Origin of the sequence: Mycolicibacterium litorale (genome assembly GCF_010731695.1) — a bacterium.
Classification (GTDB): domain Bacteria; phylum Actinomycetota; class Actinomycetes; order Mycobacteriales; family Mycobacteriaceae; genus Mycobacterium; species Mycobacterium litorale.
Map to the genome: position 1 here is coordinate 5,004,110 of NZ_AP022586.1, position 452,700 is coordinate 5,456,809.

456 protein-coding genes, 6 tRNA genes, 7 pseudogenes and 1 riboswitch (2 of these 470 only partly in view) are annotated in these 452,700 nt (G+C 69.0%); of the genes and pseudogenes, 276 read left to right on the forward strand and 193 right to left on the reverse strand.

Annotation, left to right across the window (positions count from 1 at the left end; translation table 11 throughout):
* A protein-coding gene (locus tag G6N30_RS23960; RefSeq protein ID WP_134056813.1) for a carotenoid oxygenase family protein crosses the window boundary here: on the forward strand, positions 1-743 show its 3' portion. Its footprint begins 700 nt before the window's first position; only the last 743 of its 1,443 coding nucleotides appear in the window; the start codon falls outside the window, past its left edge; its stop codon occupies positions 741-743.
* On the opposite strand, the gene G6N30_RS23965 is transcribed toward G6N30_RS23960, so the two are convergent.
* Complete coding sequence (locus G6N30_RS23965; RefSeq protein WP_134056811.1) at positions 740-1,732, reverse strand: 2-hydroxyacid dehydrogenase; 993 nt, start codon at positions 1,730-1,732, stop codon at positions 740-742. The genes G6N30_RS23960 and G6N30_RS23965 overlap by 4 nt on opposite strands.
* A 328-nt stretch (positions 1,733-2,060) precedes the next feature.
* Between G6N30_RS23965 and G6N30_RS23970 the strand changes: the two genes are divergently transcribed.
* The 9 genes and pseudogenes from G6N30_RS23970 to G6N30_RS24010 all read left to right on the forward strand — a co-directional run bounded on the left by G6N30_RS23970 (position 2,061) and on the right by G6N30_RS24010 (position 11,620).
* Positions 2,061-3,644, forward strand: a complete 1,584-nt coding sequence (locus tag G6N30_RS23970) for an ABC transporter substrate-binding protein (RefSeq protein WP_134056809.1) — start codon at positions 2,061-2,063, stop codon at positions 3,642-3,644.
* 18 nt (positions 3,645-3,662) lie between these two features.
* Positions 3,663-4,588 (forward strand): annotated as a pseudogene (locus G6N30_RS23975) (ABC transporter permease).
* 11 nt (positions 4,589-4,599) lie between these two features.
* Entirely contained in the window at positions 4,600-5,589 is a 990-nt protein-coding gene (locus tag G6N30_RS23980) for an ABC transporter permease (protein WP_134056805.1), read from the forward strand.
* Positions 5,590-5,605: 16 nt separating this feature from the next.
* On the forward strand, positions 5,606-6,676 hold the full coding sequence (locus G6N30_RS23985; RefSeq protein ID WP_163687776.1) for an ABC transporter ATP-binding protein: 1,071 nt from the start codon (positions 5,606-5,608) through the stop codon (positions 6,674-6,676).
* The gene (locus tag G6N30_RS23990; protein ID WP_134056803.1) at positions 6,669-7,673 is read left to right on the forward strand and encodes an ABC transporter ATP-binding protein; all 1,005 of its coding nucleotides are present in this window, start codon (positions 6,669-6,671) and stop codon (positions 7,671-7,673) included. Before G6N30_RS23985 ends, G6N30_RS23990 begins: the two co-directional genes overlap by 8 nt.
* Positions 7,670-8,392, forward strand: a complete 723-nt coding sequence (locus tag G6N30_RS23995) for a sulfite exporter TauE/SafE family protein (RefSeq protein ID WP_134056801.1) — start codon at positions 7,670-7,672, stop codon at positions 8,390-8,392. Before G6N30_RS23990 ends, G6N30_RS23995 begins: the two co-directional genes overlap by 4 nt.
* 54 nt (positions 8,393-8,446) lie before the next feature.
* Positions 8,447-9,250: an IclR family transcriptional regulator gene (locus tag G6N30_RS24000; RefSeq protein ID WP_234880227.1), complete on the forward strand. Its 804-nt coding sequence runs from the start codon at positions 8,447-8,449 to the stop codon at positions 9,248-9,250.
* A gap of 40 nt (positions 9,251-9,290) precedes the next feature.
* Positions 9,291-10,637 carry an enolase C-terminal domain-like protein gene (locus G6N30_RS24005; RefSeq protein ID WP_134056799.1) on the forward strand — a complete coding sequence of 449 codons (1,347 nt, stop codon included), beginning with the start codon at positions 9,291-9,293 and terminating at the stop codon, positions 10,635-10,637.
* 5 nt (positions 10,638-10,642) lie between these two features.
* On the forward strand, positions 10,643-11,620 hold the full coding sequence (locus G6N30_RS24010; RefSeq protein ID WP_134056797.1) for a 2-hydroxyacid dehydrogenase: 978 nt from the start codon (positions 10,643-10,645) through the stop codon (positions 11,618-11,620).
* 1 nt (position 11,621) lies between these two features.
* On the opposite strand, the gene G6N30_RS24015 is transcribed toward G6N30_RS24010, so the two are convergent.
* The 6 genes and pseudogenes from G6N30_RS24015 to G6N30_RS24040 all read right to left on the reverse strand — a co-directional run bounded on the left by G6N30_RS24015 (position 11,622) and on the right by G6N30_RS24040 (position 16,890).
* The gene (locus tag G6N30_RS24015) at positions 11,622-13,628 is read right to left on the reverse strand and encodes a YhgE/Pip family protein (protein ID WP_134057538.1); all 2,007 of its coding nucleotides are present in this window, start codon (positions 13,626-13,628) and stop codon (positions 11,622-11,624) included.
* Positions 13,629-13,630: 2 nt separating this feature from the next.
* A complete protein-coding gene (locus G6N30_RS24020; protein WP_134056795.1) occupies positions 13,631-14,326 on the reverse strand; it encodes an ATP-binding cassette domain-containing protein in 696 nt (231 codons plus the stop codon).
* A 19-nt stretch (positions 14,327-14,345) separates the two neighbouring features.
* A complete protein-coding gene (locus G6N30_RS24025; RefSeq protein WP_134056793.1) occupies positions 14,346-15,527 on the reverse strand; it encodes a metallophosphoesterase in 1,182 nt (393 codons plus the stop codon).
* Positions 15,528-15,549: 22 nt separating this feature from the next.
* Positions 15,550-15,792: pseudogene (locus tag G6N30_RS24030) on the reverse strand (allantoicase); the annotation flags it as partial.
* A 22-nt stretch (positions 15,793-15,814) separates the two neighbouring features.
* Complete coding sequence (locus G6N30_RS24035) at positions 15,815-16,336, reverse strand: 2-oxo-4-hydroxy-4-carboxy-5-ureidoimidazoline decarboxylase (protein WP_134056791.1); 522 nt, start codon at positions 16,334-16,336, stop codon at positions 15,815-15,817.
* 65 nt (positions 16,337-16,401) lie between these two features.
* A complete protein-coding gene (locus G6N30_RS24040; protein WP_134056789.1) occupies positions 16,402-16,890 on the reverse strand; it encodes an inorganic diphosphatase in 489 nt (162 codons plus the stop codon).
* Positions 16,891-17,019: 129 nt separating this feature from the next.
* On the opposite strand from G6N30_RS24040, the gene dacB reads away from it, so the two are divergent.
* The 4 genes from dacB to hpt are packed head-to-tail and all read left to right on the forward strand — an operon-like array spanning position 17,020 to position 21,020.
* Positions 17,020-18,408, forward strand: a complete 1,389-nt coding sequence (gene dacB / locus G6N30_RS24045; RefSeq protein ID WP_134056787.1) for a D-alanyl-D-alanine carboxypeptidase/D-alanyl-D-alanine endopeptidase — start codon at positions 17,020-17,022, stop codon at positions 18,406-18,408.
* Positions 18,405-19,448 (forward strand): Rv3626c family coenzyme F420 biosynthesis-associated protein, encoded by a 1,044-nt coding sequence (locus tag G6N30_RS24050; RefSeq protein ID WP_134056786.1) that lies wholly within the window; start codon positions 18,405-18,407, stop codon positions 19,446-19,448. Before dacB ends, G6N30_RS24050 begins: the two co-directional genes overlap by 4 nt.
* The gene (gene tilS, locus G6N30_RS24055; protein WP_134056785.1) at positions 19,427-20,389 is read left to right on the forward strand and encodes a tRNA lysidine(34) synthetase TilS; all 963 of its coding nucleotides are present in this window, start codon (positions 19,427-19,429) and stop codon (positions 20,387-20,389) included. Before G6N30_RS24050 ends, tilS begins: the two co-directional genes overlap by 22 nt.
* 46 nt (positions 20,390-20,435) lie before the next feature.
* Positions 20,436-21,020, forward strand: a complete 585-nt coding sequence (hpt, locus tag G6N30_RS24060; RefSeq protein WP_134056784.1) for a hypoxanthine phosphoribosyltransferase — start codon at positions 20,436-20,438, stop codon at positions 21,018-21,020.
* A gap of 5 nt (positions 21,021-21,025) precedes the next feature.
* Here hpt and G6N30_RS24065 read toward each other — a convergent pair whose 3' ends face one another.
* From G6N30_RS24065 to G6N30_RS24080, 4 genes are read right to left on the reverse strand one after another with little or no spacing between them, the layout of a single operon-like run.
* Positions 21,026-21,751: an SIMPL domain-containing protein gene (locus tag G6N30_RS24065; protein ID WP_134056782.1), complete on the reverse strand. Its 726-nt coding sequence runs from the start codon at positions 21,749-21,751 to the stop codon at positions 21,026-21,028.
* Positions 21,752-21,767: 16 nt separating this feature from the next.
* Positions 21,768-22,784: a zinc-binding dehydrogenase gene (locus G6N30_RS24070; protein WP_134056780.1), complete on the reverse strand. Its 1,017-nt coding sequence runs from the start codon at positions 22,782-22,784 to the stop codon at positions 21,768-21,770.
* Positions 22,784-23,974 (reverse strand): LLM class flavin-dependent oxidoreductase, encoded by a 1,191-nt coding sequence (locus G6N30_RS24075; protein ID WP_134056778.1) that lies wholly within the window; start codon positions 23,972-23,974, stop codon positions 22,784-22,786. Before G6N30_RS24075 ends, G6N30_RS24070 begins: the two co-directional genes overlap by 1 nt.
* Positions 23,971-24,900, reverse strand: a complete 930-nt coding sequence (locus G6N30_RS24080; protein WP_179965519.1) for an alpha/beta fold hydrolase — start codon at positions 24,898-24,900, stop codon at positions 23,971-23,973. The genes G6N30_RS24075 and G6N30_RS24080 overlap by 4 nt, the downstream gene beginning before the upstream one ends.
* Positions 24,901-25,110: 210 nt before the next feature.
* Here G6N30_RS24080 and ftsH point away from each other — a divergent pair, with 210 nt between their 5' ends.
* The 11 genes from ftsH (at position 25,111) to G6N30_RS24135 (ending at position 34,908) form a co-directional block, all read left to right on the forward strand.
* Positions 25,111-27,438 carry an ATP-dependent zinc metalloprotease FtsH gene (gene ftsH / locus G6N30_RS24085; protein ID WP_134056774.1) on the forward strand — a complete coding sequence of 776 codons (2,328 nt, stop codon included), beginning with the start codon at positions 25,111-25,113 and terminating at the stop codon, positions 27,436-27,438.
* A 21-nt stretch (positions 27,439-27,459) separates the two neighbouring features.
* Positions 27,460-28,065 (forward strand): GTP cyclohydrolase I FolE, encoded by a 606-nt coding sequence (folE, locus tag G6N30_RS24090; protein ID WP_134056772.1) that lies wholly within the window; start codon positions 27,460-27,462, stop codon positions 28,063-28,065.
* On the forward strand, positions 28,062-28,892 hold the full coding sequence (gene folP / locus G6N30_RS24095) for a dihydropteroate synthase (RefSeq protein WP_134056770.1): 831 nt from the start codon (positions 28,062-28,064) through the stop codon (positions 28,890-28,892). The genes folE and folP overlap by 4 nt, the downstream gene beginning before the upstream one ends.
* A complete protein-coding gene (gene folB, locus G6N30_RS24100) occupies positions 28,885-29,268 on the forward strand; it encodes a dihydroneopterin aldolase (protein WP_134056768.1) in 384 nt (127 codons plus the stop codon). Before folP ends, folB begins: the two co-directional genes overlap by 8 nt.
* On the forward strand, positions 29,265-29,795 hold the full coding sequence (gene folK / locus G6N30_RS24105; RefSeq protein WP_134056766.1) for a 2-amino-4-hydroxy-6-hydroxymethyldihydropteridine diphosphokinase: 531 nt from the start codon (positions 29,265-29,267) through the stop codon (positions 29,793-29,795). Before folB ends, folK begins: the two co-directional genes overlap by 4 nt.
* Positions 29,795-30,274 (forward strand): DUF3180 domain-containing protein, encoded by a 480-nt coding sequence (locus G6N30_RS24110; RefSeq protein WP_134056764.1) that lies wholly within the window; start codon positions 29,795-29,797, stop codon positions 30,272-30,274. The genes folK and G6N30_RS24110 overlap by 1 nt, the downstream gene beginning before the upstream one ends.
* Positions 30,275-30,350: 76 nt before the next feature.
* A complete protein-coding gene (locus G6N30_RS24115) occupies positions 30,351-31,718 on the forward strand; it encodes a DUF6779 domain-containing protein (protein ID WP_179965520.1) in 1,368 nt (455 codons plus the stop codon).
* 83 nt (positions 31,719-31,801) lie between these two features.
* Positions 31,802-32,743, forward strand: coding sequence for a Rossmann-like and DUF2520 domain-containing protein (locus G6N30_RS24120; RefSeq protein WP_134056760.1), 942 nt, complete (start codon positions 31,802-31,804; stop codon positions 32,741-32,743).
* Positions 32,740-33,681 carry a pantoate--beta-alanine ligase gene (panC, locus tag G6N30_RS24125; RefSeq protein ID WP_134056758.1) on the forward strand — a complete coding sequence of 314 codons (942 nt, stop codon included), beginning with the start codon at positions 32,740-32,742 and terminating at the stop codon, positions 33,679-33,681. Before G6N30_RS24120 ends, panC begins: the two co-directional genes overlap by 4 nt.
* Positions 33,681-34,088: an aspartate 1-decarboxylase gene (panD, locus tag G6N30_RS24130; protein ID WP_134056756.1), complete on the forward strand. Its 408-nt coding sequence runs from the start codon at positions 33,681-33,683 to the stop codon at positions 34,086-34,088. Before panC ends, panD begins: the two co-directional genes overlap by 1 nt.
* 4 nt (positions 34,089-34,092) lie before the next feature.
* Complete coding sequence (locus tag G6N30_RS24135; protein WP_134056753.1) at positions 34,093-34,908, forward strand: type III pantothenate kinase; 816 nt, start codon at positions 34,093-34,095, stop codon at positions 34,906-34,908.
* 53 nt (positions 34,909-34,961) lie between these two features.
* Here G6N30_RS24135 and G6N30_RS24140 read toward each other — a convergent pair whose 3' ends face one another.
* A complete protein-coding gene (locus G6N30_RS24140) occupies positions 34,962-36,206 on the reverse strand; it encodes an alanine racemase (RefSeq protein ID WP_134056751.1) in 1,245 nt (414 codons plus the stop codon).
* 62 nt (positions 36,207-36,268) lie between these two features.
* Between G6N30_RS24140 and lysS the strand changes: the two genes are divergently transcribed.
* From lysS to G6N30_RS24170, 6 genes are all read left to right on the forward strand, one after another.
* Positions 36,269-37,825: a lysine--tRNA ligase gene (gene lysS, locus G6N30_RS24145; RefSeq protein ID WP_163687962.1), complete on the forward strand. Its 1,557-nt coding sequence runs from the start codon at positions 36,269-36,271 to the stop codon at positions 37,823-37,825.
* Between the two features lie 115 nt (positions 37,826-37,940).
* Positions 37,941-38,282: a histone-like nucleoid-structuring protein Lsr2 gene (lsr2, locus tag G6N30_RS24150; protein WP_134056749.1), complete on the forward strand. Its 342-nt coding sequence runs from the start codon at positions 37,941-37,943 to the stop codon at positions 38,280-38,282.
* A gap of 344 nt (positions 38,283-38,626) precedes the next feature.
* Positions 38,627-41,152: an ATP-dependent protease ATP-binding subunit ClpC gene (clpC1, locus tag G6N30_RS24155; protein WP_134056747.1), complete on the forward strand. Its 2,526-nt coding sequence runs from the start codon at positions 38,627-38,629 to the stop codon at positions 41,150-41,152.
* 235 nt (positions 41,153-41,387) lie between these two features.
* Positions 41,388-41,603, forward strand: coding sequence for a CbtB domain-containing protein (locus tag G6N30_RS24160; protein ID WP_134056745.1), 216 nt, complete (start codon positions 41,388-41,390; stop codon positions 41,601-41,603).
* A gap of 26 nt (positions 41,604-41,629) precedes the next feature.
* Entirely contained in the window at positions 41,630-42,424 is a 795-nt protein-coding gene (locus tag G6N30_RS24165) for a CbtA family protein (protein ID WP_134056743.1), read from the forward strand.
* Complete coding sequence (locus G6N30_RS24170; RefSeq protein WP_134056741.1) at positions 42,421-42,972, forward strand: histidine phosphatase family protein; 552 nt, start codon at positions 42,421-42,423, stop codon at positions 42,970-42,972. The genes G6N30_RS24165 and G6N30_RS24170 overlap by 4 nt, the downstream gene beginning before the upstream one ends.
* A gap of 10 nt (positions 42,973-42,982) precedes the next feature.
* Here the strand turns inward: G6N30_RS24170 and G6N30_RS24175 are convergent, their stop codons facing one another.
* Both G6N30_RS24175 and mhuD read right to left on the reverse strand, forming a co-directional pair.
* The gene (locus G6N30_RS24175) at positions 42,983-44,362 is read right to left on the reverse strand and encodes a serine hydrolase (protein ID WP_134056739.1); all 1,380 of its coding nucleotides are present in this window, start codon (positions 44,360-44,362) and stop codon (positions 42,983-42,985) included.
* Positions 44,337-44,666 (reverse strand): mycobilin-forming heme oxygenase MhuD, encoded by a 330-nt coding sequence (gene mhuD / locus G6N30_RS24180; protein WP_134056737.1) that lies wholly within the window; start codon positions 44,664-44,666, stop codon positions 44,337-44,339. The genes G6N30_RS24175 and mhuD overlap by 26 nt, the downstream gene beginning before the upstream one ends.
* A 38-nt stretch (positions 44,667-44,704) precedes the next feature.
* On the opposite strand from mhuD, the gene G6N30_RS24185 reads away from it, so the two are divergent.
* Positions 44,705-45,475: an alpha/beta fold hydrolase gene (locus G6N30_RS24185; RefSeq protein WP_134056735.1), complete on the forward strand. Its 771-nt coding sequence runs from the start codon at positions 44,705-44,707 to the stop codon at positions 45,473-45,475.
* Here G6N30_RS24185 and G6N30_RS24190 read toward each other — a convergent pair.
* Positions 45,449-45,712 (reverse strand): hypothetical protein, encoded by a 264-nt coding sequence (locus G6N30_RS24190; RefSeq protein WP_134056733.1) that lies wholly within the window; start codon positions 45,710-45,712, stop codon positions 45,449-45,451. The genes G6N30_RS24185 and G6N30_RS24190 overlap by 27 nt on opposite strands.
* A 71-nt stretch (positions 45,713-45,783) precedes the next feature.
* Between G6N30_RS24190 and G6N30_RS24195 the strand changes: the two genes are divergently transcribed.
* Complete coding sequence (locus tag G6N30_RS24195; RefSeq protein WP_134056731.1) at positions 45,784-46,764, forward strand: GlxA family transcriptional regulator; 981 nt, start codon at positions 45,784-45,786, stop codon at positions 46,762-46,764.
* Positions 46,765-46,776: 12 nt separating this feature from the next.
* Here G6N30_RS24195 and G6N30_RS24200 read toward each other — a convergent pair whose 3' ends face one another.
* Both G6N30_RS24200 and G6N30_RS24205 read right to left on the reverse strand, forming a co-directional pair.
* The gene (locus tag G6N30_RS24200; RefSeq protein WP_134056729.1) at positions 46,777-48,645 is read right to left on the reverse strand and encodes a putative bifunctional diguanylate cyclase/phosphodiesterase; all 1,869 of its coding nucleotides are present in this window, start codon (positions 48,643-48,645) and stop codon (positions 46,777-46,779) included.
* 60 nt (positions 48,646-48,705) lie between these two features.
* Positions 48,706-49,572, reverse strand: a complete 867-nt coding sequence (locus G6N30_RS24205) for an iron-sulfur binding domain-containing protein (protein ID WP_134056727.1) — start codon at positions 49,570-49,572, stop codon at positions 48,706-48,708.
* A 29-nt stretch (positions 49,573-49,601) separates the two neighbouring features.
* Here G6N30_RS24205 and G6N30_RS24210 point away from each other — a divergent pair, with 29 nt between their 5' ends.
* Positions 49,602-50,222, forward strand: a complete 621-nt coding sequence (locus G6N30_RS24210; RefSeq protein ID WP_134056725.1) for a carbonic anhydrase — start codon at positions 49,602-49,604, stop codon at positions 50,220-50,222.
* Positions 50,223-50,293: 71 nt separating this feature from the next.
* Positions 50,294-51,070 (forward strand): hypothetical protein, encoded by a 777-nt coding sequence (locus G6N30_RS24215; RefSeq protein WP_163687783.1) that lies wholly within the window; start codon positions 50,294-50,296, stop codon positions 51,068-51,070.
* 2 nt (positions 51,071-51,072) lie between these two features.
* Here G6N30_RS24215 and disA read toward each other — a convergent pair whose 3' ends face one another.
* From disA to G6N30_RS24230, 3 genes are all read right to left on the reverse strand, one after another.
* On the reverse strand, positions 51,073-52,188 hold the full coding sequence (gene disA / locus G6N30_RS24220; protein ID WP_134056723.1) for a DNA integrity scanning diadenylate cyclase DisA: 1,116 nt from the start codon (positions 52,186-52,188) through the stop codon (positions 51,073-51,075).
* 40 nt (positions 52,189-52,228) lie between these two features.
* Positions 52,229-53,620 carry a DNA repair protein RadA gene (radA, locus tag G6N30_RS24225; protein WP_134056721.1) on the reverse strand — a complete coding sequence of 464 codons (1,392 nt, stop codon included), beginning with the start codon at positions 53,618-53,620 and terminating at the stop codon, positions 52,229-52,231.
* 74 nt (positions 53,621-53,694) lie between these two features.
* Positions 53,695-54,273 carry a copper chaperone PCu(A)C domain-containing protein gene (locus G6N30_RS24230; RefSeq protein ID WP_134056719.1) on the reverse strand — a complete coding sequence of 193 codons (579 nt, stop codon included), beginning with the start codon at positions 54,271-54,273 and terminating at the stop codon, positions 53,695-53,697.
* Between the two features lie 331 nt (positions 54,274-54,604).
* Here G6N30_RS24230 and G6N30_RS24235 point away from each other — a divergent pair, with 331 nt between their 5' ends.
* The 5 genes from G6N30_RS24235 to rlmB are packed head-to-tail and all read left to right on the forward strand — an operon-like array spanning position 54,605 to position 58,669.
* Entirely contained in the window at positions 54,605-55,093 is a 489-nt protein-coding gene (locus tag G6N30_RS24235; protein ID WP_134056717.1) for a CarD family transcriptional regulator, read from the forward strand.
* A gap of 6 nt (positions 55,094-55,099) precedes the next feature.
* Entirely contained in the window at positions 55,100-55,774 is a 675-nt protein-coding gene (gene ispD, locus G6N30_RS24240) for a 2-C-methyl-D-erythritol 4-phosphate cytidylyltransferase (protein WP_134056715.1), read from the forward strand.
* On the forward strand, positions 55,771-56,265 hold the full coding sequence (ispF, locus tag G6N30_RS24245) for a 2-C-methyl-D-erythritol 2,4-cyclodiphosphate synthase (protein ID WP_134056713.1): 495 nt from the start codon (positions 55,771-55,773) through the stop codon (positions 56,263-56,265). The genes ispD and ispF overlap by 4 nt, the downstream gene beginning before the upstream one ends.
* 11 nt (positions 56,266-56,276) lie before the next feature.
* Positions 56,277-57,722 (forward strand): cysteine--tRNA ligase, encoded by a 1,446-nt coding sequence (gene cysS / locus G6N30_RS24250; protein WP_134056711.1) that lies wholly within the window; start codon positions 56,277-56,279, stop codon positions 57,720-57,722.
* 2 nt (positions 57,723-57,724) lie between these two features.
* Positions 57,725-58,669 carry a 23S rRNA (guanosine(2251)-2'-O)-methyltransferase RlmB gene (gene rlmB, locus G6N30_RS24255; protein ID WP_134056709.1) on the forward strand — a complete coding sequence of 315 codons (945 nt, stop codon included), beginning with the start codon at positions 57,725-57,727 and terminating at the stop codon, positions 58,667-58,669.
* Positions 58,670-58,747: 78 nt separating this feature from the next.
* Here rlmB and G6N30_RS24260 read toward each other — a convergent pair whose 3' ends face one another.
* Genes G6N30_RS24260 through mrf form a run of 4 tightly spaced genes read right to left on the reverse strand, consistent with a single transcriptional unit; the run spans position 58,748 to position 62,388 of the window.
* Positions 58,748-59,986 (reverse strand): SLC13 family permease, encoded by a 1,239-nt coding sequence (locus G6N30_RS24260; RefSeq protein WP_134056708.1) that lies wholly within the window; start codon positions 59,984-59,986, stop codon positions 58,748-58,750.
* 12 nt (positions 59,987-59,998) lie between these two features.
* Entirely contained in the window at positions 59,999-60,919 is a 921-nt protein-coding gene (locus G6N30_RS24265; protein ID WP_134056706.1) for an MBL fold metallo-hydrolase, read from the reverse strand.
* A gap of 9 nt (positions 60,920-60,928) precedes the next feature.
* A complete protein-coding gene (locus G6N30_RS24270) occupies positions 60,929-61,198 on the reverse strand; it encodes a type B 50S ribosomal protein L31 (RefSeq protein ID WP_134056704.1) in 270 nt (89 codons plus the stop codon).
* Positions 61,195-62,388, reverse strand: a complete 1,194-nt coding sequence (gene mrf, locus G6N30_RS24275) for a ribosome hibernation factor-recruiting GTPase MRF (protein WP_134056702.1) — start codon at positions 62,386-62,388, stop codon at positions 61,195-61,197. The genes G6N30_RS24270 and mrf overlap by 4 nt, the downstream gene beginning before the upstream one ends.
* Before the next feature lie 106 nt (positions 62,389-62,494).
* On the opposite strand from mrf, the gene rpmB reads away from it, so the two are divergent.
* Genes rpmB through rpsR form a run of 4 tightly spaced genes read left to right on the forward strand, consistent with a single transcriptional unit; the run spans position 62,495 to position 63,465 of the window.
* Positions 62,495-62,731 (forward strand): 50S ribosomal protein L28, encoded by a 237-nt coding sequence (rpmB, locus tag G6N30_RS24280; protein ID WP_134056700.1) that lies wholly within the window; start codon positions 62,495-62,497, stop codon positions 62,729-62,731.
* Positions 62,731-62,895, forward strand: a complete 165-nt coding sequence (gene rpmG, locus G6N30_RS24285; RefSeq protein ID WP_134056698.1) for a 50S ribosomal protein L33 — start codon at positions 62,731-62,733, stop codon at positions 62,893-62,895. Before rpmB ends, rpmG begins: the two co-directional genes overlap by 1 nt.
* Positions 62,895-63,200, forward strand: coding sequence for a 30S ribosomal protein S14 (gene rpsN / locus G6N30_RS24290; protein WP_134056696.1), 306 nt, complete (start codon positions 62,895-62,897; stop codon positions 63,198-63,200). The genes rpmG and rpsN overlap by 1 nt, the downstream gene beginning before the upstream one ends.
* A 4-nt stretch (positions 63,201-63,204) precedes the next feature.
* Positions 63,205-63,465 carry a 30S ribosomal protein S18 gene (gene rpsR, locus G6N30_RS24295; protein ID WP_134056694.1) on the forward strand — a complete coding sequence of 87 codons (261 nt, stop codon included), beginning with the start codon at positions 63,205-63,207 and terminating at the stop codon, positions 63,463-63,465.
* Here the strand turns inward: rpsR and G6N30_RS24300 are convergent.
* Complete coding sequence (locus G6N30_RS24300) at positions 63,462-64,673, reverse strand: MFS transporter (protein WP_134056692.1); 1,212 nt, start codon at positions 64,671-64,673, stop codon at positions 63,462-63,464. The two genes, rpsR and G6N30_RS24300, sit on opposite strands and share 4 nt — an antisense overlap.
* A gap of 96 nt (positions 64,674-64,769) precedes the next feature.
* On the opposite strand from G6N30_RS24300, the gene G6N30_RS24305 reads away from it, so the two are divergent.
* The gene (locus G6N30_RS24305) at positions 64,770-65,093 is read left to right on the forward strand and encodes an ArsR/SmtB family transcription factor (protein ID WP_134057533.1); all 324 of its coding nucleotides are present in this window, start codon (positions 64,770-64,772) and stop codon (positions 65,091-65,093) included.
* Here the strand turns inward: G6N30_RS24305 and G6N30_RS24310 are convergent.
* Together G6N30_RS24310 and aztA are read right to left on the reverse strand one after the other, a co-directional pair.
* The gene (locus G6N30_RS24310) at positions 65,086-65,850 is read right to left on the reverse strand and encodes a LamB/YcsF family protein (RefSeq protein WP_134056690.1); all 765 of its coding nucleotides are present in this window, start codon (positions 65,848-65,850) and stop codon (positions 65,086-65,088) included. The two genes, G6N30_RS24305 and G6N30_RS24310, sit on opposite strands and share 8 nt — an antisense overlap.
* Before the next feature lie 10 nt (positions 65,851-65,860).
* On the reverse strand, positions 65,861-66,526 hold the full coding sequence (gene aztA / locus G6N30_RS24315) for a zinc ABC transporter ATP-binding protein AztA (protein ID WP_134056688.1): 666 nt from the start codon (positions 66,524-66,526) through the stop codon (positions 65,861-65,863).
* A gap of 20 nt (positions 66,527-66,546) precedes the next feature.
* On the opposite strand from aztA, the gene aztB reads away from it, so the two are divergent.
* Genes aztB through aztD form a run of 3 tightly spaced genes read left to right on the forward strand, consistent with a single transcriptional unit; the run spans position 66,547 to position 70,630 of the window.
* A complete protein-coding gene (gene aztB / locus G6N30_RS26960) occupies positions 66,547-68,523 on the forward strand; it encodes a zinc ABC transporter permease AztB (protein ID WP_166674605.1) in 1,977 nt (658 codons plus the stop codon).
* Positions 68,523-69,425: a zinc ABC transporter substrate-binding protein AztC gene (aztC, locus tag G6N30_RS24330; protein WP_407664764.1), complete on the forward strand. Its 903-nt coding sequence runs from the start codon at positions 68,523-68,525 to the stop codon at positions 69,423-69,425. The genes aztB and aztC overlap by 1 nt, the downstream gene beginning before the upstream one ends.
* 32 nt (positions 69,426-69,457) lie before the next feature.
* Positions 69,458-70,630 (forward strand): zinc metallochaperone AztD, encoded by a 1,173-nt coding sequence (gene aztD / locus G6N30_RS24335; RefSeq protein ID WP_134056684.1) that lies wholly within the window; start codon positions 69,458-69,460, stop codon positions 70,628-70,630.
* Between the two features lie 10 nt (positions 70,631-70,640).
* On the opposite strand, the gene bluB is transcribed toward aztD, so the two are convergent.
* Positions 70,641-71,282, reverse strand: coding sequence for a 5,6-dimethylbenzimidazole synthase (gene bluB, locus G6N30_RS24340; RefSeq protein WP_134056682.1), 642 nt, complete (start codon positions 71,280-71,282; stop codon positions 70,641-70,643).
* A gap of 32 nt (positions 71,283-71,314) precedes the next feature.
* Between bluB and G6N30_RS24345 the strand changes: the two genes are divergently transcribed.
* From G6N30_RS24345 to G6N30_RS24365, 5 genes are all read left to right on the forward strand, one after another.
* On the forward strand, positions 71,315-72,148 hold the full coding sequence (locus tag G6N30_RS24345; protein ID WP_134056680.1) for a sulfurtransferase: 834 nt from the start codon (positions 71,315-71,317) through the stop codon (positions 72,146-72,148).
* Between the two features lie 69 nt (positions 72,149-72,217).
* The gene (locus G6N30_RS24350) at positions 72,218-73,138 is read left to right on the forward strand and encodes a metal ABC transporter solute-binding protein, Zn/Mn family (protein ID WP_276027423.1); all 921 of its coding nucleotides are present in this window, start codon (positions 72,218-72,220) and stop codon (positions 73,136-73,138) included.
* Positions 73,125-73,898, forward strand: coding sequence for a metal ABC transporter ATP-binding protein (locus G6N30_RS24355; RefSeq protein WP_134056678.1), 774 nt, complete (start codon positions 73,125-73,127; stop codon positions 73,896-73,898). Before G6N30_RS24350 ends, G6N30_RS24355 begins: the two co-directional genes overlap by 14 nt.
* Positions 73,895-74,761, forward strand: a complete 867-nt coding sequence (locus tag G6N30_RS24360; protein ID WP_134056676.1) for a metal ABC transporter permease — start codon at positions 73,895-73,897, stop codon at positions 74,759-74,761. Before G6N30_RS24355 ends, G6N30_RS24360 begins: the two co-directional genes overlap by 4 nt.
* 30 nt (positions 74,762-74,791) lie before the next feature.
* A complete protein-coding gene (locus G6N30_RS24365; protein WP_134056674.1) occupies positions 74,792-75,889 on the forward strand; it encodes an Rv3575c family transcriptional regulator in 1,098 nt (365 codons plus the stop codon).
* 63 nt (positions 75,890-75,952) lie between these two features.
* Here G6N30_RS24365 and G6N30_RS24370 read toward each other — a convergent pair whose 3' ends face one another.
* From G6N30_RS24370 to kstR, 3 genes are read right to left on the reverse strand one after another with little or no spacing between them, the layout of a single operon-like run.
* Positions 75,953-76,891, reverse strand: a complete 939-nt coding sequence (locus tag G6N30_RS24370) for an aminoglycoside phosphotransferase family protein (RefSeq protein WP_134056672.1) — start codon at positions 76,889-76,891, stop codon at positions 75,953-75,955.
* On the reverse strand, positions 76,891-77,655 hold the full coding sequence (otsB, locus tag G6N30_RS24375) for a trehalose-phosphatase (RefSeq protein ID WP_134056670.1): 765 nt from the start codon (positions 77,653-77,655) through the stop codon (positions 76,891-76,893). Before otsB ends, G6N30_RS24370 begins: the two co-directional genes overlap by 1 nt.
* A 3-nt stretch (positions 77,656-77,658) precedes the next feature.
* Positions 77,659-78,351 carry a cholesterol catabolism transcriptional regulator KstR gene (kstR, locus tag G6N30_RS24380; protein ID WP_134057528.1) on the reverse strand — a complete coding sequence of 231 codons (693 nt, stop codon included), beginning with the start codon at positions 78,349-78,351 and terminating at the stop codon, positions 77,659-77,661.
* 213 nt (positions 78,352-78,564) lie between these two features.
* Here kstR and G6N30_RS24385 point away from each other — a divergent pair, with 213 nt between their 5' ends.
* Positions 78,565-80,691 (forward strand): acyl-CoA dehydrogenase family protein, encoded by a 2,127-nt coding sequence (locus G6N30_RS24385; protein ID WP_134056668.1) that lies wholly within the window; start codon positions 78,565-78,567, stop codon positions 80,689-80,691.
* A gap of 1 nt (position 80,692) precedes the next feature.
* Here the strand turns inward: G6N30_RS24385 and G6N30_RS24390 are convergent, their stop codons facing one another.
* Positions 80,693-81,265: a hypothetical protein gene (locus G6N30_RS24390; protein WP_134056666.1), complete on the reverse strand. Its 573-nt coding sequence runs from the start codon at positions 81,263-81,265 to the stop codon at positions 80,693-80,695.
* 21 nt (positions 81,266-81,286) lie between these two features.
* Positions 81,287-82,348 (reverse strand): ferredoxin--NADP reductase, encoded by a 1,062-nt coding sequence (locus G6N30_RS24395; protein WP_134056664.1) that lies wholly within the window; start codon positions 82,346-82,348, stop codon positions 81,287-81,289.
* 154 nt (positions 82,349-82,502) lie between these two features.
* On the opposite strand from G6N30_RS24395, the gene hsaA reads away from it, so the two are divergent.
* The 6 genes from hsaA to G6N30_RS24425 all read left to right on the forward strand — a co-directional run bounded on the left by hsaA (position 82,503) and on the right by G6N30_RS24425 (position 87,228).
* Positions 82,503-83,687, forward strand: coding sequence for a 3-hydroxy-9,10-secoandrosta-1,3,5(10)-triene-9,17-dione monooxygenase oxygenase subunit (gene hsaA / locus G6N30_RS24400; RefSeq protein WP_134056662.1), 1,185 nt, complete (start codon positions 82,503-82,505; stop codon positions 83,685-83,687).
* A gap of 9 nt (positions 83,688-83,696) precedes the next feature.
* Complete coding sequence (gene hsaD / locus G6N30_RS24405; protein WP_134056660.1) at positions 83,697-84,587, forward strand: 4,5:9,10-diseco-3-hydroxy-5,9,17-trioxoandrosta-1(10),2-diene-4-oate hydrolase; 891 nt, start codon at positions 83,697-83,699, stop codon at positions 84,585-84,587.
* The gene (hsaC, locus tag G6N30_RS24410) at positions 84,584-85,483 is read left to right on the forward strand and encodes an iron-dependent extradiol dioxygenase HsaC (protein WP_134056658.1); all 900 of its coding nucleotides are present in this window, start codon (positions 84,584-84,586) and stop codon (positions 85,481-85,483) included. Before hsaD ends, hsaC begins: the two co-directional genes overlap by 4 nt.
* A gap of 6 nt (positions 85,484-85,489) precedes the next feature.
* A complete protein-coding gene (hsaB, locus tag G6N30_RS24415; RefSeq protein WP_134056656.1) occupies positions 85,490-86,074 on the forward strand; it encodes a 3-hydroxy-9,10-secoandrosta-1,3,5(10)-triene-9,17-dione monooxygenase reductase subunit in 585 nt (194 codons plus the stop codon).
* 11 nt (positions 86,075-86,085) lie between these two features.
* Positions 86,086-86,961, forward strand: coding sequence for a DUF4344 domain-containing metallopeptidase (locus G6N30_RS24420; RefSeq protein ID WP_407664673.1), 876 nt, complete (start codon positions 86,086-86,088; stop codon positions 86,959-86,961).
* A gap of 93 nt (positions 86,962-87,054) precedes the next feature.
* Positions 87,055-87,228, forward strand: coding sequence for a CsbD family protein (locus G6N30_RS24425; protein ID WP_134056652.1), 174 nt, complete (start codon positions 87,055-87,057; stop codon positions 87,226-87,228).
* Positions 87,229-87,254: 26 nt separating this feature from the next.
* Here the strand turns inward: G6N30_RS24425 and G6N30_RS24430 are convergent, their stop codons facing one another.
* Positions 87,255-87,764, reverse strand: coding sequence for a UCP032817 domain-containing protein (locus tag G6N30_RS24430; protein WP_134057526.1), 510 nt, complete (start codon positions 87,762-87,764; stop codon positions 87,255-87,257).
* Positions 87,765-87,812: 48 nt separating this feature from the next.
* Between G6N30_RS24430 and G6N30_RS24435 the strand changes: the two genes are divergently transcribed.
* Positions 87,813-88,031 carry a hypothetical protein gene (locus G6N30_RS24435; RefSeq protein WP_134056650.1) on the forward strand — a complete coding sequence of 73 codons (219 nt, stop codon included), beginning with the start codon at positions 87,813-87,815 and terminating at the stop codon, positions 88,029-88,031.
* A 344-nt stretch (positions 88,032-88,375) separates the two neighbouring features.
* Here the strand turns inward: G6N30_RS24435 and G6N30_RS24440 are convergent, their stop codons facing one another.
* The gene (locus G6N30_RS24440) at positions 88,376-89,329 is read right to left on the reverse strand and encodes a LysR family transcriptional regulator (RefSeq protein WP_134057524.1); all 954 of its coding nucleotides are present in this window, start codon (positions 89,327-89,329) and stop codon (positions 88,376-88,378) included.
* Between the two features lie 94 nt (positions 89,330-89,423).
* Between G6N30_RS24440 and G6N30_RS24445 the strand changes: the two genes are divergently transcribed.
* The 3 genes from G6N30_RS24445 to G6N30_RS24455 are packed head-to-tail and all read left to right on the forward strand — an operon-like array spanning position 89,424 to position 93,492.
* On the forward strand, positions 89,424-90,815 hold the full coding sequence (locus G6N30_RS24445) for an MFS transporter (protein ID WP_134056646.1): 1,392 nt from the start codon (positions 89,424-89,426) through the stop codon (positions 90,813-90,815).
* Entirely contained in the window at positions 90,812-91,558 is a 747-nt protein-coding gene (locus tag G6N30_RS24450) for an SDR family oxidoreductase (protein ID WP_134056644.1), read from the forward strand. Before G6N30_RS24445 ends, G6N30_RS24450 begins: the two co-directional genes overlap by 4 nt.
* The gene (locus tag G6N30_RS24455; protein WP_134056642.1) at positions 91,555-93,492 is read left to right on the forward strand and encodes an acetoacetate--CoA ligase; all 1,938 of its coding nucleotides are present in this window, start codon (positions 91,555-91,557) and stop codon (positions 93,490-93,492) included. The genes G6N30_RS24450 and G6N30_RS24455 overlap by 4 nt, the downstream gene beginning before the upstream one ends.
* 12 nt (positions 93,493-93,504) lie before the next feature.
* On the opposite strand, the gene G6N30_RS24460 is transcribed toward G6N30_RS24455, so the two are convergent.
* Genes G6N30_RS24460 through fadD3 form a run of 5 tightly spaced genes read right to left on the reverse strand, consistent with a single transcriptional unit; the run spans position 93,505 to position 99,245 of the window.
* Complete coding sequence (locus G6N30_RS24460) at positions 93,505-94,617, reverse strand: pyridoxal phosphate-dependent aminotransferase (RefSeq protein WP_134057522.1); 1,113 nt, start codon at positions 94,615-94,617, stop codon at positions 93,505-93,507.
* Between the two features lie 58 nt (positions 94,618-94,675).
* Positions 94,676-95,617, reverse strand: a complete 942-nt coding sequence (gene ipdE2, locus G6N30_RS24465; protein ID WP_134056641.1) for an acyl-CoA dehydrogenase IpdE2 — start codon at positions 95,615-95,617, stop codon at positions 94,676-94,678.
* Positions 95,617-96,570: an acyl-CoA dehydrogenase family protein gene (locus G6N30_RS24470; RefSeq protein WP_134056639.1), complete on the reverse strand. Its 954-nt coding sequence runs from the start codon at positions 96,568-96,570 to the stop codon at positions 95,617-95,619. The genes ipdE2 and G6N30_RS24470 overlap by 1 nt, the downstream gene beginning before the upstream one ends.
* Complete coding sequence (locus G6N30_RS24475) at positions 96,567-97,709, reverse strand: acyl-CoA dehydrogenase family protein (RefSeq protein WP_134056637.1); 1,143 nt, start codon at positions 97,707-97,709, stop codon at positions 96,567-96,569. The genes G6N30_RS24470 and G6N30_RS24475 overlap by 4 nt, the downstream gene beginning before the upstream one ends.
* Complete coding sequence (gene fadD3, locus G6N30_RS24480; protein WP_134056635.1) at positions 97,710-99,245, reverse strand: 3-((3aS,4S,7aS)-7a-methyl-1,5-dioxo-octahydro-1H-inden-4-yl)propanoate--CoA ligase FadD3; 1,536 nt, start codon at positions 99,243-99,245, stop codon at positions 97,710-97,712.
* A 48-nt stretch (positions 99,246-99,293) separates the two neighbouring features.
* On the opposite strand from fadD3, the gene ipdE1 reads away from it, so the two are divergent.
* The 4 genes from ipdE1 (at position 99,294) to fadA6 (ending at position 103,006) form a co-directional block, all read left to right on the forward strand.
* On the forward strand, positions 99,294-100,454 hold the full coding sequence (gene ipdE1, locus G6N30_RS24485; RefSeq protein ID WP_134056634.1) for an acyl-CoA dehydrogenase IpdE1: 1,161 nt from the start codon (positions 99,294-99,296) through the stop codon (positions 100,452-100,454).
* Positions 100,451-101,242: a (5R,7aS)-5-hydroxy-7a-methyl-1-oxo-2,3,5,6,7,7a-hexahydro-1H-indene-carboxyl-CoA reductase gene (gene ipdF, locus G6N30_RS24490; protein ID WP_134056632.1), complete on the forward strand. Its 792-nt coding sequence runs from the start codon at positions 100,451-100,453 to the stop codon at positions 101,240-101,242. Before ipdE1 ends, ipdF begins: the two co-directional genes overlap by 4 nt.
* Positions 101,243-101,304: 62 nt before the next feature.
* Entirely contained in the window at positions 101,305-101,865 is a 561-nt protein-coding gene (locus G6N30_RS24495; protein ID WP_234880253.1) for a TetR/AcrR family transcriptional regulator, read from the forward strand.
* Positions 101,858-103,006 carry a steroid 3-ketoacyl-CoA thiolase FadA6 gene (gene fadA6, locus G6N30_RS24500; protein WP_134056628.1) on the forward strand — a complete coding sequence of 383 codons (1,149 nt, stop codon included), beginning with the start codon at positions 101,858-101,860 and terminating at the stop codon, positions 103,004-103,006. Before G6N30_RS24495 ends, fadA6 begins: the two co-directional genes overlap by 8 nt.
* A 21-nt stretch (positions 103,007-103,027) precedes the next feature.
* Here the strand turns inward: fadA6 and G6N30_RS24505 are convergent, their stop codons facing one another.
* The 7 genes from G6N30_RS24505 to echA20 are packed head-to-tail and all read right to left on the reverse strand — an operon-like array spanning position 103,028 to position 109,112.
* Complete coding sequence (locus tag G6N30_RS24505) at positions 103,028-104,140, reverse strand: NDMA-dependent alcohol dehydrogenase (protein WP_134056626.1); 1,113 nt, start codon at positions 104,138-104,140, stop codon at positions 103,028-103,030.
* Between the two features lie 44 nt (positions 104,141-104,184).
* Complete coding sequence (locus G6N30_RS24510) at positions 104,185-104,934, reverse strand: hypothetical protein (RefSeq protein WP_134056624.1); 750 nt, start codon at positions 104,932-104,934, stop codon at positions 104,185-104,187.
* Positions 104,931-105,563: a SatD family protein gene (locus G6N30_RS24515; RefSeq protein WP_134056622.1), complete on the reverse strand. Its 633-nt coding sequence runs from the start codon at positions 105,561-105,563 to the stop codon at positions 104,931-104,933. Before G6N30_RS24515 ends, G6N30_RS24510 begins: the two co-directional genes overlap by 4 nt.
* A gap of 57 nt (positions 105,564-105,620) precedes the next feature.
* Positions 105,621-106,691, reverse strand: a complete 1,071-nt coding sequence (gene ipdC / locus G6N30_RS24520; RefSeq protein ID WP_134056620.1) for a (3aS,4S,5R,7aS)-5-hydroxy-7a-methyl-1-oxo-octahydro-1H-indene-4-carboxyl-CoA dehydrogenase — start codon at positions 106,689-106,691, stop codon at positions 105,621-105,623.
* Complete coding sequence (ipdB, locus tag G6N30_RS24525) at positions 106,688-107,449, reverse strand: cholesterol ring-cleaving hydrolase subunit IpdB (protein ID WP_134056619.1); 762 nt, start codon at positions 107,447-107,449, stop codon at positions 106,688-106,690. The genes ipdC and ipdB overlap by 4 nt, the downstream gene beginning before the upstream one ends.
* Positions 107,446-108,360, reverse strand: a complete 915-nt coding sequence (gene ipdA, locus G6N30_RS24530; protein WP_134056617.1) for a cholesterol ring-cleaving hydrolase subunit IpdA — start codon at positions 108,358-108,360, stop codon at positions 107,446-107,448. Before ipdA ends, ipdB begins: the two co-directional genes overlap by 4 nt.
* Positions 108,357-109,112 (reverse strand): (7aS)-7a-methyl-1,5-dioxo-2,3,5,6,7,7a-hexahydro-1H-indene-carboxyl-CoA hydrolase, encoded by a 756-nt coding sequence (gene echA20 / locus G6N30_RS24535; protein ID WP_134056615.1) that lies wholly within the window; start codon positions 109,110-109,112, stop codon positions 108,357-108,359. The genes ipdA and echA20 overlap by 4 nt, the downstream gene beginning before the upstream one ends.
* A gap of 53 nt (positions 109,113-109,165) precedes the next feature.
* Between echA20 and G6N30_RS24540 the strand changes: the two genes are divergently transcribed.
* Together G6N30_RS24540 and G6N30_RS24545 are read left to right on the forward strand one after the other, a co-directional pair.
* Entirely contained in the window at positions 109,166-109,942 is a 777-nt protein-coding gene (locus tag G6N30_RS24540) for an SDR family oxidoreductase (protein WP_134056613.1), read from the forward strand.
* A 15-nt stretch (positions 109,943-109,957) separates the two neighbouring features.
* Positions 109,958-110,863 carry an SDR family oxidoreductase gene (locus G6N30_RS24545; RefSeq protein WP_134056611.1) on the forward strand — a complete coding sequence of 302 codons (906 nt, stop codon included), beginning with the start codon at positions 109,958-109,960 and terminating at the stop codon, positions 110,861-110,863.
* A gap of 3 nt (positions 110,864-110,866) precedes the next feature.
* Here G6N30_RS24545 and G6N30_RS24550 read toward each other — a convergent pair whose 3' ends face one another.
* Positions 110,867-111,319 (reverse strand): nitroreductase family deazaflavin-dependent oxidoreductase, encoded by a 453-nt coding sequence (locus G6N30_RS24550; RefSeq protein WP_134056609.1) that lies wholly within the window; start codon positions 111,317-111,319, stop codon positions 110,867-110,869.
* Between the two features lie 22 nt (positions 111,320-111,341).
* Here G6N30_RS24550 and G6N30_RS24555 point away from each other — a divergent pair, with 22 nt between their 5' ends.
* Positions 111,342-111,728 carry a DUF8021 domain-containing protein gene (locus G6N30_RS24555; protein WP_134056607.1) on the forward strand — a complete coding sequence of 129 codons (387 nt, stop codon included), beginning with the start codon at positions 111,342-111,344 and terminating at the stop codon, positions 111,726-111,728.
* Between the two features lie 19 nt (positions 111,729-111,747).
* Here G6N30_RS24555 and G6N30_RS24560 read toward each other — a convergent pair whose 3' ends face one another.
* Entirely contained in the window at positions 111,748-112,911 is a 1,164-nt protein-coding gene (locus tag G6N30_RS24560; protein ID WP_134056605.1) for a steroid 3-ketoacyl-CoA thiolase, read from the reverse strand.
* Between the two features lie 131 nt (positions 112,912-113,042).
* Here G6N30_RS24560 and G6N30_RS24565 point away from each other — a divergent pair, with 131 nt between their 5' ends.
* The 11 genes from G6N30_RS24565 (at position 113,043) to G6N30_RS24615 (ending at position 123,263) form a co-directional block, all read left to right on the forward strand.
* Complete coding sequence (locus tag G6N30_RS24565) at positions 113,043-114,317, forward strand: cytochrome P450 (RefSeq protein ID WP_134056603.1); 1,275 nt, start codon at positions 113,043-113,045, stop codon at positions 114,315-114,317.
* Positions 114,318-114,348: 31 nt separating this feature from the next.
* Entirely contained in the window at positions 114,349-115,353 is a 1,005-nt protein-coding gene (locus G6N30_RS24570; RefSeq protein WP_134056601.1) for an acyl-CoA dehydrogenase family protein, read from the forward strand.
* Between the two features lie 33 nt (positions 115,354-115,386).
* Positions 115,387-116,550, forward strand: coding sequence for an acyl-CoA dehydrogenase FadE29 (fadE29, locus tag G6N30_RS24575; protein ID WP_134056599.1), 1,164 nt, complete (start codon positions 115,387-115,389; stop codon positions 116,548-116,550).
* A gap of 28 nt (positions 116,551-116,578) precedes the next feature.
* On the forward strand, positions 116,579-117,574 hold the full coding sequence (locus tag G6N30_RS24580) for a bifunctional MaoC family dehydratase N-terminal/OB-fold nucleic acid binding domain-containing protein (protein WP_134056597.1): 996 nt from the start codon (positions 116,579-116,581) through the stop codon (positions 117,572-117,574).
* Entirely contained in the window at positions 117,571-117,972 is a 402-nt protein-coding gene (locus tag G6N30_RS24585) for a MaoC family dehydratase (protein ID WP_134056595.1), read from the forward strand. The genes G6N30_RS24580 and G6N30_RS24585 overlap by 4 nt, the downstream gene beginning before the upstream one ends.
* The gene (locus G6N30_RS24590; protein ID WP_134056593.1) at positions 117,972-119,147 is read left to right on the forward strand and encodes a 17-hydroxy-3-oxo-4-pregnene-20-carboxyl-CoA lyase; all 1,176 of its coding nucleotides are present in this window, start codon (positions 117,972-117,974) and stop codon (positions 119,145-119,147) included. Before G6N30_RS24585 ends, G6N30_RS24590 begins: the two co-directional genes overlap by 1 nt.
* 82 nt (positions 119,148-119,229) lie before the next feature.
* Complete coding sequence (locus G6N30_RS24595; RefSeq protein WP_134057520.1) at positions 119,230-120,372, forward strand: hypothetical protein; 1,143 nt, start codon at positions 119,230-119,232, stop codon at positions 120,370-120,372.
* Between the two features lie 27 nt (positions 120,373-120,399).
* Entirely contained in the window at positions 120,400-121,095 is a 696-nt protein-coding gene (locus tag G6N30_RS24600; protein ID WP_134056591.1) for a PE domain-containing protein, read from the forward strand.
* Between the two features lie 44 nt (positions 121,096-121,139).
* Positions 121,140-121,508, forward strand: a complete 369-nt coding sequence (locus G6N30_RS24605; RefSeq protein WP_134056589.1) for a nuclear transport factor 2-like protein — start codon at positions 121,140-121,142, stop codon at positions 121,506-121,508.
* Between the two features lie 4 nt (positions 121,509-121,512).
* Positions 121,513-122,355, forward strand: coding sequence for an SDR family NAD(P)-dependent oxidoreductase (locus tag G6N30_RS24610; protein ID WP_134056587.1), 843 nt, complete (start codon positions 121,513-121,515; stop codon positions 122,353-122,355).
* Between the two features lie 95 nt (positions 122,356-122,450).
* Positions 122,451-123,263: an alpha/beta fold hydrolase gene (locus tag G6N30_RS24615; protein WP_134056585.1), complete on the forward strand. Its 813-nt coding sequence runs from the start codon at positions 122,451-122,453 to the stop codon at positions 123,261-123,263.
* A 4-nt stretch (positions 123,264-123,267) separates the two neighbouring features.
* Here the strand turns inward: G6N30_RS24615 and G6N30_RS24620 are convergent, their stop codons facing one another.
* Complete coding sequence (locus G6N30_RS24620; RefSeq protein WP_134056583.1) at positions 123,268-124,089, reverse strand: MerR family transcriptional regulator; 822 nt, start codon at positions 124,087-124,089, stop codon at positions 123,268-123,270.
* Between the two features lie 105 nt (positions 124,090-124,194).
* Here G6N30_RS24620 and G6N30_RS24625 point away from each other — a divergent pair, with 105 nt between their 5' ends.
* The 7 genes from G6N30_RS24625 (at position 124,195) to G6N30_RS24655 (ending at position 133,476) form a co-directional block, all read left to right on the forward strand.
* Positions 124,195-125,721, forward strand: coding sequence for a GMC family oxidoreductase (locus G6N30_RS24625; RefSeq protein WP_234880225.1), 1,527 nt, complete (start codon positions 124,195-124,197; stop codon positions 125,719-125,721).
* Positions 125,722-125,746: 25 nt separating this feature from the next.
* Positions 125,747-126,421 (forward strand): GntR family transcriptional regulator, encoded by a 675-nt coding sequence (locus tag G6N30_RS24630; protein WP_134056581.1) that lies wholly within the window; start codon positions 125,747-125,749, stop codon positions 126,419-126,421.
* Between the two features lie 517 nt (positions 126,422-126,938).
* Positions 126,939-127,898: a LuxR C-terminal-related transcriptional regulator gene (locus tag G6N30_RS24635; protein WP_234880224.1), complete on the forward strand. Its 960-nt coding sequence runs from the start codon at positions 126,939-126,941 to the stop codon at positions 127,896-127,898.
* A 256-nt stretch (positions 127,899-128,154) separates the two neighbouring features.
* A complete protein-coding gene (glmS, locus tag G6N30_RS24640; RefSeq protein ID WP_134056579.1) occupies positions 128,155-129,945 on the forward strand; it encodes a glutamine--fructose-6-phosphate transaminase (isomerizing) in 1,791 nt (596 codons plus the stop codon).
* Positions 129,942-130,823, forward strand: a complete 882-nt coding sequence (locus G6N30_RS24645; RefSeq protein ID WP_134056577.1) for a hypothetical protein — start codon at positions 129,942-129,944, stop codon at positions 130,821-130,823. Before glmS ends, G6N30_RS24645 begins: the two co-directional genes overlap by 4 nt.
* A 77-nt stretch (positions 130,824-130,900) precedes the next feature.
* Entirely contained in the window at positions 130,901-131,881 is a 981-nt protein-coding gene (locus tag G6N30_RS24650) for an NAD-dependent epimerase/dehydratase family protein (RefSeq protein ID WP_134056575.1), read from the forward strand.
* Positions 131,878-133,476: a sugar transferase gene (locus G6N30_RS24655; RefSeq protein ID WP_234880223.1), complete on the forward strand. Its 1,599-nt coding sequence runs from the start codon at positions 131,878-131,880 to the stop codon at positions 133,474-133,476. The genes G6N30_RS24650 and G6N30_RS24655 overlap by 4 nt, the downstream gene beginning before the upstream one ends.
* 65 nt (positions 133,477-133,541) lie before the next feature.
* Here the strand turns inward: G6N30_RS24655 and G6N30_RS24660 are convergent, their stop codons facing one another.
* A complete protein-coding gene (locus G6N30_RS24660) occupies positions 133,542-133,784 on the reverse strand; it encodes a hypothetical protein (RefSeq protein ID WP_134056573.1) in 243 nt (80 codons plus the stop codon).
* On the opposite strand from G6N30_RS24660, the gene G6N30_RS24665 reads away from it, so the two are divergent.
* Genes G6N30_RS24665 through G6N30_RS24740 form a run of 16 tightly spaced genes read left to right on the forward strand, consistent with a single transcriptional unit; the run spans position 133,783 to position 150,246 of the window.
* Positions 133,783-134,925, forward strand: coding sequence for a hypothetical protein (locus G6N30_RS24665; RefSeq protein WP_134056571.1), 1,143 nt, complete (start codon positions 133,783-133,785; stop codon positions 134,923-134,925). The genes G6N30_RS24660 and G6N30_RS24665 overlap by 2 nt on opposite strands.
* Before the next feature lie 5 nt (positions 134,926-134,930).
* On the forward strand, positions 134,931-136,052 hold the full coding sequence (locus G6N30_RS24670) for a glycosyltransferase family 4 protein (protein WP_234880252.1): 1,122 nt from the start codon (positions 134,931-134,933) through the stop codon (positions 136,050-136,052).
* Positions 136,024-136,830 carry a YveK family protein gene (locus G6N30_RS24675; RefSeq protein ID WP_163687792.1) on the forward strand — a complete coding sequence of 269 codons (807 nt, stop codon included), beginning with the start codon at positions 136,024-136,026 and terminating at the stop codon, positions 136,828-136,830. Before G6N30_RS24670 ends, G6N30_RS24675 begins: the two co-directional genes overlap by 29 nt.
* A gap of 3 nt (positions 136,831-136,833) precedes the next feature.
* A complete protein-coding gene (locus G6N30_RS24680; RefSeq protein ID WP_134056565.1) occupies positions 136,834-137,625 on the forward strand; it encodes a WecB/TagA/CpsF family glycosyltransferase in 792 nt (263 codons plus the stop codon).
* Entirely contained in the window at positions 137,568-139,085 is a 1,518-nt protein-coding gene (locus G6N30_RS24685; RefSeq protein WP_134056563.1) for an oligosaccharide flippase family protein, read from the forward strand. The genes G6N30_RS24680 and G6N30_RS24685 overlap by 58 nt, the downstream gene beginning before the upstream one ends.
* Positions 139,082-140,521 (forward strand): O-antigen ligase family protein, encoded by a 1,440-nt coding sequence (locus G6N30_RS24690; RefSeq protein ID WP_163687795.1) that lies wholly within the window; start codon positions 139,082-139,084, stop codon positions 140,519-140,521. Before G6N30_RS24685 ends, G6N30_RS24690 begins: the two co-directional genes overlap by 4 nt.
* The gene (locus G6N30_RS24695; protein ID WP_134056559.1) at positions 140,518-141,276 is read left to right on the forward strand and encodes a polysaccharide deacetylase family protein; all 759 of its coding nucleotides are present in this window, start codon (positions 140,518-140,520) and stop codon (positions 141,274-141,276) included. The genes G6N30_RS24690 and G6N30_RS24695 overlap by 4 nt, the downstream gene beginning before the upstream one ends.
* Entirely contained in the window at positions 141,276-142,262 is a 987-nt protein-coding gene (locus G6N30_RS24700; protein ID WP_134056557.1) for a glycosyltransferase family 2 protein, read from the forward strand. The genes G6N30_RS24695 and G6N30_RS24700 overlap by 1 nt, the downstream gene beginning before the upstream one ends.
* Positions 142,259-143,314, forward strand: coding sequence for a glycoside hydrolase family 113 (locus G6N30_RS24705; RefSeq protein ID WP_134056555.1), 1,056 nt, complete (start codon positions 142,259-142,261; stop codon positions 143,312-143,314). Before G6N30_RS24700 ends, G6N30_RS24705 begins: the two co-directional genes overlap by 4 nt.
* Before the next feature lie 42 nt (positions 143,315-143,356).
* Positions 143,357-144,580, forward strand: coding sequence for a non-hydrolyzing UDP-N-acetylglucosamine 2-epimerase (gene wecB, locus G6N30_RS24710; RefSeq protein ID WP_134057512.1), 1,224 nt, complete (start codon positions 143,357-143,359; stop codon positions 144,578-144,580).
* A 13-nt stretch (positions 144,581-144,593) separates the two neighbouring features.
* Positions 144,594-146,135, forward strand: coding sequence for an AMP-binding protein (locus G6N30_RS24715; RefSeq protein WP_134056553.1), 1,542 nt, complete (start codon positions 144,594-144,596; stop codon positions 146,133-146,135).
* On the forward strand, positions 146,132-146,350 hold the full coding sequence (locus G6N30_RS24720) for a phosphopantetheine-binding protein (protein WP_134056551.1): 219 nt from the start codon (positions 146,132-146,134) through the stop codon (positions 146,348-146,350). The genes G6N30_RS24715 and G6N30_RS24720 overlap by 4 nt, the downstream gene beginning before the upstream one ends.
* Positions 146,350-147,735, forward strand: coding sequence for a flavin monoamine oxidase family protein (locus tag G6N30_RS24725; protein WP_234880221.1), 1,386 nt, complete (start codon positions 146,350-146,352; stop codon positions 147,733-147,735). Before G6N30_RS24720 ends, G6N30_RS24725 begins: the two co-directional genes overlap by 1 nt.
* A complete protein-coding gene (locus G6N30_RS24730) occupies positions 147,732-149,201 on the forward strand; it encodes a KamA family radical SAM protein (protein WP_234880220.1) in 1,470 nt (489 codons plus the stop codon). The genes G6N30_RS24725 and G6N30_RS24730 overlap by 4 nt, the downstream gene beginning before the upstream one ends.
* 1 nt (position 149,202) lies before the next feature.
* A complete protein-coding gene (locus tag G6N30_RS24735; protein WP_134056549.1) occupies positions 149,203-150,051 on the forward strand; it encodes a hypothetical protein in 849 nt (282 codons plus the stop codon).
* Positions 150,052-150,078: 27 nt separating this feature from the next.
* Positions 150,079-150,246, forward strand: coding sequence for a hypothetical protein (locus G6N30_RS24740; protein ID WP_163687797.1), 168 nt, complete (start codon positions 150,079-150,081; stop codon positions 150,244-150,246).
* 7 nt (positions 150,247-150,253) lie between these two features.
* On the opposite strand, the gene G6N30_RS24745 is transcribed toward G6N30_RS24740, so the two are convergent.
* Both G6N30_RS24745 and kstD read right to left on the reverse strand, forming a co-directional pair.
* Positions 150,254-151,114, reverse strand: coding sequence for an enoyl-CoA hydratase ChsH3 (locus G6N30_RS24745; protein WP_134056547.1), 861 nt, complete (start codon positions 151,112-151,114; stop codon positions 150,254-150,256).
* A 2-nt stretch (positions 151,115-151,116) separates the two neighbouring features.
* Positions 151,117-152,799 (reverse strand): 3-oxosteroid 1-dehydrogenase, encoded by a 1,683-nt coding sequence (gene kstD, locus G6N30_RS24750; RefSeq protein WP_134056545.1) that lies wholly within the window; start codon positions 152,797-152,799, stop codon positions 151,117-151,119.
* Between the two features lie 73 nt (positions 152,800-152,872).
* Here kstD and G6N30_RS24755 point away from each other — a divergent pair, with 73 nt between their 5' ends.
* From G6N30_RS24755 to dmpG, 3 genes are read left to right on the forward strand one after another with little or no spacing between them, the layout of a single operon-like run.
* Positions 152,873-153,658, forward strand: a complete 786-nt coding sequence (locus tag G6N30_RS24755) for a 2-keto-4-pentenoate hydratase (RefSeq protein WP_134056543.1) — start codon at positions 152,873-152,875, stop codon at positions 153,656-153,658.
* Positions 153,659-153,668: 10 nt separating this feature from the next.
* On the forward strand, positions 153,669-154,601 hold the full coding sequence (locus G6N30_RS24760; RefSeq protein WP_134056541.1) for an acetaldehyde dehydrogenase (acetylating): 933 nt from the start codon (positions 153,669-153,671) through the stop codon (positions 154,599-154,601).
* Positions 154,598-155,653, forward strand: a complete 1,056-nt coding sequence (dmpG, locus tag G6N30_RS24765; RefSeq protein ID WP_134056539.1) for a 4-hydroxy-2-oxovalerate aldolase — start codon at positions 154,598-154,600, stop codon at positions 155,651-155,653. Before G6N30_RS24760 ends, dmpG begins: the two co-directional genes overlap by 4 nt.
* On the opposite strand, the gene G6N30_RS24770 is transcribed toward dmpG, so the two are convergent.
* Entirely contained in the window at positions 155,650-156,291 is a 642-nt protein-coding gene (locus G6N30_RS24770; protein ID WP_134056537.1) for a DedA family protein, read from the reverse strand. The genes dmpG and G6N30_RS24770 overlap by 4 nt on opposite strands.
* Positions 156,292-156,445: 154 nt before the next feature.
* Between G6N30_RS24770 and trhA the strand changes: the two genes are divergently transcribed.
* Both trhA and G6N30_RS24780 read left to right on the forward strand, forming a co-directional pair.
* The gene (trhA, locus tag G6N30_RS24775) at positions 156,446-157,120 is read left to right on the forward strand and encodes a PAQR family membrane homeostasis protein TrhA (protein ID WP_134056535.1); all 675 of its coding nucleotides are present in this window, start codon (positions 156,446-156,448) and stop codon (positions 157,118-157,120) included.
* A gap of 27 nt (positions 157,121-157,147) precedes the next feature.
* Complete coding sequence (locus G6N30_RS24780) at positions 157,148-159,226, forward strand: RecQ family ATP-dependent DNA helicase (protein ID WP_134056533.1); 2,079 nt, start codon at positions 157,148-157,150, stop codon at positions 159,224-159,226.
* A 25-nt stretch (positions 159,227-159,251) separates the two neighbouring features.
* Here G6N30_RS24780 and G6N30_RS24785 read toward each other — a convergent pair whose 3' ends face one another.
* The gene (locus G6N30_RS24785; protein ID WP_134056531.1) at positions 159,252-159,908 is read right to left on the reverse strand and encodes a TetR/AcrR family transcriptional regulator; all 657 of its coding nucleotides are present in this window, start codon (positions 159,906-159,908) and stop codon (positions 159,252-159,254) included.
* Positions 159,909-160,037: 129 nt separating this feature from the next.
* On the opposite strand from G6N30_RS24785, the gene G6N30_RS24790 reads away from it, so the two are divergent.
* The 3 genes from G6N30_RS24790 to G6N30_RS24800 are packed head-to-tail and all read left to right on the forward strand — an operon-like array spanning position 160,038 to position 162,972.
* Positions 160,038-160,739: a hypothetical protein gene (locus G6N30_RS24790; RefSeq protein ID WP_234880219.1), complete on the forward strand. Its 702-nt coding sequence runs from the start codon at positions 160,038-160,040 to the stop codon at positions 160,737-160,739.
* Positions 160,736-161,545: an SDR family NAD(P)-dependent oxidoreductase gene (locus tag G6N30_RS24795; RefSeq protein ID WP_134056529.1), complete on the forward strand. Its 810-nt coding sequence runs from the start codon at positions 160,736-160,738 to the stop codon at positions 161,543-161,545. The genes G6N30_RS24790 and G6N30_RS24795 overlap by 4 nt, the downstream gene beginning before the upstream one ends.
* Entirely contained in the window at positions 161,542-162,972 is a 1,431-nt protein-coding gene (locus tag G6N30_RS24800; protein WP_134056527.1) for a cytochrome P450, read from the forward strand. Before G6N30_RS24795 ends, G6N30_RS24800 begins: the two co-directional genes overlap by 4 nt.
* A 6-nt stretch (positions 162,973-162,978) precedes the next feature.
* Here G6N30_RS24800 and G6N30_RS24805 read toward each other — a convergent pair whose 3' ends face one another.
* Positions 162,979-163,878 (reverse strand): IclR family transcriptional regulator, encoded by a 900-nt coding sequence (locus tag G6N30_RS24805; protein WP_134056525.1) that lies wholly within the window; start codon positions 163,876-163,878, stop codon positions 162,979-162,981.
* Positions 163,879-163,962: 84 nt separating this feature from the next.
* On the opposite strand from G6N30_RS24805, the gene G6N30_RS24810 reads away from it, so the two are divergent.
* The 6 genes from G6N30_RS24810 to G6N30_RS24835 all read left to right on the forward strand — a co-directional run bounded on the left by G6N30_RS24810 (position 163,963) and on the right by G6N30_RS24835 (position 172,176).
* Positions 163,963-165,090, forward strand: coding sequence for a hypothetical protein (locus G6N30_RS24810; protein ID WP_134056523.1), 1,128 nt, complete (start codon positions 163,963-163,965; stop codon positions 165,088-165,090).
* 8 nt (positions 165,091-165,098) lie between these two features.
* Positions 165,099-165,884 (forward strand): SDR family oxidoreductase, encoded by a 786-nt coding sequence (locus G6N30_RS24815; protein ID WP_134057506.1) that lies wholly within the window; start codon positions 165,099-165,101, stop codon positions 165,882-165,884.
* Positions 165,881-167,023, forward strand: coding sequence for a sulfotransferase family protein (locus G6N30_RS24820; protein ID WP_134056521.1), 1,143 nt, complete (start codon positions 165,881-165,883; stop codon positions 167,021-167,023). The genes G6N30_RS24815 and G6N30_RS24820 overlap by 4 nt, the downstream gene beginning before the upstream one ends.
* A 650-nt stretch (positions 167,024-167,673) precedes the next feature.
* Complete coding sequence (locus G6N30_RS24825; protein WP_134056519.1) at positions 167,674-168,981, forward strand: nucleotide sugar dehydrogenase; 1,308 nt, start codon at positions 167,674-167,676, stop codon at positions 168,979-168,981.
* Positions 168,978-170,471: a glycosyltransferase family 2 protein gene (locus G6N30_RS24830; protein WP_234880218.1), complete on the forward strand. Its 1,494-nt coding sequence runs from the start codon at positions 168,978-168,980 to the stop codon at positions 170,469-170,471. The genes G6N30_RS24825 and G6N30_RS24830 overlap by 4 nt, the downstream gene beginning before the upstream one ends.
* A gap of 91 nt (positions 170,472-170,562) precedes the next feature.
* Positions 170,563-172,176: a polysaccharide deacetylase family protein gene (locus G6N30_RS24835; RefSeq protein ID WP_234880217.1), complete on the forward strand. Its 1,614-nt coding sequence runs from the start codon at positions 170,563-170,565 to the stop codon at positions 172,174-172,176.
* 7 nt (positions 172,177-172,183) lie between these two features.
* Here G6N30_RS24835 and G6N30_RS24840 read toward each other — a convergent pair whose 3' ends face one another.
* From G6N30_RS24840 to G6N30_RS24855, 4 genes are all read right to left on the reverse strand, one after another.
* Positions 172,184-172,843 carry a hypothetical protein gene (locus G6N30_RS24840; protein ID WP_234880216.1) on the reverse strand — a complete coding sequence of 220 codons (660 nt, stop codon included), beginning with the start codon at positions 172,841-172,843 and terminating at the stop codon, positions 172,184-172,186.
* A gap of 43 nt (positions 172,844-172,886) precedes the next feature.
* Positions 172,887-173,351: a hypothetical protein gene (locus tag G6N30_RS24845; protein WP_134056517.1), complete on the reverse strand. Its 465-nt coding sequence runs from the start codon at positions 173,349-173,351 to the stop codon at positions 172,887-172,889.
* Positions 173,348-174,505 (reverse strand): 3-ketosteroid-9-alpha-monooxygenase, oxygenase component, encoded by a 1,158-nt coding sequence (locus G6N30_RS24850; protein ID WP_134056515.1) that lies wholly within the window; start codon positions 174,503-174,505, stop codon positions 173,348-173,350. Before G6N30_RS24850 ends, G6N30_RS24845 begins: the two co-directional genes overlap by 4 nt.
* Before the next feature lie 132 nt (positions 174,506-174,637).
* Positions 174,638-175,162, reverse strand: coding sequence for a hypothetical protein (locus tag G6N30_RS24855; protein ID WP_234880215.1), 525 nt, complete (start codon positions 175,160-175,162; stop codon positions 174,638-174,640).
* Positions 175,163-175,367: 205 nt separating this feature from the next.
* On the opposite strand from G6N30_RS24855, the gene G6N30_RS24860 reads away from it, so the two are divergent.
* Positions 175,368-176,348, forward strand: coding sequence for an MOSC domain-containing protein (locus G6N30_RS24860; protein WP_179965523.1), 981 nt, complete (start codon positions 175,368-175,370; stop codon positions 176,346-176,348).
* Positions 176,349-176,373: 25 nt separating this feature from the next.
* Here the strand turns inward: G6N30_RS24860 and G6N30_RS24865 are convergent, their stop codons facing one another.
* From G6N30_RS24865 to G6N30_RS24880, 4 genes are read right to left on the reverse strand one after another with little or no spacing between them, the layout of a single operon-like run.
* A complete protein-coding gene (locus G6N30_RS24865) occupies positions 176,374-177,255 on the reverse strand; it encodes a TIGR03619 family F420-dependent LLM class oxidoreductase (RefSeq protein WP_134056513.1) in 882 nt (293 codons plus the stop codon).
* A gap of 2 nt (positions 177,256-177,257) precedes the next feature.
* A complete protein-coding gene (locus tag G6N30_RS24870; protein WP_134056511.1) occupies positions 177,258-178,439 on the reverse strand; it encodes a thiolase family protein in 1,182 nt (393 codons plus the stop codon).
* 28 nt (positions 178,440-178,467) lie between these two features.
* Complete coding sequence (locus tag G6N30_RS24875; protein WP_134056509.1) at positions 178,468-179,538, reverse strand: thiolase family protein; 1,071 nt, start codon at positions 179,536-179,538, stop codon at positions 178,468-178,470.
* Positions 179,539-179,553: 15 nt separating this feature from the next.
* Positions 179,554-180,552, reverse strand: a complete 999-nt coding sequence (locus G6N30_RS24880) for a Zn-ribbon domain-containing OB-fold protein (RefSeq protein ID WP_134056507.1) — start codon at positions 180,550-180,552, stop codon at positions 179,554-179,556.
* 70 nt (positions 180,553-180,622) lie between these two features.
* Between G6N30_RS24880 and G6N30_RS24885 the strand changes: the two genes are divergently transcribed.
* The 4 genes from G6N30_RS24885 to G6N30_RS24900 all read left to right on the forward strand — a co-directional run bounded on the left by G6N30_RS24885 (position 180,623) and on the right by G6N30_RS24900 (position 184,042).
* Entirely contained in the window at positions 180,623-181,654 is a 1,032-nt protein-coding gene (locus G6N30_RS24885) for an LLM class F420-dependent oxidoreductase (protein WP_134056505.1), read from the forward strand.
* 43 nt (positions 181,655-181,697) lie between these two features.
* Positions 181,698-182,459, forward strand: coding sequence for an acetoacetate decarboxylase family protein (locus G6N30_RS24890; protein ID WP_134056503.1), 762 nt, complete (start codon positions 181,698-181,700; stop codon positions 182,457-182,459).
* Positions 182,456-183,667 carry a cytochrome P450 gene (locus tag G6N30_RS24895; RefSeq protein WP_134056501.1) on the forward strand — a complete coding sequence of 404 codons (1,212 nt, stop codon included), beginning with the start codon at positions 182,456-182,458 and terminating at the stop codon, positions 183,665-183,667. The genes G6N30_RS24890 and G6N30_RS24895 overlap by 4 nt, the downstream gene beginning before the upstream one ends.
* 90 nt (positions 183,668-183,757) lie before the next feature.
* Positions 183,758-184,042, forward strand: coding sequence for a hypothetical protein (locus G6N30_RS24900; protein WP_134056499.1), 285 nt, complete (start codon positions 183,758-183,760; stop codon positions 184,040-184,042).
* A gap of 108 nt (positions 184,043-184,150) precedes the next feature.
* Here the strand turns inward: G6N30_RS24900 and G6N30_RS24905 are convergent, their stop codons facing one another.
* Positions 184,151-184,981 carry a crotonase/enoyl-CoA hydratase family protein gene (locus G6N30_RS24905; RefSeq protein ID WP_134057496.1) on the reverse strand — a complete coding sequence of 277 codons (831 nt, stop codon included), beginning with the start codon at positions 184,979-184,981 and terminating at the stop codon, positions 184,151-184,153.
* Positions 184,982-185,029: 48 nt separating this feature from the next.
* On the opposite strand from G6N30_RS24905, the gene G6N30_RS24910 reads away from it, so the two are divergent.
* Both G6N30_RS24910 and G6N30_RS24915 read left to right on the forward strand, forming a co-directional pair.
* The gene (locus tag G6N30_RS24910) at positions 185,030-186,679 is read left to right on the forward strand and encodes a medium/long-chain-fatty-acid--CoA/3-oxocholest-4-en-26-oate--CoA ligase (protein ID WP_134056497.1); all 1,650 of its coding nucleotides are present in this window, start codon (positions 185,030-185,032) and stop codon (positions 186,677-186,679) included.
* A 2-nt stretch (positions 186,680-186,681) separates the two neighbouring features.
* Complete coding sequence (locus tag G6N30_RS24915; RefSeq protein WP_134056495.1) at positions 186,682-187,803, forward strand: NAD(P)H-dependent flavin oxidoreductase; 1,122 nt, start codon at positions 186,682-186,684, stop codon at positions 187,801-187,803.
* Here the strand turns inward: G6N30_RS24915 and G6N30_RS24920 are convergent, their stop codons facing one another.
* Positions 187,804-189,033, reverse strand: a complete 1,230-nt coding sequence (locus tag G6N30_RS24920; RefSeq protein WP_134056493.1) for a TerC family protein — start codon at positions 189,031-189,033, stop codon at positions 187,804-187,806. It abuts the gene before it with no gap.
* A 118-nt stretch (positions 189,034-189,151) separates the two neighbouring features.
* On the opposite strand from G6N30_RS24920, the gene G6N30_RS24925 reads away from it, so the two are divergent.
* Complete coding sequence (locus tag G6N30_RS24925; RefSeq protein ID WP_163687799.1) at positions 189,152-189,544, forward strand: VOC family protein; 393 nt, start codon at positions 189,152-189,154, stop codon at positions 189,542-189,544.
* Here the strand turns inward: G6N30_RS24925 and G6N30_RS24930 are convergent.
* Positions 189,481-190,194: a helix-turn-helix domain-containing protein gene (locus G6N30_RS24930; protein WP_134056491.1), complete on the reverse strand. Its 714-nt coding sequence runs from the start codon at positions 190,192-190,194 to the stop codon at positions 189,481-189,483. The two genes, G6N30_RS24925 and G6N30_RS24930, sit on opposite strands and share 64 nt — an antisense overlap.
* 23 nt (positions 190,195-190,217) lie before the next feature.
* Here G6N30_RS24930 and G6N30_RS24935 point away from each other — a divergent pair, with 23 nt between their 5' ends.
* Entirely contained in the window at positions 190,218-190,811 is a 594-nt protein-coding gene (locus G6N30_RS24935) for a hypothetical protein (RefSeq protein ID WP_234880214.1), read from the forward strand.
* On the opposite strand, the gene fadD17 is transcribed toward G6N30_RS24935, so the two are convergent.
* The 3 genes from fadD17 to G6N30_RS24950 are packed head-to-tail and all read right to left on the reverse strand — an operon-like array spanning position 190,793 to position 194,600.
* Positions 190,793-192,295 carry a long-chain-fatty-acid--CoA ligase FadD17 gene (gene fadD17, locus G6N30_RS24940; RefSeq protein ID WP_163687802.1) on the reverse strand — a complete coding sequence of 501 codons (1,503 nt, stop codon included), beginning with the start codon at positions 192,293-192,295 and terminating at the stop codon, positions 190,793-190,795. The two genes, G6N30_RS24935 and fadD17, sit on opposite strands and share 19 nt — an antisense overlap.
* 2 nt (positions 192,296-192,297) lie before the next feature.
* Positions 192,298-193,404 (reverse strand): acyl-CoA dehydrogenase family protein, encoded by a 1,107-nt coding sequence (locus G6N30_RS24945; RefSeq protein ID WP_134056487.1) that lies wholly within the window; start codon positions 193,402-193,404, stop codon positions 192,298-192,300.
* Between the two features lie 17 nt (positions 193,405-193,421).
* The gene (locus G6N30_RS24950; RefSeq protein ID WP_134056485.1) at positions 193,422-194,600 is read right to left on the reverse strand and encodes an acyl-CoA dehydrogenase; all 1,179 of its coding nucleotides are present in this window, start codon (positions 194,598-194,600) and stop codon (positions 193,422-193,424) included.
* Positions 194,601-194,781: 181 nt separating this feature from the next.
* Between G6N30_RS24950 and G6N30_RS24955 the strand changes: the two genes are divergently transcribed.
* The 12 genes from G6N30_RS24955 (at position 194,782) to G6N30_RS25010 (ending at position 206,640) form a co-directional block, all read left to right on the forward strand.
* A complete protein-coding gene (locus tag G6N30_RS24955) occupies positions 194,782-194,973 on the forward strand; it encodes a ferredoxin (protein WP_134056483.1) in 192 nt (63 codons plus the stop codon).
* A 13-nt stretch (positions 194,974-194,986) separates the two neighbouring features.
* Positions 194,987-195,910, forward strand: coding sequence for a 3-oxoacyl-ACP reductase (locus G6N30_RS24960; protein WP_134056481.1), 924 nt, complete (start codon positions 194,987-194,989; stop codon positions 195,908-195,910).
* Positions 195,911-196,169: 259 nt separating this feature from the next.
* Complete coding sequence (locus G6N30_RS24965) at positions 196,170-196,934, forward strand: MlaE family ABC transporter permease (RefSeq protein ID WP_134056479.1); 765 nt, start codon at positions 196,170-196,172, stop codon at positions 196,932-196,934.
* Between the two features lie 34 nt (positions 196,935-196,968).
* Positions 196,969-197,811, forward strand: a complete 843-nt coding sequence (locus tag G6N30_RS24970; RefSeq protein WP_134056477.1) for an MlaE family ABC transporter permease — start codon at positions 196,969-196,971, stop codon at positions 197,809-197,811.
* A gap of 3 nt (positions 197,812-197,814) precedes the next feature.
* Positions 197,815-199,017 carry an MCE family protein gene (locus tag G6N30_RS24975; RefSeq protein WP_134056475.1) on the forward strand — a complete coding sequence of 401 codons (1,203 nt, stop codon included), beginning with the start codon at positions 197,815-197,817 and terminating at the stop codon, positions 199,015-199,017.
* Positions 199,017-200,051 (forward strand): MCE family protein, encoded by a 1,035-nt coding sequence (locus tag G6N30_RS24980; protein ID WP_134056473.1) that lies wholly within the window; start codon positions 199,017-199,019, stop codon positions 200,049-200,051. The genes G6N30_RS24975 and G6N30_RS24980 overlap by 1 nt, the downstream gene beginning before the upstream one ends.
* Positions 200,044-201,102, forward strand: a complete 1,059-nt coding sequence (locus tag G6N30_RS24985) for a virulence factor Mce family protein (RefSeq protein ID WP_134056471.1) — start codon at positions 200,044-200,046, stop codon at positions 201,100-201,102. The genes G6N30_RS24980 and G6N30_RS24985 overlap by 8 nt, the downstream gene beginning before the upstream one ends.
* Positions 201,099-202,490, forward strand: coding sequence for an MCE family protein (locus tag G6N30_RS24990; RefSeq protein WP_134056469.1), 1,392 nt, complete (start codon positions 201,099-201,101; stop codon positions 202,488-202,490). Before G6N30_RS24985 ends, G6N30_RS24990 begins: the two co-directional genes overlap by 4 nt.
* Entirely contained in the window at positions 202,487-203,683 is a 1,197-nt protein-coding gene (locus G6N30_RS24995; protein WP_134056467.1) for an MCE family protein, read from the forward strand. The genes G6N30_RS24990 and G6N30_RS24995 overlap by 4 nt, the downstream gene beginning before the upstream one ends.
* Positions 203,683-205,455 carry an MCE family protein gene (locus G6N30_RS25000; RefSeq protein WP_134056465.1) on the forward strand — a complete coding sequence of 591 codons (1,773 nt, stop codon included), beginning with the start codon at positions 203,683-203,685 and terminating at the stop codon, positions 205,453-205,455. The genes G6N30_RS24995 and G6N30_RS25000 overlap by 1 nt, the downstream gene beginning before the upstream one ends.
* A gap of 1 nt (position 205,456) precedes the next feature.
* A complete protein-coding gene (locus tag G6N30_RS25005) occupies positions 205,457-206,146 on the forward strand; it encodes an Rv1363c family protein (protein WP_134056463.1) in 690 nt (229 codons plus the stop codon).
* Positions 206,146-206,640 carry an Rv1363c family protein gene (locus tag G6N30_RS25010; RefSeq protein WP_134056461.1) on the forward strand — a complete coding sequence of 165 codons (495 nt, stop codon included), beginning with the start codon at positions 206,146-206,148 and terminating at the stop codon, positions 206,638-206,640. The genes G6N30_RS25005 and G6N30_RS25010 overlap by 1 nt, the downstream gene beginning before the upstream one ends.
* Here G6N30_RS25010 and G6N30_RS25015 read toward each other — a convergent pair whose 3' ends face one another.
* Positions 206,641-208,104, reverse strand: coding sequence for an alpha,alpha-trehalose-phosphate synthase (UDP-forming) (locus tag G6N30_RS25015; RefSeq protein WP_134056459.1), 1,464 nt, complete (start codon positions 208,102-208,104; stop codon positions 206,641-206,643).
* Positions 208,105-208,269, reverse strand: a complete 165-nt coding sequence (locus G6N30_RS26965; protein WP_011857095.1) for a hypothetical protein — start codon at positions 208,267-208,269, stop codon at positions 208,105-208,107.
* 58 nt (positions 208,270-208,327) lie between these two features.
* Here G6N30_RS26965 and G6N30_RS25020 point away from each other — a divergent pair, with 58 nt between their 5' ends.
* Positions 208,328-209,224: an enoyl-CoA hydratase gene (locus G6N30_RS25020; RefSeq protein ID WP_134056457.1), complete on the forward strand. Its 897-nt coding sequence runs from the start codon at positions 208,328-208,330 to the stop codon at positions 209,222-209,224.
* A gap of 52 nt (positions 209,225-209,276) precedes the next feature.
* Positions 209,277-210,122, forward strand: a complete 846-nt coding sequence (locus G6N30_RS25025; RefSeq protein WP_134056455.1) for an SDR family oxidoreductase — start codon at positions 209,277-209,279, stop codon at positions 210,120-210,122.
* A 6-nt stretch (positions 210,123-210,128) separates the two neighbouring features.
* Here G6N30_RS25025 and G6N30_RS25030 read toward each other — a convergent pair whose 3' ends face one another.
* The 5 genes from G6N30_RS25030 to G6N30_RS25050 are packed head-to-tail and all read right to left on the reverse strand — an operon-like array spanning position 210,129 to position 215,491.
* Positions 210,129-211,019, reverse strand: coding sequence for an NAD(P)-dependent oxidoreductase (locus G6N30_RS25030; RefSeq protein ID WP_134056453.1), 891 nt, complete (start codon positions 211,017-211,019; stop codon positions 210,129-210,131).
* A gap of 39 nt (positions 211,020-211,058) precedes the next feature.
* Positions 211,059-211,553 carry a (2Fe-2S)-binding protein gene (locus tag G6N30_RS25035; protein ID WP_134056451.1) on the reverse strand — a complete coding sequence of 165 codons (495 nt, stop codon included), beginning with the start codon at positions 211,551-211,553 and terminating at the stop codon, positions 211,059-211,061.
* Positions 211,546-212,436 (reverse strand): FAD binding domain-containing protein, encoded by an 891-nt coding sequence (locus tag G6N30_RS25040; protein WP_134056449.1) that lies wholly within the window; start codon positions 212,434-212,436, stop codon positions 211,546-211,548. The genes G6N30_RS25035 and G6N30_RS25040 overlap by 8 nt, the downstream gene beginning before the upstream one ends.
* Positions 212,433-213,155, reverse strand: coding sequence for an SRPBCC family protein (locus tag G6N30_RS25045; protein WP_134056447.1), 723 nt, complete (start codon positions 213,153-213,155; stop codon positions 212,433-212,435). The genes G6N30_RS25040 and G6N30_RS25045 overlap by 4 nt, the downstream gene beginning before the upstream one ends.
* Before the next feature lie 2 nt (positions 213,156-213,157).
* Positions 213,158-215,491 carry a xanthine dehydrogenase family protein molybdopterin-binding subunit gene (locus G6N30_RS25050; protein ID WP_134056445.1) on the reverse strand — a complete coding sequence of 778 codons (2,334 nt, stop codon included), beginning with the start codon at positions 215,489-215,491 and terminating at the stop codon, positions 213,158-213,160.
* A 257-nt stretch (positions 215,492-215,748) separates the two neighbouring features.
* On the opposite strand from G6N30_RS25050, the gene G6N30_RS25055 reads away from it, so the two are divergent.
* A complete protein-coding gene (locus G6N30_RS25055; protein WP_234880213.1) occupies positions 215,749-217,038 on the forward strand; it encodes a spinster family MFS transporter in 1,290 nt (429 codons plus the stop codon).
* Here the strand turns inward: G6N30_RS25055 and G6N30_RS25060 are convergent.
* From G6N30_RS25060 to G6N30_RS25085, 6 genes are all read right to left on the reverse strand, one after another.
* Positions 217,035-217,439, reverse strand: a complete 405-nt coding sequence (locus G6N30_RS25060; RefSeq protein ID WP_134056443.1) for a YkvA family protein — start codon at positions 217,437-217,439, stop codon at positions 217,035-217,037. The genes G6N30_RS25055 and G6N30_RS25060 overlap by 4 nt on opposite strands.
* A 7-nt stretch (positions 217,440-217,446) precedes the next feature.
* Positions 217,447-219,126: an alpha-amylase family protein gene (locus tag G6N30_RS25065; protein ID WP_134056441.1), complete on the reverse strand. Its 1,680-nt coding sequence runs from the start codon at positions 219,124-219,126 to the stop codon at positions 217,447-217,449.
* Positions 219,123-220,112 carry a TIGR03885 family FMN-dependent LLM class oxidoreductase gene (locus G6N30_RS25070; RefSeq protein ID WP_134056439.1) on the reverse strand — a complete coding sequence of 330 codons (990 nt, stop codon included), beginning with the start codon at positions 220,110-220,112 and terminating at the stop codon, positions 219,123-219,125. Before G6N30_RS25070 ends, G6N30_RS25065 begins: the two co-directional genes overlap by 4 nt.
* Positions 220,113-220,156: 44 nt before the next feature.
* Positions 220,157-220,600, reverse strand: a complete 444-nt coding sequence (locus G6N30_RS25075) for a hypothetical protein (protein ID WP_134056437.1) — start codon at positions 220,598-220,600, stop codon at positions 220,157-220,159.
* 198 nt (positions 220,601-220,798) lie between these two features.
* A tRNA-Thr gene (locus G6N30_RS25080) sits at positions 220,799-220,873 on the reverse strand.
* A 21-nt stretch (positions 220,874-220,894) separates the two neighbouring features.
* Entirely contained in the window at positions 220,895-221,629 is a 735-nt protein-coding gene (locus G6N30_RS25085; protein ID WP_134056435.1) for an MlaD family protein, read from the reverse strand.
* 94 nt (positions 221,630-221,723) lie between these two features.
* Between G6N30_RS25085 and G6N30_RS25090 the strand changes: the two genes are divergently transcribed.
* Together G6N30_RS25090 and G6N30_RS25095 are read left to right on the forward strand one after the other, a co-directional pair.
* Positions 221,724-222,443 carry a response regulator transcription factor gene (locus tag G6N30_RS25090; RefSeq protein ID WP_134056433.1) on the forward strand — a complete coding sequence of 240 codons (720 nt, stop codon included), beginning with the start codon at positions 221,724-221,726 and terminating at the stop codon, positions 222,441-222,443.
* Positions 222,444-222,447: 4 nt separating this feature from the next.
* On the forward strand, positions 222,448-223,899 hold the full coding sequence (locus G6N30_RS25095; RefSeq protein WP_276026816.1) for a sensor histidine kinase: 1,452 nt from the start codon (positions 222,448-222,450) through the stop codon (positions 223,897-223,899).
* Positions 223,900-223,902: 3 nt separating this feature from the next.
* On the opposite strand, the gene G6N30_RS25100 is transcribed toward G6N30_RS25095, so the two are convergent.
* The 10 genes from G6N30_RS25100 to G6N30_RS25145 form a co-directional block, all read right to left on the reverse strand.
* Positions 223,903-224,307 (reverse strand): HIT family protein, encoded by a 405-nt coding sequence (locus G6N30_RS25100; protein ID WP_163687805.1) that lies wholly within the window; start codon positions 224,305-224,307, stop codon positions 223,903-223,905.
* Positions 224,308-224,368: 61 nt separating this feature from the next.
* On the reverse strand, positions 224,369-225,193 hold the full coding sequence (locus G6N30_RS25105; RefSeq protein WP_134056428.1) for an SDR family NAD(P)-dependent oxidoreductase: 825 nt from the start codon (positions 225,191-225,193) through the stop codon (positions 224,369-224,371).
* A gap of 31 nt (positions 225,194-225,224) precedes the next feature.
* Positions 225,225-225,665: a nuclear transport factor 2 family protein gene (locus G6N30_RS25110; RefSeq protein WP_134056426.1), complete on the reverse strand. Its 441-nt coding sequence runs from the start codon at positions 225,663-225,665 to the stop codon at positions 225,225-225,227.
* A gap of 3 nt (positions 225,666-225,668) precedes the next feature.
* Positions 225,669-226,796, reverse strand: coding sequence for an NDMA-dependent alcohol dehydrogenase (locus G6N30_RS25115; RefSeq protein ID WP_134056424.1), 1,128 nt, complete (start codon positions 226,794-226,796; stop codon positions 225,669-225,671).
* A gap of 101 nt (positions 226,797-226,897) precedes the next feature.
* Entirely contained in the window at positions 226,898-227,437 is a 540-nt protein-coding gene (locus G6N30_RS25120; protein ID WP_134056422.1) for a nuclear transport factor 2-like protein, read from the reverse strand.
* Positions 227,438-227,447: 10 nt separating this feature from the next.
* A complete protein-coding gene (locus G6N30_RS25125; protein WP_134056420.1) occupies positions 227,448-227,651 on the reverse strand; it encodes a ferredoxin in 204 nt (67 codons plus the stop codon).
* 5 nt (positions 227,652-227,656) lie between these two features.
* A complete protein-coding gene (locus tag G6N30_RS25130) occupies positions 227,657-229,012 on the reverse strand; it encodes a lanosterol 14-alpha demethylase (protein WP_134056418.1) in 1,356 nt (451 codons plus the stop codon).
* Entirely contained in the window at positions 229,009-229,863 is an 855-nt protein-coding gene (locus G6N30_RS25135) for an SDR family oxidoreductase (protein WP_134056416.1), read from the reverse strand. The genes G6N30_RS25130 and G6N30_RS25135 overlap by 4 nt, the downstream gene beginning before the upstream one ends.
* A 10-nt stretch (positions 229,864-229,873) precedes the next feature.
* Complete coding sequence (locus G6N30_RS25140) at positions 229,874-231,082, reverse strand: cytochrome P450 (RefSeq protein WP_134056414.1); 1,209 nt, start codon at positions 231,080-231,082, stop codon at positions 229,874-229,876.
* A 71-nt stretch (positions 231,083-231,153) separates the two neighbouring features.
* Positions 231,154-231,738, reverse strand: coding sequence for a TetR family transcriptional regulator (locus tag G6N30_RS25145; RefSeq protein ID WP_134056412.1), 585 nt, complete (start codon positions 231,736-231,738; stop codon positions 231,154-231,156).
* A gap of 140 nt (positions 231,739-231,878) precedes the next feature.
* On the opposite strand from G6N30_RS25145, the gene G6N30_RS25150 reads away from it, so the two are divergent.
* From G6N30_RS25150 to G6N30_RS25175, 6 genes are all read left to right on the forward strand, one after another.
* The gene (locus tag G6N30_RS25150; RefSeq protein ID WP_134056410.1) at positions 231,879-233,348 is read left to right on the forward strand and encodes an aldehyde dehydrogenase; all 1,470 of its coding nucleotides are present in this window, start codon (positions 231,879-231,881) and stop codon (positions 233,346-233,348) included.
* Positions 233,349-233,357: 9 nt separating this feature from the next.
* Entirely contained in the window at positions 233,358-234,122 is a 765-nt protein-coding gene (locus G6N30_RS25155) for an SDR family oxidoreductase (RefSeq protein WP_134056408.1), read from the forward strand.
* Positions 234,119-235,015 carry an NAD(P)-dependent oxidoreductase gene (locus tag G6N30_RS25160; RefSeq protein WP_134056406.1) on the forward strand — a complete coding sequence of 299 codons (897 nt, stop codon included), beginning with the start codon at positions 234,119-234,121 and terminating at the stop codon, positions 235,013-235,015. The genes G6N30_RS25155 and G6N30_RS25160 overlap by 4 nt, the downstream gene beginning before the upstream one ends.
* 3 nt (positions 235,016-235,018) lie before the next feature.
* Complete coding sequence (locus G6N30_RS25165; RefSeq protein ID WP_134056404.1) at positions 235,019-235,459, forward strand: carboxymuconolactone decarboxylase family protein; 441 nt, start codon at positions 235,019-235,021, stop codon at positions 235,457-235,459.
* Positions 235,449-236,675, forward strand: a complete 1,227-nt coding sequence (locus G6N30_RS25170) for a hypothetical protein (protein WP_134056402.1) — start codon at positions 235,449-235,451, stop codon at positions 236,673-236,675. Before G6N30_RS25165 ends, G6N30_RS25170 begins: the two co-directional genes overlap by 11 nt.
* 224 nt (positions 236,676-236,899) lie before the next feature.
* Positions 236,900-237,148, forward strand: coding sequence for a hypothetical protein (locus tag G6N30_RS25175; RefSeq protein ID WP_134056399.1), 249 nt, complete (start codon positions 236,900-236,902; stop codon positions 237,146-237,148).
* Between the two features lie 64 nt (positions 237,149-237,212).
* On the opposite strand, the gene G6N30_RS25180 is transcribed toward G6N30_RS25175, so the two are convergent.
* Together G6N30_RS25180 and G6N30_RS25185 are read right to left on the reverse strand one after the other, a co-directional pair.
* Positions 237,213-237,806: a TetR/AcrR family transcriptional regulator gene (locus G6N30_RS25180; RefSeq protein WP_134056397.1), complete on the reverse strand. Its 594-nt coding sequence runs from the start codon at positions 237,804-237,806 to the stop codon at positions 237,213-237,215.
* 25 nt (positions 237,807-237,831) lie between these two features.
* Complete coding sequence (locus G6N30_RS25185) at positions 237,832-239,064, reverse strand: cytochrome P450 (RefSeq protein ID WP_134056395.1); 1,233 nt, start codon at positions 239,062-239,064, stop codon at positions 237,832-237,834.
* Positions 239,065-239,159: 95 nt separating this feature from the next.
* Between G6N30_RS25185 and purD the strand changes: the two genes are divergently transcribed.
* On the forward strand, positions 239,160-240,428 hold the full coding sequence (gene purD / locus G6N30_RS25190; RefSeq protein WP_134056393.1) for a phosphoribosylamine--glycine ligase: 1,269 nt from the start codon (positions 239,160-239,162) through the stop codon (positions 240,426-240,428).
* A gap of 29 nt (positions 240,429-240,457) precedes the next feature.
* Here the strand turns inward: purD and G6N30_RS25195 are convergent, their stop codons facing one another.
* Entirely contained in the window at positions 240,458-241,294 is an 837-nt protein-coding gene (locus G6N30_RS25195; protein WP_134056391.1) for an alpha/beta hydrolase, read from the reverse strand.
* 100 nt (positions 241,295-241,394) lie between these two features.
* Here G6N30_RS25195 and G6N30_RS25200 point away from each other — a divergent pair, with 100 nt between their 5' ends.
* Positions 241,395-242,006, forward strand: coding sequence for a TetR/AcrR family transcriptional regulator (locus G6N30_RS25200; protein WP_163687966.1), 612 nt, complete (start codon positions 241,395-241,397; stop codon positions 242,004-242,006).
* Positions 242,007-242,097: 91 nt separating this feature from the next.
* Positions 242,098-243,504, forward strand: coding sequence for an APC family permease (locus G6N30_RS25205; RefSeq protein ID WP_134056387.1), 1,407 nt, complete (start codon positions 242,098-242,100; stop codon positions 243,502-243,504).
* Here G6N30_RS25205 and G6N30_RS25210 read toward each other — a convergent pair.
* Positions 243,476-244,204, reverse strand: a complete 729-nt coding sequence (locus G6N30_RS25210; RefSeq protein ID WP_134056385.1) for a DUF429 domain-containing protein — start codon at positions 244,202-244,204, stop codon at positions 243,476-243,478. The genes G6N30_RS25205 and G6N30_RS25210 overlap by 29 nt on opposite strands.
* A gap of 40 nt (positions 244,205-244,244) precedes the next feature.
* Between G6N30_RS25210 and purB the strand changes: the two genes are divergently transcribed.
* From purB to G6N30_RS25225, 3 genes are read left to right on the forward strand one after another with little or no spacing between them, the layout of a single operon-like run.
* Positions 244,245-245,663: an adenylosuccinate lyase gene (purB, locus tag G6N30_RS25215; RefSeq protein ID WP_134056383.1), complete on the forward strand. Its 1,419-nt coding sequence runs from the start codon at positions 244,245-244,247 to the stop codon at positions 245,661-245,663.
* Positions 245,660-246,880 carry a cytochrome P450 gene (locus G6N30_RS25220; RefSeq protein WP_134056381.1) on the forward strand — a complete coding sequence of 407 codons (1,221 nt, stop codon included), beginning with the start codon at positions 245,660-245,662 and terminating at the stop codon, positions 246,878-246,880. The genes purB and G6N30_RS25220 overlap by 4 nt, the downstream gene beginning before the upstream one ends.
* 20 nt (positions 246,881-246,900) lie before the next feature.
* Positions 246,901-247,482: a DUF1707 SHOCT-like domain-containing protein gene (locus tag G6N30_RS25225; RefSeq protein WP_134056380.1), complete on the forward strand. Its 582-nt coding sequence runs from the start codon at positions 246,901-246,903 to the stop codon at positions 247,480-247,482.
* 3 nt (positions 247,483-247,485) lie between these two features.
* Here the strand turns inward: G6N30_RS25225 and G6N30_RS25230 are convergent, their stop codons facing one another.
* Together G6N30_RS25230 and G6N30_RS25235 are read right to left on the reverse strand one after the other, a co-directional pair.
* Positions 247,486-248,343, reverse strand: a complete 858-nt coding sequence (locus G6N30_RS25230) for a type IV toxin-antitoxin system AbiEi family antitoxin domain-containing protein (protein WP_134056378.1) — start codon at positions 248,341-248,343, stop codon at positions 247,486-247,488.
* A 99-nt stretch (positions 248,344-248,442) separates the two neighbouring features.
* Positions 248,443-249,060, reverse strand: a complete 618-nt coding sequence (locus tag G6N30_RS25235; protein ID WP_134056376.1) for a hypothetical protein — start codon at positions 249,058-249,060, stop codon at positions 248,443-248,445.
* A 31-nt stretch (positions 249,061-249,091) separates the two neighbouring features.
* Between G6N30_RS25235 and G6N30_RS25240 the strand changes: the two genes are divergently transcribed.
* Complete coding sequence (locus tag G6N30_RS25240; protein WP_134056374.1) at positions 249,092-249,985, forward strand: phosphoribosylaminoimidazolesuccinocarboxamide synthase; 894 nt, start codon at positions 249,092-249,094, stop codon at positions 249,983-249,985.
* Positions 249,982-252,126 carry a S9 family peptidase gene (locus G6N30_RS25245; RefSeq protein ID WP_134057489.1) on the forward strand — a complete coding sequence of 715 codons (2,145 nt, stop codon included), beginning with the start codon at positions 249,982-249,984 and terminating at the stop codon, positions 252,124-252,126. The genes G6N30_RS25240 and G6N30_RS25245 overlap by 4 nt, the downstream gene beginning before the upstream one ends.
* Here the strand turns inward: G6N30_RS25245 and G6N30_RS25250 are convergent.
* A complete protein-coding gene (locus G6N30_RS25250) occupies positions 252,055-252,501 on the reverse strand; it encodes a DoxX-related protein (protein ID WP_134056372.1) in 447 nt (148 codons plus the stop codon). The two genes, G6N30_RS25245 and G6N30_RS25250, sit on opposite strands and share 72 nt — an antisense overlap.
* Before the next feature lie 83 nt (positions 252,502-252,584).
* Here G6N30_RS25250 and G6N30_RS25255 point away from each other — a divergent pair, with 83 nt between their 5' ends.
* The 3 genes from G6N30_RS25255 to G6N30_RS25265 are packed head-to-tail and all read left to right on the forward strand — an operon-like array spanning position 252,585 to position 254,422.
* The gene (locus tag G6N30_RS25255) at positions 252,585-253,139 is read left to right on the forward strand and encodes a TetR/AcrR family transcriptional regulator (protein ID WP_134056370.1); all 555 of its coding nucleotides are present in this window, start codon (positions 252,585-252,587) and stop codon (positions 253,137-253,139) included.
* A 21-nt stretch (positions 253,140-253,160) separates the two neighbouring features.
* Positions 253,161-253,658: a glutathione peroxidase gene (locus G6N30_RS25260; protein ID WP_134056368.1), complete on the forward strand. Its 498-nt coding sequence runs from the start codon at positions 253,161-253,163 to the stop codon at positions 253,656-253,658.
* A 59-nt stretch (positions 253,659-253,717) separates the two neighbouring features.
* Positions 253,718-254,422 carry a DUF2334 domain-containing protein gene (locus tag G6N30_RS25265; protein ID WP_134056366.1) on the forward strand — a complete coding sequence of 235 codons (705 nt, stop codon included), beginning with the start codon at positions 253,718-253,720 and terminating at the stop codon, positions 254,420-254,422.
* Here the strand turns inward: G6N30_RS25265 and G6N30_RS25270 are convergent.
* Entirely contained in the window at positions 254,419-255,072 is a 654-nt protein-coding gene (locus G6N30_RS25270; RefSeq protein WP_134056364.1) for an MBL fold metallo-hydrolase, read from the reverse strand. The genes G6N30_RS25265 and G6N30_RS25270 overlap by 4 nt on opposite strands.
* 46 nt (positions 255,073-255,118) lie before the next feature.
* Here G6N30_RS25270 and G6N30_RS25275 point away from each other — a divergent pair, with 46 nt between their 5' ends.
* Genes G6N30_RS25275 through purQ form a run of 3 tightly spaced genes read left to right on the forward strand, consistent with a single transcriptional unit; the run spans position 255,119 to position 256,734 of the window.
* Positions 255,119-255,787 carry an ATPase gene (locus G6N30_RS25275; RefSeq protein ID WP_134056362.1) on the forward strand — a complete coding sequence of 223 codons (669 nt, stop codon included), beginning with the start codon at positions 255,119-255,121 and terminating at the stop codon, positions 255,785-255,787.
* 36 nt (positions 255,788-255,823) lie between these two features.
* Positions 255,824-256,063, forward strand: coding sequence for a phosphoribosylformylglycinamidine synthase subunit PurS (gene purS, locus G6N30_RS25280; RefSeq protein ID WP_134056361.1), 240 nt, complete (start codon positions 255,824-255,826; stop codon positions 256,061-256,063).
* Positions 256,060-256,734 (forward strand): phosphoribosylformylglycinamidine synthase subunit PurQ, encoded by a 675-nt coding sequence (gene purQ / locus G6N30_RS25285; protein ID WP_134056359.1) that lies wholly within the window; start codon positions 256,060-256,062, stop codon positions 256,732-256,734. Before purS ends, purQ begins: the two co-directional genes overlap by 4 nt.
* A gap of 7 nt (positions 256,735-256,741) precedes the next feature.
* Here purQ and G6N30_RS25290 read toward each other — a convergent pair whose 3' ends face one another.
* Positions 256,742-257,794, reverse strand: coding sequence for an LLM class F420-dependent oxidoreductase (locus G6N30_RS25290; protein ID WP_308205142.1), 1,053 nt, complete (start codon positions 257,792-257,794; stop codon positions 256,742-256,744).
* Positions 257,795-257,852: 58 nt separating this feature from the next.
* Between G6N30_RS25290 and G6N30_RS25295 the strand changes: the two genes are divergently transcribed.
* From G6N30_RS25295 to purF, 10 genes are all read left to right on the forward strand, one after another.
* Entirely contained in the window at positions 257,853-258,707 is an 855-nt protein-coding gene (locus G6N30_RS25295; RefSeq protein WP_134056357.1) for a helix-turn-helix transcriptional regulator, read from the forward strand.
* A gap of 116 nt (positions 258,708-258,823) precedes the next feature.
* Entirely contained in the window at positions 258,824-260,083 is a 1,260-nt protein-coding gene (locus G6N30_RS25300) for a M18 family aminopeptidase (protein WP_134056355.1), read from the forward strand.
* Between the two features lie 15 nt (positions 260,084-260,098).
* Positions 260,099-260,446, forward strand: a complete 348-nt coding sequence (locus G6N30_RS25305) for a VOC family protein (protein ID WP_134056353.1) — start codon at positions 260,099-260,101, stop codon at positions 260,444-260,446.
* 501 nt (positions 260,447-260,947) lie between these two features.
* A complete protein-coding gene (locus tag G6N30_RS25310; RefSeq protein ID WP_134056351.1) occupies positions 260,948-262,981 on the forward strand; it encodes an alpha/beta hydrolase family protein in 2,034 nt (677 codons plus the stop codon).
* A 120-nt stretch (positions 262,982-263,101) separates the two neighbouring features.
* Positions 263,102-264,334 (forward strand): cation:proton antiporter, encoded by a 1,233-nt coding sequence (locus G6N30_RS25315; RefSeq protein ID WP_134056349.1) that lies wholly within the window; start codon positions 263,102-263,104, stop codon positions 264,332-264,334.
* Between the two features lie 9 nt (positions 264,335-264,343).
* A complete protein-coding gene (gene purL / locus G6N30_RS25320; protein WP_134056347.1) occupies positions 264,344-266,641 on the forward strand; it encodes a phosphoribosylformylglycinamidine synthase subunit PurL in 2,298 nt (765 codons plus the stop codon).
* Positions 266,638-268,404: an alpha/beta hydrolase gene (locus tag G6N30_RS25325; RefSeq protein WP_134056345.1), complete on the forward strand. Its 1,767-nt coding sequence runs from the start codon at positions 266,638-266,640 to the stop codon at positions 268,402-268,404. Before purL ends, G6N30_RS25325 begins: the two co-directional genes overlap by 4 nt.
* Positions 268,404-269,033: an Rv0804 family intramembrane glutamic endopeptidase gene (locus G6N30_RS25330; protein ID WP_134056343.1), complete on the forward strand. Its 630-nt coding sequence runs from the start codon at positions 268,404-268,406 to the stop codon at positions 269,031-269,033. The genes G6N30_RS25325 and G6N30_RS25330 overlap by 1 nt, the downstream gene beginning before the upstream one ends.
* A 24-nt stretch (positions 269,034-269,057) precedes the next feature.
* Positions 269,058-269,447, forward strand: a complete 390-nt coding sequence (locus tag G6N30_RS25335) for a sterol carrier family protein (protein ID WP_134056341.1) — start codon at positions 269,058-269,060, stop codon at positions 269,445-269,447.
* A gap of 93 nt (positions 269,448-269,540) precedes the next feature.
* A complete protein-coding gene (purF, locus tag G6N30_RS25340) occupies positions 269,541-271,076 on the forward strand; it encodes an amidophosphoribosyltransferase (RefSeq protein WP_134056339.1) in 1,536 nt (511 codons plus the stop codon).
* Between the two features lie 22 nt (positions 271,077-271,098).
* Here the strand turns inward: purF and G6N30_RS25345 are convergent, their stop codons facing one another.
* Together G6N30_RS25345 and G6N30_RS25350 are read right to left on the reverse strand one after the other, a co-directional pair.
* Complete coding sequence (locus G6N30_RS25345; protein WP_134056337.1) at positions 271,099-272,052, reverse strand: NAD(P)H-binding protein; 954 nt, start codon at positions 272,050-272,052, stop codon at positions 271,099-271,101.
* A gap of 75 nt (positions 272,053-272,127) precedes the next feature.
* Entirely contained in the window at positions 272,128-272,562 is a 435-nt protein-coding gene (locus tag G6N30_RS25350; protein ID WP_134056335.1) for a cupin domain-containing protein, read from the reverse strand.
* A 109-nt stretch (positions 272,563-272,671) separates the two neighbouring features.
* On the opposite strand from G6N30_RS25350, the gene purM reads away from it, so the two are divergent.
* Complete coding sequence (gene purM, locus G6N30_RS25355; protein WP_134056333.1) at positions 272,672-273,745, forward strand: phosphoribosylformylglycinamidine cyclo-ligase; 1,074 nt, start codon at positions 272,672-272,674, stop codon at positions 273,743-273,745.
* Between the two features lie 13 nt (positions 273,746-273,758).
* On the opposite strand, the gene G6N30_RS25360 is transcribed toward purM, so the two are convergent.
* Both G6N30_RS25360 and ygfZ read right to left on the reverse strand, forming a co-directional pair.
* The gene (locus G6N30_RS25360) at positions 273,759-273,938 is read right to left on the reverse strand and encodes a DUF3073 domain-containing protein (RefSeq protein WP_134056331.1); all 180 of its coding nucleotides are present in this window, start codon (positions 273,936-273,938) and stop codon (positions 273,759-273,761) included.
* Positions 273,939-274,076: 138 nt separating this feature from the next.
* Positions 274,077-275,150 carry a CAF17-like 4Fe-4S cluster assembly/insertion protein YgfZ gene (gene ygfZ / locus G6N30_RS25365; protein ID WP_134056329.1) on the reverse strand — a complete coding sequence of 358 codons (1,074 nt, stop codon included), beginning with the start codon at positions 275,148-275,150 and terminating at the stop codon, positions 274,077-274,079.
* Between the two features lie 32 nt (positions 275,151-275,182).
* Between ygfZ and G6N30_RS25370 the strand changes: the two genes are divergently transcribed.
* Positions 275,183-276,061: an aminodeoxychorismate lyase gene (locus tag G6N30_RS25370; protein WP_134056328.1), complete on the forward strand. Its 879-nt coding sequence runs from the start codon at positions 275,183-275,185 to the stop codon at positions 276,059-276,061.
* Between the two features lie 272 nt (positions 276,062-276,333).
* Here the strand turns inward: G6N30_RS25370 and G6N30_RS25375 are convergent, their stop codons facing one another.
* The 9 genes from G6N30_RS25375 to lmeA form a co-directional block, all read right to left on the reverse strand.
* Positions 276,334-276,573: a hypothetical protein gene (locus G6N30_RS25375; protein ID WP_276026819.1), complete on the reverse strand. Its 240-nt coding sequence runs from the start codon at positions 276,571-276,573 to the stop codon at positions 276,334-276,336.
* Between the two features lie 11 nt (positions 276,574-276,584).
* A complete protein-coding gene (locus G6N30_RS25380) occupies positions 276,585-277,259 on the reverse strand; it encodes a heme-binding beta-barrel domain-containing protein (RefSeq protein WP_134056324.1) in 675 nt (224 codons plus the stop codon).
* A gap of 140 nt (positions 277,260-277,399) precedes the next feature.
* The gene (locus G6N30_RS25385; protein ID WP_134056320.1) at positions 277,400-277,720 is read right to left on the reverse strand and encodes a DUF732 domain-containing protein; all 321 of its coding nucleotides are present in this window, start codon (positions 277,718-277,720) and stop codon (positions 277,400-277,402) included.
* Between the two features lie 159 nt (positions 277,721-277,879).
* Positions 277,880-278,182, reverse strand: coding sequence for a DUF1416 domain-containing protein (locus tag G6N30_RS25390; protein WP_059090543.1), 303 nt, complete (start codon positions 278,180-278,182; stop codon positions 277,880-277,882).
* A gap of 2 nt (positions 278,183-278,184) precedes the next feature.
* The gene (locus G6N30_RS25395) at positions 278,185-279,018 is read right to left on the reverse strand and encodes a sulfurtransferase (RefSeq protein WP_134056318.1); all 834 of its coding nucleotides are present in this window, start codon (positions 279,016-279,018) and stop codon (positions 278,185-278,187) included.
* A 32-nt stretch (positions 279,019-279,050) separates the two neighbouring features.
* Positions 279,051-279,524 carry a DUF4395 domain-containing protein gene (locus tag G6N30_RS25400; protein ID WP_134056316.1) on the reverse strand — a complete coding sequence of 158 codons (474 nt, stop codon included), beginning with the start codon at positions 279,522-279,524 and terminating at the stop codon, positions 279,051-279,053.
* Between the two features lie 89 nt (positions 279,525-279,613).
* Entirely contained in the window at positions 279,614-279,703 is a 90-nt protein-coding gene (locus G6N30_RS27475) for an Ms5788A family Cys-rich leader peptide (RefSeq protein WP_407664675.1), read from the reverse strand.
* 28 nt (positions 279,704-279,731) lie between these two features.
* Positions 279,732-280,154: a thioredoxin family protein gene (locus G6N30_RS25405; protein ID WP_134056314.1), complete on the reverse strand. Its 423-nt coding sequence runs from the start codon at positions 280,152-280,154 to the stop codon at positions 279,732-279,734.
* The gene (gene lmeA, locus G6N30_RS25410) at positions 280,151-280,948 is read right to left on the reverse strand and encodes a mannan chain length control protein LmeA (protein ID WP_134056312.1); all 798 of its coding nucleotides are present in this window, start codon (positions 280,946-280,948) and stop codon (positions 280,151-280,153) included. Before lmeA ends, G6N30_RS25405 begins: the two co-directional genes overlap by 4 nt.
* 173 nt (positions 280,949-281,121) lie before the next feature.
* Between lmeA and G6N30_RS25415 the strand changes: the two genes are divergently transcribed.
* The 6 genes from G6N30_RS25415 (at position 281,122) to pstB (ending at position 286,837) form a co-directional block, all read left to right on the forward strand.
* A complete protein-coding gene (locus tag G6N30_RS25415; protein ID WP_134056310.1) occupies positions 281,122-281,895 on the forward strand; it encodes a winged helix-turn-helix transcriptional regulator in 774 nt (257 codons plus the stop codon).
* Positions 281,892-282,800 carry a mycothiol synthase gene (gene mshD / locus G6N30_RS25420; protein ID WP_134056308.1) on the forward strand — a complete coding sequence of 303 codons (909 nt, stop codon included), beginning with the start codon at positions 281,892-281,894 and terminating at the stop codon, positions 282,798-282,800. Before G6N30_RS25415 ends, mshD begins: the two co-directional genes overlap by 4 nt.
* Positions 282,801-282,920: 120 nt before the next feature.
* Positions 282,921-284,033: a phosphate ABC transporter substrate-binding protein PstS gene (pstS, locus tag G6N30_RS25425; RefSeq protein WP_179965666.1), complete on the forward strand. Its 1,113-nt coding sequence runs from the start codon at positions 282,921-282,923 to the stop codon at positions 284,031-284,033.
* 49 nt (positions 284,034-284,082) lie between these two features.
* Positions 284,083-285,132, forward strand: a complete 1,050-nt coding sequence (gene pstC / locus G6N30_RS25430) for a phosphate ABC transporter permease subunit PstC (protein ID WP_134056304.1) — start codon at positions 284,083-284,085, stop codon at positions 285,130-285,132.
* Positions 285,129-286,049, forward strand: coding sequence for a phosphate ABC transporter permease PstA (gene pstA, locus G6N30_RS25435; protein ID WP_134056302.1), 921 nt, complete (start codon positions 285,129-285,131; stop codon positions 286,047-286,049). Before pstC ends, pstA begins: the two co-directional genes overlap by 4 nt.
* 11 nt (positions 286,050-286,060) lie before the next feature.
* The gene (gene pstB / locus G6N30_RS25440; RefSeq protein ID WP_134056300.1) at positions 286,061-286,837 is read left to right on the forward strand and encodes a phosphate ABC transporter ATP-binding protein PstB; all 777 of its coding nucleotides are present in this window, start codon (positions 286,061-286,063) and stop codon (positions 286,835-286,837) included.
* A 62-nt stretch (positions 286,838-286,899) separates the two neighbouring features.
* Here pstB and phoU read toward each other — a convergent pair whose 3' ends face one another.
* The 5 genes from phoU to G6N30_RS25465 form a co-directional block, all read right to left on the reverse strand.
* Entirely contained in the window at positions 286,900-287,568 is a 669-nt protein-coding gene (phoU, locus tag G6N30_RS25445) for a phosphate signaling complex protein PhoU (RefSeq protein WP_134056298.1), read from the reverse strand.
* A 91-nt stretch (positions 287,569-287,659) separates the two neighbouring features.
* On the reverse strand, positions 287,660-289,810 hold the full coding sequence (locus G6N30_RS25450) for an LCP family protein (RefSeq protein ID WP_134056296.1): 2,151 nt from the start codon (positions 289,808-289,810) through the stop codon (positions 287,660-287,662).
* A gap of 193 nt (positions 289,811-290,003) precedes the next feature.
* A complete protein-coding gene (gene dusB, locus G6N30_RS25455; protein ID WP_134056294.1) occupies positions 290,004-291,137 on the reverse strand; it encodes a tRNA dihydrouridine synthase DusB in 1,134 nt (377 codons plus the stop codon).
* Positions 291,138-291,166: 29 nt separating this feature from the next.
* A complete protein-coding gene (locus G6N30_RS25460) occupies positions 291,167-292,162 on the reverse strand; it encodes an acyl-ACP desaturase (RefSeq protein WP_163687808.1) in 996 nt (331 codons plus the stop codon).
* Between the two features lie 214 nt (positions 292,163-292,376).
* Positions 292,377-292,961: a TetR/AcrR family transcriptional regulator gene (locus G6N30_RS25465; protein WP_134056292.1), complete on the reverse strand. Its 585-nt coding sequence runs from the start codon at positions 292,959-292,961 to the stop codon at positions 292,377-292,379.
* 72 nt (positions 292,962-293,033) lie between these two features.
* Between G6N30_RS25465 and G6N30_RS25470 the strand changes: the two genes are divergently transcribed.
* A complete protein-coding gene (locus tag G6N30_RS25470) occupies positions 293,034-294,038 on the forward strand; it encodes an oxygenase MpaB family protein (RefSeq protein WP_134056290.1) in 1,005 nt (334 codons plus the stop codon).
* Positions 294,039-294,062: 24 nt separating this feature from the next.
* Here G6N30_RS25470 and G6N30_RS25475 read toward each other — a convergent pair whose 3' ends face one another.
* Positions 294,063-294,794: an SDR family oxidoreductase gene (locus G6N30_RS25475; RefSeq protein WP_134056288.1), complete on the reverse strand. Its 732-nt coding sequence runs from the start codon at positions 294,792-294,794 to the stop codon at positions 294,063-294,065.
* A 94-nt stretch (positions 294,795-294,888) separates the two neighbouring features.
* Between G6N30_RS25475 and G6N30_RS25480 the strand changes: the two genes are divergently transcribed.
* Positions 294,889-295,461, forward strand: coding sequence for a TetR/AcrR family transcriptional regulator (locus G6N30_RS25480; RefSeq protein ID WP_134056286.1), 573 nt, complete (start codon positions 294,889-294,891; stop codon positions 295,459-295,461).
* Between the two features lie 84 nt (positions 295,462-295,545).
* Here the strand turns inward: G6N30_RS25480 and G6N30_RS25485 are convergent.
* Positions 295,546-295,621 (reverse strand) — tRNA-Lys (locus G6N30_RS25485).
* A gap of 121 nt (positions 295,622-295,742) precedes the next feature.
* Here G6N30_RS25485 and G6N30_RS25490 point away from each other — a divergent pair.
* From G6N30_RS25490 to G6N30_RS25505, 4 genes are all read left to right on the forward strand, one after another.
* A tRNA-Glu gene (locus G6N30_RS25490) sits at positions 295,743-295,815 on the forward strand.
* Positions 295,816-295,845: 30 nt separating this feature from the next.
* Positions 295,846-295,922 (forward strand) — tRNA-Asp (locus G6N30_RS25495).
* 41 nt (positions 295,923-295,963) lie between these two features.
* A tRNA-Phe gene (locus tag G6N30_RS25500) sits at positions 295,964-296,040 on the forward strand.
* A 60-nt stretch (positions 296,041-296,100) separates the two neighbouring features.
* Positions 296,101-296,712: a TetR/AcrR family transcriptional regulator gene (locus G6N30_RS25505; protein WP_134056284.1), complete on the forward strand. Its 612-nt coding sequence runs from the start codon at positions 296,101-296,103 to the stop codon at positions 296,710-296,712.
* Between the two features lie 3 nt (positions 296,713-296,715).
* Here G6N30_RS25505 and G6N30_RS25510 read toward each other — a convergent pair whose 3' ends face one another.
* Positions 296,716-298,080, reverse strand: coding sequence for a WS/DGAT/MGAT family O-acyltransferase (locus G6N30_RS25510; protein ID WP_134056282.1), 1,365 nt, complete (start codon positions 298,078-298,080; stop codon positions 296,716-296,718).
* A 92-nt stretch (positions 298,081-298,172) separates the two neighbouring features.
* On the opposite strand from G6N30_RS25510, the gene G6N30_RS25515 reads away from it, so the two are divergent.
* Entirely contained in the window at positions 298,173-299,156 is a 984-nt protein-coding gene (locus tag G6N30_RS25515) for an NAD-dependent epimerase/dehydratase family protein (protein WP_134056280.1), read from the forward strand.
* Between the two features lie 3 nt (positions 299,157-299,159).
* Here G6N30_RS25515 and G6N30_RS26970 read toward each other — a convergent pair whose 3' ends face one another.
* Positions 299,160-299,324, reverse strand: coding sequence for a hypothetical protein (locus G6N30_RS26970; protein ID WP_166674604.1), 165 nt, complete (start codon positions 299,322-299,324; stop codon positions 299,160-299,162).
* A 43-nt stretch (positions 299,325-299,367) separates the two neighbouring features.
* Complete coding sequence (locus tag G6N30_RS25520; RefSeq protein ID WP_134056277.1) at positions 299,368-299,715, reverse strand: UBP-type zinc finger domain-containing protein; 348 nt, start codon at positions 299,713-299,715, stop codon at positions 299,368-299,370.
* Positions 299,716-299,751: 36 nt separating this feature from the next.
* On the opposite strand from G6N30_RS25520, the gene G6N30_RS25525 reads away from it, so the two are divergent.
* From G6N30_RS25525 to G6N30_RS25550, 6 genes and pseudogenes are all read left to right on the forward strand, one after another.
* Positions 299,752-300,198 carry an SRPBCC family protein gene (locus G6N30_RS25525; protein WP_134056275.1) on the forward strand — a complete coding sequence of 149 codons (447 nt, stop codon included), beginning with the start codon at positions 299,752-299,754 and terminating at the stop codon, positions 300,196-300,198.
* A 35-nt stretch (positions 300,199-300,233) separates the two neighbouring features.
* Positions 300,234-300,680, forward strand: a complete 447-nt coding sequence (locus G6N30_RS25530; protein ID WP_134056273.1) for an SRPBCC family protein — start codon at positions 300,234-300,236, stop codon at positions 300,678-300,680.
* 6 nt (positions 300,681-300,686) lie between these two features.
* Complete coding sequence (locus tag G6N30_RS25535) at positions 300,687-301,124, forward strand: SRPBCC family protein (protein ID WP_134056271.1); 438 nt, start codon at positions 300,687-300,689, stop codon at positions 301,122-301,124.
* Positions 301,125-301,178: 54 nt separating this feature from the next.
* Positions 301,179-301,619, forward strand: a complete 441-nt coding sequence (locus tag G6N30_RS25540) for a pyridoxamine 5'-phosphate oxidase family protein (RefSeq protein ID WP_134056269.1) — start codon at positions 301,179-301,181, stop codon at positions 301,617-301,619.
* Positions 301,620-301,658: 39 nt separating this feature from the next.
* The gene (locus G6N30_RS25545; RefSeq protein ID WP_134056268.1) at positions 301,659-302,102 is read left to right on the forward strand and encodes an SRPBCC family protein; all 444 of its coding nucleotides are present in this window, start codon (positions 301,659-301,661) and stop codon (positions 302,100-302,102) included.
* A gap of 39 nt (positions 302,103-302,141) precedes the next feature.
* Positions 302,142-303,058 (forward strand): annotated as a pseudogene (locus tag G6N30_RS25550) (TIGR03564 family F420-dependent LLM class oxidoreductase).
* Here G6N30_RS25550 and G6N30_RS25555 read toward each other — a convergent pair.
* Positions 303,055-304,224: a pyridoxal phosphate-dependent aminotransferase gene (locus G6N30_RS25555; RefSeq protein ID WP_134056266.1), complete on the reverse strand. Its 1,170-nt coding sequence runs from the start codon at positions 304,222-304,224 to the stop codon at positions 303,055-303,057. The pseudogene G6N30_RS25550 and the gene G6N30_RS25555 sit on opposite strands and share 4 nt — an antisense overlap.
* 55 nt (positions 304,225-304,279) lie before the next feature.
* Here G6N30_RS25555 and G6N30_RS25560 point away from each other — a divergent pair, with 55 nt between their 5' ends.
* The 6 genes and pseudogenes from G6N30_RS25560 to G6N30_RS25585 all read left to right on the forward strand — a co-directional run bounded on the left by G6N30_RS25560 (position 304,280) and on the right by G6N30_RS25585 (position 312,892).
* Entirely contained in the window at positions 304,280-305,386 is a 1,107-nt protein-coding gene (locus G6N30_RS25560) for an alkene reductase (RefSeq protein WP_134056264.1), read from the forward strand.
* A gap of 124 nt (positions 305,387-305,510) precedes the next feature.
* Positions 305,511-306,722 carry an acetyl-CoA C-acetyltransferase gene (locus G6N30_RS25565; protein ID WP_134056262.1) on the forward strand — a complete coding sequence of 404 codons (1,212 nt, stop codon included), beginning with the start codon at positions 305,511-305,513 and terminating at the stop codon, positions 306,720-306,722.
* 5 nt (positions 306,723-306,727) lie between these two features.
* A complete protein-coding gene (locus G6N30_RS25570) occupies positions 306,728-308,875 on the forward strand; it encodes a 3-hydroxyacyl-CoA dehydrogenase NAD-binding domain-containing protein (protein WP_134056260.1) in 2,148 nt (715 codons plus the stop codon).
* Positions 308,876-308,998: 123 nt separating this feature from the next.
* Positions 308,999-309,859 (forward strand): helix-turn-helix transcriptional regulator, encoded by an 861-nt coding sequence (locus G6N30_RS25575; protein WP_308205143.1) that lies wholly within the window; start codon positions 308,999-309,001, stop codon positions 309,857-309,859.
* Positions 309,860-309,984: 125 nt separating this feature from the next.
* Positions 309,985-311,325: a hypothetical protein gene (locus G6N30_RS25580; protein ID WP_134056256.1), complete on the forward strand. Its 1,341-nt coding sequence runs from the start codon at positions 309,985-309,987 to the stop codon at positions 311,323-311,325.
* Between the two features lie 104 nt (positions 311,326-311,429).
* Positions 311,430-312,892: pseudogene (locus G6N30_RS25585) on the forward strand (class I adenylate-forming enzyme family protein).
* Positions 312,893-312,926: 34 nt separating this feature from the next.
* On the opposite strand, the gene G6N30_RS25590 reads toward G6N30_RS25585, so the two are convergent.
* Complete coding sequence (locus G6N30_RS25590) at positions 312,927-313,352, reverse strand: pyridoxamine 5'-phosphate oxidase family protein (protein WP_134056254.1); 426 nt, start codon at positions 313,350-313,352, stop codon at positions 312,927-312,929.
* 79 nt (positions 313,353-313,431) lie between these two features.
* On the opposite strand from G6N30_RS25590, the gene G6N30_RS25595 reads away from it, so the two are divergent.
* Positions 313,432-314,421, forward strand: coding sequence for an LLM class F420-dependent oxidoreductase (locus G6N30_RS25595; protein ID WP_134056252.1), 990 nt, complete (start codon positions 313,432-313,434; stop codon positions 314,419-314,421).
* On the opposite strand, the gene G6N30_RS25600 is transcribed toward G6N30_RS25595, so the two are convergent.
* A complete protein-coding gene (locus tag G6N30_RS25600; protein ID WP_134056250.1) occupies positions 314,402-314,764 on the reverse strand; it encodes an SgcJ/EcaC family oxidoreductase in 363 nt (120 codons plus the stop codon). The genes G6N30_RS25595 and G6N30_RS25600 overlap by 20 nt on opposite strands.
* Positions 314,751-315,476 carry an SDR family NAD(P)-dependent oxidoreductase gene (locus G6N30_RS25605; protein ID WP_179965524.1) on the reverse strand — a complete coding sequence of 242 codons (726 nt, stop codon included), beginning with the start codon at positions 315,474-315,476 and terminating at the stop codon, positions 314,751-314,753. The genes G6N30_RS25600 and G6N30_RS25605 overlap by 14 nt, the downstream gene beginning before the upstream one ends.
* 94 nt (positions 315,477-315,570) lie before the next feature.
* Here G6N30_RS25605 and G6N30_RS27020 point away from each other — a divergent pair, with 94 nt between their 5' ends.
* On the forward strand, positions 315,571-316,503 hold the full coding sequence (locus G6N30_RS27020; RefSeq protein WP_134056248.1) for a LysR family transcriptional regulator: 933 nt from the start codon (positions 315,571-315,573) through the stop codon (positions 316,501-316,503).
* Between the two features lie 42 nt (positions 316,504-316,545).
* On the opposite strand, the pseudogene G6N30_RS25615 reads toward G6N30_RS27020, so the two are convergent.
* Positions 316,546-317,565 (reverse strand): annotated as a pseudogene (locus tag G6N30_RS25615) (YbfB/YjiJ family MFS transporter); the annotation flags it as partial.
* Between the two features lie 126 nt (positions 317,566-317,691).
* Between G6N30_RS25615 and G6N30_RS25620 the strand changes: the two are divergent.
* Positions 317,692-318,036: a cupin domain-containing protein gene (locus tag G6N30_RS25620; RefSeq protein ID WP_134056246.1), complete on the forward strand. Its 345-nt coding sequence runs from the start codon at positions 317,692-317,694 to the stop codon at positions 318,034-318,036.
* 7 nt (positions 318,037-318,043) lie between these two features.
* Here the strand turns inward: G6N30_RS25620 and G6N30_RS25625 are convergent, their stop codons facing one another.
* From G6N30_RS25625 to G6N30_RS25635, 3 genes are read right to left on the reverse strand one after another with little or no spacing between them, the layout of a single operon-like run.
* Entirely contained in the window at positions 318,044-318,592 is a 549-nt protein-coding gene (locus tag G6N30_RS25625) for a hypothetical protein (RefSeq protein WP_134056244.1), read from the reverse strand.
* A gap of 23 nt (positions 318,593-318,615) precedes the next feature.
* Entirely contained in the window at positions 318,616-320,265 is a 1,650-nt protein-coding gene (locus G6N30_RS25630) for a DNA repair helicase XPB (protein ID WP_134056243.1), read from the reverse strand.
* A 7-nt stretch (positions 320,266-320,272) separates the two neighbouring features.
* The gene (locus G6N30_RS25635; protein ID WP_134056241.1) at positions 320,273-322,564 is read right to left on the reverse strand and encodes a helicase-associated domain-containing protein; all 2,292 of its coding nucleotides are present in this window, start codon (positions 322,562-322,564) and stop codon (positions 320,273-320,275) included.
* A gap of 35 nt (positions 322,565-322,599) precedes the next feature.
* On the opposite strand from G6N30_RS25635, the gene G6N30_RS25640 reads away from it, so the two are divergent.
* Genes G6N30_RS25640 through G6N30_RS25655 form a run of 4 tightly spaced genes read left to right on the forward strand, consistent with a single transcriptional unit; the run spans position 322,600 to position 324,243 of the window.
* A complete protein-coding gene (locus tag G6N30_RS25640; RefSeq protein ID WP_179965667.1) occupies positions 322,600-322,821 on the forward strand; it encodes a hypothetical protein in 222 nt (73 codons plus the stop codon).
* Positions 322,822-322,878: 57 nt separating this feature from the next.
* Entirely contained in the window at positions 322,879-323,310 is a 432-nt protein-coding gene (moaC, locus tag G6N30_RS25645) for a cyclic pyranopterin monophosphate synthase MoaC (protein WP_234880251.1), read from the forward strand.
* Positions 323,311-323,335: 25 nt separating this feature from the next.
* Positions 323,336-323,818: a MogA/MoaB family molybdenum cofactor biosynthesis protein gene (locus G6N30_RS25650; protein ID WP_134056237.1), complete on the forward strand. Its 483-nt coding sequence runs from the start codon at positions 323,336-323,338 to the stop codon at positions 323,816-323,818.
* Positions 323,815-324,243 (forward strand): molybdenum cofactor biosynthesis protein MoaE, encoded by a 429-nt coding sequence (locus G6N30_RS25655; protein ID WP_134056235.1) that lies wholly within the window; start codon positions 323,815-323,817, stop codon positions 324,241-324,243. The genes G6N30_RS25650 and G6N30_RS25655 overlap by 4 nt, the downstream gene beginning before the upstream one ends.
* Before the next feature lie 6 nt (positions 324,244-324,249).
* On the opposite strand, the gene G6N30_RS25660 is transcribed toward G6N30_RS25655, so the two are convergent.
* The 4 genes from G6N30_RS25660 to G6N30_RS25675 form a co-directional block, all read right to left on the reverse strand.
* Complete coding sequence (locus G6N30_RS25660; RefSeq protein WP_134056233.1) at positions 324,250-325,629, reverse strand: transglycosylase family protein; 1,380 nt, start codon at positions 325,627-325,629, stop codon at positions 324,250-324,252.
* Between the two features lie 9 nt (positions 325,630-325,638).
* Positions 325,639-325,806, reverse strand: a riboswitch (cyclic di-AMP (ydaO/yuaA leader).
* Positions 325,807-326,058: 252 nt separating this feature from the next.
* A complete protein-coding gene (locus G6N30_RS25665; RefSeq protein ID WP_134057480.1) occupies positions 326,059-326,325 on the reverse strand; it encodes a MoaD/ThiS family protein in 267 nt (88 codons plus the stop codon).
* Between the two features lies 1 nt (position 326,326).
* Positions 326,327-327,379 carry a GTP 3',8-cyclase MoaA gene (gene moaA, locus G6N30_RS25670; RefSeq protein WP_134056231.1) on the reverse strand — a complete coding sequence of 351 codons (1,053 nt, stop codon included), beginning with the start codon at positions 327,377-327,379 and terminating at the stop codon, positions 326,327-326,329.
* Positions 327,370-327,780 (reverse strand): YccF domain-containing protein, encoded by a 411-nt coding sequence (locus tag G6N30_RS25675; RefSeq protein ID WP_134056229.1) that lies wholly within the window; start codon positions 327,778-327,780, stop codon positions 327,370-327,372. The genes moaA and G6N30_RS25675 overlap by 10 nt, the downstream gene beginning before the upstream one ends.
* A gap of 153 nt (positions 327,781-327,933) precedes the next feature.
* Between G6N30_RS25675 and G6N30_RS25680 the strand changes: the two genes are divergently transcribed.
* Positions 327,934-328,344, forward strand: coding sequence for a cold-shock protein (locus tag G6N30_RS25680; protein WP_134057478.1), 411 nt, complete (start codon positions 327,934-327,936; stop codon positions 328,342-328,344).
* Between the two features lie 98 nt (positions 328,345-328,442).
* Positions 328,443-329,447, forward strand: a complete 1,005-nt coding sequence (locus G6N30_RS25685) for a glutathione S-transferase family protein (RefSeq protein ID WP_134056227.1) — start codon at positions 328,443-328,445, stop codon at positions 329,445-329,447.
* On the opposite strand, the gene G6N30_RS25690 is transcribed toward G6N30_RS25685, so the two are convergent.
* Positions 329,444-329,932, reverse strand: a complete 489-nt coding sequence (locus tag G6N30_RS25690) for a DUF2771 domain-containing protein (RefSeq protein WP_134056225.1) — start codon at positions 329,930-329,932, stop codon at positions 329,444-329,446. The two genes, G6N30_RS25685 and G6N30_RS25690, sit on opposite strands and share 4 nt — an antisense overlap.
* Positions 329,929-331,629: an MFS transporter gene (locus G6N30_RS25695; RefSeq protein WP_134056223.1), complete on the reverse strand. Its 1,701-nt coding sequence runs from the start codon at positions 331,627-331,629 to the stop codon at positions 329,929-329,931. Before G6N30_RS25695 ends, G6N30_RS25690 begins: the two co-directional genes overlap by 4 nt.
* Before the next feature lie 70 nt (positions 331,630-331,699).
* On the opposite strand from G6N30_RS25695, the gene G6N30_RS25700 reads away from it, so the two are divergent.
* Positions 331,700-332,473, forward strand: coding sequence for a DUF3027 domain-containing protein (locus G6N30_RS25700; protein ID WP_134056221.1), 774 nt, complete (start codon positions 331,700-331,702; stop codon positions 332,471-332,473).
* On the opposite strand, the gene G6N30_RS25705 is transcribed toward G6N30_RS25700, so the two are convergent.
* Positions 332,474-332,926, reverse strand: a complete 453-nt coding sequence (locus G6N30_RS25705; protein WP_134056219.1) for an SRPBCC family protein — start codon at positions 332,924-332,926, stop codon at positions 332,474-332,476.
* A gap of 26 nt (positions 332,927-332,952) precedes the next feature.
* Positions 332,953-333,219 carry a DUF2530 domain-containing protein gene (locus G6N30_RS25710; protein ID WP_134056217.1) on the reverse strand — a complete coding sequence of 89 codons (267 nt, stop codon included), beginning with the start codon at positions 333,217-333,219 and terminating at the stop codon, positions 332,953-332,955.
* A 92-nt stretch (positions 333,220-333,311) separates the two neighbouring features.
* On the opposite strand from G6N30_RS25710, the gene G6N30_RS25715 reads away from it, so the two are divergent.
* From G6N30_RS25715 to G6N30_RS25725, 3 genes are read left to right on the forward strand one after another with little or no spacing between them, the layout of a single operon-like run.
* Complete coding sequence (locus G6N30_RS25715) at positions 333,312-333,743, forward strand: Rv0880 family HTH-type transcriptional regulator (protein ID WP_134056215.1); 432 nt, start codon at positions 333,312-333,314, stop codon at positions 333,741-333,743.
* A 28-nt stretch (positions 333,744-333,771) separates the two neighbouring features.
* Complete coding sequence (locus G6N30_RS25720; protein ID WP_134056213.1) at positions 333,772-334,584, forward strand: TrmH family RNA methyltransferase; 813 nt, start codon at positions 333,772-333,774, stop codon at positions 334,582-334,584.
* A 10-nt stretch (positions 334,585-334,594) separates the two neighbouring features.
* Positions 334,595-334,873, forward strand: coding sequence for a DUF2537 domain-containing protein (locus G6N30_RS25725; RefSeq protein WP_134056211.1), 279 nt, complete (start codon positions 334,595-334,597; stop codon positions 334,871-334,873).
* Here G6N30_RS25725 and sepH read toward each other — a convergent pair.
* Together sepH and serC are read right to left on the reverse strand one after the other, a co-directional pair.
* The gene (sepH, locus tag G6N30_RS25730) at positions 334,870-335,703 is read right to left on the reverse strand and encodes a septation protein SepH (protein WP_134056209.1); all 834 of its coding nucleotides are present in this window, start codon (positions 335,701-335,703) and stop codon (positions 334,870-334,872) included. The two genes, G6N30_RS25725 and sepH, sit on opposite strands and share 4 nt — an antisense overlap.
* A gap of 102 nt (positions 335,704-335,805) precedes the next feature.
* The gene (serC, locus tag G6N30_RS25735) at positions 335,806-336,918 is read right to left on the reverse strand and encodes a phosphoserine transaminase (protein WP_134056207.1); all 1,113 of its coding nucleotides are present in this window, start codon (positions 336,916-336,918) and stop codon (positions 335,806-335,808) included.
* Positions 336,919-337,094: 176 nt separating this feature from the next.
* Between serC and G6N30_RS25740 the strand changes: the two genes are divergently transcribed.
* Positions 337,095-338,111, forward strand: coding sequence for an AurF N-oxygenase family protein (locus tag G6N30_RS25740; protein WP_134056205.1), 1,017 nt, complete (start codon positions 337,095-337,097; stop codon positions 338,109-338,111).
* Between the two features lie 13 nt (positions 338,112-338,124).
* Positions 338,125-339,810: an FAD-dependent oxidoreductase gene (locus G6N30_RS25745; protein WP_134056203.1), complete on the forward strand. Its 1,686-nt coding sequence runs from the start codon at positions 338,125-338,127 to the stop codon at positions 339,808-339,810.
* A gap of 1 nt (position 339,811) precedes the next feature.
* On the opposite strand, the gene G6N30_RS25750 is transcribed toward G6N30_RS25745, so the two are convergent.
* The 3 genes from G6N30_RS25750 to G6N30_RS25760 form a co-directional block, all read right to left on the reverse strand.
* Positions 339,812-340,261 carry a VOC family protein gene (locus G6N30_RS25750; RefSeq protein ID WP_134056201.1) on the reverse strand — a complete coding sequence of 150 codons (450 nt, stop codon included), beginning with the start codon at positions 340,259-340,261 and terminating at the stop codon, positions 339,812-339,814.
* Between the two features lie 64 nt (positions 340,262-340,325).
* Complete coding sequence (locus G6N30_RS25755) at positions 340,326-340,931, reverse strand: maleylpyruvate isomerase family mycothiol-dependent enzyme (protein ID WP_134056199.1); 606 nt, start codon at positions 340,929-340,931, stop codon at positions 340,326-340,328.
* Entirely contained in the window at positions 340,928-342,070 is a 1,143-nt protein-coding gene (locus tag G6N30_RS25760; protein ID WP_134056197.1) for a citrate synthase 2, read from the reverse strand. The genes G6N30_RS25755 and G6N30_RS25760 overlap by 4 nt, the downstream gene beginning before the upstream one ends.
* A gap of 60 nt (positions 342,071-342,130) precedes the next feature.
* Here G6N30_RS25760 and pdxH point away from each other — a divergent pair, with 60 nt between their 5' ends.
* The 6 genes from pdxH (at position 342,131) to G6N30_RS25790 (ending at position 348,204) form a co-directional block, all read left to right on the forward strand.
* On the forward strand, positions 342,131-342,793 hold the full coding sequence (pdxH, locus tag G6N30_RS25765) for a pyridoxamine 5'-phosphate oxidase (protein ID WP_134056195.1): 663 nt from the start codon (positions 342,131-342,133) through the stop codon (positions 342,791-342,793).
* Positions 342,794-342,796: 3 nt separating this feature from the next.
* Positions 342,797-344,089, forward strand: a complete 1,293-nt coding sequence (locus G6N30_RS25770; RefSeq protein ID WP_134056193.1) for an MFS transporter — start codon at positions 342,797-342,799, stop codon at positions 344,087-344,089.
* A 68-nt stretch (positions 344,090-344,157) separates the two neighbouring features.
* Positions 344,158-344,805 carry a TetR/AcrR family transcriptional regulator gene (locus tag G6N30_RS25775; protein ID WP_134056191.1) on the forward strand — a complete coding sequence of 216 codons (648 nt, stop codon included), beginning with the start codon at positions 344,158-344,160 and terminating at the stop codon, positions 344,803-344,805.
* 96 nt (positions 344,806-344,901) lie between these two features.
* Positions 344,902-346,206, forward strand: coding sequence for a citrate synthase (locus G6N30_RS25780; RefSeq protein ID WP_134056180.1), 1,305 nt, complete (start codon positions 344,902-344,904; stop codon positions 346,204-346,206).
* 137 nt (positions 346,207-346,343) lie between these two features.
* Positions 346,344-347,798: an MFS transporter gene (locus G6N30_RS25785; protein WP_134056178.1), complete on the forward strand. Its 1,455-nt coding sequence runs from the start codon at positions 346,344-346,346 to the stop codon at positions 347,796-347,798.
* Positions 347,788-348,204 carry a MarR family winged helix-turn-helix transcriptional regulator gene (locus G6N30_RS25790; protein ID WP_134056176.1) on the forward strand — a complete coding sequence of 139 codons (417 nt, stop codon included), beginning with the start codon at positions 347,788-347,790 and terminating at the stop codon, positions 348,202-348,204. The genes G6N30_RS25785 and G6N30_RS25790 overlap by 11 nt, the downstream gene beginning before the upstream one ends.
* Positions 348,205-348,208: 4 nt before the next feature.
* On the opposite strand, the gene G6N30_RS25795 is transcribed toward G6N30_RS25790, so the two are convergent.
* The 3 genes from G6N30_RS25795 to G6N30_RS25805 are packed head-to-tail and all read right to left on the reverse strand — an operon-like array spanning position 348,209 to position 350,425.
* Positions 348,209-348,577: a hypothetical protein gene (locus tag G6N30_RS25795; protein WP_179965525.1), complete on the reverse strand. Its 369-nt coding sequence runs from the start codon at positions 348,575-348,577 to the stop codon at positions 348,209-348,211.
* A gap of 16 nt (positions 348,578-348,593) precedes the next feature.
* Positions 348,594-350,180, reverse strand: coding sequence for a phytoene desaturase family protein (locus tag G6N30_RS25800; protein WP_179965668.1), 1,587 nt, complete (start codon positions 350,178-350,180; stop codon positions 348,594-348,596).
* Complete coding sequence (locus G6N30_RS25805; protein WP_134056172.1) at positions 350,177-350,425, reverse strand: DUF2630 family protein; 249 nt, start codon at positions 350,423-350,425, stop codon at positions 350,177-350,179. Before G6N30_RS25805 ends, G6N30_RS25800 begins: the two co-directional genes overlap by 4 nt.
* A gap of 36 nt (positions 350,426-350,461) precedes the next feature.
* On the opposite strand from G6N30_RS25805, the gene G6N30_RS25810 reads away from it, so the two are divergent.
* Positions 350,462-350,830, forward strand: coding sequence for an FKBP-type peptidyl-prolyl cis-trans isomerase (locus G6N30_RS25810; protein ID WP_134057474.1), 369 nt, complete (start codon positions 350,462-350,464; stop codon positions 350,828-350,830).
* A gap of 70 nt (positions 350,831-350,900) precedes the next feature.
* Here the strand turns inward: G6N30_RS25810 and G6N30_RS25815 are convergent, their stop codons facing one another.
* The 3 genes from G6N30_RS25815 to G6N30_RS25825 are packed head-to-tail and all read right to left on the reverse strand — an operon-like array spanning position 350,901 to position 353,758.
* Complete coding sequence (locus G6N30_RS25815) at positions 350,901-352,244, reverse strand: sensor histidine kinase (RefSeq protein WP_134056170.1); 1,344 nt, start codon at positions 352,242-352,244, stop codon at positions 350,901-350,903.
* A gap of 2 nt (positions 352,245-352,246) precedes the next feature.
* A complete protein-coding gene (gene prrA / locus G6N30_RS25820) occupies positions 352,247-352,957 on the reverse strand; it encodes a two-component system response regulator PrrA (protein WP_197374447.1) in 711 nt (236 codons plus the stop codon).
* Between the two features lie 36 nt (positions 352,958-352,993).
* On the reverse strand, positions 352,994-353,758 hold the full coding sequence (locus tag G6N30_RS25825; RefSeq protein WP_234880211.1) for a potassium channel family protein: 765 nt from the start codon (positions 353,756-353,758) through the stop codon (positions 352,994-352,996).
* 83 nt (positions 353,759-353,841) lie between these two features.
* Between G6N30_RS25825 and G6N30_RS25830 the strand changes: the two genes are divergently transcribed.
* The 4 genes from G6N30_RS25830 (at position 353,842) to G6N30_RS25845 (ending at position 360,547) form a co-directional block, all read left to right on the forward strand.
* On the forward strand, positions 353,842-355,728 hold the full coding sequence (locus G6N30_RS25830; protein WP_134056168.1) for an ABC transporter ATP-binding protein: 1,887 nt from the start codon (positions 353,842-353,844) through the stop codon (positions 355,726-355,728).
* A 51-nt stretch (positions 355,729-355,779) separates the two neighbouring features.
* A complete protein-coding gene (locus tag G6N30_RS25835) occupies positions 355,780-357,720 on the forward strand; it encodes an ABC transporter ATP-binding protein (protein ID WP_134056166.1) in 1,941 nt (646 codons plus the stop codon).
* Entirely contained in the window at positions 357,717-359,552 is a 1,836-nt protein-coding gene (locus G6N30_RS25840; RefSeq protein ID WP_134056164.1) for an ABC transporter ATP-binding protein, read from the forward strand. Before G6N30_RS25835 ends, G6N30_RS25840 begins: the two co-directional genes overlap by 4 nt.
* 119 nt (positions 359,553-359,671) lie before the next feature.
* Positions 359,672-360,547 carry a putative endonuclease domain-containing protein gene (locus tag G6N30_RS25845; protein WP_134056162.1) on the forward strand — a complete coding sequence of 292 codons (876 nt, stop codon included), beginning with the start codon at positions 359,672-359,674 and terminating at the stop codon, positions 360,545-360,547.
* Between the two features lie 51 nt (positions 360,548-360,598).
* Here G6N30_RS25845 and G6N30_RS25850 read toward each other — a convergent pair whose 3' ends face one another.
* The 4 genes from G6N30_RS25850 to G6N30_RS25865 all read right to left on the reverse strand — a co-directional run bounded on the left by G6N30_RS25850 (position 360,599) and on the right by G6N30_RS25865 (position 365,147).
* Positions 360,599-361,672, reverse strand: coding sequence for a GGDEF domain-containing protein (locus G6N30_RS25850; RefSeq protein ID WP_308205144.1), 1,074 nt, complete (start codon positions 361,670-361,672; stop codon positions 360,599-360,601).
* 93 nt (positions 361,673-361,765) lie between these two features.
* Positions 361,766-363,139 carry an NAD(P)-binding protein gene (locus G6N30_RS25855; protein WP_134056158.1) on the reverse strand — a complete coding sequence of 458 codons (1,374 nt, stop codon included), beginning with the start codon at positions 363,137-363,139 and terminating at the stop codon, positions 361,766-361,768.
* Positions 363,139-364,242, reverse strand: coding sequence for an epoxide hydrolase family protein (locus tag G6N30_RS25860; protein WP_134056157.1), 1,104 nt, complete (start codon positions 364,240-364,242; stop codon positions 363,139-363,141). Before G6N30_RS25860 ends, G6N30_RS25855 begins: the two co-directional genes overlap by 1 nt.
* 47 nt (positions 364,243-364,289) lie before the next feature.
* A complete protein-coding gene (locus G6N30_RS25865; protein ID WP_134056155.1) occupies positions 364,290-365,147 on the reverse strand; it encodes a helix-turn-helix domain-containing protein in 858 nt (285 codons plus the stop codon).
* A gap of 50 nt (positions 365,148-365,197) precedes the next feature.
* On the opposite strand from G6N30_RS25865, the gene G6N30_RS25870 reads away from it, so the two are divergent.
* The 5 genes from G6N30_RS25870 to G6N30_RS25890 are packed head-to-tail and all read left to right on the forward strand — an operon-like array spanning position 365,198 to position 369,486.
* Entirely contained in the window at positions 365,198-366,904 is a 1,707-nt protein-coding gene (locus tag G6N30_RS25870; RefSeq protein WP_134056153.1) for an AMP-binding protein, read from the forward strand.
* Complete coding sequence (locus tag G6N30_RS25875) at positions 366,901-368,526, forward strand: AMP-binding protein (protein ID WP_134056151.1); 1,626 nt, start codon at positions 366,901-366,903, stop codon at positions 368,524-368,526. Before G6N30_RS25870 ends, G6N30_RS25875 begins: the two co-directional genes overlap by 4 nt.
* A 36-nt stretch (positions 368,527-368,562) precedes the next feature.
* A complete protein-coding gene (locus G6N30_RS25880) occupies positions 368,563-368,967 on the forward strand; it encodes a hypothetical protein (protein WP_134056149.1) in 405 nt (134 codons plus the stop codon).
* A 58-nt stretch (positions 368,968-369,025) separates the two neighbouring features.
* Positions 369,026-369,238: a DUF3072 domain-containing protein gene (locus G6N30_RS25885; protein ID WP_134056148.1), complete on the forward strand. Its 213-nt coding sequence runs from the start codon at positions 369,026-369,028 to the stop codon at positions 369,236-369,238.
* A complete protein-coding gene (locus G6N30_RS25890) occupies positions 369,238-369,486 on the forward strand; it encodes a hypothetical protein (protein WP_134056146.1) in 249 nt (82 codons plus the stop codon). Before G6N30_RS25885 ends, G6N30_RS25890 begins: the two co-directional genes overlap by 1 nt.
* Before the next feature lies 1 nt (position 369,487).
* Here G6N30_RS25890 and G6N30_RS25895 read toward each other — a convergent pair whose 3' ends face one another.
* Complete coding sequence (locus G6N30_RS25895; RefSeq protein ID WP_134056144.1) at positions 369,488-370,960, reverse strand: acetyl-coenzyme A carboxylase carboxyl transferase subunits beta/alpha; 1,473 nt, start codon at positions 370,958-370,960, stop codon at positions 369,488-369,490.
* Positions 370,961-371,081: 121 nt separating this feature from the next.
* Here G6N30_RS25895 and G6N30_RS25900 point away from each other — a divergent pair, with 121 nt between their 5' ends.
* The 8 genes from G6N30_RS25900 to G6N30_RS25935 are packed head-to-tail and all read left to right on the forward strand — an operon-like array spanning position 371,082 to position 380,966.
* On the forward strand, positions 371,082-372,263 hold the full coding sequence (locus G6N30_RS25900; RefSeq protein ID WP_134056142.1) for a glycosyltransferase family 4 protein: 1,182 nt from the start codon (positions 371,082-371,084) through the stop codon (positions 372,261-372,263).
* On the forward strand, positions 372,260-374,377 hold the full coding sequence (locus G6N30_RS25905) for an amylo-alpha-1,6-glucosidase (RefSeq protein WP_134056139.1): 2,118 nt from the start codon (positions 372,260-372,262) through the stop codon (positions 374,375-374,377). The genes G6N30_RS25900 and G6N30_RS25905 overlap by 4 nt, the downstream gene beginning before the upstream one ends.
* Positions 374,378-374,400: 23 nt before the next feature.
* Entirely contained in the window at positions 374,401-375,135 is a 735-nt protein-coding gene (locus G6N30_RS25910; protein ID WP_134056136.1) for an enoyl-CoA hydratase, read from the forward strand.
* Between the two features lies 1 nt (position 375,136).
* Positions 375,137-376,255 carry an MBL fold metallo-hydrolase gene (locus tag G6N30_RS25915; protein WP_134056133.1) on the forward strand — a complete coding sequence of 373 codons (1,119 nt, stop codon included), beginning with the start codon at positions 375,137-375,139 and terminating at the stop codon, positions 376,253-376,255.
* Positions 376,256-376,264: 9 nt separating this feature from the next.
* On the forward strand, positions 376,265-377,857 hold the full coding sequence (locus G6N30_RS25920) for a serine hydrolase (RefSeq protein WP_134056130.1): 1,593 nt from the start codon (positions 376,265-376,267) through the stop codon (positions 377,855-377,857).
* Between the two features lie 42 nt (positions 377,858-377,899).
* Positions 377,900-380,290: a cation-translocating P-type ATPase gene (locus G6N30_RS25925; RefSeq protein ID WP_134056127.1), complete on the forward strand. Its 2,391-nt coding sequence runs from the start codon at positions 377,900-377,902 to the stop codon at positions 380,288-380,290.
* Between the two features lie 10 nt (positions 380,291-380,300).
* Complete coding sequence (locus tag G6N30_RS25930; protein WP_134056124.1) at positions 380,301-380,519, forward strand: antitoxin; 219 nt, start codon at positions 380,301-380,303, stop codon at positions 380,517-380,519.
* Between the two features lie 3 nt (positions 380,520-380,522).
* A complete protein-coding gene (locus G6N30_RS25935) occupies positions 380,523-380,966 on the forward strand; it encodes a type II toxin-antitoxin system Rv0910 family toxin (RefSeq protein ID WP_134056121.1) in 444 nt (147 codons plus the stop codon).
* Here the strand turns inward: G6N30_RS25935 and G6N30_RS25940 are convergent.
* The 7 genes from G6N30_RS25940 to G6N30_RS25965 all read right to left on the reverse strand — a co-directional run bounded on the left by G6N30_RS25940 (position 380,963) and on the right by G6N30_RS25965 (position 386,050).
* Positions 380,963-381,358, reverse strand: coding sequence for a hypothetical protein (locus G6N30_RS25940; protein WP_134056119.1), 396 nt, complete (start codon positions 381,356-381,358; stop codon positions 380,963-380,965). The two genes, G6N30_RS25935 and G6N30_RS25940, sit on opposite strands and share 4 nt — an antisense overlap.
* 18 nt (positions 381,359-381,376) lie before the next feature.
* Positions 381,377-381,982 (reverse strand): hypothetical protein, encoded by a 606-nt coding sequence (locus G6N30_RS25945; RefSeq protein ID WP_407664765.1) that lies wholly within the window; start codon positions 381,980-381,982, stop codon positions 381,377-381,379.
* An 80-nt stretch (positions 381,983-382,062) separates the two neighbouring features.
* The gene (locus tag G6N30_RS27385; RefSeq protein WP_264007076.1) at positions 382,063-382,191 is read right to left on the reverse strand and encodes a hypothetical protein; all 129 of its coding nucleotides are present in this window, start codon (positions 382,189-382,191) and stop codon (positions 382,063-382,065) included.
* Between the two features lie 13 nt (positions 382,192-382,204).
* Positions 382,205-383,002, reverse strand: coding sequence for a CbbQ/NirQ/NorQ/GpvN family protein (locus G6N30_RS25950; RefSeq protein WP_134056114.1), 798 nt, complete (start codon positions 383,000-383,002; stop codon positions 382,205-382,207).
* Positions 382,999-384,531 carry a nitric oxide reductase activation protein NorD gene (locus G6N30_RS25955; RefSeq protein ID WP_134056112.1) on the reverse strand — a complete coding sequence of 511 codons (1,533 nt, stop codon included), beginning with the start codon at positions 384,529-384,531 and terminating at the stop codon, positions 382,999-383,001. The genes G6N30_RS25950 and G6N30_RS25955 overlap by 4 nt, the downstream gene beginning before the upstream one ends.
* Before the next feature lie 160 nt (positions 384,532-384,691).
* On the reverse strand, positions 384,692-385,384 hold the full coding sequence (locus tag G6N30_RS25960) for a hypothetical protein (RefSeq protein ID WP_234880210.1): 693 nt from the start codon (positions 385,382-385,384) through the stop codon (positions 384,692-384,694).
* Between the two features lie 63 nt (positions 385,385-385,447).
* On the reverse strand, positions 385,448-386,050 hold the full coding sequence (locus tag G6N30_RS25965) for a TetR/AcrR family transcriptional regulator (protein WP_134056109.1): 603 nt from the start codon (positions 386,048-386,050) through the stop codon (positions 385,448-385,450).
* A gap of 90 nt (positions 386,051-386,140) precedes the next feature.
* Between G6N30_RS25965 and G6N30_RS25970 the strand changes: the two are divergent.
* Positions 386,141-387,012: pseudogene (locus G6N30_RS25970) on the forward strand (dihydrodipicolinate reductase).
* 6 nt (positions 387,013-387,018) lie between these two features.
* Here G6N30_RS25970 and G6N30_RS25975 read toward each other — a convergent pair.
* Positions 387,019-387,666 (reverse strand): SDR family oxidoreductase, encoded by a 648-nt coding sequence (locus tag G6N30_RS25975; protein ID WP_134056106.1) that lies wholly within the window; start codon positions 387,664-387,666, stop codon positions 387,019-387,021.
* A gap of 99 nt (positions 387,667-387,765) precedes the next feature.
* Positions 387,766-389,001, reverse strand: a complete 1,236-nt coding sequence (locus tag G6N30_RS25980; protein ID WP_134056104.1) for an acyl-CoA dehydrogenase family protein — start codon at positions 388,999-389,001, stop codon at positions 387,766-387,768.
* A 130-nt stretch (positions 389,002-389,131) separates the two neighbouring features.
* On the opposite strand from G6N30_RS25980, the gene G6N30_RS25985 reads away from it, so the two are divergent.
* The 5 genes from G6N30_RS25985 (at position 389,132) to G6N30_RS26005 (ending at position 395,679) form a co-directional block, all read left to right on the forward strand.
* The gene (locus G6N30_RS25985; RefSeq protein ID WP_134056101.1) at positions 389,132-390,436 is read left to right on the forward strand and encodes an NtaA/DmoA family FMN-dependent monooxygenase; all 1,305 of its coding nucleotides are present in this window, start codon (positions 389,132-389,134) and stop codon (positions 390,434-390,436) included.
* Complete coding sequence (locus G6N30_RS25990; RefSeq protein ID WP_134056099.1) at positions 390,433-391,824, forward strand: LLM class flavin-dependent oxidoreductase; 1,392 nt, start codon at positions 390,433-390,435, stop codon at positions 391,822-391,824. Before G6N30_RS25985 ends, G6N30_RS25990 begins: the two co-directional genes overlap by 4 nt.
* Positions 391,825-391,949: 125 nt before the next feature.
* Positions 391,950-393,455, forward strand: a complete 1,506-nt coding sequence (locus G6N30_RS25995) for an APC family permease (protein ID WP_234880209.1) — start codon at positions 391,950-391,952, stop codon at positions 393,453-393,455.
* Positions 393,452-394,447, forward strand: coding sequence for a GNAT family N-acetyltransferase (locus G6N30_RS26000; protein ID WP_134056096.1), 996 nt, complete (start codon positions 393,452-393,454; stop codon positions 394,445-394,447). The genes G6N30_RS25995 and G6N30_RS26000 overlap by 4 nt, the downstream gene beginning before the upstream one ends.
* The gene (locus G6N30_RS26005; RefSeq protein WP_134056094.1) at positions 394,444-395,679 is read left to right on the forward strand and encodes an acyl-CoA dehydrogenase family protein; all 1,236 of its coding nucleotides are present in this window, start codon (positions 394,444-394,446) and stop codon (positions 395,677-395,679) included. The genes G6N30_RS26000 and G6N30_RS26005 overlap by 4 nt, the downstream gene beginning before the upstream one ends.
* A 13-nt stretch (positions 395,680-395,692) precedes the next feature.
* On the opposite strand, the gene G6N30_RS26010 is transcribed toward G6N30_RS26005, so the two are convergent.
* Genes G6N30_RS26010 through G6N30_RS26030 form a run of 5 tightly spaced genes read right to left on the reverse strand, consistent with a single transcriptional unit; the run spans position 395,693 to position 401,817 of the window.
* Positions 395,693-397,153 carry an acyl-CoA synthetase gene (locus G6N30_RS26010; protein WP_134056092.1) on the reverse strand — a complete coding sequence of 487 codons (1,461 nt, stop codon included), beginning with the start codon at positions 397,151-397,153 and terminating at the stop codon, positions 395,693-395,695.
* Positions 397,150-397,923: an SDR family NAD(P)-dependent oxidoreductase gene (locus G6N30_RS26015; RefSeq protein ID WP_134056089.1), complete on the reverse strand. Its 774-nt coding sequence runs from the start codon at positions 397,921-397,923 to the stop codon at positions 397,150-397,152. Before G6N30_RS26015 ends, G6N30_RS26010 begins: the two co-directional genes overlap by 4 nt.
* Position 397,924: 1 nt before the next feature.
* Entirely contained in the window at positions 397,925-399,460 is a 1,536-nt protein-coding gene (locus G6N30_RS26020) for an AMP-binding protein (RefSeq protein WP_234880208.1), read from the reverse strand.
* A gap of 3 nt (positions 399,461-399,463) precedes the next feature.
* Entirely contained in the window at positions 399,464-400,201 is a 738-nt protein-coding gene (locus G6N30_RS26025) for a GntR family transcriptional regulator (RefSeq protein WP_134056086.1), read from the reverse strand.
* On the reverse strand, positions 400,198-401,817 hold the full coding sequence (locus tag G6N30_RS26030; protein WP_134056084.1) for an SMP-30/gluconolactonase/LRE family protein: 1,620 nt from the start codon (positions 401,815-401,817) through the stop codon (positions 400,198-400,200). The genes G6N30_RS26025 and G6N30_RS26030 overlap by 4 nt, the downstream gene beginning before the upstream one ends.
* A gap of 145 nt (positions 401,818-401,962) precedes the next feature.
* Here G6N30_RS26030 and G6N30_RS26035 point away from each other — a divergent pair, with 145 nt between their 5' ends.
* The 19 genes and pseudogenes from G6N30_RS26035 (at position 401,963) to G6N30_RS26125 (ending at position 424,967) form a co-directional block, all read left to right on the forward strand.
* Positions 401,963-402,808, forward strand: coding sequence for an SDR family NAD(P)-dependent oxidoreductase (locus G6N30_RS26035; RefSeq protein ID WP_134056081.1), 846 nt, complete (start codon positions 401,963-401,965; stop codon positions 402,806-402,808).
* Positions 402,808-404,172, forward strand: a complete 1,365-nt coding sequence (locus G6N30_RS26040) for an aromatic ring-hydroxylating oxygenase subunit alpha (protein WP_134056078.1) — start codon at positions 402,808-402,810, stop codon at positions 404,170-404,172. Before G6N30_RS26035 ends, G6N30_RS26040 begins: the two co-directional genes overlap by 1 nt.
* 64 nt (positions 404,173-404,236) lie before the next feature.
* Positions 404,237-406,069 (forward strand): flavin-containing monooxygenase, encoded by a 1,833-nt coding sequence (locus tag G6N30_RS26045; RefSeq protein WP_134056075.1) that lies wholly within the window; start codon positions 404,237-404,239, stop codon positions 406,067-406,069.
* A 65-nt stretch (positions 406,070-406,134) separates the two neighbouring features.
* Positions 406,135-407,052 (forward strand): SDR family NAD(P)-dependent oxidoreductase, encoded by a 918-nt coding sequence (locus G6N30_RS26050; protein ID WP_134056073.1) that lies wholly within the window; start codon positions 406,135-406,137, stop codon positions 407,050-407,052.
* Positions 407,053-407,092: 40 nt separating this feature from the next.
* Positions 407,093-408,262: a CaiB/BaiF CoA transferase family protein gene (locus tag G6N30_RS26055; RefSeq protein WP_234880250.1), complete on the forward strand. Its 1,170-nt coding sequence runs from the start codon at positions 407,093-407,095 to the stop codon at positions 408,260-408,262.
* On the forward strand, positions 408,259-409,431 hold the full coding sequence (locus tag G6N30_RS26060; RefSeq protein ID WP_134056067.1) for an acyl-CoA dehydrogenase family protein: 1,173 nt from the start codon (positions 408,259-408,261) through the stop codon (positions 409,429-409,431). The genes G6N30_RS26055 and G6N30_RS26060 overlap by 4 nt, the downstream gene beginning before the upstream one ends.
* Positions 409,428-410,345: an acyl-CoA dehydrogenase family protein gene (locus tag G6N30_RS26065; RefSeq protein WP_134056065.1), complete on the forward strand. Its 918-nt coding sequence runs from the start codon at positions 409,428-409,430 to the stop codon at positions 410,343-410,345. The genes G6N30_RS26060 and G6N30_RS26065 overlap by 4 nt, the downstream gene beginning before the upstream one ends.
* The gene (locus G6N30_RS26070) at positions 410,342-411,277 is read left to right on the forward strand and encodes a Gfo/Idh/MocA family protein (protein ID WP_134056063.1); all 936 of its coding nucleotides are present in this window, start codon (positions 410,342-410,344) and stop codon (positions 411,275-411,277) included. The genes G6N30_RS26065 and G6N30_RS26070 overlap by 4 nt, the downstream gene beginning before the upstream one ends.
* Positions 411,274-412,425 (forward strand): acyl-CoA dehydrogenase family protein, encoded by a 1,152-nt coding sequence (locus G6N30_RS26075; protein ID WP_134056060.1) that lies wholly within the window; start codon positions 411,274-411,276, stop codon positions 412,423-412,425. Before G6N30_RS26070 ends, G6N30_RS26075 begins: the two co-directional genes overlap by 4 nt.
* Positions 412,425-413,408, forward strand: coding sequence for an acyl-CoA dehydrogenase family protein (locus G6N30_RS26080; RefSeq protein ID WP_134056058.1), 984 nt, complete (start codon positions 412,425-412,427; stop codon positions 413,406-413,408). Before G6N30_RS26075 ends, G6N30_RS26080 begins: the two co-directional genes overlap by 1 nt.
* A gap of 13 nt (positions 413,409-413,421) precedes the next feature.
* Positions 413,422-415,137, forward strand: a complete 1,716-nt coding sequence (locus G6N30_RS26085) for a thiamine pyrophosphate-binding protein (RefSeq protein WP_134056055.1) — start codon at positions 413,422-413,424, stop codon at positions 415,135-415,137.
* A 27-nt stretch (positions 415,138-415,164) separates the two neighbouring features.
* On the forward strand, positions 415,165-416,598 hold the full coding sequence (locus tag G6N30_RS26090) for an aldehyde dehydrogenase family protein (protein WP_134056052.1): 1,434 nt from the start codon (positions 415,165-415,167) through the stop codon (positions 416,596-416,598).
* A 71-nt stretch (positions 416,599-416,669) separates the two neighbouring features.
* Entirely contained in the window at positions 416,670-417,566 is an 897-nt protein-coding gene (locus tag G6N30_RS26095; protein WP_134056049.1) for an amidohydrolase family protein, read from the forward strand.
* Between the two features lie 84 nt (positions 417,567-417,650).
* Entirely contained in the window at positions 417,651-417,974 is a 324-nt protein-coding gene (locus G6N30_RS26100; RefSeq protein WP_134056047.1) for an L-rhamnose mutarotase, read from the forward strand.
* Positions 417,975-417,994: 20 nt separating this feature from the next.
* Positions 417,995-419,314 carry an MFS transporter gene (locus tag G6N30_RS26105; RefSeq protein WP_134056044.1) on the forward strand — a complete coding sequence of 440 codons (1,320 nt, stop codon included), beginning with the start codon at positions 417,995-417,997 and terminating at the stop codon, positions 419,312-419,314.
* The gene (gene rhaI / locus G6N30_RS26110) at positions 419,311-420,459 is read left to right on the forward strand and encodes an L-rhamnose isomerase (RefSeq protein WP_134056042.1); all 1,149 of its coding nucleotides are present in this window, start codon (positions 419,311-419,313) and stop codon (positions 420,457-420,459) included. Before G6N30_RS26105 ends, rhaI begins: the two co-directional genes overlap by 4 nt.
* A 3-nt stretch (positions 420,460-420,462) precedes the next feature.
* Positions 420,463-422,508 carry a bifunctional aldolase/short-chain dehydrogenase gene (locus tag G6N30_RS26115; protein WP_134056039.1) on the forward strand — a complete coding sequence of 682 codons (2,046 nt, stop codon included), beginning with the start codon at positions 420,463-420,465 and terminating at the stop codon, positions 422,506-422,508.
* Between the two features lie 28 nt (positions 422,509-422,536).
* Positions 422,537-423,975: pseudogene (locus G6N30_RS26120) on the forward strand (rhamnulokinase).
* Between the two features lie 2 nt (positions 423,976-423,977).
* Entirely contained in the window at positions 423,978-424,967 is a 990-nt protein-coding gene (locus G6N30_RS26125; RefSeq protein WP_163687976.1) for a LacI family DNA-binding transcriptional regulator, read from the forward strand.
* 9 nt (positions 424,968-424,976) lie between these two features.
* Here G6N30_RS26125 and G6N30_RS26130 read toward each other — a convergent pair whose 3' ends face one another.
* The 3 genes from G6N30_RS26130 to G6N30_RS26140 are packed head-to-tail and all read right to left on the reverse strand — an operon-like array spanning position 424,977 to position 427,799.
* Positions 424,977-425,591, reverse strand: coding sequence for a LutC/YkgG family protein (locus G6N30_RS26130; protein ID WP_134056032.1), 615 nt, complete (start codon positions 425,589-425,591; stop codon positions 424,977-424,979).
* Entirely contained in the window at positions 425,584-427,047 is a 1,464-nt protein-coding gene (locus G6N30_RS26135; RefSeq protein WP_134056030.1) for a LutB/LldF family L-lactate oxidation iron-sulfur protein, read from the reverse strand. Before G6N30_RS26135 ends, G6N30_RS26130 begins: the two co-directional genes overlap by 8 nt.
* On the reverse strand, positions 427,044-427,799 hold the full coding sequence (locus G6N30_RS26140; protein WP_134056028.1) for a (Fe-S)-binding protein: 756 nt from the start codon (positions 427,797-427,799) through the stop codon (positions 427,044-427,046). The genes G6N30_RS26135 and G6N30_RS26140 overlap by 4 nt, the downstream gene beginning before the upstream one ends.
* Before the next feature lie 86 nt (positions 427,800-427,885).
* Here G6N30_RS26140 and G6N30_RS26145 point away from each other — a divergent pair, with 86 nt between their 5' ends.
* The 3 genes from G6N30_RS26145 (at position 427,886) to G6N30_RS26155 (ending at position 430,166) form a co-directional block, all read left to right on the forward strand.
* Positions 427,886-428,575, forward strand: a complete 690-nt coding sequence (locus G6N30_RS26145) for a FadR/GntR family transcriptional regulator (protein ID WP_134056026.1) — start codon at positions 427,886-427,888, stop codon at positions 428,573-428,575.
* 71 nt (positions 428,576-428,646) lie between these two features.
* Positions 428,647-429,420, forward strand: a complete 774-nt coding sequence (locus G6N30_RS26150; protein WP_134056024.1) for a VOC family protein — start codon at positions 428,647-428,649, stop codon at positions 429,418-429,420.
* A 20-nt stretch (positions 429,421-429,440) separates the two neighbouring features.
* Entirely contained in the window at positions 429,441-430,166 is a 726-nt protein-coding gene (locus G6N30_RS26155) for a 3-keto-5-aminohexanoate cleavage protein (RefSeq protein ID WP_134056023.1), read from the forward strand.
* Here G6N30_RS26155 and G6N30_RS26160 read toward each other — a convergent pair.
* Positions 430,156-430,602 carry a cupin domain-containing protein gene (locus G6N30_RS26160; RefSeq protein ID WP_134056021.1) on the reverse strand — a complete coding sequence of 149 codons (447 nt, stop codon included), beginning with the start codon at positions 430,600-430,602 and terminating at the stop codon, positions 430,156-430,158. The two genes, G6N30_RS26155 and G6N30_RS26160, sit on opposite strands and share 11 nt — an antisense overlap.
* A 94-nt stretch (positions 430,603-430,696) precedes the next feature.
* On the opposite strand from G6N30_RS26160, the gene G6N30_RS26165 reads away from it, so the two are divergent.
* Positions 430,697-431,116, forward strand: coding sequence for a hypothetical protein (locus G6N30_RS26165; RefSeq protein ID WP_134056019.1), 420 nt, complete (start codon positions 430,697-430,699; stop codon positions 431,114-431,116).
* A gap of 64 nt (positions 431,117-431,180) precedes the next feature.
* Here the strand turns inward: G6N30_RS26165 and G6N30_RS26170 are convergent, their stop codons facing one another.
* The gene (locus tag G6N30_RS26170; protein ID WP_134056017.1) at positions 431,181-431,630 is read right to left on the reverse strand and encodes an Hsp20/alpha crystallin family protein; all 450 of its coding nucleotides are present in this window, start codon (positions 431,628-431,630) and stop codon (positions 431,181-431,183) included.
* A gap of 479 nt (positions 431,631-432,109) precedes the next feature.
* Here G6N30_RS26170 and G6N30_RS26175 point away from each other — a divergent pair, with 479 nt between their 5' ends.
* Entirely contained in the window at positions 432,110-432,793 is a 684-nt protein-coding gene (locus G6N30_RS26175) for a GAF and ANTAR domain-containing protein (RefSeq protein WP_134056015.1), read from the forward strand.
* Here the strand turns inward: G6N30_RS26175 and G6N30_RS26180 are convergent, their stop codons facing one another.
* From G6N30_RS26180 to G6N30_RS26190, 3 genes are all read right to left on the reverse strand, one after another.
* Entirely contained in the window at positions 432,794-433,027 is a 234-nt protein-coding gene (locus G6N30_RS26180; RefSeq protein WP_134056013.1) for a hypothetical protein, read from the reverse strand.
* A gap of 159 nt (positions 433,028-433,186) precedes the next feature.
* Positions 433,187-433,259 (reverse strand) — tRNA-Arg (locus G6N30_RS26185).
* Positions 433,260-433,292: 33 nt separating this feature from the next.
* Complete coding sequence (locus G6N30_RS26190) at positions 433,293-434,117, reverse strand: LLM class F420-dependent oxidoreductase (RefSeq protein ID WP_134056011.1); 825 nt, start codon at positions 434,115-434,117, stop codon at positions 433,293-433,295.
* Positions 434,118-434,286: 169 nt separating this feature from the next.
* Between G6N30_RS26190 and G6N30_RS26195 the strand changes: the two genes are divergently transcribed.
* The gene (locus G6N30_RS26195; protein ID WP_134056009.1) at positions 434,287-435,396 is read left to right on the forward strand and encodes a glutamate--cysteine ligase 2; all 1,110 of its coding nucleotides are present in this window, start codon (positions 434,287-434,289) and stop codon (positions 435,394-435,396) included.
* On the opposite strand, the gene G6N30_RS26200 is transcribed toward G6N30_RS26195, so the two are convergent.
* From G6N30_RS26200 to G6N30_RS26210, 3 genes are all read right to left on the reverse strand, one after another.
* Entirely contained in the window at positions 435,382-436,104 is a 723-nt protein-coding gene (locus tag G6N30_RS26200) for an anti-sigma factor (protein WP_134056007.1), read from the reverse strand. The two genes, G6N30_RS26195 and G6N30_RS26200, sit on opposite strands and share 15 nt — an antisense overlap.
* A complete protein-coding gene (locus G6N30_RS26205) occupies positions 436,101-436,682 on the reverse strand; it encodes a sigma-70 family RNA polymerase sigma factor (protein ID WP_134056005.1) in 582 nt (193 codons plus the stop codon). Before G6N30_RS26205 ends, G6N30_RS26200 begins: the two co-directional genes overlap by 4 nt.
* A 76-nt stretch (positions 436,683-436,758) precedes the next feature.
* The gene (locus tag G6N30_RS26210; protein ID WP_134056003.1) at positions 436,759-437,571 is read right to left on the reverse strand and encodes a DUF1365 domain-containing protein; all 813 of its coding nucleotides are present in this window, start codon (positions 437,569-437,571) and stop codon (positions 436,759-436,761) included.
* 40 nt (positions 437,572-437,611) lie between these two features.
* On the opposite strand from G6N30_RS26210, the gene G6N30_RS26215 reads away from it, so the two are divergent.
* Positions 437,612-439,258, forward strand: a complete 1,647-nt coding sequence (locus G6N30_RS26215) for an amidohydrolase (RefSeq protein WP_134056001.1) — start codon at positions 437,612-437,614, stop codon at positions 439,256-439,258.
* 11 nt (positions 439,259-439,269) lie between these two features.
* Positions 439,270-440,646 carry an APC family permease gene (locus G6N30_RS26220; protein WP_134055999.1) on the forward strand — a complete coding sequence of 459 codons (1,377 nt, stop codon included), beginning with the start codon at positions 439,270-439,272 and terminating at the stop codon, positions 440,644-440,646.
* Here G6N30_RS26220 and G6N30_RS26225 read toward each other — a convergent pair.
* The 11 genes from G6N30_RS26225 to G6N30_RS26275 all read right to left on the reverse strand — a co-directional run bounded on the left by G6N30_RS26225 (position 440,628) and on the right by G6N30_RS26275 (position 450,279).
* Positions 440,628-441,719, reverse strand: coding sequence for a serine hydrolase domain-containing protein (locus tag G6N30_RS26225; RefSeq protein WP_234880207.1), 1,092 nt, complete (start codon positions 441,717-441,719; stop codon positions 440,628-440,630). The genes G6N30_RS26220 and G6N30_RS26225 overlap by 19 nt on opposite strands.
* The gene (locus tag G6N30_RS26230) at positions 441,719-442,795 is read right to left on the reverse strand and encodes a poly-gamma-glutamate hydrolase family protein (RefSeq protein WP_134055995.1); all 1,077 of its coding nucleotides are present in this window, start codon (positions 442,793-442,795) and stop codon (positions 441,719-441,721) included. The genes G6N30_RS26225 and G6N30_RS26230 overlap by 1 nt, the downstream gene beginning before the upstream one ends.
* Positions 442,796-444,025 carry an Nramp family divalent metal transporter gene (locus tag G6N30_RS26235; RefSeq protein ID WP_134055993.1) on the reverse strand — a complete coding sequence of 410 codons (1,230 nt, stop codon included), beginning with the start codon at positions 444,023-444,025 and terminating at the stop codon, positions 442,796-442,798. It lies immediately after the preceding gene.
* Between the two features lie 92 nt (positions 444,026-444,117).
* The gene (locus G6N30_RS26240) at positions 444,118-444,339 is read right to left on the reverse strand and encodes a hypothetical protein (protein WP_134055991.1); all 222 of its coding nucleotides are present in this window, start codon (positions 444,337-444,339) and stop codon (positions 444,118-444,120) included.
* Positions 444,340-444,366: 27 nt separating this feature from the next.
* Positions 444,367-444,612: a hypothetical protein gene (locus tag G6N30_RS26245; RefSeq protein WP_134055989.1), complete on the reverse strand. Its 246-nt coding sequence runs from the start codon at positions 444,610-444,612 to the stop codon at positions 444,367-444,369.
* A gap of 9 nt (positions 444,613-444,621) precedes the next feature.
* Entirely contained in the window at positions 444,622-444,897 is a 276-nt protein-coding gene (locus G6N30_RS26250; RefSeq protein WP_134055987.1) for a hypothetical protein, read from the reverse strand.
* Positions 444,898-444,923: 26 nt separating this feature from the next.
* Positions 444,924-446,000 carry an NAD(P)H-dependent amine dehydrogenase family protein gene (locus G6N30_RS26255; RefSeq protein ID WP_134055985.1) on the reverse strand — a complete coding sequence of 359 codons (1,077 nt, stop codon included), beginning with the start codon at positions 445,998-446,000 and terminating at the stop codon, positions 444,924-444,926.
* 16 nt (positions 446,001-446,016) lie between these two features.
* Positions 446,017-446,808, reverse strand: a complete 792-nt coding sequence (locus tag G6N30_RS26260) for an SDR family oxidoreductase (protein WP_134055983.1) — start codon at positions 446,806-446,808, stop codon at positions 446,017-446,019.
* Between the two features lie 115 nt (positions 446,809-446,923).
* Positions 446,924-447,889 (reverse strand): non-homologous end joining protein Ku, encoded by a 966-nt coding sequence (gene ku, locus G6N30_RS26265; RefSeq protein WP_134055981.1) that lies wholly within the window; start codon positions 447,887-447,889, stop codon positions 446,924-446,926.
* Positions 447,890-447,928: 39 nt separating this feature from the next.
* Entirely contained in the window at positions 447,929-448,864 is a 936-nt protein-coding gene (locus tag G6N30_RS26270) for a carbohydrate kinase family protein (RefSeq protein WP_134055979.1), read from the reverse strand.
* Positions 448,861-450,279, reverse strand: a complete 1,419-nt coding sequence (locus G6N30_RS26275) for a mannitol dehydrogenase family protein (protein WP_134055977.1) — start codon at positions 450,277-450,279, stop codon at positions 448,861-448,863. The genes G6N30_RS26270 and G6N30_RS26275 overlap by 4 nt, the downstream gene beginning before the upstream one ends.
* A gap of 136 nt (positions 450,280-450,415) precedes the next feature.
* On the opposite strand from G6N30_RS26275, the gene G6N30_RS26280 reads away from it, so the two are divergent.
* Both G6N30_RS26280 and G6N30_RS26285 read left to right on the forward strand, forming a co-directional pair.
* On the forward strand, positions 450,416-451,435 hold the full coding sequence (locus G6N30_RS26280) for a sugar-binding transcriptional regulator (protein ID WP_163687817.1): 1,020 nt from the start codon (positions 450,416-450,418) through the stop codon (positions 451,433-451,435).
* Between the two features lie 3 nt (positions 451,436-451,438).
* Positions 451,439-452,700, forward strand: partial view of an ABC transporter substrate-binding protein gene (locus tag G6N30_RS26285; protein WP_456093970.1) — the 5' portion only. The gene runs 91 nt beyond the window's last position; only the first 1,262 of its 1,353 coding nucleotides appear in the window; it begins with the start codon at positions 451,439-451,441; its stop codon lies off the right edge, out of view.

Below are 452,700 nucleotides of genomic sequence, written 5' to 3' on the forward strand. Positions count from 1 at the left end.
TCCCGGCCCGACTCGTGTTGTCCGCACTGATCGGACGGGTGCGGGTGCCGGACCCGGTCTCCGCGCGCCAGCCCCTGCCCAAGGAAGCCGACCGGCGCTTCCCGTATTCGTGGAATCCGCGGTACCCCGCCCGTGTCGGTGTGATGCCGCGCGACGGCGCTGCCGCCGACGTCCGCTGGTTCGACGTCGAACCCTGCTACGTCTTCCACCCGATGAACGCCTACGAGGACGGTGACACGATCGTGCTCGACGTGATCCGGCACCCGAAGATGTTCGCCACCGACCACCTCGGCCCCAACGAGGGCCCGCCGACACTGGACCGCTGGACCGTCGACCTCGCCGACGGCAAGATCCGCGAGTCCCGCATCGACGACCGCGGCCAGGAGTTCCCGCGAGTCGACGAGCGACGGGTGGGTAAGCGCCATCGCTACGGATACGCCCCGGCGGTCGGTGACCGCCCCACCGGTTCGGACATGCTGATCAAACACGACCTCGCGGGCGGCGGCACCCTGACGCGGTCCTTCGGTGACGGGAAAGTGGTGGGCGAGTTCGTGTTCGAGTCCTCATCGCCGGACGCCGCCGAGGACGACGGTGTACTCATGGGCTACGTGTACGACCGCTCCACCGATCGCAGCGCGCTGGCGATCCTCGACGCGCAGACGTTGCAGGACGTCGCCGTCGTCAGACTGCCGCACCGTGTGCCCGCCGGCTTCCACGGCAACTGGGTGCCGAGCGCGCGCTAACGCGCGGCCGCAGGCACCTTGACCTCTGGCACCGGTGTGACCAGTTCGCCGGTGCGCAGGAACGATTCGAGGTTGCGCAACGTCAGTTCCTCCATCGCCGCACGCGTTTCCAGTGTGCCGCTCCCGACGTGCGGCAGCAGCACGACGTTGTCCATCGCCAGCAGCGCATCGGGCACACGCGGCTCGTCGGCGAACACGTCGAGCCCCGCACCGGCGAGGCGGCCCGCGGTCAGCGCGTCGACGAGCGCCTCCTCGTCCACCACGCTTCCGCGTGCGATGTTGACCAGGTAGCCGTCCGGCCCGATCGCATCGATGACGTTGCGGTCAACCAGATTTCGCGTTCGGTCGCCCCCGGCGGCCGCGATGATCAGCACGTCGACCCGACGGGCCAGCTCCAGCGGCGAGTCGACATAGGTGTACGGTGAATCCACCACAGGGCGGCGGTTGTGGTAGCTGATCGGGCAGCCGAATGCGGTCAACCGCGTGGCGATCGCGCTGCCGATGCGGCCCAGTCCGATGACGCCCACCTTCTTGTGGCTGATCTGGCGGGTGAGGGGGAAGTTTCCCTCGACCGGCCAGCGGCCCGCGCGGACGTACCGGTCGGCAGCCGAGAAGCGGCGGAGCACGTCGATGGTGAGCCCGACCGCGGTATCCGCGACGCAGTCGGTCAGCACGTCCGGGGTGTTGCTGACCGCCACGCCACGCGCGACGGCGGCGGGGATGTCGGTGGTGTCGTAGCCGACGCCGAAGTTCACGACCGCGCGCAGATTCGGCAGCCGTTCCATCAGTGCCGCGTCCACGCCGGTGCGGCCGGACGTCACGACGGCGCCGACCTCCCGGCCGTGTTCGGCGAGGAACGTCTCCCGCTCTTCGGCGTCCACGGGCAGGGCGAACGCGTCGTACGTGGAGCGCAGCGTGTCGGCGAGCGACGGCTTGAGCGGCCCGACCTGCAGGACGCGGCGGGCGGCGGTGGCGGCGGTTTCGGGCACGGCTCTCCTCTGGTGGCTTCAGCGCCACCGTAAGCCGGGCTGCGAATACCCGTCCAACACGGAAATAGCATGGGTTGATACGGAACCCGCATGAATGCCCTGTTGGGCGCACATCGGATGTATCAGCAATGGTCACCACGCAAAAAATCCGCAGATCAGCGGTGGTGGAGGCGGCTGTTCAGCGTTTCCGACCGGCCCGCGATCGGCGCCGAAAGCCGCCTTCTCGGCCGGTCGAGGCGGGTTGACGCCCTCTTCCGCGCCTCCCTAGCGTGTGTCTGCGGTCACATACCGCATCCACATACGTGGACACCACATCAACGGAGGTGCCATGAGGCGCTCAGCCCCGACGCCGCGGCGAGCACACCGCGTGCTGGCCGCGACCGCCGCCGCGGCCTCGACCTGCGTGCTGGCTGCCGGCTGCACCGTCGCCAACTCCGGCCACGGCGGCTACGACCCGGACACGCTGCGCATCGTGCTCCAGCAGGAGCCGCCGACGCTCGAGCCGTGCGAGAGCTCGCTGACGTCCACGGGCATCGTGGTGCGCTCCAACATCACCGAACCGCTCATCGAACGCGACCCGAACACCGGCGACCTACAGCCGCTGCTGGCCACCGGCTGGCGGCAGAGCTCGGACACCGAGTGGACGTTCGACATCCGCCCCGGCGTGACGTTCTCCGACGGCACCCCCTTCACCGCGACCGATGCCGCCTTCTCGATCGACCGAGCGGTCAACTCGGACCTGCAGTGCAATGTCGACGGTTACGTGTTCGGCGACGAGAAGCTCGCGCTGGACGCGCCCGACGACACCCGGCTGACGGTCACCACCGAGACCCCCGACCCGATTCTTCCGCTGCGGTTGTCCTTCGTCGAGATCGTGCCGCGCACCACGAGCATGACCGAGAAGGTGCGCGAGCCGATCGGCACCGGACCGTTCGCCATCGAAGACTGGGAGTACGGCCAGAAGCTGGTGCTGCACCGCAACGACACCTACTGGGGTGACGCCCCCGCCTTCGCCCGGGCCGAATACCAATGGCGCAGTGAGGGCAGCGTCCGCGCAGCGATGATCACCAACGACGAGACCGACATCGCCACCGGCCTCGGTCCGGAGGACGGCGCCGGCGATCTCGGAGTGCCGTTCCAGAACAACGAGACGACCGCGCTGCGCATGCAGGCCACCGAACCGCCGCTGGACGACATGCGGGTGCGTCAGGCGATCAACTACGCCGTCAACCGCACCGGCATCGTCAAGGCGCTCTTCCGCGGGCTCGGCGACCCGGCCTCGCAGCTGATCCCGTCGGGTGTGGTCGGCTACAACGCCGAACTCCCGCTGTGGCCGCACGATCCGGACAAGGCCCGGACGCTCGTCGACGAAGCCCGCGCCGACGGTGTACCCGTCGACCGCGAGATCCGGCTGATCGGGCGCACCGCCCAGTTCCCGAAGATCGCCGAGACCATCGAGGTGCTGCAGAGCGAGTTCTCCGACATCGGGCTCAACGTCAAGATCGAGATGATGGACACCGCGGGTCAATTGCAGTACCAGCTGCGGCCGTTCCCCGCGAACACCGGCCCGTACCTGCTCATGATCATGCACGGCAACCAGGCCGGGGACGCGGCGTTCACCATGGATCAGTACATGCTCAGCGACGGCCCGCAGAGTGCCTATGGGACAACTGAATTCGACGAGAAGATCCGGGCGGCCGAAGCGCTGACCGGTCAGGCACGCCAGGACGCCTTCGCGGAACTGTTCGCCGAGGAGCCGCAGGAGATCATGCAGATGGCCTACATCGCCCACATGAAGGGCATCCTCGGCAAGTCCCCGCGCGTGGACTACACCCCCAATTCGGCAACCGGCGACGAGATGCGTCTGGCCGAGATGCGGCCGGCCGGCTCCGACCGCACCGACGCCCAGTAAAAGAGAAGGGCCGCAACCATGTTCCCGTTCGTCCGGCGCCGGATGTACACCAGCGCACTGCCGTTGATCATCGTGCTGCTCGGGGTCTTCCTCCTGGCGCGCCTCACCGGCGACCCCACCAACCTGTATCTGCCGGAATCCGCCACGGCCGAACAACGCGCGCAGTTCGCCGAGCAGAACGGACTCGACCAGCCGCTGCTCACCCAGCTCGGCGACTACTTCCGCGGTGTCCTGCACCTCGACTTCGGCACCTCGCTGCGCACCGGCGAATCCGCCTCGGAGATGGCGTTGCGCGCCTTCCCGCCACTCTGCAGCTCGCGCTGGTCACCATGCTGCTCGCGATGGTCGGCGCCGTGGTCATCGGCTGCTGGGCGGCCTACCGGCCCAACTCGCTGGCCGACCGGTTCTCCAGCCTGCTGTCCATGACCGCGGCCAGCATCCCGGACTTCTGGTTCGCGATCACCGGGGTGTGGCTGTTCGCGGTCCTGCTGGGGTGGCTGCCCACCTCGGGCACCGAGAGCGGCCTGTCGTGGATCCTGCCGATCGCCACGCTGATGATCCGGCCGCTGGGCGTGCTGACCCAGGTCGTGCGCGGTGCGATGGTCTCCGCGCTGTCGGCGCCCTACGTGCGGCTGGCCCGCAGCAAGGGCGCCAGCGACTTTCGCGTCGTGACCCACCACGCGCTGCGCAACGCCGCGGCACCCGCCCTCACCGTCGCCGGCGATCTGGCCGTCGGGCTGATCAACGGCGCGGTGGTGGTCGAGGCCATCTTCGGCTGGCCGGGCATCGGGAAGCTGATGATCGACGCGATCCTGCAGCGCGATTTCGCGGTCCTGCAGGCCGCGGTGCTGCTCACCGCCGTCAGCATCTTCCTGCTCAACATCCTCATCGACGCCTGCTACGCGCTGCTCGACGCACGCGTCCGTGAACCGGCCACGGTCTAAGGAGATCACCCATGAGCACTCAACTCGACCTGGTCCCCGTCAAGCCGACCACCGCGATCGTCGGGGAGCCGGGCACCGGCAAGACGCGAAAACGCGCTGGCGCCAAGTGGTTCCGCCTACTGGTCAACGACCGGGTGGCGGCGCTGGCGGCGACCGTCCTGGGCCTGGTGTTCCTCACCGCCCTGTTCGGACCGATGCTGATGGGGGATCTGGCCACCCGCATCGACCTCGACAACTCCAACCAGGCGCCGTTCACCCTGGCGCACGGCTGGGCCAACATCCTGGGCACCGACCCGCTCGGCCGCAGTATGCTCGCCCGGCTCATCGTCGCCAGCCGCACCACGCTGTCGGTGGCGATCCCCGCCGTGGTGATCAGCGCGGTGGTCGGCTCCATCGTCGGGATGTGGGCGGGCTACCACCGGGGCTGGCGTGAGACCGTCGCCATGCGCGTCGCCGACGTCATCATGAGCTTCCCGTCGCTGCTGCTGGCCGTCGTCGTGCTCTACGTGTTCTCGCCCAGCGCCGCCAACATCGTCCTCGTGCTGGCGATCACCCGCATCCCCGTCTACCTGCGCACCGCCCGCGCCGAGTCCGCCGAATTGCAGAGCCGGTTGTTCGTCGACGCCGCACGGACATTCGGCGCGAGCGCGACCTCGATCATCATGCGCCACGTCGTGCCGATCGTGCTGCCCACGCTGCTCACCGTGGCCACCCTCGACTTCTGCTACGTGATGCTCGCCGAGAGCTCCCTGAGCTTCCTGGGCATCGGGATCCAGCCGCCCGACGTCAGCTGGGGCCTGATGGTGGCGCAGGGCCGCACCTACCTGCACACCGCCTGGTGGCTGTCGTTCTTCCCCGGCCTGGCGATCGTCATCACCACCGTGTCGGCCACGATCCTCGCCGCCTGGGCGCGCATCGCGACCGACCCCGCCCAGCGGTGGCGCCTCACCGTCCCCCAGAAGCGGCTGTCCCGCTTCACCAAGACCGCCCACCGAATCTGAAAGAGGGCATCTCTCTATGACCGCACTGGCAGACCACATGCCCGCCGGGAAGGTCGACTCCGGCCCGGCCCTGGAGGTCGACGGGTTGAGCGTCGACATCCGCACCATCAACGGCACGGTCCGCGCCGTCAGCGACGTGTCCTTCGAGGCCCGCCGCGGCGAGACACTGGCTCTACTGGGCGAATCCGGCTGCGGGAAGTCGATGACGGCCACCGCGCTGGTCGGCCTGCTCGAACCCGTCGCCGAAGTGGTCGAGGGATCCGCCCGGCTCGCGGGCCGCGACCTGTTCGCTGTCGACCGCAGCACCCGGCGCAGCCTGGCGGGCACCGAACTGGCGATCGTCTTCCAGGACGCGCTCACCGCGCTCAACCCGCTCTACACCGTGGGCACCCAGCTCGCCGAACCGTTCCGGATCCACCAGGGGATGAGCGCCAAGGAGGCCCGGCGCAAGGCCGCTGAACTGATGGCGCGCGTGGGGATTCCACAACCCGAGTCCCGCCTGGACTCCTACCCGCACCAGTTCTCCGGCGGGATGCGGCAGCGGCTTCTGATCGCGATGGCCGTCGCGCTCAACCCCAGCGTCCTGATCGCCGACGAACCCACCACCGCACTCGACGTCACCGTGCAGGCCCAGATCATGGCGCTGCTGCGCGACCTGCGCGCCGAATTCCACATGGCCGTCGTGCTGATCACCCACGACCTGGCCCTGGTGGCCGAAGAGGCCGACCGGGTGGCGGTCATGTACGCCGGGACCATCGTCGAGACCGGACCCGTGGCCGAGGTGTTCGGCAACCCGAAGCACCCGTACACCAAGGGCCTGCTCGACTCCGTGCCGGTCAACGCGGTCCGCGGTGAGGAGCTCAAGTCGATCGGCGGCGCCCCGCCGGATCTGCACTCGATCCCTGCCGGATGCGTGTACTCCGAGCGGTGCCCCATCGCGCGCGAGATCTGCACGACGACCCGGCCGCCGTTGGCCGGCTCCGCCGGCTCAGGCCCGATGGCCGGCTCCGCCGGCTCACGCCCGATGGCCGGCTCCGCCGGCCGGCGCGCCGCGTGCCACTTCCCCGAGGAGGTCCAGAATGTCTGAGCAGTTGCTGACCGTGCGAGATCTGCGCAAGTCCTTCCGCGTGCCCGGTGCCGGCAAGAAACGGCTGGGTGCGCTCGACGGGATCAACCTCGACCTGGCCCGGGGTGAGACTCTGGGCCTGGTCGGCGAATCCGGCTGCGGTAAGTCGACATTGGCGCGCACGCTGATGATGCTCGAGCGCCCCGACTCGGGAACCGTCCGATTCGACGGCATCGACCCGTACACACTGCGCGGGAAAGAGCTGCTGACGTTCCGCCGGCGCGTGCAGATGGTCTTCCAGGATCCCTACGCCTCGCTGAACGCCCGCATGTCGGCCGGCGAGATCATCGCCGAACCGTGGCGCACCCACCGCTCGCTGTATGCCAACCGGCGTGACCGCGACATGCGCGTGCGCGGTCTGCTCGACCTCGTCGGCCTCGGCGCGAAGGCCGCCGACAAGTATCCGCAGGAATTCTCCGGCGGTCAGCGGCAGCGCATCGGCATCGCCAGGGCGCTCGCACTCAACCCCGATGTGATCATCTGTGACGAACCGGTGTCGGCGCTCGACCTCTCGGTTCAGGCGCAGGTGCTCAACCTCCTCAACGAGCTCCAGCAGCAGCTGCAGATCTCCTACATCTTCATCAGCCACGACCTGTCGGTGGTGCGCCACGTCGCCGACCGGGTGGCGGTGATGTACCTGGGCCGCATCGTCGAGCACGGCGGCACCGAGCCGGTGTTCGACCGCGCCAACCACCCCTACACCGCGGCGCTGATGTCGGCCGCACCCAAACTCGACGCCGCTCAGCGACGCGAACGCATCCTGCTGCGCGGGGAAGTGCCCTCCCCGCTGAACCCGCCGTCCGGATGCCGCTTCCGCACCCGCTGCTGGCGTGCCACCGACGTGTGTGCGACGGCGCCGCCGCCCGCGGCGGTCGACCCGCTGGCCGCCGGCCACAGTGCCGAGTGCTACCACCCGATGCAGAGCGAGGACGCGAATGCGGTCACGATGTCGGCGTGAGCATGTGGGAGTACTCGGTGATCGCCGCGGCCATCGTGCTGGCCTCGTGCATGCAGGCGTCGATCGGATTCGGCATGGGCATGCTGGCGGCGCCGGTCGTGGCGATCGTCGATCCGGCGCTGATCCCCGCGACGCTGATCATGCTGGCCACCATGGTGACGGTGCTCGTGGTGCTGCGCGAACGGCAGCAGATCGACCTGGCCGGGACGGGTTGGGCGCTGGTCGGCCGGGTGCCGGGCACCGTCGCGGGGGCACTGCTGCTGGCCGCACTGCCCGAACGGGCCTTGGCGATCGCGCTGGCCGGCGTGGTCCTCGGCGGGGTGGTGCTCACCTCCGTCGGCTGGGCTCCGGTGCCGCACCGCCGCAACCTGGTGGTCGCCGGGGCGGCGTCCGGTCTGCTCGGCACCGCCACCTCGATCGGCGGGCCGCCGATGGCGCTGGTGTGGCAGAAGGTCACCGGTGCGCGGTTGCGCGGCACCATGAACGGGTTCTTCCTCGTCGGCTCGGTGCTGTCGGTGGCGGTGTTGGCGGCGACCGGGGCCGTCGGCTCGCACACGTTCCGGGCCTTCGCCCTGCTGATGCCGGCGTGCGTCGTCGGCTACGGGCTGTCCCGCCTGGTGAACCGCGTGCTCGATCAGCGCAGGCAGCGCTGGCTGGCGATCGGGGTGTCCACGATCGGTGCCGTCGTGCTGATCACCCGGCAGGTGGTCGGGTTCTGACGAACGGGGGTGGCGGTGTCCATACGTGATCTCGACCCGGCGGATCCTGCGAAGGTGGCGGTGCGCTCAGACATGTCGGTGCGCAAGGTGAAGTCGGCGGTGCGCACCGTCGAACTGCTCGAATACCTTGCCGCACGGCAGGACCGGCCCGCGCGGATCCGCGAGATCTGCACAGCGCTGGACATGCCGCGCAGCAGCGCGCACGCCCTGCTGCGCACGCTCGTCGACCAGGGCTGGGTGCGTTCGGACCCGTCGGGCACGCAGTACGGCATCGGGGTGCGGGCGCTGCTCGTCGGCACCAGCTATCTCGACTCCGACCCCTACCTCCCGGTGATCGCGCCGTTCCTCGACGACCTGCGCCGCGACCTCGACGAGACGTTCCACATCGGCCGGCTCGACGGCACCGACGTGGTGTACCTCGCCACCCGCGAGTCACGCCAGTACGTGCGCACCACGAACAAGGTGGGCCGCCGTCTACCGGCCCACGCGTGCGCGTTGGGCAAGGCGCTGCTGGCCGAGCGCTTCGGCGCCGAGCGCGACGCGGCGATCCCGGGGGTGCTCACCCCGCTGACGCCACGCACGCTCACCGACCGCGAGGCTCTGGACGCGGCGCTCGACGAGGCGACGATCCGCGGGTACGCCACCGACGACGAGGAGAACACCCCGGGCGTGCGCTGCTTCGCGGTCGCGCTGCCCTATCTGCGGCCCGCGCAGGACGCGATCAGCGCGTCGGTGCCGGTCCACCGGCTGAACCCCGAACGGGAGCGTGAGATCGTCGACGCGCTGCGCATGGTGTGCGACAAGGTGACTCGCGTGGTGCGTCCACTGGCCAACGGCGACAAGTGGTTCGCCGGATGAAACTCTTCCGAGAGAACAACGACTCTGAGGTGAAACCATCATGACCTCGTCACATCGCACCCCCGTCGTCCGCGACATGAACGTCGTGCCGGTGGCCGGCCACGACAGCATGCTGCTCAACCTCAGTGGGGCACACGCACCGTTCTTCACGCGGAACCTGGTGCTGCTCACTGATTCCGACGGGCGCACCGGCGTCGGCGAGGTGCCGGGCGGGGAGGCCATCCGGCGCACCCTCGAGGATGCGGCCACGCAGGTCGTGGGCACGCCGGTGGGGGACTACCACGCCACCCTGTCGGCGATCCGGCGCGCGTACGGCGACCGGGACAGCGGTGGCCGCGGCGCGCAGACCTTCGACCTGCGGGTCACCGTCCACGCCGTCACCGCCGTGGAGTCCGCCCTGCTCGACCTGCTCGGCCAGTACCTCGAGGTGCCGGTGGCCGCGCTGCTCGGCGACGGCCAGCAGCGCGACCGCGTGCCGGCCCTGGGCTACCTGTTCTTCGTCGGGGACCGCAACCGCACGGACCTGGCGTACCGCAGCGCCGCCGACGAGGACGCGGACGCCGACGAGTGGCTTCGGATCCGCCACGACGAAGCGCTGACCCCGCAGGCCGTCGTCCGGCTGGCCGAGGCCGCCCGCGACCGCTACGGATTCCGCGACTTCAAGCTCAAGGGCGGCGTGCTCGCGGCCGCCGACGAGGCCAAGGCCGTGATGGCGCTGGCCGACCGGTTCCCGGACGCACGGATCACGTTGGACCCCAACGGCAGCTGGCTGCTCGCCGACGCCGTGCGGACCTGCCGGGAACTCGGCGACGTGCTGGCCTACGCGGAGGATCCGGTCGGACCCGAAGGCGGATTCTCCGGCCGCGAGGTGATGGCCGAGTTCAAACGGGCCACCGGGCTGCGTACGGCCACCAACATGATCGCGACGGACTGGCGCGAGCTGGGGCATGCTGTCAAGGCGAACGCGGTCGACATCCCGCTGGCCGATCCGCACTTCTGGACCATGCACGGCTCGGTGCGCGTCGCCCAACTGTGCGACGCGTGGGGTCTGACGTGGGGGTCGCACTCCAACAACCACTTCGACGTCTCACTGGCGATGTTCACCCACGCGGCCGCGGCCGCACCGGGCGACATCACGGCGATCGACACGCACTGGATCTGGCAGGACGGCCAGCGGATCACCAAGGAGCCGTACGTGATCGCCGACGGCCACCTCACCGTTCCGGACCGCCCTGGCCTCGGCGTGGACATCGACCACGAGGCGCTCGCGGCCGCCCATGACCTGTACCTGCGCGAGGCGCTCGGCGCCCGCGACGACGCCACGGCCATGCGCTTCCTGGTGCCGGGCTGGACCTTCGACAGCAAGCGCCCGGCGCTGCACCGGTGATGCCGATGAAGATCGTGGTCGCCGACACCAACCTGATCCCGCACCGACAGCGGTTCTGCGACGGCCTGCCCGACGGCGCCACGGTGGTGTGGGCGGACCCGGCGGATGCCGAGACGCTGCACGACGCCATGGTCGACGCGGACGTGTTCGTCGGCGGCCGGTTCCCCGCTCATCTCGCCGCGGCGGCGAATCGGTTGCGAATGGTCCACGTCGCGGGCGCTGGTACCGACAAGATCGACTTCGACGCGCTGGGCCCCGAAGTGGTGGTTGCCAACACCTTTCACCACGAACAGTCGATCGCCGAATACATCGTCGCCACCGCGGTGCTGCTGCGCAGGCAGTTCCTGATCCAGGACCGCGCGCTGCGCACCGGCCGCTGGGCGACATCGGTGTACGACAGGTCGATCGCCCAGCCCGCAGCGCTGAAAGACGCCCGCGTCGGATTCGTCGGCTTCGGCCACATCGGCAGGCGCGCCTGGGAGGTGTTGCGTGTGCTCGGCGCCGACGGCATCGCGGTCACCGGCAGCGGATCGCTCGACGCCGCGGCCGAAGGTCTGCGGTGGACGGCCGACACCGGCGACCTCGGACGGTTGATGTCCGAGTCCGACGTCGTGGTGGTGTCGGCGCCGCTGACCGAACGGACCGTCGGGATGATCGGCGCCGACGAACTGCGCGCGCTCGGACCGGACGGTGTGCTGATCAACGTGGGTCGCGGCCCGCTGGTCGCCGAAGATGCCCTCTACGAAGCGCTTTCGGCCGGAACCATCGCGGGCGCGGCCATCGACGTGTGGTATCAGTACCCCGACGGCGACGGAGTCGGCGCCCCGAGTCGGCTGCCTTTCGGCCGGTTGCCCAACGTGCTGATGACCCCGCACTCCTCGGGCGTCACCGGCCACACGTTCACCGGACGCGTCGACGACATCGTGGCCAACATCGGCCGGTTGCAGCGCGGAGAACCGCTGCGCAACGTGGTCAGCCGCTGACTCACACCTCGATCGGCGGTTTGAGCCGTTCCATCGTGTACTGCCGGTTGCGGCGGGCCGCCCACGAACTGGCGGCCACCGACGCCGCCAGGATCCCGGCGAGCACCGCCACCGCCACGCCCAACCGGGCATCGACACCGCCGACCGTCAACTGACGCAACCCGTTCACCGCATACGTCATCGGGTCGACCACGTGCAGCGCCTGGAACGGTTTCGGCGTGGTCTCCACCGGATAGATGCCGCCCGCCGAGACCAGCTGGAACATCAGGAACGCCAGCGTGACCACCCGGCCCACCGCCACCCCGAACACCGCGTTGAACGCCTGGATGAGCGCCAGGAACGCCGCGGCCACCAGCATCAGGAACAGGACCGTGCCCAGTGCATGCGTGGCCTTGAGGCCCACGCCGAAGTGCACGACCAGATACATGACGACCACCTGACAGAACGCGATGAGCAGCGCCGGCCAGTACGAGGCGAGCACCACCCGCAGCGCGCCGAGACCGTTGACGATCGGCCGGGACTGCAGCGGCGTCAACAGCATCCAGATGATCAGCGCGCCGATGAACAGCGCCAGCGGCAGGAAGAACGGCGCGAACCCGGTGCCGAACGTGGGCGCCGGGTTCTCGACGACCTGATCGACGGCGACCGGCTGAGCCAAGGTCTGCGCGACCTGCGTGCGCTGCTGCTCGGACCACTGCGGCACCTGCGCGGCGCCGTCCCGCAGGCCGGTCGCCAGTTCCACGCTGCCGTCCCGCAGCCGACCCGTGCCGTCGGCCAGCGTGGCCGCACCCTGTGACACCTGGGTGCCGCCGTCGGCCAGGGCGACCAGCCCGCTGTTGAGTTGGCCGGCGCCACTGCTCAGTTCGGCGGCGCCGTCGCGCAGGCGCTCGACGTCGGCGCGCAGCCCGCCGGTCAGCGCCCGGGTGAGGAATGTCCGCAGGGAACTGTTCGGATCGCCGAGTTCGGCTTCGAGCGCAGCCGCCTTGTCGCGCAGCGTGATCAGGCCCTGGTCGGTGGTCGGGTCGGCGTTCTGCGCCCGCAGCAGCCGCTGGGTGCCCGCCAGGGTGTCGCCGAGCGCGCGGACCGTAGGATCCGGGTTCGCCCGCAGCAGCCCGACCACCTGGTCGACGATGACGGCCGCCTGTGCCTGGTCGATGTTCAGCGACGCGATACGGTCACTCGCCTGGCGCACCAGCCCGCTCACGTCCGAGGCGAGCGCACCCACCTCGTCCGGGTTCAGTCCCAGCCCGCTGACCCGGTCCAGCACGGTGAGCAGCGGATCGGTTGCGGTACTGATCCCGTCGGACAACTGCTCGGCACCCGCCGCCAGCGTCGCCGATCCGTCGCGGGCGGTCACCAGACCCTCTGCCAGTTCGGCGGATCCGGACGCCAGGCGATGCGCGCCGTCGTCGGCCTGCACCAGCCCGTCGCGCAACTGGTCGGCGCCGTCGGCGGCCCGCTGCAATCCGGCACCGGCGTCCTGCACGCCGTCGAGCACCTGACCGACCGTCTGCTGACCGATCGCCGCGTCCACCTGGTTGGCCACCTCGCGGGCGGCGTTCTGCCCGATGATCGAGGAGAGATAGTTGTTGGTGTTGTTGTAGGTGAACCGCAGCTGGGCTTTTCGCGGACGGTCACCGGCCGGTGACGCGACCGCGACGCTGAAGTCGGCCGGGATGGTGATGCTGAAGTAGTAGCGGCCGTCCTTGACGCCCTGCGCGGCGTCGGCCGCCGACGTGGGGTGCAGGTCGAGCTGGCCGGAGGACAGCAGCGCCCCGGCCACCTGATCGCCCGCGTTGACGTGCCTGCCCCCGGTCTGCGCGCCGGCATCCTCGTTGACCAGCGCGACGGGCAGCTTGTTCACCTCTCCGAAGGGATTCCAGAACGCCCACAGATACATCGCGCCGTACAGCAGCGGCATCAGCACGATCGTCACGAGCGCGATGCGGGGCAGCGTCCCGCGCGAGTAACGCTTGATGTCGGTTCCCAACGAGAATCCCGCCAGCATGGTCATTCGCCTTTCTGGCCGTGCACGAGGTCGGCCCGGGAGGTGTTCTCGACGACGAGCTGTGCCCGCACCGCATCGCTGGTGACGCCGTTGACGGTGGCGGTGACGACGGTCTGGTCTCGGCCCAGTTCGATCAGCCTCTGCAGCAACAACTCCCGGTTGCGGTCACTGGTGACGTAGTCCAGGTTGCCGACCACGAGAAGCGGTGGCCGCGCAGTGTTGGCCAGCGCGATGCGCAGCAGCAGCCGGTCCAGTTCGGTCAGCTCTTCGACGTACTCGGTGAGCGGCGGCAGCGGCAGGTCACCGAACACGGGCGCGCACACGGCGCGCAGGTCCGCGGCACCGGCACGGCGGACGAATCGGTACCAGGGCGCGTTCCACCGCAGCTGCTCGGTCACCGCGTCGCGCACCGTCACCGATTCGGAGACCTGGTCGAGTTCGTCGATGCCGGCGATGGCGGCCAGTGCGAAGATGCGCCGCGGTTGGGTGACACCGAACACCGACAGCGTCCCGCGCTGCGGCCGCATCCGTCCCGCCAGCGTGAGCAGTAGCGCGGTCCGCCCGGAGCCGGCCGGGCAGACCAGCACGCTCACCCCGCCCTCCTCGATGTCGAGGTCGACGGGGCCGTAGACCGGACCCCACGGACCGGACACCGTGAGCCCCCTGGCCACCACCACCGGTTCCGGCGAGTCGGACATACGACCTCCTAGTGCGGTGTCACGCGTCTGGACTCAAGGACAACACGGTGATGTCCGGCGGCGCACCGATTCGCACCGGAGGGCCCCAGAACCCCGCGCCGCGGCTCACGTACAGCTGTGTGTCGGCGACCGTGGAGAGCCCCGCGATCGCGGGTTGCACGGCGCGGACGGCGTAGTGGAACGGCCACATCTGCCCGCCGTGGGTGTGACCGGAGAGCTGCAGGTCCACCCCGCGCGCGGCCGCCTCGGACACCATGATCGGCTGGTGCGCCATCAGCACCGTCGGCCGCGATGGGTCGAGAGACCCCAGGGCGCGGTCGAAATCCGGTGCGTCCGAATGGTTCTCGCCGGCCAGGTCGTTGACGCCGGCGAGGTCGAACGCCGCGGCGCCGCGCCGGATCGCCGTGTTCTCGTTGCGCAACGGCTGCACGCCGAGGCGTTCGAGCTCACGCAGCCACGAGAACGGATCCTCGACGAAGTACTCGTGGTTGCCGGTGACGAAGAACGTGCCCTCGGGAGCGCTCAGGTCCCGCAGCGGTTCAGCGGCGGGGCCGAGTTCCGCCACGGTGCCGTCGACCAGATCGCCGACGATCGCGACGAGGTCGGCCCCGGTCTCGTTGATGATCCGGACGAGCCGCTCGGTGTGCGCGCGGCCCGCCAGCGGTCCGAGGTGGATGTCGGACACCACCGCGATGCGGAAGCCGGCGAAGGCGGGGTCGAGCCGGCGCAGCCGGATCGGCACGGTCTGCACCTGAGGCGGACCGAGTGCGGTGGCCGCGCCGAACCCGACCAGGCCGACCGAGGCGGCGCCGGCCGCCACTGCCCCGGCACGGGCCAGGAACAGGCGTCGGTTCACCTCGGGCGACGACGCGGCCGGCGCGTCGGCGGGGACGGGCGGAGGCGTCCCGCGGCGCACCCAGCGGCGGAACACCAGCCGGACCGGTTCCAGCACCAGCAGCGCCAGCAGCAGGTAGGCCGCCAGGCCGAACCAGAGATAACCCGGCCAGGCGGCCCACGCCGCCTCCCGCACACCGACGGTCCTCGGCAGGATCAGCGCCGCCATCAGCAGCGCGAGGCACCCGAGCAGTACAACGGTCAGGATCCGGCGGGTGCGGCCCGGCCGGGTGGTGTCCTTGACCAGCCGCTTCCACAGGTAGAGGTGGATGAGCCCCAGGATCGAGGCGAGGACGACGAGGAACATGTCAGCCGGCGACGCTCGGCGTGCCCTGCGCCGCGAACCGCACCTGCACCCAGTCGTTGCCGACGCCGCGCCGCCGTGAGGTCTCCCATCCGTCGTACACCTGACCCTTGCGGCCGAACGTCGCCGGGCGGTGTTCGGCGGCAGCCCGGGTGATCAGGTTCTCCTTCTCGGCGAACAGCTCGTCGTTGGCCCACCCGACGGCTCCGCCTGCCGCGCGGGAAGCGAGGTCGGGCAGCGCGAGGAAATGAGGATGCGGGGTGCTCACCCGCGCAGCGTAGGGGAGATGCTCACCAGTTGTGGTAGCCGCCTTCGGGGCCGAGCATCCGTTCCAGCCGCGCGCGGTTGATCCGGGCCAGTTCGTTGCGGACCACCTTGCGCTCGGTCTCGTGGTCGTTGAGCAGGCGGTCGTTGATGGTCGCCAGCACATCCTGGGCGCACAGACCGTTGACGCACATGACGAACCCGAACCCGAAACGCACCAGATAGTGGCGGGAGGCCGCGCTGAGCTGCTCCATCACCTCAGGCCGCTCGTCGAACACCGCGCACTGCTCGGCCGCGGACTTCTCACTGCCGGGGCGGCGGCCGACGTCCGGGTAGGCCTGCAGGATCGAGTCGATGGACTCCTCCGACAGCGCGAACAGCAGCGCGTCGGCCTCCCGGAACAGCGCGTCGTGATTCGCGAACGGCCGGGCGCGGGCCAGATCGGCGGCGAGCGCCACGCTGCAGCAGCATTCGTACACCGCGTGCACGGCGCGGCGGAACGGCATCTCGTTGAAGGCCGCGAGGCCAATGCCCTGATGCATCAGCATGGGCCCATGATCGAAGCGTCATGGCACAGCCGCGTTACGCCGTGTTACGGGCGCGAAAATTTCGGTTAGTGGCCTTCGGTCTTGAACCGTTCGAACGAGCGCTGCACCTCGGCCTCGGCCGCCTCGCGGCCGGTCCAGTCGGCGGCCTTGACGTACTTGTTCGGCTCCAGGTCCTTGTAGTGCACGAAGAAGTGCTTGACCTCTTCGAGCACCTGCGCCGGGACGTCGCCGAGATCCTGGATGTGGTCCCAGCGCTTGTCGCCCGCGGGCACGCAGAGCACCTTGTCGTCCCCGCCGGCCTCGTCGGTCATCTGGAACATCGCCACCGGCCGCGCCTCGACGATGCACCCGGGGAACACCGACTCCGGCAGCAGCACCAGCGCGTCGAGCGGATCGCCGTCCTCGCCGAGCGAGTTCTCGATGAACCCGTAGTCCGTGGGGTAGGCCATCGAGGTGTAGAGGTAGCGGTCCAGCTTGAGCCGGCCGGTCTCGTGGTCCACCTCGTACTTGTTGCGCGAACCCTTCGGGATCTCGATGACGACGTCGAACTCCACCGCAGTCGGCTCCTTCGCGTGTTTTCAGCCGGGGGGTCGTCGGGTGACGACGCGGGTCCACAGTAAACGAGCGATACGCTGCTGTTGGCGGGGTGGTTCGGTCACCCCTCATTCGACAGCAGGAGTGTTATGCGGCCCACCCGGTGGCGGCGATCGACCCGCGCGGTGGTCGGCCTCGTCGTGCTGGTGCTGGTGGCGGTCGTCGTCGCGGTCGCCGCCGTGCTCACCACCGGCCGCAACACCGATGCGCAGGCGGCCAAACCGCTGCCCGCCCCGGCCACCGCGAATCCCGCCGTCGTCCCGGTCGCCGACACCGCGCCCGCTCCCACCAACGCCGGACTCGCCGCCGCGCTGGCTCCGGCACTGGCCGATCCGAACCTCGGCGACCTGGCCGGGCGGGTCACCGACGCGATGACCGGTGAGCGGCTGTGGGATCAGCGCGCCGACGTCCCGATGCAACCCGCGTCGACGAACAAGGTGCTCACCGCCGCCGCTGCGCTGCTGACACTCGACCGCGAAGCCCGCCTCACCACCACCGTCGTGGCCGGCGACCAGAAACGAGACCCCGGTCTGGTGATCCTCAAGGGCGGCGGCGACCCGACGCTGTCCGCGGCACCGCGCGGCACCGACACCTGGTACAAGGGCGCCGCCCGCATCAGCGACCTGGCCGATCAGGTGCGCCGAAGCGGTATCGAACCGACCGCGGTGGCCGTCGACGTCAGCGCCTACACCGGCCCCGACATGGCCCCCGGCTGGGATCCGCTGGACATCCCGGGCGGCGACATCGCGCCGATGGTGCCGGTCATGCTCGACGCGGGCCGCACCCAGCCCGTCACCGAGGAGTCGCGGCGCTCGCCCACCCCGGCCGACGACGCCGGGCGCGCACTGGCCACCGCACTGCGCATCGACCCCGCGACCGTGCGGGTACTGCCCGGGCCGTACCGCGGCGGGCGCCAGATCGCGGCCGTGCAGTCACCGCCGCTGATGGAGCGGCTACGGGTGATGATGAACGCCTCCGACAACGTGATGGCCGAGGCGATCGGCAGGGAGGTGGCCGACCAACTCGGGCGGCCGCAGAGCTTCGAGGGCGCCACGCAGGCGGTGCTGGGGCAACTGCGCAAGGCCGGCGTCGACACCAGGGACGCCCGGCTGTTCGACTCCAGCGGACTCTCGATCGACGACCGGCTGACCGCGCTCACCCTCGACGAGGTGATCACCATCGCCGCGGGTGACGAACAGCCCGCACTGCGGCCGCTGGTCGACCTGCTGCCGATCGCCGGCGGCAGCGGCACACTGTCGAACCGCTATCTCGACACACCCGCGGGCCGCGACGCCGCCGGCTGGCTGCGTGCCAAGACCGGATCGCTCACCGGCACCAACTCGCTGGCCGGCATCGTCACCGACGCCCGCGGCCGGGTGCTGACCTTCGCGCTGATGTCGAACAACGCCGGCCCGACCGGGCGCACCGCGCTGGATGCGCTGGCGGCCACGCTGCGGGCGTGCGGGTGCGGCTCATGAGCGGATCGAGCGCGGAACTGACCGTCGGGCGCACCGTGGACTGGCGGTTCGCCGCCACCGTCGGCGCCAAACTGGCCCGACCCGGACCGCCCGCCACCGACTACACCCGCAACCAGGCCCTCGAACAGCTCGCCGCGGCCGCACGGGAGGCCGAGCTGCCGGTGCGCGAGGTCACCGGCCTCAACGAAGGCAACGCCGTCACCGAGGCCCGCATCGTCGACCGCCCCGGATGGATCCGCGCCGCCGCGCAGTCGATGCGGGTGATGACCGGCGGCACCGACAAGCCGAGCGGTTTCGTGACCGGCCGTGTCACAGGGGCGCAGACCGGTGCGGTGCTGGCGTTCGTGTCATCCGGCATCCTCGGCCAGTACGACCCGTTCGCCGAGGGCGGCGGCGAACTGCTGCTGGTGTGGCCCAACGTCATCGCCGTCGAACGTCAGCTGCGGGTCTCGCCCTCCGACTTCCGGCTGTGGGTGTGCCTGCACGAGGTCACCCACCGCGTGCAGTTCCGCGCCAACCCGTGGCTGGCCGACCACATGTCGTCGGCGCTCGCCGTGCTCACCAAGGACGGCGGCGACGACGTCACCGAGGTCGCCGCGCGACTGGCCGACCACGTCCGCAACCGGCATACCCAGACCGACCCCAACGCGAGCGGCGTGCTGGGCCTGATGCGCGCGGTGCAAGGCGAACCGCAACGGCGCGCACTCGACCAGCTGCTGGTCCTCGGCACGCTGCTCGAAGGGCACGCCGACCACGTGATGGACGCGGTCGGTCCGGCCGTCGTGCCGTCGGTCGCCACGATCCGGGCCCGGTTCAACCAACGACGTCAGCGCAGACAGCCGCCCGTCCAGCGCATCCTGCGCGCGCTGCTCGGCGTCGACGCCAAGATCAGCCAGTACACCCGCGGCAAAGCGTTCGTCGACCACGTCGTGTCCGAGGTCGGGATGCAACGGTTCAACACCATCTGGTCCGGGCCCGAAACCCTGCCGCTCCCAACAGAAGTCGACGAGCCGCAGCGATGGATCGACCGGGTGCTGTAGCCGTGCTGCGCGCCGAGGTGGCCGGGTTCGCCCGCCGCCACATGTCCGGACAACCGCGGTGGTGTGTGGCACTGTCCGGCGGAGCCGATTCGCTGGCGCTGACCGCGGTGGCCGCCGACATCCTGCCCACCACCGCGCTCATCGTGGACCACCGGCTGCAGCCCGGTTCGGCCGCCGTCGCCGAGACCGCGCGGGATCAGGCCGTGCGGCTGGGCTGCGTCGAGGCGCGGGTGCTCGCCGTCGACGTCGGGTCCGCCGGCGGTCCGGAGGCCGCCGCCCGCACCGCCCGCTACCACGCGCTGCGCGCCGCCCGCGGGGACGCCCCGGTGCTGCTCGCCCACACCCTCGACGACCAGGCCGAGACGGTCCTGCTCGGGCTCGGCCGGGGTTCGGGTCCACGGTCGATCGCGGGGATGCGGGTGTGCGACCCGCCGTGGTACCGGCCCCTGCTCGGGGTGCGGCGCGCGGCCACCGTCGCCGCATGCGCCGAACTCGGCCTCCAGCCGTGGGCTGACCCGCACAACACCGACCCCCGCTACACCCGCAGCCGGTTGCGCACCGAGGTGCTGCCGCTGCTCGAAGACGTCCTCGCCGGCGGAGTGGCCGGGGCGCTGGCCAGGACGGCGGCCGCCCTGCAGGAGGACAACGACACCCTCGACGCGCTGGCCGAGCAGGCGTCGGCCGAGGTGACCACCGGCGCGGGCCTGGACACCGCGCGCCTGGCGAGCCTGCCCGGCGCCATCCGGCGACGGGTGATCCGCGCCTGGCTCATCGCCGGCGGTGCCCGCGGGCTCACCGACACCCAGATCCAGGGCGTCGACGCCCTGGTGAGCGCCTGGCGCGGACAGGGCGGGGTGGCGGTCCCCTCGGAGCTGGCACGTCAGCGCCTGATCGCCGGGCGCCGCGACGGGATGCTCACCCTGCACCGTGAGCCGGTGTAGGACAGCCGCGTTGGTTCCGGCCGTCAGGGCATGGCACCCTTGGGTCGTGCCTGCGCATTCAGCCGACCTGTACGAGGGCGACATCAAATCGGTGCTTCTCTCGGAGGAACAAATCCAGACCCGCACGGCCGAGCTCGCTGCGCAGATCGCCGACACCTACCGCGACGCCGTCCTCGAACACGGGGAGGACCTGCTGCTCGTCACGGTGCTCAAGGGCGCCGTCATGTTCGTCACCGATCTCGCCCGCTCGATCCCGCTGCCCACCCAGCTGGAATTCATGGCCGTCAGCTCCTACGGCTCCTCGACATCGTCGTCGGGTGTGGTGCGCATCCTCAAAGACCTCGACCGCGATATCAACGACCGCGACGTGCTGATCGTCGAGGACATCGTCGACTCAGGGCTGACCCTGTCGTGGCTGCTGCGCAACCTCGCGACCCGGCAGCCGCGGTCGCTTCGGGTGTGCACGCTGTTGCGCAAACCCGAGGCGGTGCGCGCCGACGTCGACATCAGCTACGTCGGCTTCGACATCCCCAACGAGTTCGTCGTCGGCTACGGCCTGGACTACGCGGAGCGCTACCGCGACCTGCCCTACATCGGCACGCTGGAACCGAAGGTGTACAGCGGCGACTGACCGCCTCAGGCGAGCTCCCAGATCACGGTCACGCTGAACCCGACGGTCTGCTGGCCGGGCTCGAGCGGCACCGCCATGGCCGCCTCGCCGCGCGGCATCGGGGTGGGCGGCGCCGCGCCGCCGGACTCGGCGATGGAGATGACCTTGCCGAGCTCCAGACCGGACAGTTCGGCGTACTGCTCGGCGCGCGCCTTGGCGTCCTGGAACGCCCGCGCCCTCGCGTCACGGATCAACTCAGAATCGTCCTCGATGGAATAGCCGACCGAGTTGATCCGGGTGGCGTCGCCGCCGGTGCTCACGATCAACGCCAGTGCCTGCGACGCCGCGCTCAACTCGCGGATCTTGACGTCGATCGAGTTGTTCGCGCGGTATCCGATGATCTCGGTGCCGTCGGCGCCGAACTGCGGTTGCAGGCTGACCTGGGTGGTGCTGATGTCCTCGCGGGGGATGCCCGCGCCGACCAGCGCGTCGATGACCGCCTGCTGACGTTCACCGGACTGGTTCATCGCGCCGGTGACGTCGGCGGCGATGGCCTCCATTGCGACGTTGGCGGTCAACGTATCCGGGGTGCCCTGCACCTCGCCGGAGCCGACGACGGTGACCTGTCGCACCTCCCCGGACCCGCCGGTGGTGGGCCCTGAGTTGGCGTCGCACGCGGCCACACCGGCGACCGCCAGAGCCGCCGCGACGAGGGTGAGCAACCGGGTCTTCGCGCGCACAGCGATCGGCATGCCAGGCACCCTACCGTCAGGGAGTGACCAAGATCTTGCATTGCTCCTCGGGTCGGGCGAGCGCATCGAAGGCCTCACCCACGCGGTCGAGGCCGACCTCGCCGGTGACCAGCGGGGCCACGTCGATCGTGCCCTCGGCGATGGCGCGCAAGGTCTCCGCGAATTCCGCCGCGTCGTAGGCGAAGACGAACTGCACGGTGAGTTCCTTGGGGGCGCCGTAGAACGGCACCAGCGTGTCGGGTTCCATGCACACCCCGGCCACCACGACGCGGGTGCGGGCGGGGGCGCGGCGCAGGATGTCGTTGAGGACGCCGGGTGCGCCGACCGCTTCGAACACCACCGCCGGTGTGATGCCCTCGAAGGGGGAGCGTTGCGCCGGGTCGACGGTGTCGTGTGCGCCCATCGTCTGCGCCAGGCGGCGGCGGGTCTCCGAGTAGTCCGCTGCCACAACGTGTTCCACCCCGCGTAGCCGCAGCGCGGCGATGATCGCCATTCCGATCGGCCCGCAGCCCAGCACCAGCGCGGACTCATCGCGGGTGATCGCCGACTTGTTCGCCGCGTGCAGACCCACCGCCATCGGCTCGGTCAGTGCGGCGTGGCTCGGGTCCAGCCCGTTCGGCACCGGCAGCAGCAGCGGCGCCGACAGCAGCATGCGTTCGGCGTATCCGCCGATGACGGTGTTGGAGTAGACGATCGGCGCGACGCCGGTCGCGGACAACAGCACAGGGATGGAGGTCACGACGGTGCCCGGCGGCGGCGCGTCGGTGTCCGGGCCGGAACCGAGCACCTCCGCGGAGATCTCGTGACCCATGAACACGTCGGCGGACAGGTCGACGGGTTCGCCCAGCTCGGGCATGCCCTCCATCTGTGCCCCGGCGGCCAGCGCGTCGGCGCCGTGGGAGGCGAAGTGCAGATCGGATCCGCAGATGCCACACGCCTTCACCGCGACCAGGACCTGCCCCGGACCGGGAACCGGTTCGGGCACGTCGTCGCGCAGCACCATCCGGCCGCCGCGCAGCACCGCCGCGCGCATTACTGCGTATCCGACGTCAACTCGTCGGTGTGCTCGGTGATCGCCTTGACGATCGCGTCGCCGGCCCGGCCGAGGAGCTGGTCGCGCATGCCCTTGGCCCAGTCGTGGGAGGCCCGGGGTGCGGTCAGCTGACCCTTGAAGTGCGGCATCACTTTTCGCGCGAACAGATCGTAGGAGTGGTAGGTGGCCTCCGGCGAGGCCCAGTCGTGGCCGAGCAGCAGCAGCGTCCCGAAGCCGCCGGATTTCTCCAGCAGGTCGTCGATGTAGGCGATCGCGTCGTCGGGTGTGCCGATGCAGCAGTTGCCCTGCGCGGCGTACTCCGCGACGAATTCGCGTGGTGAGCGTTCCCCCTCCACGCTGTTCGACAGCGGGACGAACCCGGCCGCTCCGAAGTAGTTCGCGAAATCGGCCAGCCCGTAGGTGCAGTCGTCGATCGCCTGCTCGCGCGAATCGGCTAGGTGCATGATCGACAACACCCGCCAGTCGCCCCGATCCGGTTCCGGCCGGCCGGATTTGGCGGCCTGGTCGACGACGATCTGCCACGTCGACTCCAGCGCCGCGAACCCGCCGGGCACCGACATCGACAGCGACAGCAGCGACGTGCCCAGCGCACCCGCCAGCCGCGGACCCGACGGCGAGATCATCGCTGCGGTGGAGATCTCGGGATACGGCCAGGTGTAGGGCCGGATGTGCAGGTGGGCGTCGCGCAGCGTGAACCAGTCGGTCTCGCGGGTGATGCGTTCGTCGGGTGCGGCGCGCAGCAGCGCGAGGATCGCCTCGAGCGACTCCTGCATCATGCGGCGCTGCTCGACGGGGTCGAGCCCCATCATGTAGGCGTCCGACGGCAGTGCGCCCGGGCCGGTGCCGAACATGACCCGGCCGCGGGTGAGGTGGTCGAGCAGCACCCAGCGGTCGGCCACCATCAGCGGATGGTGGTACGGCAGCGACACCACACCGGTACCGAGGCGGATGTGCCTGGTGCGTTCGGCCGCCGCCGCGATGAAGACCTCGGGACACGAGATGAGCTCGTAGCCGCCCGAGTGGTGTTCGCCGAACCACGCCTCGTCGAAGCCGAGGCGGTCCAGCCGCTCCACCCGCTCCATGTCGTATTCCAATGCGACGGTGGGGGATTGGCCGACCGGATGGAACGGGGTGATGAATACACCGAAGTTCAGCGGTTTGGCGGTCATGACAGCTCCAATCCGGACAGATGTTCGAGCAGCAGGGTGTTCACCTCGTCGGGGCGTTCCTGCTGCAGCCAGTGGCCTGCGCCGTCGAGCAGCACCTCGCGGTACTCGCCGGTGACCAGATCGGACACCCGGTGGCGCGGGGTGAAGCTCAGCACCGGGTCGGCGCTGCCCGCGATGAACAACGTCGGCACCGTGACGGTCGGCGCCGGGGTGCGCTCGGTCAGCTCCCAGTTGCGGTCGAAGTTGCGGTACCAGTTCAGCCCGCCGGTGAATCCGGTGCGGGTGAACACCTCGGCGTAGTGGTCGAACTCCGCCTGGCTCATCCACTCCGGCAACGGGGGCAGCGGCTTGTCGACGAGTTCGGTGGCCGGGGCGGTGAATCCCTCGAGCGCCAGCATGCGCTGTAGGGACTGCCGCGGGTCCCGGCCGAGGTCGGCGTCGGCCACCCCGGGTTCCTGGAAGTACAGGATGTAGAAGAAGTGGTCTCCGAAGGTCTTGCGCCAGATCTGCGTCGGGGGGTCGGACGCGCGCGGTACGGGCGGCACGCTCAGGTTCACCAGGCCCGCCACCCGGTCGGGGTACAGCAGCGCGAAGTTGGTGACGACCGGGGAGCCCCAGTCGTGTCCCACCATCACCGCCCGCCGCGCACCGACGTCGTCGAGCAGTCCGGCGAGGTCGCCGGTCAGCGCGACGATGTCGTAGTCGGTGATCGCGTCCGGGCGCGACGAGTCGCCGTAGCCGCGCTGATCGGGCGCGATGACGTGGTAGCCGGCCTCGGCGAGCACCGGGAGCTGGTGGCGCCACGAATATGCGAGTTCGGGGAAACCGTGGGCGAGGACGACGACGGGCGCACCGCGTTCACCGGCCTCCACGACATTCAGGCGGACGCCGTTGGTGTCGACTGACCGTTCGGTCGGGGTGATCACGGTCTCACCCAAGCACACGGGTCCGCGCGGCGGAAGTAGTTTGGATACGGCCGTGTCCACTTCGGAGTTCGCCGTCGGACGGTGCCCATGGTTGCCTCCGGCGAGCCGTCGGGAACAACGGAACGTTGGTCTAGCGGTAGCCTGAACTGATCCCAGCTGCACGTATCGGAAGGACGTGGCCCGGCGGACACGCTGCGGGCCTAGGAGAAGATGAACCGGAAAAATGTGATCCGCACGCTGATCGTCATCGCGGTCGTGTTGTTGCTGGGCTGGTCGTTCTTTTATTTCAGTGACGACACCCGCGGATACAAGCCCGTCGACACCTCGGTGGCCATCGCGCAGATCAACGGCGACAACGTCAAGAGCGCCCAGATCGACGACCGCGAACAGCAGCTGCGGCTGGAACTGAAGAGCGGCAACGGCGACACCGAGGACAGCGACAAGGTCCTCACCAAGTACCCGACCGGGTACGCGGTCCCGCTGTTCGAGTCGCTGCAGGACAAGAACGTCAAGATCAACACCGTCGTCAACCAGGGCAGCGTGCTCGGCTCGCTCCTCATCTACATGCTCCCGCTGCTGCTGTTGGTCGCGCTGTTCGTCTTCTTCTCCCGGATGCAGACCGGCGGCCGGATGGGCTTCGGTTTCGGCAAGTCCCGCGCCAAGCAGCTCTCGAAGGACATGCCCAAGACGACGTTCGCCGACGTCGCGGGTGTGGACGAGGCGGTCGAAGAGCTCTACGAGATCAAGGACTTCCTGCAGAACCCGTCGCGCTACCAGGCGCTGGGCGCGAAGATCCCCAAGGGCGTGCTGCTCTACGGCCCGCCCGGCACCGGTAAGACGTTGCTCGCGCGCGCCGTCGCGGGTGAGGCGGGTGTCCCGTTCTTCACCATCTCCGGTTCGGACTTCGTCGAGATGTTCGTCGGCGTCGGCGCGTCGCGCGTCCGCGACCTGTTCGAACAGGCCAAGCAGAACAGCCCCTGCATCATCTTCGTCGACGAGATCGACGCGGTCGGCCGCCAGCGCGGCGCCGGCCTCGGCGGCGGCCACGACGAGCGCGAACAGACGCTCAACCAGTTGCTCGTCGAGATGGACGGCTTCGGCGACCGCCAGGGCGTCATCCTGATCGCGGCCACCAACCGCCCCGACATCCTCGACCCCGCCCTGCTGCGACCGGGCCGGTTCGACCGGCAGATCCCGGTCACCAGCCCCGACCTCGCCGGCCGCCGCGCCGTGCTGAAGGTGCACTCGCAGGGCAAGCCGATGGCCGGTGACGCCGACCTCGACGGCCTGGCCAAGCGCACCGTCGGCATGTCCGGCGCCGACCTGGCCAACGTCATCAACGAGGCCGCCCTGCTCACCGCGCGCGAGAACGGCACCGTCATCACCGGTCTGGCACTCGAAGAGGCCGTCGACCGGGTGGTCGGCGGACCCCGCCGCAAGAGCCGCATCATCAGCGAGCACGAGAAGAAGATCACCGCCTACCACGAGGGCGGCCACACCCTGGCCGCCTGGGCGATGCCCGACATCGAGCCGATCTACAAGGTGACGATCCTCGCGCGCGGCCGCACCGGCGGCCACGCCGTCGCCGTCCCCGAGGACGACAAGGGCCTGATGACCCGCTCGGAGATGATCTCCCGGCTGGTGTTCGCGATGGGTGGCCGCGCCGCGGAGGAACTGGTGTTCCGCGAGCCCACCACCGGCGCCGTGTCCGACATCCAGCAGGCCACCAAGATCGCCAGGGCGATGGTCACCGAATACGGCATGAGCTCCAAGCTCGGCGCGGTGCGCTACGGCACCGAACACGGCGACCCGTTCCTCGGCCGCACCATGGGCACCTCGTCGGACTACAGCCACGAGGTCGCGCAGATCATCGACGACGAGGTCCGCAAGCTCATCGAGGCCGCACACACCGAGGCGTGGGAGATCCTCACCGAGTACCGCGACGTCCTCGACACGCTGGCCGGTGAACTCCTCGAGAAGGAGACGCTGCACCGCGTCGAGCTCGAGGCGATCTTCGGTGACGTCAAGAAGCGGCCGCGCCTGACGATGTTCGACGACTTCGGCGGCCGGGTGCCGTCGGACAAGCCGCCGATCAAGACACCCGGCGAGCTGGCGATCGAACGCGGTGAAGAATGGCCGCGCCCGATGCCCGAACCCGCGTTCAAAGCGGCGATCGCGGCGGCCAGCAAGGCCGCCGAGGAAGCCAACCGCCAGAACGGGTCGAACGGTTCCAACGGCTCCAACGGCGGACCCAACGGGGCGACGCAGCCGGACTACGGCGCGCCCGCCGGCTGGCACGCCCCGGGGTGGCCGCCGCCGCAGCAGCCGTCGGGTCAGCAGGGTGGCTACTGGTATCCGCCTCCGAACCCGCCGGGCTGGCACGATCCGCACCGGCAGCAGCCGTATCCGCCGTACCAGTCCTACCCGCAGCCCGGTCCGCGGCCGCAGGGTGGCCACCCGCCGCGCGACCCGCAGCAGGAGCAGGGACGCGACGGCGACCGTCCAGGTGACCGCCAGAACCCGCCTGCGCAGAACTGACAATTCCACAAGGAGGCCTCGATGACGCGGTCGCACAACTCGACCACGGTGAACATCGCGGATTTCGATCAGCAGCGCGCGGAGGCAGCGGTGCGCGAACTGCTGATCGCCGTCGGGGAGGACCCCGACCGGCACGGGCTCATCGACACCCCGGCGCGGGTGGCGCGTGCGTACCGGGAGATGTTCGCAGGCCTCTACGTCGACCCCGACGACGTCCTCAACACCACCTTCGACGAGCAGCACGACGAGATGGTGCTGGTCAAGGACATCCCCATGTACTCCACGTGTGAACACCACCTGGTGGCGTTCCACGGCGTCGCCCACGTCGGGTACATCCCGGGTGTGGACGGCCGCGTGACCGGGTTGTCGAAGCTGGCGCGGGTGGTCGACCTCTACGCCAAGCGGCCGCAGGTCCAGGAGCGGCTGACCGCCCAGGTCGCCGACGCGCTGATGCGCAAACTCGACCCGCGCGGGGTCATCGTGGTGATGGAGGCCGAACACCTCTGCATGGCCATGCGCGGCATCCGCAAACCCGGCGCCACCACCACCACGTCGGCGGTCCGCGGCCAGTTCAAGACCGACAAGGCTTCGCGCGCCGAGGCGCTGGATCTGATCTTGCGGAAGTGAGCGCCGCCGGGGTGCAGGTGATGGGCGTCGTCAACGTCACCGAAGACTCGTTCTCCGACGGGGGTCTGTTCCTCGATGCGGGCCGCGCCGTCGCACACGGGATGGCGCTGGCCGCCGAGGGCGCGGCGATCATCGACGTCGGCGGGGAATCGACCCGCCCGGGCGCGACCCGGGTGGACCCCGACGTCGAGATCGCGCGCATCGTGCCGGTCGTCGAAGCGCTCGCGGCGGCGGGCATCACGGTCAGCATCGACACCATGCGCGCCCAGGTGGCCGGTGCCGCACTCGAACACGGCGCCGCGATCGTCAACGACGTGTCCGGCGGCCGGGCCGATCCGGACATGGCGCGGGTGGTCGCCGAGGCCGGGGTGCCGTGGATCCTGATGCACTGGCGCGCCGTCGATCCCGACCGCCCGCACCAGGTGCCGGTCTACGGCGACGTGGTCAGCGAGGTGCGTGCCGAACTGCTGGCCGCAGTGGACGCCGCCGTCGCCGCGGGCGTCGACCCGCTGAACCTGATCATCGATCCGGGCCTGGGGTTCGCCAAGACCGGGCAACACAACTGGGCACTGCTCAACGCGCTGCCCGAGCTGGTGGCCACCGAGATCCCGGTGCTGGTGGGCGCTTCCCGGAAACGTTTCCTCGGCGCCCTGCTCGCGGACGCCTACGGTGCGGTGCGTCCGCCCGACGGCCGGGAGACCGCCACGGCGGTGATCTCCGCGCTGGCCGCGCTGAACGGAGCGTGGGGAGTGCGGGTGCACGACGTGCGCGCCTCGGTGGACGCCCTGAAAGTGGTCGGGGCGTGGGAGGGCGGTGGCGGTGTCTGACCGGATCGAGCTGCGCGGGCTGACCGTTCGCGGTCACCACGGCGTCTTCGACCACGAGCGCCGCGACGGACAGGACTTCGTCGTCGACCTGACGCTGTGGCTGGACCTCACCACGGCCGCGGCCAGCGACGACCTCGCCGACACCGTCGACTACGGCGGTTTGGCGCAGCGGGCCCACGACATCGTGGCAGGCCCGCCGCGCGACCTGATCGAGACCGTCGCCGCCGAGATCGCCGACGACGTGATGCGCGACGACCGCATCGAGGCCGTCGAAGTGGTCGTCCACAAACCGGAAGCGCCGATACCGCTGAGCTTCTCGGACGTCGCGGTGGTGGCGCACCGGACCCGCGCACGTGACGAGCAGGAGCGCAGATGACACGAGTCGTGCTGTCCATCGGGTCGAACGTGGGTGACCGGTTGGCGCGGTTGCAGTCGGTGGTCGACGCCCTCGGCGACGCCGTGCGGGCGGTGTCCCCGATCTACGAGACCGAGGCGTGGGGCGGCGTCGAGCAGGGCGCGTTCCTCAACGCGGTGCTCGTCGCCGACGATCCGAATCTCGACTGCTTCGCGTGGCTGCGCCGCGGGCAGGAGTTGGAGCAGGCCGCCGACCGGGTGCGCGGACAGCGCTGGGGACCGCGCACCCTGGACGTCGACATCATCACCTGCCACGACGGCGACACCGAAATACGTTCGGCGACAGCGGAACTCACGCTACCGCATCCGTACGCGCATCTCCGCGCGTTCGTTCTGACGCCGTGGCTCGCGGCCGATCCGGAGGCGACGCTGACGGTGGCGGACACGATGCGGCCGGTGTCGTTGTGGCTGGAGGAACTCGACCCCGCCGAGCGCGCCAGTGTCCGGCTCACCGGCCTGACGCTGCACACGGAGCGTGCGGCCGGCTGATGGGCCCGACCCGGAAACGCGACCTCGCCGCCGCGGTGCTGCTGGCCGGCATCGTCGGCTACATCGCGGCGGTGCTGGCCTATCCGCGACTGTTCCCGCCGATCACACTGTGGACCGGGTTGTCGCTGCTCGGCGTGGCCGTCGCGATCGCGCTGTGGGGCGTCAACGTGCGCAACAAGATCCGCGACGGAGAGATCGGCGACGGGCCCGGCCGCCTGCATCCGCTCGCGGTGGCCCGCTCGGTGGTGATCGCCAAGGCGTCCGCATGGGTGGGCGCGCCGGTGTTCGGCTGGTGGACGGGCATCCTCGTTCAACTGATTCCGCAGCGCGGTGCGTTGCGGGCGGCCGGTGAGGACACCGCAGGCGTGGTGGTCGCGGCGGCCAGCGCGCTTGCGCTGATGGTTGCCGGTCTGTGGCTTCAGCATTGCTGCAAGTCGCCGCCGGAGCCACCCGAGGACCCCGACGCCGCGTCGGACTGAACGCTTTCGCGGGCCGGCGGTCGAATCGCCGCGCGGGTCGACACGCTCGATGACCTGTGGCGGGTACAGTCGGCCCATGACTGTCCTGCCCCGCGGACCGCGCGCCCGGCGCGGCAATCGCAGGCCGGGCTGGATGCTGCTGACAGTGTTGCTGGTGCTGGCGATCCTGGCAAGTTCTGCGCTGGTGTTCACCAACCGGGTCGAGCTCCTCAAACTTGCCGTCATCCTGGCGTTGTGGGCTGCGGTGGCCGCGGCATTCGTCTCGGTGATCTACCGCCGGCAAAGCGATCACGACCAGGCCAAGGCGCGCGATCTGAAACTCGTCTACGACCTTCAGCTCGACCGGGAGATCTCGGCGCGGCGCGAGTACGAGCTGACCGTCGAATCGCAACTGCGCCGCGAGCTGGCCTCCGAACTGCAGGCTCAGGCCGCCGACGAGGTGGCCGCGCTGCGCGCCGAGCTCGCCGCGCTGCGCACCAATCTGGAAATCCTCTTCGACACCGACCTGGCGCACCGGCCGGCCATCGAACACGACCGCACCACCGTGCGCGCCTACAGCGACTGGGCGCCCGACAACGAGACCACGGGCCGCGTGAGCAGCAGTCGGCTCGACGCGATGCTGCGCGCCGACGACATCGACCAGAGTGAATCGCGCACCGAGGAAAGCCCGATCATCGACGTGCCGGCCGAACCGCAACCGCCCGAGCCGGATTGGGTGCCGCCACCCGGATTCGGTGGCGCGCACCGCCGCCCCTCGGAGCCCGAGCCGCAGACAGCGGACCGCGGCGGCAGGCGGCGCCGCGTCGAGGAACCGGCGGCACCGATGCAGGCCGCCCCGCCCCCGCCGCCCCCGCGCCCGGAACCCGCGCCCGCCCCGGAACCGGAACCCGAACCCGAACCGGACACCGACCCGGGTATCGCATCGCAGCCCCAGCCTTGGCAGCGCCCGGCGCCCGAGCCGGAGCCCGAGCCGGAGCCCGCACCCGTCGGCGGCTGGCAGCCGGCACCGGCCGAGGGGCAGTGGATTCCGGCGGGCGCCCCCGGAAGTCACTGGGTGGCTCCGCAGGTCGAGGAGGGGGCGCCCCAGGAGTACGTCGGGCGCAGGCGGGCCCAGGAGCCCGCCCCAGAACCGGCGCCGGAACCCCTACCGGAACCCGGCACCCTTGCGGAGTCCGAAACCGTTGCCGAACCCGAACCGGCAGTGGCGTCCACGCCCGAACCGCGCCGCGGCAAGCACTCTGCTGACGCCGGTGAACCTGCCCCGGCTGCCGAGACGCCCGCCCTCGGGCCCGTGTTCGGCCCGCGGGAGGAGACGCCGGAGGAGGCGCACGCCCGGCGTCGCCGCAGCATCGAGGACACCGGCGGGCAGTCCGTCGCCGAACTGCTGGCCCGGCTGCAGGCGAACCCGACCGCGGGCGGCGGTCGTCGACGCCGGGAGCCGTGAGCTAATCTGCTAGCGACCGTCCGGTACCTGCGCGTGCAGGACCGGAACGTAACGAGAACTCGAGACTTGCGAGGTCGCCTGCAATGGAGCAGCCCCCTGCGCCGTCGTGGGGTCCGCCCGACGGACTTCGCCCGGCCCGGCTGTCGGTCGGCATCATCTCGGCCGGCCGCGTCGGCACCGCGCTGGGCGTCGCACTCGAACGCGCCGGACATGTCGTCGTCGCGTGCAGCGCCATCTCCCGGGTCTCCCGGCAACGGGCCCAGCGCCGGCTGCCCGACAGTGCGGTGCTGCCGATCCACGACGTCGCGGGCCGCGCCGAACTGCTGCTGCTGGCCGTTCCCGACTCCGAACTCGCTGCCGTGGTCTCCGGCCTTGCAGCCACCGGTGCGGTGCGCCCCGGCGCGATCGTCGCCCACACCTCGGGTGCCAACGGCGTCGGCATCCTGGCACCGCTGACCGAACAGGGCTGTATCCCGCTGGCCATTCACCCGGCCATGACGTTCACCGGCGCCGACGAGGACATCGCGCGGCTGGCCGACGCGTGCTTCGGGGTGACCGCCGCCGACGACGTCGGCTACGCGGTCGCCCAGTCGCTGGTGCTCGAGATCGGCGGCGAGCCGTTTCGGGTCAGAGAGGACGCCCGCCCGCTGTACCACGCGGCGCTGGCGCACGCAGGTAATCACGTCACCACCGTGATCCTCGACGCGGTCGAGGCGTTGCGGTCCGCACTGTGGGGGCAGGAACTCTTGGGACAGGAACTCGTAGGGGACGCACCGGGCGGAATCGCCGAGCGGGTGATCGCCCCGCTGGCCAGGGCCTCGCTGGAGAACGCACTGCAGCGCGGTCAGGCCGCGCTGACGGGGCCGGTCGCCCGCGGTGACGCGGCCGCGATCAGCGCCCACCTGCGGGCCCTCGCCGAGGTGGATCCGCAACTGGCAGAGGCGTACCGCACCAACTCGCTGCGCACCGCGCAGCGCGCCCACGCCTCCGACGACGTCCTCGCAGCGCTGGCGGTGCAGCCATGACGAACCGTCGTCCCACCAAATTCGCCAGGGGCGAGCTGAACGTCTACAGCTCCCCGCGCGACGTCGCCGACGTCACCCGGGCGCTGCGCACCACCGGCAGGCGGGTCATGCTCGTCCCCACGATGGGCGCACTGCACGAAGGCCACCTCACGCTGATCCGCGCGGCCAGACGCGTCCAGGGTGCCGTGGTGATCGTGTCGATCTTCGTCAACCCCTTGCAGTTCGGTGCGGGGGAGGATCTCGACGCCTACCCGCGCACACTCGACGAGGATCTGGCCCTGCTCCGTGAGGAGGGGGTGGAGATCGCGTTCACCCCGACGGCCGCCGACATGTACCCGAACGGCACCAGAACCTCGGTCCATCCTGGTCCGCTCGGCGAAGACCTCGAAGGTGCTTCGCGCCCCGGCCATTTCGCCGGTGTGCTCACCGTGGTGTGCAAGCTGCTGCAGATCGTGCGGCCCGACCGCGCGTTCTTCGGTGAGAAGGACTACCAGCAGCTGGTGCTGATCCGGCAGATGGTCACCGACCTCAACATCGACACCCAGATCGTCGGGGTGCCGACGGTTCGCGAGGCCGACGGGCTCGCTCTGTCCTCGCGCAACCGCTACCTCGACGAGGTCGAGCGCGAACACGCCGGAGCGCTGTCGGCCGCCCTGCTGGCCGGGATGTACGCCGCGTCCGGCGGTGCGGCCGCCACGCTGGACGCCGCTCGGGCCGTACTCGACGAGGTTCCCGCGATCGAGGTCGACTACCTGCAGGTCCGCGATCCGATGCTGGGTCCGGCGCCGTACGAGGGTGCGGCTCGCCTGCTGGTGGCCGCCCGGCTGGGCCGGACCCGGCTAGTGGACAACATCGCCGTCGACATCGGCGCCTCGAGCGGTATCGACGGTCATCCGCGGGTCGGCTCGAATGATCACGAACTGCCCTGGAGGAACTGATGTTTCGCACCATGCTGAAGTCGAAGATCCACCGGGCGACCGTCACGCAGGCCGATCTGCACTACGTCGGTTCGGTGACCATCGACGCCGACCTGATGGATGCCGCGGACCTGATCGAGGGGGAGCAGGTCACCATCGTCGACATCGAGAACGGCAACCGGCTGGTGACCTATGCGATCACCGGTGAGCGCGGGAGCGGCGTGATCGGGATCAACGGCGCCGCCGCCCATCTCGTGCACCCCGGGGATCTGGTGATCCTGATCGCCTATGCCACCATCGCCGACGCCGAGGCGCGGGCGTACCAGCCGCGTGTGGTCTTCGTCGACTCCGGCAACAAGCAGGTCCACCTCGGCACCGACCCGGCTCTCGTGCCGGACACCGCCGCCGGCCTGATGTCGCCGCGGTAGCGCCGTGCTGCTCACCATCGACGTCCGCAACACCCACACCACCGTCGGGCTGATCTCCGGATCGGGCGACCACGCAAAGGTGGTGCAGCAGTGGCGGATCCGCACCGAAGCCGAGGCGACCGCCGACGAACTCGCGCTCACCATCGACGGTCTGATCGGCGACGACTCCGAACGCCTCACCGGGTGCGCCGGGCTGTCGACGGTGCCCTCGGTGCTGCACGAGGTCCGGCTGATGCTCGAACAGTACTGGCCGTCGGTGCCGCACGTGCTGATCGAACCGGGTGTGCGCACGGGCATCCCGCTGCTGGTCGACAACCCCAAGGAAGTCGGGGCCGACCGGATCGTGAACTGTCTGGCGGCCTACCACCGGTTCGGCACCGCGGCCATCGTCGTCGATTTCGGCTCGTCGATCTGCGTCGACGTGGTGTCGGCCAAAGGCGAGTTCCTCGGCGGTGCGATCGCACCGGGCGTCCAGGTGTCGTCGGACGCCGCGGCAGCCCGGTCGGCGGCGCTGCGCCGCGTCGAACTGACCCGGCCGCGCTCGGTCATCGGGAAGAACACCGTCGAGTGCATGCAGTCGGGCGCGGTGTTCGGCTTCGCCGGTCTGGTCGACGGCCTGGTCAACCGCATCCGCGAAGACGTCGACGGGTTCTCCGGCGCCGACGTCGCGGTGGTGGCCACCGGACACACCGCGCCGCTGGTGCTCCCCGACGTGCACACCGTCGCGCACTACGACCGCCACCTCACCCTCGACGGGCTTCGCCTGGTGTTCGAACGCAACCGCGACAACCAGCGCGGCCGCCTGAAACCGGCCCGCTAGCGCGATTTCGGCGTGCGCAGTTGCGCCTGGCGCGACCCGCCACGCCGAAATCGCTAGAAGAACGTGCGGATCAGGTCGACCACCCGGTTGTCGTCGTCGACCACCGGGATCATCGGCCACTTGTCGAACGTCGTACACGGATGCGAGACGCCGAATCGCAGCCAGTCGCCGACGCGCACCTCCACTTCGCCGAGCGCGAGGTAGGCGTGCTGATCGTTCAGCTTGGTGACGTGGCCGCCACGCAGCGTCTTGGGCACCGGCAGCCCCTGGTCGAACGACACGTCGCGGCGGCCCATCCCCACCAACGCCAGCCCTGCCTCCGGGTGGGAGAGGACCTGCGCCCACACGCTCATCGCCGGGATGAGGCCGCCCGCGCCGGCGTCGCGCAGGGGTGAGGTCCGTTCGTAGAGCCCGTCGTCGTGGGTGAGGTAGCAGCCGCTGCGCACCACGGTGCGCACGGCCTGCCCGGCCGGCCAATCGCCGGTCAGCACGTCGGCGACCCGATCGAAGTACGTGCTGCCGCCTGCGGTGACGAGTACGTCGTCGGTCTCGAACGCGCCCGCCAACCGCACCACCGCGGCCCGCATGTCCGTCAGGTAGCCGGTCACCGCGGCCAACGCCTCAGCCGTCACGTCGTGTCCGCGCGCGGCCTCGTAGCCGGCGACCCCGACCAGGCGCAGCTGCGCGGAGGCGACGACCGCCCGCGCGACCGCATCGACCTCGTCGGCGGTGCGGCACCCGGTGCGTCCGCCTGCCATCCCGACCTCCACGCACACGTCGAGTGGGCGCTCGGAACCGGTCAGCGCCGTCGACATCAGCTCGACGCCGCGCACCGAATCCACCCAGCACACGACCCGGAAGTCCGGGTCGGCGTCGAGCTCGCGGGACAGCCACGCCACGCCCGCGGCGTCGACGACCTGATTGGCCAGCAGTACGTCACGGACGCCGAACGCGCGCAACACCCGCACCTGGCCCACGGTCGCGACGGTGACCGCGGTGGCACCGGCGTCGAACTGGCGGGCCAGCAGCTGGGGGGCCATGTGCGTCTTGCCGTGCGGCGCGAGCTCGACCCCGCGCCTGCGGCACCAGCGCGCCATCGTGACCAGGTTGTGAGTGAGCGCCGACGCGTGCAGGACGCACACCGGACCGACCACCCCGGCGCCGAACAATTCGGGTAGCCGTTCCCGGATCTGCGCGGGTGTGGCACCCCACCATTCGGCGGGCAGCCCCTTGAACCGCCAATCGAGCGGCTGATTCGCCAGCGCCGCGACGGCGTCGTAGTCGATGGGGCTGCGCATGTGTTCATTAAAGGCGGGGCGGTTGCCAGCGAGCGGCAGCACGGTCGCGGCGTGTGAGGCGGATGGTGAATGCAGCGTTAAGCTGGCACCCCGTGAACCCGACCGCCGGCGCCGACAATACGCCCGACATCGACCCTGACATCCCCGAGCAGTTCCGCATTCGTCAGGCGAAGCGGGAACGTCTCCTCGCCGAGGGCCGCGACCCCTATCCGGTGGTCGTGGCGCGCACGCACACCCTCGCGGAATTGCGTGCCGCATTCGCCGATCTGCCGACCGACACCCAGACCGGGGAGATCGTCGGCGTCGCCGGCCGAGTGGTGTTCGCCCGCAATTCCGGGAAGCTCTGTTTCGCCACCCTGCAGGAGGGGGACGGAACGCAGCTGCAGGCCATGATCAGCCTCGCCGAAGTCGGCCAGGAATCCCTCGACAATTGGAAGGCCGACGTCGACCTGGGCGACATCGTGTTCGTGCACGGGCAGGTCATCAGTTCGCGCCGCGGTGAGCTGTCTGTGCTCGCGGATTCCTGGCAAATCATCTCGAAGGCGTTGCGTCCGCTTCCGGTGGCGCACAAGGAGATGAGCGAAGAGGCCCGAGTCCGGCAGCGTTACGTCGACCTGATCGTGCGGCCGGAGGCGCGCACCATCGCCCGCCAGCGGGTGGCTGTGGTGCGCGCGGTCCGCAACGCCCTGGAGCGGCGCGGATTCCTCGAACTCGAGACGCCGATGCTGCAGACCCTGGCCGGCGGCGCCGCGGCCCGCCCGTTCGTCACGCACTCGAACGCCCTCGACGTCGACCTGTACCTGCGCATCGCGCCGGAACTGTTCCTCAAGCGCGCGCTGGTCGGCGGTTTCGAGAAGGTCTTCGAGTTGAATCGCAACTTCCGGAACGAAGGCATCGATTCCACGCATTCACCGGAATTCGCGATGCTGGAGACTTATCAGGCTTACGGCGACTACAACGATTCCGCCGTCGTGACCCGCGAGATTATTCAGGAAGTCGCCGACGAGGCGATCGGCACGCGCCAAGTGCCATTGCCTGATGGCACGGTCTATGACCTGGATGGCGAGTGGGACTCGCTGGAAATGTATCCGTCGCTGTCGGCCGCGCTGGGTGAAGAGATCACTCCACAGACCCCTGCGGATGAGCTCTGGGCCATCGCCGACCGGCTCGGTGTGGAGATTCCGCGAGATCGCGGCTACGGCCACGGTAAATTGATCGAAGAACTGTGGGAACACACTGTCGGTGAACACCTCTGGGCACCGACGTTCGTTCGTGATTTCCCGGTCGAGACGACTCCGCTGACCCGGTCTCACCGCAGCATTCCGGGGGTGACGGAAAAGTGGGATCTCTATGTCCGCAAGTTCGAGTTGGCGACCGGATACTCCGAACTGAGTGACCCGATAATCCAGCGGGAGCGATTCGAGGCCCAGGCCCGCGCGGCCGCCGCGGGTGACGACGAGGCAATGGTTCTCGACGACGATTTCCTCGCCGCATTGGAGTACGGGATGCCACCGGCCACTGGTACCGGAATGGGGATCGACCGGTTGTTGATGGCGTTGACCGGACTGTCAATTAGAGAGACAATTCTGTTCCCGATTGTTCGGCGTCACAGCAACTGAAGTCCTGTGAAGGAAGCGTTGTTGAATGGTGTAGGTTCGTATGGCACATTGGAGGCCGAGATTCGGTAGCCGAAAACTATCCACCAAGCGCAGGTAGAAGGGTCAGTGTGAACTGATGGCGAAGAAAGTCACCGTCACGTTGGTCGATGATTTCGACGGTGAAGGTACCGCCGATGAAACGGTCGAATTCGGACTCGACGGAGTCAGCTACGAGATCGACCTCTCGAGCAAGAATGCGAAGAAGCTGCGCGAAGACCTGAAGCAGTGGGTCGACGCCGGACGCCGCGTCGGCGGTCGCCGCCGTGGCCGCGCCACCGGGCCGACCAGGGGCCGGGGCGCCATCGACCGCGAGCAGAGCGCCGCGATCCGGGACTGGGCCCGCCGCAACGGCCACAACGTGTCGACCCGCGGCCGCATCCCCGCCGACGTCATCGACGCCTTCCACGCCGCCACCTGATATCCAGGCGGTTCAACGGGCAACGCCGACCGGCGTTGCCCGTTCGCGTCTACGCACCGGTGCGTCCCGGCTTTCGCTGGTGGCGAACCGATCGATGCCCCGCACGGGAAACGAATCGCCACACCGTCGCGTTGACATGGTCAGCAGCGGGAACAGGGCGAACGGCGCGGCACACGCGGCACCGGAAGTCCTGACCGCCGAGGCGGTACGTACCGCCAACCACGGCGCCCGATGCAGCCGCCCGATAGAGTGGACGGCAGGTGTACTGGAGTCAGTGGCAGTGCCAGTGGTGAGGCCTCTGAGCTGCGTACGCCACCTATGCGATGGAGAGCAGGTAACCACCGATGTTCGAACGTTTCACCGACCGTGCCCGCAGGGTCGTCGTCCTGGCTCAGGAAGAAGCCCGGATGCTCAACCACAACTACATCGGCACCGAGCACATCCTGCTGGGACTCATTCACGAGGGTGAGGGCGTAGCGGCCAAGTCACTGGAGTCGCTGGGCATCTCGCTGGAAGGCGTGCGCAGCCAGGTCGAGGAGATCATCGGCCAGGGCCAGCAGGCGCCGTCCGGCCACATCCCCTTCACCCCCCGCGCCAAGAAGGTGCTCGAGCTGTCCCTGCGTGAGGCGCTGCAGCTCGGCCACAACTACATCGGCACCGAGCACATCCTGCTCGGGCTCATCCGCGAGGGTGAGGGTGTCGCCGCCCAGGTCCTGGTCAAGCTCGGCGCGGAGCTCACGCGCGTGCGCCAGCAGGTCATTCAGCTGCTGAGCGGCTACCAGGGCAAGGAGTCCGCGGAGGCCGGCACCGGCGGCCGCGGCGGCGAGTCCGGCAACCCGTCGACCTCGCTGGTGCTCGACCAGTTCGGCCGCAACCTCACCGCCGCCGCGATGGAGGGCAAGCTCGACCCCGTCATCGGCCGCGAGAAGGAAATCGAGCGGGTCATGCAGGTGCTGAGCCGCCGCACCAAGAACAACCCGGTGCTGATCGGCGAGCCCGGCGTCGGCAAGACCGCCGTCGTCGAGGGCCTGGCCCAGGCGATCGTCCATGGCGAGGTGCCCGAGACGCTCAAGGACAAGCAGCTCTACACCCTCGACCTCGGCTCGCTGGTCGCGGGCAGCCGCTACCGCGGTGACTTCGAGGAACGCCTCAAGAAGGTGCTCAAGGAGATCAACACCCGCGGCGACATCATCCTGTTCATCGACGAGCTGCACACGCTCGTCGGCGCGGGTGCCGCCGAGGGCGCGATCGACGCCGCCAGCATCCTCAAGCCGAAGCTGGCCCGCGGCGAGCTGCAGACCATCGGCGCCACCACCCTCGACGAGTACCGCAAGTACATCGAGAAGGACGCCGCCCTGGAGCGCCGCTTCCAGCCCGTCCAGGTGGGCGAGCCGACCGTCGAGCACACCATCGAGATCCTCAAGGGTCTGCGCGACCGGTACGAGGCGCACCACCGCGTCTCGATCACCGACAGCGCGATGGTCGCTGCCGCGACGCTGGCCGACCGCTACATCAACGACCGGTTCCTGCCGGACAAGGCCATCGACCTGATCGACGAGGCCGGCGCCCGCATGCGGATCCGCCGGATGACCGCTCCGCCAGACCTGCGCGAGTTCGACGAGAAGATCGCCGACGCGCGCCGGGAGAAGGAGTCGGCGATCGACGCGCAGGACTTCGAGAAGGCGGCGAACCTGCGCGACCGCGAGAAGCAGCTGGTCGCCCAGCGCGCCGAGCGGGAGAAGCAGTGGCGTTCGGGTGATCTCGACGTCGTCGCCGAGGTCGACGACGAGCAGATCGCCGAGGTGCTGGGCAACTGGACCGGTATCCCCGTGTTCAAGCTGACCGAGGAGGAGACCACCCGTCTGCTCCGCATGGAGGACGAGCTGCACAAGCGGATCATCGGCCAGGAGGACGCCGTCAAGGCCGTCTCGAAGGCGATCCGCCGCACCCGTGCCGGGCTGAAGGACCCCAAGCGCCCGTCGGGCTCGTTCATCTTCGCCGGTCCGTCCGGTGTCGGTAAGACCGAGCTGTCCAAGGCGCTGGCCAACTTCCTGTTCGGTGACGACGACGCGCTCATCCAGATCGACATGGGCGAGTTCCACGACCGGTTCACCGCGTCGCGGCTGTTCGGTGCCCCTCCGGGGTACGTCGGCTACGAAGAGGGCGGCCAGCTCACCGAAAAGGTGCGCCGCAAGCCGTTCAGCGTCGTGCTGTTCGACGAGATCGAGAAGGCCCACCAGGAGATCTACAACAGCCTCCTGCAGGTCCTCGAGGACGGCCGCCTCACCGACGGTCAGGGTCGCACGGTCGACTTCAAGAACACCGTGCTGATCTTCACCTCGAACCTCGGTACGTCCGACATCTCCAAGGCGGTCGGGCTGGGCTTCACCAAGGGTGGCGGTGAGAACAACTACGAGCGGATGAAGCAGAAGGTCAACGACGAGCTGAAGAAACACTTCCGCCCCGAGTTCCTCAACCGCATCGACGACATCATCGTGTTCCACCAGCTGACGCAGGACGAGATCATCAAGATGGTCGACCTGATGATCAGCCGGGTCGGCAACCAGTTGCGGGCCAAGGACATGACGATGGAGCTGACCGACAAGGCCAAGGCCCTGCTGGCCAAGCGCGGGTTCGACCCCGTGCTCGGTGCGCGGCCGCTGCGCCGCACGATCCAGCGCGAGATCGAGGACCAGCTGTCGGAGAAGATCCTGTTCGAAGAGATCGGACCCGGTCAGCTGATCACGGTCGACGTCGAGAACTGGGACGGCGAAGGCCCCGGCGAGGACGCCAAGTTCACCTTCTCGGGTGGGCCGAAGCGCACCGAAACCGCGCAGCCTGACCTGGCTCAGGCCGGCGCAGCCGAATAACGACGAGTCGCGAACGGGCGGTCACCTTCGGGTGGCCGCCCGTTTCGTCGTCCGGGGGCGGCGTGGCGGCCGACAGGGTGGCGGCGCGATTCCTCCCCGCAGTGCTTAGGATGTGCGATGTAATCGGCAGGCGAAGGAATCTGGTGAGAATCCAGAACGGTCGCGCCACTGTGAGAGTCAGACCCGACGCCTGCTTCACCCCATACGGGACGCGAAATCCCGGGAAGGAACCCTGATGACGTCACCGCAAGCCCACAAGACCCGGGTACCGGCCATCGACCTGTCGGCCACGCGTTCGGCGGTCTGGCTGTCGGCCACCGCATTCCTCGCGCTGCTGGTGCTCTACTTCCTCGGCTTCGATCAGGGGGCGACGTCGGTGTTCGGCGACAACACCGCCATCCACGAGTTCATTCACGACGCTCGCCATCTCCTCGGCTTCCCCTGCCACTGACCGATCCGGCAGGCAGACAAGTCAACATGGAGAAACAGATCATCGGGCGCGGCCTCCTGGCCGGTGCCCTCGCCGCCGTGGTCGCCTTCGTCTTCGCGCGGATCTTCGTCGAACCCGTCATCGAGCTGGCCATCGCCTACGAGGACGGCGTCGGCGCCGCCCATGAGGCCATCGAGCACGCGGGTGCCGGCCACAGCCACGGCGGGGACGGCGGCGGGTTCTCGCGCGCCGTGCAGATGAACATCGGTATGGGCTTCGGCGTGCTGGCGTTCAGCGTCGCGATGGGCGCGCTGTTCGCGATCGTGTTCGCCGTCGCGTACGGCCGGGTCGGTGACGTCTCGGCCCGCCTCCTGTCGCTCTACGTCGCGGGCGGCATGCTGCTGAGCCTCTACGTGGTGCCGTCGCTGAAATACCCGGCGAGCCCGCCCGCGCTGAGCCTCGACGAGACGCTTCGGCAGCGGACGCTGCTGTACCTGCTGCTGGTCGTGCTGTCCGCCGCGCTACTGGTCGGCGCGGTCTGTCTCGGCCGCCGGCTACGGGACCGGCTGGGCACCTGGAACGCCACGCTGGCGGGTGCGGGCGCCTACATCGTCGCGATGGCCGTGCTGATGCTCGTCCTGCCCGGCATCGACGAGACGCCGGGGCCGCTGCGCGACGACGGGGGCGTCATCGTCTACGAGGGCTTCCCGGCCGACGTCCTCTACGACTTCCGGCTGTACTCGCTGGGCACCCAGGTCGTGATGTGGGCGACGATCGCGCTGGTGTTCGCACCACTGGCGGCACGGCTGCTCGACCGGCGGCGTGAAGTCCTCCGGACGTGAGTGAGGTCGTCCGGCTGACGCTGGTGTCGCACGCCATGACCGACGCCGTGTCGGCCGGACGATTCCCCACCGACGAACCACTCAACGCCCAGGGGCACCGTCAGGCCGACGCCAGCGTGGAGCTGGGGCCAACCGACGCCGCCTACTGCGGACCGGAGAAGCGCACCAGGCAGACCGCCGAACTGCTCGGCCTGCAGGCGGTCGTCGAACCGCTGCTGGCCGACCTGGACTGTGGCCGGTGGCGCGGTGATGTCCTGGGCGGTGTGGAGCCGGCGGAGCTGGCCATCTGGCTCACCGAACCCACCCAGGCGCCGCACGGTGGGGAATCGGTGATCGACGTCGTCGAGCGGGTGCGGCGCTGGATGGACTCGTTGACCAACCAGCGCGGTCGGCTGGTGGCGGTCACCCATCCCGCCGTCGTGCGCGCCGCGATCCTCGTGGCGCTCGACGCGCCGGCCCGGTCGTTCTGGCGCATCGACGTCGCGCCGGTGAGCCGGACCGTGCTGCACTTCCGCGGGCACGCCTGGACGCTGCGCTCGTCACTCTGATCTGGCGCGGCTAGTCGGCGACCGGCACCATCGCGAACGTCTGGCGCACGATGGCCAGCAGCCAGCTCGCCGCGGTCGAGCTGCGGTAGCGCGGCCAGTTGAGCTGGAAGCTGACCACCCAGGGCTGACCGGTGTGGTCGACGGCGTACCAGCTGAACGTGAGATCGCCCGGCAGGTTGCCGCCCTTGGCGCCGATGTACGGCCATTTCGCGCGGTCGAGTTCGACCCCGGGGATGGCCGACAGGATGTCCTTGACGGGCGCGGCTTCGCCGACCGCCGCATCCTGCAGCGCGGCGTGCACACGGCAGATGTCCGATGCGCTGCCGTACCACTCGGCGCCGTACTGGGATGCGGGGGTGTGGGTGCGGGCCGGGTCCGGTTCGTAGGGACGGGCGTCGGTCTGCTTGAGCAGCGCGGCGCGACCCTGCGGATCGGCCTGCTTCCACTGTTCGCGCAGATCGGGCTCACCCCAGCCGACCGAGAACATCTCGTGCATGGTCGGGAACGGCGTCATGCTGGCCGGATCGTGGTGCCCGCCCGCCTTGAGGGCCTGCTCCACCGCGCCGGTGCCCACGCGGCCGATCAGCAGATCGGTCGCCATGTTGTCGCTGGCCGAGATCATCTCCTGCGCCGCCGTGCGCACCGACACCGTCGCGCCCGGGGGCATCTGCTCGAGCCGCGACGAACCGACGGCCTTGGCGCGCTCGGTGATGGTCAGCGCATCGTCCCAGCCGACGGTGCCGGCCTGCACGGCGTGCGCGACGGCCAGCAGGACGTAGAGCTTGAAGATCGACGCCAGCGGCAGCGACATCTCGGTGTTGGTGCCCGCCACCGGCTGGCATTTGCCGACGGGTCCACTGCGGTCGACGCGGGCCACCTGGTAGGAGTAGCGCGCACCGGACTCGCCCAGCACGGCGTCGATGTCGGACCACTTCTGGATCGCCGGCGGATGCAGCGTCACGTCGAAACGGTCCACCAGACCGTTGTCGTCGGTGCGCAGTTCGATGTCCTGGGCGGCCCCGTACGACGTCTTGACGTGCAGGGTCGCACTGCCCGCGCGGATGTCCACCCCGGTCGCGGTGATCGGGCGGTCCCACCACAGGTTGCCCATGGCGTCGATGACGTGGTCGACCTGGTCCTCGACGGCCATCGTGCGGACGTTGACGTCACCGATGGGCCAGTCGGAGTTCACCATGTCCATGGTCTGCTTGGCGCGCAGACCCTGGGGTGTGGTCGTGCCGATGTGTGCGCCGTAGGCGGCGTCGGCCGGAGCGGTGCCGGCGTCCCCGCATCCGGACGCTAGGGAAACGACGAGCGCGGCAGCGGTCACCAGGCCGGTGGCCCGGCGCGCCTGCCGCGTCGCGTCAGCCCTTGTCGCCGGACCCCGCAACGTCCAGCACGACCTCGAACTCGAGCAGCGAGGCACCGGTCGCAACCGGGTTGGCGGCCTGACCCTTGTGGGCTTCGATGGCGGGACCGGTGGCCCACGCCTGGAACGCCTCGTCGGACTCCCACTGCGTGACGACGAAGTAGCGGTTCTCACCCTTGACCGGCCGCAGGAGCTGGAAGCCGAGGAAGCCGGGCTGGTTGTCCACGGCGTGTGCGCGGTGGGCGAACCGCTTCTCCAGTTCCGGACCGGCGTCAGGCGGGACCTCGATTGCGTTGATCTTCACCACAGGGTTCTGGCTGGGCATGCCGCCAGGTTACCGGTTGGTCTGGGCAAGATGAGCAGATGGACACCCCACTGCTGACCCCTCGAGGCGGCGACGGCGCGCCCCTGGTGCTGGTGCACGGCCTGATGGGGCGGGGCAGCACGTGGGGCCGTCAGCTGCCGTGGCTCACCGGACTCGGGGCGATCTACACCTACGACGCTCCGTGGCATCGCGGTCGCGACGTGGTGGACCCGCATCCGATCAGCACCGAACACTTCGTGGCCGAACTCGGCGATGCGGTCGCCGCTCTCGGCCGTCCGGCCACGCTGATCGGGCATTCGATGGGCGGTCTGCACGCGTGGTGTCTGGCCGCCCACCGTCCCGAGCTCGTGACCGCGGTGGTGGTGGAGGACATGGCGCCGGACTTCCGCGGCCGCACCACCGGACCGTGGGAGCCGTGGCTGCACGCGCTGCCCGTCGAGTTCGAGACCGAACAACAGGTGTTCGCGGAATTCGGCCCGATCGCCGGACGCTATTTCCTCGAGGCGTTCGACCGCACCGCGACCGGGTGGCGTCTGCACGGCAGGCGCCGCCACTGGATCGACATCGCCGCCGAGTGGGGGCTGCGCGACTACTGGGAGCAGTGGCGGCAGCTGCGGGTGCCCACGCTGCTGCTGGAGGCGGGTAACTCGGTCACCCCGCCGGGGCAGATGCGCCGCATGGCCGAATCCGGTTACCGGACAACATATCTGCAGGTTCCCGGCGCCGGCCACCTCATTCACGACGAGCAGCCGCAGGTGTACCGCGACGCGGTCGAGGCATTCTTAGCGACGCTCGCCGAGCGCGCCTGAGGACGGCCACGTCGGGTGCTCCTCGAAGCGGGTGCGGATCGCGTCGAGGTCGTGCTGGACCCGGTGGAAGTCGCGGTCCTCGTCGCGTCGGCTGTCGAAGCGGCCCGCCATGGGGGCCCACACCCGGAACTGGTCGAGCTCCCAGCGCAGGATCCCGGCGCGGCGCGCGGTCCAGATCAGGACAGCGCCCAACGCGAACGGGCTGATCACGATGAGGGAAATCAGTGCTGTACTCATGGCAGATATCTTTCGCCGGGTGACTTTCCGCCAACAGTGGCAGCACTGACATCTTGGGCTAATATGCTGCCATGGCGTTGAAAAGCGTATCGACACTGGTGCTCGACGGTCTAGCGGTTTTCGAGTTCGGCGTCATCTGCGAGGTCTTCGGAATCGACCGCTCCGCGGACGACGTGCCCAACTTCGACTTCAAGGTCTGCGGACCGGTGGCCGGCAAAGCGGTACAGACATCGATCGGGGCACAACTGGTGCCCCAGCACGACTTCGGCGATCTCCTCGGCGCCGACCTGGTGGCCGTGCCCGCGATCGCCTCGGGCAAGAACGGCTACCCGCCGGAGGCGCTCGAGGTGCTGCGCGCCGCCGCGGCGAGCGGTTCGATCATCCTGACGGTCTGTTCGGGGGCGTTCGTCGTGGGCGCGGCGGGACTGCTCGACGGCCGGCCCTGTACGACCCACTGGATGTACGCCGACCTGCTGGCCCGGACGTATCCCACCGCGCGCGTGGACCGCAACGTGCTGTTCGTCGACGACGGCAACCTCATCACCAGTGCCGGGACCGCGGCCGGTATCGACGCCTGCCTGCACCTGGTGCGCCGTGAACTCGGCAGCGAGGTCACCAACAAGATCGCCCGCCGCATGGTGGTCCCGCCGCAGCGTGACGGCGGCCAGCGCCAGTACATCGAGCAGCCGATCCCGGTCAGGTGCTCGGAACGCTTTGCGCCGCACCTGGACTGGATCGTGGCCAACCTGGACAAGCCGCACACCGTCAGCACGCTGGCCCGCCGCGCGAACATGTCGGCCCGCACCTTCGCCCGCCGCTTCGTCGAGGAGACCGGCACCACCCCGATGCAATGGGTGACCGATCAGCGAGTCCTCTACGCGCGCAGGATGCTCGAGGAGAGCGACCTCGACATCGACCGCATCGCCGAGCGGTCCGGGTTCGGCACGGCCACGCTGCTGCGCCACCACTTCCGCCGGATCATCGGGGTGACCCCCACCGATTACCGCAGGCGGTTCTGCTGCGCCGACAGCCCCGCCGAGCAGACCGCCTGACGATTCGGCGCGCTAACCGCGCCCGGGGGTGGCCGAGGTGTCGCGCAGCGCGTCGACGGCGATGTGACCCTGACGGAACAAGGCCTCCATCGCCGCGCCGTCCACCGGGCGCGACAGCATGAAACCCTGCGCCCGAGGGCAACCCAGTTCGAGCAGCGTCTTCGCGGCCGCGACGGTCTCGACACCCTCCGCGACCACCTCGAGGCCGAACGCGTCGGCCAACGCCAGGATGGCCCGCACGATCGCCAGATCGCCGGCGTTGGCGCCGAGGTCGCGGACGAAGCCTCGGTCGATCTTCACGGTGTCGACGGGCAGCGACTTGAGGTGGGTGAGCACGCTGTAGCCCGTGCCGAAGTCGTCGATCGCGATGCGCACGCCGACCTCCTTGAGCGCGGCCAGCGTGTGCCGGGTGGCCTCGATGTCCTGGACCACCACGCTCTCGGTGATCTCCAGGCACACCGCGGAGCCGTCCAGCCCGAACTCGGCCAGGGTGCCGTCGACGGTGGCGGCGAAACCGTCCGAAACCAGTTGCACGGGTGAGACATTGACCCGCAGGATGGCATCGGTCGCGGTGCCCCGCGACCGCCAGCGGGCGAAGTCCGCGCACGCCGACCGCATCACCAGCCGGCCGAGTTTGCCTGCGAGATTGATGGATTCGGCCACCCCGATGAACGATTCGGGCAGCAGCAGACCCCGGGTCGGGTGCCTCCAGCGGACCAGCGCCTCGGTGCCGAGCACCTTGCCGGTGCGCATGTCGACCTCGGGCAGGTAGTGCAGCACCAGCGCGCTGCTGGCTTCGTCGATGACGCCCTCGAGGTGCAGCTCGATGTCGTTGCGGATGGCGTGCTGTGAGGCCATCTCGGTGGTGAACACCGCGGTCTTGCTGCCGCCGGTGCTCTTCGCCGAGAGCGCGGCCTGATCGGCGCGCCGCAGCAGATCCGACGTGGTGTCGTGGCCGGGGGCGCCGACGGCCACCCCGATGCTCACTGTGCGGGCCAGCATTTCGCCGTCGATCACCACCCTGCGCTGCAACCACGTCTGCAGCCGGCGCGCGAAGCTCTCGGCGGTCGCGACGTCCATCGGCCCGTCGGGCACCACCACGAATTCGTCTCCGCCGACGCGGGCGATCACCGCGGGCCGCTCGGTGCCCGCCCGCAACCGCTCGGCGAACATCTTGATGAACTGGTCGCCCGCGTTGTGGCCCAGGTAGTCGTTGACGGTTTTGAGTCGGTCGAGGTCGAGGAAGAGCACCGACACCGGGCCGGGCCGGCCGTCGGAGAGTCGATCGTCGAGGTGCGCCATCAGCGCCCTGCGGTTGAGCAGCCCCGACAGGTCGTCGTGCTCGGCGAGGTACTGCAGCTGCTCTTCAGCGGCGATACGCGCCTGCAGCTGGGCGAAGAGCGTCGCGATGGTCTGCAGCGCGTTCTGCTCCTCGGTGGTCCACTCGCGGTCACCGATCTTGATGAAGCCGAGGATGCCCGAGGTGATCTCACCCGACAGCAGCGGGACGCAGGCCATCGACACCGACGGCACCCCCCGGCCCTCCTCGATGCGGCGCTGGTAGTCGTCGTTGTCCGGTTCGGGCCGCACGATCAGCGGCTTCTTGAGGTACTCGGCCTGCCGGAAGATGGGGTCGGCCTCGGAGAAATAAATCACCCCGATCGGATCCGGGTCGGGGATGTAGTCGCGGATCGGCCACTCGGCCACCAGCTTGGTGGCCTTGATGACGTGGTCGTTGTGACGCAGGAAGCTGAAGTCGACACCCAGGTGGTCGACGACGTCGGCGAGTACCCGGGTGCAGCTGGCGATCACGTTGGTCGCGGTAGCGGCCATCAACTCCGCCGCCGCCGCGGTGACGACCTGATCGAGGCTGCGGGTCATGTGCTCACGGTATCCCGCGCACGCGCGCCCGGGTGAGTGACCGCGTTGGTACGCGGGCGTTCACGAACCTTCCCCCGCGAGTGCGAAGCGGCCGTCGGCGGTCTGTTCGACGAGGCCGTCGACCAGCAGCGAGTCGAGGGCCCGGTCGCGCTGGGCGGGGTCGGCCGTCCACGCTACGTCCAGTTCGGCCCTGGTGACGGGGAACTCACTGCCGCGCAGCACATCCAGCAGCCGGCCCCGCACCTGGCGGTCGGTGCCTGCGTAGCGCTGCGCGCGCCGTGCCGGTGCCGTCGCCGCCGGATATCCGAGCGAACGCCACGTGCATGTCCCCAGCGGGCACAGGCCGCACCGCGGCGCGCGGGCCGTGCACACCGTCGCGCCCAGTTCCATCAGCGCGACCGAGAAGCGCGGTGCGTCAGGGCCTTCGGGCAGCAGGGCCGCGACGTCGACGAGATCGCGGCTGCTGGCCGGGCTGTCGGCGCGGCCGTGCACCGCCCGCGCGACGACCCGGCGGACGTTCGTGTCCACCACCGGAACCCGCTGCCGGTAGGCGAAGCAGGCCACCGCCCTGGCCGTGTAGGCGCCGATACCGGGCAGGCTCAGCAGCACCTCCACGTCCGAAGGCACCTCGTCACCGTGCTCGGCCGCGATCACCGTCGCGCACTCGTGCAGACGCTTCGCGCGGCGCGGATATCCGAGCTTGCCCCACGCCCGCAGGACGTCGGCCGCGCCGGCCGCCGCGGTCGCCGACGGGGTCGGCCAGCGCGCGATCCAACTCAGCCAGACGGGTTCGACACGGGACACCGGTGTCTGCTGCAACATGAACTCGCTCACCAGGATCTGCCAGGGCGTCACCCCCGGCCGGCGCCACGGCAGGTCACGCTGTTCGCGGTCATACCACGCCAACAGGTCGGCCGGATCGATCATCTCTCAACCATTCAGGCACAATAAGCGCCATGCCGAATACCAGCCCGGTGACCGCATGGAAGGCACTCAAGGAAGGCAACGAGCGCTTCGTCGCGGGTAGGCCCCAACACCCGAGCCAGAGTATCGAGTACCGCGCGAGCCTCGCCGAGGGCCAGCGGCCGACGGCGGTGGTCTTCGGCTGCGGCGACAGCCGGGTCGCCGCCGAGATCATCTTCGACCAGGGGCTCGGCGACATGTTCGTGGTCCGTACGGCCGGCCACGTCATCGACTCCGCGGTGCTCGGTTCGATCGAGTTCGCCGTCGCGGTGCTCGACGTGCCGCTGATCGTGGTGCTCGGCCACGACAGCTGCGGTGCGGTGAAGGCGACGCTGTCGGCGCTCGACGACGGTGTGGTGCCCGGCGGATACGTGCGTGACATCGTCGAACGGGTCACCCCGTCGATCCTGCGGGGTCGCCGCGAAGGGCTCACCCGGGTCGACGAGTTCGAGGCGTGCCACGTCAACGAGACGGCCGTGCAGTTGCAGGAGCGCTCCAGCGCGATCGCCGAACGCATCCAGTCCGGCACGCTCGCCATCGCCGGCGTGACCTACCACCTCGCCGACGGCCGCGCCCAGCTGCGCGAGCATCTGGGCGACATCGGCGAGGTCTGACCCCCGCTTCACAGCGCGACACGCCGGGTAACGTCGGACGACTGATCTTGACCAGGCCTTACCTTGGTCATGTGCTGGATCTCGAACCGCAAGGCCCTCTGCCCACGCAGATCTATTGGCGACGCCGGGCGCTGGCGCTGGGCATCGCGGTGGTCATCATCGGGGTCGTCGCCGCAATCGTGGTGATGGTGGTGTCGGGCGGTTCCGGCGCGGAGACGAAGAACGCCGACCAGCAGTCGGCGGCCCCCGCCGAGGCCGCGCCGACGCCGCTGCCGGGGGAGAACCCCGAGGTCAAGACCCCGATCGTGCCGCCGCCCCAGCAGGCGCCGCCGCCGACCCCCACGCCCACCGCCGCCGTCACACCCCCGCCGGTGCTGCAGGAGGGCGACGACTGCCCGGATTCCACGCTCGCCGTCAAGGGCATCACCAGCCAGCCCGAGTACGTCGTCGGCGACCAGCCGAAGTTCACGATGGTCGTCACCAACATCGGCCTGGTGGCCTGCAAGCGCGATGTCGGCGCCGCCGTCCTCGCCGCCTATGTCTACTCGCTGGACAACACCAGGCTGTGGTCGAACCTCGACTGCGCGCCGTCCAACGAGACGCTGGTCAAGACGTTCGCCCCGGGCGAGCAGGTCACCACGGAGGTCACCTGGACCGGGATGGGTTCGGCGCCGCAGTGCCCGCTGCCGCGTCAGCCGATCGGCGCCGGCACCTACAACCTGATCGTGCAGCTGGGCAACCTGCGGTCGTCACCGGTGCCGTTCATCCTCGCTCCGTCCGCACCGCCCGGTCAGGCGCCTGCCCCCGGCGCGCCCGGCGCCCAGCCTCCCGGCCCCGGCGTCGGCTGAGTTCAGGCCAGCCGGTCGGCGATCGTCGACTCGGCCAGCAGGGACAGACCTTCCCTGATGTGGCGCGCCCACATCGAACCGATGCCCTCGACCGACTGCAGGTCGTCGGCGCTGGCGGCGAGCAGACCCTGCAGCGAACCGAAGTTGCGCACCAGCAGGTCGACGTGGGCGAACTGCAGCCGCGGTATGCCTGCCATGGCCCGGTAGCCGCGCGAGCTCATCGCCGAATCCTGCGCCTCGAGCGTGGACGGATAGCCGAAGACCCTTGCCAGCGTGGTGAAGTCGAGTAGCTCGTTGTCCGACAGCGAGTCCAGTTCCTCGAGCGTCGCGCTGACCTGTGCGGGAGTCGGCGGGTCGGGGTTGGCGTGATAGTCGCGCACGATCAGCTCGCGGGCGTTGTCGTTGTCGCCGACGAGTTCTTCGAGCTGCAGCTTGAGCTGGCGTCCGTCGGTGCCGAGTTCGACCACGTCGGCATCGATTTCCAGGCTGATCCGCCGCACCATCTCCAGCCGCTGCACCACGGTCATCACGTCCCGCAGCGTCACGAAGTCCTCGATCTCCGCGGTCGACAGCTGCCGGCTCACCTCGTCGAGGCGGGACTTGTAGCGCTCGAGCGTGGCGATCGTCTGGTTGGCGCGCGACAGGATCGTCGGGGTGTCGGGAACCACGTGCCGCTCACCGGCCACGTACACGGTCACGATGCTCATCGAGTGGCTGACCGAGATCACCGGATAACCGGTCTGGATCGCGGTGCGCTCGGCGGAGCGGTGCCGGGTGCCGGATTCGTCGGTCGGGATGGACGGATCCGGAACGAGCTGGACGTTGGCGCGCAGGATGCGGGTGCCGTCACTGGACAGCACCACCGCACCGTCCATCTTCGACAGCTCGCGCAGTCGGGTAGGGGCGTAGCGCACGTCGAGTTCGAATCCGCCGTCGCAGATCGTCTCGACGCTGTCGTCGTAGCCCAGCACGATCAGCGCGCCGGTCCGGCCGCGCAGGATGCGCTCCAGCCCGTCGCGCAGCGGTGTCCCCGGTGCCAACCGGCCGAGTGTCTCCCGCAGCGTCGGACGGGCCAGCTGGACGACATTGCTGCCCGTCCTGGCGGTCTTCACGGCCATTGTTCCTCCCGGGCGCGCTGCCTGCTCTTCGCGCAAGCGCTCATCGGCCGCCATTGTCCGCGATGCGGTACAGCACCTGCAACGCCGCCGAGATGTTCTGAGCCGGAAGCAGCCGCAGCCCCTTCGGCACCGTCAGCGTTCCCGGCGGGACGACGGCGCTGGTGAACCCGAGGCGGGCGGCCTCGGCGAGGCGGCGGTCCATCCCCGTCACGCGGCGCAGATCGCCCGCAAGGCCCAGCTCGCCGATCACCACGGAGTTGGCGGGCATCGCCCGTTCGTTCCTGGCCGAGGCCATCGCGAGTGCGATCGCGAGGTCCGACGACGGATCGGTCAGTCGCATCCCGCCGACCGTCGACAGGTAGATGTCGCACGGCCCGACCTGGAGTCTGGTGTGTTTGTCGAGGACCGCGGCGATCATCGCGGCGCGGGCGGAGTCGATGCCGCTGACGGCGCGGCGGGGGTGAGGTCCGGTGGGCTGGCCGACCAGCGCCTGCACCTCGCCGATGAGCGGCCGCTTTCCGTCGAGCGTCACGGTCACCGCCGTGCCCGGCACCGGGGTGTCCCGCTGGTCGCGGAACAGCCCCGACGGGTCGGCCACGCATTCGATCCCGTTGTCGTGCAACTGGAAACAGCCGACCTCGTCGGCGGCGCCGAAGCGGTTCTTCACACCGCGCACCATCCGCAGCGTCGAGGCGCGGTCGCCTTCGAAGTGCAGCACGACGTCGACGAGGTGTTCGAGCGAGCGCGGCCCGGCGATCGCGCCGTCCTTGGTGACGTGGCCGACGAGCACCATCGCGATGCCGCCCGGACCCGCTGCACCCTTGGCGTACTGGGTCAGTGCCGTGGTGACCGCGCGGACCTGGGTGACGCCACCGGTGACCCCGTCGGCCTCGGTGGTGGACATCGTCTGCACGGAGTCGACGACGACGAGGCTGGGCGCGACGGCGTCGATGTGGCCGAGTGCGGTGGGCAGATCGGACTCGGCGGCGAGGTACAGCTCGTCGTGGGTGCAGCCGGTGCGCTCGGCGCGCAACCGCACCTGACCCGCGGACTCCTCACCGGTCAGGTAGAGCGCGCGGCGTCCGTTCGCCGCCCAGCGGTGCGCGACCTCGAGCAGCAGGGTGGACTTGCCGACGCCCGGATCGCCGGCGAGCAGGGTCACCGAACCGGGTACCAGCCCGCCGCCGAGGACTCGGTCGAGTTCGCTGATCCCGGTCGCATCGTGCGTGGTGTGGCCGGGGTCGATGCTGCTGATCGGGACCGCGGGGGAGTTGGGAGCGACCGCCCGCCGGGCGGCGGACCCGGCGATCGCGGCGACCACCGCGACCTCCTCGACCGTCCCCCAGGTGCCGCAGTCCGGGCAGCGGCCCACCCACTTGGCGGTGATGTGCCGGCACTCCGAACAGCGGTACTGAGAACGTGCCTTGGCCACGGGACGACGTTATCGGGCAGTGCCGACAGAACGGGCCGGCGGCCGGCCCGGGTTCTCTCGTGTCGCGGTGTGGGTCAGTGTCCGCCGGAGTGCTCGGAGCCGCCGCCGCCGCTGTCGTCGCGCCGGGGTTCCTCGCCGGCCGAAATCGGCACCTGGACGGTGACCTCGCCGCTGCGCTGGAAGGTGAACGTGAACGGGTAGGTCAGCCCGTTGGTGATGGGCTTGGACAGCGTGACGTCGACGGTCAGCGGTTCGGCCGGTTGGACGCTCTCCAGTGCGGCGGTCTGCCCGTCGGGCTCACCGGCGACCAGGACACCGTTCGGGGCGATCGTGGCGTCGCCGCGGACCGGCGCCGAACCGATGTCGGTGCGGATCGACACCAGCTTGTCGGGCTGGTCGGCCGACTCGTTGGCGGCAACGAACAGCAGCTCGGCCTCGCTGCCCGGGCGGACGTAGTCGGAGGTCTGCGGCGCGCGCAGGTGCACGTTGCGCAGCGCGATGTCGCCGACCCCCGCGTTGACGCCGTTGACGGCGGGCGCCTGGGTGGCGGTCTGGGAGATCTGCCCGGCTCCGCAGGCGGTGAGGGCGAGGGCCAGCCCGCAGGCCGCCAGCCCGGAGGTGACGGCGGAAGCGCGCGGATGGATGCGGTTCACTCAAGCCTCCTGCAGGGGGTCGCCCAGCTGTCGTTCACAGTTCGACTATGCAGAGTAGTAGGTGAGGGTCGACGGTGACCACGGCGGGGACTCGGTGATGATCGCGGCGGGCCGCGGGGCGTGAGACGGCGCACACTCGAACGGTGTTGCGCGGCACCTGTTGCGGCGTCGCAAGCGGCCGGTAACGGCGTTCTCGATCGTTACCCTGTTGCACGAAAAGGGCACCCTGTCAACCCTTGATCTTCACCCGCAGTGCCCCTGACCTGCGCAGTTGATCCGCACGTGTCGGCGGCCCGTGTTAGCATGGACACGTGAAAGGGGCTCGAAACTGATGATTTTCAAGGTCGGAGACACCGTTGTATATCCCCACCACGGTGCTGCATTGATCGAAGCGATCGAAACCCGAAGCATCAAGGGCGTGCAGAAGGAGTACCTCGTCCTGAAGGTCGCCCAGGGCGATCTCACCGTTCGAGTGCCTGCTGACAACGCCGAGTACGTGGGCGTGCGCGACGTGGTCGGGCAAGAGGGTCTCGACAAGGTTTTCCAGGTGCTGCGCGCACCGCACACCGAGGAGCCGACCAACTGGTCTCGCCGGTACAAGGCGAACCTGGAGAAGCTGGCCTCCGGTGACGTGAACAAGGTGGCCGAGGTCGTCCGCGACCTGTGGCGCCGCGACCAGGAGCGTGGGCTGTCCGCCGGCGAGAAGCGCATGCTGGCCAAGGCTCGGCAGATCCTGGTGGGCGAACTCGCACTCGCCGAGAACGTCGAAGACGAGAAGGCGACCATCATCCTCGACGAGGCACTTGCCGCCGCGTCCTGACGCTGAATGACCACAGTGGCCGTTGTTCCGGCCGCGGGATCCGGTGAACGGCTCGCGGCCGGAGCGCCAAAGGCCTTCGTGAATCTGGCCGGACGGCCGATGCTCGAACGCGCCATCGCCGGGCTCCGGGAGTCCGGGGTGGTCGACAGCATCGTGGTCGCGGTCCCGCCGAATCGCACCGACGAGGCGAAGCTCGTCTTCGGCGGTGAGGCGCTCATCGTCTCCGGCGGCGCCGACCGCACTGAATCGGTGAGCCTGGCGCTCGCCGCCGTGGGCGACGCCGACTTCGTCCTCGTTCACGACGCCGCTCGTGCGCTCACCCCGCCCTCGTTGGTGGTCCGCGTGGTGCGGGCGCTGGAAGCCGGACATGGCGCGGTCGTTCCCGGGCTTCCGGTCGCCGACACCATCAAGGCCGTCGACGCGAACGGCGCGGTGCTCGGCACGCCCGAGCGGGCGGGGCTGCGTGCGGTGCAGACGCCGCAGGGTTTCCACATCGACGTGCTGCGTCGCGCGTACGCGCGGGCGGGCGATGGCGGCTTCACCGACGACGCTTCGATGGTCGAACAGGCCGGCGGGCAGGTGCAGGTCGTCGACGGCGACCCGCTGGCGTTCAAGATCACCCATCCGCTGGATTTGGTGCTTGCCGAGGCGATCCTGGCCGGCGAGGTGACCGCTCGATGACCCTGCCGCGGATCGGGCTGGGCAGCGACGTCCATCCGATCGAAGCGGGCCGGCCGTGCTGGCTGCTGGGCCTGCGGTTCGACGGCGCCGACGGCTGTGCCGGGCACTCCGACGGTGACGTCGCCGCGCACGCGCTGTGCGACGCGCTGCTGTCGGCGGCCGGGCTGGGCGACCTCGGTGAGGTCTTCGGCACCGGCAGACCGGAGTGGGAGGGCGTGAGCGGCGCCGACATGCTGCGCCACGTCCGCAGCCTGCTGCAGGAGGCGGGCCTTCGGGTCGGCAACGCGGCCGTCCAAGTGATCGGAAACCGGCCGAAGATCGGGCCGCGGCGGGCCGAAGCCCAGGCATTGCTGTCTGAACTGATCGGCGCCCCGGTGTCGGTTTCGGCGACCACGACCGACGGGCTGGGGCTGACCGGCCGGGGCGAGGGTTTGGCCGCGATCGCCACTGCTCTCGTGGTCGATGCGGATCAACGGCATATAGGCCGGTAAGCTGGCCCGTCGTGACCGATCGCGCAGAAGCCGGCCGGTCGGCGACATCGCCGACGGGCCTGCGGCTCTACGACACCATGGCGGGTGCCGTGCGCGATTTCGTGCCGCTACGTGCCGGGCATGTCTCCATCTATCTCTGCGGGGCGACTGTGCAGGGCCTCCCGCACATCGGCCACGTCCGCAGCGGGGTGGCGTTCGACGTTCTGCGGCGCTGGCTCACTGCCAAAGGGCTGGACGTCGCGTTCATCCGCAATGTCACCGACATCGACGACAAGATCCTCATCAAGGCCGCCGACGCGGGCCGGCCGTGGTGGGAGTGGGCGGCCACCTACGAACGCGCCTTCACCGCCGCGTACGACGCGCTGGGCGTGCTGCCGCCGTCGGCCGAACCGCGGGCGACCGGGCACATCACCCAGATGGTCGAGCTGATCGATCGCCTGATCGACCGCGGGCACGCCTACACCGGTGACGGGGACGTCTATTTCGACGTCTCGACGCTGTCGGACTACGGCAAGCTCTCCGGGCACCGCATCGACGACGTCCACCAGGGCGAGGGCGTGGCCACGGGGAAGCGCGATCAGCGCGACTTCACGCTGTGGAAGGGCGCCAAACCGGGCGAACCGTCCTGGCCCACCCCGTGGGGTCGCGGCCGCCCGGGCTGGCACACCGAATGCGTCGCGATGTGCGAGGCGTATCTCGGCGCCGACTTCGACATCCACGCCGGCGGCATGGATCTGGTGTTCCCGCACCACGAGAACGAGATCGCCCAGGCCGAGGCCGCCGGCGACGGGTTCGCCAACTTCTGGCTGCACAACGGCTGGGTCACCATGGGCGGCGAGAAGATGAGCAAGTCGCTCGGCAATGTGCTCTCGATTCCCGCTGTCCTGCAACGGGTTCGGGCCGCGGAGCTGCGCTACTACCTGGGCAGCGCGCACTACCGGTCGATGCTGGAGTTCTCCGAGAACGCACTGCAGGACGCGGTCAAGGCCTACGCCGGGGTCGAGGACTTCCTGCACCGCGTCCGCACGCGGGTGGGCACCGTGGTGCCCGGCGAGTGGACGGCGAAGTTCGCCGCCGCGCTCGACGACGATCTGTCGGTGCCGATCGCGCTGGCCGAGGTGCACGCCGCACGCGCGGTGGGCAACCGCGCGCTGGACTCCGGCGACCACGAGACCGCGATGGCGCAGGCCCGGTCGATCCGCGCGATGATGGGCATCCTCGGCTGCGACCCGCTCGACGAGCGGTGGGAGTCACGCGACGAGACCTCGGCGGCGCTGAGCGCGATCGACGTGCTGGTCCGGTGGGCGCTCGACAGCCGCACCGAGGCCCGCAACCGCAAGGACTGGGCGACGGCCGATCAGATCCGCGACCGGCTCAAGGAGGCCGGCATCGAGGTGACCGACACCGCCGACGGTCCGCAATGGTCGCTGCTCGACGGCGACAGCAAGGATGCCTGACGATGGCGGGTAACTCGAAACGCCGTGGCGCGGTGCGCAAAGCGGGCACCAAGAAGGGTCCGACCGTCGGCTCGGGCGGCGTGCGCCGCCGCGGGCTCGAAGGTCGTGGCGCAACACCGCCCGCCCACGAGCGGCCCCACCACCCGGCTGCCAAGCGTGCGGCCAGGGCGCAGAAGCAGCAGCAGCGGCGCCCCGCCCGTAAGACCGACGAAACCGAACTGGTGTTGGGCCGCAACCCGGTGGTGGAGTGCCTGCGCGCCGAGGTCCCGGCCAGCGCCCTGTACGTCGCGATGGGCACCGAGGCCGACGAGCGGGTGACCGAGGCCGTCCAGATCGCCGCCGACACCGGCATCCCCATCCTCGAGGTGCCCCGTCCCGACCTGGACCGTATGAGCAACAACGCCCTGCACCAGGGGTTGGCGCTGCAGGTGCCGCCGTACGACTACGCCCACCCCGACGATCTGCTGGCGACGGCGAAGGCCGACGGCGCTCCGGCACTGCTGGTCGCGCTCGACAACATCTCCGATCCGCGCAACCTGGGCGCGATCGTGCGTTCGGTGGCGGCGTTCGGCGGGCACGGGGTGCTGATCCCGCAGCGACGCTCGGCGTCGGTGACCGCGGTCGCGTGGCGTACCAGTGCCGGTGCGGCAGCGCGCCTTCCGGTCGCCCGGGCCACCAACTTGAACCGCACGCTCAAGAGCTGGGCCGACGCCGGCCTGCAGGTGGTCGGTTTGGACGCCGACGGGGACACCACGCTCGACGAACTGGACGGCGCCGGGCCGATGGTGGTGGTCGTGGGCTCCGAGGGCAAGGGGCTGTCGCGCCTGGTGCGCGAGCACTGCGATGCGGTCGTGTCGATCCCGATGGCCGGACCGACCGAATCGCTCAACGCGTCGGTGGCCGCCGGTGTGGTGCTCGCCGAGATCGCGCGCCAGCGCCGCAGCTGACTCAACCTTCTGCGTCGAGACGACGGTTGTTGACCGATTTCGGCCGGAAACCGTCACCAACAGTAGTGTCGGGGCGCACTACGCTCCGATCACCCGGAGCCCCACCCACAGACCGGACACCGCCGCGACCAGGGTGAGCGGCACCGTGCACAGCCCCACCCCGCTGAACCGCAGCACGCCGGTGGGCACGTCGGCGCGGTGGACGACGTTGCGCCACAACAGGTTCGCCAAGGATCCGACGTAGGTGAGGTTGGGACCCACGTTGACCCCGATCAGCACGGCCAGCACGGCCGCCGGGCCGGCGACGCTCACCAGAGGCAGCAGCACGAGGACGGCGGGCAGGTTGTTGACCACGTTGGACAGCACCGCCGCCACGGCCGCGACGCCCAGCAGCGCGACGAAGCCGTCGCCGTCGGGGAGCATCGATCGCATCGCCTCGTCGAGGCCGTGGCTCATCACCGCCTCGACCACCACGCCCAGGCACAGCACGAACGCCAGGAATGGCACGTTGGCCGACCGCACGATGCCCGCCACGGTGCTGCGGCGCTGCGCCAGCCCCCGGACGCCGAGGACGACCGCACCGCCCAGCGCCGCCCACGCCGGTGACACGTCGAACACCGAGGTCACCGCGAAACCCGCCAGCGTCAGGCCCAGCACGAAGAGGACGAACATCGGCATCTCGACGGCGGGCAGCGGTTCCGCGGGACGGGGCGCAACAGCGAGGTCGCGGGCGAAGAGCGCACGCAGCACGACGTATTCGACGAGGATCGAGGCCAGCCACGGCAGGGTCATCAGCGCGGCGAAGTGGGTGAAGGACAGTCCGGCGGCGGTGAACGCCAGCAGGTTGGTCAGGTTCGACACCGGCAGCAGCAGCGATGCGCTGTTGGCCAGGTGTGCGGTGGCGTAAGCGTGCGGGCCGGCCGGGATGGCCAACGTGCGGCAGGTGGCCAGCACGACCGGGGTGAGCAGCACGACCGTCGCGTCGAGGCTGAGGATCGCGGTGGTGCCGGTCGCGATGACGAACACCACGGCCAGCAGCCGCCTCGGATCGCCCGCCCCCGACCGCGCCATCCAGACGCCGGCGGCGTGGAACAGGCCGGCGTCGTCGCACAGCTGCGCGAGGACCAGCACCGCCGCGAGGAACCCGACGACCGGCGCGAGCCGCGCCACCTCGGCCGCGGCGTCGTCGACCGAGATCGCTCCGGTCGCGATCAGCAGCCCGGCGGCGGGCACCGCGACGACCGCCTCGGACCAGCCGCGGGGCCGCACCGACGCGAAGGTGAGCACGGCGGCGAGCAGCACCAGCGCAAGGAACACCGAGGGTCCCCGTCAGCGCCAGGGGTCGTCGGACTGCCACAGCACGGGCAGATGCAGCGCGACGCCGTCCTCGTCGGCGAGGCCGGTCAGCACCCGCATCGTGGCGTCGAGGTCGTCGGCCACGTACGGCAGGGCGCGCAGCGGCTCGTGCAGCGGCCGGAAGAAGTCGTCCCAGTGGATCAGCACCACGCGGCGGGCGCCGACCGCGCGGACGGTCTCCGTCCAGTACTCCCGCAGATAGCTTTCGGGTTGCCGCCCGAGCTGCCCGACACCGAGGTAGACCGCGTCGGCGTGCCTGCCGCTGAGCGCGCCGGGGACGAACCCCGCGCTGCCGACGATCAGCAGGGTGCGCGCGGTCGGCCGGTGACGCAGCAGGAGCGACCACGCCTCACCGCAGCGGTAGGCCGACGCCCTGACCGGTGGGGTGACGGGCCGCTCGATCGCCCCCGGGAAGCGATCCGGCGGGCAGTGTCCGGAGTCGACCAGGGTGAGGTCGTAGGCGCCGAGGGTGACGGTGTCCCCGGAAACCACCGTGTGCACCCGATTCTCCGGCAGACCGTGGCCGCGCCCGAGGTGTGCGGCCGAGGCGCCGCCGACGAGCACGGCGCCGGTGCGGTCGGCGACGAGCGCGGAGTCGAGCGCGTGGTCGAAGTGGGTGTGGACCGGCAGCACCGCGTCGAGCCGGTCGACGCGCAGACGTGACAGGCAGCCGTCGACCCGTGGTGGCGACGGGGCGACGCGGCCCAGTGCGACCTGCAGCAGGCCGGGGCGGGAGAAGAAGCCGTCGGTCAGCACCGCCGACGAACCGTCGTCGATCAGCAGGGTGGTGACGCCGGCCCAGGTCACGGTGAGGGTGGAGTCCGCGGTGGCGGCGGGTGCGTCGAACCATCGCCCGTGGTCCCGTAGATCGGGCCGGCCGGCTCGCACGCGCATCCGCCCACTCTAGGCGCGACCTCCCGCGGTCCTGCCGTAGCGGCGATGGAACTTCTCGACCTGACCGGCAGTGTCGAGGGTGCGCCGCGATCCCGTCCAGAACGGGTGCGACGCCGCGCTCACGTCGACGACGACCAGGGGATAGGTGCGGACTCCGTCGGGGGTCTCCCACTCGATCGTTCTGGAACTGGTGATGGTCGACCGGGTCAGGAAGGCATCACCGGTCAGCGCGTCCTGGAACACCACCGGGTGGTAGTCGGGGTGGATGCCGGGCTTCATCGTCGATCTCCTTCTCCGCGTAGCGAGTTGGTGGGGGCGGTCTCGTCGAGCTGGTCGCACGGATCTTCGTGCCAGTCGCCGAACGGGTCGTCGTACGCGGTCCACGTCTCGGGCCGGGCCAGCTCGTCGTCGGTCAGCAGCGCACGCGACAGCACGCGCTCGACAGCCTTCGGCTCGGCGCCGCACACCAGGACGGTCAGCGCGATGTGGCGGTCGCCGAAGCGCTGATCCCACTGCAGCGCCGCGAGTGCGACGCGTTCCGGTGCGGCATAGGCCCTCTGGTGCTGGTCCATGGCCGCGAGCCACCGACCGGCGTGGCCGACGTGCAGACCGCCGCCTGCCGATTCGATCCACACGACCGCATCGGGCTGGCTGGCCAGCCAGGCACGGCCGCGGATGCGCACCACGCCGTCGAGGAGGTCGTCGATCGCCTGATGGAGGCGCTCGGGGTGGAACGGGCGGGCGGCGTTGAACTCGACGATCGTCACGTCGCCGTCGGCGCGCAGCGGCGGTTCGCCGGCCAGCAGCGCATCGTGCGGGTTGTGCCCACGTCCGCGCCGCGCATCGGGTTCGAGGTTGGCCAGGGCGGTGGCGAGTCGGTCCGTGCCGACGGTGATCCGCGCCCGCGGTGAAAGCCGGCGCAGCACGGCCAGCGTCCGACGGTCCGGTTCGGTGAGTACCAGCACGTCGGCGAATTCGGCCTGGCCGACGACCACCTGGGCGACGGTGCGGTTGTCGTCGAGGTCGTCGTCACCGAGCGCCTGGGCGAGCCAGACGGCGACGTCCACGGTCGTCACCACCGCTTCGATGGACACGTCGCGGGCGGCCGGTCCGTCGATGTGACCGGGGCCCACGTGGACCGCGACGTTGTCGATCGCCCAGCACACGGGTTCCGGTTCGAGCCAGGGTGCGAGCTGCACGACGATACGGGTGACGTCGTCGCGGTGGTGCAGCAGGCGCAGCAGTACCAGCAGGTCGTTGCGCGTCGTGCAGCCCACGCATCCCTTGGTGAGTTCCAGCGGCCATTCCGAGATGAGTGTCCGGCCGTCGCGCTGGGTGGCGACGGTGCGGACCACCACCTGACCGTCGAAGCGGTGGCTGATCACCACGGTCCCGGGGGCCGCCATCAGGACGTCGCACACCGCGTTCGACTGACCCTGCCCGGCAACGACGATCACCGGAGTCCGCATCGCTTCCTCCCACTGTTGAGAATCATTTTCAATAACCGGCTGCCTACGCTACAGTCCCGATCGAGCGTTGTCGAAAACCGTTTTCAATTACTTCGGGAGGAACCTCATGTCCGCGCACTGCCAGGTCACCGGCCGCTCGCCCGGCTTCGGTAATCGGGTGTCGCATTCGCACCGTCGTACGCGACGGCGCTGGGACCCCAACATCCAGACCAAGACCTACTACGTGCCGTCCGAAGGCCGGCGGGTCACGCTGCGCGTGAGCGCCAAGGGGATCAAGGTGATCGATCGCGACGGCATCGACGCCGTGGTGGCGCGCATCCGCCGAAAGGGCGTGAAGATCTGATGGCGCGCAACGAGATCCGCCCGATCGTCAAGCTCAAGTCCACCGCGGGAACCGGGTACACCTACGTCACCCGCAAGAACCGCCGCAACGATCCGGACCGTCTGGTGCTGAAGAAGTACGACCCCGTGGTGCGGCGCCATGTCGACTTCCGCGAGGAACGCTGATGGCGACGAAGGGCAAGATCGCCCGCAACGAGCACCGGCGGCGGCTGGTCGCACGGCACGCCGAACACCGCGCCGAACTCAAAGACGTCATCCGCAGACCGTCGTCGTCCGCGGCGGAGAAGGCCGCCGCGATGGCTGCGCTGCAACGGCTTCCTCGAGATGCCAGTCCGGTACGGCTGCGCAACCGCGATTCCGTCGACGGCCGTCCGCGCGGGCACCTGCGCAAGTTCGGGCTGTCCCGCGTCCGGGTCCGTGAGATGGCGCACCGCGGTGAGTTGCCCGGTGTGCGGAAAGCGAGTTGGTGAGTCGATGGCTAAGAAGAGGGCACCGAAACGACGGACGCCGCTCAAGGAACCGGTGCGGCAGAAGCGCAATCCCCTCACCGCGCGCGGGGTGACGACGATCGACTACAAGGACACCGCGCTGCTGCGCACCTTCATCTCGGAGCGCGGCAAGATCCGGTCCCGCCGGGTGACCGGCCTGACGCCCCAGCAGCAACGGCAGGTCGCGGTGGCGATTCGCAACGCCAGGGAGATGGCGTTGTTGCCGTTCGTCGAGGATCGTCGCTAGGCGGGCTGGGCGGCCGAGGCCCGGGCGCTGCGCACCCCCGCGGCCGCGGCGCCGAGGCAGGCCAGCGCGACGGCGCAGGCGAACCACGGGAACACCACCACGAGCTCCCAGCGCGTCGCGGCCCAGCCGGCCAGCAGGGTCGGCACCGCCATCGCCGAATAGGCCAGCAGGTAGAACGCCGACATGGTCTCGCCGCGCTTACCCGCGGGCACGACGTCGGACAGGTGGCGCAACGATCCGCCGAACCCCAGCCCGAACGTCGCGCCGAGCAGGGCCGCCGCCACGAACACCAGCTGCCAGTGGTGGGCCAGCAGCACCGGGATCGTGACGAGCAGCGCGATCGCCATGCCGAGGTCGCCGATGACGGCGGAGTGGCGGGCGGGCACGCGGGTGGCCGCGAGTTGGGCCAGCGCCGCCGCGAACGCCGTCGTGCCGACCACGGCGCCGCCGAAGACGAGGTTGTCGATGTGCGTCTGGCGGGCCGCCAGCGAGGGGTAGAGCGACAGCAGCACACCGAGCACCGACCAGGACGCCATCGCGCCCAGCGCGGAGAACCAGAAGTCGCGCCGGATCTCCTGCGGCACGGCGGGTCTGGCCAACCGGATGCGGCCCCGGGTGCGGGCGGTGTGCGGTTCGCGCAGCGCGACGAGTCCGGTGCCGACGATCAGGCAGAGCACCGCGACGACGGCATACGGGGTGCGCAGCGGATGCGGTGCGTACTGGGCCAGCAGGGCGGACCCGAGGATCGCGACCGTCATCCCGATGTTGAAGCTCACGCCGGACAGCTGGCCGGTGCGCACGCCGTGATGGGGTCGCAGGTCAAGAAGTGCGGCGGCGCCCGCGACGACGATCGAGCCCACCGCGGCGCCGTGGATGGCGCGCGCGAGCAGCAGCAGCGCCATGCTGTCGGCGATCAGGAATACGCCGAGCCCGACCATCAGCGCGATCAACGCCGCGATGAGCACCGGCTTGCGGCCGACGACGTCGGATATCCGGCCGGACACCAGCACCGCGCCGAGCGCGGCGACGGCGTAGACCGCGAAGATCATCGTCGTCGCCAGCGGGGACAGGTGCCAGTTCGCCTCGTAGAGGCCGTACAGCGGGGCGGGCACGCCGGATACGCCGAGCGCTACCCCGCTCAGCACGAGCAGCAGGGGATAGGCCCACCGTTGCGTCTCGTCACCGATTGAACGGTCGAATGCCACCATCACAGCCTTCCCGGGGTAGGTTTGACGGACATCGAACCCAACCGAGAGTACGCTGGGTTTGACGGACATCAAACTTGCGTGGTGAAGGACACTCTGATGGCGGACGACACGCTGACCGCCGCCCCGGTCGGCTCTGTTCAGCAGGTGCTCGGGGCGCTTCACGACCCCGTCCGCCTCGAGGTCGTCCGGCGGCTGCACAACGCGGGCACCGCGATGCAGTGCGGTGCGCTCTACGACGGCATCAACAAGTCGACGGCCACCCACCACTTCAAGATCCTGCGCGAGGCCGGTGTCACCGAGCGGTTGGTGATCGACGGGCTGACCTATCAGCGGCTCCGTCGTGACGAGGTGGAGGCCGCGATGCCGGGGCTACTCGACAGCGTGGTGGCGAGCGCGAATCGGCAGGCCGGCGCTAGCTGAACGGGGCTAGGGCGACGCCCTCGGCGGTCAACCGGTCCCGCACGGCGGTGGCGATCTGCACCGCTCCGGGCGAATCCCCATGCACGCACACTGAATTCACCGAGATGTCGATCGTCGACCCGTCGATCGCGGTGACGTTCCCGGCGGTCACCATCGAGATGACACGGTCGGCGATCTGCTCGACGTCGTGGAGCACCGCACCGGGTTCGCGTCGCGAGACCAGTTGTCCGTCCGGCTGATACGCCCGGTCGGCGAACGCCTCGGCGACGGTCCGCAGGCCCAGTTCCGCCGCTTCGGCGAAGAACACCGAACCCGACAGCCCCAGCACCGGCAGCCCCGGGTCCACCGCGTGCACCGCGGCCGCCACCGCCCGCGCCTGGTCGCGGTTGGTGACGATCGAGTTGTACAGAGCGCCATGAGGTTTGACGTAGGAGACGGCAGAGCCCGCCGCTTCGGCCAGCGCCGAGAGCGCCCCGATCTGATACATCACGTCGGCGGTCAGATCCTCGGGGGTGGCGTCGATGAACCGCCTGCCGAAGCCGGCGAGATCCCGGTAGCTGACCTGCGCGCCGATGCGCACGCCGCGGGCGGCGGCGGCCCGGCACACCCTGGCCAGGCCGGCCGGGTCGCCGGCGTGGAATCCGCACGCCACGTTGGCCGAGGTGACGATCTCCAGCATCGCGTCGTCGTCGCCGAGCGTCCACACGCCGAAACCCTCACCGAGGTCGGCGTTGAGGTCGACGGCTGCTCCGGACACGTCGCCCAGCCTAGTGCCGGATCGACGCGTCGAGATCGACGCGGTGATCGGCCGCGCTGACCACCCCGGCGTCGTGGGTGGCGGCCACCACCGTCGTCCCCGCCGCGGCGAACCGGCGCAGGTGGCCGATCACCATGGCGCCGGCCGCGTTGTCGAGCCCGGTGGTCGGCTCGTCGAGCAGCAGCAGCGGCGCCTGCTGGGCGAAGGCCTGGGCGAGCAGCACCCGCTGGCGCTGCCCGCCGGACAGTTCGCCCAGGCTTCGATGCCGCAGCGCGGTCAGTCCGAACTCCTCGAGCCACTGGTCGACCACGGCGTGATCGGCACGGGTCGGGCGCCGCAGCAGGCCCAGTCGCCGCCACCGGCCCATCATCACCGCCTCCGCGGCGGTGATGGGGAACGTGTCGGTGACGTGGCTGCGCTGGACGGCGAGCGCGACGTTTGCGGTGCCCGTCTCGACCGTGCCCCGGACCGGCCGAAGCACACCGGCGAGCAGTCCCAGCAGCGTCGACTTCCCCGCACCGTTCGATCCGGTGACCGCGGTCAGCGCACCCGGAGTGATCGACACGTCGAGATCCCGGAACACCTCGGTGGCGGGGTAGCCGAACGCGATCCCGCGCACGGCGATCGCGGTTCTCGGCGGCGCCGCCGTCATCCGTCTGTTGAAAATGGTTTTCATTACTGCTAGAAGTGTACGCCATGACCTACTGGCTGACCGCACCGTTCGAGGCCGACGTCGTCGTGCGAGCCTTGGCGGCCGGCGTCATCGCCGCCTGCCTGTGCGCCCCCGTCGGATGTTGGGTGGTGTTGCGCGGCAGCGTGTTCCTGGGCGACGCGATGACCCACGGCATGCTGCCCGGCGTCGCGCTCGCGGCCCTGCTGGGTGCGAATGTGCTCGTCGGCGGCTTCCTCGCGGCGGTGGCGATGGCGGTCGGCGTGGCCGCGGTGGGCCGATCGTCGAAGCTCTCCTCGGACACCAGCATCGGGCTGCTGCTCGTCGGCATGCTCGCACTCGGCGTGGTGATCGTCTCCAGGTCGCAGAGTTTCGCCGTCGACCTCACCGGATTCCTGTTCGGTGACGTGCTGGCCGTCCGCACCGGCGATCTGGTCACGCTGGGCGCCGCGCTGGCCGTCACCCTCGCGGCGGTGCTGGTCGGTCACCGCGCGTTCGTGGCGGTCACATTCGACCCGCGCAAGGCCACCACGCTCGGCCTGCGTCCCGACCTCGCGATCCCCGCACTCACCGTGTTGGTGGCGATCGCGATGGTCGCGTCGTTCCACGTCGTCGGCACGCTGCTGGTACTGGGCCTGCTCATCGCCCCGCCGGCAACGGCCCTGCTCTGGGCGCGGTCGATTCCGCGGGTGATGGTGCTGGCCGCCGTGATCGGTTGCGTCGCGGTGTATCTCGGTCTGCTCATCTCCTGGCACGCCGATACGGCGGGCGGCGCGACGATCGCGGGTGTCGCGGTGCTGATGTTCTTCGCCTCGACGGTCGCCAGGCGGATCGTCGCCGCGTGGAAGCCGGTGACCGCGGTCGCGGCGTCGGCATGCTTCGTGGCGGGGTGCTCCGGTGGGGCCACCGAATCCCCGCAACCGCCCGCCGTAACCGGGGGAGACGAGGTCGTGGTCGAGGGGGCGCGCGAACTCGACGGACCGCTGACGCGTCTGGTCCTCGTCGATCCGGCGTCCGGGGCGACAGCGGTCTACGACGCCGTCGACGAAACCGAGACTCCCATCGGCGATTTCGGGCCGGTAACGTCGATCGACGACGACGGCCGCTTCGCGTACCTGCGGACCGGCGCACGCACCACGATCGTGGACGCCGGCGCATGGACCTTCGACCACGGCGACCACTACCACTACTTCGCCACCGAACCCGCGGTCGCCGGAACCCTCGACGTGCCGGCAGCCTCGGTCAGCGCTAACAACTCGGTGGCTGCGGTCGAGACCACCGGGGGTGCCGTCGAGGTGCTCGACCGGGAACGCCTCGGCCGACGGGCGGTCGAGACGACCGGGGTCGACGGCGACGTCGCCGCCGCGGCACCGCTCGGCAGCCGCCTCGTCACGGTCGACCCGGCCGGCCGGGTGCGCGCCACCGCCGACGGCGAGACGATCGATGTCGACGCCCGGTGTCCCGGCGTCAGCTGGGCGATGGCGTCGCGCCGTGCGGCGGTGTTCGGTTGCGCGACAGGTGCACTGCGGGTCGCGGGCGGCGATGGCACGCCGACCGCGACGACGATCCCGTACCCAGCGGATGCGCCCGCCCAGCGGCCGGCCACCGTGACCCACCGCGACCGCGCCGACGTCTTCGCCGGCATCGCCGCCGGCCACGTGTGGGTGCTCGACAGCAGGCAGCGGTCCTGGGTCCTCATCCCGGCCCCGGACGCGGTGGCGGTGAACACCGCCGGGGACGGCACGGTACTCGTCCTGCACCGCGACGGCACCCTGGCCGCCGTGGACGTGACGACCCGCTCCGAGACCGCGCGCATCCCGTTGCTCGACGGCGTGCGCCCCGACGGCCCGGCCCCGGTCGTCGAGATCGATTCCGACCGCGCGTATGTGAACAACGCCGCGGCGCGCGAGGTGTACGAGATCGACTACGCCGACGGGCTGCGCATCGCGCGTACGTTGCGCACCGAGGTGTCACCGGGCCTGATGGTCGAGGCCGGCCGGTGATCCGACGGTGCGTCGCGTGGATACTCACCCTCAGCGTCGCCGCACTGACCGCCTGTGACACAACACCATCGGCGCGCGAGATCATCGTCACCACCAACATCATCGGTGACGTCGTGCGCAACGTGGTCGGCGACACCGCACCCGTACGGGTGCTGATGCAGCCGAACGCCGACCCGCACTCGTTCGCGCTCTCCGCGCAGGACGCGGCCGCGCTGTCGACCGCGAGTCTGATCGTCTCCAACGGCCTCGGCCTCGAGGAGGGCATCGCCCGGCACGTGCAGACCGCGGCCGAGGACGGGGTGCCGACACTGGCCGTCGGTGACCGCATCGATCCGATCCGCTACACGCAGGGCGACTCCGCCGGTGCACCGGATCCGCACTTCTGGATGGACCCCCGGCGCATGATCGCCGCCGTCGACGCCGTGGCGGAGACCGTCAGCCGCGAGGTCGAGGGCATCGACGCCGCGGCCGTGGACCGCAACGCCGAACGCTATCGCGAGCAACTGCGGGCGCTCGATGCGTCGATGTCCCAGCAGTTCACCGGGATCCCGGCCGATCGCAGGAAGCTCGTCACCAACCACCATGTGCTCGGCTACCTCGCCGACCGGTTCGGTTTCGCGGTCGTCGGTGCGATCGTGCCGAGCGGCACCACACTCGCCGCGCCGAGTTCGTCGGACCTGCAGTCGCTGGTGTCGGCCATCCGATCGGCGCGGGTGCCCGCGATCTTCGTCGATTCGTCACAGCCCGAGCGGTTGGCGCGGGTGCTGGCCGAACAGGCCGGGGTCCGGGTGCGGATCGTCGCCCTCTACACCGAATCCCTCAGTGCGCCTGGCACACCCGGCGCCACCTACCTCGACATGATGCGCGCCGACACCGACGCCATCGTCAACGGCCTGCGCTGAACGCCGGCCAACCCGTGAATCGAAGGAGCGATATGAACAGTCAGCGGTGGATGTACCGCGTCGGCGCGGCGACCGCCACGGTGGCCGCACTGGCGGCGTGTTCGGACAGCGGTTCGCCCGCACCGCAGGCGCAGGCCCAACCCGTCAACGAGCCCCTGGTCGCCACGTACGACGGCGGGCTCTACGTCCTCGACGGTGAGACGCTCGAGGTCGAGCAGGACATCCCGCTCGACGGCTTCCTGCGGGTCAATCCCGCCGGCGACGACGCCCACGTCCTGGTCACCACCGACGAAGGATTCCGCATCCTCGACGCTGCCCGCGGACAACTGACCGACCACACGTTTCCCGCCGCCGACGCCGGCCACGTCGTGAACCACGGCGAACACACCGTGCTGTTCGCCGACGGGTCGGGTGAGATCACCGCCTTCGATCCGCACGCGCTGGAGAACGGCGGGCTGCCGGAGACCGAGACGTTCACGACGCCGCAGGCCCACCACGGGGTGGCGGTGATCCTGTCCGACGGCACCCTGGTGCACAGCATCGGCGACTCCGAGAAGCGCACGGGGGCCGTGGCGATGCAAGGTGGTCGCGAGATCGCCCGCAGCGAGGAATGCCCCGGCATCCACGGCGAGTCGGTGGCCGCCGACGAGGTGGTCATCCTCGGGTGTGAGAACGGCGTGCTCGAGTACGCGAACGGAAAATTCACCAAGATCCCGAGCCCGACGCCCTACGGGCGGACCGGGAACACCCGCGGCCACGAGGATTCGGCCGTGGTGCTCGGTGACATGAAGGTCGATCCGGACGCCGAGTTGGAGCGCCCGCAGCAGTTCGCGCTGATCGACACCGCCACCGACCGGCTCGAGGTCGTGCAGATGCCACCAGCGGTGAGTTACTGGTTTCGGTCGCTGGGCCGGGGTCCGCAGGCCGAAGCACTGATCATGGGGACCGACGGAAAGCTCTACGTGTTCGACCCGGTCACCGCGGACATGGTCAAAGCCGTTCAGGTGACGCAGCCGTGGACCGAGCCGGACGATTGGCAGGACCCCGCCCCCGCGGTGTTCACCCGCGAGGACGCGGTCTACGTCACCGATCCCGCGGCCAAGCAGATCCACCTCGTCGACCTGCAGGCCGGGACCGTCACCGCGTCCGCGACGCTCGAACAGGCACCGAACGAGCTCAGTGGCCCCGTCGGCCACGATCACTGAAGTCGACTGGCTACCAGCGATTTTCGCTGATGAACTCGGCCAGTGGGCGGGTATACGCCCACTGGTCGAGTTCGAGTTGGGGGCGCTCGGGGAACTCCGGCACCGGCCCGAGGCAGAGCACCGCCACGGGGTCCGCACCGTCGGGCATCCCGAGCAGGCCGGCGAGCCGGCGCGGGTCGAAGATCGACACCCAGCCCATGCCGAGGCCCTCGGTGCGCGCCGCCAGCCACAGGTTCTGGATCGCACACGACACCGACGCCAGATCCATGTGGGGCAGCGTGCGCCGGCCGAACACGTGCTGTTCGCGGCCCTCACGCAGCGCGACCACGAGCAGCTCCGCACAGTCGAGAATGCCCTCGACCTTGAGCGCCAGGAACTCCTCACCGCGCGGGCCGAGCGCCGCCGCGGTGCGGTGGCGTTCCTCGTCGACCAGGGCGTGGATGTCGCGCCGGACGGCGGGATCGGTGATGCGGATGAAGCGCCACGGCTGCATCAGCCCGACGTTGGGGGCGGCGTGCGCGGCGGCCAGCAGGCGGGTGAGGACGTCGTCGGACACCGTCTCGCCGGCGACGAACCGCCGCATGTCGCGGCGTTCGGCGATGGCGCGGTACACGGCGTGGCGTTCGGCGTCGGTGAACGCGTGGTCGGTCACGGCGCCAGCTTAGGGATGGCACGATCGGAGAGGTGACACGCGCCGACGTCCTGATCACCGCGGCGGAACTGGCCGAGCACCTCGCCACCGGACGCCCGGTCACCGTCCTCGACGTCCGTTGGGAGCTGGCACGCCCCGATGGCCGCGAGGCCTACGCCCGCGGCCACGTGCCCGGCGCGGTCTACGTCTCCCTCGACGACGAGCTGAGCGACCACACGGTCGCCGGACGTGGCCGCCATCCGCTCCCCACCGGAGCGTCGGTCGAGGCGGCGGCCCGCCGGTGGGGTGTGCGCGACGGTGTCCTCACCGTCGTCTACGACGACTGGAACCGCGCCGGTTCGGCGCGCGCGTGGTGGGTGCTGACGGCGGCGGGTGTCGATCGGGTGCGCATCCTCGATGGCGGGCTGGCCGCCTGGGTCGCGTCCGGCGGAGCGCTCGAGACCGGTCGGGTCACGCCGTCGCCGGGTGACGTCCGCGTCATCCACGACGACCTGTACCGCGGCGCGCTGCCGACTCTGACGGCCGACGACGTCGCGCAGTTCGACGGACTGCTGCTCGACGCCAGGGTGCCGGAACGGTTCCGCGGCGAGGTGGAACCGGTCGACCCGGTGGCCGGGCACATCCCCGGCGCCCAGAACGCACCGAGCACCGGGCTGCTCGACGCCGACGGTGTGTTCCGTGCCGATGCCGCGCTGCTCGACCGCGCGAGCCGCGCGGGACCCGTCGGCGCGTACTGCGGATCCGGGGTCACGGCGGCGGTCCTGGTCGCGGCGATGCGCGCCGAGGGTGTGGAGGCGGCACTGTTCCCGGGCTCATGGTCGCAGTGGTGCGCCGAACCGGAGCGCGCGGTGGCCACCGGGGCCTGACCGGCCCGAATCGCATCTGGAAATGCAAACCGTTATCGTTAATCGGTGATCCTCAGCCCCCGACGTCTCCTGGTCGCCGGCCTCGCGGCCACGGTCCTTTCGTTCGTGACCGTCGCATGCTCGGGTGGAGAGCAGCCCGCCCCCACCGCGCAACCCAGCGGGGACTGCCCGGCGGAGCCGCTGTCGGTGGTGGTGAGCGTCGACCAGTGGGGCAGCATCGTCTCCCAGCTCGCGGGCGAGTGCGCCACCGTCAACACCGTGGTCTCCGGGTCCTCCGTCGATCCCCACGACTTCGAACCCGCCCCCAAGGACGCGGCACTGTTCGAGGACGCGCAGTTGATCGTCGTCAACGGCGGCCACTACGACGAGTGGGCCACCAAACTGGCCGCCGGATCGGCGCCGGACGCCCCGGTGATCGACGCGGTGGAGCTCAGTGGCGGCGCCGCGCACGCCGAGGAGTCCAACCCGCACGTCTGGTACAACCCCGCCGCGGTCACCGCCGTCGCCGATGCGGTCACCGCCGAATTCGCCAAGCTGGCCCCGGCCGCCGAGGACTACTTCACCGAACGACACGCGGAATTCGGGGATTCGCTCGCGACCTACCACCAGATCGTCGGCTCACTGAAGGCCACCGCCGGCGGTAAGACCTACGCCGCCACCGAGAGCGTCTTCGACGAGATGGCCGCAGCCGTCGGGTTGGTCAACCGCACCCCGCCCGGCTACCAGGCCGCCGCCGCACATGAGAGCGACCCGTCGCCCGCCGACCTCGACGCGTTCCTGCGGCTGCTGGGAGATCGCGGGGTCGACGTGCTGATCTACAACGTGCAAACCGAAGGGTCGGTGCCGCAACAGATCCGGGCCGCCGCCGAACAGGCCGGTGTGCCCGTCGTCGAGGTGACCGAGTCCATGCCGCCCGGCGCCGACTCGTTCGAGTCATGGCAGGTCGGCCAACTCTCCGCGCTGGCCGAGGCGCTCGGTGTCGGCGGCTGAGCCGGCGCTGACGTTCCGCGGCGTCAGCGTCGTCCGGGGCCGTCGCACGGTCTGGTCGCAGGCTGACTTCGACGTGCCCGCGGGCGGGGTCGTCGCGGTCATCGGCAGCAACGGGGCCGGTAAGACCACGCTGCTGCAGGTGGTGCTCGGCCTGCTCACCCCCGCCACCGGCCGGGTCGAGGTGTTCGGGAAGCCGCCGGGTGCGCTCAACGGCCAGATCGGTTACGTGCCGCAGAATTACGGGTCGAACCCGGGCGAGGCCGTCCGCGCCCGCGATGCGGTCATGCTCGGCCTCAATGGGCACCGCTGGGGGCTGGGGCTGGCCTCGCGGGAGGATCGTGCGCGCGTCGACAAGGTGCTCGCCGCCGTCGACGCGACGGCGTTCGCCGACCGAAGGCTCTCCCAGCTGTCGGGTGGGCAGCGCCAACGTGTCGCGCTCGCCGAAGCACTGGTCGGCCGTCCCAAGATGCTGATCCTCGACGAACCGCTGGCCGCGCTCGACATGCGCAGCCAGCACGAACTCGTCGCGCTCGTGAAGACCGTCAACGCCGAATTCGGTGTCACCGTGCTGGTGGTCGCCCACGACCTCAACCCGCTGCTACCGATCCTCACCGGCGCGATCTACCTGCTCGACGGCCATCCGCACTACGACTCGCTCGACGGGGTGGTCGACGAGAAACTGCTCACCCACCTGTACGGCGCCGCGGTCGAGGTGGTGCACACCCCACAGGGTGATCTCTACGTGCGGAGGATGCGGTGACCACGACCGTGGTGGCGCTGAGCTACCAGGACAACTGGTGGCAGATCCTCTCCTCCAGCTTCATGCGCAACGCGCTGGTGGGCGGCACCATCGTCGCGCTGGCCGCCGGGCTGATCGGCTACTTCGTCGTCGTGCGCAACACCGCGTTCGCCGCGCACGCGCTCGCCCACATCGGGCTGCCGGGTGCGACAGGCGCGGCGCTGCTCGGGCTGCCGGTGGTGTTGGGTCTCGGCGTGTTCTGCATCGGCGGTGCCCTGGTGATCGGGGCGCTGGGCAGACGGGCGGCCGACCGGGAGGTCGCGACCGGCACGGTGCTGGCGATGGCGACCGGCCTGGGCCTGCTGTTCAACTCCTTGGCGACCCGCAATTCAGGGACGTTGACGAACGTCCTGTTCGGCAACCTGCTGGCGATCACCGGCGAACAGATCGTGTCGTTCGCGGTGCTGCTCGGCGTGCTGGCGGCCGGCATCGGCGTGATCTACCGCCCGCTGTTGTTCACCTCCGTCAACGCCCAGGTGGCCGACGCGAAGGGGGTTCCGGTGCGCGGACTCTCGGTCGTGTTCATGGTGCTGCTCGGCCTGACGATCACGATGGCGGTGCAGGCGGTCGGGACGCTGCTGCTGTTCGCGTTGGTGGTGACGCCCGCCGCGGCGGCGATCATGCTGACCGCGCGGCCCGCGGCGGCGATTGCGCTGTCGACGGCGATCAACCTGGTGGCGGTGTGGGCCGGCCTCGCGCTGTCCGCGATGTTCAACGCCCCGCCCAGCTTCATCATCGTGACGATCGCCTGCGGTGTCTGGGCGGTCGTGTGGGCGGTCGAACGCGGGCTGCGTTCGTCTGCCGACCGCGTGCTGGTGACGTGACCGCGGCCGCATCGGCTAACGTCACAGAGCATGTCCAGGAGTCCGGAGCCGCGACGGCACGCGACCCTGGCCTCCCTCGCGGCCGAGCTGAAGGTCAGCCGCACCACCATCTCCAATGCGTACAACCGACCCGACCAGTTGTCGGCCGAACTGCGTGAGCGCATCTTCACCGCGGCCAAACGGCTCGGCTATCCCGGGCCCGATCCGGTGGCGCGGTCGCTGCGCACCCGCCGGGCGGGTGCGGTCGGCCTGGTGATCACCGAACCGCTGAACTACTCCTTCAGCGATCCGGCCGCACTCGATTTCGTTGCCGGGCTTGCCGAATCGTGTGAGGACGCCGGGCAGGGCCTGCTCCTGGTGGCGGTCGGGCCGAATCGCAGTCTGGAGGACGGTTCTGCGGCCGTGCTGGCCGCGGGTGTCGACGGTTTCGTCGTCTACTCCGCCAGCGACGACGATCCGTACCTGCCGGTGGTGCAGCAGCGGCACCTGCCCGTTGTGGTCGTCGACCAGCCCAAGGATGTTCCCGGCACGTCGCGGGTCTGCATCGACGATCGTGCCGCGATGCGCCAGATCGCCGAATACGTTCTGGGGCTGGGCCACCGGGAGATCGGGTTGCTGACGATGCGGCTCGGTCTCGAGCGGCCCGACGGCAGCAGGCCCACGGTGGCAGACCCGGAACGCCTCCGCACGCCCCACTTCCATGTCCAGCGCGAGCGCATCGCGGGCGTGTACGACGCGGTGGCCGCGGCCGGACTCGACGAGCGCGCGGTGACGGTCGTGGAGAGCTACGAGCACCTGCCGACCTCCGGCGGGGCGGCCGCCGAGGTGGCGCTGGCCGCCAATCCGCGGCTGACGGCGTTGATGTGCACCGCCGACGTGCTCGCGCTGTCGGCGATGGACTATCTGCGCTCGCGCGGGATCTACGTGCCCGGTCAGATGACGGTCACCGGTTTCGACGGCATCCCCGATGCGGTGCGCCGCGGGCTGACCACCGTGGTGCAGCCCAGCATCGAGAAGGGGCGACGCGCCGGCCGGTTGCTGCACGAGCCGCCGCGCGACGGGCTGCCGGTCATCGAGGTGCTCGACACCGAACTGCTGCGCGGTCGCACCGCGGGCGCCCCGTCCTGACCTCTCACCCCGTCCGGCGACCGTGCGTGTCTGCACCCGCCACACCGCGGAAACGTCAGCAGTTCACGCCCGCTCGGCACGTCGCGAGCGCCACGATTGCACCGCCGGCGCCAGCGCGTCAACGAGCATCGGCAGCTGCGGCGCCATCGCCAGACACGCCACCGAGGCGAGTAGCGCCGCCGACTCCGTGACCGCGAGCACCCGTTCGTCGAGCGCGCGCAGACCGAGCCCGACGGCGGCGGCGTCGTAGGCGGCGTGGCCCTCCGGCCCGACGAGCGCGAGGTCCGATTCCACCGCTCCCAACGTGACCAGCTCGAAGTCCGACCAGTATTCGCCGGTCGCGGTGGGAATCATGTTGTGGAACGGCGCATCACCGTGGATCGGCTGGACGTCCACGCCGGGGAATGCCGCCTCGAACCCCGCCCGGGACGTGAGCACCGGTGCGAGGTGTTCCCAATCCTGCCGCGCGCGCTGTACATCGGCGGCGTCGAGCAGGCCGGGCTGGTGCTCCAGCTCGGTGAGCGCCGCGGGTATGTAGGTCTCGAACTGCGTGAAGAACCCGAGGCCGCCGCCGTCGTACTCGCGCAGTGCGGCGTGCAGCCCCGCCGTCGACGCGCACCGCTGCGCCAAGTCCGGCTCGCCGTCGCTCACCGCGTCGAGATACTGCCAGAACGTCATGGAGAAGCCATCGAGCACAACGGGTTCGCGGGGCACCAGGGGACTCGGCGGCACCACCGGCAGTCCGCGGTCGGTCAGCCAGCCCGCCACCGACAGCTCGGCGCGCTGCTGCGCCGTCTGCCGCTCGGGGGACGAGCGCACCGATGCGGGCAGCACCGTCGGCACCCGCACCACCACCGGCGACGGCGCCAGATGGACGATCACGGAGAAGACGTCGTAGAGCACCCGCGGCTCATCGACGTGCAGGCCGAGGTCTCGACCGGCCGCCGTCGCCGCGGTGACGGCGCGGGCGGTGCGGGCCGCCAGGTCGTCGGAGGTCAGCATCAGCGGTGGCGCCGGGCGGCGAGCAGATACTCCAACGCCTCGGCCACGTGCTGCGGTTCGCCCACCCGGTAGGCCGCCGCGGTCTCACCGGGCCCGACCTTCACCCCGATGTCCCCGTCGCGCATCCGGCGGAACGCCTTCTCGTCGGTCACGTCGTCACCGAGGAACACCACCGCCGACGCGTCGTGCTGATCGCGCAGGATGTCGACGGCTTGGCCCTTGTCGGTGTGGATGACGGCGAACTCCTTGACCGCCTTGCCGTCGGTGACCTGCGCATCCCACTGCGCCGCAGCCTCGTTGGCGCGTCGCATCGCCGCCTCACCGTCGGCCGGTGAGGCGTTGCGCACGTGCAGCGCGACGCTGGCGGGCTTCAATTCGACTGTGGCGCCGGGGAACTCCGCGGCGATGGCGTCGAGGGCGCCTTTGATCTCGACCAGCAGGGCCCGAGCCCGCTCGTCGATCGGCGAGACGAATCCGGTGTCGAACTCCGAACCGTGGCTGCCGACCAGGTGCACGCGGTCGGACACCCCGGAGAGCTCGCGGAGCACGGCGAGCGCGCGGCCGGAGATGAGCGAGACGGTGGTCGCGGGCAGCGCGGCCAGTTCCTCGAGGGCGGCGGCGGACGCGGGTAGCGGCCGGGCGTCGGCAGGGTTCGACACGATCGGCGCGAGGGTGCCGTCGTAGTCGCAGGCGATCAGCAGGCGGGGGAGTCGCGCGGCGCGGTCGAGCGCCCGGCGCAGATCTGTCGGTAAGCCGTCGGCCACGCGTCAGATCTTAGGGCGGTCACCGTCGCCGATGAGCAGCCGCACCGCCAGATCGAGCCGTTTGCTCACGTCGGTGGCCGAGGCGCGGCGGGTCAGCCACGCCAGCAGGTTCGACAGCCAGACATCGGAGATGACGCGGGCGATGTGGTACTGGTCCTCGGTGGGTTCGCCGTCGCTCATCGCGCGGGCGAACATCGAATCCATCAGCTTGCCCACGTGATCAACCTCACCGGCCGCCGACGCGTCGGCGAAGACGAATGCACGCGTCATCGCCTCGGTGAGCAGCGGGTTGCGCTGCATGGCGCGGTTGAGCTTGCCGACCATGAAGTTCAGCCGCTGATACGGCGTACCGCCCGCGAGTGCCGCCCGGTCGGTCTTGGCGTCGATCCGCTCGAACTCGCGCCCCAGCGCCGACACCAGCAGGTGCACCTTCGACGGGAAGTAGCGGTACAGGGTGCCGACGGCGACGTCGGCGCGTTCGGCCACCGCGCGCATCTGCACCGCCTCGTAGCCGCCCTTCGAGGCGATCGCCAGCGTGGCGTCGAGGATCCGCTTGCGACGTTCCCGCTGTGCCTCGGAGCCGAGTTCGGACTCGGCGAGCACCGCCACGTTCATCACCTCACGTGGCCGTGAGCCGGAGCCCGTCTCGCGGGATCGCGAGTCGGAACCCGACGACGGGCTGGTGTGTGCTGGCATCGAGGCCTCGGACATGCCGTGTGACGCTCCTTCATCGTGCGTATCCCCCCAAAACGATACGCATGTCGGGCTCCGTTTTCTCACCTCGGCATCGGCGCGGCAGCGACGTGTCCTGCTGCGATGCCGGTCGACTTGACGGTTGAACGCTGGCACCATTAGAACACGTTCTAGTGAGGAGTATGAGCCTTCTCACCCAACGCGAGGAGTCCGGAAATGACCCAGTCGCTGCTGTCGGGGTCCGGCCCCGGCACCGACGAGCAGTTTGCTGCCCGCGAGATGGTGCGCGACTGGGCCGCCGCCTCCCGGGCGGTGGAGGCCGCGCGTGAGGTGGAACAGGGCGACTCCGAGGCGTGGCGCCGCGCGTACGCGGGGTTCGCGGAGCTGGGCATTTTCGGCGTCGCGATCCCGGAGGAGCAGGGCGGCGCGGGCGGCACCGTCGAGGATCTGTGCGCGATGGTCGACGAGGCCGCAGCGGCGATGGTGCCCGGGCCGGTCGCAACCACCGCGCTGGCCACGCTGGTGATCACCGACGAGGCGCTCCTCGAGGCGTTGGCATCGGGCGCACGCACCGCAGGCGTGACGCTGGCGGCCGACGTGACCGTCGAAGGCGGCACCGCATCCGGGGTGGCGGCGCAGGTGCTCGGCGCCGAACCGTCCGGGCTGCTGCTGCTCCCCGCCGGGGATGCGGTCGTGCTCGTCGACGCCACCGCCGACGGGGTGACGGTCGAACCGCTGACCGCGACCGACTTCTCCCGCCCGCTGGCCCGGGTGGTGCTCGACAGCGCCCCCGTCACGACACTCGACCTCAGCGCGGGCCGGCTCGCGGATCTGGCCGCGACGCTGCTCGCGGCGGAGGCCGCCGGTCTGGCGCGCTGGCAACTGGTCACCGCCACGGACTACGCGAAGGTCCGCGAACAGTTCGGTAAGCCGATCGGCAGCTTCCAGGCGATCAAGCACATGTGCGCCGAGATGCTGTTGCGCGCCGAACAGGTGTCGGTGACGGCGGCGGACGCGGCCCGCGCCGTGACCGACGGCGACGACCGGCAGCTGAGCATCGCGGCGGCGGTCGCAGCCGCCGCGGGTATCGACGCAGCGAAGGCCAACGCCAAGGACTGCATTCAGGTCCTCGGCGGCATCGGCATCACCTGGGAACACGACGCACATCTGTATCTGCGGCGCGCATACGGCATTTCGCAGTTCCTCGGCGGCCGCTCGCGGTGGCTGCGCCGCATCGCCGACCTGACCCAGCAGGGCGTGCGGCGCGAGCTGCGCATCGACCTCGACTCGGTCGACCACCTGCGCCCCGAGATCAGCGCGGCGGTCGCGCAGGTCGCGGCGCTGCCCGAGGACCAGCGCCAGCCCGCGCTCGCCGAGGCCGGTCTGCTCGCCCCGCACTGGCCGAAGCCGTTCGGCCGCGCGGCGTCCCCGGCCGAACAGCTGCTGATCGACCAGGAGCTGGCCGAGGCGGGGGTGTCGCGTCCCGACCTCGTCATCGGCTGGTGGGCGGCCCCGACGATCCTCGAACACGGCAGCCCCGAACAGATCGAGCAGTTCGTTCCCGCCACCCTGCGCGGTGAGTTGTCCTGGTGCCAGCTGTTCAGTGAGCCGGGCGCGGGTTCGGACCTGGCGGCGCTGCGCACCAAAGCCGTTCGCGTCGACGGTGGTTGGAAGCTCACCGGCCAGAAGGTGTGGACCTCGGCGGCGCACAAGGCGCACTGGGGTGTCTGCCTGGCGCGCACGGATCCGGACGCCCCGAAGCACAAGGGCATCACGTACTTCCTCATCGACATGAAATCGCCGGGCATCGTGATCCGCCCGCTGCGCGAGATCACCGGTGACGAGCTGTTCAACGAGGTGTTCTTCGACGACGTGTTCGTACCCGACGAGATGGTGGTCGGACAGGTCAACGACGGGTGGCGGCTGGCCCGCACGACGCTCGCCAACGAGCGGGTCGCGATGGCAGGCGGTACTGCGCTGGGCAATCCGATGGAGGAACTGCTGCGGACGGTGGCCGAACAGGGGCTGGATCCGGCCGACGAGGACCGGCTGGGACACCTGATCCTGACCGCGCAGGTGGGCTCACTGTTGGATCAGCGCATCGCGCAGAAGGCCGTCGGTGGGCAGGATCCAGGTGCGGAGTCCAGCGCGCGCAAGCTGATCGGCGTGCGTTACCGGCAGGGCCTGGCGGAGTTCCGGATGGACCTCTCCGAGGGCGCGGGTGCGGTGGTCAACCAGCCGGTGCACGACTTCCTCAACACCCGCTGCCTGACCATCGCCGGCGGTACCGAGCAGATCCTGCTGACCCTGGCCGGTGAACGGCTGCTGGGGCTGCCGCGGTAGCTCAGCCGAAGGTGGTCTGCGCGCAGGCGTCCGGGGTGGTCAGGTTCACCCCGGAGTAGACCACCTGGATGTGACTGCACACGATGAACGCCGCCTTGACGGCCGGCTGGCCGGTGGTCCACTCGGTGGGCATCGAACTGCCGTCGATCCGGTAGCGCTCGATCGGCCCGCCACCGAACGAGGTCACCGAGATCTCGACGTCGCGCAGCGACTTGTACATCTTCGAGAGCACGTTGTTGTGGTTGGCGCCCTTGACTTCTCGCGGAGTCCCTGAGGGGGCGCTGTACTCGGCTTCCTGCCAGACGTCGCGGTCGTTGCTGCGCAGCGTGATGGTCTGCCGTGACCATGCGTCGCCGGGCAGCCCGGTCGGCCCGCCGGGCGTCAGCAGGTTCGTGCTGGTGTTGAACGAGCACCGGTTGCCGACGCAGTCCGCGTTGACGTGCATCTCGATCTTGGTGGCCGGGTCGACGGCGATCGAGCTCTGCGCCGAGTTCGACGCGGCCGCGGCCGTCGCGGGCTGGGGGAGAAGTGCCGTCAGCAATGCCGCCGCACTTACTGCTGCGAGCCGGTTCATCGTGTTGAAGTTAGCCCTTCGCTACTCGTCGTAGGTGACTTCGACCGAATCCGACCGCGGCACCGCCTGGCATCCCAGGATCAGGCCTTCGTCGAGGTCGGACTGTTCGAGGACGTCGTTGATCTCCATCTCCACCTCGCCGCTGCGCTTGAGCACCGCGCAGGCGCCGCAGTGGCCCTCGCGGCAGGAGAACGGTGCGTCGAGACCCTTGTCCAGCAGCACGTCGAGCAGTTTGGCGTTGCGCGGCCAGCGCACCTCGTGGGTCTGCCCGTCGAGGGTGACCACCGCGGTGGCCGGGCCCTCGTCGCTGTCGTCCTCCTCGATGACGACCGCCGCGAACGGGTCGGACTCCAGCGATTTGAACACCTCGATGTGGATCTTGTCCGCCGCGGTGCCCGCACTGGTCAGCGCCTCTTCGGCGGCGGCCATGAACGGGCCGGGCCCGCAGATGTAGGCGTCGTGGCCGGTGTAGGGCGCGGCCAGGCCGGCCAGTGCGGCCGCCGACGGCAGGCCCTGCACCGATTCGAGCCAGTGCACGACGGTGAGCCGGTCGGAGTACTTCGCGCTCAGCTCGCGCAGCGTGCCGGCGAAGATCACGTTGGACTCGTCGCGGTTGGCGTAGACCAGCACCACCTTGCCGCTGCCCTCGACGAGTGCTGACTTCAAAATCGCCATCATGGGGGTGATCCCGCTGCCCGCGGCCAGCAGCAGGAAGTCGGTGTCCAGCGACTTCGGCACGAAGGTGCCCGACGGCGCCAGCACGTGCATCCTCATGCCGGCGTGGGCGTTGTCGCACAACCAGTTCGAGGCGTAGCCGTCGGCGGTGCGCTTGACCGTGACGGTCAGCGGATCGTCGGTGAACGGCGAACTGCACAGCGAATAGCACCGCGCGACCGATCCGGTCCGATCGCTGGGCACCCGCAGGGTGAGGAACTGCCCGGGCGAGTAGCGCAGCCGCTCGGCCGGGATGTCGGGGCCGCCGGACGGCGTTCTGAACACCAGTGAGCGGGCGTCGGCGGTCTCCTCGACGACGTCGGCCACCTCCAGTTCGAGCACGTGGCTACCGAGTGGCTCGTCGGTCACGTCTGAAACCGCCCTTTCCGTCATAACTAGAACAGGTTACAGAAATGAGCTTCCGCAGGTCCAGCCGCTGCAGCGTCGGGCTGCTCGACACAAATCGTAACGTGTTCTAATCTTTCTACAGCCCCGTTTCAGTCCCCATCTTGGAGGCAGGCAAGTGACGTCCATTGAACAGCGCGACGCGCAGGCGGTCCTCAGCGGCATCGACGACCTGCTCCCCACCCTGCGCAAGCGCGCCCCGGAGGCCGAGGAGCTGCGCCGCCTGCCGGACGAGACGGTCAAGGATCTCGACGAGATCGGGTTCTTCAAGCTCCTGCAGCCCCAGCAGTGGGGCGGGATGCAGTGCGACCCCACGCTGTTCTACGAGGCGGTGCGCCGCCTGGGCAGCGCCTGCGGGTCGACCGGCTGGGTCGCGTCGATCATCGGCGTGCACAACTGGCATCTGGCCCTGTTCGACCAGAAGGCCCAGGACGAGGTCTGGGCCGACGATCCGTCCGTGCGGGTGTCGTCGTCGTATGCGCCGATGGGCGCCGGAACCGTGGTCGACGGCGGCTATCTGGTCAGCGGCGCGTGGCAGTGGTCCTCGGGTTGCGACCACGCCACCTGGGCATTCCTCGGCGGTCCCGTGATCAAGGACGGTAAGCCCGTCGACTTCGGCAGCTTCCTGATCCCGCGCAGCGACTACCGCATCGACGACGTGTGGAATGTGGTCGGGCTGAAGGGAACCGGCAGCAACACGGTCGTCGTCAAGGACGTCTTCGTCCCCCGGCACCGCTTCCTGTCCTACAAGGCGATGAACGACCGCACCGCGGGTGGCCTGGAGAACAACACCGCTCCGGTGTACAAGATGCCCTGGGGCACAATGCATCCCACCACCATCACGGCCCCCATCATGGGGATGGCCTACGGCGCGTACGACGCTCACGTCGAGCACCAGGGCAAGCGGGTCCGGGCGGCATTCGCCGGTGAGAAGTCCAAGGACGATCCGTTCGCCAAGATCCGCATCGCCGAGGCGGCCAGCGACATCGACGCCGGCTGGCGTCAGCTGATCGGCAACGTCGCCGACGAGTACGCACTGCTGCAGGCCGACAAGGAGATTCCGTTCGAGCTGCGCGCGCGGGCCCGGCGGGACCAGGTGCGGGCGACGGCCCGGGCGATCGCGTCGATCGACCTGCTGTTCGAGGCGTCGGGCGCGACCGCGCTGAACCTCGACGCGCCGGTGCAACGGTTCTGGCGTGACGCGCACGCCGGACGCGTGCACGCCGCCAACGAACCCGAGCGCGCCTACCTGATCTTCGGCAACGACGCCTTCGGCCTCCCGCCGCAAGACACGATGGTCTGACCGGGCGCGATGACCTCCTACATCAAGCAGACCGAGACGCAGGTCGAGATCACCTTCGAATCCACCTCGCGCTACGCGCAGGTGCGTGACGACATGCGCCTGCACTACCACGAGGCCGGGGTGAGTCACTCCGAGACCGTGGTGCTGCTGCACGGCGGCGGGCCGGGCGCGTCGAGTTGGTCGAACTTCTCGAAGAACATCGAGGTCCTCGCACGCCACTTCCACGTGCTGGCCGTCGACCAGCCGGGTTACGGCCACTCCGACAAGCACACCGAACACGAGCAGTACAACCGCTACAGCGCCACCGCACTGCTGAACCTGTTCGACCACCTCGGCATCGAACGTGCCGCGCTGGTGGGCAATTCACTCGGCGGCGGCACCGCGGTGCGGTTCGCGCTCGACAACCCGGACCGGGCAGGCCGGCTGGTCCTGATGGGGCCGGGCGGGTTGAGCGTCAACCTGTTCGCGCCGGACCCCACCGAGGGTGTGAAGCTGCTCGGCCGCTTCACCGCGGACCCGACGCGCGAGAACATGGAGAAGTTCCTGCGCATCATGGTGTTCGATCAGAAGCTGGTGACTCCGGAACTGGTCGAGGAGCGGTTCGCGATCGCCAGCCGGCCCGAATCGCTGGCCGCGGCCCGCGCGATGGGGATGTCGTTCGCCGGGCCTGATTTCGAGCTCGGCATGATGTGGCGCGAGGTGTACAAGCTGCGCCAGCGGGTACTGCTGATCTGGGGCCGCGAGGACCGGGTGAACCCGCTCGACGGCGCACTGGTGGCGCTCAAGCAGATCCCCCGCGTGCAGTTGCACGTCTTCGGTCAGTGTGGACACTGGGCGCAACTCGAGAAGTTCGACGAATTCAACAAGCTGACCATTGATTTCCTGGGAGGCGAACGATGAGCATCCGGTCTCTGGGCTACCTGCGGATCGAGAGCACCGACGTTCAGGCATGGCGTGATTACGGCCTGAAGGTGCTCGGGATGGTGGAGGGCAAAGGGCCCACCGAAGGTGCGCTGTACCTGCGGATGGACGAGTTCCCTGCGCGCCTGGTCATCGTGCCGGGCGAGAACGACCGGCTGCTGCAGTCGGGTTGGGAGACCGCCAACGCCGCAGGCCTGCAGGAGATCCGCAACCGGCTCGACATCGAGGGCACCCCGTACAAGGAGGCCACCGCGGCCGAACTCGCCGACCGCCGCGTCGACGGGATGATCACCTTCGACGATCCGTCCGGCAACACCCTCGAGGTCTTCCACGGAGTCGCACTCGAGCATCGCCGGGTCGTCAGCCCGTACGGCCACAAATTCGTCACCGAGGAGCAGGGCCTCGGGCACGTCGTGCTCACCACCCGCGACGACGCCGAGACGCTGCACTTCTACCGGGACGTCCTGGGCTTTTATCTGCGCGACTCGATGCGGCTGCCGCCGCAGTTGGTCGGCCGACCCGCCGACGGTGCGCCGGCGTGGCTGCGTTTCCTCGGGTGCAACCCGCGCCACCACAGCCTGGCGTTCATGCCGGGCGAGACGCCCAGCGGCATCGTGCATCTCATGGTCGAAGTGGAGAACGCCGACGACGTCGGCCTGTGCCTGGACCGGGCGCTGCGCCGCAAGGTGAAGATGTCGGCGACCCTCGGCCGCCACGTGAACGACAAGATGCTGTCGTTCTACATGAAGACCCCCGGTGGCTTCGACGTCGAATTCGGTTGCGAGGGGCTCGAAGTCGAGGATGAGTCCTGGATCGCCCGGGAGAGTACCGCGGTGAGTCTGTGGGGCCACGACTTCAGCGTCGGCTTCAAGTAACACATGATGGCTTCCGACGGGGACGCCGCAGGCCCGGTGATCGATCCGCGCACGTTCCGCAACGTGCTCGGCCAGTTCTGCACGGGTATCACGGTGATCACCACCATGCACGACGGCGCGCCGGTCGGATTCGCCTGTCAGTCGTTCGCGGCGCTGTCGCTCGAACCACCGCTGGTGTTGTTCTGTCCGACGAAGGTGTCGCGGTCGTGGAAGGCCATCGAGGCCAGCGGCCGGTTCTGCGTGAACGTGCTGCACGAGAAGCAAAAGGACGTCTCCGCGCGCTTCGGCTCGCGCGAGCCCGACAAGTTCGCGGGAATCGATTGGGCGCCGTCGAAATTGGGGTCACCGGTCATCGACGGCACCCTGGCGCACATCGACTGCACCGTGCATTCGGTGCACGACGGCGGTGACCACCTGGTGGTGTTCGGCGCGGTCCACTCGCTGTCCGACGTTCCGAAGAAGAAGCCGCGTCCGCTGCTGTTCTACCGGGGCGAATACACCGGCATCGAACCCGACAAGAATTCGCCCGCCCAGTGGCGCGACGATCTCGAGGCGTTCCTCACGGCCACAACGTCGGACACCTGGCTCTGATCCATGACATATTGACGTCCGTGCAGAACACGAGCGTCGTCTGGCTGTCCGCCGCAGCCTGCGCCCTCCTGGTGACCGTCGGGTGCTCCGAGAATCGCCCGGGTGCAGCCGAAGTGGCGCCCTCATCCACTGGGCCGGCGGCAGCGGAGCAGAACGCCGCGGCGGAATCGTCGGGAGAGATGACCGTCGTCTACGAGGACGCCACCACGCCGGAGGCGGTCAACGGCCGCAGGATCCTCACCGACAGCGGACTGCTGGAGGCGCTGGCGACCGACATCAACGAATCGCTTGTCCTGCCCGAGGACGTCCGCCTGGTCGGCGCGCAATGCGATGAGGCGAACGCGTTCTGGAGTTCGGACGACCGTACGATGACGATCTGCTACGAGGACGCCGACTCCAGCCACACCACCTTCGAGCGGGCCGGTGACGACGATCCGATGGCCGCCACACTCGGTGCCGAGCGCGCGACCTTCTACCACGAACTCGGCCACGCCACCCTGGACCTGTACGACCTGCCGTTCACCGGCCGCGAGGAGGACGTCGCCGATCAACTGGCCGCGGTGCTGCTGCTCGAACCGGACGACAACGGCACTATCGACCCGGCCGACGTCAGCGCCGCGGTCGCTTATGCCCGGATGTTCGAGGCGAACAGCGAACAGGACGGCGGCGCGGCCGAGGACTTCCCGTTCTGGGATGTGCACGAATACGACCTCGCGCGGATGTACAACTTCCAGTGCTGGATCTACGGGGCCGACCCGCAGGGCAACGCGTTCATCGTTGACGAGGGTCTGGTGCCCGAGGATCGGGCCGACTCCTGCGAGGGCGAGTTCGACCGGATGTCGCGTGCCTGGTGGGACATGCTCGACCCACATCTGCGCGACGGTTGACAGCAATACCGCAGTTTCGGTGACCCGAGGGTGGGGGTATGCCGACGGTGCATCGGCCGAACCGGTCGACTGCGAACCGAAGGAGTACACATCGTGAGCGGTACCGACAAAGCCAACAACAAGATCGAGGATCTCGGCGGCAAGGCCAAGGAGGCGCTGGGTAAGGCCACGGGCGACGAGAGCACCGCGAACGAGGGCAAGGCCGACCAGTCGAAGTCCAGCCTCAAGGACGCGGGCGAGAAGGTGAAGGACGCCTTCAAGAAGTAACCGGCACGCGCACGGACATCTGACGGCTACGGCCACCACCGTCGAGGTGGGCGTTCGGGGATTGCGCGCGTGATCGCGTCGACCCGGTCGGCGTCGATGCCCCACGGCTCGTCGAGCCCGAGGCGGGTGTCGATGTCCCAGAGGACGCAGTCCTCGCCGGGCCGTGCGACCAGCGACCACGCGATGACGGTTCTGCGTAATTGCTCTTCGACCGGGTCGGCACCCGCCGCGACCGCGGCGGGTGCCCCACCCTCGGGGTGGTGGTGCAGGAAGCAGCCGTAGGCCTGCGCGCAAAAGGCGGCGTACCGCGCGGTGCACAGTATGAAGCCGTGCCAGGCTTCGTCGACCGCGCGCGACGGCATCCCGATCACCTCGCCATCCCACAGCGCGGGCGCGCAGCACCGAAGCCATTGCCGCAAACCCGTCACGACGAGCTCGCGCGGCTGCCACGGGCAGGTCTTGAACACGGCTGACGGCAGATCGAGTTCCGCCACCGCCGTGCTCACTTGATCGAGCCGATGCCTGTTGCGGCGCAGCACATTTTCACTGTAGGCGGCGGCATCGAAGCGGCGTACGCTTTGGCCATGAGCGCCACGGGAGTGGTGGTCTCCATCCTCGGGGTGATGGCGTTGCTGGTCATCACGTCGATCTTCGTCGGTCGCTACCGGCGGGCCCATGATGGCTCGGCGGCCGACATTCGCGACCGCTGGACGAGCGGGTACGGGGGCGGCGAAGGAGGCGGCAGCGGCTGCGGAGGCGGGTTCGGCTGCGGAGGAGGCGGCTGCGGCGGAGGAAGTGGCTGACCGTGACCGGGGCGCTTCTGGTCGCATCCACCCTGGCCGTGATCGCGTTGTCCGCGGCGGGCTTCGCGTGGCGGCGTCGACGAGCCCGCCACCAAAGCGCATATGAGCGCTATCGACGCGCCGTCCCCTATCTCCTGAGTGACCGGCAGATGTTGCGCGAGAAGCGATTGGCCCGCGCGCGGAGACGGCAGCGATTCTGGGCGGCCGGATCGGCCGGCGCCGTGGGCGGCTATTACTCGGACGGCGGAATCCCCTCCGATGGAGACGGTGGTGGGTGTGGCGGCGGAGGCTGCGGCGGCGGGGGCTGCGGCGGCGGGGGTTGTGGCGGCGGCGGGAGCTGACTGTCAGGGCGTGCCGAGCAGGACGTCTCGCTGCTCGCGCACGCGCGCCTGAATGGCCTCCACCACCGCGGCGACCTCCGGTCTGCGCAGCGTCTCGCCGCGGGTCACCAGCCAGTAGGTCAAGCGCACCGACACCGTGCGCGGCAGGACGCGGACCAGATCGTCGTGGCGGTCGGCCATGAAGCAGGGCAGCAGCCCCAGACCCGCAGCCGCGCGGGTGGCCTCGACGTGTACGAAGACGTTGGTCGAGGTCACCGACTCCCGCATGGCCGGGGCGAACCCGGTTGCCGAGTCGAGGTCGTCGACCTGCAGCATCGAGTCGATGAAGTAGACGAGCGGATAGCGGGTGAGGTCGGCGACGTCGCTCGGGGCGCCGTGTTCGGCCAGGTAGTCGCGCGCCCCGTAGAGGCCGAGGCAGTAATCGCCCAGCCGGATCGCCTGGGCGCGGTGCACCTGGGGTTCGCCCACCACCACTTCGATGTCGAGGCCAGAGCGCTGCTGCGACGCGCGGCGGGTCGTGGCCACGATCTCGACCGCCACCCCGGGATGGTCGCGCTGCACGAGCGCCGCGGCCGGCGCGACGATGTAGGCGCTGAACCCATCGGTCGCCGATATCCGCACCACCCCCTCCAGCGCACGCCGTCCGGCCGGGTCGACGGTCAGTGAGCGCACCGCCGACTCGACGGCTTCGGCGGCCCCGAGCGCTTCGCGGCCGAGGTCGGTCAGCTCCCAGCCGCCGGCCACCCGGGCGACGAGTCGGCCGCCGAGCGACTGTTCGAGCGCGGCGATGCGCCGCGAGATCGTGGTGTGGTTGAGACCCAGCTCGTCGGCCGCGGTGGTGTAGCGGCCGGATCGCCCCACCGCGAGCAGGACGAGGAGGTCGTCGGCGCTCGGCCGGCGCCCGGACATCGCCGTCATGTGTGCAGTTTTGCAGATCGTGGGTGCGGACTTGCCCATTGCCGCCAAGGAAACCTGCATGAATACTCACCTGTATGTGTGGCCAGTCACACCCAGGACACCGCTATGTCCGTGGTCATGAATGGAGCCGGCGATGAGCGCCCAGATACCGACACAACCCGACACCAGCCCGCCGGGATCGATCCCGACCGGCCTCAAGCGCGTCGTCGTCGCCTCGATGGCCGGCACGGTCGTCGAGTGGTACGAGTTCTTCCTCTACGGCACCGCGGCCACGCTGGTGTTCTCGAAGGTGTTCTTCTCGGAGACCACCAGCGAGCTCAACGCGATCTTCCTGGCGTTCGCGACCTACGCCGTCGGATTCGTCGCACGCCCACTGGGCGGTGTGGTGTTCGGCCACTTCGGCGACAAGCACGGCCGCAAGAAGCTGCTGCAGTTCAGCCTGATCCTGGTCGGCGCCGCCACGTTCCTGATGGGCTGTCTGCCGACCTACGGCCAGATCGGCTACTGGGCGCCGGCGCTGTTGGTGGCGCTGCGGTTCATCCAGGGCTTCGCCGTCGGCGGCGAATGGGGCGGCGCTGTGCTGCTCGTCGCCGAGCACAGCCCGAACCGCGAGCGCGGCTTCTGGGCGAGCTGGCCACAGGCCGGCGTGCCGGTGGGGAACATGCTCGCGACTGTGGTGCTGCTGGTGCTCACGGCGACGCTGCCCGAGTCGGCGTTCCTGTCGTGGGGCTGGCGGGTGGCGTTCTGGCTGTCGGCGGTCGTCGTCCTCATCGGGTACTACATCCGCACCAAGGTCACCGACGCGCCGATCTTCGTGGCCGCCCAGCAGGAGGTGGAGCGGGCCAAGTCCACCTCGTACGGCGTGGTCGAGGTGCTCAAGCGCTACCCCCGCGGGGTGTTCACCGCGATGGGTCTGCGCTTCGCGGAGAACATCATGTACTACCTCGTGGTCACGTTCTCGATCACGTACCTGAAGGTTCAGGTGGGCGCGGACACCAGCGACATCCTCTGGTGGCTGCTCGCCGCGCACGCCGTGCACTTCCTCGTCATCCCGCTGGTGGGCCGGTTGTCCGACCGCGTCGGACGACGTCCGGTGTACATCGTCGGAACCGTCCTCGCCGGCACCTGGGGCTTCTTCGCGTTCCCGATGATGAACAGCGGTCAGTACCTGGTCATCATGGGTGCGATCATCCTCGGCCTGATGATCCACGCGCTGATGTACTCGCCGCAGCCGGCGATCATGGCCGAGATGTTCCCGACCCGCATGCGCTATTCCGGTGTCTCGCTGGGCTATCAGGTCACCTCGATCGTCGCCGGATCGCTCGCGCCGCTCATCGCGGTGAAGCTGCTCGACATCTACGACTCGTCGGTGCCCATCGCGCTCTACCTCGCGGCCGCGGCCGTGATCACGCTCGTGGCTGCGCTGTTCAGCCGTGAGACGAAGGGTATCGACCTGGCCGATCTCGACGTCGCCGACCGCGAGGATCTGGCCCGGACCGCAGCGGCGAAAACCGGTCGCGCGTGAGCGATCTCGCCGGCCGCGCCGCACTGGTGACCGGCGGTGCCAGCGGGATCGGTGAGGCGTGCGTGCGCGAACTCGCCGCCAGGGGCGCCACCGTCACCGTCGCCGACCGCGACGAGGCCGCCGCCACGGCACTGGCCGACGAGGTCGGCGGAGTCGCATGGGTGGTCGACCTGCTGGACGTGTCGGCGCTGGAGACCCTGACGCTGGACACCGACATCCTGGTCAACAACGCCGGCGTCCAGCGCATCGACCCGATCGTCGACTTCGCGCCGGAGAACTTCCGGATGCTGATGACGCTGATGGTGGAGGCGCCGTTCCTGCTCATCCGCGCGGCGCTACCCCACATGTACGCCCAGCAGTTCGGGCGGATCATCAACATCTCGTCGGTGCACGGGCTGCGCGCCTCGGAGTACAAGGTCGGCTACGTCACCGCCAAGCACGCGCTGGAGGGGTTGTCGAAGGTGACCGCTCTCGAGGGCGGGCCGCATCAGGTCACCAGCAACTGCGTGAACCCCGGCTACGTGCGGACACCGCTGGTCACCAAACAGATAGCCGATCAGGCCAAGGTGCACGGCATCGGTGAAGATGACGTGGTGACCGAGATCCTGCTCAAGGAGAGCGCCATCAAGCGACTCGTCGAACCCGCCGAGGTCGGATCGCTGGTGGGCTGGCTGGCCTCACCGCAGTCCGGCATGGTGACCGGGGCGGCGTACACCATGGACGGCGGATGGAGCGCCCGGTGAACCAACCGCAGTGGGTGCCCACCGAGGACGACATCGCGGGGGCGCGCGTCACCGACTTCGCGCGCTTCGTACACGAGCGCACCGGCGCCGACGTGTCCGACTACCACGCGTTGTGGCAATGGTCGGTCGACGACCTCGCCGGCTTCTGGGGTGCGCTGTGGGAGTACTTCGAACTCGGCGAACCGCCCACCGAGGTGCTCGCCGACGCGGCGATGCCCGGAGCGCGCTGGTTTCCGGGGACACGGCTGAACTACGCCGACCAGGTGCTGCGGCACGCCCGCACCGACCGGCCTGCCATTCTCTACGTCGCCGAGGGCGGCGAGGTCACCGAGGTGTCCTGGGACGAGATGCTGAGGCGCGCAGCCGCATTCGCCCGCACCCTGCAGTCGATGGGCGTCGGGCCGGGCGACCGCGTCGCGGGTTATCTGCCGAACGTGCCCGAAGCCGTCATCGCCTTCCTGGCCACCGCGAGCATCGGCGCGATCTGGAGCGCCTGCGGACAGGACTACACCGCCAAGGCCGCACTCGACCGGCTCGGACAGCTCGAACCGGTGGTCCTGATCGCCGCCGACGGCTACCGCTTCGGCGGCAAGACCCACGACAAGACCGCCGACGTCGCCGCACTGCGCGCCGGGCTGCCGACGGTGCGGACCGCCGTGCTCGTGTCGCGGATCGGAGCGGACGCGCCCGGCTCCGACTGGTTGGACTGGGCGGCGGCGACCGCTGACGGCGGAACGCTGCAACCGCTCGCCGTCGACTTCGACCACCCACTGTGGGTGCTGTACTCCTCGGGGACGACGGGGCTGCCGAAGGGCATCGTGCACGGACACGGTGGCGTGGTGGTCGAGCACCTCAAAGCCGTTGCGCTGCAATCCGACATCGGCGCCGGCGACACGTTTTTCTGGTTCACCAGCCCGAGCTGGATGATGTGGAACTTCCAGGTCGCCGGTCTACTGGTCGGTGCGACCATCGTCTGCTACGACGGCAGCCCGACGTATCCGGCTCCCGACACGCTGTGGCGCATCGCCGCCGAGGTGCGCGCGACGGTACTGGGCACCAGCCCCGGCTACGTGCTGGCCTGCGACAAGGCCGGTGCCGTACCCCGCAAGGACCACGACCTGACCGCGCTGCGCACCGTCGGCATCACGGGTTCGTCGCTACCGCCGAACTCGGCACTGTGGTTGCGCGACAACGTGGGTGAGCACGTGCAGGTGGCGTCGATCAGCGGCGGCACCGACGTGGTGTCGGCGTTCATCGGCGGCGTCCGGACCGTTCCGGTGTGGCCGGGCGAGCTCTCCGCGCCCTACCTCGGCGCCGCTGTCGAGGCGTGGGACACCGCGGGTAGGCCCGTACGCGGTGAGGTCGGCGAACTCGTCGTCACCAAACCGCTGCCGTCGATGCCGGTGAAGTTCTGGAACGACCCCGACGGAAGCCGTTACCGCGACGCCTATTTCGAGATGTACCCCGGGGTCTGGCGGCACGGCGACTGGATCACGGTCACCGACCACGGCAGCGTCATCGTGCACGGACGGTCGGATTCGACACTCAACCGTCACGGTATCCGGATGGGCAGCGCCGACATCTACCAGGCCGTGGAGCGTATGTCGGAGGTCGCCGAGGCCCTGGTGATCGGCGCGGAGCAACCCGACGGCGGCTACTGGATGCCGCTGTTCGTCACGCTCACCGACGACGCCGAACTCACCGACGACCTGAAGGACCGGATCTGCCAGACGATCCGCACCGAGGTGTCGCCGCGGCACGTCCCCGACGACGTCCTGCTCGCACCCGGCATCCCGCACACGCGCACCGGGAAGAAGCTCGAGGTGCCGATCAAGAAGCTGCTCCAGGGCGGCGACCCGGCGCGCGTGGTGGAACCCACCGCGGTCGACGATCCGACGCTGCTGGACTGGTACGTCACGCAGCGGCGAAAGTGACGCTGTCGATCCTCAGCGCAGCCAGGCTCCGATCCGGTCCAGCGCCTCGGTGATGTCGGCGGTCGGCCCCGCGAACGACAGCCGGACGAACGAGCCGCCGTGCGCGGTATCGAAGTCGATTCCCGGTGCGATCGCCACGCCCGTCTCGGCCAGCAGCGTCGAACAGAACGACAGCGAGTCGCTGGTCAGATGCGAGACATCGGCGTAGACGTAGAACGCGCCGTCGGTGGGCGCCAGCCGGTCGACGCCGACGGACCGCAGTCCGTCGAGCAGCAGGCGGCGGTTGTCGGCGTAGTGCGCCAGGAGCCCGTCGGCCTCGGCGATCGACTCCGGCGTGAACGCGGCGACCGCGGCGTGCTGCGCCAGAGCGGGCGGGCAGATGGTGAAGTTCCCGGTCAGCCGGTCCACGGCGCGGCGCAGCTCGGCCGGCACCAGAAGCCAGCCCAGCCGCCACCCCGTCATCGCGAAGTACTTGGAGAAGCTGTTGACCACCACCGCATCTCGCGACGTCTGCCACGCGCAGCTGGTCGCGGGTGCGCCCTGGTAGACCAGGCCGTGGTAGACCTCGTCGCTGACCAGCCGGACGCCGGTCTGTTCACACCACCTGGCGATCGCGGCCAGTTCTTCCGGGGCGATCACGGTGCCGGTCGGATTCGCGGGGCTCGCGACGATGACGCCCTGAACCGGCGGGTCGAGTTCGGCGAGCATGGCGGCGGTCGGCTGGAAGCGGGTCTCTGCGCCACAGGGGATCTCGACGACCTCGCAGCCGAGCGCGGTCAGGATGTTGCGGTAGCAGGGGTAGCCGGGACTGGCGATCGCCACCCGGTCACCCACGTCGAAGCAGGCGAGGAACGTCAGCAGGAACCCGCCGGACGATCCGGTGGTGAGGATGACGTCGTCGATGCCCACCGTGAGGCCGAACTGGTCGGCGTAGCGGGCCGCGATCGCGGCGCGCAGTTCCGGGATCCCGAGCGCGACGGTGTACCCCAGTTGGTTGCCGTGCAGTGCGGCGACGGCGGCGTCGCGGACGGCGGTCGGCGCACCCGCGCTCGGTTGGCCTGCCGACAGGTTGACCAGGTCGCCGTGGGTGCGCTGACGTTCGGCGGCGGCCAGCCACACGTCCATCACATAGAACGGTGGGATGCCGGCGCGCAGCGCCACGTGGTCGTTCACTACATCGAGGCTAGAACACTTGAGCTTCGAGCCGGCGCAGCTGCTCGCGCGGCGACCCGAACAGCTGCGCGCTGCCGTGCGCCCGCTTGAAGTACAGCTGGATGTCGCTCTCCCAGGTGATCGCGATACCGCCGTGCATCTGCACGGCCTCGGCGGCCACCGCGGTGAACGCCTCGCTGGCCGAGAACCGGGCGAGCGCCGCCGCCGTCGGGGAGGGGTCGCCGAGCGCTTCGTCGACGACGGCCTTGGCGGACTGCACCTTCACGTAGAGATCGGCCATCCGGTGCTTGAGTGCCTGGAAACTGCCGATCGGCCGACCGAACTGCACGCGGTCCTTCGTGTACTCGACGGTCAGTTCGAGACAGCGGGTGGCCGCACCGATCTGCTCGACCGCCACGAGCAGCGCCGCGATGTCCGCCAGGCCCGGGTCGGTGCCGATCTCGGTGGTCTGCCCGGGCTCGAGGCGGGCCAGCCGGCGGGTCAGGTCCATCGCCTCGAGCTTGTGCGCTTCGAACGACGTCCACCGCGAAAGCCGTCCGTCCGCCACGCCGATCACCACGTCGGCGACGTCGCCGTTGACGACGTAGCCGGGGTCGAACGCCACCGCCCCGATCTGCGTGCCCTCGGCCAGCGCTCCGAGCGCCTCGGCATCCGGCTCGTCGGCCGACAGCAGCGCCAACTCCGCCAGTGTCGTGCCGAGCAGCGGGGTGGGCACGAGGTTCCTGCCGAGCTCGGCCAGCACTACCGCCGCATCCGCGAGTTCGCCGCCCGCACCGCCGAGCGCCTCGGGTACCACCAGTGCGGCCGCACCGACCTGCTCGCACAGCAGTCGCCACAGCGATTCGTCGTACCCGCGCTCGGAGGTCATCGCCTCCCGCACGGCGGCCGGCGACGCGTGCTTGTCGACCAGCGCCGCCACGGTCTCGCGCAGCAGTTCGCGTTCTTCGCTCATCAGAAGGCCTCCAGAACCCGTGCACGGTGCCACGTCGGATCTCCCCACGCCGAGCGCAGCGCCTGCACCCGCAGCAGCCACAGCGACAGGTCGTGTTCGTGGGTGAAGCCGATCGCGCCGTGTGTCTGCAGCGACGAGCGGGCGGCCAGCAGCGCGGCCTCGGACGCGGCCACCTTTGCGGCGCTGACGTCCCGTGGCGTGTCGGCCGATCCCTCACCCAGCGCCAGCGCGGCGCCGTACACCAGCGGACGCGCCAACTCGATCGCGATGTGGACGTCGGCCAGCTTGTGTTTGATCGCCTGGTACGACCCGATCGCCCGGCCGAACTGGTGACGTTGCTTGGCGTAGTCCACGGACTGGTCGAGCATCGACTGCGCCGCCCCCACCAGTTGCGCGGCCGTCGCCAGCGCCCCGAACTCGAAGGCGCGGTCCACGTCGGCGTCGCGCCCCGCACCGGATGTGCTCACCTCGAACAGCTTTCGGCTGGGGTCGACGGACTCGTGCGAGGCTGTCGCGCTGGCCTCGCTGACGGTCCCGTCCTGCGCGAGCAGGATCAGACCTGAGGTCTCGGCGTCGACTGCGCGCGGCACGAGGGGCGGCATTGCGACGGTGACGACGAGTTCGCCTGCGGCCAGCGCGGCGCTGCGCTCGTCACCGCGGAGCAGGACCGGCGCGACCGCAACGGATTCCACCACCGGACCCGGTACGCACCAGCGGCCCAGCCGCTCGGCGGCGACCACCAGGTCGACCGGTGTGGCGTCGATACCGTCGTGCTCTTCGGCGACCATCAGTGCGGTCACCCCGAGATCGGCCAGCGTGGCCCACACCTTGCGGCCGGGCGCGGTGTCCCCGTCACCCCATGCGCGCACCGCGCCGGGCACGTCGGCGCCGGTCAGTGCCGCGTCGATGCTGGCGGCGAAGTCCCGCTGCTGATCGTCGAGTTCGAAGTTCACTTCGCTTGCCCTTTCGGCTCGCGGGGCAGACCCAACAGGCGCTCGGCGATGATGTTGCGCTGGATCTCGTTGGTGCCTGCGTAGATCGGGCCCCCGAGGGCGAACAGCAGACCATCGGTCCACGGGTCGGCCAGCTCACCGTCGGCGCCCCGCAGGTCCAGCGCCGTCTGGTGCAGCGCCACATCGAGATCGGACCAGAACACCTTGGTGACCGACGATTCCGCGCCGAGTTCGCCGCCGGCCGCAACGCGGGTCACGGTGCCGAATGTGTGCAGGCGGTAGGCCTGCGCCTTGATCCACGCGTCGGCCACCCGCTCGGCATACGCCGGATTGCGATTCTTCTTCCATTCGGCCACCAGCCGTTCGGCGGGCGCGAGGAACCGCGCCGGGCTGCGCAGCGACATTCCGCGCTCGTTGCTCGACGTGCTCATCGCCGCGCGCCAGCCCTCGTTGACCTCGCCGATGACGTCGTGGTCGGGGACGAACACGTCGTCGAGGAAGATCTCCCCGAATCCGGTGTCGCCGCCGAGCTGGGCGATCGGGCGGACGGTGACGCCGTCGGCCTTCAGGTCGAACATGACGTACGTCAGGCCCTTGTGTCGCTGCGCGTCCGGGTCGGAGCGGAACAGGCCGAACGCCCGCTCCCCGAACACCGCCCGGGAACTCCAGATCTTCTGCCCGTTGAGTAGCCAGCCGCCGTCGGTGCGGGTCGCCGTCGACCGCAGCGACGCCAGATCGCTGCCCGACTCGGGCTCCGACCAGGCTTGCGCCCAGATCTCCTCACCGCTGGCCATCTTCGGCAGCACCCGGTCGAGCTGTTCTTCGGTGCCGTGCGCGAACAGCGTCGGCGCCAGCATGGACGTCCCGTTGGCGCTCGCGCGTCCGGGCGCCCCGGCGCGGAAGTACTCCTCCTCGAACACGATCCACTGCAGCAGCGTCGCGTCGCGGCCGCCGTAGCGTTCCGGCCAGCTGATCACCGACAGGCCCGCGTCGAAAAGCACCTTGTCCCAGCGGCGGTGCTGTTCGAACCCCTCGGCGTTGTCGTAGGACTTCGTCGGGAAGTCGTCGCGGTGGGCGGCCAGGAACTCGCGCACCTCGGCGCGGAAGTCCTCGCTTGCGTCGTCGAATGTCAGGTCCATTCAGGCTCTCTTCCTCAGGAGCGGTTTGACGACCTTGCCGCCCGGGTTCCGGGGCAGCACGTCGAGGAACTCCACCGAACGCGGTGTCTTGAAATTCGCGAGATGTTCGCGCACGTAGGCGATCACGGTCTGTTCGTCGAGCGTCACACCCGGTTTCACGACGACGAACGCCTTGCCGACCTCACCGAGCCGCTCGTCGGGCATGCCGATCACCGCCGATTCGGCGACGCCGTCGAGGCGGGCCAGCACCTGCTCGATCTCGGCGGGGTAGACGTTGAACCCGCCGCAGATGTACATGTCCTTGAGCCGGTCGGTGATGCGCAGGTTGCCGTTGTCGTCGACGGTGCCTACGTCGCCGGTGTGCAGCCAGCCGTCGGCGTCGATCGTGGCGGCGGTCGCCTCCGGATCATCGAGATAGCCGAGCATCACGTTCGGTCCGCGCAGCAGCACCTCGCCCGCCTCGTGCTCGTCAGCGGAGTCGATGCGCAATTCGAAGTCGGCGATCGGCCGCCCGCACGTGGTCGCGACGGTGACCGCGTCGTCGTCGGCCCGGCACATCGTGCCGAATCCGCTGGCCTCGGTCAGCCCGTAGGCGGTCAGCACGATGTCGATGTCGAGTTCGGACTGCATGCGCTCGATCAGCACGACGGGGACGACGGCGGCGCCGGTGACCGCGAACCGCAGCGAACTCAGGTCGTACGCAGCGCGGTTCGGGTGGTCGAGGATCGTCTGGTAGATCGTGGGCGGCCCGGGGAGCACGGTGATCCGCTGCCCGGTGACCGCAGCCATCGCCTTCTCGGGGTCGAAGGTCAGCTGGGGGATCAGCGTGGCGCCGGTCTGCAGGCACGTCAGGATGCCGGCCTTGTACCCGAAGTTGTGGAAGAACGGGTTGATGCACAGATAGCGATCGGCGCTGGTGAGCTGTCCGCATTCGGCCCAGGCCGCCGAGGCGTCGAGGGACTGCCGGTGCGCGCACAACACGCCCTTGCTGCGGCCGGTGGTGCCCGAGGTGAACAGGATGTCGGACACATCGTCGGGCCGCACGGCCGCCGCCCGCTCGTCGACTGCGGCGAGATCGACTCCGCGCGAGACGAATTCGTCCCATGTGCCGTCGTCGGTGTCGATCGGAACCCGCACGATGTGCCGCAGCGCGGGCAGAGCGGCGCGGTCCAGGTCGGCGGTCCGGTCGGCGCCGAGGAACTCGCCCGCCGCGATCAGCAGGGGTGCGGCGGTGCGGGCAAGGATGTCGCCCGCCTCGCTGGCGGTGTAGCGGGTGTTGAGCGGGACGAGGACGCCGCCCGCATAGCTCGTGGCCAGACACGCCACCACCCAGTGCCAGGTGTTGGGGGACCAGATCGCGATGCGGTCGCCGGGGGCGATGCCGAGGTCGATCATCGCCGCCGCCGCCCGTCGCACCTCGTCGCGCAGTTGCGTGTAGGTGAGTCGGCGGTCGTCCGTGACGACCGCCTCGTGGTCGCCGTACTGCTGGGCGATCCGGTCGAGAACAGCGGGGATCGTCCTCGGGGCGGTCGTCATCGATGCTCCCTCTAACAAAGCAAGTGCTTGGTAGGTTAGCCTACAGGGGTGATAGAGGTCCAGGAGTTCCGGGCCGAGGTCCGGCAGTGGCTCGCCGACAACCTGGTCGGCGAATTCGCCGCGCTCAAGGGGCTGGGCGGGCCCGGCCGTGAGCACGAGGCATTCGAGGAGCGGCTGGCGTGGAACCGCCATCTCGCCGCGGCGGGTCTGACATGTCTGGGGTGGCCGGTCGAGCACGGCGGGCGCGGCCTGTCGGTCGCCCACCGCGTCGCGTTCTACGAGGAGTACGCGATCGCCAACGCCCCGGCGAAGGTCAACCACTTCGGTGAGGAACTCCTCGGGCCGACGCTGATCGCCTACGGCACGCCCGAACAGCAGCAGCGTTTCCTGCCCAAGATCGTCGACGTCACCGAGCTCTGGTGCCAGGGCTACTCCGAACCCGGCGCAGGCAGCGACCTCGCGAACGTCGCGACCACCGCCGTGCTCGACGGCGACCAGTGGGTCATCAACGGGCAGAAGGTGTGGACGTCGCTCGCGCACTGGGCGCAGTGGTGCTTCGTGGTCGCGCGCACCGAGAAGGGCTCGAAGCGCCACGCCGGTCTGTCCTACCTGCTGGTGCCGCTCGACCAGCCCGGCGTCGAGGTGCGCCCGATCATCCAGCTCACCGGCGACTCCGAGTTCAACGAGGTGTTCTTCGACGACGCCCGCACCGACGCCTCGCTCGTGGTGGGGGAGCCCGGTGACGGCTGGCGCGTCGCGATGGGGACGCTGACCTTCGAACGCGGCGTGTCCACGCTCGGCCAGCAGATCGAATACGCCCGCGAACTGTCCGGGGTCGCCGATCTCGCGAAGAAGACCGGCGCCGCCGACGATCCGCTGATCCGCGAGCGGCTCACCCGGTCGTGGGCCGGCCTGCGCACGATGCGGTCGTATGCGCTGGCGACGATGGACGTGGAAGGTGCCGGGCGGGCCGCCGGAGTGGATAACGTGTCGAAACTGTTGTGGGCCAACTGGCATCGTGAACTCGGCGAGATCGCGATGGACGTGGCTGGTATGGCGGGCCTGACATTGACCGAGGGCGACTTCGACGAATGGCAGCGGCTGTACCTGTTCTCGCGTGCCGACACGATCTACGGCGGGTCGAACGAGGTGCAGCGCAACATCATCGCCGAGCGGGTGCTCGGCCTACCGAGGGAGCCCAAGGGATGAGCGATCTTTCCGTCGCGCCGAAGGAGATCGACGGCCACGGTCTGCTGACCGGCAAGGTCGTGCTGGTGACCGCCGCCGCGGGCACCGGCATCGGGTCGACCACCGCGCGGCGCGCGCTGCTCGAGGGCGCGGACGTAGTCATCTCCGACTACCACGAGCGCCGGCTGGGCGAGACCCGCGACCAGCTCACCGAACTCGGTCTCGGCAAGGTCGACTCGGTGGTCTGCGATGTCACCTCCACCGAAGCCGTCGACGCGCTGATCACCTCGACCGTCGAAAAAGCCGGCCGGCTCGACGTTCTCGTGAACAACGCCGGCCTCGGCGGCCAGACACCGGTGGTCGACATGTCCGACGACGAGTGGGACCGCGTGCTCAACGTGACCCTCACCTCGGTCATGCGCGCCACCCGCGCCGCGCTGCGCTACTTCCGCGACGCCGACCACGGCGGCGTGATCGTCAACAACGCCAGCGTGCTGGGCTGGCGGGCCCAGCACTCGCAGTCGCACTACGCCGCGGCCAAGGCCGGGGTGATGGCGCTGACCCGGTGCAGTGCGATCGAGGCCGTCGAATACGGGGTGCGCATCAACGCGGTGTCGCCCAGCATCGCCCGGCACAAGTTCCTGGAGAAGACGAGTTCGGCGGATCTGCTCGACCGGCTCTCCGAAGGCGAGGCGTTCGGCCGCGCCGCCGAACCGTGGGAGGTGGCGGCTACGATTGCATTCCTCGCCAGCGACTACTCCAGCTACCTGACCGGCGAGGTCATCTCCGTTTCGAGCCAGCACCCGTGAGCACCCCCGCAGCCAGCCAGCCGCCGACCCGGCGCGACGAGCTCCTCGAGCTCGCCGCGACGATGTTCGCCGAGCGCGGGCTGCGGGCCACCACGGTGCGTGACATCGCCGATTCGGCGGGCATCCTGTCGGGCAGCCTGTACCACCACTTCTCCTCCAAGGAGGAGATGATCGACGAGCTGCTGCGCGGGTTCCTCGATTGGCTGTTCGAGCGGTACCACCAGATCGTCGAGACCGAGCCGAACCCGCTCGAACGGCTCAAGGGCCTGTTCATGGCGTCGTTCGAGGCGATCGCCTCGCGGCACGCCCAGGTGGTCATCTACCAGGACGAGGCCGGACGGCTCTCGTCGCAACCGCGCTTCTCCTACGTCGAGGAACGCAACCGCGAACAACGCAAGATGTGGATCGAGGTGCTCAGCCAGGGCATCGCGGAGGGCTACTTCCGGCCCGACATCGACGTCGATCTGATCTACCGCTTCATCCGGGACACCACGTGGGTGTCGGTCCGCTGGTACCAGCCGGGCGGCCCGCTCACGGCCGAAGAGGTCGGCAGGCAGTACCTGTCCATAGTCCTCGGCGGAATCACCGCCAACAGTACTGAAGGAGAAACACACCATGCCTGAGGCGTACATCATCGACGCTGTGCGGACGCCCGTCGGCAAGCGCGGCGGCTCGCTGGCCCACGTGCACCCGATCGACCTGGGCGTGCACGCGTTCCGCGGCATCTTCGATCGCGTCGACGTGGATCCGGGCGCGGTCGACGACGTCATCGTCGGCTGCGTCGATGCGCTCGGCGGACAGGCGGGCAACATCGGCCGCAACGCGTGGCTGGCTGCCGGCTATCCCGAAGAGGTGCCCGGCGTGACCGTCGACCGGCAGTGCGGATCCAGTCAGCAGGCGATCTCGTTCGGTGCCCAGGCGATCATGTCCGGCACCGCCGACATCATCCTGGCCGGCGGCATGCAGAACATGAGCCAGATCCCGATCGCCTCGGCGATGGTGGTCGGCAAGGAGTTCGGATTCACCTCGCCCACAGGCGAATCGGAGAACTGGCGGCACCGCTACGGCGACGAGGAGATCTCGCAGTTCCGCGGCGCCGAGCTGATCGCCGAGAAGTGGGACATCTCCCGTGAGGAGATGGAGCAGTTCGCCTACACCAGCCACCAGCGGGCGTTCGGCGCCATCCGCGGCGGCCACTTCGACAACGAGATCATCCCGGTGGGTGACTTCGGTGTCGACGAGGGCCCGCGGGAGTCGACGCTGGAGAAGCTCGCCTCGCTCAAACCGCTCGCCGAGGGCGGCCGGTTGACCGCAGCTGTGGCGAGCCAGATCTCGGACGGGTCGAGTGCGGTGCTGCTGGCCTCAGAGAGCGCAGTGCAGGCTCATAACCTCAAGCCCCGCGCCCGCATCCACCACATCAGCGCCCGCGGCGCCGACCCGGTCTTCATGCTGACCGGCCCCATCCCCGCCACCCGTTACGCGCTCGAGAAGACCGGGCTGTCGATCGACGACATCGACGTCGTCGAGATCAACGAGGCGTTCGCCCCGGTGGTCATCGCGTGGCTCAAGGAGCTCAAGGCCGACCCGGAGAAGGTGAACCCGAACGGCGGCGCGATCGCGCTCGGCCATCCGCTCGGCGCGACCGGCGCCAAGCTGTTCGCCACGATGCTCAACGAACTCGAGCGCACCGGCGGCCGTTACGGTTTGCAGACGATGTGCGAGGGCGGCGGCACCGCCAACGTCACGATCATCGAGCGGCTCTAGTCTCCTTCGCGGGAGAAGGTGTCAGTGGTCGTGGACGACGACGCCGCGAATGATCCGACCGGCGAGCATGTCGTCGTAGGCCTCGTTGATCTCGCCGAGTTTGTATTCGTGGGTGACGGTCTCATCGAGCAGCAGCTTGCCTTCGCGGTAGAGGCTGAGCAGACGCGGGATGTCGGCGCGTGGATTGGCTTCGCCGTAGAGGCTGCCCAGTAGCCGCTTCTGGAACAGCGTGAACATCGCCATCGGCAGCGTCGGGGTCACGTCGGCCATTGCGGCGATACCGGTCAGCACGACGGCACCGCCCTTGCGGATGATGTCGAGCGCCTCGCCGATCATGTGACCCTCGACCAGTCCGACGGTCAGGATCGCCGAGTCGGCCATCACCCCGCGCGTCAGCTCCGCGACGAGCGCCGTGGCTTCGGCCATCGACGTCGCGAAATGGGTGGCGCCGAACTCGAATGCCTTCTCGCGCTTGTCGGCGACGATGTCCACCACGACGATCTTCTCCGCCCCGGCCAGCCGGGCGCCCTGGATCGCGCCGCTGCCCACACCGCCGCAGCCGATCACCACCACGGTGTCACCGGGGGTGACGTCGGCGGTGTTGACCGCCGAGCCCCACCCGGTGGTCACCCCGCACCCGATCAGGCACGCTCGCGACAGCGGCAGGTCGTCGTCGATCTTGACCACCGATGCCTCCGACACCACACCGTACTGGGCGAACGTGCCGAGCAGCAGGGCGACGTTGACGTCGACGTCGCCGATGTGGCGCCGGTAGGTGCCGTCGAGCTGGGTGCCGTTGAGGATGTACGCGCCCAGGTCGCACAGGTTCTGGTGCCCGCTGGCGCACCAGCGGCAGCGCCCGCAGGCCGGCAGGAACGACGCGACGACGTGGTCGCCGGGCGTCAGATCGCGGACGCCCGGGCCCACCTCGGTGACGATGCCGGCGCCCTCGTGCCCGCCGATCACCGGCATCGGACCGGGGAAGTCACCGGTGCGGGCGTGGTGGTCGGAGTGGCACAACCCGGTCGCCTGGAACGACACGAGAACCTCGCCGTCCTGCGGCGGGTCGAGGTCGACCTCTTCGACGGTCCAGTCGCCGTTGACTTCCCACAGCACCGCTGCATCCATCTTCATGCGGGGAGTGTAGGAAGGGCGTACCGATGATCACCGGCGTTTGGCTATTGCGCGAGCGCCAGCCCGCCCAGCGCGATGATCCAGCTCGCGAAGCTGCCGACCAGGAAGTACTCGGTCACCTCGTCGATGCCGATCCCCAAATCGCCGTTGCCGTTCGCCTTCGCCTTCTGGGCGTTGATCTCCGGGAACCGGATGATGCTCTTGGCGGCGACGACCGCGGTCGCGGCGGCCAACTGGCCGGCCAGCCCCAACCCGAGGATCAGCAACCGTTCCATCGGCCCGAGGAGTCGGCCGCCTTTGAGCCGGTCCGACGGCTGCGGTTGTCCGGCGGGTTTGACCGCGCCGACCGACCCCAGCACCAGCCGCACCAACTGGTTGCCGGTGACCAACTGCAGCAGGATGACGGCCACCACCATCAGCAGCCGGTCGGCGGTCAGCCCGCCGACCCCGGGCAGCTGAGTCCACTCCGCCCACCGGCCGACCGGCCCCGCGACGTCCGAAGCCCACCCGGACAACACGATCACCAGTGCGGCGCCCGCACCCAGCGCGAGCAGCGGCGCCCATGGACGGTGTCCGGTGCGTTCGGCACGCGCCCCGAGCACCTCCCAGGCGATGCCCGCCGCGCAGGCGATCACCAGGAGGGGGATGTCGCCGCGGTGCCACAGGCCGGCCAGGAGCGCGCAGCCCACGACCGCGGCGGGGACGACCACCACGGGCAGCCACGCGCGCCGCGTGATCCGCCGGCACATGTCGGCGAGTCCGATCGCGATCAGCAGGACGGCCAGCGCGCTCATCGCACACCGCGCAGATAGGCCGAGGTCAGCACGAGCAGATCCAGCCCGTCGCGGCCCGCGCGCTGGGACACCGCCGAGGCGCTGACGTGCTCGGCGGCGGCGATGTCCTTCTTGCTGCGGTTGCTCAACAGGCCCTTCAGAATTCTCGTCGACCGGTCATCGAGTGATCCAAGCAGGTGGTCCCGACACAGCAGTGCGGCGTTGACCGCGTCGACGTCCGGTCCGGCAGTGTCCGCGGCCCGCCGGTACGACGTGCGCACCGCGGCGAGGCCCGGTTGACGCTGCGCGGTCGCGGTCCACTCGATCGCCTCGCGCGCCGCCCACCACCCCGGGCCGTCCTGGATGCCGGTTTCGGCGTCGAGCACCGTGACCGGACCCCAGCCGATGCCGAACCGGATGTCGATCTCGGGGGCCACGGCCAGCCGGATGCCCAGCGCGGTGTCGATCGCCGCGCCGACACTCGGCTGGGCGCCCTGGAACTCGTCGCCCACGGTGAACGCGAATCCGGCGGCGGCGAGTGCGGCCCTCAGCTGACGGTGCAGTGCGCGCCGGTCGGGTGCTCGACGGGACGCCACGACGTCGCCGATCACCGCGGCCTTCACTGAAGGCTGTGGCTTAACATCCGCCATATGAAGATAATAGCTTAATTATCGAAAAATTCAGCTATCTGCTTCACGGAGAAGAGGTCACTCAACGAGCGCGGTCGCCGCCCGCAGGTGTTTGACGGCGTCGTCCACGATCGACGGAACCAGCTCGGCGCACGAGGGCAGATCGTCGAGGATGCCCGCCACCTGGCCGGAGGCGAGCACGCCGGCTTCGGTGTTGCCGTCGACCAGGCCGGCCTTGAGCAGCATCGGGGTGTTGGCCGCCATCACCACCTGCGACCACGTCAGCTCTTTGCCGTGCCGCATCGCCAGCCCGTCCTTGACCATCGAGCGCCACGTCATGCCCGACATCTTCTTGAACTTCTGGGCGTTGCCCACCGCGGCGGCGAATCCCCGCACGGGTGAACCGCTCTCGAGCTTCTCCACCAGTCCGGTCCGCAGCACCCGGTGCGGCATACCGTCGACACGGGTCGAGACGACCGTGCCGTCGAGCGCCGCCTGCAGGTAGCGCTGTTTGACGGCATCGGGCACCGTCGAATCCGACGTCAGCAGGAAGCGGGTGCCCATGGCGACTCCCGCGGCGCCGTACGACAACGCCGCCGCCAGGCCGCGCCCGTCGAAGAAGCCACCGGCGGCGATCACCGGCATCCCGGTGTCGGCCACCGCGTCGAGTACCGACGGCAGCAACAGCGTCGTCGCGATGGGGCCGGTGTGACCGCCGCCTTCACCGCCCTGCACGATCACCGCGTCCGCACCCCAGCCGGCGACCTTCTTGGCGTGCTTGGCCAGCCCGACGGACGGGATGACCACCACGCCGGCCTCTTTGAGTCGCGCGATCAGGTCCGGCTTGGGTGCCAGCGCAAACGAGGCGACCTTCACGCCCTCGCGGATCAGCAGGTCGACACGTTCGCCCGCGTCGCCCGCGTCGGCGCGGATGTTGATGCCGAACGGTTTGTCGGTGGCGGCCTTGACCTTGGTCACCGCGGTCTGCAGTTCCTCGAGCGTCATGGTGGCCGACGCCAGAATGCCCAGCCCGCCCGCATTGGAGGTCGCCGACACCAACCGGGCCCCGGCCACCCAGCCCATGCCGGTCTGCACGACGGGATGGTCGATACCGATCAGCTCCGTCAGCGGCGTCCTGAGCCGGGTCACGACCGGATTTCCCTGTCGCGCAGCGACTTCGGATCGATCACCTCGCGGATGAGGCGCAGCTCTTCGTCGGACGGCAACCGTGTCACCTCGGCCGAATCGAGCCCGTGCACCTCGAAGGAGGTGTTCTCCGCGACCTCGGCGGCCTCCACGCCGGGATGCAGGGAGACCGCGCGCATCTGGTGGTCGGGTCCATTGAAGTCGAAGACGCCGAGGTTGCTCACCACCCGGAACACGTTGAGGAACCGGTAGGCGGGGTTGTCGGGATCCACCTTGTCCCAGCCGACCCCGGAGACGATGTCGACGGATTCGCCGAACACCCGCTTGCTGTGCCCGCCGACCCAGTAGCTGGTGGCGTGGTTGATGGTGTTGCCCGGTGCGCCGCGCACGCCGAACATCTGTCGCTTCGGATGCTGGATCGGACCGAAGGCGGACAGGTTCTGGTTGCCGTAGCGGTCGATCTGGTTGGCGCCCATCACGACGTGGCGCCGCCCCCATGTCAGCGTCTCGAACACGCGGCCGAACGGCATCCAGCCCTCGATGGCGCCCGTCGCGCCGAGCGCGGTGGTGTCGGCGAGCAACCGGGCTTCGCCGTCGGTCAGCAAGATGTCCGGCGAGAAGGTCAACCGCGCGAGGCGGGCACCGACCGACACCATGTTGGCCATCGGGCTGACCATGATCTCGCCCGCGTCGCGGAACAGTTCGGCGCACGCGACGGCGCACACTTCGGCACGGGTTGCGGAGGTCGTCTGGCCGGTCATGCGTTCTGCTCCTTGAACTTGCGGACCGCGGCCTGGTAGTCGTCCTCGCCGCCGGACAGGTACGTGTTGACGAACTCGGCCCAGGTGTCGTCGGACGCGGCGGCCTCGGCGTAATGGCGCTGGAACTTCTCGTCGCGGCGGTAATCGGGTTCAGCGGTGGTGAAGTGGGCGCCGCCCGGTGCTTCGACGACGGAGTCGACCATCATCCGGTTGACCAGCAGTGCCTGCGGCGGGACGGCCTTGACCAGTTCCTCGGTGGACACCACCCGCTCGACGCTCAGCAGCCGCTTCCGTGCGGACATCAGGAACAGGTCGTCGAAGTAGGGATCGATACCGGTGTAGGCCGCGTTGCCCTGGGCGTCACCGAGATTCAGGTGCACCAGGGCGACGTCCAGGTTCAACGCGGGCATCGCGATGAGTTCCTCGTAGCCGTCTTCCGGCGGGCTGGAGCGGAGCGACCCGGGGATGGAGCGAGTCGGGTACGGCGAGCGCACCGTCTTGAGCTCGTCGCCCCAGAACGTGCGGACGTCACTGCCGAGGCCCGCGCGGATCGGCAGGAACGGAAGGCGTTGCGCCGCAGCCTGCAGGCCGCACCGCAGCATGCCCTCGTCCATCTCACGCGCCTCGATCGATCCGCTGGTGCGGGCCTTGGCGAACCACGGGTCGTAGAACGGCGGCGAATCCAGCGACACGAAACCGTAGTAGACGCGCTTGACCTTGCCGGCCGAGCAGAGCAGGCCGAGGTCCGGGCCGCCGTAGGTGACGACGGTGAGGTCGGTGACGCCGGTGCGCAGCAGTGCGCGGACGAACGCCATCGGCTTACGCCGGGAACCCCATCCACCGATCCCGATGGTCATCCCGCTCTCGACGACGGCGACCGCCTCGTCGAGGGTCGTTGTCTTGTCGGTCATTTGGCACCCTTGTCTGTCCCCGCGAACGCATCGCGGTGCTCGTCGGATACGCCGGCCAGGTTCAGTTCGAACGTGAAGCCCTGTTCCATGCGGTAGCTGGAATTGACGTGTTGGACGTCGATCAGGTTCAGCGCTTCCTTCGCGGCGCGGATCACCCGGGTGTCCTTGGCGGCGATGTCGCGCGCCACCCGCAGCGCGGCCTCGTCCAGGTCGGCCCGCGGCACCACCTCGTGCACCGAACCGAAGTGGTGCAGGGTGTCGGCGCTCACGGTCGCCGCGGTGAAGAACAGTCGGCGCATCATGTGCTGTGGCACCAAGCGCGACAGGTGGGTGGCGGCACCGAGTGCGCCCCGTTCCACTTCGGGCAGGCCGAATTTCGCGTCGTCGGAGGCGACGATCACGTCAGCGTTGCCGACCAGGCCGATCCCACCGCCGACGCAGAAGCCGTTGACCGCGGCGACGACGGGCACCTCGCACTCGTAGACCGCCCGGAACGCGTGGAAGCAGCCGCGGTTGGCGTCGATGAGCGCGGTGAATCCCTCGGTGTTCTGCATCTCCTTGATGTCGACACCGGCGTTGAAGCCCCGGCCCTCGGCCCGCAGGATCACCACGTGGGTGCTGCGGTCGCGGCCGGCGGCGGTGATGGTGTCGCCGAGTTCGAACCAGCCGCGCGAGGGAATCGCGTTGACGGGCGGGTAGTCGACGGTGACCGAGACGATGCCCGGCTCCACGGTCTTTGTGGTGATCGGCATGCAAACTCCTGGGGTCGCTACCTAAGCAAGCACTTGCTTGGTACGCTAGCACAGTGAGCGACGCCGCTGGAATCAAACTCGGACTCGACGGCCTCGTAGTGCTGGTGACCGGAGGTGTGCGCGGGGTCGGCGCAGGCATCAGCGCCGTCTTCGCAGCTCAGGGCGCCACCGTGGTGACCTGCGCGCGTCGACCGGTCGAGGGCAGCCCGTACGAATTCCACGCCTGCGACATCCGCGATGACGATTCGGTCAAGACCCTGATCGAGGGCATCGTCGGCGCCCACGGCCGTCTCGACGTCGTGGTCAACAACGCGGGCGGTTCGCCCTTCGTCCCCGCCGCCGAAGCCTCCGCTCGGTTCAGCACCAAGATCGTCGAACTGAACCTCCTGGGCGCCCTTTCGGTCTCGACGCACGCGAACGCCGTCATGCAGACCCAGGAGTCGGGCGGCTCCATCGTCAACATCACCAGCGTCAGCGGCCGACGGCCCACGCCCGGCACCGTCGCCTACGGCGCCGCCAAAGCCGGTGTGGAGAACATGACCACCACCCTCGCCGTCGAATGGGCGCCCAAGGTGCGGGTGAACTCGGTCGTCGTCGGCATGGTCGAGACCGAGCAGTCCGAACTCTTCTACGGTGACGCCGACTCCATCGCCGCCATCTCCCGCAACGTGCCACTGGGCCGGCTGGCCAAACCCGCCGACATCGGCTGGGCCACGGCGTTTCTCGCCTCGAACGCGGCGTCCTACATCAGCGGCGCATCGCTCGAGGTGCACGGCGGCGGCGAACCCCCGCACTATCTGTCGACCACCACCGCAGACATCAAACAGTAAGAGGAGACAAGACATATGGGACTGCTCGACGGCCGCGTGGTCATCGTGACGGGTGCGGGCGGCGGCATCGGCCGCGCGCACGCGCTGGCATTCGCCGCCGAAGGGGCGCGCGTGGTGGTCAACGACATCGGTGTCGGGCTGGACGGATCCCCGGCCGGCGGCGGCAGCGCGGCGCAGAGCGTCGTCGACGAGATCACCGCCGCCGGTGGGGAAGCCGTCACCAGCGGCGCCAACGTCGCGGACTGGGCGCAGGCCGAGGGCCTGATCCAGACGGCCGTCGACTCCTTCGGCGGGCTCGACGTCCTGGTCAACAACGCCGGGATCGTGCGCGACCGGATGTTCGCCAACACCAGCGAAGAGGAGTTCGACGCGGTCATCGCCGTCCACCTCAAGGGGCATTTCGCCACCATGCGGCACGCCGCGGCGTACTGGCGCGCACAGTCCAAGGCCGGCAACAGCGTCGACGCGCGGATCGTCAACACCAGTTCCGGCGCCGGTCTGCAGGGCAGCGTCGGCCAGGCCAACTACAGTGCCGCCAAGGCCGGTATCGCCGCCATGACCCTGGTCGCCGCGGCCGAGATGGGCCGCTACGGCGTGACCGTCAACGCGATCGCACCGTCGGCCCGCACTCGGATGACCGAGACGGTGTTCGCCGACATGATGTCGACTCAGGACGACGACTTCGACGCCATGGCACCGGAGAACGTCTCACCGCTGGTGGTGTGGCTGGGCAGCGTCGAGGCCCGCGACGTCACGGGCAAGGTGTTCGAGGTCGAAGGCGGCAAGATCCGCGTCGCCGAGGGGTGGGCGCACGGTCCGCAGGTCGACAAGGGTGCCCGCTGGGATCCCGCCGAACTCGGGCCGGTCGTCAAGGACCTGCTCGCCAAGGCGCGCCCGCCGGTGCCCGTCTACGGCGCCTGAGCGTCACGGCTCGCAGACGACGATCGGGATGACGCGGTCCGTCCACGACTGGTAGTCGTCGAAGTTCGGGTACATCGCGGTGAGCTTCGGCCAGTAGTGCGCCCGCTCCTCCTCGGTGGCCGCCCGCGCGGTCAGCGCCAGCACCTCGTCCTTGATCTGCACCTGCACTTTGGGATTCGCCCGCAGGTTGAGGTACCACATCGGGTGTTTGTCGCTGCCGCCGCGGGAGGCGACCAGGATCACCCGGTCACCGTCGCGCAGGAAGAGCAGCGGGCTGACCCGCGGTTCACCGGTCTTGCGGCCCATCGTGGTCAACAGGGCGACCGGCGCCTTCCCGAAGGTCCCGCCGACGCGGCCGCCAGTGGCCTTGTACAGCAACGTGTTTCCACGCGACATCCATTTGATGAAGAAGTCGGCGGCTGGTGAGTTCAATCTGCTGGGCGGTGACTTCGGCATCCTGGTCTCCTATGCTCGGTGGATGGACACGGTTTCGGACACCGACCGCATCGCCGCGGCCGACGCCTATATCTCTGCGTTGGCGACCCACGACGCCGCCGACATACCCTTCGCGCCGGACTGCGTCCGCTTCGAGGTGGGTCTCAAGACCGGATTCTCGGCAAACCATCTGCGCCGCAGCCTGACTCGTGGACCCCAGTACCAGGTCATCGCCGCCACGACCGACCGGACCTTTCACGTCGCGGGCGACGAGGTGCATGCGACGTTCACCGTCGTCACCAAGGCCCGAGTGGCCGGACGCCGCGTCGTGGCCCACGTCGACGAGACCTTCCTGATTCCGGCCTCAGACGGTCTGATCCACCACATCCGGGCGCGGATCCGGCCGGCTCTACGCAGGGAGTCCGAGTAGTCCGCGACCGGCGCGACCGCTAGATCCGCTCGATGATGGTTCCCGTCGACAGCGCCCCGCCCGCGCACATGGTGATGAGCGCGGTGGATTTGTCGGTGCGCTCGAGTTCGTGCAGCGCCGTGGTGATCAGCCGGCTGCCGGTGCTGCCGACGGGGTGACCGAGCGCGATCGCGCCGCCGTTGACGTTCACGCGGTCCATGTCCGGTTCGTGCACGCGCGCCCATGACAGCACCACGGAGGCGAACGCCTCGTTGATCTCGACGATGTCGATGTCGCCCATCTTCATCCCGGCCTTCTCGAGCACCTTGGACGTCGACTGCACGGGGCCGTCGAGGTGGTAGTACGGCTCCGCGCCGACCAACGCCTGGCTGACGATGCGCGCCCGCGGCGTGAGACCCAGGGCGCGTGCCTTGTCTTCGTCCATCCACAGCACGGCGGCCGCACCGTCGGAGATCTGCGATGACGTGCCCGCGGTGTGGATGCCGCCCTCCATGACCGGCTTGAGCTGCGACAGGCCTTCGAGGGTGGTGTCGCGCAGCCCCTGATCCTTCGACACCGGTGCGCGGTCGGACGTCGGCTGCTTGTTCTCGTCGAGCACCGGGGCGACGATCGGCGAGATCTCGCGGTCGAACCGGTTCTCGGCCCAGGCCTGCTTGGCCTTGGCCTGCGAGGCGAACCCGAACTGGTCGATGTCCTCGCGGGTGATGCCGCGGCGCTTGGCGATGCGCTCGGCGGCCTCGAACTGATTGGGCATGTCGATGTCCCACGACTCGGCGCGGATCTTCGACCGGTCGGGTCCGGCGTTGGCGCCGAGCCCGACCCGGCTCATCGCCTCCACCCCGCAGGCGATACCCATGTCGATGGCGCCGGCCGCGATCAGCCCGGCGATCAGGTGATTGGCCTGCTGGCCGCTGCCACACTGGCAGTCGACGGTGGTGGCGCCGACGTGGTCGGGCAGCCCGGCCGTCAGCCACGCCACGCGGGTGATGTTGTTCGACTGCTCGCCGTACTGGGTGACGCAGCCGCCGATGATCTGTTCGACGTCGCCCGCGTCGATGCCGGCCTTGTCGACCAGCGCCTTCTGCACGGCGCCGAGCAGTTCGGTCGCGTGCAGGCCCGACAACCATCCGTTCCGCTTGCCGATGGCGCTGCGGGTGGCTTCAACGATGACAGGGTTACCCATTCCGCCAGGCTAGAACACGTTTCATTACTCTGACAAGCGACGATGCATCCACGCCTTTGATCTGCGCAGAAGGCATGTTTCAATGGTCGCAATCGGCACTAGACCACGTTGTGTATTGAGGAGCTCCACTCATGGCCTGCCCGAATATCCCCGAGAACTTCGATTTTCTCGACCCCGATGTGAATCTCAAAGCCCTGCCCGTCGAGGAGCTCGCCGAACTGCGCAAGTCCGAGCCTATTCACTGGGTCGACGTGCCGGGTGGAACCGGCGGATTCGGTGACAAGGGGTACTGGCTCGTCACCAAGCATGCCGACGTCAAAGAGGTGTCCAAGCGCAGCGACGTCTTCGGCAGCTCGCCCGACGGTGCCATCCCCACCTGGCCGCAGGAGATGACGCGTGACGCCATCGACCTGCAGCGCAACGTGCTGCTGAACATGGACGCACCGCAGCACACCCGGCTGCGCAAGATCATCTCGCGCGGTTTCACCCCCCGCGCGGTCGGCCGCCTCGAAGACGAGCTCAATCAGCGCGCCCAGAACATCGCCAAGACGGCGCTGGCCAACGGGCAGGGCGACTTCGTCGAGCAGGTCTCGGCCGAACTGCCGCTGCAGGCCATCGCCGAACTGCTCGGGGTGCCGCAGGACGACCGGGACAAGATCTTCCGCTGGTCCAACGAGATGACCGGCGGCGAAGATCCCGAGTACGCCGACATCGACCCTGCCATGTCGTCGTTCGAGCTGATCACCTACGCCATGAAGATGGCCGAGGAGCGCAGCAAGAACCCGACCGACGACATCGTCACCAAGCTGATCGAGGCCGACATCGACGGCGAGAAGCTCTCGGACGACGAGTTCGGCTTCTTCGTGATCATGCTGGCCGTGGCGGGCAACGAGACCACCAGGAACTCGATCACCCACGGCATGATCGCGTTCTCGAACAACCCCGATCAGTGGGAGCTCTACAAGCGGGAGCGCCCGGAGACCGCCGCCGACGAGATCGTGCGCTGGGCCACGCCGGTGTCGGCGTTCCAGCGGACCGCGCTGGAGGACGTCGAACTCGGCGGCGTCAGCATCAAGAAGGGGCAGCGGGTGGTGATGTCCTACCGCTCGGCCAACTTCGACGACGAGGTCTTCGAGAATCCCCATACGTTCGACATCCTGCGCAACCCGAACCCGCACGTCGGCTTCGGCGGCACGGGTGCGCACTACTGCATCGGCGCCAACCTCGCGAAGATGACGATCAACCTGATCTTCAACGCCGTCGCCGACAACATGCCCGATCTCAAGCCGGTCGGCGAGCCGGAGCGGCTACGGTCGGGATGGCTCAACGGCATCAAGCACTGGCAGGTGGACTACACCGGCGCCGGCGGGCCGGCAGATCCGGCACAGTGCCCCGTCAGCCACTGACGCTGACGCCCACGGATCAAGGAGGATTCGGGTGGATTTCAGTCCCAACGAAGGGCAGCAGGCTGTCGCCGATGTGGTGACGTCGGTGCTCGAACGCGACAACAGCTGGGACGCCTTGGTTTCCGGCGGTGTCACGGCGCTCGGCGTACCGGAGCGCCTCGGCGGTGACGGGGTCGGGCTGGCCGAACTGGCGACCGCGCTGACCGAGATCGGCAGGCACGGCACGATCAGCCCGGCACTGGCCACCATCGGCCTCGGGCTCCTGCCGCTGCTCGATCTCGCCTCGGACGCCCAGCAGGACCGCTACCTGGCGGGTGTCGCGAAGGGCGCGATCCTGACGGCGGCGCTCAACGAGCCGGGTGCGTCGCTGCCCGACCGGCCGGCGACGACCCTGGCCGGTGGCCGCCTCAACGGCACGAAGGTCGGGGTGCCGTACGCCCAAGCGGCGGAATGGATCCTGGTGAGCGCCGACTCCGGCGTCGTCGTGGTCTCGTCCCGGGCCGAGGGTGTCCAGGTGACCAAGACGCCCACGTCGAACGGCGGCGACGAGTACGCGGTCACGTTCAGCGACGTCACCGTCGACGACGCCGATGTGCTGGCCGATGCCTCCGCCCACCGCGTGAACGAGCTGGCCCTGGCGGCCACCGGGGCGTTCGCGGCCGGTCTGGTGGCCGGTGCGTTGCGCCTGACCGCCGACTACGTCGCCAACCGCCACCAGTTCGGGCGGCCGCTGTCGACGTTCCAGACCGTGGCGGCCCAGCTGGCCGAGGTCTACATCGCCTCGCGCACATTGGATCTGGCGGCCACCTCGGTGGTGTGGCGGCTCGCCGAGGGGCGGGACGCCGACGGGGACCTCGAGGTGCTGGGCTACTGGCTGACCTCACAAGCTCCGCCGGTCATGCAGACCTGCCATCACCTGCACGGCGGTATGGGTATGGACATCACCTACCCGATGAACCGCTACTACTCGACGATCAAGGACCTGGCCCGGTTGCTGGGCGGTCCGTCGCACCGTCTGGATCTGGTGGGAGCCTGACATGGGGCGAGCGAAGCGACGGGAGAAATAACGATGTTCATCGACCTGACCCCCGAGCAGCGGCAGTTGCAGGCCGAACTGCGGCAGTACTTCTCCACGTTGATCTCGCCCGAAGAGCGCGAGGCCATGGAGACCGACCGGCACAACGAGGCCTACCGCGCGGTGATCAAGCGGATGGGTTCCGACGGCAAGCTCGGTGTGGGCTGGCCCAAGGAGTTCGGCGGACTGGGCTTCGGCCCCGTCGAGCAGTCGATCTTCGTCAACGAGGCCGCCCGCGCCGACGTTCCGCTGCCCGCCGTCACACTGCAGACCGTCGGCCCGACGCTGCAGGTGTACGGCACCGAAGAGCAGAAGAAGAAGTTCCTGCCCGCGATCCTCGCCGGCGAGGTGCACTTCGCGATCGGCTACTCCGAACCCGAGGCCGGCACCGACCTGGCATCGCTGCGCACCTCGGCGGTACGCCACGGCGACGAGTACATCGTCAACGGCCAGAAGATCTGGACGACCGGCGCCCACGACGCCGACTACATCTGGCTGGCAGTGCGCACCGATCCGGAAGCGGCCAAGCACAAGGGCATTTCGATCCTGATCGTCGACACCAGGGATCCCGGCTACTCGTGGACGCCGATCATCCTGTCCGACGGCGCCCACCACACCAACGCCAGCTACTACAACGACGTCCACGTGCCTGCCGACATGCTCGTCGGCGAGGAGAACGCGGGCTGGAAGCTGATCACCACCCAGCTCAACCACGAGCGCGTCATGCTCGGTCCGGCGGGCAAGGTCGCCGGCATCTACGACCGCGTGCACGCGTGGGCCTCGAAGCCGGGCTCCAATGGCGTGACCCCGCTCGAGAACGACAACGTGCGACGGGCGCTGGGGGAGATCCGGGCGGTCTGGCGGATCAACGAACTGCTCAACTGGCAGGTCGCCGCGGCGGGGGAGACGATCGCGGTCGCCGACGCCGCCGCCACGAAAGTGTTCTCCACAGAACGGATTCAGCGGATCGGCCGGCTGGCCGAGGAGATCGTCGGCGCGTATGGCAACCCCGCCGAACCCGATACGGCCGAACTGCTGGAATGGCTGGACAGCCAGACCAAGCGCAACCTCGTCATCACCTTCGGCGGCGGGGTGAACGAGGTCATGCGCGAGATGATCGCGGCGTCGGGCCTGAAGGTGCCGAGGGTCCCGCGGTGATGAGCGCCTGCGGGAAGAACAGAGGATCATGAGCGCGCCGCAGGACCTGCAGCCGGACATCGAGAAGATCAAAGCCGAGGGGCGAAGCGAGCCGCGCGCCGGCCGGGATCCGGTGAACCAGCCGATGATCCACCACTGGGTGGATGCCATCGGCGACAAGAACCCGATCTACGTCGACGAGCAGGCCGCCAGGGCCGCCGGACATCCCGGTATCGTGGCGCCGCCGGCGATGATCCAGGTGTGGACGATGGGCGGCCTCGGTCAGGGGCGCTCGGACGACGACCCGCTGTCGAAGATGATGCAGCTGTTCGACGACGCCGGCTATGCCGGGGTGGTCGCCACCAACTGTGAACAGACCTATCACCGGTATCTGCAGCCGGGCGAAGAGCTCACCATCCACGCCGAGATCACCGACGTGGTGGGGCCCAAGCAGACCGCGCTGGGCGAGGGGTACTTCATCAACCAGCTCATCACGTGGACGGTCGCCGACGGTGAGACTGTTGCCGAGATGAACTGGCGCATCATGAAGTTCAAGCCGCGGGCCGACGACAAGCCCGCCGGAGGGCAGGAGCGCAGCGACCGGGGAAGTTACGCGGTGCCCGACGACCTCGACCCGGACAAGCTCATGCGGCCCGCGTCGTCGAAGGACACGCAGTTCTTCTGGGACGGCGTCAACGCCCACGAGTTGCGGATCCAGCGCCGTCCCGACGGGACGCTGCAGCATCCGCCGGTGCCCGCGGTCTGGCAGGAGAAGGATGCTCCGATCGACTACGTCGTGGCCTCCGGCAACGGCACCGTCTACAGCTACGTCGTGCACCACGCGCCGAAGGTGCCCGGCCGCAGCCTGCCGTTCGTGATCGCGCTCGTCGAGCTCGAGGAGGGCGTGCGGATGCTCGGCGAGTTGCGCGACATAGACCCCAGCGAGGTGCAGATCGGAATGCCCGTGCGCGCAAGGTACCTCGACTTCCCGGACAGTGACATCAGCCCCGCGTGGACCCTGTACGCCTGGGAGCCGGCCCGGTGAGCGCCCCCGCCCTGGAGGTCGGCGCCACCCTGCCCGAGCTGAAGATCCACGGCGACCCGACGTTCATCGTCTCGACGGCCATCGCGACCCGCGACTACCAGGACGTGCACCACGACCGGGACAAGGCGCAGGCCAAGGGTTCGAAGGACATCTTCGTCAACATCCTGACCGACACCGGTCTGGTGCAGCGCTACCTGACCGACTGGGCGGGTCCGACGGCACGGATCAAGTCGATCGGGCTGCGCCTGGGCGTGCCGTGGTACGCCTACGACACGATCACGTTCACCGGTGAGGTCACCGCCGTCGACGACGGCGTCGCCACCGTCAAGGTGGTCGGCGCCAACAGTCTCGGCAACCACGTCATCGCCACGGCGACACTCGAACTGGGGGACCACTGATGCTGTCCGGAAAGGCGGAGCTCTCCGGAAAGGCGGCGATCGCGGGCATCGGCGCGACCGACTTCTCCAAGAACTCGGGCCGCAGCGAGTTGCGCCTCGCCGCCGAGGCGGTGCTGGACGCGCTGGACGACGCCGGTCTGACGCCGGCCGATGTGGACGGCCTGGTGACGTTCACGATGGACTCCAACCTGGAGACCGCTGTCGCGCGGTCGACCGGGATCGGCGAGCTGACGTTCTTCAGCCAGATCGGTTACGGCGGAGGGGCGGCGGCGGCCACCGTGCAGCAGGCGGCGCTGGCCGTCGCGACCGGGGTGGCGGAGGTTGTGGTGGCGTACCGCGCCTTCAACGAGCGCTCGGAGCACCGGTTCGGTCAGGTCATGACCGGACTGACGGTCAACGCCGACTCCCGCGGTGTCGAGTACAGCTGGTCCTATCCGCACGGGTTGAGCACGCCCGCCGCGTCGGTGGCGATGATCGCCCAGCGCTACATGCACGAATACGGCGCCACCAGTGCGGACTTCGGGGCGATCTCGGTGGCCGACCGCAAGCACGCCGCCAAGAACCCGAACGCCTACTTCTACGAGAAGCCGATCACCATCGAGGACCACCAAAACTCGCGGTGGATCGCCGAACCGCTGCGGCTGCTGGACTGCTGCCAGGAGACCGACGGCGGCGTCGCGATCGTCGTCACCACTCCGGAACGGGCAAGGGACCTCAAGCACCGGCCGGCGATCATCGAGGGGGCCGCTCAGGCCGCCGGCGCCGACCAGTTCACCATGTACTCCTACTACCGCGACGAACTCGGGCTGCCCGAGATGGGCCTGGTGGGCCGTCAACTGTGGGAGCAGAGTGGATTGACGCCCGCCGACATCCAGACCGCGGTGCTCTACGACCACTTCACGCCGTACACCCTGATCCAACTCGAGGAGCTGGGGTTCTGCGGAAAAGGCGAGGCCAAGGACTTCATCGCCGGCGGCGCCATCGAGATCGGCGGCCGGCTGCCCATCAACACCCACGGCGGCCAGCTCGGCGAGGCCTACATCCACGGGATGAACGGCATCGCCGAAGGTGTCCGCCAGCTGCGCGGCACATCGGTCAACCAGGTCGACGACGTCGAGCACGTACTCGTCACCGCAGGCACGGGCGTGCCGACCTCGGGGTTGATCCTCGGCTGAATTCCCGTCGGTGCACCCGCCAGCTACGCGGTAGAGTTTGCTGGCAGGTTGTCGACATTGTGCCGAAAAGGGGGCCGTGCGCGTGGGGATCATGCCGGACAGCAGTCCGTACGGCTCGCAGACCGTCACGGGTCCGGGGTGGCCGAACGTCGACGAGGAGACTCTCGCCGCCGCCGCCGCGTCATACGAGGCCTTGGCGGCGAACCTCAGCGGATCGGTCGTGCCGCAGCAGCAGGGGCAGATGATGAAGCTGTCCGACGTCTGGGAGGGCGGCGGCGCCGTGGCCGCGACCGGCGAAGCCAGCACGATCATCGGCGGACACGAGGCGAATGCGGCGCACGCGGCCGCGATCGCGGCCAAGCTGCGGGAGATGGAAGTCGCGGTCGTGCGGACCAAAACCCTGGTGAACACGGTCGCCCAGGAGACCCAGCACGAATGCGAGGCCATCCAGGCGCTGCCGTTCAGCAACACCCAGGAGCTGGTGCAGAGCCGCATCAAGATGGGGTTGTCACAGAACATCGCGCAGGTCACGGCCAGCTCGACCGAACTGGCCAACGTCTTCGGCGTGCCGCCCAGCATCCCCACCCCCGGCGCCCCGCCGACGGTCCCCGGCCAGCAGGCGGCCCAAGACGCCGCCAAGGAGGCCGGCCAGGCCGGTGGGCAGTCCTCGCAGCAGGGGATGCAGATGATGACGCAGATGGCGTCGATGGCCGCCCAGCTGCCGCAGCAGTTGGGGCAGATGGTCAGTCAGGCGCCGCAGCAGTTGATGCAGCCGCTGCAGCAGCTGTCCCAACCGCTGCAGCAACTGACGTCGATGTTCGGGCAGGGCGGTAAGGCCGACTCCCTCGGCGCGGCCGGTCTGCCGTTCTCGTCGTTCTCCAACCATCCCCTGGCCGGCGGTTCCGGAGCCGGCGGCGGCAGCGGGATGATGCGCGCCGCGTCGTTGCCCGGTTCAGGAGGTGTCTCTGCGCAGACGCCGTTGATGGCCGGCCTGGTCGGCACCAACGCGGTGTCCGTCGCGCCGGCGGAGCCCGTCGTCGCGGGCACGGCGGCGGTCGGCGGTGTGGCACCGGTCGCCGCGGGCGCGGGCGGCATGGGCGGCATGGGTGCGCCGATGGGGATGATGGGCGGCCGCGGGACGAGCGGCGGCACCACGACCGCCGGCCTCTCCGGGCCGCCGCCCCTGGAGTACGACCTCGACGAGGATGTCGACGATGAGTGGTGACACGTTCGTGAGAGGAGTCGGCCGCTGATGGATCCGCTGAAGAAGCCCGAAGGGATCTCGTGGGACGCGGCGACCGTGCAGTTGCCGGAGATGCCGATGATCCCTCCGGGCCAGGACGCGATGAGCGCGACCATCAGCGCGGTGCTCCCGACGCTGGCCGCGCCGCTGGTCGCCAATGTGGCTGCGCTGCAGGCGAAAGAAGGCATGTTCTCCGGCAAGCTGACCGCTGCGCAGTCCGCCTATCAGAATGCCGACGACTCGGGCGGGCAGGCGGTCGGTCAGATCACCAGCATGCTCGGACAGCTCGGCCAGATGGGTGGCCAGGCGGCCGGGCAGGCCGGCGGCGGAGGGCAAGGCGGCGGGATGTTCGGCCAGATGATGCAACAGGCGATGCAGGCCGCGCAGCAGTTCGGCGGTCAGGCCGGCGGGTCGCAGGGCGCCGGTGGTGCGCCGCCGGCGGCCGCCGGTCAGCCAGCACCGGGCGCCGCACCTCAGCCCACCCAGCCACCGCAGGCAGCGCCGGCGCGGGAGGGTGAACCCGGGCACACCGACGCGCAGCAGCGCGACGAGGAGCGCAGGCGCGACGACGAGCAGCGGACACCGCTTCTGCACGCCGAAGGCGCAGCCCCGGGGGAGGGTTCGAACGCAGGCGTGGCGCCCGTCCCGCCGCAGGCGCCTGCCACGGACGCCGAGATCGAAGACCTCGCGCGCCGGATGCTCTAGTCGCTTCTTGACTCTCCCCTCGGGGGAGACCTCACGCTCGGGTCATGACAGTTGACGAGAGCACCAGGATGATCAGGACGGCTTGGGTCGATCTTCCGGAGGCGGTCAGGACGTATCTGATCGCGCACCGGGTTCGTGACGTGGCCACCGCGATCACCGTATTCACCGACGATGCCGTCGTGACCGACGAAGGGCACACCTATCGCGGGCGGGACGAGATCGCCGCCTGGCTGGGTAACGCGGGCAGCGAGTACACCTACACCACCGAGTTCACCTGGGCCACGATGATCGACGCGGACCATGCCGACGTGGTGCAGCGTCTGGAGGGCGACTTTCCCGGCGCCGTGGCCGATCTGCACTTCCGGTTCACGCTGGACGGTGCGCTGGTCCGTCGCCTGGTGATCGAGCCGTAGTCCGATGACGAGGAACTGGTTCATCACCGGTGGCACACCGGGTGGGTTCGGCATGGCCTTCGCGGATGCGGCTCTGGAGCTCGGCGACCGGGTGGTCCTCACCGCCCGCAGACCCGCCGAGCTTCAAGAGTGGGCGCGCGGCTACGGCGACCGGGTGCTGGTCGTCCCGCTCGATGTCACTGACACGAAGCAGGTGCACGAGGCGGTGAAGACGGCCGAGACGCACTTCGGTGGTATCGACGTGCTGGTCAACAACGCCGGCCGCGGCTGGTACGGATCGATCGAGGGGATGGACGACGCCGGCGTGCGCGCAATGTTCGAGCTGAACTTCTTCGCCGTGCTCTCGGTCGTGCGGGCGGCCCTGCCGGGGATGCGCGCCAGGGGCAGCGGCTGGATCGTCAACATGTCGTCGGTGGCGGGGCTTCGCGGCACCACAGGCTTCGGCTATTACAGCGCAACGAAATTCGCGATCGAGGGTGTCACCGAGGTGCTGCGCGAGGAGGTGGCGCCGTTCGGCCTCCAGGTGATGGCGGTCGAACCGGGGGCGTTCCGCACGCGCGCCTACGCCGGTTTCGCCGACGAGCCCGTCCGGGAGGCGCTCACCGAGTATCGGCCCATGTTGGAGGCGGTGCGCGACGCGATGGTCACCCAGGACGGCGCGCAGCCCGGTGACCCCGCTCGCGGCGCCCGCGCGGTGATCGCCGCCATGGCCGAGAATCCACCACCGCGGCGATTGGTGCTCGGAAGCGACGGTTTCGACGTCACCGTGGCGACACTCGAGGAGGCGCTGGCCGAGATCCGCGACCACGAGGCACTCTCCCGGGGCGCCGTCTTCCCCGCCCCGTAACACCAGCCCCGCGGCACCACAAGCTCCTATACAGACGCTGCGATACGTAATATATTGCATATCGACCGAGCGACGACGACGAAGGGCAACGACAGATGAACAGATCGGTACTCGCCACGCTGGGCCTGCTGGCCGCGGCGGCCATGACCGCGGGATGCGGTGGTGCGGCCGCCGAACAGCCTGCGGCGGCGGAGAACAAGCCCACGGTGGTGCTGGTGCACGGGGCCTTCGCCGACTCCTCGAGCTGGAACGGCGTCATCAAGATCCTCGAGGACGGCGGCTATCCTGTCATCGCGGCCGCCAACCCGCTGCGCGGTCTGCAGGCCGACGCCGACTACGTGCGAAGCGTGCTGGACAGTGTGTCCGGTCCGGTGGTCTTGGCAGGTCACTCATACGGCGGATCGGTGATGAGCATCGCCGCGGACGGTCAACCGAACGTCAAGGCGCTGGTGTACGTCGCGAGCTTCATCCTCGAACAGGGCGAGAGCACGGGGGAACTGGCCGGCAAGTTCCCCGGAGCGCAGCTCGGTCCCGCGCTGCGCACGGTGAAGTACCCACTGCCCGACGGCGGGATGGCCGATGACCTCTACATCCGGTCCGGCGAGTTCCGACGGGTGTTCGCCGCGGACGTGCCCGCCGACGTCGCAGCGCTGATGGCCGCCACCCAGCGGCCCATCGCCGCTGCCGCGCTGGAGGATCCCGCCACGAAGACCGCATGGAAGGCCATCCCCTCGTGGAATCTGGTCACTCTGAAGGACCTCGCCATCCCCGCCGACTCGATGCGGTTCATGGGGGAGCGGGCCAACGCGCACAACGTGGAGATCGACGCCTCACACGCCGTCACGGTCTCCCAGCCCGCGGCCGTCGCCGATCTGATCGACACGGCCGCGGGCGCCAGCACCACCTGACGGGTCAGCCCTGCACCGTCGCCGCGAGGTGAAACACCGGCCAGCCGATCTCCGTTCGCCACCTCGCCGGATCGGGGGTGTCACGCGGTCCCACCCGGTAGATCTCGTGGATCGGCCCGGCGACGGCCAGGGTGTGCTCGACCACCCAGGCGCCGAGACGTCCGTAGGTGACGTCGATGTCGTCGTGCGGGCCGGGGTGAACGGCGACGGCCAGGTCGGCCGGCGGCAGCTCGACGACCTGGATCCGCCCGGATTCGCGGGGCGCGCGGACCGGGCGGAAGACCGTGAAGGCGCCGGCGCCGTGCGTGAACAGCTCGTTCGCGTACTGCCCGCCAGGTGGTCCGGTGCGTTCGGCGGGCGGGAAGGCGGCGTCCAGTTCGTCCATCGCGGTGTCATACCAGGCAAGCGACTCGTCGAGCGAGACGTGGCCGGTGATCGCCGCGACCGTGCGGGCGGAAAGTGAGCGCAGCTCGACGTCGAGGCCGGCGGGGTGTGGGCGTATGAGCCGCCGCAGTGATACGACGGCCGCCCGGGTGCGGTCCAATTCGGCCTCCAGCCGCTCGAGGTGGCCCGCGATCACCTCGGCCCGGTCCTGGGGGTCCTCGGTGCCGAGGATGACCTCGACCTCGGACAGGGGCACGTCGAGCTGACGCAGCCGCTGAATCACCTGCGCGGTGGGGATCTGCTCGGTCGCGTAGTAGCGGTAGCCGGTGAACGGGTCCACCGTCGCGGGTTCCAGAAGTCCGGCCTCGTGGTAGCGGCGCAACGTGCGCACGCTCAAGCGCGTCACCGCGGCGAATTCGCCGATGGTCAGTCCGGAACGCATGGCATAGGGCTCCTTTGGCGTTCTCCACGAGGGAGACCTCACAGGCGAATGCAATCTATCGACGAAAGGACGGAGATGCACCTGCAGCGAGATAGGACGATCGACATGCCTGACGAACATTACGACTACGTGGTGATCGGCGCCGGGTCGGCGGGTTGCGTGATCGCCGCCCGGCTCTCGGAGGACCCCGCCACCCGGGTGCTGCTCCTGGAGTCCGGCTCGGCCGACACCCGACCCGAGATCGCCGCGCCGCCGGCATGGCCGGCGCTGTGGGGCACCGAGGTCGACTACGCCTACCGCACCGTCCCGCAGATCGGTACGGGCGCACTCGTCCACAACTGGCCGCGCGGCCACACCCTCGGCGGAAGCAGCAGCATCAATGCCATGGTGCACCTGCGCGGACACCCGGACGACTTCGACAGCTGGGCTGAAGAAGGTTGCACCGGTTGGGATTACGCGTCCGTACTGCCGTACTTCATGCGCACGGAGTCGGTCACTGGCGGCGATCCGCGCTACCGCGGCACCGCCGGCCCCCTGTCGCCGGCGCCGGCGTCAACCCTCGACGCCAATCCGCTGTCACAGGTCTTCCTCGACGGTGCGGCCGCCGCGGGATTTCCGCTGACCGACGACTTCAACGGCGCCACCGCCGAGGGCGCAGGCTGGCACGATCTCGCGATCTCCTCGGGCATCCGGCAGAGCGCCGCGGTGGCCTACCTGCACCCGGTGGCCGGGCACCGGCCCAACCTCACCATCTCCACCCGGTCTCGTGCGCACAAGCTGATCATCGACGGAACCCGTTGCAGAGGAGTCGAATTCGAGCGAAACGGCGAGGTCGTGACCGCCTACGCCGACGCGGACGTGGTGGTCAGCGCCGGTGCGGTCGACTCACCGCGGCTGCTGCTGCTGTCCGGAGTCGGGCCCGCGGCTGAATTGGAGGCGGTCGAGGTCGGCGTGGTGCACGATCTGCCCGGAGTGGGCCGCAACCTGCACGACCATCCGCTGTGCGGGGTCATCTATGAGGCGGCGCAGCCCATCCCCGCGGGGCGCACCAACCACGCCGAGGTGTCGATGCTGTGGCGCAGCGACGAAGCGGCCGGCGGACCCGACATGCAGCTGATGTTCATCCATGTGCCGTTCCACCCGGCCCACCTCAACGCCCCCGCGAACAGCTTCACGTTCGGGGTGGCCATCGTGCCCGAGGCGCGCGGTTCGGTGCGTCTAGCCGGACCGGGTCCCAACGCCGCGCCGCTGATCGATCCGAACTACCTGGGGGCAGAATCCGACGTACGCCGGATGCTGCACGGCGTGCATATCGCGCGCGAAATCGCCGCCAGCGCACCGTTCGCGCCGTGGCGTGGGCCCGAGGTGCTACCCGGGTCGGGTGTGACGGAGGAGTCGGCGCTGCGCGCGTTCCTGGCCCGCGCCACCAGCACGTACTACCACCCGGTCGGCAGCTGCGCGATGGGCGTCGGGCCGGATGCGGTGGTGGATCCGGAGTTGAAGGTGCATGGCTTGACCGGGTTGCGGGTGGCCGACGCCTCGGTCATGCCGAGGGTGGTGTGCGTCAACACCAACGCCGCAACGCTCATGATCGGGGAGAAGGCCGCCGACCTCATCCGGGCAGGGGCCTGACCAGCGGTGATATACCATACGTTGCATGCCAGTGCCGGTTGAGCGGGGAAAGCACACCCGGTCACTGCTGCGTGATCAGGCGTACGTCTCGATCCGCGACGCCATCGTCAACGGGACCCTGGCGCCGGGCGAGAAGCTGCGAGATCCGGAACTCGAGGAGTGGCTGGGGATCAGCAGGACCCCGATCCGGGAGGCGCTCGCCCGATTGGAGGTCGCCGGCCTCGTGCACACCACACCCGGCCGGTCCACGGTGGTGTCGTCGATCGAACAGCAGGCGGTGCTCAACGCGCAGAGCGTCGCCGCCGCCATGCACGCTCTCGCGGTACGCACCGCTGTTCCGATGATGGGCGACGAGGAGTTCGAGGCGATGGCGCGCGCCAACGCACACTTCGCCGACGCGTTGTCGCGCGGCGATGCCGAGGCGGCGATCCGAAGCGACGACGACTTCCACAGCGTGGCAGTGGTGGCGTGCGAGAACGACGTGATCGCACAGGTTCTCGAGCAGGTCACCCCGGTGCTCCGGCGGCTGGAACACCTGCGGTTCTCGTCGCTCTCCGGCCGTGACTCGATCGCCCAGCACGAGCAGATCATCGAACTCTGCCGTGACGGGGACGCGGTCGCGGCGGCTGACGCAACCGAACGCAACTGGCAGACCCTGTCGCAAATTGTCGAGCAGGCGGACGATCACGCGGACGACTGACGTCGCGCTCAGCAAATTTTCGAGCAGTAGATCAAGATCGAATTTCGGCGGTCGTGATCAAGCGCGCGGTGGCGATGACCCCCTTGGGCGACGAGAGGCAACCCTAAGAATTACTCACTTTGCCGCGCATGTCCGACCGTCGGCCGGTCAGCGATCGCCCGACTACCCATCTTCAGCTGCGCATTCTTGACTATGCAGGAAGTGTCAGGCTCGGACACGAACTCCCATCAGCGCTTACGTCAATACGAGATCCGGACGGGCTAGTTCGACCTAGTTCCTTTGGGAATCTTTGCGGACTGTACTCAAACGTGACGGTTGACCGCGTTGCTGGCAAATGCCTAACATTGGCCCACCCCAGAAGGGCACAACCGAATAAGTGGGGGTTACCACAGAGGGGAACCGGCCGACAGCGGTAACACGCGGCCATCCTTGGTGCGGAGTTCGAAGGGGGCTCCACCCCGGCCTGAACGCGGTGAGCGCTCATGCCGGTTTTCGTCACCCGCAGTGCAGTCTTGGCTTGACAGCCGAAGTGCGTGCGTCCGATCGCGACCTCAACAGACATCACCTCTCGCGTCGAACACAACTTGGAGTCGAGACCATGGCTCAGTCACCGTCAATGAACAATCAAGAGCGCCAGGACTATTCAGCCACGAGCCCTTGGCTCCGGGCGCCGTACCGGCCCCCGACGCTGATTGCGGAGAACCGAAGCGCGGCCTCAGCCGTCGGCCATGCGCGGGCAGATGTGCTGGCCGCCGCGACTCACGCTCACCTCGCGCCTCGCGTCCACCAGGATTTCACTGTCGAACAGCGCAGCCAACTCCCCGACGCGAGGTTCCTCATCGTCGACGATTGCACGTTGCACCGGGAGAATCTGGCGACCGTCTTCGTCGTTCGGGGCGCCTCCAAGTTGGCCGTGGCATGGAACCTCACCACCCTCTGTGCCGCGCTGAGCGAAGCCACACCGGAGATCGTCCTGGTGAACATGGGCAGCCGCGAGAGCGTGCAACTCCTCCGCTTCGTCAGGGAGACGTGTCCCGCCGCGAAGGTCATCGTCGTCGGGATCCCGGACGACGACGAGTGCCAGATCATCGCATGTGCCGAGGCGGGCGTCGCGGGCTATCACATGCGGGCCGAGTCCCTGGACGAGTTGTTCGCACTGATCAGGAGGGTCGCCACCGGCGAGGCGGTGTGTTCGCCTCGAATCTCCGCGATGCTGCTGCGCCGGCTGTCGGACCTGGCCGCCCAGCGGCAGCCCGTCTCGAGAGAACTAGTTCTGACCACGCGTGAGGCCCAGATCCTTCGCATGCTCGAACTGGGCCTTTCGAACCGCGACATCGCCGCAGACCTGTGTATCGCGGTACACACGGTGAAGAACCATGTGCACAGCCTGTTGCACAAGCTGGGTGTCAGTACCCGCGCCGAGGCTGCCGCACTCTCGCGCACCATCGGATACACCGAGATCGCTCACGGGAACTAGTTCCGGGGCCACCGGAAATTTCGCTCCGATGGTCCATGTACGGCAGTGCGGCGGACATCAATAGTGAAGAAATGTTCCGGGGCGCAACGCAGTACCTTCCCAGTCGATCGTTCATCGTCCTCGCGGGATCTCGCTCATCTCGTATTCCGTTCGCGGGACGTCGAATTGACATCGCGTCCTTCACCACCTCAGCGGTGCTCGGGGATGCACACGCCTGGCCGCAGTACGCGCATTCACCGGACTCGGAGATGCGGACATGTGCGGCATAGTCGCGTGCCGCACCAGCCGGCCGGCCGTCGAGTATCTACGCGTTGCCCTGCGCCGTCTGGAATACCGAGGCTACGACTCCGTCGGCGTGGCACTGCGAACCGTGACCGGCGACGTCGCCCGGCTGCGTACCACCGGCCGGATCAATGCCCTTGACCAGCTGGTCGACCAGTGGGCCGGCACCCGACTCGACGGGGCAGGGCTCGGCCACACCCGATGGGCAACCCACGGTGCGGTGACCGAGGCGAACGCCCACCCGCACACAGACTGCACCGGACGGATCACCCTGGTGCACAACGGCATCGTCGAGAATGCCGACGAACTCAGGGATGAGCTTCGTGCAGGAGGCCACCGGTTCGCCACTTCCGTCGACAGTGAGGTGCTGTGTCACCTCGTCGAGCATGCCCGAGCACGGTGCGGTGATCTCTTCGAGGCGGTCGAGCTGGCGTTGTCCAGGGTGAAGGGTTCCTGGGCGCTGGCCGCGATGGAGGCGCAGGCCGGCCGCATCGTCGTGGCGGCCAACGGGTCCCCGCTTCTGGTCGCCCACGCGCCGCATGGTGATTTCGCGGCGAGCGACATCGGGGCTATCGCGGAGTGGGTCGACGAGTACCGGGTGCTCGACGACGGTGATGTCGTCGAGTTGGCCGCAAGCGGCCGGTGGAGCCGTCGGGGCGGGGTCGCCGGCCAGCGCCCGGCGGCCATCAAGTGCACGTGGCACGCGTGCGATGCGGACCGCGCCGGTTACGCGGACTTCATGGCCAAGGAGATCGATGAGCAGCCCGAAGCAGTCAGCAGAGTGCTCGATCAACTCGGCGGCGGCATCGCCACCGGCGAGCTCTGGGCGGGGCTCGGGTTACCTCCTTTCACCCGCCTGCGGGTGATCGGATGCGGGACATCGCTCAACGCGGGACAGGTGATCGGCCATGCGGTACGCCGACTCGGAGGAATCCCGACGGCGATCACTGTGGCCAGCGAAGCGGCCGAGGAGATCCCCGACGCCTCCCAGCTCTGCCTGGCGATCAGTCAGTCCGGCGAGACAGCCGACGTGCTCCACGCGATGGAATCCACTGCGGTGTCCGGCTCGCCGGTCGTGGCTCTGACGAACAATCCGCATGCGACCCTGGCCCGTCGCGCGCACGCTGTCGTCGAATGTGCCGCAGGCACCGAGATCGGAGTCGCCGCGACCAAGACGTTCGTCTGCCAGATCGTAGCCGGTGTGGCGCTGATGATCTCCGCCCTCGTCGCAACGAACCGGCTGGCCTCCGCCACGGCGAACCGACTGGTCGACGATCTGCGGCGACTCCCGGATCAACTGTTCGCCGCGGCGACGGTCGCGAAATGCGTCGTCCCGCCGATCGTCGACCAAGTCGGAACGGCCACTGGCTTCATCTTCCTGTCGCGCGGGGCTGGTCTGCCCTACGCCGCCGAAGGCGCACTCAAGCTCAAGGAGCTCTCATATCGCTGGGCCGAGCACTATCCGGCGGGTGAGCTCAAACACGGTCCGCTCGCGCTGATCAGCACGGGCACCCCCGTGGTGGTCATCGACAACGGTGATCCAAAACTCGCGCTCAACATGGCAGAGGTCCGCGCACGCGGCGGCCATGTCGTGTCCATCGGTCCGGCCGGCTGTGACGTGCCCCTCGCCGACATCCGGCAGCAGCCCTGGGGTCCTCTCGAAAGCGCTGTTCCGCTACAGATCTTCGCGCGGAATCTGGCGCTCGCCCTCGGACGCGACGTCGACAAACCCCGCAACCTGGCGAAGTCGGTGACGGTGGAATGAGCACAACCGGAGGCACAGGCACTGCGGCGTTCACCGGACCATGCCTCGGCACGCAGGGCGCCCGCCGCCCCAGCGCCCTGCGTGCCGGCCTGATCGCCAGCGGCGTGGCGTTCAGCGCTTCCCTCATCCTGTCGTCGATCGAGCGCCCGGTGAGGGACTTCGACCTTCCGCTGCCCGGACTGGGCCGGGGGGACGGCGACCGCATTGTCGAGATGTTCTCGGATCAGCTGCGCGGCAACTTCATCGGCGAAGCGCGGCTGGCCGCGGTGACAAGCATGTTGACAGCACCCGGGCATCCCGCCCTCGACGCGCGGCAGTTTCTCGACTACGTGGCGCGCGAGATCCCGGAGATCTACCGATCCGATGGGCCTCATCCGCCCGCAGGCGCGAACACCCCGATGTGGGTGGCCCCCGCACCGGCCGCCGCCGAGTATCAGGTGCCTGCCTTCACCGGCGGAGGCGGCGGCAGCCCCGGGACCTGGTCGCCGCCACCCGGTCAAGCACTGCCGACGTTGGTCGATGTCACCGTGTGGGTTTGGGATGTCATCACGCCAGATCTGGGCGGCTCGGCCACTCAGGAGCCGCCCGCCCCGCCGATCGTCGAAGTACCGCAGACGCCGGCGACACCGACGGAGACAGTGACGACGTCCAGTCCGACGAGCGCCGAATTCGAGCCACCGTCGACCGTCCCGGACGACGGTGGAGTGTCCAGTAAGGAGGTCGAACTGCCGGATCCGCGAAGCGGTGACGACTCCGAAGAGGACGCGGGCGGCGGAATCGCCGACGACGACGGCGGCGCGGACGAGAACACCAACGTCAACAACGGTGGCACGAACGAGGACTCCGGCGGGTCGGACAACCAATCGGACGGGACGTGAGAGCGATGCCTGCCGGTGGGCCGTTCAGTCCGGACGGTTCGGCGTCGACGATCACGAAAACAGGGGGTGTATGACACATGCGGTCTTTCGTCACCGGCGCGGCCGGTTTCATCGGTTCTCATCTCGTCGACCGTCTACTGGCAGAGGGCCAGCAGGTGGTCGCGATCGACAACATGCAGACAGGATCACGCGCGAACCTCGACAACGCTTTCCGGTACAACGAGGGCAGGGCCGGTCGATTCACGTTCCTGGAGCTCGACGTGCAGGCGCCCGAGTTGTCCGGTGTCGTCGCCGGCGCCAATCCGGACGTCATCTACCACCTCGCCGCGCAGGTCGACCCCCGCAGGTCTGTCCTCGACCCTCAGTTCGATGCCCGGAGCAACGTCCTGGGGACCATCAATCTCTGTGAAGCCAGCCGCCGCGGCGGGGTCAGGCGGATCGTGTATGCGACATCCGGCGAGTGCCGATACGGACTCCTCGGCCCGATGGAACCGGTCGACTTCGGTCACACCGATCCGCAATCCCCCTACGTCGTAGGGAAGCTCGCCGGCGAGATGTATCTCCGCGCCTACGCCCAGATGTACGATCTCCGGCCGATCTGTCTTGCGTTGCCCGAGGTGTACGGACCTCGCCAGCGGTTGTGCGGGGGTGGTGTCGTCACTGTCTTCGGCAATTCCCTGATCACCGGCGCTCCTCTCGGCACCTACCGGTCTTCCGGCGTCGACGAGTACCTCTACGTAGACGACGTGGTGGAGGCATTCCTGTGCGCGGGGGGTGCTGCGATGAGCCTCACGGGGACGTACGACATCCGCACCGGACGACACATCAGCGTCCCCGAACTGCATGCCCGAATCTGTGCTGCGCTTGACGAGGCGCCGTTACAAAGCGTCCGGGTGACGGGCGATGACGATCTACCGGGCGGCGAATTCTGTTGCAGCGAAACCTGTGAGGATCTCGACTGGAGACCCGCCGTCGACATCACCGAAGGCATCCGCCGGACGATGCAATGGCTTCGTGCCACGCTCGAGCCCGAGCTGCCGGCACTCGTGAGCGCGTGAACAGGCCCATGATGATCGAGCGCGAGGCGACCGCCGTCGTTGATCGTCCGACGACGGGACACCCGGGCCAAGACGGGAGCGATGGCTCACTTTCCGCGCTGCCGGACGGTGAGGGGCGCACCACGACCGAGCTCGACGCCGTGCCGGGCGACGTCACGACGGCTGCGAGCACGAGCAGCCTGCCCGCCCGGTTACGCTGGCAGCGAACGTATATCGCCACGCTCCGCATCTCTGACGCGATCGTGGTGTGCGCAGCGGTGCTCGCAGCGCAGTACGTGAGCTCAACTCATCACCCGACCCGTCACTCGCTGCTCACCGGCGGTCTGGTTGCGGCTGTCTGGCTGCTCGGCCTCGTGTGCTTCCATGCCAGGTCGTCGACGGTGATCGGAACGGGTCTGGAGGAGTACCGCAGGCTGTTGGCTGCGTCGATCGGGGTGTTCGGCGCGATCGCGATGCTGTCCCTGGTCTTGAGTCTCGACATCCCACCGGATTACGTGATTGTCGCTTTACCTGCAGGCATCCTCGGTCTGCTGTCGAGCAGATGGCTCTGGCGCAGGCATGTGGCCCGAGAGCGAGCGCGGGGCAAGTACCAGACGTGTGTTCTGGCAGTCGGTGTCGGCGACGCGGTGGTCGACCTCGCCAGCGAGCTCCATCGAGACCCGGAGGCGGGTTACCGCGTCGTCGCGGTCGCCATACCCGGCTACGGGCCCCCGCGAGGTGAGCACCTCGAGATCGCTGACTGGGCCGTCCCGGTCATCGGTGGTGAGACGTACATCCTGGACGCCTTGGCGACGTGCGGTGCCGACACCGTGGCGATCGCCGGCGCCGAGCACTTCGGAACTCGTGGAATTCGCAGACTGATGTGGGATCTCGAGTCCATGGGCATCGATCTGATGCTGTCGTCCGGCGTTGTCGACGTCGCGGTCTCCCGGTTGGTGATGCGGCCGGTGGCGGGGCTGCCAGTGCTCCATGTCGAGAAGCCGCAGTACCGGCGCGCGACGGTCTTCTGCAAGCGGGCCTTCGACATCTGCTTCGCGACAGCGGCGCTTGCGATCTCGCTGCCGATCCTGTTGGCCGCGGCCATCGCAATCAAGATCGACAGCCGCGGCCCGGTCTTGTACCGGTCTGAGCGCATCGGGATCGACGGGAAACCCTTCTCGATGCTCAAACTGCGCACCATGGTCGTCGACGCCGAAAGCCAGTTGATCCATCTGCTGGACAAGAACGAGAACAACGGTCCGATGTTCAAGATCCGGGAAGACCCACGGGTGACGTCGGTCGGCCGGTCGCTGAGGCGATTCAGCGTCGACGAACTGCCGCAGTTCGTCAACGTTCTCCGCCGGGAGATGAGCGTCGTGGGTCCCCGGCCGCCATTGCGGTGCGAGGTGGACACCTACGACAGCGATGTACGCCGCAGGTTGCGCGTCGATCCCGGGATCACGGGGCTGTGGCAGGTCAGCGGGAGGTCGGATCTGTCCTGGGAAGAATCTGTTCGTCTGGATTTGTGGTACGTCGACAATTGGTCGTTGGTCGAGGACATTTTGATCATCGCCAAGACTATGCGGGCAGTATTCACACGCTCCGGAGCTTATTGACCAGGTCCGTATAACGGCGAGACGGTTGCGCTGATGCGCACGCCGATCCTTTTGCTGCGTGTAATTCAAGCAACCGAGCTGTCCTGTCGTAATACGGTATAGAAGCTGTTCACGACCGCCGTGGCGCGACTGTTGTTGCCATAAAGATATTCGATAAAGCAAAAATAAAGTTCGCCAAGAATTCCTAGTGAGAATTCCGTTCGTCTGTTACGTTGGGGTCCTGTCGTCAGTGGGGGCGGCGAATCGATTTCCACATCAGAAATCGACAAACTCCAGAAAATCAAATTCTGCGGGAGGTGCATGGTCATGTCGGCTGAACTGAGGGTGCGTTCGGAGCGGTGCAGAGAAGAGACGTCTCACCGGGACGCGCTCGGCCGGGTCGAGGGCTGGTTGCTGCACAGCGGCATTCAGATCGAGTACGGCGAACAGCAGGGCGGGATAGCCGGCTGGTTGGACGAGAACGGACAGCCCGACTTCGTGTACCTCGAGATCGCCGGGTACTACATGACGGCGATGGCCTGGTTGGCCTCTGGTGGCGCGATGAACGCCGACACCGCCCCGCTCGCTCGCTTGCGCGCTCAGCGGGCGGCCGGTTGGGTCGCGCGCTCGATGTCCAGCCGCCGGGGCGTGCCCACTCGCCTGTACCTGTCGGGTGAGCGGACCGACTGGCGGAATGACGGTCTGTTCTCCTTCGATCTCGCCATGGCCTCGCGCGGAGTCGCCGCCACCCGGCACCTGTCCGGACGGCAGGAACATCGAAAAGCCCTGAGCGCCTTGTGCACGACGATCGAGCGAATCTCGGAATCGGCCGACGTGATGCGGTCCCACGAGCTGGTCCGTCCCCCGTTCGAGGAACTGCCGGAACGGTGGTCGACCAGATCCGGTCCGCATCACCTCAAGGCCGCTGCAGCTGTGTTGTTCGTCCCGGAACGAGTCGTCGGCCGCGCAACGGTCGACATGGCGCAGCGGACATGCGAACACTGGGCGCGCAGGCTCTGGGCGGGCGAATGGTCCTGCCAGGAGCTCCATCCCCGGTTGTACGCGCTCGAGGGCATGCTCATGCGCACAGGTGGCCGCGACGGCGACGGCCTCCGTGTCGTCGAGCGACTCTTCGCCGAGTTGATGGACGTGCAGGCGTCCGATGGCACATTGCCGGAAACCCTCGACGGCGGCAAGGTGCGCTCCGATGTGATCGCACAGGCTCTGCGCATCGGACTCCTGCTGCGAGGACGGGAGTACCTCGCCGGTTCGATCTGGAGTGAGCGCCTCGATCGACTGGCTGATGCGCTCCTGCCGTTCGTGCAACCCGACGGCGGCGTGCGCTTCGCCCGCGACCAGAACATCTCCAATACCTGGTGTGCCATGTTCGCCCACCAGGCGCTCGCCCTCCGGGCCCGCGCCGAGACGTCGGAACCCGTGCCTGCCGCGGCATTCGAATTGCTGGTGTGACCGCGATGATCGACCGAGGCGAACACCCGGTCACCCACCTGATCGAGCCGACCGGCTACGCCGGCGTCTTCCAACACACGTGCCAACTCGCTCTTGGGCTTCGGCGGGCCGGTCGACAGGTGGTGCTCCACACCGGACACCAGCACGAGGCGGTCAGCCTCGACGGCGTTGAGCTGTGCACGTGCTGCTGGTGGCCCCGCCCGGATGGAGAGCGGCGGATCGAAGCCGGTGCCCGCCGGGCCGAGACGGCGAGCCGATTGGCCGGACGGACTCTGCCGCATCTGTTGCGCTCTGCCACAGCAGGTTCGGTCATGCACCTGCAGGGCACGGCAGCATCCGGAGGGCTCAACCTCCTTGTGCTCGGAGCGGCGCGGAAGGCGGGGCATCGCGTCGTCTACTCACCTCATGACGTGTTCACCCGCCGTGGTGCGGTGGACGGCGCGCTACTGCGGCTGGCGTACCGGCCGCCACATGCCATCGTGGTCTACTCGCGCGCCGATCGGCAGCGCCTGCGAGAACAGGGAGTTCCCGCGAACCGGATACATCTGTCACCTCTGGTTCAGTTGGTGCCCAGCCCGTCAGTGGCGCAGCTGTCCAAGTGGCGGCGGGAATGGCGAGCCGGCGATGCCGACCGCGTGGTGCTGTTCGCCGGGTTCATCCGTCCCGAGAAGCGCCTCGACGTGTTGATCGAGAGCGCCCGGACCTGGCCCCCCGGGCGACGGCTCGCTGTGGTGGGACCGGACCGGGGCGCGTGGGATCAGTGCGCCCAGACCGCCAAGGCCCACGGCGTCGACATCTCCGCCCGGCTCGGGTTCGTGGACATCGACGACTTTGCGGCCGCCATCTCAGCGGCCGACCTGGTGGTGGTGCCCTCGGAGAGGGCCAGCCAGAGCGGGGTCCTGGCGCTGGCGCGAGAGCTGAAAACGCCCACCGTCGCAGCCGATGTCGGTGGTATGGCGGAGTTGGCGTGCCGCACGTTCAGAACCGGTGACGTAGCCGGACTCAGTAGGGCCATCAACGCCGAGCTCGCCGAAGGCCATGCCCAGGGCGGTTCCGGGGCGGGGGAGTCGGACGCGATCGGTGCTCATCTTCGCGCTTATGGGGACAGCAGACATGACACGACATAGTTCGCGAAGCCTCGGCACCCGGGAGATCTTGCGCTGGTGGCCGGTGCTTCTCGTACCGACGCTGGTCGCCGTGGGCGTCACCATGTGGACTCTGCAACGGCAGGAGCCGTCATACCGGGTCACGACGACTTTGATGGTGGTTCCGCTGGCGCAGTGGGACGAGACCTTCATCGGCACCAGCATGGTGCGTGACTCCGGTGACGCGAGCATCACCGCCGGGACGATCGCTGCCGACCTCGACACCTACCGTGCCGCGGCGGTGGTGGCAGATTACCTCGGCGGCGAAGCGACGGCGGAGATCGTCGACGCCGGCGTCGAGGTGTCAGCGGTCGAGAACTCGAACCTCATCGAGATCGTGGCCACCGCAACTGATCCCGAGAGCGCACTGAAGTTGTCCGAGGAGTTCGCACACGCGACGCTCGCGGATCGATGGCGGGCACTCGCGGCTGAACTCGACGAACGCATCGCCGTGATCACGCCGCTTGCCGCTGCTCGTCCGGATTCCAGTGAAGCCGCCATGCGCCTGGACACGCTCCGGATCGTTCGTCGGGGCGGAGTCGATCCGACACTGCAGATCAAGTCGACGAGCCCCGTGGTGCGCGATGACCCGCTCCCGGTCGGAGTGTCGATCGCCGTGGCGATCGCCGCCGGCTTGTTCATCGGGTTGGTGGCCGAATACGCGATGGTGCGCCGGCGCGGCAGAACTGAGCCGGCAATCGAGGAACTGACCGACGGCGATCAACCCGCGCACACCTGCGCCCACAACGGAAGGCGGTGAAAAATGCCGAGGCTCATGGGCATGCCCATCCACGACGTCACCATGAACGAGGCTGTCGACCGCGTCATCGACGGTCTGGCGAGAGGGCGCGGTGGAACCGTGATCACGCCGAACATCGACATCCTGCGGCAGTACCGGTCCTCGCCCGACCTGCGAGAGGTCTTCGAAGGCACCGATCTCCTCGTCGCCGACGGTATGCCGCTGGTCGTCTCCCTACGCTTGCAACGCACGCCGGTGCCCGAGCAGATCACCGGTACTGATCTGCTCTGGGCGGTCTCCACGGCAGCGGCGGCGCACGGCCACACCGTGCTGCTCGCGGGTGGACTCCCGGGTGACGCGGACCGCGCCGCCGAGGCGCTTCGCCGACGCAACCCGGAATTGCAGGTGCAGACCTACCCCTGCTACGTGCAACCAGAGGCAGAAGCGCAGCAGGTCGCCGAAATGTCCCGTGCGGTCGTCGAATCGCGGGCCGACATCGTCTTCATCGGCCTGCCGTTCCGGACGCAAGTGACCACCATGGCGCTTCTGCGCGAGGAGATGCCGGCAACGTGGTTCTTCGGTGTCGGTTCCAGCTTCGAACTCGTCAACGGCGATCGTGCGCGGCCACCGCGCTGGGTGCAGCGGATGTGCATGGAGTGGGCGTGGCGCCTGACCAGCCAGCCGCAGTTGTGGCGCCGCTATCTCGTCGACGGGATGCCGATCGCCGCTCGCCTGGTGATGTCGGCGCTCCGCACCAGGTGGCAACGACAGCCGATCCCGGTGCCGGCCTCGCCGAGCCCCGTGAGCAGTGGCTGACTGCCGTGGCAACGGTGTCGGGGACCGGATCGGCGCACGCCGTGAACGGACGTGCGCTGCTCTCTTCGGCGGGCTGGATGGCAGCTAGTCACGTCGTGGCGCAGGGCGTCGCGTACGGGTCGTTGGTCCTGCTCGCGAGGTGGCTGTCGCCCGATGTCTTCGGCACGATCGCGGTGGGGACCGCCATCGTCTACTTCGCGGTCCTCCTCATCGACCGCGGTACGTGGGGTGGGATCATCGTCCAGCCAGAGCTGGACAGGGACATGCTCGCACGGGCCTTTCGACGGTGCCTGCGCACCGGCATCGTGCTCGCCGTGGCCATGGTCGCCGCTGCGCATGCCGTCGTCGACCAGTTCGCCAGCGGGGGTGACGCGGCCGCGGTCGCCGCCCTGGGGCTGTGCCTGCCGTTGCACGCGATCTCGGTGGTGCCCATGGCCGTGCTGCAGAGGTCGATGCAGTTCCGCCGGCTCGGTGGGCTCAACGCCGCCGCGAACATCTTGTCCGCGGCAGCCGCTCTGTTGATGGCCATGGCCGGGTTCGGAGTGTGGGCGCTGGTTGCTCGCCAGGTCCTCTTGTCCGGTGGACTCGCCGTGATGTCGTCGGTGTTGTGCCTGAGGACCTTTCGAGCCGAAGGACTCACCGCGGACCGACGCCGACCGCACCTGAGGCCCGCCGACCAGGAGCGGTGGTTCTTCGTGTTCGCGGTCACGCTGGTGCTCACCCTGAATCTCGACTTCCTGGTGCTGGGTGAATCGGCGAACGCCACTGTCGTCGGTCTGTACTCGCTGGCCTTCACGATCGCCATGGCGCCCTGCATCCATCTCTCGGACCAGGTCGGCAAAGTGCTCTTCGCCGCCGCAGCCACCGCTCCGGAAGCCGTCAGACAGCGCACAGAGCAAGCAGTGCAATTGATGTCGGCGCTGTTGCTCCCGCTGCTTCCGGTAGGCATCCTCGCCGCGCCGTCGGTCCTGCCCGCCGTCTTCGGTCCGGAATGGGAACCGATGGTGGTGCCTTTTCAGATCCTCCTCGCAGCCGGCGTCGGCCACGCCATCGTCAACTGCATCGGTGAGGCGCTCTCCGGATGCGGTCACATCGCGTTCCGCGCCAAGGTCATCGTCGCGCGCTGCGTCGTGACGCTGCCCCTTCTCGTGGTTCTCGTGGCGTTCGACGGTATGCGCGGCGCCGCTCTCGCGCAGCTCATCTCGCTGCTGGCATACGCGGCGATCTACGCCACCGCCGGTGCGCGACGGGCCGGTACCACACCCGCTGCCCTGTGGCGTCGGCTGCGCCCGATCGCGTTGACAGTCGGCTTGCAGACCTTCGCCGGGTGCGCGGTTCTCCTTGCGATGGGCGGTTCCGGGGACGCGGGGATGACAGCAGCCTGTGCCGCAGGGGCGGTCGGGTTGACGGTGGGTGGGCCGCTGCTGTTCCGACGCGTCGGATCGGTGCGGGCGCGATGATCGGAGCACTCGAAGCCCCCGGGTCTGACCACCCCCGGGTCACACCGGGACAGCTCAGCCGCTGCATGGGAGCGGCGTGTGCCGCCGCGGCGGGCTTCGGTGTGCTCTTCCCCGTCGCGCCCGGCGCGGCCATCGAGGTGCTCGTGCTGATTCCTCTGGCCTTCGCAACACCCGTGGCGGCACTGTCGGTGCTTGTTCTCATCACCGCTCTGGTGCCGTTCGAGCTCCAAGACGACCTGGCGGTCGTCGGCGGACGCGACCAACCGGGCTTGCTGTTCGTCGATGCGTTGCTGGTGCTGGGATTGCTTCGCGTCCTCTGGCTACTGATGCGTAGGCGGCTCGAATTCGACCTCCCTCTGATCGTCGGCAGCATCGCCCTGCTGATCTGCTGCGCGGCGCTCGGCTGGGGTGTCGCGCAGGGCGGCGCGCTGAGTGAGGCCGGACACGAGGCTCGTCGCGTCGTGATGGCGGTGGGCGCGTTCATACTCGCCTGGCCGTTGATGGCGGATCGATCGACGCGCCGGCGGATGATCCGGATGCTCCTCGTGCTGGGTTTGGCGCTCCCCCTCTGGGGATTGGCGCAGTGGATGTTCGAGATCGGGTACGTCAGCTCCGGTGACGCCGGCGTGCGCATGGGGAACGACCTCGTCGTCGGAAGCAGAGGGATGCTGCAGGGCGGCATGTTCGGCTATCCCCTCGCCATCACGTTCGCCTGGGCCGCACTGTTGTCCGGTCGCGTGCGCACATCAGCCGGGCAAGCGCTCCTCGGCGGCATCCTGATCCTCAACGCGGTCTGCCTGGTGCTGACATATGAGCGCACCATGTGGCTCGTCACGGTGCTGCAATGCGTTGTCGTCGTGGTGATCTACGGTGCTGCGGCGATCGGCCCGGCGGTCAGATGGGGGGCGATGGGACTCGGGGCACTGGTGTGTCTGTCCATGGCCGCTCCTGGTGAAGCGCTGATGGCAGTCAAGCGGTTGATGACCGTGTCAGAGGTGTCGACGGACCGTTCCTACAGCTATCGCGTCATCGAGTCCGAGGCGGCGATTGACGAGATCACGGCTCGACCGGTCACCGGGTCCGGGCTCGGCGCCACCATTACCTGGGAAAGTCATGGGGTCTTCGCGCCGATGATGACATCGTTCATCCACAACGGATACCTCTGGCTGGCCTGGAAATTCGGCGTACCGGTTGCGGCCCTGGTGGTGCTGATCATGGTGTCGGCGATCATGCGACGAACCCACCACGACGGCGATTGGCGATGGTCGACGGTGTCGGTGGCCAGCAGGGCATCCTTGGCCGGTTTGGTGCTCATCCCGATCACGTTCCCGGTCTTCAACGTCCTCGGGGTCACCCCGCTGCTGGGGTTCTTCCTGGCGGTCTGTTTCGCCAGGAGGCCCGCTGAACCTCCGCAGTCGATGAGGTGTGACCGATGACGGATCCAAGCTCGCTGACGTCCGCTGTCCGGCGGGCCGCGCACCGCGCGGTCGACGGTCTCGCCGGTGGGCGCTTCGGGTCCATCGACGGCGTCCGTACCGATCAGCCCCTCGTCGCGTTGACGTTCGACGACGGCCCCGATCCCGAGTGGACCCCCCGGGTGCTCGAGACCCTCGCGCGCAACGCCACCCACGCCACCTTCTTCATGCTGGTGCAGAACGCGCGCCGGCATCCACACCTGGTACGGCGCGCGGTCGCCGAAGGACACGAGGTCGCCCTGCACGGTCCCGACCACCGCAGCCTCGCCGGTGCACGGCGGCGCGCGACGCGCATGGTGCTCGGTCACGCGGCACACGAGTTGCGGGCGATATCCGGGGCGCCGGTGCACTACTTCCGACCGCCGTTCGGCGATCTCACCCCCGCGTCGTTCCTCGCGATACGGGATGCCGGGTTGGCATGCGTGGTCTGGGATCTCGACAGCCTGGACTGGCGCGGTGGCGACGAGCGCCTGGTGGCGACCGAGGTCGTCACCCGGACGGTACCCGGCAACATCGTCCTGCTCCACGACGGTTGCGCGGGTGAGGGGCGACGCGACTTCGACCGCGCGAAGGCGCTGCAACTGGTACTCGACGGATTCCGGCGACGTTCGCTTCACAGCACCACGCTCTCCGCCCTGTTCGCGTCCGGAAACACCCACCGCACGGTGTGGTTCAGCAGATCTCATGTGTCCAGCCCGAAGGGAGTCCCGGCGTGATGGCCAGCATCTCCGGCGACGACGGCGCCGACATCGACATCGTCATACCGACCCGTGACAGGCCGGCGCAGCTCGCCACCACACTCGAGGCGCTGCGGAATCAGAGCTGCGACCGGCTCCGGGTGATCGTCGTCGACGACGGCGGACGCACCAGGGCCGAGAACCTCGTCCCCAACCAACTGCGTCGATCGATGCCCATCCGATTCATCCGCAACGAGGAATCGATCGGCCCCGGCGGGAGCCGCAATCGTGGTGCCGAGGCGTCAGGGGCGCCCTACATCGTGTTCATGGACGACGACTGCATCGCTGATCGGGACCTGATCGCCCGGCACCGAGCTGCGCTCATGGCCGGGGGTCCGACGGTCTCACTCGGTCCGATTCTGTCCCCGCCCGGACAGCGGCTCCCCGTCTGGACTCATTGGGACGCTGACCGATTGGGCAGGGAGTACAGGCGACTCGCGACTGGAGAATCCCAACCCGGGTGGCGGCATGTGTACACGGGCAACGTAGGCCTTCGCCGAGACGATTTCGTGGCCGTCGGCGGCTTCGACACTCGCTTCGCCAGGCAGGAGGACGTCGAGCTCGGCCGTCGGCTGGCCCGGTACGGTTGCCGCTTCACCTTCGACCCCGCGGCGATCGTGTGGCACGACAGTGACCGGACGCTGCGCGGATGGTTGCGAATCCCGGTGTACAGCGCGCATTTCGACGTACTCATGGACCAGCTCGTGCCGGACTCTCGTCTGTGGGAGGTCCACGACGAACTGACGGCCAGGCACTGGGCGTTGCGGGCGACGCGTCCGTTGGTGCGCATGCCGCTGGCCCAGCGAACCGCGGTCGGGGCAGCGGTAGGGGCGGGGTGCCTCCTGCACGCCGCGCGCCTGGACCGAGCCGCGTTGGCCGCGTTCAGTCTGGTGTGGGACCTCACCTACAACCAAGCGCTCGCGGACGCGACATTGCCCGGCGTTCGACAGGGGTCATCGCTGTGAGGCCGCTGGCCGTCATCGGCATCGTGGTGGCCGCGATCGTGGCGTTCTCTGTGACGACGACGAACGTGGCGTGCTCGGACGCTCCAACGCCCGTTCAGCGAGGGTTGGTGCTGCCGACCTGGGAGCGAAACGGCTACTCCACCACCGACACTGCCAAGGCGATGCAAGCGATCACCTCTGTGGGCGCCAACTGGGTGCAGGTCGTCCCGACGTGGTATCAAGCCACGCGCACGTCGAGTGACCTGGAGCCGAACGAGAGCACCGTGACCGACGACGACCTCCGCCACGTCATCGGTCTCGCCCGGGTCCGGGGCCTGAAGGTCCTACTGAAGCCGCACGTCGACCCGATGGACGGCACTCATCGCACCCGCATCGAACCGAGTGACCCGGACGCCTGGTTCCGCTCGTACCAACGGTTCATCACCCACTACGCCGACATCGGGCGAGAACTGGGTGTCGAAGAGTTCGCCGTCGGCACCGAATTGCGGAGCCTTTCCGGTAACCGGGCGGACTGGCTGGCCGTGGTGCAGGCCGTGCGCAGCCGCTACCGGGGCCCACTGGTGTACGCGGCCAATCACGATGAGTATCAACAGGTCACCTTCTGGGACGCCGTCGATCTCGTAGGTATCGACGCCTACTGGCAGCTCAGCCCAGAGCCGACCGCGGATGTGTCGCGGCTGCAGGCAGCGTTCGCACCCATCTGCGACCGACTCGCGGAATTCTCGCGCCGAGTCAACCGCCGGGTCCTGTTCACCGAGGCCGGCTACCCCAGCCAGACCGGTTCCGCGGTTCAACCCTGGGACGCCTCACCGGGTGCCCAGCCGGCCGGTGAGGAGCAGGCCGCCGCGTACGAAGCCCTGCTGAGAACCTTCACCGGTCAACCCTGGTGGGCGGGCGTGTTCTGGTGGACGTGGACAGTCCAACACGTTCACCACGTCGACCCCCCGCAGTCCGTGGGCTTCTCGGTTCAGGGCAAGCCCGCCGAATCCGTGTTGCGCAGGTGGTGGGCCGGGGTCCCCGGCGCCGCCGAGAACGAGCCGTCCGGCAGATAGATGGATGTCATGCACGCTTTCACTACGCCAGTGCCCGCGAGGATGTCGGGGCGACCAACGGTGTGGCTCCTCGGCGGAACCCGACCAGAGGCGCTGAAGTTGGCACCGCTCGCCACGGCGCTCGACCGACAGGGGCTCGTGCAGGGGGCTATCGTAGCGACCGGCCAACACCCGTCGTTGTTCCACAGGGGACTTTCGACATTCGGACTGCGGCCCCACCGAGAACTTCATCCGCACCGAAAGAGCGGCACACAGTCAGAATTGGTTGCCCAGCTCGCCGATCACTTGGATCGAGAACTCGAAGCTGATCCGCCCGCGGCGGTGGTCGTCCAAGGCGACACGTCGAGCGCTCTGGTCGGAGCGATGGCCGCCTTCTGGCGCCGGATCCCTGTTGTGCACCTCGAAGCCGGCCTGCGGTCGCACGACTTGGCGGCCCCCTTCCCCGAGGAGGCCAATCGCCGGATGATCGGGCAGATCGCCGCTCTGCACCTCGCGCCCACACCGGCCGCAGCGATGAACCTCCGCGCCGAAGGGATCGAAGCCGACCGCATCGAGGTGATCGGCAACACGGTGGTGGACGCGGTGCTGGCATTGGCCGGCCGAACCGAGTGCTTCGCCGAACCCGCCCTGGCGGCTGTCGAGCAAGCCGTGACATACGGGCGGCGGCTCCTGCTGGTCACGGTGCACCGCCGCGAATCCTGGGGAGAACCGTTGCGCACGGTGATGCACGCGGTGCGGGAAGTTCTCGACGCGCACCCCGACACCGTCGCCGCGCTTCCCACGCACCCGAATCCGTCGGTGCGCGCCGACGTGCTGTCCGTACTCGGGCACGACAACCGCGTCGTGGTCACCGAACCACTGGACTACCCGGATCTCGTTCGCCTGCTGGAACTGTCGACTCTGGTTCTGAGTGACTCCGGAGGTATCCAGGAAGAGGCGCCCACCTTCGGGGTACCGGTGCTGGTGCTACGGGAGCGAACGGAGCGACGAGAGGCGATCGAGGCGGGCTGCGCACTTCTGGTGGGCACAGATCGACACCGGATAGTCGCGGCGGCCAACCGGCTGCTCACCGCCGAACAGCTGCCACGTGCGCATCGCGGTTCGCGAAACCCGTTCGGGGACGGTAAGTCAGCAGACAGAGCGGCAATCGCCATCGCCCGGATGGTGGGCCTGCCGGTGATGCCGATGGCCTCCTTCGAGCCGGATGCAGGCCTCGGGGTCGATGAGCCGATCTCCCACATCCACCCGGTCATCAACCGGTGCTGAAGGACGAGAGAACATGACCCACACGATCTTCGACACCGCGAACGCCGGCAGGGCAAGCGACGAAATCGTCGGTGGTGTGCTCTCCGACTTCTTCGCCGCTGCGGAGAAGTGGCCCCACCGCGCCGCGATCGTCCACAACGGCACAGTTCTCACCTATCGGGATCTGGTCGAGCGGGTCCACCAGTCCGCCATGCGGGACGAGGCGCTCCGGCCTGGCGGCACAGGGCGGTCCCGCCGGATCGGCGCGCTCGTCTCGCACACACCGGCGATGGCGGAACATCTGCTCGGGGTACTGCACGCCGGCGGCACCTACTGTCCCATCGACGCCGCGCTCCCGCCCGCGCGACGAGAGTCGCTCGCAGCTGCCCTCGGCGTCGACGACGTGATCGATCCGGCCGACACGCCGCGGGCGGTCGGACTTGCGGTCGACGCGGGCATCGACATGCAGCGTTCGAGGTGGCGCAACGACGCGGCGTATGTGCTCTGCACCTCGGGCTCGACCGGGACACCGAAGCCCGTGGTGGTGTCGCGGCAGGCTCTAGCCGTGACGGTCCGGGCCCTGCGCCGGATCTTCGGGCTCGTCCCCGGCGACCGGGTGCTCCAATTCGCCTCGGTCAGCTGGGATACCTGCCTGGAGGAGATCCTGCCCGCGCTCACCGCCGGCGCGACCCTGATCTTCGACGACGCGGCACACTCGGGATCCTTCCGGTCATTCGTCCGGCTGTTGGCGGAACAAGACGTCACCGTCCTGGACCTGCCGACGGCGTTCTGGCATGAACTCGTGCTTTACCTGCACGAGGAGCCCGCTCTTCTGCCCGACAGCGTCCGGCTGGTGGTGATCGGCGGCGAGCGGATCGATCCGACCCGGCTGCGGCAGTGGCGCGACCTCGATGTGGGCGGGGTTCGGTTACTCAACACCTACGGATGCACCGAGACGGCGATGGTGACCCACGCGGTGCAGTTGAGCGGGCCCGGCACCGAGCCGGGTGTTGCGGCAGACGCTGAGGCGCCGTTGGGGCGCCCGTTACCCCATGTGGGTGATCACGTCACCGCCGAGGGCGAGTTGCTCGTATCGGGTCCGTCACTGGCCACGTGTTACCTCGGGATGCCGGAGGCGACCGCGACGGCCTTCCCGGTCGTCGACCACGGCTCCGGGCCGACACGGTGGTTCCGCACCGGTGATCTGGTCGTGCGCGGTGGGACCGGCTTGCTGTATCCCCGGGGTCGCGCTGACGAACAGGTGAAGGTCCGCGGTGTGCGGGTGCATCCGGCCGAGGTGGAAGCGCAGCTGATGACGCATCCCGCGGTCTCGGCCGCTGTCGTCGTCGGTGAACAGTTGCTCGGCAGAACGTCGTTGACCGCTTACGTCGTGTGCGCCGGAGTGACCACGGCGGGGGAGTTGAGACGTCATCTGCGTGGTCGGCTGCCCGGGCAGTTCGTGCCCGCGCAAGTGAAATTCGTTGCTGCACTGCGTTACACGGCGAGCGGCAAGATCGATCGTGCGGCAACTCGACGTGCCGCGGAATCCATCGACAATGAAGGAGTCAATCAATGAGCATCGACAACATCGTGGACATCTTCCGGAGAGTCCTCAACACATCCGAGGTCGGCACCAACTCCGACTTCTTCGAGCTCGGGGGTGATTCACTGCTCGCCACCCGAGTGCTCAGCGCGATCGCCAGGGAGTCCGGGACGGAACTGACGTACGAGGACATGGTCGACGGCCCCACGCCTGACGAGTTGTTCGCCAGAGTCGCAGCGGTGGTGTGATGAGCAGGGAAAGCATGCGCGTCGTCGTCGTGGGGGCCGGTCTTGCCGGACTGACCGCAGCCATCGACCTGGCCGCGGAGGGCGCCGATGTCACCGTGCTCGAAGCCCGTGACCGGGTCGGCGGGCGAATGCACGGCATCCGCATGTCTACGGGAGTCGTCGCCGACGGCGGCGCTGCATATCTGGGCGTCCGACACACCGAGTTGCTCGCGCTGATACGCGAATACGGACTACATCTCGCGAGCACGGCGATGACCGGGGACAGCACTTTCCTGATAGCGAATCAGCGCACCACGACCGCTGGTCGGGTGCCACCGCTGGACGCCGTGGCGCTCGGTGGTCTGTTCGACCAGCTGGAGGACCTCGTCGCACGCGTCCGGCCAGAGGCGCCGTGGCGAAGTGCGGATGCGCAACGTCTCGACCGGCTCTCGGCCGCACGATGGCTCGCGGAGTCGGTGTCTCACCCGGACGCGCACACGTTCTTCCCACTGTTCCTCGGTGAGATGATGGCCGCCGATCCGGCGGCGATATCCGCCCTGCACATGGCTTTCTATCTGCGCTCCGGGGGAGGTATCCGGTACCTGAACGCGTTCGAGGGCGGGGCCCAGCAGTGGCGCATCGATGGTGGAGCGCACCTGCTGTGTCAGGCTCTCGCCGAGCGAGTGGGTGACCGGTTGACGCTGCGCCGCCCGGTACGCGCGATCGAGCAGGACGCGGATCAGGTGGTGATCCATTGTGACTCGCCGGATGCCGACGCACCGTCGCAGTATCGAGCAGATCGGGTGGTCGTCGCCATACCGCCGCTGCTCGCGCAGGGTATCCAGTTCCGGCCCGGTCTGCGGACACCGCGGGCGACGGCGGCCACCGGCAGAGGGTGCGCGGTGAAGGTCCACCTCGACTATCCGGCGCCGGTCTGGCGCGAACATGGCCTGTCGGGGTGGTCGGTGAGTACCGACGGCCCGTTGTTGTCCACCGTCGACGACTCACCGCCGGACGACTCCGCCGGAGTGCTGACGGCGTTCGTCACCGGCGCTGCCGCGTCGGAATATTCGGCACTGTCGACAGCCGAGCAGACCGATGCGGCGCTGACGCACACGCGCCGGCTCTTCCCCCGGTTACCGGCGCCGACGAGATGCACGGTGACGGACTGGCTCGCCGAAACCTACAGCAGGGGTTGTTACGCGGCGCTGTTCGGGCCCGGCGACTGGTTGCGGCTCGGACCGACACTGACCCAGCCACACGGCCGAATCCACTGGGCGGGCACCGAAACCAGCCTCGAGTTCTTCGGGCTCATGGAGGGAGCGATTCGGTCCGGGCGCCGAGCCGCCGCCGAGGTCGCCAACGCCGAAACTCCGTCCTCTCCGCGAAAGGTTCTGACGCCATGACCGCAACATTGTTCCAAGGCGTCGGCGCCGGTTTCAGCGCCGCAGCCGACCAGCCCTACAACTACGTCAGAAAACAGTTGTGGGAACCGGATTGGCGCCGCTATCCGGGGTGGTCGGCCGTGACCGACTCGCAGTGGCGGGATCCGCAATGGCAGCGGTCGCACTCCGTGAAGAACATCGCGCAGTTGCGATCGGTGGTCGGGGATCTGCTCGACGAGCGGTTCTATGCCGACCTGGCCGCCGACCAACAGTATTGCGCCACGATGTCGATGCTGCTGCCACCGCAGATGCTGAACACCATGGCACCCGAGTGCGATCCCGACGGCGGCGACTTCACCGAGGCCTTCTACGCCGACCCGATCCGGCGTTACATGCTGCCGGTTCGCAGCGACCGCGAAATGCTTTGGTGCTCACACCCGTACGCCGAGCGTGACTCCTTGCACGAGAGCGACATGTGGGCCGTCGAGGGCCTGACTCATCGATATCCGACCAAGGTGCTGGCCGAGCTGCTGTCGACCTGCCCGCAGTACTGCGGGCATTGCACACGGATGGATCTGGTCGGCAACTCAACCCCGACGCTCAGCAAGACCAGGTTGACTCTCCAGCCGGCTGACCGGCAGGATCGCATGCTCGAATACCTGCGAGCCACACCCACGGTGCGTGACGTCGTCGTCTCCGGCGGGGATGTGGCCAACGTCCCGTGGCCACGGCTCGAGTCGTTCGTCATGCAGCTGCTCGAGATCGAGAGCATCCGAGACATCCGGTTGGCAACGAAGGCGCTGGCCGCACTACCGCAACACTGGCTGCAGGACAACGTGATCGAAGGTGTCAGTCGCGTGGCACGCACTGCTGCCGCACGCGGCGTCAACGTCGCGTTGCACACCCACATCAACCACGTTCAGTCGGTGACCCCTCTGGTCGCGGCGGCGGCGCGCGCACTACTCGACGCGGGGCTCCGGGACGTACGCAACCAGGGGGTGTTGCTGCGCGGGGTGAACGCGACAGCCGCCGACCTTCTCGACCTGTGCTTCGCGTTGCAGGGTGAGGCCAACATCCTGCCCTACTACTTCTACATGTGTGACATGATCCCCAACGCCGAGCACTGGCGGACGTCCCTGTGGGAAGCGCAGCAGCTGCAGTTGGAGATCATGGGATATCTCCCCGGGTTCGCGACGCCGCGACTGGTATGCGATGTTCCGTTCGTCGGCAAACGGTGGGTGCATCAGGTGGTCTACTACGACCGGATTCGCGGTGTCTCACACTGGAGCCGGAACTACCGCACGGGTCTCGACGGAGCGGACGCCGACGCGCTCGACCGGGTCTACCCGTTCTACGATCCGATCCACACCCTGCCGGCGTCGGGGCAGGCCTGGTGGCGGCAGGCGTGCGATGGCGGTCCCCACCCGGTCGGCCATGCGGGTGGTGACGTCGGGCGACTTTCGCCGTGCGGGGCGGGCGTCCCCTGAGATGGCTGCCGAGCTGACCCCGATAACGGATCGGGACGTACCCGCGGTGGCGGACTTCCTGCGCGCTCACCTCGATCACCGGGTGCCCTGGGAGACAACGCTTTCGGCGGTGCCGTGGAAAGGCGGGGGGCCCAACCACGGGTTCATGCTGCGGGATGGGCGGCACGTCGTCGGCACCTTGTTGGCGCTCTACTCGGAACGTCTGGTATCGGGACGCGTGGAGCGGTTCTGCAACATGGGCTCCTGGTGTGTGCTGCCCGACTACCGGTCACGGAGCATCCTGCTGATCAAGGCGTTGCTGGCGCAGGACGGCTATCACTTCACAGTGTTGTCACCTGACGACGGCCCGCAGGAGATCCTTGCCTGGCTGGGTTTCCGATTCCTCGACACCTCTGCGGCGTTCGTTCCCAACCTGCCGTGGCCGACCCCACCCGGCCGGATGACCGTCAGCACCGACCCCGCCGTCATCGGACGGACCCTCGCAGGCACGGACCTCGAGATCTACCGGGATCACGAGCGAGCGCTCGCGGTGCACCATCTCGTCGTCGTTCGGGGCGCCGAGTCCTGCCACGTCATGTACCGGGTGTTCCGGCACAGAGGGGTGCCGGTGTACGCGGTCGTCCTCCACGTCAGCAATCCGGACCTGCTGCTCGGCGCGTGGAAACCGTTGACCCGTCATCTGTTGTTGCGCCGCGGTCTGGTCGCGACACTGGCCGAGCTACGGATCGTCGGACATATGCCGCCGTTCGCGTTCGCGTTGAACGACAGGCCGAAGATGTACCGTAGCGCGGCTCTCCGGCCTGACCAGATCGATTATCTGTACAGCGAACTCGCCTGTGTGCCGTGGTGACCGGGCGTCGAGAGGAGTGATGAAACGATGGCATCGGTGATCGGCGCGGCGGTGGTGCTCGCCGTCGGTGTTGCGGCGTTCCTACTTCTTCTCCTGGGGCTCGACGTCGCGATTCTCATCAAGTTGCGGTCGAGTATCCCGCAGGAGCCACTGTGGGAAACGCACCCTCACGTCGACGCCCTCGACGGCACGTGACAGCCGCCTAGGCAGGAACCAGCTCCACCCCGGACAGCGCCACGGCGTTGTCGCGGCTCGGCGCGGTGATCGTGGCGACCAGTGCATCGCCGTGCTTCCACACGTTCGCGCGCAGCGTCTCACCCGGGAACACCACACCTGCGAACCGGGCGCCGTACGAGGCCACCCGAGAGACGTCCCCGTCGAGGAACTCGTCGACGATCGCCTTGCACGCGATGCCGTATGTGCACAGGCCGTGCAGGATGGGCCTCGGGAAACCGGCTGCCGCAGCGAATTCCGGATCGGAGTGCAGCGGGTTGCGGTCGCCGCACAGCCGGTACAACAGCGCCTGCTGGGGCAGGATCGGCAGATCGATCTCCGCGTCGGGCGCCCGCTCCGGCGGTTCCACCGACGTCGACGGGCCCCGTTCGCCACCGAATCCGCCCTCGCCGCGGGCGAAGATGGACCGCTTCTGCGTCCACAGCAGCGTGCCGTCCGGATCGGTGACCGTGGTCTCCGACCAGATGACCGCCGCCTTGCCCTTGTCCCAGATGTCGGTGAACCGGGTGACCGCGATCCCGGTGCCCGAGGCCGGGATCGGGCCGGGCACGCTCACGGCTTCGCTGGCGTGCAACACCTTCGACAGCTCGATGTCGATACCGGGGAACTTCACCGACGGCGGTTCGGTCATGTGGAAGCTCTGTGCCACATTGCCGAAGGTGGGCAACACCTGCGGAGTGTTGTCCACCAGGTACCGCAACTCACGCTGATCCATCGGGTCGACGCCTGCGCCGAGTCCGAGGTGGTAGAGCTGCACATCGCTGCTCGTCCACGAGAATTCGGCGGGTGGCAGTTCGGCGCCCAGCGCCTCGTCCAGATTGATCGGCATGGTCAGTTCTTTCCCGCGAGGTGCAGCGCGGCTAGGTATCCGAAGGTCATCGCCGGTCCGATCGTGCCGCCGGGGCCGGGATAGGTGTGTCCCATGACCGGTGCGCTGACATTGCCCGCGGCGTACAGACCTTCGATCACCGAACCGTCGTCGCGCAGCGCCCGGCCGTGCACGTCGGTGCGCACCCCGCCCTTGGTGCCGAGGTCGCCGGGAACCATCTTCGCCGCGTAGAACGGTCCGTGACTGATCTCGCCGAGGTTGGGGTTCGGCTTGTTCGTCGGGTCGCCGTAGTAACGGTCGTACGCGCTCTCACCGCGGTGGAAGTCCGCATCGACACCCGTGCGGGCGAAGCCGTTGAACCGCTCGATCGTCGCGGCCAGCGCATCGGCCGGCAGTCCGGCCTTCTCGGCCAGCTCGGCGAGGCTGTCGGCCTTGACGATCACCCCGGACTCCAGCCACTTGCGCGGAATCCGTTGACCGGGTTGAAGTCCGGCGAAGATGTAGCGGTCGCGATACTGCTGGTCGAAGATCAACCACGCCGGGATGTTCTCGCCGGGCCCGGGGCCCTGCCCGTAGCGGCCGCCGTACATGTGGTGGCACGCCTCGACATACGGCATCGACTCGTTCATGAACCGCTTGCCCGACATGTTGACGATGATCGACCCGGGGGAGTTGCGCTCCGAGAGGGCGAACCACGGCGCGTCGACCAGCGGGACCGTCGGGCCCCACCAGGCGTCCTCCATGACATCCAGTGCGGCGCCGAGCTTCTCGGCCGCCAGGATGCCGTCGCCGGTATTCGCCTTCGCGCCGACGGTCCACTCGGTGGTGATCGGCGCGCGCTGATACTTCACCCGCATCTGCTCGTTGTGCTCGAAACCGCCGGACCCCAGGATCACCCCTCGCCGCGCGCGGATCAGCTTCGGTTCGTCGCTCTCCGGAGCCGTCATATCGCGCACGTAGATCCCGCGGACCACACCGTCCTCGACGTACAGATCGGTCAGCGCGGTGTTGAGCAGCACCGGAACCCCGGCCTGGCGCAACGCGATGCGCAGCGGCGCGATCAACGCGCGCCCCATCCCGACGAGGTTCTTGCCGGTGGCGTTGGCCCAGACGGAGCGGACTCCGACCTTGAGGCTCCGCAACACGCCGCGGGGATGGCGTTTGAGCTGGTTGAGCCGCACGTAGTCCTGCTGCATGACCACCATGTTCAACGGCACCTTGCCGTACGGCGGTTCCAGCCCGGGCAGGTCTTCGCCGAGCTTCTTGGCGTCGAACGGCTTGGGCTCCACCGAGCGTCCCGTCGGCTTGCCGCCCGGGGTCTCGGGGTAGTAATCGGAGTAGCCGGGCACCCAGCACAGCTTGAGCGGCGAGTTCTTCAGCACGAACGACAACATCTCCGGCCCGCGCTGCAGATAGGTGTCGATCCGCTCCGGCTCGACCACGTCGCCGATGATCGCGTGCAGGTACTGACGTGCCGCCTCGGGGGTGTCTTTGACCCCGTCACGCTTGAGGACTTCGTTGTTCGGGATCCATACGCCGCCACCTGACCGCGCAGTGGAACCCCCATAGTGCGGAGCCTTCTCAACGACTATCGTCGAGAGACCCTGATGAGCTGCGGTGAGGGCGGCGACCATGCCGGCGGCACCGCTGCCCACCACGACGACGTCGTACTCCTGTCCGGTCATGTAGAACACGTTATAGAATTGCCCGGCCGACCCACAACTGCGCCGGTCGACGAAACGAGGGGACTTCACCTAGATGCTCAGTTCAGCGGTACGTGAGCAGCTCGCCGCCGACCTCGCCCAAGCCGAGCGCAGCCGGGTGCCGACCACACCCTTGACCGACCGCCACGCCGACATCGATGTCGTCGACGCCTACGAGATCCAGCTCATCAACATCCGCCAGAAAGTCGCCGAAGGCGCCCGCATCATCGGCCACAAGGTGGGTCTCTCGTCGGAGGCGATGCAGAAGATGATGGGCGTCGACGAACCCGACTACGGCCACCTCCTCGACGACATGCAGGTCTACGAGGACAAGCCGGTGCAGAGCGCGAACTACCTCTATCCGCGCGTCGAGGTCGAGGTCGGTTTCATCCTCGCCGACGACCTCCCCGGCGCGGGCTGCACCGAGGAGGACGTGCTCGCGGCGACCGCGGCGTTCGCCCCGGCGATCGAGCTGATCGACACCCGCATCACCGATTGGAAGATCAAGCTCTGCGACACGATTGCGGACAACGCCTCGTCGGCGGGCTGGGTGCTGGGCGAGGCGCGAGTCTCGCCGAAGGACATCGACATCAAGTCCATCGACGCCGTGCTCACCAACAACGGTGAGACCGTCGCCGAGGGACGCAGTGATGCGGTGCTGGGCAATCCGGTCACCGCGGTGGCGTGGCTGGCCCGCAAGGTCGAGGGTTTCGGGGTGCGCCTGCGCGCCGGGGACATCGTGTTGCCGGGTTCGTGCACGCGTGCGATAGATGCACCTCCCGGCAGCCATTTCGTGGCCGACTTCGCCGGGTTAGGTTCAGTAAAGCTGAGTTTCGAATAGGGAGAGGCATATGCCGGAGAAGCTTCAAGTCGCGATCGTCGGGTCCGGCAACATCAGCACCGACCTGCTCTACAAGCTGCAACGGTCGGAGTACCTCGAGCCTCGCTGGATGATCGGCATCGATCCCGAGTCAGAAGGGCTCGCCCGCGCCCGCAAACTCGGGTTGGAGACCTCGCACGAGGGCGTCGACTGGCTGCTCGCCCAGGACGAGAAGCCCGATCTGGTCTTCGAGGCGACGAGCGCCTACGTGCACAAGGCCGCCGCACCGCGCTACGAGGAAGCCGGGATTCGCGCCATCGATCTCACCCCGGCCGCGGTCGGCCCGGCCGTCATCCCGCCGGCCAACCTGCGTGAGCACCTCAACGCCCCCAACGTCAACATGATCACCTGCGGCGGACAGGCGACCATCCCGATCGTCTACGCGGTGTCGCGTGCGGTCGCCGAGCAGGGGTCCACGGTGCCGTATGCGGAGATCGTCGCGTCGGTGTCGTCGAGCTCGGCCGGTCCCGGCACACGCGCCAACATCGACGAGTTCACCAAGACCACGAGCAAGGGCGTGGAGACGATCGGCGGCGCGCGGCGCGGTAAGGCGATCATCATCCTCAACCCGGCAGATCCGCCGATGATCATGCGCGACACCATCTTCTGCGCGATCCCCGAAGACGCCGACCGCGACGCGATCGCCCAGTCGATCCGCGACGTGGTCGCGGAGGTGCAGACGTATGTGCCCGGTTACCGCCTGCTCAACGACCCGCAGTTCGACGACCCCTCCATCAACTCCGGCGGGCAGGCTGTGGTGACCACCTTCGTCGAGGTCGAAGGCGCCGGTGACTATCTGCCGCCGTACGCCGGCAATCTCGACATCATGACGGCGGCCGCCGCGAAGGTCGGCGAGGAAATCGCGAAGGAATCCCTCTCTTTGGCAGGAGGTGCGCAGTCATGAGCACCAGAGACATCTTCTTCAACCCGATCTGGGACGTGCGGATGACCGACACGTCGCTGCGCGACGGATCGCACCACAAACGCCACCAGTTCACCGCCGACGAGGTGCAGGCCATCGTCGCCGCACTGGACACCGCCGGCGTCCCGGTCATCGAGGTGACGCACGGGGACGGTCTCGGCGGGTCGAGTTTCAACTACGGCTTCTCGAAAACGCCTGAGCAGGAACTGATCAAGCTCGCCGCCGAGACCGCTAAGGAAGCCAAGATCGCGTTCCTCATGCTGCCCGGCGTGGGCACCAAGGAGGACATCAAGGAGGCGCAGAACAACGGCGGGTCCATCTGCCGGATCGCGACCCACTGCACCGAGGCCGACGTGTCCATCCAGCACTTCGGGCTGGCACGCGAACTCGGACTGGAGACCGTCGGCTTCCTGATGATGAGCCACACCATCCCGCCGGAGAAGCTCGCCAAGCAGGCGCGCATCATGGCCGACGCCGGCTGCCAGTGCGTCTACGTCGTCGACTCCGCGGGCGCGCTGGTGCTCGAAGGAGTGCGCGACCGGGTCGCCGCGCTGGTCGCCGAACTGGGTTCGGATGCTCAAGTCGGTTTCCACGGCCACGAGAATCTCGGCCTGGGCGTGGCCAATTCGGTCGAGGCCGTCCGGGCCGGCGCCAAGCAGATCGACGGCTCGTGCCGCCGCTTCGGCGCCGGCGCCGGCAACGCGCCGGTCGAGGCGCTCATCGGGGTGTTCGACAAGATCGGCGTCAAGACCGGCATCGACTTCTTCGACATCGCCGACGCCGCCGAAGAGGTCGTCGCACCCGCGATGCCGCAGGAATGCCTGCTGGACCGCAACGCGCTCATCATGGGCTACTCGGGGGTGTACTCGAGCTTCCTCAAGCACGCCATCCGCCAGTCGGAGCGTTACGGCGTCCCCGCACACCAGCTCCTGCACCGAGCCGGCCAGCGCAAGCTGATCGGCGGTCAGGAAGACCAGCTCATCGACATCGCGCTGGAGATCAAGCGCGAGCAGGAGGCGGCGGCGACGTCCTAGGCGGATCGGGCGCGCACGCGCCGGAACAGCCACACGGCGATCGCCACACCGACCGCGGTGAACACGACGAACTGGTAGCGAGACAACCAACCGGACACCGTTTCCCACTGTCCGCCGAGGTGGTAGCCGGCCACGATCAGCAGGCTGTTCCACATCGCGCTGCCCAACGCCGTGAGCGCGATGAACCGGATGACCGGCATGCGCTGCAGACCGGCCGGCACCGAGACGAGGCTTCGGACCACGGGAATCATGCGGCCGAACAACACCGCCTTGGTCCCGTGCCGGTGGAACCAGTCCTCGCTCTTCGCCAGGTCGTCGGCGGAGAACAGCGGTAGCCGCTCGGCCAGCCGATAGACCCGGTCGCGCCCGAAGAGGACGCCCACCAGGTAGAGCAGCACGGCGCCGACGACGGAACCCGCGGTGGTCCAGGTGATCGCCTCGAACAACGTCATGTCTCCGCGGGCGGCCGCGAAGCCCGCCAGCGGCAGGATGACCTCGCTGGGGATCGGTGGAAACAGGTTCTCGGCGGCGATCGCGACTCCCGCGCCGATGCCGCCCAGCCGCTCCATCAGCTGCACCGCCCACCCGGCCGCTCCGCCGATCTCGGGTGACGTGCTCGCGACGGCCGTGGCATCCATGGCACCGACAATAGATAAGCGATCAGTCGGCAAACGGTGACGTCACCGGCGCTGCGGCGCTGCGGCACAGCGTCGCCGCGGCGCGCCGCTAGTCTGTGGTGCGTCGCCGCTTCCTGCGGGGGCACGCTGAACCCAGGTTCGGCTCCACCGCGACATCGGAGACGCCCTGAACGACCCGGTGACAGTGATCGTCCGCCCGCGAGCGCGGGGGATGATCCATCTCGTCTCGGCGATCGTGGCGGTCCTGGCCGGCGGGGCGCTGGTTTCGGTGGCATGGCGCGGAGCGGGTGAGTCCCGGGCCGGCTGGGCGGCGCTGATCTACGTGGTCGCGATCATCGCCATGTTCAGCATCAGCGCGACTTATCACCGCGTGCGATGGACGTCGCCTGCCGCCGAGAAGTGGATGATGCGGGTCGACCACTCGCTGATCTTCGTCTTCATCGCCGCCACCTACACGCCGTTCGCGGTGCTGGCGATGCCGCCGGACGTCGGGATCCGGCTACTGGTCGTCGTGTGGACCGGGGCGCTGGCCGGTGTCGCCCTGAAGATGGTGTGGCCGTCGGCACCCCGCTGGGTCGGCGTACCGCTCTACCTGATGCTCGGATACGTGGCGCTGCTGTTCGCCGAGACGCTGCTGGCAGGCGCGGGCTTCGCCGCCGTTGCCCTGCTCGTCGCCGGCGCCGTGCTCTACAACGTCGGGGCCGTCTTCTACGGTGCACGCTGGCCCAACCCCTGGCCCGCGACCTTCGCCCACCACGAGTTCTTCCACGCGTTCACCGCCGCCGGGGCCGTCTGCCACTTCGCCGCCATCTGGCTGGTCATCCAGTAGTCGGACCCGCCGGGCACGATGGGTCCCATGCCGACCCGTGATGACGCCCAGGCGCTGCTCGAACAACTCGCCGGTCCGCAGGCCACGCTGCGCGACGACCAGTGGACCGCGATCGAGGCGCTGGTGATCCACCGACGTCAGGCGCTGGTCGTGCAGCGCACCGGTTGGGGCAAGTCGGCGGTCTACTTCATCTCCGCCAAGCTGCTGCGGGCCGCCGGCCGCGGACCCACCGTGATCGTCTCGCCGCTGCTGGCCCTCATGCGCAACCAGGTCGCCGCCGCCGAGCGCGCCGGCGTCCGGGCAGCGACCATCAACTCCGGCAACGTCGCCGAATGGGAGGACATCCACGCGCGCGTGCAGGGCGGCGACCTCGACGTCCTGCTGGTCAGCCCGGAGCGGCTCAACAACCCCGACTTCCGCGACGCCGTCCTGCCGGCGCTCGCCGCCGACGCGGGGCTGGTGGTGGTCGACGAAGCGCACTGCGTCTCGGACTGGGGCCACGACTTCCGCCCCGACTACCGGCGCATCCGCACGCTGATCGCCGAACTCGGCAAGGACATCCCGGTGCTGGCCACCACGGCCACCGCCAACGACCGGGTGGTGGACGACGTGGCGGCGCAGCTCGGTGTCGGCGGGCGCGACACGCTGGTGCTGCGCGGTGGGCTGGACCGCGAGTCGCTGCGGCTGTCCGTCGTGCAGGCGGGCAACCCCGCGCAACGCGCCGCGTGGATCGCCACGCACCTCGGCGAGCTACCCGGCTCGGGCATCGTCTACACGCTCACCGTCGCGCAGGCCCACGACATCGCCGGGCTGCTCCGCGAACACGGCCACGCCGTCGCCGCCTACACGGGGTCCACCGACCCGACCGAACGCGAACAACTCGAGGCGGACCTGCTGGCCAACCGGGTCAAGGCGCTGGTCGCGACGTCGGCGCTCGGCATGGGTTTCGACAAACCCGACCTCGGCTTCGTGATCCATCTCGGTGCGCCGTCCTCGCCGATCGCCTACTACCAGCAGGTGGGCCGCGCCGGCCGCGCCACGTCCAGTGCGGAGGTCGTGCTGTTACCCGGGCGCGAGGATCAAGAGGTCTGGCGCTATTTCGCGTCGGTGGCGTTCCCGTCGGAAGCGATGGTGCGCAGCGTGATCGGGGCTCTCGAGACCGACCGGCCGCAGTCGACACCCGCTCTCGAGCCGCTCGTCGACCTCAACCGCAGCCGCCTGGAGATGGTGCTCAAGGTGCTCGACGTCGACGGTGCGGTGCGGCGGGTCAAGGGCGGATGGGTCGGCACGGGTCAGCCGTGGACCTACGACGAGGAGCGCTACCGCAAACTCGACGAGGCGCGGCGGCGTGAGCAGCAGGCCATGCTCGACTACCAGAGCACCGACGGCTGCCGGATGGCGTTCCTGCGCCGTCAGCTCGACGACCCGGACCTGCGCGAGGGCGACCGGTGTGGGCGGTGCGACAACTGCACGGGCACCCGGCGGGCAGCGGAGGTCGACACCGCCGCGGCCGAGGACACCCGCCGCAGGCTGATGCGCCCCGGCGTCGAGCTCAGCCCGCGCAAGCAGTGGCCGTCGGGACTTGCCAAGCTCGGGTTGGACCTCAGTGGCCGGATCCACGACGGCCCCGCGACCGGCCGGGTGATCGGCAGGCTGACCGATCTCGGCTGGGGTGCGCGCCTGCGCCGGGTGCTCGACGCACCCGGCGGTGAGGTCACCGACGACGTGGTCCGCGCCGCCATCGACGTGCTGGCCGCCTGGGAGTGGCGGACGCGTCCGGTCGCGGTGCTCGCGATGGATTCGGACACCCGCCCGGTACTGATCCGGTCACTGGCCGCCCGGCTCGCCGAACTGGGCCGGCTCACTGATCTCGGCACGTTGCCGTACCGGCCGGGCCGGCGTCCCGTCACGGCCGCGAACTCCGCGTATCGCGTTGCGGCGCTCCATGACTCGTGGGTGGTGCCGTCGCTCGACGGAGTGACGGGTCCGGTGCTGCTGGTCGACGACCTCGCCGACACCGGCTGGACGATCACCATGGCTGCGCGGGTGGTCCGCGCCGCGGGCGCTTCCGAGGTGCTGCCGTTCGCGGTGGCCGCCGTCAGCTAGCCGGCCGGGTCGCACGGCGGGGCGGTCAGCGCTGCAACCTGTGCCGGGCGACTTCGGCCGCGCCGTTTCCGGTGATGAGCCACAACGTCGTCAGGCTGGTGACGAGGTCGTCGACGGAGACCTCCGCGCGGCCGTCGAGGAACGCGAGTATCGCATCGGCGGTCCCGCCGACGATGAAGGCGGGGGCGACTTCGGCGAGCGGGTCTTTCTCCAGCTCGACCCCGTGGATGCTGCGCGCATGGCCCACCAGCACGGCCGTCAGTCCACGCATCACGCTGCCTCGATGATCGTGCAGGACAGGCGAACTGGCGACTCCGCCGAGGAGGATCCGTCCTCGTCGGGGGTCGTCCACCAGGGTGCGCACCAGCGCATCGACAGCCGCTCTGGCCTGCGTTTCGAGCGGTTCGGCGGACGTGGCGGCCACCGCGGCCATGGTGGCGGCGCGGACCTCGTCGGCGATGGCGTCCACAGCGGCCGTCGCCACCTCGTCGAGGCCGGTGAAACTCTCGTAGAAGTACCGCTTGTTCAAGCCTGCGGCGGCGCAGAGTCGGTCGACGGTGATCGTTCGCCAATCGTTGGCGGCGATGGCGTCGATCGCGGCGTCCAGCAACCGGGCGCGCCGAAGCAGGCGGCGGGAGTCGGCGGACTGTCCGCCGTAACTCCGGCCCGGGGTGTCTGTCACCAGAGAATGGTCCCACTCCGGGCCTGCCCCGACCGAGGGGTGTCTTGACAGGGTGCAACACTTCTGGCACGGTCTCGTACCAGATGATCTGACACCACCTCGTGCCAGAACGAGTCGACAGGAGTGCTCGTGAGTCCTTCGCCCGCCGCTGCCCAACCCGTCAGCCCCGACGCCGACTCGGCCGGAATGCCCGCCAGTGATTCGGTGCTGGACGAACTCCGCGAAATCGCCGGCCACACGCCGGGTTTGGCGCGCCGGCTGGCATGGGACTACCTGCGCGAACTCGGTGGCCGGGCTCGGCACGACCAGCTGGCCGAGTTGTTCGCCCGGGGTGAGGCTCCCGACGGGCCGTACGGCGCGATGGAGGGGTTGATCGTCGGCAGACTGTTCGGAATCCCCGAAGCGCAGTTGGCCAATCCACTGATGAAGATCGATCCCACGTGGCGCGGCAAGACCTTCGACATCGAGGCGGGTACCGGGTTCAACCGGCTCAGCCCGTTGGCGAGATACACACTGCGTGCCGTGGCGCCCCTGTACCGCGGCATGCACCGCGCCGGCGACGAGGTCGTGGGATTCGAGTTCACCCACCGCATCGACACGGCCGCGGCCGCACCGTTCAATCGAGTACGAGCGCTCGATTATTCACCCGCGCGGTATCGCAACCCGAGCCTGCGCACATTTCCGATCAAACGGACCCGAGACGAACTCGTCGAGTTGCTGCCCGGGCTGTACCTGGGCCGCGCGCTGCTGACGATGCCGGACGGGGAGGTTCGGCTGATCGCCTACTTCGCGTTGCGCGAGTTCAGCGACGAGCACCGCGCGCGGTCATGATCGACCTCGACGGAGCCGTCGTCTGTGTGACGGGCGCGGCGCGGGGGATCGGCAAGGCCACCGCGGCGGAACTGGCTCGCCGCGGGGCCCGCGTCTGGATCGGCGACATCGACACCGACGAGCTGCACCGGACTGCCCGCGAGATCGGCGCGCGCGCTGCGGATCTCGACGTCACCGACGCGGCCAGCGTCGCCGCCTTCCATGCCGTCGCCAGCATCGACGGCCCGCCGGCCATGCTGGTCAACAACGCGGGTATCCAGCTGATGGGGACGTTCGCCGAGCAGAAGCTGGAGCTGTACCACCGCGAGGTCGCGATCAATCTGGTCGGCGTCATCAACGGGATGCACACCTTCTTGCCCGGCATGCTCCAACGCGACGCCGGGCACATCGTCAACGTGGCCTCGATGGCGGCCAAGGTGACGACGCCGGGGATCTCGGTCTACTGCGCCACGAAGTACGCGGTCGCCGCGCTGTCCCGCGCGGTCCGCGCCGAGATCAGCTCGAGTGCAGTGACTCTGAGTACGGTGATGCCGACCGCCGTGCACACCGAACTCACTGCGGGCGTGGCACTCGACCTGCTACCCACCCGGCAACCGGAGGACATCGCCACCGCCATCGCCGACAGCGCACGTCGTCCTCGCCGCGAGATCACGGTTCCCCGCTGGCTGGCGCCGATGGGAACCCTCGAGGAGGCCGCGCCCGAACCGCTGATGCAACGGCTCAAGCACCTTGCCACGCTACGTCGCCCGCCGGGGCATTACGACGAGTCGGCACGGCGGCGTTACCTCGACCGGATCGGCCGATGACGGCCACGGTCCCGGCGATGTCGGCCGCCAAACTGCGCCTGCAGTCCGCGACGGCCGGTGTGACGTCGCGCTATCCCAGCCGCGACCAAGCCCTGGCCGTTCCGCCGGCTGGTTCGCACCTCAAGCCCGTCATGGGCAACTACGGTTTCCCGGTCCTCGGGCACGTCATGAGTTCACTCGTCGAACCGCTCGAATTCGCCCGCGCGCGCTATGCCCGCTACGGCCCGGTGTCGTGGGCGGGCGGGATCGGTTTCCGCGTCGTGCAACTCATGGGCCCCGAAGCGCTCGAGGCCGCGTGGATCAACAAGGACAAGGCTTTCTCCAGCACGCGCGGCTGGGCACCGGTGATCGGACCGTTCTTTCACCGCGGCATCATGCTGCTCGACTTCGACGAACACCGCGACCACCGCCGGATCATGCAACAGGCGTTCACCCGCAGTGCCCTGAACGGATACCTGGACCTCATGCGCCCCGGCATCAAGCGCACGGTCTCCGCCTGGCCTGCGACACAGCGCTTCCCGTTCTACGCCTCGGTCAAGCACCTGCTTCTCGATCAAGCCGCCGAGGTGTTCGTCGGCGCCCGGCTGGGGGCGGAAGCCGATCAGCTCGCCGCCGACTTCCACGACACCGTCTGCGGCGGCCAGGCGCTGATCCGCGCGGACGTGCCGGGCGGGGCATGGGCGCGCGGCCTGCGTGCACGCGAACGCCTGGAACGCTACTTCTCGGCCCGGCTCCCGGCGCGGCGAGCCGGCGAGGGTACCGATCTGTTCTCCATGCTGTGCCGCAGCCGAAGCGAGGACGGGGACCGCTTCACCGACGCAGACGTCGTCAACCACATGATCTTTCTGCTGATGGCCGCCCACGACACCAGTGCCATCGCGGTCTCCATGCTCGTCTACGAACTCGGCCGCAACCCGTTGTGGCAGGACCGGTTACGCGACGAGGCCCTCGCCAACCCCGACGACGAGCTCACACTCGACGCCCTCGACGGATACCCGCTGCTCGACGCCGCGTTCAACGAGATCCTGCGGATGTACGCGCCGGCCGGCACGCTGTTCCGGCAGGCGATCGCCGACACCGAGGTCGCCGGGCACTACATACCGCGCAAGAGCCAGGTGGCGATCAACGTCTACGCGTCCATGCGGCTGGCCGACTGGTGGCCCGACCCCGATCGGTTCGACCCGGCACGCTTCCTGCACGGCGCCGACGCCGGGCCCGTACACCGCTACGCGTTCGCGCCGTTCGGCGGCGGTGCGCACAAATGCATCGGTCGGCAGTTCGCCGACATGAACGTCAAGGCGATCATGCATCAGCTGCTGCGCCACTTCGATTGGCAGGTGCCCGTCGGCTATCACCCTCCGATGAGTTGGGGGACCGGTCCGACGCCGGCAGACGGATTACCGATCACCATGCGGCGGCGCTTCTGATCGGTGTCAGGACGGTTTCGCGCCGCCGAGTTGTCGCGTCACCGCATCGGCGGTGGCGACCATCGCGCGGGCCCGCTCGGTGATCTCGTTGTCGGTCAACGACGTTCCGATGTGCATCGACGCGACCATCACCTGACGCTGATAGTGGTCGTACACGGGTGCGGAGATGACGTTGATGTCGTGCCGCCTGCGGCCGGTCGAGTTCTCACTGCGCAGATAGACACGTTCCCCGATGTCGGACACCAACTCTCCGAGCAGAGCGCGCAGTTCGTCGGGCAGGTTGGTCGACATGCCCGCCATCAGCGAGTAGAGCCGGCGGCCGCCCGGGGTGAGCCGCTCGACCAGGTATCCGTCCGCGCGGCACTGGGCGATCATGCGGTTGAGCCGGTCGGTGTCGGTGCGCAGCGGCAGGGTCGGCTCCTTGGCCAGCCAGGCGCGGGTGGCCTCGTCGTCCCACAGCACGAACATGAGCCCGACGGGCGGCGCGAACGGATAGCTCTGGCCCACCTCGACGCCGGGCCGGGCGCCGGCCGGGGCGACGAGGTCCAGCAGCGTGATGCGGTCGTCGATCACCCCCGACAGCGCCACGGTCACGTCGAACCGCGTCGACAGCCTGCGTAGCTCCTCACGCGCCGCCGGGCTGACCCGCAGCGATTCCTGGGCTTTGTGGCCCAGCGTGATCAGCGACGGGCCCAGCCGGTAGGTCTTGTCGACGTCGCGCACCAGATAACCGGCCTCGGCGAGCGCGGTGACGATGCCGAGGCACGTCGGCTTGCTCAGCCCGACGCGGCGGGCGAGGTCGGAGACGCCGAAGCGCTGGTCGGGGCGGCCGGCCAGGAAGTCGAGTATCCGCACGACGCGCTCCGTGGGCGGCGACGTCCGGCCGGTCGAGTCGGGGCTGACCATGGCGGGAGGCTACCTTCCGGTCCATATATGGAACAAGGCGGTCAGCATGTTGACTACTGCTAGAACGCGTTCTAGTTTCGAGCCGTGTTCTCCACACCGCTGGCCGAGGCGATCGCCGAAGCCGAACGACTCGTCACCGAAGCACCGTTCATCGAATCCGAGGCCGACCTCCTCGAGGGTCTGCAGTATCTGGCCGGCTGCGTCGCGGCGTGTACGCACCTGGCGTTCGACTACGACCGCGACCATCCGTTCATGCAATCCGGCACCGGGCCTTTCACCAAGATGGGCCTGGACAACCCGGACGCGCTGTACTTCGGCACCCGGGTGCAGCCCGGGCGCGAGTACGTGGTCACCGGCAAGCGCGGCACCACCACCGATCTGGCGTTCCAGATGCTCGGGGGCGAGTACACCGACGACAACGTCCCACCGAGCCAGGCGGCGTTCGACGATCGCGAACTCGACATCGCCGAAGACGGGACGTACGAGTGGCGCGTGACGCCGAGCAGCCCGTCGCAGCTGGTGGTGCGGGAGGTCTACAACGACTGGTCGGCGCAGCGCGGCCACATCGCGATCGCGCGGACCGACACCGCGGGCACGGCGCCGCCGCCGCTGACCAGGGAGCTGATCGAGAAGCGGTACTCGGTCGCGGGTAAGCAGCTGGTGCAGCGGGTCAAGACGTGGCTGCAGTTCCCGCAGTGGTTCTACGACACGCTGCCGGTGAACACCATGGTCGCTCCGCGGCTCACCCCCGGTGGGCTGGCCACCCAGTACTCCTCGGTGGGTCACTTCGACCTGGCGCCCGACCAGGCGATGATCATCACGGTGCCGGTCAGCGACGCGCCGTACATGGGTTTCCAGCTCGGCAGCCTCTGGTACATCTCGCTGGACTACATCAACCACCAGACGTCGCTGAACGGCACCCAGGCGCAGGCGGATCCCGACGGCAAGATCCGCATCGTCGTGTCCGACGCCAACCCCGGTGTCACGAACTGGTGCGAAACGCTCGGCCACCGCAAGGGTTATCTGCAGTTCCGCTGGCAGCGGCTGTCGCGTGAGTTGACCGAGGCCGACGGTCCGACCGTCGAGGTCGTCGACGTCGACAAGGTGGCGGAAGCCCTGCCGCACCATGACACGAACAAGATCTCCGACGAGGATTGGCGCGCCCGCATAGCGTTGCGCCAGCAGCAGATCCAGAACCGGATGGTGGGCTGATGAGCGCGATGCGCAACGGCTTGCTGGAGAACAAGGTCGTCGTCATCAGCGGCGTCGGGCCCGCGCTGGGCACCACGCTCGCACGACGGTGTGCGGAAGCCGGCGCCGATCTGGTGCTCGCGGCGCGGACCGTCGAGCGGCTCGAGGACGTCGCCAAGCAGATCACGGACCTCGGCAGGCGCGCGGTGGCCATCGGCACCGACATCACCGACGATGCGCAGGTGACGAATCTGGTCGAGCGCTCGCTGGAGGCCTACGGCAAGGTCGACGTACTCATCAACAACGCGTTCCGCGTCCCGTCGATGAAACCGTTGGCGAACACCACGTTCGAGCACATCCGCGAGGCGATCGAGTTGACCGTGCTCGGCGCGCTGCGGCTCACCCAGGGCTTCACGCCGGCGCTGGCCGGCTCAGGCGGTTCGGTGGTCAACGTGAACTCGATGGTGATCCGGCACTCGCAGGCCAAGTACGGTGCCTACAAGATGGCCAAGTCCGCGCTGCTGGCGATGTCCCAGTCGCTGGCCACCGAACTCGGCGAGCAGGGCATCCGGGTGAATTCCGTTGCCCCCGGATACATCTGGGGTGACACGTTGAAGAGTTACTTCAACCACCAGGCCGGCAAGTACGGCACCACCGTCGACGAGATCTACAAGGCGACCGCGGCGGCCTCCGACCTCAAACGGTTACCCACCGAGGACGAAGTGGCCTCGGCGATCCTGTTCATGGCCAGCGACCTGTCCAGCGGGATCACCGGGCAGACGCTCGACGTCAACTGCGGGGAGTACAAGGCGTGACGCGCACCAACGTCGGCACCGTCGAGGATCTGCACGCATCGGCGACCAAGGCGTGCGGGCTCGACGACTTCGGCACCGACGACGACAACTATCGCGAGGCGCTCGGGGTGCTGCTCGACTCGTACGCCCGAGACGCCGATCTCACCGAGGTCGGCAGCAAGATGTCGCGCTTCTTCCTGCGCAATGCCCTGGTCGCCCGGCTGCTGTCCGAGGCGGCGTGGAAGCAGCATCCCGAACACGCCGACGTCACGATCGAACGGCCGATCTTCGTCACCGGTCTGCCTCGCACCGGCACCACGGCCCTGCACCGGCTGTTGACCGCCGACCCCGCACATCAGGGCCTCGAGTTGTGGTTGGCCGAATTCCCGCAGCCGCGCCCCCCGCGCGAAACCTGGTCACAGAACCCGGTATTCGTCGAACTCGACTCCCGGTTCCAGAAGGCCCACGAAGAGAACCCCGACTACACCGGTCTGCACTACATGACCGCCGACGAGGTCGAGGAGTGCTGGCAGCTGCTGCGGCAGTCACTGCATTCGGTGTCCTACGAGACGCTCGCCCACCTGCCCACGTACTCACAGTGGCTGGCCCGGCAGGACTGGACCAAGCCGTATGAGCGCCACCGGCGCAACCTGCAGCTGATCGGTCTCAACGACGCCGAGAAGCGTTGGGTGCTCAAGAATCCCAGTCATCTGTTCGCGCTGGACGCGCTGTTCGCCACCTATCCCGACGCATTGGTGATCCAGTGCCACCGGCCGGCGGAGACCATCATGGCGTCGATGTGCTCGCTGGCCCAGCACACCACCGCGGGGTGGTCGAACACATTCGTGGGCGCGCAGATCGGTGAGGACTCGATGGAGACCTGGTCGCGTGGGCTGGAACGCTTCACCGCCGAACGGGCCAAGCAGGATCCAGCCCAGTTCTACGACATGGACTACTTCGCGTTCATCGACGATCCGGTCGCCGAGGTCGAGCGGATCTACCGGCACTTCGGGCTGCCGTACACCGACGCCGCACGCGAGGCGATGGAGACCAGCCACGCGGAGAGTCAGAAGGGCCCGCGGGCACCGAAGCACACGTACTCGCTGGCCGATTACGGGCTGACCGCCGAACAGGTCAAGGAGCGCTTCGCGGGTCTGTGATGCGCACGTAGTGCATGGTCGCGGGTGAGCCACCCGCACAAGGGACGCGGGCGATGCCCGCGTCCCTTTTCGTCGTCTGGATGCGCTCGGGGCTATCCAGGCGACGAGGGGGCGCACCTACCCACGTCGACGCTCCATGCCCGTCCAAGTGGTGTGCATCACGTTGCGCGCAGTGCGATGGCAAAAATTGACGTGTTTGCAACTGATGGCGCTGATCAGGCATTTGCAAGCGCTACTACGTTGCTGAAACAGCTTTTCTATGTTCGTAAAAGTTCCAATTGATAAGAATCTGCTGAGTGGCGCTATGGTTGATGCCGGTCATAAGCGCAGGTAAACCGGGCTATCGTCCGGTTCGCGCATGGTGTGTGTCCGCAGGGAGGCGCCGCCTTGCCGACATCTCTTAGGACCCCTTGAGGAATTGCTTGACCGTGCCATCAGCGGGTGGTAGCGTCCGTCACGCGTCGCAATCCACTGGTTTCAGGAAAGTGGCGAAGATGTGCTCACCTGAAGATCAGGTCGAGCCGGGTCAGGGGTTTCAAGGGGTCGCGGTGCACTCGAACGAGGTGTGTGCGCATAGGCCTCATCACTCCGCTGCCGGCTGTGACTCGACGAGGTTGTTGCCTACCGTTCACGGCTTCCGAAGGATGAATATGCCGATTACCTACGAACTTCCCGCCCTCGACGCCGTCACCGACACCGCGCAGCCCCTACAACGCGTGGGGATCGTCGGACTGGGCTATGTCGGGCTGCCCACCGCGCTGGCGATCGCCGAATCCGGTGTTCCCGTACTGGGGTGCGACATCAGCGAAGCGCGCATCGCCGCGATCAAGTCCCGGCAGGTCGATCTGCTGCACGACAAGCTGGTGAGCCTCGATCGGCTACTCGAGTCCGACCTGCTCGACTTCACCACCGAACTCACCGGGCTGTCCGCGGTGGACACCGTGCTCATCTGCGTTCCGACACCGGTCGACAGCCACCTCGTCCCCGATCTGACCGCCCTGCGCGCCGCGTGCGCCACCGTCGTCGACGCCGCCCGTCCAGGTCAGGCCATCGTGCTGACGTCCACCACGTATGTCGGCTGCACCCGCGAACTGCTCGTCGAACCGCTGGGGCGACGCGGACTGGTCGCCGGCCGCGACGTTTTCGTGGCGTTCAGTCCGGAGCGGATCGATCCCGGCTCTCCCGCACATCTTCCCGAGCAGACGCCTCGCGTCGTCGGCGGCGTCACCCAAGCCTGCGCCACCCGCGCCACGCAGACCCTGATCAGGTCAGCCGCCTCCGTCCATCAAGTGTCCTCGCCCGAGGCCGCCGAGCTGACCAAGCTGCTCGAGAACACCTTCCGCGCGGTGAACATCGCGCTGGCCAACGAATTCTCCGATGTGGCCAACAATTTCGAGGTCGACGTCATGGAGGTGATCTCGGCCGCGGCGACCAAGCCGTACGGGTTCATGCCGTTCCGGCCGGGACCCGGTGTCGGCGGGCACTGCATCCCCTGCGATCCGCACTATCTGCTCTGGCAGCTCAAGGCCACCAAGCTGCCGTCACCGGTGACCGAGGCGGCGATGGCGTCCATCGCCTCACGTCCCCAGGCCGTGGTGAACCGGGCGCAGGAACTGTTGGCCGACAGCGGCCGTCCGCTCGCCGGCTCACGCATCCTCGTCGTCGGGGTCGCTTACAAGCCCGCGGTGGCCGATGTGCGCGAGTCGCCGGCCCTGCACATCATCGAGGAACTGCACCGCCGTGGAGCCGAGGTCGCCTTCACCGACGCCATGGTGGACAGCGTGTGGACGTCCTCGGGACAGCTTGTGCGCGAGAATGATCCGGCCCAGCAGGACTGGGACCTCGTCATCGCGCATACGCTGCACCCCACGGCCGATCACGCCTGGCTCGCGACCGTCCCGCTACTCCTCGACGCCGCCTACGGGCTCCCGGAACTGCCGCAGCGGAGGGTGCTTTGAGCACGATCGCTCCGGAATCAGTTTCTGTAGCAGGCCTTTCCGAACAGCGGGTACCCCGCACCATCGCATTCGCCCAGTGGGTCGACGCCCAACCTGCCGATGTCCGCCACGGTCTGCGGCGGGTGCTGGTCCTCACGGCGCTCATGCCCTTGATCGTGCTGCTCGCGGTCCAGGCGCCGCTGCTGCCGGAAGGCACACTGCTGCTGGGCTATGGGATGCTGGTCCTGACCGCGACAGTCTCGATGATGTACCTCGGGTTCGCGCGCTACGAGGACCCCAGCGTCCACCCGATCAAGTCCGGCAGCCGGGCACGTCTGTTCCGGGGCGCGACGGACGACCACGACTTTCCCGCGCTGCCCGCCCTGCCGACCGTGAGTCTGCTGGTCGCGGTCCGCGACGAGCTGGACGGGATCGAGCAGTGTGTGCGCACCATGGTCGGGTCGCGCTACCCGAACCTGGAAGTCATCGTCATCGACGACGCGTCGACCGACGGGACACCCGACGTGCTTCGCCGCCTGGCCGCCGAACTGGATGTCACGGTCATCTTCAAAGAGGTCAACGGCGGCAAGAAGCACGCCCTGACCGACGGCGTGCGGATCGCCTCGGGAGACATCTTGGCCTTCACCGATTCCGACTGCATCCTGGACCCCGACGCCTTGGCGCGCTGCGTGCGCGCACTGGTCACCAACCCCCAGCTCGGCGCGGTGAGCGGTCACGCCCGTGCCCTCAACGCCGAGGACACCGTGCTGACCCGCGCGCAGGACACCTGGTACGACGGCCAGTTCCGGGTGGCCAAAGCCGCAGAGGCGACGTTCGGCAGCGTGACATGTGTGTCGGGGCCGCTGGCCGTGTTCCGCCGCGACGCCATCGTGAACTACCTGCCGGCGTGGGCCAACGACACGTTCCTCGGCCGCGAATTCCGCTTCGCCACCGACCGGCAACTCACCGGCTACGTACTCGGTCAGGTGTGGAAAGGCCGCGACCTCAAACGCCGGTACGCCGACGACCCGCTCGTCGCCGACCACGACTACGCCGAACGCCCGTGGCGCGTCGGGTATGTGCGGTCGGCCCGCGTGTGGACGACGGTGCCGGCACGCTTCCGCCCATTCCTCAAACAGCAGGTGCGGTGGAAGAAGAGCTTCATCCGGAACCTGTGCTTCACCGGTTCGTTCATGTGGCGGCGCGGATTCGGCGCCGCGGCCCTGTTCTACGGGCACGTGCTGTTCGTGGCGGTGGCGCCGTTGATGGCGGTCCGCCACCTGGTCTGGGCGCCCGCGCACGGTCTGTACTTCCTCACCCTGCTCTACCTGTGCGGCGTGCTGACGAAAGGGTTCGCCTGGGCCATGGCCTTCAAACTCTCGAACCCCGGCAACCCCCTCTGGCGATACCGGCTGCTGATGGCCGCGCTCGGATCCCTGTTGCTGTCGTGGCTGTTGCCGTACTCGCTGGCCACCATTCGCAAGGGCACGTGGGCGCGAGGTGCGCAATGATCCGCCGACTGAGAAACAGGCTCTTCGACCTGGTGTACGTCGGCGTGGGTGTCCTGATCTTCCTGGTCGTGCTGACGAACGGGACATTCTGGTGACGCTGCTCCGGCGGGTATCGCTGCGCGTGCTGTTCGCACTCCTCACGGCCGCGCTGATCGCCACCCCGTTCGGCGTGGCCTGGTATCTGCATGTGCTGGGACTGCAGGTGAGTGAACAGTTCTCGACACCGGCCGTCGTACTGGCGGCCGACGAGGACACCTTCGCGCGCGTCCTGCGCTCCGAATTGCCCGGTCGCACACCGCCGGTCGTACTCGCTTACCACGACGTGCGGCCGATCGAGCCCGACGACGAGGAGCCGCACTCCGGGGAGTATCCGCGTCACCACTTCGTCGTCACCCCCGAGGCTTTCGATGCGCAGCTCGCCGCGCTGCGCGCCGCCGGCTACACCTCGCTCACCTCCGATCAGTACGTCGACTACCTCGCCGGCGGTGTGGTGCCGGAGCGGTCGGTGCTGATCACCTTCGACGACGGCACACACGGTCTGTGGACACACGCGGACAAGATCCTCGAACGCCATCAGATGCACGCGGTGTCGTTCCTCATCACCGGCAACGTCGGCGCGAATCGCCCGTATTACCTGTCGTGGCAGGAGATCGAGCGGATGGCGCAGTCGGGCCGGTGGGATTTCCAGTCCCACACGCGAAAGATGCACGCACGCTTACCGGTCGACGCCGCCGGAGCGCTCGCCTCCGAGATGACGCACCGCCGCTGGCTTCCGGGGAAGAACCGGCTCGAGACCCTCGAGGAGTTCGAGACCAAGATCCGGAGAGATCTGCGCGGTTCGGTGCAGGACATCGTCGACCACGGGTTGCCGCGACCGACGTTGTTCGCCTTCCCGTTCTCCGAGGGGTTCAGCGACAACGCCGAATCGAGCGATCCGCGGGCCGCGGCCGTCGCGATGAGGGTCATCCATGAATTCTTCGTGGATGCCTTCAACAACGCTCCGCCGCAACCGCTGCCGGCCGGCGCCCGCGCGGCCGCCGTCGGGATGACCGGACGGATCGAGCTGACCCTGGACTCCACCGTCGACGACCTGCTCACCGCGGTGCGGGCGCACACCCCCGTCACGCCTGCGCAGGCGCCACCGTCGCGGCGCCCGGACCTGTGGACCGAGCTCAGTGACGACACGCCGGCAGCGGTCACCGCCGAGGGCGACCGGGTGCGGATGCGTGGCCCTGGGCGATGGTCGGGCATCGCGTACGGCCGTCAGGCCACGGCGGACTGGGCTTCCTACACCGCATCGGCCACCGTGCGCGGGTTGTCCGCCCGCGGAGTGGAGAACGCCGCGCTGATCGCCCGCGTCGGCACCGGCGAGGAGGTCTCGACCCAGGTGAGCGCGGACTACCTGCGGGTGTCGATCGGCCTCGGGGCGAAGCCGAGGGTGGTCGAGCAGCTGCCCCTGGCGCGCCGTGACGCGCACACGGTGGCAATGCGGGTGTCGCCGACCGCGATCGACATCGTCGTCGACGGCTCGGTCCGGGTGACGGTTCCGGCCGCCGGAGGCCCCGGCGCGTACGGCGGCATCGGACTGAGCAGCTCACGGATGACGGAGTCGGCGCCGTGGCCGGTCTTCACGAACCTATCGGTCACCGCGGGCCCGGAACTGCCGAATGTGCAAGCGGGAGTGGGTCGTCCGGTTCGTGGGTGAGCGGCCCTCAGTCGGCCTCTGTCACGCGTAGATCGTCGAAGCGCAGTTCGGCGTTGTCACCGCGGATCCCGACGCCGCCCGCGCGCAGCGGCGGGCACCCCACGCCGCTGTCGATCGCCGTCACGGTGTGACCGTCGCGGTCCGCTGAGATCATGACGGACCCGTCCGGCTGATCCCGCACCGCAACCGAGATCTGCTGCCGGCGACCGAACGGTATCGGTGCGTCCGGGACGACGGCGCTGAGGTCGAGGTAGCGGCCGCCGTTGGATTCGCCGCCCGCGCACTTCTTCTTGATGATCATCGTCGCATCCCGGCGGTCCACGCTGACCGCGTACAGCTGCCGCTCGGACTGGTAGCGCACCCAGATGTGCGCGCCGTCGAAATGCTGGGCGGGCGTCCGCGCGGTCGTGACCAACCGCTCGACGTCGAGCCGCAGCGATACGTCGATGTCGGTGAAATCGCGTCGTACCGAGACCATTCGGAACACCGCGGAGCCGGTGTCGCCCTCGCCGCGACCGTCATCGGGTATCCCGGTCCAACCTTCCCCGCGGTCGTGGAGCAGCGTGCCGCTGGTCACCACCCAGCTCGATGCGTCGTCGCCGGCGAACGAGTCCTCGAGCAGGGGCTGCTGCGACGCGCACCCCGTGGCGCACAGCAGCGTCACCACGCCGGCGATGCCGCCGAGTGCCGGCCACGCGTGCCGGATCGTGTCAGCCGTCGCCGGGGGAGGGGGCGGTGGAGCTCTCCTCCAGACACCCCTCGGCCACAGCGTGTTTGATGCTGTCGGCCAGTTTCGGGCAGGCCCGGGTACGGGCCGGCTGGCCGCCCGCCTCGCGGATCTCGGAGAAGTGCGCACAGCGCTGCGAGGCCTCCGAGTTCCACTGCACCGACGTGTGGCCGCGTCCGAGCTTCTTGACCATCACCGCGACATGGCAGAACCGGCAGTCCACCGACACCAGACCGGAGTTCAGGTAGCGCTCACGGTCCCGCCGGGTGGCCTCGCGAACCGCGACCGCCCGCGGATCGTCGTCGGGGAACGTCGGCGCCTTCGACCAGCTCTTGCGGCCACCGGTCGACGGCTCCGGGTGGTCGTCGTCGTCATGGGCGCCGTGCAGCAGGAGCATCGACCGGGCCAACCGGTCGACCTCGGCCTCCTGCTCCTCCGGTGAGGTCATGACGTCGGCTGTTCGGCTTTCTCGGCCTCGCGCCGCTTGAGGTTCTCTTCGACCTCGCTGTTCCAGTACTCGTTGGCCGCGGTGGTGTCGACCTCGATCTCGAAGCGGTCGGTCATCTCCGGCGTCACATCGGCGGCGTCGACGTAGAACTGCTGATACCACCGGCGGAGCTGGTAGACCGCCCCGTCCTCTTCGACCAGCAGCGGATTGTCGATGCGGGTCTTGTGCTTCCAGATCTCCACGTCCTGCAGGAAGCCCTTGCTGACGCCGTCGGTGAACGTCCGCGACAGCTTGTCGGTCATCTTCTCGTCCATGCCCTTGGGCTTCTCGACGATGACTCCCCACTGCAGCACGAACGAATCCTGCGTGACCGGGTAGTGGCAGTTGATGAGGATCGACTCGGCCTTGTAGCCGCCGTAGTTGTTGTGCAGCCAGTTGATCATGAACGACGGGCCGAAGTACGACGCCTCGGAGTCGAGGTGGGCCTCCCCGTAGGTGGTGCCCATGTCGTTGACGTCGGGGCGGCCCACGTTGTGCAGGTACTGGCTGGCGATGTGCCCCTCGAACACGTTCTTGAAGTACGTCGGCAGCCCGAAGTGGATGTAGAAGAAGTGCGCCATGTCCGTGACGTTGTCGATGATCTCGCGGCAGTTGGCGCCCTCGATGAGGATCGAGTTCCACCGCCAGTCGGTCCACTCGTCGCTGGCGAACTCCGGGATTTCCGGGATGCGCACCTCCGGCGGCGGCGGGTTGCCCTCGTGGTCGTGCCAGACGAACAACAGACCGCTACGCACGTCGGTGGTCCAGGCGCGGGTTCGGGCCAGCCGCGGGGTCCGCTTGGCGTAGGGCACGAGCTTGCACTTCCCGTCGCCGCCCCAGCGCCAGTCGTGGAACGGGCAGGCCACCTCGTCGCCCTTGACGGTGCCCTGGGACAGATCCCCGCCCATGTGCCGGCAGTAGCCGTCGAGGATCTTGACGTCGCCCTTGGAATCGGCGAACACGACCAGCTTGGTGCCGAAAGCCTCCACCGAGTGCGGTTTGCCGTCGACGTAGTCCTTGACCGGTCCGAGGCAGTGCCATCCCCTGGCGTAGCGGTCAGGCAGCGTTCCGGTGTCGATTTCGCGGATGCCGCTGTGGGCGGTGTCGGTGGTCACCTGTCGCCTCCAAAGTCCTGGCCTCGAGATCCGGCCCTCTAACTAGAACACGTTACAGTTTGCTCCGCTGCTCTCGCAATAATTCGCGCGTGACCTGCCGCATACCCGTCCGGCCGACATCCTGAACGGCCGTCATCTCCGCGGCGCCAGCCCCGTCCGAAGTGCGATCTGCTGCATCTTCCCGACCGCGATGACGTACTCGTCGGTGGTCGCGTCGCCGGGTGCGCTCTCGAACTGCAGCCTGACCAGCGCCGGGCCGTGAGTGAACAGCAGCAGGGTGGCGGCCTTCGTGCCATCGGCGGACATACCGACGACCATCGTGCCGTCGGTGCCGACCGGCGCCGGACGCGGAACACCGCCGACGACGACCTTGCCCACCTCGGACAGCGCCTGTCGCAGGGTGCTGGTCGCGGTCGGCGCGTCGGGGTAGATCGCGATGGTGTCCGAGACCGCGCGGGTGTCCTCGGCGTTCACGAACAGCACGCTGGCACCCGGCAAGCCGCCGGGATTCAGCGTCGTCGACCGCATGGAGAAGACGTCCTCGTCGTCGCTGATGTCGGCAGCCGCCAGGAGCAGGTGGCTGTAGTCGGCGTCGTCGCTTCCGGATTCGGTCCGCGCGGTGGTCGGAGCGGCCGTCAGCGGTGGGGCAGTGGACACCGGCTGGCCGGCTCCGGGCGGCGCCGAGGGCTTCGCATCCGAGCAGCACCGCGCACGTCGACGCCACGAGCACGGCGGCGGACGACGACCTCATTGCTGTGTGACAGCGGCGTTTGTGCACTTCGTGACCCCCTGGTCGCGCATACCCGCCCGTGGTGGCCGGGAATCGTCGATTGCGGCAGGGCCGCGGCCGTACGGTAGGACGATGCGAGTCGGTCAGGTGGCGGCGCTGTGGCGATATCCCGTCAAGTCACTCGGTGGCGAGGCACTCGAGCAGCTGGAGTTCGGTCCGCGTGGGGTGCACGGCGACCGGCTGTGGGCGGTGCGTGACGTCGAGCGCGACATCACCGCCACCGCGCGCCGGCTGCCGGTGTTGCTGACCGCCACGGCGCGATACTGCGCGCCGATCGCGGCCGATGCCGGTCCGGGAAACGCGCCGGACGTCGAGATCACCTTCCCGGACGGCACCGTGCTGCGCTCGGACGATCCCGCGGTGCACGCCAAACTGTCCGAACTCGCCGGCCGCGAGATGCGGCTGACCGCGCTGCCGCCCGCGTCCGACACCAGCCTGCACCGGCTGCGCCCGACGGACCCCGCCAACTCGCCGATCGCGTCATTGCGCTCGGATTTCGGGATCGCCGACGGGCAGAAGCTGCCCGATCTGTCGATGATGCGGATCTCGGACCTGACGCTGCTCGCACGGTACTCGACACCGCCGGGGATGTTCGTCGACCTGGCGCCGGTCCACGTGATGAGCACCGCCAGCCTGGCGACCATCGGCGCCGAGCTGGGCGAGGCCGCGCTCGACGTTCGCCGCTTCCGCCCCAACGTGCTGCTCGACGTGGACGACCCGGGCGACGGACTCCCCGAGTCGCACTGGACGGGCGGGCACCTCACGCTCGGCGGGGTGGTGCTCGAGGTGACCATGCCGACCATCCGCTGTGTGATCCCGAGCCGAGCTCAGGCCGGCCTCGAGGTCGACCGCAGGATCACCAGGGCGGTCGCCGAGCGGGCGGATCGATGTCTGGGCAGCTACTGCTGGGTCGACTCCGGCGGTGCGGTGAATGTCGGCGACGAGGTGGCGTTGACACCGCACCGGCACAGCGTGCTCGCCGACGCCGCCAGACGCGGCAAGCGCATGGTGTTCGGACTCGCCACCGCGGTGGTGGACCGGGTGACGCGCTAGGGGCTCGTCTCGGCCCAGGCCGAAGCTACGTCTGCTGCCACCCCGAATGGATGTAGGTGTCGGCGAACCGCTTCATCGAATCTTTCTTCTTGTCCAGCGGGGCGTCGAAACTCAGCCCGTCGAACATCCACGGGATCACGATGTTGTCGGTGACCCCGGCGTCGGCGAGTTCGCGGTGACCGTCGACGCCGAACTTGTCGATGCACACCGCCTGGTACTCGAACGGCTCACGGTCGCGACCGAATTCGGCGCGCAGCGCGTTGAGCTTGCCGATCGTCTCGGCCAACTGCGCACCGGTCATCATCGCGCTGGTCCAGCCGTCACCCACCCGCGCCGCACGTCTGAGCGCGACGTCGGTGTGGCCGCCGACATAGAACGGCACCGGCTCCGACGGGGCCGGGCTCATCTGCAGCCGGTCGAAGTCGAAGAACTCGCCGTGAAACTCGACCATGCCGCCGGCCAGCACGAGCCGGATGACCTCGATCATCTCGTCGACCCGTTTGCCGCGCCGCGCGAATGGTACCCCGCACCACTCGAATTCCTCCGGCGCCCAGCCGATCCCGACACCGAACCCGAACCGGTTGCGGGTCAGGTTCGCGACCGAGCCGACCTGGCGGGCCAGCAGCAGCGGGTTGCGCGAGCCCAGCTTCATCACGTTGGTGTAGAACCGCAGCGTCGAGGTGACCGCACCCATCGCCGCGGCGGCGATCAGCGGATCCACCCACGGCGTGTCGGCGTTCCACATCCGCGAACCGTCGGGGGTGTACGGATAGTCGGCGGCCTGCTTCTCCATGTAGAACAGCGAATCCGGCAGCGCGATCGCGTCGAAGCCGACTTCTTCTGCGGTCCTGGCGATCTCGACCAACTCATCGACAGGGCCCATCGCGATGCTGACCGTGTACTTCATGGTCACTGTTCGTCGGCGGCTTTGTCGCTGGCCACGACCCACATCGAGTAGTACTGGGAACCACCGCCGTACGCGTGGCCGAGCGCCTTGCGTGCGCCCTCGACCTGGTGCTCACCGGCCTTGCCCATGACCTGGATCGCGGCCTCGGCGAAGCGGATCATGCCGGAGGCGCCGATCGGATTCGACGACAGCACACCGCCGGACGGGTTGACCGGCAACCGGCCGCCGATCGCCGTCTCGCCGGCCTCGGTCAGCTTCCACCCCTCGCCCTCGGCGGCGAAGCCGAGGTTCTCCAGCCACATCGGTTCGAACCAGGAGAACGGGACGTAGATCTCGGCGACGTCGATCTCGTCGATCGGGCTCTTGATCCCTGCCGCGGCCCACAGCGCCTTGGCCGCGTCTCGGCCCGCCTGCGGGTTCACCTGGTCGCGACCGGCGTAGGCGAGCGGTTCGGTGCGCAGCGCCGTGGCGTGGATCCACGCCACCGGGTGTCCCTCGGCCACCCGGGAATCCGCGGTCTCCTCGTCGCCGATCACCAGCGCACAGGCGCCGTCGGACGACGGGCACGTCTCGTCGAAGCGGATCGGGTCCCACAGCATCTGCGAGCCCAGCACCTTCTCCAGCGTGATGTCGGGCTGATGCAGGTGGGCCAGCGGGTTCTTCGCGCCGTTGAGCCGGTCCTTGACCGCCACCATGGCGCCGATGTGCGTCGGGGCGCCCGACCGGCGGATGTAGGCCCGCACGTGCGGTGCGAAGTAGCCGCCGGCGCCGGCGCCGACCGGCTTGGTGAACGGCACCGGGATGCTCAACGCCCACATGGCGTTCGACTCCGACTGCTTCTCCCACGCCATCGCCAGCACCCGGCGGTACTTGCCGGACTGCACCAGGCTGGCGGCCACCACCGCGGTCGAGCCACCCACCGATCCGGCGGTGTGCACCCGGATCATCGGCTTGTTGGTGGCGCCGACGGCGTCGGTGAGGAACAGCTCGGGCATCATGACGCCCTCGAAGAAGTCCGGCGCCTTGCCGAGCACCACCGCGTCGATGTCGTCCATCGTGAGGCCGGAATCGGCCAGCGCCCTGTCGATGGCCTCGCGCACCAGGCCGTTCATCGACACGTCCTGACGCTTGGCGACGTACTTCGTCTGGCCGGTGCCCAGCACCGCTGCCTTGTTCTTCGCCATCATCTTCTCCTCTTCGCGCGAGCGCTCATCAGCCGTTCTTGCCGTCCCGTCCCTCGAGGACCGCGACCAGGTTCTGTTGCAGCGCAGGGCCGCTCGTGGCGTGGGCGAGTACCCGCTGTGCCGAGCCGTCGAAGATGTGGCGGGCGGCGAAGCCGATGCGCTCGAGGCCCGCGGAGAACATCGGATTGGCGGCCAGCGTGCCGCCGGACGGGTTGATCGTCGTCGAATCCGACAGCCCGATCGCCTCTTTGAGGATGAGGTGCTGGTGAGTGAACGGCGCGTAGATCTCGGCCACGTCGATGGAACCGGTGTCGCCGCCGGTGGCGGCCTGCGCGGACACGGCGGTCGACGGTGAGGTGGTCAGATCGCGGGCGCCCAGGATCGGGGTCTCGATGCGGTGCTCGAAACCCGTGATCCAGGCGGGGTTCTCGCGCATCTCGCGGGCCCGGTCGCCGGCGGCCAGCACGATCGCCGATGCACCGTCGGTGATGGGAGCGATGTCGTGACGGCGCAGGGGTTCGGCGAAGTACGGCCGCTCGAGGAGTTCGTCGATGCTCGTGGCCGGCTTCTCCGAATCCGTCCGCCCGCTGACGGCGAAGGAGTCCAGCGCGACCTGCGCCATCTGCTCGGCGGTCCACTTGCCGGCATCCAGGCCCAGCCTGGCCTGCAGGCCCGCGATCGACACCGAATCCGGCCACAGCGGCGCGACGGTGTAGGGGTCGGTCTGCAGAGCCAGCACCCGGCGCAGTGTGCCGGCGCTGGACTTGCCGAAGCCGTACACCAGCGCGGTCTCCACCTCGCCGGTGAGGATCTTGATGTAAGCCTCGTACAGCGCCCACGCGGCGTCCATCTCGACGTGCGATTCGTTGATCGGCGGGACAGCACCGATCGAGTCGATCGCCGAGATGAACGAGAATGCTCGTCCAGCAAGGTAATCCGAGGATCCCGAGCACCAGAAGCCGATGTCGGCCTTGCTGATGCCGAGGTCTTCGTACAGTTCGGCGAAACACGGCATCAACATCTCGACGCCATTGGTGGTGCCCTCGGTGCGGCGCACGTGCGGTGCGTGCGCGAAGCCCACCACTGCGATCTCTGTCATCTGGGGGTGGCCTCTCTACAGGTGATGCTTGTAGGTGTCGTATTCGGCGTCGGGCTCACCCGTCGGCCGGAAATGGCTGATGTTGTCGATGCCCAGCCCCCACTCCTCGCGGGGCTTCCACACCGCCTCGACCCGCATGCCCATGCGCACCTGGTCGGCCTCGATCTCGGTGACCAGATGCAGGAACGGGATGTCGGCGCCGTCGAGCAGGACGTAGGCCGCGACGTAGGGCGGTTTGATGCGCTGGCCGGCGAACGGGATGTTGATGATCGCGAACGTCGTCACCGTGCCCCGGTCCGGTAGTTCGACGAACTCGGTGGTGGGCCGGCCGGTGGCCGGATCCGCTTCGCGCGGAGGGAAATAAAGCTTGCCGTCTTTCCCGGTGCGCGCACCCAGCAGCTTGCCGTCCTGCAGCGCGCGCAGGAACGTGCTCTCCGGCGCCGACGCGGTGTGCTGGATCTCGATGGCACTGGGCACCACCAGCATCGTCACCGGGTCCTTGTCGGACGGTTCGCCCTCCGGTTCCGCGGCTTCTTCTTCATCGCCAAGCCGGAAGAAAGCGATGTCGGTGATCGCGCCGACGGGTTCGTCGACCCAGTGTGCGTGCACCCGCGCACCGGTGCTGATGTTGTCCCGCTCGCCCGCGTCGACCGCGTGCAGCAAGGGGGTGTCGGCGCCGTCGAGTTTGATCAGCGCCCAGGCGAACGGACGCTGCAGCGGCTGACCCTCGAGGGGTTCGGGCTGCCACGTCCAGGACACCACGGTGCCGACAGCGGCCACCGGTACGATCTCCGTCAACCGTTCGTAGGTCACCGGGTCGTATTCGGCCGGCGGCACGTGTACGCGTCCGTCGGAGCCCCGCACGCCGACAATGCGCTTCTCGCGCAGTGCGGTGAAGAACTGGCCGAGCAGTGGCCCGACCGAACGGGTGTAGTCGAAGGACAACTTCAATGGCGCCGAGAGGGGCGGTTCATGCGTCTCGATCAGCGCCGGGCTGCTTTGGCTGGCGGTCACAGCACAAAGTAGAACAGGTTCTAACTATGGTTTCAAGGGACCGTCTAGGCAGGCTAGGGAAGGCAACGCGATGAAGCTCGGACTCCAGCTCGGGTATTGGGGCGCACAGCCCCCGACCAACCACGCCGAACTCGTCGCGGCCGCCGAGGAGGCGGGGTTCGACACCGTCTTCACCGCGGAGGCGTGGGGTTCGGACGCATACACACCGCTGGCCTGGCTGGGGTCGTCGACGCAGCGAATGCGGCTGGGCACCTCGGTCATCCAACTGTCGGCACGCACCCCGACCGCGTGCGCGATGGCGGCGCTGACGCTCGACCATCTCTCCGGCGGGCGCCACATCCTCGGACTCGGCGTCTCCGGGCCGCAGGTGGTCGAGGGCTGGTACGGGCAGCGCTTCCCGAAGCCGCTGGCCCGCACCCGCGAATACGTCAACATCCTGCGTCAGGTGTGGGCCCGCGAGGCTCCGGTGACCAGCGACGGTCCGCACTACCCGCTGCCGCTGACCGGCGAGGGCACCACCGGGCTGGGCAAGGCGCTCAAACCGATCACCCATCCGTTGCGTGCCGACATCCCGATCATGCTGGGCGCCGAAGGGCCGAAGAACGTCGCGCTGGCCGCCGAGATCTGCGACGGCTGGCTGCCGATCTTCTACACCCCGCGGATGGCCGATACCTACAACTCCTGGCTCGACGAGGGCTTCGCTCGCCCGGGCGCCCGCCGCAGCCGCGAGGATTTCGAGATCTGCGCGACCGCCCAGGTCGTCATCACCGACGACCGCGCGGCGACCTTCGAGATGATGAAGCCGTTCCTCGCGCTGTACATGGGCGGAATGGGCGCCGAGGACACCAACTTCCACGCCGACGTGTATCGCCGGATGGGCTACGCCGAGGTGGTCGAGGACGTCACGAGGCTGTTCCGCAGCAACCGCAAGGACGAGGCGGCCAAGGTGATCCCCGACGAACTCGTCGACGACGCCGCCATCGTCGGTGACGTCGACTACGTGCGGGAGCAGATCAAGGTCTGGGAGGCCGCCGGGGTGACGATGATGGTGGTCAGCGCCCGCACGGCAGAGCAGGTCCGGGAGCTCGCCGGGCTGGTGTAGACACTTCTTGCGAGTTGTCTAGAACACGTTCTAGATTGACCGGATGACGGACACCACCGCCTCAGGGTCTTCGCGCGAGCGCTCATCCACCTCGCAACACACGATCCAGGACACCGTGCTCACCATGCCGGTGCGCATCCGCAAAGCCAACACCCACGTCGCGATGTTCTCCGTCGCCGCACCCGCCGCCCAGCGGATGATCGACTACTCCGGGCTGCGGGTGTGCGAATACCTGCCCGGCCGCACGGTCGTCATGCTGATGCTGGTGCGCTACGTCGACGGCGACCTCGGGCAGTACCACGAGTTCGGCACGGCCGTCATGGTCAACCCGCCGGGTTCGGAGGCGAAGGGTCCGCGTGCGCTGGCCTCCGCGGCAGCGTTCATCCACCACCTACCCGTCGACCAGACCTTCACGCTCGAGGCGGGCCGCCGCATCTGGGGCTTCCCGAAGGTGATGGCCGACTTCAAGGTCCGTGAGACGCCGACGTTCGACTTCGACGTCACCGTCGACGGCAAACTGGTGGCGGGCATCGAATTCGGCCGCGGGGTGCCGATCCCGTCGGCGGTCACCGCGCGGCCGCAGGTGCTCAAGACCTTCAGCTGTCTGGACGGCGTGACCCGCGAGATCCCGTGGGAGATGCGCAACACCGGGATGTCGGCGCGGCTCGGCGGTGCCCGGCTTCGCCTCGGTGATCACCCGTACGCGCGGGAACTCGCCGCGCTCGGTTTGCCGAAACGCGCCATCGCCAGCCAGGCGTCTGCCAATGTCGAGATGACATTCGGTGATGCGCAGGAGATTCGATGACACAGGTGCTTTCCACCAAACCCGACGTCGACCTGACCGACGGCACCTTCTACGCCGACGGGCCGGCCGCGCGTGAGGCGTACCGCTGGATGCGGGCCAACCAACCGGTGTTCCGTGACCGCAACGGACTGGCGGCGGCGGCGACGTACCAGGCCGTCCTCGATGCCGAGCGCAACCCGGAGCTGTTCTCGTCGACCGGTGGCATCCGGCCCGACCAGCCCGGGATGCCGTACATGATCGACATGGACGACCCCGCGCACCTGCTGCGCCGCAAACTCGTCAACTCCGGCTTCACCCGCAAGCGCGTGATGGACAAGGTGCCCTCGATCGAGCGCCTGTGCGACACGCTGATCGACGCCGTGTGCGAACGCGGGGAGTGCGACTTCGTCCGGGACATCGCCGCACCGCTGCCCATGGCCGTGATCGGCGACATGCTCGGCGTACTGCCCGAGGAACGCGAGATGCTGCTCACCTGGTCGGACGACCTGGTGTGCGGGTTGAGTTCGCACGTCGACGACCTGGTGATCCAGAAGCTGATGGACACGTTCGCCGCGTACACCGCGTTCACGATGGACGTCATCGCCAAGCGCCGGGCCGAGCCGACCGACGACCTGTTCTCCGTCCTGGTCAACGCCGAGGTCGAGGGCTCTCGGATGACCGACGACGAGATCGTCTTCGAAACGCTGCTCATCCTGATCGGCGGCGACGAGACGACGCGGCACACGCTGTCCGGCGGGACCGAGCAGATCCTGCGGCATCGCGATCAATGGGAGCGACTGGTCGACGATCCCGAACTCCTGCCGGGCGCGATCGAGGAGATGCTGCGCTGGACGTCTCCGGTGAAGAACATGTGTCGCACGCTGACCGCCGACACCGAATTCCACGGCACCGAGCTGAAGTCGGGCGAGAAGATCATGCTGATGTTCGAGTCGGCGAACTTCGACGAGTCGGTGTTCGGCGACCCGGACAGCTTTCGCATCGACCGAAACCCCAACAGCCATGTGGCATTCGGGTTCGGCACGCACTTCTGCCTCGGTAATCAGCTGGCCCGGTTGGAGTTGCGGCTGATGCTGACGAAGGTGCTGCAGCGGCTGCCGGACCTGCGGCTCGCCGACGACACCGCCGTCCCGCTGCGGCCGGCGAACTTCGTCAGCGGTCCGGAGGCCATGCCGGTGGTGTTCACGCCGACGGCGCGCGTGCTCGACTGACAGCCACCTCCCACCCCTTTCCCACCCGGACCGCATGGTGGGAGCCGACGCTTTTGTCATCGCCAGTTGTCAGCGATGAAGGAGCGAAAGATGAATGCTGATCACACGCAACGTGTGCGTCGGGCGGTCGGTGGCGTGATGTTGTGCGGGGGAGTCCTCGCCGCATCGCTCGGCATGGGGAGTGGGGCGGCCCAGGCCGCGGTGTCGTCCGCGCAGGCCGTCCCCGCTGCGGGCATCACCGCGGTCGGCGCCGGGTTCGCCGAGTACCGGCCCTGGCGGCATCACCCGGGCCACGGGTTCTACGCCCCGCGGCGGTACTACGCACCACCGCCGTTCTTCGTGCCACGCCCGTACGGCTTCGGCTACCACCGCTGAGGTCCCGGCGCGCCGAGCGCCTCGGCTGCGAGTTTTTTGGCTCGTTTCTCGCAGTGAGTTCACGCTCGGTGCGCCGGGCGGCCCGCAGCCGGCCGAGGAAGCCGGGTCCTAGCGCATCTTGAAGTTCGGCGCCCGCTTCTCCTTGAACGCCCGCGGGCCCTCCTTGGCGTCCTCGGACAGGAACACCTCGATACCGATCTTGGTGTCGATCTTGAAGGCGTCGTTCTCGTGCAGGCCTTCGGTCTCGCGAATCGACCGCAGGATCGCCTGCACGGCGAGCGGACCGTTGTTGTTGATCACCTCGGCGATCTCGAGCGCCTTGTCCAGAGCCGTGCCGTCGGGCACCACGTGACCGATCAGCCCGTACTCCAGCGCTTCGGCGGCGGTGATGTGCCGTCCGGTCAGCAGCAGATCGCAAGCGATGGTGTACGGGATCTGGCGCACCAGGCGCACCGCCGACCCGCCCATCGGGTACAGACTCCACTTCGCCTCGGAGATACCGAATTTGGCGCTCTCCCCGGCTACGCGGATGTCGGTGCCCTGCAGGATCTCGGTGCCACCGGCGATCGCCGGACCCTCCACGGCCGCGATCAGCGGTTTGGTCAGTCGGCGGCCCTTGAGCAGACCGTCGATGCGCGAGGGGTCGTAGCTGCCGTCCTTGAACGAGTCGCCCGGCGGTTTGGCGGTGGCGGCCTTGAGGTCCATCCCCGCGCAGAAGTAACCGCCCGCCCCGGTGAGGATGCACGAACGGATCTCCGGATCGCTGTCGACGCGGTCCCACGCCTCGACCATGATCGAAAGCATCTCGGTCGAGAGCGCATTACGGGCCTCGGGCCGATTCAGCGTCACGATCAGAGTGTGTCCGCGCTGCTCAACGAGGGCGTCGGGGCCCTTCTCCGGATTTTCTACATCGCTCACAGACCGTCCGCCTTCCAGCATCGATGCCACAGACTTGTCAGGAAATGTAACACGTTCTAATTTGGGTCCGTGGCCCTGAACATTGCCGATCTTGCCGAGCACGCCATCGACGCCGTGCCTGACCGTGTCGCCCTCATCAGCGGCGACGAAACGCTGACCTACGGCGAGCTGGAGGAGAAGGCCAACCGCCTGGCGCACTACCTGTTGGACAACGGCGTGAAGAAGGACGACAAGGTCGGCCTCTACTGCCGCAACCGCATCGAGATCGTGATCGGAATGGTCGGCATCATCAAGGCCGGCGCCATTCTGGTCAACATCAACTTCCGCTATGTCGAGGGCGAACTGCGCTACCTGTTCGACAACTCCGACATGGTCGCGCTGATCCACGAGCGCCAGTACAGCCCCCGGGTCGCCAACGTCCTGCCCGAGACCCCGAACGTCAAGACGGTGCTCGTGGTCGAGGACGGCAGCAGCGAGGACTACTCGAGCTACGGCGGCGTCGAGTTCTACTCCGCACTGGAGCAGGGCTCGCCCGAACGTGACTTCGGCCCGCGCAGCGAGGACGACATCTATCTGCTGTACACCGGCGGCACCACCGGCTTCCCCAAGGGCGTGATGTGGCGCCACGAGGACATCTACCGAGTGCTGTTCGGCGGCACCGATTTCGCGACCGGCGAGCCCATCGCCGACGAGTACGGTCTGGCCAAACAGGCCGCCGAGAACGCGCCGATGGTCCGCTACCCGATCCCGCCGATGATCCACGGCGCGACGCAGTCGGCCACCTGGATGGCGCTGTTCGCCGGGCAGACCGTCGTGCTGGTGCCCGAGTTCGACCCCGAAGAGGTGTGGCGCACCTGCGCCAAGCACAAGGTGAACCTGCTGTTCTTCACCGGCGACGCGATGGCGCGCCCACTGCTCGACGCGCTGGTCGCCCACCAGGAGAGCGGTGACGAGTTCGACCTGTCGAACCTGTTCCTGTTGGCCAGCACCGCGGCACTGTTCTCACCCGCCCTCAAGGACCAACTGCTCGAACTGCTGCCCAACCGGATCATCACCGACTCCATCGGTTCGTCGGAGACGGGATTCGGCGGTTCGAGCGTCGTCACCAAGGGCCAAACCCACACCGGCGGTCCGCGCGTCACCATCGACAAGAACGTCGCGGTGATCGACGACGACGGCAACCCGGTCAAACCCGGCAGCGGTGTGCGGGGGATGATCGCCAAGTCCGGCCACATCCCGGTCGGCTACTACAAGGACGAGAAGAAGACCGCCGAGACGTTCCGCACGATCAACGGTGTGCGGTACGCGATCCCGGGTGACTACGCCACCGTCGAGGAGGACGGCAGCGTGACGATGCTGGGCCGCGGCTCGCAGTCGATCAACAGCGGCGGCGAGAAGATCTACCCCGAAGAGGTCGAGGGGGCGCTCAAGGGCCATCCCGACGTCTTCGACGCGCTGGTGGTCGGTGTGCCCGACGAGCGGTACGGCCAGTGCGTCGCGGCCGTGGTCCAGCGCCGCGAGGGCGCCACGCCGTCGCTGGCCGAACTCGACGCCTTCATACGCAACGAGATCGCGGGGTACAAGGTGCCGCGCAAGATCTGGTGGGCCGACGAGATCCAGCGCACGCCCGCCGGAAAACCCGACTATCGCTGGGCGAAGGCCCACACCGAATCCCGTCCGGCCGACGAGACCCACGCCAATCACGTTGGAGCCAAATAGCCATGCGTACCGAACTGTGTGACCGCTTCGGAATCGACTACCCGATCTTCGTCTTCACCCCGTCGGAGAAGGTGGCCGCCGCCGTCACCCGCGCCGGTGGGATGGGCGTGCTGGGTTGTGTGCGGTTCAACGACGCCGACGACCTCGAGAACGTCCTGCAGTGGATGGACGAGAACACGCTCGGCAAGCCCTACGGCGTCGACGTCGTCATGCCGGCGAAGATCCCCACCGAGGGCACCGCGGTCGACATCAACAAGCTGATCCCGCAGAGCCATCGGGAATTCGTGGACAAGACGCTCGCCGATCTGGGTGTGCCGCCACTGCCCGAAGACGAGGACCGCAACGAAGGCGTCCTCGGGTGGCTGCACTCGGTGGCCCGCAGCCATGTCGAGGTGGCGCTCAAGCATCCGATCAAGCTGATCGCCAACGCGCTGGGTTCCCCGCCGAAGGACGTCATCGACCAGGTGCACGAAGCCGGGGTGCCCGTCGCGGCGCTGGCCGGCAGCGCCAAACACGCCCAACGACATGTCGACAACGGCGTTGACATCGTCGTTGCCCAAGGCCACGAGGCCGGCGGGCACACCGGTGAGATCGGCTCCATGGTGCTGTGGCCGGAGATCGTCGACGCACTCGACGGCCGCGCGCCGGTGCTCGCCGCCGGTGGTATAGGCACCGGCCGCCAGGTCGCGGCGGCACTCGCACTGGGCGCCTCCGGCGTGTGGATGGGTTCGGCGTTCCTCACATCGGCGGAATACGACCTGGGCCACCGCAAACCGAGCGGGGTGTCCACCATCCAGGAGGCGATGCTGCGCGCCACCTCCAGCGACACCGTCCGCCGCCGCATCTACACCGGCAAACCGGCCCGGCTGCTGAAGACGAAGTGGACCGAGGCGTGGGACGCCCCCGACGCGCCGGAGCCCCTGCCGATGCCGCTGCAGAACATCCTCGTCAGCGAGGCGCATCAGCGGATGAACGAGTCGGACAACCCGGACACGGTGTCGATGCCGGTCGGTCAGATCGTCGGGCGGATGAACGAGATCCGGCCCGTGGCCGACATCATCGCCGAACTGGTGTCGGGTTTCGAAGACGCGTCCAAGCGACTGGACGGCATTCGCGAGGGCTGATCAGGAGGTCAGCCCCTTCCGGGTGAACGGCTCGGCCTGTCCTCTGTCGACGGCTTCGTCGTGCTTGGCGGCCGCGCGGTCGAGCAACTCCATGAGCGCCGGTTCGTCGCGCACCATCTGGCGGTACTTCGGGCCGAGCGCGAGGATCTGGTCCCGCTCGTCGAGCAGCTTGCCGAAGATGCGTTCGCGTTCGGCGGCGTCGCGGGTGTACTCCGAGTCGAGGTAGGCGGTGGCGTGGCGCCGGGCGTTGTTGATCGCCGTCTGGGCCCTGCCTTTCCGGCTGAACAGGGAGGCGGCCACCGTCACGACGAGCACACCGATGATCACCGACAGCGACAGGCTGGTGCTGATCTCGGCGACCGGCACGGGCTCGCCATCGTTGATGAACGGCACGTTGTTCTCGTGCAACGCGTGCAGGATCAGCTTCACGCCGATGAAGGCGAGGATTGCGGCCAGGCCGTAGGCCAGGTAGATGAGCCGGTCGAGCAGACCGTCGATGAGGAAGTAGAGCTGCCGCAGGCCCAGCAGGGAGAACGCCGTCGCCGTGAAGACGATGAAGACGTTCTGGGTGAGGCCGAAGATCGCCGGGATGGAGTCGAGGGCGAAGAGGATGTCCGTGCCGCCGATGGCGACCATCACCAACAGCATCGGTGTCATCACCCGCTTGCCGTCGTCGATCGTGAACAGCTTGTCGCCGTCGTAGTGATCGGTGGCGGGGAAGATCTTCTTGGCGATGCGGATGATGAAGTTGTCGGCCTTGTGTGAGTCCTCGCCGCCTTCGGGCTTGAGCATGTTGCCCGCGGTGAGCAGCAGGATCAGGCCGAACAGGTAGAAGACCCAGGCGAACGTGTTGATCAGCGCGGCGCCGAGGAAGATGAAGCCGGTACGGGCGATCAGCGCGAAGACGATCCCGAACAGGAGCACCTTCTGCTGGTCTTCGCGGGGCACGCGGAAGCTCGCCATGATGATCAGGAAGACGAACAGGTTGTCGACCGACAGTGCCTTCTCGGTCACATAGCCGGCGAAGTACTCCGAACCCGCGTCCATCCCACCGAAGATCAGCACGCCCACGCCGAACAGCACCGCGATGCCGACGTAGAGGGCCGACCACACCGCCGCCTCCCTCAAGGTCGGGACGTGCGCCTTGCGGACGTGGAAGACGAAGTCGAACGCCAGGAGCCCGACGATCCCGGCGATCGTCAGTCCCCACACCCAACCCGAGACGTCCATGCGCTACCTCCAGATGCCGCTGGTCGATCGTCCGACACTTCTCACGGTCGACGGTACCGACAGCACGCCTGTCCGATTCGTTCACGACAACGGACGGCGGCGCGCCTAACGTCGGGGTATGGACATCAACGTGACCTCCGCGGTCTTCCAGGTCTTCGCTGCCGATCTCGCCCGCTCCCTGGAGTTCTACCGACTGCTCGGGCTTTCGGTGCCCGACGGCGGCGAACACGTGGTGGTCGCACTGCCCGGCGGCAACACGCTGTCGTTCGACACGGAGCAGACGATCACGGGGATGCACCCCGGGTGGACTCCGCCGGGTGGGGCGGGCCGGGTGGCCCTGGCGCTCGGTGTGGACTCGCCGGGTGCGGTGGACGAATTGTTCGCGCGCGTGACCGCGGCGGGTCACGACGGCACCTTGGCGCCGTACGACGCGCCGTGGGGCCAGCGCTACGCGACGGTGTCAGACCCGGACGGCAACTGGGTGGATCTGTTCGCGCCCCTGGCGAGCTGACCGAGCGGCACCCCGGCGAGAGCACGCACCTCGCGGTACAGATGGGGTTGATCGGCATAGCCTGCACGGGCCGCGACCCGCGCGGCAGGCAGACCCTCCCCGAGCAGCCCCATCGCGCGCCGGAACCGCAGGATTCGCCGCAGCGTGGCCGGGCCGTAGCCGTACACCGCGGCGCACTGGCGCTGCAGCGACCGCTCCGACCAGCCGGCCTCCCGCGCGACGGCCGAGACCGCGGCGCCCGAGGCCAGTCGCGCGGTGACCCGGTCGAGCACCGGCAACGGCCACGGTGCGGTCTCGCTGCGCGGCTCGCCGGCAGCGAGGGCGACGGCGATGTCGACGAGGGACCGGCCCCGAACGGTGCGGACGTCTGCGAGCGGGATCCTGGTGTTGCGCAGGTGATGTGCCGGGACGCCGAGCAGCCGCGGCAGGACGCCGGGGCGGAAGCGCAACCCGCCGATCGGTTCTGCCGCCGACGCGCTGAGATACGCCGATGAGTCCGGCCCCGCGACGACGAACCGGCCCTCCATCCAGATGAGGTCCATGCAGCCGTCCGGAAGGATCCGGGCGGGTTCGGCGGGCCCGGTGCGCGTCCATTCGCACTCGACCAGCTCGCGGAGCCGGGGCGGCGGTGCCAACTCGCGGTACCCCACATCGGCAACGTTACCGTTGCGCCATGACAGCCTCCGAACGGATCGTGCTGACCAAATGGACCCCCGGGCTGGCGGTGTTCATGGTTGCGGTCACCGCACTCCTGTGGCTGTTCCCGCTGATCTCCGCGTTCCGCGGCGGTTACAACCGGGGCGAGCAGGTCATGCTGGCAGTGGTCAGCGCACTGCTCGCCGTCCCATTCCTCTGGGTGTGCTGGCGCGTGCCGAAGGTGTTGCGCGGCATGGGAATCGAGGTGGACACCGAGGGCATCCACCCCTTCGACGGCAAGCGCGTCGACACGATCGCCTGGCACGAGATCGCCGCGGTCGGCTTCGGCGCGTACGCCGGCACCCATCGCGGCGGGACGACGCGGCGCCTCGCTGGGCTGGAGGTCTACCTGATGGACACCGCCCGCATCCACGGCCACCCTCGACTGAGTGGCGATTGGCAGGAGGTCGCCCCACCGGCGGTGGGCCTGTCGGCAGGCTGCTACCGCTTCACGGTGTCGCCGTACGGCCCGGCGGCCGCGCGTGTCGAGCAGGCGGTGCGCCGGTTCCGGCCGCAGGTGTGGCGGGGACCTTTCCTCCACCACCGCGAGGATCAGCGCCGGATCGGGTAGACCGGATCGGCGCAGTCGGTGCCTTCGGCCGACAGGTGCCGCTTGAGTACCTTGAACGTCTCGGTGCGCGGCAGGGTCGCGCTGACGCGGACGAACGACGGCCACTGCTTGGGTCCCAGATCGGACTGCTCGGCGAGGAATGCCTCGAACTTCTCGGGGTCGAACTCGGCCTCCGGTCGCAAGACGAGCGCCGCCATCACCCGGTCACCCACCGCCGGATCCGGCACAGGGTAGACCGCCACCTCGACGACGTCGTTGTGGCGCAGCAGGATCCGCTCGATCGGCGCTGTGCCGAGGTTCTCCCCGTCCACCCGCATCCAGTCGCCGAGACGGCCCGCGAAGTAGATGAATCCGCTCTCGTCGCAGTAGGCCAGATCCCCGCTGTGGTACATCCCCCCGGCCATCCGTTCGGCCTCGGCGGCGGGGTCGTTGTAGTAGCCGCGGAACTGTCCTCGCCCGTTGGGGTTGACGAGTTCGCCGACCTGTCCCGGCGCACACCGCGCGCCGGTGTCGACGTCGACGATCGCGACGTCGTCGGTGAGTGGACCGAGGGACCCCTCGGGGGTGTCGGGCGTTCTGGCGATCGCCACCCCACCCTCGGTCGACCCGAAACCGTCGACGACCTTGACGTCGAACCGGCGCGCGAACCGCTCGAGATCACGCGGCGCACCTTCGTTGCCGTACAGGATCTTCAGCGGATGGTCCGCGTCGTCGTCGCGCGGCGGGGTCGCCAGAATGTAGGACAGCGGCTTGCCCACGTAGTTGGCGTAGGTCGCGCCGTAGCGGCGGACGTCGGGGATGAACTGCGACGCCGAGAACTTGCGGCGCAGCGCCAGCGATCCGCCCGCTGCCACCCCGACGGCCCACCCGGCCATCACCGCGTTGGAGTGGAACAGCGGCATCGCCAGGTAGCAGGTGTCCGACGGGCCGAGCCCGAACCGGTCGGCGAGCATCCGCCCGGGGAACGCCACCTTCTCGTGCGTCACCCGCACGGCCTTGGGTTCGCCGCTCGTCCCGGAGGTGAAGATCAGCATGAACAGGTCGTCGGGATCCGGGCCGGCGAATCGCACCGGCGCGTCGCGGTGGGCCGCCAATTCGTCTCGCCACTGCGGGGATTCGACGTCGATGAAGTCGACGCCGTCGGGCACGTGGGCGCCGTCGTCGGCGAGCACCACCTGACAGTCGGCGCGGGCGATGTCGCGCGCCAGCGCCGCACCTCGCCGCGTCGGGTTCAGCCCCACCGGCACCAGGCCGGCGAGCGCGGCCGCGACCAGCACGCTGGAGAAGAAGGGTGTGTTGCCCAGCAGCACGCCCACGTGCGGCGGTTCGTCCGGCGAGAGCCGGGCCCGCAGCGCCGCGGCCACCGACGCCGCGGACCGGATGTGGTCGCGCCAGCAGACGAACTCGTCGCCGGCGTAGACCCCCCGGTCGTCGACGTCGATCAACGGCGCCAACAGGTTTGCGACGGTGGGTTCCGAAATCACCGTCACACCGGGGTGTCGGCCAGTTCGCGGCCGATGCGAAGCAGCTGGCCCGTCGCGCCGCCGACCGCGAACTCGGTCTGCTTGGCCGCCAGGAAGTACCGGTGGATCGGGTGGTCGGTGTCGATCCCGACGCCGCCGTGCACGTGCACCGCCGTGTGCGCGACGCGGTGGCCGGCCTCGGCCGCCCAGAACGCCGCACTCGCTACGTCGATGTCGGCGGGCAGCCCCTCCGAGACGCGCCAGGCCGCCTGGGTCAGCGTCATCCGCAGACCCTTGATGTCGATGTACCCGTCGGCGAGCCGCGCCGAGACCGCCTGGAAGCTGCCGATGGGGCGGTCGAACTGTTCGCGCTCACGGGCATAGGTGGCGGTCAGCTCCAGCGCGCGCTCGAGCACACCGAGCTGATAGGCCGCGCGGGCGAGGTGGTGACGCGCCGTCAACCACGCCAGCACCTCGGCGTCACCGACGACGCGGGCGGCGTCCACCTCGACACCGGAGAGTTCCAGGTGCCCCACGCTGCCGTGGCCCGTGGTGTCCAGCGCGCTCACCGACACACCGGTGTCTTCTGCGGTCACCAGGAAGACCTTCACTGCGCCCTCGGTCTCGGCGGGAACCAGGAAGGCATCGGCGACGGGGCCGAAGGGCACCAGCGTGCGGGACCCGCTCAACCGGTAGCCATGACCGTCTGGCCCTGAAGACGCAGCCTGCACCGGTCCCTGACCCATCTCGCCTTCGAGCGCGACGGTCAGCACCTTCGCCCCGGTCACGGCAGGCGCCGCCCAATCCTGCTGCAGCCCAGCAGTGCCGAAGGCCGCCAGCGCGCCCGCGCCGAGCACCACGGACTCCAGATACGGGACCGCGGACAGCTGGCGGCCCAGCGCGACGAGGACGGCCACCTCCTCGAGCACGCCGAACCCGCCGCCGCCCAACGCTTCCGGCGCCGTCGTGGACAGCACGTCGGCGTCGATCAGTTTCCGCCACAGCTCGCGGTCGAACCTCTGCTCGAACCCGTCGAGTTCCCGCTGATGCTCAGGGGTGCACACCGACTCGGTGATGGTGCGGACCAGTCCGCCGAGATCGTCGGCGGCTTCGGTCGTTGAAAAGTCCATGCGAAATTCCCTCTTCCCTACCGGTTGACCCGGGGCAGACCGAGCGCGACCATGCCGATGATGTCGCGCTGGATCTCGTTGGTGCCGCCGCCGAACGTGAGGATGAGGCAGGACCGGTGCATCCGCTCGACGCGACCGCGCAGCAGCGCGCCGGGGGAGCCGGGACGCAACGTGGCCGCGGTGCCCAAGACCTCCATCAGCAGGCGGTAGGCCTCGGTGGCGAGCTCGGTGCCGAACACCTTCGCGGCAGACGCGTCCGCCGGGGAGGGCGCCGCCTCGGTGGAGGCCAGCTCCCAGTTGATCAGCTTGAGCACTTCGGCTTTGGCGTGCACGCGGGCCAGGTTGAGCTGCACCCACTCCGAGTCGATGAGCCGGCGGCCGTGGGAGTCCTTGGTGTTCTGCGCCCACTCACGGACACCGTCGAGTGCGGTGAAGATCGGCTGCGCCGACACCAGCGCCACGCGCTCGTGGTTGAGCTGATTGGTGACCAGCTTCCAGCCGGCGTTCTCCTCGCCGACCAGACTCGACACCGGCACCCGCACGTCCTGGTAGTAGGTGGCGCTGGTGTCCACCCCGGACATCGTGTGCACCGGCGTCCACGAGAAGCCCTCGGCGGTGGTCGGCACGATCAGCATCGAGATGCCGCGGTGTTTCTTGGCTTCGGGGTTGGTGCGCACCGCGAGCCACACGTAGTCCGCGTACGCGATCAGGCTGGTCCACATCTTCTGGCCGTTGATGACGTAGTCGTCGCCGTCGCGCACCGCGGTGGTGCGCAGGGCGGCCAGGTCGGTGCCCGCGCCCGGTTCCGAGTAGCCGATCGAGAAATGCAGGTCGCCGGAAGCGATCTTGGGCAGGAAGAACTTCTTCTGTTCCTCGGTGCCGAACGCCATGATCGTCGGCGCGACACTGTTGATCGTCAGGAACGGCACCGGCACGTTCGCGATCGCGGCCTCGTCGTTGAAGATCAGCCCGTCCATCGGCGGGCGGGCCTGACCGCCGAACTCCTTGGGCCACGACAGCGTCAGCCAGCCGTCCTTGCCCATCTGCGCGACGGTCTCACGGTAGACGTTGCCGCGTCCCATCTCCCCGTCGTTGGACGCCAGCGCCTCGGCCCGCTCGGGCGTCATGAGTTTGGCGAAGTACGACCGCAATTCGCGGCGCAGCTCCTCCTGCTCGGGGGTGTAGCCGATACGCATCGCCGTCGTCCTCACTGTGCCGCTTGGCGCGGGCCTTGCGGCCCCCGCTGGTTCCACCCGGTTGTAACACGTTCTAGTCTTGGGGTCCAGGGCGGTGTTGTACGCATGCCGTCCCGGCGGGTCGTATTCTGACCCCGAAGTTCGGGCGGGCCGTCCGCACGGCTGTCGCGAGGAGGTTGTCATGCGCGTGGAAGTCGACCGGGATCGCTGTGAAGGCAACGCGGTCTGCGTGGGAATTGCGCCGGACCTGTTCGATCTGGACGACGAGGATTACGCCGTGGTCAAACATGATCCGGTGCCCGCCGACATGGAGGACGTGGCCGAGCAGTCGATCGCCGAATGCCCGCGAGCCGCGCTGAATCGCAGAGACTAGAGGTATTCATAAATTGACTGCTCCCAGTAACGACCTGACCGATCTGTCCGGCCGCGTCGCCGTCGTGACCGGCGCCGCCGCCGGCCTGGGCCGCGCCGAGGCGATCGGACTGGCCAGTGCCGGCGCCACGGTGGTGGTCAACGATATGGCCGGCGCGCTCGACAAGTCCGACGTCCTCGACGCGATCGCCGCCGCCGGCTCGAAGGGCGTCGCGGTCGCCGGTGACATCAGCCAGCGCGCGACCGCCGACGAACTGGTCGAGACCGCCGACGGGCTCGGCGGGCTGAGCATCGTGGTCAACAACGCGGGCATCACCCGCGATCGCATCCTGTTCAACATGACCGACGAGGAATGGGACGCGGTCATCGCGGTCCATCTGCGCGGCCACTTCCTGCTCACCCGCAACGCGGCCACCTACTGGCGCGCCAAGGCCAAGGCCGGCGACGGGCAGGTCTACGGCCGCATCGTCAACACCTCGTCCGAGGCGGGGCTCTCGGGTCCGGTGGGCCAGCCCAACTACGGGGCGGCCAAGGCCGGCATCACCGCGCTGACGCTGTCGGCGGCCCGGGCGCTCGAACGGTTCGGCGTGCGCGCCAACGCGATCGCGCCGCGCGCCAGGACCGCGATGACGGCCGGCGTGTTCGGCGATGCGCCGGAATTGCCTGCCGGTGAAGTCGACCCGCTGTCGACCGATCACGTGGTCACCCTGGTCAACTTCCTGGCCTCGCCGGCATCGGAAGCAGTCAACGGACAGCTGTTCATCGTCTACGGTCCGAAGGTGACCCTGGTGGCGGCACCGGTCGCGGAGGCCCACTTCGCGGCGGAGTCGGACGCCTGGGACCTCGCAGACCTGAGCGACACACTGCGCGGCTACTTTGCTGATCGCGACCCGGAGCGTGGATTCTCGGCAACCGCGCTGATGGAGTCACGAGACTGACAGTCTCGGTTGTCAGGGCATGCGCGGGTGCTAGAACACGTTACAGAATGATCTGGATCACACCTGCTCTGACCAGCGCAAATGAGTTAGCGATGACGGATTTTGCGGTTCTTTGACACCGCGAACGTGTTCTAGTTAATATGAGCCGGCTCACTGAGCGCATCGTACGAACCAGGGGTGGGAAGGCCGTCCCGGCGAAAATTTCCGCAATCTTCGCCGCGACCGGAGTTCGCAGCCCGACCCGAGAACGGAGCCGAGGTTGATCGAACAGCTCGCGGCGCCGGCCCGGGCGGTCGGCGGTTTCGTCGAGATGTCCATCGACACATTCGTGAAGATCTTCCGGCGGCCGTTCCAGTTCCGGGAGTTCCTCGACCAGACGTGGATGATCGCGCGGGTGTCGCTGATCCCGACGCTGCTGGTCGCCATCCCCTTCACGGTCCTGGTGGCGTTCACGCTGAACATCCTGCTGCGCGAGATCGGCGCGGCCGACCTGTCCGGCGCGGGCACGGCATTCGGCACCATCACCCAGCTGGGTCCGGTGGTCACCGTGCTGGTGGTCGCGGGCGCGGGTGCGACCGCGATCTGCGCGGACCTCGGGGCGCGCACCATCCGCGAGGAGATCGACGCGATGCGGGTGCTGGGCATCGACCCGATCCAGCGGCTGGTCGTGCCACGCGTGCTCGCCTCGACGTTCGTGGCGCTACTGCTCAACGGCCTGGTGTGCGCGATCGGTCTGGCCGGCGGCTACGTGTTCTCGGTCTTCCTGCAGGGCGTCAACCCCGGCGCGTTCATCAACGGTCTCACCGTGCTCACCGGCCTCGGCGAGTTGGTGCTGGCCGAGATCAAGGCGCTGCTGTTCGGAGTGGTCGCCGGGCTCGTCGGCTGTTACCGGGGACTGACTGTCCAAGGCGGGCCCAAAGGCGTGGGCATCGCGGTCAACGAGACCGTGGTGTACGCCTTCATCTGTCTGTTCGTCATCAACGTGATCATGACCGCCGTCGGCGTCCGGGTGCTGGTGCGGTAGCGAATATGAGCCTCCACGCGAATAAGACGCCATCATGAGTTTCGACGCCACAGTCCGACTGCGCCGCGCCTTCCGGTGGGCGCCCAGAGCCGTGGACACGATCGGCGAGCAGGCGCTGTTCTACGGCGAGACCATGCGCTACATCCCCAACGCGCTGACCCGGTACCGCAAGGAGACCATCCGGCTCATCGCGGAGATGACCATGGGTGCGGGCGCGCTGGTGATGATCGGCGGCACGGTCGGCGTCGCGGCGTTCTTGACGCTGGCGTCCGGTGGCGTCATCGCCGTGCAGGGGTACTCGTCACTGGGCAACATCGGCATCGAAGCGCTGACCGGCTTCCTGTCGGCGTTCCTCAACGTGCGCATCGTCGCGCCGGTGATCGCGGGTATCGCGCTGGCGGCCACGATCGGGGCCGGCACCACCGCGCAGCTCGGCGCCATGCGCGTCGCGGAGGAGATCGACGCCGTCGAGTCGATGGCCGTGCACTCGGTGTCCTACCTGGTCTCGACGCGCCTGATGGCCGGGCTGATCGCGATCGTCCCGCTCTATTCGCTGTCGGTGCTCGCGGCATTCTTCGCCGCCCGGTTCACCACCGTGTTCATCAACGGACAGTCGGCCGGCCTCTACGACCACTACTTCAACACGTTCCTGGTGCCCAGCGACCTGCTGTGGTCCTTCCTGCAGGCCATCGTCATGTCGATCGCGGTCATGCTCGTGCACACCTACTACGGCTACAACGCCTCTGGCGGGCCGGTCGGTGTCGGCATCGCGGTCGGCCAGGCCGTGCGGACGTCGCTGATCGTCGTCGTCACCATCACCCTGTTCATCTCGCTCGCCGTATACGGCGCCTCCGGCAACTTCAACCTGTCGGGATAAGCGATGCCAGATATCGACGCGAAACGCAGTCACGTACGCATCGCCGCCGCGATCCTGGCGGCGATCGTGGTGGCGGCCACCGTGTTCACGTACCTGTCGTACACCGCGGCCTTCACCTCGACCGACACCGTCACCGTCGTCTCGCCGCGCGCCGGTCTGGTCATGGAGACCGACGCCAAGGTGAAGTACCGCGGCATCCAGATCGGCGAGGTCAAGAAGATCGAGTACGCGGGTGACCGGGCGAAGCTGACGCTGGCCATCCGCAGCGACGAGATGCGCTTCATCCCCGCCAACGCGCCGGTGCGCATCGCGGGCACCACGGTGTTCGGCGCCAAGGCCGTCGAGTTCATCCCGCCGGAGGACCCGCAGCAGACGCCGCTGCGGCCCGGCGCGCAGGTCCAGGCCTCCGACGTCCAGCTGGAAGTCAACACGCTGTTCCAGACCCTGACCGACGTGCTCGCCAAGATCGACCCGATCAACCTCAACGCCACGCTGAGCGCGCTCGGAGAAGGCTTGCGCGGCAACGGCGACGACCTCGGCGCCATGCTGGCCGGACTCAACTACTACCTGCAGCGGTTGAACCCGAAGCTCCCCGTGCTGCAGGAGGACTTCCGCCGGGCAGCCGAGGTGACGAACATCTACGCCGACGCCGGGCCGAGCCTGGCGCGGATTTTGGACAACGCGCCGACGATCAGCAACACGATCGTCGATCAGCAGGACAACCTCAACACGACGCTGCTGGCCGCCATCGGACTGGCCAACAACGGCACCGCGACACTGGAACCGGCCGCCGACAACTACATCGCCGCCATCCAGCGGCTGCGTGCACCGTTGAAGGTGGCCGGCGAGTACTCTCCGGTGATCGGCTGTGTGCTGAAGGGAACGGTGACCGCGGTCGATCGGTTCGCACCGATCATCGGTGGTATCCGGCCGGGCCTGTTCACGTCGTCCAACTTCCTGCCCGGGTCGCCGGCCTACACCTATCCCGAGAGCCTGCCCATCGTGAACGCCTCGGGCGGTCCCAACTGCCGCGGGCTGCCCGACGTGCCGAGCAAGCAGTACGGCGGCAGCTGGTACCACACGCCGTTCCTGGTCACCGACAACGCCTATGTGCCGTATCAGCCGAACACCGAGCTGCAGTTCGACGCTCCTGCGACGCTTCAGTTCCTGTTCAACGGCGCGTTCGCCGAGAAGGACGAGTACTGATGAAGCACGACCGGACCATGCTCAACGTCGGCATCTTCACGGTGGCGATGCTGCTTGTCGCCGCAATGCTGGTGGTGGTGTTCGGCGAGTTCCGGTTCGCCTCGGGGAACTCCTACCACGCCAACTTCACCGAAGCCTCCCGTTTGAAGGCCGGTCAGGATGTGCGAATCGCCGGCGTTCCGGTCGGCACCGTCAAGGACGTCAAGCTCAACGAGGACAACACCGTCGACGTCGCGTTCGACGTCAACGACAAGTACCAGCTCTACACCTCGACCAGGGCGGTCGTCCGCTACGAGAACCTGGTCGGTGACCGCTACCTCGAGATCACCAGTGGCCCAGGGGAACTGCGCAAACTTCCCGCGGGTTCGACGATCCCGAAGCAGAACACGCAGCCGGCGCTGGACCTCGACGCACTGCTCGGCGGGTTGCGCCCGGTGCTCAAGGGGCTCGACGGCGCCAAGGTCAACGAGTTGAGCAGCGCGGTCATCGAACTGCTGCAGGGTCAGGGCGGGGCGCTGGCGAATCTGTTGGCCACCACCGGATCGTTCAGCCAGAACCTCGCGGCGCGTGACCAGCTGATCGGCGATGTGATCACCAACCTCAACACCGTGCTGGGCACGATCGACGAGAAGGGTGCGCAGTTCGACGCCAGCGTCGACCAGCTGCAGCAGCTGATCACCGGGCTGGCCCAGGGCCGCGACCCGATCGCCGGCGCCATTCAACCGCTCGCCACGGCCGAGAACGATCTGACCGAGATGCTCGAGGCGTCGCGACGTCCGCTGCAGGGGGTACTCGAGAACGTGCGACCGCTGGCCCAGCGGCTCGACGACCGCAAGTCCGACGTCAACAAGGTGATCGAACCGCTGGCCGAGAACTATCTGCGGCTCAACGCCCTCGGCGCGTACGGTTCGTTCTTCAACATCTTCTACTGCTCGGTGCGGATCAAGGTCAATGGTCCGGCGGGCAGCGACATCCTGATCCCGTTCGGCGGCCCGCCGGATCCGTCCAAGGGGAGGTGCTCTGAGAATGGCTAGACCCGACAGCACCAATCCGCTCCGCACCGGAACCTTCGGCATCGTCCTGGTGACGTGTCTGGTGTTGGTGTCGTTCGGCTACACCGGCCTGCCGTTCTTCCCGCAAGGCAAGTCGTACGAGGCCTACTTCACCGACGCGGGCGGCATCACCCCCGGCAACGACGTCAACGTCTCGGGCATCACGGTGGGCAAAGTCGACAGCGTGGAACTCGCCGGCGATGCCGCGAAGGTGAACTTCACCGTCGATCGCAAGGTGCGCGTCGGGGACCAGTCGATGGTCGCGATCAAGACCGACACCGTGCTCGGCGAGAAGTCGCTGTCGGTGACCCCGCAGGGCGCGGGTTCCTCGACGGTGATTCCGCTGGGCCGCACCACGACTCCGTACACGCTCAACACCGCGCTGCAGGACCTCGGCCAGAACGTGGGTGAGCTGGACAAGCCGCGGTTCGAGCAGGCGTTGGCGACACTGACCGACTCGCTGCGCGACGCCACTCCGCATCTGCGCGGGGCGCTCGACGGGATCACGAACCTGTCGCGCAGTATCAACGCTCGCGACGAGGCGCTCGAACAGCTGCTCGGCCATGCCAAGCGGGTGTCGGACACGCTGGCGCAGCGGTCCGGCCAGGTCAATCAGCTCATCACCGACGGCAACCTGCTGTTCGCGGCCCTCGACGAGCGACGCCAGGCGCTGAGCAACCTGATCGCCGGCATCGACGATGTGGCCGAACAACTCTCGGGCTTCGTCAATGACAACCGCCGGGAGTTCGGGCCCGCATTGGAGAAGCTCAACCTGGTGATGGACAACCTGCTGGAACGCCGGGAGCATATCGGGGAGGCGCTGCGCAGGCTGCCGCCGTACGCCACCGCGCTGGGTGAGGTCGTGGGCTCGGGCCCGGGATTCCAGATCAATCTGTTCGGCCTTCCTCCGGCCACGATCTCCGAGGTGCTCCTCGATACCTACTTCCAGCCCGGCAAGCTGCCGGACAGCCTCTCCGACATGCTCCGCGGTTACATCTCGGAGCGCCTGATCATCAGGCCGAAGTCGCCATGACACAGGGGGATTCAGTGAAATCGCGCGGCCGCTGGATGCGGGTGGGCCTGGCGGCCCTGCTCGTGGTGACGCTGGCCGTCGGGGTCTACCTGGTGTGGCCGTCGCGCACGGGCACCAAGATCACCGCGTATTTCACCTCGGCGGTCGGCCTGTACCCCGGCGACGAGGTGCGCATCGTCGGCGTGCCCGTCGGCAAGATCGACACGATCGAACCGCGGGCCGACGACGTCAAGGTGACGATGACCGTCGAGAACGGCGTGCAGGTGCCCGCCGACGCCAAGGCGCTGATGATCGCGCCGAACCTGGTGGCAGCCCGGTTCATTCAGCTCACGCCCGCCTACACGGGTGGTCCCGTCATGCAGGCCGGCGCCAGCATCGGCCTTGACCGCACGGCGGTCCCGGTCGAGTGGGACGAGGTCAAGGAGCAACTCACCGCGCTGAGCTCACAGCTCGGCCCGCAGCAGGGGTCGATGCAGGGACCGCTGAGCGCATTCGTCAACCAGGCCGCCGACACCTTCGACGGCAACGGCGACTCGTTCCGGCGGGCGCTGCGCGAGCTGTCCCAGACGGCGGGCCGTCTCGGGGACTCCCGGACCGACCTGTTCGGCACCGTCCGCAACCTGCAGGTGCTGGTGAACGCACTGTCGAACAGCAACGAGCAGATCGTGCAGTTCTCCAACCACGTGGCCTCGGTGTCGCAGGTGCTGGCCGAGAGCACCGCCGACCTCGACGACACGCTGGGCACGCTTAACCAGGCGCTGGTCGACGTGCGCGACCTGCTCGACGAGAACAACGACGCGCTGATCGCCCAGGTCGGCAAGCTGGCCGACTTCACCCAGATCCTCACCGACCACAGTGACGACATCGAGCAGATCCTGCACGTGACGCCCAACGGCCTGGCGAACTTCTACAACATCTACAACCCGGCGCAGGGCACCGTGGGCGGCCTGCTGACGCTGCCCAACTTCGCCAACCCCGTCCAGTTCATCTGCGGCGGCACGTTCGACGCAGGCGCCACCACGGACAACTACAAGCGCGCCGAGATCTGCCGCCAGCGCATGGGCCCGGTGTTCAAGCGGATCGCGATGAACTTCCCGCCGCTGCTGTTCCACCCGATCAACAGCATCACCGCGTACAAGGGCCAGATCCAGTACGACACCCCGGCCACCGAGGCCAAGGCCGAGACGCCGGTGCCGTATCTGCAGTGGCAGAACGCTCCCGGCGTGACACCGCCGCAGATGTCCGCGGAGGCGGATCTGAGTTCGCTGTTCCTGCCGCCGGGACCCGACGGCTCCCATGCCGGCGGCCCGGCCGGCGAAGCCGCCGCCCCCGCCGCGCCCGCACCGGCCCCCGCGGCGCCGCTCCCCGCCGAAGCGGGTGCCGGATGATCGGAAAGACGTTGCAGGGCAGGTTCACCCGGGCCGGCTACCGGTCCATCGCGTTGGGCGGCGGGGCGCTGCTGGTGGCGGGCTGTCAGTTCGGCGGACTGAACTCGCTGAACATGCCGGGCACCGCGGGGCACGGCGCGGGCTCGTACAAGATCACCGTCCAGCTGCCGGATGTGTCGGTGCTGCCGCAGAACTCGCCGGTGATGATCGACGACGTCACGGTCGGAAGCGTGTCCGGTATCGACGCCGTGCAGCGGTCGGACGGCACGTTCTACGCCGCCGTCCAGGTCTCACTGGACGGCAACGTCAAACTGCCCCAGAACGCGACCGCGAAGGTGGCGCAGACCTCGCTGCTGGGTAGCCAGCACCTCGAGTTGGCGCCCCCCGAGGGGGAACCGGGCGTCGGGAAACTCGAGGAGGGGTCGCAGATCCCGATCGACCGCACCGGCAGGTACCCGACCACCGAAGAGGTGCTGTCATCGCTGGGTGTCGTGGTCAACAAGGGCAATCTCGGTGCGCTGCAAGACATCACCGACGAGGCCTACGCCGCGGTGGCCGGCCGCCAGGACAGCTTCACCGACCTGATTCCGCGCCTGGCCGAGCTGACCACCTCGCTGGACCGGCAGACCGCCGACATCATCTCCGCCGCGGAGGGGCTCAACCGGTTCGCGGGAATCCTGGCGCGCAGCAAGGACAGCCTGGGCCGCACGCTGGACACGTTGCCCGCCGCGCTGGAGGTGCTCAACAAGAACCGCACGAACATCGTCGACGCGTTCGGTGCGCTGCGCAGCTTCGCGATCGTCGCGTCGCGGATACTGTCGGAGACCAAGACGGACTTCGCGGCGGATCTCAAGGATCTGTATCCGGTGATCAAGGCACTCAACGACAACGCCGACGACTTCATCAAGTCGCTGGAGTTCCTGCCGACGTTCCCGTTCCACTACAAGTACCTGCGCAACGCGGTGCGCGGTGACTACCTGAACGTATTCGTCACGTTCGACCTGACGCTGCGGCGCCTCGGCGAATCGGTGTTCACCACCTCGCTGGGCCTGGATCCGAACATGAAACGGATGAGCGAGGTCATCAACCCGCCGGACTTCTTGACCGGGTCATTGGCCAACCTGTCGGGTCAGGCGGCCGATCCGTTCAAGATCCCGCCCGGCACGGCGACCCAACACGAGGCGGCGCCCTGATGCTGACCCGGCTGACCAAACTGCAACTGTCGATCTTCGCCGTCGTCACGGTCCTGACCGTCGGCGCGATTTCGCTGTTCTATCTGCACGTGCCCGCCGCGGTCGGCATCGGCGCGTACAACGTCACGGCGAAGTTCATCGCCGGCGGCGGTCTCTACGAGAACGCCAACGTCACCTACCGCGGCGTGACCGTCGGCCGGGTGGAGAAGGTGGGCCTGGCCGACGACGGTGTCGTCGCGCAGATGCGGCTCAACAGCGGCACCCCGGTGCCGGAGAACGTGACGGCGACGGTGAAGAGCGTGTCGGCGATCGGCGAGCAGTACGTCGACCTGGTGCCGCCGGAGAAGGCGTCGAAGTCGATGCTGCGCGACGGGGCGAACATCGGCTTGGACCGCACCGCGATCGGCCAGGACATCTCGGGGCTCCTCGAGGAAGCCGACAAGCTGGTCAGCAGCGTCGGCGACAGCCGGATCCAGGACGTCCTGCGCGAGACGTTCAAAGCGTTCAACGGATCCGGTCCCGAGCTGTCGCGGTTGATCCAGTCCTCACGGCTGCTCATCGACGAGGCAAACGCCAACTACGACCAGGTGAACCAGCTGATCGACCAGGCGGGTCCGTTCCTCGACGCCCAGATCCGCAGCGGCGACGACATCCGGTCGCTGGCCGACGGGCTTGCCGACGTCACCGGCAACGTGGCGGGCGCCGACTCCCAGCTGCGCACGACCCTGCAAACCGTGCCCGGCACCACGCAGGCGGCCAACACGACGTTCGAGGGGATCCGGCCCACCTTCCCGGTGCTTGCCGCCAACCTCGCGAACTTCGGCCGCATCGGGGTGATCTACCACAAGTCGCTCGAACAGTCGCTGGTGATCTTCCCGGCACTGCTGGCAGCGCTCAACACCGTCGCGGGCGGCGTGCCGTCAGATGAAGGCGGCAAGCTGGACTTCAAGATCCACCTCAACGATCCGCCCACCTGCTCGGTCGGCTTCCTGCCGCCGACGTCGATCCGCTCGCCGGCCGATACGACGCTGCGCGACCTGCCGACCGACCTGTACTGCAAGGCCCCGCAGAACGATCCGACGGTCGTGCGCGGCGCCCGCAACTATCCGTGCATGGAATTCCCCGGCAAGCGCGCGGCCACCATCCAGCAGTGCCGGGATCCCCGCGGCTTCGTGCCGATCGGCAGCAACCCGTGGCGTGGCCCGCCGGTGCCGCTGGGCGAGCCGATCCAGGACCCCCGGATGATCCTGCCGCAGAACAAGTTCCCGTTCATCCCGCCGCAGGTCGACCCGGATCCGGGGCCGCCGCTGGTGCAGCTCCCCCCGGGTGTGCAGCCCGGTCCGGGGCCGGCGCCGCACGCGCCGTTCCCGCTGCCGGTGCCGCCCAACGAGCCCGGCGTGCCGGTGCCGCTGCCGTACTACGCGCCGCCGGACCAGGTCGTGCCGCCGTATGGCCGTCCCGCGCCTGCGCCGCCGCCACCGCCGCCGTCGCTGGCCCCGCCGCCACCCGCGGACGCGCCGCCGGTGCCGGCACCGGAACCCCCGAACGCGCCGCCGCCACCGGGCAACTCGCTCAACGGTGTCCCGCTGCCGGGGCCTGCCCTGCCCGCCGAAGCTCCGGTGGCCAGCGGTCCGATGACGACCAGTTACGACGCCAGGACCGGCGTGTTCGCCGACCCGGCAGGGGGGACTGGCGTCTACGCCCCGGGCGCTGACAAACTGGCGCCTGCGGAAAACTGGGCAGACCTGATGATGGCTCCAAGGCAGATGTGAGATGACTGAACAATCGGCTTCGACAACGAAGCCGGTGCGTCGGCGTGCGTCGCGCGCGGCCGGCCCGGCGAAAGGCAGTGCGAGCGAACCGGCCGCCGGCGGTGTCCGGGTCGAGACGCCGGCACCGATCAAGGTGCGCAGCCCGAAGCCGGCCGGTCCGCCGCCGCGGCGCCGACCGCACCGCACGCTGGTCGCGGCGGTGTCGCTGGCCGTGCTGGCGGTGGCGCTCGCGGCCGTGACGACCCTCGTGGGCGTGTGGGCGGCGCAGCAGCGCGACGCGAACGCCCGGCAGGCGCGTGACCAGCGGTTCGTCGATACAGCGTCGCAGACCGTGGTCAACATGTTCAGCTACACCCAGGACACCATCGACGAGGACGTGAACCGGTTCGTCGATGGCACCAGCGGCCCGTTGCGCGACATGCTCAGCCAGGGCAACAACGTCGACAACCTCAAGGCGCTCTTCCGCGACACCGAGGCCAGCGCCGAGGCGGTGATCAACGGTGCCGCGCTCGAGAAGGTCGACGACGTCGCCGACAACGCCGCCGTGCTGGTCGCCGTCCGCGTCACCATCACCGACATCGACGGCAACAACAAGCCGTCTCAGCCGTACCGGTTGCGGGTGATCGTCCACGAGGACGACAACGGTCACATGACCGGATACGACCTGAAGTACCCGGAGGGCGGCAACTGATGGGCAAGTGGCCGACCCGCCTGGCGGCGGTGCTCAGCGTGCTGTGCGCGACGGCGTTCGTCGCGCTCGCCGCGGTCGGTGGCTGGCTGTTCTGGGACCGGGTCGAGACCCGCGGCGCACAGCAGGCTCGCGCCGAACTGGCGCCGCTGGCGGCCGAGCAGGTGCCGAAGGTGTTCGGCTACGACTACCAGACCGTCGAGCGCAGCCTGACCGAGGCGTACACGCTGCTCGCCCCGGACTTCCGCCAGGAGTTCCGCGACCGCGCCACCAAGGACATCATCCCGCAGGCGCGGGAACGCCAGGTGGTCAGCCAAGCTCACGTCGTCGGTGTGGGCGTGCTTGACGCGCAACGGAATTCAGCCCAGGTCATGGTGTACCTGAACCGCACCGTCACCGAGAAGGACGGTAAGCCGATCTACGACGGCAGCCGGCTGCGGGTGGACTACACCAAGGTCGACGGCAAGTGGCTGATCGACTACATCACGCCGATCTAGTCACACCGCTTTCGCGTCTTCGCGGGTGTCGGCGAGCGCGTCGAGGAACGCCCTGGCCCACCGGTCGACGTCGTGGGCGAGCACCTGCCGGCGCAGTGCCCGCATCCGTCGCCGGCCCTCCTCGGGTTCCTGGTTCAGCGCCGCCTCGATGGCATCCTTGACGCCTTCGAGGTGGTGCGGGTTGGTCAGGTAGGCCTGCCGGAGCTCGGCCGCCGCGCCCGTGAACTCGCTGAGCACCAGCGCGCCGCCCAGATCGCTGCGGCAGGCCACGTACTCCTTGGCGACCAGGTTCATCCCGTCGCGCAGCGGGGTGACCAGCATGACGTCGGCGGCGACGAAGTAAGCGATCAACTCGTCGCGGGGGACCGGCCGGTGCAGGTAGTGCACGATCGGATGGCCCACGTCGCCGAACTCGCCGTTGATGTGGCCGACCTGGCGCTCGATGTCCTCGCGCATCTCGATGTAGCTCTGAACGCGTTCTCGGCTGGGCGTCGCCAGCTGGATGAAGACGGTGTCGTCCTTGTCGACGCGGCCGTCTTCGAGCAGCTCAGAGAGCGCCTCGAGGCGGACGTTGATGCCCTTGGTGTAGTCGAGGCGGTCCACGCCGAGCATGATCTTGCGCGGATTGCCCAGTTCGCTGCGGATCTCCCGGGCGCGCTGGCGGACGGCGCGGTTGCGGGCCTTGGTGTCGAGTTCCGCCGAGTCGATCGAGATCGGGAACGCCCCGACCTTCACCGTCCGGAAACCGACCTGCACCTCACCGAATCGGGACCGCACGCCCACGGTGGCGCGCGAGCTGTTGGCGCCGACCAGCCTGCGGGCCAGGTAGAGGAAATTCTGCGCGCCGCCGGGCAGATGGAAGCCGACGAGGTCGGCGCCGAGCATGCCTTCGATGACCTCGGTGCGCCACGGCATCTGCATGAACAGTTCCACCGGCGGGAACGGGATGTGCAGGAAGAAGCCGATCGTCAGGTCGGGACGCAGCATCCGCAGCATCTTCGGCACCAACTGCAGCTGATAGTCCTGCACCCACACCGTGGCGCCCTGGGCGGCGGCCCGGGCGGTCGCCTCGGCGAAGCGGCGGTTGACCTCGACGTAGCGCTCCCACCACGAGCGGTGGTAGATCGGTTTGACGATCAGGTCGTGGTAGAGCGGCCACAGTGTGGCGTTGGAGAAACCCTCGTAGTATTCGGCGACGTCCTCGGCCGACAGGGCGACGGGGTAGAGCTGGAGTCCGTCTTCTTCGATCGGGTCCTCGGGGCTGTCCGGGATGCCGGCCCACCCGATCCACGCGCCGCGACGTTTACGCAGCAGTGGTTCGAGGGCGGTGACCAGACCGCCGGGACTTCGCTTGATCGACGTACTGCCGTCGGGCAGCCGTTCCATGTCGATCGGCAGCCGATTGGCCACCACGACGAAGTCGGATTCTCCGGAGCCAACGCCTGGGTCGCCCTCCGGAGCCATTTACGCCTCGAGCTTCGAGGGACCGATACCGAGCATGGACAGGAACACACGGCACTCATCGGCATCGACGGCGTACGCGGCGACGACCTTGCGGGCTTGGCGCGCGGTGCTGTCGGCCAGCGGCTCGACGTCGCCGATTTCAGCTGGATCAGACTTGGCAGGCATGTTCCAACTCTAGGCGACTCGCCCGCCGGGCGGCGACGCGCCCACGTAGGGTGCAGCTGTGGCCAACGCCGATCAGGTGACGTACGAGACCCTTGACGACGGGCGCATCGCGCGGATCTGGCTGGACCGGCCGCAGACGCAGAACGCTCAGTCCCGCACGCTGCTGGTGCAGCTCGACGAAGCGTTCGGCCGGGCCGAGGCCGACGACGAGGTGCGGGTGGTGATCCTCGCCGCACGCGGCAAGAACTTCTCCGCCGGGCACGACCTCGGGTCGGAGGAGGCCATCGCCGAACGCGGCCCCGGGCCCGCGCAGCACCCGACGTTCCGGATCAACGGGGCGACCCGGGCGGCCGTCGCCGAGAAGATCTACCTGCAGGAGTGGCACTACTTCTTCGAGAACACGCGGCGCTGGCGGGATCTGCGCAAGATCACCATCGCCCAGGTGCAGGGCAACGCGATCTCCGCCGGGCTGATGCTGATCTGGGCGTGCGACCTCATCGTCGCCTCCGACGACGCGAAGTTCAGCGACGTGGTGGCGGTGCGGCTGGGGATGCCGGGCGTCGAGTACTACGCGCACCCGTGGGAGTTCGGCCCACGCAAGGCCAAAGAACTTCTGCTTACCGGCGATTCGATCGACGCCGACGAGGCGCACCGGCTCGGGATGGTGTCGAAGATCTTCCCGCGCGCCGATCTGGAGGACAAGACCGTCGAGTTCGCCCGCCGCATCGCCGCGCTGCCGACGATGGCGGCGCTGCTGGTCAAGGATTCGGTCAACGCCGCCGCGGACGCGATGGGCTTCACCGAGGCGCTGCGGCACGGCTTCCACATCCACGAGCTCGGCCATGCGCACTGGGCGGCGCACAACGAGAACCGCATGGCGGTCGGGATGCCGCCCGATGTTCCGGACTGGCGCGTGCTGGGCGCCCCCAAGTTGGCCCGGCGCGACGAGCCGTGACGTATAACTAGAACGCGTTTCAGTTATACGGCCTACAGACCGGAGAACTCCCTTGCAACTTTCTCAGCTGTCCCTGGCGGATCGCACCTATCTGGTCACCGGCGGTGGCAGCGGTATCGGCAAGGGCGTCGCTGCGGCGATTCTTGCCGCGGGTGGCGACGTGATGCTCGCCGGCCGCAACGCCGACCGCCTGGCCGCCGCGGCCGACGAACTGTCCGCCGCGGGCGCCGACGGCGCCGGCGAGGTGCGCTACGAGCCGACCGACGTCACCAACGAGGACGAGGCGGCGCGGTTGGTCGAGGCCGTCACCGCCTGGCACGGCCACTTGCACGGCGTCGTGCACAGTGCGGGCGGGTCGGAGACCATCGGCCCGATCACCCAGATCGACTCCGATGCGTGGCGGCGCACGGTCGACCTCAACGTCAACGGCACGATGTACGTGCTCAAGCACGCCGCGCGCGAACTGGTGCGGGGCGGCGGGGGATCGTTCGTCGGCATCTCGTCGATCGCGTCGAGCAACGTGCACCGCTGGTTCGGTGCGTACGGCCCCAGCAAGGCCGCCCTCGACCACATCATGAAACTGGCCGCCGACGAACTCGGCCCGTCCTGGGTGCGTGTCAACGGCATCCGGCCCGGCCTGATCCAGACCGACCTCGTCGGCCCGATCCTGGAGTCGCCGGAGGTGTCGGCCGATTACCGCGCCTGCACACCGCTGCCGCGGTTCGGTGAGGTCTCCGACATCGCGAACCTCTCGGTGTTCCTGCTCAGCGACGCCTCGTCGTGGATCACCGGCCAGGTCATCAACGTCGACGGCGGGCACGGCCTTCGGCGCGGGCCGGACATGTCGGGGATGTTGGAGGGTCTGTTCGGCGCCGACGGGCTACGCGGGGTGGTCTGACCGGCGTCAGGCGGTGGGGCCGGGGCCTCCGGCCTCCCAGGCGCTCAACGCACCGATCGCCGACCAGTCCAGATGCCCTCCGCCGGTCGCCAGCAACGTGAGGAACCGGTCGCGTAGCAGGCTCGCGATCGGCAGCGGAACCTGCAGGCTCTCACCGGCTTCCAGGGTGAGGCGGACGTCCTTGAGGCCGCCGGTGGCCGCGAAGCCGGCCGGTTCGAAGTCGCGACGGGCCACCAGCCCGCCGTAGGTGCGGTAGACCGGGGCGTCGAACAGCGTGGACGTCAGCAGCTCGAGGTACTCGCCGGTGTCGACGCCGCCTTTGGCGACCAATGCCATTGCCTCACCGAGGGATTCGATCACCGAGGCGATGAGGAAGTTGCCCGACACCTTGACGAGGTTGGCCGCCTTCGGTTCGGTGCCGACGACGAAGGTGCGCTGTCCGATCGCCTCGAAGACGGGCTCGAGTTCGGTGACGTCACCCGGTGCGCCTGCCGCCACGACGAAGAGATTGGCCGCGGCGGCCGCCTCCGGACGGCCGAACACCGGTGCGGACACGAACCGCTGGCCGGCGTCGGCGTGCGCGGCGGTGAGCCGTTCGGCAAGGGCCAGGCTGATCGTCGACGACGACACGTGAACGGCGCTCGGGCGCAGGGATGCGACGATGCCGTCCTCGCCGAAGGTGACCGCCTCGACGGCCTCGTCGTTGGCGAGCATTGTGACCACGACGTCGGCGTCGCAGGCCTCGGCCACCGTGCGGGCCGGCCGCGCGCCCCTGGCCGCCACGGCGTCGACCTTGTCCTGCGTTCTGTTGTAGGCGGTGACCTCGTGACCGGCGGTCAGGAGGTTGGCCGCCATCGCGGAACCCATGTTGCCCAGGCCGATGAATCCGATGCGCATGCGGCCCATCTTCCCAGGGGATTCCGCGCCGGGCAGCGCTCAGCTGCTGACGATCTCCCCGTTGCGCGTTCTCTCGGCGGCCAGGCGCACCGCGTTGACGATGCCCTGGTAGCCGGTGCAGCGGCAGAAGTTGCCGGAGAGCCCTTCGCGGATCTCCTCGTCGCTGGGATCGGGGTTGTCGGCCAGCAGCGCGGTGATCGACGTGACGAATCCCGGTGTGCAGAAGCCGCATTGCAGGCCGTGGCATTCCTTCATCGCGGACTGCACGGGGGAGAGCTGCCCGTCTGGACCGGCGATGCCCTCGACGGTGGTGACCTCTTGGCCGTCGGCCTGCACCGCGAAGATCAGGCAGGACCGCACGGCTTGCCCGTCGAGCAGCACCGTGCAGGCGCCGCACGCCCCGTGCTCGCACCCGAGGTGGGTCCCGGTGAGCCCGCAGTTCTCCCGCAGGAAGTCGGCCAGCGTGATCCGCGGTTCGACCACACCGCGGTGGTCCCGGCCGTTGACCGTCACCTCGACCGGCAGCTCATGCATGGATCATCTCCTCCGACGTCACCTGGGCGATGGCCGAGGTCAGGGCCCGCGAGACCATCGCGGCGCCCACCCGGCGGCGGTAGCTCGCCGAACCCTGCAGGTCGGCCGGCACGTCGGAGAGGGCGGCCAACGTCACCCGGCCGATCTCATCGGCGCCGATGTCGGAGAGCCGTTCCCCCACGACGGCACGTTCGCCGTCGGTGCCGCGCAACGGTGTCGACCCCAGGCCCAGCAGCCCGATCCCGCACCGGGTCACGCGGTCCTCGCCGTCGACCTCGAGCGCCACCACGGCACCGGCGATCGCGAAATCGCCGTGCCTGCGGGCGAATTCCTCGACCGCGAAACCGCACCGGCCGCTCCACACGGGGAACCGGACGGCGGTGAGGATCTCGTCGGGCGCCAGCGACGTCTCCCACAGTCCGGTGAAGAAGTCCGCGGCCGCGATGGCGCGGTCGCCGCGGGTGGATACGGCGTCGATGTGCGCGTCGAGGGCCAGCGCGACGGCGGCGTATTCGGCGGCCGGGTCGGCGTGCGCGACGGCACCGCCGAGGGTGCCGCGGGTGCGGATCTGGAAGTGCCCGATGTGCGGGGTGGCCAGCGTGAGCAGCGGGACCGAATCGGCGACCTCGTCGTCCATGCCGACCAGCGCGTGCGGGGTGGCCGCACGGACCGCGACCTGGCCGTCGACCAGGTCGATGCCCGTCAGCTCGCCGATGCGGGAGATGTCGATCAGGTGGGCGAAGTGCGTGAGGCGCATGGCGAGCATCGGCACCAGGCTCTGCCCGCCGGCCAGAATCTTGGCATCCTCGCCGAACTCGCCCAGCATCTGCGCCGCCTCGGCCACCGTGTCGGGGCGGTGGTAGGCGAACGGGGCAGCCTTCACGGCCGGAGCCGCTCGGTCGGCGACAACGAACCGAGCAGGCTCGTCAGGGCGGCCTGCAGATCCTCGGCCAGCACCGCGGCCGGATGCGCACGCCTGCGGCGGCGGCCGATCAGGAAGCCGACCGCGGTGCCCGCGGCCAGCCCGGCGACCACCGGGGCGAAGCGTTTCGCCAGCGGCACCGCCATCACCTTGAGCAGGTCGACCGAGTCGCCGGCGGCGGGCTGAGCCGCGGCGGTCGCCGCCTCCGTGGTGGGCGCCGTGGTCGCCTTCGGGGCGTCGCCGAGCACGTCGGCTTCGAGCGCCTTGGCGAACTGGCCGATGAGGTTGGTCGCGACATCGGCCAGCACGCCGCGGCCGAACTGGGCGGCCTTGCCGGAGATGGTGAGGTCGGTGTTGATCACGACATGCGTCGCGTCGCCCTCGTCCTTGAGTTGCGCGGTGACGGTCGCGGCGGCGTTTCCGTTGCCGCGGGTCTCCTTGCCGGAGGCTTTCAGCACGACCCGCTGGGCGGCGGCGTCCTTCTCCTGGAACGCCGCGACGCCCTGGTAGGACACCGTGATCGGCCCGACTTTGACCTTCACCGCGCCGGTGAACTCGTCGCCGTCGACCGACAGCAGCGTCGCGCCCGGCAGGCACGGGGCCACGCGCTCCACGTCGGTGAGCACCTCCCACGTCTTGGCGGCGGGCACTGCGACCCGGAATTCGTTGTTCAGTTCCACGGTCAGTGGTCCTCTCGTTTGCCGTGTTCGAGCAGTTCGACGATGGTCGCGGGGCTGGCGGGCAGTTGGGTGACGGTCACTCCGAGCGGGGCGAGCGCATCGTTGATCGCGTTGATCACGGCGGGCGTCGAGCCGATGGCGCCACCCTCGCCGGCGCCCTTGTAGCCGCCGACGCCGGGGCCGGGGATCTCGACGTGGCCGAATTCGATCGGCGGTACCTCGGTGGCCGTGGGCAACAGGTAGTCGACGAAGGTCGAGGACAGCGGATTGCCGTCGGCGTCGTAGACCAGGCTCTCCAGCAGCGCGCCGCCGATGCCCTGCACCGTGCCGCCGGCCACCTGACCCTCCACGACGTTGGGGTTGATCATCGGGCCGACGTCCTCGCTGACGATGTAGCGGGTCAGCGTCACCTGACCTGTCTGCACGTCCACCTCGCAGGTGCAGGCGTGAGTGGCGTTGGCCCAGTGGATCATCGCCTCCGGCGGGGAGGTGAACCGCGCCGTCGCCTCGAGGCTGGCCGACATGCCCGGCGGGAGCTGGGCGGGTTCGTAGTAGGCGCGGTACGCGATGTCGGCGAATGTGACACAGCTGTCCGGGTTTTCGCGCACATACGCCGTCGACCCGCCCAGTTCGATGTCACCGTCTTCCACTCCGAGGCGGTGCGCGGCCATCGCGACGAGCTGTTTGCGCAACACCGAACCCGCCTCACTGACGGCGCCCGCGGTCATCGGGCCACTGCGGCTGCCCTGGGTGCCGGCCCCGTACGGGGTCACCGCGGTGTCGCCCTGGATGGTCGACACATCGTCGATGTCGGCGCCCAGCGCGTCGGCGGTGAGCTGAATGACGGTGGTTTCCAGACTGTTTCCGGTCGAACCGCCGTTGACGTAGACGTTGACCTTGCCCGTGGGCTCCATCCGGATCGTGCAGCCCTCGGTGGCCAGGTGCCCGGTGGCCGCGCCCGTCGGTTCGATGTAGGCGGAGAAACCGAGGCCGATGTAGCGGCCCTGGGCCAGCGCCTCGGCCTGCTCCTTGCGGAACCCTTCGTGGTCGAGGATCTTGACGGCCTGCTCGAAGGTGTCGGCAGGGGCGACGTGGTCGTACGGCATGCCGTTGGGGTTGAAGTACGGCATCTCGTCGCCGCGCAGAATGTTCTTGCGCCGCAACTCGACCGGGTCCATCTCGAGCTTGCGGGCGGCGATGTCGAGCATGATCTCGCGGGCCAGCGTCTCGTACTGCCACGGACCGCGGTACGCGTGCAGACCCGCGGTGTTGGAGAACACCGTCTTGTAGTTGAAGCTGGCCTTGGGAACGCGGTACGGCCCGGGATAGAACATGCCGATCGCGGCGGTGGTGAGCACCGGGTACGGCGTCGGATACGCGCCGACGTCCTGGGCGAAGTCGATGTCGACGGCGAGCAGGGTGCCGTCCTCGTCGAAGGCCATGCGTGCGGTGCCGTCGACGTGGCGTGCCTGGCCGGCCGACATCAGGTTCTCGCGCCGGTCTTCGATCCACTTGAGCGCGCCGGGGACCTTGCGGGCGGCGAGCATGATGACCATGTCCTCGCGCATCGGCACGACCTTCTGCCCGAATCCGCCTCCGGTGTCGCGCATGATGACGCGTACCTTCTGGGCGGGGATGCCGAGCAGGCGGGCGGTGAAGGCGCGCAGTTCGTGCGGCGTCTGCGTGGAGGCCCACAGCGTCAACTCGCCCGTCGTGGCCTCCCATTCCACGACCAGTCCGCGCGTCTCGATCGGAACCGGCACATACATCTGCTGATAGATGTTCTCGCTGACCACACACGCCGCTGACGAGAAGGTCTCCTCGTCCGGCGGTGCGCCACCCATTCCGCCCGCGACGTTGTCCGGGTACTGGTCGTGGACGACGCACTCGGAGTTCACCGCCGTGCGGAAGTCGGCGACCGCGGGCAGCGGCTCGTAGTCCACCTCGACGGCGTCGACGGCGTCTTCGGCGAGGTAACGGGATTCGGCGACGACGAGCGCGACAGGGTCGCCGACGAACTTCACCTCGCCCTCGGCCAGCGGCGGGCGGGGGGTGTCGGGGATGTCCTTGCCTGCGACGGCGTGCCACGACTCGACGGCGTCGCCGTTGAGGTCCTCGGCGGTGAACACCGCGTACACACCCGGCATCGCGAGGGCGGCGGTCGCGTCGATGCGGGTGATGGTGGCGCGCGCGAACGGGCTGCGCACGAAGCACGCGTGCAGCATCCCGGGGCGCTGGATGTCGTCGACGAAGGTGCCACGCCCGGTGAGCAGGCGGTTGTCCTCCACGCGGGCGACGCGGGTGCCCGAGTACCGGGTGGCGACGGTGTCGGTCATCGGTGATCGCTCCATTCCGTCGGAGTGCTTCTGCGCGTAAGTGGGCCGTACGGACACGAAGCAAGAGTGCGGTTATCGTAACCGGTAACGAAGGCCCTCAAAAGAGAGAGTGACATTTCCGCACGTCATCGCGCATTCGCAGATCGGCACGCCCAGGCTGCCAGGTCGGCGGGCGGGCCGGGGCGGCTTTGGGGCAAAGCCGCCTGAGCCGCCTCGATCGCCTGACAGGCGCGGCGGGATCTGTAAAGCTGCGAGCCGTGCCGCCGACCACGAGCAGTGTCACGCCCCGCGTCGACACACAGACACACGGGCCGCGGCGGGCCTGGGCGGCCGTCGTGCTGCTCGCCGTCGTCGGCACGCTCAACTACGCCGACCGCTTCCTGCCCGCCGTCCTCGCCGAGCCGATCAAGAACGACCTGGACCTGTCGGACACGGCGATCGGCGTGATCAACGGTTTCGGGTTCCTCGTCGTCTACGCGGTGCTCGGCATCGTGATCGCCCGCCTCGCCGACAGCGGCGCCTTCGGGCTCGTCATCTCGGCGTGCCTCGGGCTGTGGGGCGCGATGACGATGGTGGGCGGCGCCGTGCAGTCGGGAGTTCAGCTGGCGCTCACCCGGGTCGGCGTCGCGGTGGGGGAGGCGGGCAGCACCCCGGCCGCACACGCCTACGTGGCGCGCAACTTCGCGCCGGAGCGGCGGGCCGCACCGCTGGCCGTCATCACCCTCGCCATCCCGCTGGCCAGCGCGGCCAGCCTGATCGGTGGCGGCCTGCTGGCGGAGTCGTTCGGCTGGCGCACCACGTTCGTCGTCATGGGCGCGGTCAGCGTGGTCTTCGCCCCGGTGGTCCTCGTCGTCCTCGGGCGCCGGCAGGCCATGCCGACGGTCGACCGTTCACCGCACGATCGCAGGATCCGGCCGTGGGACGTGATGCGCACGCCCAGCTACGTGATCATCGTCGCCGGCGCCGCGTGCATCTCGGTCGCGGGCTATTCACTCACCACGTTCGCGCCGGCCTTCCTGGTCCGCCGCCACGGGATGTCGCTCGGCGAGGTCGGCCTGCAGTACGGCGTCGCCAGCGGGATCGCCGGGATCCTCGGCCTGCTGGTCGTCGGCCGGGTCGCCGACCGGTTGGCGACCCGCGATCCGCGCTGGCTGCTCTGGCTGGTCGCGGTGATGACCGCGGCACTGCTGCCGTGCTCGGCCGCGGCGTTCGTGGTCGGCGATCCGGCGGTGTGCGTGGTGCTCATCGCACTCGCCTATGTCGTCGGCACCGCATACATGGCGCCGTCGATCGCGGCGATCCAGCGGCTGGTTCTGCCGGAGCAGCGCGCAACGGCGTCGGCGGTGTTCCTGTTCTTCGGGGCCATCGTCGGCGCCGCGGGGCCGTTCGTCACCGGCCTGATCAGCGACGCGCTGACCACGGAACTCGGCAGCCAGGCGCTGGGCCGCGCACTGCTGGTCGTGGTTCCGGCCATGCAGGTGGTGGCCGTGGTCTGTTACCTGGCGGCGAGCCGGCGCTTCCTGCGCGACGCCCTCGACCCGGTTTAGTCCCGCAGGCCGGTCAGCCGGCAGAGCGCGGCGAATCCGTCATCGCTGCCCGGCCAGTGTGCGCGCAGCGCGTCGATGCCGGCTCGGCGGGCCACGCTGCGCAGCGCGGCGGTGACGATGATCGCGTCGTCGGCGTAGCCGAGAACCGGGATGAAGTCGGGGATGAGGTCGAACGGCAACGCCAGGTAGACCATCAGCAGCGCAAGACGGACGCGCACGCCGGTCGGCAGGGACCGGTCGGCGGCGATGCGGCGGATCAGGCGCAAAGTGTCGGGCAGGATGCGGACCGCCTCGCGGAGTAGGCCGTGGCGGGGCCGCAGGACGATCAGCGCGACGACGAGCGCAAGCCAGGTGGCGGCGAGGGCGGCGGCGACCCCGAGCACGAGTTCCCACACGGTCACGGGGTCATCAGATGATCGGGTCGTCACCCGGGCGCACCAGGCGCAGCCAGCGGTAACCGTAGCCGTCGAGCCCGACCTCGAGCCGACCCTTGGCGTCGAGTTCGTGGATGGACAGTCCGTCGAGCAGATCGACCAGCCTCGATCCCTCCGGCGCGTCCGAGACCTGAATCGGCACCATGCAGCGGTCGGCACCGAAGTTGTGCAGCGCCACCATCGTCCACCCGGACTTCTCGCGACAGCAGTGCGCGAGCACCGCCGGGTTGGGCTGGTCGATCACCTCGACCGTCGACCACCCGATCTCGGGCTGCTGGCGGTAGGTGTAGATCAGGTCGCGGATGAACCACCAGAACGACCGGTGGTCATGGCGCTGGTCGGCGACGTTCACCTGCTCCGGTCCGTAAAGGCCGTCGGTGAGCGGGCGAGCCAGCTGCCGCGGGGCGGCACCGGAGAAACCACCGTTGTCGTCGCGGGTCCACTGCATGGGCACTCGCACGGCGAATCGTCCTGGTATGTCGAGGTTCTCGGCCATCCCGATCTCCTCGCCATAGAACAGGACCGGAGTCCCGGGCAGCGAGAACGCCAGCGAGTACACCATGCGCATCCGCCGCTCGTCCCCGCCCAGCATGGAGGGCAGCCGTCGGCGCAGCCCGCGACCGTAGAGCTGCATGTCCGGCTCGGGACCGAACGCGTCGAAGATCTCCTGACGTTCCGGTTCGTCGAGCTTGTCGAGCGTGAGCTCATCGTGGTTGCGCACGAAGTTCGCCCACTGGCTCGTCTCGTCGAGCGGCGGGCGGGCACGCAGCGCCTCGGCGATCGGGCCGGCGTCCCCTCGGGCGAGCGAGAGATACATGTTCTGCATTCCGATGAAGTCGAACTGCATGTTCAGTCCGTCGCCGTCGGGTCCGCCGAAGAACGTCTTCTGGTCGTCGTAGGGCACATTCACTTCGCCGAGCAGCACCGCGTCCCCGACCCGCCGGTTGACGAAGTTGCGGACATCCCCGAGGTATGCGTACGGATCGAACACGCCCGGATCGCCCGGTGCGCCGTCGCGGGCGAACAGGAACGGAACCGCGTCGACCCGGAAACCGGAGACCCCGAGCTGCAGCCAGAAGCCAAGTGTACGTGAGATTTCCTCCTGCACTTGGGGATTGGCGATATTGAGGTCGGGCTGATGCTTGTAGAAGTGGTGCAGGTACCACTCCCCGGTCTTGGGTTCCTGCTCCCAGAGGCTGTCCTCCTGGTCGGGGAACACGACGTCGGCCGGGCTCGACTCGGGCTTGGTCGCGCTCCACACGTAGTAGTCGCGGTACGGGTCGTCTTTACTGCGCCGGGCGGATTTGAACCATGGGTGGGCGTCGGAGGTGTGGTTCATGACGAAGTCGATGATCACGCGGATGCCCTTGGAACGGGCGGTGCGCACCAGTTCGACGAAGTCGCCGAGATTCCCGAGGCGCGGGTCGACCCCCAGGAAGTCGGTGATGTCGTACCCGTCGTCCTTGCGTGAGGTGGGATAGAACGGCATCAGCCACAGGCACGTGACGCCGAGATCGGACAGGTACTCCAAGCGCTCGGTCATGCCGCGGATGTCGCCGCTGCCATCGCCGTTCCAGTCGTAGAACGTCTCGACGTCGGCGCAGTAGAACACCGCGTTCTTCCACCAGAGGTCGCCGGTCTCGATCTTCCTCATGCGATCGCCGCGCTCGGCGCCGGAGCCGTCGGGGAGAGCTGGGGCAGCACATGCTCACCGAAGGCGTCGATGAACGCGGCCTGCTCCTTGCCGACGAAGTGCAGATACAGCTCATCCCAGCCTTGTTCGACGTACTCGGCGAGCCACTCGGCATGGCGACCGAGATCGGCAGAGACGCGTACCGCGCCGCCGACCTTCTCCGTCGACACCGCGCTGCCGATGACGTCGAATGCGTCGACCGTCTCGATGTCCCACGACACGGGTGGATCGAAGACGTTGTTGCGCCACTGGTCATGGGCGATCGCCATCGCCTCGTCGTCGGTGCCCGCCCAGCTCAGATGGATCTGGAGCCGGGCCGGCCCGCGCCCACCCGCCTCGCGGTACGCGTCGAGCACCCGGCGCAGCTTCTCGGGAGGCTGGTTCACGGTGATCAGTCCGTCGGCCCAGGCGGCGTGGCGGGCCGCCGTCTGGGGCGTGACGGCGGGTCCGACGAGGTCAGGTAGCACCTCGGGCAGCGTCCACAGCCGGGCGCGGTTGACCTCCACAAGACCCTCGTGGCTGACCTCCTCGCCGCGCAGGAGGCGACGGATCACCTCCACACACTCGACGAGGCGCGCGTCGCGTACCTCCTTGCGGGGCCAGGCGTGGCCGGTGATCCGCTCGTTGGAGGCCTCGCCCGAGCCCAGCGCCGCCCAGAACCGGCCGGGGAACATCTGGGCCAGCGTGGCGACGGCCTGGGCGATGATCGCGGGGTGGTAACGCTGGCCCGGCGCGTTGACGACCCCGAACGGCAGGCTGGTCGTGGCGAGTGCGGCGCCGAGGAACGCCCAGGCGAAGCCCGATTCGCCCTGCCGTTCACTCCATGGGCTGAAGTGATCGGAGGACATGCCTGCGGTGAAACCGGCGCGCTCTGCGTGCTGGACGTCCTCGAGGAGTCGGCCTGGGGCGATCTGCTCGTGCGAGCAGTGGAAGCCTATGACGGTCATGCCTCCCGGCATACCCCGAACCGGCATCCGTCAACGATCGGCCGTCAGCCTTCGTCGCCGGTACCACCCGGATCACCGCTGCCACCCTCGCCGTCACCCATGCCGGGGGCTTCGGTATTCCCGCCGGTGGTCACGCCGGGTCCCTCACCGGCCGGGGCGGTGGGTGTCTCGGGCCGTGTGGTCGCGCCGCTCTCGGGAGCCGGTGCTGCCGGCTGGGTCGGAGCGCCCGGAGCGGCGGGCGGCTGCGTGCCGGTACCACCGGTGTCCCCGACACCACCACCGCCGCCACCCGGAGCCGGGCTCGCGGGCGGAGGCGTCGTGGGGGAGGCCGGTGTGGTGGTCGGCGGCGTCGTCGTGGCAGTCGTCGGTGTCGTGGTTGTGGTCTCGCCGGAGTCCTCGCTGTTGCCGCACGCGACGGCCAGCGGGGCGAACACCATGGCGGCGCCGATCGCGACGACGCCGGTCCAGCGGCGGTAATCCGTTGTCATGTGGCACTCCTACCCGGTGAATCGATCGTCGAATCGCACGAAGGGCAAGGCGGAGACGGATTGACACGGTGCGCACAGACCGGGCCCCAGCCGGGGATAGCCACAACCGTGACATTCGTCGATGGCCACCACTGCATCACCGTCAAGCACGAGGGGCAGGTTACCCAGACCGGCGTGGATCCAACCGAGCCGAAGCAGTGGAGCCCCCTGTCAGGATTGAACTGACGACCTACGCATTACAAGTGCGTTGCTCTACCACTGAGCTAAGGAGGCAGGGGCTCTGAGTTTATCCGGTCACTCGTCGACGTCGATCACCCGTTGGGAGCGCACCGGCGTGGTCGGTGCCCGCCGGCCGAGCCTGCGACCGGGCAGCGGGATGCGGTCGGCGATGTTGCTCAGCGGATTGACCACCTGACTCAGCGAGATCACGGCCTCGCGCAGTGCTTCCACGGTCGGCGCGAGCGCCTCGAGGCCCGGCGTCAACCGGTTCAGGGTGTCGGCGACATCGGCCAGCTGTTCGAGCGGTCCGTTGCGTGCGGTCAGCTTGTCGACGAGTCCGCCTTCTGCCAGCAGCCGGTCGGCCAGACCGTCTTCGGCCAGCAGTCGCTCGATCAGGCCGTCCTCGTCGAGCAACTGGTCGACCAGGCCGCCGGGTTCGATGGCTCGCATCAGCCCGCCGTCGTCCTGCGTCAACCGGTCCAGCACACCGCCCGGCGCGGTCAACCGGTCCACCACACCGCCCGGTTTGAGCAGGCGGTCGACGGGTCCGTCCGGCGCCAGCGCGCGGCCCAGCGGCTGGTCCTCGTCCATCAGCCGGGCCAGGCGGTTCGCCCGCTCCACCGCGTCGTTGATGCCGAGCACATTCGCGAACGCGCTCGGGTTGGCCCCGATCCGGGCGTCGCCCTCGCCGAGGGTCGCTTTGACCACGCCCACGGCCGACGTGGCGACGCCCAGCCCCGTTTCTGCGAAGGCGATCCCGATGCGCGCCGGCGCCGTCGCGAGCTGCATCAGGTTCTTGCCGAGGTCCATGGACTCAGTCTAGGGAGAACGCAACCGCGAACTCACAGAGATCTCACAGCCAACAAGCAGCTTTACTCCAAGGCCGGTGCAGGACATTGAGTTGATGGCCATGGCTGCTCTGCAAGAAACCACCCCCGAGGCCCGGGTCCTCGTCGTCGACGACGAGGCCAACATCGTCGAACTCCTGTCGGTCAGCCTGAAGTTCCAGGGCTTCGAGGTGCACACCGCCTCCGACGGGGCCTCCGCGCTCGACAAGGCCCGCGACATCCGGCCGGACGCGGTGATCCTCGACGTGATGATGCCCGGCATGGACGGGTTCGGCCTGCTGCGCCGGCTGCGGGCCGACGGCATCGACGCCCCGGCGCTGTTCCTGACTGCGCGCGATTCGCTGCAGGACAAGATCGCCGGGCTCACCCTCGGTGGCGACGACTACGTCACCAAACCGTTCAGCCTCGAAGAGGTCGTCGCACGGCTGCGGGTCATCCTGCGCCGCACCGGCCGTGGCACCGAGGAGCCCAAGACCTCGCGGCTGAGCTTCGCCGACATCGAACTCGACGAGGACACCCACGAGGTGTGGAAGGCCGGCGAACCGGTCTCGCTGTCGCCGACGGAGTTCACGCTGCTGCGGTACTTCATCATCAATGCCGGCACCGTGCTGTCGAAGCCGAAGATCCTCGACCACGTCTGGCGCTACGACTTCGGCGGGGACGTCAACGTCGTCGAGTCCTACGTCTCGTACCTGCGCCGCAAGATCGACACCGGCGAGAAGCGCCTGCTGCACACGCTGCGGGGCGTGGGGTACGTCCTGCGCGAACCGCGATGAGCGCTTGCGCGAAGAGCCGAAAGCACCCGTAGTGCGCAGGGGCGTGCCCCTGCGGCTGGGTCTGGTGGCCGCGACGCTGGTACTCGTGGCCTTCGGGCTGCTCGCCTCCGGTATCGCGGTGACGTCGATCATGCGGCACAGCCTCGAGAGCCGGGTCGACCAGACGCTGCTCGACGCGTCCCGCAGCTGGGCCCAGGCCCCGCGCCGCCTGCCGGCGACGCCGGTGGAAGGACCCAACCCGGCCCGCCCGCCGTCGAACTTCTACGTTCGGGGCACCGGCCCGGACGGGCGAATGTGGACGGCGGTGAACGACCGGGAGGCCGAACCGGTGTTGCCCGCCGACAACGACGTGGGCCCCAACCCGGTCACCGTCCGGTCGGTCAACCACTCCAACGTGCAGTGGCGCGCGATGACCGTCCGCGGCCCCGGCGGGGAACTGACGACGGTGGCGATCGACCTGTCCGAAGTGCAGTCGACGGTGCGCGCGCTGGTCTGGTCGCAGGTCGGGATCGGCGCCGCGGTGCTGCTGATCCTCGGTGTCGTCGGATACGCGGTGGTGCAGCGCAGCCTGCGCCCGCTGGCGGAGGTGGAGGAGACCGCCGCGGCGATCGCGGCCGGTCAGCTGGATCGCCGGGTGCCGCAACGGGATCCGCGCACCGAGGTGGGCCGGTTGTCGTTGGCGCTCAACGGGATGCTCGCCCAGATCCAACGAGCCGTGGCGTCCTCGGAATCCTCGGCGGACGCGGCGCGCACATCCGAGGAGCGGATGCGCCGGTTCATCACCGACGCCAGCCACGAATTACGCACACCGCTCACGACGATCCGGGGGTTCGCCGAGCTCTACCGCCAGGGCGCCGCGCGCGACGTCGAGATGTTGATGAGCCGCATCGAGAGCGAATCCCGGCGGATGGGTCTGCTGGTCGAGGATCTGCTGCTGTTGGCGCGTCTGGATGCGCAGCGGCCCCTCGAACAGCACCGGGTGGATCTGCTGACCCTGGCCACCGACGCCGTTCACGATGCCCGGTCGATCGCGGCCGAGCGCCGGATCACGCTGGAGGTGCTCGACGGGCCGGGGACGCCGGAGGTGCTGGGGGACGAGGCGCGGCTGCGGCAGGTGCTGGGCAACCTGGTCGCCAACGCGTTGCAGCACACCCCGAAGAACGCCGGCATCACGGTGCGGGTCGGCACCGACGACGACGCCGCCGTGCTCGAGGTGTGCGACGAGGGTCCGGGGATGACGGAGGAGGACGCGCGGCGGGTGTTCGAGCGCTTTTACCGCACCGACTCCTCACGGGCCCGGGAGAGCGGCGGGACCGGGCTGGGGCTGTCGATCGTGGATTCGCTGGTGCGGGCGCACGGCGGAACGGTCCGCGTCACGACCGCACCCGGCCAGGGCTGCCGCTTCACCGTGAACATGCCGCGCTACAGCGACGTCCCCGTCGACGAAACGCTCTGATTCTCAGGTCAATTCGGCGAGTGCGGCCTTGATCTTGGCCTGCGCCTCGTCGAGGGACTCCGGCGACGGGTTGTTGTCGACGTTGGCGAACCCGAAATCGGTGAGGTTGTAGGCGGGGAAGACGTGCACGTGCAGGTGCGGCACTTCGAGCCCGGCGATGATGACGCCGGCACGCTCGGCGCCGAACGCCTTGACCACCGCCTTGCCGATGAGCTGCGTGACCTCCATGACGCGGCCGAACACCGCGGGCTCGATGTCCTGCCACTGGTCGATCTCGGCGCGCGGCACCACCAACGTATGGCCCTGGGTCATCGGGGCGATGGTGAGGAACGCGACGATCTCGTCGTCCTCGTAGACGAATCGGCCCGGCAGTTCTCCGTTGATGATCTTCGTGAAGACGGTCGCCATGGTCCTGAGCATAGTGAGCGGTCGGCGGTGTCCGACTCTGACCGCCGAACGTGCCAGGCGCTCAGCCGCCGATGACCTCGTGCAACTCCTCGACCGTCCACGGCGGTGAGTCGTGGTGGTCGCGAAACGCGAGGAAGCCCGGCGTGGGTCTTGGAAACTCGCCGACGAATCCGCCCGCCGCGATGAAGATCCGGCCCGTCACATCGCGCGCCCGATCACCGACCAGGTACGCATACGTCGGCGCCACGAACTCCGGCGGGCCGGCATCGAGCGCGCCCTGCAGGCTCACATCGTCCAGCAGCCCGCGGCGGTTCAGCTGTGTGACGTGCGATTCGTACTCGGGGCCGGTCGACAGCCGAGTCTTCGCGCCCGGGCAGACGACGTTCGCGCGCACCTGGTGTTCGGCCAGTTCCGCGGCGATCGCCAACGTCAGACCGTTCACCGCGCCCTTACCCGCCGGGTAACCCGTCCCGCCGTAATCACCGAGGTAGGCAAAGGAACTCGTGTTGACGATCGCGCCGCCGCCCTGGGCCACCATGCGCGGCGCGGCCGCACGGCACGTCTCGAACACCGTGCCCAGGTGGGCGTCGAGCAGATCGCGGAACTGCGTGGACGTCACGGTCAGGATCGACGACCCGTGCGGTTCGGCGGTACCGGCACAGTTGACCAGGATGTCGATCCGCCCGAATTCCTCGACGCACCTTTCGACCAGTGCGTCGGCGACCGCGGGATCGGCCGGCGAGCCGGCGTGGCCGACACCCGAGACACGTTCCGCGGCGTCATTCACCGCGTCGGCGTCGCGTCCGCTGACCACCACCCCGGCGCCCTGTGCCGAGAGCAGTTCGGCGACCGCGAGGCCGATGCCCCGCGAGCCGCCGACCACCACCGCGCCGCGACCGGCGAGCGGCTGCCCGTCGCTAATTGCCCTTGGCCTCTTCGAATGTCATCGAGTCCATGTTCCAGTACCCGCGAAGGTTCGTGATCAGGCCCGCGTCGTTCACCCGGTAGGTGAACACCCCGCGGACCGTGGCGACGAAGCCGTTCGGGAACTCGGTGCGCAACACCAGGATGTAGGCGATCTCGGTCGGCGAGCTCGACGGGAACGTCGCTTCGCAGGTGACCGTGAGCGTGTTGGGCCCGATGTTGGCGTCGTAGAACGCCGCGACGGCGTCCTTGCCGCGCACCCCGTTACCGTCCGGGTTGGTGACCGCCTCGCCGATCGGGTCCTCGATGAGGACGTCGTCGGCCATCAACGCCAGCCAGCCCTCCCTGTCGCCGGACTGCACGCATCGCCACGACGACCGCGACGCCGCGACCACCGGGGACTGCTCGACCGTTTCGGTGCTGGTATCGGTCATGGTCTACCGGTCGTCGTCCGTGTAGCGGATGACGCCGCGGATGTTCTTGCCCTCCAACATGTCCGAGTAGCCCTCGTTGATCTGCTCCAGCTTGTACTGCCGGGTGATCATGTCGTCGAGGTTGAGCTTGCCCGCCTTGTACATCGACAGCAGCTGTGGGATATCGAAGTGGGGGTTGCCGCCGCCGAAGATGGTGCCCTGCAGGTTCTTCTGCAGCAGCGTCAGCATCGCGAGGTTCAGCGTCACCTGGGTGTCCATCATGCTGCCGATCGCGGTCAGCACGCAGGTGCCGCCCTTGGCGGTGAGATTGACGTAGTTGTCGACGTCCTGGCCGTGCAGTTCACCGACGGTGACGATGACCTTCTTGGCCATCAGGCCCTGGGTGACCTCGGCGATGCCCGCGAAGGCGGACTCCAGGTCGGGGTAGGCGTGGGTGCCGCCGAACTTGAGCGCCGCATCGCGCTTCCACTCGACCGGCTCGATGACGAAGATGTTGCGGGCGCCGGCGTTGACCGCTCCCTGCAGCGCCGACATTCCGACGCCGCCGACACCGACGACCGCGACGTCGTCGCCGGGCCGGATGTCACCGGCGCGGACGGCGGAGCCGTAGCCCGTGGTGACGCCGCAGCCGACCAGGCAGGCGACCTCGAACGGGACCGACGGATCGATCTTCACGACCGAGCTCTTGTGGACGACCATGTACGGGCTGAACGTGCCCAGCAGGGTCATCGGGAAGACGGGCTGTCCCTTGGCGTGGATGCGGTGGGTGCCGTCGGACACCGCGGTGCCGCCCAGCAGGCCGGCGCCCAGATCACAGAGGTTGCGCAGTCCGGCCTGACAGGACGGGCAGCGCCCGCAGGACGGGATGAACGACAGCACGACGTGGTCGCCGGGAGCGAGGTCCTCGACGCCCGGCCCGACCTCGGTGACGATGCCGGCACCCTCGTGCCCGCCGAGCACCGGGAACCCGGCCATCGGGATACCGCCGGTCACCAGGTGGTGGTCGGAGTGACACATCCCCGACGCTTCCATCTGGATCTTGACCTCGTCCTGGACGGGGTCGCCGATCTCGATCTCCTCGATCGACCACGGTTTGTTGAACTCCCAGATGAGAGCGCCTTTGGTCTTCATCTCGCCTGCTTTCCTTCGGGGAACGTGTCGGCCACCAGCCTAGTGACGCAAGTCTCAGTGGTTCTCTCGACGCGTGTCAAACTACACACCCGCGGCCAAGGTCACCAGATCGGTACGGGGGCCTGTCCGAGCGGGTAGTAACCGGGCAGCTTCTCGCCGGCCACACTGCGCTCGATCCGCTTCTGCATACCGGCGCTCAGATCGCCGCTCTCGATCAGCTTCATGTACATCTTCGACACGTGCCCGAAGTCGAAGAAGTCACGCTGCCATTCGATCTTGAGGTCGGCGTCGAGACGGAACCAGCTGCCGCCGATGCCGTAGATCTCGTCACGGGTGCCGTCGGACTTGTTGACGATCTGCTTCCAGAAGCCGACGATCTCGCTCTGCTTCTCGTCGATCAGCACCTTCTGGTACTCGTAGTTCCAATTCTCGAGGCCTTCCATCTCCAGGCCCAGTGCGATGTCGCGGATCTCGTCCTTACCGACGCACATCACGTCTTCCTTCGGGCCGATGTTCCAGCCGTAGGTGGCGTCGTCGGTGTAGAAGTCCGCCAACGGTTTCCAGTCGCCCGCCTTCTCGGCGTCGCGGTTGACCTGCAGCCACCGCTCGACCCAGCTCTCCAGTTCGTCGCGTGTCGCCATTCTCAGAACCTCATTTCTCCACGATGGACAGTGCCCGGGTCGGGCACATGTCGACAGCCAGCTCGACGGCTTCTCGGAGCTCGTCGGAGGGTTCGGGGTCGACGATCTCGACGACGCCGCGTTTCGGTACCTTGAACACATCGGGGGCTTCCAGCTCGCACATCGCGTGCCCCTGGCACAACTCCTCGTCGAGCTCTATGCGGTAGCAACCCATATGCGTCAGTCCTTGACTCGCCTGCGGTATCGGACCTTGGCCGGACGCTCGAGCTGCACGACCATCTTCGAGTGGTCGTTGCGGTAGCTCTCGGCAGGCTGGGCCATCTCGAACTCATACTCGCGCAACAGGACCGAGAAGATCGCCTTGATCTGCATCGTGGCGAACGCGGCGCCGACGCAGCGGTGGCGGCCGGCGCCGAAGGGGATCCACGTCCACCGGTTGACGACGTCGGCCTGCTCGGGCTTGTTGTAGCGGTCCGGCTTGAACGCATCCGGATCGGGGAAGTCCTCAGGGATCCGGTTGCTGATCGCGGGCGAGGCGGCGACGAAATCCCCCTTGTGGATGGGAAATCCGGCGACCTCGAACTCGCCCTGTGCGACGCGCATCAGGATGATCAGCGGCGGATGCAGCCGCAGCGTCTCCTTGACGACGTTGTCGAGCAGCGGAATCTGGCGCAGCGCATGGAAGGACACCTCCTGGCCGTCGGCGTAGAGATCGTCGAGCTCCCGCTGCACCTCGGCGTACACCTCCGGGTGGCGGATCAGTTCGATCAGCGTCCACGACGACGTTCCGGAGCTGGTGTGGTGCCCGGCGAACATCAGCGAGATGAACATGCCGGTGACCTCGTCGGCCGAGAAGCGCGGGTTGCCTTCCTCGTCCTTGATCGACACCAGTACATCGAGCATGTCGCGGTCAGCCTTGTCCGTGGGGGGATCGGCCAGCCGCTGGTTCATGATCTCCTGCACCAGCGCAACGAGTTTCACCCGCGCCTCGTCGCGACGCTGGAAGCTCTCGATCGGCAGGTACGGGTCGACGTAGCACAGCGGGTCGGTGCCTCGCTCCAACTCGTGGTAGTACTCGGCGAACCTGTGGTCGAGCTGCTCGCGGAACTTCAAACCGATCAGACACGCCGTCGAGGTGTAGATCGTCAGCTCGGCGAAGAAGTCGAGCAGTTCGATCTCGCCCTCGTCGCCCCAGCCGGCGATCATCTTCTTGACTTCGCCCTCGATGGTGGCGGCGTGGCTCTTCATGTGCTCGCCGCGCAGCGCGGAGTTGTGCAGCATCTCCTTGCGCCGCTCGGGGCTGGCGTCGAACACCACGCCCTTGCCGAAGATCGGCGTCATGAACGGGTAGGCCTCGGCCTGATCCAAATCCTCGTCGGCCGAGCGGAAGAAGAACTCGTTGGCCTCCGCGCCGGATAGCAGGATGACGTGCTTGTCGACGAGCTGGAACCAGCCGACATCACCGCATTCCTCACGGATCCGCTTCATCAACCCGATCGGATCGGTGCGGAACTCCTCGAGGTGGCCGTGTTCTTCTTCGCCGCCGGAGACGCGGGGCACAACTGCGGTGGTCATGCTGTTTCTTCTCCCGTCGCTTCGCTCGCCCCGGAGAGCGCTTCCTCATCGACCTTCAGTTGCTGACGGTCCTTGGTCGCCGCCAGCGGGGCTTCGGGCTGCAACTCCATGTTGGCGATGAAGCCACCCCGCGGCGTCTCGGCGACGAACGTGATGGCGCGCGCCAGATCAGCGGCCCGCAGGAAGTAGTCGTGGCGTGCCTGACCCCACTTGGCCCAGTCCTCGAGCGCGGGCCCGATCAGTTCGGCGGGCAGGCTCCAGCCCATCGACGTCTTCGTCGGTCCGGGATGCACGATCGAGGCGCGTACCCCGGTGCCCTCGAGTTCCATCTGATAGTTCGTGACCATCGCGACGAGCGCGGCCTTGGCGGCGCCGTAGGCGCCCATGTGCGGGCGTTGACGCAACGCGACGTCGGAGCCGACGAAGATCAGGTCGCCACGTTGGCGTTCGAGCATGCCGGGCAGGACGGCTCCGGCGACCCGGTTGGCGCCGATCAGGTGGATCTGGACCTGGGACTCGAACTGCTCGGTGCTGATCTCGGCCAGCTTGCCGAAATACGTGTCGCCCGCCCCGGCGACCAGCACCTCGATGTCCCCGAGTTCGGAGGTGGTCTGCTCGACGCAGGCCTTCACCGAATCGGGGTCGGTGACGTCGAGGTGCACCGCGATCGCCTCACCGCCGTCGGCACGGATCTGGTCGACCAGTTCTTGGCACTTCTCTACGCGACGCGCACCGAGTGCGACCGGGAAGCCGTGCGCGGCAAGCTCTACCGCCGTCGCGGCGCCGATCCCGGAGGAGGCGCCCGCGACGAGCGCGGGTCTGCGGTCGGGCAGGGGTTCGAAGCGTGGCATGGATGGTCCTTCAGCGGAGCTGGACTGTGATCGGGAGATGGGCGAACCCGCGGACATTGCTCGAGTGGACGCGGACGGCGTTGGCCTCGTCCACTTCGTATCCACGGATTCGTCTGAAGAGCTCGGTCAGCGCCACCCGGGCTTCCATGCGGGCCAGGTGGGCACCGAGGCAGAAATGTGCGCCGCTACCGAAACTCATGAGCTTCGAGCCGATCTCGCGTCCGATCACGTAGGCGTCGGGGTCGTCGAAGACGCGTTCGTCGCGGTGGGCCGAGCCGGGCAGGAGCAGCACCACGTCGCCGTCGGGAATCGTGGTGTCGTAGAGGGTCAGCTCGCCGACCACCGTGCGGGCCAGGATCTGGCTCGAGGTGTCGTAGCGCAGCGTCTCCTCCACCCACAGCGGAACCCGGTCGGTGTCCTCGTAGACCTGGGTGAGCTGATCGGGGTTCTTGTGGCCCCAGAATGCCGCATTGGCAAGCAGTTTGGTGGTCGTCTCGTTACCGGCGATGACCATCAGGAACATGAAGCCGAGTACTTCGTCGTCGGTGAGGCGGTCACCGTCGATCTCGGCTTCGAGCAGCGCCGAGGTCAGGTCGTCGGTGAGCTTCTTACGGCGTTCGGCGACCATGTCCTGGTAGTAGACGATGAGGTTCAGCGACGCCTCGATGGCTTCCGCGGGCACGTCGGTGATGCCGTCTTCGCGGTGCATCACCCCGTCGGCCAGTGCGCGGATGCGGTCGCGGTCCGCCTCGGGCACCCCCATCAGCTCGGAGATGACGTCCATCGGCAGCTTGCCGGCGAATTCGGCGACGTAGTCGACGGTTCCGTCACCGGCCTTCTCGAGCATCGTGTCGAGGTGCTTGAGGGTCAGCTCGGTCACCCGCGGCTCGAGCTCGCGGATGCGCCGCGGCGTGAAGCCCTTCGAGACCAGGGTGCGCAGCCGCAGATGCGCCGGATCGTCCATCGCGAGGAACGACATCGTCTTCGACGCGTGCGGGCCACGGGACACGGGGTCGAGCGAGACGCCGAATTTGTTGGACAGCGTCGTGCTGTTCCGGAATCCCTGCAGCACATCGGCATGACGGGACAGCGCCCAGAAGCCCAGCTGCTCGTTGCGGTACAGCGGCGCCTCGTCGCGCAACCGCTTGTAGTACGGGTACGGGTCCTCGTGGAAGTCGTAGTCGTAGGGGTCGAGCACCACGTCGCTAGTCAGGGTCACTGGTCGTCTCCGAGCTTCTGTTCATTGGTCCTCTCCGAGACCCCGGTCATTGGTCCTCTCCGAGACCCCGGTCATTGGTCCTCTCCGAGGACGAGGCCGACGACGTAGGTCAGCCGATCGGCGATCTCGTGATAGCTGAAGGCACCGCTGCCTGCGTTGACCAGCGCGCCGAAGAACGTCATTTCCAACGCCGAAACCTTGCGCGGATCGGCGCCGGGGCCGATGGCCGAGACGATGCGCTTGTGGATCTCGGCGCCGATGCGGTCGCGCGCCGCCCGTACGGCGGCGTCGCTGTTGCTCAGCAGCGCCGTGGTGCATGCCGCCGCGACCTCGGGTTCGTCGGCGAGCATCAGCGTCATGCTCCGCAGGGCCTTGTCGACCCGCGTCGGCATGCTGTCGTTCACGTCGGTGAAGTAGGGCACCTGGCGGATGAGATCCAGATACACCTCGGCGATCAGATGGTTCTTCGACGAGAAGTATGTGTACGCGGTGGCGGGAGCGACCTTCGCGCGCGCAGCGACCGCCCGGACCGTGAGGTCGGCGTACGACGATTCGCGCAGCATCTCGATCCCGGCGGACAACACCTTGCGGAAGGTCTCCTCCTGCCGGCGGTTGCGCGGCGTCTCGGTGAGCGCCGCCACTGCATCGCTGGACACATGTCCAAGTTAGACGAACCGATGGGGGAGAGGCAAGCGCCGATTTCTGCCGGTGAGTCCTTGCCACCTCGACGGATTGGCGTCTAAGGTTCGAGGAAACAGAGCCGGACAGCTGTCCAGTGATGCGGAGTGGAGTGCGGATGTCGATACTGGCCAACGGCGAGAGCCGACTGCTCGTCGACGGAAAGCTGGTCGCGGGCAGTGCGGGGGCATTCCCGACCGTGAACCCGGCGACCGAGGAGGTGCTCGGCGTCGCGGCCGACGCGGACCTCGACGACATGGGCCGGGCGATCGCCGCGGCGCGGGCGGCGTTCGACGACACCGACTGGTCGACCAACACCGAGCTGCGCGTGCGCTGCCTGCGTCAGCTCAAGGACGCGCTGCGCGAGCACGTGGAAGAGATGCGTGACCTGACCATCGCCGAAGTCGGCGCACCCCGGATGCTGACCGCCGGGGCGCAGCTCGAAGGCCCGGTCGACGATCTGGGGTTCTGCGCCGACACGGCCGAGAACTACCCGTGGCGCACCGACCTCGGCCACGCCACCCCGCAGGGCATCCCTACCCGCCGCACCCTCGCCCGCGAGGCCGTCGGCGTCGTCGGCGCGATCACACCCTGGAACTTCCCGCACCAGATCAACCTCGCCAAGATCGGCCCGGCCCTCGCGGCCGGCAACACGCTGGTCCTCAAACCCGCCCCGGACACCCCGTGGTGCGCGGCGGCGGTCGGCGAGATCATCGCCGAGCACACGGATTTCCCGCCCGGCGTCATCAACGTCGTCACCTCCAGCGACCATGCCGTCGGCGCGCTGCTGAGCCAGGACCCGCGGGTGGACATGGTGTCGTTCACCGGGTCGACCGCGACCGGCCGCGCCGTGATGACCGACGCCGCCGCCACCATCAAGAAGGTGTTCCTCGAACTCGGGGGCAAATCGGCGTTCCTGGTCCTCGACGACGCCGACCTCGGCGGCGCCTGCTCGATGGCCGCGTTCACCGCCGCCATGCACGCGGGCCAGGGGTGCGCGATCACCACCCGGCTGGTGGTGCCGCGCGACCGTTACGACGAAGCCGTCGAGGCGGCGGCGGCCACGATGGGTTCGCTCAAGCCGGGCGACCCGACCAGCAAGCGGACCGTCTGCGGGCCGGTGATATCGGCCCGACAACGCGACCGGGTGCAGGGCTACCTCGACCTCGCCCTGCAGGAGGGTGGCCGATTCGCTTGTGGCGGTGGGCGTCCGGCCGACCGCGACACCGGATTCTTCATCGAGCCGACGGTGATCGCGGGTCTGGACAACACCGCGCGGGTGGCGCGCGAGGAGATCTTCGGCCCGGTCCTGACGGTGATCGCCCACGACGGCGATGACGACGCCGTGCGCATCGCCAACGACTCGCCCTACGGGTTGAGCGGGACCGTCTTCAGCGGCGACGACGACCGCGCCCAGGCCGTGGCCGACCGTCTGCGGGTCGGCACCGTCAACGTCAACGGCGGCATCTGGTACTCCGCGGACGCGCCCTTCGGTGGCTACAAACAGTCCGGCATCGGCCGCGAGATGGGCGTTGCCGGGTTCGAGGAGTACACCGAGATCAAACTCATTGCCACAGCAGCGAATTAAGGAGCTTCGATGGTCAACTACGGCGACGACTTCAAGGACAAGGTCGCGATCGTCACCGGGGCGGGCGGCGGTATCGGCCAGGCGTACGCCGAGGCGCTGGCCCGTGAGGGCGCCGCCGTCGTGGTGGCCGACATCAATCTCGAGGGCGCGCAGAAGGTGGCCGACGCCATCTTGGGTGAGGGCGGCAACGCGCTCGCGGTCCGGGTGGACGTCTCCGAACCGGACTCCGCCAAAGAGATGGCGGCGCAGACGCTCTCGGAGTTCGGCGGCATCGACTACCTGGTCAACAACGCCGCGATCTTCGGCGGGATGAAGCTCGACTTCCTGATCACCGTCGACTGGGACTACTACAAGAAGTTCATGAGCGTGAACCTCGACGGCGCGCTGGTGTGCACCCGGGCGGTCTACCGCAAGATGGCCAAACGCGGGGGCGGGGCGATCGTCAACCAGTCGTCCACCGCGGCGTGGCTGTACTCGAACTTCTACGGGCTGGCCAAGGTCGGCATCAACGGCCTGACCCAGCAGCTGGCCACCGAACTCGGCGGCCAGAACATCCGCGTCAACGCGATCGCCCCAGGGCCCATCGACACCGAGGCCAACCGCACCACCACGCCGCAGGAGATGGTCGCCGACATCGTCAAGGGCATTCCGCTCTCGCGGATGGGCCAGCCCGAGGACCTCGTCGGGATGTGCCTGTTCCTGCTGTCGGATCAGGCGAAGTGGGTCACCGGCCAGATCTTCAACGTCGACGGCGGACAGATCATCCGGTCATGACTCTGCGATCTGGCGATGAGCGCTCGCGCGAAGAGCAGAGCCTGAAGTACGGCTACATCGGCCTGGGCAACATGGGTGCTCCGATGGCCAGGCGGCTGACGAACTGGCCGGGCGGTCTGATCGTGTTCGACGTGCGCACCGATGCGATGACGCCGCTGGCCGAAGCCGGTGCCGCGCTTGCCGACAGCGTCGCCGATGTCGCGGCCGCCGACATCGTCAGCATCACCGTGCTCAACGGCGAACAGGTGCGCGGCGTCGTCGCCGAACTCGTCCCGCGTGCCAAGCAGGGCACCGTCATCGCCATCCACTCGACGATCAGCCCGGACACCGCGGTGCAGCTTGCGCAGGAGCTCGCGCCGCAGGGCATCCACATCGTCGACGCCCCCGTCAGTGGCGGCGCGAGCGCCGCCGAGAAGGGTGAGCTGGCCGTCATGGTGGGCGCGGAGCGCTCCGTCTACGAGCGCATCAAACCGGCGTTCAAACAGTGGGCGTCGGTGGTCGTGCACGCCGGCGAGCCGGGTGCCGGAACACGGATGAAGCTGGCCCGCAACATGTTGACGTTCACCGGATTCACCGCGGCGTGCGAGGCGATGGCACTGGCGGAGAAGGCCGGCCTCGATCTGCAGGCGCTCGGCCGGGTGGTCCGGCACAGCGACGCCCAGTCCGGTGGTCCCGGCGCGATCATGGTCCGCGAGGACATGCGGCCGCTCGACCACGCCAACTTTCTCTACGACATGTTCGTGCACACCCGCGGGCTGGGGGAGAAGGATCTGCGCCTGGCGCTGGCACTGGGAGAGGAACTCGACGTGGAGCTGCCGCTGGCGCGGATCGCCTTGCAGAATCTCGCGGACGGTCTCGGAGTGCCGCACGTGGAGTCGAGCGAAGAGGAGTAGCCGATGGACGAATTGCGCCGCAAGGGCCTCGAGAAGATGAACGAGGTGTACGGGTGGGAGATGCCCGATATGCCGGGCGACTACTTCGCGCTGACGGCTGACCACCTCTTCGGCACCATCTGGAACCGGCCCGGTCTGTCCATGCGCGACAAGCGGATCATGACGCTGACCGTGGTGACCGCGCTGGGCATCACCGATCTGGCCGAGATCCAGACGAACGCCGCGATGGCCAACGGTGAGCTGAGTGAGGAAGAGCTCAAGGAGATGGCGATCTTCCTGACCCACTACCTCGGCTTCCCGCTCGGCTCCAAGCTCGACGGGGTGGTCACCAAGGTGGCCGGCCAGCGGCGGAAGGCCGCCGAGAAGGGCCGCGGCGAAGACAAGAAGGGCAACGTCAACGCCGCGCTGAAGATGCACTCCGGGAGCAGTCTCGATGATGAGTAGGTACGCCGCGCTGTCTCGCGAAGAACTCGCCACGCTCGTACCCGAGTTGCTGTTGATCGGCCAGCTGATCGACCGGTCCGGAATGGCCTGGTGCATCTCGAATTTCGGCCGCGAAGAGATGCTGCAGATCGCGATCGAGGAGTGGGCGGCGTCGAGTCCGCTCTACACCAAGCGGATGCAGAAGGCGCTGAAGTACGAAGGCGTCGACATCATCACGATCTTCAAAGGCCTGCAGCTCGACATCGGAGCGCCCCCGCAGTTCATGGACTTCCGCTACACCGTCCACGACCGCTGGCACGGCGAGTTCCACCTCGACCACTGCGGTGCGCTGCTCGACGTGGAGCCGATGGGCGAGGACTACGTCCGCGGCATGTGCCACGACATCGAGGATCCGACGTTCGACGCGACCGCGCTGGCCACCAACCGGCGCTGTCAGGTCCGGCCGATCCACCGGCCGCCCAGGACTCCGGCGGACCGGCACCCGCACTGCGCATGGACCGTCATCATCGACGAGTCCTATCCCGAGGTGGACTTCATCCCTGCACTCGACGTGATCGGCGCCAGCCGGGCGCACTCATGCGAACTCGATCCGATCGACCCCGACGACGAGGGCATGTCCGACTACTCGGGCCCGCTGCTGTCCGACGTCGACTTCGGTGCGTTCTCGCATTCGGCGCTGGTGCGCATCGCCGACGAGGTGTGCCTCCAGATGCACCTGCTGGTGCTGTCGTTCAACCTGGCGGTGCGAGCGCGCGCGAAGGACGACACGGCGCTGGAACACTCGATCCGCACCAAGCAGCTCATCGGCATCGCCGGGGTGGCGGCGGACCGGATCCGCACGGCGCTCAACCTGTCCACCGATGCCAAGGGGGCGCTGCGGGTGCTGGAACTGCACCCGATGCTCAACCCCGCCGCCTACGTGTGGGCCGACGTCGACCCCGGCTTCCTGCACGTGCGTCGATCGCCCGCACACGACGACGGCGCGTGGATCTCACTGGTGTCACCGGCGGCCGACCTGCCGCTGCAGGCCGCTGTGCAGGCGGTCGATCCGCGTCTGCGCGCGGAGGTGTCAGGCACCGAGAGTGACTGGACGGTCCGCGTGATCGAGACCGACGAGGCGGCGAAGGAACTGTCCGAGGTGTCGGTGGTCCGCTTCAGCGGGGGAGCCGACTTCACATTCCAGCCGCGACGGTCGCTGCCGCTGACGGTCGTCTGACCTCTTCTTCCACTCCGCCATTCGCCGAGACTGCGGGGAGATCGCGTTCCAGCCGGATTTCGCGATCTCCCCGCAGTCTCGGCGCGTTCGCGTCCACGGAGCACTTCCTGCCACGGGGCGGTCAATCACTGCCAGCGGGATGAACGCCCGCTGAGCTCCGCGTTGTAGCGATCAGACCGGCCAGGAAAACCCTCCAGACCGAACGGACACGAAGAGGTACGGAAATGAACAAGTTCGGATTCGCCACCATCATCGCCGGCGGACTGGCCACCGGATTCCTCGGCTTCGCCGCCCCCGCCCAGGCCGCCCCCGCCGGCCCCGGCAACGCCGCCGACACCATCAGCTCGCTCGATGACCGCGGCTACGAGGTCCGCGTCAGCCAGCAGGGCATGAACAAGCCCCTCGACGAGTCCAGCATCGTCTCGGTGCGCTACGACAACGAAGACCGCGTCGTCTACGTCACCACCCGCTGACCCCCACCACGTCGACAAAGGGGCGCCCCGGAAGCGGGGCGCCCCTTTCTGCGTCTGAGCGGTGTCAGCGGCGCACCGCCGCGCCGACCCAGCGGCGCAGGAACCCGCGCAACGCTTCGCCGGTGCGAGGCGGGCGGCCCGGGTCGACGACGAACGACTGGATGATGCGCAACAGGTACTCGGCCAGCTCGTCGAGGTCGTCATCGCTGAACCCCAGCGCCGTCCAGTCGACGTCGAACCGGCGCACCATCGCGTTGGCGAACTGCAGCGCCACATCCGAGGTCACCGACTCCGAATGCGCATCGGCCCGGCCCGGCGTGACGAGCAGACCGATGTGCTTGTCCTTCGGCAGCCACTCCAGCGCGGTGGCGATCGCCTCGGTCACCGCCTCCTCGGGCTCGGTGAGGCCGTGCACGTGCTCGGCCAGCCGGTCGAGGAAATCCGCCGCGGCGTGCACCGCCGCTTCGACGAGCAGCGCCTCGGTGCTGGGGAAGTAGCGGTACACCGTCTGGCGGGTGACCCCCAGCGTGCGGGCGACGTCGGCGATGCTCAGGTCGGCGCCCCGCTCGTCGATGGCCCGGCCCGCCGCGGCAAGTATCCGCTCGACCGCCTCCTCGTCGCTGGCCGGCGCAGAACCCGACCAGCCGTGCGTGCGCATGCGCAGATGCTACTTGGAGAGGGCGTCAGCTCCGGTAGCTGACCGGCAGCTCCTTGACCCCGTTGATCCACCCCGACCGGAGTCGTTGCGGTTCGCCCAATTTCGCTATGCCCGGGATCTGGTCGGCCAGCTCGTTGAAGATCAGCTTGATCTCCATGCGGGCCAGGTTGGCCCCGATGCAGTAGTGCGCCCCGTTCCCGCCGAACCCGAGGTGGGGGTTGGGGTCGCGCAGGATGTCGAACTCGAAGGGACGGTCGAACACGGCCTCGTCGTAGTTCGCCGAGCTGTAGAACAGGCCGGCCCGCTGCCCCTGGCGGATTGTCACGCCGCCGAGTTCGACGTCGGTCAGCGCGGTGCGCTGGAAGCAGTGCACGGGGGTGGCCCACCGCACGATCTCGTCGACCGCGGTCTCCGGCCGCTCCCGCACGAACAGGTCCCACTGCGCAGGGTTGTCGAAGAACGCGTTCATCCCGTGGGTCATCGCGTTGCGGGTGGTCTCGTTGCCGGCCACCGCCAGCAGGATGACGAAGAACGCGAACTCGACGTCCCCGAGCGACTCACCGTCGATGTCCGCCTGGATCAGCCGCGTCACGATGTCGTCGGCCGGGCATCGCCTGCGCTCCTCGGCCATGTTGTAGGCGTAACCCATCAACTCGGCGTTGGCGACCGTCGGATCGGAGTCGAAGTCGGGGTCGTCGGTGTTCATGATGCAGTTCGTCCAGTGGAAGAGCTTCTCGCGGTCGGCCTCGGGCACCCCGATGAGGTCGGCGATCGCCTGCAGCGGCAGGTTCATCGCGATGTCGGTGACGAAGTCGCCGTCGCCCTTCTCGCGCGCGGCCGCGACGATCTCTCGCGCGGAGACCGCCAGCTTCTCCTCGAGTGCGGCCACCGAGCGCGGCGTGAACAGCCGCGACACGATCTTGCGCAGCCGGGTGTGTTCGGGGGCGTCGTGGTTGATCAGCAGCGCCTTGGTCAGGTCCAGTTGTTCGGCCGTGACGCCTTCCGGCAACCGCATGACGGCGCCCTTGGCGTTGGTCGACCACAGGTCGCCGTTACGGGAGATCGACTTGATGTCCTCGTGACGGCTGATCACCCAGTAGCCGCCGTCGTCGAAGATCGACTCCTGCTGCTCGTTCCACCAGACCGGCGCGGTCTTGCGCAGCGCGGCGAACTCGTTGACCGGGATGCCCCGCAACAGCACGTCGGGGTCGGTGAAGTCGAAACCGGCGCCGAACGGGCATCGATCCATCGTGGTCATGGGGACCGCCTTTCGGTGTGACGCTGAACACGCTCAGCAACGACCATACACTTAGACGCAACGTGTATGCCCGGGTCACGGTCTAGGGTGCTCATGTGCGCGTCCTGGTAATCGGATCCGGTGCCCGTGAACATGCCCTGCTGCTGGCGCTGCGGCGCGACCCCGAGGTGGAGGCGCTTGCGGTGGCACCCGGCAATCCCGGTACGGCCGCGGTCGCCGACCAGTACGACGTCGACGTCACCTCCGCCGATGCCGTCACCGAGCTGGCCCGCCGGATCGGTGCCGACCTCGTGGTCATCGGACCCGAGGTGCCGCTCGTGCTGGGGGTCGGCGATGCGCTGCGCGCCGCCGGGATCGCCTGCTTCGGCCCCAGCAGGGACGCCGCCCGCATCGAAGGTTCCAAGGCGTTCGCCAAGGACGTCATGAACGCCGCAGGCGTGCGCACGGCGAGCAGCGAGATCGTCGACAACCCCGGCCACCTCGACGCCGCGCTCGACCGGTTCGGGCCGCCCGCCGGTGAGGCCGCCTGGGTGGTCAAGGACGACGGGCTCGCCGCCGGCAAGGGTGTGGTGGTGACCGCCGACCGCGACGCCGCGCGTGCCCACGCCGCGGGTCTGCTCGACTCCGGCCACCCGGTCCTGCTCGAATCGTTCCTCGACGGTCCCGAGGTGTCGCTGTTCTGCGTCGTCGACGGCGACACCGTGGTCCCGCTGCTGCCTGCGCAGGACTTCAAACGCGTCGGCGACGGCGACACCGGACCCAACACCGGCGGTATGGGCGCCTACGCGCCACTGCCCTGGCTGCCCGCCGACGTCACCACCGGAATCGTCGACGAGATCGTCAAACCCGTTGCCGCCGAAATGGTCCGGCGCGGCAGCTCGTTCTCCGGCCTGCTGTACGCCGGTCTGGCGATCACCTCACGCGGGCCTGCCGTCGTCGAGTTCAACTGCCGGTTCGGCGATCCGGAGACGCAGTCGGTGCTGGCGCTGCTCGACTCTCCGCTCGGCCAGTTGCTGCGCGCCGCGGCGACCGGCCGGTTGGCCGAATTCCCTGCGCTGCAGTGGCGTGACGGCGCCGCGGTGACCGTGGTGCTGGCCGCCGAGAACTACCCCGGGCGTCCCCGGGTGGGCGACGTGATCGTCGGCGCCGACGCGGAGGGTGTGCTGCACGCCGGCACCGCCCGCCGCGACGACGGCGCCATCGTGTCCTCCGGCGGCCGGGTGCTCTCGGTGGTCGGCACCGGCGCCGACCTCGACGCCGCGCGGACGGAGGCCTACGCGACCCTGTCCTCGATCCGGTTGCCCGGCAGCCACTTCCGCCGGGACATCGGACAGGCCGCGGCCGAGGGCAAGATCACGCTCTAGGTTCGGCGGGCAGGGGGCCGACCCGGATTTCAGGCCGTCAGCAGCGGTGCCATCCAGGTGATCTCCGCCGGCAGCTGCGAACTCCAGAACCCGCCGTCGTGCCCGCCGGGGGAGAACCCGCCCGCAGGCGGGGTGGGCAGCTGATCGATGAACTGCTGCGTCGCCGAATAGAAGGGATCGGAAGTGCCGCAATCGATCCGGATCGGGATCGACGCGAACTCCGGCCGTCCCCACACGCTGTTGGCCGCATAGTCGTCGGCGCCGTCGAACGCGCCCGGGGCGGTCGCGCCCGCCGACGTCCACAGCGCCGGGCTGACCGCGCAGATCGCGGCAGTGCGCGCCGGCCCCAGCCGGGCACCCAGCAGCAGCGCGCCGTAGCCTCCCATCGACCAGCCGAGGAATCCGACGCGGGAGGTGTCGAGGCCCTGGTCGGCGAGCATGGGCAGCAGTTCGTCGAGCACCATGGCGCCGGAATCCTCGCCGGAAGCCCGCTTGTGCCAATAACTTCCACCGCCGTCGACGGCGACGACCGCAAACGGCGGCAGCCCGGCGCTGACCGCCTCGGCCAACCCCTGCTCGACGCCGCCGGCCATCACCTGGGCGGCATCGGCGCCCTTGCCGTGCAGCGCGATCACCGGGCGCAGCGCGCCGGTCTGCCCCGGCGGTCGGGCGATCGCCCAGTTCGTGCTCACCCCGCCGCGGGCGGCTGACACGAACGACCCCGTGACATAGGTCGGCGCCGACTGCGGTGGGGGCGCCGCCGCCGAAGGGACGGTGCCGAACGTGACGGCGCCCGCCGCACCCGCGGCCGTACCCGCCGCGAGGCGCAGGACGGCGCGGCGACTCAGCTGGGACATGGCGGCCATCTTGCCACCGGAACTCCGCGGCCGGATTCCCGGCTGACTTGTCTGAAGAATGGCTGGGGTTTGGGCGAAACGACGATGCCCCACCCCGGTGGCTGGCAGCATACGAAGCGTGACGGCAGCAGTCACTCCGAAAGGGGAACGCAGGCGGTACGCGCTGGTCAGCGCGGCCGCCGATCTGCTGTGCGAAGGGGGATTCGACGCCGTTCGGCACCGCGCCGTGGCGCGCCGCGCCGGCCTGCCGCTCGCCTCGACGACCTACTACTTCTCGTCGCTGGACGACCTCATCGTCAAGGCCGTCGAGCACGAGGGAAGCCGCGAGGCCGAGCGGTTGCAGCAGCGGGTCGCGGCGCTGTCCCGGCGGCGCCGTGGCGCCGAGTCCACCGCCGACGTCCTGGTCGATCTCCTCCTCGGCGATGCGCTGGGCGCCCGCGGCGGCGAAGAACTGATCTCGCGTTACGAGCGCTACATCGCCTGTGCGCGTCAACCGGCGCTGCGTGACGTCCAGCGCCGCATCCTGCGGCAGCGCACCGACGCGGTCGTCGAGGTGGTGGAGCGCTGCGGGCGGTCGGTGCGCGCGGAATTCCTCACCGCGCTGGTCTGCGCGGTCGACGGCGCCGTGGTCGCCGCCCTGGTCGGGGACGGCGACGGGCCGCGTGCCACCGCACGTGCCACTCTGATCGACGTCATCGACGTGCTCGCACCGGTGGGCTGACGGCCGGTTCGACAACGATTGCGGCAATGAGGCTGCGTCGCGGTCGTCGCTGCCCGATGATGATGACCGACCAACAGTGACGGAGGAGCCCATGAGCCAGCCAGACACGGTCGAGGCGCAGCCCGAACTGCGCCGCGTCATGGGCCCCGGACTGTTGCTGCTGTTCGTCGTCGGCGACATCCTCGGCACCGGAGTGTACGCGCTCACCGGTGACGTGGCCGCCGAAGTCGGTGGGGCAGCGTGGCTTCCATTCCTGGTGGCCTTCCTCATCGCCACCATCACCGCGTTCAGCTACCTGGAACTGGTCACCAAGTATCCGCAGGCGGCCGGGGCTGCGCTGTACGCGCACAAGGCATTCGGGGTGCAGTTCGTCACCTTCCTCGTCGCGTTCGTGGTCATGTGCTCGGGCATCACCTCGGCGTCGACGGCGTCGCGGTTCTTCGGCGCCAACCTCATCGAGGGCTTCGGGCTCGAATGGGGCACAGCCGGTGTGGCCGCCGTCGCGCTCGGATTCATGGCGCTGCTGGCGGCGGTGAACTTCCGGGGAGTCGGCGAGAGCATCAAACTCAACGTCGTCCTGACGATCATCGAGGCCACCGGCCTGATGCTCGTGCTGTTCGTCGGGTTGTGGGCGTTCACCCGCGGCGGCGACGTCGACTTCTCCCGCGTCGTGGCCTTCGACACGGACGACGACAAGAACGCGTTCATGGCCGTCACCGCCGCCACGTCACTGGCCTTCTTCGCGATGGTCGGGTTCGAGGATTCGGTGAACATGGCCGAGGAGACCAAAGAGCCGGCCAAGACGTTCCCGAAGGTGCTGCTGACGGGTCTGACCATCGCCGGCATCATCTACATGCTCGTCGCCGTCGTGGCCGTCGCCCTGGTACCGGTCGGCACGCTCGCCGACAGTGACACGCCGCTGGTCGAGGTGGTCAAGGCCGGTGCCCCCAACCTGCCCATCGACGAGATCTTCCCGTTCATCTCGATGTTCGCCGTCTCCAACACCGCGCTGATCAACATGCTGATGGCCAGCCGCTTGATCTACGGGATGGCCCGCCAGCATGTGCTTCCGCCGGTCCTTGGCAGAGTGCACCCCCGCCGGCTGACGCCGTGGGTGGCAATCCTGTTCACGACGCTGATCGCGTTCGGGCTCATCTTCTACGTGAGCGTGTTCGCCAGCAGCAGCGCCATCTCGGTGCTCGGAGGCACCACATCACTGCTGTTGCTCGGCGTTTTCGCCGTCGTCAACATCGCGGTGCTGCGGCTGCGGCGCGACGTGCAGGCCACGGGCGGGCATTTCAAGACGCCGACGGTGCTGCCGTGGATCGGGTTCGCCGCATCGCTGTACCTGGTGCTGCCGTTCTCCGGGCGCCCCGCCCAGCAGTACTCCGTGGCGCTGATCCTCGTCGTCATCGGCATCGTGCTGTTCTTCGTCACCATGCTGATCAACCGCAAGATCGGCACCCGCGTCAGCGATCCGGTCCACCTGGCGGAGTAGTCCGGCCCAGGGTCGGCGTCACGATGCAGCCGGTCGTCTCGTCGCCGTAGGTGGTGACGTCGGCGGGCCGGCGCGTGGCGAACAGCGCGACGTAGGCGCACACGACCGCATCGACCGGATCCTCGGCGCGGCGCAGCTGCGATTTGCGGGTGGCCGTCGCGACCGAGTCGCGCATGCGCACCCACTCAGGGTGGCGCAAGGCGTTCAGCGGTGGGTCGGCCGTTGCGAGGGACTCGACCAGGGACATCAGCCGGAGCAGTTCAGCGCGCAGCTGCGCCACGTCGCGGCCCGGCTTCTGCTTGTACTTCAGCGTCTTGGCGAGGCCGAACAACGCCACCGTGGCGGCGTGCGGATACACCTCGATTGCGGGCCGGCCCAGGGCGTCGGCCAATCGGGCGCCGCGACTGCCCGCCGCGAACCACGGATGACCGGTGTTCGACGGATGACAACCCGCCTCGAAGGCGCGGAAGTCGCGGTTGAGCGCCGCCTCGCACGGCCGGTTGCCCGTCGGGTTCGTCACCACCAGCGGAGCGTCGATCGCCAGCACGCTCGCCTGCGCCGCATACGGGGCGAGCTGCGCCACGATGTCGGCGTCGGTCGTCGCGGCGGCGAGGTGCACCAGTGCGCCGCGGGAGTCGGCGACCGCGAGGCCGGTGGGGCTGCGCTCACCCCACGCCAGGTCGATACCGACGAAGTACACGTGGCCAGCCTGCCCGATCCGCGCCGTAAGCTGTGTGTCTGTGACGATCCCGAACGTGCTGGCCAACCGCTACGCCAGCGAGGACATGGTGGCGATCTGGTCGCCGGAAGCCAAGATCGTCGCCGAGCGCCGGCTGTGGCTGGCGGTGCTGCGCGCCCAGGCCGAGCTCGGCGTCGACGTGCCCGACGGGGTGGTGGCCGACTACGAACGCGTCCTCGAGACCGTCGACCTGGCGTCGATCGCGGCCCGCGAGCGGGTGACCCGCCACGACGTCAAGGCCCGCATCGAGGAGTTCAACGCGCTGGCCGGCCACGAACACGTGCACAAGGGCATGACCAGCCGCGACCTCACCGAGAACGTCGAGCAGCTGCAGATCCGCCGCAGCCTGGAACTGGTGCACGCCCACGGGGTCGCCGTCGTCGCGCGGCTCGCCGAGCGCGCCGTGAGCTATCGAGACCTGGTGATGGCCGGCCGCAGCCACAACGTCGCCGCGCAGGCCACCACCCTGGGCAAGCGGTTCGCCTCGGCCGCCGAGGAGACGCTGCTCGCGCTGAAGCGGGTCGAGGAACTGATCGCCCGCTACCCGCTGCGCGGCATCAAAGGTCCGATGGGCACCGCGCAGGACATGCTCGACCTGTTCGGCGGCGACACCGCCAAACTGGCCGACCTCGAACGGCGGGTCGCCGAATTCCTCGGCTTCCGAGACGTTTTCACCAGCGTCGGCCAGGTGTATCCGCGCTCGCTCGACCACGACGTCGTCTCCGCGCTGGTGCAGCTGGGCGCGGGCCCGTCCTCGCTGGCGCACACCATCCGGCTGATGGCCGGCCACGAACTGGTGACCGAGGGTTTCGCGCCCGGGCAGGTCGGATCGTCGGCGATGCCGCACAAGATGAACACCCGGTCGTGCGAACGGGTCAACGGTCTGCAGGTCGTGCTGCGCGGGTACGGCTCGATGGCCGCCGAACTGGCCGGCGCGCAGTGGAACGAAGGCGACGTGTTCTGCTCGGTCGTGCGCCGGGTGGCGCTGCCCGACGCGTTCTTCGCCATCGACGGGCAGACCGAGACGTTCCTGACCGTGCTGGACGAGTTCGGCGCCTACCCGGCCGTCATCCAGCGCGAACTCGACCGCTACCTGCCGTTCCTGGCGACGACCCGAATCCTGATCGCCGCCGTGCGGGCCGGTGTCGGGCGCGAGACCGCCCACGAGGTCATCAAGGAACACGCGGTGGCCGTCGCCCTGGCGATGCGGGAGAAGGGCCGGGAGCCCGACCTGCTCGACCGGCTGGCGGCCGACCCGCGGCTGCCGCTGGACCGCGTCGCGCTCGACGATGCGCTGGCCGACAGGCAGGCCTTCAGCGGAGCCGCCGGTGACCAGGTGGACCGGGTGGCGCAGGCCGTCGACGAACTGGTCAGTCGCTACCCGGAAGCCGCCAAGTACACCTCGGGCGCCATCCTGTGACCCGCGCGGCGGGGCTGTCGCAGATCGACTTCACCGATCTGGACAACTTCGCGAACGGCTTCCCCCACGAACTGTTCGCGGTGCATCGCCGCGACGCGCCGGTGTACTGGCACGAACCCACCGAGCACACCCCGGACGGCGAAGGCTTCTGGTCCGTCGCCACCTACGCGGAAACCCTTGCGGTGTTGCGTGATCAGGACACCTACTCGTCGGTGACCGGAGGCGAGCGGCCCTACGGCGGCACGTTGCTGCAGGATCTGCCGATCGCCGGTCAGGTGCTCAACATGATGGACGATCCGCGGCATGCGCAGATCCGCCGACTGGTGAACTCGGGACTGTCACCGCGGATGATCGCCCGCGTCACCGACGATCTGCGGCAGCGGGCCCGGATGCTGCTCGACGAGGTCGCCGACGGCGAGCCCTTCGACTTCCTCCCGCAGGTCGCCGCCGAACTGCCGATGCAGATGATCTGCATCCTGCTCGGCGTCCCCGAAACCGACCGGCACTGGCTGTTCGAGGCTGTGGAACCCGGTTTCGACTTCCGCGGTTCCCGCACGGCCGCGATCGAGCGGTTGTCGGTGGAGGACGCCGGATCCCGGATGTACGCCTACGGTTCGGATCTGGTGGCCCGCAAGCGCGCCGAACCCGGCGACGACATGCTGTCAGTGGTGGCCGCCGAATCGTGGCTGTCCGACGCCGAGCTGTACCTGTTCTTCTACCTGCTGTTCAGCGCGGGCGCCGAGACCACCCGCAACGCGATCGCCGGCGGACTGCTGGCACTCGTCGAGCATCCGGTGGCCTTCGATGCGCTGCGTGCCGACCCGGCGCTGCTGCCCACCGCCGTCGAGGAAATGGTGCGCTGGACGTCGCCCTCGCCGTCCAAGCGGCGCACCGCAACCCGTGACACCGAACTCGGCGGCCACCGCGTGCTGGCCGGGCAGAAGGTGCTCGTGTGGGAAGGGTCGGCGAACCGCGACGCGGCGGTGTTCACCGGTCCTGACGAGTTCGACATCGCGCGGAAACCCAACCCGCACCTCGGTTTCGGGCAGGGTGTGCACTACTGCCTCGGCGCCAACCTCGCGCGGCTGGAACTGCGGGTGCTGTTCGAGGAACTGCTCGCGCGGTTCTCCGCCGTGCGCCTGGTCGAGCCCGTCGAGTGGGCGCGCAGCAACCGGCACACCGGCATCCGCCACATGGTCGTGGAACTCGGGGCGTGAGACCGCCTACCCTCGGAGGCGTGGACTTCGCCAGTGGTGACGCGCACCTGCGGATTTCGGACGCGGATCGGGCCGAGGCGCGCCGATTGCTGGAACGGGCGGTCGGCGAGGGCATGCTGACGCTCGACGAATTCACCGAACGTCTCGACGTCGTGCTGGCGGCCCGCACCCGCGGCGACCTGGCCGCCGTCTTCGCCGATCTCCCGCTGCGGGTGACGCGTGAGGTGGTATCGGCCGAGCCGACCGTGCTGCGGGGCAGGATGACGTCGGTGTCGCGGCGCGGAAAGTGGGTTGCACCCCCGCGCATCGTCCTGGACACCCGGATATGCGAGACCACACTGGATTTCCGATCGGCCACCCTGCAGCACCCGGTCGTCGCGATCCACGTCGACGACTACTGCAGCACCACCGAGATCATCCTGCCTGACGACGCCACCGCGAACATCGATGCGATGCGCGCCGTCGCGGGCAGTGTCACCGTCAACGTCAGCACGGCGCCGCCGTCGCCGCGGCTGCACGTCGTCGTCGACGGTCGGGTCCGCATGGGGTCGGTGACGGTGCGGCACGCCTTCGGTGCGGCGTTGCGGCGGGCGTTCCGGTGACGCCTATTGCCCGGTCGCGTAGCGAATCGTCGCGATCACCCGCTCGGGGTACTCGGTGAGGTCGAGCCAGGTGAAGCGCAGCACGTTCCAGCCGAGCAGGGCGATGGCGTTCTGCCGCTGGCGGTCGGTCTGGAACACCTCGCTGTCGGTGTGGAAGGCCCAGCCGTCGACCTCGATCGCGACCCTCGGCACGGGGAACGCGACGTCCACCTTGTAGCCGCCGACCGGGTGATTCGTCGTCCACCCGGTGAAGTCGGCGTCGCGCAGCAGCTTCACCAGGATCCGCTCGGCCTCCGACCGTGCGCCGTCCTGCGCCGCACGCAACAGCCGGCGCGCGGCGGGCGAGCCGTACCTGCCCTTGTTGCGCAGATGCGCCCGCCACAGCTGGGCCAGTTCGACGTGGCGCTGCAGGGCGCGGTCCATAAGCTTCGCGCCGCCACCGCGTCGCACCGCCGCCTCGACCACCGTCAGCGGGAGCGCGGTGACCCGCAGGCCGTTGCGCTCGACGATGTCGCGAGGATCCAGGTCGCGGCGGCGCAGCCGCATCCCGGGACGACGGCGGTGATTGCTCACTCGTGGGACCGTCACCTCGACCGTCTCGGGGGCGAACCGTGTGACCTCGTGCCACCACGCCGCGGCCAGACCGCTGGCGGCTGCGCGAGGACCGTACGCCCAGACCGCGGCGCGTATGCGGGCGGCTTCGGTGAACGGGCGATCGTCGGCGAAGAACACTCCGGGAGAACAGCGCAGCCAGCGGCCGGCCCGCACGCGTCGTTCTACCGCGTGGCGGCTGAGCCCACACAGCTGGGCCTGCGCGAGCGTGATGACGCCGTCGTGGCGACGCAGATGGTCGTCGAGCATGTCGAATGGACGCGGTGAGCCGCCCCAACGGTTCCCTATGCTGCGATTTGTGCACGATTTCGAGCGGTGGGCGCGCGAAATCGTGCACAAATCGCAGGGCTACAGGCGGCGGGCGATGCCGGCGGCGCGCAACTCCAGGGCCGCCAGCCCGCGGATCGCCGCGACGTCCTGATTGCGCCACGCCCCGACGGGGTCGGCGTCGACGCTGACGAGTTTGGCCAGCGGCCGGTTGGCCAGCGCCCGCATCGCCAGCAGCTGCTGACCCGCGGGGGTGGCGGCCAGCGTGATCGCCGTCCACTTGCGCCGCACGAACCGCACCCGCAGGAACACCCACGGCATCGCGACGGCCAGGATCGGGGGAGCGGCGACGGCGAGCGCCAGCACCCAGGCCAGCCACGACGCGGTGTTGTCGAGGTTGTGCCCCGCGCTGGCGATGTCGAGGGCGGCGTCGCCCGCGGCCTTCAGCGGGCCGCGCAGGGCGTTGCCGAGCAGGGGCACGTCGTTGGTCTGCTCACCCGCCGATTCGAGGTTGTCGGCGATGCCGTTCGCACCGTCCTCCACCTGGCGGCCGACCTGGGCGATGGTTGCGACCGCCGAGTGCACGGCCATTCCGACGAACAACCAGATCAACACCCAGACGGCGATGACGATGTCGCTGATCAGCTGGCCGAGCAGGCGACCCGGCGTGGTGGCGTAGGGCACAAACCGCGAAGTCATGTGTGTAGATGGTGCCCGATAGGCTGACCCGATGCGCCCCGCTCTGTCCGACTACCGCCATCTGGCCAGCGGCAAGGTTCGCGAGCTGTACCGCATCGACGACGAGCACCTGCTGTTCGTGGCGACCGACCGCATCTCGGCGTACGACCACATCCTGTCCTCGCAGATCCCGGACAAGGGCCGCATCCTCACCGCGATGAGCGTGTTCTTCTTCGACCTGATCGATGCGCCCAACCACCTCGCCGGCCCACCCGACGATCCGCGCATCCCCGAGGAGGTGCTCGGCCGAGCGCTGGTCGTGCGTCAGCTGGAGATGCTGCCCGTCGAGTGTGTGGCGCGCGGATACCTCACCGGGTCGGGGCTGATCGACTACCGCAAGACCGGCACACTGTGCGGGCTGACGCTGCCGCCCGGGCTGACCGAGGCCAGCAAGTTCGCCGAACCGCTCTACACCCCGGCGTCGAAGGCGGAGATCGGCGCGCACGACGAGAACATCACGTTCGCCGACACCGTCGGGCTGGTCGGCGAACAGCGCGCCGAGCAGTTGCGGGAGCACACGTTGCGGGTCTACACCCAGGGCGCCGACCACGCGCTGACGAAGGGAATCATCATCGCGGACACCAAGTTCGAATTCGGCGTCGACGGGACCGGTGAACTGGTGCTCGCCGACGAGGTGTTCACCCCCGACTCGTCGCGATACTGGTACGCCGACGCCTACCGCGAGGGTGAGGTGCAGCCGAGCTATGACAAGCAGTTCGTGCGCAATTGGCTCACCGGTCCGGAGTCCGGCTGGGACCGCACCGCGGACCAACCACCGCCACCACTTCCGCCGGAGATCGTCGACGCGACCCGCTCGCGGTACATCGAGGCCTACGAACGCATCTCGGGCCTGAGCTTCGGCGCGTGGATCGGCGCGAGCGCATGACGGTCACGCCGCCACAGGCCAAACGCGTCGAACAGCGCCGCGAACACCACGGCGACGTGTTCCTCGACCACTACGAGTGGCTGCGGGACAAATCCGATCCCGAGGTGATCGCCTACCTCGAGGCCGAGAACGCCTACACCGAGGCGCAGACGGAGCATCTGGCCCCGTTGCGGCAGAAGATCTTCGACGAGATCAAGGCCCGCACCAAGGAGACCGACCTGTCGGTGCCGACCCGGCGCGGGGACTGGTGGTACTACGGCCGCAGCTTCGAGGGCAAGCAGTATGGGGTGCACTGCCGTTGTCCCGCAGCCGATCCCGCCGACTGGACTCCTCCGGAGCTCGACGAGAACACCACGGTCCCCGGTGAGCAGGTGCTTCTCGACGAGAACGTCGAAGCCGAGGGACACGAGTTCTTCGCGCTCGGCGCGGCCACCGTCAGCATCGACGGCAACATCCTGGCCTACTCGGTCGACACCGTCGGCGACGAGCGGTACACGCTGCGGTTCCGCGACCTACGGACCGGTGAGCAGTACGACGACACGATCGTCGGAATCGGCGCGGGCGCCACCTGGGCCGCCGACAACCGCACCGTGTACTACAGCACCGTCGACGACGCGTGGCGTCCGGACACCGTCTGGCGGCACCGGCTGGGTGCGGGCCTGCCGGCCGAGCGGGTGTACCACGAACCCGACGAGAAGTACTGGCTCGGCGTCGGCCGCACCCGCAGCGACAAGTACCTGATCATCGCGGCCGGTAGCGCGGTCACCTCCGAGGTGCGCTACGCCGACGCGGCCGACCCCGACGCTGACTTCTCGGTGGTGTGGCCGCGCCGCGAAGGGGTCGAATACTCCGTGGAACACGCTGTGGTCGGCGGTGAGGACCGGTTCCTCATCATGCACAACGACGGTGCCGAGAACTTCGCGCTCGTCGACGCCCCGGTGTCGGATCCCACCGAGGTCCGCACACTGATCGAACATCGCGAGAACGTGCGGCTCGACGCGGTCGACGCCTTCGCCCGACACCTGGTCCTGAGCTACCGCGAAGAGGCGCTACCCAAGATCCAGCTGTGGCCGCTGGGCGCCGACGGCTCCTACGGGCAGGCCGAGGACATCACGTTCGACACCGAACTGACGTCGGCGGGCCTTGGCGGCAACCCGAACTGGGATCCGCCGAAACTGCGCATCGGCGCAACGTCTTTCGTCACGCCCGTGCGGATCTACGACCTCGATCTCGCGACGGGGGAGCGGACACTGCTGCGCGAGCAGCCGGTGCTCGGCGGCTACCGTCCCGAGGACTATGTCGAACGGCGGGAGTGGGCGGTCGCGCCGGACGGCGCGCGGGTACCGATCTCGATCGTCCACCGGGTCGGTCTGCAGTTCCCCGCCCCGACGCTGCTCTACGGCTACGGCGCCTACGAATCGTGTGAGGATCCGCGGTTCTCGATCGCCAGGCTGTCGCTGCTGGACCGCGGCATGGTGTTCGCGGTCGCCCATGTGCGCGGCGGTGGGGAACTCGGCCGGCCGTGGTACGAACACGGCAAGCTGCTGGAGAAGGGCAACACCTTCACCGACTTCATCGCCGTCGCACGCCATCTCATCGCCACCGACACCACCCGGCCGCAGAACCTGGTGGCCCTCGGCGGCAGTGCAGGCGGGTTGCTGATCGGCGCGGTCGCGAACCTGGCACCCGAGCTGTTCGCGGGGTTCCTCGCGCAGGTGCCGTTCGTGGATCCGCTGACCACGATCCTCGACCCGTCGCTGCCGCTGACGGTCACCGAGTGGGACGAGTGGGGCAACCCGCTCGAGGACGAGATCGTCTACCACTACATGAAGTCCTACTCGCCGTACGAGAACGTCGTCGCCAAGGAGTACCCGCCCATCCTGGCGATGACGTCGCTCAACGACACCAGGGTCTACTACGTCGAACCCGCGAAATGGGTTGCCGCCCTGCGACACAGCAAGACCGACGGCAACCCGGTGCTGCTCAAGACCGAGATGACCGCCGGGCACGGCGGGATCAGCGGCCGCTACGAGCGCTGGAAGGAAGCCGCGTTCCAGTACGCCTGGGTGCTAGCCACCGCCGACCGCGACACCTACGGCGGCGGCCAGGTAGAGAATTTCTTCAGCGGTCCGCAGGCCTAACGGCGAGCTCATCGACGGCGGCGGGTCGGGCATCCGCGCTGCGTGCACGTTGGCCGGGAACATGACCAGCATGAGCAGCAGCAGGCACACCGCCGCGGCGACGCGCGTCGGCGGATAGAGCAGTCCCGCCGCGCCGAGCAGTTCCAGGACTCCGGTCACCGCGACGAGCGCCCCGGGTGCCGGCAGTCCCGGCGGCACGATCGCGATCATGTCCCGCCGCATGCCGGGGACGAAGTGCGCCACCCCGGTCATCACGAACATCAGCGCGAGGCCGACGGCGAGCGCCTCGGGCCAGGAATCCGTGTATGCGACGCCCAGCCATCCGACGACGCGGGCGCCCAGGCTGCCGAGAACGAGTGCAAGAAGAACCGCCACGTGCACCTCCATCTAGTCACTGTCAAGTTTAGCAGCGTAGCGCATAACTAGGCACTGTCAAGATGTCGGGATAGGATGGGCCGATGTCGAAGGGCACGTACCACCACGGGGATCTGAAAACCGTGATCCTCGCCCACGCCGCCGAACTCGTCGCCAAACGCGGCGCCGACGGCGTCTCGCTACGGGAACTCGCCCGCGCCGCCGGGGTGTCGCACGCGGCCCCCGCCCACCACTTCACCGACCGCCGAGGCCTGTTCACCGCGCTGGCCGCCCAGGGCTGGCGGATGCTGGCCGCGGCGCTGGCCGACGCCCGCCCGGAGTTCCTCAACGCCGCGAGCGCGTATGTCCGCTTCGCGCTCGAACACCCCGGCCACTACGAGGTGATGTTCGACAAATCGCTGATCGACGAGGCGAATCCCGAACTCGCCGAGGCGAAAGCGGCGGCCGGCGCCGAGCTCAACCGCGGCGTCGCCACGCTGACCGACGCCCGCTCGCAGTCCGACCCCGAGGGTGCGGCGCTCGCCGCGTGGTCGCTGGTGCACGGCTTCATCATGTTGTGGCTCAACGACCTCATCGCCACCGAAGGCGATCCGCTCGCCCAGATCGAGCGGGCCGCACAGATGCTGTTCGCGGGCTAGCGGGTGCGGTAGCGTCCGGGCATGACTGAGTCGTACCTGCTCGACATCGAGCTCAACACCCTCGACGGTAGATCGACCACGCTCAGGGAGCTCGCCGACGGCGCCGCACTCGTGGTCAACGTCGCGTCGAAATGCGGGCTGACGCCGCAGTACAGCGCGCTGGAGAAGCTCGCCCAGGACTACGGCGACCGTGGGCTGACGGTGATCGGTGTGCCGTGCAACCAGTTCATGGGGCAGGAGCCGGGCACCGCCGAGGAGATCCAGACGTTCTGCTCGACCACCTACGGCGTGACGTTCCCCCTGCTGTCCAAGACCGACGTCAACGGCCCGGACCGTCACCCGCTCTACGCGGAGCTCACCCAGACACCCGACAGCAGTGGTGAGGCGGGCGACGTGCAGTGGAACTTCGAGAAGTTCCTGCTCGCCCCCGGTGGAGACGTGGTCAACCGGTTCCGGCCGCGCACCGAACCCGACGCCCCCGAGGTCATCGCCGCCATCGAAGCCGTCTTGCCGAAATAGCCAACTGCCGTCGACGTGACGGCCACCGCCCCGACACCTCGAGTCGTCACACTGCGGATGTGGCAGGACAACTGGTCGTCTCCATCTCCCACGTCAGCGCCCGCACCCTCGGCGACGTCGCGGACTTCCGCGCCGCCCTCGACGCGCGCGGTGTGCCGACGTCGTTCCTCGTCGCCCCGCGCCTCAAAGGTGGTTACCGGCTCGACCACGACCTGCCGACCGTCGAATGGCTCCTGGGGCGACGGACGGCCGGAGACGCGATCGTGCTGCACGGGTTCGACGAGGCCGCCACCAAAAAGCGACGCAGCGAGTTCGCGTCGTTGGCCGCCCACGAGGCCAACCTGCGGTTGATGGGCGCCGACCGGGTGCTCGAACACCTCGGATTGCGCACCCGGCTGTTCGCCGCACCGGGCTGGACGGTTTCGCAGGGTACCTCGATCGCTCTGCCCCGCAACGGCTTTCGCCTCCTCGCCGGATTCAACGGCGTGACCGATCTGGTGCGCGGCACGACGGTGCGGGCCCGTGTGGTCGGCATCGGCGCGGGGTTCGTCACCGAACCGTGGTGGTGCCGCACCGTGGTGCTCTCCGCCGAGCGGACCGCCCGTCGTGCAGGCATGGTGCGACTCGCGGTCTCCGCCAAGCAACTCAGCCGTCCCGGCCCCCGGCAGGCCGTGCTGGACGCGGTCGACCTCGCGCTGATGCACCAGTGCGCGCCGCAGGTCTACCGGTGGGAATCCGGCGCAGCGCTGCAAGACGCCGCCTAGAACTGCGTGCCGTTCTCCTCCTCGAGAACCTGGAAGTCGGTGTCGGTCATCTCGCTCAACCGCCCGTAGAAGATGCCGCGCGCACTCGGGTCGATGATGCCCTGGTGGATCGGCACCGCATGGGTGGGTGCGACCGCGCGCAGATAGTCGACCGCCTCGGAGATCTTCATCCAGGGCGCCGCCGCGGGTGTCGCGAGCACGTCGACCGGTTCGCCCGGTTCGAACAACGCGTCACCGGGGTGCATCAGCCGGGCCGGGTGGTCCCCGTCGCCGATGAGGTACGAGATGTTGTCGATCTCCGGCAGTTCCGGGTGGATGATCGCGTGCCGGCCGCCGACGCCACGCACCTGTAGATGTCCGACGGCGAATGCGTCACCGGCGTGCACCGCCTGCCACGCGCCGCCGAGCTGTTGCGCAGTCTGCGGATCGCAGTACAGCGCGGCCTGCGGGTTCGCGTCGAGCAGAGCGGGCAGCCGGCTGGTGTCCGCGTGGTCGGGGTGCTGATGGGTGATCAGGATCGCCGACAGACCCGTGATGCCCTCGAATCCGTGCGAAAACGTGCCCGGATCGAACAAAACCGTCGTCTCGGCGCCGGAACCGTCGGAAAAGCTTGCGAGTAGGCATGAATGGCCGAAATGGGTCAATTGCATGGCTATATTGTGGCGCTCAGGCGGGGGCCGGTGGTGGGGGTTTCGAATGCGGTTGCTGTTGGCGGCGGTGTTGGCCGGTTGCGGCTTCGCGTTGGCCACCCCCGGCGCGGCGACCGCGAACCCGTTGGACTGCCCGCCCAGTTGCGACCGGATTCCCCGCTCGGCGTGGATCGCGCCGATCTCGATACCGCTCTACGACGTCTACCGCTGGCCGGAGCTGTCGACCGTGTCGGTCACCGCGGTCACGCCGCGGTTCCGGTTCGAGGAGACGTGCGCCGCGCCGGGCCTCGGCGCCGATGACCCCCGCACGTGGGCGATCGCGGCCCGGGCCGAGGTCTCCTCGCCGGACCGTCAGTGGAACCTGCGAGCCCAGGTGATGCACTGGCGCGGCGAGACCTGGCGCGGAGGCCAGCTGGCGACATCGGTGTTCGACGACGCCGTCGCGAAGCTGCGGGCCTGCCAGCTCGGCGCCCCCGCGATGTCACCGTCGTTGACCACGGCAGAACCGACGAGGATGGCCGCCGTGGCGAGCGGCCCCGATCGCTCGGTGCTGCACGAGTACCTGGTCGTCGACCCGCGCAACAGCACCGTCACCGAACTGGCGCTGTGGTCTTCGGCACAACCCTCGGTGCCCTGGCGTGCGGTTACGGACGCGTCCGTGCTCGACGCGCTGGCCACTCCGCTCTGCACCGCCTACATCGGGTCATGCCGGTAACCGGCGACCTGCCACGACACCGGTAAAGTTGTCGCCGTGGCAAAGGTGGTGGTGCACGTGATGCCCAAGGCAGAGATCCTCGACCCTCAGGGTCAGGCGATCGTCGGCGCCCTGGGACGTCTCGGTGTGACGGGCGTCTCAGATGTCCGGCAAGGCAAACGATTCGAATTGCAGATCGACGGCGACGTCACGGACGAGACGGTGGCCGAGATCGCCGAATCGCTTCTGGCCAACACCGTCATCGAAGACTGGTCGGTCACCAGGGAGGACGCATGAGTCCGCGGGTGGGGGTGATCACCTTCCCGGGATCGCTCGACGACATCGACGCCGCACGCGCGGTGCGGCTCGCCGGTGGTGAGCCGGTCAGCCTGTGGCACGCCGACGCCGACCTCAAGAACGTCGACGCGGTCATCGTGCCCGGCGGCTTCTCCTATGGCGACTACCTGCGGGCGGGCGCCATCGCGAAGTTCGCGCCCGTGATGGGCGAGGTCATCCGCGCCGCCGAGCAGGGCATGCCGGTGCTCGGGATCTGCAACGGTTTCCAGGTGCTGTGCGAAGCGGGCCTGCTGCCGGGGGCGCTGACCCGCAACATCGGCCTGCACTTCATCTGCCGCGACACGTGGCTCGAGGTCGCCTCGAACACCTCGGCGTGGACCACCCGCTACGAGACGGGTGCCGATCTGCTCATCCCGCTGAAGTCGGGGGAGGGGCGTTACGTCGCGAGCGAGAAGGTGCTCGACGAACTCGAGGGCGAGGGCCGGGTGGTGTTCCGCTACCGCGAGAACCTCAACGGCTCGATGCGCGACATCGCGGGGATCAGCTCGGCCAACGGCCGCGTCGTCGGCCTGATGCCGCACCCGGAGCACGCCACCGAGGCGCTCACCGGCCCGTCCGACGACGGACTGGGACTGTTCCTGTCGGCGCTCGACGCCGTGCTCACTGTCTAGCTCTCCTTCACGACGCGGCCGGCGCGTAGTCGGCTCCGCCCCGGAACTCTTCGGTGAGCTCGACGAGATCGTCGAGGTACCGCAGTGCCTCAGCACTGCTGAGCGCGGCGTTCCGGAAGAACAGGCAGTGGTCGATGCCACCTTCTGCGAGTGTGGCGAGTTCGTGCTTGTTCAGCGGCGCGATGGCATTCAGGCGCTCGGTTCCGCGGAAACCGCGTTGGTCTGCGCCGATGAGCGTCACCGGGATGTAGGACCGTCCCTGATCATCACCGCGGCGGCGTAATTCGGCCACGTCGGCAACCAGATCCTCAGGGGTGCTCGGAAGATTGGGCGCCCAGCCGTCGCCGTACTCGAGTACCCGGTTGAACACCGTCGGTCCGTTACCGCCCACCAACACTGGGACGTGAGGCCGTTGCGTCGGCTTCGGCCACGAGTAGACGGGGTCGAAGGACACGTACTCTCCGTGGAACTCCGCCTGCTCCTGCGTCCAGATCTGTTTCATGGCCAGCACTCGTTCCCGCATCAGGGCCATCCGCGTTTTCGGGTTCGTGCCGTGATTGACCATCTCCTCGCGCAACCAGCCGGCTCCGACGCCGAGCTGGAGCCGACCGCCGCTGAGGTAGTCGAGGGTCGCCACCTCCTTGGCCAGTGTGAGCGGATCACGTTGCACCACCAGCGTGATTCCGGTACCCAAGGTGAGACGGTCGGTGACCATGGCTGCCGCACTCAGCGCGATGAAGGGGTCGAGCGAGCGCAGGTAATCACGCTGAGGCAGATCGGTGTCCGGGGGAGGGGGCGCGGCCACGGGATAGTGAGTGTGTTCGGAGACGAACAAGGAGTCGAATCCCCGTTCCTCCAATGCCACGGCGAGTTCATCGGGCCGCAGACCTTCGTCGGTGAGAAATGTGCTTACGCCGAACTTCATTCGCGCGCCCTCTCGAAGACCATTGTGAAGCAACGGTTTCAGTGCCCTGTCCACCTGCGTCCCTCGGACAGGAGTCACCGCCATGGAGACAGCCTGAGCCAACGCAACCGGCTCTGACAGGGTTGCGTTATCCAATGTCTCTGACCACCACCATGGCCACCGCCCGGTTGGCGCACGCGTAGCATCCCCACGTATGACAGTCGGCGATGGCCGGTCCGCGGAAGCGGCTGCGACTGTGTTCGACCGGCGGGCGGGGTTGCGCGAGTTCCTCAGGTCGCGGCGCGCCAGACTCTCTCCCGTCGATGTCGGGTTAGCGCCGGGCGGGCGGCGTCGCACCCCGGGTCTTCGCCGAGAAGAAGTGGCCACCCTGGCCGGGGTGGGCGTCTCCTGGTACACCTGGCTCGAGCAGGGCAGGGATATCTCGGCGTCTGCAAGTGTGCTGGACGCGGTCAGCGCAGCTCTGCGCCTCAGCGAGTCCGAGCGCGCACACCTCCACCTGCTCGCCGGAGCCAGTCCGCCGGTCGGTGGGGATGTCGACGACAGCCCTGTGCCACCGGAGCTGCTGCAGCTCGTCGCAGCATGGGCCCCGCGTCCGGCGATGCTGCAGGACCGTTACTGGAATCTGTTGGCCATCAACTCGGGAACCCGCGAAGTCTTCGGCTACTCCAGCGCAGACCACAACTGTCTGATCAGCTTCTTCACCAACGAGCGGTACCGGGGCGCGTATGTGGAATGGTCGGCGGCCGCTCCCGGGGTGGTCGCCGCTTTCCGTGCCGATGCCGGCCGCTACCTGGGGGACCCCAACTTCGCGGAGATCGTCGCCCACTTGAGTTCCGTGAGTCCCGATTTCGCGGCAATCTGGAACCGCCACGATGTCGGTCCTCATCAGCAGGCTGTCAAAGCGGTCCGTCACCCGGTGGCGGGCGAGCTCGTATTCGACAAGACCACCCTCACGGTCACCGACCACCCGGAATGGCACCTCGTGTTGTACAACCCCCGTCCGGAAACCGGAACAGACACCCGGCTGTCGGCATTGATGGGTCAGTGACGTCTCCGGTGCCGTGTGCCGGACAACCACGCGCCACCCACCGATTGGCGAACAGGATGAACCGCATCGGAGACCCTGGTGCCACTGGCCCGTACCGCACGCGTGAAGATTGAACGATGCCAGCGAGCCCCCAGAGCCTGTGCGCCTTCATCGATGCCTCGCCGTCACCGTTCCACGTCTGCGACACCGTCGCGAACCGGCTGCGCGAGGCCGGTTTCACCGAACTCTCCGAAGGCGACGAGTGGCCTTCGGAGGCGGGCGACCACTTCACCGTGCGGGCCGGATCGCTGGTGGCGTGGCGGGCCGGCGCTGACCCGCGCGCACCGTTCCGCATCGTCGGCGGTCACACCGACAGCCCCAACCTGCGCGTCAAACAACACCCCGACCGATTCGTATCCGGTTGGCGCGTCGTGGCATTGCAGCCCTACGGCGGTGCCTGGCTGAACTCCTGGCTCGACCGCGATCTCGGGATCAGCGGCCGGCTGTCGATCCGGGTGGGTGACGGCATCGAGCACCGGCTCATCCGTATCGACGATCCGATTCTGCGGGTGCCGCAGTTGGCGATCCATCTCTCCGACGACCGCAAGGGAGTGACGCTCGATCCGCAGCGCCACGTGAACGCGGTGTGGGGAGTGGGCGGCGCGGCCGGATCCTTCCTCGGGTATGTCGCCGACCGGGCCGGGGTTTCCGAAGACGCCGTCCTCGCCGCGGACCTGATGACCCACGATCTGACGCCGTCGACGCTGGTGGGCGCCGACCGGGAGCTGGTCAGCGCGCCACGGCTGGACAACCAGGCGACGTGCTACGCGGGCCTCGAGGCGCTGCTGGCGGCGCAGCCCGACGGCGTGGTCCCGGTGTTGGCGCTCTTCGACCACGAGGAGGTCGGCTCCACCTCCGATCACGGAGCTCAGTCCGAACTACTGCCCACGGTGCTGGAGCGGATCACCTTGGCTGCCGGCGGGCATCGTGAGGATCTGCTGCGGCGGATGTCGGGATCCATGGTGGCGTCGGGCGACATGGCGCACGCGACTCATCCCAACTACCCGGAGCGCCACGAACCCGGCCACCTGATCGAGGTCAACGGCGGACCGGTGCTCAAGGTGCAGCCCAATCTGCGATACGCCACTGACGGCCGCACCGCGGCGGCGTTCGCGCTGGCGTGCGCCCAGGCCGGCGTCCCCATGCAGCGCTACGAACACCGCGCGGATCTCCCGTGCGGATCGACGATCGGCCCGATGACGTCGGCGCGCACCGGGATCCCCACCGTGGACGTCGGTGCGGCCCAGTTGGCCATGCATTCGGCGCGAGAACTCATGGGTGCAGACGATGTCGCGGCCTATTCCGCATCGTTGCAGGCGTTTTTGTCACCGGCCTGATCTATCGTCGGCGCCATGGCGATGACTGTGGAGATGATCACTGTCGACTGCACCGACCCCGACGTTCTGGCGGCCTGGTGGGCCGAGGCCGCCGGTGGCGAGGTGAGTGCTTTCGCGCCGGGCGAGTTCGTCGTCGTCATACGAGAGAGCGGACCGCGGCTGGGCTTCCAGAAGGTGCCCGATGTGACCCCCGGCAAGAACCGCGTGCACGTCGACTTCACCGCGGGGGACGTCGAGGCGGAGGTGACGCGGCTCGTCGGGCTGGGTGCGTCGGAGCGGGGCAGGCACAGCTTCGGTGCGGACTTCAGCTGGGTCGTGCTCGCCGATCCGGAGGGCAACGAGTTCTGCGTCGCAGGTGCCTGACCCTCAGCTGTGTGTTTGCTGGGAGGTCTCTGGTGCGTCGGCATCGGCGAGTGGCGCCAGCTGACGGCGGCGGAAATACTCAGGTTGCGTCCGCAGAGACTGTGACCTGAATCTTCGGCGACGTTCCGCGCGAACAGCAAATGACGGTTGATGAGGGAAGGTAACCCTGGCGGTCGGCAGCAACCGTTGGTTCGACGAGCTCACCAAAAGGTGTCATCGAAGCCTGTGTTCTGCGTCCCGTGCTCACTCCGGGCTGGAGCTCACGACACGTGCGCCGGGACTCCGGCGATCGGGGAGCCGAAGGTCCAAGATCATCCGATCAGCAAAATCAGCGCACCGTCTGACCTGCCGATCGGAAAACGGCAGGTCGTTGCGACCGCAACCGGATGCCTTACTTGCTATCGCAACGGTCTCTCAGTTCGTTCTCAGCTGTTTTTCATGTTTTCTCAGGTGCGTGTTACCTTCGTCACAGCGCGATGAAGGTTGCTGAGGGGAGCGGTCGTGGCGAAGCATCGGAACAGGCACGTGGGTAGGCGGATGAAGAAGGCCGCCGTCATGGGCGGTGTCGCGGCGACATCGGCCGCGATGACGATGGGGCTGACGGCTCCGTCGGCAAGTGCGCTCCCGCTCATCGAGGCGCGCGCGGTCAGCGCGGACGTGCAGAACCTGGCGCTCACCGACGCGCTCACTCTCGGGCCGCTCCTCGAGGCGCTGGGCGTGAACCTGTCGTCCATCAACGGTCCGCTCGACGCGCTGGAGTTGGCCGGCATCAACCTGGTCACCACCGGCCCGCCGTTCGGGCTCGCCGCGCTGTTCGGGCTCAACCTGGGGTACGTGCCGGCATTGCCGCCGCTGATCGTCGATGAGGTGACCGGCACCGACACAGTGGTCGACGGTGCGGCACTCGCCGCGGTGCTCGGTCCGCTGCTGTCCCAGCTTCTGGGCCCCGCCGGTGGCGCACTGGCGCCCGTGCTGGGCGGGATCCTCGGTGGCGCCCGGGTTCCGGTCGTGATCGGATTCGGGCTCGGTTCGCTGGCGGCCGGGATCGCCTATCCGCAGATCGCGGAGTACTTCACCGAGACGGATCCGTCGCCGCGCACGATCCTGCCGCTGATCCTGCTGCGCAACCCGGGCCGCGCTGACGGCGGCATCGTGGCGCGGGCGTTCCCGCTGCTCGATCCGTTCCTGCGGATCTTCGGGTACGACAGCGTCGTCACGCCCGAGGTCGAGAGCAACGGCAGCATCCTGCCGTCCCCGTTGCCGCCGCCGTTCCCGCAGAACAATTCGTTCATCCCGATCAAGATCGATGCCACCGTCGAGTACGACACCCTGTCCGACTTCCCCTCGTGGCCGAACCCCTTCTCGCTGGTCAACTCCGGGGCAGCGTTCCTCTTCCCGACGTACATCCTGCGGGGCGCTGATGTCGGCGCGCTCGGGGACCAGATCGACGTGACCGGACTGCTCGGTGAGCTGTTGAGCCCGACCGGCGGCACGCCGAACATCTTCCTCACGGTGCCGGTCGATCGCCTACCGGTCCTGGAGCCGTTCCGCTATCCGACCGACATCGCGAACTTCTTCACCGGTGGCGTCTTCGGCTTCACCAACCCGTTCGCCGACGCGATCGAGCCGGCGCTGAAGATCCTCACCAACCTGGGCTACACGAACGTCACCCAGGACATGACCGACCGGCTGAACCCGTATCCGCGGGACTTCACCGACAACTTCGGTGACGGATCGCTGGTGAACGGCGAGCCCGGCGGCGTGCCGTTCTTCACGGTGCCGCAGAACGTCGACTGGGGTCAGGTCCCGGGGGACCTGGCAGAGGCGTTCTTCGCCGGCGTCCAGGATGCGTTCTTCTACGGCGGAATCCCCGGCGTGCGTGGGCCGCTCGGCGGAGTCGCCAACCCCATCGCGGTCCTGGCGGATCTGCTCGGCCTGCCCAGCGGCCTCGGCGGCCTCGCCGACCGGATCCCGGGTCTGGGCGACGCGCTCGCCGATCTGCAGGAGACGATCGGGGACGTCCTCGACGACCTCGATCTCGACCTGCCGGGTCTGCCGAACCCGCCAGGGCCGATCACCGTGCCGAACCCCCTCCAGCAGGGCGAGGAGGAGGCCAACCTGCTGAGCTCAACCCCGGGTTCAGAAACGTTGCAGCGCAACGCATCCGTCGACAGCATCACCCCGACGGCCAAAGGCGCCCCCGACACCGTCGAAGGCAACGCCGAGACGGGTGAGCAGAGCGGTGACCCGGCCGCGGTCGTGCCTGAAGAAGGCGGCGGCTCGGGCGCCACCACCGGTCCTCAGCTGCGCGGCGGCCAGTTCGGCACGGCGCTGCGCGAGGCCGGTGAGCGGGTGGAGGACTCGATCAACGAAGCGGGCAAGCGGATCAACGACGCCGTCGTCGGCACCCAGAAGACGCTCACCAAGGTCTTCACGCCGAAGAGGCCCACGGTCAAGCAGGACGACGCACCGCAGACCGACACCACCGCCAACGACGCGCAGAACGAGAACGACAACAACGACGAGGCGGCCTAGCCGCCTCACGCGAGACACAAGGCCTCCTGCCGCCGGCCATGAGGGGGACAGAGCCGGACCGGCAGGAGGTCTTGTCGCGTGTCAGGGCGCGAACCGCCACAGCCTGGAAAGATCGCCGCCGTGCTGCTGTCTCTCGTCGCGGTCTCCGCCGTGCTCGCCGGGTGGGCGGTGCTGGCCCGCCGCATGGAGCTCTGGCGCCTCACCGCGCCGATGGTGATCGTCCTGGCCGGTGTGGTGATCGGCCTCGCGACCTCCGACCGGGTGGCCGACACCCTCAACACCGAGATCGCCGAACACGTCGCCGAGATCATCCTCGCCATCCTGCTCTTCGTCGACGCCACCGATGTGCGAGGTGGCCTGCTCGGCCACGAACCGAAGGCCGCCCTGCGGATCCTGTTCGTCGCGCTGCCGGTGAGCATCGGCACCGCCCTGCTGTTCGGATTGTGGCTGCTGCCCGGTTCCTCATGGGCCGTGCTGCTGGTGATCGCCTGCATCGTCGTGCCGATCGACTTCGCGCCGGTGTCGTCGATCCTGCGGGACCGGCGCGTGCCCGAGCGGGTGCGCAACGTGCTCAACGTGGAGGCCGGCTACAACGACGGCATCGTGTCGCCGCTGTTCATCTTCGCGCTGGTGCTCGCCGACCAGGACACCCGCGTCGACACCCCGCTGCAGGCGCTGGAGGCGGCGGTGCCGCAGGCCGCCAAAGCCATCGTCATCGGCCTGACGGTCGGCGCCGCCCTCGCGCTTGCGGCCAACGCCGCGCAGACCCGCGGCTGGATGACCATCCAGTCCAAGCGGCTCGTGCTGGTGGCCGCGCCGCTGCTGGCGTTCGGGCTGAGCCTGGCGATCGACGGCAACGGATTCGTGTCGGCGTTCGTGTGCGGGATCGTCTTCAAATACCTGCGTCACTCCGACGACATCCGGCGTGACCTCGAACTCGTCGACGACGTCGGCTTCCTGCTGGCGGTGGGCATGTGGTTCGCGTTCGGGGCGACGGCCGTGGCGATACTCGAGGACGGGGTGCCGATCGGCACGGTGGTGTTCTGCCTGGCGGCGCTCACCGTCGTGCGCATAGGCCCGGTGGCCGCCGGCCTGATCGGCACCCGGTTCAGCCTGCCGGAACGACTGCTCGTCGGCGGCCTCGGCCCCCGGGGCACCACGTCGATCGTCTTCGGCCTGCTCGCGTTCAACGTGCTGGACGGCAGCGACGAGACCACCGTGGGGTTGGTGGTCGTGCTGTGCGTTCTCGGCAGCGTCATCCTGCACGGCGTCACCGCGCCCGCCGCCGCCCACACCTACGCCGCGCGGGAGGGTTCCTCCCGCGACGAGGAGCACAGCCGCCCGGGGAAATAGACTGTCTGCGTGACGCAGGAGCTTGCCCCCACGCTGGACACCGTCGAGCGTGCCGCAGCCACCCCAGACCAACCGCAACCGTTCCGTGAACTGGGCCTCAAGGACGACGAGTACCAGCGCATTCGCGACATCCTCGGCCGCAGGCCCACCGACGCCGAGCTCGCGATGTACTCGGTGATGTGGAGCGAGCACTGCTCGTACAAATCCTCCAAGGTGCATCTGCGTTACTTCGGGGAGACCACCACCGATGAGATGCGCGCCACGATGCTCGCCGGGATCGGCGAGAACGCCGGCGTCGTCGACATCGGCGACGGCTGGGCGGTGACCTTCAAGGTCGAGTCCCACAACCACCCGTCCTACGTCGAGCCCTATCAGGGCGCGGCCACCGGCGTCGGCGGCATCGTCCGCGACATCATGGCGATGGGCGCCCGTCCGGTCGCGGTGATGGACCAGCTCCGCTTCGGCGCCGCCGACGCCCCCGACACCAAGCGGGTCCTCGACGGCGTGGTGCGCGGCGTCGGCGGCTACGGGAACTCACTGGGTCTGCCGAACATCGGCGGCGAGACCGTGTTCGACCCGTCCTACGCGGGCAACCCTCTCGTCAACGCGCTGTGCGTCGGCGCGATGCGCAAAGAGGACCTGCACCTCGCGTTCGCGTCGGGCTCGGGCAACAAGATCATCCTGTTCGGTGCGCGCACGGGCCTCGACGGCATCGGCGGCGTGTCGGTGCTGGCCAGCGAGACCTTCGGCGGTGACGAGGGCAGCGGCCCCGGCCGCAAGAAGCTGCCTTCGGTGCAGGTCGGTGATCCCTTCATGGAGAAGGTGCTCATCGAGTGCTGCCTGGAGCTGTACGCGGCGGGTCTCGTCGTCGGCATCCAGGACCTCGGCGGCGCCGGATTGTCCTGTGCGACATCCGAACTCGCATCCGCCGGTGACGGCGGCATGCACGTCGACCTCGACCAGGTCCCGCTGCGCGCGGCCAATATGACGCCCGCGGAGATCCTGTCGAGCGAATCGCAGGAACGCATGTGCGCGGTGGTCACCCCCGACAACGTCGAGGCGTTCCTCGCGGTCTGCCGCAAGTGGGAGGTGCAGGCACGGGTGATCGGCGAGGTCACCGACGGGGATCGGCTGGTCATCACCTGGCACGGCGAGACCGTCGTCGACGTGCCGCCGCGCACCGTCGCCCACGAAGGACCGGTGTACGAGCGCCCCGTCGCCCGGCCGGGAACCCAGGACGCGCTGAACGCCGACACCTCGGCCGGGATCCCGCGGCCCACCACCGACGACGAGCTGCGCGCCACCCTGCTGGCCATGGTCGGCAGCCCGCACCTGTGCAGCCGCGGCTACATCACCGAACAGTACGACCGCTACGTGCGCGGCAACACCGTGCTGGCCGAACACGCCGACGGCGGTGTGTTGCGCATAGACGAAGCCACCGGACGCGGAATCGCCGTCTCGACCGACGCCTCCGGGCGCTACACCGCACTCGATCCGTACACCGGCGCCCAACTCGCGCTCGCGGAGGCCTACCGCAACGTCGCGGTCACCGGCGCGACGCCGGTCGCGGTCACCAACTGCCTGAACTTCGGCTCACCGGAGGATCCGGGCGTCATGTGGCAGTTCAGCCAGGCGGTGCGCGGACTCGCCGACGGCTGTGCGGCCCTTGGCATTCCGGTGACCGGCGGCAACGTCAGCTTCTACAACCAGACCGGAAGTACCGCCATCCTGCCCACCCCGGTGGTGGGTGTGCTCGGGGTGATCGACGACGTCAAGCGGCGCATCCCGACCGGGCTCGGTACCGAACCGGGTGAGACGCTGATCCTGCTCGGCGACACCCGCGACGAATTCGACGGGTCGATCTGGGCGCAGGTGACCGCAGGCCACCTCGGCGGCCTGCCCCCCAAGGTCGACCTCGAGCGGGAGAAGCTGCTCGCCGACGTGCTCACCGCCGCGTCCCGCGACGGGTTGGTGTCCGCCGCACACGATCTCAGCGAAGGCGGCCTGATCCAAGCGGTGGTGGAAGCCGCCCTGGCCGGCGAGACCGGATGCCGCATCCTGCTTCCCGAAGGCGCCGACCCGTTCGTCGCACTCTTCAGCGAGTCGGCCGGCCGGGTGCTGGTCGCGGTGCCCCGCACCGAGGAGAGCCGGTTCCGGTCGATGTGCGAAGCACGCGGCCTACCCGCCACGCGCATCGGCGTGGTGGATCCGGGCAGCGACGCGGTCGAGGTGCAGGGCCACTTCTCGGTGACGCTGGCAGAACTGCGCACCACCTCCGAGGGCGTGCTGCCCGGACTGTTCGGGTGAGTTCGCAGACCGACCAGACCACCGGTGACGTCGTCACCGACACTCCCGAACGCCCGCGGCGCCACCCCCTGCTCATCTGGGCATGGGGTCTGGTCCGGCTGGACTTCACCGGCATCGCGTGCGGCGCACTGTTCTTCTGCCTGTCGCTGACCCCGTCACTGCTGCCACGCGGCTGGCTGTTCCAGGGCCTCATCGGCGGCCTGAACGGCGCGATCGGTTACGGCATCGGGGTCTTCATCGCGAAGATGTTGTCGCGCTTCGTGGTACGCGGCCGCGACTGGCGGCCGCCGCCACGTCGCACGCTCCATGCCCTCAAGGCCGGCATCGTCGCGCTCGCGCTGGGGGCCAGCGTCCTGATGCTCATCCCGGCGGCCGCCTGGCAGCGGCAGGTCTCGGCCGAGATGGGTCTACCGGGCCCCGATACGCCCGGCTATCTTCGCGTGCTGGTGATCGCCGCACTGGTCGGCGCGGTCTGCGTGGCCGTCAGCCGCGTGGTGCTCGACTCCATCAAGACCCTTGCCCGCTGGCTCATCCGGAGGTGGCGGCTCAGCGACGAGATGGCCCTGCTGATCGGCACCGCGGCGATTGTGGTCGTCCTCATCACGCTGATCAACGGCGTACTGCTGCAGGGGTTCCTCGCCGGCGCCAGTCGCGTCTTCCAGCCGCAGAACACCACCACCCGCGCGGGCGTCAGCCAGCCGACGGCACCCGAACGTTCCGGCAGCCCCGCGTCTTTCGCGGCCTGGGACACCCTGGGCTACCAGGGCCGCAACTTCGTCGGCACCGGACCCGATGTCGACGACCTCGAGCGGGTCAACGGCAGACCGGCCCGTGAACCGATCCGCGTCTACGCCGGCCTGCAGACCGCCGACACCGACGAACAGCGGATCGCGGTGGTGCTCAGCGAGCTGGAACGGACCGGGGCGTTCGACCGGGAACTGCTCGTCATCGTGCCCACCACCGGAACCGGATGGGTCAACCCGGTGGCCGCCCGCGCGCTGGAGCTGATGTACAACGGCGACACCGCCATGGTGGCGATGCAGTATTCGTACCTGCCGAGCTGGATTTCGTTCCTCGGTGACCAGCAGAAGTCGATGGAATCGGGTCGCATGCTGATCGACGCCGTGCAGCAGCGGTGGGCGCAGCGCCCGCCGCAACAACGGCCGCGGCTCGTGCTCTACGGCGAGAGTCTGGGATCGATGGCCGGCCAGGGTGCGTTCGGCTGGCTGCCCGACATCGCCGATATGGGATTCTCGTCGGTGCTGTGGGTCGGGCCGCCCAACGCCAGCCCACTCTGGCGGGCGATCACCGAACGGCGCGACCCCGGCACCCCCGAGGTGCAACCGCGCTACGACGGCGGCCGCACCGTGCGGTTCTCCCAGGCGGCCGGCCCGGCGGAGATCGCCCGCGACACCGCCGCGCCGTGGCAGGGCACCCGCGTGCTGTTCCTGCAGCACTCGTCGGACCCGATCGTGTGGTGGTCGCCCGACCTGATCACCTCCCGCCCCGACTGGTTGAGCGAACCGCCGGGACTGGACCGCACCGCCTCGATGCGCTGGTACCCCATCGTGACGTTCTGGCAGGTGAGCGCGGACCTGACCAACGCCTCCGCGATGCCCGGCGGGCACGGACACAACTACGGCGAATCCGTCCTCGACGGCTGGGCGGCGGTCGCGCCGCCGCCGGGCTGGACCGCCCGCGACACCGAACGCATACGTGCGGCACTGCGGGATTCCGCCGACGACGACCGAGCCGCATCCTGATGCGCCGCAATCAATTCGAAGCCCTCGCGCTGGCCGGTGCGCTGGTCGTGCTGAACGGTGTGGTGGATCCGCGCCTGCCCCCACGACGAGCCGTCGCCGTGCGCGCGGTGTTCGGCGCGGCGCTGGCGGCGGCCACCCGCACACAGCTGGGGTTCCGCCCGCCCGCGCTGACGAGGGGTCTGCGGACCGGCGCGGTTGCGGCGGCCGTGGTGGCCGCGGGGGTGGTGGCCGCCGGCGCGGTGCCCGCGGTGCGCGCGGCGATGGCGGCGCGCGATCTGCCGGATGCGCCCGTGCGGTGGCTGCTGCTCGACATTCCGCTGGGCACGGTGTGGCCCGAGGAGGCGGCTTACCGCGGCGCCCTCGGACAGCTCGGCGCCCAGGCGTTCGGACCGACCGGGGGACGGCTGCTGCAGTCGGTGGCGTTCGGGCTGTCGCACATCGCCGACGCCCGCGGCGCCGGCGAACCCGTCGTCGGCACCGTGGTGACCACCGGGGTGGCGGGCTGGGTGTTCGCGCTGCTCGCCGAGCGCTCCGGCAGTCTGGTCGCCTCGATGTCGGCCCATCTGGCCGTCAACGAGGCGGGTGCGCTCGCCGCGCTTCTGGTGCAGCGCCGCGGCCGACACCGCTGACATCGGCTTTGGGACACTGGCTTCATGCCCGCCCGCCGCACCGCCGACCCGGCGCAGACCCGCGCCGCGGTGTCCGCCGTCGTCGACTGGCTACGCGACGACACCGTCGCCGCACCCGACCGGGCCACGCTCGCCGAGGCGGTCCGGCTGACCGCCCGCACCGTCGCGGGACTCGCGCCCGGCGCCAGCGTCGAGGTGCGGGTGCCGCCGTTCGTCGCCGTGCAGTGCATCGCCGGACCCACCCACACCCGCGGCAATCCGCCCAATGTGGTGGAGACCGATCCGCGGACGTGGCTCCTGGTCGCCACCGGCCTGCTGGCGTTCGGCGACGCGGTGGACAGCGGCGCGCTGCGGCTGTCGGGGTCCCGTGCCCCCGAGGTGGCCAACTGGCTGCCCGTCGTCTCGCCGACGTGACGTGTCCCACGACACGTCGCGGATTCCCGTAACCGGGTATATGGCCCGTAGACTGAAGCCGTCACCCACAGCCCATCTGGGAGCAGCCATATCGTGATCGGACACGACGACATCGAGCCCGAGAATGACCCCCGCGAGGAATGTGGCGTCTTCGGCGTCTGGGCCCCGGGCGAGGACGTGGCCAAGCTCACGTATTACGGGCTGTACGCGCTGCAGCACCGCGGCCAGGAAGCCGCGGGCATCGCCGTGGCCGACGGGTCACAGGTGCTGGTGTTCAAGGATCTCGGCCTGGTCAGTCAGGTCTTCGACGAGCCGACACTGGCCGCCATGCACGGCCACGTGGCCATCGGCCACTGCCGCTACTCGACCACCGGATCCACCACGTGGGAGAACGCCCAGCCGGTCTTCCGCAACACCACCGCAGGCACCGGAGTGGCCGTGGGCCACAACGGAAACCTGGTCAACACCACTGAACTCGCCGCCCGCGCGCGCGAGGCGGGACTGATCAACGGCCGCACGCCGGGTGCGGCGACCACCGACTCGGACATCCTCGGCGCGCTGCTGGCCCACGGTGCGGCCGACGCCACCCTCGAACAGGCGGCGCTCGAACTGCTGCCGACCGTCCGCGGCGCGTTCTGCCTGACCTTCATGGATGAGAACACCCTCTACGCGGCCCGCGATCCGTACGGTGTGCGTCCGCTGTCGCTGGGCCGCCTCGACCGCGGCTGGGTGGTGGCCTCCGAGACCGCCGCGCTCGACATCGTCGGCGCCTCGTTCGTCCGCGACATCGAACCCGGCGAACTGCTGGCCATCGACGCCGACGGCGTGCGCTCCACCCGCTTCGCCAACCCCACCCCCAAGGCCTGCGTTTTCGAGTACGTGTACCTGGCCCGCCCCGACAGCACGCTGGCCGGTCGCTCCGTGCACGCCACCCGCGTCGACATCGGCCGGCGGCTGGCCAGCGAGATGCCCGTCGAGGCGGATCTCGTCATCGGCGTCCCGGAGTCCGGCACCCCGGCCGCCGTCGGCTACGCCCAGGGCTCGGGCATCCCCTACGGCCAGGGCCTGATGAAGAACGCCTATGTCGGCCGGACATTCATCCAGCCGTCGCAGACCATCCGTCAGCTGGGCATCCGGCTCAAGCTCAACCCCCTCAAAGAGGTGATCCGCGGCAAGCGGCTGATCGTCGTCGACGACTCGATCGTCCGCGGTAACACCCAACGCGCGCTGATCCGGATGCTGCGGGAGGCCGGGGCCCTCGAAGTGCACGTGCGGATCGCCTCCCCGCCGGTGCGCTGGCCCTGCTTCTACGGCATCGACTTCGCCACGCCGGCGGAGCTGATCGCCAACGGCGCCGAGGACGAGGACCAGATGCTCGAGGCCGTCCGGCGCGCGATCGGCGCCGACACCCTCGGCTACATCTCGCGGCAGGGCATGATCGCCGCAACCGAACAGCCCGCCTCCCGGCTGTGCTCGGCATGCTTCGACGGCACCTATCCGATCGAGTTGCCGGGGGAGTCGGCCCTGGGCAAGAACGTCATCGAGCACATGCTCGCGACGGCCGCCCGCAGCGGGATCCCGCTGGAGAAGGTCGACAACGACAACGCCTCCGCGCTCAGGCGCCCCTGACGCCTCCGGCGTCGTGACGTCCCTAGCGCTTCCCGGCCCACTCGGGGTCGCTGGGCAGCGGCTCCTGGCGCAGTGCGGCCGCCACCGCCTCGCGGTACGGCGTCAGACCCTTCTCCGGTGGCCGGATCACCGAGTCGATCGCGTGGTCGCCCATGACCGCGTCGCATTCCAGCGACTCGACCAGCGGCCGCGCCAGCCCCGCCGGCATCGGCGTCACCAGGCCCACCCACCAACTAGCGATGGTCGGGGTCAACCCCGGCACCACCACGAGGAACCGCCGCCGCAGCCCGGCCTCCTCGGCGTAGACCTGCATGGCCTCGCCGTACTCGAGGACATCGGGCCCGCCGATGTCCCAGGTCCGCGACGAAGGCACCGGCGCCGTCGCCGCCTCGACCAGATAGTGCAGCACGTCGTCGATCCCGATCGGCTGGATCTTGTTGTGCACCCACTTGGGCGTCGTCATCACGGGCAGCCGGTTCGTCAGGTGCCGCATCAGCTCGAACGAGGCCGAGCCCACGCCGATGACGATCCCGGCCTGCAGCACCACGGTCTCGATGCCCGAGTCGATGAGGATCTCGCCGACCTCGGTGCGGGAGGTGAGATGGCGCGACAGTTCGGCGCCACTGGGATGTAACCCGCTCAGATAGACCAGGCGGCGCACACCCGCCTTGCGTGCCGCGGCCACCACGTTGCGCGCGGATTCGGCCTCCTCGGCGACGAAGTCCTTCGAGGTGCCCATGGAGTGGACCAGGTAGTACACGACGTCCGTATCCGCGAAGGCCGTCACCAGCGAGTCGGCGTCCGTCAGATCCCCGCGCACCACCTCGGCCTGCGAGCGCCAGGGCGCGTCGTCGAGCTTCTCCGGGGTGCGCGCCATCGCACGGACCTGCAGCCCTCGGTCGAGCAGCGCCGGTACCAGCCGGCCACCGATGTACCCGGTGGCGCCCGTCACCAGGCAGCGAATGTTGTCAGCCACAGCAGTTCTCCGTCCGTCTCACCGTCTCGCTCAGTGATTCGGAGCCGGTACGCGCACGGATGACCGCCAAACGGGTCAGGCAAACCCGCAACCCGGATCGGGCGCATCGTCGGCGAGCGGCGCACCGGCCGGATTGATGTAGAGCACCTGCAGCACCAGGGGGGTCGGGCCGACGTTGCGGCCGATGTGCACATACCCCGGGCCACCCTTCTCGGTGATGTCCTGGCCGGCGACGTACACGCCGTCAACCGAACAGTCCGCCCGGTTGTGCAACAGCACCCCCTCCTTGACCGTCGCCAGCAGCTGTCCGGGATGAGCATGCCAGCCCGTGCTGCCACCTGGGGCGATGGTGATCTCGCGGAAGACGTAGTCGGTTCCGCCGTCGGTCACCTGCCACAGGATGACGCCGTTGGTGTCACGGGACGGGGTGGCCGACACGGGCGCCGCCAGAGCCGTCGACGCCGCCAGAGTCACCGCCGCGGCCGACAGGGCGAGACGCAAGGGGTTCATGCGCGCCAACGGTGTCACACCCGGCTCCCGCCGTCCTGGCGAAACGCCCAGGCTGTGATGACGGACGGCATTTACCGTCGCGCAGCCCCGACCGGTAGCCTTTCCCTCGATGACCGAACGCGCCGAACAACACGGCATTTCCTACGCGTCGGCCGGTGTCGACATCGAAGCCGGTGATCGTGCCGTCGAACTCTTCAAGCCGCTGGCCGCGAAGGCCACCCGCCCCGAGGTACGCGGAGGGCTTGGTGGGTTCGCCGGCCTGTTCGCCCTGCGCGGCGGATACCGCGAGCCGGTGCTCGCGGCCTCGACCGACGGCGTCGGCACCAAGCTGGCCGTCGCCCAGGCGATGGACAAACACGACACGGTCGGGCTCGACCTGGTCGCCATGGTCGTCGACGACCTGGTGGTCTGCGGCGCCGAACCGCTGTTCCTGCAGGACTACATCGCAGTCGGGCGTACGGTGCCCGAGCGGGTCAGCCAGCTCGTGTCCGGTATCGCCGAGGGCTGCGTGCTCGCCGGCTGTGCGCTGCTGGGCGGCGAGACCGCCGAGCATCCCGGCCTGATGGCCCCCGACCACTACGACATCTCGGCGACCGGTATCGGCATCGTCGAGGCCGACGACGTCCTGGGCCCCGACCGGGTCCGGCCGGGCGACGTCATCATCGCGATGGGATCCTCGGGCCTGCACTCCAACGGATACTCACTGGCCCGCAAGGTGCTGCTGGAGATCGACCGGATGAACCTCGCCGGCCACGTCGAGGAGTTCGGCCGCACGCTGGGTGAGGAACTGCTCGAGCCCACCCGCATCTACGCCAAGGACTGCCTGGCCCTGGCCGCCGAGACCCAGGTCCGCACGTTCTGCCACGTCACCGGTGGCGGGCTCGCGGGCAACCTCGAGCGCGTGGTGCCCAACGGTCTCATGGCCGAACTCGACCGCGGTACCTGGACGCCCGCGCCCGTGTTCCAGATGATCGCCCAGCGCGGCCGCATCGAACGCACCGAGATGGAGAAGACGTTCAACATGGGCGTCGGGATGGTCGCCGTCGTCGCGCCGGAGGACACCGACCGCGCACTGGCGATCCTGACGGCCCGCCACATCAACTGCTGGACGCTCGGGACGGTCAAGAAGGGCGGCAAAGACGAGCCGCGGGCACTGTTGGTGGGCCAGCACCCGCGGTTCTGATCAGCCGGAAGGGCTAGCGGCGCCAGTCGTCCTCAGGTGCCCACTCGTCGGCTACGCCGTCGCTGTGGTCGCCGTCGACGGGATCACCACCCGCCAGCTCGCGCTGGAGCCGTTCGAAATCAGTTTGAGGCGAGCTGTACTTGAGGTCGCGAGCGACCTTCGTCTGCTTCGCCTTCGCCCGGCCGCGGCCCATAGGGGACCCCCTCGCGCAATAACGGAGCGGCCCCAAGATGAAGGCGGCTCCGATTCTCCGATGTCGTTATTGTCCTGCCCACACTTTACCGTGCCCGGACGGCATCTGCTGGCAGGCCCTGGTCTGCGGTGACCAGACTCACCGAGCGCCACCCCGAAGTCGCTCCACGGCAAGCCGGCCCGCGCCCACGTGCTCGGTGGCCGGCAGCGAGTCGGCGTCGATCACCGCGGTCGCCTCGACGCCTCCGCCGGTGGTCAGCGGGGTGTCGGCGGGCAGTCCGCGTTTGACGAGCGCGAGCGCGACCGGACCGTCGTCGATGTGCTCGACGACCGTGCCGACGCGTCCGACGGTGCGGCCGCCGGCCAGCACCGGATCGCCGGTCGACGGGCGGTCGGTGGTGCCGTCCAGCTGCAGCCGCACCAGCATGCGGGGCGGTTTGCCCAGGTTGTGCACGCGCGCAACAGTTTCCTGGCCGCGGTAACAGCCCTTGTCCAGGTGCACCGCGCTGCCGATCCAGCCGACCTCGTGCGGGATCGTGCGCTCGTCGGTGTCGACGCCCAGACGGGGCCGCAGCGTCGCCACCCGGTGCGCCTCGTATGCCCACACCCCGGCCGGCCGGACGCCCGCCGCGGTGAGCCGGCCCTGCCAGTCGGCGACCTGGTCGCGCGGCACCACGAGGTCGACTTCCAGCCCCGCTGCGGGCAGGCGCCGCAGGAAACCGCCACCGGGCAGGGCGACCGCCGCCGATTCGGCCGGTAGTGAACGCAGGCCGAGGGCGTCGAGGACCGGCGTGTCGGCCAGCGCCGGACCCAGCAGGGACAGCACCGCCAGGTCGGCCGGCTCGATCGCCACATCGGCCCAGAACACCATCTTGCGCAGATAGGCCAGCAGCGGTTCACCGCGCCACGGTTCGGTGTCGAGGTACAGGACGCCGCCCAGCTCGGTCTGCCACCAGTGGTCTTCGACGCGGCCCTGGCCGTCGAGGCTCAGGTTCTGGGTGACCGTGCCGTCGGGCTGCTCGCTGACGTGCTGGCTGGAGATGGTGTGCAGCCACGACCGGCGTTCGCCGCCCGTCAGCGAGAGGACGGCGCGGTGCGAGCGGTCGACGAGTACGGCGCTGTCGGTGGCGGCGCGCTGCTCGCCGAGCGGGTCGCCGTAGTGCCACACCGCCCCGGCGTCCGGTCCGCCTTCGGGCACGGGAACTGCTGACATACGTCAACTCTACGGGTCTACGCTGATGGGCCATGGCGAGCGGACCGGGTGTGATCGTCACCCTCGACGGTGCATTACACGACGCGCAGATACCCCTGTTGCATGCCGACGACCTGGCCGCCGTGCGCGGGGACGGGATCTTCGAAACGCTGCTGGTGCGCGACGGCAGACCCTGTCTGCTGGAGGCGCACCTCGGGCGGTTGACCCAGTCGGCGCGGCTGATGGAGTTGCCCGAGCCGGATCTGCAGCAGTGGCGTTCGGCGGTCGCGACCGCGGTGCACCGCTGGACTGTCGACGGCGGCGCCGAAGGCGTGTTGCGCCTGGTCTACAGCCGCGGGCGTGAAAGCGGCGGAGAGCCGACGGCATTCGCCACGATCGGTGCGTTGCCGGCCCGGGTCGCCGCTGCCCGCCGGGACGGGGTGGCTGCGCTGATGCTGGCGCGCGGTCTGCCCGACGAGGCCTCGGACCTGCCGTGGTTGCTCGCCGGTGCGAAGACGCTGTCGTATGCGGTCAACATGGCCGCGTTGCGGCACGCCGAGAAGCACGGCGCAGGCGACGTCGTCTTCGTCAGCTCCGACGGCCACATCCTCGAAGGCCCCCGCTCGACGGTCGTGATCGCCACCGAGATGGAGGGTGGCGGGCTCGGCCTGCTCACCCCGCCGCCGTGGTATCCGATCCTGCGCGGCACCACCCAGCAGGCGCTGTTCGAGGTGGCCCGCAACAAGGGTTACGACTGCGACTACCGGGCGCTGCGGCCCGGTGATCTTGTTGCCGCCCAGGGTGTTTGGCTGGTGTCGAGCATCACACTCGCGGCCCGCGTGCACACCCTGGACGGGGCCGCGCTGCGGCCGACGCCGCTGGCCGCGGAGATGGCCGCCCTGGTCGACGCGGCCATCGTCAGCGATCGCTGAGGGCGAAGCGAAATTTCCTTGTCGGTGCCGGCATCCGCGGGTACGGTCGCTCGTACACAGGGAAGGAGGTGGTCCGACAAATTGATTGACTTATGGACATGTGAGGTGGCTGCCCGCTAGCAGCACCGGGGGAGTTCAGCACTCACCTGAGTGCGCTGGCGAATTCCCCGCAGTCACCCGGCCCCCGAGCCCCTCGGTCCGTCCAACCAGGAACCAAAGGCTCGGGGGCCGCCCCATATCCAGGGGCGGCCAAGCCGCAGTAGATCTTTCGCTCAGCCCGGACCCGGTGCCAGCGACGCGCACTCTTTCAGCGCCTGGTCCCACGCCGCTCGGTCGACGCCGGCGGGCGGACCGGTGTTCGGACCCGGTGTGGCGGGCACCCCGTGCGCGTTGAGGCAGTCAGCGTATGAGCCGTGACCGTTCGGGCTCGAGGAGGTGTCGGGTTCCGACGGCGAGTCCTCGGCCGCGCACGCGGCCAGCATCCCCGCGGCAGCCAGGGTTGCCGTGATCATCCGCAGCCGCACTAGCCCGCGAACCTCGACAGCCGGGCCGACAGGTGCGGGACCAGGCCGCCGTCGGCATCCACCCGTTCCTCGACGTACGCCAGATCGCCGCCCTCGACGATTCCGTAGAGCCGTTTGGCGCCGCCGACCAGCACGCCGGACTTACTGCGCGCCAACGCATCGGTCACCAACTCCCAGGAGGACTGGCTGCGCGGTTGACCGTAGAACAACTCGACATAGCCGGCCGAATGCGCCAGCAGCAGTTCGATCGCCTGCGATTCGGACGGGTCGCCGGGATCGTTGACGAAGCGCCAGAATCCCGTCTCGCGCAAACCCACTCGGTCGTAATCCCCGGACTCGGTCAGCCGCCAGGATCGCGCCTCCCAGTTCAGGTAGTCGCCGCCGTCGTGCGAGACGACGATCTGCTGACCGAATCGGTAGTCGCCGTGGGGCCCGCGGCCCTCGCCCTCGCCGCGCCACACACCGACCAGCGGCAGCAGCGCGAGCAGCGCGTCATTGAGGTCAGCCCCCTCGCGCAGGTTCGCGGTGTCCGCGGGCAGGGGCAGGTCGTCGAAGACCGGGATGTTGCGCGCCGCGGTGATCTTGGCTCGCTCGGCGGCGTCCGCTACGGCTCGGTCGCCGGAGGTCGAGAAAATGGAGCCGGCGGCGTCGTCGGGTTCGTTCGGCGCGGTCACGACTCGTCGGTGATGAGGCGGTACACCGCGTACAGCGCGAACCACGTGATCACCAGCGTGCACACCACCAGCAGGATTTCGTAGAACAGGACCACGAACCCAGTCTAACCGCAGGACGCAGGCGGTTGGCGCCCGGCCGGTCAGCCGATCTTGTACTCGAACTGCGGGCAGAACGCCCCGGTCGCCGCGCCGATGAAGACGCCGGCCTGGTAGTCGGTCCAGTCGGTGACGCTGAGGAGATCGCCCACCTCGTCGGCGAAAGTGGCGCCGTTGCTCCAGTCCGTGCACACCGCATGACCGGTGTCGAGGACCGCCGGGGTGTCCACCGCCTCCCACACGATGCCCTCGTTGCGGATGATGGTGAGGAAGTCCTCCTCGGGCCCTGCCGCCGCTACGGGTGCGGTTGCCAGCGCGAGCGCGCTGAGGGCGGCGACGGCCGCGGATATCCGAGTCACGTTCATGGTCGGTCCTGTTCACCGGGGACATTCCGCGATATCGCGGAACCTGATGACATCCTGACCGACAGCTGTGCGTCCCGCGGCCGTTTCGCTAGAAATGTGCGCAGCCGTCAATACGCACGCCGGGGCGTAGAGCGCCCCGGCGTGGCATGACCGGATCGGTCAGGCGACCTTGACGTCGACCTCGTGGATGCCGGCACCGGACGGGGCGACGGTGGCGTCGCCGTTTCCGATCTTCGACAGCGCGCGCAACGTCCAGGTGCCCGGAGCGGCGAAGAACCGGAAGTCGCCGGTCGCCGACGCAACCACCTCGGCGGTGAACTCGTCGGAAGCGTCCAGCAGACGCACGAACGCGCCGCCGACGGCCTGACCCGACCCGTCCACCACACGACCGGTGATCACGGTTTCCTTCTCCAGATCGACGCTGGCGGGCAGTGCCAGGCCTTGCTTAGGAGGAGCGCACATAACTAACTTCCCAACTCGATCGGGGCCCCCACCAGGGAGCCGTATTCCGTCCAACTGCCGTCGTAGTTCTTGACGTTCTTGTGTCCCAGCAGTTCCTGCAGCACGAACCAGGTGTGCGAGGAGCGCTCACCGATGCGGCAGTAGGCGATGGTTTCCTTCTCGCCGTCCAGGCCGGCGTCGGCGTAGATCTTCGCGAGATCCTCGTCCGACTTGAAGGTGCCGTCCTCGTTGGCGGCCTTGCTCCACGGCACGTTGATGGCCGTCGGGATGTGGCCCGCGCGCTGGCTCTGCTCCTGCGGAAGGTGCGCCGGGGCGAGGATCTTGCCGGAGAACTCGTCGGGCGAGCGCACGTCGACCAGGTTCTTCTCGCCGATCGCGGCGATGACCTCGTCGCGGAACGCCCGGATGCTGTTGTCGGGCTGCTTGGCGGTGTAGCTGGTCGCCGGGCGGGTGACCGACTCGCTCGACAGCGGGCGGCCGTCGAGTTCCCACTTCTTGCGGCCGCCGTCGAGCAACTTGACGTTCTCGTGGCCGTAGAGCTTGAAGTACCAGTACGCGTAGGCGGCGAACCAGTTGTTGTTGCCGCCGTAGAGGATCACCGTGTCGTCGTTGGAGATTCCGCGGTCACTCAGCAGCTTGGAGAACTGCTGGGCATCGACGAAGTCGCGCCGGACCGGGTCCTGCAGGTCGGTCTTCCAGTCGAGCTTGACCGCACCCTCGATGTGTCCGGTGTCGTAGGCCGAGGTGTCCTCGTCGACCTCGACGAACACGGTGTTCGGCGCGTTGAGATTGCTCTCGGCCCAGTCGGTGGTGACCAGGACGTCGGAGCGAGCCATCGATGATCCTTTCGGTTGCGGGGTGATCGAAGTCATACAGGGGTGGAGACCCGGCGGAGCCGGGCGGCGAGCGGGTAGAGCCGGCAGCCCAGGCAGATGCCGAAGGCCGCGTTCAGGAACGCCGCTAACAGAGCGAACGCGGTGGAGGCCAGACCGACCGCGGGCAGTCCCGTGGCGAAGCCGATCGTCCCGGCGACGGCGAAGACGAAGCCGACGAACTGAGCGAACTTCAACGGCGGCACCGGTTCCCGCTCGGTGACCGGGCCCAGCCGCGGTGCGATGAACCGGCCGAACACCATGCCGTAGGGGTGTGCGCGGGGACCGCGAACGGCGCCGATCGCGAAGACGACGGCCTGCAGCCCCAGGATCACCGCCGCGGCCGGTGCGCTCACCGCGGAGACGAGCAGCGCCACGACGAGCACGGCGGTGGTGAGCCAGGCGGCGAACCGGGGGCCACGCACGTCGACCTGAGAGACCGCCCGGGCGGCATCTATGTGCGTGGACATGGCGTGATACTCCTGTTGCGTTGGTGGTCTGGTGGCGGACATGCCAGATCGACTGATCCGCACGAGCGCGCGTCGCGGCGCGACTGCGCTCAGCAGCTACAACAACAGCAACAACCCGCAACGCGGCACAGATCCACTGCGCGGCGCTTGGTGAGCGTCAGCTCGAGGCGGGTGAACACGCCGACAGCTTACCCAATGACAGGGTGATCAAGCCAACAGCGGTTCGAGCACCGACCGCAGGTCAGCGACCTTCGGTACACCGGAGGTGCGGTAGCGCGGATGCCCGTCGGCATCGAAGATGATCGTCGTCGGCAGCGAGAGCACCGAAAGCCGCCGGGCCGCTTCCGGATTGGCGTCCAGATCGATCTCCACATGCGAGACCGCGGGCAGCTCGCGGCAGACCTGGTCGACCACGCGGCGCACCGCGTCGCACGGCCCACACCACACCGCGCTGAAGTGCAGGACGGTCGGGCCCGTGTCGGACAGCCCGAGCCCGGAGGTGTCGATGTTCGCCGCGGCGGCCTCGGCCTTGAGCAGGCCGGCGCGCAGGTTGACCAGCCGGCCGACCACGAACGCGACCCCGAACACGGCGATCAGGACCGCGATCACGACGATCCACGACGAGCTCATGACTGCCTGAACCCGTCGAGTGTGATGGTCATGTTCTCGGCGATGCCCTCGATGATGACATCCGAACCGCGCGCACCCTGTGCGGTCGGCGTGATCGCGAACGGCAGTGTCATACCCGGCATCGTGCCGCTGAACGCCTCGAGCACCGCGGCGGTCTTGTCGTCGGGTACCGCCTGCTCAGCGGTGCCCGCGCCGGTCAGCACGTCGGTGGCGGTCATCACCAGGGTCGTCTGGTCGGGTCCGCTGACGGAGAGGTCGACGGCCACCGACACCCGCTCGTCGAAGCCCGCCGACTCCGGCGTGCCGGTGAACACCACACCCTTGTTGCTGGAGATCCCGGATTCGGTGGTGCCGCCGGTGGCGTCGTTGGTCTCGCCGGTCGGGGCTTCGACGAGCAGATCGGGGATGCCGATGAAGCGGCCGAGGTGGGTGGAGTCGACGATGACGCGGCTCTCCACCTTGGCGACGGGCATCGCGGCGTCCGGCCGGATCAGCCATGACGCGTCGCTCAGGTCGACGTCGTGCAGCGTCGCCTCCAGTGAGGCCTTACCCACCACGGGGTGATCAACGCCACTGGCCCGGATCTCCATCTCGCCGTAGTGGTGGTCCATCGCCTGGGTGATGAACGGGAACCCGATGATGCCCACCCACGGGTCGAAATCGAGGTTCGCGACGGTCCGCAGGGCGCGTGACCAGCGGTATTCGGCGTAGATGGCGGCACCGAAGTCGGCCCCGACCGCGCCGACGACCACCGCGGTCACCGTCGCGACGAGCCCGATCAGCACCTTGCGCATCGCCACATTCTGGCCTACCCGTAAGTCGGCTAAGGACTTGACGCGGCCCATTTGCCGCAGTCGCGCTATCGTTACTTGACCAACGGCCGGTAACGGCCGCGTGTCAGGCACAAATCTGGGAGATCACCACAGACATCGACGTCGGGCGACGTCCCCGGAGCGCTGGAGGGCCTGTGGATCTGCTGCTGTTGACCGTCGACCCGCATCCCGAGTCGGTTCTGCCGTCATTGTCACTGCTCGCGCACAACGTGCGCGCCGCCCCGACCGAGGTGTCGTCACTGCTGGAAGCCGGCACCGCCGACGTCGCGATCGTCGACGCCCGCACCGACCTGGCCGCCGCCCGTGGACTGTGCCGCCTGCTGGGCACCACCGGCACGTCGGTTCCGGTTGTCGCCGTGGTCAACGAGGGCGGCCTCGTCGCCGTCAACCACGAGTGGGGACTCGACGAGATCCTGCTGCCCGGCACCGGCCCCGCCGAGATCGACGCGCGGCTGCGACTGCTGGTCGGCCGCCGCGGCGGGGTCGCCAACCAGGAGAACATCGGCAAGATCAGCCTCGGCGAACTCGTGATCGACGAGGGCACCTACACGGCCCGGCTGCGCGGCCGGCCGCTCGACCTCACCTACAAAGAGTTCGAACTGCTCAAGTATCTCGCCCAGCACGCCGGCCGGGTGTTCACCCGCGCCCAGCTGCTGCAGGAGGTGTGGGGATACGACTTCTTCGGCGGCACCCGCACCGTCGACGTCCATGTGCGCCGGTTGCGCGCCAAACTCGGGCCCGAGTACGAGTCGCTGATCGGCACCGTGCGCAACGTGGGCTACAAGGCGGTGCGGCCGGCCCGCGGACGCCCGCCCGCTCCGGAGGCCGACCTCGCCGACGACGAGGACGATTACGAGACGCCCGACAGTGTGCCGTCGTCGCTGGCGGACCCGCTGCGGGCGCCGTGACCGCTCTGGTGTGGCGGACGGAACTGACCGACGAGGAGCAGGACCGCATCCGCGAGGTGATCGCCGCCGCCACCCGGGCCGACGGGGTGGCGCCGGTGGGGGACCAGGTGCTGCGTGAGCTGCCCGCCGACCGGACCCGGCACCTGCTGGCCGTCGACCACGGTGACGATCAGGTGGTCGGCTATCTGAACCTCGCCCCCGCCTCGGACACCGCACCGCCGATGGCCGAACTCGTCGTGCACCCCGATGCCCGACGGCGCGGCACCGGGGCGGCGATGGCCCGCGCCGGGCTCGCCGAAGGCGGTCCCGATGCCAGGATCTGGGCGCACGGCAACCTCGACGCCGCCCAGGCGACCGCGCGCACACTCGGCCTGAAGGTGGTGCGGGAACTCCTGCAGATGCGCCGCCCGCTGACCGATTTGCCGCCGGTCACGGTCTCCGACGGTGTCCGTCTGGCCACCTACGCCGGACCGGAGAATGACCGGGAGTTGTTGCGGGTCAACAACTCCGCGTTCTCCTGGCATCCCGAGCAGGGCGGCTGGACCGACGCCGACATCGCCGAACGGCGCGGCGAGGCGTGGTTCGACCCCGAGGGCCTGTTCCTGGCGTTCGACGAGAACACCGGCGCACTGCTCGGCTTCCACTGGACGAAGATCCACGGACCCGACCTCGGCGAGGTCTACGTCGTCGGCGTCGACCCGGGCGCGCAGGGCCGCGGACTCGGCGCCACCCTCACGCTGGTCGGCCTGCACCACCTCGCCGACCGGTTGTCGGATTCCCCGCAGCCGACGGTGATGCTCTACGTGGAGGCCGACAACGCCGCGGCGGTGAAGACGTACCGACGCCTGGGCTTCGACGTCCACAGCGTGGACGCGGCCTACGCCGCCCCGACCGGCAACCTGTGAGATCACTGAACCTGTTCACTGGCCGTTAACCCGCGATCCCCGGACTGTCCACCAGCGCCGCATACGTTGCCGGAGAGTTCGAGCCGTCAACGGAAAGTGGGATAAGTGAAGCTCAACAGCATGGGCCTGGTGTGGTCTGCGACGGCGATCGCCGCGTTGACACTGAGCGCCTGCGGTAGCGACAACAACGCCGGGACCGCCAACACCACCGGAGCGTCCGGCACCGGATCTGCCAGCGCCGCGGAGTGCGGTGGCAAGAACTCCCTGACCGCCGAGGGCTCGACCGCCCAGCAGAACGCGATCGCCGTGTTCAACCAGGTGTGGGGCCAGAAGTGCGCGGGCAAGAACCTGTCCTACAACCCCACCGGTTCGGGCGCGGGCCGCGAGCAGTTCGTCGCCAACAACGTCGACTTCGCCGGCTCCGACTCGGCGATCAAGGAAGAGCAGGCCGAGCAGGCCGCACAGCGCTGCGGCGGCAACCCGGCGTGGAACCTGCCGCTGGTCTTCGGCCCCATCGCGCTGGCCTACAACGTCGAGGGCGTCGAGGACCTCGTCCTCAACGGCGACATCCTGGCCAAGATCTTCCAGGGCCAGATCACCACGTGGAACGACCCGGCCATCGCCGGGCTGAACCAGGGCAAGACCCTGCCCGACACCCCGATCACCCCGATCTTCCGTTCGGATTCCTCGGGCACCACCGACAACTTCCAGAAGTACCTCGCCGCGGCCGCCCCGCAGACGTGGACCAAGGGCGACGGCAGCGAATTCCAGGGCGGCGCGGGCGAGGGCGCCCAGAAGTCCGCGGGTGTGGCCCAGGCCGTCCAGGCGACCCCGGGTGGCATCGGTTACGTCGAGAAGGGCTTCGCCGACCAGGCGGGCCTGCCGTACGCCCAGATCGACAACGGCGGCGGTGCCGTCGAGCTGACCGACGAGACCGCCGGTAAGGCCATCGACGCCGCGAAGTTCGCGAGCGAGGGCAACGATCTGACCCTTGACCTGAAGTCCCTTTACGGCACCAAGGAAGCCGGTGCATATCCCCTGGTCCTCGCCACATACGAGATCGTCTGCTCCAACGGCTACGACGCGGAAACGGCCGCCGCAGTGAAGTCCTTCCTCACCGTCGCCGCCAACGACGGACAGGGCGGGCTCTCCTCGGCCGGCTATGTGCCGCTGCCGGACCGCTTCAAGGAGCGGTTGCTGACCTCCATCGACGCCATCGGCTCGACTGCCTGAGCCTGGTGGCGCCGCGACACGACAACGGTGAGGATGGGATGCGAATCCGATGACCGACAGGGTGGATGTGACATATCCCAATCCGACGGAACGGGGATCGGGCGAGGCCGTGTCCGCGCCCTTCCCCGAACCGGAACCTATCTCCACCGACCCCTCGCGCAACGCCAGAGTGCGGTTGGGCGACCGGGTGTTCCGGGGCCTCGCGGAGGGGTCCGGCGTCCTGATCGTCGCGATCATCGTGGCGATCGGGCTCTTCCTGCTGTGGCGCGCGGTCCCGGCCCTGGCGCGCAACGAGGCGAACTTCTTCCTCTACGGCGGTAACTGGGTCACCACCGACACGTCGGCGATGCAGTTCGGCATCCTCGACCTGCTTCAGGTGACCGTGTTCGTGTCGGTGTTCGCGCTGGTGCTGGCGATGCCCGTCGCGCTCGGCATCGCGATCTACCTGACCAACTACGCCCACAAGCGGGTGGTCGGCCCGCTGGGTTACATGGTCGACCTGCTGGCCGCGGTGCCGTCGATCATCTACGGCGTGTGGGGGCTGTACGTGCTGGCCCCGGTGATCAAGCCGTTCGCGGTGTGGCTCAACGACACCCTCGGCTGGCTGTTCCTGTTCCAGACCGGCAACGCGTCGGTGGCCGGCGGCGGCACGATCTTCACCGCGGGCATCGTGCTGGCGGTGATGATCCTGCCGATCATCACCGCGGTCACCCGCGAGGTGTTCGTGCAGACGCCGCGCGGCCAGATCGAGGCCGCGCTCGCGCTGGGCGCCACCCGCTGGGAGGTCGTGCGTACGACGGTGCTGCCGTTCGGCATGTCCGGCTACATCAGCGGCGCGATGCTCGGCCTCGGCCGCGCGCTCGGTGAGACGATCGCGCTGCTGATCATCCTGCGCGGCACCCAGCAGGCGTTCGGCTGGTCGCTGTTCGACGCCGGCTACACGTTCGCCAGCAAGATCGCCGCGGCGGCATCCGAGTTCAACGACCAGTACAAGGCGGGCGCCTACATCGCCGCCGGCCTCGTGCTGTTCATCCTGACGTTCGTGGTCAACTCGCTGGCCCGTGCCGCGGTCTCCGGAAAGGACAGGTCCGCATCGTGACGACGACTTCGGCACTCGACAGCCCAGTCAAGGTCCCCACCTTCCAGGGCGTCAGCACCCGGCGCAAGATCACCAACAACGTCGCCACCGTCCTGGTGACCGCCTCCGTGCTGGTCGCGATCGTCCCGCTGCTGTGGGTGCTCTACACGGTGGTGTCCAAGGGCATCGGCGCGGTGACGTCGTCGACCTGGTGGACGAACTCACAGGCCGGGATGACGGCATTCCAGGCCGGCGGCGGCGCCTACCACGCGATCGTGGGCACCGTCCTGCAGGCGCTGATCTGCGCGGTCATCTCGATTCCGGTCGGCGTCTTCGTCGGCATCTATCTGGTCGAGTACGGCGGCGGCACGCGCCTGGGCAAGGTCACCACGTTCATGGTGGACATCCTCACCGGTGTGCCCTCGATCGTGGCGGCACTGTTCATCTACGCGCTGTGGGTGGCGACGCTGGGCTTCGAGCGTTCGGGTTTCGCGGTCTCGCTGGCCCTGGTGCTGCTGATGATCCCGGTGATCGTGCGGTCCACCGAGGAGATGCTGCGGGTCGTGCCGATGGACCTGCGCGAGGCGAGTTACGCACTGGGCGTACCGAAGTGGAAGACCATCTCGTCGATCGTGGTCCCGACGGCGCTGTCGGGCATCGTGACGGGAATCCTGCTGGCGCTGGCCCGCGTGATGGGTGAGACGGCGCCACTGCTGATCCTGGTCGGCTACGCGCAGGCGATGAACTTCGACATGTTCGGCGGCTTCATGGGATCGCTGCCCGGCATGATGTACGACCAGACCTCGGCCGGCGCCGGCGCCAACCCGGTGCCGACGGACCGCCTCTGGGGTGCGGCGTTGACGCTCGTCGTCTTGATCGCACTGCTCAACGTCGGCGCGCGGTACCTCGCCAAATTCTTTGCCCCGAAGAAGATTTAGGAGTTCCTGACATGGCCAAACGGCTGGACCTCAAAGACGTCAACATCTACTACGGGTCGTTCCACGCGGTCGCCGACGTGTCGATGTCGGTGCCGCCCAGGAGCGTCACCGCGTTCATCGGCCCGTCGGGCTGCGGCAAGTCGACGGTGCTGCGCACCCTCAACCGCATGCACGAGGTCATCCCCGGCGCCTACGTCAAGGGATCGGTGCTGCTCGACGGTGAGGACATCTACGGCGCGGGTGTCGACCCGGTCGGGGTGCGCAAGACCATCGGCATGGTGTTCCAGCGGCCGAATCCGTTCCCCACCATGTCGATTCGCGACAACGTGGTGGCGGGCCTGAAGCTGCAGGGCGTCCGGAACAAGAAGACCCTCGACGAGGTCGCGGAGCGTTCGCTCAAGGGCGCCAACCTGTGGACCGAGGTCAAGGACCGGCTCGACAAGCCGGGCGGCGGTCTGTCCGGCGGTCAGCAGCAGCGGCTGTGCATCGCGCGTGCCATCGCCGTGCAGCCCGACGTGCTGCTGATGGACGAGCCGTGTTCGGCGCTCGACCCGATCTCCACGCTCGCGATCGAGGACCTGATCGCCGAGCTCAAGCAGGACTTCACGATCGTGATCGTCACGCACAACATGCAGCAGGCCGCGCGGGTGAGCGATCAGACGGCGTTCTTCAACCTCGAGGCCACCGGCAAGCCGGGCAAGCTGATCGAGATCGACGACACCGAGAAGATCTTCTCCAACCCGACGCAGAAGGCCACCGAGGATTACATCTCCGGTCGCTTCGGCTGATCGTCCCCGCACACGACACCGGCCCCGAGGATTCTCGGGGGCCGGTTCGCGTCGGGGGCCGCTCAGTGCGGTGTGGTGATGACCTCGTCGACGGGGTAGGCGCCGGTGACCTGGAAGATCACCCGGCGGGCCACCTCGACGGCGTGGTCGGCGAAGCGTTCGTAGAACCGGCTCAACAGCGTGACGTCGACGGCCGCGGTGACACCGTGCTTCCACTCGCGGTCCATCAGCACGGTGAACAGGTGACGGTGCAGATCGTCCATCGCATCGTCTTCCTCCTGGATCCGCGCGGCCTTCTCGGGGTCGCGGGTCTCCAGTACCTCCTGGGCGGCGTTGCCGAGTTCCACGGCCACCCGGCCCATTTCGGCGAAGTAGCCGTTGACCTCTTCGGGCAGCACGTGCTGCGGGTGCCGGCGGCGGGCGATCTTGGCGACGTGCAGCGCCAGCGCGCCCATCCGGTCGACGTCGGCGACGATCTGGATGGAACTGACGACGGCGCGCAGATCGCCGGCGACCGGCGCCTGCAGCGCCAGCAGGACGAACGCGGCCTCCTCGGCGCGGGCGCTCATCGTGGCGATCTGATCGTGGTCGGAGATGACCTGTTCGGCCAGCACGAGGTCCGCCTGCAGCAGCGCCTGAGTCGCGCGTTCCATCGCCCCGCCGGCCAGACCGCACATCTCGCCGAGCTGATCGGTGAGAGCCCCTAGTTGCTCGTGGTACGCGGTTCGCATGGAGCAAGCCTAGAGGTTGTGACGGTGCATCGTCACGACGACGCGGATGAACTGAAGGTGAATGCCACCTGCCCAAACGCCGCCCGGGGCGTCACTCACACGTGGTATCGGCCGCGTTGGTGACGTTGAGGTCCTCGGGCAGCGGAGCGGGCGTGCTGCCGGTGTCATGTAACACGTTCACCTGTACCGGCGAGCCGCTGGGAGTCGGCGCGGCGACGGCGTTGAAATCGCTGCCGAGCACCACCTGGACGATGTCGCCCATCCCGGTGACGCGTTCGATCGTCGGATTCTGGAACGACGACGCGACCGTCGCCGCGGCCTGTTCGTTGCCGGGGGAGAAGAACACCGTCGTCGCGTTGAGCTCGCTCGGGTAGTCGTCCGGGGTGGTGACGTTGAACCCGTGCTGCTGCAGGGCGTTGGCCGCGGTGGCGCCCAGGCCGGTCTGCCCCGTCGAGTTCGACACCTGGACCGTGACGTCCTGCGGTTCGGTGGTGACCGCGTTGACCAGTTCCGCGGTCGACTGGTCGTCCTGTGCCGGGGCCTCGGCCTCGGGGTTCGACGTCGTCGACTCCGGGGTGCCGGGCACCGGGGTGTTGTCGGCGTTCTTCTCGCCGGGCAGCGGGTCGTCGTTGATGATCGCGTCGAACAGGGCCCGCATGTCGTCGGTGCGCGGGGTCTCGTTGCCCCACTCGTCGGCGTAGCCGGTGGTCGGCACGGTCACGAACGTGATCCGCCCCGCGGTCACCCCCTGGATCGACTGGCCGAGCGTCACCAGGTCGCGGGTGTCGATGTTGTCGACGTAGCTGTCGTCGATGAACATGTTCACGACGTTGTTCAGCTTGGACAGCGAGAAGAACACCTCTTTGGAGATCAGCGAGCGCAGCAGCGACGACAGGAACCGCTGCTGGCGTTTGATGCGGCCATAGTCGCCGTTGATCTCGGTCGTGACCTGCCGGGCGCGCACGTAGTTGAGCGCGGTGTGCCCGTCGACCATCTGGCGGCCCGCCGTCGACAGCACCGTGCCGAGTTCGTAGTCCTCGAGCGGTTCGGTGCTGCAGACCTCGACGCCACCGAGGGCGTCGACCATCTTCGAGAACCCGGCGAAGTCGACGGCCATGAAGCGGTTCACCGACAGCCCCGACAGCTTCTGCACCACCTTGACCAGGCACTTGGGGCCGCCGACCGCGTAGGCGGAGTTCAGCTTGTATTCGGTGTAGACCGTCTCGCGCCCGTACATCGGCGACTCGGGATCGGTGATCGGGCCGTACGCACCCGTCTCGGGGTTCCACGGCTCGCACTCCATCGGATCGATGGACAGATCGCGGGGGAACGACACCGCCACCACGCGTTTCCGGTTGGCGGGGATGTTGACCAGCATGACGGTGTCGGAGCGGGCGCCCGCGGCGTCGTCGGTGGTGCCCGCGCCCATGCCGCTGTTCTCGCCGATGCGGCTGTCCACGCCGACGATCAGGAAGTTCTCGTCGCCGAACTGGGCGTTGGGATCGAGGATGTCGCGGCTGTCCTGGTCCAGCGCGGACACCCGGTTCATGCTGTTGTTCTTCGAGGACTGCCACTGCCAGGCGCCGCCGGTCAGCACGAGGGCGAGCACCGCCAGCAGCGCGGCCGCGGCGCGCCCGGCCAGGATGACCCGGCGGCGTCGGTGCGGTTCGTCGTCAGCGATGACGGCCGTGTCGTCGCCGATCCGGTACGGCGGCACCCGGTCCCCGGGTTCGTCGGCCAGCAGCGGCAGTTCCTCGGCGTAGGCGCTGGTGGCCGCCGGAATGATCTCGGTGTCCTGACGGTCCGGATCGCCGGGTGCGTGGATCGGCTCCAGGATCGGTTCGACGATCGGCGCAAGGATCTCGGTCGCGGGGGCGGGCGGCTCGGCTTCGGCTTCCGGCTCGGGCTCGGGGTCCGGCTCGGGGTCGGGCTCGGCGCGCCTGCGCTTCGGCGTGACCTCGGCGGGTCCGGTGCCGTCGCCGTTGAGCTTGGCGATCAGGTCGGCGACGGTCACCACCCCCCCGGTGTGGCTGCCCGTGGATTCCTCGTCGGTCTCCTCCGGTGCCACCGGCTCGGGTTCGGCCGCGCGCCGCTTCAGCGGTTCGCTGCGCTCCCACGGCGCGGCACCTGGTGATCGCTGCGACGATCGGGTAAGCCATTGGTTGTCCCAGTCGGACCGTGGCTCGCGGGGACGCCGAGGGTCAGGAGTGGCATCAGCACCTGGGCTGTCGCCGTCACTCATGTCCAACCGGCCTCCGACTCTGTCCAGCGTCGCGAACGCGCGCAGTGCTCACTGTCTTGTAGCAGCACAACCGGAACTCCGCCACCGGAGCCGGGCTGCAGCGAGACCCACATCGTACTGAGCGATCCTGTGAGGGATCCAGCCGGCGAACGTCTCGACCGCGTCTCGGTATGGCGTCGGGCGTCGCGACCGGTCAGCCGCCGGAGTGCATGACGTCCGCACCCGCGGGCACCGTGCAGTCGTCGGGGTCGGCCAGCCAGCCCTCGGGAAGGGACACCGAAGCCGCCGAACCCTGCCGTCCACGCGGACCGGCCGCCGCGGCCGGGAAGGGGACGTCGGGGTCGAGCTGGTCGAGCAGTGCGGAGAGCTCGGCGCGGGTCTTGACCAGCGCGAGCGCGCGGCGAAGGTCCGATCCGGCCGGGAATCCGTGCAGATACCAGGCCACGTGCTTGCGGATGTCGCGCATCGCCTTGTCCTCACCGAAGTGGTCGGTGAGCAGTTCGCCGTGCCTGCGGACGATGTCGGCGACCTCGCCGAGCGTGGGCGGCACCGGCAGGGGGCGGCCGGTGAACTTCGCCGACAGCTCGGCGAACAGCCACGGCCGGCCCAGGCAGCCGCGGCCGATCACGACGCCGTCGCAGCCGGTGGCGGCCATCATCGCCACCGCGTCGTCGGCGTCGAAGATGTCGCCGTTGCCCAGCACCGGAACGGAGGTCACGTGCGCCTTCAGCGCGCCGATCTGGTCCCAGTCGGCGGTGCCGGAGTAGCGCTGGGCCGCGGTGCGCGCGTGCAGGGCGACGGCGGCCGCACCCTCCTCGGCGGCGATGCGGCCGGCGTCGAGGTGGGTGTGGTGGTCATCGTCGATGCCGATGCGGAACTTGACGGTGACGGGGATGTCGGTGCCCTGAGTGGCGGTGACTGCGGCGCGCACAATCTGCCCGAAGAGCTTGCGCTTGTAGGGCAGCGCGGCGCCGCCGCCGCGCTTGGTGACCTTGGGGACCGGGCAGCCGAAGTTCATGTCGATGTGGTCGGCCATGCCCTCGTCGGCGATCATCTTCGCCGCGGCGTAGGTGGTGGCCGGGTCGACGGTGTAGAGCTGCAGCGATCGCGGCGACTCGTCGGGCGCGAACGCGGTCATGTGCATGGTGACCGGATGACGCTCGACGAGCGCGCGGGCAGTCACCATCTCGCACACGTACAGGCCGCTGACCGTCCCCGCCTTGGCGATCTCGAGCTCACGGCACAGGGTGCGGAAGGCGACGTTGGTGACCCCGGCCATCGGTGCCAGCACGACCGGGCTGGGCAACGCCAGCGGCCCGATCCGCAAGCCGGATCGGGCCGTGACGGCGGGTGGGGCTACGACGCTGATGACGCGAGGACCTTACTGGCCTTCTTCTCGGCCATCTTGGCTTCGCGCTCGAGACGCTTCTGCTTGGCGTTCTCGAACTTCTCGCAGGCCTCCTTGAGCTCCTCGACGAGCACGCCGAGGTCGTCGCGCATGCGGGCGGCCTCACCGGTGAAGTCCTCACGCTCGAAGATCCGCCACTTCTTGAGCACCGGCATCACCACGTCGTCGAGGTGGATCCGCGGGTCGTAGACGCCGCCGACGGCGATGATCACGGCCTTGCGGCGGAACTCGGGCACGGTGTACCCGGGCATCTTGAAGTTGCGCAGGACCCGGTGCAGCGAGTGCATGGCCTGATCGGGCGCGATCTCGAAGCCGGCCTCGGACACGTCGCGGTAGAAGATCATGTGCAGGTTCTCGTCGGCCGAGACCCGCTGCAGCAGCTGGTCGGCGACCGGCTCCGCACACGCCTTGCCGGTGTTGCGGTGCGAGACGCGGGTGGCGAGTTCCTGGAAGGTCACGTAGATGACCGAGTCGAACAGGCTCTCGGCGAACAGGTCGCCCTGCTGGTTCTGGCCGGGGGAGAAGCCGCGGGTCATCTGCTCGACGCGCAGTTCCTCCAGTTGCACGGGATCGACCGCGCGGGTCACGACGAGGTAGTCGCGCAGGGCGATGCCGTGCCGGTTCTCCTCGGCGGTCCAGCGGTTCACCCACTGACCCCAGGCGCCGTCCATGCTCATGTTCATCGCGATCTCTCGGTGATACGACGGCAGGTTGTCCTCGGTGAGCAGGTTCTGCACCATCGCGGTCTGCGCGACCTCCGAGAGCTTCGACTGCTCGGGATCCCAGTCCTGACCGCCCAGCGCGTAGTAGTTCTTGCCGTCCGTCCACGGGATGTAGTCGTGCGGGTTCCAGTCCTTGCGCATCGTCAGGTGCCGGTTGAGCAGCTTCTCGACGACCGGCTCCAGCTCGTGCAGCAGGTGCAGGTCGGTCAGGTTCTCGTGCATCGGTGCTCGTCCTCCTCGCGGTGCAGAGCTCGTCGGAGTTATCTGTACCTGTTGGTTGCACTCAATATATGTGTGTACTCCGGTGACATCAAGTTCCCTCGTGCGAGTGTCACGCGGGTCACCGACGCCGGCCCCACGCATCCGGGACCACGTTCTCCGGGCTCTGCGACGTCCGTTCGGAGTACCCCCGATCGGGGGCTGCCACGCACCGGTGTCAGTGGCTGGCAACCCTGCTGAGCAGCATGTCGACGCAGTAGTCGATGAACTGTTCGCGGGTCGCGGTCAGCCGGCCGTCGAGGTAGGCGGTGAACAGGGCGGTCAGCGCGCCGATCAGCCCGGTGGCGACCATCGCCTGCACTGCGGGGTCGGTGATGCGGGTGAGCTTGCGCTGCACCAGGTCGATGAAGTTGGGCATCCACTCGGCGCCCGACTGGGTGAGGATCGGCTCGGACGCCGGCGCCAGCAGCAGTACCCGGCCGCGGGTGGGGTCGTCCACCATCAGCGCCACGAAGCGTTCGACGGCGTCGCGCGGCGTCTCGGCATGGAGCAGGGTCGACATCGCGCGGGTGCAGACGTCGTCGTAGACGGCGCGGACGAATTCGTCGCGGTCGACGAAGCTCTCGTAGAAATAGCGTTCGGTCAGCCCGGCCTCCCGGCACACCGCGCGCACGGTCAGCACCGACCCGCCCGCATTGCCCAGCAGCGTCACGCCTGCGGCGATCAGTTCGTCACGGCGCAACGCCTGGCGGTCCTGCAGAGGGACCCCGGACCAGCGTCCGCGTCGTTGACCGGAAGACACATCGCTCCTAAGCTCATCTCTGACAACGCGTGTAGTCAAAGTTCGTCACTGACGCCGACAGGAAGTGCACCAGTGAGCCAAGATACTTCTGCGGTACCCCTCGCGGCCAGCGAATCCGCCCCCCTGGCGAGTGGATGTCCGGTGACGTCAGGCGGTTACGACGGCCCACCTCCGCTGGGTCCCGACTCGCTGACATGGAAGCTGTTCGGGGACTGGCGAGGCCTGCTGCAGGGCCCGTGGGCGGGGTCGATGCAGAACATGCATCCCCAACTCGGCGCCGCCGTGCAGGAGCACTCCATCTTCTTCATGGAACGGCTGCCGCGACTGCTGCGCTCGCTGTACCCCATCGGCGGAGTGGTGTTCGACGGCGAGCGTGCCCCGCAGACCGGCGCCGAGGTGCGCGACTACCACATCGGCATCAAGGGCGTCGACGATCAGGGCCGCCGCTACAGCGCGCTGAACCCCGACGTCTTCTACTGGGCGCACTCGACGTTCTTCATGGGCACGATCCTGACCGCCGAGCGCTTCGGCGACGGCCTCACCGAAGACCAGAAGCGCCAACTGTTCGACGAACACATCACCTGGTACCGCATGTACGGGATGAGCATGCGGCCGGTGCCCGAGACGTGGGAGGAGTTCTGCGAGTACTGGGATCACATGTGCCGCAACGTGTTGGAGAACAACTGGGCGGCGCGCGAAGTGCTCGACCTGTCGACCATGCCGAAACATCCGTCGCTGCAATGGGTTCCGGACTGGATGTGGAAGCTGCACCTCAAGGTGCTCGGACCGTTCGCGGTGTGGGTGACCGTGGGCCTGTACGACCAGCCGGTGCGGGATCTGATGGGCTACAGCTGGTCCCGCCGCGACGAGCGGCTGCACTGGTTGTTCGGGCGTGTCGTCAACCTGACGTTCAAGCTGCTGCCCGAACGCAGGCGCTACCACCCCCGGGCCCGGTCCGGCTGGGACCGCGAGGGCGGCAGGCTGCCTGCCGACCACCCGCTGGTCCACACGCCTGCCCGTAACCTGCCGCCGGTCGAGTACCGCGACAGCCCGATGCACTACTGCCCGAAGGTGTAAGCGCGCCGCCGCCGCCCGTTCAGGTCACGGCACGAACCCCGCGAGCGCGGGCGCCAGGGTGGCGGTGAACTCCTCCGCGGGCGTCGCCAGCAGGGACTTCACGAACCGCGTCTCATCGTCGGCGAGCACCTCGAACGCCCCGGTGGCGACACCGTCGTAGGCCTGGGCGACGACACTCTCCGGGGTGACCTTGGGAACGTCCCAGCGCGCGGACATCGCGGTGTCGATCATGCCGACGAGGAGTCCGGTGACGGTCGTGCCCTGGCCGGCGAGTGCGGTCCGCAGTGCGTTGGTCGCCGACCACGCGGCCGCCTTCGACGCGGCGTACGCGGTCGGCAGCGGCAACCACGCCGACAGCGACAACACGTTGAGGATCGCCCCGCCGCCGTTGGCCGCCAGCACCGGCGCGAACGCCTTCGCGACCCGCACGGTGCCCAGGAAGTTCGTCTCGAAGATGGCGCGGATGACGTCCTCGTCGAGCGTCAGCACGGAGTGGTCGTCGGCGGGGGCGATGGCGGCGTTGTTGACCAGCAGATCGACGTCGGACGCGGCGCCGGCGGCCGTGGCGATCGATGCCGGATCGGTGAGGTCGAGGGGGAGCGGTACGACGCGCTCGTCGTCCCACCGCCGGGGCCGGCGCGCCGTGGCGTACACGCGGCGCGCGCCGCGGTCGAGTGCCTGCTGGACGAACTCCGCGCCCAGGCCGCCGTTGGCGCCGGTGACCAGCACTGTTCTGTCGTCGAGTCGTTCGGTCATGTCGCTTCCTCCGGGGATCTACACTAAGTGGGGACTGTCCCCAATTGCATTATGTGGGGAGTCTCCCCATTTCGCCACTCAGGAGGTGTGTGACATGCCGGCTGCGCCCGCGCGCCGTATACGTGCCGACGCCCAGCGCAACCGCGAGGCGCTCCTGCGCGCCGCCCGCGAGACATTCGCGGCGGACGGCATCTTCGCGCCGATCGACGGCATCGCGACCGCGGCGGGGCTGGGCAACGCGACCCTGTACCGGAACTTCCCCACGCGTGACGACCTGTTGGCCGCCGTCATCGAGGACAGCGTGTGCGAGTTGCTGGCCGAGTCGGAGGCATTCGAGCGCGACCTGGACGCGGACGCGGCACTGCGCGAGTGGCTCTACCAGCTCGCCTGGCGCCTGCGGATCTGGCACGACCTGCCGACGTGCATCGCCACCGCCTACGACGACGACGCGTCGCCGGTGCAGACGGTGTGTGCGCGACTCACCGAACGCACGGCGGTCTTCCTCGAGCGGCTCCGGCGCGAGGGCGGCGCCGCCGCGTCGGTCACCGCCGACGATCTGTTCCAACTCGTCACGGCCGTCTCGTGGGCCGTCGACCGGTTCGGCGACGATCCGGAGCGGGCTCGGGAGCGGGTGGCGCTGGCGACCGCCGGGGTGTTCCTCCGCTGAGGCCGCGCCGAAACTGCGGTGAGAGCACGGAAATCGGCCGCAACGCAATCTGTCAGCAGTCTCGGCGACGACGGTGCTCGCACGTGGTGCCCCCACCAGGGCTCGAACCTGGGACCTGCGGATTAAAAGTCCGTAGCTCTACCAACTGAGCTATAGGGGCGCGGTGCACAACAATACTGCGTCGGGTGCCGACCCTGGTTTTGGGTTTGGGCTACCGGTGTCCTAAGCTATCGAAGCTCCCAACGGAAGCGTTGCGAGTACCCCGGAGGAATTCGGATTAGGCCCCCATCGTCTAGTGGCCTAGGACGCCGCCCTTTCACGGCGGTAGCACGGGTTCGAATCCCGTTGGGGGTACGCGACGCGGAGACGCGGAGCACACAGTAAGGCCCTGTGGCGCAGTTGGTTAGCGCGCCGCCCTGTCACGGCGGAGGTCGCGGGTTCGAGTCCCGTCAGGGTCGCCATCACGGCGAGGCATGAGGCTCTCAACGGGCCGGTGCCTTCCGGCCAGGTAGCTCAGTTGGTACGAGCGTCCGCCTGAAAAGCGGAAGGTCGCCGGTTCGATCCCGGCCCTGGCCACCACGACCACGACAGTGGTCCATCCCGTGTCCCCTCCATCCCAGCCGTACGATTCTCGCTGAGATGACCGTGACAAGCGAAGCCCCCGGCGCGGTGGAGGACAGAAACAACTTCCGCCAGCGGCTCCTCGACGCGCTCGAATCCTCGATCGCCGAGGACGGCTACCAGAGGACCACCGTCGCCGACATCGTGCGGCGTGCCCGTACGTCGCGGCGGACCTTCTACGAACACTTCGACGGCCGGGAGGCCTGCTTCCTCGCGCTGCTCGCCGAGGCCTACGCGGGCCAGGTGCAGCAGATCTCGGCCGCGGTCGACCCCAACTCGCCGTGGCGGGTCCAGGTGCGCCAGGCCATCGAAGCGTGGATCTCGTCGGCCGAATCGCGTTCGGCGCTGATGCTGAGCGCCACCCGCGACCTGCCGGCCATCGGCGCGGCCGCCCGCGATCTGCAGCGCGAGGTGACGGAGAACTTCATCACGATGGTGCAGGCGCTCGGCGACACCGACGAGTTCCACTCCGCGGGGATCGGACCCGTCTCCCGCCAGCGCGTCGTGATGCTGCTCGGCGGCCTGCGCGAGCTGACCGCGATCACCGTCGAAGACGGCGGCCGCATGAGCGACATCACCGACGAGGCCGTCGCCGCCTCCATCGCGCTGCTGCGGCCCGACCCCGCCTGACCGTCACACCCCGACGGCGCGTTCGAGTTCCTTCAGCGAATCCTCGAGGTGGCCCAGCAGCCGCTGCAGATGCGGCACGCTGCCGCGGGCGCCGACCAGTCCGAAGTCGAGGTTGTCGCCGTTGTTGGCCATCGTGATGTTCAGCGCCTGCCCGTCCAGCGCGATCGAGAACGGGTAGTTCCCGTCGAGGCGGGCGCCGCGCCAGTACAACGGCACCCGACTGCCCGGCACGTTGGAGATCACGATGTTGAACGGCGGGGGAGCGGCCGAGACGAAACCGGGCACCGCACCCAGGCCCAGCGGCGCGATCATCGACGCCGACAGCGCCAGCTGCTGCACCCGCGGCAACTGGGTGAACACCTGCTTGTTGCGGCGCATCGAGGTGCTGATGGTGTCGAGGCGGCGGCCCGGATCGTCGTCGTCGGTGGCGAGGTTGCACAGCACCACCCCGGTCATGTTCCCGCCCGCGTCGGCTTCCTCCTCGGTGCGCAGGCTCACCGGCACCATCGCGATCAGCGGCGCATCCGGCAGCGCGTCCTGCTCGATGAGGTAGAAGCGCAGCGCGCCGGCGCACATCGCGAGGATGACGTCGTTGACCGTCGCGCCGGTGGCCTGTTTGACCGCCCGGATGCGCTCCAGCGGCCACGACTGTGCCGCCACCCGGCGGGCCCCGCCGATCGGCACGTTGAACATCGTCCTCGGTGCGCCGAACGGCAGCTGCAGTTGCTGTTCGAGCAGTGCCGCCCGCGCCAGTCCGAGCGTCGAAGGTGCCAGTGCGGCAACGGCTCCCACGCGATCGCTGACGTTGCGCAACAGCGATTTGGACTCGTGCTGCTCGGTGCGCCGTTTGTACGGCAGGTTCCACGGCACCCGCACCTGGGTGTCGTCGGGATCGGTCGACAGCGTGCGCTGGGTCAGCTTCAGCGCCGACACCCCGTCGATCAGCGCGTGGTGGAACTTCACGTACACCGCGAAGCGCCCGTCGCTGAGCCCCTCGACCAGGTGTGCCTCCCACAGCGGCCGGTGGCGGTCGAGCAGCCCGCCGTGCAGCCGCGACGTCAGCTCCAGCAGTTCGCGCACCCGCCCCGGCGTGGGCAGTGCCGAGCGGCGCAGGTGGTAGTCGAGGTCGACCTCGTCGTCGACGGCCCACGTGAGATTGGCGACGCCGCCGAGCAGGGTGCCCGGGTGCTTGCGGAAGGTCTCTTGGAAGTCGGTCTGCTCGACCATCGCCTGATGGATCTCCCGGAGGAACTCCGCGCCCGAGATGCCGTCGGGGGGTTCGAACAGCTGTAGCCCGCCGACGTGCATCGGATGCTCTCGTGACTCGGCGAGCAAGAACATCGAATCGGTCGGCGAGATCAGCTTCATCGCAATCCCTTCGGTTTGTGGACCTCCTTTGTATGCCCCCAGGTAGCTGCGAGCAACGTTTTGGTCGATGCAGACCGGGAACATCTGAGCGCATGGCACTGAGCGTGGCCGTCACGGGACCCACCGGGGATATCGGCATTTCGGCGATCGAGGCGCTGGAGGACCACCCCGACGTCGGCCGGATCGTCGGAATGGCCCGGCGGCCGTTCGATCCCGCCGAGCGGGGCTGGACCAAGACGACTTACCGGCAGGGCGACATCCTCGACCGGGACGCGGTCGATGCACTCGTCGCCGACGCGGACGTCGTCGTCCACCTGGCCTTCATCATCATGGGTTCGCGCGACGAGAGCGCGCGGATCAACCTGGCGGGCACCCGCAACGTGTTCGAGGCGACGGTCGCGGCGAAGCGGCCGCGCCGGCTGGTCTACACCTCGTCGGTCGCCGCCTACGGCTACCACTCCGACAACCCGGTGCCCATCACCGAGGACGTGCCGCCGCGCGGTTCGTCCGAGCACTACTACTCCGAGCAGAAGGCCGCGTGCGAAGCCGCGCTCGCCGAGATCACCTCCGGATCCTCACTCGAGGTGTTCGTGCTGCGGCCGTGCATCGTGGTCGGGCCGAAGGCGCCGGCCCTGGCCGACGCGATGCCGTGGAATCAGCTGCCCGGTCCGGTGCGGCGGGTGACCCAGGCGCTGCCGCTGCTCAAACCGCCGTTCCCGGATCCCGGCACTCCGCTGCAACTGGTGCACCACGACGACGTCGCGGCGGCCATCGCGATCGCGGCCACCACCAACGCGCCGCCCGGCGCCTACAACATCGCCGGCGACGGGGTGCTGTCGATGTCCGACGTCGCCGACGCGCTCGGCGCTCGTCCGGTGCGGGTGCCGCGGATGGCGGCGGTGGCCACCTCCGAGGTGATGGCGCGGCTGCCGTTCGTGCCGTCGGCGCTCGAGTGGTTACACGCGGGCCGGACATCGGTGGTGATGGACACCAGCAAGGCCAGGCAGCAGCTCGGCTGGACACCGAGATACACTGCGGCCGAAGCGCTTTCGTCGCTGGCCGCGACCATCCACTAACGGTTACTGCGAGTCGTCTCCGGTGTCGGCGGGTCCACCCGGGGTGGCGCCGCCCTCGCTGGACCAGTCGACGCGGTCGCCGGCGCCTTCGGCCGGATCGCTGATGACGTCGTCCCTGGCGTTGTCGGGACCCTTGTCGGATTCGGTGGTCTTCGGCTCATCGCTCACGCCCGGCTGAATACCCTGCCCGGACCGGCCGGAAACGACGCGCTCACCTGGCGCGCAGCTGCTGCACCCAGTCCGACGGCACCCGGCCCCGCGGACCCGGAGCGGGTTGGTCGGCCGGATGGCTCTGCGGATCGGCCAGCGCCGGACCGTCGTAGTAGGTGTCGGTCTCGAAGTTCCAGAACCAGTCCTCGCCGGGCTCGAACGACCGGATGATCGGATGGCCCGTCTCCCGCCAGTGCGCCGAAGCGTGCCGGGCCAGCGAATCGTCACAGCACCCGATGTGCCCGCAAGCCGCACACCGGCGCAGGTGCACCCACCAGCCGCTGTCCGCTTCGCATTCGGCGCAGCCGGTTCCGCTCGGCACCGCCGCGGGATTGATCGCCTCGGTCATACCCGGCGAGCCTACGCCGGGCGTAGGGTCGCCGCTGTGGCCATCCGTGAGTCCCGCGAGGTCGTGATCGAGGCCCCGGTCGACGAAATCCTCGCCGTCATGCTGGATCTCGAGGCCCTGCCGCAGTGGTCGTCGGCGCATCGCAGTTCGGAGGTGCTCGAGCGCGACGCACAGGGCCGGCCGGTACGCAGCCGCGCCACGGTCGCGACGGTCGGCATCACCGACGACCAGGAGATCGCGCTGACCTACCACGACGACGGCTACAGCTGGACGCTGCTGCGCTCCACCTATCAGCGGTCCCAAGACGCCCGCTACCGGCTCATCCCCGACGGCGACCGGACCCGGGTGCGCTTCGAGGTCACCGTCGACCCGATCATGCCGATGCCCGGATTCCTGTTGCGCCGCGCCGCCAGGGGCGTCCTGGACACCGCCACCCTCGGACTGCGTCAACGCGTGCGCGAGGTACGCAAGCGCGGCAACTGATCCCGCGACGGCGACGCGGTCGCTAAGGTCACCGCATGGCAGTCAGCGATAAGCGCGAAGTCGTCATCGAAGCAACGCCGTCCCAGATCCTCGACGTCATCGCCGACGTGGAGTCCACACCCTCGTGGTCGTCGCAGTACCAGAGCGCCGAGGTGCTCGAGACCCACCCGGACGGCAGGCCGCACCGGGTGAAGATGAAGGTCAAGGCGGCGGGGCTGATCGACGAGCAGGTCGTCGACTACACCTGGACCGACACCTCCGCGAGCTGGACTCTGGTCAGCGCCGGGCAGCTCAAGAGTCAGGACGCCACCTACACGCTCACCCCGGACGGCGACAAGACCAAGGTCCGGTTCGAGATCACCGTCGACCCGTCGGTTCCGCTGCCGGGCTTCGTCCTCAAGCGGGCGATGAAGGGTGCGATGGAAACCGCGACCGACGGTTTGCGCAAACAGGTTTTGAAGGTGACGAAGGGTGGCACATAGCTTTCCATGGCCATCACCGAATCCCGTGAAGTCGTCATCGAGGCAACGCCCGACGACATCCTCGACGTCCTGTACGACCTCGAGTCGCTGACCGAGTGGTCCTCGGCGCACCAGGAGGTCGAGATCCTCGAACGCGACGAGGAAGGCCGGCCGAAGCGCTCCCGGCAGGTCGTCAAGATCGTCGGCGTGAGCGACGAGCAGGTGCTCGACTACACCGTCCACGACGACGGCGTGGGCTGGACCCTGGTGAGTTCCAAACAGCAACGCGCGCAGGACGGCCGGTACACGCTGACCCCGGAAGGCGACAAGACGAGGGTCCGCTTCGAGTTGACCGTCGACCCGACGGTGCCGCTGCCGGGCTTCCTGGTCAAGAAGGGCGCCAAAGGGCTGATGGAGACGGCCACCGACGGCCTGCGCAAGCGGGTGCTGAAGGTGAAGGGCTGACATTCGGGACTTCGGTCCCTAGCCAACGCCGCCCGATCGCGGTGCAATGGTGGCATGGCGAACGAGACACCGGTCGGTCCCGTCACCGCGCTGACCGAGGACGAGAGCTGGGCGCTGCTGTCCTCGATGGCGCTCGGGCGACTGGCCATCAGCGTCAGCGGACAGCCCGACATCTTCCCGGTCAACTTCGTGGTGCAGCGCCGCACGATCCTCATCCGCACCGCCGAAGGCACCAAGCTGGCGGCCGCGATGACCAACGGGCAGGTGGCGTTCGAGGTCGACGACCACAATGTCGAGCACGCGTGGAGCGTCGTGGTGAAGGGCCGCGCGAAGGTGCTGATGTACGCCGACGAGATCGCCGACGCCGAACGCGCCCAGGTGATCCCCTGGACCGCGACCGTCAAGCGCCGCTTCCTGCGGATCACCCCGACGTCGATCACCGGCCGGCGGTTCCGCTTCGGGGGCGAACCGGTCGACGCCGTCGATTTCGGCTGAACCCGCCGGTAGCCGGGCGCCGGTCACTATCTTTGGGCCATGGCCGTTCGCGCATCGCGTGAAGTGGTCTTCGACGCCCCGCCGGAGGCCATCCTCGACGTGCTCGCCGACGTCGAGTCGCTGCCGGACTGGTCGTCGGTGTACAGAAGGGTCACGGTGCTCGACCGGCATCCGGACGGGAGACCGCGACGGGTCAAGGCCACTCTCCGGCTCATGGGCGTCACCGACAACGAGATCATCGAGTACCACTGGGGTCGGCACTGGGTGGTGTGGGACGCCGAGGACACCTTCCAGCAGCGCGGCCAGCACGTCGAGTACAACCTGACGCCCGAAGGGGACCGCACCCGCGTGCGGTTCGACGTCATCGTCGACCCGTCCGCGCCTCTCCCGCAGTTCCTGGTCAAGCGGGCGAAGAAGATCGTGTTGCACTCCGCGACGGAGGGGCTGCGCAAACGGGTGATGAGTCGAAGTCACGCTGAGTGAAAGGGAACACCCTCCGCACTCCGGGGGTTTCTCACTGACATGCCGACAGGACTCGTCATCAACCCCCACCCGGCCGCCCCCAACGCGGTCGACGATGCGATCGCCCAGGCCGCCGCGGCCCACGACCTCGGCGTGCGCCAGATCTGGGTGCCGCAGCGCGTCGATTACGACGCGATCGCCCTGGCCGGGCTGATCGGTACCGCCGTCCCCGGTCTCGGCGTGGGCACCTCCGTGGTCCCGATCAACCCGCGCCACCCGCTACTGGTCGCGTCGGCGGCGCAGACCGCGCAGGCCGCCTCCCACGGCAACTTCAGCCTCGGCCTCGGACTCGGCGCCCACCAGCCCGAGCGGCTGGCGTTCGGAGCGGCCTGGCCCGATCCGGTCGGCCGGCTGCGCGAACACCTCACCGTGCTGCGCTCGATCTTCGACACCGGAGCGGTGGAGTTCCACGGCGAGCACCTCAGCGCCGCCCCCGAGTGGCCGGTGACGGTGCCCGGTGGCACCCCATCCCCATCTACGTCGCCGCCATGGGCCCCAGGGCGCTCCGGGTCACCGGTGAACTCGCCGACGGCACGCTGCCCTATCTCGCCGGCCCGCGCACAATCGCCGAGTTCATCGAACCCACCATCGCCAAGGCCGCGGCCGACGCCGGCCGGCCCGCCCCGCGGATCGTCGCGGTGGTCCCCGTCCTGGTCGCCCGCGACGTGGACACCGCGCGCGACGCGGTGGCCGCCGAACTGAGCTTCTACGACACCATCCCCTCGTACCAGAAGGTCATCGCCCGCGAGAATGCCTCAGCCGCAGCAGAACTGGCGGCGGTCGGGGCCCCCGACGCGGTGGTCCGGCAGCTGCGGCGTTACGCCGACGCCGGCGCGACCGACGTGGTGCTCACCCCCGTCGGCCGGTCCGACGCCGCATCGCTGGCGGCGCTACGCGAAGTGGCGGCGTCGTTCTAGCGGCGCAGCACCTGCAACCGCCGGATCGCCTCGTCCAGCGTGTCGTCACGCTTGCAGAACGCGAAGCGCACCAAGTGGTTCCACAGATCGATGTGCGGTGACTGCGGATCGCAGAACGCCGACATGGGAATCGCCGCGACCCCGGCCCGCTCGGGCAGCTCCGCGCAGAACGCGGTGCTGTCGCTGTAGCCGAGCGGTCGCGGATCCGCGCACAGGAAGTAGGTGCCCGCGCTGTCGTGGACGGCGAAGCCCACGTCCGTCAGCGCCGCGCCGAGTCGGTCGCGCTTGGCCTGGAACGCGTCGCGCAGCGCGCTCACCCACGCGTCCTCGTGGTCGAGGGCGTGGGCCACGGCCGGCTGGAACGGGGCACCGCCGACGTAGGTCAAATACTGTTTGGCCGCGCGCACGCCGGCGATGAGATCTGCTGGGCCACAGATCCATCCGATCTTCCAGCCGGTGACGTTGAACATCTTCGCCGCGCTCGAGATGGTCACCGTACGCTCGGCCATACCCGGATAGGCCGCCAGCGGACGGTGCCGGTGACCGTCGAAGACGAGATGTTCGTAGACCTCGTCGGTGATGACCAGCAGATCGTGTGCGACGGAAAGTTCGGCGATCGCCGAGAGTTCGGCGTCGGAGGCCACCATTCCGGTGGGGTTGTGCGGCGTGTTGACGATCAGCGCCCTGGTGTCCGGCGTGATCGCGCGGCCGAGGGCGTCGACGTCGATCGCGAAACCGCGGCCGTGCTGGGTCATCGGCACGGCCACCCGCCGGCAGCCCGCCATCGCGATCACCGGTGAGTAGGAGTCGTAGAACGGTTCGATGAGCAGCACCTCGGAGCCCGGCTCGACCAGGCCGAGCACCGCGGCGGCGATGGCTTCGGTGGCACCCGCGGTCACCAGAACCTCGGTCTCCGGGTCGTAGTCGACGCCGTAGGTCCGTTTGCGTTGCGCCGCAATTGCTTCCCGCAGCGGGGCGATGCCGAGCCCGGGCGGGTACTGGTTCACCCCGTCGGAGATCGCCTTTCGCGCCACCTCGAGCATCGACGCCGGACCGTCCTCGTCGGGGAAACCCTGTCCCAGATTCACCGCGCCGATACGGGCGGCGAGCGCCGACATCTCGGCGAACACCGTCACCGCGTACGGCCGCAGCCTCGACACCGTCATGGTCCCGAGCGTAACGACGGGAATGAAACCGGGCGTCGCGACGTCTGCACCCAACGTGGCTTTCAAATTCGATGATGACGCAACCCTGCTCGCACCGCTGCAGGTCGGTGACACGTTCGCCGCGAACCGAGTGTTCATGGCGCCGCTGACCAGGTCCCGCGCGCAGGCCGACGGCACACCGTCCTACCTGGCCGCGCAGTACTACGCCCAGCGCGCGTCGGCAGGCCTCATCATCACCGAGGCGACCGCGGTGTCGAAGGACGCCAACGGCGCCTACGTCAACACCCCCGGCATCTACACCGACCGCCACCAGCAGAAGTGGGCGGACATCGCGTCCGCGGTGCATCGCGAGGGCGGCCGCATGTTCATGCAGCTGTGGCATGTCGGCCGGATGGGCCACCCGGACATCAGCGGGGTGCACCCGGTGGCGCCGTCGGCGATCGCCGCGAACATGACCGCGCACACCCCCACGGGGAGGAAGCCGCTGGTGGTCCCGCGGGCGCTGGAGACCGAGGAGATCCCCGGCATCGTCGCCGACTTCCGGGCCGCCGCCCGCCGTGCGGTCGACGCCGGCATGGACGGGGTGGAGATCCACGGCGCCAATGGGTACCTGCTGCACGAATTCCAGTCCGACGTGGTCAACCAGCGAACCGACGCCTACGGCGGATCGCCCGAGAACCGGGCGCGGCTGACCGCGGAGGTGGTGGAGGCCGTGGTCGACGAGATCGGGGCCGGCCGGGTCGGGCTGCGCATCTCGCCCGGAAACGGCGTCGGCGACGTGCAGGAGAACGATCCGGTCGCGACCTACGAGGCGCTGCTCGACCGGATCGCCCCGCTGGGCATCGCGTACCTGCATGTGCTGATCGATCCGACCCTGACGACGTTCGGGGCGATCCGCGCGCTGTGGCCGGGGGTGTTCGTGCTCAACACCGGCCGCAACACCGGCACCGACTTCTGCCAGCTGGAGAGCTTCGCCGAGTGGGGTGCGGTCAGCGCGGTCGCCGTCGGCCGGTCGTACCTGGCCAACCCCGATCTGATCGACCGGCTGGTCCTCGGGGCGGAGCTGAACGAACCGGATGCGGCGACGTTCTACGCACCCGGCCCGGTCGGCTACATCGACTATCCGACGCTGGCCGAGCTGGAGGCCCGCGAGTCGGCCTGAGTTCGCCTCGCGAGCAGACACAGAATCGTGTCGTGACAGGCGCGGGAGCGCGATCTTGCGTCTTCTCGGCGCGGATACGGACCGGCCAACCAACAGGTTGGTTTAGGCTGTTACGCTCGCGCACATGTCTGAAGAAGCCTTCATCTACGAGGCGATCCGCACGCCTCGCGGCAAGCAACGCAACGGTTCGCTGAACGAGGTCAAACCGCTGAACCTCGTCACGGGCCTGATCGACGAACTCCGCCGCCGCCACCCCGACCTGGACGAGACGCTGATCAGCGACGTCATCCTCGGCGTGGTATCGCCGATCGGCGACCAGGGCGGTGACATCGCCCGGACCGCCGTGCTGGCCGCGGGCCTGCCCGACACCACCGGCGGCGTGCAGCTCAACCGGTTCTGCGCCTCGGGCCTCGAAGCGGTCAACACCGCCGCGCAGAAGGTGCGCTCGGGCTGGGACGACCTGGTGCTCGCCGGCGGCGTCGAGTCGATGAGCCGCGTGCCGATGGGCTCCGACGGCGGCGCCTGGGCGACCGACCCGGAGACCAACTACCGCATCGGCTTCGTGCCCCAGGGCATCGGCGCCGACCTGATCGCCACCATCGAGGGCTTCTCCCGCGAGGACGTCGACGCCTACGCCGCGCGCTCGCAGGAACGCGCGGCCGCGGCCTGGTCCGGCGGCTACTTCGCCAAGTCGGTCGTGCCGGTGCGCGACCAGAACGGTCTGGTCATCCTCGACCACGACGAGCACATGCGGCCCGGCAGCACCGTCGAGAGCCTCGGCAAGCTCAAGACCGCGTTCGACGGCATCGGCGCGATGGGCGGCTTCGACGACGTGGCGCTGCAGAAGTACCACTGGGTCGAGAAGATCAACCACGTCCACACCGGCGGCAACAGCTCCGGCATCGTCGACGGCGCCGCCCTGGTGCTCGTCGGCAGCGAGAAGGCCGGCCAGTCGCAGGGGCTGACCCCGCGCGCCCGCATCGTGGCGACCGCCACCAGCGGCTCCGATCCGGTCATCATGCTCACCGGCCCGACGCCGGCGACCAAGAAGGTGCTCGACCGCGCCGGACTGACCGTCGACGACATCGACCTGTTCGAGCTCAACGAGGCATTCGCGTCGGTGGTGCTGAAGTTCCAGAAGGACCTCGACATCCCCGACGAGAAACTCAACGTCAACGGCGGCGCCATCGCGATGGGCCACCCGCTGGGCGCCACCGGCGCGATGATCACCGGAACCATGGTCGACGAGCTCGAGCGCCGCAATGCGCGGCGCGCGCTGATCACGCTGTGCGTGGGCGGCGGCATGGGCGTGGCCACCATCATCGAAAGGGTTTAACGACCATGGCTGAGAACACCATCACGTGGGAGCAGGACGACGACGGCATCGTCACCCTCACGCTGGACGATCCGACCGGGTCGGCTAACGTGATGAACGACCACTACAAGGAATCGATGCACAACGCCGTCGAAAGACTTGTGGCCGAGAAGGATTCGATCACCGGCGTCGTCATCACCAGCGCGAAGAAGACCTTCTTCGCCGGCGGTGACCTCAAGAGCATGATCAACGCCGGCCCGGACGACGCGGCCGACGTGTTCGCCAACGTGGAGGAGATCAAGGCCGACCTGCGCAAGCTCGAGACGCTGGGGAAGCCCGTCGTGGCCGCCATCAACGGCGCCGCGCTCGGCGGTGGCCTGGAGATCGCGCTGGCCACCCACCACCGCATCGCCGCCGACGTCAAGGGTTCGGTCATCGGCCTGCCCGAGGTCACCCTCGGCCTGCTGCCCGGCGGTGGCGGCGTCACCCGCACCGTGCGCATGTTCGGCATCCAGAAGGCGTTCATGGAGGTGCTCTCGCAGGGCACCCGTTTCAAGCCGGCCAAGGCCAAGGACGCCGGTCTGGTCGACGAATTGGTCGGCAGCGTCGAGGAATTGGTGCCCGCCGCCAAGGCTTGGATCAAAGCCAATCCTGAGGCGCACACCCAACCCTGGGATGCCAAGGGCTACAAGATGCCCGGCGGCACCCCGAGTTCACCCGGCCTCGCCTCGATCCTCCCGTCGTTCCCCGCGCTGCTCAAGAAGCAGCTCAAGGGTGCGCCGATGCCCGCACCGCGCGCCATCCTCGACGCCGCGGTCGAGGGTGCGCAGGTCGACTTCGACGCCGCCTCGCGCATCGAGAGCCGCTACTTCGTCTCGCTGGTCACCGGCCAGGTCGCCAAGAACATGATCCAGGCGTTCTTCCTCGACCTGCAGACCATCAACGGCGGCGGTTCGCGCCCCGACGGCATCGCCAAGCAGGAGATCAAGAAGATCGGCGTGCTCGGCGCCGGCATGATGGGCGCGGGCATCGCCTACGTCTCGGCGAAGGCCGGCTACGACGTGGTGCTCAAGGACGTCAGCCTCGAGGCCGCCCAGAAGGGCAAGGCCTACTCGGAGAAGATCGAGGCCAAGGCGCTCGAACGGGGTCGCACCACGCAGGAGCGCTCCGACGCGCTGCTGGCCCGCATCACCCCCACCGGTGAGGCGGCCGACCTGAAGGGCGTCGACTTCGTCATCGAGGCCGTCTTCGAGAACCAGGACCTCAAGCACAAGGTCTTCCAGGAGATCGAGGACATCGTCGAGCCCAACGCGCTGCTCGGCTCGAACACCTCCACGCTGCCGATCACCGGTCTGGCGACCGGTGTGAAGCGCCAGGAGGACTTCATCGGCATCCACTTCTTCTCACCGGTCGACAAGATGCCGCTCGTGGAGATCATCAAGGGCGAGAAGACCTCCGACGAGGCGCTGGCCCGCGTGTTCGACTACACGCTGGCCATCGGCAAGACCCCGATCGTGGTCAACGACAGCCGCGGCTTCTTCACCAGCCGCGTCATCGGCACCTTCGTCAACGAGGCGCTGGCGATGCTCGGCGAGGGCGTGGAGCCGGCGAGCATCGAGCGGGCCGGCAGCATGGCCGGCTACCCGGCGCCGCCGCTGCAGCTGTCCGACGAGCTCAACCTCGAGCTGATGCAGAAGATCGCGACCGAGACCCGCAAGGGCGCCGAGGCCGCGGGCGGCACCTACGAGCCGCACCCGGCCGAGGCCGTGGTCAACAAGATGATCGAGATCGGCCGCCCGTCGCGGCTGAAGGGCGCCGGGTTCTACGAGTACGTCGACGGCAAGCGCACCGGTCTCTGGCCGGGTCTGCGGGAGACGTTCGAGTCTGGCAAGGCCGACATCCCGCTGCAGGACATGATCGACCGGATGCTGTTCGCCGAGGCCATCGAGACCCAGAAGTGCCTCGACGAAGGCGTGCTGACCTCGACCGCCGATGCGAACATCGGCTCGATCATGGGTATCGGCTACCCGCCCTACACCGGCGGGAGCGCGCAGTACATCGTCGGATACGAGGGTGCGCACGGCCGCGGCAAGGAGGCCTTCGTGGCCCGCGCCCGCGAGCTGGCCGAGCGCTACGGCGACCGGTTCACCCCGCCGGAGTCGCTGACCAAGTAGCCGCTGAAGCGCAAATACCCTCGGAATCAACAAAGGTCCGAGGGTATTTGCGTTCGTATCGATAGACTCCCGCGGGTGGCGATGAAGCCGTGGGATGGTGATCGGCCTCAGACCCCGCGCACAGTGATCGAGCGTAGCGACATCGAGGCTCGCGGGTTGTCCTTCACGTTCGCCACCGAGCGCATCACTGCACCCACCGACTGGTGCAGTTTCGACGCCGGCAACCACCTGATGTACGTGTACCGGCACGGCGCAATGCGCTCGATGGAAACGCTGCTCGACTGGGGGCCGTCGGGCCGGATCCCGCCGAGTGCGGGCGACATCTGGTGGAAGCCCGCGGGCATTCCGTGCTCGGCGCTGGTCCAGGGCGACGTGGCCGGATACTGCGAAATCGCCATACCCGGTCGCACGATCGGCGATACGGCGTTGATCCCGCGGGTCAAGTACAAAAACCCACTGGTCCATCACCTGGTCGAGGAGATCCACAGCGTCGCCGGGCGCGACGATGTCGTCGCCCGCCTGCTGACGGAGTCGCTCGCCGAGACGCTCCGACTGCTGATCATCGACACCTACACCGCCGCACCGCAGGTCGCCCGCCCCGATCGGACCACCCTGGATCAGGCCACCCGATCGCTGATCATGGAGTATCTCAGCGACAGCCTGGACACCGAGATCACGCTGGACACGCTGGCGGAGTTGGCGGAGATGCCTGCGGGTGCGTTCATCCAGGCCTTCCGCAGGACGTTCCACACCACGCCTTATCAGTTCGTGCTGGATCGTCGCATCGCCCATGCCAAGACCCTGCTGCTGACGACCTCCCGGTCGATCACCGAGATCGCCGCCGCGGTCGGATTCTCGACTCCAAATCACTTTGCCACCGCCTTCAAGCGTCGAGTCGGCGTCTCGCCGCGCGTGTACCGCCTCGATGCCGGAGCCAGCGTTGACGTGGACAAACCGTCACAGGGTCGAGAGCGGAGGCGATAGCGAGCCGTCGCGCTGCCAGGCTTGATCTTCGCGCGAGCAAGTATTGGAACGTGTTACAGAATGTGAATGTGGCCCGGCTTGCCCTTCGCTACCTTCGCTCGGTCAGTGATCGCTGACACACCCATGTGAGCAAGAAGGAGACCGAGTTGCAGCTCGCACTACGGCCCTACGTGACCGCCGGCGTGGCGATCGTCGGGGCCAGCGTCATCGCAGCCACGCCCATCACCGCGGCGGCACCGGATATTCAGCACCGCGCGGTGACGCTGTCGGCCGCGGTGCAGACGCTGGACCTGCCGAGCCCCGCTGACATCACCCCGTTCGCGGCGGCGTTGGCCGACTCTTCGTTCGTCAACCCCATCACCCGATGGGCCGAGGTGTTCGAGTTGACGGCCAGCAATCTGACCGAGCTCTTCCAGAACGCCGCCGCCGAGCCGTTCCCGGTCCTGCGCCAGATCATCGAAAACCAGATGTCCTACGGTGAACTGATCGGCACCTCGCTGTTGACGGTCGTCCAGAACATCATCAACACGGTGACCATCTACGTTCCGGACTATCTGGAAGAGGCCCGCGCCGAGTTCGAGGCCGGGGACATCATGGGCGTCGGCAATGTCATGTCGCGCGCCACCCTGACTGTCGCATCGAGTCTGTTCCCGATGCTCAATTTCTTCTCCATCCCGAATCAGATGGTCGGCAATCTGTCGTCCGTGCTGGAACTTCTGACCTTCAAATCATTTCGCGATGTGGGGCTGGTAGGCCAGGTCGGCATGGGCTACGTCAGCCTCGTCCAGGGCTTCGTGTCACAGGGTGCCGCTCGGATCGGACAGAACCTGTACGACGCCATCCAGGACGGCGACCTGGTGAAGTTGGCGAGCACGATCATCAACGCACCCGCCGACATCGTCAGCGCGATCCTCAACGGATCCTACGTCCCGCCCAATCGGCCCGGCCGACCCGGCAGCTGGACGTCCGGGCTCTTCAGTCCCGACCGGATGTACGCCCCGCTGCACGCGTTCCTGATCGACATCCCCCGGGCAATTGCCGCGGCGATCGCACCACCCGTCGCCGCGCCGCGCGAGACTCCCGCACCGAGGACCGCACCGGAACCGGAGGCGCTGACAGCAGCACCCGAAGGTGAAGGGGCCGAAGAGGTTTCGAACGAGGTGGCAGCGACCGTGGAGGCCGATGAGGACACCGCTGCGGCCCCGGTGCTCGACGCGGACGAAACCGTCATCGACACCGCCGATTGGGAATCAACCGAGGAGACCACGCTCGACGACGTTGTGGCGGACTCGGACGAGTCCGTCGACGACGACGCGGCGGATGACCTCACGGATCCCGCGGACACGATCGGCGACGACGCCGAGGAGACGACCGGCACGCCCGACGCGACGGACCCGGCGAGCAGCGACACGGGCACTGATACGAGCGGAGATGCCGGCGCTGAAGGAGGCACCGGCAGCGAGTGATCCGCGCGGGTCCTTCGCCGCGAGCAGACGTAAAGGTGCCCAAAACCTCGCAGTTTTGGGCACTTTTGCGTCTGCTCGCCCCGAGCGCCGTTAGCCTGGCGATCGTGGGCTTCACGGAGACCTTCGCGGCGGGCTTCGCGAGTTACGGTGAGCGGCCCTGTATCGAGTTCGAGGGTCGCTGGCACACCGGCGACGAGGTGACCGGTTACGCGGCCGCCGTCGATGCGGCCTTGCGAGAGGCGGGGGTCGACGCGCACGCGCCGATCGGGTTGGTGGTGCGCAACCGGCTGTGGCATGCGGCGACCATCGCCGGGTCACTCGCCGGCGGGCGGTGGCTGTCGATGATCTACTCGTTTCAGTCCCCGGAGGCCGTCGCTCGCGACGTCGAACAGGTGCGCCCGGCCGCCGTCGTCGCCGATGAGGAGGACTGGACGCAACCGGTCATCGACGCCGCGACGCGCGCTGTGGCATTGGGGGAGTGGCGCTTTCGCCCTCGGGTCCGCGCGTCATGACGGTGGGCACCCCGGCGCCGGCGTCCCCGTCGGCCGGGCTGTCGATCCTCACCTCCGGCACCACCGGGCCGCCGAAGCGGCAGTCGATCGGCGAGGCCGTGCTGGAACGCACGGTGTTCAGCGTGACCGGCGGACTGTTCGCCTCGCCGGACGATCCGCCTGAGCTGTCGTACTGGCCGTTCGGCGGCATCGGGGTCTGCCAGCTGATCGCCGGCTTCGCCACCGGCAAGCGCATCGTGCTGCTGGAAAGGTTCAGCGTGGACGACTGGGTGCGGGCGGTGCGCACCCACCGCATCCCCCGCGCGGGCGTGCAGCCGGCGGTCGTGCGGATGCTGCTCGACGCCGACGTGCCCGCCGGCGATCTGGCGTCACTGCAGTTCCTGATCAGCGCGTCGGGTCCGCTCGATCCGGCGACCCGCCTCGAGTTCGAGCAGCACTTCGGCATACCCATCCGCTTGGCCTACGGCGCAACGGAATTCGCCGGGTCGGTGTGCGCGTGGACCCCCGAGATGGTCGAGCGGTTCGGCGACGCCAAACGGGACAGCGTGGGCCGTCCGCTGCCCGACACCCAGGTGCGCATCGTCGACCCGGACACCGGTGACAAGGCGCCCACCGGGCAGCGCGGTGTGCTCGAGGCGCGGATCGCCGCGCTCTCCCCGGACTGGATCCGCACCACCGACATCGCCTCGATCGACGCCGACGGGTTCGTCACCCTCCACGGCCGCGCCGACGGCGCCATCATCCGCGGCGGCTTCAAGATCCTGCCCGAGACGGTGCGCCAGGTGCTGCTCACCCACCCGGGCGTACGGGACGCCTGCGTGGTCGGTGTGCCCGATGACCGGTTGGGGCAGGTGCCCTTCGCCGCGGTCGAACCCGCGCGGGGACAACCGGTTCCGGAATCCGACGAACTGCGCGAGTGGGTGCGCGCCGCCTTACCCGTGCACCACGTGCCGGTCGCGGTCGCCGTCGTCGACGATCTGCCGCGCACGCCTTCGCTCAAGGTGCGGCTGCCCGACGTGGCGGCCCTCTACGAGGCCGTTCGGGTGAACGGCTGACAGCGCGCCACCGCAGCGGTGCCGCCGCGGTCCGTCAGAACGAGCCGAGGTCCGACGACAACCAGTGCTGCGGGCGAAGGTGGATCACCACGCTCTCACCGTGTTCGCGGCGGGCCATTTCGAGATAGGGCTCCACCGCCTCTGGCGGCAGGTAGCGCTTGGTCACCTCGACAAGCTGATCGTCGGTGGCGGGTTCGATGCGGCTGACCGGTCCGTCGACGGCGACATAGCGCACCGTGGGCTCGACGCGCTCGACCATCAGGGAGAAATGGCCGGCCGCCTCGATCAGCCGGTGTTTTCGTGAACCGGCTCCGGTCAGCACCCACGGCTCACCGCCGGGGGAGTACTGGTACCAGACCGGTACGGTCAACGGGCCACGGTCCGGTCCGGCGGACACCGATAGCGCGGCGACGTGTGGTTCGGCGAGGAACTGTTCGCGGTCGTCTTTCGATAGGGCCATGTTCGCGAGGGTAACGACGCCCACCGACACTGTCCGCAAGTCGCCGAAACGCCCGGGTACGGGGCTACAGTCGGGTGTCATGCGCTTCGGACTGTTCATTCCGCAGGGTTGGCGGCTCGATCTCGTCGGCATTCCGGCGGCAGACCACTGGCGGGTGATGTCAGACCTGGCGGCCTACGCCGACCGCACCGCCTGGGACTCGCTGTGGGTGTACGACCACTTCCATACCGTCCCGGTGCCGACCGACGAGGCCACCCACGAGGCGTGGTCGCTGATGGCCGCCTACGCGGCGACCACGTCGCGGATCAGACTCGGCCAGATGTGCACCGCGATGAGCTACCGCAACCCGGCCTACCTCGCCAAGGTCGCCGCCACCGTCGACGTCATCTCAGGCGGCCGGGTGCAGATGGGGATCGGCGGCGGCTGGTACGAACACGAGTGGCGCGCCTACGGATACGGCTTCCCGCCGGCCGGCGCCCGGCTGGGCCGGCTCGACGAGGGTGTGCAGATCATGCGGGACGCCTGGCGTGACGGACGGGCCAGCCTCGACGGTAAGCACTATCAGGTCACCGACGCGATCGTGCAGCCGAAGCCGCTGCAGGAGAACGGGATCCCGCTGTGGATCGCCGGCGGCGGCGAGAAGGTCACCCTGCGGATCGCTGCGAAGTACGCGCAATACACGAACTTCACCGCCGAACCCGCCGGGTTCGAGCACAAGTCCAAGGTGCTGGCCGACCACTGCCGCGATGTCGGCACCGACTACGACGCGATCGTGCGGTCGGCGAACTTCAACGCCGTGATCGGCGAATCCGAGGACGACGTCGCCGCCCGGGTGAAGCGGGTGCGGGAGCGGCAGGTCGCGGTGGCGAACGAGGAGGCGGTCGACGCGATGCTGTCCACGGCGACCGCCCCCGAATCGGCCAGCGGCACCCCCGATCAGGTGATCGAGAAGCTCGCCAGGATGCGCGATCTCGGATGCGAATACGCGATCCTCTACTTCCCCGAAGCCGCCTACGACAGGACGGGTATCGAGATGTTCGAACAGCAGGTCATCCCGGCACTGAGCTAGCCTGGTAGTGCAGGATCCGCCAGTCGTCGTCGCGCCGGCCCACGACCACGCCGAGATGCAGGCGCACCGTCGGCCGGTCGGTGTACGCGAAGTCCGCGCTCAGATAGCCCAGCACGAGATCGTCGGTGAGCGTTCGGGTTTCGAGCACCTGGTACGTCACCGTCATTCCGGGTGGCTGAGAGTCGTAGTAGTCCGCGACTCCCCGGCGGCCCACGCTGTACGATCGCAGCCCCTGGAAGATCGCGTCCTCGTCGAACGCCGCGGCCACCCGCTGCGCGTCGTGGCTGTCGATGCCGGCCCGCCACTCGTCCATGACGCGGCGGACGACCTCAGTGCCCGGCACTTTGACCACCGTCCACGTGCAGGATCTCGCCGGTGACGAACGGGGCGTTCTCGAGATAGAGCACGGCGTCCACCGCGTCGTCGATCTCACCCATGCGGCCCGTGGGGTTCAGCCCCGACAACGCCTCGTAGGTCGAGGGGTCGTGCATCGGGGTGCGGATGACGCCCAGCGCCACCGCGTTGACCCGGATCCCCTGCTGCGCGTACTCCACCGCCAACGCCTTGGTGGCGGCGTTGAGGCCGCCCTTGGTCAGCGACGCCAGCGCCGAGGGCACCTGCGAATTCGCCTGGTCGACAAGGCTGGTCGAGATGTTGACGAGGTGGCCGCCGCGGCCCATCGCCGCGACCGCGGCACGCGAGACCTCGAAGAATCCCCTCAGGTTCACCCCGGTGACTGCGTCGTAGTCGGCGTCGGTGTACTCGGTGAACGGCTTCGCCACGAAGATGCCCGCGTTGTTCACCACGGTGTCGATGCGGCCGAACCGCTCGAGTGCGGCGTCGACGACGCGTTGCCCGACTCCGGCCTGCGCGATGTCCCCCGGCACGGTCAGAACCATCGGATCGTCGCTGTCGGCGATGTGGCGTGAATTGGCGACGACGGCGTAGCCGAGCCTGCGGTAGCGCTCGAGCAGGCCGGCGCCGATGCCCTGGGAGGCGCCGGTGATGATCGCGACGCGGGTGGTGATGCTGGTGGTGTGCTGTGAAGTGGTCATGCCCTCGTCAACACGCACCGGTTGGGGGACGATGCTCCGTCGGAACGATCGCTTCCCTCCCTACTGGGAGGCTGCGGCTACTACGCTTCTGGCCGTGGAGCTGAGGCAGCTGCGCTACTTCGTCACCGTCGCCGACGAGTTGAACTTCGGTCGGGCGGCGGAGCGCCTGCACATCGCGGGCCCGTCGCTGTCCCAGCAGATCAAGGCGCTCGAACGCGACCTGAAGGTGACGCTGTTCGAGCGGGACCGCCGATCCGTCGCGCTCACCCCGGCAGGTGCGGCACTGCTGCCCGACGCCCGCGCGCTGGTCGCGCAGGCCGACGAGTTGCGCAGGCGTGCATCCGGTTTGGCGGTATCGGACCCGGTGCGTATCGGATACGTGAACTGGTGCCCGACCGACTGGGCACAGCGGGCCGCCGGGGTGGCGCAGCTGCGCGTCGACACCTGGGTCATGCCGTCGCACACCCAGGCCGCCCGCGTGGCCGACAACAGCCTGGACCTCGCGATCTGCTGGGTGCAGAACGCCGACCTCGACGCGTTGGGGCTCGAGGCCCGGTTGCTCGGGGTGGACCGGTTGTACGCGCTGCAGGCCGGCGCCGACGAGGCGCCGGTGGCAGCGGCCGACACCGTGGTCATGGTCGATGCCGACGCGCAGCGGTGGTCGTCGTGGAACCGCTACGGCGAACAGTTCGCCGCGGCGACGGGGGCACGCGTCATGCGTACCGACGACGGCGGCGTCACCGGACCGACGTTCTTCGAACACGTCCGGCTGCTCGGGCGTCCCGTGCTGAACAATCCGAAGGGCCAGGACGTCGCGCTGCCCAGGGGTCTGGTGCGCCGCCCGGTGGTCGACCCGGCGCCGCTGTGGACGTGGTCACTGGTGTGGCGGCGTGGCGAGGCCGACGCCGTGGTGCACGCCGTGATCGACGAATTCACCCGTGGTGTCGGTGATCTCGGGTTGGCCGAGCCGTCGGTGTGGCTGCCCGACGACGATCCGCATCACCCCGGCGGCCACGGCGGCGGCTAGCACCACCATCGCGCCCACCAGCAGGGCGGGCCGGAACCCGTGGTGCAACACCGGCGCCACCGCCACCGGGCCGAGGATCTGGCCGGCCGAGTACCCCGCCGTCAGCAGGGCGACCGCCCGCGGATAGCGCAACACCCGCCCGGCGGCCAGCGCCAGCGTGCTCACTCCGACGAAAGTGCCGCCGAACAACACGGCGCCGGCGAGTGCGGCCGTCACCCCGCCGAGCAGACCCGCCGCGGCGATCCCGCCTGCCTGCACGCACAGGGCCGCGGCGAGCAGCGCCGGGTGACTCCACTTGGCGCTCAGCGCAGCCCACAGCGCCGCGGACGGCACCGTGGCCAGGCCGACCGCCAGCCAGACGCCGCCGCCCAGCCAGCCCGGTGCGTCGTCGGGGACGGCCGCCACCAGGAACGTGCCCGCGATGATGTACCCGATGCCTTCGAGCGTGTAGCTGAGCAGCAGCAGTGTGAACACCCCGTGCGGCGGGCGGTGCGCGGCCGAACCGTCCGCCGTCGCGGTATCCGCCGGAGAGACCATCGTCCACGCCGCGGCACCGAGCACGGCGGCCACGGCCGCGGCGCCCCACCACGCCAGCTTCCAGTCATCGAGGGCGAGGACGAGCACCGCCGACAGCGCGATGCCCGCACCCACTCCGCCCAGACCCCAGCCGGCCAGGTGGGCCGGGCGATCGTGCAGATGCTCGAGCATGGTGTTGACCGCGATGACGAACACCAGCGCACTGGCGACCCCGGCCAATCCGCGCAGCAGCATCCACTCGGTCACGCCGGTGGCCAACGGCATGGCGGCGAGGCCGGCGATCAGCGCGATCAGCGAGGCCCGGCACAGCGACACCGACCGGGCGAGCCGCGGCGAGAACGTACCGACCAGCGCGCCGGCGAGGTAGCCGGCGTAGTTCGCGGTGGCCAGGCCGGCCGCGGTGTGGGCGGTGACCCCGGCCTGTGCGGTCATCAGCGGCAGGATCGGCGTGTAGACGAACCGTCCGACTCCCATCGCGGCCGCCAGTACCGCGGCCGTGCGTGCGACATGGGCATGGTGTTGCATCCGCCCATCGTGTGACGCCACGGCGACCGGCGGCCACGATCAGATCCCTCGCAGGTGTGAGGCTGCGGCTAACGTGAACGCCGCGCTGAACTGATTGCCCTCACAGGAAGCGGGAACAAACAACCCATGGAGAAGATCTCACTCACGGCCCTGGTCCGCGAACACCTGGAGACCGCCCGGTCCCACAGCAGCGGTCGCAGTGCGCACACCGTCTACGGCGGCCACGAGCACTCGCTGCGGCAGACGCTGATCGCGCTGGCCGCAGACCAGGACATGCAGGAGCATGAGGCCCCCGAGGAAGCCACGCTGCAGGTGCTGCACGGCCGCGTCCGGCTCGACTCCGGCGACGCAGGCTGGGAGGGCATCGCCGGCGACCTGATCGTCATCCCGAAGACCCGGCACGGATTACACGCGCTCGAGGACTCCGCGGTGTTGCTGACCGTGATGAAGGCCGTCGGACCGCACGCCTGAAAAGAGGTCAGGGACCGGCGATGATCTTCGGCGGCGCGGGGGGCGCGGCCGGAGCGGCAGGCGGCGGCGGATCGAAGTACCCGGGCGGCGGCGGCCCGTCGATTGAGTAATACCCCTCGGGCAGCGGTGGACCGGTGACCTCGGGTCCCGGGGCGGGCGCGAGAGCCGGCGTCGAGGACTCCGGGGCGGTGAAGGACGTGTAACCCGGCGGCAGCGGGGGTGGGGGACCGGCTCCCGGCGGTGGCGGGGCCGCCACCGGCATCTGGCCAGGCATGCCCATGCCGTAGGGATCGCGGGCCTGATGCCAGGCGTCGCGCAGGAAGCCGAGCGGCCCGTCGCCCGAACCGTAGACGGGGTTCTGCACCTGTGGCACCGGCGGCGGCCCCACCGGTGGCGGCGCCGGAGCGGGAACCGGGCCGGGCACCGGCGGCGGGGCGGGCTGCGCGAAGGCGGGACCCGCCAGACCCAGCGCGCCCGCGCCGACGGCCACGCCGGCCAGCACCAGCTTGGCCGCGCGTGTGGTGGAGCCGGCGCGGATGCGCTGTCGTCCGATCATGGGTGTGAGGCTAGCCGATGGCCTCAGATCGCGGGTCCCAACAGATCGTCGGCGTCCTTGATGACGTAGCCGTAGCCCTGCTCGGCGAGGAACCGCTGCCGGTGTGCGGCGTATTCGGCGTCGAGGCTGTCGCGCGAGACCACCGAGTAGAACACCGCGCCGCCGCCGTCGTGCTTGGGCCGCAGCAACCGGCCCAGCCGCTGCGCCTCTTCCTGCCGGGAACCGAATGTGCCCGAAACCTGAACGGCGACAGAGGCTTCCGGCAGGTCGATGGAGAAGTTCGCGACCTTGGACACCACCAGAGTCGAGATCTCGCCGCGGCGGAACTGGTCGAACAGCGCTTCGCGTTCGGCGGTCTTCGTCGACCCCTGGATCACCGGGGCGTCCAACTCCTGACCCAGCTCCTCGAGCTGGTCGAGGTAGGCGCCGATCACCAGCGTCTGTTCACCCTTGTGGCGTTCGAGGATCGACCGGACCACCGCGATCTTCGTGTGCACGGTCGAGCACAGCTTGTAGCGCTCCTCGGGTTCGGCGACGGCGTAGAGCATGCGCTCGTTGTCCGTCATCGTCACCCGCACCTCGATGCACTCGGCCGGCGCGATCCAGCCCTGGGCCTCGATGTCTTTCCACGGCGCGTCGTAACGCTTGGGCCCGATGAGGCTGAACACGTCCCCTTCGCGGCCGTCCTCGCGGATCAGCGTGGCGGTCAGTCCGAGCCGGCGGCGCGACTGCAGATCGGCCGTCATCCGGAACACCGGCGCGGGCAGCAGGTGCACCTCGTCGTAGATGATCAGGCCCCAGTCGCGGCTGTCGAACAGCTCGAGGTGGCGGTACTCGCCCTTGGTGCGACGGGTGATCACCTGATACGTGGCGATCGTGACCGGGCGGACCTCCTTCTTCTCGCCGGAGTACTCGCCGATCTCCTCCTCGGTCAGGGACGTGCGCGCGATCAGTTCGCGCTTCCACTGCCGCCCCGCCACCGTGTTCGTGACGAGGATGAGCGTCGTGGCGCCCGCCTTGGCCATCGCCGCGGCGCCGACGAGTGTCTTACCCGCGCCGCACGGCAGCACCACCACACCGGAGCCGCCCGACCAGAACGAGTCGGCGGCCATCTCCTGGTAGTCGCGCAGCTGCCAGCCATCCTGCATCAGGTCGATCGGATGCCGCTCGCCGTCGACGTAGCCGGCGAGGTCTTCGGCCGGCCAGCCGATCTTGAGCAGCATCTGCTTGACGCGGCCGCGCTCGCTGGGATGCACGATCACCGTGTCGTCGTCGATGCGCGCGCCCAGCATCGGGGCGATCTTCTTGTTGCGCAGCACCTCTTCGAGCACCGCGCGGTCCAGGCTGACCAGCACCAGCCCGTGCACCGGGCTCTTGACCAGCTGCAGCCGGCCGTAGCGGGCCATGGTGTCGACGATGTCGACCAGCAGGGGCTGCGGCACCGCGTAGCGGGAGAACGACACCAGGGCGTCGACCACCTGCTCGGCGTCGTGACCTGCGGCGCGGGCGTTCCACAACGCCAGCGGGGTGATGCGGTAGGTGTGGATGTGCTCGGGCGCACGCTCCAGCTCCGCGAAGGGGGCGATCGCCGCGCGGGCCGCACCGGCCTGCTCGTGATCGACCTCGAGCAGCACCGTCTTGTCGGACTGCACGATCAAAGGACCGTCTGTCATAGCTCCATTATTCGTTCTCGGCCGACACCACCGAGGTCACGCGGTGAATCGCGAATTCGCGCACCCGCCCGGATGCCGGATCGTAGGCGGTCAACTGGCCGCCGCGGACGTTGACCGGGGCCACCACTCGCTGCGTGGCCACCCCCGCAGGGTCCACGTAGCCGATCACCACCGACGTCTGCTGTAGCGCCGCTTCCTGCAGCTGCGTTATCGCAACGCCGGGATCGAGCCGCATGTTCCCGGTGGGTGCGGAGGCGACCTTGCGCAGCACCGCGACGATCGCGCCCAGCGTCTGCCCCGTGGGTGTCGGCGACGGCCGGTAGACGCGCCGCCGGCCTGGGGCGGGCACCCGCGCACCGCGCGAGCGGATGTCCACGATCGCACCGGAGGCGTCCTCGGCGGCGGGCGCGAACCCGGCGGCGCGCAGGGCGGCGAGCACGTCGGCGATCGGGGCCTGCGACACCGCCACCGTCGGCGCCAGCAGCCGCAGCTCCACCACGTCGGTGGCCGGCGCGGCGACCGCCTGGGCCAGCAGCGCCGCATCCTCACACCGCACGAACGACGCGGCCATCCCGACGCGCAACTGGCCGTGGCGGCGGGCGACGTCGTCGATCAGATACGTCAGGCCCTGCGGCACAGGCGTTCGCGAATGCCGGCCGAAGAACGAGTGCAGCTCGCTGGCGGTCTTGCCGGTGTCGAGCGCGCGGCGGATCGACGCCTCGCTGACCCGGTACACCATCGCCGCGCCCGCCGACTCCACGGCGGCGACGGCGGCCAACTGCTCGGCCAGGTCCCGCTCCAGCGGGCCCGGGACGACGACGGTCAGATCGGCCTGGACGAGGAAGTGGTCGATGGGGGCGGGCAGCACCTTCGCCATGGCCGCCACGACGTCCTCGGGCGGATCGCCGGCCAGCAGCCTGCGGGTGGGTGTCGCGATCGCGCCGCGGCCCACCATGCCCAGCGCGTGCGCTTCGGTGAGCAGACCGTCGACGGGCTCGGGCTGCAGCCGGACCGCCCAGCGCGGCCTGCGCCAGATCATCGCCCGCGACGCCGACGCCGCATCCACCCCCGAGCCGGCGGGCAGGTCGGCCAGCACCGACAGCAACAGCCTCCGGTCCAGCGGGGCGGCTGTCGAGTACAGCGAATCCGACAGCGCCGCATATGGTTTCCCGTCGGGCCCGCGGCTGCCGACCAGCCCCGGCCTGCCGGGCAGATCCAGCCACGTCGAGGCCAGCAGATGCCAGCGCACCGCGGTCGGTGATTCGATGAACCGGTCGGCCGCCACCGTCGGCGCCCAGAACGTGCCGGTTCCGTCGCCCGGATCGGGTTCGGGCATCCCGGCCGCCATCAGGCCGGCCGCCACCGCCACCTCCAGGATCAGGCCGAGCCGGCGCTCGTCGATGCCCGTCGACTTGGTGAGGCGTTTGAGTTCGCGCACGCCGAGGCCGCCGCTGCGCAGCTCCGGCACCGGGGCCGCCGACAGCGCCTCGAGCACCACGTCGACCTCGCGCAGCAGGTCGATGGCCGCACCGGCGGCCACGGCGTCGACGTCGCCGGTCTTGGTCGACGAGGTGACGGGGTCGGGCGGGGTCAACTCGGCGGGTCCGGGGACCTCGCCCCGCAGCACCTGGCCCACCAGGCGGGGCAGGATCACGGTGTCGTCGTCGACCTGGCGCAGCAGTCCCGCCGCGAGCAGCCGCTGCACCGGACGGTCCGGCGGAGTGCCCGGGGCGGCGTCTCTGGTGCGACCCACCGGGGACCCCTCGAGCAGACGGTCCAACAGATCGCGTTGGGCGGTGTCCAGCCCGGCCAGCATCCGCGCGATGTCCTCGGCGCGCAGGTCGGGGTTCTCCACCACGGCCTGCCCCGGGTACCACGGCAGCCCCGACACCGCCTCGGCCGCGACCCGCACCTCGTCGTCACCCCAGACCAGCGCGCGGGCGCGCAGGTCGTCGACGGCCGCGGTGATCGCGCCCTCGTCGGCGCGCGGCCCGATCAGCTCGAACAGCTTGGCCAGCGGCACCGCCGTGGTGTCGGCGTGCAACACGAGCAGCGCGTCCAGCACGGCCAGCCGCAGGAAATCGAGGTCGTCGGTGGCGGCCTTGACCGACTGCCGCGACGTCGCCCGCGCGGCAAGCGCGGCGATGGTGCCCGGCGGCGGCTGGGTCAGGTCGGGCCGCAACTCCAGCAGCCGGATCAGCCGCTCGTCGGGTAGTTGGGCCAACCAGGCGCCCAGGGGGACGCCGGTGTTCCCCCGAGTCGCTTCGCTCCTGCCCGCCGGCGGAGTGTGTGCTGTCATTGCTGACCAGCGTAAAGCAGCCGCCCGACCTCGCCATGCGCCGCAGCGTTTGCCACAATGTGGGCGTGGCTGACAAGAAATCGAAGAAGCAGTATGTCGATCCGGGGTGGCCCGCTCACCTCGACGGGGACGAGCACGCCGTGAGCGAACTCGCCACCGACCGGGTCGGGGCGCTTTCGCCCTTCGGTGACCTGACCTTCCCGCTGCCAGCCGACGATCTGCCGTACCTGCACCCCGTCACGGTCGTCAACAGATAAGTGACCGGCGGCTCGCAGCACGGGCTTTCGCACCTCGACGAGTCCGGCGCGGCGCACATGGTCGACGTCAGCGCCAAGGACGTCACCAAACGCACCGCCGTCGCAGCGGGCACTGTGCACACCCGGCCGGACGTCGTCGCGATGATCGCGTCCGGCGGGCTGCCCAAGGGTGACGCGCTGGCGACGGCGCGGGTGGCGGGCATCATGGCCGCCAAACACACCAGCGATCTGATCCCGCTGTGCCATCAGCTCGCGCTCACCGGCGTCGACGTCGACTTCGAGATCGGCGAGAGCCACGTCCGTGTCACCGCGACCGTGCGCACCACCGACCGCACCGGCGTCGAGATGGAAGCGCTCACAGCGGTCAGCGTGGCCGCGCTGACCGTGTACGACATGATCAAGGCCGTCGACGCCGCCGCCCGCATCGACGACATCGCGGTGCTGCGCAAAGAGGGCGGCAAGACCGGCACCTGGACCCGGACGCCGTGATGAGCGCTTGCGCGAAGAACCGACGATGACGGCCCGTTCCGGCCGGGTCGTCATCGCCTCCACCCGGGCCGCCGCACAGGTCTACGAAGACCGCACCGGCCCGCTGATCGTCGACTGGCTGACCACGCGCGGTGTCCACGTCCCCGCACCGGTGGTGGTGCCCGACGGCGCACCGGTCGAAGAAGCCCTGCGCGCCGCGGTCGCCGACGGTGTCGACGTCGTCATCACCTCGGGTGGCACCGGCATCTCGCCGACCGACGCCACCCCGCAGGCCACCGCCGCCGTCGTCGACTACGAACTGCCCGGCCTGGCCGAGGCGATCCGGCGGGCGGGGCTGCCTGGAGTACCGACCGCCGTGCTCTCGCGCGGCATCTGCGGCGTGGCCGGGCGCACGCTGGTGGTGAACCTCCCCGGATCTCCGGGCGGCGTCAAGGACGGGCTGTCGGTGCTCGCCGACGTCCTCCACCACGCCCTGGATCAACTCGCCGGAAAGGACCATCCGCGATGACCGCCCTCGTGCTGCGCGCCGCCGTGACCGAAACCCCGATCGACCTGGCCGAGCACGAAGAGCTGGTGGCGCACGAATCCGCCGGTGCGGTGGTGAGTTTCGCCGGTGTGGTGCGCGACCACGACGGCGGCCGCGGAGTGACCCGGCTCGAGTACTCCGCGCACCCCAGCGCCGGGCAGGTCCTGGCCGAGGTCGCCGCCGAGATCGCGGCGGACTCCGACGGGGTGCGCGCGATCGCCGTCAGCCATCGCGTGGGACCCCTCGAAATAGGCGACGCCGCCCTGGTGGCCGCTGTGGCAGCGGACCATCGCAGGGCGGCGTTCGACACCTGTTCCCGGCTCGTCGACGCCGTCAAGGACCGGATCCCGGTGTGGAAACACCAGTTCTTCGGTGACGGCTCAGACGAGTGGGTGAACTCGGCCTGACCCGACTCAGGCGGGCGGCACTACCGGAGCGGGCGCGGGGGCAGGAGCCGGAGCCGGAGCAGGAGCGGGAAGCGTCCCGACCGGGATCGGCGCCGGGCCACCCGGGGCGTCCGGAGTGGTCAGCGGCCGCTGGGTCAGCGCCAGCAGTGCGTCCGAACCCGAGATCTCCTGGGTCTGGATCGCGTGCCAGATCTCCTTGAGGTAGGTGACGTTCGGGCTCTGTCCGGGCACCTGGGCCGGGTCGACGGTGGTTCCCGGCGGCAGGTTCTGCGGGCTCGCGAGGTGCGGCACCTCGGCGGGCAGCTGAGGCAGACCGGCGGGCATTGCCGGGACCTCGCCGCTGGCGGCCTGATTGGCGGCGTCGAACACCGGCTGCGGGATGTCGACCGCGTTGAGCGCGCCCAGCGGGTCGGGGGCTGGGGCGGCGACCGGGGCGGGCGCAGGAGCCGGGGCAGGCGCGGGAGCCGGCGGAGCCGGCTGCAGCGGCGCGGGCACGCCGAGCGACCAGTTCTGCGGCTGCGGCTGATCCGGTGCCGGAGCGGCGGCGGTGTCCCAGTTCGCGGCGGCCGCGGCCACCGCGCTGTCGGCAGGCGCGGGCGGCGGGGGCAGCGGCGCGTCAGCCGGCGGGGGCAGCGGGGCACCCACGGGAGCGGGAGCCGGTGCGGCCCAGACAGCGGGTTCGACCGGGGCGGGCGGCGGAGGCAGCGGCGCGTCGAGAGGCGCCGCTGCCGGAGCAGGTGCGGGTGCCGGAGCCGGCGCGGGCAGCGGGGCCGGGGCGGGCGGCAGCGGAGCCGGGGCGGCCATCGCATCGAGCGGCGCGGCCGGCGGGGGCACCGGAGCCGGCGGCAGGGGAGCCGGAGGCAGCGGCGCAGGCGGCAGCGGGGCCGGAGCGGCCATCGCGTCGAACGGCGCGGGCGGCGGCGGGGGAGGCGGCGGAGCGAACGGATCGATCGGCGGCGGGGGCGGCAGGATGCCGTTCAGCGGCGCCGGGTCGACCGGCTGGTCGACGACGTTGCGCGGTGTCGCACCGGACAGCGGGCCGCCGCAGGAGGGCCATGCGCCCTTGCCCTGACTGGCCAGCACGCGCTCGGCGACGGCGATCTGCTCTTCCTTGGTCGCCATGTACGCGGTCGGCGCGAACTCGCTGCCGCCGTGACCGGCCCAGGTGCTCGGGGAGAACTGCAGGCCGCCGTGATAGCCGTTGCCGGTGTTGATGGCCCAGTTGCCGCCCGATTCACAGGCCGCGACCCGATCCCATTCACCGTCCGTGGCGGCCCCGGCATGGCCGGCGAGGGCGATGCCTCCGCCACCGATGACGGCGCCCGTGAAGGCGATCTTGGCGACGCTTACTGCTGAATTAGTGGGCTTGCGATGCCGTCCACTCATAAGTGCGATGGATCCTCTCGTCGGCGCCCGCGAGGTCAGCTGTCGGGTTCGGGTGGGAGAGGTCACCCGGCCGGTCTCGGTTGCCCGTTCTCGGCTTCACCCCAAGGGGCCGCTGGCGGCCCCAGGTCCTTCGGTGGACCGGTGGGTCCCCCGCCTCCATCCAGGTGGTTCGTGGTCCCCCGCTTCGACGGATGGAGCTCGGCGCTGCCGGGCGGGGCGAGCCGGCGATTGAGGTCGACCGGCCTGGGCAAGACGGTAACTGCTCACCGCGCACGCGTCACCTTTTCCCGACCTCGGCGTTTTCCGCCACAGCAAATTCTAAAGGGCCTCTAAAGGTGCAGGTTGGCGCGTCGTTTTCGCAGGTGTTCACCGGGGTGAGTCAGGCCATAGCCAGCTCGTGACCAATTCGTTATGTGACACAAATCACGGTTATCCGCCGGCGAACGGGGGAAGTACATCGAGCGTCTGGGCGTTCGACAGCGCCAACCCCGTATCCCGCACGGCTACCTCGTCGCAGAGGTAGGAACACCGCGCCAGCACCCGGCTCAGATCAGTACTGCGGGAAGCCAATTCGTCGATCACGCCCTGCACCGTCGTGCCGGCCGGCACTGTCAGCGTCTCGCACTCCGTGCCCGCGGCCGCGCGTGCCGCGGCGAAGAAGCGGACGGTCACCGCAACCGTCGTCGTGGCCGACACGTCAGCCACCGATCGCGCTCATCGGCCGGTCGGGCTGCTGGAAGCCAGGATCGTTGATGCCGTGCCCGGCGGCCTTCGTCCACATCGCCGCGCGCCACGCCTGCTCGATCGCGTCGTCGTCGGCGCCGCTGCGCAACAACCGCCGCAGATCGCTCTCCTGCCGTGCGAACAGGCAATTGCGCACCTGGCCGTCGGCGGTCAGCCGGGTGCGGTCACAGGCCGCGCAGAACGCCTCCGACACCGAGGCGATCACCCCGACCGTCGACGTGCCGCCGTCGACCCGCCACAGCTGCGCCGGGGCCGATCCGCGCGGCTTCGAGTCCGGAACCAGCGTGAAGTGTGCGCGCAGCGCGGCCAGGATGTCGGCGGCCTCCAGTGAGCGTCCGCGCTGCCACTGGTGTTCCGCGTCGAGCGGCATCTGCTCGATGATGCGCAGCTGATAGCCGTGCTCGAGGCAGTACCGCAGCAGCGAGACCGCATCGTCGAGGCCGGTGTCCGGGTCGAGGACGGCGTTCACCTTGACCGGCGTCAGGCCGGCGTCCTTCGCGGCGGCCAGGCCGGCGAGCACGTCGCGCAGCCGGTCGCGGCGGGTGATGCGCGCGAAGCGGGCCGCGTCGACGCTGTCCAGCGAGACGTTGACCCGGTCGAGGCCCGCCGCCTTGAGCGCGGCCGCCCGCCGCGCCAGGCCGATGCCGTTGGTGGTCATCGCCATCTCGGGGCGGGGCCGCAGCGCGGCCGTCGCCGCCACGACCTCCTCGAGGTGCCGCACGACCAGCGGTTCGCCGCCGGTGAAGCGGACGTTGGTGATGCCCAGGCGGGTCACCGCGATGCGCAGCAACCGGATCAGCTCGTCGGACCGGAGCAGTTGTTCGCCGGGCAGCCAGTCCAGACCGTCGGCGGGCATGCAATAGGTACAGCGCAGATTGCAGCGGTCGGTCAGCGACACCCGCAGATCGGTGGCGGCACGGCCGAAGGTGTCGACCAGAGGACCGCCGGTGGGCATGCCCGCGGCCGGGCGCTGGATCGTCGGGACACCGAGTGCTGTCACGGCCATGCGGCGGCTCGCGTGGTCGGGACCGGCGGGTCGACCGGGACGATCTCCTTGCCCAAGGGCACCAGGGAGACCGGGATGAGTTTGAGGTTGGCCAGCGCGAGCGGGATGCCGATGATCGTCACGGCCATCGCGGCCGCGGTGATGATGTGCCCGATCGCCAGCCAGATGCCGAACAGCAGCACCCAGATGACGTTGCCGATGACCGCGCCGGGGCGAGGCCCCGGCTTCTCGACGATCGTGCGGCCGAACGGCCACAGCGCGTAGGACGCGATCCGGAACGCGGCGAACCCGAACGGGATCGTGATGATCAGGACGAAGCAGAGGATGCCCGCCACCGCGTAACCCAATGCGAGCCACAGGCCGCCGAAGACCAGCCAGATGACGTTCAGTATCACTCGCATATCGGGGGCTACTTCTTCCTTCAGCGGTGGCACCAGCCTACCGATAAGGGTGTGAAGACGCCGGGTGAGTCCGAGTAGGATCGGCCTCGACGCGTCCCGGCGCAAGCGGGACGCTTTCTCATGTTGACGCGAGACGACGAGCAGGTGACGAAAGTGCCGACCGGCAGGGTGAAGTGGTACGACGCCGAAAAGGGCTTCGGCTTTCTGTCCCAGGAGGACGGCGAGGACGTGTACGTCCGGTCCTCGGCGCTGCCCGCGGGTGTCGAAGGCCTCAAGGCTGGCCAGCGCGTCGAGTTCGGCGTCGCGGCCGGCAGGCGCGGCCCGCAGGCGTTGAGCGTCACCCTCATCGATCCGCCGCCGAGCCTGAGCAAGACCCGGCGCGAGGCAGAGCGGCCCGAGCACAAGCACACACCGGACGAACTGCACGGCATGATCGGTGACCTGATCACGCTGCTGGAGAGCACCATCCAGCCGGACCTGCAGAAGGGGCGTTACCCCGACCGCAAGGTGGCCCGGCGGGTCTCGGAGGTCGTCAAGGCCGTCGCCCGCGAACTCGACGCCTAGTTCACGCCGGCGCCCGCGCCGAATGTGACGCCACTGCGGAATTCCTCGGGATTTCCCGCACCGGCTTCACGTTCGACGAAGGCGGGCACACTGCACCCATGAGCTATGTGGCCACCGGTGGCGAGTTCAACCGTGACACCGACTACATCGAAACCCGCATCACCGCCGACGGCCGCGACGGCTATCCGGTCGAGCCAGGGCGCTACCGCCTGATCGTCGCGCGCGCCTGCCCGTGGGCCAACCGCACGATCATCGTCCGGCGGCTGCTGGGCCTCGAAGACGCGCTGTCCATCGGCTTCTGCGGGCCCACCCACGACCAGCGCAGCTGGACCTTCGACCTCGACCCCGGCGGCGTCGATCCCGTGCTGAAGATCCCGCGCCTGCAGGACGCCTACTTCAAGCGGTTCCCCGGCTATCCGAAGGGCATCACGGTGCCCGCGATCGTCGAGGTGTCGACGGGGCAGGTCGTCACCAACGACTTCCCGCAGATCACGCTCGACTTCTCGACGGAGTGGACCGCGTATCACCGCGACGGCGCGCCCGACCTCTATCCGGAGAAGCACCGCGACGAGATCGACGAGGTGGCCCAGCGGATCTACACCGAGGTCAACAACGGCGTCTACCGCTGCGGGTTCGCCGGTTCACAGCGCGCGTACGAGAAGGCCTACGACCGGCTGTTCACCGCGCTGGACTGGCTGGAGGAGCGATTGACCGGTCAGCGTTTCCTGGTCGGCGACACCATCACCGAGGCCGACGTTCGGTTGTTCACCACGCTGGCCCGCTTCGATCCCGTCTACCACGGGCATTTCAAGTGCAATCGCGCGAAGCTCTCGGAGATGCCCGCGCTGTGGGGGTACGCCCGCGACCTGTTCCAGACGCCCGGCTTCGGCGACACCACCGACTTCGTGCAGATCAAGCAGCACTACTACATCGTGCATTCCGACATCAACCCGACGCAGGTGGTGCCGAAGGGTCCGGATCTGGCCAACTGGCTGACCCCGCACGGTCGGGAAGCGTTGGGCGGCAGACCGTTCGGAGACGGGACACCGCCTGGCCCGACCCGCGAGGGGGAGCGGGTGCCCGCGGACCACACCCCGCTCTAGGGCCACACCGTGCGGATGGACCACTCCGCGTGGGGCACCTCGAACACCTCGCCGGTCTCGTCCTGCACCAGCGTCATCAGCTGCACCGCGATGCCGGTGAGCCGTCCGCGCTGCGGGTCGACGGTCGGGATGGTGACGGCCAGCCGGGTGTCCGGCCGGAACAGCGATTCGGTGGTGTTCGCGGGGTCTTCGTAGACCTGCAGCAGCCGCCAGGGCGCCTCGGCGATCGCCGACGGCACCGACAGCTGCACCGGATCGCGCTCGTCGACCTGGAGTTCACCCTGGCTGCCCGCGGGCGCGCAGTCGTTCAGGTCGACGACGTTGCAGTACTGATAGGGCCCGACGCGCGTGAGTTCACCGCGCGAGTAGGCGCTGATCTCCGGGAGCATGGGCTCGTGGTCGCGGCTGAGCTGCCACACCATGAACGCGGTGGCGGCAGTCGCCAGCACCGCGACGGCCGCCAGCACGGCCAGGACGCGTTTCACTCGTAGCTCACCCCGGCGGTGTCGGTACGCCGACCTTCGTGACGGCCTTCCTGTGCGGCCAGCACCGGACGGTTGCCGCCGAACCCTGGAATCAGCGACTCACCGCGATAACTCACCACCGTCTGCGCCAGCCCGAGAATCAACACGGCCGTGATCGTAGTGAAGCCGATCCAGAGGTCGGTGTAGATGAGCACCCCGGTGGCCCCGCCGGCGACCCAGGCGAGCTGCAGCAGCGACTCCGAACGGCCGAACGCCGAGGCCCGCGACTCCTCCGGCAGGTCGTCCTGCAGCGATGCGTCCAGCGACGCCTTGGCGATCGCGGAGGCTCCGGAGGTGATGAGCGTGGCGACCGCGGCGACGAGCAGGTTGCCGGTCAGCGCGGTCGCCAGTGCGACCGCCGTCACCGCGGTGGCCGAGCGCACCACCAGCCGTGCCGGGTGGCCGAGTTCCAGGCGCGCGCTGGTCATGTTGCCGATGAAGTTGCCGATCGCGGCGGCCGCGCCGATCAGGCCGAGAATGCGCAGCTGTTCCCAGCCGGTGGCGTCGTGCGATTTCGCCACGAACGCCGGGTAGAGGAACAGGAACCCGACCATCACCTTGATCGTGCAGTTCCCCCACAGCGCGGTGATGGTGTTGCGGCCCATGGGTTGTCGGGCCTTGCCGGAGCGTTCCGACGGCGGCTCGCGGCGCAGACCGGCGCTGCCGCCGTGGTAGCTCAGCGTGGCGGGCACCTCACCGGCGGTGACCTCCACCCACTTGGGGATCCGCATGGACAGCGCCGCGCCCGCGACGGTCGCCGCCACGATGACGTACAGCGCGCCGGGCAGATGGAACAGGTTGAGCAGGTACTCCGCGCCGGCGGCGACCCCACCGCCGACCACGGTGCCGCCCAGTAACCCGAACGTGGTGAGCCGGGAGTTGACCCGCACCAGGTCGATGCTCGGCGGCAGTACGCGTGGGGTGACGGCGCTGCGTAACACCGAGAACGATTTCGACAGGACCATCATCCCGAGCGCACACGGGTAGAGCACCCACGACTCGTAGCCGCCCGCGCCGTCGTAGTTGGCGATCAGCAACACGACCAGCGCGGTGCGCATCAGGAACGACGCGGCGAGGGCCACGCGGCGGCCGTGCTGCAGCCGGTCCAGCGCCGGGCCGATGAGCGGGGCGATCACCGCGAACGGGGCGATGGTGATGAGCAGGTACAGCGCGACCTTGCTCTTGCTCTCCCCGCTGGCGGCGGCGAAGAACAACGTGTTGGCCAGCGCCACCGCCATCGCGGCGTCGACGGCGAAGTTGGCCACCACCGGCCAGGTCAGTGCGGTCAGGCCGGATTTGTCGGCGCCGTCGGCGGTGGCGGCCCGGTGCACCAGGCCGTACATCCTCGAACCCATCTCGCGGCTGCGCTGCGCGGCGGCGCGGGTGACGGTGACCTTCTCCGCCCCGGCGCCGACGCCGGGCGGCGGTTCGTCGTGGCGACCCGACGACGCCGGCTCGTCGAGCGGCGGCAGCCAGCGGTTCGCGCTCGGCATGGATCCCCGGCGCGGGCGCCGGTAGGAGCCGCCGTCGCTCGGGTAGTTCGCCATGCCGGGGTGGTCGTGGCCCGCGGGTGGCCGCGGCGGGTAATAGCGAGCGTCGCGCCGGAAATCTCCGTCACTCTCATCACGTCCGCCGGCCACGTCACGATTCTCCCTCATCGCACCGACTGGTGGCCGACAGCCGACCGGTGTGGCTTTCCGGTATCGCTCTGCGGCACTATGGGACGCGATGGACAGCGTGACCGACACCGCCGCCGACGTGGCGCACCGCCCAGCCGACCTGGAGGCGGTGCTGATGGGCGCCGTGGAACAGGCGCGCGCCGCGCTCACCGAGTTCAGCGGGCACGACACGATCGGGGAGTACCTCGGCGCCTCGTTCGAGGACCCGACGTCGGCCACCCACCGATTCCTCGCGGACATGCCCGGCTACCGGGGGTGGCAGTGGGCCGTCGTCGTCGCGGCCTATCCCGGCGCGGAGCAGGCCACGATCAGCGAATTGGTGCTGGTCCCCGGCCCGACGGCGCTGCTGGCCCCCAAATGGGTGCCCTGGCACGAGCGGGTGCGTCCAGGGGACCTCGGTCCCGGCGACCTGCTCGCGCCGCCGCGCGAGGATCCCCGGCTGGTGCCCGGCTACCTGGCCAGCGGTGATCCGCAGGTCGACGACGTGGCCGCGGAAGTGGGCTTCGGCCGGCGCCAGGTGCTCAGTCAGTTCGGACGCATCGACGCCGCACAGCGTTGGCACGACGGCGATTTCGGCCCGGGCTCGGCGATGGCGCGCTCGACGAAGCGGGTCTGTCGGGACTGTGGGTTCTACGTCCCGCTGTCCGGTTCGCTCGGCGTCATGTTCGGGGTGTGCGCCAACGAGATGTCGGCCGACGGTCACGTGGTCGATTCCGAGTACGGCTGCGGTGCGCATTCGGACACCCCGGCGCCGCAGGGTTCCGGTTCACCGCTGTACGACCCGTACGACGACGGCGTCGTCGAAGTCGCCGAGAACGACTGACTAACGCTCAGCCGCGGCCTTGATCTTGGCCAGCGATTCGTTCATTCCGGCGACGAGTTCCTGTTCGAAACTCGGCACCCCGCCCATCAGCTTGTTCACCGCCATGTTCGACACCGCGGTCACACCGTTCTCGGCGTTGCGGGTCTCCACCAGGCGGGTGCCGGTGGCGGTCGGTTGGAGTTCGTAACTCCACACCGTCTTGTTGGCGTCGACGCGGAACGCCACCTTCTTCTCCGGGACGACCTCGGTGACCGTGCAGGTGGTCGGCCATACGAGGAAGCCGCGACGGTTGAGGTTGACCGTCCTGGTCCCCGGCCGCAGCGGGCCGAGCGGCTTCATGACGCGGCACTGCGGGCTCCACTGCGGCATCCGACGCAGGTCCGACACGAGTGCCCACACTTTGTGCACCGGGGCGTCGATGTCGATCTCTGCGTGCAGCAGTGGTGCGGCCATACATCCTCCTAGGTGGGGTCGGGTACTCAGCGCAGCCCGCTCTGTGCGCCGCGGGCACCGCGGCGTACCGCGTGACGTTGCCACAGGAAGATCGACGTGCCAAGCACGCCGATGCCCAGCCCGGCGATCGTGTAGGGCCGCCACTCGTGCAGCGCGCTCACCGTGAACGCCAGCACCGTGGCGATCAGCCACGCCGCGGCGATCACCAGGATCACCGGCCACGGCTCGAGCAGCCCGGACGGCAGCGCGGGCGGCTGCGGCGGGTGGTGTTCGGGGGCGGGTTGGTCGGCCATCAATGGCCAACCTAGTGCATCGTAAAGCGGCCGTAAGAACCGTTATCAGTTTTGCTCGCCGCCTTTGGTTGGCCCTATGTAGTATTTGCTTTGTGATAGACCTCGAGTCTCGGTTAGCCGGCGATTTGTCGCTCGCGGTAGTACGGCTAGCTCGCCAATTGCGCTTCCGGCGTGCCGAATCGCCGATTTCGCTGTCGCAATTGTCAGCGCTGTCAACGCTGGCCAAGGAGGGTGCGATGACTCCCGGAGCGTTAGCTGTGCGCGAACGGGTGCGTCCTCCGTCGATGACTCGGGTAATCGCCTCGCTGGCCGATATGGGCTTTGTCGCGCGAAATGCGCACCCGGTGGACGGTCGGCAGGTGCTGGTTTCGGTGTCGCCGGCGGGGGCCGAACTCGTCGAGGCGGAAAAGCAGGCCAGCCAGGAATGGCTGCAACGGCGACTGGCTCAACTCGAACCCGAACAGCGCAAGACGCTGCTGATGGCGGCCGACCTGATGTCGGCGATGGTGGAGGAGAGCGCGTAAGCTTCGCCGCCGTGCGGAGAGCGGAGCGTTGACCACCGTCATCGACGTCGACGACCCCGCCGACCCCCGGCTCGACGACTTCAGGGACCTCAACAGCATCGACCGCCGACCCGATTTGCCCAGCGGCAAGGGGCTCGTGATCGCCGAGGGTGTGCTGGTCGTGCAGCGCATGGTGGCGTCCCGGTTCACCCCGCGCGCGCTGCTCGGCACCGATCGCAGGCTGACCGAACTCGGCGCCGACCTCGACGCCGTCGACGCGCCGTTCTACCGGGCCGACGCCGAGGTGATGGCCGAGGTCGTCGGCTTCCACCTCAACCGTGGCGTGCTGGCGTCGGCGTCGCGCCCGCCCGAGCTCACCGTCGAAGAGGTGCTCGCGGGCGCCCGCACGGTGGCGGTGCTCGAAGGGGTCAACGACCACGAGAACCTCGGTTCGATCTTCCGCAACGCCGCCGGACTGGCCGTCGACGCGGTGATCTTCGGCGCCGGCTGCGCCGACCCGCTGTACCGCCGGGCCGTGCGGGTGTCGATGGGCCACGCGCTGCTGGTGCCGTTCGCCCGCGCCGCCGGATGGCCCGACGAGCTGAACCTGTTGCGGGACAACGGCTTCACGTTGCTGGCGATGACGCCCGACCCGTCCGCCGACACGTTGGCGCAGGCGATGGCCGCGCTGGCCGTGGAGAGGGTCGCGGTGCTCGTCGGGGCGGAGGGTCCCGGGTTGACCGAGCGGGCCATGCGCGCCAGCGACCGGCGGGTACGGATCCCGATGTCGCGGGGTACCGATTCGCTCAACGTGGCGACCGCGGCGGCGCTGGCGTTCTACGAACGCGTGCGAGCGGGCTAGATTTGCTGTCGTGACGGACGAATCCACGCCCTGGGGAACGGGTTTGACGGTGGCCGCCGGTGTCGCCGCGGTGACCGCCACCGCCGTCATCGTGCTCAGCCTCGGACTGCTGCGGGTGCATCCGCTGCTGGCGGTGGGCCTGAACATGGTCGCCGTGGGCGGGCTGGCGCCGACAGTGTGGGGCTGGCGGAACCGGCCGGTGTGGCGGTGGTTCGCGTTCGGCGCCGGCGTCGGGGTCGCGGGCGGATGGCTCGCGCTGCTGGCGCTGGTGCTGGGCGGTTACGCCTAGCGCTGCCCGCTGGAGCGCACCCCGAGCAGAACGTCTTCCCAGCCCGGAACGGTGGGCCGCGCCTTGGCCTTACGGCCCTTCGCCGGCTTCGGCTCCTCGGCGACGGGTTCCTGTTCCGGTTCCGGTTCGGGCTGCGGCGCGGGGGCGGGCGTGGGCGCCGGTGCTGCGACCGGTGCTGAGACCGGGGTGTCGAAGTCCAGTTGCGCCAGCGGGGCCACCGGCCGCAGCGGCCGGGCGAAGCTCGGGTCGATGAGCTGGTAGGCGGCCTCGTCGAAGGCGGTGACCGTGCCGCCGTGCGCGCCGGGGGAGAAGCGGAAGTGGGCGACGTTGTCGGAGCGCCCGGCCTTCCACGCCACCTGCACCGTCCAGCGGCCGTCCTCGTTGCGCCAGGCGTCCCACGTCGTCGCGTCGGGGTCGAGGCCGCGGGCGACCAGTGCGGTGCTGACGGTCTCGAGCAGGGTGAGCACCGCGGGTCCGTCGGAGAGCACCGGATGGGCGGCGGTGGCGAGTTCTGCGGCCCGCGACCGCTCGAGCAGCACCGGATGCGCGAAGCGCTCGACGCGTTCGATCGGCATCCCGGAGGCGTTGGCGACCTGTTCGACGGACGCACCGGCGCGGATCTTGGCCTGGATATCCCTGGGACGCAGCACGTTGTGCACCTCGACATCGATCATGGTCTGGTCGGCCGCTCGGTTGAATCCGGCCCGGTCCCCCCGGGCGGCGGCGCGCAGTCGGTCGTCGACGCGCAGGGTGAATCGCTCTCCGGAGCCGGCTTGGCAGACGAGCGTGTCGCCGTCGACGTCGAGTTCCACGACCTTGAGTTCCCGCACCACGACCTCCTCCGGGCCCGCCGGCGGCGCCCGGCGCCGGCCCGATTAGCTGGTCAGCCTACTGCGTTACCTGCTCGTGACCGCGCTGACACGCGGCGTGGTTCACAACCGTTCGACGACCCAGTCGACGCACTGCGTCAGCGCGCCGACGTCCTCGGGGTCGACGGCGGCGAACATTGCGACCCGCAACTGGTTGCGGCCGAGCTTGCGGTACGGCTCGGTATCGACGATTCCGTTGGCGCGCAACACCTTTGCGACCGCGGCCGCGTCCACCTCGTCGCTGAAGTCGATGGTGCCGACCACCTGCGAGCGCAGCGCTGGGTCGATGACGAACGGGGTGGCGTACGACGACGCCTCGGCCCACGAATACAGCCGCTGCGACGAGTCCGCGGTGCGCTTGACCGCCCAGTCCAGGCCGCCGTTGCCGTTCAGCCAATCCAGCTGATCGGCCAGCAGCACCAGCGTGCCGATCGCCGGGGTGTTGTAGGTCTGGTTCTTGAGGCTGTTCTCGACGGCGATCGGCAGCGACAGGAAGTCGGGCACCCAGCGGCCCGACTGCGCGATCTGGTCGATGCGCGCGAGCGCCGCGGGGCTGACGACCGCGAGCCACAGGCCGCCGTCGCCGGCGAAGTTCTTCTGTGGCGCGAAGTAGTACGCGTCGGCCTGCGTGATGTCGACGGGCAGCCCGCCCGCGCCGGAGGTGGCGTCGATGACGATCAACGCGTCCCCGGAGTCCGCCGGACGCTGCACGGGCACCGCGACACCGGTAGAGGTCTCGTTGTGCGCCCAGGCGATGACGTCGACGGACGGGTCGGACTGCGGCTGCGGTGCGCTGCCCGGGTCGGCCTTGACGACGATCGGATCGCCGACGAACGGGTTCTTGGCGACGGCCGAGGCGAACTTCGCGCTGAACTCGCCGTAGGTCAGGTGCAGCGACCGCTGGTCGATGAGGCCGAATGCGGCCGCGTCCCAGAACGCGGTCGAGCCGCCGTTGCCGAGGATGACCTCGTAGCCGTCGGGCACCGAGAAGAGCTGCTTGACGCCGTCGCGCACCCGGCCCACGAGGTTCTTGATCGGGGCCTGCCGGTGGGAGGTGCCGAAGAGGTCTCCCGCGGCCGCGAGCGCGGCGAGTTGTTCGGGGCGCACCTTCGACGGTCCGGAGCCGAAGCGTCCGTCGCGGGGCTTGAGGTCGGCGGGGATCGAGAGTTCGGCCATGGGTCACCAGCGTAGTTCCCGCGAATGGGGCGCGGTAATCGACGGTGAGCCCACGTCAGCGCACCGAAATCGCGAAGCTCTCAGCAAACTCTCACAGACGCGCATGGACTTTTATCCGATACCTGCGGTACTGTGTACAGAAGACCGGTGAATGTAAACCCTTTCGGGAGGCTCTCATGGCTCGCACACGCACGGTCCGGCGGTGGCGCCGCAACATGGACGTCAGCGACGACGCGGCATACGTGGACACGCTGACCACCCTCTCCGAGGGCTCGGTGCGCCGGAATTTCAACCCCTACACCGACATCGAATGGGACACCCCGGAGTTCGCTGTGTTCGACGGCGACAAGCGGTGGATCCTGCCGGGAACCGATCCGATCGGCCGGCACCCGTGGTACCAGGCTCAGCCGGTGGAGCGGCAGATCGAGATCGGCCGGTGGCGACAGGCCAATGTCGCGAAGGTCGGCCTGCAGTTCGAGATCATCCTGATCCGCGGCCTGACCAACTACGCGTTCTGGGTGCCCAACGGCTCACCCGAATACCGCTACTGCATGCACGAGTCGGTCGAAGAGTGCAACCACACGATGATGTTCCAGGAGATGGTGAACCGCATCGGCGCCGACGTCCCCGGTATGCCGCGGCTGCTGCGCTGGCTGTCGCCGTTCATCCCGCTGGTGGCCGGCCCGCTGCCGATCCCGTTCTTCTTCGGTGTGCTCGCCGGTGAGGAGCCCATCGACCACACGCAGAAGAACGTGCTGCGCGAGGCCAAGGACCTGCATCCGATCATGGAGCGGGTCATGGCGATCCACGTCGCCGAGGAAGCGCGCCACATCTCGTTTGCCCACGAATACCTGCGCAAGCGGTTGCCCAAGCTGCCGCGCCGGCAGCGGTTCTTCCTGTCGCTCTACGTCCCGGTGGTGATGCGGGTGCTGTGCCAGGCCATCATCGTCCCGCCGAAGTCGTTCTGGAAGGAATTCGACATCCCGCGGTCGGTGCGCAAGGAACTGTTCTTCCGCGCGCCCGAATCACGGCAGTTCCTGCGCGACATGTTCGGCGACGTCCGGATGCTGTGTCACGAGACCGGTCTGATGAACCCGCTGGCAAAGCTCATGTGGCGGATCTGCCGCATCGACGGCCGGCCGAGCCGCTACCGCAGCGAGCCGCACCGCCAGCACGTCGTCACGGCGGCGTAGGGGGACGCACGCCGTGCCCCACGTCATCACCCAGTCGTGCTGCAGCGACGGGTCCTGCGTCTTCGCGTGCCCGGTCAACTGCATCCACCCCACGCCCGACGAACCCGGTTTCGCGACCGCCGAGATGCTCTACATCGACCCGGCGGCCTGCGTCGACTGCGGGGCGTGTGTCAGCGCATGCCCGGTCGGCGCGATCGCGCCGGAGGGCAAGCTGACCGACACGCAGTTGCCGTTCGTCGAGCTCAACGCGGCGTTCTACCCCGAGCGCCGGCCCGACGAGAAGGTGCCGCCGACCTCGAAGCTGGCGCCCGTGCCCGACGCGCCCGTCGTGCGGTCCCGCCCCGGCAGCCCACTGACGGTCGCCATCGTGGGATCCGGCCCGGCCGCGATGTACGCCGCCGACGAACTGATGACCCAGCGCGACGTGCGGGTCACCATGTTCGAGCGGCTGCCCACGCCCTACGGGCTGGTGCGCGCGGGCGTCGCGCCCGACCACCAGAGCACCAAGCGGGTGACGCGGTTGTTCGACCACGTGGCGGCTCACCGCGACCTGCGGATGTACCTCAACGTCGAGGTCGGCATGCACCTCAGCCACGCCGACCTGTTGGCACACCACCACGCCGTGCTCTACGCCGTCGGCGCACCCACCGACCGCAGACTCCACATCGACGGGATGGGTCTGCCCGGGACCGCGACGGCCACCGAGGTCGTCGCCTGGTACAACGGCCACCCCGACTACGCGGCCCTGCCGGTTCACCTCGGCCACCACCGGGCGGTGATCGTCGGCAACGGCAACGTCGCACTCGACGTCGCGCGCATCCTGACCACCGACCCGGACCGGCTCGCCACCACCGACATCGCCGATCACGCACTGACCGCGCTGCGCGCCTCACACATCGACGAGGTGGTGATCGCCGCCCGGCGCGGACCCGCCCAGTCGGCGTTCACCCTGCCCGAGCTGATCGGGCTGACCGCGACGTGCGAGGTCGTGCTCGACGCGGCCGATCACGAGTTGGTGCGCCGCGACCTCGCCGACACCACCGATCCGCTCACCCGCAACAAGCTCGAGGTGCTGGCCAAACTCGGGGACGCCGCCACCCCCGTCACCCGGCCGCGCATCCGGCTCGCCTACCGGCTGACCCCGCAGCGCGTGACCGGCGAGGAGCGCGCCGGCGGCGTCGAGTTCATCGTGACCGGCACCGACGAGGTGCGTCGCATCGACGCCGGCCTGGTGCTGTCGTCGATCGGTTACCGCGGCAGACCGGTCAGCGGCCTTCCTTTCGACGAGGCCACCGGGACCGTGCCCAACGACGGCGGCCGCGTCCTCGACCCGGCGACCGGCCGGCCCGTGGCGGGCAGCTACGTCGCGGGCTGGATCAAACGCGGACCCACGGGGTTCATCGGGACCAACAAGTCCTGTGCCGCGCAGACCGTGCACAACCTGGTCGCCGACTACAACGCCGGTGCGCTGGCCGCCCCGGCGGGCGGCCCCGGCGAACTGGACCGTCTGGTGCGGCGCCGGCGCCCGGAGGTGGTCGACGCCGATGGCTGGCGTGCCATCGACGCGGCGGAAGTCGCCCGCGGCGGCGAACACCGTCCGCGGGTCAAGTTCACCTCGGTGCCCGACATGCTCGCGGCCGCGGCCGCGGCGCCGACACCGACGTTCGGGCGGCGCCTGCTCGCCGGGCTGCTGCGCTGAGCTACTGTCCGCCCATTGCGGCCTGCAGTTCCTCCTGGCTGACCTCGCGGACCGGCTGGCCCATCGACCACAGGTGGCCGAACGGATCGCGCAGCACGCCGTAGCGATCGCCCCAGAACTGCTCCTCGACCGGCATCACCACGGTGGCGCCGGCGTCGACGGCCCGCTGGAATTTCGCGTCGACGTCGGTGACCTGAAGGTGGATGGTGACCGGTGAGCCGCCGAGTGCGGTCGGGGTGGACGGCTTGCCGTCGTTGTACTCGGGGAAGTCGTCGTTGAGCATCACCATCGAGCCGTTGATGTCGAGTGCCGCGTGGACGAGCTTGCCGTCCTGCCCGGGCACGCGCCCGTACTCGGTGGCCCCGAAGGCCTTGACGTAGAAGTCGATTGCGGCGGCGGCGTCGTCGACGCAGAGGTGCGGGGCGATGAACGGCGTCACTTCGATAGCCATGATTCCTCCTCGGTAGGTGGGACAGTCACCATGCTGACCCAGCCCACCGACAAATCTCATCGCGTCACACGATCGAGAACGACGGCGGCAGCGCCGCCCGGCCCGTGAGCGCCAGCAGGACCTGCGGCCCCTGCCCGGAGATGACGGCGACCTCCGCGGCCAGCCGCGTCGCATCGGTGAGCACCTCGGGCGGTGGTGCGTAGTCGACGCCGGCCGCCCGGGCGATGTCGAGACCGTGCACGGCCAGCTCGAACGTCCGCGTGGGCAGATAGTTCCGCAACCGCATGCCCAGGCCGCCGATCACCTCGATCAGCGGATCGTCGGCCGCCTCCAGATCGGCCAGCGCCCGCGTGACCAGGTCCCCGACCTTCGCCGCCGGATCCGCCCCGAGGTCACGGCCGGCCTGCCTGCCGCGCTCGGCGACGGCGGCCGGGTCGATGCCGAGTGCCGACGGGGTCACCCGCACGTAGTACTCGGCGGCGCTGACGACGTCCTCGCGCGCGGCGGAGGTCTTCAGGTAGGTACTGACGGTGATCAGCGAGCGCGAGGTGTGGCCGACGAGCGCCCGCAGATCCCACTCGCCCAGCCCGGGGCCGTCCAACGCGGCGGTGGGGATCTGCCGCACCAGCTCGGCGAAACTGTGTGCGGCAGAGGCGAAGACGTCGCTCACGGCACCGTGATTCGGTCCCAGCCCTCGACCGATTCGAGGCTGCGGGGATCGGGTCCGACGTAGATCGCCGACGGACGCACCAGCTTGCCCAGCCGCTTCTGCTCGAGGATGTGGGCGCACCACCCGGCGGTGCGCCCGCAGGTGAACATGGCCGGCATCATCGACGCGGGCACCCGCGCGAAGTCGAGGATCACCGCGGCCCAGAACTCGACGTTGGTCTCGATGGCGCGGTCGGGGCGGCGCTCACGCAGTTCGGCCAGCGCCGCCTGCTCGAGTGCGGCGGCGGCCTCGTAGCGCGGAGCCGCCAGCCGCTGGGCGGTGGCGCGCAGCACGCGCGCCCGCGGATCCTCGGCGCGGTACACCCGGTGGCCGAAGCCCATCAACTTGTCCTTGCGGTCGAGGATGCCCTTGACCACGGCGCGCGCGTCACCGGTGCGCTCGACCTCGTCGAGCATCGGCAGCACGCGGGCGGGGGCGCCGCCGTGCAGTGGACCGCTCATGGCGCCCACGGCACCAGACAGCGCGGCCGCGACGTCGGCACCGGTCGAAGCGATCACGCGGGCGGTGAACGTCGAGGCGTTCATCCCGTGTTCGGCCGCGGTCACCCAGTAGGCGTCGATGGCCTCGACGTGCTTCGGATCGGGATCGCCCTGCCAGCGGGTCATGAACCGTGCTGTGACCGTGGTGCATTCGTCGATCGACCGCTGCGGGACGGCGGGCTGGTGGATGCCGCGCGCGGACTGCGCGACGTAGGACAGTGCCATCACCGATGCGCGCGCGAGTTGGGCGCGGGCGGTCTCGTCGTCGATGTCGAGGAGCGGTCGGTACCCCCAGATCGGGGCGAGCATCGCCAGCCCGGCCTGCACGTCGACGCGGACGTCGCCGCTGTGGATGGGCAGCGGGAACGGTTCGGCGGGCGACAGGCCGTCACCGAAGCGCCCGTCGACGAGAAGCGCCCACACGTCGCCGAACGTCACCCGCCGGGCCACCAGGTCCTCGATGTCCACCCCGCGATACCGCAGCGCCCCGCCGTCCTTGTCGGGTTCGGCGATCTGGGTGGTGAAGGCCACCACGCCTTCCAGCCCCTCGACGAGGTTTTGCGGGGCGTGCTCCGGCACCGACGACGACGTCTGAGTCATGAGCCGATTCTCGCACCCGCGGCAACTAATCGGTGGACGGGTCGGCGTAGCGTTGGCCCCGTGACGGAGGCCGACAACGAGCGCTTGGCGACGATGCGGGTGGAGTACGGATCGGTGGAGAAGGACGGCAGCCCGGACCTCGACGTCGACTGGCTCGCCGACGGCTGGGTTGCGCTGCTGCGCAGGTGGTTGGCCGACGCCGAGGCGGCCGGAATCTCCGAGCCGAACGCGATCGTGCTGGGGACCGTCGACGCCGCCGGGCGGCCGGTCACCCGCACGGTGCTGTGCAAGAGCGTCGACGACTCCGGCATCACGTTCTTCACCAACTACGGCTCGGCAAAGGGTGAGCACCTCGCGGGGACGCCCTACGCGTCGGCCACCTTCCCGTGGTTCGCGCTGAGCCGTCAGGTCCACGTGCGCGGACCGGTGACGAAGGTGTCGGCCGAGGAGACCGCCGACTACTGGTCGAAGCGGCCCCGCGGATCTCAACTCGGCGCGTGGGCGTCGCAACAGTCCCGGCCGATCGCGTCCCGCGCGGCGCTGATGGACCAGCTCGCCGAGGTGACCGAGCGGTTCGCCGACCAGGACACGGTTCCGGTGCCGCCGGACTGGGGCGGCTACCGCATCGCGCCGGACGTCGTCGAGTTCTGGCAGGGCCGGGAGAACCGCGTACACAACAGGATTCGCCTCTACGCCGGCCACGTCGAGCGGTTGCAGCCGTAACGTATGGCCCCTCGGCTCTTCGCCGACACCACACCCCTGCGGTCGCGGGACTTCCGCCGGTTGTGGGTGGCCGGCATTCCCACCGTCATCGGCGCGAACCTGACGATCTTCGCGGTCCCGGTGCAGCTGTACGCGCTCACGCAGAGCTCCGCCTACGTCGGCCTGGCCGGGGTGTTCGCCCTGGTGCCGCTGATCATCTTCGGGCTGTGGGGCGGCGCGCTGGCCGACGCGATGGACCGGCGGGTGCTGCTCATCATCGCGTCCTGCGGACTCGCCGTCGCCTCGATGCTGCTGTGGCTGCAGGCCGCGCTGGCATTGAACAACGTGTGGGTGGTGCTGTGTCTGCTGGCCGTGCAGCAGGCCTTCTACGCGATCAACTCACCGACCCGGTCGGCCGCGATCCCCAGGATGGTGCCCGCCGATCAACTGCCCGCGGCGAATTCGCTCAACATGACGGTCACCCAGGTCGGCGCCATCGTCGGTCCGCTGCTGGCCGGGGTGCTGCTGCGCTGGGTCGATCTGTCCACCCTGTACCTCATCGACGCGCTGACCTGTCTGGTGCCGATCCTGGCCACCATCCGGCTATCGCCTATCCCGTCCACCGGCACCGCCGGCGGCGCGTCGCGGTGGGGCCTGGCCGCCGTGCTCGACGGCTTCCGGTACCTGGCGGGTAACCGGGTGGTCCTGATGTCGTTCGTGGTCGACCTGATCGCGATGGTCTTCGGGATGCCGCGTGCGCTGTTCCCGCAGATCTCCCACGAGAGCTTCGGCGGGCCGGTGGAGGGCGGCACGACGATGGCGCTGCTGGCCGCCGCGATGTCGGTGGGTGCCGTCGCCGGCGGGGTGTTCTCCGGATGGCTGCCGCGGGTGCGCAGACAGGGGCTGGCGGTGGTCGGGTCGATCGTCGTGTGGGGGCTGGCGATTGTCGGGTTCGGCCTCGCGTGCGGGCTGGCCGGCGGGCACACCGGGGCGGTGCTGTGGATTGCCTTGGCGTTCCTGGCAATCGGCGGCGCGGCCGACATGGTGTCGGCGGCGTTCCGGTCGACGATCCTGCAGGAGGCGGCCTCCGACGATGTGCGCGGCCGGTTGCAGGGGGTCTTCATCGTGGTCGTGGCCGGCGGGCCCCGGGTGGCCGACGTCCTGCACGGGATGGCCGCGGCGGCGGTGGGCACCACCGTCGCCGCGGCCGGGGGAGGTGGGCTGGTGGTGGTCGGGGTCCTGCTCGCGGCGGCGGTCGTGCCGGCGTTCGTGCGCTACCGGGTGGCGCCGATCCCGTCCGAGAGCGACAAAGTGTGAGCACCGGCAACTTGCGCCGGATGTCAAGATCAGTGAAATTTCGTGGCCGCGGGGCTAACATCCGGGGTGTGGCTGATCTCGACGGCGCACCGGTACCCGGCCTGCGTGAACGCAAGAAACAGCGCACCAGGACCACCTTGATCAACGCCGCGGTCGAGCTGTGCGACCGGCAGGGTTTCGAGAACACGACCGTCGATCAGATCGCCGCGGTCGCCGACGTCTCACCCCGTACGTTCAGCCGCTACTTCGCGACCAAGGAGGCGGTGGTGCTGGCGGTCATCGACGAGGTGATCGAGATCGTCGCCGTCGAACTGCGCAGGCAACCGCCCGAGCTCAGTCACATCGAGGCGATCTTCCACAGCCATGTCCGGGCGTTCAACGCCACCAAGACCGCGCCGCCGAGCGGTCTGACCGAGGAGCGGCTGCTGGCGGCGGCGCGCATCGTGACGTCCTCGCAGGCGCTCATGCACGCGTCCACCCGCTTCCGGCTCGACGCGGTGAACTCCGCACTCGTCGAACGCATGGGCACCGCACCGGACGACCGCCGGCTGCAACTGGTGGCCGCGGTGTGGGGCGCGATCATGATGACCGCCCTGGCCGACCTGGGACCGGGCATCGACTGGGGCACCATGACCGTCGATGGGATCGTGGCCCGGATCGAGGCGGCGTATGCGCAGTTCCTCGACGTCACCGCCGACGTCAAGCAGCTGGTCTGAGCAACTGCCCGCCCCCCGCAAGCACGTCCGTCACGATGGGGCTACCTTTTGTAGACGAAGGGTCTGCACCTGCGGAGCGACGATGAAGGGATTCCCGTGGCCGATAATCCGTCCAGTGCGACTGAGCACGCCAAGCTGAGCTACCCCGGCGGCGAGCTCGAGCTGGATATCGTCCCGGCCACAGAGGGTGCCGACGCCATCGCGCTCGGGTCGCTGCTGGCCAAGACCGGCTACACCACCTTCGACGGCGGTTTCGTCAACACGTCGTCGACGAAGAGCGCGATCACCTACATCGACGGCGATGCCGGCATCCTGCGCTACCGGGGCTACCCGATCGAGCAGCTGGCCGAGAAGTCGACCTTCATCGAGGTCAGCTACCTGCTGATCTACGGTGAGCTGCCGACCGCCGACCAGCTCGAGGACTTCACCACCAGGATCCAGCGGCACACCCTGCTGCACGAGGACCTCAAGCGGTTCTTCGACGGGTTCCCGCGCAACGCGCACCCGATGCCGGTGCTCTCCAGCGCCGTCAACGCGCTGAGCGCGTACTACCAGGACTCGCTGGACCCGATGGACAAGAACCAGGTCGAGCTGTCCACGATCCGCCTGCTGGCCAAGCTGCCGACCATCGCCGCCTACGCGTACAAGAAGTCCGAGGGGCAGCCGTTCCTGTACCCGGACAACTCGCTGACCCTGGTGGAGAACTTCCTGCGGATGACGTTCGGCTTCCCGGCCGAACCGTACGAGGTGGACCCGGAGATCGTGCGGGCGCTCGACATGCTGCTGATCCTGCACGCCGACCACGAGCAGAACTGCTCGACGTCGACGGTGCGGCTGGTCGGCAGCTCGCAGGCCAACCTGTTCACGTCGATCTCGGGCGGCATCAACGCGCTGTGGGGTCCGCTGCACGGCGGCGCCAACCAGGCGGTGCTGGAGATGCTCACCAAGATCCAGCAGTCCGACGGCGACGTCCGCGAGTTCGTCCGCAAGGTCAAGGACCGCGAGGACGGCGTGAAGCTGATGGGCTTCGGGCACCGCGTGTACAAGAACTACGATCCGCGCGCCCGCATCGTCAAGGAGCAGGCCGACAAGATTCTCGGCAAGATGGGCGTCGAGGATCCGCTGCTCGACATCGCCAAGCAGCTCGAAGAGGCCGCGCTGACCGACGACTTCTTCGTCGAGCGCAAGCTCTACCCGAACGTCGACTTCTACACCGGCGTGATCTACCGGGCCATGGGCTTCCCGACGCGGATGTTCACCGTGCTGTTCGCGCTCGGCCGGCTGCCCGGCTGGATCGCGCACTGGCGGGAGATGCACTCCGAGCCGGGCAAGATCGGCCGCCCGCGGCAGGTCTACACCGGGTACACCGAGCGCGACTACGTGGACTCCTCGAACCGCTAGCCGCCCTTGTTCCGCGAGCGTGCGCGTCTGCGCGTGACACGCGGCGCGAAAATCCGCGTTCGCGCACGCTCGCACCGCGACCAGCGTCACCCTTCGGTCATTTGCCATGCGAACAGTTGTAGTTTCACAATGGTTGGGTGAATGAAACCGTCGGCCTGAGCGCTCGGCGCAAGGCGATCATCCTGATCTCCTGCTGTCTGAGCCTGCTGATCGTGTCGATGGACGCCACCATCGTCAACGTCGCGATCCCGGCGATCCGCGCCGATCTGCACGCGTCACCGTCGCAGCTGCAGTGGGTGGTCGACGTCTACACCCTGGTACTGGCGTCGCTGCTGATCCTCGCGGGCGCGTCGGGGGACCGGTTCGGTCGGCGCCGCGTGTTCCAGATCGGGCTGACCGTCTTCGCCGTCGCGTCGCTGCTGTGCAGCCTGGCGCCCAACATCGAGACGCTGATCGTGGCGCGGCTGCTCCAGGCGATCGGCGGGTCGATGATGAATCCCGTTGCGCTGTCGATCGTCTCGCAGATCTTCACCGGGCGGGTGGAACGTGCGCGGGCGCTGGGCATCTGGGGCTCGGTGGTGGGTATCGCCATGTCGATCGGCCCGATCGTCGGGGGTCTGCTCATCGAGACCGTCAGCTGGCGGGCGGTGTTCTGGATCAACCTGCCGATCTGCGCGGCCGCCATCATCCTCACCGCAGTGTTCGTGCCCGAGACCAAGTCGACGACCATGCGCAACATCGATCCGGTCGGCCAGCTGCTGGCGGTGCTGTTCCTGTTCGGCGTGGTGTTCGCGCTGATCGAGGGACCGGCCCTGGGGTGGACCCACCCGCGCACGCTGGGTGCGGCCGTGGTCGCCGTGGTGGCGTTCGCGCTCTTCCTGCGCTACGAGTCGCGTCGCCACGACCCGTTCATCGACCTGCGCTTCTTCCGCAGCATTCCGTTCAGTGCGGCGACGGTGACGGCGGTGTCGGCATTCGCCGGGTGGGGTGCCTTCCTGTTCATGATGTCGCTGTACCTGCAGGGTGAGCGCGGCTACTCCGCGATGCAGACCGGCCTGATCTACCTGCCCATCGCGATCGGCGCCCTGCTCTTCTCACCGCTGTCGGGCCGGCTCGTCGGGCGGTTCGGCGCCCGGCCCTCGCTGTTGATCGCCGGCGTGATGATCACCGCGGCATCGGCGATGCTGACGTTGCTCACCGGAACCACCCCGGTCTGGGAGATGCTCGTGGTGTTCACCGTCTTCGGTATCGGGTTCTCGATGGTCAACGCGCCGATCACCAACGCCGCGGTGAGCGGGATGCCGCTCGAACGCGCCGGCGCCGCGTCGGCGGTGACGTCGACCAGCAGGCAGATCGGGGTGAGTATCGGTGTCGCGCTGTGCGGTTCGGTCGCCGGCGGGGCCCTGGCCGGTACGTCGGCGGACTTCGCCGCCGCCGCACGGCCGCTCTGGTTGGTGTGCGTCGGGCTCGGCGCCGTCATCACCGCGCTGGCGCTGTACTCGACGTCGGGCCGGGCGATGCGGTCCGCCGACCGGCTGGCGCCGCTGATCGCGGGAGACGTGGTGGCGCACGGAGCGTCTCGTGCCGCGTAACCCGCTCGCCGACGAGGTGTGGGGGGCATTGACGACCCTGGTGTTCGATCACCGGGACAGCTGGCGGCGGGCGGTGGTGGAGGAGACGGGGCTGCCGTTCAGTCGCGTCCGCGTGCTGCGCCGGCTGGGCCGCAGGCCGATGACGGTGAAAGAGGTCGCGCAGGCGGCGACACTGGACGCCCCCGCGGCGACGGTCGCGGTCAGCGACCTGGAGGAGCGGGGGCTGGTGGTGCGGGAGGTCAACCCGGCGAACCGGCGGTGCAAGACGGTGTCGCTGACCGACGCCGGGCGCGAGGTGCTGGCGAGGATCGAGGCCGTCGACGATCCGGCACCCGATGCGCTCGCCGCACTGACCGATGAGGAACTCGAGACGCTGCGGGGAATGCTGCGGAAGCTGACCAGCTGAGCGGTCAGACCCGCGTCAGCGTGACGTTGTAGAGGCGCACCCCGGCGTCGGTCGGGGCGATTTCGACGAACGTCGGGACGTCACGGATCGCATCGCCCTTCGCGATGACATTGCCCCACACCTCGACGGCACAGGGAAAAGCCTTGCAGCGCAACCAGAATCCAGGCGCGCTCTGGTACGGCGGCATGCTGGGCGCCTGGTCGACGCGGTAGCGGCCGGCCGGGATGTAGGCGGTGGCCCAGCCCTGGGCGACCTGCTCGTCGACCCCGAACAGCCCGTTGCTGCCGAAACTCGGCGTGGCGGATACGGGTGCGGCGAGCACGAGGCCGGCCAGCACCGCGGCGGTCGCGGTCGTCGCGCGGGTGGCGTTCACGCCGCTAAGCGTACGCTCAGCCGGCCAGAACAGCCATGGCCGCGTTGTGCCCGCCGATCCCGGACACCGCGCCGCCGCGCCGGGACCCTGAGCCGCACAGCAGGATTCGCGGGTGACCGGTGGCCACGCCCCAGCGCCGCGCGGGGGTGTCCAGCGGATCGTCGTCCTCGGCGAACGGCCACTGCAGCCCGCCGTGGAAGATGTGGCCGCCGGTCATGTTCAGGCTGCGCTCGAGGTCGGCGGTGGTCTTGGTCTCGATGCACAGCCGGCCCGCGGCATCCTCGAGCACGACGTCGTGAATCGGTTCGGCCAGAACCGAATTCAGCGAGGTCAGCACGGCCGAGGTCAGGGTGTTGCGCATCCGTTCGTCGTCGCCGTGCGCCAGCAGCGAGTGCGGGGTGTGCAGCCCGAACACCGTCAGGGTCTGCGCCCCCGAGGCGCGCAGCTCGTCCGACAGGATCGACGGATCGGTCAGCGAGTGACAGTAGATCTCACACGGCAGCGGGTTCGGCACTTCGCCGGCCGTAGCGCGGTCGTGGGCGGCGTCGAGTTGGCTGAGCGTCTCGTTGACGTGGAAGGTGCCGCCGAACGCCTGCTCGGCCGTCACGGTGGTGTCGCGCAGGCGGGGTAACCGCCGCAGCATCAGGTTGACCTTCACCTGCGACCCGGGCGCCGACGGCGGCGCGGGCTCACCCAGCAGTCCGGCGAGTACGGCGGGGGTGACGTTGGCCAGTACGTACCGCGCGCCGATCCGGTGCTCGCGCCCGTCCGCCCGGTAGGTGACCTCACCGTCGGGCGTGATGGCGGTGACCTCGGCGCCCGTGGTGATCTCCGCGCCGTGGCCCGCGGCGGCCGCGGCCAGCGCCCCGCTCACCGCACCCATCCCGCCGACCGGCACGTCCCAGTCACCCGTGCCGCCGCCGAGCAGGTGGTACAGGAAGCAGATGTTCTGCACCAGTGACGGATCGTCGGTGCGGGCGAAGGTGCCGATCAGGGCGTCGGTCGCCAGTACCCCGCGCACCAGGTCGCTGTGGACGGCCGCGGTGATCGCCTCGCTGATCGGTGTCGCGGTGATCGCCGCCCATGCGTCGTCGGCGCCCTCGCCGCCCCCGGCCAGCACGTGCCCACGCGCCTGCTCGCGCGTCATCAGCGGTGCGGTCAGCGTCGGCCACAGCCGTTCGGTGACGGTGCGGCAGCGGCGGTAGAAGTCCTCGAAACCCGCCTCGTCGGCGGCGGCGCCGACGGCACCGAACGTGCTCTGCGGACCGACGAGCAGCCCGGTGCTCCCGCCGGTGGCGGGGTCGGGCGTATAGGACGAATAGCGCCGTTTGACCAGGCGGATCCGGGCACCGAGGTCGTCGACGATGCGCCGGGGCAGCAGGCTCACCAGATAGGAGTAACGCGACAGCCGGGCGTCGACCCCGTCGAACGCGTGCGCCGACACGGCAGCGCCGCCGACGTGGTCGAGCCGTTCGAGTAACCGGACCCGTCGGCCCGCGCGCGCGAGGTAGGCGGCGGCGACCAGACCGTTGTGGCCGCCGCCGACGATGACCGCGTCGAATGTCGCCGACCCGGCGGCCCCGGCGTCGAAGGCGGAGCTCAGTTCAGGTAGCCCTCGACCTCGTCGGCCGGGCGCACCTGCGCTTCCTGCGGGTCCCTGCCGCTCTCACGCAGCGCGCGCCGTTGCCGCAGCAGATCCCAGCACTGATCGAGCTGGACTTCCACCGCCCGCAGCCGCTGATGCTCTTCGCTCTCGTCGATCTCGCGCTGCTGCAGCGCTTCGCGAAGCTGCTGCTCCTCGGCGACGAGCTTGTTCACCTGAGCCAGGATGTCTTGATCTGATGCCACGACTCCAGTCTGCCCGACTACCGTGAAGTGGTGACTGTGAACCCAGGACAGAAGCCCGAGATCGACTTCCCGGACGGCCCGGCCCCGGCCGAGCTGGTCATCGAGGACCTGGTCGTCGGCGAGGGGGCCGAAGCCGTGCCCGGCGCGAACGTCGAAGTGCACTACGTGGGGGTGGAGTACGACACCGGCGAGGAGTTCGACAGCTCCTGGAACCGTGGTCAGTCCATCGAGTTCCCGCTGCAGGGGCTGATCCAGGGCTGGCAGGACGGGATCCCGGGCATGCGGGTCGGCGGCAGGCGCAAGCTGACGATTCCGCCCGCGCAGGCCTACGGTCCCGAAGGCGGCGGGCACCGGCTGTCCGGCAAGACTCTGATTTTTGTCATCGACCTGCTGGCCACCCGCTAGGACCGACGAACGTGAGCTTGTGAGCGAGAAATCGCCGCAGATTCACGCATGAGCTCACGTTCGCGCAGGGTCAGCGCGGGCCGGGCAGGCGTAGTAGCAGCCGTGCCCCGCCCAGCGGGCTGGACTCGAGCGTCGCGGTGCCGCCGTGCAGTTCGGCCTGCTGCGCCACGAGCGCCAGCCCCAGACCCGAGCCGGAGTGCGAGGCGGTCGACCCGCGGGAGAACCGCTCGAACACCCGGGTGCGTTCCTCTTCGGGGACGCCGACACCGTCGTCGTCGATCGCGATCTCCACACCCGCGCGCGAACTGACCGCCGACAGTTGAACCCGCGTCGCGCCGCCGTGCTTGACGGCGTTGGCGATCGCGTTGTCCACGGCCAGCCGCAACCCGGCCGGCAGGCCGACGATGATCACCGTCGGCGCGGGAACCAGGGTCACCTCGAGGTCCGGGTAGACGCGCATGGCGTCGTGAGCGGCGCGGTCGAGCAGTTCGGTGATGTCGACGGGCACGTGGTCGTCGGCGGTGGACAGCTCACCCTGGGCCAACCGCTCGAGCGCCGAGAGCGTCGCCTCGATGCGTGACTGCGTGCGGATGACGTCGTTGACCACCTCTTTGCGCTGCTCGTCGGCGAGGTCGAGGGTGGCGAGCACCTCCAGATTGGTGCGCATCGCCGTCAACGGGGTGCGCAGTTCGTGGGCGGACACCGAGGCGAAGTCCCGCGCGGAGGCCAGCGCGGCCTTGGTGCGGTCCTGCTCCGACCAGATGCGTTCGAGCATGCCCTTGACGGCCTCGGCGATCTCGACGGCTTCCGACGCGCCGCGCACTTCGACATCGGGCGCTTCGTCGCCGGCCTCGATCTGGCGCGTCTGCTCGGCGAGGCGTTTGAGCGGGCGGACCGCGAACGCGGCGAGCAGCCAGCCCAGCAGGGTGGCCGCCCCGACGGCCAGCGCGCAGATCACGATCACCCGACGGTGCAGATTGTTGGTGTCGGCCACGGTCGCGTCGTAGGTGGCGCCGACCTCCACCGACATCGGTTCGGGGAACTGGATGTCGACGGTGCGCACCCGGTAGCGCACCCCGTCGACGTAGGTGTCGGCGTAGCCGGCGGGCGCCTCGGGCAGCACCACCTGCGAGTTGGAGGTGACCTCGCCGTCGGGTCGCCGGACGGTGATGACGACGTCCTGGTTGTTGGGCGACTTCGGGATGGTGTCGAGTCCTCGCGGCAGGAACGGGATCGCGAAGCCGGCGGCCTCGTCGAGGCGGCGGTCGAGGCGTTCCTTGCGGTCGTTGGTGATGCCGACCCACACCACGGTCCCGACGATGATCACGACGATCGCCGCGCCGATCGCTGTCGCGAACGCCACCCTGGTCCGCAGGGACGGGGTACGGCGGAAGATCCGCGACAGCGCGCTCATGGCTATTGCGTCCGGAGCACGAATCCCACACCGCGCACGGTGTGCAGCAGGCGGGGCGCGCCGCCGGCTTCGAGCTTGCGGCGCAGGTACCCGATGAACACGTCGACGACGTTGGTGTCCGCGGCAAAGTCGTAACCCCACACCAGTTCGAGCAGCTGGGCGCGGGAGAGCACCGCGGTCTTGTGCTCGGCGAGCACGGCGAGCAGGTCGAATTCGCGTTTGGTCAGATCGACGTCGACCCCGTTGACCCGGGCGCGCCTGCCGGGGATGTCGACCTCGAGCGGACCCACCTGGATGGTCTCCGAGGAGAACGTGGCCGACGAGCCGCGCCGCCGCAACAGCGCCTTGACCCGGGCGACCAGTTCGGCCAGCACGAACGGCTTGACGAGGTAGTCGTCGGCGCCGGCCTCCAGGCCCGCCACCCGGTCGTCGACGCTGCTGCGCGCGCTCAGCACGCAGACAGGGACGTCGTTGTCCATGGCACGCAGCGCGGTCACCACGCTGACACCGTCGAGCACCGGCATGTTGATGTCGAGCACGATCGCGTCGGGGCGCGTCTCGGTCGCGCTGCGCAGCGCCTCGGCGCCGTCCACGGCGGTGGAGACGTCGAATCCGGACAGCCGCAGCCCGCGCTCCAACGACGCCAGCACGTCGGGGTCGTCGTCCACCACCAACACCCGGGGCGATCCCACACCACTGTCCATGGCAGCAATCTTGCCTGATGGAGTGCGCCGACTGCGGGAACCGGGCTATCCGCCGGGGGCCGAGTCCGCCTGCTGTTGTCCGCGCAACGACCGCACCTCACCACGCAGCGCGTCGATCTCCGCGAGCAGCATGTCGATGTGTTCGGTCGTCACCGATCGGCCGACCGAGTCCTCGTCGGCCACCCGTTGCACGATCCACGACGCCAGCGTCGCGGTGATGGAACCGACCAGGCTGATGCCGCCGATCATCAGCAGCACCGCGATCCACCGCCCGGCGGTCGTCACCGGTGTGATGTCGCCGTACCCGACGGTGGTGATCGTGGTGATCGACCACCACAGCGCCTCACCGAAGCCGGTGATCTTCGCCTCGGGCGCGTAGCGCTCGTTCTCCAGGACCGCCAGCGACGCCACGAACACCAGTAGCACCGCCGCCGAGACGGTGTAGGTGACGACTCGCCCGCGGATCGCGTTGCCCACGGCGCGCTGCAGCACCGAGATCAAGATGACCAGCCGCAGCAGGCGCAGCGGCCGCAGCAGCGGCAGCAGCACCATCGCCAGGTCGAACAGGTGCCGGTAGAACCACCGCCACCGGTCGGGCGCCAGGCTGAGTCTGATGAAGTAGTCGAGCGCGAAGATCACCCAGGACACCGCGGTGACGGCGCCGACGGCGAAGTCCGCGAAACCCTTCGGCTCGGCCAGCACGTCGACGGCATACGCCCCGAGGAACACGACGGCGACGGCCGCCAGCGGCCACTCCACCCGCCGCTCCCAGGCATCCAGCCGCTGCGGGCGATTCGCGTCGTCGGTCACGGCGTCCCAACTTAACGGGGCGGGCCGCTGACCGTGCGGGAACATTTGACCTCACCTTTTGTTGAGGTTCTACGGTGAATTCCATGAACATCGAAACGGTCGCCCGGCAGACCCTCTACCGACAGGCGCACGCCCGCGGCGGGGATCTGCACTCGCTGGCGGACCGTGCGCTGCTGCGCCGCATCTGGCGCTTCGCCGGACGCCACCACCGCAGGATCGCCGCGTTCGTGGCGGTCAGCGTGCTCAGCGCGACGCTCGCGGTGGCCACACCCGTGCTGGCAGGCCGGGTGGTCGACGAGATCACCAACGGCGGCGCGCCGTCGGTCGTCGTCGGGCTGGCGGCGATCATCGCGACGGTGGCGTTCGCCGAGGCGGCCGTCTCGCTGCTGACCCGCTGGCTGTCGTCGAACATCGGCGAGGGCCTGATCTTCGACCTGCGCACGGCGGTGTTCGACCACGTGCAGAAGATGCCGGTCGCGTTCTTCATGCGCACCCGCACCGGCGCGCTGGTCAGCCGCCTGGGCAACGACGTGCTCGGCGCGCAGCGGGCGTTCTCCGACACGCTGTCCGGTGTCGTGTCCAACCTCGTCACGCTGACCTTGACGCTCGCGGTCATGCTGGCGATCTCCTGGCAGATCACGGTCGTCGCGCTGGTGCTGGTGCCGGTGTTCGTGCTGCCCGCCCGGCGGATCGGCGCGAAGATGGCGCATCTGTCGCGGGAGAGCGCCATCCACAACGCGACGATGAACACCCAGATGACCGAACGGTTCTCCGCGCCGGGCGCCACGCTGGTCAAGCTGTTCGGCCGGCCGGCGTCGGAGTCGCACGAATTCGCCGTCCGCGCCGGGCGGGTGCGCGACATCGGGGTGCGCTCGGCGATGCTGCAGTCGACGTTCATGAACTCGCTGACGTTGATGTCGGCGCTCGCGTTGGCGCTGGTCTACGGGCTGGGCGGGGTGATCGCCCTCGGCGGTCACCTGCAGGCCGGGGCGATCGTGTCGCTGGCGCTGCTGCTGACCCGGCTCTATGCACCGCTGACCGCGTTGGCCAACGCGCGGGTCGAGATCGCCAGTGCGCTGGTGTCTTTCGAGCGGGTCTTCGAGGTGCTCGACCTGGAACCGCTGATCCGCGAGTCGCCCGACGCGATCCCGGTGCCCGACGGTCCGGTGCGCGTGGAGTTCGATCACGTGCGCTTCTCCTACCCGACGGCCGAGAAGGTCTCGCTGGCCTCGCTCGAAGAGGTCGCCGTGCTCGACGACCGCGACGACGGCGAGGTGCTGCACGGGATCACCTTCACCGCCGAGCCGGGACAGATGGTGGCGCTGGTCGGGTCGTCGGGCGCCGGTAAGTCGACGATCGCGGCGCTGCTCGCGCGCCTCTACGACGTCGACTCGGGGGCGGTCCGGCTGGCCGGCATCGATGTGCGCGACCTGACGTTCGCATCGCTGCGCGACACCGTCGGCATGGTCACCCAGGACGGGCACCTGTTCCACGAGTCGATCCGCGCCAACCTGCTGCTTGCCGCACCGGACGCGAGTGATGACCAACTGTGGGAGGTGCTGCGCCGCGCCCGGCTGGCCGACGTCGTCGCCGCGATGCCCGACGGGCTGGACACCGTTGTCGGTGAGCGCGGCTACCGTCTCTCGGGCGGGCAGCGGCAACGGCTGACCATCGCCCGCCTGCTGTTGGGGAGGTCGCGGGTGGTGGTGCTCGACGAGGCGACAGCGGCGTTGGACTCGGCGTCGGAGGCTGCGGTGCAGCAGGCGCTGGCCGAGGCGCTGGCCGGCCGGACGTCGCTGGTGATCGCCCACCGGCTGTCGACGGTGCGCGCGGCCGACGTGATCCTCGTGGTCGAGGACGGCCGGATCGTGGAACGCGGCACGCATCAGCAGCTCCTCGGCCGCGGCGGCCGCTACGCCGAGCTGTACGAGACCCAGTTCGGTCCGCAGGAGTCGGAGGCGGTTGCGTGACGTTTTCCGCTGTGACGTTATCGGCTTGCCGCCGATGGGAAGATTGACTAAGTGGCCTCTCCGGACTCTCGCGCCTTGATCTCGGCGCCCGCGATCGCTGCTCGGCGGGCGCAGCCGAGAGCGAGCTCCGACCTGTGGCGGCTCCTGCCGTACCTCATGCCCTACCGCGTGCGCTGGATCGCGATGCTCGTCGTCGCGATCGCCAGCCTCGGCGCGACGATCTCGATCCCGCTGATGACCAAGGCTGTGATCGACGGGCCGGTGCGGCACCAGGATCAGCACGGGCTGTGGGTGCTCGGCGCCGCCGCGATGGGCGTGGGCATCACCGAGGCCGTGCTGTGGTTCATCCGCCGCTGGCTGGTCTCGCGCGCGACCATGGGCGTCGAGGCCGACATCCGCAAGGACCTCTACGCCCGGCTGCAGATCCTGCCGATGAGCTTCCACGGCCGCTGGCAGTCCGGTCAGCTGCTGTCACGGGTGATGAACGACCTGTCGACGATCAGGCGGTTCATGTCGTTCGGGCTGGTGTTCCTGGTGCTCAACGGTCTGCAGATCGTCGTCGTCACCGCGATCCTGCTGTCGATGTACTGGCCGCTGGGCGTGGTCGTGCTGGTCTCGATCGTGCCGATCACGTTGACGGTGCTGCACTTCCAGCGCGAGTACACCCGGCTGTCGCGGCTCGCGCAGGATCAGTCCGGCCACGTCGCCACGCACGTCGAGGAGGCGGCGCTGGGGCTGCGGGTGGTCAAGTCGTTCGGCCGGGAGGACTACGTCTACGACCGGTTCGACCGCCAGCTCACCGACCTCTACGACACCCAGGTCGGCCGGGTGTCGGTGTCGGCGAAGTTCTGGACCCTGCTCGAGATCATCCCGAACCTGACGCTGATCGTCGTGCTCGGTTTCGGCGCCTACGCCGCCGGCCACGGCTACGTCACGCTGGGCACGCTCGTCGCGTTCATCACGATGATGCTTTCGCTGGTGTGGCCGATCGCGTCGCTGGGCTTCCTGCTGTCGATGATGCAGGAGTCCTACACCGCGGCCAATCGCATCGCCGAGATCTTCGACGCGCCACGGGAGATCGCCGACGGCCCGCGCAACGACACTCCGCGCGGCGGGCGGCTGGAACTCGTCGACGTCGGGTTCCGGTTCCCCGACAGCGAGGACTGGGCCCTGCGGCATGTGAGCGTGACCGTCGAACCGGGGGAGACCCTCGCGCTGGTCGGCGCGACCGGATCGGGCAAATCGGTGCTGGCCGCGCTGCTGTCGCGGCTCTACGACGTCACCGAGGGTTCCATCCGCGTCGACGGCATCGACATCCGCGAGCTGTCGCTGCCCGCGCTGCGCCAGGCGGTCGCGACGGCGTTCGAGGACCCGACGCTGTTCTCGATGTCGGTCGCCGAGAACCTGCGGCTGGGCCGACCGGACGCCACCGACGCGCAGATGGCCGAGGCCATCGAGGTGGCCGCCGCGCAGTTCGTCTACGACCTGCCGTTCGGGCTCGACACCCGCATCGGCGAACAGGGCATGAGCCTGTCCGGCGGTCAGCGGCAACGGCTTTCGCTCGCCCGCGCCATCCTCGCCGCCCCGCAGATCCTCGTCCTCGACGACACGCTGTCCGCGCTCGACGTGCACACCGAGGCCGTCGTCGAGGAGGCGCTGCGCCGGGTGCTGCACGCGGTCACCGGCATCGTCGTCGCGCACCGGGCGTCGACGGTGCTGCTCGCCGACAAGGTCGCCTTGCTCGACAGGGTTGATCCTTTTGGGGGAACGGTCACCCACGTCGGCACGCACGCGGAACTGCTCGCCGAGGTGCCGCAGTACCGCTACCTGCTGGCCGCCGACGACGAGCTGGACGACGGGTGCGAACGCGCCGCCGACTGGGAGGACGACGCCGAGCGCGAGCGGTTGGACCACACCTACACCGAGCTCGAGGCGGCCGACGAGGCGTGCGCCGACCCGAGGTTCGTGACCTCGGAGGCCGAACGCCGATGAGCGTCACCGACTGGCGCGGACGCGTCAAGGAGAACCAGGACCCAGAAGACGGCGGAGACCTCCCGATCGACGAGAACCTGCCCCGCCGCCGCGAGGCGCGGGCGCTGCTGTGGTCGCTGCTTCGGCCGTACCGGGTGACGGTGTTCCTCCTCGCGCTCGTCGTGGTGGTGGAGAACGCGGCGCGGCTGTTGGTGCCGCTGCTGGTGCAGCGCGGCATCGACCATGGCATCCCGCCGCTGCTCGAGGGTGGGCCTGCGCGTGAGTTGATGCTTATCGTCGGCGCGCTGTGCGGGGTCGTGGTCGTGCAGGCGCTCAGCCGGATGTTCTTCCTGCGCCGTTCGGGGCGGATCGGCCAGAAGGTGCTGTTGGAGTTGCGCCGCCGGGTGTTCCGGCATTTCCAGCGTCTCGACATCGCCTTCCACGACCGGTACACGTCCGGGCGGGTGGTGAGCCGATCGACCAACGACGTCGAGGCCATCCAAGACATGCTGGAAACCGGATTCGACAGCCTGATCACCGCGGTGCTCACCTTGGTCGGTACGGCCATCCTGCTGGTGACGCTCGACGTGAAGCTGGGCCTGATGTGCCTGGCGGCGTTCCCGATCCTGGTGGCACTGGTGTGGTGGTTCCGCACCGAATCGGCCAAGACGTATCGCAAGGTGCGGGAGAGCGCCGCGCTGGTGATCGTGCAGTTCGTCGAGACGATGACCGGGATCAAGGCGGTCCAGGCCTACCGCCGCGAACCGCGCAATCAGGAGATCTTCGAGGGAATCGCCGACGAGTACCGCGAGATCAACGAGAAGACGTTCAAACTGCTCGCTATCTTCATGCCGGGGGTGAAGCTGGTCGGCAACATCACCACCGGTGTGGTGCTGCTGTACGGCGGTTCGCGGGTGCTGCACGGCGAGATGACGATCGGCACGCTGACCGCGTTCCTGCTGTACCTGCGGATGTTCTTCGAACCCATGCAGGAGATCTCGCAGTTCTTCAACACCTTCCAGTCAGCGTCCTCGGCGCTGGAGAAGCTGGCCGGGGTGCTGGCGGAGAAGCCGGGCATCCAGGACCCCGAGGATCCGGTGCGCCTGGACTCGGTGCGCGGTGAGATCTCGTTCGACGATGTGACGTTCGGGTATTCGCCGGACCGGCCGGTGCTGCCGGACCTGTCGCTGCACGTGCCCGCCGGTCAGACCGTGGCGCTGGTCGGTACGACGGGGGCGGGCAAGACGACGATCGCGAAGTTGATCGCCCGGTTCTACGACCCGACGTCGGGTTCGGTCACGTTGGACGGCACCGATCTGCGGCGGCTGTCGCAGAGCGAACTGCGCAGGCATGTGGTGATGGTGACGCAGGAGAACTTCATGTTCGAGGGTACGGTCGCCGACAACATCCGGTTCGGTAAGCCGGACGCCACCGACGACGAGGTGCGCGCGGCCGCCGAAGCCGTTGGCGCGGACCGGTTCATCGCGACGCTGCCCGAGGGCTACGACACCGACGTCGCCAAGCGCGGTGGCCGGTTGTCGGCGGGGCAGCGTCAGCTGGTCGCGTTCGCGCGGGCGTTCCTGGCGGATCCGGCGGTGCTGATCCTCGACGAGGCGACGTCGTCGCTCGACATCCCGAGCGAGCGGATGGTGCAGCGCGCGTTGGAGACGGTGCTGTCCGATCGGACGGCGCTGGTGATCGCGCACCGGCTGTCGACGGTCGCGATCGCCGACCGGGTGCTGGTGCTCGAAGGCGGCCGCATCGTCGAAGACGGTTCACCCGCGGAGCTCATCGCGAACGCCGGCGGGCGGTACGCGGCGCTGCACCGCGCGTGGGAGCAATCGCTGGCCTGAGCGATTGGGATCGCTGGTTGTGTCGCGAGACTGAAGCCACGCAGCGGCGCTCTCGCACTTTCGCTGCGTGGTTTCCGTTTCACGGACGGCTTGTCGGTACCCGCTGCCAGCATCCCCTCATGGGGAGGATGTTCATCGGCACCGAGGCGCTGGCCAGCGGCGCCGTCACACGACACGAGTTGGCGCGCTGGCACCGACGCATCTATCCAGACGTGTACTGCGCGAAGCGAACCGAACTGTCGCTCAAAGACCGCATCTACGGCGCTTGGCTGTGGTCGGGGCGACGCGCGGTGGTCGCCGGTCTGTCCGCCGCGGCGATGCAGGGGGCGCCGTGGATCGACGACGACATCCCGATCGAGTTGATCTGGAACAACTCCCATGCACCCGAGGGCCTGGTCGTCCGCAACGACACGCTGGCCGCGGACGAGGTCGAGCGCTTCGGTCGCCTGCCGGTCACCACGTGCGCTCGGACGGCCTTCGACCTCGGTCGGCGGCTGCAACGCGACGCGGCCGTCGCCCGCCTCGACGCCCTCATGTGGGCCCGTCGCTTCGCGGTCGGCGACGTCCACGCGCTGGCCGCCCGGTATCCGCGGGCGCGCGGATTGAAAGCCCTGCGTATGGCGATGCCGCTCGTCGACGGCGGTGCCGCTTCACCGAGGGAGACCTGGCTTCGCCTGCTCCTCACCGACAACGGCTACGACAACCTCATCACGCAGATCCCGATCTTCGACCGGCACGGGTTGATCGGCGTCGCCGACATGGGCTGGCCCGAACTGAAGATCGCCGTCGAGTACGACGGGGACTACCACCGCACCGACCGCAGGCGCTATGTGATGGACCAGCGAAAGCTACGCCGCCTCGAAGCGTTGGGCTGGATCGTCATTCGAGTCATCGCCGAGGACGACGTTGCCGACGTCCTCGCGCGCGTCGACCGCGCCAGGAAGCTCCGCCACACTGAACTCACGCAGGGGGTCTCCCGCACTTTCGCTGCGTAGCTTCAGTCTCGCGAGCGTCGCGACCCACGACGCACCCGCGACCGCAACCCATCACCAGCGTGGCTCGCACAGGTGGTGACACATGTTGCCGCCTGCCCGCTTCGCTTCGTACATCGCGGCATCCGCGGCCCGCACGAGGCGCTCGAGCGCCGACTCGTCGCTGCCCCGTGCCGCGCCGACCGGCGTGCACGCGGTGCCGACGCTGGCCGTCACCGGCTCCGGCAGCGCCGCGATCTCCTCGCAGATCCGCTGCGCCAGTGGGGCCGGATCGTGCGTGTCCCACACGGCGGCGACGACGAATTCCTCGCCGCCGATCCGCCCGATCACCGCGGGCGCGCCGACGACCGCGCGCGGCAGCGCACGCGCCACCTCCGTCAGGGTCTCGTCACCGGCCTGATGTCCATAGGTGTCGTTGATCCGTTTGAAGTCGTCGAGGTCGACGAGCACCATGATCAGGTGGCAGCCGGGGTGTACCGTCCCGCCGGCGAGCAACTTGGCGGTGTGGGCGTAGAAGGCCCGCCGGTTTAGTAGCCCGGTGAGCGGATCGCGGTCGGCGCGGGCCAGGTCGACGCCGAGCGCCCGCACGAGGACGTGTATCGCGACGGGCATGGCGATGTTGATCTGCACGACGATGAACAGGTCCACCACAGCCATTGCCGGGTATCCGGCCATCGCGATGCGCACCGCGGCGGTGACGCAGACCGCGGCCGTCACCAGGAAGTTGTAGAGCACGAGCGCCGGCGAGTGGAAGAACGCGATGTAGGCGGCGATGGTCGCGAACGAGATGCACCCGGTGAGGGCCCCCTGCGGATCCGGGTAGGCCAGACAGGACAACGCGATTGCGGCGTTGGACACGACCGCGAAGGCCACGGACTGGGAGTGGGTCGGCCAGCGCCACGCCCAGAGCGCCACGCCCGCGGCACCGAACGCGACCGCGGTCCACGTCATCGCGACCGGCAGGGTGCCTTGGGGTCCGTCGAACCGCAGCAGGATCAGCAGGCACACCGCGAGCGACGCGGCGATGAGCGCCATCATGATTCGGACCGCCCCGGTCATCTGGCGGGCGGCCAGATAATCGCTCATCCATTCGTAGTGGTTGCCCTGCAACCAGCGCTTCCTCGCCACCGTCGCTGCCACCTTCGCCGCCCCCGGATCGCAGCCGTCCCTGCCTCATCGCCCCAGCAAACTTCCTCAGGGTACATCGTGGCGTGGTGCCGCTCACACTTCCGCGAGAAGTGCCTCCAGCTTGTCGTTGATGTCGTGCAACTGTGAGCCGAGCATGCTGACGATCTTCTCGCGCGCCCGCTCGCTCACTCCCGCGGTGACGTGGTGCAGGATGTTGAGCCGGGCGCCGTCGAGCCAGGCCATCATCTCCGGGTCGGTGAACCACTGTAGCTGATTGCGGTTGAACGCCAACATCATTCGAAGCCAGTCCGCGGGCACGTGCGGGTAGGGCACCGGCCCGCAGAACGCGTTTCGGGTGTCGTCGTCGCCGTAGGCGGCCTCGACGTGGCCGATCACCGACGCCGAGAACGCGGGCTGGCAGGTGCGCACCGTCTGCAACGTGATCCGGTCGCCGTCGAAGACCGGCGCAGGCGCCTTGTCGCCGAGTCCGTCGGCCGTGCAGTCCACGAACAGCGCCGACGCGTCCACGTCCAGGCTCCCACCGGTGAGCGTGACGCGTCCGGGCTCGATCGCGGTCACCTGACCCAGCCGCACCACGTCGTCGATGCTCCGCAGGAGCTCCAGTTCCCCCTGCGACACGATCGCGCAGCGGTACATCGTCGGCTCGACCGACTCGTCGACCCGCAGCAGGCATCCTTTCGCCTCCAACCGGCCGAAGAGGTCGTGGAACGACGACGCATCCCGGACCGCCGTGAGCTGTGCGGTGAAATCGGTCAGCACCCGCTTGGCGAACTTCGCACCCGGCTGCACGGTCGCGCGGTCCATCAGCCACGCCTCGCGGGGCTTGATCCACGTCAATCGCTGCGGCGCCACCCCGTGGCGCAGAAGGAACACGCAGGCGTCCATCGCGGTCTTGCCCGCACCGACGATGACGTAACGGTCATGGGGAGCGCTGCGCGGCAACGCGTTCGGCGGCACACACTCGACCTTGTCGGCGACGGCGTAGGCCGGTGGCCGCATCGACGGCACCACGACATCGAGGTGGCTGACCACCGTGCGCCGCGCCGCCACCTCGAGATCCTCGCCGCCGAGCGTGCGGATCCGGCCGCCGCCGAGGTGTTCGCTCATCGGCAGGTAGGTCACCCGTCCGGACGGCAGCAGCTGCTGGCGCATCACCGTCTCGTAGTACGCGCACACCTCCGCGCCGCCGGCCAGTTCGTAGAACCCGGCGTTGGGTCCGCTCTGGTCGATCGCACCGCTGCCCAGATCGCGGGAGTTGACGCCGTAGTACGCCGACGGTTGGTGCAGCCGCACGTACGGATACGCGGTCGTCCAGTGCCCGCCGGGCGCGTGGTTGCGGTCGACGATCACCACCGTCGCATCGGATTCGGCGATCAGGGTGTCGACGAACGCCATGCCCATCGCACCCGCACCGACGACGAGGTAGTCCGCCTCGAGGGTCTGCACTATCGGACCGTGTCGAAGAACGCCGCGACGTCACCGGCGAACAGCTCGGGCTGTTCGAAGGCGGCGAAGTGACCGCCGCGCGGCATGTTCGTCCAGTGGGTGATGTGGTAGCTGTCCTCACACCAGTGCCGCGGCATCCGGATGATCTCCCTCGGGAAGGACGCCACCCCGGTCGGCACCCGGACCGGTCCTGCGCCCCGTCCGCCGGTGGCGCTCTCCCAGTACAGTCGCGCCGACGAGGCCCCGGCGGCGGTCGCCCAGTACAGCATCACGTTGTCGAGCAGCTCGTCTTTGGTGAACACGTTCTCCGGGTGGCCGTCGCAGTCGCTCCACTCGCGGAACTTCTCGACGATCCAGGCCAGTTGCCCGACGGGGGAATCGACCAGCCCGTAGCCCAGCGTCTGCGGACGGGTGGCCTGCTGCTTGAAGTACCCGGTGCCCCACTTCTGCCGTTCGGCCATCGCCGCCAGTGCGTCCTGCTCCTCGTCATCGGGGTTCTCGAGGTCTTTCGGCGGCCGCCCGATCGGCATGTTGACGTGGATCGCGACGCATCCGCGCTCGTTGCGGCCCAACTGTGTGGTGATCACCGCACCCCAGTCGCCGCCCTGCGCGCCGTAGCGGTCGTAGCCCAGATGCAACATGAGCTCGTCCCACGCCACCGCGATGCGCTCGATGCCCCAGCCGGTCGCGGCCGGCTTGCCGGAGAAGCCGTATCCGGGCAGCGAGGGACACACGACGTGGTATCCGGCCTCGTTCAGCGGTTCGATCACCTTCTGGAACTCGACGACGGAGCCGGGCCAGCCGTGGGTGAGCAGCAGCGGGAACGCGTCGGGACGCGACGAGCGCTGGTGGATGGCGTGGATCTCGAGGCCGTCGATCTGGGTGGTGAACTGGTCGAACCGGTTGAGCGCGGCCTCGCGGGCCCGCCAGTCGTACTCGTCGGCCCAGTAGTCGGCCAGCTCGCGGGTGTAGGCCAGCGGAATGCCCTGGCTCCAGTCGTCGACGCACTCGGCCTCCGGCCACCGGGTGTTGTGCAGCCGGGACGCCAGGTCGGTCAGGACGGTGTCGGGGATCGCGATGGTGAAGGGTGTGACAGCGGACACAGCTGCGATCCTCGCACGACCGGACGTCGGCTCTCGGCGACGGGACGTCAGGGGATGAGGCGCAGCAGCCGCGCCCGTGACACCGATTCGTGCCGGTTGCGGGTGCCGAGTTTGGTGGCCGCGCTGCGCAGGTAACTCTTCACCGTCTCGGTCTTCAGCGAAAGACGTTGCGCCGCCTCGGCATTCGTACAACCCATCGCGACCTGTGTCAGCACGTCGAGCTCGCGGGCGCTCAGCGAGGCGTCGGCGGCGGGTCCGTCGGTGGCCAGCGCCTGCGCCAACCGGTCGGCCAGTTCACGCAGCCGTGCGCCGTCGGCGGAGTCCGCGGCCAGCCGGCGCAGCTCGGCGTGCACCTCGCGGACCTGCTCGACACCGGCGACGCCGCTGGTCGCGTTGGCCACGGCGGCTTCCCGCAGGCGCAGCCGCCGGTCGACCTCGTCGCGGATCCGCAGTTCGGTGCTCAGGCGGCGCGCCGAGTTCACCAGGAAGTCCGCGGTCTGGTCGGCGATCGGCGAGGGCGACCGTTGCGCCCCGTAGAGCACCGCGCGGGTGTCGCCGTCGACGACCACCGGGACCGCCAGCACCGACAGGATGCCCTCGCCGAGAACGGGCCCGTCGTAGTCGTGGGTGATGGTGACGTCGCGGCGGTAGTCCGACACCGACATGGGCCGCGCCGCCACCACGGTGGCTCCGCCGAGTCCGGAGTTGGGGCGCACCGCGAGCCCGTGCAAACCGCTGGTTCGCGCGCCGACGAACTCCGTGAGCACCAGTGTCCGGTCGAACACCTCACCGCCGAACGCCACCGGCAGGCCGGTCACCGTGGCGATGCGGCGCAGTTCGGCGCGCAGCGCGTCGGCGTCGCGGGGACGCAGCATCGGCGAAACCGGCGGGCGCACGAATAACACCCTCTTTCGGGGGTAGCGAGTACATGTGTGTGACGTAGAGCATATCGGGCATGAGCACCAACACCGATCTGTACCGCAGCGCGCGTGACCAGCTGGTCGCAGTCATCGGCGACTACGACAAGGCGCTGCAGACGTTCGAGTGGCCGCGGCTCGAGGGCGCCTTCAACTGGGCCACCGACTGGTTCGACGTCATCGCCCGCGATCCGGTCACCGGCGATCGGCTGGCGTTGTGGATCGTCGAGGAGGACGGCCGTGAAGCGCAGATCACCTTCGCGCAGATGGCGGACCGGTCGGACCGGGTGGCGACCTGGCTCGAGCGGCGCGGTATCGGCAAGGGAGACCGGGTCATCCTGATGCTGGGCAATCAGGTGGAGCTGTGGGAGGCCATGCTGGCCGTCGCCAAGCTGGGCGCGGTCACCATGCCGACCACGGGTGCGTTGGGCCCGGCCGACCTCGCCGACCGCATCAGCCGAGGCGGCGCGACGGCCGTGATCGCCAACGCCGCGGACGCCGGGAAGTTCGCCGACGTGCCCGGCGACTACAGTCGCATCGCGGTCGGTGCCGCCCTCACAACGCCGGCCGGCTGGGATCGCTACGCCGACGCCTACGACGTCGTCTCGGCCGGACCGTTCGCCGCGCGCACCACCGTCGACGACACGATGCTGATCTACTTCACCTCCGGCACCACCAGCAAGCCGAAACTCGTCGAACACTCGCAGGTCAGTTACCCGGTCGGGCACCTGTCGACCATGGCGTGGATCGGGGTGCGGCCCGGCGACGTGCACCTGGCGATCAGCTCCCCGGGCTGGGCCAAACACGCGTGGAGCTGCTTCTTCGCCCCGTGGATCGCCGAGGCGACGATCTTCGTCTACAACTACGGCCGGTTCGACGCCGCGGCGCTGCTGCACCAGTTGAACCGGGCGCAGGTCAACACCTTCTGCGCCCCGCCCACGGTGTGGCGCATGCTCATCCAGTCCGACCTCGGCGCGAAGCCTGCCGGGCTGCGCGAGATCCTCGGCGCCGGCGAACCGCTGAACCCGGACGTCATCGCGCAGGTGGAGAAGGCGTGGGGCCTGACGATCCGCGACGGCTTCGGCCAGACCGAGACGACGCTGCAGATCGGCAACACCCCCGGCCAGCCCGTCCGGCCGGGCTCGATGGGGCGGCCCATGCCCGGGGTGCCGGTCGTGCTGGTCGACCCGCTGACCGGCCGGCCCGCCGACGAGGGCGAGATCTGCCTGGACCTGCGGCGGCGCCCGGTCAACCTGATGACCGGATACCTCGACGACCCTGCCCGCAACGCCTCGGTCACCGAGGGTGGGTACTACCACACCGGTGACGTCGCCCGGCGCGATGCGGACGGCTACATCACCTACATCGGCCGCACCGACGACGTCTTCAAATCCTCCGATTACAAGGTGTCGCCGTTCGAGTTGGAGAGCGTGCTGATCGAGCACCCCGCGGTGGTCGAGGCCGCCGTGGTGCCGCAGCCCGACGACACCCGGCTGTCGGTGCCCAAGGCCTACGTCGCGCTGGCCGCTGGCTGGGAAGCCAACGCCGACACCGCGAAAGCGATCATGGAGTACGCCCGCGACCACCTCGCGCCCTACCTCAAGGTCCGCCGCGTCGAGTTCTACGAACTGCCCAAGACGATCTCCGGCAAGATCCGCAGGGTCGAGCTGCGCCGTCGCGAAGAAGACAGCGCGGGGCGGGCGATCGCAACCGAGTACCGCTACGAGGACCTGGTGAGTGGATGAAAGCCTACGATGCCGGACCGACCGACACCCCCATCATCGAGCAGACCATCGGGGCGCACTTCGAACGCATCGTCGCGCGGTATCCGGACACCGAGGCGCTGGTCGAGGTGTTCACCGGCCGACGCTGGACCTACGCCGAGCTGAATGCCGAAATCGACCTCACCGCACGGGGTTTGATAGCGCTCGGGGTGCAGCGCGGTGAGCGGGTGGGGATCTGGGCGCCCAACTGCGCGGAGTGGACGGTGGTGCAGTACGCGGCGGCGAAGATCGGCGCGATCCTGGTCAACATCAACCCGGCCTACCGCACCCACGAACTGGCCTACGCGCTGGAGCAGTCCGGCGTGCGAACGCTGATCGCGGCCACGTCGTTCAAGGGCTCCGACTACGTCGCGATGGTCGACGAGGTGCGTGCCCGCTGCACCGGTCTGCGTGAGGTGATCTACCTCGGCACCGACGACTGGGGGGCCCTGCAGCGGCAAGCCGACACCGTGACGACCAGGCAGCTGACGAACTGTATGGCCGAATTGGCCGCCGGCGACGCGGTCAACATCCAGTACACTTCGGGCACAACGGGTTTCCCGAAGGGCGCGACGCTGTCGCACCGCAACATCCTCAACAACGGCTTCTTCGTCACCGAGTCCATCAATTTCGGCCCGACCGACCGGCTGTGCATCCCGGTGCCGTTCTACCACTGCTTCGGCATGGTGATGGGCAACCTCGGCTGCACCACCCACGGCGCCACCATGGTGATCCCGGCGCCGGGTTTCGATGCCGGCCTCACCTTGGCGGCGATCGAACAGGAAAGGTGCACAGCCGTTTACGGAGTGCCGACGATGTTCATCGCGATGCTCGCCCACCCGGACTTCGGCCGCACCGAGCTGTCGTCGCTGCGAACCGGCATCATGGCCGGTTCGGTGTGTCCGGTCGAGGTGATGAAACGCTGCGTCGACGAGATGCACATGACCGAGGTCGCGATCGCCTACGGCATGACGGAGACCTCACCGGTGTCCTGTCAGACGCTGATCGACGACGACCTCGAACGACGCACCGCAACGATCGGCCGGGCCCATCCGCACGTCGAGGTCAAGATCGTCGATCCGGCCACCGGCCAGACCGTCGAACGCGGTGAGCCGGGCGAGTTCTGCACCCGCGGTTACTCGGTGATGCTCGGCTACTGGAACGACCCGGCCAAGACCGCCGAGGCCATCGACGCCGAGGGTTGGATGCACACCGGCGACCTGGCGGTCATGCGGGAGGACGGCTACTGCAACGTCGTCGGCCGGCTCAAGGACATGGTGATCCGCGGCGGGGAGAACGTCTATCCGCGGGAGATCGAGGAGTTCCTCTACACCCATCCCGACATCGAGGATGCGCAGGTGATCGGCGTACCCGACGAGAAGTACGGCGAGGAGGTCTGCGCGTGGATCCGCATGAAGCGCGGCCGCCCGCCGCTGACCGCCGACGCGGTGCGTGACTTCGCCAGCGGCAAGCTCGCGCACTACAAGATCCCGCGCTACGTCCATGTCGTCGACGAGTTCCCGATGACCGTCACCGGGAAGGTGCGCAAGGTGGACATGCGGGCCGAGAGTGTGCGACTGCTCGGCCTGCACAGCGCCGATTGAGCTGCCGACGTCGGCCGGTACTGCGAGGATGGGGCGATGTCCGCCGCGCACCGGTCGGCCGTCATCGCACGGCGCGGCTGCGCGCTGGTCGCCCTCGGGTCCGCCGGTCTGCATCTGACGTCGCTCGGCCATGCCACCGTCTCGGTGTCAGGCGTGCTGCTCGCGATGATGGTCGCCGGCTGCGTCTTCTGCACCAGGGAGCTGTGGGTGGTGGGCTCGCTGCGGGCGTGGTTGGTCGTCGCGCTGATGAACATCGCGATGATCGCGCTGCACCTGCCCGCGCCCACCCATCACCACGGTGGCTCGGCGGCGACCGACGCCTCGCTCGCGATGAGCCTGGCGACGCTGTTGGCGTTGGTCGAGGTCTGCGCGGCCGCCGCGGTGCTGTATGTCCGCACCCGCCGTCTCGGCGCCGCGCTGGACGATGATCGCCGCCACTGATCGCACTGATGTTCGGATGACGCGCATAGTCGGGGGCGCGAGCGGGCATAGAACCGTCATGAGTGAAGACCCAGGCACCGCGCCACAGGAGAACCCGCAGAAAGACCAGTCGGAGTGGGTCACCGGTGACGAGCCGATGACCGGTCCGCAGCGAAGCTATCTGAACACGCTGGCGCAGGAGGCGGGGGAGGAGATCCCCGAGAACCTCACGAAGGCCCAGGCATCGGAGATGATCGATCGACTACAGCAGCAGACTGGACGGGGGCAGTGATGACCATCAGCGCAGACGACGTACGCCAGTTGCTCGGTGCCGAGGGGGAGGCCGTGCTGGTGCTCATCGAGGGCCGCGCCGAAGTGGTGACGGCCGGACAGTTGGGTTCGGACCGGTACCTGGGCGCTCTGGAAATCATCAGCCGCGATGAGCTGCTCAAACGCACGGGCGGGGCGGATCTGAGCGACCGCGAACTCGAGGAGCAGGCGGCCACCCTCAACAGCGCCGTCGACGAACTGGGCGGCTGAGTCAGGGCAGTCCGATGCGCCGGTAGCGGTCCAGTCGCCGCTGCAGCCGTGTCTCGGCAGGCACGCCGCGCAGCGCGTGCAGTTCCGCGGCGATGGTGTCGGACAACCGGTGGGTGAATTCGAGCGGTTCGTCGGCGGCGTCGGGATGTTCGCCGACGATCGCGTCGACGATGCCGTTGCGCAACAGATCCGCCGACCGCACCCCCTGGGCTGCGGCCAGTTCCGCGGCGTGGTCGAGGTCGCGGTAGACGATCGCACTGGCACCCTCGGGCGGCAGTGGCGCGAGCCAGCCGTGCAGTGCGGCCAGCACCCGGTCGGCGGGCACCATCGCCAGCGCGGGTCCCCCCGAGCCCTGCCCCATCAACACCGACACCGTCGGCGTGTCCAGCGTGACGAGATCGGCCAGGCAGCGAGCGATCTCCCCGGCGAGCCCGCCCTGTTCCGCCTCGACCGTCAGCGCCGGCCCGGCGGTGTCGATGACGAGGACCAGCGGCAGTTGCAGCCCGGCCGCCAGCGCCATCCCGCGGCGCGCCTCGCGCAGCGCCGCCGGTCCGACCATGCCGCCGACCACCCGCTGCTGGCCGAGGACGACGGCGGGCTGCCCCCCGAAGCGAGCCAGGGCGAGCAGCGTGGTCGCCGCCTCGCCGCGGCCCGTGCCCGAGAGCAGCACGCGGTCAGTGGTGCCGTGCCGCAGCAGGTAACCCACCCCCGGCCGGTCCGGGCGCCGTGACGCCTCCACCGACGTCCACGCCGGGACGTCGGGCAGCGGCTCCACCGGCGGTGCGTCGGGCGGCGGGTCCGCCGCGTCCGAGACGACGGTGAGCGCCCGGTTCAGCGTCGCGCGCAGCATGGCCAGCGGCACCACCCCGTCGATGACGCCGTGCCGGTGCAGGTTCTCCGCGGTCTGGATGCCCGACGGGAACGGTTCGCCGTACAGGTGCTCGTAGACGCGGGGCCCGAGGAACCCCACCAGCGCACCGGGTTCGGCGGCGGTGACGTGCCCGAGCGACCCCCACGAGGCGAACACCCCGCCGGTCGTCGGGTGGCGCAGGTAGACCAGGTAGGGCAGATGCGCCTGCTTGTGCAGTTCCACCGCGGCGGTGATCTTGACCATCTGCAGGAAGGCGACGGTGCCCTCTTGCATGCGGGTGCCGCCCGAGGACGGTGACGCCACCAGCGGCAGCCGCTCGGCGGTGGCGCGCCGTACCGCGGCGGTGATGCGTTCGGCGGCGGCCACCCCGATCGAGCCGGCCAGGAAGTCGAACTCGCACGCCACCACCGCGACGCGACGCCCGAACACCGTGCCCTCACCGGTCAGCACCGCTTCGTCGAGGCCGGTCGCCTCCGCGGCGGCCGCCAGGTCGGCGCGGTAGGAATCGGTCGTGGCCACCTCCAGGGGAGGGCTGTCCCAGCTGCGGAACGATCCTTCGTCCAGCACGGCGTCACGCAGCTCGAGGGCACCGATCCGGCTCACCGGGCCAGGCTAGCGGTCCCCGCACGCTGCGCCGGTGGCGAAGCGTCGCGCGCGTCGCCATAATTAGCACTCGCCGGATACGAGTGCTAGTTCGTGCCGATTGTCGACAGAAAGGAAAACCGTGAGCGGCAGCGCTTTTCTCTCCGATCCCCACGACTCTGGCGCCGACGACGTCTCGCGCCCGCTGCGCGTCGTTCTCGTCGCACCGCCGTACTTCGACGTCCCGCCCAAGGGCTACGGCGGCACCGAGGCCGTGGTTGCCGACCTCGCCGACGCCCTGGTCGCCCGCGGGCATCGCGTCACCCTCCTCGGCGCGGGTACCCCCGGTACCGCGGCCGAATTCATACCGCTTTGGGACGCAACGCTTTCCGACCGTCTCGGTGAGCCCTATCCCGAGGTGATGCACACGCTGCGGGTACGACGGGCCATCGCCCGTATTGCCGGCGACGTGGGCGCCGACATCATCCATGACCACACCTTCGCCGGACCACTCAACGCGCAGGCCTACCGTGCGATGGGGCTGCCGACCGTCGTCACCGTGCACGGACCGATCGACGACGATCTCGGGCCGTACTACCGTGAACTGGGCCGGGACGTCGGGCTCATCGCGATCAGTGACCGGCAACGTGAGCTCGCCCCAGACCTCAATTGGGTTGGCCGCGTACACAATGCGCTGCGTGTGGAGGATTGGCCGTTCGCCGCGGACAAGGGTGACTATGCGCTGTTCCTCGGCCGCTACGCGCCGTACAAGGGGGCGCATCTGGCGCTCGAGGCCGCCCATCGCGCCGGGATACCGCTGGTTCTGGCCGGCAAATGCGACGAACCCAGTGAGAAGCGGTACTTCGACGAATGTGTGCGGCCGTTGTTGACCGACCGTGATCACGTGTTCGGACCCGCCGATGCGACCGCCAAGCGCAAACTGCTGGCCGGAGCGCGCTGCCTGCTGTTCCCGGTGCAGTGGGAGGAGCCGTTCGGCATGGTGATGATCGAGGCGATGGCCTGCGGCACACCGGTGGTGGCGCTGCGCGGCGGGGCCGTGCCCGAGGTGGTGGTCGACGGGGTGACCGGCGTCATCTGCGAGGACCCCGCACAGCTGCCGGCCGCCATCGAGGCGGCCGATTCACTGGACCCGGCCGCGTGCCGGCGCCATGTGGCGGCGAATTTCAGTGTGAGTCAGTTCGGTTCGGGTTACGAGCGGATCTATCGACATGTCGTCGCAGGGGAGAAGACCCCGAGAAGCGGTGTCACGCTGCGCCGCATCCTCGCCGACCCGTACCGGCCGGAGGAGCGGACGAGCGCATGACCACCGCGCTGAACACCGGAGAGTCCGCGAGCCTCGGATCTGGCGGTGACACCGTCACACTGGTCGAAGGCGGGACGTTCTGCCTGTCCGACCGGCGCGGTGACGTCCGCGAGGGAGGGTCGCACGGCCTGTTCTTCCGCGACGCGCGGGTGTTGTCGCGCTGGGAGTTGCGGGTGGACGGCCGGGCGCCCGAGCCGCTCGCGGTGCAGACACCGGAAGCCTTCGCCGCGCAGTTCGTCATGCGCCGCGCGCCGCGACCCGGACTGGCGGACAGCACGCTGTTGCTGGTCCGCGAACGGCTTGTCGCCGACGGGATGCGCGAGACGATCTCACTGCACAACCTCGACGACGAAGCCACCGTGGTGACCATCGAACTGCTCGCCGACGCCGACTTCGCCGACCTGTTCTCGGTCAAGGAAGGTCGAGCCGCCTCGGGCGGCGCGGAGACGGCGGTCGTCGACGACGAGTTGGTGCTGCACGACCGCACCGACCTCGTGCGCGGCGTGCGGGTCACCGCCTCCGGCGGGCCGGCGGTGTCGCCGGGCGCGCTGACCTGGCGGGTGGTGGTGGCGCCCCGACAGTGCCGGCGGTTGGAGCTCACCGTGCAGCCGACGTGGGCGAACCAGAGCGTGAAGAGCCGGTTCCGGCACGGGGAGGAGCTGCAGGCCAGCGCCCCCGCCCGCAAGATCGCCGCCTGGCGCGACACCACCACGACCGTGGAGACCGACCATCCGGCGCTGATGCAGGTGCTCACCCGCACCGAGAGCGATCTCGGTGCGTTGCTGATCGACGACGACGCGGCCGGCAGGCCGTTCGTGGCCGCGGGCGCGCCCTGGTACATGACACTGTTCGGCCGCGACAGCCTGCTGACGGCGTGGATGGCGCTGCCGATTGACGTCGGGCTGTCGGTGGGAACGCTGCAGCAGCTGGCCGAGACGCAGGGCCGGCGGGAGGACCCGGTCACCGAGGAGCAGCCCGGCAGGATCATGCACGAGATCCGGCGGGGCCCCGCCAGTGCCGACGCCCTCGGAGGGAACGTCTACTACGGATCGGTCGATGCGACGCTGCTGTTCGTGATGCTGCTGGCCGAGGCGTGGCGCTGGGGCGCCGACGAGGCGGCCGTGCGGGCCCTCCTGCCGGCGGCCGACGCCGCGCTGGAGTGGGCCGAGCACTACGGCGACGGTGACGGCGACGGGTTCGTCGAGTACCGGCGCGCCACCGACCGCGGATTGATCAATCAGGGCTGGAAGGACAGTTTCGACGGCATCAACGACGCGACCGGCCGTGTCGCCACCGCGCCGATCGCGCTCTGCGAGGTGCAGGGCTATCACTACGCGGCGCTGCTGGGCCGGGCCGAACTCGCAGAAGCGTTCGACGAGGCCGCGCTCGCGGCACGGCTCCGCAGCCGCGCCGAGTCGCTGCGGAAACGGTTCATCGACGCCTTCTGGCTGCCCGACCGAGGCTGGTACGCGGTGGCGCTCGACGGTCGCAAGCAGCCCGTGGACGCACTCACCAGCAACGTCGGCCACTGCCTGTGGACCGGCATCGCCACCGACGAGCATGCCCAGCGCATCGTCGAACGCCTGGCGGACGAGGACATGGATTCCGGGTTCGGCCTGCGGACGCTGGCCACCACCATGGGCGCCTACAACCCGATGAGCTACCACAACGGCTCCGTCTGGCCCCATGACACCGCGATCGTGATCGCCGGCCTGCTGCGCTACGCACACATCAACGGCGCCGTGGAACTGGCGGAGCGGCTCGCCGCCGGGTTGCTCGAAGCGGCCGGTGCGTTCGGCGGCCGGCTGCCGGAGCTGTACTGCGGTTTCCCGCGTGCGCAGTTCGGCTCGCCGGTGCCGTATCCGACATCGTGCTCACCGCAGGCCTGGGCCAGTGCCGCGCCATTGTTGCTGGTGCGGTCCTTCCTCGGGCTTCAGCCGCACGTGCCACAGCGTCGGCTGACGGTGTGCCCGCGGCTGCCGCGGGACTGGGGCCACGTCACGCTGACAGATCTGCGGCTCGGTGACGTCACGGTCCATGTGCGCGCCGAAGGGGAGGTGGTCAAGGTCGACGGGCTGGACGATGGGTGGCAGGTGGTCACGACCGGGGCATGACGTGGCCTCTATACAGTGGCCGCATGATTGGTGTCACACGCGACGGCCATGTGCTCACCCTGGAGATGCAGCGGGCCGAGCGCCGCAACGCGCTCAACGGCGAACTCGTCGACGGGCTGCGCGAGGCGATCGAGAAGGCCGCCACCGAGGACGTCCGCGCGATCGTCCTGACCGGTCAGGGCCACGTGTTCAGCTCGGGGGCCGACCTGTCCGGCGGCCAGGGCGTCGCCGACGAACTGCCCGACAAGGCCAGGGCGCTGAACTTCGCGATCGACCGGGCGCCGGTCCCGGTGATAGCCGCGGTCAACGGCCCCGCGATCGGCGCCGGCGTCATCCTGTCGATGATCTGCGACCTGCGCGTCGTCGCGCCCGAGGCGTACTTCCAGTTCCCGGTCGCGAAATACGGGATCGCACTGGACAACTGGAGCATCCGCCGGCTGACGTCGCTGGTCGGGGCCGGCCGGGCGCGCGGCATGCTGCTGGCCGCCGAGCGGCTCACCTCCGAGGTCGCGCTGCAGACCGGGATGGCGAACCGCATCGGCACGCTCGACGACGCCCAGGCGTGGGCGCAGGAGATCGCGGGCTTCGCGCCGCTGGCCCTGCAGCACGCCAAGCGGGTGCTCAACGACGACGGCGCCTACGAGGATCCGTGGCCGGCGCACCAGGAACTGTTCGACAGGGCCTGGGCCAGCCAGGACATCATCGAGGCGCAGGTGGCCCGCATCGAGAAGCGGCCGCCGAGGTTCAAGGGGGCCTGAGGTGATGGGGTCAGCGCTGCGGTTCGGATTCGGTACGGCCTCGGTGCTGGCCGGCGGCTGGGTACTGCGGGCGCTGCAGGGCACGCCGGCCTCGCTGGGCGCCACCCCCGCCGAGATCCACCCCGTCGCCAGGCGTAGCCCGAACTACCGCGACGGCGCGTTCGTGAACCTGGAACCGGCCGCGGCGATGAGCCTGGACGCCGAACAGGGCCGGATGCTGGTGCGCGAACTGGTCACCGGACGCGACAGCGGAAAACCGGGCGCGCCGATCCCCATCGTCACACCCACCTCCTCCGACGGGGATGCGGCGGGGCTGGCGGCCTACTGGCACGGGCACTCGACCGCGTTGATCGAGGTCGACGGCTACCGCGTGCTCACCGATCCGATCTGGAGCGACCGCTGCTCGCCGTCGCGTACGGTCGGCCCGCAACGCATGCACGAACCCCCGGTGCCGCTGGAACAACTGCCCGCGGTGGACGCGGTGCTGATCAGCCACGACCACTACGACCACCTCGACATCGACACGATCCTCGGCCTCGCGCGCACGCAGCGCGCACCGTTCTGCGTCCCCGTCGGCGTCGGCGCTCACCTGCGCAAGTGGGGTATCTCCGAGGCGCGCATCGTCGAACTCGACTGGAACGAAAGCCACCGGATCGGCGAACTCACGCTCGTGTGCACCCCCGCCCGGCACTTCTCCGGGCGGCTGTTCACCCGCAACACCACGCTGTGGTCGTCGTGGGTGATCACCGGACCGCAGCACCGCGTGTTCTTCGGCGGGGACACCGGCTACACCGCCAGCTTCGCCGAGATCGGTTCGGAATTCGGGCCGTTCGATCTGACGCTGATGCCGGTGGGCGCGTATCACCCGGCGTGGCCGGACATCCACATGAACCCCGAGGAGGCCGTCCGCGCCCACCGGGACATGACCGATGTGGACGCGGGCGTGCTGCTGCCGATCCACTGGGGCACCTTCCGGTTGGCGCCGCACGCCTGGGCCGAACCGGTGGAGCGGCTGCTGTCGGCGGCCGGCCCGGCCGGCGTGCGCGTGGTGGTGCCCAAACCCGGACAGCGTGTGGAGCGTGGCGCGTCACCGCCGATAGAGCCATGGTGGCAGCTCTGAGCGGATAGCGTGACGGCTGTGACTCGCCGACTCCTGCCGTTCGTCGCCCTCGCCGCGGCACTCACCCTGGTCGCAGGGTGTGACTCCGCGCCGACCGAGGCGCCGCAGTCCACCTCGGCGAAACCGCAGTCCGACGTCCCGCCGCCGCTGGTGCCCGCGATGGCGCTGCCCGACGGAGCCGTGGACAACGCCGTCGCGAAACTCGACGGCATGGTTCAGGATCTGCTGGACAAGACCGGTATCCCCGGCATGGCCGTCGCCGTCGTCCATGGTGGAAAAACCGTGTACGCCAAGGGTTTCGGTGTCACCGACGTCAGGACAGGGGCGAAGGTGGATCCGGATACGGTGTTCCAGCTCGCCTCCCTGTCCAAACCGCTGGGCGCCACCGTCGTCGCCCACCAGGTCGGGCAGGGCGCGGTCGGCTGGGACACCCCGATCGTGTCGAAACTGCCGTGGTTCGCGCTGTCGGATCCCGCGGTCACCCAGATGGTCACGGTCGGCGATCTCTACTCGCACCGCTCGGGGCTGCCCGACCATGCCGGTGATCTCCTCGAAGACGTCGGCTACGACCGCCGAGCGATCCTCGAGCGGTTACGTCAGCTGCCGCTGGCGCCGTTCCGAGATTCCTACGCTTACACGAACTTCGGGCTCACCGCCGCCGCGGAGGCGGTCGCCACCGCCGCGGGCAAACCGTGGGAGACGCTCAGCGAGGAGGTGCTGTACCGGCCCCTGGGCATGACGTCGACGAGCTCCCGCTTCGCCGACTACGAGAAACGGCCCGACCGCGCAGTCGGGCACATCCACGTCGACGGCCGCTACGAGCCGAGCTACATCCGCAACGCCGACGCGGAAGGCCCGGCCGGCGGGGTGAGTTCGTCGGCCAACGACGTCGCCAAGTGGCTGGCCATGGTGCTCGCCGACGGTAAGGCAGGCGGTGACCAGCTGGTCGACTCCGAGGCCCTGCTGCCCGCGCTGACGCCGCAGAGCGTGTCGAGTCCGGCCAGCGAACCGGCGATGCGCACCGGCTTCTACGGGTTCGGCTTCAACGTCGGCACCTCGTCGGCCGCGCGCGTCGAGCTCAGCCACTCCGGGGCGTTCGAACTCGGCGCGGGAACGAACTTCCTGATCCTGCCGTCGGCGGACGTGGCGATCGTCGCGCTGACGAACGCGACCCCGGCCGGTGTTCCCGAGACGCTGACCGCCCAGTTCGCCGACCTCGTGCAATTCGGTGAGGTCCGGGAGGACTGGTACGGCCTCTACAACGCGGCGTTCGTCGCCATGGAGAAACCGCTGGGATCGCTGGTCGGCAAGCAGGCGCCGGCCAATCCCGCGCCGTCCGCCCCGCCCGCGTCCCTGGCGGGGGTGTACAACAACGACTTCTGGGGTCCGGCCACCGTCACCGAGGCGGGCGGTTCACTGGGGCTGCAGGTCGGGCCGGGCGGTGACGTCTGGCCGCTGACGCACTGGGACGGCAACGTGTTCACGTTCAGCTTCGTCTCGGAGAATTCCCCGCCGGGTTCGGTGTCCAAGGCCACCTTCGACGGAAACCGCTTGACGCTGGAGTACTTCGACGAGGAGCACAACGGGGTCTTCGTGCGATGAGAGTCCCGCGATGAGCGCTTGCGCGAAGAGCCGGGTCCTCCGATGACGGCGGGTCCGGCTCTCACCGTCGCCGGGCTGACCGACGACGAGGTCGCCCACCGCGTCGCCGAGGGCAAGTCCAACGACGTCCCGACGCGGGCGGCACGCACCACCTCGGAGATCGTCCGCGCCAACGTCTTCACCCGCATCAACGCCATCCTCGGCGTGCTGTTCCTCATCGTGCTGTCGACCGGTTCGCTCATCAATGGCGCTTTCGGCCTGCTGATCATCGCCAACAGTGGCATCGGCATCATCCAGGAACTGCGGGCCAAGCGGACGCTGGACAGGCTCGCGATCGTCGGACAGGCGAAACCGTTGGTGCGCAGGCGGTCCGGAACCCAGACTCTGACACCCAGCGACGTCGTGCTCGACGACATCATCGAGCTCGGACCCGGCGACCAGATCGTCGTCGACGGTGTGGTGGTCGAGGAGACCAACCTGGAGGTCGACGAATCCCTGCTCACCGGCGAAGCCGACCCGATCGCCAAAGACGCGGGCGACGCGGTGATGTCGGGCAGTTTCGTGGTGGCCGGCTCCGGCGCCTACCGCGCCACCAAGGTCGGGCGAGAGGCCTATGCCGCGAAACTCGCCGAGGAGGCGAGCAAGTTCACGCTGGTGAAATCCGAACTGCGCAGCGGTATCAACCAGATCCTCCGGTTCATCACCTACCTGCTCGTGCCGGCCGGTCTGCTCACCATCTACACGCAGCTGTTCACCACCGAAACCGGCTGGAAGCGTGCGGTGTTGGCGATGGTCGGCGCACTCGTGCCGATGGTGCCCGAGGGCCTGGTGCTGATGACGTCGATCGCATTCGCCGTCGGCGTGGTCCGGCTGGGCCGGCGCCAGTGCCTGGTCAACGAACTGCCGGCCATCGAGGGCCTGGCCCGGGTCGACGTGGTGTGCGCCGACAAGACGGGCACGCTCACCGAGAACGGGATGCGGTTGTCGGGGCTGGAAGCGGTCACCGCCGACCACGTCGAGGATGTGCTGGCGTCGATGGCCGCCGACGACACCCGGCCGAACGCCAGCATCCAGGCGATCGCCGAGGCGTACCCCGACCCGCCCGGGTGGACCGCCACCGCGATCGCGCCGTTCAAGTCCGCCACCAAGTGGAGCGGGGTCTCCTACGGCGAGCACGGCAACTGGGTGATCGGTGCCCCTGACGTGCTGCTCGACCGCGGCTCGCCGGTCGCCGAGCAGGCCGAAGAGATCGGCGCCCGCGGACTGCGCGTGCTGCTGGTCGGGTCCACCGATCTGCCGGTGGACGATCCGGCCGCCCCGGGCACCGTGACCCCCGTCGCGCTCGTCGTCCTCGAACAGCGGGTGCGACCCGACGCCCGCGACACCCTCGACTACTTCGCCACCCAGCAGGTCTCGGTCAAGGTCATCTCCGGCGACAACGCGGTGTCCGTCGGCGCGGTCGCGGGCTCGCTGGGCCTGCGCGGCGAATGCATGGACGCCCGGCAGCTGCCGCAGTCCACGGGTGAACTGGCCGAGACGATCGAGAGCCACACCACCTTCGGCCGCGTCCGCCCGGACCAGAAGCGGGCGATGGTGCACGCCCTGCAGTCGCGCGGGCACACCGTGGCGATGACCGGCGACGGGGTCAACGACGTCCTCGCGCTCAAGGACGCCGACATCGGCGTGGCGATGGGTTCGGGCAGCCCCGCCACCCGCGCGGTCGCCCAGATCGTGCTGCTGGACAACAAGTTCGCCACCCTGCCGTACGTGGTCGGTGAGGGTCGCCGGGTGATCGGCAACATCGAACGCGTCTCGAACCTGTTCCTCACCAAGACCGTCTACTCGGTGCTGCTGGCGGTTCTCGTCGGGGTGGCGGGTCTGGCGTCCGAGGTGTTCGACACCGATCCGCTGTTGTTCCCGTTCCAGCCGATCCACGTGACGATCGCGGCGTGGTTCACCATCGGCATCCCGGCGTTCATCCTGTCGCTGGCGCCCAACAACGAGCGGGCGCACACCGGGTTCGTACGGCGGGTGATGAGCGCGGCGCTTCCGTCGGGTCTGGTGGTGGGCGCCGCGACGTTCACCTCGTACCTGCTGGCCTATCAGGGCCGCGCCGCCAGTGAGACCGAGCAGACGCAGGCCTCCACCGCGGCGCTCATCACGTTGCTGGTGACAGCGATCTGGGTGCTGGCCGTGGTGGCCCGGCCCTACGAGTGGTGGCGGGTGGCGCTCGTCGCGCTGTCGGCGTTGGCGTACGTGGTGATCTTCTCGATCCCGTGGGCTCAGGAGCTGTTCATCCTCGACCCGACGAATGTGCGGACCACAGCCATGGCGCTCGGTGTCGGGGTGGTGGGCGCGGCGGGCATCGAGGCCCTCTGGTGGATCCAGGGGAGGTTGCTCGGCGACAACCGGCGGTTGTGGCGCGAACGGTAGGCTGGACCGCATGGCATTCCTCGACAAAGTGAAGAACTGGGTGTCGAAGAACCCCGACAAGGCCGGCAGCGCGATCGAGAAGGCCGGCGACCTCTTCGACCAGAAGACGCAGGGGCGCTACTCCGACAAGGTGAACAAGGCCCAGAGCGCGGCCCGCAACTACGTCGACAAGAACACCCCGCCCGGCCAGGGCCCCATCAACCCTCCGCAGCCGCCGAGGCAGCCCTGACCGATGGCCAAACTGTCCGTCTCCGTCGATGTCCCACTACCGCCGGAGAAGGCGTGGGAGTGCGCCTCCGATCTGTCGCGGTACAAGGAATGGCTGTCCATCCACCGGGTGTGGCGGTCGAAGCTGCCCGAAACGCTGGACAAGGGCGCCCAGATCGACTCCATCGTCGAGGTGATGGGGATGGCCACCCGCGTGCACTGGACCATCGTCCATTACAAGCCGCCGCAGGCGATGACGCTCAACGGCGACGGCAAGGGCGGGGTGAAGGTGAAGCTGCTGGGGAAGGTGAAGCCGTCGGAGACCGGTGACGGTTCGACCGTCACCTTCGACATCCACCTCGGTGGGCCCGCGCTGTTCGGGCCGATCGGCATGGTGGTCGCCGGCGCCCTCAAGAGCGACATCCGTGAGTCGCTGGAGAGGTTCAAGTCGGTCTTCGCGCCTGCCTAGCGACCCCCGAGGGTCTGCCGCTCCTCGTGGATGCGGACCAGTTCCCGGAAGCCCAGCCGGTGGTACTTCGGCACCGGCTGGATCCCCCACTCGTCCTGAGCCGTGTCCTTACCCTCGGCGCCTTCGGGCGGGCCCAGCGGCGGGTAGGGGTACTTGCACTCCAGGGTGTCGTCGGAGTACCGCACCTTGAGGAGTTCGCTGCAGATCTCGGTGAGGCTCAGCGTCGGGAAGCCGTAGTAGACCGCCATGAAGGGCAGCGTGAACGCACCCTCGACGACGAGTGCGACCAGGCAGACCAGTACCGCCCGCTTGATCCACTTGTGCATCCGCGCGTAGTAGGGCGTGGTTCCCGGCGGCAGGTCGTCAGGCTTCGTGTCTTCGGTGGTGGTCATGGTCGTCTCCAAATCCGTTCAGTCTGAGAAGATCTCGCGGTTGACGGTGTGCAGGTAGGGGATGGCGAGGAACGGCGTGATGTAGAAGATGTCGTAGAGCCACCAGCCGATGACGGGGAAGACGACGCCGGCGTAACGGACGTCGGCGAACATCGTCATGTTGAACACGTAGGCGCACCAGATGACCACGCCCATCCAGCAGGTGACGATCATCCACTGGTGGCCCCACCGCTTCATCTGCAGGAAACCGATCGCGGCGGCGACGCGCATCGCGAACACGGTGAGGATGAGCCCGGCCACGAAGGCCTTCTCACCCGGGGCGGCCGAACCGCCGACCAACGACTCGTTGTAGTGCCAGAAGTAGCCGGCGTCGAACATATTGCCCCACCCGACCATCAGCACCCGGTTGATGAGGGTGTGGTTGGCCACCAGATCCAGGGCCCAGCCGAGGCTGTTGAGCATGCCGTCGATCAGCACGAGGTAGCCGATCAATGTGACGATCATCGGTCGCACCGACAGGCCCGCGCGCAGCGCCTGGCGTTGCAGCCACACCCCGCGCATGAAGATCGGGAAGCCGATCAGTCCCGGCGCCCACATCCCCATCAGCGCCGCGCCGGTGATCATCCACTTGTCGGCCCGGCGCTGCGCGGCCCGCGATTCGTCGTGGTGGTCCTCGAGGCCGACCGCACCGAGCGAGGCGGCGGTCACAGGTCCCACCAACCCCTGGCGAACGACATGTAGAGCTGGATGAGGAACATCGCCAGCAGGTAGCCGTAGATGACGATCTGCAGGACGATCAGTGCCCGCTTGCGTTTGCGCTCTTGCTCGTTCACGTCGGACGTCCTCTCAGTGCGGTGAACCCGGAGTTTCTGCGGTGTCCAGGCAGGCGGCCGCGATCTCGCGCAGCCCGTCGGTGATGGCGCCGTCGGTGCTCAGCGGCGCGAGGACGCACGCGTCGGCGGCGTCCAGTTCAGTTGCCCCGGCGGCGATCAGCTGTGCCGCGCTGACCAGGACCCGGGTGGACGGCGGCTCGAAGTGGAAGGCCTCGTCCGCCGTCCGGATCGCGGTGGCGCACCGGACCAGGCGGGCGGCGGTGTCGGGATCGACGCCGGCTTCGGCGACGATCACCCCGGCTTCGCGGTCGGGCGCCAGGTAGCGCATCGGTATCGTGACGAACCGTTGCCGGAAGGACGGCTTGAGTTCCTTGAGCGAGCTGCGGTAGGCCGGGTTGTACGAGCACACGAGCATGAACGTCTCCGGTGCGCGCACCACCTCGGCGGCCCGGTCGAGGTAGAGCGCGCGGCGGTGGTCGGTCAGCGAATGCAGGATGGCCAGCGAATCGTGTCTGGCCTCGACGACCTCGTCGAGATAGCAGATCGCCCCGTTCTTCACCGCCCTGGTCAGCGGGCCGTCGGTCCACACGACATCGCCGCCGGTGACCATGAACCGGCCCACCAGATCCGAACTCGTCAGATCGTCGTGGCAGCTGATCGTCACCACCGGCCGCCTCAGCAGCGAGCCCATGTGTTCGACCAGCCGGGTCTTGCCGCATCCGGTCGGACCGGTCAGCATCACGGGCAGCCGCCGGTGGTAGGCCCGCTCGAAGAGCTGGACCTCGTTGCCGGTCGCGAAATAGACGCTCATGCGGTGACCAGCTCCCGGTGCACGTGCGCCAGGACGCGGGGCAGTTCGTCGACCCGCCGGATCCGTTGGTAGCGGCGGGATCCGAACACCTCGGGTAGCGGGTCGACGCGGACGGGTCCGACCCCGACGTAGTACATCGACACCCCGGCGTCGGCGGCCTCCTCGACGGCGTGCGCGGCATCGGCCCAGGCGTAGCGACCCTCGTATCCCTCGTCGGAGATCAGGCCGTCGCCGATCACGATGAGCAGCCGGCGTTCCGACGGTTGTGCCAGCAGCCGGCTGGTGAGGTGACGCAGTGGCGCGCCGAGCCGGGTGTATCCACCGGTGGACAGCCCGAGGGCGCCGGGTGGGACGAAACGCCGGTCGCCGAAGTCCTTGAGGCAATTGACCTCCACCCGGTGGCGGGTGTTGCCGGTGAACACGAAGATGCCGTGGCGTTCACGGGCCGCGGTCATGGCGCGCGACAGCGCGTCCGCACATGCGAGTTCCAGCCGGAAGACGCGGCCGCCGTGCACCCCGAGCGACGAGCTGCCGTCGAGCAGCAGGGCGGTGGTGACGTCGCGGCCGGCAGGCAGCAGGTCGCGGAAGACGCGGGGTTCGGTCGCCAGGCCGCTGCGGACGTCGATGTAGTGGGCGACGTACTGTTCGACGTCGAGGTCCGCGCCGTCCTCGAGCCGGTTCGTCATGGCCCGGTGGGTGTGCTCGGTGAACCACTTCCGCAGCTCGCTGGAGATCCCCGTCGGCTGCCGGGGGCCGCCGGTGTGGGCGCGTTCGAGAACGGCGACGTGGTCGGGCAGGAAGCGCTCGGTCCACGCGTTCCATTCCGGATACGGGATGCCCGGCCGGTTGTCCGGGGTGATGTCGGGGTCGTTGTCCTGCGGCCGGCTGGGTGGCGGAAGATTCGGGTTGCGTACCCCGCCGTCGCCACCGACCGGTACGGAATACGGTCTGGGCAAGCGTTTCTGGGTCGACGTCCACGGCATCCTGCCGAACGTCCTGCGCAGCCGGTCGGAGATTCCATGCGGCATCGTGTAGGCGAGCGGAAGCCTGCCGAGCAGTGCGGGAACGGCCAGATTCCGCTCCGACCGCGCCAGCTCGATCGCACGATTGAACATCTCGGTGGCCGGGGTGTCCCCAGATGTGACCGCGAGATCCGGCAGCGCGCTGCGTATTTCGCTCAGCAGCCCCGGCCATGTCGACGCGACCCAGCCCAGTGCCACTTCGGCTTCGACCAGCGTCAGCGCGGTGAGTTCGCGGACGGTGAGTTCGTGCAGCCGGAAACCCGCGATCCGCTCCTTGGACGGTGCGCACTGCAACGCGACACCACAGGTCAACGTTCTGCGTGTCCAGTCCTTTTCCGGTGGCGGGTAGGGGACGTGGACCACGTCGAGTGCGGGGCCGACGCCGAACCGGCGGTGCGTTCCGGTCATCAGTCGCGCCCCGTCGCGGCGACGGCCGCTCAGGGCGACGGCGGTGACGGCGCAACGACGTTCGACCGCGAGGGCGTGCCCATCGTCGAGTTCGGTCATCGACTCAGAAGGTGCCGATGTTGGAGAACATCCAGTACCAGAACCAGATGATCAGACCGGTGCCGCCCCACGCCGCGACATATCGGAGTATTTCCCAGATCCAGTCCACGTTTGGACCTCCTGTCTCGTTGCGGCACAGCATTTTCGGACTTCACATCGATCAGTCCGAGAAGATCTCCCGGTTGACCGAATGCAGGTAGGGGATCGCCAGGAACGGTGTGATGTAGAAGATGTCGTAGAGCCACCAGCCGATGACCGGGAAGATCACGCCGGCATAGCGGACGTCGGCGAACATGGTCATGTTGAACACATACGTGCACCAGATGACGATGCCCATCCAGCAGGTGACGATCATCCACTGGTGGCCCCAGCGTTTCATCTGCAGGAAGCCGATCGCCGCGGCGATGCGCATGGTGAAAACCGTCAGGATGAGGCCCACCTCGAGCGCCTTCTCACCGGGGCCCGCCGCCCCACCCAGCCACAGTTCGTTGTAGTGCCAGAAGTACCCGGCGTCGAACATGGCGCCCCAGCCGTTGAGCAGCACCCGGGCCAGCAGCGTGTGGTGGGCCACGAGGTCCAGCGCCCAGCCGAAGATGTTGATGGCGGCGTCGATGATGACGAGGTAGCCGAGCAGTGTCACCAGCATCGGCCGGACGGTGAGCCCGTCGCGCTGTGCCCGCCGCAGCAACCACACCCCGCGCAGGAACAGCGGCAGCCCGAAGATTCCCAGCGCCGCGGTGCCGATCAGCACGCTGCCCGAGATCAACCACTTGTCGGCTTGGCGCTGCGCGAGCCGGGACTGCTCCAGATGCTCGTCCAGACCGCTGCCGGTGTTCAGCGTCGGCAGATCCACGCCGCCCCCTCCTACCGTTTGCTCGCTATGAGCGTGGCAGGTTCACTGACTCAAGTCAACAACTCAGCGTGCGGCCATACCCCGCAGCGTGGTGGCGACGTAGTCGTCGAGCATGGCGCTCTGATCGGGCCAGCCATGGGTCGTGGTCAGCAGCGCGTAGAGGCCGAGCAGGAAGAACACCGCACAGTTGAAGGCATTCGCCTCCGGATCGGCGTCCCCGCGCTCTTTGGCGAGTTCGATCTCCCGGGCGACCGCCTCGATGACGGGATGGTCCATGTGCGCCTCCGCCGGCGGGCGGGTCTGTGAGAAGTGCAGGGCGAGGAAGTCCTTGAACAGCACGGCGCCCAGCCGGCGTTCGAGGCCGAGCACCAGTCGCACGGATTCGGCCAGGATGGCCCGCAGGTCGCGCTCGGATCCGGCGAAGCGGACGAGCTGGCGGGCGATGCGGTCCTCTTCGCGGCGTTCCAGCTCCAGCAGCACGTGTTCCTTGGTCGGGAAGTGAAAGAAGAAGGTGCCGTGGGCGACTCCGGCCGCGCTGACGATCGCCCGCACGTCGGCGTCGGCCATTCCGGAGCGTTTGAACTCGGCGATGGCCGCACCCATCAGACGTTCCCTGGTCTGCAGCCGTCTGGTCTCGCGCGCCGAGGGCTGGTTCGCCACTGCCATGATTCGACCTTAATCGTCGAAACCGCCCTCCGTCGCCGGGCTGGTCCTGTTGACTGCAGTCAGTGGCCCGGCGGGGGATCGGAGCAGGCGGTGCGGCGAGTCGTCCAGTTCGGCACGGGTAACGTCGGGCGCCATTCGCTGCGGGCGGTCATCGGCCGCCCGGATCTGGAACTGGTGGGTGTGCACGCCGCCGCACCGGAGAAGGTGGGCTGTGACGCCGCCGAGTTGTGTGGCGCCGACGAGCACCGCTCGCGACGGCGTGTGCCGCAGGCGAGGCATCCCTGTTCGTCAACGGCATCGACCCCGGCTACTCCGGGGACACCGCGGTCTACGGTGCGCTGAGCCTGGTCACGCGCGCCGATTCGATTCTGGTGCAGGAGGTTTGCGACTACGGCAACTACGACGACTTCGATTTCACCGGCACGTCGATGGGGTTCGGGCTGACCAGGGACGACGAGCCGCCACCGCTGTTCCTGCCCGGGGTCATCATCTCGATGTTCGGTGGGCTGGTGCGCAACATCGCCGGTCATGTCGGCGTCGAACTCGATGAGATGCGTCAGCGGATCGAACCGTGGTACACCGACGAGCGCATCGAATGTGCCATGGCCACAATCGAACCCGGTCAGCTGGCTGCGGTCCGTTTCGCAGCCGTTGGGGTGTGTGGCGGTGTCCCGGTCATCACCGTCGAACACGTCACGCGGTTGACCGCCGCGGCCGCACCGCACTGGCCCTATCCGCCCGATGGCCATATCGGCGTGCACCGGGTGGTCGTCGAGGGTGAACCGCGCGTCGAGGTCAACACCCACGTCTCGCATCCGGTTTTCGACCCCACTGATGCGGGCTGCATCTCTACTGCGGCCCGCGCGGTCAATACGATCGACTGGGTGTGCCGCGCGCCGAGTGGACTCTTCGCGGTGGCCGACATCCCGCCCACGGAGTTGATCCGGGGCGTGATGTGGTGACGGCCGCTAGAGCGCCTCGTTGATCGGCGTCTCGCCTCCGATGAGCTCGAACGTCCGGCCGGCGGTCGCGGGCGCGTCGAGCACCGCGAGTAGCACGGCCGCCACGTCTTCGCGCGGTATTGCGCCGTAGCCGGTCGAATCGCCGATGTGCACCCGGCCGGTGCCCGGGTCGTCGGTGAGCCGGCCCGGCCGCACGATCGTGGTGTGCAGGGCGCCGCGGGAGCGCAGGGCGTCGTCGGCGGCGCCCTTGGCACGCAGGTACGCCACGAACACCGGATCGCCGGCATCGTCGGGGGCTTCGGCGTCGGCCCCCATCGACGAGATGGCCACGTAGCGGCGAACACCGGCGGCTTCTGCGGCGTCGGCCAGCAGGATCGCGGCGTCGCGGTCGACGGTCTCCTTTCGGGCGGCGCCGCTGCCCGGCCCCGCCCCGGCGGCGAACACCACGGCGTCGGCGCCGCGCACCGCCTCGACCACCTCGTCGACCGATGCCTTCTCGAGGTCGAGCACGACGGGCTGGGCGCCCGCCGCTTCGAGGTCGCCGGCGTGGTCGGGGTTACGGATCAGGCCGACCGCCTCGTCACCTCGCTGGGCCAGCAGCCTCTCGAGGTGCACCGCGATCTTGCCATGACCTCCTGCGATGACGACGCGCATGGAATTACCTCCTAGGTGGCGACGACTTGGGAGTCGTCGGCGAATGCCCTGAATTCCAGCGTGTTTCCGGCCGGGTCGAGCAGGGTCACACAGAAAAGGCTACCGACCGAGCGCCACGGCGCCGATCGCCGTCAGCACCGCGTCGCTGTTCGGCGGGTGCAGCGATCCGGTCCGCACGTCGCGGTAGAGCCGTTCGAGCTCGTGGCTGCGCGATACCGCCGCCGCCCCGACGACCTGTACGGCGGTGTCGACCACGCTGCGTGCGGTCGTGGTGGCGAACTCCTTTGCCGCCAGCGCCCGCAAAGCCGGCCACTCGCCGGGCTCCTGACGGGTGGCCGCGTCCACGAGCGCCGAGGCCGCCTCGAAGGCGATCTCGGCCTGTGCGATCTGACGCTGCACGGCCGGCTTGTCGGCATGGCGGCCGATGTCGCCGTGCAGCGACGTGCGCGTCTGGGCGCCGAGGATCGCCAGGTCCAGCGCCCGGCGCGCGATGCCCAGGTACACGCTGGACAGCAGCGGCAGGTACCAGGACAGCAACACGGTGATGTACTCCGGATACACCGGACCGACCGGATGCACGGCGACCGTCCGGTGCGGCTCGGCCAGCGCATCGTCGAAGACGGTGTCGTGGCTGGCGGTGGCCCGCACGCCCAGTGCGTTCCACGTCTCCTCCACCCGCACACCCGGGTCGTCGCGCCGCACGAAGGTGTGCACGATCACCGGGTTGGCCGGGTCGGAGTCGTCGCGGGCGTGGATGCCGATCTGGTCCCACACGGGGCTCAGGGATGTGAAGACCTTCCGCCCGGTGATCCGGTAGGACCCGTCGGGCTGCCTGCGGGCACGCACCAGTGCGTCGTCGAGGCCGACGTCGTTGCCACGCTCGCCGTGCCCAGCCGCGAAGACCTGGCCCGCCGCGATGTCGCCGAGCAGCCAGTCGACGTCGGCGATCCCGCGCCGGGCCGCGTCGGCGGCCGATCCCGCCCAGTACAGGTGCATGGTGATTGCCAGCGCGGTCGCGGGCGCCCAGTACGCCAGGTGCCGTTGTTCGGCCGCCAGTTCCGGCAGGGTCAAGCCGCTACCGCCGAGCGCGGCCGGCAGCGGGGCCGTGAGGTAGCCGGCCGCGACCAGCTCCTCGAAATCCTCGGTGAAGAACGCATTCTCGGCGTCGTAGCGCGGCGCACGGGTGTGGAACCGCTGGTAGTGCTGCGCACTGAAGAAGCGACTCACGAAACCGTCGGCCAGCGGGCTGGTCCCGCTCACGACGACGGGTTGCTCCGCCGATCGCCCCGTGCTGTCGGGCGCCGTCGTGGTGCGGAGGGCATCGGCAACTGTCATGGCGTCGATGATGCCGAACCACCCGATTGGCACCAGGTTTCGCATCGGGCGGATCATTAGTCCACCGCCTTCGGATCTGGGCAATTTTATCCGCCGACACCGAGTCCCTGCGGTTCTATGGTCGCCCTTTGTGTCCCGTGAACTGCACCTGCTGACGTTCGGCAACACCCGGTCGGCGGGCCCGTGGCGGCACCCGGAGGTGGACAACAGCACGGCCGGTGTGCGGCGGCGGCTGATCGAGCACGCGCAGACCGCGCAGGCCGGGGCCTTCGACGCGGTGTTCTTCGCCGACGGGCTCAACTACGGTCCGCCGGCCACCTGGGCGTACAAGACGACCGAGGACTTCGAACCCCTGACCACGACCGCGGCGCTGTCCGCGGTCACCGAGCGGATCGGCCTGGTGGTCACCGGATCGGCGACCCTGGCTCACCCGTATCACCTGGCGCGACAACTGCTTTCGCTGGACCACCTCAGCGGGGGCCGGGCCGGCTGGAATCTCGTGACCAGCTTCGCCCAGGCCGCCGCGGACAACTTCAGCGCCCGCGGTGTGGTCGACCACGACGAGCGCTACCGCATCGCCGAGGAGGCGATCGACGTGGTGACCAAGCTGTGGGACGGCTGGGGTGAGGAGACCATCGTCGAGGACCGTGCCGCGGGCGTCTTCAACGATGTCAGCAGCATTCGCGTCGCCGACCACCACGGCCGGTACTTCGACGTCAAGGGTCCCATCGGGGCCGCCCGGTCGGCGCAGGGCCGGCCGGTGATCTTCCAGGCGGGCTCCTCGGAGACCGGCCGTACCTTCGCCGCCCGTCACGCCGAGGTGATCTTCACCAGCCATGGCAACCGGGCACGCGCGCAGGATTTCTACCGCCAGGTGCATGCCCAGGCCCGCGCACTCGGCCGCGCGCATCCCCCGGTCATCACGCCGTCGCTGCGGTTCATCGTCGGCTCCACGACCGAGGAGGCGGCACGAGCCGAGCGCGAGGCCTACCGGTACTTCAGCCCCGAATACCAAGCCGGGTGGCTGCTCGAGGTCGACGTCGACGTGGTCGGCGCCGACCTGGACGGTCCGGTGCCGGAGTCGGCCTTCCCGAGTTCGACGCAGACCCATCAGACGGCGCTGGCCGGGTACCGCTTCCTCGCCACCGACGGCAACCCGACGGTCCGGGAGTTCCTCTACCGCACCGTCAACGGTTGGGGCGCGAGCATCGTCGGCACCCCCGAGCAGGTGGCCGACGAGATCGAGGAGTGGTTCACCACCGGCGCCGCCGACGGGTTCGTGCTCGGCGATTCGGGTCTGCCGGGCCAACTGGCGCTGTTCGTCGAGCAGGTCGTGCCGGTGCTGCGCAAACGCGGCCTGTTCCGCCACGAGTACACCGGCCGCACCCTGCGCGACCACCTCGGCCTCCCGGTCCCCGAACGGCCGGCGCGATGAGCGGCGTCGCGCCGTACGTTCTCTCGGCGTTCACGATGTCGACGGTGTCGCACGGCAATGTCGGGCTGTGGCGCCATCCGCGGGACCGCACGGCCGAGTACACCGACCTGCGGTACTGGACGGAGCTGGCGGTCCTGCTCGACCGCGGCGGGTTCGACCTGTTGTTCATCGCCGACGCGGTGGGACAGCTCGACGTGTTCGGCGGGGATGCCGCGGCCGCACTGGCGCACGGGGTGCAGACCCCGGTGACCGATCCGCTGCTGGCAGTCTCCGCCATGGCGGCGTTCACCGAGCGGCTGGGGTTCGGTATCACGGTGTCGACCACCTACGAGAGTCCATACCTGCTGGCGCGCAAGTTCAGCACACTCGATCACCTCACCGGCGGTCGCATCGGCTGGAACATCGTCACGTCACTGCTCGACAGCGCCGCGCGCAACATCCTGCGCCGCGACCGCCAGATCCCCCATGACGAGCGCTATGCGATGGCCGAGGAGTTCGTCGACGTCACCTACAAGCTGTGGGAAGGGTCGTGGGAAGCCGATGCCGTCGTGCGCGACTGTGCTCGCGGCGTCTACACCGATCCGGCGCGGGTGCACCCGATCGCCCACGAGGGCCGCTATTTCAGCGTCCCGGGGGCCCATCTCGTCGAACCCTCACCGCAGCGCACACCCGTGCTGTTCCAGGCCGGCACGTCGCCGGCAGGACGCGAATTCGCCGCGCGCAATGCCGAACTCGTCTTCGCCAGCGATCCACGACCCGAGGTGCTGCGCGCCAACATCGACGACGTCCGGCGCCGGGCGGCGGCGCTGGGCCGGCGTCCCGACGCCATCAAGTTCCTCACCTCGGTCGAAATCGTCGTCGACAGCACCGATTCGGCGGCCCATGCCAAGGCCGGCGAGTTGGCCGCCCACCATGACCTCGAGGGCGGACTGGTGCTGTTGTCGGCGCTCAGCGGGGTCGACTGGTCGCGCTACGGGGTCGACCGACCGATCGAACAGTTCGACACCGACGCGAGCCGGTCCATCCTGGCGGCCGTCGACGACGCCGATCACCGGCACCGGTTGACGTTGCGCGACTACGTCGGCGGTCTTTGTGGTTTCGGTGGCGAGCTGTTCGTCGGCTCCGCCCGCACGGTCGCCGACGACCTGGACGCATACGCCGCTCGCACCGGGGTGGACGGGTTCAACATCGCCTACCACGTCACACCGGGCAGCTTCGCCGATGTGGCCGAGTACCTGATCCCCGAACTGCGCCGGCGGGGCAGAACGGGTCAGCACGCCGGGAACACGCTGCGCGAGCGGTTGTTCGCCGCGGATTCCCCTCTGCTTCCCGACGACCACCCCGGGGCGCGGTATCGCCGAGAGAAAAGAATCGCGCCGATTCCATAGCTGACGCATCGCGCGGCACTCCGGCAGTGTCACCACTACATCAAAAACACGTTAATTGTCTGTGTGGCAACCACGTTGGCACACAGCACGGTACGCCACGCTTCGTGGACAGAAAGGCGGGCACGGTGACCGCAACAGCAGACGACCCGGCGGTGGAGGTGAACGGCCGCGCCCTGACCGCGGCCGAGACCACCGGTCTGGAACGCGAGGCGCTCGGCCCGTGGGGGGTGTTCGCCCAGGGGCTGGCCGCCGCCGCGCCGAGCGTGGCGGTCGCCGTGGTGCCGTTCTCGTTGTTCGTCGCCGCAGGCAAGGGCGCGGCCTGGGCGGCGGTCGTCGGTCTGGTCATCGTGGCGCTGATCGCCGTCACGATCAGCTTCCAGGCCACGCGCACGGTGTCGTCGGGTTCGCTGGGCACCTACACCGGCAACGGTCTCGGACCCGGTTTCGCCTTCGTGGCGGGGCTGAGTCTGCTGTTCGGCTACATCGGCTTCGCCACCACCGGCACCCTCGGCGGCGTCCTGTACCTCGACGCGTTCCTCGAATCCATCGGGCTGGGCAGTCAGGCGGTGTGGTTCCGCCTGCTGCTCGTGGTCGTGGTCGTCGCGCTGGCCGTCTATCTGCCGTATCGCGGCGTGCTGGTGGCCGCGAAGTACGAGTTGGCCTTCGAGCTGATCGCGATCGCCGCGATCTCGGTGATCATCGTGGGGTCCTACGTCGCCTACGGCTTCCGGATCGACTGGGAGCAATGGGACTTCGGACATCTCGGGAACAGTGCGACGTTCATCGCCGCGGTCACCGCGGTGGGCTCCTACGCCGGCTTCGAGAGCGTCGCCTCGCTGGGCGCCGAGGCCAAGGACGCACACCGCAGCATCTCGCGCTCGCTGCTGCGGGTCGTCATCCTGATCGGCATCCTCTACATCTTCGCCACCTATCCGCAGATCCTGAACTTCGGCAGTGTGGACGGGGACAAGGCGGTGCTGCCCCAGCTCGCCGACGCCGTCGGGGTCGGCTGGGTCAACCAGGTGGTGAGCGCAGCGGTGGCCGTCGCGTTCATCGTCTTCGTCACCGCGGTCACGACAGCGGCGGCGCGCTCGCTGTTCACCTTCGCGCACGAGGGCGCGCTACCCGCCGTCCTCGCCAAGGTCCATCCCACCTACCGGACACCGTGGGTCGGCGTGGCGTTCGTCGGCGCGCTGGCACTGGTGTTCTCCGCCGTGGCGACCTTCAGCTCCGCGGGTCGGCTGGTGTTCGAGGTGTACGGCGGCTACCTGGCCAACTGGGGTTTCCTGATCAGCTATCTGCTCGTCGTGATCGCCACCCCGCTGTGGTTGCGAAAGATCAACGCGCTGACGCCTGTTCGGCTCACGGTGTCGGTGGCCGCAGCGCTCGGTCTGCTCTATGTGATCTTCAGTAACTTCTACCCCGTCCCCGAATATCCCTTCAACATCCTGCCGTTCGTGTTCTTCGGCTTCCTGCTCGCGGGCCTCGCGTGGTACGGATACCTCAAGCGGTCACGGCCCGAGATCGCCGGCCGGGTCGGCAGCATCCAGACCCTGTCGGAGGTCGAGCAGCAGCGACTGGCCGACGAAGGCATCCTCGACGTGCTGCGCGCCGCACCGGAGCATCGATGACCCTGGCAGACCACCCGATCGTCGGTGCCTGGTCGGTGACGCCGGTCACCACTCACCATCACGCCCCGATCGCCGACTTCCTGGCCACCACACCGGGTCTGGGTGGACGCAAGTTCGCCGCCGACTCGCGTGACGTCGCCGAGCAACTCGACGGCGCCTACCCCGACGCGACGGTCGTGGTCCGCGACACCGTCGGCCGGGTGCGGGGGTACGCGGCCCTGCATCCGCCCCACGGCACCCAACCCGAGATCATCGCCGACTTCGTCTTCGACCCGGACAGCCCGCCCAACGTGATCGACGACATCGTCGCGGCCACGGTGCGCGGCTTCGCGGCGGTCGCGCGCGACATCGACGGTGCCTTTCTGCGCACCTTCATCAGCACCGATCAGCAACCGGTCATCGACGCGCTGATCCGCCACGGGGCGGTGCGGGAAGGGGAGTTCATCCGGACCCGCAAACCGTTGCACGGCGAGTCACGCGAGGCGCTCGCCACGGCGCACCTCGACGGCCTCACCGTGCTGGCGTGGTCGGAGGTGATCGACCGAGGCCTCAGCGAGGAGGTCCGCCGACTGCAGTACGACACCTTCCTCGAGCACTTCGGGAACATGTCTAAGACGCCCGAGGCGTGGGAGCACCACCTCCACAGCCGCGCGTTCACACCCGACTTCAGCGTCGCCGCAGTCGATCACAGCGGCGAGGTGGTCGGCTACGTTCTCGGCTCGACCTACACGTCGGGCACCGCGCAGAGCGAAGAGCGCAGCGCCCACACCGATTACATCGGCGTCCGCCGCGACCAGCGCCAGCGCGGTATCGCCGAACTGCTGCTGCGCAAGATCTGGCTCGCCGCGCTACGCCGCGGCCTGTCGCTGGCGTCACTGGGCACCGACATCCACAACCGCAGCAACGCCCACCTCCTGTACCGCAGGCTGGGCTACGTCACCGTCGAAGAGCAATTCGCCTATCGCATCGACACTTCCGAGGAGGCGGTGTGACCGACACCCGGTTCTACCTGCAAGCCCCGACCGCAGACCTCGAGCACCTCAGATCGGTGTTCGGCCCGGTCTTCGACCGCATCGCCGACGGTGCCCTCGATCGGGAGAGGCAGCGGGTGTTCCCGCACGAACAGGTCGGCTGGCTCAACGACGCCGGGTTCGGCACGCTGCGCATCCCGGCGACGCACGGCGGATTCGGCGCGTCGCTGGAACACACCTTCCTCCTCCTGGCCGACCTCGGCGCCGCCGACGCCAACGTCTCCCACATCTGGCGGAACCACCTGGCCTTCGTCGAAGACCGCCTCAACGCCCCGGTTTCGGAGACCAACGACATCTGGCTGAAGCGGTTCCTGGCCGGAGAATTCGTCGGCGGCGGCTGGACGGAAGCCAACAACCTCACGCTGGCCAACCTCGCCACCACGGTGGCGGCGGCCGACGGCCACTGGCTGGTCAGCGGAGAGAAGTACTACGCCACCGGCAGTCTCTACGCCGACTGGCTCGACGTCCTGGGCCGGGGCGACGACGGGGAACTGCTGACCGCGCTGGTGCGATCCCACGATCCGGGCGTCACCCTGATCGACGACTGGCGGGGATTCGGCCAGCGCACCACCGCCAGCGGATCGGCGCGTTACGACCGGGTGCGCGCCGAACGAGGCAACGTGTTCCCCGCCGCGGAGCGCTTCGGCTATCAAGCGCACTTCTATCAAATCGCGATGCTGGCGGTGCTGACGGGAATCACCCGGGCGGCGCTGCGCGACGGGTCACGCGCCCTGACGGCGCGGCGGCGGAACTACCCGCAGGGCCTGGCCGAGGTGCCGGCCGAGGACGGGCAGCTGTTGGCCGTCATCGGCGAGGTCTCGGCGGACGCTTTCGCCGCCGAGGCGGCACTGGCACGCAGTGCCCAGCGACTGGACCACATCGTCGCGGGCCGGCTGTCCGGCGACGGCGACCACGAGCGGCAACGCCTCGTCGACGCGGAGGTGGCGGTCGCCCAGGCGCAGTTGGTGATCATCGCCGCCGCGCTGAACGCCACCACGACGATCTTCGACGCACTCGGCGCCTCCGGAGTGTCCGAAGAACTCGGGCTGGACCGGCACTGGCGCAATGCCCGCACGCTGGCGTCGCACAATCCACGGGTCTACAAGGCCCGCATCCTCGGCGACTGGTTCATCAACGGGAAGGATCCGGTCGCCGATCTGGCCACCCGCCACCGCGGCGGACAGGGCAACTGACAGAGGGGTCGGCCTACCGCGTCAACTGCGCACGCAGCTCCCGCTTGAGCACCTTGCCGTAGCTGTTCTTCGGCAGCTCGTCGATGAACTCGTATCGTTTGGGTCGCTTGAACCGGGCGATGCGGGTCAGCAGGTGCGCGTCGAGCTCCGTCGGATCCGCCGTGCCGACGATGAACGCGACGACGACCTCACCCCACTCCTCGTCGGGCGCACCCACCACGCATGCTTCGGCGACGCCCGGATGCTCGATGAGCACCTCTTCGACCTCGCGCGGATAGATGTTGCTGCCGCCGCTGATCACCACGTCTTTCGACCGGTCACGCAGCGTGAGGTAGCCGCGGTCGTCGAACGACCCCATGTCCCCGGTGTACAACCAGCCGCGCCGCAGCGTGGCCGCGGTCGCCTCGGGGTTGTTCCAGTACCCCGACATGACGACGTCTCCGCGGCACACGATTTCACCGATCTCGCCCGTCGCCGCCGGTGAACCGTCCTCGCGCACCACCGCCACGGCCACCCCCGACCGGGCATAACCGACCGAACCGAGGACGGCGTCGTCGGCGTCGAGGTGGTCGGTCCGGCGCAGCCCGGTGATCGTCATCGGCGCCTCGCCCTGACCGTAGAGCTGGACGAACACCGGGCCGAACGCCGTCATCGCCTTCTTGAGCCTGTCGACGTACATCGGTCCGCCGCCGTAGACCACGGTGCGCAGGTGGCGCGGGCGGGGCCGGCCGGTCGCCACCAGACGCTGCACCATCGTCGGGGCGAGGAAGGCGCTGCACCCGGGGTGGTGCTCGCACAGGTCGAGGAACTCGTCCGGGTCGAAAGCGCCGGACTCGGGGATCACCTGCCGGGCGCCGCGCAGCACGTACGGCGGGATGTAGAGACCCGACCCGTGCGACATCGGCGCGCCGTGGACGAGGCTCGAATTCGCGTCGGGTGCATCAAAATCCGCGAGGTGGGCGACCGTCATCGCCATCAGGTTGCGATGCGACAGCATGGCGCCCTTGGAGCGGCCCGTGGTCCCGCTGGTGTAGAACAGCCACGCCAGCGCAGCCGGGTCGGTGTCCGGCGGGGTCACCGGATCGGCGTGGTGGCGCTGCGCATACGATTCGCCGCCGATCGTCTCGACGGGAACCCCGACGTCGAGTTGCGCGGCGATCTTCGGGGACGCGAAGACGTGCGCGGCACCGGAATCGGCGACGATGTCGGCCATCTCCCGCGGATGCAGCTTGTAGTTGATCGGGACGTGGACGAACTCCGCCGCCCAGATGCCGAACATCAACTCGACGATCTCCGGCCGGTTCTCCGAGGCGACCGCGATCCGCGTCCCCGGCTCACCACGAAAGCTGCCGGCCAGCCGCAGCGCCCGTTCCCGGAGTTCGGCCCACGTACAAACCTGTTGCTCACCGTGATACAGCGCACCCCACTCACCGAACCGGGCGGCGGCCTGGTCGAGCAGGGTGAACAGGGTCATCTCGCCACCCACTCCGAGGACAGCGCGAAGTCCGAGAGGTACTTCGTCGAACTCCACCCGCCGTCGACGACGATCGTCTGCCCGTTGATGAAACTGCCGCCCTCGGAGCACAGGAATGCCACGGTCGCGGCGATGTCCTCGACCCGGCCCAACCGTTGATGCGGGGTCATCTCGGTGTTGATCTTGCGGAACCGCTCGTCTTCGAGGCGGTGGGCCACCATCGGTGTCAGCGTGACACCGGGGGCGACGGCGTTGCAGCGGATGCCCTGCGGACCGTACTGGCATGCGATGTGGGTGGTCAGCGCCGTGAGCCCGCCTTTGGCCGCCGAATAGGCACCCCCGCGCAGGCCGCCGACGACCGCGAACGTCGACGTGACGTTGATGATGGCCGAGCCCGGGCCCATGTGCGGGATGACGTCGCGGGCCAACCGGAACGGGGCGCGCAGCATCAAACCCAGGAAGTGGTCCAGGGTTTCGTCGTCGGTCTCGTGCAACGGTTTCGGGCTGCCCACCCCGGCGTTGTTGACGAGGAAGTCGACGTGGCCCCAGCGATCCACGGCGGCGGCCACCACCCGCTGCGGGCCGTCGTCGGCGGTCAGGTCGGCCGCGAGTGTCTCGATTCGGTCGGGGTCGCCGACCGCGGCGCTCAATTCGGCGAGCCGGTCCTCGTCGCGGCCGGTGCCCAGCACCGCCATCCCGGCCTCGGCGAGCATGGTCGCGCAGCCGAATCCGATGCCGCTGCTGGCTCCGGTGACAATCGCGACCTGCATCTCAGTCCACCTTCCGGTCCGTCAGCACCGCGCGGATCCGGTGCTTGAGCACTTTGCCTGCATCATTGCGCGGCAACGCATCCCAGATCGCCACCTGCTCCGGGATCTTGAACGTCGCGACGCCGCGGGCCCGCAGTACGCGGGCGAGGTCGCCCACGTCGGGGCCGGGCCGCTCTGTCGGCACGATCACCGCGCAGGCCCGTTCGCCTGTGCGTTCGTCGGGTAGGCCCACCACGGCGATCTCGGCGATGCCCGCCTCGCCGGCGAGCAGGTCCTCGATCTCCTTCGGGGAGATGTTCTCGCCGTTGCGGATGATGAGGTCCTTGGCGCGCCCGGTCACCACGAGGTGGTCCCCGTCCCACCGGCCCAGGTCACCGGTGCGGAAATAGCCGTCCGCGTCGAGGGATTCGCGTTCGTCCTCGGGGTGCAGGTAGCCGACGAGCATCTGCGGTCCGCGTGCGCGGATCTCCCCGTCGACCAGCCGGATGTCGGCGATGCCGGGTCTGCCGTCGGACTCCGCGGCGTGCTCGGCGTCGTCCAGGGCGCCGACCGTGGTCACCGGCACCTCCGTGGAACCGTAGACCCGGCTGACCGCTGCCCGTTCGAAGTAGTCCGTCGCGTGCCGGATCAACGACGGCGGCACGGATGCCCCGCCGCAGATGAACACCTTCAGGCTCGGCAACCGGGTGCCCGCCCGCTGCGCGGCCGCCAGCAGTTGTTCGAGGAACGGGGTGGCGCCCGCCATGTGCGTACAGTGCTCGGCGGTCATCAGCGCGACGGCCTCGTCGGCGTCCCAGCGGTCCATCAGCACGGCGGTGGTCCCCAGCAGCAGCGGGCATTCGAACGCGTAGATCGACCCGCCGATGTGGGCGATCGGCGACGGCACCAGAAAAGTGTCACCGGGTTGCACCCGCCAGTGGTCGCGGAGCTGACAGATCAGCGCGTGTATCGAGTTGTGGCTGTGCAGAACACCTTTCGGGCGACCGGTGGTGCCGGAGGTGTACATCACCATCCGCACCTCGTCGGCCCCCGGACTGTGCAGAGCGCACGGCGGCGGATCGTCGAACAGCGTCGCGTAGGGTGTGTGGCCGTTCGCCGCGCCACGCACCACCACCACCTCGGGCGGACGGTCGAGTGCGGTGGTGACCCGGTGCAGCATCGCGGCGTGATCATGGTCGCGGAACCGGGCGGGCACGAAGATCATCCGGCTGTTCACGTCGTCGAGCAGAAACCGCAGTTCGTGATCGCGCATCGACGGCAGGATCGGGTTGACCACCATGCCCGCGAGCGCCGCCCCGAGGTAGACCACCGCGGCCTCATGCCAGTTCGGCAGCATGAACGACACGACACTGCCCGCCGGCATCCGCGCGGTCAGCGCCTGCGCCAGGACGGTGGCGCGCTCCAGCAGGGTCGCACAGCTCAGCCGGCAGGTCCCGTCGACGAGGACCACCCGGTCCGGTGTCTCCCGCGCGGCGTCGCGCAAGGTGTCGGCGAGGGTGTGGCGCACCCACAGGCCGCGGGCGTACGGGTCGGGCACCGCTCAGCCCTTGACGCGGCGCATCGTCATCGAGTGCCGGTAGCGCGCCGACGGATGGGTGTTGACGGTGACCTGCGCGACCTCACCGTCGGAGGTGATGTACGTGCGCTGCATCTGCAGGGCGGCCTCGCCTGCGTCGACGCCGAGCTTGCCGGCCAACTCGGCGTCGAGCACCACCGCGGCGATCTCCTGATGCACCTCGACGACGCTCACCCCGAACAGATCCTCGATCAGCGGGAAGATCGGGCCGGTGTGGCGGGGCAGCAGCCGGCCGACCGCGGCGAACGCGCGGTTGATGTAGTACTCGGTGCGGCAGATCGGTGTGGACGTCGCGTCCGCCTGGCGGTAGCCCTGCACCGCAAGCCATTCCGAGCCGACGGCGAGGCGGGTCTTGGCGGCGAGCGCGGCATCGACGGTGACGGTGGTGTTCGATTCGATCGTGAACTGCGCGCCGGCGGCGAAGGCCAGCAGATCGTCGATCGACATCACGTCCTGGGCGTAGGTGTTCCCCGCGGGCCGGGGCACGACCAGCGTTCCGGCCCGGGGACGCGACGTCACCAGGTTGTCCTCGCGCAGCCGGCGCAGCGCCTCGCGAATGGTGAAGCGGCTCACCTCGAACCGCTCGCACAGTTCGTGTTCGGTGGGCAGCTGCGAGCCGACCGGGTACACCCCGTCGACGATCTCCTTGCGCAGCGTCCGCGCCACCTGCAGGTAGCGGTGCTCGGGATGGGTGACGCTCATGCGCCCGCGGCGTCCCGGCGCAACGCCAGGACACTGCCGTCCCCGTCGGCGGAGACGTACAGCGAACCGTCCGGCCCCATGGTGATCCCCGCGAACGGCCCCTGGGGTCCGGAGAACGGTGGCATCCCGCGCAGCGGTTTGGGGTGTACGCCCGGCGGTGGGCCGACGGGTAGTCCGGAGGCGATCGTCTGGCGGACGCCGCTGTTCATGTCGACGGCGACCACCTCCTTCGCGCCGGCGTCGACGACGTAGAGCACGCCGTCGGAGACCAGCAGGCCCTGCGGCCGCTGCAGCCCGTCGGCGACGGTGACGGCGTGGCCGCCCGCCAGGCGCACCACCCGGCCCGCCCCTGACTCGGCGACCAGCGGGGCGCCGTCAGGGGCGATCGCCACGCCCACGGGTTCGCGCAGATCCGACGCCACCACCTCCACTTTGCCGCCGTGCGCCGAGAGCACCCGCCCGGTGCCGAGTTCGGCGAAGACCACCGCGTCTCCGGGCGCGAGCGCGAGGCCGTAGAGCTGGTCGAAACCGTCGGCGAGCACGTCACTTTCCCCGGCCGCGGGCCGGTACCTGGTGACCTGTCCACCCGAGGTGGTGACGACGAACTCGCCGTCACCTGCGGCGGCCAGCCCGCGCAGGAAGCCGGGGTAGCCGGGGGTGAACAGCATGCCGACCGTCTGCAGCGACCCGTCGGCCTGCAGCGCGTAGAAGTAGGTGCCGTCGGCGACGTAGAGCCTGCCGTCGTCGCCGACCGCCAGATCCAACGGCCAGTTCAAGCCGCCGGCCAGGGTGGTGCGGGTGCCGCCGCCGGGCAGTATCTCGGTGATCTCGCCGGTGAAGTTGGACACGAACAACCGGTCGCCGACGAAGGTCAGGTTGTCCAGACCCGGATTCAATTGCGCGAGTAGCGTTCTCTCGCCGGTGCGCGGGTCGATGCGCAACACCTGGCCGCTGGCCACCTGGGTGGAGACGATGTTGCCCTGCGGGTCGAACTTCACCGCGTCGGGCACCCCGAGGTCACCGGCGACACGCTGTGGCTCACCCCCGTCGGGGTCGATGCGCCAGATCTCGTTCGCGGTCATCAACGGGTAGTACAGGAATCCGTCCGGACCGACCTCCATCGCATTGGGCGACGGGAGATTCTCGGCGAGGACGCGCACGATGCCGCCGTGGTGGTCGAGTTCCATCAGCCGTCCGCCTTCGCGGCACTCACCGACGAACAGTCGGCCGTCGTGCACGGTGATGCCGTTGGCGCAGGGCAGGTCGTCGCGCAGGACGCGGGTGCCACCGCCCGTGTCGCGGACGCTGACCCGCCCGTCCATCACCTCGGTCGCGTACAGGGCGCCGTCCAGGCCGAAGGCCACGTCGTCGGGGGCGACGATGTCGCCACCCCTGGGGCTGACCGTCTCCAGCGTCCCGCCGGCCAGGTCGAGTGCGCTGATCTGGCTACCGGTCACCTGGGCGACGTACACGCGGCCGTCGGGCCCGGTGCGCAGGCCGTTCGCGCCGAACAGCCTGCTGGGCGCGGTCAGCCGTTCGACGCGCCAGCCCTCGGCGACGACCGGATGCGCACCGGGGTAGCGGGTGGCCTGCAGCGACTCCGTCGACGACGTCATGGCTGGCGACGTTATCAATCTCGACTAGTCCAGACAATAGGCGCAGAGACCTCGCCGACGACCCTTGACGGCCCGATAAAGCCTGCGGAATAGTGTTCTGCAATATGCAGAGCACCGTATGTCGTCCGGACAAATAAGCGTTCGGATGCAGGAATCCCTGGGCCTCACCGGCCGCGTCGTCGTCGTTTCGGGCGCCGGCGGCGGCGGCATCGGCACCACCGTCACCGAACGGGCGGCGGCTGCGGGGGCGACCGTCGTCGCCGTCAGCCGCAGGCAGGACAACCTCGACCAACACATCGGCCCGCTGATCGCCAAGGGGCTGTCGATCGTCACGGTGGCGGCCGACGCCTCCACCGACGAGGGCATCGCCCGCGTCCTGGACGAGGCCCGGCGCGCCGACGGCGACCTCTACGGTCTGGTCAACATCGCCGGCGGTGCGGCACCCGCGACGTGGATGCCGGCCACCCGCGTCACCCGGGACGACTGGCGCGCGTTGTTCACCGCCAATCTCGAGACCGCCTTCTTCATGAGCCAGGCCGTCAGCCGGGAGTTGCGCGCCCAGGGCCGCAACGGCTCGATCGTCTCGGTGTCCTCGATCAGCGGGATGAACACCGCGCCGTTCCACATCGCCTACGGCACGGCCAAAGCGGCGGTGGTCGCGATGACCCGCACCATGGCCGTCGAACTGGCGCTCGACGGCATCCGCGTCAACGCGGTCGCCCCCGGCGTCACCGAGACCGCCGCCTCGGCCACCTACGTCGACGAGGACCCCGAACGGGACCGCACCGCGATCGCGATGGGCCGCCGCGGCACACCCGCCGAACAGGCCAACGCGATCCTGTTCCTGCTCTCGGACTTGTCGAGCTACATCACCGGTCAGACCCTGCTGGTCGACGGCGGCCTCGACCTCAAGTGGACGCACCTGGGCGCCGACAACACGTCGCTGTTCCTCAAGGACGAGAACTTCCGCTCCGCGATCAAGGAGATCTGATGACCGATACCGAAATCGAAGTGGCCGAAGAGCTCTCGGAGCCGATGACCATCGGGGTGGAGGCCTACATCTCCGAGGCGTACGCCCGCGCCGAGCGCGACAGGCTGTGGCGCAAGGTCTGGCAACAGATCGGCCGGGTCGAGGAACTGCCGGAGGTCGGCAGCTACCTGACCTACGACATCCTCGACGACTCGATCATCGTGGTGCGGACCGGGCCGAACGAGTTCGCGGCCCACCACAACGTGTGCATGCACCGGGGCCGGCGGCTGATCGACGTTCCCGAGGGCGCCAAGAACGCCCGCGGACGCGCACGCAAATCGTTCGTGTGCGGATTCCACGGCTGGACCTACGGCCTGGACGGAACCTGCACCCACATTCGCGAGCAGGACGACTGGCAGGGCAAGCTCACCCCGCGCAACACCCATCTGGCGCCGGTGCAGGTCGACACGTGGGGCGGCTGGCTGTTCGTCAACATGGATCCCGACTGTGAACCGTTGGCGGACTACCTGTTTCCCGCGGCCAAGATCCTCGACCCGTTCGGGCTGGAGAACATGCGCTACAAGTGGCGCAAATGGCTGAACTTCGACTGCAACTGGAAGGTCGCGCTCGAAGCCTTCAACGAGACCTACCACGTGTTCACCACCCACCCGGAGTTCAACAAGTTCGGCGAGTTCAAGGGCTGGGCCAAAGCGCAGGGCCGACACAGCAACATCGGTTACGACGCGCCAAAAGGCATGGACGAGACCAAGTCCAAGATCCGCCTCGGCACCGGCGATGACCCCCGGGTCTCCACCGCGGAGATGCAGATGTACACCTGGGAGCAGACCAACGCGACCACCACCGAGACGCTGGTGAACGCGGCCAAACGCCTCGTCGACGAGTTGCCCGAGGGCACCCCCGCCGACAAGGTACTGCAGCACTGGCTGGCCTCGGCCCGGCGCGACGACGAGGCGCGGGGGGTCATCTGGCCGACCATCCCGGCCGACATCCTCGGGCAGAGCGGCACCGCGTGGCAGCTCTTCCCGAACTTCCAGATCGGTCAAGGCCTGACGAGCGCGCTGTGCTACAGCGCGCGGCCCGATCCGAGCTACGACCCGAACAAGTGCATCTTCGAGGTGGCGGTGTTCGAGCTCTACCCGAAAGGCCAAGAACCGGAGACCGAATGGGTGTACACCCCTAAGGACTCCCCGAACTGGCTGTCGGTGCTGCCGCAGGACTTCTCCAACATGGCCGCGGTGCAGCAGGGCATGAAGTCCGCGGGATTCCCCGGCACCCTGCCCAACCCCTACCGCGAACGCAGCACCGTCAACCTGCACCACCAACTGTCGAAGTACATGGGCACCGGCGAACCCCGACAACTGTGATTTCGGTGTAGTTCGTCGCGCTGGACGCAACCAAACACGCCGAAATCGCCCACGAAGGAGACATATGACCACCTGTGCCCCCACGGACACCCCGGACGACTTCGACATCGACGCATTGCGCGAGAAGTACGCACAGGAGCGCGCCAAACGGCTGCGCCCTGAAGGGTCCAAACAGTACGTCGAGCTGACCGACGAGTTCGCCGGCTACTACGAGAACGACCCGTACACGCCGGTGCAGCCTCGCAATCCGATCCACGAGGACATCGACGTCGCGGTGCTGGGCGGCGGATTCGGCGGACTGCTGTCGGCGGCCCACCTGAAGAAGGCCGGCGTCGACGACGTGCGGATCATCGAACTGGGCGGCGACTTCGGCGGCGTCTGGTACTGGAATCGGTACCCGGGCATCCAGTGCGACAACGAATCCTATTGCTACATCCCGCTACTCGAAGAGCTGAACTTCATGCCGAGCAAGAAGTTCGCCGACGGTGCCGAGATCTACGAGCACTGCCGCAACATCGGCAAGCACTTCGGTCTCTACGACAAGGCGATCTTCTCCACCCAGGTGCGGGATCTGCGCTGGGACGACGAGATTCACCGGTGGCGGATCAGCACCAACCGCGACGACGACATCCGTGCCCGGTTCGTGGTGCTGGCCTCAGGCCCGTTCCACCGCCCCAAACTGCCTGGGATTCCGGGGATTCAGGACTTCAAGGGCCACGCCTTCCACTCGTCGCGCTGGGATTACGACTACACCGGCGGCGACACGAGCGGCAACCTGCACAAACTCGCCGACAAGAAGGTCGCCGTGATCGGCACCGGTGCCACGGCGATCCAGATCGTGCCGTTCTTGGCTCGCGACGCCGGACATCTGTACGTGTTCCAGCGCACCCCGTCGACCGTCGACGAACGCAACAACGCGCCCACCGATCCGGAATGGGTGAAGTCGCTGCAGCCGGGCTGGCAGAAGGAGCGGCAGCGCAACTTCCACGCGTGGACGTTCGAGGGAATGGCGCCGGGGCAGCCGGATCTGGTGTGCGACTTCTGGACCGAACTCGGCCGCAACACCGCCGCGCGCGTCATGGCGCTGGAGGACCCGGCGTCGCTGACCCCCGAACAGTTCATGGCGATCCGCGAGGAAGAGGACTACAAGCTGATGGAGCGGCTGCGCCGCCGCATCGACGCGCTCGTCGAGGATCCGCAGACCGCCGAGGCGCTCAAACCGTACTACCGCTTCCTGTGCAAGCGGCCGCTGTCCAACGACGAATACCTGCCTGCGTTCAACCGGCCCAACGTCACGCTGGTCGACGTCTCCGATTCCCGCGGCGTCGAGAAGGTCACCGAGAACGGGCTGGTCGCCGGCGGCGTCGAGTACGAGGTGGACTGCATCATCTACGCCAGCGGCTTCGAGATCACCACCGACATCAGCAGGCGGTACTCGATCGACGCCATCGAGGGCCGCGACGGCCTGTCGCTCTACGACTATTGGCGCGACGGGTACAAGACGCTGCACGGGATGACCAGCCGTGGCTTCCCGAACCAGTTCTTCACCGGGTTCACCCAGGTCGGCATCTCGGCGAACATCGCCGCGAACTACGAACTGCAGGGCGAGCACATCGCCTACGTCATCGCCGAAGCGCTCTCGCGGGGCGCCGAAGTCGTCGAGCCGACGCAGGACGCGCAGGACGCCTGGTGCCGGACCGTCAAGGAGACGGCCGTGGACAATTCGGCGTTCGACGCCTCCTGCACGCCCGGCTACTACAACAACGAAGGCGGTGGCGGCGGAGAGGGTCTGCGCTCACACCTCGGCGAACCGTACGGACCCGGGTTCTACGCGTTCGGCGATCTGCTGGCGGGCTGGCGCGAGAAGGGCGATATGGATGGCCTTGTCCTCAGATAGCGCCGAGCGCACGGTTGTTGGCGTCCCCACTCGGCATGTGCGTACACCAACCGTGCAGTCGGCGCATGAGTGAGCTCAGGTACGACGGCCGCGTCGCCGTCGTCACCGGCGGCGGGCGCGGCCTCGGCCGGGCGTACGCGCTGCTGCTCGCCTCACGCGGGGCGAAGGTGGTCGTGAACGATCTGGGCGGCAGTCTGACCGGCGACGGCCGCGACGCCGGCCCGGCGCAGGACGTCGTGTCCGAGATCGTCGCCGCGGGCGGTGCGGCGGTGGCGAGCACCGACTCGGTGGCCACCGCGGCCGGCGGCGCGGCGATCGTCGACACCGCGCTCGACGCCTTCGGGCGCCTCGACATCCTCGTCCACAATGCGGGCAACGTGCGGCGCGGCGCGCTGCGGGAGATCAGCTACGAGGACTTCGACGCGGTCCTCGACGTCCACCTGCGGGGCGCCTTCCACGTGGTGCGGCCGGCGTTTCCGGTGATGTGCGACGCCGGTTACGGCCGGATCGTGCTGACCTCGTCGATCGGTGGCCTCTACGGCAACCACGGCGTGGTCAACTACGCGGTCGCCAAGGCCGGGGTGATCGGGCTGTCGAATGTCGCCGCCCTCGAAGGAGCCGAGCACGGGGTGACGAGCAACGTCATCGTGCCCGCCGCGGTCACCCGGATGGCCGAGGGCATCGACACGTCGGCGTATCCGCCGATGGATCCGGAGCTGGTGGCGCCGACCGTCGGCTGGCTGGCCCACGAAACCTGTTCGGTGACAGGAGAGATGTTCATCGCGCTGGCCGGGCGGGTGGCGACGGCGGTGATCGCCGAGTCGCCGGGTGTGCACCGGCCGTCGTGGACCGTCGAGGACGTGGCCCACAACCTCGACGCCATCCGCGACCGATCGCAGCCCGTCGTCTTCCCGGTGGTGCCCGACGGACACAACGACCACATCCGTTACAGCTTCGCGATGACGGCGGTGAGCAGTGGTTAGCGGCCCGCTGGCAGGCGTCCGCGTCGTCGATCTGACCGCCATGGTCATGGGTCCCTACTGCACTCAGATCATGGCCGACATGGGAGCGGACGTCGTCAAGGTCGAGCCACCCGAAGGCGACAACACCCGGTTCATCTCGGTCGGACCCGCGCCGGGGATGAGCGGGGTGTTCGTCAACGTCAACCGCGGCAAGCGCAGCGTCGTGCTCGACCTGCGGACCGACGACGGCAAGGCGGCGCTGCGGGCACTGATCGCCGGCGCCGACGTCTTCATCCACTCGATGCGCGCCAAGGCGATCGCCAAACTCGGCTTCGCCTACGCCGATGTCGCGGCGCTGAACCCGAACATCGTCTACACCAACTGCTACGGCTACGGGCACCGCGGTCCCGACCGCGATCTGCCCGCCTACGACGACACGATCCAGGCCGAATGCGGCATCCCCGCAGTGCAGGAACAGCTGACCGGCGAGGCGAACTACGTCGGAACCATCATGGCCGACAAGGTCGCCGGGCTCACCGCGCTGTACGCCACGATGATGGCGCTGTTCCACCGGGAGCGCACCGGTGAGGGCCAGGAGGTCGAGGTCGCGATGTTCGAGACGCTGGCCGCCTTCATGCTGGTCGAACATGCCAACGGCGCCATGTTCGACCCCCCGCTCGGGCCCGCGGTGTATCCGCGGACCGTGGCGCCCAACCGCAGGCCGTACGAGACCAAGGACGGCTACATCGCGGTGCTGATCTACAACGACAAGCACTGGAACGCGTTCGTCAACGCCGTCTCACCGGTGTGGAATGACGAGTTGTACGCCACGCTCGAGCGGCGGGCGAAACAGATCGACACCGTCTACGGCCTCGTCGCCGAGACGCTCAAGGAGCGCACCACCGACGAGTGGCTGGCGTTGTTCCGGGAACTCGAGATCCCGGCCGCACCGATCCAGTCACCCGACGCGCTGTTCGACCATCCGCACCTCAACGCGGTCGGGATGTTCGAAACCGTCGACTCCCCGCACGGCCCGGTGCGGTTCCCCGGTGTCCCCACCTGGTTCTCGAGCACCCCGGGACACGTCCACGGGCCAGCCCCGGAACTGGGCGCGGATACCGCGGCGGTGCTCAACGAACTCGGCCTGCCCCGCGCCGAGCCTACGGTTGATGACGGAAATCCGGCCGAACTGGTCAACAACCGTAGTGTCGGCGCCCAGGGGGCCGGATGAGCCTCGACTTCGACATGGGCCCCGCCGCCGCACAGCTGCGCACCGACCTGCGGGCGCTGGTCAAAGAGCATGTCCCCGAACACTTCCTCGGCGCGTTCACCGACGACCCGGCCGATCTCGAGACCGCGCAACGGTTCTGCCGCCTGCTCGCGGAGCGCGAGTTGCTGTGCCTGGCGTGGCCGGCGGAGTTCGGCGGCGGGGGAGCGTCGATCTGGGAGCAGACCGTCGTCCGCGAAGAGATGTGGGCACACCACGAACCGCGCGGCGCCCAGTACATGGGCGTCAACTGGGTCGGGCCGATCATCATGCGCCACGGCACCGAAGATCAGCAGCGCAGGCATCTGCCGCCGATCGCGCGCGGTGAGGTGATCTGGTGCCAGGGGTTCTCCGAACCCGAGGCGGGGTCGGACCTGGCGTCGCTGCGCACCACGGCGCGACGCGACGACGACGGTTGGCTGGTCAACGGGCAGAAGATCTGGACGTCCTACGCGACGATGGCGCAGTGGTGCTTCCTGCTGGCCCGCACGTCGAAGGTGGGATCGGAGGCAGCCCCGAAGAAACAGAACGGCCTGACGATCTTCCTGGTGCGGATGGACGATCCGGCGATCCAGGTCCGGCCGATCCGCACCATGCTGGGCCCGCATCACCTCAACGAGGTGTTCTTCGACGATCTGCGGGTCACCGACGCCGACGTGCTCGGCACCGTCGACAACGGCTGGTCGATCGTGGGCGATGTGATGGCGTTCGAACGGGTGGGCATCGCCCGCTACGCGCGGTGCGAACGTCTTCTCGCCGCTGCGCCAACGGTTCTCGCGGACCGGTGGGACGACCTGCCCGAGGAGTTGCGCGGCCGATGGGTGCGCATGCTCGCGCACTGCCGCCGGGCTCGCCTGATGGCCTACCGGGTGGTGTCGCTGCAGCACAGCGGTCGCATCCAGCCCGGGGACGCCGCCGCATACCGCATCGCGGTCACCAGACTGGACCAGGACAGCGCGGAGGTGCTGATGGACATCGCCGCCGAGGTGTCCCACGACGCCCCCCGATCGGCGTGGTTTCTCGGCGAGGTCGAGGACCACTGGCGGTACTCGCAGGCCGCGACCGTGTCGTCGGGCAGCATCGAGATGCAGCGCATCCTGCTCTCGCGAGCCCTGCTGGCGGCGGCCCGATGATCCTCGATCTCGGCGACGACGCCGCAGAGTACGGGCGCCAGGCCCTGCGGGCGTTCGATGCCGCCGGCGGTGACCTGCTCGTGCAGCACGCGGAAGCCAAACCGGCGGAACGCGAATCGCTCGTCGGCCCGGTGCTGGCCGAACTCGGCGCCTGGGACCTCGACGTCCGCGCCGACGCCGAACAATTGGAGGCGGCCGCGGCGTTGTGCCGCAGCGCCGGCCACTGGGCGCTGCCGTACCCGGTCGCCGAACGGCTCGCCCGACCCGACGACCTCGACGCGGACGGGTTGCTCGTCGTCGCGGGCAGCCGCCCGGCCGGAACGCTGGCAGGCCTCGAATCCCGTTGGGCGGCAGTGGCACTGAACGGGCACCGCAGTATGGTGACGGGGCAGGGTCCAGGCGGTCCGGCGTTCGTCACCGATGTGGAACTAGCCGCGGTCGACGACGCCGGGACGGAAGACGTCGCGCTCGGGCTCACGCTGCCGTGCTGGACGCTGCTCGGTATGCTCGACCGGGCGATCGAGCTCACCACGGCACACGTCACGCTGCGCAAACAGTTCGGCCAGACGCTGTCGTCGTTCCAGGGCGTGCAGTTCCAGCTGACCGACGCGGAGGTCGAACGCAGCGGGGTCGACATCCTGGCGAAGTACGCGCTGTGGAGCATCGCCACCGGCCGCCCCGAAGCGCTCGACGATGCGCTGGCCCTCCGGATGGCGGTGATCGAGGCCGCCGACGTCGTGTTCCGCGTATGCCACCAGCTGCACGGCGCGGTCGGCTTCTGTGACGAGACGACACTGTCCTGGCTGTCACGCCACAGCCAACCGCTGCGCCGCCTGCCGCTCGGCCTGTCGGCCACCCGCGCGCAGCTCACGCGCAGCGCCGGCCCGCGGGGGCTGACGGGGCTGTACGCATGAGGGTCCTCGTCATCGGTACCGGTTTCGGCAAGCACGCCGCCGCCCCGGCGTACGAGAGCGCCGGATTCGAGGTGGAGGTCGTCAGCCCCCGCGACGATGCCGCGATCCGGCGAGGCCTCGCATCGGGTATCGACCTGGTGTCGGTGCATTCGCCGCCCTTCCTGCACCTCGACCACGTCGCCGCCGCGCTCGACGCCGGGCATGCGGTGTTGTGCGACAAGCCGTTCGGCCGCACGGCCGACGAGGCCGAAGAGATGGTCGAACGCGCCCGCAACGCCGGTGTCCTGCACTTCCTCAACTTCGAGTTCCGGTGCCGTGAATCATGGGCGCGAGTCAAGGAACTCGCCGAAGCCGGGGCCATCGGCACCCTCACCCACCTGAGCTGGAATTGGTTCGGCAGCGGGCTGCGCGGGCGCCGGTTCGGGTGGATCAACGACGCGGATCTCGGTGGCGGCTGGATCGGCGCCTACGGCTCGCATCTGATCGACTACACCCGCTGGCTGTTGGGCGGCGAGATCGTCGACTGCGGTGGCGTCACCCGCATCGACGAGCCGATCCATCCGGACGCCGACGGGGTGCTCAAGCAGGCCACCGCCGAAGACGCCTACGCCGCCTGGTTTCTGCTGGACAACGGCGCCACCGCGGCGCACGACACCGGATTCGCGACCGCGACGCCCACGACTCCGCGCGCGGTGCTGCTGGGCACCGACGGCTCGATCGAGCTGACCGCCGACACCAGGCTGGTGCTGCGCACCGCCGACGGTGATCCGCAGACCGTCGAATTCGACCGCCCCGGACGGCCCGACCCCGCGTTGACGACCTTCTTCACCCAGATCGCCGAGGCGCTGCGGACCGGCGCGCAGATCTCGCCGTCGTTCGACGACGGACTCGCCGTGGCGCGGGTGATGGAGCGACTGCGAGTGTCGACATGAGCGTCAAGGACTTTCGAAGCGAGGTGCGCGCCTGGTGCGCCGAGCACATCCCGGCCGACTGGCGACAGCGGCAGACCGGGGTGACCGACGAGGAGTTCGTCCGCTTCCAGAAGGCGTGGTTCGCCGAACTGCACAGCGCCGGCTACGCGGTCCCGCACTGGCCGGCCGAATGGGGTGGCGGGCTCTCGGTGGCCGAGCAGATCGTGCTGTACCAGGAGTTGGCGGCCCACGACGCGCCCCGGCTGGTGCTGGCGTTCGTCGGCATCCACCACGCCGCGTCGACGCTTTTGGTCGCGGGCACCGAAGACCAACGACGCAGACACCTGCCCGCGATCCTGGACGGCGAGATCTGGGTGCAGGGATTCTCCGAACCCGAGGCGGGCTCCGATCTCGCGAGCCTGCGCACCACCGCCCGCCGCGACGGTGACACGTTCATCGTCAACGGCCAGAAGCTCTGGGCCAGCGGCGGTATGCACGCCGACTGGTGCCTGCTGCTGGCCCGCACGGACCCCGCGGCCCCCAAACGCAGAGGCATCTCCTACTTCCTGCTCGACATGACCACACCGGGTGTCGAGGTGCGGCCGATCCGCAACGCCGTCGGCGACTCCCACTTCTGCGAGATCTTCCTCAGCGACGTCGTGGTGCCTGCCGCCAACCTGGTCGGCGCCGAGAACACCGGCTGGCAGGTCGCGCAGGCCACCCTGGGCGCCGAACGCGGCATGACGATGCTGGAGTTGGCCGAACGCCTCGCCAACGCGGGCTTCCGCCGACTGGTGCAGCACAGTCCGGTCGACGATCCGATCGTCGCCGATCGGTTGGCGCAGTTCGAATGTGAGATCACCGGGCTGCGCGGACTGTGCCGCAAGGTCGTCGAGAACACCGATCCCGGGCCCGCCGACGCCTCGATCGTCAAGCTCTACTACAGCGAGCTGTTGCAGCGGCTCACCGACTTCGCCGCCGAGACCGTTGGCCTCGTCACGCACACAGAGCTGTCGAAGCCGATGTCGAGCGGATGGGAGTCCGGGTCCTGGTTGCTGGACTTCATCGGCTCCTGGGAATGGACGATCCCGGGCGGGTCCAGTGAGATCCAGCGCACCATCATCGGCGAACGCGGCCTCGGCCTGCCTCGGGAACCGAGCGCGGTGTGATGACCGGCTTCAGGGAATTCCACGACGAACTGCGTTCGGTGGCAGGCGATCTGCTGGCCAAGGACGGCGCGGTCGACTGGCCGGTGCTCGCCGGCGCCGGCTGGACCGGTCTCGAGGTGCCCGAACACCTCGGCGGCGCCGGGGCGACGTTCGCCGAGACCGCCGTGATCTGCGCCGAGATCGGCCGAGCCGCCGGTACCACCGACCACCTTGGCAGCGCGGTGCTCGCCGTCGGTGCGTTGAATCTCCTAACGCCCAGTCGGATTCGTGACGAGCTCCTGGCCGGCACCGCGGCGGGCACCGTCCGCAGCGCGGTCGTCATCGACGGGTTCTCGCACCAGGACGGGCGGGTGCGCGGGCGCGCCGAGTTCGTGCCCGACGCCGTAGGGGCCGACCGCCTGCTGCTGCTCGCCGGCGACGTCCTCGTCGAGGCGGTCCCCACCGTGACGCCGCAGCCGGTGCTCGACGAGACGCGGCGGCTGGCCGTCGTCACCGCCGCCGGCGTCGAGGTCACCAACGTACTGCCGGTCGGCCCCCACGCCGCCCGGACGCTGCGGGACCGCGCCGCGGTCGCGATCGCCTGCGACAGCCTCGGACTCGCCGAGGCGATGCTGTCGGCGACCGTCGAGTACGCCAAGGTGCGCCACCAGTTCGGCAGGCCCATCGGATCGTTCCAGGCCGTCAAACACGCCTGCGCCGACATGCTGGTGCAGATCGAGGTGTGCCGCCAACTCGTCGAGGCGGCGGTCGACGCCGTCGCCACCGACTCCGGTGACGTGACAACCGCTGCCGCCATGGCCAAATCGCACGTGTGCAGCGCCGCGGTCGGCATCGCCGGCAAGGCCATGCAGCTGCACGGCGGTATCGGATACACCTGGGAGAGCGGCATCCACGTGTATCTCAAACGGGCCGCGCTCAACCGCTCCATGTTCGGATCTCCTGCGGCACACCGCAGACAACTCGCTCGACGCTATGGGAACTAAGGAGAGTCTCGCTATGGGTGTCCCCGTCTACAAACGCATCCTCGACCTGTTCGAAGCCGAGGGCGTCAACACGCTGTTCGGCATCCCCGACCCGAACTTCGTGCACATGTTCACCGAAGCCGACGCCCGCGGCTGGTCGGTGGTGGCGCCGCACCATGAGCTGAGCGCCGGCTTCATGGCAGAGGCGGCGTCGCGAATGACCGGCAAGCCGGGGTTGTGCATCGGCACGCTGGGGCCGGGTGTCGCGAACATCGCCGGTGCGATGATGTGCGCGCTGGTGGAGAACTCGCCGGTGATCTTTCTCGGCGGTCAGCGCGCCCGCATCACCGAGCGGCGGGTGCGCCGCGGACGCATCCAATTCGTCCAACAGGAGGGGCTTTTCGCGCCATCGGTCAAGTACAGCAGCTCGATCGAGTATGCCGACCAGACCGACGAGATCATCCGCGAGGCGATCCGCCGCTCGATGTCGGGAACCCCGGGACCCAGCTACATCGAGTTCCCGTCGCACGTCATCCTCGAAGAACTCGACGTGCCGGACCCGTTGCCACCCAATCGCTATCGGCTCGTCAACCAGGGGGCGGGGGAGCGGGAGGTCGCCGAGGCGGTCGAACTGATCCGCGCGGCGACGAACCCGATCCTGCTGGTGGGTCACGGCGTGCACACCTCACGCACGCAGGAGCAGGTCAGGGAGCTCGCCGAACTCATGGCCTGCCCGGTGATCCAGACCTCCGGCGGCACCTCCTACATCCCCGGTCTCGAGGACCGCACGTTCCCGTACCTGTTCTCGCCGGCAGCCAACGAGGCCGTCGAACAGTCCGATCTGTGCGTGGCGCTGGGGACCGAGCTCGGCGAGCCCATGCACTACGGCCGCACCCAGCACTGGGCGGGTAACGACGCCAACCGCAAATGGGTGTACGTCGAGCAGGATCCCGCCGCGATCGGCGTCAACCGGCAGTTCGACGTGCCGCTGGTCGGCGACCTGCGCGGGGTGGTGCCGCAGCTGGTCGCGGCGTTGCGCGACACCCCGCGCAGCGCGTCGCCGAACCTGGCCTCCCTGATCGAGGCCGACGCCACCGAGATCGCGAGGGTGGCCGACGAGGCCCCGGCCGGTCGCACCCCGGTGCACCCCGCCCGGTTCGTCGTCGAGGCGACCAAGGCGTTCAACGAGTACGCCGAGGACGGCATCATGGTCCGCGACGGCGGCGCCACCGTGATCTTCCAGTGGACCTATTCACAGGCCAAACCGCGCGACGTGATCTGGAATCAGAACTTCGGCCACCTCGGCACCGGTCTGCCGTACGCGGTCGGCGCGTCGGTCGCCGAGGGACGCAAGCGGCCGGTGATGCTGCTGACCAGCGATTCGGCGTTCCTGTTCCACATCGCCGAACTGGAGACCGCCGCCCGCGAAGGGCTGCCGCTGGTGTGCGTGGTCGGTGTCGATCACCAGTGGGGTCTCGAAGTCGGCGTCTACAAGCGGACTTTCGAGCAGCCGTCACCCCAACCCGGGGTGCACTGGAGCAAAGAGGTCCGGATGGACAAGGTCGCCGAGGGCTTCGGCTGTCACGGCGAGTACGTCGAGAAGGAGGACGAGATCGGTCCGGCCATCCAGCGCGCCTACGCCAGCGGCAAGACCGCCGTCGTCCACGTCTGCATCGACCCGAAGGCGAACTCCGAGGAGATGCCGAAGTACGACCGATTCCGCACCTGGTACGCCGAAGGCACCCAGTAGCGGCGCGAACTAAGAGAGAGTGGGCTCATGCGTGAGTATCTGAAGTTCTACATCGACGGCCAGTGGGTCGAGCCGCTGCGTCCGAACACCCTCGAGGTCGACAACCCGACCACCGAAGAGGTCTCCGGCAAGATCGCGCTGGGCTCCTCGGCCGATGTCGATCTGGCGGTCAGCGCGGCCCGGCGCGCGTTCGCGACCTGGTCGCAGTCCACCCGCGAGGAGCGGCTCGACCTGCTGCAGGCCATCCTGGCCGAGTACCAGAAGCGGGCAGGTGACCTCGCCGACGCGGTGAACGAGGAGATGGGCGCGCCGGCGTCGCTGGCATCGGGTCCGCAGGTGAACCTGGGGTTGGGACACCTGATGACGGCCATCGACGTGCTGAAGAATTACGAGTTCGAGGAGCAGCACGGGTCCACGCTGGTGGTGAAGGAACCGGTCGGCGTCTGCGGGCTGATCACCCCGTGGAACTGGCCGATCAACCAGATCGCGTGCAAGGTGTACCCGGCGCTGGCCACCGGGTGCACGATGGTGCTCAAACCGTCGGAGGTCGCCCCGTACTCGGCGCAGATCTTCACCGAGATCATCGACGCCGCAGGCGTTCCCGCGGGCGTGTACAACCTGGTCTACGGCGACGGACCCGGCGTCGGCGCACCGCTGTCCAGCCACCCCGACGTCGACATGGTGTCGTTCACCGGTTCGACACGCGCCGGGATCGAGGTCGCGCGCAACGCGGCGCCGACCGTCAAGCGGGTGACGCAGGAACTCGGCGGGAAGAGTCCCAACATCGTGCTCGACGACGAGGACTTCGCCAAGAGCGTGGCCGCCGGAGTCAGCGTGATGATGATGAACAGCGGTCAGAGCTGTAATGCGCCGTCGCGCATGCTGGTGCCGAACTCACGGATGGACGAGGCCATCGAGATCGCCAAGCAGACCGCCGGTGCGGTCAAGGTCGGCGACCCGAGCGACAAGACCGCGATCGGCCCGGTGGCGTCCAAGGCCCAGTTCGACAAGATCCAGGGCCTGATCCAGAAAGGGATCGACGAGGGGGCGACGGTCGCGATCGGCGGCCCCGGGCGCCCCGACGGTCTCGAGAAGGGTTACTACGTCAAGCCGACGGTGTTCGCACATGTCAGAAACGACATGACGATCGCGCGTGAGGAGATCTTCGGGCCGGTGCTGTGCATCCTCGGGTACGACGATCTCGACGAGGCGATCGAGATCGCCAACGACACCGAGTACGGGTTGGCGGGCTACGTGTCGGCGGCCGACCTGGACACGGCCCGTCAGGTGGCGCGCCGGATCCGCGCGGGTTCGGTGGCGATCAACCACGGCTTCGACATGGGCGCCCCGTTCGGCGGCTACAAGCGCAGCGGCAACGGCCGCGAGTGGGGTCAGTTCGCGTTCGACGAGTTCCTCGAGATCAAGGCCGCGCTCGGCTACGCGCCCGAGACCTCTGCCTGACTGACGCGGCGAAACTACGGTTGTTGACGGATTTCCGCGGATTCGGAGTCAACAACCGTAGTCTCGCGCTCATGGCGACCGGACGATACGAATACGGCATCGATTTCGCCCACGTCGACGCGGTCGACTTCCACACCCATGTCGAGGTCGACGGCCACGGCCACCGCGCCTACGACGATGCGCTGGTCGAGGCGACCGCCGCGTACTTCAGGCTGGAGGCCGGCGCACTGTCGAGCGTCGACGCGCTGGCCGATCAGTACCGGCGCCACAACACCGCCGCGGTGGTGTTCACGATCGACGCCCGCACCGCGATGCGCCACGTCCCGAACTCGATCGAAGACCTCATCGCCGGCGCGGTGCGCAACAACGACGTGCTGATCCCGTTCGGCAGTGTCGACCCGTGGCACGAACGGCGTGCCGTGCACCGGGTGCACGAACTGGTGCGCGACTACGGCGTCAAGGGTTTCAAGTTCCATCCGAGCATGCAGGCCTTCGAGCCCAACGACCGCCGCTTCTATCCGATCTACGAGGCGATCGCCGGTGCCGGAGTGCCCGCGCTGTTCCACACGGGGCAGACAGGGATGGGGGCCGGGCTGCCCGGCGGGCACGGCATCAAACTGCGGTACTCCGACCCGATGCTGCTCGACGACGTGGCGGCCGACTTCCCTGAGCTGACGATCGTGATGGCCCACCCCGCGGTGCCGTGGGTGGACGCGCAGATCTCGATCGCCTCGCACAAGGCCAACGTCTTCATCGACCTGTCGGGCTGGAGCCCCAAGTACTTCCCGCCGCAGCTGGTCGCCGCGATCGGTCGGCAACTACGCACGAAGGTGCTGTTCGGCACCGATTACCCGTACATCCAGCTCGACCGGTGGCGGCGCGACTTCGACGCACTCGGGGTGGACCCCGCGGTGCGCCGCCTCGTGTTCAAGGACAACGCGCTGCGGGTGCTCGGCCTGACCGGCTAGCCGCGAATCTTGACTCTCTCCCGCGGCGTCCCCTACTGTGAGCGCAGTCACGTGTTGAAACGTTTCAAATCACGAGGGAGTGTCATGGCGGAGACGACCGAGCGCGTCTGCTTCCTGCTCCAGCTCAAGCGTGACCGCATCGACGACTACCTCGCCGCGCACGAGCACGTGTGGCCGGAGATGCTGGAAGCCCTGCGCCAGGCCGGATGGCGCAACTACTCGCTGTTCCTGCGCGCCGAGGACGGTCTGGTGGTCGGCTACTTCGAAACCGACGATCACGCCGCCGCCACCGCGGCCATGGCCGCCACCGAGGTCAACGACCGGTGGCAGGCGACCATGGCCGACTACTTCGACAGCAGACCGGATCACGCGATGCGTGTGCTGCCGTCGTACTTCCACCTACCCTGAACAAGAGACCGAGGACTGCCGTGAAAGTAGGAGCGCGCTCCACCACAGGCTGGAAGGCGACGATCTCCGTCGCGATGTCGAACTACATCGAGGCAGGGTCGATCATCGCGATCGCCACCAGCCTGGGTTTCTGGCAGGCCGAATTCGGCATCAGCAACTTCGGTGTCGGTCTGCTTGCGGCATTGAGCGCCAACGCCTTCGGCGCCGCGATCGGTGCGATCCTGGGCGGCCCGCTGTGTGACCGGTTCGGACGCAAGGCGATCTACACCTACGATCTGCTGGTCTACATGGCCGGTGTGCTGGTGGCCGCATGCGCGGTGAACTTCACCATGCTGCTGATCGCGTTCATCGTCACCGGCATCGCCGTCGGTGCCGGGGTGCCCGCCTCGTGGACCTACATCGCCGAGCAGGCGCCGTCGGTGCAGCGGGCCAAACACGTCGGCACCGCGCAGCTGGCATGGTCGACCGGGCCGCTGATCGGGTTCGCGCTCGCCGCCGCGCTCGCCCCGCTCGGACTGCTCGGCTCGCGGTTGATCTTCGCCCACCTGTTCGTGGTCGCGGCGATCGTGTGGTGGGTGCGGCAGGGCCTCGAGGAATCGCAGATCTGGCAGGACGAGGGCAAACACGAGTCGGCGCAGGTCGCCTCGGCCGTCGGAGTCCGCGGCCTGCGCGGACTGTTCTCGCGCAGGGTCAACATCACCGCGTTGCTCTTCCTCGGCGGCATCTACCTGTTCTGGAACACCGTCGCCGGACAGGCCGGCATCTTCATGCCGCGGGTGTACGACACCGCCGGGCTGCACAGCGCCGTTCAGCAGAACCTGCTGCAGGTGCTGGTCTGGGGCTGCACGGTGGCCGCCACGTACTTCGGATTCATGGGGCTCGCCGACCGGATGTCGCAGCGGCTGCTCTACGTCATCGGTGCGGCGCTCGGCATCGTCGGGTGGATCGTGCTGGTCGCGTTCACCGACAACGGCGTCCCGACCATGCTGATCTTCGCGGTGCTCTGGGGTGTCTCCAGCGGTATCGGCGCGCAGGCCTTCTACAGCCTGTGGACCAGTGAACTGTTCGCCACGCCGTACCGCGCCAGCGCGCAGGGCGTGATGTTCTTCGTGGTGCGGACCGCCACCGGCCTGCTGTCCTACTTCTTCCCGACAATGCTCGCCGTCACCGGGCTCACCGGAGTGGGTCTGCTGCTCGTCGGCCTGCTCACCGTCGCCCTGGTCATCGGTGCGGTGTGGGCGCCGCAGACCCGGGGTAAGACCCTCAAACAGATCGAAGCCGAACGCTACGGCGCACCCGTGGCACCGGGTGCCGTCGAGAAAGCAGCTGTCACACCATGAATCCGATATTGGACAACCTCGAGATCGAACTGCCGTCATGGGCGTTCGGCAACTCGGGCACCCGGTTCAAGGTCTTCGGGACCCCGGGCACCGCGCGCACCGTGCAGGAGAAGATCGCCGACGCCGCGATGGTGCACAAGATGACCGGCCTGGCGCCGAGGGTCGCCCTGCACATCCCGTGGGACACCGTCGACGATTACGCCGCGCTGTCGGCGTACGCCCACGAGCACGGGGTGGAGCTGGGCACGATCAACTCCAACACCTTCCAGGACGACGACTACAAGTTCGGCAGCCTGACCCATACCGACAAGGCGGTGCGGCAGAAGGCGATCGACCACCACCTGCACTGCATCGAGGTGATGAACGAGACCGGGTCGCGCGACCTCAAGGTGTGGCTGGCCGACGGCACCAACTATCCCGGCCAGGGCGACATCCGGGGCCGCCAGGACCGGCTGGCCGAATCGCTGGCCGCGATCTACCAGCACATCGGCCCGCAGCAGCGAATGGTGTTGGAGTACAAATTCTTCGAACCGGCGATGTACATGACCGACGTGCCGGACTGGGGAACGTCCTATGCGCACGTGAGCGCGCTGGGGGAGCGGGCCATGGTCTGCCTGGACACCGGCCACCACGCGCCGGGCACCAACATCGAGTTCATCGTGGCGCAGCTGCTGCGGCTGGGCCGGCTCGGTTCGTTCGACTTCAACTCACGGTTCTACGCCGACGACGACCTCATCGTGGGTGCGGCCGACCCGTTCCAATTGTTCCGCATCATGTTCGAGGTGGTGCGGGGCGGCGGGCTCGATGCGAACTCCGGTGTGGCGCTGATGCTCGACCAGTGTCACAACATCGAAGCGAAGATCCCCGGCCAGATCCGGTCGGTGCTCAACGTGCTCGAGATGACCGCGCGGGCCCTGCTCGTCGACACCGATGCGCTGGCCGCGGCGCAGGAGGCCTCCGATGTGTTGGGCGCCAACGCGATCTTCATGGACGCGTTCTACACCGACGTGCGGCCGCAGCTCGCGCAGTGGCGCACGGAGCGGGGACTGCCCGCCGACCCGATGACGGCGTTCGCCGAGTCGGGCTACCAGGACACCATCAACGCCGCCCGCGTCGGCGGCACACAATCGAGTTGGGGAGCATAGATCGTGAACACCACCGTGACCGAACTGATCGAGCGCTCCAACCGGCTGGGCGCCGACCCGAAGAACACGAACTATGCCGGCGGCAACACCTCCGCCAAGGGCACCGAGACCGACCCCGTCACCGGTGATCCGGTGGAGTTGTTGTGGGTCAAGGGCTCCGGCGGCGACCTCGGCACGCTGACCGAGAAGGGCCTGGCCGTGCTGCGGCTGGACCGGATGCGCGCGCTCGTCGACGTGTACCCCGGCGTCGAGCGCGAGGACGAGATGGTCGCGGCGTTCGACTACTGCCTGCACGGCCGCGGTGGCGCCGCGCCGTCGATCGACACCGCCATGCACGGTCTGGTCGACGCCGCCCACGTCGACCACCTCCACCCCGATTCGGGCATCGCGATCGCGACCGCCGCCGACGGCGAGGCGCTGACCAAGCAGATCTTCGGCGACCGGGTGGTGTGGGTGCCGTGGCGGCGCCCCGGTTTCCAGCTGGGACTCGACATCGCCGAGATCAAACGGTCCAACCCGCAGGCCATCGGCACCATCCTCGGCGGGCACGGCATCACCGCGTGGGGTGACACGTCGGCGCAGGCCGAGGCGCACTCGCTGGAAATCATCGAGACGGCCGAACGTTACATCGCCGAACACGGCCGCAGCGCCCCGTTCGGCGCACCGCTGGACGGCTACGGTGCCCTGCCCGACCCGCAGCGCCGGACCAGGGCCGCCGCACTCGCCCCGTTCCTGCGTGGCCTGGTGTCCACGCACAAACCCCAGGTCGGCCACTTCACCGACGATCCGCGGGTGCTCGAATTCCTCGCCGGCAGTGAGCATTCGCGACTCGCCGCCCTCGGCACCAGCTGCCCCGACCACTTCCTGCGCACCAAGGTCAAACCGCTGGTGCTCGACCTGCCCGCCGACGCGTCGATCGACGACGCGAAAGCCCGGCTGGCCGAACTGCACGACGCCTACCGCGCCGACTACCGGGCGTACTACGAGCGGCACGCCACCGCCGACAGCCCGGCGATGCGCGGTGCCGACCCGGCGATCGTGCTGATCCCCGGCGTCGGGATGTTCAGCTACGGCAAGGACAAGCAGACCGCGCGGGTGGCCGGCGAGTTCTACCTCAACGCGATCAACGTCATGCGTGGTGCCGAGGCGATTTCCACCTATGCGCCGATCGACGAGGCCGAGAAGTTCCGCATCGAGTACTGGGCACTCGAAGAGGCAAAACTGCAGCGCATGCCCAAACCCAAACCGCTGGCCACCCGCATCGCGCTGGTGACCGGTGCGGCATCGGGCATCGGCAAGGCGATCGCGACGCGGCTGGCCGCCGAAGGTGCCTGCGTGGTGATCGCCGACCTGGACGCCGAGAAGGCTGAGGCCGCCGCATCCGAGATAAGCCAAGAGATCGGGAACACCGATGTGGCCGTGGGTATCGCCGCCGACGTCACCGACGAGGCGGCGGTTCAGGCCGCGATCGACGCCACCGTCCTGGCCTTCGGCGGCATCGACATCCTGGTGAACAACGCCGGGCTGTCCCTGTCGAAGTCGCTGCTGGAAACCACCGCCGACGACTGGGATCTGCAGCACAACGTGATGGCCCGCGGATCGTTCCTCGTGTCGAAGGCCGCGGCGAAGGCGCTGATCGACCAGGGCCTCGGCGGCGACATCATCTACATCTCGTCGAAGAACTCGGTGTTCGCCGGCCCGAACAACATCGCGTACTCGGCGACCAAGGCCGATCAGGCCCACCAGGTCCGATTGCTCGCCGCCGAACTCGGCGAACACGGCGTCAAGGTCAACGGCATCAACCCCGACGGCGTGGTCCGCGGATCGGGCATCTTCGCCGGCGGCTGGGGTGCGAAACGTGCCGCGGTCTACGGCGTTCCGGAAGAGGAACTCGGCAAGTACTACGCGCAGCGCACATTGCTCAAGCGGGAGGTGCTGCCGGAGAACGTCGCCAACGCCGCGTTCGCGCTGTGCACCTCGGATTTCTCGCACACCACCGGGTTGCATGTGCCGGTCGACGCGGGCGTCGCGGCGGCGTTTCTGCGATGAGCGCTCGCGCGAAGAGCCGAGAGCCGCGATGAGTCAAGTCGCCGCGGTGGACCTCGGCGCCACCAGCGGCCGGGTCATGCTCGCCGACATCGGGCCCGACCACCTCGACATGGCCGCGGTCGCCCGCTTTCCCAACGATCCGGTACGGGTGTGGAACGGCAGCCGCAACGCACTGCACTGGGACATCACCGGCCTCTACAGCCAGGTCTGCCGCGGGCTGACGGCCGCTGCCAGGGCGGCCGACGAGCTGGCCGGCATCGGCGTCGACTCGTGGGCGGTGGACTACGGGCTGCTGCGTGACGGCCGGCTGCTCGGCACCCCGCACCACTACCGCGACGACCGCACGGCCACCGGCGTGGACCTGGTGCACGCCGTGGTCGAGCCCGAGAAGCTGTACCGCCGCAACGGGATCCAGTTCCTGCCGTTCAACACCGTCTACCAGCTGGCCGTTGAGCGCGCCGACGGGCTGCTCGACTCGGCGGACACGGTGCTGCTGGTGCCCGACCTGATCAGCTACTGGCTGACCGGCCGCGCCGCCGCTGAGCGGACCAACGTCTCGACCACCGGACTGCTCGGCCTCGACGGTGACTGGGACACCGCGCTGATGCATCGGATCGGTCTGCGTCCCAGCCTCTTTCGTGATCTCGTCGAGCCGGGCAGCGTGCTCGGAGCGGTGCAGCCCGACATCGCCGCGTCGCTCGGCATTCCCGGCGACGTCCGGGTGGCGTCGGTCGGCTCCCACGACACCGCGTCGGCGGTCGCGGCGGTCCCGATGCGGCCCGACCGGTCGGCCTACATCTCCTGCGGCACCTGGGGCCTGGTCGGCGTCGAACTGCCGGCGCCGGTCGTCACCGACGAGAGCCGCTCGGCCAACTTCACCAACGAGATCGGCGTCGAGGGGCGAGTGCGGTTCCTGCGCAACGTCATGGGCACCTGGCTGCTGTCGGAGACGGTGCGCCAGTACGAACGCGACGGGCGCCCGCCGATCTCGCCGTGCTGCTCGATCAGGCCGCCGCGGCGTCCGCGCCCGTGGAGGTGTTCGACACCGACGACCCGCGCTTCCTGCCGCCCGGAGACATGCCCGCCCGGATCGCATCGTGGTATCGCGAACGCGGTCTGACCGCGCCGGACGGACCGGCCGAGACCGTGCGCGCCATCGTGGAGAGCCTGGCCGCCGCGTTCGCCGCCGCGGTCGCCACGGCCGCCCGGCTCTCCGGTGTCGACGTCACGACCGTGCACATGGTCGGCGGGGGTTGCCGCAACACGCTGCTGTGCCAGTTGACCGCCGACCGGCTGGGCAGACCGCTGCTGGCCGGCCCCGTGGAGGCCACCGCACTGGGCAACGTGCTGCTCACCGCACGCGCCACCGGACTGGTCGACGGCGACCTAGAAGCCCTGCGCGCACTGGTCGCCGACCGGTTCCCCGCGACCCGCTACGTCCCGTCTGGTGCAATGGTGTCGTGGTGAGCATGCGGGAGGTGGCCGCTGCGGCGGCTGTCTCCGTCGGCACGGTGTCCAACGTGCTGAACTCACCCGGCAAGGTCGCCCCCGCCACGGTCGCGCGGGTGCACGCCGCGATCGCGGAGTTGGGGTTCGTCCGCAACGACGCCGCCCGCCAACTCAAGGCCGGCCGGTCACGCAGCGTCGGGCTGGTGGTGCTCGACGTCGGCAACCCCTTCTTCACCGACATCGCCCGCGCCGCCGAACACCGCGCCGCCGAACACAATCTGACTCTGCTGCTCGGCACCTCCGACGACGACCCCCGCCGCGAGCGGGCCTATCTCGACGCATTCGACGAACAACGGGTCTTCGGGCTGCTGGTCTCACCGATCGGCGACGACCTCGACCGGTTGGCGGCCTCGCGGCAGCGCGGCACCCCGGTGGTACTGGTCGACCGCGACGGCAGTGGCACGCCGTTCGATTCGGTGGCCGTCGACGACGTGGCGGGCGCGCGCCTGGCCGTCGACCACCTGTGCGCCGCCGGCCGCAGGCGCATCGCGTTCGTCAGCGGCCCCACCGAACTGCGGCAGGTGCGCGACCGACTGCGGGGCGCCCGGGAGGCGGTCGCCGACGTGACCGGCGCCACGCTGGAGGTCGTCGACACCCCGGCGCTCACCGTGCTCGAAGGCCGCGCCGCCGGTGAGCGATTGCGGGCCCGGCCGTCAGGGAAGCGCCCCGACGCCGTCTTCTGCGCCAACGACCTGCTCGCCATCGGGGTGCTGCAGGCGCTGGCGCTGATGGGTGACATCCGCGTACCCGACGACATCGCGCTGGTCGGCTACGACGACATCGACTTCGCCCGTTCGGCCGTGGTGCCGTTGACATCCGTGCGCCAGCCGACGCGGGCCATCGGGACGACGGCGGTGGACCTGCTGATGGCCGCCGCCGAGGAGGGTTCCGGGCACCGGGCCGAACACATCGTGTTCCAGCCCGAACTGGTGACGCGCGATTCGGCCTGAGGATTCCACTCAGCCGTCGACGATCAGCACATCCAGCGTGCGCGGACCGTGCACACCCTCGACGCGGTTGAGTTCGATGTCGCTGGTGGCACTGGGCCCCGAAATGAACGTCAACGGCCGCAACGGATCCAGCACCGCGAACGCCTGCGGCACGGTGTCGACGATCTGGCCGGTGAACACCACGCAGATGTGGTGGTCGGGAATCAGCGTCAGCGCCCGCCGGCCCTGCGCGGCGCCCGCGTCGAGCACGATGGTTCCCGTCGCGGCGATCCCGACCGCACATCCGGTCACCACGGCGTCGACGCCGTCGAGGTCGGCGTTCGACAGCGCCGGGGTGTCGCGCAGCACGTCGAGGCCCTCGATCCAGGCGTCGGGTACGTCGGCGGGGACCGCGACGCGACCACCGGGCGGCATCAGGGAGGCGACCGTCGCCGTCACCGCTCGGGTCTCGAGGTGGTGCACCCGCGCCCGGTACTCGCCGACCGTCTCCGCGAAGCGGGCCGCGTCGCCGCGGCCCTCCAGCGGTGTGCGGTCGTAGTCACGGCGAACCGTCACCGGGGCGGCCGGCGCCTCGGCGAGCGCACGGCGGATACGGCTCAACACAACCGCTTTCGCGTCATCCACGGGTTCGGCTCCACCACTGCCGGAACGTCTCGGCCGGCGGTTCGGGCATGTCGCGGCTGCCGGTCCACTTCGAACCCGGCCACGGCAGCATCGTGATCCGGTGGTCGGCGTTGGCGGCTACCCGCCCGAGCGCGAGCGCCTTCTCGGCCAGCCCGAACCGGCGCGGTGAGGCCATCGCCCACGCCGCGGCCTTCATCGCGACGTCCTGCCCGCCGGGCAGCCCGCCGCGCGCCCCTCTTTCCTGATCCACCTGCTTCGCGCGCAGATGCACGAGGATCGACGGGATGTCGATGCGGACCGGGCACGCGTCGAAACAGGCGCCGCACAGCGAGGACGCGTACGGCAGCGAGGCGTTGGGGTCGTCATGGCCGTCGGTCCCGGTGAGCTGCGGGGACAGGATCGCCCCGATGGGGCCGGGATAGACCGAGCCGTAGGCGTGTCCGCCGGTGCGTTCGTAGACGGGACACACGTTGAGGCAGGCGCTGCACCGGATGCAGTGCAGCGCAGCGCGGCCCACCTCGTCGGCGAGGACACCGGTGCGGCCGTTGTCGAGCAGCACCAGGTGGAACTCCTGCGGGCCGTCGCCGTCGTGCACGCCGGTCCACATCGACGTGTAGGGGTTCATCCGCTCAGCGGTCGAGGATCGCGGCAGCAGCTGCATGAACACCTCGAGGTCGGCGAAGCGCGGCACGACCTTCTCGATGCCCATCACGGTGATCAGGGTCTGCGGCAGCGTCAGGCACATCCGCCCGTTGCCCTCGGATTCGACCACCGCGAGCGATCCGGTCTCGGCCACACCGAAATTCGCACCGCTGACCGCGACCTTCGCCGACAGGAATTTGCGGCGCAGATGCGCGCGGGCCGCCATGGCGAGGACGCGCGGTTCGTCGGTCACGTCCGCGGCGCCCGGCATCTCGCGCCGGAAGATCTCCCGGATCTCGGCGCGGTTGCGGTGGATCGCCGGCACCAGGATGTGGCTCGGCTTGTCGTGTCCGAGTTGGACGATCAACTCGGCGAGGTCCGTCTCGGTGGCCGCGATGCCGACGGACTCGAGGTACTCGTTGAGCCCGATCTCCTGGGTGGCCATGGATTTGACCTTGACCACCTCGTCGGCGCCCGCGGCGCGGATCAATCCGGCGACGATACGGTTGGCCTCGTCCGCGTCGCGGGCCCAGTGCACCACCCCACCGCGGGCGGTCACGTTGCGCTCGAGCTCCTCGAGCAGTTCGGGGAGCCGCGCCAGCACATCCTGTTTGAGCGCGCTGCCCGCCGCGCGCAGTTCCTCCCAATCGGCGCATTCGCTCACCGCGTTGAGGCGTTTGGCGCGGATTGTGCGGGTCGCGTGGCCGACGTTGCGCCGCATCTGGGTGTCTCGCAACGTCTTACGGGCAGCGCGGGGAAACGACTCGTCGCCGCGCAGGTTGCCGGTGCCGGGTGTGCCCAGGAACGTGCTCACCGCGCACCCGCGACCGCGTCGTCGGTGGATGCCAAGATCTCGGCGAGGTGCACGGTGCGGACCCCGGACCGGATGCGGCTCAGCCCCCCGCCGATGTGCATCAGGCAGGATGAATCGCCGGCGCTGCAGATCTCCGCGCCCGACTCCATCACGTGGGCCATCTTGTCGGCCAGCATGGCCGTCGAGGTGTCGGCGTTCTTCAGCGCGAACGTACCGCCGAATCCGCAGCAGGATTCCGCGTCGGGCAGGTCGAGCAGCGTCAGGCCCCGCACGTGGCGCAGCAGTTCCAGCGGTTTGTCGCCCACCCGCAGCATCCGCAGTGAATGGCAGGTGGGGTGGTAGGTAACCCGGTGCGGGTAGTAGGCGCCGACGTCGCGCACGTCCAGCACGTCGACCAGGAACTCGGACAGCTCGTAGGTACGCGCCGCGACGGCCTCGGCGCGTGCGGCCAACCGCTCGTCACCGGCCCTGCGGGCGACCATCGCGTGCTGGTGGCGCACCGAACCGACGCAGGAACCCGACGGTGCGACGGCCGCATCGCATCCGGCGGCCTCGAACACCTCGACGTGGTGGCGCACCAGGGCCGTCGCCTCGTCGAGATAGCCGGTGTTGACGTGCATCTGACCACAGCACGTCTGCTTCTCGGGAAAGACCACGTCGTGGCCGAGCCGTTCGAGCAGGCGCACGGTGGCGATGGCGGCCTGCGGGAACATGGCGTCGGCCAGGCAGGTCGCGAACAAGGCGATGCGCATGGCACTCCGGGGGCTGGTCGGTGTGGTCAGACCACAGTACGTCACTGTGGTCTGACCACACCAGCCCGGCTCGCTACTCTCGAGGCATGCGCGCACACGAGCTCGTCCTGCACCGCATCGAGAGGGACCTGGCCGAGGGCGTGCTGGCCGTCGGCGACCGGTTGCCGGGGGAACGGGTACTGGCCGGAGATCTGGCGGTCAGCCGCTCCTCGGTGCGCGAGGCCATCCGCGTCCTCGAGGCGATGGGCGTGGTGCGCACGGCGGTCGGATCGGGGCCCGAGGCCGGGGCGATCGTCGTCGCCGACCCGATCAGCTCCATCGGCGCCGCGCTGCGCCTGCACACGGCGACCAAGCACCTGCCCATCGCCGACCTGGTCGAGACCCGGATCCTGTTGGAGAGCTGGGCTTTACGCGAAGCCGCCGACCGCAGACCACGGCCGGATCTGACGGCCGTCGACGGATGCCTGGACGCGATGGACGACGCCACGCTGGGCCCCGAGCAGTTCCTGCGCCTGGACGCGGCCTTCCACGTCGCGATGTCCGAGCTCGCCGGCAACGTCGTCGTGGCGGCGATGATGGCCGCGCTGCGGGATTCGATCCACGGCTACGTGCTGGCCGGGGTGCCGCTGCTCGACGACTGGCCGGCAGTCGCGGCGACGCTGCGCCGCGAGCACCGCGCGATCGTGGCCGCGGTCCGCCGCGGCCACGGCATCAGGGCCGGCGAGCTGGTGTGCGCCCACATCCGCGGCTACGTGGACCTGATCACGCCGACCTGACCGTCTCGCGATGAGTTCTGCGGACCACCGTGGTCTCTACCGGTGACCGCATCAGCGAGAAGGAGACTCACGTGCCTGTTCGTGCCGACGCCCCGTTGGGCGCCCCCACCTGGATCGACCTGTCAACCTCCGATATGGACCGCGCACAGCGGTTCTACGGGGCGGTGTTCGGCTGGACATTCGCCGGCGCGGGCCCCGACTACGGCGGCTACGTCATCGCGTCGAGGGACGGCCGTCCGGTCGCCGGGCTGATGCCCAAGCACCCCGACTACGACGGGCCCGACGGCTGGATCACCTACCTGCACACCGCCGACATCGACGCGACCCTGGCCGCGGCCACCGAGGCGGGCGGTACCGCCTGCGGCGGCGTCATGGACATCCCGGCCAAGGGGCGCATGGCGCTGCTCACCGACCCGGCCGCCGGTTTCCTCGGCCTGTGGCAGCCCGGCGGCCACCGCGGCTTCGAACTGTTCGGCGAACACGGCGCACCGGCCTACCACCAGCTCACCACCCGCGACTACGGCGCGGCGCTCGACTTCTACCGGCGGGTGTTCGGGTGGGAGTGCGAGACGGTCTCCGACACCGACGAATTCCGTTATGCCACCGCCATGTTCGACGGTGACGCGCTGGTCGGGGTGATGGACGGCGGGCAGTACCTCGGCGAGGACGCGCCGTCGGACTGGACCGTGTTCCTCGGCAGCGACGACGTCGACAAGACGATCGAACTGATCGTCGACCACGGCGGGGCCGTGGTGCGCCCGGCCGAGGACACCCCGTACGGGCGGCTGGCGGCGGTGGCCGACCCGACGGGTGCGGGTTTCAACCTCACGTCGCTGCCGGGCTGACGTACCGGGAAGATGGGGTCATGCCGACCCCACCCGTCTACGTCCAGGCCTGCCTCAACGGTGCCCGCACCCCCGATGCGCACCCCGGACTGCCCGTCACGCCCGAGCAGTTGGCGGCGGCTGCCGTCGCCGCCCACCGAGCCGGGGCGCAGTCGGTGCATCTGCATCCGAAGGGCGCCGACGGCGCCGATTCGCTGGACCCCGAGGTGGTCGGGGCGGCGGTGGCCGCGGTCCGCCACGCCGTACCCGGCCTGCCCCTCGGGGTGACGACCGGGTTCTGGGCCTTGCCCGACGCGCAGCGCAGACACCGTGCGGTGGACAGCTGGTCGGTGCTTCCCGACTTCGCCTCGCTCAACTGGCACGAGCCGGGATCGCCGGAGCTGGCCGAGCTGCTGCTGAGCAAGGGCCTCGGTGTCGAGGCGGGGCTCTTCCACGCCGAGGCCGCCGAGTCGTGGGCGGCCTCGGAGGTGGCGCCGCACTGCCTGCGGGTGATGATCGAACTGCAGCCCGACGAGGACACGTCGACCGCCGACGCGCTGCTCGACATCGTGCGCTCCGCCGGGTCACCCGCGCCGGTCCTGCTGCACGGCCTGGACGAAAGCTGTTGGCCGCTGCTGGAACACGCCGGGCTGCGCCGGCTGCAGACCCGCATCGGCCTGGAGGACACGCTGCTGCTACCCGACGGATCGCCCGCCCCGGACAACGCCGCGCTGGTGGCGGCCGCGGTCGACCTGCTCAGTCGCTGACGGCGCCCAGCTCGAAGTCGGCGAAGTCGAAACCGGGCACCACCACACAACTGACCAGGCTGGGCTCGTCGTCGCGCGGGCGGGCGCGCTGCCAGTGCCGCGGCGGCACGATCAGCTGGGGGCTCTCGCCGGCGTCGACGTCGGAGCCGAGCAGATACGTTGTCGCCGAATCGTGTTCGGGCCCCATCTCGAGCAGCAGGGGACTGCCGCGGTGGAACAGCCACAGTTCGGCGCTGCGCACGGTGTGCCACGCCGACTGCTGACCGGGCATCAACAGGAACAGGATCGCGGTGCCCGCGCTGCGCGGACCCGTGTAGTCGGGAGGCAGGGCGGACTGGGTGACCGTCAGATCGCTGCGCCACGTCTCCCGGTACCAGCCGCCCTCCGGGTGGGGCGACAGGTCGAGTCGCTGCGCCCACGCCGGGAGATCGCTCATCGCATGCACCGCCTTGGTCGAGGTCACCTCAGCGTAGAGATCATCGGGCAGGTGGTCGACGCCGACGCGCGAGCCCGCACGCTAGTCTCATCGCATGCTGCGTCCCGGGTGGCTGGTCGCGTTCTGTGCGGCGGTGCTGGCCGTGAGTGCGTGGCTGCCGTGGTTGACCACGACCGCCGACGGCGGCGGACGGGCCAGCGCGATCGGCGGGACGGCGGGCAGTCTGGTGCTCCCGCCCCGGTTCGGCGCCGGACAGCTGATCGTGCTACTGGCGTCCGTGCTGGTGGTCGCGGGCGCAATGGCTGCGCGCGGGCTGTCGGAACGCGCGGCTTCCGTTGCCGCGGTGGCGGTTTCGCTGCTGATCGTGGGGATGACGGTGTGGTATCACCGCATCAACGTGCACGAGCCGGTGCAAGCCGGTTACGGACTGTACGTCGGCGGCGGCGTGGCGCTGGCCGCCGTGCTGTGCTCGGTGTGGTCGCTGATCGCGGCGATGAACCGCCGGCCCCGCTGAAACGGCGAGGCCGCGGGTGGATCGGATGATCCGCCCGCAGCCTCGATGGGGAAGCCGCCCGCCGCTACTCGGCGTCGACGGTCGTGGGTTGGATGGACTTCTGGCCGCCGCCATGGGCGACGTCGATCTTGCGAGGCTTGGCGCGTTCGGCCATCGGGATGGTGACGGTGAGCACGCCGTTCTCGTAGGTCGCCGAGATCGCCGCCGCATCGACGCCCTCACCCAGCGACAGCTGCCGCCGGTAGGTGCCGAAGAACCGTTCGCTGGCGAGCCATTGCACGGAGTCCTCGGATCGGGCGGTGCGGTGCGCCGAGATGGTGAGCGTGCCGTTGTCGACGTTGACGTCGACCGAGCCGGGGTCGACGCCGGGGAGGTCGGCGGTCAGCACGTAGTGGTCGTCGATCTTGCAGAGGTCCATCGGCATGAACCGGGGAGTGCGATTTGATCCGGTCTGGCTGTTCAGCAAACCCCGGGTCCAGGTGTCTAGGTCACTGAACGGATCAAAGCGAAGCACAGCAATTCACCTCCTCGTCGATCCAGAGCCCGCCACCCTGACGGGCGACCAAATCACTGTGCGCCCTTAGATTAGCACTCGGCACAGGAGAGTGCTAGAGCCGTTGACGAGAAATTTCGGAGATCTTTCCCTGGTCAGGGGGGCCATGGCCGAATTGCTTCAGCCGTCGTGGTCAGAGGTGGAAGCTCCGCGCCGAGGGGCGAGAGCGGCCGAGCCGTATGCCTGCGCCGCCCGGGTGGGGTCGGCGCGACACTGTTCGAGGGGCCTGGATTCCGGCTCCGTCTCAGCAACGACGGCATTCGCATCGAACCGTTGTCCGATCCGTATGCGGGCGGCCCCGCCGGCTCTTGGTCTGAACCGACGAGACCTCGGCGAGTGTGGTGGTCGACCGCCACATTCGCCTCAGCGCTCCATTCCCGCCACACGAGATCACAAACGTTCCGTGTGTGCGTTCCACCGACATCGGGAAGACTGCAGCCATGACGGAGCCCCAGACGCGCGACCTCGCCATGCGTATGGCGGAGTTGGCGCGGTCACTCGCTTTGCCGCGCGACCTCGACGAGATCCTGTCGGGTGTCACGGCCACGGCCAAGGAAGTGATCCCGGGGGTCGACGCCGCGGGCATCCTGCTCGTCGGCAAGGGCGGCGAGTTCGAGTCGGTCGCCCAGATCACCGATATCCCGCACCAACTCGACGAGCTGCAGATGAAATTCGGTGAGGGGCCGTGCGTGCAGGCGGCACTCGAGGACGTCGTGGTGCGCACCGACGACTTCCGCGAGGAAGGCCGATGGCCGAAGTACGCACCGGCGTGCATTGAACTCGGGGTGCTCAGCAGTCTGTCGTTCAAGCTCTACACCGCTGAGCGCACGGCGGGTGCGCTGAACCTGTTCGGGTTCCACCCCAACGTCTGGGACGGGGACGCCGAGACCACCGGGGCGATACTGGCCGCGCACGCCGCTGCCGCGGTGCTGGCGCACCGCCACGGTGAGCAGCTGAAGTCGGCGCTGTCCACCCGTGACCGCATCGGTCAGGCCAAGGGCATCATCATGGAGCGCTACAAGGTCGACGACGTGCAGGCGTTCGAGATGATGCGCCGACTCTCGCAGGACAGCAACAAGAAGCTGACCGAGATCGCGCAGCAGGTGATCGACACCCGCGACTGATCAGTGGTGGTGGCCGTGCTTCCAGTGGCCGTTGCCCCGGCCACGCGGCCCGTCGTCGTACCAGTCGACCCAGCCCGGAGTGTCGACGCAGGCGTAGGCGAACCCGTACGGGCCGCTGACGCACACGTCCGGTCCGGCCGACGCGGGTGCTGCGCTCGCGAGTGCGACGCCGACGGGCAGGGCCGCCGCGCCAAGGGTCAGTGCCACGGTCTTACGCATTCTCGATCGGATCACATCATTATCTTAGTGGAGCTATCGAACAGCGAACAAGCCTGTCGCCCTGACGGATTCGTCAATAGCCTGCCGGTCGCCGAGACTGCTGTCAGATCGCGGATCCGCCGGCAAACGCGATCTGGCAGCAGTCTCGGCGCCGACGCAATACACAACGAAGAGTGCCCCCGGCAGGATTCGAACCTGCGACACCGGCTTTAGGAGAGCCGTGCTCTATCCCCTGAGCTACGGGGGCGGCCGTGGCAGTTTACCGCCCCGCCGCCGGCGGTCACCGCAGCTGCGCGATCACCTTCGCGAACGCCTCGGCGTGCGGCGCCTGCACGATGACGTAGGAGATGCCGTAGCGGTCCCGGTAGTCGCGCAGCCGGTCGGCCATGTCGTGCGCCGTCCCGGACAGCACGCCGGGATGGCGGAGCAACTGCTCGTCGGAGAGCGCGGGCAGGAAGCGGCGCGGGATGGTCAGGTCGGGGCGGCCCGAATCGTCCATCGGCATCGCGGTGATCGCGACATTGAGCTCCAGCGCGTCGAACCGCTCACCGGCCGCCGCCCGGACGAACGCGATGCGCTCGGCCAGCGGATCGTCGTCGCCCTCGGCCGCCCGGTCACCGCCCGTCAGCCCGATGATGTCGGCGTGGCGGGCCGCCACGGTCAGCAGGCGGTCACCGTTGCCCGCGATCAGGATCGGTACGTCCGCCAGATGCTCGGCGAAGTATGCGGTCACGTGCTCGAGATACTCGACCCGCCGGCGCGCCGTCGGGAACGGCAGCTCGGCGGCCTCGAACTCCTTGCGTACGTAGCCGGCGCCCAGGCCGAGCTCGAACCGGCCGGCCGACAGGTCGCGCAGCGCCGCGACATCCCGCGCCAGCAGCGCCGCCCGGTAGAAGCCCGCGTTCAGGACGAACGTCCCCAGGTGCAGTGTCGTCGTGGCGGCGGCCGCCGCGGTGAGAACCGGGAACGGCGCCGGCGCGCCGAGGTGATCCGGGACGTGGAGCACGTCGAAGCCCCGGTCCTCTGCGCGCCGCGCCGCGTCCTGCACGTCCGCCAGCGATGCCGCCGCGTGCAGCCCGACTCCGAACCGGAAATCCGCAACCATTCCCGGATCCTATGCGCGCCGGAGAAATTGGATGTTTGATCGGGGCAGCCAGTGGTTACTAATGATCCGCACACTTCGCGTCACCGCGGAGACAGCCACAAAGCCACACCCAGATCCGGCCCGTCGTGAGTACGCCCGACGGGCCGGATCAATGTCTCGAGAAGGAACCATGGCCGCCCACCCCACCGTCGGAGTCGAAGAGGAGTTCCTGCTCGTCGACCCCGACTCCGGCGCACCGATCGCCCGCAGCCGCGCGGTCGCCGAGCGCGCCGACGAGCTCGGCGTCGACCTGCAGCTCGAGCTGACGTCGTGCCAGGTCGAGACGGCGACCGAGGTGGCGGGCAGCATGGCCGACGTCCGTGCGCAGCTGACGCACCTGCGGTCGACGGCGGCGCGCGCGGCCGCGGACAGCGGTGCCCGGTTGCTCGCTGTCGCCGTGCCCCCGACCGTGCCGCACGAGTTCCCGGTGACCGACAGCCCCCGCTACCACCGCATCGCCGACCGGTTCGGGATGCTGGCCCGCGAACAGGGCATCTGCGGTGCGCATGTGCACGTCGCGGTGCCGACGAGGGAGGCCGCGATCCGGGTGAGCAACCGGCTGCGCCCCTGGCTGCCCGTGCTGCTGGCGCTGACGGCCAATTCCGCGATCTACCGCAACGCCGACAGCGGATACGCCAGCTGGCGCCGGATGCTGTGGGCGCGCTGGCCCAGTGCCGGTCCGCCACCGCACTTCGACTCCGTCGACGAATACGACGCGATGGTGCGGATGCTGCTGCAGTCCGGGGCCATGCTCGACGAAGGCCAGGTCTACTGGGACGTCCGCCCGTCGGCGAACTTTCCGACGATCGAGGTGCGCGTCGCCGACGTGCCCGCCACCGTCGCCGACACCGTGCTGTTCGCGGCGCTGGTGCGGGGCGCCGTGATGACCGTGCTCGAAGACGAACGCAACGGCGCCGGCGTACCCCGCATCTCGGCGCACGCGCTCGACGCCGCGTACTGGCGGTCGGCCCGCGACGGGCTGGACGGCACGGCGATCGACCTGCCCGACTCGCACGCCGCGGTCCCCGCACGGCAGCTGCTCGCCGGCCTCGTCGACCGCATCTCCCCGGCGCTCGCCGCGGTCGGTGATCTCGACCTGGTCCGCGACGAGCTGGCGCGCCTCGACGAGCAGGGCAACGGCGCCATGCGTCAGCGCGCTGCGTGGCAACGGCGCGAAGACATCGCCGACGTCATCGACGCGGTCGCCGACGCGACGCTGGCCGGACTAGCTCAGCGGTAGCTCGGCGAAAGCCGGGGACGTGGGCCGCTGCGATCCGCCAGGCGGTTCGACCGTGAACGCCAGCGTCTGCGACGCGCCGAGGTCGGACAGCACGGCGGTGGTCGACGGCGAGACCGCCGTGGCGTCCATCGTGCCCGCCGAATGCGGCCCGTCCGAGCCGACCAGCCACATCTGATAAACGGTGCCCGGCTTCGGCGGTGGCACGTCGTTCATCACCAGCACGCCGGCGTCGCGCTCCTTGGAGAAGACCACCGTGGCGGTGCCGCCGCCTGGGATCGCGCCGGACACGGTCTGCACGTCGGGCGCCGCGAACACCTGATCGGCCGTCGTCGGGGTGACCGCGGGCCGCAGCGCCAGCCCCACGCCGAGCGCGCCGAGGCCGACCACCGCGATCGCTGCTGCCGCCAGCACGGCGGTGCGCCAGCGGGACGCCGACCGCGGCCGGCGAGGCAGCTCCCGCACCGGATCGGCGGCTACCGCGGCGAGCAGGCTGTCGCGGAGGTGAGGCGGCGGTTCGGCCGCCGTCGACGCCGACACCAGCGCCATCGTCTCCCGCACCGAGCGCACCTCGTCGGTGAAGGCGTCCGCCAGGTCGGGCGGTGCGGTGCTCAGCCACCGCTCGATGTCGTCGCGCTCGTCGGTGGACACCGCGTGCAGCGCATACGGCGTCGCCAGGTCGAGGAGGTCGGTGTTCATCGGCTCGGTCATGAGATGCCCAGACAGGTCTTGAGGCCGCGGATGCCGTCGCGCATCCGAGATTTGATGGTCGCGAGGTTGGCCGACAGGCGTTCGGACACCTGGACGTAGGTCAGCCCCTCGTAATACGCCAGTCGGATCGCCTCGCGCTGCAGATCGCTCAGCGAGCCCATGCAGTCGACGACGCGGCGGCGCTCGTCGAGCAGGATCACCGAATCCGCGACATGGTCGACGGGCGGGTCGACGGTCGCCGCCCCGTAGCGCGACTCCCGCTGCGATGCGGCCTCCTCCGAGCGCACCCGGTCGACGGCGCGGCGGTGCGCCAAGGTCAACAGCCAGGCCATCGGGGAGCCGGCCGCGGGGTCGTAGCTGCCCGCCGACCGCCACACCTGCAGGTAGATGTCCTGGGTCGTCTCTTCGCTGTAGCCGGGGTCGCGCAGGACCCGGGTGACCATCCCGTACACGCGCGCCCTGGTCCGGTCGTAGAGGGCGGCGAACGCGTCGACGTCCCGCTGGGCCACCTGCCGTAACAGTTCGTCGAGGTCAGTGGTCACGAACGGTAGCCTAACCGGCCCTGCCAAGGCGGTCATCGGTATGGCCGCCACCGGATGCGGCGGCCGGAAGGACCTGTCGCGCAACCGGTTCGAATGACCCTCGTGGCTTTGCTCATATATGCGCCACGCTCGCGGTCCGCTTTTCGGGCGCTCCGGCGGCCACCCGAGGGATCACCGGGACCCGGCGGGCCCGCAGGATCAGGCCCTGGACCCGCAGGCTCAGCGCACCCATCTGCGGGGCGAGTGGTTTGGTGACCTGTAGCCGCAGCACCTGCGCCAGCGTCGCGGGTCGGCGGGTGCCGCGCAGCGTGCCGACGATCGCCGGCTGATTGTCGCGGTGCAGGGAGATCGTCACGTCGAGTTCGGCGTCGGGCCGGGGCGCCCGCACCAGGTAGTACCCGTCGATGCCGTTGAACGGCGAGGTGTGGAACCGCTTGCGGACCATGGCGGGGTTCGGGCCGTCCGGCGGGATCACGTAGGCGTGCCATTCGCCGTGGGTGTTGTGGACCTCGGCGATCACGTGGCGCAGCACGCCGTGGGCGTCGTGGCACCAGTACAGGGTCAGCGGGTTGAACGCGTAGCCGAGCACCCGGGGCTGCAGCAGTGCGGTGACGCGGCCGCCGCCGAGGTCGATGCCGCGGGCGGCGAGGAACGCGTCGACCCGCGCGCGCAACGTGTCGCCCGCGACGCCGTGGAAGTGGTCGCCTGCGTCGAAACGGGCGAACGGACGGGCCCAGCCGGGCAGCCGGGGCAGCGCGTCGAGGTCGACGTACCAGCTGTAGCTGTTGAGCTCGAAGTAGTGGTGCACGGGCGCGCGGCGCAGGTGCGTGACGCGGGTCCGGTACAGCGCAGGCGTCGTCTCGACGGGGCCTGCGACCCCCGCGACCGCTGCGTCGAAGGCAGTTTTCGGTTCCACAATCGTCATTCGGAGCCGACTGCCCGATGGATGGTTATAGTTCCCGACCGTGGCAGCGACGGTATTCCGCAACGGGACCATCTGGACCGGCACGTCCGAACCCCTCGCCGATGCGCTGCTGGTGGTCGACGGTGCCGTCGCCGCGGTGGGCGACGAGGCGACGGCGCGACCGGCCGACGAGGAGGTGGACCTCGACGGCGGCTTCCTCATGCCCTCGTTCGGTGACGGGCACGCGCACCCGCTGTACGGCGGCCTGGAGGAGGTGGGTCCACTGGTCCGCGGCTGCGGGTCGGTGGACGAGATCGTCGAGGCGGTGCGCGGCTACGCCGACCGGCACCCCGAGGCCGAGTGGATCGTCGGCGCCTCGTACGACGGCAGCCTCGCCCCGGGCGGACTGTTCGACGCGCGCTGGCTCGACGCCGCGGTGCCCGACCGCCCGGTCGTGCTGCGGGCATGGGACTACCACACGGTGTGGTGCAACTCGGTCGCCCTGCAACGCGCCGGCATCACCGCCGACACCCCCGACCCGGTGCTCGGGGAGATCCCGCACCGCGAGGACGGGTCGGTGCTCGGCACCCTGCGCGAGTGGGGAGCCGTCGACCTCGTGACCGCGGTCATGCCGGAACGCGACGAGGACGTCCGGGTGTCGGCGCTGGGCACCGCGGCCGACTACTACCTCGCCCGCGGCGTCACCTGGGTGCAGGACGCCTGGGTGGAACCCGCCGACGTGGACACCTACCTCGCCGCCGCCCGCCGCGACGCCCTGCGGATGCGGTTCAACCTCGCGCTCTACGCCGATCCGCGCCACTTCGAGACCCAGCTGTCGCAGTTCGCCGAGTCCCGTCGACGCGTCGACGAACTGGACGCGCCGCTGTTGACGGCGCAGACCGTGAAGTTCTTCGCCGACGGGGTGGTGGAGAACGAGACGGGTGCGCTGCTGGCGCCGTACTGCTCCGGGCTCCATGACCATTCCAGGGGGCAGGAGCGCAGCGACCCGGGGGATAAGCGGGGCATGCAGGTGTGGGAGGGCGACTCGCTGGCCGAATCCGTGCGCCGGGTCGACGAACTCGGCTTCCAGATCCACATCCACGCGATCGGGGACGCCGCGGTCCGTCAGGCCCTCGACGCCGTCGAGCACGCGATCACGGTCAACGGCCCGCGGGACCGCAGGCCCGTCATCGCCCACGCCCAGCTCGTCGACGACGCCGACATCGACCGGTTCGCGCGCCTCGGCGTGATCGCCAACATGCAGCCGCTGTGGGCGCAGCTCGATCCGCTGATGACCGTGCTGACGGTGCCGCGGCTCGGCCCCGAACGCTCCGACCGGCAGTACCGGATGCGCACCCTCGACGAGGCGGGCGTGCTGGCGTTCGGTTCGGACTGGCCGGTGTCCTCGGGCGCCCCGCTCGACGGGATCGCCGTCGCGGCGTCGCGGCGCACGGTCGACGGCACCCCCGAGGGCGGCTGGACACCGGAGGAGATCGTCCCGGTCGAGCGGGCCATGCGCGCCTACACCACGGGGGTGGCACGTCAGGCGTTCGCCGAACAGCGGTGGGGCCGGCTCGCTCCGGGCGCCAGCGCGGACCTGGTCTGGCTGAGCGCCGACCCGCGATCCACTCCCGCGCTGGAGATTCCGGCGATCGAGGTGCGCGGAACCTGTCTGAGGGGCAAGCTCGTAGGGCCGTCGGCCCGCTGAAGGGAGTTTCCATGTCATCGACCACGCCGCTGGACCCACCGGTGGGGGAGGGCGAGGGACAGCTGCGGCGCGTCCTCGGGGTGCCCTCGCTGGTGCTGTTCGGGCTCGTCTACATGGTGCCGCTCACCGTGTTCACCACGTACGGCATCGTTACCGTCGAGTCCGGCGGGCGCGTCCCGCTGGCCTACGTGGTGACGCTGGTCGCGATGATCTTCACCGCCCGGTCGTACGCGCGCATGGCCGGGGCGTTCCCGGTCGCCGGATCGGCATACGCCTACACGCAGAGGACCTTCGGCGCACCGATCGGCTTCCTGGCCGGATGGTCGCTGCTGCTGGACTACCTGTTTCTGCCGATGCTCAACTACCTCGTCATCGGCCTCTACCTCAACGAGGCGGTGCCCGCGATCCCGCAGTGGGCGATCGTGGTGGTCACCATCGCGATTGTCACCGTGCTCAACATCGTCGGGATCGTGTCGGTGGCGCGGGCCAACATGCTGATCATCGGGATCCAGGCGGTGTTCATCGTGGTGTTCATCGCGATGACGATCGCCACCCTCTCCGGATCGGGCACCGTGGACGTGATGGCGCCGTTCCGCGGTGACGGCAGCGCGGGCGGGATGGGTCCGGTGTTGGCCGGCGCGGCGATCCTGTGCCTGTCGTTCCTCGGATTCGACGCCGTCTCAACGCTTTCCGAGGAGGCCCGCGACGCCCGGCGCGACGTGCCGAAGGCGATCATGCTGGCCACCGTCATCTGCGGTGTGCTGTTCATCATCCTGTCGTACGCATCGCAGGTGGTGTTCCCGTCCAACGCCTTCGAGAACGTGGACACCGGTTCGGTGGACGTCATGACCGCGGCAGGCGGCGCTTTCCTGTCGGCGTTCTTCACCGCCGCTTACGTCGCCGGGGCGCTGGGTTCGGCGCTCACCTCACAGGCGTCGGTGGCGCGCATCGTGTACGCGATGGGTCGCGACGGGGTGCTGCCCCGCAAGGTGTTCGGGCACGTGTCGGTGAAGTTCGGCACGCCGACGTGGGCCATCCTCGTCATCTCGGTCATCTCGCTGCTGGCACTGGTCATCGACCTGGCGATCCTCGCCTCGGTGGTGAGCTTCGGTGCGCTGGTGGCGTTCTCGGCGGTCAACCTGACGGTGATCAAGCACTACTTCATCGACGTGCGCGAGAAGAACGTAGTCAACAACCTGGTGCTGCCGCTGATCGGTTTCGCGCTGACGGTGTGGCTGTGGACCAGCCTCTCGGGCGAATCGCTGACCATCGGATTGATCTGGCTGGCAGCCGGATTCGTGTGGCTGCTGGTCGTCACCCGTGGCTTCAGCCGTCCGACCCCGGTCCTGGACCTCGAGGAGTTGCCGGCTCAGAAGGTCGGGCAATAGAGCGCCTCGGCCACCTGCACAACGGGTTCGTCGAGGGTGGACTCCGGCGGTCCCTCCTGCGTGACGGTGACCGAAAGCGCCGCACCGTCAAGCGGTTTCACCATCAAGCTGTGGAAACCGGGGATGTCCCCGCCGTGGCCCCACACCGTCACCCCGCAGCTCAGCCTGATGCTGCCCAGGCCGAGGCCGTAGCGGAACGACGGGTCGCTGGGCGACTGGGCTACGGTGTCCATCATCTCGCGCAGCTGCGCCGGCGCGACGACACGGCCGGCGAGCAGTGCGGTGATGAACGCCGACATGTCCTCGTTGGTCGAGACCAGTGCGCCGCTCATGCCCGCTGCCGAGGCGTTGAACGCGGTGACGTCGGTTCGCCTGCCGTCGACGAGTTCGTAGCCGCGGGTGAAGGGCGCGCGCAGACCGGTGTCGCCGGGTGCGGGGAAATACGTGTCGCGCAACCCGAGCGGGTCGATGATGCGCCGGGTGATCTCCTCGGCGGCGGGTGCGCCGGTGACCGCCTCGATCAGCATCCCGGCGATCACGTAGTTGGTGTTGGTGTACTTCATCGCCGTCCCGGCCGGGAATTGCCCGGGCTTCGCCAGCGCCATGTCGAGTTGTTGATCGGCGGTCACCGGACCGGCCGGCACGGGAGCTCTCGGGTCGGCGTACTCGGGCAAGCCGCTCTGGTGGCGGAGGAGTTGGCGGACGGTGACGGCCTCACCGGTGAATCCGTCGCCGCGGATGCGCCCGGGTAGGTACCTCTCGACGGGAGCGTCGAGGTCGATCCGGCCTTCGGTGACCAACTGCAGGACGGTGGCGGCGACGAAGGGTTTGGTGATGCTGGCGGCGCGGACGTGGGTGTCGGGCGCGAACCCGGACCGGGCGGCGACGTCGGAGTAGCCCGCCGCGTACCGCGCGAGTGCGGCGCCGTCGCGCACGACCGCGACACCGCCCGGCAGCTCGGCGGCGGTGACTTCGCGGGTCAGTGCCTGTTCGACGGCCGGCGGCACCGCCGACGCCGCAGGGGCGGTCAGGGCGAACAGCGCGAGGATCGAGGCGGTGACGACAAGGCGCATCAGGCCGACGGTAGTGGCCATGTGCGGGCGGCCGCCACCAGGTTCTGCACGAGCGCGGACGTTGCCGGGGACAGGTTGTCGTCACCGGGCAGCGGGCTGCGCGGGCTCAGACCGCGCACCCGCGAACTCAGCTCGAGTTGGGTTCCGCGGCCGCGCATCCGGTTGACCGGATTGTCGGGATGCAGACCGCGCAGTTCCGGCGGGATGTCGTCGAGGTCGGTGATGACCCGGTATCCGGGGATGTCGACGCAGCCGGCCAGATGGGCGGCCAACGACCGGTTGCGCCCGCCCGCCAGCAGTTCGGTGCTGCGTCCGATCCGGCCGTATCCATGCAGTGAGACCGCCACGTCCACATGGTCGAGGAACGCCGCGAGCCGCGCCGACTCGGCGGCCAGGTAGCGAGCGGACGGCAGGTGGTGGGGGTACTGGTCGGGGTGGCGGACCACGTACACCGACGCGCCGGCCGCGTCGGCGGCGCGCTCGGCGATCACATCCGTCATCTGCTCGAGCCCGCCGCCGTGGATGGCGAGGAACCCGAACCGCGAACGCAGCACGCTGTGTTCGTGCACCGCGGGATCGGCGAGCAACTCCGAAAGCGTCTGTGGCCCCTCGGTTTCGGAGTGCGGCGGGCGGTGCGGCCAGTGCATAGGATCCCAGCGCCGGAGGAACTCGATCCAGCGGTGCGGCAGGCCGTGGTGCAGTGCGCCGTCGATGATGCGTTCGAGATAGCCCGGTCGCGGCGGGCCCGGTTCGATGCGGTGGTCGATGTAGACCCACGCCGGCGCCGGACCGTCGTCGGTCTGCACGGTCAGCCGGTCGCGGCGGTAGCGCACCGGGACCCCCTCGGCGCTGTCGAGCGTCGCGAGGTCGTGGTCGGACACCTGCCACAACACCCCGTGCACCTGCGCGCCCGGCACCGGTTCGAGGGTGGCCACGCCGCGTTCGTTGATCAGCCAGTCGTGGTCGGCGAGGGTGGCCGGACGCGGGTCGGCGGCGTCGGGGCAGCGCTGCGCCATCTGCTGCACGCACAGGTTGGATCCGTACGCGAAGTAGGCGTGTCGACCGGTGTGCGGCATTCAGCCTGTCACGGTCAGATAGATCAGCACCACGTTCAGAAGACTAATCAAACCCGCGACGACCCAGCCCAGCGCGGTGGTGACGCGATGGTTGACGTCGCCGCCCATCAGGGTGCGGTCACCGGTCAGCCGGATCAGCGGGATGAGCGCGAACGGGATACCGAAGGACAGCACCACCTGGGAGAGCACCAGCGCGCGCGTCGGATCGACGCCGACGGCGAGGATCACCAGAGCGGGCACCAGGGTGACGAGGCGGCGCACCAGCAGGGGATAGGTGCGGCGCAGCAGGCCACCCATGATCATCGCGCCGGCGTACGCGCCCACCGATGTCGAGGCCAGGCCGGAGGCCAGCAGGCCGATCGCGAAGCACAGCGCGACGGCCGGCCCCAGCGTCTGCTCCACCGCGGCGTGCGCGCCTTCGAGGGTGTCGGTGTCGGCCATGCCCTGCAGATTCGTCGCCGCGACGAGCAGCATCGACAGGTTGACCGCGCCGGCGATCAGCATCGCCAGCCCCACGTCGATGCGGGTGGCCTTGAGCAGGCGGCGCCGTCTGGGTCCGGCGTCGGGGTGGCCGTGACGGTCTCGGGCCAGCCCCGAGTGCAGGTAGACCGCGTGTGGCATCACCGTCGCACCGAGCATGGCCGTCGCCAGCAGGACGCTCTCGGCGCCCTCGAACCGCGGCAGGAGGCCGCCCGCCACGTCAGCCGCGGAAGGGGGTTCGACGAACACACTCGTCAGGAAGCCGATCGCGATGATCAGCAGCAGCCCGCTGATCACCCGCTCGAAGTGCCGCTGCCCGCGGCGGTTCTGCACGGCGAGCAGGACGAGGGACACCGCACCCGTGATCACCCCGCCGAGCACCAACGGCAGGTCGAACAGCAGGTACAGCGCGATCGCCCCGCCGACGACCTCGGCGAGGTCGGTGGCCATGGCGACCATCTCGGCCTGCAGCCAGTAGGCGATCCGCGTGGGTGTGCGGGTGCGGTCGGCGACGGACTCGGGCAGCGAGCGGCCGGTGACCAGGCCCAGTTTCGCGGACAGGTACTGCACCAGGCCGGCCATGACGTTGGCCAGCACGATGACCCAGACGAGCAGGAACCCGAATTCGGCGCCGGCGCTGACGTTGGCCGCGACGTTGCCGGGGTCCACATAGGCGATGGCGGCGACGAACGCCGGCCCCAGCAGCAGCCACGTCGGCCGCGTGCGTCGTTCCTCGATGTCCGGCAGCACCCGGGCTTTTCCTTCCTGCGGAGCAGCGAATAGAAAAGTTAGGTTAGCCGAAATCTTCGGTCGAGGCGACGGCGGGCCGCGTCGATCGCGGTTCAGATGCCGATGAGCAGTCCGCCGTAGCCCCACCCGCCGAAGGGCCAACCGACGTTGGTCTCCGGCGGCGAGGTGACGATCGCGGTGCTGCCACCGGTCTCACACTGGGTCGTGCGCGGGCCGGTGTTCACGCATTCGGGCGCCGCCGCGGCGGCGGGCGCCAGCACGATAGCCGCTGCGAGCGCGGAAAGCGTTGTAGCCGTGAATGATCCGATATGCATCGGGACCTCCTCGGACGGCCGGGTGGTCTACCAGCCCATGACCAGCGCGGGGCCGTAGTAGTAATCGTTCCAGGGGTACAGGTAGTTCGTCTGCCCGGGGGAGGTGACGATCTGCGTGTTACCCGGGCTGCTGCACTGGGTGGTGGACCCGCCGATTCCGTTCTGCCCGGTGGTCACACAGTTCGGCTGAGCACCGGCGTTGGGCGCCAGCAGGATCGCTGCGCCGATGCCGGCCGCGACGGCCACGGGTGCGAGGCCGATGATCTTGTTCACGTGGTCCTTCTATCCCCAGTCCACGACCGTGGCGGGACCGTAGTACGGATCCCCCCACGGATACAGGAAGGTGCTCTGGTTGTGGATGTCCTTTGGCTGCGTGGCGAATTGGGTGTCCCACGGCGGGCAGGTCGACCCCTGGCCCAGGGCGTTGGGCGCCACGTTGAGGCACTTGCCGTCATCGTCGCCGCTCGGCTGGGCGATGGCGACCGGTGCGGCGAGGATGGCACCGACAGCGCCGGCCGCGACGGCGAATGGGGTGAGGTAGCGCAGAGAGGTCCGCATAGCCACGTCCTTCAATCGGGTGTCCGCTAACCAGGAGCGTACAGCCCTTTCCCAGTCAAGAGGGGCAAGTCGAGAGTCGTTCGTATCCCCGGTTCGGCGGCGACCACCGCGGGGATCGCGTTGACGATGCGCGCGGCCGTCGCGACGAGGCCGGCGCGGTTGTGGTCACCGTTCGGGCTGCTCTGGCAGAGATCGAGGGCGTAGGTCGGCTCGCCGGTGATCTCGACCCGGTAGGAACCGCCGGGCTGGGCGGGCTGCGGCCAGCCCGGGCAGAGGTCTTCCCGCAACCGGGTGACGTGTTCGAGCACCACGGCGGGCTTACCGCCCAGCATTCCGCGCACCTCGAATCGCAGTGCGGCAGCGGTGCCTTCGGTGATGTGCCCGGAGGCGATCTCGAAATCCTCGGGTGCGGGCTCGCGCACGTAGGTCTCGGTCACCTCGTCGAGTTCGATGCCCAGCCCGGCGGCGAGCTGGCGCACCACCGAACCCCATGCCAGGCTCAGCACGCCGGGCTGCAACAGCATCGGGAGGTCGTCGAGCGGCTTGCCGAAACCCATGACGTCGAACATGACGGTCGGGCTGTCGTAGGTGGCGTAGTCGACGATCTCCATGCACCGGATCTGTTCGATGCGCTGACACGTGCCGGCAAGGGCAAACGGCAGCAGGTCGTTGGCAAAGCCCGGGTCGATGCCGCCGACGAAGAGGCTGGAGCCGCCGGTGCGGGTCGCCTCCTCGATCGGGGCGATCAGCTCATGGGGCAGCACCTGCCACGGGTACTGGAGGAAGACCGGCCCGCTGCCGACCATGTTGACCCCGGCCGCCAGGATGCGCCGGTAATCCTCGAGCGCCTCGGGCAGCCGGTTGTCGGCCATGGCCGTGTAGACCGCGCAGTCCGGGCCGGTGGCCAACACCGCGTCGAGGTCGTTCGTGGCGGTGATGCCGGTCGGCTCGGACAGCCCGACGAGTTCGGCGGCGTCCTTGCCCGCCTTCGCGGCCGAGGACACCCAGAGGCCGGTCAGCTCGAACTGCGGGTCGGTGATGAGCTGGGTGAGCGCATGAGCGCCCACGTTGCCCGTGCCGATCTGCGCGACGCGAATCGCCATGGTTCTCCTAGGGGTCCTACAGGTCCGGGAAGGGCATGTCGAGGTTCGGGAACGTCAGCCCGCCGTCGACTTCGAGGGTCTTGCCGGTGAGATAGCTGCCGGCCGGGGACGCGAGGTACACCGCGGCGGCCGCGATGTCCTCCGGCTCACCCAGCCGACGCATCGGGGTGGCCTTCTCCATCGGTCCGCGCAGGTCGTCGTTGCTCGCCACGATGTCGAGCGCGGAGGTGAGGATGGAGCCGGGCGCGATCGCGTTGACCCGGATCCGCGGGCACAGGTCGAGCGCGGCGAGCCGGGTGTAGTGGGCGAGGGCCGCTTTCGCCGTGCCGTACGCGGCGAAGCCCCGCCCGGCGACCCGGCCCATCGTCGAGGTGATGTTGATGACGCTGCCGCCGCCGGAGTGCTCGAGCATCAGCGGTACGGCCGCGGTCGTCAGCGCATGGGCGGTGGCGACGTTGAACGTGAACGCGTCGCGGAGGTCCTTCGCCGAGGTGTCGGTCAACGCCGCGGGCATCGTGCCGCCGACGTTGTTGACGACGATGTCTAGTTTCCCGAACGCTTCCACCGCCGCGGGAGCGAGCTGCGCCGTCGACTCCGGGTGCGCGAGGTCGGCGACGACGATGTGCGCCCGCCGGCCGGTGGCGCGGATCTGCTCGGCGACCTCCTCGAGTTGTGACTCGGTTCGGGCCGCGATCACCACGTCCGCACCGGCTTCCGCGAAGGCCAGCGCCATGGCGGCGCCCAGTCCGCGGCCCGCCCCGGTCACCGTCGCAACCTGTCCGTCGAGCCGGAATCTGTCGAGGATCACCGTCTGCCTCCCTTTCGCCGCGCGTCACGGTAGCAGCGTCGGGGAGCGGTGGTGGCCGCTTTCTGGAACACGTTCTAATTCGGGGCGGATTTCCGCCACCGCGTTGGTCGACGGTTCAGGACTTCTTCGACGCGGCCTTCTTCGCGGGCGCCTTCTTGGCCGCGGTCTTCTTGGCGGGGGCCTTCTTCGCCGCCGATTTCTTGGCGGGCGCCTTCTTCGCCGGCTTGTCATCCTCGTCGTCCGAGTCGTCGTCGGAGCCATCGGCGTCGCCGGAGCGGGAGCCGCCGCCCGAGCGCCGCGCCTTCACGCTGGCCTCCAGCTTCGCCAGCAGATCCGACACGTCCTCGGTCTCGTCGAGTTCGGTCGGCTGCTCCTCGACGGCGAACGCCTCGCCGCCCTCCAGCTTGGCCTCCACCAGTTCGCGCAGCTGATCCTGGTAGTCGTCGTGGTAGCGGTCGGGGTTGAAGTCGTCGGTCATCGACTCGACCACCTGCCCGGCCATCTTCAGCTCGGCCGGTTTGATCTCGACTTCCTTGTCCAGCACCGGGAAGTCGGGATCGCGGATCTCGTCGGGCCACAGCAGCGTGTGGATCATCATCACGTCGCGCTTGCTGAAGTCCTTGACGCGCAACGCGGCCAACCGGGTCTTGTTGCGCAACGCGAAGTGCACGATCGCGACCCGATCCGTCTCCGACAGTGTCTTGGCAAGCAGCACATACGATTTCGACGACTTGCCGTCGGGTTCGAGGAAGTAACTGCGGTCGTACATCAGCGGGTCGAGATCGCCGGCCGGAACGAATTCGAGCACCTCGATCTCACGGCTGCGTTCCTCGGGCAGCGTGGCGATGTCCTCGTCGGTGATCAGCACCATCTGACCGTCGTCGGATTCGAAGGCCTTGGCGATGTCGCGGAACTCCACGACCTCACCGCACACCTCGCAGACCCGCTTGTACCGGATCCGGCCGTTGTCCTTCGCGTGGACCTGGTGGAACTTGATGTCGTGGTCCTCGGTCGCGCTGTAGACCTTGACCGGTACGTTCACCAGGCCGAAGGCGATCGAACCCTTCCAGATGGATCGCATACGCCCAGTATGGCCCACATCATCGGCGGCGACGGTCGATCAGGGTCGCGGGTCGCGCGCCGCCGCGTCGCGGGTCGCCCGGTCCGGGAGGTCCGCACCCGGGCGGGTGACCGTCAACGCCGAGGACAGCGCGGCGGTCTGCAGGACGTCGTGCAGCGTGTCGAGCCGAATTCCGCGCAGTTCGGGGCGTTTGTCCGCGCCCAGCAGACCGTGGCTCCACAGCGCATCGATCAGTCCCGTCATGAACGCGTCACCGGCGCCGACGGTGTCGACGACCTCGACGGGAAGCGCGGCCACGCGTACCGAACCCGCCGCGCACACCGCGAAGGAACCCTGACCGCCTTCGGTGACCGCGACGATCGAGGGGCCGAGGTCCAGCCACGAGCGAGCGATCTGCTTCGGCGTCCGGTGCGGATCGATCCACCGCAGGTCCTCGTCGCTGGCCTTGATGACGTCGGCGCGCTCGATGAGGCGGTCGATCCGGTGGCGCGCGGCGTCCGCGTCGTCGATGAGCGCCGCGCGGATGTTCGGGTCGAAGGTGATGGTCGCCGACAGGTGGTACGCGTCGAGCAGCGCCGCGGTCGCACGGCAGCCGGGCTCGAGCACGGTGGCGATCGACCCGGTGTGGGCGATCAGCGGTGCCGCGGCCTCGGGGGTGCCCGCGAGCTCCCACTCGATGTCGAACTCGTAGCGCGCCGCACCGGCATCGTCGAGCGTGGCCCGGGCCGTCGGGGTACGCGCCGCGCCGGTGCTCCCGGCCACGAGTTGCACGCCGGAGTCGTGGAGGTATTCGACGATGCGCCGGCCGCGGGCGTCGTCGCCGATGTGGGTGAGGAAGTCGACGCCGCGTCCGAGTCGGCCCAACCCGACCGCGACGTTGAGCGGGCTGCCGCCGACGTGTTCACCGGTCACCTCGCCGTTGCGTTCCACGATGTCGATGAGCGCCTCGCCGATCACCAGCGCGCGGGGGCTCATGACGGTTTCACCAGCGCTTCGAGTGTGGCGCGGGCCCCGTCGCGGTGCAACGACTCCAACGTCGCCACGTACTCGTCGACGAACCGCTTCTCGTCGACGAGATCGCCGAACACCGAACGGTTCTCGATGAAGGCGGTGGGATTGTGGCGTTGGGCGCGGGCCAGCGGAACGAGCGTGTCCGCCAATGAGTCCTGGACGTCGATGGCCTGCCCCTCCTCGTCGACACCCTCGGCGTAGCGTGCCCAGCTGGCGACGACCGCGGCGGACAGTTGGACCGGCCCTCCGGTCCTGAGGTTTTCGCGGATGACCGGCAGCAGCCACAGGCGGATCCGGTCCGACGAGCCGAAGCACAAACGGGCGATCGTGTCGCGGACCCCCGGATTGGCGAAGCGTTCGATCAGTGTCTGCTTGTAGTCCGGCAGGTCGATACCCGGCACCGGCTTGAGTGTCGGCGTGCCTTCCTCGTCCATGTAGCGGCGCACGAACTCGGCGAGCAGCGGATCGCTCGCGGCATCGTGCACCAAGCGATAGCCGGCGAGGTAGGCGAAGTAACACAGTGCCTGATGCCCGGCGTTGAGCAGGCGCAGTTTCATCAGCTCATACGGGGTGACGTCGTCGACCAGCAGCACGCCTGCCTCCTCGAACGGCGGACGCCCGTCGGTGAACGTGTCCTCCAGTACCCAGGAGGTGAACGGTTCGGCCACCACCGGCCAGGCGTCGTCGATGCCGAATTCGTCTCGCACGGTGGCGATCACGTCCGGTGTGGTGACCGGCGTGATGCGATCGACCATCGAGTTCGGGAAGCGGGTGTCGGCCTCGATCCACTCGGAGAGACCCGGATGGGTGCGGTCGGCGTAGGCCGTGAACGCAGCACGCGCGACTTCACCGTTGCCTTGCACGTTGTCGCACGACACGATCGTCGGCGAGGTGACACCGCGGTCGCGCCGGCGGGCCAGGGCCTCGGTCACCAGTCCGAAGACGTTGACCGAGCCGACCGGGACCCTGTCGACGTCGTAACCGCCCTCAGTGATGGTCAGCGAGATGATTCGGGTGCTCGGCGCCGCGAGCAGCTCGATGACGCCCTCGGGATCGTCTGGGGCGTAACGGTAGTCGACGATCGACCCGATGACCCGAGCGTCGCGGGTGCCGTCGGGATTCTCCAGCAGCAGCGTGTAGAGGCCGTCCTGGCTGCCGAGCGCATCGGCCATCCTGCGGTCGCCGGGCAGTACGCCCACCCCGCAGATGCCCCAGTCGGAGGCGAGGCCCATCTCCAACAGCTTGTCGACGTACATGGCCTGGTGTGCCCGGTGAAACCCGCCGACGCCGAAGTGCACGATGCCGACGGCGACGTCGCCGCGCGCGTAAGTCGGTTTGGCGATGGGGATGTCGGGCAGGGTCGACTTGTCCAGCTTCATCACATCGTCACCATCGTCTCTGAAGGTATCGCGCTCGAAAGTGTTGTCTGGGTCACACTCGCATGTTAGCTTGGTGAGCATCTACTCGCACCAGTGAGCATCTGCTCACCGTTGTTCACGGAGAGGTGGGAAGCGCGTGGCGACTCCGACGTCGGCTCCCGCGGCGAACGGCCAGGTGCCCCAGCGCTCCCCGGAAGATCTGCGGCTGGCGCTGCGCGCGGCCACGCTGTACTACCTCGACGGGCTGACGCAGGCCGAGATCGCGGCACGGCTGGGGGTGTCCCGGCCGACGGCGGGCCGGCTCGTCGCCCGGGCGAAGGCCCGCGGCCTGGTGCGCATCGACATCGTGGTGCCGCCCTATTTGCAGGACGATCTGCACGCCGACGAGGAACGCGAACTCGAAGCGCGGTTCGGCCTGACCGAGGTGGTGGTCGCGGGCCACGGCGTCGACATCGGCGCACCCGGGCGGCCCGCCGTGTTCGCCGACCTCGGCCGCGCGGCCGCGGCGTTGTTGATGCGCAGACTGGCACCCGACGACGTCCTGGGCTTCACCTGGGGTCCCGAGCAGGTGGCGGTGGCGACCGCGCTGACGCCGGGAACGGCGACGTGCCGCGCGGTGGTCCAACTCGACGGCGCGATGTCCAGTGCCGCCTACCAGACCGGTGTCGAACTGATCCTCAGCCGCTGCGCGGATGTGTTGCGGGCCACCACTATTCGCCTGCCCGCGCCGCTGTACGCCGATCCGTCCACCGTCGCGTCCATGCGCAGCGATTCGGTCATCTCCCGCACGCTCGAAGCCGGGCGGCACGCCGACGTGATGCTGTTCGGGGTCGGTGCCGTCTCCACGTCGACCACGCTGTTCGAGGGCAGCTACCTCGACACCCGGATGCTCGACGAGCAGATCGCCGCCGGCGCCGTGGGAGAGATCGGCGGCCGGTTCTTCGACGATCGCGGCCAACCCGTCGACACCGACCTGCAGCAGCGCGCGGTGTCGGTACCGCTCGAAGACATCCGGGCCTGCGAGAAATCGATCCTCATCGCCAGCGGCGCCGCCAAACACCGCGCCACGCTGGCCGCACTGCGCGGCGGGCTCGCCCGGCTACTGGTGTGCGACATCGACTGCGCACGCTGGCTTCTCGACAATGAAAAGGGGTGACGGATGAAAGCGCGAACGCTGATGCGCCGGCTGGCAGGAGGTCTGGCCGCTGTCGGGCTGGTGTTCACCGCAGGCTGTGCGGGCGCCGGCACCCTGGGGGCGACCGATCAGACCGTGACCATCGCGATGGTCTCCAACTCCCAGATGACCGACGCCCGCGAACTGTCGTCGAAGTTCGAGGAGGCCAACCCCGACATCAAGCTGCGCTTCGTCACGCTGTCGGAAAACCAGGCCCGCGCGAAGATCACCGCCTCCACGGCGATGGGCGGCGGCGAATTCGACGTCGTGATGATCAGCAACTACGAGACCCCGCAGTGGGCCGAGAACGGCTGGCTGGTCAACCTCTCCGACTACACCCGCAAGACACCGGGTTACGACGAGAACGACTTCTTCCCGTCGCTGCGCGAATCGTTGTCCTACGACGGCGACATGTACGCGGTGCCGTTCTACGGTGAATCGTCGTTCCTGATGTACCGCAAGGATCTCTTCGAGCAGGCCGGTATCACGATGCCCCGCACCCCCACCTGGCAGCAGGTCGCCGACGCGGCGGCCAAACTGAACGGTCCCGACATGGTGGGCATCTGCCTGCGCGGCAAGCCCGGCTGGGGTGAGGTGCTGGCGCCGCTGGACACGGTCATCAACACCTTCGGCGGGCGCTGGTTCGACGAGAACTGGAACGCCCAGCTGACCAGCCCCGAGGTGCAGCGCGCCGTTCAGTTCTACGTCGACACCGTCACCAAGGTCGGTGAACCCGGCGCAGCGGCAAGCGGATTCAGCGAATGCGCGACACAGTTCGGGCAGGGCCGCACCGCGATGTGGTACGACGCGACGTCGGCGGTGTCGGTGCTCGAGGATCCCGAATCGTCCACGGTCGTCGGCAAGGTCGGTTACGCGATGGCGCCGATGGTGGAGAAGCCGAACCCCGGCTGGCTCTACACCTGGGCGCTGGGCATCCCGAAGAGCAGTGACAAGAAGGACTCCGCGTGGAAGTTCATCTCGTGGATGACCGACAAGAACTACATCCGGCTCGTCGGTGAGGAACTGGGATGGGCGCGGGTGCCGCCGGGCAGCCGGCTGTCCACCTACCAGATCCCCGAATACAAGGAGGCGTCGAAGGCGTTCGGGCAGGCCACACTCGACTCGATCGAGGGTGCCGACCCGCTCAAGCCGACGGTGCAACCGGTGCCCTACACCGGCATCCAGTTCCTGGCGATCCCCGAGTTCCAGGATCTCGGCACCCGGGTCAGCCAGCAGATCAGCGCAGC

Bases quoted from the DNA above. Each gene is read 5' to 3' on its own strand.
- G6N30_RS23970 (WP_134056809.1), top strand. From the start codon at position 2,061: ATGAGGCGCTCAGCCCCGACGCCGCGGCGAGCACACCGCGTGCTGGCC.
- G6N30_RS23980 (WP_134056805.1), top strand. From the start codon at position 4,600: ATGAGCACTCAACTCGACCTGGTCCCCGTCAAGCCGACCACCGCGATC.
- G6N30_RS23985 (WP_163687776.1), top strand. From the start codon at position 5,606: ATGACCGCACTGGCAGACCACATGCCCGCCGGGAAGGTCGACTCCGGC.
- G6N30_RS23990 (WP_134056803.1), top strand. From the start codon at position 6,669: ATGTCTGAGCAGTTGCTGACCGTGCGAGATCTGCGCAAGTCCTTCCGC.
- G6N30_RS24005 (WP_134056799.1), top strand. From the start codon at position 9,291: ATGACCTCGTCACATCGCACCCCCGTCGTCCGCGACATGAACGTCGTG.
- G6N30_RS24010 (WP_134056797.1), top strand. From the start codon at position 10,643: ATGAAGATCGTGGTCGCCGACACCAACCTGATCCCGCACCGACAGCGG.
- G6N30_RS24015 (WP_134057538.1), bottom strand. From the start codon at position 13,628: ATGCTGGCGGGATTCTCGTTGGGAACCGACATCAAGCGTTACTCGCGC.
- G6N30_RS24020 (WP_134056795.1), bottom strand. From the start codon at position 14,326: ATGTCCGACTCGCCGGAACCGGTGGTGGTGGCCAGGGGGCTCACGGTG.
- G6N30_RS24025 (WP_134056793.1), bottom strand. From the start codon at position 15,527: ATGTTCCTCGTCGTCCTCGCCTCGATCCTGGGGCTCATCCACCTCTAC.
- G6N30_RS24035 (WP_134056791.1), bottom strand. From the start codon at position 16,336: ATGCTGATGCATCAGGGCATTGGCCTCGCGGCCTTCAACGAGATGCCG.
- dacB (WP_134056787.1), top strand. From the start codon at position 17,020: ATGCGGCCCACCCGGTGGCGGCGATCGACCCGCGCGGTGGTCGGCCTC.
- G6N30_RS24050 (WP_134056786.1), top strand. From the start codon at position 18,405: ATGAGCGGATCGAGCGCGGAACTGACCGTCGGGCGCACCGTGGACTGG.
- tilS (WP_134056785.1), top strand. From the start codon at position 19,427: ATGGATCGACCGGGTGCTGTAGCCGTGCTGCGCGCCGAGGTGGCCGGG.
- G6N30_RS24065 (WP_134056782.1), bottom strand. From the start codon at position 21,751: ATGCCGATCGCTGTGCGCGCGAAGACCCGGTTGCTCACCCTCGTCGCG.
- G6N30_RS24070 (WP_134056780.1), bottom strand. From the start codon at position 22,784: ATGCGCGCGGCGGTGCTGCGCGGCGGCCGGATGGTGCTGCGCGACGAC.
- G6N30_RS24075 (WP_134056778.1), bottom strand. From the start codon at position 23,974: ATGACCGCCAAACCGCTGAACTTCGGTGTATTCATCACCCCGTTCCAT.
- ftsH (WP_134056774.1), top strand. From the start codon at position 25,111: ATGAACCGGAAAAATGTGATCCGCACGCTGATCGTCATCGCGGTCGTG.
- folE (WP_134056772.1), top strand. From the start codon at position 27,460: ATGACGCGGTCGCACAACTCGACCACGGTGAACATCGCGGATTTCGAT.
- folK (WP_134056766.1), top strand. From the start codon at position 29,265: ATGACACGAGTCGTGCTGTCCATCGGGTCGAACGTGGGTGACCGGTTG.
- G6N30_RS24110 (WP_134056764.1), top strand. From the start codon at position 29,795: ATGGGCCCGACCCGGAAACGCGACCTCGCCGCCGCGGTGCTGCTGGCC.
- G6N30_RS24115 (WP_179965520.1), top strand. From the start codon at position 30,351: ATGACTGTCCTGCCCCGCGGACCGCGCGCCCGGCGCGGCAATCGCAGG.
- G6N30_RS24120 (WP_134056760.1), top strand. From the start codon at position 31,802: ATGGAGCAGCCCCCTGCGCCGTCGTGGGGTCCGCCCGACGGACTTCGC.
- panC (WP_134056758.1), top strand. From the start codon at position 32,740: ATGACGAACCGTCGTCCCACCAAATTCGCCAGGGGCGAGCTGAACGTC.
- panD (WP_134056756.1), top strand. From the start codon at position 33,681: ATGTTTCGCACCATGCTGAAGTCGAAGATCCACCGGGCGACCGTCACG.
- G6N30_RS24140 (WP_134056751.1), bottom strand. From the start codon at position 36,206: ATGCGCAGCCCCATCGACTACGACGCCGTCGCGGCGCTGGCGAATCAG.
- lysS (WP_163687962.1), top strand. From the start codon at position 36,269: ATGGTGAATGCAGCGTTAAGCTGGCACCCCGTGAACCCGACCGCCGGC.
- lsr2 (WP_134056749.1), top strand. From the start codon at position 37,941: ATGGCGAAGAAAGTCACCGTCACGTTGGTCGATGATTTCGACGGTGAA.
- clpC1 (WP_134056747.1), top strand. From the start codon at position 38,627: ATGTTCGAACGTTTCACCGACCGTGCCCGCAGGGTCGTCGTCCTGGCT.
- G6N30_RS24160 (WP_134056745.1), top strand. From the start codon at position 41,388: ATGACGTCACCGCAAGCCCACAAGACCCGGGTACCGGCCATCGACCTG.
- G6N30_RS24165 (WP_134056743.1), top strand. From the start codon at position 41,630: ATGGAGAAACAGATCATCGGGCGCGGCCTCCTGGCCGGTGCCCTCGCC.
- mhuD (WP_134056737.1), bottom strand. From the start codon at position 44,666: ATGCCCAGCCAGAACCCTGTGGTGAAGATCAACGCAATCGAGGTCCCG.
- G6N30_RS24185 (WP_134056735.1), top strand. From the start codon at position 44,705: ATGGACACCCCACTGCTGACCCCTCGAGGCGGCGACGGCGCGCCCCTG.
- G6N30_RS24190 (WP_134056733.1), bottom strand. From the start codon at position 45,712: ATGAGTACAGCACTGATTTCCCTCATCGTGATCAGCCCGTTCGCGTTG.
- G6N30_RS24195 (WP_134056731.1), top strand. From the start codon at position 45,784: ATGGCGTTGAAAAGCGTATCGACACTGGTGCTCGACGGTCTAGCGGTT.
- G6N30_RS24200 (WP_134056729.1), bottom strand. From the start codon at position 48,645: ATGACCCGCAGCCTCGATCAGGTCGTCACCGCGGCGGCGGCGGAGTTG.
- G6N30_RS24205 (WP_134056727.1), bottom strand. From the start codon at position 49,572: ATGATCGATCCGGCCGACCTGTTGGCGTGGTATGACCGCGAACAGCGT.
- G6N30_RS24210 (WP_134056725.1), top strand. From the start codon at position 49,602: ATGCCGAATACCAGCCCGGTGACCGCATGGAAGGCACTCAAGGAAGGC.
- disA (WP_134056723.1), bottom strand. From the start codon at position 52,188: ATGGCCGTGAAGACCGCCAGGACGGGCAGCAATGTCGTCCAGCTGGCC.
- G6N30_RS24235 (WP_134056717.1), top strand. From the start codon at position 54,605: ATGATTTTCAAGGTCGGAGACACCGTTGTATATCCCCACCACGGTGCT.
- ispD (WP_134056715.1), top strand. From the start codon at position 55,100: ATGACCACAGTGGCCGTTGTTCCGGCCGCGGGATCCGGTGAACGGCTC.
- ispF (WP_134056713.1), top strand. From the start codon at position 55,771: ATGACCCTGCCGCGGATCGGGCTGGGCAGCGACGTCCATCCGATCGAA.
- rlmB (WP_134056709.1), top strand. From the start codon at position 57,725: ATGGCGGGTAACTCGAAACGCCGTGGCGCGGTGCGCAAAGCGGGCACC.
- G6N30_RS24265 (WP_134056706.1), bottom strand. From the start codon at position 60,919: ATGCGCGTGCGAGCCGGCCGGCCCGATCTACGGGACCACGGGCGATGG.
- G6N30_RS24270 (WP_134056704.1), bottom strand. From the start codon at position 61,198: ATGAAGCCCGGCATCCACCCCGACTACCACCCGGTGGTGTTCCAGGAC.
- mrf (WP_134056702.1), bottom strand. From the start codon at position 62,388: ATGCGGACTCCGGTGATCGTCGTTGCCGGGCAGGGTCAGTCGAACGCG.
- rpmB (WP_134056700.1), top strand. From the start codon at position 62,495: ATGTCCGCGCACTGCCAGGTCACCGGCCGCTCGCCCGGCTTCGGTAAT.
- rpmG (WP_134056698.1), top strand. From the start codon at position 62,731: ATGGCGCGCAACGAGATCCGCCCGATCGTCAAGCTCAAGTCCACCGCG.
- rpsN (WP_134056696.1), top strand. From the start codon at position 62,895: ATGGCGACGAAGGGCAAGATCGCCCGCAACGAGCACCGGCGGCGGCTG.
- rpsR (WP_134056694.1), top strand. From the start codon at position 63,205: ATGGCTAAGAAGAGGGCACCGAAACGACGGACGCCGCTCAAGGAACCG.
- G6N30_RS24300 (WP_134056692.1), bottom strand. From the start codon at position 64,673: ATGGTGGCATTCGACCGTTCAATCGGTGACGAGACGCAACGGTGGGCC.
- G6N30_RS24305 (WP_134057533.1), top strand. From the start codon at position 64,770: ATGGCGGACGACACGCTGACCGCCGCCCCGGTCGGCTCTGTTCAGCAG.
- aztA (WP_134056688.1), bottom strand. From the start codon at position 66,526: ATGAAAACCATTTTCAACAGACGGATGACGGCGGCGCCGCCGAGAACC.
- aztB (WP_166674605.1), top strand. From the start codon at position 66,547: ATGACCTACTGGCTGACCGCACCGTTCGAGGCCGACGTCGTCGTGCGA.
- aztD (WP_134056684.1), top strand. From the start codon at position 69,458: ATGAACAGTCAGCGGTGGATGTACCGCGTCGGCGCGGCGACCGCCACG.
- G6N30_RS24365 (WP_134056674.1), top strand. From the start codon at position 74,792: ATGTCCAGGAGTCCGGAGCCGCGACGGCACGCGACCCTGGCCTCCCTC.
- G6N30_RS24370 (WP_134056672.1), bottom strand. From the start codon at position 76,891: ATGCTGACCTCCGACGACCTGGCGGCCCGCACCGCCCGCGCCGTCACC.
- kstR (WP_134057528.1), bottom strand. From the start codon at position 78,351: ATGCCAGCACACACCAGCCCGTCGTCGGGTTCCGACTCGCGATCCCGC.
- G6N30_RS24385 (WP_134056668.1), top strand. From the start codon at position 78,565: ATGACCCAGTCGCTGCTGTCGGGGTCCGGCCCCGGCACCGACGAGCAG.
- G6N30_RS24390 (WP_134056666.1), bottom strand. From the start codon at position 81,265: ATGAACCGGCTCGCAGCAGTAAGTGCGGCGGCATTGCTGACGGCACTT.
- hsaD (WP_134056660.1), top strand. From the start codon at position 83,697: ATGACCTCCTACATCAAGCAGACCGAGACGCAGGTCGAGATCACCTTC.
- hsaC (WP_134056658.1), top strand. From the start codon at position 84,584: ATGAGCATCCGGTCTCTGGGCTACCTGCGGATCGAGAGCACCGACGTT.
- hsaB (WP_134056656.1), top strand. From the start codon at position 85,490: ATGGCTTCCGACGGGGACGCCGCAGGCCCGGTGATCGATCCGCGCACG.
- G6N30_RS24435 (WP_134056650.1), top strand. From the start codon at position 87,813: ATGAGCGCCACGGGAGTGGTGGTCTCCATCCTCGGGGTGATGGCGTTG.
- G6N30_RS24440 (WP_134057524.1), bottom strand. From the start codon at position 89,329: ATGGGCAAGTCCGCACCCACGATCTGCAAAACTGCACACATGACGGCG.
- G6N30_RS24445 (WP_134056646.1), top strand. From the start codon at position 89,424: ATGAGCGCCCAGATACCGACACAACCCGACACCAGCCCGCCGGGATCG.
- G6N30_RS24460 (WP_134057522.1), bottom strand. From the start codon at position 94,617: ATGGACGTGTGGCTGGCCGCCGCCGAACGTCAGCGCACCCACGGCGAC.
- ipdE2 (WP_134056641.1), bottom strand. From the start codon at position 95,617: ATGAGCGAAGAACGCGAACTGCTGCGCGAGACCGTGGCGGCGCTGGTC.
- G6N30_RS24475 (WP_134056637.1), bottom strand. From the start codon at position 97,709: ATGGACCTGACATTCGACGACGCAAGCGAGGACTTCCGCGCCGAGGTG.
- fadD3 (WP_134056635.1), bottom strand. From the start codon at position 99,245: ATGACGACCGCCCCGAGGACGATCCCCGCTGTTCTCGACCGGATCGCC.
- ipdF (WP_134056632.1), top strand. From the start codon at position 100,451: ATGAGCGATCTTTCCGTCGCGCCGAAGGAGATCGACGGCCACGGTCTG.
- G6N30_RS24495 (WP_234880253.1), top strand. From the start codon at position 101,305: ATGTTCGCCGAGCGCGGGCTGCGGGCCACCACGGTGCGTGACATCGCC.
- fadA6 (WP_134056628.1), top strand. From the start codon at position 101,858: ATGCCTGAGGCGTACATCATCGACGCTGTGCGGACGCCCGTCGGCAAG.
- G6N30_RS24505 (WP_134056626.1), bottom strand. From the start codon at position 104,140: ATGAAGATGGATGCAGCGGTGCTGTGGGAAGTCAACGGCGACTGGACC.
- G6N30_RS24510 (WP_134056624.1), bottom strand. From the start codon at position 104,934: ATGAGCGCGCTGGCCGTCCTGCTGATCGCGATCGGACTCGCCGACATG.
- G6N30_RS24515 (WP_134056622.1), bottom strand. From the start codon at position 105,563: ATGGCGGATGTTAAGCCACAGCCTTCAGTGAAGGCCGCGGTGATCGGC.
- ipdB (WP_134056619.1), bottom strand. From the start codon at position 107,449: ATGACCGGCCAGACGACCTCCGCAACCCGTGCCGAAGTGTGCGCCGTC.
- ipdA (WP_134056617.1), bottom strand. From the start codon at position 108,360: ATGACCGACAAGACAACGACCCTCGACGAGGCGGTCGCCGTCGTCGAG.
- echA20 (WP_134056615.1), bottom strand. From the start codon at position 109,112: ATGCCGATCACCACAAAGACCGTGGAGCCGGGCATCGTCTCGGTCACC.
- G6N30_RS24545 (WP_134056611.1), top strand. From the start codon at position 109,958: ATGGGACTGCTCGACGGCCGCGTGGTCATCGTGACGGGTGCGGGCGGC.
- G6N30_RS24550 (WP_134056609.1), bottom strand. From the start codon at position 111,319: ATGCCGAAGTCACCGCCCAGCAGATTGAACTCACCAGCCGCCGACTTC.
- G6N30_RS24555 (WP_134056607.1), top strand. From the start codon at position 111,342: ATGGACACGGTTTCGGACACCGACCGCATCGCCGCGGCCGACGCCTAT.
- G6N30_RS24560 (WP_134056605.1), bottom strand. From the start codon at position 112,911: ATGGGTAACCCTGTCATCGTTGAAGCCACCCGCAGCGCCATCGGCAAG.
- G6N30_RS24565 (WP_134056603.1), top strand. From the start codon at position 113,043: ATGGCCTGCCCGAATATCCCCGAGAACTTCGATTTTCTCGACCCCGAT.
- fadE29 (WP_134056599.1), top strand. From the start codon at position 115,387: ATGTTCATCGACCTGACCCCCGAGCAGCGGCAGTTGCAGGCCGAACTG.
- G6N30_RS24580 (WP_134056597.1), top strand. From the start codon at position 116,579: ATGAGCGCGCCGCAGGACCTGCAGCCGGACATCGAGAAGATCAAAGCC.
- G6N30_RS24590 (WP_134056593.1), top strand. From the start codon at position 117,972: ATGCTGTCCGGAAAGGCGGAGCTCTCCGGAAAGGCGGCGATCGCGGGC.
- G6N30_RS24600 (WP_134056591.1), top strand. From the start codon at position 120,400: ATGGATCCGCTGAAGAAGCCCGAAGGGATCTCGTGGGACGCGGCGACC.
- G6N30_RS24605 (WP_134056589.1), top strand. From the start codon at position 121,140: ATGACAGTTGACGAGAGCACCAGGATGATCAGGACGGCTTGGGTCGAT.
- G6N30_RS24610 (WP_134056587.1), top strand. From the start codon at position 121,513: ATGACGAGGAACTGGTTCATCACCGGTGGCACACCGGGTGGGTTCGGC.
- G6N30_RS24615 (WP_134056585.1), top strand. From the start codon at position 122,451: ATGAACAGATCGGTACTCGCCACGCTGGGCCTGCTGGCCGCGGCGGCC.
- G6N30_RS24620 (WP_134056583.1), bottom strand. From the start codon at position 124,089: ATGCGTTCCGGACTGACCATCGGCGAATTCGCCGCGGTGACGCGCTTG.
- G6N30_RS24625 (WP_234880225.1), top strand. From the start codon at position 124,195: ATGCCTGACGAACATTACGACTACGTGGTGATCGGCGCCGGGTCGGCG.
- G6N30_RS24630 (WP_134056581.1), top strand. From the start codon at position 125,747: ATGCCAGTGCCGGTTGAGCGGGGAAAGCACACCCGGTCACTGCTGCGT.
- glmS (WP_134056579.1), top strand. From the start codon at position 128,155: ATGTGCGGCATAGTCGCGTGCCGCACCAGCCGGCCGGCCGTCGAGTAT.
- G6N30_RS24645 (WP_134056577.1), top strand. From the start codon at position 129,942: ATGAGCACAACCGGAGGCACAGGCACTGCGGCGTTCACCGGACCATGC.
- G6N30_RS24650 (WP_134056575.1), top strand. From the start codon at position 130,901: ATGCGGTCTTTCGTCACCGGCGCGGCCGGTTTCATCGGTTCTCATCTC.
- G6N30_RS24665 (WP_134056571.1), top strand. From the start codon at position 133,783: ATGTCGGCTGAACTGAGGGTGCGTTCGGAGCGGTGCAGAGAAGAGACG.
- G6N30_RS24660 (WP_134056573.1), bottom strand. From the start codon at position 133,784: ATGACCATGCACCTCCCGCAGAATTTGATTTTCTGGAGTTTGTCGATT.
- G6N30_RS24670 (WP_234880252.1), top strand. From the start codon at position 134,931: ATGATCGACCGAGGCGAACACCCGGTCACCCACCTGATCGAGCCGACC.
- G6N30_RS24675 (WP_163687792.1), top strand. From the start codon at position 136,024: ATGGGGACAGCAGACATGACACGACATAGTTCGCGAAGCCTCGGCACC.
- G6N30_RS24680 (WP_134056565.1), top strand. From the start codon at position 136,834: ATGCCGAGGCTCATGGGCATGCCCATCCACGACGTCACCATGAACGAG.
- G6N30_RS24690 (WP_163687795.1), top strand. From the start codon at position 139,082: ATGATCGGAGCACTCGAAGCCCCCGGGTCTGACCACCCCCGGGTCACA.
- G6N30_RS24695 (WP_134056559.1), top strand. From the start codon at position 140,518: ATGACGGATCCAAGCTCGCTGACGTCCGCTGTCCGGCGGGCCGCGCAC.
- G6N30_RS24700 (WP_134056557.1), top strand. From the start codon at position 141,276: ATGGCCAGCATCTCCGGCGACGACGGCGCCGACATCGACATCGTCATA.
- wecB (WP_134057512.1), top strand. From the start codon at position 143,357: ATGTCGGGGCGACCAACGGTGTGGCTCCTCGGCGGAACCCGACCAGAG.
- G6N30_RS24715 (WP_134056553.1), top strand. From the start codon at position 144,594: ATGACCCACACGATCTTCGACACCGCGAACGCCGGCAGGGCAAGCGAC.
- G6N30_RS24720 (WP_134056551.1), top strand. From the start codon at position 146,132: ATGAGCATCGACAACATCGTGGACATCTTCCGGAGAGTCCTCAACACA.
- G6N30_RS24725 (WP_234880221.1), top strand. From the start codon at position 146,350: ATGAGCAGGGAAAGCATGCGCGTCGTCGTCGTGGGGGCCGGTCTTGCC.
- G6N30_RS24730 (WP_234880220.1), top strand. From the start codon at position 147,732: ATGACCGCAACATTGTTCCAAGGCGTCGGCGCCGGTTTCAGCGCCGCA.
- G6N30_RS24735 (WP_134056549.1), top strand. From the start codon at position 149,203: ATGGCTGCCGAGCTGACCCCGATAACGGATCGGGACGTACCCGCGGTG.
- G6N30_RS24740 (WP_163687797.1), top strand. From the start codon at position 150,079: ATGGCATCGGTGATCGGCGCGGCGGTGGTGCTCGCCGTCGGTGTTGCG.
- G6N30_RS24745 (WP_134056547.1), bottom strand. From the start codon at position 151,114: ATGCCGATCAATCTGGACGAGGCGCTGGGCGCCGAACTGCCACCCGCC.
- kstD (WP_134056545.1), bottom strand. From the start codon at position 152,799: ATGACCGGACAGGAGTACGACGTCGTCGTGGTGGGCAGCGGTGCCGCC.
- G6N30_RS24755 (WP_134056543.1), top strand. From the start codon at position 152,873: ATGCTCAGTTCAGCGGTACGTGAGCAGCTCGCCGCCGACCTCGCCCAA.
- G6N30_RS24760 (WP_134056541.1), top strand. From the start codon at position 153,669: ATGCCGGAGAAGCTTCAAGTCGCGATCGTCGGGTCCGGCAACATCAGC.
- dmpG (WP_134056539.1), top strand. From the start codon at position 154,598: ATGAGCACCAGAGACATCTTCTTCAACCCGATCTGGGACGTGCGGATG.
- G6N30_RS24770 (WP_134056537.1), bottom strand. From the start codon at position 156,291: ATGGATGCCACGGCCGTCGCGAGCACGTCACCCGAGATCGGCGGAGCG.
- G6N30_RS24780 (WP_134056533.1), top strand. From the start codon at position 157,148: ATGCCGACCCGTGATGACGCCCAGGCGCTGCTCGAACAACTCGCCGGT.
- G6N30_RS24795 (WP_134056529.1), top strand. From the start codon at position 160,736: ATGATCGACCTCGACGGAGCCGTCGTCTGTGTGACGGGCGCGGCGCGG.
- G6N30_RS24800 (WP_134056527.1), top strand. From the start codon at position 161,542: ATGACGGCCACGGTCCCGGCGATGTCGGCCGCCAAACTGCGCCTGCAG.
- G6N30_RS24805 (WP_134056525.1), bottom strand. From the start codon at position 163,878: ATGGTCAGCCCCGACTCGACCGGCCGGACGTCGCCGCCCACGGAGCGC.
- G6N30_RS24815 (WP_134057506.1), top strand. From the start codon at position 165,099: ATGCGCAACGGCTTGCTGGAGAACAAGGTCGTCGTCATCAGCGGCGTC.
- G6N30_RS24825 (WP_134056519.1), top strand. From the start codon at position 167,674: ATGCCGATTACCTACGAACTTCCCGCCCTCGACGCCGTCACCGACACC.
- G6N30_RS24845 (WP_134056517.1), bottom strand. From the start codon at position 173,351: ATGACCTCACCGGAGGAGCAGGAGGCCGAGGTCGACCGGTTGGCCCGG.
- G6N30_RS24860 (WP_179965523.1), top strand. From the start codon at position 175,368: ATGCGAGTCGGTCAGGTGGCGGCGCTGTGGCGATATCCCGTCAAGTCA.
- G6N30_RS24865 (WP_134056513.1), bottom strand. From the start codon at position 177,255: ATGAAGTACACGGTCAGCATCGCGATGGGCCCTGTCGATGAGTTGGTC.
- G6N30_RS24870 (WP_134056511.1), bottom strand. From the start codon at position 178,439: ATGGCGAAGAACAAGGCAGCGGTGCTGGGCACCGGCCAGACGAAGTAC.
- G6N30_RS24875 (WP_134056509.1), bottom strand. From the start codon at position 179,538: ATGACAGAGATCGCAGTGGTGGGCTTCGCGCACGCACCGCACGTGCGC.
- G6N30_RS24885 (WP_134056505.1), top strand. From the start codon at position 180,623: ATGAAGCTCGGACTCCAGCTCGGGTATTGGGGCGCACAGCCCCCGACC.
- G6N30_RS24890 (WP_134056503.1), top strand. From the start codon at position 181,698: ATGACGGACACCACCGCCTCAGGGTCTTCGCGCGAGCGCTCATCCACC.
- G6N30_RS24895 (WP_134056501.1), top strand. From the start codon at position 182,456: ATGACACAGGTGCTTTCCACCAAACCCGACGTCGACCTGACCGACGGC.
- G6N30_RS24900 (WP_134056499.1), top strand. From the start codon at position 183,758: ATGAATGCTGATCACACGCAACGTGTGCGTCGGGCGGTCGGTGGCGTG.
- G6N30_RS24905 (WP_134057496.1), bottom strand. From the start codon at position 184,981: ATGCTGGAAGGCGGACGGTCTGTGAGCGATGTAGAAAATCCGGAGAAG.
- G6N30_RS24915 (WP_134056495.1), top strand. From the start codon at position 186,682: ATGCGTACCGAACTGTGTGACCGCTTCGGAATCGACTACCCGATCTTC.
- G6N30_RS24920 (WP_134056493.1), bottom strand. From the start codon at position 189,033: ATGGACGTCTCGGGTTGGGTGTGGGGACTGACGATCGCCGGGATCGTC.
- G6N30_RS24925 (WP_163687799.1), top strand. From the start codon at position 189,152: ATGGACATCAACGTGACCTCCGCGGTCTTCCAGGTCTTCGCTGCCGAT.
- G6N30_RS24935 (WP_234880214.1), top strand. From the start codon at position 190,218: ATGACAGCCTCCGAACGGATCGTGCTGACCAAATGGACCCCCGGGCTG.
- G6N30_RS24945 (WP_134056487.1), bottom strand. From the start codon at position 193,404: ATGGACTTTTCAACGACCGAAGCCGCCGACGATCTCGGCGGACTGGTC.
- G6N30_RS24950 (WP_134056485.1), bottom strand. From the start codon at position 194,600: ATGCGTATCGGCTACACCCCCGAGCAGGAGGAGCTGCGCCGCGAATTG.
- G6N30_RS24955 (WP_134056483.1), top strand. From the start codon at position 194,782: ATGCGCGTGGAAGTCGACCGGGATCGCTGTGAAGGCAACGCGGTCTGC.
- G6N30_RS24970 (WP_134056477.1), top strand. From the start codon at position 196,969: ATGAGTTTCGACGCCACAGTCCGACTGCGCCGCGCCTTCCGGTGGGCG.
- G6N30_RS24975 (WP_134056475.1), top strand. From the start codon at position 197,815: ATGCCAGATATCGACGCGAAACGCAGTCACGTACGCATCGCCGCCGCG.
- G6N30_RS24980 (WP_134056473.1), top strand. From the start codon at position 199,017: ATGAAGCACGACCGGACCATGCTCAACGTCGGCATCTTCACGGTGGCG.
- G6N30_RS24985 (WP_134056471.1), top strand. From the start codon at position 200,044: ATGGCTAGACCCGACAGCACCAATCCGCTCCGCACCGGAACCTTCGGC.
- G6N30_RS24990 (WP_134056469.1), top strand. From the start codon at position 201,099: ATGACACAGGGGGATTCAGTGAAATCGCGCGGCCGCTGGATGCGGGTG.
- G6N30_RS24995 (WP_134056467.1), top strand. From the start codon at position 202,487: ATGATCGGAAAGACGTTGCAGGGCAGGTTCACCCGGGCCGGCTACCGG.
- G6N30_RS25000 (WP_134056465.1), top strand. From the start codon at position 203,683: ATGCTGACCCGGCTGACCAAACTGCAACTGTCGATCTTCGCCGTCGTC.
- G6N30_RS25005 (WP_134056463.1), top strand. From the start codon at position 205,457: ATGACTGAACAATCGGCTTCGACAACGAAGCCGGTGCGTCGGCGTGCG.
- G6N30_RS25010 (WP_134056461.1), top strand. From the start codon at position 206,146: ATGGGCAAGTGGCCGACCCGCCTGGCGGCGGTGCTCAGCGTGCTGTGC.
- G6N30_RS25015 (WP_134056459.1), bottom strand. From the start codon at position 208,104: ATGGCTCCGGAGGGCGACCCAGGCGTTGGCTCCGGAGAATCCGACTTC.
- G6N30_RS26965 (WP_011857095.1), bottom strand. From the start codon at position 208,269: ATGCCTGCCAAGTCTGATCCAGCTGAAATCGGCGACGTCGAGCCGCTG.
- G6N30_RS25030 (WP_134056453.1), bottom strand. From the start codon at position 211,019: ATGCGCATCGGATTCATCGGCCTGGGCAACATGGGTTCCGCGATGGCG.
- G6N30_RS25035 (WP_134056451.1), bottom strand. From the start codon at position 211,553: ATGCATGAGCTGCCGGTCGAGGTGACGGTCAACGGCCGGGACCACCGC.
- G6N30_RS25050 (WP_134056445.1), bottom strand. From the start codon at position 215,491: ATGACCGACACCGTCGCCACCCGGTACTCGGGCACCCGCGTCGCCCGC.
- G6N30_RS25065 (WP_134056441.1), bottom strand. From the start codon at position 219,126: ATGAGGAAGATCGAGACCGGCGACCTCTGGTGGAAGAACGCGGTGTTC.
- G6N30_RS25070 (WP_134056439.1), bottom strand. From the start codon at position 220,112: ATGACCGTCATAGGCTTCCACTGCTCGCACGAGCAGATCGCCCCAGGC.
- G6N30_RS25075 (WP_134056437.1), bottom strand. From the start codon at position 220,600: ATGACAACGGATTACCGCCGCTGGACCGGCGTCGTCGCGATCGGCGCC.
- G6N30_RS25085 (WP_134056435.1), bottom strand. From the start codon at position 221,629: ATGGACCTCGGCAAGAACCTGATGCAGCTCGCGACGGCGCCGGCGCGC.
- G6N30_RS25090 (WP_134056433.1), top strand. From the start codon at position 221,724: ATGGCCATGGCTGCTCTGCAAGAAACCACCCCCGAGGCCCGGGTCCTC.
- G6N30_RS25100 (WP_163687805.1), bottom strand. From the start codon at position 224,307: ATGGCGACCGTCTTCACGAAGATCATCAACGGAGAACTGCCGGGCCGA.
- G6N30_RS25110 (WP_134056426.1), bottom strand. From the start codon at position 225,665: ATGACCGATACCAGCACCGAAACGGTCGAGCAGTCCCCGGTGGTCGCG.
- G6N30_RS25115 (WP_134056424.1), bottom strand. From the start codon at position 226,796: ATGAAGACCAAAGGCGCTCTCATCTGGGAGTTCAACAAACCGTGGTCG.
- G6N30_RS25120 (WP_134056422.1), bottom strand. From the start codon at position 227,437: ATGGCGACACGCGACGAACTGGAGAGCTGGGTCGAGCGGTGGCTGCAG.
- G6N30_RS25125 (WP_134056420.1), bottom strand. From the start codon at position 227,651: ATGGGTTGCTACCGCATAGAGCTCGACGAGGAGTTGTGCCAGGGGCAC.
- G6N30_RS25130 (WP_134056418.1), bottom strand. From the start codon at position 229,012: ATGACCACCGCAGTTGTGCCCCGCGTCTCCGGCGGCGAAGAAGAACAC.
- G6N30_RS25135 (WP_134056416.1), bottom strand. From the start codon at position 229,863: ATGCCACGCTTCGAACCCCTGCCCGACCGCAGACCCGCGCTCGTCGCG.
- G6N30_RS25150 (WP_134056410.1), top strand. From the start codon at position 231,879: ATGTCGATACTGGCCAACGGCGAGAGCCGACTGCTCGTCGACGGAAAG.
- G6N30_RS25155 (WP_134056408.1), top strand. From the start codon at position 233,358: ATGGTCAACTACGGCGACGACTTCAAGGACAAGGTCGCGATCGTCACC.
- G6N30_RS25160 (WP_134056406.1), top strand. From the start codon at position 234,119: ATGACTCTGCGATCTGGCGATGAGCGCTCGCGCGAAGAGCAGAGCCTG.
- G6N30_RS25165 (WP_134056404.1), top strand. From the start codon at position 235,019: ATGGACGAATTGCGCCGCAAGGGCCTCGAGAAGATGAACGAGGTGTAC.
- G6N30_RS25170 (WP_134056402.1), top strand. From the start codon at position 235,449: ATGATGAGTAGGTACGCCGCGCTGTCTCGCGAAGAACTCGCCACGCTC.
- G6N30_RS25175 (WP_134056399.1), top strand. From the start codon at position 236,900: ATGAACAAGTTCGGATTCGCCACCATCATCGCCGGCGGACTGGCCACC.
- G6N30_RS25180 (WP_134056397.1), bottom strand. From the start codon at position 237,806: ATGCGCACGCACGGCTGGTCGGGTTCTGCGCCGGCCAGCGACGAGGAG.
- G6N30_RS25185 (WP_134056395.1), bottom strand. From the start codon at position 239,064: ATGACCACGATGGATCGATGCCCGTTCGGCGCCGGTTTCGACTTCACC.
- G6N30_RS25195 (WP_134056391.1), bottom strand. From the start codon at position 241,294: ATGGCCGCCATGTCCCAGCTGAGTCGCCGCGCCGTCCTGCGCCTCGCG.
- G6N30_RS25205 (WP_134056387.1), top strand. From the start codon at position 242,098: ATGAGCCAGCCAGACACGGTCGAGGCGCAGCCCGAACTGCGCCGCGTC.
- G6N30_RS25230 (WP_134056378.1), bottom strand. From the start codon at position 248,343: ATGCTCGACGACCATCTGCGTCGCCACGACGGCGTCATCACGCTCGCG.
- G6N30_RS25235 (WP_134056376.1), bottom strand. From the start codon at position 249,060: ATGACTTCGCGGTTTGTGCCCTACGCCACCACGCCGGGTCGCCTGCTC.
- G6N30_RS25240 (WP_134056374.1), top strand. From the start codon at position 249,092: ATGCGCCCCGCTCTGTCCGACTACCGCCATCTGGCCAGCGGCAAGGTT.
- G6N30_RS25245 (WP_134057489.1), top strand. From the start codon at position 249,982: ATGACGGTCACGCCGCCACAGGCCAAACGCGTCGAACAGCGCCGCGAA.
- G6N30_RS25255 (WP_134056370.1), top strand. From the start codon at position 252,585: ATGTCGAAGGGCACGTACCACCACGGGGATCTGAAAACCGTGATCCTC.
- G6N30_RS25260 (WP_134056368.1), top strand. From the start codon at position 253,161: ATGACTGAGTCGTACCTGCTCGACATCGAGCTCAACACCCTCGACGGT.
- G6N30_RS25270 (WP_134056364.1), bottom strand. From the start codon at position 255,072: ATGCAATTGACCCATTTCGGCCATTCATGCCTACTCGCAAGCTTTTCC.
- G6N30_RS25275 (WP_134056362.1), top strand. From the start codon at position 255,119: ATGCGGTTGCTGTTGGCGGCGGTGTTGGCCGGTTGCGGCTTCGCGTTG.
- purQ (WP_134056359.1), top strand. From the start codon at position 256,060: ATGAGTCCGCGGGTGGGGGTGATCACCTTCCCGGGATCGCTCGACGAC.
- G6N30_RS25295 (WP_134056357.1), top strand. From the start codon at position 257,853: ATGACAGTCGGCGATGGCCGGTCCGCGGAAGCGGCTGCGACTGTGTTC.
- G6N30_RS25300 (WP_134056355.1), top strand. From the start codon at position 258,824: ATGCCAGCGAGCCCCCAGAGCCTGTGCGCCTTCATCGATGCCTCGCCG.
- G6N30_RS25305 (WP_134056353.1), top strand. From the start codon at position 260,099: ATGGCGATGACTGTGGAGATGATCACTGTCGACTGCACCGACCCCGAC.
- G6N30_RS25330 (WP_134056343.1), top strand. From the start codon at position 268,404: ATGCGCCGCAATCAATTCGAAGCCCTCGCGCTGGCCGGTGCGCTGGTC.
- G6N30_RS25335 (WP_134056341.1), top strand. From the start codon at position 269,058: ATGCCCGCCCGCCGCACCGCCGACCCGGCGCAGACCCGCGCCGCGGTG.
- G6N30_RS25350 (WP_134056335.1), bottom strand. From the start codon at position 272,562: ATGAACCCCTTGCGTCTCGCCCTGTCGGCCGCGGCGGTGACTCTGGCG.
- purM (WP_134056333.1), top strand. From the start codon at position 272,672: ATGACCGAACGCGCCGAACAACACGGCATTTCCTACGCGTCGGCCGGT.
- G6N30_RS25360 (WP_134056331.1), bottom strand. From the start codon at position 273,938: ATGGGCCGCGGCCGGGCGAAGGCGAAGCAGACGAAGGTCGCTCGCGAC.
- ygfZ (WP_134056329.1), bottom strand. From the start codon at position 275,150: ATGTCAGCAGTTCCCGTGCCCGAAGGCGGACCGGACGCCGGGGCGGTG.
- G6N30_RS25370 (WP_134056328.1), top strand. From the start codon at position 275,183: ATGGCGAGCGGACCGGGTGTGATCGTCACCCTCGACGGTGCATTACAC.
- G6N30_RS25375 (WP_276026819.1), bottom strand. From the start codon at position 276,573: ATGATCACGGCAACCCTGGCTGCCGCGGGGATGCTGGCCGCGTGCGCG.
- G6N30_RS25385 (WP_134056320.1), bottom strand. From the start codon at position 277,720: ATGAACGTGACTCGGATATCCGCGGCCGTCGCCGCCCTCAGCGCGCTC.
- G6N30_RS25390 (WP_059090543.1), bottom strand. From the start codon at position 278,182: ATGTGCGCTCCTCCTAAGCAAGGCCTGGCACTGCCCGCCAGCGTCGAT.
- G6N30_RS25395 (WP_134056318.1), bottom strand. From the start codon at position 279,018: ATGGCTCGCTCCGACGTCCTGGTCACCACCGACTGGGCCGAGAGCAAT.
- G6N30_RS25400 (WP_134056316.1), bottom strand. From the start codon at position 279,524: ATGTCCACGCACATAGATGCCGCCCGGGCGGTCTCTCAGGTCGACGTG.
- G6N30_RS25405 (WP_134056314.1), bottom strand. From the start codon at position 280,154: ATGAGCTCGTCGTGGATCGTCGTGATCGCGGTCCTGATCGCCGTGTTC.
- lmeA (WP_134056312.1), bottom strand. From the start codon at position 280,948: ATGCGCAAGGTGCTGATCGGGCTCGTCGCGACGGTGACCGCGGTGGTC.
- pstS (WP_179965666.1), top strand. From the start codon at position 282,921: ATGGGCCTGGTGTGGTCTGCGACGGCGATCGCCGCGTTGACACTGAGC.
- pstC (WP_134056304.1), top strand. From the start codon at position 284,083: ATGACCGACAGGGTGGATGTGACATATCCCAATCCGACGGAACGGGGA.
- pstB (WP_134056300.1), top strand. From the start codon at position 286,061: ATGGCCAAACGGCTGGACCTCAAAGACGTCAACATCTACTACGGGTCG.
- phoU (WP_134056298.1), bottom strand. From the start codon at position 287,568: ATGCGAACCGCGTACCACGAGCAACTAGGGGCTCTCACCGATCAGCTC.
- G6N30_RS25450 (WP_134056296.1), bottom strand. From the start codon at position 289,810: ATGAGTGACGGCGACAGCCCAGGTGCTGATGCCACTCCTGACCCTCGG.
- G6N30_RS25460 (WP_163687808.1), bottom strand. From the start codon at position 292,162: ATGCACGAGAACCTGACCGACCTGCACCTGCTGCACGAGCTGGAGCCG.
- G6N30_RS25475 (WP_134056288.1), bottom strand. From the start codon at position 294,794: ATGACCGAACGACTCGACGACAGAACAGTGCTGGTCACCGGCGCCAAC.
- G6N30_RS25480 (WP_134056286.1), top strand. From the start codon at position 294,889: ATGCCGGCTGCGCCCGCGCGCCGTATACGTGCCGACGCCCAGCGCAAC.
- G6N30_RS25505 (WP_134056284.1), top strand. From the start codon at position 296,101: ATGACCGTGACAAGCGAAGCCCCCGGCGCGGTGGAGGACAGAAACAAC.
- G6N30_RS25510 (WP_134056282.1), bottom strand. From the start codon at position 298,080: ATGAAGCTGATCTCGCCGACCGATTCGATGTTCTTGCTCGCCGAGTCA.
- G6N30_RS25515 (WP_134056280.1), top strand. From the start codon at position 298,173: ATGGCACTGAGCGTGGCCGTCACGGGACCCACCGGGGATATCGGCATT.
- G6N30_RS25520 (WP_134056277.1), bottom strand. From the start codon at position 299,715: ATGACCGAGGCGATCAATCCCGCGGCGGTGCCGAGCGGAACCGGCTGC.
- G6N30_RS25530 (WP_134056273.1), top strand. From the start codon at position 300,234: ATGGCAGTCAGCGATAAGCGCGAAGTCGTCATCGAAGCAACGCCGTCC.
- G6N30_RS25535 (WP_134056271.1), top strand. From the start codon at position 300,687: ATGGCCATCACCGAATCCCGTGAAGTCGTCATCGAGGCAACGCCCGAC.
- G6N30_RS25540 (WP_134056269.1), top strand. From the start codon at position 301,179: ATGGCGAACGAGACACCGGTCGGTCCCGTCACCGCGCTGACCGAGGAC.
- G6N30_RS25545 (WP_134056268.1), top strand. From the start codon at position 301,659: ATGGCCGTTCGCGCATCGCGTGAAGTGGTCTTCGACGCCCCGCCGGAG.
- G6N30_RS25555 (WP_134056266.1), bottom strand. From the start codon at position 304,224: ATGACGGTGTCGAGGCTGCGGCCGTACGCGGTGACGGTGTTCGCCGAG.
- G6N30_RS25565 (WP_134056262.1), top strand. From the start codon at position 305,511: ATGTCTGAAGAAGCCTTCATCTACGAGGCGATCCGCACGCCTCGCGGC.
- G6N30_RS25570 (WP_134056260.1), top strand. From the start codon at position 306,728: ATGGCTGAGAACACCATCACGTGGGAGCAGGACGACGACGGCATCGTC.
- G6N30_RS25590 (WP_134056254.1), bottom strand. From the start codon at position 313,352: ATGGCCCTATCGAAAGACGACCGCGAACAGTTCCTCGCCGAACCACAC.
- G6N30_RS25595 (WP_134056252.1), top strand. From the start codon at position 313,432: ATGCGCTTCGGACTGTTCATTCCGCAGGGTTGGCGGCTCGATCTCGTC.
- G6N30_RS25605 (WP_179965524.1), bottom strand. From the start codon at position 315,476: ATGACCACTTCACAGCACACCACCAGCATCACCACCCGCGTCGCGATC.
- G6N30_RS25620 (WP_134056246.1), top strand. From the start codon at position 317,692: ATGGAGAAGATCTCACTCACGGCCCTGGTCCGCGAACACCTGGAGACC.
- G6N30_RS25625 (WP_134056244.1), bottom strand. From the start codon at position 318,592: ATGATCGGACGACAGCGCATCCGCGCCGGCTCCACCACACGCGCGGCC.
- G6N30_RS25630 (WP_134056243.1), bottom strand. From the start codon at position 320,265: ATGACAGACGGTCCTTTGATCGTGCAGTCCGACAAGACGGTGCTGCTC.
- G6N30_RS25635 (WP_134056241.1), bottom strand. From the start codon at position 322,564: ATGACAGCACACACTCCGCCGGCGGGCAGGAGCGAAGCGACTCGGGGG.
- G6N30_RS25640 (WP_179965667.1), top strand. From the start codon at position 322,600: ATGCGCCGCAGCGTTTGCCACAATGTGGGCGTGGCTGACAAGAAATCG.
- moaC (WP_234880251.1), top strand. From the start codon at position 322,879: ATGGTCGACGTCAGCGCCAAGGACGTCACCAAACGCACCGCCGTCGCA.
- G6N30_RS25650 (WP_134056237.1), top strand. From the start codon at position 323,336: ATGACGGCCCGTTCCGGCCGGGTCGTCATCGCCTCCACCCGGGCCGCC.
- G6N30_RS25655 (WP_134056235.1), top strand. From the start codon at position 323,815: ATGACCGCCCTCGTGCTGCGCGCCGCCGTGACCGAAACCCCGATCGAC.
- G6N30_RS25660 (WP_134056233.1), bottom strand. From the start codon at position 325,629: ATGAGTGGACGGCATCGCAAGCCCACTAATTCAGCAGTAAGCGTCGCC.
- moaA (WP_134056231.1), bottom strand. From the start codon at position 327,379: ATGGCCGTGACAGCACTCGGTGTCCCGACGATCCAGCGCCCGGCCGCG.
- G6N30_RS25675 (WP_134056229.1), bottom strand. From the start codon at position 327,780: ATGCGAGTGATACTGAACGTCATCTGGCTGGTCTTCGGCGGCCTGTGG.
- G6N30_RS25685 (WP_134056227.1), top strand. From the start codon at position 328,443: ATGAGCTATGTGGCCACCGGTGGCGAGTTCAACCGTGACACCGACTAC.
- G6N30_RS25695 (WP_134056223.1), bottom strand. From the start codon at position 331,629: ATGAGGGAGAATCGTGACGTGGCCGGCGGACGTGATGAGAGTGACGGA.
- G6N30_RS25700 (WP_134056221.1), top strand. From the start codon at position 331,700: ATGGACAGCGTGACCGACACCGCCGCCGACGTGGCGCACCGCCCAGCC.
- G6N30_RS25705 (WP_134056219.1), bottom strand. From the start codon at position 332,926: ATGGCCGCACCACTGCTGCACGCAGAGATCGACATCGACGCCCCGGTG.
- G6N30_RS25710 (WP_134056217.1), bottom strand. From the start codon at position 333,219: ATGGCCGACCAACCCGCCCCCGAACACCACCCGCCGCAGCCGCCCGCG.
- serC (WP_134056207.1), bottom strand. From the start codon at position 336,918: ATGGCCGAACTCTCGATCCCCGCCGACCTCAAGCCCCGCGACGGACGC.
- G6N30_RS25740 (WP_134056205.1), top strand. From the start codon at position 337,095: ATGGCTCGCACACGCACGGTCCGGCGGTGGCGCCGCAACATGGACGTC.
- G6N30_RS25750 (WP_134056201.1), bottom strand. From the start codon at position 340,261: ATGGCTATCGAAGTGACGCCGTTCATCGCCCCGCACCTCTGCGTCGAC.
- G6N30_RS25760 (WP_134056197.1), bottom strand. From the start codon at position 342,070: ATGACTCAGACGTCGTCGTCGGTGCCGGAGCACGCCCCGCAAAACCTC.
- G6N30_RS25770 (WP_134056193.1), top strand. From the start codon at position 342,797: ATGGCCCCTCGGCTCTTCGCCGACACCACACCCCTGCGGTCGCGGGAC.
- G6N30_RS25815 (WP_134056170.1), bottom strand. From the start codon at position 352,244: ATGAGCGCGCTGTCGCGGATCTTCCGCCGTACCCCGTCCCTGCGGACC.
- G6N30_RS25830 (WP_134056168.1), top strand. From the start codon at position 353,842: ATGAACATCGAAACGGTCGCCCGGCAGACCCTCTACCGACAGGCGCAC.
- G6N30_RS25840 (WP_134056164.1), top strand. From the start codon at position 357,717: ATGAGCGTCACCGACTGGCGCGGACGCGTCAAGGAGAACCAGGACCCA.
- G6N30_RS25845 (WP_134056162.1), top strand. From the start codon at position 359,672: ATGGGGAGGATGTTCATCGGCACCGAGGCGCTGGCCAGCGGCGCCGTC.
- G6N30_RS25870 (WP_134056153.1), top strand. From the start codon at position 365,198: ATGAGCACCAACACCGATCTGTACCGCAGCGCGCGTGACCAGCTGGTC.
- G6N30_RS25875 (WP_134056151.1), top strand. From the start codon at position 366,901: ATGAAAGCCTACGATGCCGGACCGACCGACACCCCCATCATCGAGCAG.
- G6N30_RS25880 (WP_134056149.1), top strand. From the start codon at position 368,563: ATGTCCGCCGCGCACCGGTCGGCCGTCATCGCACGGCGCGGCTGCGCG.
- G6N30_RS25885 (WP_134056148.1), top strand. From the start codon at position 369,026: ATGAGTGAAGACCCAGGCACCGCGCCACAGGAGAACCCGCAGAAAGAC.
- G6N30_RS25890 (WP_134056146.1), top strand. From the start codon at position 369,238: ATGACCATCAGCGCAGACGACGTACGCCAGTTGCTCGGTGCCGAGGGG.
- G6N30_RS25905 (WP_134056139.1), top strand. From the start codon at position 372,260: ATGACCACCGCGCTGAACACCGGAGAGTCCGCGAGCCTCGGATCTGGC.
- G6N30_RS25910 (WP_134056136.1), top strand. From the start codon at position 374,401: ATGATTGGTGTCACACGCGACGGCCATGTGCTCACCCTGGAGATGCAG.
- G6N30_RS25925 (WP_134056127.1), top strand. From the start codon at position 377,900: ATGACGGCGGGTCCGGCTCTCACCGTCGCCGGGCTGACCGACGACGAG.
- G6N30_RS25930 (WP_134056124.1), top strand. From the start codon at position 380,301: ATGGCATTCCTCGACAAAGTGAAGAACTGGGTGTCGAAGAACCCCGAC.
- G6N30_RS25935 (WP_134056121.1), top strand. From the start codon at position 380,523: ATGGCCAAACTGTCCGTCTCCGTCGATGTCCCACTACCGCCGGAGAAG.
- G6N30_RS25940 (WP_134056119.1), bottom strand. From the start codon at position 381,358: ATGACCACCACCGAAGACACGAAGCCTGACGACCTGCCGCCGGGAACC.
- G6N30_RS25945 (WP_407664765.1), bottom strand. From the start codon at position 381,982: ATGATCACCGGCGCGGCGCTGATGGGGATGTGGGCGCCGGGACTGATC.
- G6N30_RS25950 (WP_134056114.1), bottom strand. From the start codon at position 383,002: ATGAGCGTCTATTTCGCGACCGGCAACGAGGTCCAGCTCTTCGAGCGG.
- G6N30_RS25955 (WP_134056112.1), bottom strand. From the start codon at position 384,531: ATGACCGAACTCGACGATGGGCACGCCCTCGCGGTCGAACGTCGTTGC.
- G6N30_RS25965 (WP_134056109.1), bottom strand. From the start codon at position 386,050: ATGGCAGTGGCGAACCAGCCCTCGGCGCGCGAGACCAGACGGCTGCAG.
- G6N30_RS25975 (WP_134056106.1), bottom strand. From the start codon at position 387,666: ATGCGCGTCGTCATCGCAGGAGGTCATGGCAAGATCGCGGTGCACCTC.
- G6N30_RS25980 (WP_134056104.1), bottom strand. From the start codon at position 389,001: ATGACAGTTGCCGATGCCCTCCGCACCACGACGGCGCCCGACAGCACG.
- G6N30_RS25990 (WP_134056099.1), top strand. From the start codon at position 390,433: ATGAGCGGCGTCGCGCCGTACGTTCTCTCGGCGTTCACGATGTCGACG.
- G6N30_RS26000 (WP_134056096.1), top strand. From the start codon at position 393,452: ATGACCCTGGCAGACCACCCGATCGTCGGTGCCTGGTCGGTGACGCCG.
- G6N30_RS26010 (WP_134056092.1), bottom strand. From the start codon at position 397,153: ATGACCCTGTTCACCCTGCTCGACCAGGCCGCCGCCCGGTTCGGTGAG.
- G6N30_RS26015 (WP_134056089.1), bottom strand. From the start codon at position 397,923: ATGCAGGTCGCGATTGTCACCGGAGCCAGCAGCGGCATCGGATTCGGC.
- G6N30_RS26025 (WP_134056086.1), bottom strand. From the start codon at position 400,201: ATGAGCGTCACCCATCCCGAGCACCGCTACCTGCAGGTGGCGCGGACG.
- G6N30_RS26030 (WP_134056084.1), bottom strand. From the start codon at position 401,817: ATGACGTCGTCGACGGAGTCGCTGCAGGCCACCCGCTACCCCGGTGCG.
- G6N30_RS26035 (WP_134056081.1), top strand. From the start codon at position 401,963: ATGCAGGAATCCCTGGGCCTCACCGGCCGCGTCGTCGTCGTTTCGGGC.
- G6N30_RS26040 (WP_134056078.1), top strand. From the start codon at position 402,808: ATGACCGATACCGAAATCGAAGTGGCCGAAGAGCTCTCGGAGCCGATG.
- G6N30_RS26045 (WP_134056075.1), top strand. From the start codon at position 404,237: ATGACCACCTGTGCCCCCACGGACACCCCGGACGACTTCGACATCGAC.
- G6N30_RS26050 (WP_134056073.1), top strand. From the start codon at position 406,135: ATGAGTGAGCTCAGGTACGACGGCCGCGTCGCCGTCGTCACCGGCGGC.
- G6N30_RS26055 (WP_234880250.1), top strand. From the start codon at position 407,093: ATGGTCATGGGTCCCTACTGCACTCAGATCATGGCCGACATGGGAGCG.
- G6N30_RS26060 (WP_134056067.1), top strand. From the start codon at position 408,259: ATGAGCCTCGACTTCGACATGGGCCCCGCCGCCGCACAGCTGCGCACC.
- G6N30_RS26065 (WP_134056065.1), top strand. From the start codon at position 409,428: ATGATCCTCGATCTCGGCGACGACGCCGCAGAGTACGGGCGCCAGGCC.
- G6N30_RS26070 (WP_134056063.1), top strand. From the start codon at position 410,342: ATGAGGGTCCTCGTCATCGGTACCGGTTTCGGCAAGCACGCCGCCGCC.
- G6N30_RS26075 (WP_134056060.1), top strand. From the start codon at position 411,274: ATGAGCGTCAAGGACTTTCGAAGCGAGGTGCGCGCCTGGTGCGCCGAG.
- G6N30_RS26080 (WP_134056058.1), top strand. From the start codon at position 412,425: ATGACCGGCTTCAGGGAATTCCACGACGAACTGCGTTCGGTGGCAGGC.
- G6N30_RS26085 (WP_134056055.1), top strand. From the start codon at position 413,422: ATGGGTGTCCCCGTCTACAAACGCATCCTCGACCTGTTCGAAGCCGAG.
- G6N30_RS26090 (WP_134056052.1), top strand. From the start codon at position 415,165: ATGCGTGAGTATCTGAAGTTCTACATCGACGGCCAGTGGGTCGAGCCG.
- G6N30_RS26095 (WP_134056049.1), top strand. From the start codon at position 416,670: ATGGCGACCGGACGATACGAATACGGCATCGATTTCGCCCACGTCGAC.
- G6N30_RS26100 (WP_134056047.1), top strand. From the start codon at position 417,651: ATGGCGGAGACGACCGAGCGCGTCTGCTTCCTGCTCCAGCTCAAGCGT.
- rhaI (WP_134056042.1), top strand. From the start codon at position 419,311: ATGAATCCGATATTGGACAACCTCGAGATCGAACTGCCGTCATGGGCG.
- G6N30_RS26125 (WP_163687976.1), top strand. From the start codon at position 423,978: ATGCGGGAGGTGGCCGCTGCGGCGGCTGTCTCCGTCGGCACGGTGTCC.
- G6N30_RS26140 (WP_134056028.1), bottom strand. From the start codon at position 427,799: ATGCGCATCGCCTTGTTCGCGACCTGCCTGGCCGACGCCATGTTCCCG.
- G6N30_RS26145 (WP_134056026.1), top strand. From the start codon at position 427,886: ATGCGCGCACACGAGCTCGTCCTGCACCGCATCGAGAGGGACCTGGCC.
- G6N30_RS26155 (WP_134056023.1), top strand. From the start codon at position 429,441: ATGCCGACCCCACCCGTCTACGTCCAGGCCTGCCTCAACGGTGCCCGC.
- G6N30_RS26160 (WP_134056021.1), bottom strand. From the start codon at position 430,602: ATGAGCGATCTCCCGGCGTGGGCGCAGCGACTCGACCTGTCGCCCCAC.
- G6N30_RS26165 (WP_134056019.1), top strand. From the start codon at position 430,697: ATGCTGCGTCCCGGGTGGCTGGTCGCGTTCTGTGCGGCGGTGCTGGCC.
- G6N30_RS26175 (WP_134056015.1), top strand. From the start codon at position 432,110: ATGACGGAGCCCCAGACGCGCGACCTCGCCATGCGTATGGCGGAGTTG.
- G6N30_RS26190 (WP_134056011.1), bottom strand. From the start codon at position 434,117: ATGGTTGCGGATTTCCGGTTCGGAGTCGGGCTGCACGCGGCGGCATCG.
- G6N30_RS26195 (WP_134056009.1), top strand. From the start codon at position 434,287: ATGGCCGCCCACCCCACCGTCGGAGTCGAAGAGGAGTTCCTGCTCGTC.
- G6N30_RS26200 (WP_134056007.1), bottom strand. From the start codon at position 436,104: ATGACCGAGCCGATGAACACCGACCTCCTCGACCTGGCGACGCCGTAT.
- G6N30_RS26205 (WP_134056005.1), bottom strand. From the start codon at position 436,682: ATGACCGCCTTGGCAGGGCCGGTTAGGCTACCGTTCGTGACCACTGAC.
- G6N30_RS26210 (WP_134056003.1), bottom strand. From the start codon at position 437,571: ATGACGATTGTGGAACCGAAAACTGCCTTCGACGCAGCGGTCGCGGGG.
- G6N30_RS26220 (WP_134055999.1), top strand. From the start codon at position 439,270: ATGTCATCGACCACGCCGCTGGACCCACCGGTGGGGGAGGGCGAGGGA.
- G6N30_RS26225 (WP_234880207.1), bottom strand. From the start codon at position 441,719: ATGCGCCTTGTCGTCACCGCCTCGATCCTCGCGCTGTTCGCCCTGACC.
- G6N30_RS26230 (WP_134055995.1), bottom strand. From the start codon at position 442,795: ATGCCGCACACCGGTCGACACGCCTACTTCGCGTACGGATCCAACCTG.
- G6N30_RS26240 (WP_134055991.1), bottom strand. From the start codon at position 444,339: ATGCATATCGGATCATTCACGGCTACAACGCTTTCCGCGCTCGCAGCG.
- G6N30_RS26250 (WP_134055987.1), bottom strand. From the start codon at position 444,897: ATGCGGACCTCTCTGCGCTACCTCACCCCATTCGCCGTCGCGGCCGGC.
- G6N30_RS26255 (WP_134055985.1), bottom strand. From the start codon at position 446,000: ATGGCGATTCGCGTCGCGCAGATCGGCACGGGCAACGTGGGCGCTCAT.
- ku (WP_134055981.1), bottom strand. From the start codon at position 447,889: ATGCGATCCATCTGGAAGGGTTCGATCGCCTTCGGCCTGGTGAACGTA.
- G6N30_RS26270 (WP_134055979.1), bottom strand. From the start codon at position 448,864: ATGAGCCCCCGCGCGCTGGTGATCGGCGAGGCGCTCATCGACATCGTG.
- G6N30_RS26275 (WP_134055977.1), bottom strand. From the start codon at position 450,279: ATGAAGCTGGACAAGTCGACCCTGCCCGACATCCCCATCGCCAAACCG.